Source organism: Sphingopyxis sp. CCNWLW2 (assembly GCF_037095755.1).
In the GTDB taxonomy this organism is placed as follows: domain Bacteria; phylum Pseudomonadota; class Alphaproteobacteria; order Sphingomonadales; family Sphingomonadaceae; genus Sphingopyxis.
In genome coordinates this window covers 1078222-1531331 of the sequence record NZ_JBAWKJ010000001.1, presented here as the reverse complement: position 1 = coordinate 1531331, position 453110 = coordinate 1078222, and the positions used below count along the sequence as shown (strand labels likewise).

General features: G+C 65.7%; 440 protein-coding genes, 3 tRNA genes and 1 riboswitch (2 of these 444 only partly in view). Of the genes, 219 read left to right on the top strand and 224 right to left on the bottom strand.

Features of this window, described 5'->3' with window-relative positions:
- The 4 genes from V8J55_RS07195 to V8J55_RS07180 all read left to right on the top strand — a co-directional run.
- Nucleotides 1-577, top strand: partial view of a glycerophosphodiester phosphodiesterase family protein gene (locus V8J55_RS07195; protein WP_336444972.1) — the 3' portion only. It extends 464 nt beyond the left edge of the window; the window shows 577 of its 1041 coding nt (coding positions 465-1041); its start codon lies beyond the left edge, outside the window; the stop codon is at nt 575-577.
- A 270-nt stretch (nt 578-847) separates the two neighbouring features.
- Nucleotides 848-3751 (top strand): isoleucine--tRNA ligase, encoded by a 2904-nt coding sequence (gene ileS / locus V8J55_RS07190; protein WP_336444971.1) that lies wholly within the window; start codon nt 848-850, stop codon nt 3749-3751.
- Nucleotides 3748-4269, top strand: coding sequence for a signal peptidase II (lspA, locus tag V8J55_RS07185; RefSeq protein ID WP_336444970.1), 522 nt, complete (start codon nt 3748-3750; stop codon nt 4267-4269). Before ileS ends, lspA begins: the two co-directional genes overlap by 4 nt.
- 24 nt (nt 4270-4293) lie before the next feature.
- On the top strand, nt 4294-4713 hold the full coding sequence (locus V8J55_RS07180; RefSeq protein WP_336444969.1) for a DUF3035 domain-containing protein: 420 nt from the start codon (nt 4294-4296) through the stop codon (nt 4711-4713).
- Between the two features lie 51 nt (nt 4714-4764).
- Here V8J55_RS07180 and V8J55_RS07175 read toward each other — a convergent pair whose 3' ends face one another.
- Nucleotides 4765-5076: a winged helix-turn-helix transcriptional regulator gene (locus tag V8J55_RS07175; RefSeq protein WP_336444968.1), complete on the bottom strand. Its 312-nt coding sequence runs from the start codon at nt 5074-5076 to the stop codon at nt 4765-4767.
- 89 nt (nt 5077-5165) lie between these two features.
- Between V8J55_RS07175 and V8J55_RS07170 the strand changes: the two genes are divergently transcribed.
- Nucleotides 5166-5600, top strand: coding sequence for a PaaI family thioesterase (locus V8J55_RS07170; RefSeq protein ID WP_037513438.1), 435 nt, complete (start codon nt 5166-5168; stop codon nt 5598-5600).
- 15 nt (nt 5601-5615) lie between these two features.
- On the opposite strand, the gene V8J55_RS07165 is transcribed toward V8J55_RS07170, so the two are convergent.
- From V8J55_RS07165 to V8J55_RS07155, 3 genes are all read right to left on the bottom strand, one after another.
- Nucleotides 5616-6284 (bottom strand): hypothetical protein, encoded by a 669-nt coding sequence (locus V8J55_RS07165; RefSeq protein WP_336444967.1) that lies wholly within the window; start codon nt 6282-6284, stop codon nt 5616-5618.
- 31 nt (nt 6285-6315) lie between these two features.
- Entirely contained in the window at nt 6316-8244 is a 1929-nt protein-coding gene (dxs, locus tag V8J55_RS07160) for a 1-deoxy-D-xylulose-5-phosphate synthase (protein ID WP_336444966.1), read from the bottom strand.
- 87 nt (nt 8245-8331) lie between these two features.
- Nucleotides 8332-8565: a hypothetical protein gene (locus tag V8J55_RS07155; protein ID WP_336444965.1), complete on the bottom strand. Its 234-nt coding sequence runs from the start codon at nt 8563-8565 to the stop codon at nt 8332-8334.
- A gap of 200 nt (nt 8566-8765) precedes the next feature.
- Here V8J55_RS07155 and V8J55_RS07150 point away from each other — a divergent pair, with 200 nt between their 5' ends.
- Together V8J55_RS07150 and V8J55_RS07145 are read left to right on the top strand one after the other, a co-directional pair.
- The gene (locus V8J55_RS07150; RefSeq protein WP_336444964.1) at nt 8766-9779 is read left to right on the top strand and encodes a MipA/OmpV family protein; all 1014 of its coding nucleotides are present in this window, start codon (nt 8766-8768) and stop codon (nt 9777-9779) included.
- Nucleotides 9780-10013: 234 nt separating this feature from the next.
- The gene (locus tag V8J55_RS07145; RefSeq protein ID WP_336444963.1) at nt 10014-11591 is read left to right on the top strand and encodes an aldehyde dehydrogenase (NADP(+)); all 1578 of its coding nucleotides are present in this window, start codon (nt 10014-10016) and stop codon (nt 11589-11591) included.
- A gap of 99 nt (nt 11592-11690) precedes the next feature.
- Here V8J55_RS07145 and V8J55_RS07140 read toward each other — a convergent pair whose 3' ends face one another.
- Genes V8J55_RS07140 through V8J55_RS07125 form a run of 4 tightly spaced genes read right to left on the bottom strand, consistent with a single transcriptional unit; the run spans nt 11691 to nt 19396 of the window.
- Nucleotides 11691-13493, bottom strand: coding sequence for a DUF885 domain-containing protein (locus V8J55_RS07140; RefSeq protein ID WP_443030792.1), 1803 nt, complete (start codon nt 13491-13493; stop codon nt 11691-11693).
- An 8-nt stretch (nt 13494-13501) separates the two neighbouring features.
- Nucleotides 13502-15253 (bottom strand): DUF885 domain-containing protein, encoded by a 1752-nt coding sequence (locus V8J55_RS07135; RefSeq protein WP_336444961.1) that lies wholly within the window; start codon nt 15251-15253, stop codon nt 13502-13504.
- An 18-nt stretch (nt 15254-15271) separates the two neighbouring features.
- Nucleotides 15272-16984, bottom strand: a complete 1713-nt coding sequence (locus V8J55_RS07130) for a gamma-glutamyltransferase family protein (protein ID WP_336444960.1) — start codon at nt 16982-16984, stop codon at nt 15272-15274.
- 36 nt (nt 16985-17020) lie between these two features.
- Nucleotides 17021-19396 (bottom strand): glycoside hydrolase family 127 protein, encoded by a 2376-nt coding sequence (locus V8J55_RS07125; protein ID WP_336444959.1) that lies wholly within the window; start codon nt 19394-19396, stop codon nt 17021-17023.
- Nucleotides 19397-19502: 106 nt separating this feature from the next.
- Between V8J55_RS07125 and V8J55_RS07120 the strand changes: the two genes are divergently transcribed.
- A complete protein-coding gene (locus V8J55_RS07120; protein WP_336444958.1) occupies nt 19503-20519 on the top strand; it encodes an Ldh family oxidoreductase in 1017 nt (338 codons plus the stop codon).
- A 1-nt stretch (nt 20520) separates the two neighbouring features.
- On the opposite strand, the gene V8J55_RS07115 is transcribed toward V8J55_RS07120, so the two are convergent.
- On the bottom strand, nt 20521-21723 hold the full coding sequence (locus tag V8J55_RS07115; protein WP_336444957.1) for a M24 family metallopeptidase: 1203 nt from the start codon (nt 21721-21723) through the stop codon (nt 20521-20523).
- Nucleotide 21724: 1 nt separating this feature from the next.
- A complete protein-coding gene (locus tag V8J55_RS07110; protein ID WP_336444956.1) occupies nt 21725-22999 on the bottom strand; it encodes an NAD(P)/FAD-dependent oxidoreductase in 1275 nt (424 codons plus the stop codon).
- A gap of 48 nt (nt 23000-23047) precedes the next feature.
- On the opposite strand from V8J55_RS07110, the gene V8J55_RS07105 reads away from it, so the two are divergent.
- The 5 genes from V8J55_RS07105 (at nt 23048) to V8J55_RS07085 (ending at nt 29131) form a co-directional block, all read left to right on the top strand.
- Nucleotides 23048-23962: a dihydrodipicolinate synthase family protein gene (locus tag V8J55_RS07105; protein WP_037513415.1), complete on the top strand. Its 915-nt coding sequence runs from the start codon at nt 23048-23050 to the stop codon at nt 23960-23962.
- Nucleotides 23963-23979: 17 nt separating this feature from the next.
- A complete protein-coding gene (locus V8J55_RS07100; protein WP_336444955.1) occupies nt 23980-24978 on the top strand; it encodes a 4-hydroxyproline epimerase in 999 nt (332 codons plus the stop codon).
- 7 nt (nt 24979-24985) lie between these two features.
- Nucleotides 24986-25633 (top strand): GntR family transcriptional regulator, encoded by a 648-nt coding sequence (locus tag V8J55_RS07095; RefSeq protein WP_137889756.1) that lies wholly within the window; start codon nt 24986-24988, stop codon nt 25631-25633.
- A 45-nt stretch (nt 25634-25678) separates the two neighbouring features.
- Nucleotides 25679-27112, top strand: coding sequence for an amino acid permease (locus tag V8J55_RS07090; RefSeq protein ID WP_336444954.1), 1434 nt, complete (start codon nt 25679-25681; stop codon nt 27110-27112).
- Between the two features lie 177 nt (nt 27113-27289).
- Nucleotides 27290-29131, top strand: a complete 1842-nt coding sequence (locus tag V8J55_RS07085; RefSeq protein WP_336444953.1) for a gamma-glutamyltransferase family protein — start codon at nt 27290-27292, stop codon at nt 29129-29131.
- Between the two features lie 78 nt (nt 29132-29209).
- Here V8J55_RS07085 and V8J55_RS07080 read toward each other — a convergent pair whose 3' ends face one another.
- The 3 genes from V8J55_RS07080 to V8J55_RS07070 all read right to left on the bottom strand — a co-directional run bounded on the left by V8J55_RS07080 (nt 29210) and on the right by V8J55_RS07070 (nt 35680).
- Nucleotides 29210-31000, bottom strand: coding sequence for a DUF885 domain-containing protein (locus tag V8J55_RS07080; RefSeq protein ID WP_336444952.1), 1791 nt, complete (start codon nt 30998-31000; stop codon nt 29210-29212).
- Between the two features lie 25 nt (nt 31001-31025).
- A complete protein-coding gene (locus V8J55_RS07075; RefSeq protein WP_336444951.1) occupies nt 31026-32672 on the bottom strand; it encodes an amidohydrolase family protein in 1647 nt (548 codons plus the stop codon).
- Nucleotides 32673-32746: 74 nt separating this feature from the next.
- Nucleotides 32747-35680: a TonB-dependent receptor domain-containing protein gene (locus V8J55_RS07070; protein WP_336444950.1), complete on the bottom strand. Its 2934-nt coding sequence runs from the start codon at nt 35678-35680 to the stop codon at nt 32747-32749.
- Nucleotides 35681-36193: 513 nt separating this feature from the next.
- On the opposite strand from V8J55_RS07070, the gene V8J55_RS07065 reads away from it, so the two are divergent.
- Both V8J55_RS07065 and V8J55_RS07060 read left to right on the top strand, forming a co-directional pair.
- A complete protein-coding gene (locus V8J55_RS07065) occupies nt 36194-37633 on the top strand; it encodes an amidohydrolase family protein (protein ID WP_336444949.1) in 1440 nt (479 codons plus the stop codon).
- Between the two features lie 13 nt (nt 37634-37646).
- Nucleotides 37647-38117: a YybH family protein gene (locus V8J55_RS07060; RefSeq protein ID WP_336444948.1), complete on the top strand. Its 471-nt coding sequence runs from the start codon at nt 37647-37649 to the stop codon at nt 38115-38117.
- Between the two features lie 33 nt (nt 38118-38150).
- On the opposite strand, the gene V8J55_RS07055 is transcribed toward V8J55_RS07060, so the two are convergent.
- A complete protein-coding gene (locus V8J55_RS07055) occupies nt 38151-39041 on the bottom strand; it encodes a LysR family transcriptional regulator (protein ID WP_336444947.1) in 891 nt (296 codons plus the stop codon).
- A 137-nt stretch (nt 39042-39178) separates the two neighbouring features.
- Between V8J55_RS07055 and V8J55_RS07050 the strand changes: the two genes are divergently transcribed.
- The 5 genes from V8J55_RS07050 to V8J55_RS07030 all read left to right on the top strand — a co-directional run bounded on the left by V8J55_RS07050 (nt 39179) and on the right by V8J55_RS07030 (nt 41511).
- Complete coding sequence (locus V8J55_RS07050) at nt 39179-39826, top strand: pyridoxamine 5'-phosphate oxidase family protein (protein WP_336444946.1); 648 nt, start codon at nt 39179-39181, stop codon at nt 39824-39826.
- Nucleotides 39827-39908: 82 nt separating this feature from the next.
- Nucleotides 39909-40331, top strand: coding sequence for a VOC family protein (locus tag V8J55_RS07045; RefSeq protein WP_336444945.1), 423 nt, complete (start codon nt 39909-39911; stop codon nt 40329-40331).
- An 11-nt stretch (nt 40332-40342) separates the two neighbouring features.
- A complete protein-coding gene (locus tag V8J55_RS07040; RefSeq protein ID WP_336444944.1) occupies nt 40343-40819 on the top strand; it encodes a nuclear transport factor 2 family protein in 477 nt (158 codons plus the stop codon).
- Nucleotides 40820-40834: 15 nt separating this feature from the next.
- Nucleotides 40835-41056, top strand: coding sequence for a 4-oxalocrotonate tautomerase family protein (locus V8J55_RS07035; RefSeq protein ID WP_336444943.1), 222 nt, complete (start codon nt 40835-40837; stop codon nt 41054-41056).
- Entirely contained in the window at nt 41053-41511 is a 459-nt protein-coding gene (locus V8J55_RS07030) for a DMT family transporter (protein ID WP_336444942.1), read from the top strand. Before V8J55_RS07035 ends, V8J55_RS07030 begins: the two co-directional genes overlap by 4 nt.
- Nucleotides 41512-41654: 143 nt before the next feature.
- Here the strand turns inward: V8J55_RS07030 and V8J55_RS07025 are convergent, their stop codons facing one another.
- From V8J55_RS07025 to V8J55_RS07010, 4 genes are all read right to left on the bottom strand, one after another.
- Nucleotides 41655-42059: a GFA family protein gene (locus V8J55_RS07025; RefSeq protein WP_336444941.1), complete on the bottom strand. Its 405-nt coding sequence runs from the start codon at nt 42057-42059 to the stop codon at nt 41655-41657.
- Between the two features lie 46 nt (nt 42060-42105).
- The gene (locus V8J55_RS07020; RefSeq protein ID WP_336444940.1) at nt 42106-42840 is read right to left on the bottom strand and encodes a helix-turn-helix transcriptional regulator; all 735 of its coding nucleotides are present in this window, start codon (nt 42838-42840) and stop codon (nt 42106-42108) included.
- Nucleotides 42840-43283: a DUF6265 family protein gene (locus V8J55_RS07015; RefSeq protein WP_336444939.1), complete on the bottom strand. Its 444-nt coding sequence runs from the start codon at nt 43281-43283 to the stop codon at nt 42840-42842. Before V8J55_RS07015 ends, V8J55_RS07020 begins: the two co-directional genes overlap by 1 nt.
- A gap of 135 nt (nt 43284-43418) precedes the next feature.
- Nucleotides 43419-45458 (bottom strand): YadA family autotransporter adhesin, encoded by a 2040-nt coding sequence (locus V8J55_RS07010; RefSeq protein ID WP_336444938.1) that lies wholly within the window; start codon nt 45456-45458, stop codon nt 43419-43421.
- Nucleotides 45459-45656: 198 nt separating this feature from the next.
- Nucleotides 45657-45768, top strand: a riboswitch (TPP riboswitch).
- 42 nt (nt 45769-45810) lie between these two features.
- On the opposite strand from V8J55_RS07010, the gene thiC reads away from it, so the two are divergent.
- The 11 genes from thiC to V8J55_RS06955 all read left to right on the top strand — a co-directional run bounded on the left by thiC (nt 45811) and on the right by V8J55_RS06955 (nt 54893).
- Nucleotides 45811-47703, top strand: coding sequence for a phosphomethylpyrimidine synthase ThiC (thiC, locus tag V8J55_RS07005; protein WP_336444937.1), 1893 nt, complete (start codon nt 45811-45813; stop codon nt 47701-47703).
- Between the two features lie 65 nt (nt 47704-47768).
- Nucleotides 47769-49529, top strand: a complete 1761-nt coding sequence (locus V8J55_RS07000; protein ID WP_336444936.1) for an SIR2 family protein — start codon at nt 47769-47771, stop codon at nt 49527-49529.
- 143 nt (nt 49530-49672) lie between these two features.
- Nucleotides 49673-50185: a 2'-5' RNA ligase family protein gene (locus tag V8J55_RS06995; RefSeq protein ID WP_336444935.1), complete on the top strand. Its 513-nt coding sequence runs from the start codon at nt 49673-49675 to the stop codon at nt 50183-50185.
- Nucleotides 50186-50218: 33 nt separating this feature from the next.
- Complete coding sequence (locus V8J55_RS06990) at nt 50219-50800, top strand: GNAT family N-acetyltransferase (RefSeq protein WP_336444934.1); 582 nt, start codon at nt 50219-50221, stop codon at nt 50798-50800.
- A gap of 66 nt (nt 50801-50866) precedes the next feature.
- Nucleotides 50867-51175 (top strand): hypothetical protein, encoded by a 309-nt coding sequence (locus V8J55_RS06985; protein ID WP_336444933.1) that lies wholly within the window; start codon nt 50867-50869, stop codon nt 51173-51175.
- Between the two features lie 77 nt (nt 51176-51252).
- Nucleotides 51253-51807 (top strand): hypothetical protein, encoded by a 555-nt coding sequence (locus V8J55_RS06980; protein WP_336444932.1) that lies wholly within the window; start codon nt 51253-51255, stop codon nt 51805-51807.
- Nucleotides 51808-51811: 4 nt separating this feature from the next.
- The gene (arr, locus tag V8J55_RS06975; protein WP_336444931.1) at nt 51812-52231 is read left to right on the top strand and encodes an NAD(+)--rifampin ADP-ribosyltransferase; all 420 of its coding nucleotides are present in this window, start codon (nt 51812-51814) and stop codon (nt 52229-52231) included.
- A 29-nt stretch (nt 52232-52260) separates the two neighbouring features.
- Nucleotides 52261-52686: an NIPSNAP family protein gene (locus V8J55_RS06970; RefSeq protein ID WP_336444930.1), complete on the top strand. Its 426-nt coding sequence runs from the start codon at nt 52261-52263 to the stop codon at nt 52684-52686.
- Nucleotides 52687-52807: 121 nt separating this feature from the next.
- Complete coding sequence (locus V8J55_RS06965) at nt 52808-53254, top strand: glycine zipper 2TM domain-containing protein (RefSeq protein ID WP_336445718.1); 447 nt, start codon at nt 52808-52810, stop codon at nt 53252-53254.
- A gap of 82 nt (nt 53255-53336) precedes the next feature.
- A complete protein-coding gene (locus V8J55_RS06960) occupies nt 53337-54116 on the top strand; it encodes a nuclear transport factor 2 family protein (protein WP_336444929.1) in 780 nt (259 codons plus the stop codon).
- 237 nt (nt 54117-54353) lie between these two features.
- Complete coding sequence (locus V8J55_RS06955; RefSeq protein WP_336444928.1) at nt 54354-54893, top strand: 2'-5' RNA ligase family protein; 540 nt, start codon at nt 54354-54356, stop codon at nt 54891-54893.
- A 53-nt stretch (nt 54894-54946) separates the two neighbouring features.
- On the opposite strand, the gene V8J55_RS06950 is transcribed toward V8J55_RS06955, so the two are convergent.
- The 3 genes from V8J55_RS06950 to V8J55_RS06940 all read right to left on the bottom strand — a co-directional run bounded on the left by V8J55_RS06950 (nt 54947) and on the right by V8J55_RS06940 (nt 56727).
- A complete protein-coding gene (locus V8J55_RS06950; RefSeq protein WP_336444927.1) occupies nt 54947-55342 on the bottom strand; it encodes a DUF1801 domain-containing protein in 396 nt (131 codons plus the stop codon).
- Between the two features lie 10 nt (nt 55343-55352).
- Nucleotides 55353-55781, bottom strand: coding sequence for a DUF1801 domain-containing protein (locus V8J55_RS06945; protein ID WP_336444926.1), 429 nt, complete (start codon nt 55779-55781; stop codon nt 55353-55355).
- Between the two features lie 67 nt (nt 55782-55848).
- Complete coding sequence (locus tag V8J55_RS06940) at nt 55849-56727, bottom strand: arylamine N-acetyltransferase family protein (protein ID WP_336444925.1); 879 nt, start codon at nt 56725-56727, stop codon at nt 55849-55851.
- Nucleotides 56728-56930: 203 nt separating this feature from the next.
- Here V8J55_RS06940 and V8J55_RS06935 point away from each other — a divergent pair, with 203 nt between their 5' ends.
- The 3 genes from V8J55_RS06935 to V8J55_RS06925 all read left to right on the top strand — a co-directional run bounded on the left by V8J55_RS06935 (nt 56931) and on the right by V8J55_RS06925 (nt 58923).
- The gene (locus V8J55_RS06935; RefSeq protein WP_336444924.1) at nt 56931-57785 is read left to right on the top strand and encodes a hypothetical protein; all 855 of its coding nucleotides are present in this window, start codon (nt 56931-56933) and stop codon (nt 57783-57785) included.
- 29 nt (nt 57786-57814) lie between these two features.
- On the top strand, nt 57815-58267 hold the full coding sequence (locus V8J55_RS06930) for a nuclear transport factor 2 family protein (protein ID WP_336444923.1): 453 nt from the start codon (nt 57815-57817) through the stop codon (nt 58265-58267).
- A 71-nt stretch (nt 58268-58338) separates the two neighbouring features.
- Nucleotides 58339-58923: a hypothetical protein gene (locus V8J55_RS06925; RefSeq protein ID WP_336444922.1), complete on the top strand. Its 585-nt coding sequence runs from the start codon at nt 58339-58341 to the stop codon at nt 58921-58923.
- Here V8J55_RS06925 and V8J55_RS06920 read toward each other — a convergent pair.
- From V8J55_RS06920 to V8J55_RS06900, 5 genes are all read right to left on the bottom strand, one after another.
- Nucleotides 58920-59348: an OsmC family protein gene (locus V8J55_RS06920; RefSeq protein WP_037514144.1), complete on the bottom strand. Its 429-nt coding sequence runs from the start codon at nt 59346-59348 to the stop codon at nt 58920-58922. The two genes, V8J55_RS06925 and V8J55_RS06920, sit on opposite strands and share 4 nt — an antisense overlap.
- A gap of 59 nt (nt 59349-59407) precedes the next feature.
- A complete protein-coding gene (locus V8J55_RS06915; RefSeq protein WP_336444921.1) occupies nt 59408-59611 on the bottom strand; it encodes a DUF2061 domain-containing protein in 204 nt (67 codons plus the stop codon).
- A gap of 95 nt (nt 59612-59706) precedes the next feature.
- Nucleotides 59707-60381: a hypothetical protein gene (locus V8J55_RS06910; protein WP_336444920.1), complete on the bottom strand. Its 675-nt coding sequence runs from the start codon at nt 60379-60381 to the stop codon at nt 59707-59709.
- Between the two features lie 37 nt (nt 60382-60418).
- A complete protein-coding gene (locus tag V8J55_RS06905) occupies nt 60419-60751 on the bottom strand; it encodes a DUF962 domain-containing protein (protein ID WP_336444919.1) in 333 nt (110 codons plus the stop codon).
- Nucleotides 60752-60786: 35 nt separating this feature from the next.
- Nucleotides 60787-61476 (bottom strand): alpha/beta hydrolase, encoded by a 690-nt coding sequence (locus V8J55_RS06900; protein WP_336444918.1) that lies wholly within the window; start codon nt 61474-61476, stop codon nt 60787-60789.
- 99 nt (nt 61477-61575) lie between these two features.
- On the opposite strand from V8J55_RS06900, the gene V8J55_RS06895 reads away from it, so the two are divergent.
- Nucleotides 61576-61797, top strand: coding sequence for a hypothetical protein (locus V8J55_RS06895; RefSeq protein ID WP_336444917.1), 222 nt, complete (start codon nt 61576-61578; stop codon nt 61795-61797).
- A 105-nt stretch (nt 61798-61902) separates the two neighbouring features.
- On the opposite strand, the gene V8J55_RS06890 is transcribed toward V8J55_RS06895, so the two are convergent.
- The 7 genes from V8J55_RS06890 to V8J55_RS06860 all read right to left on the bottom strand — a co-directional run bounded on the left by V8J55_RS06890 (nt 61903) and on the right by V8J55_RS06860 (nt 67815).
- Nucleotides 61903-62088, bottom strand: a complete 186-nt coding sequence (locus tag V8J55_RS06890) for a hypothetical protein (RefSeq protein WP_336444916.1) — start codon at nt 62086-62088, stop codon at nt 61903-61905.
- Between the two features lie 153 nt (nt 62089-62241).
- Entirely contained in the window at nt 62242-62706 is a 465-nt protein-coding gene (locus V8J55_RS06885) for a YaiI/YqxD family protein (protein ID WP_336444915.1), read from the bottom strand.
- 7 nt (nt 62707-62713) lie between these two features.
- Complete coding sequence (locus V8J55_RS06880; RefSeq protein ID WP_336444914.1) at nt 62714-62995, bottom strand: DUF427 domain-containing protein; 282 nt, start codon at nt 62993-62995, stop codon at nt 62714-62716.
- A gap of 30 nt (nt 62996-63025) precedes the next feature.
- A complete protein-coding gene (locus V8J55_RS06875) occupies nt 63026-63157 on the bottom strand; it encodes a hypothetical protein (RefSeq protein ID WP_268746373.1) in 132 nt (43 codons plus the stop codon).
- A gap of 76 nt (nt 63158-63233) precedes the next feature.
- Nucleotides 63234-63992 (bottom strand): sulfite exporter TauE/SafE family protein, encoded by a 759-nt coding sequence (locus tag V8J55_RS06870; RefSeq protein WP_336444912.1) that lies wholly within the window; start codon nt 63990-63992, stop codon nt 63234-63236.
- On the bottom strand, nt 63989-64702 hold the full coding sequence (ung, locus tag V8J55_RS06865; protein WP_336444911.1) for a uracil-DNA glycosylase: 714 nt from the start codon (nt 64700-64702) through the stop codon (nt 63989-63991). The genes V8J55_RS06870 and ung overlap by 4 nt, the downstream gene beginning before the upstream one ends.
- A gap of 41 nt (nt 64703-64743) precedes the next feature.
- Nucleotides 64744-67815 carry a TonB-dependent receptor plug domain-containing protein gene (locus V8J55_RS06860; protein WP_336444910.1) on the bottom strand — a complete coding sequence of 1024 codons (3072 nt, stop codon included), beginning with the start codon at nt 67813-67815 and terminating at the stop codon, nt 64744-64746.
- A gap of 170 nt (nt 67816-67985) precedes the next feature.
- On the opposite strand from V8J55_RS06860, the gene V8J55_RS06855 reads away from it, so the two are divergent.
- The 5 genes from V8J55_RS06855 to V8J55_RS06835 all read left to right on the top strand — a co-directional run bounded on the left by V8J55_RS06855 (nt 67986) and on the right by V8J55_RS06835 (nt 78675).
- Entirely contained in the window at nt 67986-68315 is a 330-nt protein-coding gene (locus V8J55_RS06855; RefSeq protein WP_336444909.1) for a phosphoribosyl-ATP diphosphatase, read from the top strand.
- Nucleotides 68316-68325: 10 nt separating this feature from the next.
- Complete coding sequence (locus tag V8J55_RS06850; RefSeq protein WP_336444907.1) at nt 68326-68703, top strand: histidine triad nucleotide-binding protein; 378 nt, start codon at nt 68326-68328, stop codon at nt 68701-68703.
- A gap of 133 nt (nt 68704-68836) precedes the next feature.
- A complete protein-coding gene (locus V8J55_RS06845; RefSeq protein WP_336444906.1) occupies nt 68837-74677 on the top strand; it encodes an alpha-2-macroglobulin family protein in 5841 nt (1946 codons plus the stop codon).
- Between the two features lie 190 nt (nt 74678-74867).
- The gene (gene pbpC / locus V8J55_RS06840) at nt 74868-77012 is read left to right on the top strand and encodes a penicillin-binding protein 1C (RefSeq protein ID WP_336444905.1); all 2145 of its coding nucleotides are present in this window, start codon (nt 74868-74870) and stop codon (nt 77010-77012) included.
- A 124-nt stretch (nt 77013-77136) separates the two neighbouring features.
- On the top strand, nt 77137-78675 hold the full coding sequence (locus V8J55_RS06835; protein ID WP_336444904.1) for an amino acid permease: 1539 nt from the start codon (nt 77137-77139) through the stop codon (nt 78673-78675).
- 130 nt (nt 78676-78805) lie between these two features.
- On the opposite strand, the gene V8J55_RS06830 is transcribed toward V8J55_RS06835, so the two are convergent.
- The 5 genes from V8J55_RS06830 to V8J55_RS06810 all read right to left on the bottom strand — a co-directional run bounded on the left by V8J55_RS06830 (nt 78806) and on the right by V8J55_RS06810 (nt 86352).
- Nucleotides 78806-79306: a hypothetical protein gene (locus tag V8J55_RS06830; protein ID WP_336444903.1), complete on the bottom strand. Its 501-nt coding sequence runs from the start codon at nt 79304-79306 to the stop codon at nt 78806-78808.
- Between the two features lie 164 nt (nt 79307-79470).
- The gene (locus V8J55_RS06825; RefSeq protein WP_336444902.1) at nt 79471-80664 is read right to left on the bottom strand and encodes a multidrug effflux MFS transporter; all 1194 of its coding nucleotides are present in this window, start codon (nt 80662-80664) and stop codon (nt 79471-79473) included.
- A gap of 194 nt (nt 80665-80858) precedes the next feature.
- Complete coding sequence (locus V8J55_RS06820) at nt 80859-81161, bottom strand: hypothetical protein (RefSeq protein WP_037516240.1); 303 nt, start codon at nt 81159-81161, stop codon at nt 80859-80861.
- A gap of 26 nt (nt 81162-81187) precedes the next feature.
- Nucleotides 81188-84067, bottom strand: a complete 2880-nt coding sequence (locus tag V8J55_RS06815) for a M16 family metallopeptidase (protein WP_336444901.1) — start codon at nt 84065-84067, stop codon at nt 81188-81190.
- Between the two features lie 95 nt (nt 84068-84162).
- Nucleotides 84163-86352 (bottom strand): acylase, encoded by a 2190-nt coding sequence (locus V8J55_RS06810; protein ID WP_336444900.1) that lies wholly within the window; start codon nt 86350-86352, stop codon nt 84163-84165.
- 157 nt (nt 86353-86509) lie between these two features.
- Between V8J55_RS06810 and V8J55_RS06805 the strand changes: the two genes are divergently transcribed.
- Together V8J55_RS06805 and clpB are read left to right on the top strand one after the other, a co-directional pair.
- Nucleotides 86510-88081, top strand: a complete 1572-nt coding sequence (locus V8J55_RS06805) for a leucyl aminopeptidase (RefSeq protein ID WP_336444899.1) — start codon at nt 86510-86512, stop codon at nt 88079-88081.
- A gap of 178 nt (nt 88082-88259) precedes the next feature.
- A complete protein-coding gene (clpB, locus tag V8J55_RS06800; protein WP_336444898.1) occupies nt 88260-90839 on the top strand; it encodes an ATP-dependent chaperone ClpB in 2580 nt (859 codons plus the stop codon).
- 110 nt (nt 90840-90949) lie between these two features.
- Here clpB and V8J55_RS06795 read toward each other — a convergent pair whose 3' ends face one another.
- From V8J55_RS06795 to xseA, 6 genes are all read right to left on the bottom strand, one after another.
- On the bottom strand, nt 90950-91189 hold the full coding sequence (locus V8J55_RS06795) for a hypothetical protein (RefSeq protein WP_336444897.1): 240 nt from the start codon (nt 91187-91189) through the stop codon (nt 90950-90952).
- Nucleotides 91190-91247: 58 nt separating this feature from the next.
- On the bottom strand, nt 91248-92537 hold the full coding sequence (locus V8J55_RS06790) for an aspartyl/asparaginyl beta-hydroxylase domain-containing protein (protein ID WP_336444896.1): 1290 nt from the start codon (nt 92535-92537) through the stop codon (nt 91248-91250).
- A gap of 87 nt (nt 92538-92624) precedes the next feature.
- Nucleotides 92625-95594 (bottom strand): TonB-dependent receptor plug domain-containing protein, encoded by a 2970-nt coding sequence (locus tag V8J55_RS06785; protein WP_336444895.1) that lies wholly within the window; start codon nt 95592-95594, stop codon nt 92625-92627.
- A 270-nt stretch (nt 95595-95864) separates the two neighbouring features.
- Nucleotides 95865-96797 carry a M23 family metallopeptidase gene (locus tag V8J55_RS06780; RefSeq protein ID WP_336444894.1) on the bottom strand — a complete coding sequence of 311 codons (933 nt, stop codon included), beginning with the start codon at nt 96795-96797 and terminating at the stop codon, nt 95865-95867.
- The gene (locus V8J55_RS06775; RefSeq protein WP_037516223.1) at nt 96794-97006 is read right to left on the bottom strand and encodes a DUF2093 domain-containing protein; all 213 of its coding nucleotides are present in this window, start codon (nt 97004-97006) and stop codon (nt 96794-96796) included. Before V8J55_RS06775 ends, V8J55_RS06780 begins: the two co-directional genes overlap by 4 nt.
- A 76-nt stretch (nt 97007-97082) precedes the next feature.
- Nucleotides 97083-98501: an exodeoxyribonuclease VII large subunit gene (gene xseA, locus V8J55_RS06770; RefSeq protein WP_336444893.1), complete on the bottom strand. Its 1419-nt coding sequence runs from the start codon at nt 98499-98501 to the stop codon at nt 97083-97085.
- Here xseA and purD point away from each other — a divergent pair.
- The 4 genes from purD (at nt 98500) to V8J55_RS06750 (ending at nt 101681) form a co-directional block, all read left to right on the top strand.
- On the top strand, nt 98500-99777 hold the full coding sequence (purD, locus tag V8J55_RS06765; protein WP_336444892.1) for a phosphoribosylamine--glycine ligase: 1278 nt from the start codon (nt 98500-98502) through the stop codon (nt 99775-99777). The genes xseA and purD overlap by 2 nt on opposite strands.
- A 102-nt stretch (nt 99778-99879) precedes the next feature.
- Nucleotides 99880-100701: a hypothetical protein gene (locus tag V8J55_RS06760; RefSeq protein ID WP_336444891.1), complete on the top strand. Its 822-nt coding sequence runs from the start codon at nt 99880-99882 to the stop codon at nt 100699-100701.
- A gap of 160 nt (nt 100702-100861) precedes the next feature.
- The gene (locus tag V8J55_RS06755; protein WP_336444890.1) at nt 100862-101131 is read left to right on the top strand and encodes a hypothetical protein; all 270 of its coding nucleotides are present in this window, start codon (nt 100862-100864) and stop codon (nt 101129-101131) included.
- Nucleotides 101132-101252: 121 nt separating this feature from the next.
- Complete coding sequence (locus V8J55_RS06750) at nt 101253-101681, top strand: hypothetical protein (protein WP_336444889.1); 429 nt, start codon at nt 101253-101255, stop codon at nt 101679-101681.
- Nucleotides 101682-101719: 38 nt separating this feature from the next.
- Here the strand turns inward: V8J55_RS06750 and V8J55_RS06745 are convergent, their stop codons facing one another.
- Nucleotides 101720-103042 (bottom strand): hemolysin family protein, encoded by a 1323-nt coding sequence (locus tag V8J55_RS06745; protein ID WP_336444888.1) that lies wholly within the window; start codon nt 103040-103042, stop codon nt 101720-101722.
- Between the two features lie 222 nt (nt 103043-103264).
- On the opposite strand from V8J55_RS06745, the gene V8J55_RS06740 reads away from it, so the two are divergent.
- Nucleotides 103265-103954, top strand: coding sequence for an OmpA family protein (locus V8J55_RS06740; RefSeq protein ID WP_336444887.1), 690 nt, complete (start codon nt 103265-103267; stop codon nt 103952-103954).
- 54 nt (nt 103955-104008) lie between these two features.
- Here V8J55_RS06740 and V8J55_RS06735 read toward each other — a convergent pair whose 3' ends face one another.
- The 6 genes from V8J55_RS06735 to V8J55_RS06710 are packed head-to-tail and all read right to left on the bottom strand — an operon-like array spanning nt 104009 to nt 108095.
- A complete protein-coding gene (locus V8J55_RS06735; RefSeq protein WP_037512727.1) occupies nt 104009-104638 on the bottom strand; it encodes a MarC family protein in 630 nt (209 codons plus the stop codon).
- Complete coding sequence (locus V8J55_RS06730; protein ID WP_336444886.1) at nt 104635-105303, bottom strand: hypothetical protein; 669 nt, start codon at nt 105301-105303, stop codon at nt 104635-104637. The genes V8J55_RS06735 and V8J55_RS06730 overlap by 4 nt, the downstream gene beginning before the upstream one ends.
- Nucleotides 105303-106199 (bottom strand): bifunctional methylenetetrahydrofolate dehydrogenase/methenyltetrahydrofolate cyclohydrolase FolD, encoded by an 897-nt coding sequence (gene folD, locus V8J55_RS06725; protein ID WP_336444885.1) that lies wholly within the window; start codon nt 106197-106199, stop codon nt 105303-105305. The genes V8J55_RS06730 and folD overlap by 1 nt, the downstream gene beginning before the upstream one ends.
- A complete protein-coding gene (locus V8J55_RS06720) occupies nt 106199-106498 on the bottom strand; it encodes a YggT family protein (RefSeq protein ID WP_336445717.1) in 300 nt (99 codons plus the stop codon). The genes folD and V8J55_RS06720 overlap by 1 nt, the downstream gene beginning before the upstream one ends.
- A 44-nt stretch (nt 106499-106542) precedes the next feature.
- Nucleotides 106543-107451, bottom strand: a complete 909-nt coding sequence (gene argB, locus V8J55_RS06715; protein ID WP_443030791.1) for an acetylglutamate kinase — start codon at nt 107449-107451, stop codon at nt 106543-106545.
- Nucleotides 107448-108095 (bottom strand): queuosine precursor transporter, encoded by a 648-nt coding sequence (locus V8J55_RS06710; RefSeq protein ID WP_336444884.1) that lies wholly within the window; start codon nt 108093-108095, stop codon nt 107448-107450. The genes argB and V8J55_RS06710 overlap by 4 nt, the downstream gene beginning before the upstream one ends.
- Before the next feature lie 127 nt (nt 108096-108222).
- On the opposite strand from V8J55_RS06710, the gene V8J55_RS06705 reads away from it, so the two are divergent.
- From V8J55_RS06705 to V8J55_RS06695, 3 genes are all read left to right on the top strand, one after another.
- Nucleotides 108223-109575, top strand: a complete 1353-nt coding sequence (locus V8J55_RS06705; protein WP_336444883.1) for a NupC/NupG family nucleoside CNT transporter — start codon at nt 108223-108225, stop codon at nt 109573-109575.
- Between the two features lie 119 nt (nt 109576-109694).
- Entirely contained in the window at nt 109695-110324 is a 630-nt protein-coding gene (locus V8J55_RS06700) for a beta/gamma crystallin-related protein (protein ID WP_137889687.1), read from the top strand.
- Between the two features lie 13 nt (nt 110325-110337).
- Complete coding sequence (locus V8J55_RS06695; RefSeq protein ID WP_336444882.1) at nt 110338-110655, top strand: MliC family protein; 318 nt, start codon at nt 110338-110340, stop codon at nt 110653-110655.
- A 43-nt stretch (nt 110656-110698) separates the two neighbouring features.
- Here V8J55_RS06695 and V8J55_RS06690 read toward each other — a convergent pair whose 3' ends face one another.
- The 8 genes from V8J55_RS06690 to gluQRS form a co-directional block, all read right to left on the bottom strand.
- Nucleotides 110699-111073, bottom strand: coding sequence for a hypothetical protein (locus V8J55_RS06690; RefSeq protein ID WP_336444881.1), 375 nt, complete (start codon nt 111071-111073; stop codon nt 110699-110701).
- Nucleotides 111074-111254: 181 nt separating this feature from the next.
- Nucleotides 111255-111857, bottom strand: a complete 603-nt coding sequence (locus tag V8J55_RS06685) for a class I SAM-dependent methyltransferase (protein WP_336444880.1) — start codon at nt 111855-111857, stop codon at nt 111255-111257.
- Complete coding sequence (locus tag V8J55_RS06680; RefSeq protein WP_336444879.1) at nt 111854-112720, bottom strand: 3-hydroxyacyl-CoA dehydrogenase NAD-binding domain-containing protein; 867 nt, start codon at nt 112718-112720, stop codon at nt 111854-111856. Before V8J55_RS06680 ends, V8J55_RS06685 begins: the two co-directional genes overlap by 4 nt.
- Nucleotides 112721-112777: 57 nt before the next feature.
- Nucleotides 112778-113764, bottom strand: coding sequence for an L-histidine N(alpha)-methyltransferase (gene egtD / locus V8J55_RS06675; protein WP_336444878.1), 987 nt, complete (start codon nt 113762-113764; stop codon nt 112778-112780).
- Between the two features lies 1 nt (nt 113765).
- Complete coding sequence (gene egtB, locus V8J55_RS06670) at nt 113766-115037, bottom strand: ergothioneine biosynthesis protein EgtB (protein ID WP_336444877.1); 1272 nt, start codon at nt 115035-115037, stop codon at nt 113766-113768.
- Between the two features lie 207 nt (nt 115038-115244).
- Nucleotides 115245-115826 carry a cob(I)yrinic acid a,c-diamide adenosyltransferase gene (locus V8J55_RS06665; RefSeq protein ID WP_336444876.1) on the bottom strand — a complete coding sequence of 194 codons (582 nt, stop codon included), beginning with the start codon at nt 115824-115826 and terminating at the stop codon, nt 115245-115247.
- Between the two features lie 10 nt (nt 115827-115836).
- A complete protein-coding gene (locus tag V8J55_RS06660) occupies nt 115837-116061 on the bottom strand; it encodes an HIG1 domain-containing protein (RefSeq protein WP_058539886.1) in 225 nt (74 codons plus the stop codon).
- Nucleotides 116062-116070: 9 nt separating this feature from the next.
- Nucleotides 116071-116922 (bottom strand): tRNA glutamyl-Q(34) synthetase GluQRS, encoded by an 852-nt coding sequence (gene gluQRS / locus V8J55_RS06655; RefSeq protein WP_336444875.1) that lies wholly within the window; start codon nt 116920-116922, stop codon nt 116071-116073.
- Between the two features lie 170 nt (nt 116923-117092).
- Between gluQRS and V8J55_RS06650 the strand changes: the two genes are divergently transcribed.
- The 3 genes from V8J55_RS06650 (at nt 117093) to ppc (ending at nt 120932) form a co-directional block, all read left to right on the top strand.
- Nucleotides 117093-117659: an HNH endonuclease gene (locus V8J55_RS06650; protein WP_037512689.1), complete on the top strand. Its 567-nt coding sequence runs from the start codon at nt 117093-117095 to the stop codon at nt 117657-117659.
- An 82-nt stretch (nt 117660-117741) separates the two neighbouring features.
- Nucleotides 117742-118167 (top strand): YbaY family lipoprotein, encoded by a 426-nt coding sequence (locus V8J55_RS06645; RefSeq protein ID WP_336444874.1) that lies wholly within the window; start codon nt 117742-117744, stop codon nt 118165-118167.
- Between the two features lie 86 nt (nt 118168-118253).
- Complete coding sequence (gene ppc, locus V8J55_RS06640) at nt 118254-120932, top strand: phosphoenolpyruvate carboxylase (protein WP_336444873.1); 2679 nt, start codon at nt 118254-118256, stop codon at nt 120930-120932.
- 83 nt (nt 120933-121015) lie between these two features.
- Here the strand turns inward: ppc and V8J55_RS06635 are convergent, their stop codons facing one another.
- The 4 genes from V8J55_RS06635 to V8J55_RS06620 form a co-directional block, all read right to left on the bottom strand.
- Complete coding sequence (locus tag V8J55_RS06635) at nt 121016-121534, bottom strand: hypothetical protein (RefSeq protein WP_336444872.1); 519 nt, start codon at nt 121532-121534, stop codon at nt 121016-121018.
- Nucleotides 121535-121684: 150 nt separating this feature from the next.
- A complete protein-coding gene (locus tag V8J55_RS06630; protein ID WP_336444871.1) occupies nt 121685-122488 on the bottom strand; it encodes an SDR family oxidoreductase in 804 nt (267 codons plus the stop codon).
- Between the two features lie 135 nt (nt 122489-122623).
- Entirely contained in the window at nt 122624-123742 is a 1119-nt protein-coding gene (locus V8J55_RS06625; RefSeq protein WP_336444870.1) for an acyl-CoA dehydrogenase family protein, read from the bottom strand.
- Between the two features lie 3 nt (nt 123743-123745).
- Nucleotides 123746-124927: an acyl-CoA dehydrogenase family protein gene (locus tag V8J55_RS06620; RefSeq protein ID WP_294049119.1), complete on the bottom strand. Its 1182-nt coding sequence runs from the start codon at nt 124925-124927 to the stop codon at nt 123746-123748.
- A gap of 173 nt (nt 124928-125100) precedes the next feature.
- Between V8J55_RS06620 and V8J55_RS06615 the strand changes: the two genes are divergently transcribed.
- The 10 genes from V8J55_RS06615 (at nt 125101) to V8J55_RS06570 (ending at nt 136258) form a co-directional block, all read left to right on the top strand.
- Entirely contained in the window at nt 125101-125958 is an 858-nt protein-coding gene (locus V8J55_RS06615) for an SDR family NAD(P)-dependent oxidoreductase (RefSeq protein ID WP_336444869.1), read from the top strand.
- Nucleotides 125955-127412 (top strand): MFS transporter, encoded by a 1458-nt coding sequence (locus V8J55_RS06610; protein WP_336444868.1) that lies wholly within the window; start codon nt 125955-125957, stop codon nt 127410-127412. Before V8J55_RS06615 ends, V8J55_RS06610 begins: the two co-directional genes overlap by 4 nt.
- A 110-nt stretch (nt 127413-127522) precedes the next feature.
- Complete coding sequence (locus V8J55_RS06605) at nt 127523-128812, top strand: acyl-CoA dehydrogenase family protein (protein ID WP_336444867.1); 1290 nt, start codon at nt 127523-127525, stop codon at nt 128810-128812.
- Between the two features lie 22 nt (nt 128813-128834).
- Nucleotides 128835-129926, top strand: a complete 1092-nt coding sequence (locus tag V8J55_RS06600; protein ID WP_336444866.1) for a Zn-dependent alcohol dehydrogenase — start codon at nt 128835-128837, stop codon at nt 129924-129926.
- Nucleotides 129923-130990 (top strand): phosphotransferase family protein, encoded by a 1068-nt coding sequence (locus V8J55_RS06595; RefSeq protein ID WP_336444865.1) that lies wholly within the window; start codon nt 129923-129925, stop codon nt 130988-130990. Before V8J55_RS06600 ends, V8J55_RS06595 begins: the two co-directional genes overlap by 4 nt.
- Complete coding sequence (locus tag V8J55_RS06590) at nt 130987-131763, top strand: SDR family NAD(P)-dependent oxidoreductase (RefSeq protein WP_336444864.1); 777 nt, start codon at nt 130987-130989, stop codon at nt 131761-131763. The genes V8J55_RS06595 and V8J55_RS06590 overlap by 4 nt, the downstream gene beginning before the upstream one ends.
- Nucleotides 131763-132566 (top strand): SDR family NAD(P)-dependent oxidoreductase, encoded by an 804-nt coding sequence (locus tag V8J55_RS06585; RefSeq protein ID WP_336444863.1) that lies wholly within the window; start codon nt 131763-131765, stop codon nt 132564-132566. Before V8J55_RS06590 ends, V8J55_RS06585 begins: the two co-directional genes overlap by 1 nt.
- 13 nt (nt 132567-132579) lie before the next feature.
- The gene (locus tag V8J55_RS06580; protein WP_336444862.1) at nt 132580-133782 is read left to right on the top strand and encodes a serine hydrolase domain-containing protein; all 1203 of its coding nucleotides are present in this window, start codon (nt 132580-132582) and stop codon (nt 133780-133782) included.
- Nucleotides 133783-133843: 61 nt separating this feature from the next.
- Complete coding sequence (locus tag V8J55_RS06575; protein ID WP_336444861.1) at nt 133844-135877, top strand: 3-hydroxyacyl-CoA dehydrogenase NAD-binding domain-containing protein; 2034 nt, start codon at nt 133844-133846, stop codon at nt 135875-135877.
- Between the two features lie 153 nt (nt 135878-136030).
- Entirely contained in the window at nt 136031-136258 is a 228-nt protein-coding gene (locus V8J55_RS06570; RefSeq protein WP_336444860.1) for a hypothetical protein, read from the top strand.
- Nucleotides 136259-136363: 105 nt separating this feature from the next.
- Here the strand turns inward: V8J55_RS06570 and mmsB are convergent, their stop codons facing one another.
- The 11 genes from mmsB to V8J55_RS06515 form a co-directional block, all read right to left on the bottom strand.
- On the bottom strand, nt 136364-137239 hold the full coding sequence (gene mmsB, locus V8J55_RS06565; protein WP_336444859.1) for a 3-hydroxyisobutyrate dehydrogenase: 876 nt from the start codon (nt 137237-137239) through the stop codon (nt 136364-136366).
- Nucleotides 137236-137925 carry an arginase family protein gene (locus tag V8J55_RS06560; protein ID WP_336444858.1) on the bottom strand — a complete coding sequence of 230 codons (690 nt, stop codon included), beginning with the start codon at nt 137923-137925 and terminating at the stop codon, nt 137236-137238. The genes mmsB and V8J55_RS06560 overlap by 4 nt, the downstream gene beginning before the upstream one ends.
- 122 nt (nt 137926-138047) lie before the next feature.
- Nucleotides 138048-138830: an enoyl-CoA hydratase-related protein gene (locus V8J55_RS06555; protein WP_336444857.1), complete on the bottom strand. Its 783-nt coding sequence runs from the start codon at nt 138828-138830 to the stop codon at nt 138048-138050.
- Nucleotides 138831-138844: 14 nt separating this feature from the next.
- A complete protein-coding gene (locus V8J55_RS06550) occupies nt 138845-139189 on the bottom strand; it encodes a YunG family protein (RefSeq protein WP_336444856.1) in 345 nt (114 codons plus the stop codon).
- Nucleotides 139186-140229 (bottom strand): enoyl-CoA hydratase/isomerase family protein, encoded by a 1044-nt coding sequence (locus tag V8J55_RS06545; RefSeq protein WP_336444855.1) that lies wholly within the window; start codon nt 140227-140229, stop codon nt 139186-139188. The genes V8J55_RS06550 and V8J55_RS06545 overlap by 4 nt, the downstream gene beginning before the upstream one ends.
- A complete protein-coding gene (locus V8J55_RS06540; RefSeq protein WP_336444854.1) occupies nt 140226-141371 on the bottom strand; it encodes an acyl-CoA dehydrogenase family protein in 1146 nt (381 codons plus the stop codon). Before V8J55_RS06540 ends, V8J55_RS06545 begins: the two co-directional genes overlap by 4 nt.
- 2 nt (nt 141372-141373) lie before the next feature.
- Nucleotides 141374-141784 carry a RidA family protein gene (locus V8J55_RS06535; RefSeq protein WP_336444853.1) on the bottom strand — a complete coding sequence of 137 codons (411 nt, stop codon included), beginning with the start codon at nt 141782-141784 and terminating at the stop codon, nt 141374-141376.
- Nucleotides 141777-142082: an I78 family peptidase inhibitor gene (locus V8J55_RS06530; RefSeq protein WP_336444852.1), complete on the bottom strand. Its 306-nt coding sequence runs from the start codon at nt 142080-142082 to the stop codon at nt 141777-141779. Before V8J55_RS06530 ends, V8J55_RS06535 begins: the two co-directional genes overlap by 8 nt.
- Nucleotides 142083-142107: 25 nt before the next feature.
- Complete coding sequence (locus V8J55_RS06525; RefSeq protein WP_336444851.1) at nt 142108-142644, bottom strand: hypothetical protein; 537 nt, start codon at nt 142642-142644, stop codon at nt 142108-142110.
- Between the two features lie 59 nt (nt 142645-142703).
- The gene (locus tag V8J55_RS06520; RefSeq protein WP_336444850.1) at nt 142704-143630 is read right to left on the bottom strand and encodes a polysaccharide deacetylase family protein; all 927 of its coding nucleotides are present in this window, start codon (nt 143628-143630) and stop codon (nt 142704-142706) included.
- A gap of 7 nt (nt 143631-143637) precedes the next feature.
- The gene (locus tag V8J55_RS06515) at nt 143638-145131 is read right to left on the bottom strand and encodes a CoA-acylating methylmalonate-semialdehyde dehydrogenase (RefSeq protein WP_336444849.1); all 1494 of its coding nucleotides are present in this window, start codon (nt 145129-145131) and stop codon (nt 143638-143640) included.
- A 98-nt stretch (nt 145132-145229) separates the two neighbouring features.
- Here V8J55_RS06515 and V8J55_RS06510 point away from each other — a divergent pair, with 98 nt between their 5' ends.
- Nucleotides 145230-146117: a LysR family transcriptional regulator gene (locus V8J55_RS06510; RefSeq protein WP_336444848.1), complete on the top strand. Its 888-nt coding sequence runs from the start codon at nt 145230-145232 to the stop codon at nt 146115-146117.
- Here the strand turns inward: V8J55_RS06510 and V8J55_RS06505 are convergent.
- Genes V8J55_RS06505 through V8J55_RS06490 form a run of 4 tightly spaced genes read right to left on the bottom strand, consistent with a single transcriptional unit; the run spans nt 146114 to nt 150967 of the window.
- Nucleotides 146114-147433: a mannitol dehydrogenase family protein gene (locus tag V8J55_RS06505; RefSeq protein ID WP_336444847.1), complete on the bottom strand. Its 1320-nt coding sequence runs from the start codon at nt 147431-147433 to the stop codon at nt 146114-146116. The genes V8J55_RS06510 and V8J55_RS06505 overlap by 4 nt on opposite strands.
- Nucleotides 147430-148842 (bottom strand): glucuronate isomerase, encoded by a 1413-nt coding sequence (gene uxaC, locus V8J55_RS06500; protein WP_336444846.1) that lies wholly within the window; start codon nt 148840-148842, stop codon nt 147430-147432. Before uxaC ends, V8J55_RS06505 begins: the two co-directional genes overlap by 4 nt.
- A gap of 4 nt (nt 148843-148846) precedes the next feature.
- Entirely contained in the window at nt 148847-150154 is a 1308-nt protein-coding gene (locus tag V8J55_RS06495) for an MFS transporter (RefSeq protein ID WP_336444845.1), read from the bottom strand.
- A 21-nt stretch (nt 150155-150175) separates the two neighbouring features.
- Entirely contained in the window at nt 150176-150967 is a 792-nt protein-coding gene (locus tag V8J55_RS06490) for a 2-keto-4-pentenoate hydratase (RefSeq protein ID WP_336444844.1), read from the bottom strand.
- Between the two features lie 103 nt (nt 150968-151070).
- On the opposite strand from V8J55_RS06490, the gene V8J55_RS06485 reads away from it, so the two are divergent.
- Complete coding sequence (locus V8J55_RS06485) at nt 151071-152567, top strand: UxaA family hydrolase (RefSeq protein WP_336444843.1); 1497 nt, start codon at nt 151071-151073, stop codon at nt 152565-152567.
- Here the strand turns inward: V8J55_RS06485 and V8J55_RS06480 are convergent.
- Nucleotides 152564-154159, bottom strand: a complete 1596-nt coding sequence (locus V8J55_RS06480; RefSeq protein ID WP_443030813.1) for a family 43 glycosylhydrolase — start codon at nt 154157-154159, stop codon at nt 152564-152566. The genes V8J55_RS06485 and V8J55_RS06480 overlap by 4 nt on opposite strands.
- Nucleotides 154160-154246: 87 nt before the next feature.
- The gene (locus V8J55_RS06475; RefSeq protein WP_336444842.1) at nt 154247-157051 is read right to left on the bottom strand and encodes a TonB-dependent receptor; all 2805 of its coding nucleotides are present in this window, start codon (nt 157049-157051) and stop codon (nt 154247-154249) included.
- 259 nt (nt 157052-157310) lie between these two features.
- Between V8J55_RS06475 and V8J55_RS06470 the strand changes: the two genes are divergently transcribed.
- From V8J55_RS06470 to V8J55_RS06460, 3 genes are read left to right on the top strand one after another with little or no spacing between them, the layout of a single operon-like run.
- Nucleotides 157311-158684: a pectate lyase family protein gene (locus V8J55_RS06470; protein ID WP_336444841.1), complete on the top strand. Its 1374-nt coding sequence runs from the start codon at nt 157311-157313 to the stop codon at nt 158682-158684.
- 2 nt (nt 158685-158686) lie between these two features.
- Nucleotides 158687-159088 carry a cupin domain-containing protein gene (locus V8J55_RS06465; protein ID WP_336444840.1) on the top strand — a complete coding sequence of 134 codons (402 nt, stop codon included), beginning with the start codon at nt 158687-158689 and terminating at the stop codon, nt 159086-159088.
- Nucleotides 159085-160056: an alpha/beta hydrolase gene (locus V8J55_RS06460; protein ID WP_336444839.1), complete on the top strand. Its 972-nt coding sequence runs from the start codon at nt 159085-159087 to the stop codon at nt 160054-160056. The genes V8J55_RS06465 and V8J55_RS06460 overlap by 4 nt, the downstream gene beginning before the upstream one ends.
- 54 nt (nt 160057-160110) lie before the next feature.
- Here the strand turns inward: V8J55_RS06460 and V8J55_RS06455 are convergent, their stop codons facing one another.
- The 4 genes from V8J55_RS06455 to kduI all read right to left on the bottom strand — a co-directional run bounded on the left by V8J55_RS06455 (nt 160111) and on the right by kduI (nt 164400).
- Nucleotides 160111-161664: a carboxylesterase/lipase family protein gene (locus V8J55_RS06455; RefSeq protein ID WP_336444838.1), complete on the bottom strand. Its 1554-nt coding sequence runs from the start codon at nt 161662-161664 to the stop codon at nt 160111-160113.
- Nucleotides 161651-162664 carry a sugar kinase gene (locus tag V8J55_RS06450; protein WP_336444837.1) on the bottom strand — a complete coding sequence of 338 codons (1014 nt, stop codon included), beginning with the start codon at nt 162662-162664 and terminating at the stop codon, nt 161651-161653. The genes V8J55_RS06455 and V8J55_RS06450 overlap by 14 nt, the downstream gene beginning before the upstream one ends.
- Nucleotides 162665-162711: 47 nt before the next feature.
- Entirely contained in the window at nt 162712-163464 is a 753-nt protein-coding gene (kduD, locus tag V8J55_RS06445; protein WP_336444836.1) for a 2-dehydro-3-deoxy-D-gluconate 5-dehydrogenase KduD, read from the bottom strand.
- Between the two features lie 93 nt (nt 163465-163557).
- Entirely contained in the window at nt 163558-164400 is an 843-nt protein-coding gene (gene kduI / locus V8J55_RS06440) for a 5-dehydro-4-deoxy-D-glucuronate isomerase (protein ID WP_336444835.1), read from the bottom strand.
- A gap of 170 nt (nt 164401-164570) precedes the next feature.
- On the opposite strand from kduI, the gene V8J55_RS06435 reads away from it, so the two are divergent.
- Nucleotides 164571-165626, top strand: a complete 1056-nt coding sequence (locus V8J55_RS06435) for a LacI family DNA-binding transcriptional regulator (protein ID WP_336444834.1) — start codon at nt 164571-164573, stop codon at nt 165624-165626.
- Nucleotides 165627-165630: 4 nt separating this feature from the next.
- Here the strand turns inward: V8J55_RS06435 and V8J55_RS06430 are convergent, their stop codons facing one another.
- Both V8J55_RS06430 and V8J55_RS06425 read right to left on the bottom strand, forming a co-directional pair.
- Nucleotides 165631-167310: a hypothetical protein gene (locus V8J55_RS06430; protein ID WP_336444833.1), complete on the bottom strand. Its 1680-nt coding sequence runs from the start codon at nt 167308-167310 to the stop codon at nt 165631-165633.
- A 104-nt stretch (nt 167311-167414) separates the two neighbouring features.
- On the bottom strand, nt 167415-170024 hold the full coding sequence (locus V8J55_RS06425) for a TonB-dependent receptor (RefSeq protein WP_336444832.1): 2610 nt from the start codon (nt 170022-170024) through the stop codon (nt 167415-167417).
- A gap of 356 nt (nt 170025-170380) precedes the next feature.
- On the opposite strand from V8J55_RS06425, the gene V8J55_RS06420 reads away from it, so the two are divergent.
- From V8J55_RS06420 to V8J55_RS06395, 6 genes are all read left to right on the top strand, one after another.
- Nucleotides 170381-171562, top strand: a complete 1182-nt coding sequence (locus V8J55_RS06420; RefSeq protein ID WP_336444831.1) for an efflux RND transporter periplasmic adaptor subunit — start codon at nt 170381-170383, stop codon at nt 171560-171562.
- A 6-nt stretch (nt 171563-171568) separates the two neighbouring features.
- Nucleotides 171569-174775, top strand: a complete 3207-nt coding sequence (locus tag V8J55_RS06415; protein WP_336444830.1) for an efflux RND transporter permease subunit — start codon at nt 171569-171571, stop codon at nt 174773-174775.
- On the top strand, nt 174772-176175 hold the full coding sequence (locus tag V8J55_RS06410; RefSeq protein ID WP_336444829.1) for an efflux transporter outer membrane subunit: 1404 nt from the start codon (nt 174772-174774) through the stop codon (nt 176173-176175). Before V8J55_RS06415 ends, V8J55_RS06410 begins: the two co-directional genes overlap by 4 nt.
- 77 nt (nt 176176-176252) lie before the next feature.
- Entirely contained in the window at nt 176253-177041 is a 789-nt protein-coding gene (locus V8J55_RS06405) for an ImuA family protein (RefSeq protein WP_336444828.1), read from the top strand.
- Complete coding sequence (locus tag V8J55_RS06400) at nt 176944-178482, top strand: Y-family DNA polymerase (protein ID WP_336444827.1); 1539 nt, start codon at nt 176944-176946, stop codon at nt 178480-178482. The genes V8J55_RS06405 and V8J55_RS06400 overlap by 98 nt, the downstream gene beginning before the upstream one ends.
- Nucleotides 178479-181757 carry an error-prone DNA polymerase gene (locus V8J55_RS06395; protein WP_336444826.1) on the top strand — a complete coding sequence of 1093 codons (3279 nt, stop codon included), beginning with the start codon at nt 178479-178481 and terminating at the stop codon, nt 181755-181757. The genes V8J55_RS06400 and V8J55_RS06395 overlap by 4 nt, the downstream gene beginning before the upstream one ends.
- Before the next feature lie 222 nt (nt 181758-181979).
- On the opposite strand, the gene V8J55_RS06390 is transcribed toward V8J55_RS06395, so the two are convergent.
- Nucleotides 181980-182810 carry a flagellin N-terminal helical domain-containing protein gene (locus V8J55_RS06390; protein ID WP_336444825.1) on the bottom strand — a complete coding sequence of 277 codons (831 nt, stop codon included), beginning with the start codon at nt 182808-182810 and terminating at the stop codon, nt 181980-181982.
- A gap of 248 nt (nt 182811-183058) precedes the next feature.
- Between V8J55_RS06390 and fliE the strand changes: the two genes are divergently transcribed.
- From fliE to V8J55_RS06305, 17 genes are read left to right on the top strand one after another with little or no spacing between them, the layout of a single operon-like run.
- Nucleotides 183059-183412 (top strand): flagellar hook-basal body complex protein FliE, encoded by a 354-nt coding sequence (fliE, locus tag V8J55_RS06385; protein ID WP_336444824.1) that lies wholly within the window; start codon nt 183059-183061, stop codon nt 183410-183412.
- A 3-nt stretch (nt 183413-183415) separates the two neighbouring features.
- Nucleotides 183416-185068, top strand: a complete 1653-nt coding sequence (fliF, locus tag V8J55_RS06380; RefSeq protein ID WP_336444823.1) for a flagellar basal-body MS-ring/collar protein FliF — start codon at nt 183416-183418, stop codon at nt 185066-185068.
- Nucleotides 185061-186092, top strand: coding sequence for a flagellar motor switch protein FliG (gene fliG, locus V8J55_RS06375; protein WP_336444822.1), 1032 nt, complete (start codon nt 185061-185063; stop codon nt 186090-186092). Before fliF ends, fliG begins: the two co-directional genes overlap by 8 nt.
- Complete coding sequence (locus tag V8J55_RS06370) at nt 186085-186684, top strand: FliH/SctL family protein (RefSeq protein ID WP_336444820.1); 600 nt, start codon at nt 186085-186087, stop codon at nt 186682-186684. The genes fliG and V8J55_RS06370 overlap by 8 nt, the downstream gene beginning before the upstream one ends.
- The gene (locus V8J55_RS06365; RefSeq protein ID WP_336444818.1) at nt 186681-188012 is read left to right on the top strand and encodes a FliI/YscN family ATPase; all 1332 of its coding nucleotides are present in this window, start codon (nt 186681-186683) and stop codon (nt 188010-188012) included. Before V8J55_RS06370 ends, V8J55_RS06365 begins: the two co-directional genes overlap by 4 nt.
- Nucleotides 188009-188455 (top strand): hypothetical protein, encoded by a 447-nt coding sequence (locus V8J55_RS06360; protein WP_336444817.1) that lies wholly within the window; start codon nt 188009-188011, stop codon nt 188453-188455. The genes V8J55_RS06365 and V8J55_RS06360 overlap by 4 nt, the downstream gene beginning before the upstream one ends.
- On the top strand, nt 188455-189630 hold the full coding sequence (locus V8J55_RS06355) for a flagellar hook-length control protein FliK (RefSeq protein ID WP_336444816.1): 1176 nt from the start codon (nt 188455-188457) through the stop codon (nt 189628-189630). The genes V8J55_RS06360 and V8J55_RS06355 overlap by 1 nt, the downstream gene beginning before the upstream one ends.
- 17 nt (nt 189631-189647) lie before the next feature.
- Nucleotides 189648-190253: a flagellar basal body-associated FliL family protein gene (locus V8J55_RS06350; protein WP_336444815.1), complete on the top strand. Its 606-nt coding sequence runs from the start codon at nt 189648-189650 to the stop codon at nt 190251-190253.
- The gene (locus V8J55_RS06345) at nt 190250-191200 is read left to right on the top strand and encodes a flagellar motor switch protein FliM (RefSeq protein WP_336444814.1); all 951 of its coding nucleotides are present in this window, start codon (nt 190250-190252) and stop codon (nt 191198-191200) included. The genes V8J55_RS06350 and V8J55_RS06345 overlap by 4 nt, the downstream gene beginning before the upstream one ends.
- Complete coding sequence (fliN, locus tag V8J55_RS06340) at nt 191193-191528, top strand: flagellar motor switch protein FliN (protein ID WP_336444813.1); 336 nt, start codon at nt 191193-191195, stop codon at nt 191526-191528. Before V8J55_RS06345 ends, fliN begins: the two co-directional genes overlap by 8 nt.
- On the top strand, nt 191528-191806 hold the full coding sequence (locus V8J55_RS06335) for a flagellar biosynthetic protein FliO (RefSeq protein ID WP_037512580.1): 279 nt from the start codon (nt 191528-191530) through the stop codon (nt 191804-191806). The genes fliN and V8J55_RS06335 overlap by 1 nt, the downstream gene beginning before the upstream one ends.
- Nucleotides 191796-192566 (top strand): flagellar type III secretion system pore protein FliP, encoded by a 771-nt coding sequence (fliP, locus tag V8J55_RS06330; RefSeq protein ID WP_336444812.1) that lies wholly within the window; start codon nt 191796-191798, stop codon nt 192564-192566. Before V8J55_RS06335 ends, fliP begins: the two co-directional genes overlap by 11 nt.
- Nucleotides 192567-192570: 4 nt before the next feature.
- Entirely contained in the window at nt 192571-192840 is a 270-nt protein-coding gene (locus tag V8J55_RS06325; RefSeq protein ID WP_037512577.1) for a flagellar biosynthetic protein FliQ, read from the top strand.
- Between the two features lie 7 nt (nt 192841-192847).
- Entirely contained in the window at nt 192848-193627 is a 780-nt protein-coding gene (fliR, locus tag V8J55_RS06320; RefSeq protein WP_336444811.1) for a flagellar biosynthetic protein FliR, read from the top strand.
- Nucleotides 193628-193630: 3 nt separating this feature from the next.
- Nucleotides 193631-194770, top strand: a complete 1140-nt coding sequence (gene flhB, locus V8J55_RS06315) for a flagellar type III secretion system protein FlhB (protein WP_336444810.1) — start codon at nt 193631-193633, stop codon at nt 194768-194770.
- Between the two features lie 45 nt (nt 194771-194815).
- Complete coding sequence (gene fliD, locus V8J55_RS06310) at nt 194816-196186, top strand: flagellar filament capping protein FliD (protein WP_336444809.1); 1371 nt, start codon at nt 194816-194818, stop codon at nt 196184-196186.
- Between the two features lie 25 nt (nt 196187-196211).
- A complete protein-coding gene (locus V8J55_RS06305; RefSeq protein WP_058539400.1) occupies nt 196212-196601 on the top strand; it encodes a flagellar export chaperone FliS in 390 nt (129 codons plus the stop codon).
- A gap of 222 nt (nt 196602-196823) precedes the next feature.
- Here the strand turns inward: V8J55_RS06305 and V8J55_RS06300 are convergent, their stop codons facing one another.
- The 14 genes from V8J55_RS06300 to flgB form a co-directional block, all read right to left on the bottom strand.
- Entirely contained in the window at nt 196824-197885 is a 1062-nt protein-coding gene (locus V8J55_RS06300; RefSeq protein WP_336444808.1) for a sigma-54 interaction domain-containing protein, read from the bottom strand.
- 196 nt (nt 197886-198081) lie between these two features.
- Nucleotides 198082-198930, bottom strand: a complete 849-nt coding sequence (locus V8J55_RS06295; RefSeq protein WP_336444807.1) for a flagellar motor protein MotB — start codon at nt 198928-198930, stop codon at nt 198082-198084.
- Nucleotides 198930-199793, bottom strand: a complete 864-nt coding sequence (gene motA, locus V8J55_RS06290; RefSeq protein ID WP_336444806.1) for a flagellar motor stator protein MotA — start codon at nt 199791-199793, stop codon at nt 198930-198932. Before motA ends, V8J55_RS06295 begins: the two co-directional genes overlap by 1 nt.
- Nucleotides 199794-199895: 102 nt before the next feature.
- The gene (locus V8J55_RS06285) at nt 199896-200726 is read right to left on the bottom strand and encodes a flagellin N-terminal helical domain-containing protein (RefSeq protein ID WP_336444805.1); all 831 of its coding nucleotides are present in this window, start codon (nt 200724-200726) and stop codon (nt 199896-199898) included.
- Between the two features lie 15 nt (nt 200727-200741).
- Complete coding sequence (gene flgK, locus V8J55_RS06280; RefSeq protein ID WP_336444804.1) at nt 200742-202067, bottom strand: flagellar hook-associated protein FlgK; 1326 nt, start codon at nt 202065-202067, stop codon at nt 200742-200744.
- Nucleotides 202064-202381, bottom strand: a complete 318-nt coding sequence (locus tag V8J55_RS06275; RefSeq protein WP_336444803.1) for a rod-binding protein — start codon at nt 202379-202381, stop codon at nt 202064-202066. Before V8J55_RS06275 ends, flgK begins: the two co-directional genes overlap by 4 nt.
- Entirely contained in the window at nt 202378-203487 is a 1110-nt protein-coding gene (locus V8J55_RS06270) for a flagellar basal body P-ring protein FlgI (protein ID WP_137890161.1), read from the bottom strand. The genes V8J55_RS06275 and V8J55_RS06270 overlap by 4 nt, the downstream gene beginning before the upstream one ends.
- Nucleotides 203488-203501: 14 nt before the next feature.
- Nucleotides 203502-204161: a flagellar basal body L-ring protein FlgH gene (locus tag V8J55_RS06265; RefSeq protein WP_336444802.1), complete on the bottom strand. Its 660-nt coding sequence runs from the start codon at nt 204159-204161 to the stop codon at nt 203502-203504.
- The gene (flgG, locus tag V8J55_RS06260) at nt 204142-204927 is read right to left on the bottom strand and encodes a flagellar basal-body rod protein FlgG (protein ID WP_336444801.1); all 786 of its coding nucleotides are present in this window, start codon (nt 204925-204927) and stop codon (nt 204142-204144) included. Before flgG ends, V8J55_RS06265 begins: the two co-directional genes overlap by 20 nt.
- 12 nt (nt 204928-204939) lie before the next feature.
- A complete protein-coding gene (flgF, locus tag V8J55_RS06255; protein ID WP_336444800.1) occupies nt 204940-205683 on the bottom strand; it encodes a flagellar basal-body rod protein FlgF in 744 nt (247 codons plus the stop codon).
- A gap of 35 nt (nt 205684-205718) precedes the next feature.
- Entirely contained in the window at nt 205719-206546 is an 828-nt protein-coding gene (locus tag V8J55_RS06250; RefSeq protein ID WP_336444799.1) for a flagellar hook basal-body protein, read from the bottom strand.
- A 28-nt stretch (nt 206547-206574) separates the two neighbouring features.
- Complete coding sequence (locus V8J55_RS06245; protein ID WP_336444798.1) at nt 206575-206877, bottom strand: flagellar hook assembly protein FlgD; 303 nt, start codon at nt 206875-206877, stop codon at nt 206575-206577.
- 1 nt (nt 206878) lies between these two features.
- Nucleotides 206879-207289, bottom strand: coding sequence for a flagellar basal body rod protein FlgC (gene flgC / locus V8J55_RS06240; protein ID WP_037512556.1), 411 nt, complete (start codon nt 207287-207289; stop codon nt 206879-206881).
- On the bottom strand, nt 207286-207639 hold the full coding sequence (gene flgB, locus V8J55_RS06235; RefSeq protein ID WP_336444797.1) for a flagellar basal body rod protein FlgB: 354 nt from the start codon (nt 207637-207639) through the stop codon (nt 207286-207288). The genes flgC and flgB overlap by 4 nt, the downstream gene beginning before the upstream one ends.
- 284 nt (nt 207640-207923) lie before the next feature.
- Here flgB and V8J55_RS06230 point away from each other — a divergent pair, with 284 nt between their 5' ends.
- From V8J55_RS06230 to V8J55_RS06205, 6 genes are all read left to right on the top strand, one after another.
- Nucleotides 207924-208445, top strand: coding sequence for a flagella basal body P-ring formation protein FlgA (locus tag V8J55_RS06230; RefSeq protein ID WP_336444796.1), 522 nt, complete (start codon nt 207924-207926; stop codon nt 208443-208445).
- Nucleotides 208446-208617: 172 nt separating this feature from the next.
- Nucleotides 208618-208914, top strand: coding sequence for a flagellar biosynthesis anti-sigma factor FlgM (gene flgM, locus V8J55_RS06225; protein ID WP_336444795.1), 297 nt, complete (start codon nt 208618-208620; stop codon nt 208912-208914).
- An 11-nt stretch (nt 208915-208925) separates the two neighbouring features.
- Entirely contained in the window at nt 208926-209219 is a 294-nt protein-coding gene (locus V8J55_RS06220; RefSeq protein WP_336444794.1) for a hypothetical protein, read from the top strand.
- Nucleotides 209220-209299: 80 nt separating this feature from the next.
- On the top strand, nt 209300-210127 hold the full coding sequence (locus tag V8J55_RS06215; RefSeq protein WP_336444793.1) for a transglycosylase SLT domain-containing protein: 828 nt from the start codon (nt 209300-209302) through the stop codon (nt 210125-210127).
- Nucleotides 210124-212247, top strand: a complete 2124-nt coding sequence (gene flhA / locus V8J55_RS06210) for a flagellar biosynthesis protein FlhA (RefSeq protein WP_336444792.1) — start codon at nt 210124-210126, stop codon at nt 212245-212247. The genes V8J55_RS06215 and flhA overlap by 4 nt, the downstream gene beginning before the upstream one ends.
- A complete protein-coding gene (locus V8J55_RS06205) occupies nt 212237-212983 on the top strand; it encodes a sigma-70 family RNA polymerase sigma factor (RefSeq protein WP_336444791.1) in 747 nt (248 codons plus the stop codon). Before flhA ends, V8J55_RS06205 begins: the two co-directional genes overlap by 11 nt.
- Nucleotides 212984-213036: 53 nt before the next feature.
- Here V8J55_RS06205 and V8J55_RS06200 read toward each other — a convergent pair whose 3' ends face one another.
- The 7 genes from V8J55_RS06200 to manD form a co-directional block, all read right to left on the bottom strand.
- Nucleotides 213037-213540 carry a MarR family winged helix-turn-helix transcriptional regulator gene (locus tag V8J55_RS06200; protein ID WP_336444790.1) on the bottom strand — a complete coding sequence of 168 codons (504 nt, stop codon included), beginning with the start codon at nt 213538-213540 and terminating at the stop codon, nt 213037-213039.
- A 27-nt stretch (nt 213541-213567) separates the two neighbouring features.
- Nucleotides 213568-213981: a hypothetical protein gene (locus V8J55_RS06195; RefSeq protein WP_336445715.1), complete on the bottom strand. Its 414-nt coding sequence runs from the start codon at nt 213979-213981 to the stop codon at nt 213568-213570.
- Nucleotides 213982-214009: 28 nt separating this feature from the next.
- On the bottom strand, nt 214010-214384 hold the full coding sequence (locus tag V8J55_RS06190; protein WP_336444789.1) for a hypothetical protein: 375 nt from the start codon (nt 214382-214384) through the stop codon (nt 214010-214012).
- Nucleotides 214385-214442: 58 nt separating this feature from the next.
- Entirely contained in the window at nt 214443-214940 is a 498-nt protein-coding gene (locus tag V8J55_RS06185) for a response regulator transcription factor (protein ID WP_336445714.1), read from the bottom strand.
- A gap of 111 nt (nt 214941-215051) precedes the next feature.
- Nucleotides 215052-215759: a FadR/GntR family transcriptional regulator gene (locus V8J55_RS06180; RefSeq protein ID WP_336444788.1), complete on the bottom strand. Its 708-nt coding sequence runs from the start codon at nt 215757-215759 to the stop codon at nt 215052-215054.
- A 33-nt stretch (nt 215760-215792) separates the two neighbouring features.
- Nucleotides 215793-216710 carry a DUF4861 family protein gene (locus tag V8J55_RS06175; protein WP_336444787.1) on the bottom strand — a complete coding sequence of 306 codons (918 nt, stop codon included), beginning with the start codon at nt 216708-216710 and terminating at the stop codon, nt 215793-215795.
- Entirely contained in the window at nt 216710-217921 is a 1212-nt protein-coding gene (manD, locus tag V8J55_RS06170) for a D-mannonate dehydratase ManD (protein WP_336444786.1), read from the bottom strand. Before manD ends, V8J55_RS06175 begins: the two co-directional genes overlap by 1 nt.
- Nucleotides 217922-218165: 244 nt before the next feature.
- On the opposite strand from manD, the gene V8J55_RS06165 reads away from it, so the two are divergent.
- The 4 genes from V8J55_RS06165 to V8J55_RS06150 all read left to right on the top strand — a co-directional run bounded on the left by V8J55_RS06165 (nt 218166) and on the right by V8J55_RS06150 (nt 224836).
- The gene (locus V8J55_RS06165; protein ID WP_336444785.1) at nt 218166-219317 is read left to right on the top strand and encodes a glycoside hydrolase family 88/105 protein; all 1152 of its coding nucleotides are present in this window, start codon (nt 218166-218168) and stop codon (nt 219315-219317) included.
- 171 nt (nt 219318-219488) lie between these two features.
- Entirely contained in the window at nt 219489-222431 is a 2943-nt protein-coding gene (locus V8J55_RS06160) for a TonB-dependent receptor (RefSeq protein WP_336444784.1), read from the top strand.
- Nucleotides 222428-223663, top strand: a complete 1236-nt coding sequence (locus V8J55_RS06155; protein WP_336444783.1) for an alginate lyase family protein — start codon at nt 222428-222430, stop codon at nt 223661-223663. The genes V8J55_RS06160 and V8J55_RS06155 overlap by 4 nt, the downstream gene beginning before the upstream one ends.
- 9 nt (nt 223664-223672) lie before the next feature.
- Complete coding sequence (locus V8J55_RS06150) at nt 223673-224836, top strand: alginate lyase family protein (RefSeq protein ID WP_336444782.1); 1164 nt, start codon at nt 223673-223675, stop codon at nt 224834-224836.
- On the opposite strand, the gene V8J55_RS06145 is transcribed toward V8J55_RS06150, so the two are convergent.
- The 7 genes from V8J55_RS06145 to V8J55_RS06110 form a co-directional block, all read right to left on the bottom strand.
- Nucleotides 224833-226425, bottom strand: a complete 1593-nt coding sequence (locus tag V8J55_RS06145; protein ID WP_336444781.1) for an acyl-CoA dehydrogenase family protein — start codon at nt 226423-226425, stop codon at nt 224833-224835. The two genes, V8J55_RS06150 and V8J55_RS06145, sit on opposite strands and share 4 nt — an antisense overlap.
- A gap of 2 nt (nt 226426-226427) precedes the next feature.
- The gene (locus tag V8J55_RS06140) at nt 226428-227642 is read right to left on the bottom strand and encodes an acetyl-CoA C-acetyltransferase (RefSeq protein ID WP_336444780.1); all 1215 of its coding nucleotides are present in this window, start codon (nt 227640-227642) and stop codon (nt 226428-226430) included.
- Nucleotides 227643-227660: 18 nt separating this feature from the next.
- Complete coding sequence (locus tag V8J55_RS06135; protein ID WP_336444779.1) at nt 227661-228857, bottom strand: CoA transferase; 1197 nt, start codon at nt 228855-228857, stop codon at nt 227661-227663.
- A 756-nt stretch (nt 228858-229613) separates the two neighbouring features.
- The gene (locus V8J55_RS06125; RefSeq protein ID WP_336444778.1) at nt 229614-231770 is read right to left on the bottom strand and encodes a tetratricopeptide repeat protein; all 2157 of its coding nucleotides are present in this window, start codon (nt 231768-231770) and stop codon (nt 229614-229616) included.
- Nucleotides 231767-232234, bottom strand: a complete 468-nt coding sequence (locus tag V8J55_RS06120; protein WP_336444777.1) for a hypothetical protein — start codon at nt 232232-232234, stop codon at nt 231767-231769. Before V8J55_RS06120 ends, V8J55_RS06125 begins: the two co-directional genes overlap by 4 nt.
- Nucleotides 232231-233838, bottom strand: a complete 1608-nt coding sequence (locus tag V8J55_RS06115) for a cytochrome C (RefSeq protein WP_336444776.1) — start codon at nt 233836-233838, stop codon at nt 232231-232233. Before V8J55_RS06115 ends, V8J55_RS06120 begins: the two co-directional genes overlap by 4 nt.
- Complete coding sequence (locus V8J55_RS06110; RefSeq protein ID WP_336444775.1) at nt 233838-234731, bottom strand: hypothetical protein; 894 nt, start codon at nt 234729-234731, stop codon at nt 233838-233840. Before V8J55_RS06110 ends, V8J55_RS06115 begins: the two co-directional genes overlap by 1 nt.
- Nucleotides 234732-235052: 321 nt before the next feature.
- On the opposite strand from V8J55_RS06110, the gene V8J55_RS06105 reads away from it, so the two are divergent.
- Nucleotides 235053-236471 (top strand): NAD(P)-binding domain-containing protein, encoded by a 1419-nt coding sequence (locus V8J55_RS06105; RefSeq protein WP_336444774.1) that lies wholly within the window; start codon nt 235053-235055, stop codon nt 236469-236471.
- Nucleotides 236472-236589: 118 nt separating this feature from the next.
- Here V8J55_RS06105 and V8J55_RS06100 read toward each other — a convergent pair whose 3' ends face one another.
- From V8J55_RS06100 to V8J55_RS06055, 10 genes are all read right to left on the bottom strand, one after another.
- Nucleotides 236590-238239 (bottom strand): AMP-binding protein, encoded by a 1650-nt coding sequence (locus V8J55_RS06100; protein WP_336444773.1) that lies wholly within the window; start codon nt 238237-238239, stop codon nt 236590-236592.
- The gene (locus V8J55_RS06095) at nt 238236-239828 is read right to left on the bottom strand and encodes an AMP-binding protein (protein WP_336444772.1); all 1593 of its coding nucleotides are present in this window, start codon (nt 239826-239828) and stop codon (nt 238236-238238) included. The genes V8J55_RS06100 and V8J55_RS06095 overlap by 4 nt, the downstream gene beginning before the upstream one ends.
- Complete coding sequence (locus V8J55_RS06090; protein WP_336444771.1) at nt 239825-241234, bottom strand: aldehyde dehydrogenase family protein; 1410 nt, start codon at nt 241232-241234, stop codon at nt 239825-239827. Before V8J55_RS06090 ends, V8J55_RS06095 begins: the two co-directional genes overlap by 4 nt.
- 14 nt (nt 241235-241248) lie before the next feature.
- The gene (locus V8J55_RS06085; RefSeq protein WP_336444770.1) at nt 241249-243480 is read right to left on the bottom strand and encodes a TonB-dependent receptor; all 2232 of its coding nucleotides are present in this window, start codon (nt 243478-243480) and stop codon (nt 241249-241251) included.
- 19 nt (nt 243481-243499) lie between these two features.
- Nucleotides 243500-243964 carry a cytochrome C gene (locus tag V8J55_RS06080; protein ID WP_336444769.1) on the bottom strand — a complete coding sequence of 155 codons (465 nt, stop codon included), beginning with the start codon at nt 243962-243964 and terminating at the stop codon, nt 243500-243502.
- Nucleotides 243961-244404 carry a cytochrome c gene (locus tag V8J55_RS06075; protein WP_336444768.1) on the bottom strand — a complete coding sequence of 148 codons (444 nt, stop codon included), beginning with the start codon at nt 244402-244404 and terminating at the stop codon, nt 243961-243963. The genes V8J55_RS06080 and V8J55_RS06075 overlap by 4 nt, the downstream gene beginning before the upstream one ends.
- The gene (locus V8J55_RS06070) at nt 244404-244964 is read right to left on the bottom strand and encodes a methylamine dehydrogenase light chain (protein ID WP_336444767.1); all 561 of its coding nucleotides are present in this window, start codon (nt 244962-244964) and stop codon (nt 244404-244406) included. Before V8J55_RS06070 ends, V8J55_RS06075 begins: the two co-directional genes overlap by 1 nt.
- A 66-nt stretch (nt 244965-245030) precedes the next feature.
- The gene (locus V8J55_RS06065; RefSeq protein ID WP_336444766.1) at nt 245031-245621 is read right to left on the bottom strand and encodes a redoxin family protein; all 591 of its coding nucleotides are present in this window, start codon (nt 245619-245621) and stop codon (nt 245031-245033) included.
- Nucleotides 245618-246136, bottom strand: coding sequence for a MauE/DoxX family redox-associated membrane protein (locus V8J55_RS06060; protein WP_336444765.1), 519 nt, complete (start codon nt 246134-246136; stop codon nt 245618-245620). Before V8J55_RS06060 ends, V8J55_RS06065 begins: the two co-directional genes overlap by 4 nt.
- Nucleotides 246136-247302 (bottom strand): amine dehydrogenase large subunit, encoded by a 1167-nt coding sequence (locus tag V8J55_RS06055; RefSeq protein WP_336444764.1) that lies wholly within the window; start codon nt 247300-247302, stop codon nt 246136-246138. Before V8J55_RS06055 ends, V8J55_RS06060 begins: the two co-directional genes overlap by 1 nt.
- Before the next feature lie 149 nt (nt 247303-247451).
- On the opposite strand from V8J55_RS06055, the gene V8J55_RS06050 reads away from it, so the two are divergent.
- The 6 genes from V8J55_RS06050 (at nt 247452) to V8J55_RS06025 (ending at nt 253727) form a co-directional block, all read left to right on the top strand.
- On the top strand, nt 247452-248129 hold the full coding sequence (locus V8J55_RS06050) for a TetR/AcrR family transcriptional regulator (protein ID WP_336444763.1): 678 nt from the start codon (nt 247452-247454) through the stop codon (nt 248127-248129).
- 399 nt (nt 248130-248528) lie between these two features.
- On the top strand, nt 248529-249032 hold the full coding sequence (locus V8J55_RS06045; protein WP_336444762.1) for a Csu type fimbrial protein: 504 nt from the start codon (nt 248529-248531) through the stop codon (nt 249030-249032).
- Nucleotides 249033-249059: 27 nt separating this feature from the next.
- A complete protein-coding gene (locus V8J55_RS06040) occupies nt 249060-249617 on the top strand; it encodes a Csu type fimbrial protein (RefSeq protein WP_336444761.1) in 558 nt (185 codons plus the stop codon).
- A 25-nt stretch (nt 249618-249642) separates the two neighbouring features.
- Nucleotides 249643-250386: a fimbrial biogenesis chaperone gene (locus tag V8J55_RS06035; protein ID WP_336444760.1), complete on the top strand. Its 744-nt coding sequence runs from the start codon at nt 249643-249645 to the stop codon at nt 250384-250386.
- 48 nt (nt 250387-250434) lie between these two features.
- Nucleotides 250435-252744, top strand: coding sequence for a fimbria/pilus outer membrane usher protein (locus tag V8J55_RS06030; protein WP_336444759.1), 2310 nt, complete (start codon nt 250435-250437; stop codon nt 252742-252744).
- Nucleotides 252732-253727: a Csu type fimbrial protein gene (locus V8J55_RS06025; RefSeq protein WP_336444758.1), complete on the top strand. Its 996-nt coding sequence runs from the start codon at nt 252732-252734 to the stop codon at nt 253725-253727. Before V8J55_RS06030 ends, V8J55_RS06025 begins: the two co-directional genes overlap by 13 nt.
- A gap of 482 nt (nt 253728-254209) precedes the next feature.
- Here V8J55_RS06025 and V8J55_RS06020 read toward each other — a convergent pair.
- A tRNA-Arg gene (locus tag V8J55_RS06020) sits at nt 254210-254286 on the bottom strand.
- A gap of 130 nt (nt 254287-254416) precedes the next feature.
- Between V8J55_RS06020 and V8J55_RS06015 the strand changes: the two genes are divergently transcribed.
- Nucleotides 254417-255451 (top strand): YeiH family protein, encoded by a 1035-nt coding sequence (locus V8J55_RS06015; RefSeq protein ID WP_336444757.1) that lies wholly within the window; start codon nt 254417-254419, stop codon nt 255449-255451.
- Nucleotides 255452-255482: 31 nt separating this feature from the next.
- Here V8J55_RS06015 and V8J55_RS06010 read toward each other — a convergent pair whose 3' ends face one another.
- Nucleotides 255483-256262, bottom strand: coding sequence for a zinc-ribbon domain-containing protein (locus tag V8J55_RS06010; protein ID WP_336444756.1), 780 nt, complete (start codon nt 256260-256262; stop codon nt 255483-255485).
- A gap of 159 nt (nt 256263-256421) precedes the next feature.
- Between V8J55_RS06010 and ftsE the strand changes: the two genes are divergently transcribed.
- Genes ftsE through V8J55_RS05990 form a run of 4 tightly spaced genes read left to right on the top strand, consistent with a single transcriptional unit; the run spans nt 256422 to nt 259310 of the window.
- Nucleotides 256422-257153 (top strand): cell division ATP-binding protein FtsE, encoded by a 732-nt coding sequence (gene ftsE, locus V8J55_RS06005; RefSeq protein WP_336444755.1) that lies wholly within the window; start codon nt 256422-256424, stop codon nt 257151-257153.
- Nucleotides 257150-258055 carry a cell division protein FtsX gene (locus V8J55_RS06000; RefSeq protein WP_037514367.1) on the top strand — a complete coding sequence of 302 codons (906 nt, stop codon included), beginning with the start codon at nt 257150-257152 and terminating at the stop codon, nt 258053-258055. The genes ftsE and V8J55_RS06000 overlap by 4 nt, the downstream gene beginning before the upstream one ends.
- The gene (locus tag V8J55_RS05995; protein WP_336444754.1) at nt 258052-258582 is read left to right on the top strand and encodes a YdcF family protein; all 531 of its coding nucleotides are present in this window, start codon (nt 258052-258054) and stop codon (nt 258580-258582) included. The genes V8J55_RS06000 and V8J55_RS05995 overlap by 4 nt, the downstream gene beginning before the upstream one ends.
- Nucleotides 258583-258587: 5 nt before the next feature.
- On the top strand, nt 258588-259310 hold the full coding sequence (locus tag V8J55_RS05990) for a lysophospholipid acyltransferase family protein (RefSeq protein ID WP_336444753.1): 723 nt from the start codon (nt 258588-258590) through the stop codon (nt 259308-259310).
- Here V8J55_RS05990 and V8J55_RS05985 read toward each other — a convergent pair.
- Together V8J55_RS05985 and hisC are read right to left on the bottom strand one after the other, a co-directional pair.
- Nucleotides 259307-260212 carry a prephenate/arogenate dehydrogenase family protein gene (locus V8J55_RS05985; RefSeq protein ID WP_336445713.1) on the bottom strand — a complete coding sequence of 302 codons (906 nt, stop codon included), beginning with the start codon at nt 260210-260212 and terminating at the stop codon, nt 259307-259309. The genes V8J55_RS05990 and V8J55_RS05985 overlap by 4 nt on opposite strands.
- Entirely contained in the window at nt 260209-261324 is a 1116-nt protein-coding gene (gene hisC, locus V8J55_RS05980; RefSeq protein WP_336444752.1) for a histidinol-phosphate transaminase, read from the bottom strand. The genes V8J55_RS05985 and hisC overlap by 4 nt, the downstream gene beginning before the upstream one ends.
- A 78-nt stretch (nt 261325-261402) precedes the next feature.
- On the opposite strand from hisC, the gene metX reads away from it, so the two are divergent.
- The 3 genes from metX to metW are packed head-to-tail and all read left to right on the top strand — an operon-like array spanning nt 261403 to nt 263542.
- Nucleotides 261403-262527, top strand: coding sequence for a homoserine O-acetyltransferase MetX (gene metX, locus V8J55_RS05975; RefSeq protein ID WP_336444751.1), 1125 nt, complete (start codon nt 261403-261405; stop codon nt 262525-262527).
- Nucleotides 262524-262961 (top strand): GNAT family N-acetyltransferase, encoded by a 438-nt coding sequence (locus V8J55_RS05970; RefSeq protein ID WP_336444750.1) that lies wholly within the window; start codon nt 262524-262526, stop codon nt 262959-262961. Before metX ends, V8J55_RS05970 begins: the two co-directional genes overlap by 4 nt.
- Nucleotides 262958-263542 (top strand): methionine biosynthesis protein MetW, encoded by a 585-nt coding sequence (metW, locus tag V8J55_RS05965; RefSeq protein WP_336444749.1) that lies wholly within the window; start codon nt 262958-262960, stop codon nt 263540-263542. Before V8J55_RS05970 ends, metW begins: the two co-directional genes overlap by 4 nt.
- Before the next feature lies 1 nt (nt 263543).
- Here metW and V8J55_RS05960 read toward each other — a convergent pair whose 3' ends face one another.
- On the bottom strand, nt 263544-264194 hold the full coding sequence (locus tag V8J55_RS05960; protein WP_037514356.1) for a TetR/AcrR family transcriptional regulator: 651 nt from the start codon (nt 264192-264194) through the stop codon (nt 263544-263546).
- Nucleotides 264195-264398: 204 nt separating this feature from the next.
- Here V8J55_RS05960 and V8J55_RS05955 point away from each other — a divergent pair, with 204 nt between their 5' ends.
- Complete coding sequence (locus V8J55_RS05955; RefSeq protein ID WP_336444748.1) at nt 264399-266849, top strand: TonB-dependent receptor; 2451 nt, start codon at nt 264399-264401, stop codon at nt 266847-266849.
- 53 nt (nt 266850-266902) lie between these two features.
- On the opposite strand, the gene V8J55_RS05950 is transcribed toward V8J55_RS05955, so the two are convergent.
- From V8J55_RS05950 to hemC, 5 genes are read right to left on the bottom strand one after another with little or no spacing between them, the layout of a single operon-like run.
- Nucleotides 266903-268030: a CaiB/BaiF CoA transferase family protein gene (locus tag V8J55_RS05950; protein WP_336444747.1), complete on the bottom strand. Its 1128-nt coding sequence runs from the start codon at nt 268028-268030 to the stop codon at nt 266903-266905.
- On the bottom strand, nt 268023-269225 hold the full coding sequence (locus V8J55_RS05945) for an acyl-CoA dehydrogenase (RefSeq protein WP_037514352.1): 1203 nt from the start codon (nt 269223-269225) through the stop codon (nt 268023-268025). The genes V8J55_RS05950 and V8J55_RS05945 overlap by 8 nt, the downstream gene beginning before the upstream one ends.
- Nucleotides 269226-269275: 50 nt before the next feature.
- Nucleotides 269276-270172, bottom strand: coding sequence for a mitofilin family membrane protein (locus tag V8J55_RS05940; RefSeq protein WP_336444746.1), 897 nt, complete (start codon nt 270170-270172; stop codon nt 269276-269278).
- A gap of 19 nt (nt 270173-270191) precedes the next feature.
- On the bottom strand, nt 270192-270881 hold the full coding sequence (locus V8J55_RS05935) for a uroporphyrinogen-III synthase (protein ID WP_336444745.1): 690 nt from the start codon (nt 270879-270881) through the stop codon (nt 270192-270194).
- Complete coding sequence (gene hemC, locus V8J55_RS05930) at nt 270878-271825, bottom strand: hydroxymethylbilane synthase (RefSeq protein ID WP_336444744.1); 948 nt, start codon at nt 271823-271825, stop codon at nt 270878-270880. The genes V8J55_RS05935 and hemC overlap by 4 nt, the downstream gene beginning before the upstream one ends.
- A 63-nt stretch (nt 271826-271888) precedes the next feature.
- Between hemC and tsaD the strand changes: the two genes are divergently transcribed.
- From tsaD to V8J55_RS05915, 3 genes are all read left to right on the top strand, one after another.
- The gene (gene tsaD, locus V8J55_RS05925) at nt 271889-272923 is read left to right on the top strand and encodes a tRNA (adenosine(37)-N6)-threonylcarbamoyltransferase complex transferase subunit TsaD (RefSeq protein ID WP_336444743.1); all 1035 of its coding nucleotides are present in this window, start codon (nt 271889-271891) and stop codon (nt 272921-272923) included.
- Nucleotides 272920-273912 carry an NAD(P)H-dependent glycerol-3-phosphate dehydrogenase gene (locus V8J55_RS05920; RefSeq protein WP_336444742.1) on the top strand — a complete coding sequence of 331 codons (993 nt, stop codon included), beginning with the start codon at nt 272920-272922 and terminating at the stop codon, nt 273910-273912. The genes tsaD and V8J55_RS05920 overlap by 4 nt, the downstream gene beginning before the upstream one ends.
- A gap of 76 nt (nt 273913-273988) precedes the next feature.
- Nucleotides 273989-275521 carry a lipopolysaccharide biosynthesis protein gene (locus V8J55_RS05915; RefSeq protein ID WP_336444741.1) on the top strand — a complete coding sequence of 511 codons (1533 nt, stop codon included), beginning with the start codon at nt 273989-273991 and terminating at the stop codon, nt 275519-275521.
- A gap of 3 nt (nt 275522-275524) precedes the next feature.
- Here V8J55_RS05915 and V8J55_RS05910 read toward each other — a convergent pair whose 3' ends face one another.
- A complete protein-coding gene (locus V8J55_RS05910; RefSeq protein WP_037514343.1) occupies nt 275525-275782 on the bottom strand; it encodes a hypothetical protein in 258 nt (85 codons plus the stop codon).
- A 56-nt stretch (nt 275783-275838) separates the two neighbouring features.
- Nucleotides 275839-276837 (bottom strand): adenosine kinase, encoded by a 999-nt coding sequence (locus V8J55_RS05905; RefSeq protein ID WP_336444740.1) that lies wholly within the window; start codon nt 276835-276837, stop codon nt 275839-275841.
- Nucleotides 276838-276947: 110 nt separating this feature from the next.
- On the opposite strand from V8J55_RS05905, the gene V8J55_RS05900 reads away from it, so the two are divergent.
- Together V8J55_RS05900 and V8J55_RS05895 are read left to right on the top strand one after the other, a co-directional pair.
- Nucleotides 276948-277631, top strand: a complete 684-nt coding sequence (locus V8J55_RS05900) for an EI24 domain-containing protein (protein ID WP_336444739.1) — start codon at nt 276948-276950, stop codon at nt 277629-277631.
- Nucleotides 277628-278005: a hypothetical protein gene (locus V8J55_RS05895; protein WP_336444738.1), complete on the top strand. Its 378-nt coding sequence runs from the start codon at nt 277628-277630 to the stop codon at nt 278003-278005. The genes V8J55_RS05900 and V8J55_RS05895 overlap by 4 nt, the downstream gene beginning before the upstream one ends.
- Before the next feature lie 7 nt (nt 278006-278012).
- Here V8J55_RS05895 and queG read toward each other — a convergent pair whose 3' ends face one another.
- Entirely contained in the window at nt 278013-279077 is a 1065-nt protein-coding gene (queG, locus tag V8J55_RS05890; RefSeq protein ID WP_336444737.1) for a tRNA epoxyqueuosine(34) reductase QueG, read from the bottom strand.
- 66 nt (nt 279078-279143) lie between these two features.
- On the opposite strand from queG, the gene V8J55_RS05885 reads away from it, so the two are divergent.
- The 4 genes from V8J55_RS05885 (at nt 279144) to msrB (V8J55_RS05870) (ending at nt 283236) form a co-directional block, all read left to right on the top strand.
- Nucleotides 279144-280100 (top strand): ABC transporter ATP-binding protein, encoded by a 957-nt coding sequence (locus tag V8J55_RS05885; protein ID WP_336444736.1) that lies wholly within the window; start codon nt 279144-279146, stop codon nt 280098-280100.
- On the top strand, nt 280097-281380 hold the full coding sequence (locus tag V8J55_RS05880; RefSeq protein ID WP_336444735.1) for an ABC transporter permease: 1284 nt from the start codon (nt 280097-280099) through the stop codon (nt 281378-281380). The genes V8J55_RS05885 and V8J55_RS05880 overlap by 4 nt, the downstream gene beginning before the upstream one ends.
- A gap of 91 nt (nt 281381-281471) precedes the next feature.
- Nucleotides 281472-282707: a cytochrome P450 gene (locus V8J55_RS05875; RefSeq protein WP_336444734.1), complete on the top strand. Its 1236-nt coding sequence runs from the start codon at nt 281472-281474 to the stop codon at nt 282705-282707.
- Nucleotides 282708-282750: 43 nt separating this feature from the next.
- Nucleotides 282751-283236 carry a peptide-methionine (R)-S-oxide reductase MsrB gene (msrB, locus tag V8J55_RS05870; protein ID WP_336444733.1) on the top strand — a complete coding sequence of 162 codons (486 nt, stop codon included), beginning with the start codon at nt 282751-282753 and terminating at the stop codon, nt 283234-283236.
- Between the two features lie 19 nt (nt 283237-283255).
- On the opposite strand, the gene V8J55_RS05865 is transcribed toward msrB (V8J55_RS05870), so the two are convergent.
- From V8J55_RS05865 to V8J55_RS05850, 4 genes are read right to left on the bottom strand one after another with little or no spacing between them, the layout of a single operon-like run.
- Nucleotides 283256-285124, bottom strand: coding sequence for a hypothetical protein (locus V8J55_RS05865; RefSeq protein ID WP_336444732.1), 1869 nt, complete (start codon nt 285122-285124; stop codon nt 283256-283258).
- Nucleotides 285121-285552 (bottom strand): GtrA family protein, encoded by a 432-nt coding sequence (locus tag V8J55_RS05860; RefSeq protein WP_052187442.1) that lies wholly within the window; start codon nt 285550-285552, stop codon nt 285121-285123. The genes V8J55_RS05865 and V8J55_RS05860 overlap by 4 nt, the downstream gene beginning before the upstream one ends.
- Before the next feature lie 25 nt (nt 285553-285577).
- On the bottom strand, nt 285578-287113 hold the full coding sequence (locus V8J55_RS05855; RefSeq protein WP_336444731.1) for an NAD(P)/FAD-dependent oxidoreductase: 1536 nt from the start codon (nt 287111-287113) through the stop codon (nt 285578-285580).
- Nucleotides 287114-287168: 55 nt separating this feature from the next.
- Nucleotides 287169-289025, bottom strand: a complete 1857-nt coding sequence (locus V8J55_RS05850; RefSeq protein ID WP_336444730.1) for a hypothetical protein — start codon at nt 289023-289025, stop codon at nt 287169-287171.
- A 172-nt stretch (nt 289026-289197) separates the two neighbouring features.
- Here V8J55_RS05850 and V8J55_RS05845 point away from each other — a divergent pair, with 172 nt between their 5' ends.
- On the top strand, nt 289198-290160 hold the full coding sequence (locus V8J55_RS05845) for a patatin-like phospholipase family protein (protein ID WP_082521563.1): 963 nt from the start codon (nt 289198-289200) through the stop codon (nt 290158-290160).
- A 171-nt stretch (nt 290161-290331) separates the two neighbouring features.
- On the opposite strand, the gene V8J55_RS05840 is transcribed toward V8J55_RS05845, so the two are convergent.
- From V8J55_RS05840 to V8J55_RS05800, 9 genes are all read right to left on the bottom strand, one after another.
- The gene (locus V8J55_RS05840; RefSeq protein WP_336444729.1) at nt 290332-293016 is read right to left on the bottom strand and encodes an MSCRAMM family protein; all 2685 of its coding nucleotides are present in this window, start codon (nt 293014-293016) and stop codon (nt 290332-290334) included.
- 119 nt (nt 293017-293135) lie between these two features.
- Nucleotides 293136-293960, bottom strand: coding sequence for a molecular chaperone (locus V8J55_RS05835; protein WP_336444728.1), 825 nt, complete (start codon nt 293958-293960; stop codon nt 293136-293138).
- Nucleotides 293961-294149: 189 nt separating this feature from the next.
- Nucleotides 294150-294647, bottom strand: coding sequence for a DUF4402 domain-containing protein (locus V8J55_RS05830; RefSeq protein WP_336444727.1), 498 nt, complete (start codon nt 294645-294647; stop codon nt 294150-294152).
- Nucleotides 294648-294932: 285 nt separating this feature from the next.
- The gene (locus tag V8J55_RS05825; protein ID WP_336444726.1) at nt 294933-295898 is read right to left on the bottom strand and encodes a ParB/RepB/Spo0J family partition protein; all 966 of its coding nucleotides are present in this window, start codon (nt 295896-295898) and stop codon (nt 294933-294935) included.
- Nucleotides 295899-296681 (bottom strand): ParA family protein, encoded by a 783-nt coding sequence (locus V8J55_RS05820; protein ID WP_037514325.1) that lies wholly within the window; start codon nt 296679-296681, stop codon nt 295899-295901.
- Complete coding sequence (gene rsmG, locus V8J55_RS05815) at nt 296678-297337, bottom strand: 16S rRNA (guanine(527)-N(7))-methyltransferase RsmG (RefSeq protein ID WP_336444725.1); 660 nt, start codon at nt 297335-297337, stop codon at nt 296678-296680. Before rsmG ends, V8J55_RS05820 begins: the two co-directional genes overlap by 4 nt.
- 33 nt (nt 297338-297370) lie before the next feature.
- A complete protein-coding gene (mnmG, locus tag V8J55_RS05810; protein ID WP_336444724.1) occupies nt 297371-299239 on the bottom strand; it encodes a tRNA uridine-5-carboxymethylaminomethyl(34) synthesis enzyme MnmG in 1869 nt (622 codons plus the stop codon).
- Nucleotides 299240-299315: 76 nt separating this feature from the next.
- Complete coding sequence (gene mnmE / locus V8J55_RS05805) at nt 299316-300620, bottom strand: tRNA uridine-5-carboxymethylaminomethyl(34) synthesis GTPase MnmE (protein ID WP_336445712.1); 1305 nt, start codon at nt 300618-300620, stop codon at nt 299316-299318.
- Nucleotides 300621-300643: 23 nt separating this feature from the next.
- The gene (locus tag V8J55_RS05800) at nt 300644-300940 is read right to left on the bottom strand and encodes a DUF6489 family protein (protein ID WP_336444723.1); all 297 of its coding nucleotides are present in this window, start codon (nt 300938-300940) and stop codon (nt 300644-300646) included.
- A 107-nt stretch (nt 300941-301047) separates the two neighbouring features.
- Between V8J55_RS05800 and V8J55_RS05795 the strand changes: the two genes are divergently transcribed.
- Nucleotides 301048-301746, top strand: a complete 699-nt coding sequence (locus tag V8J55_RS05795; RefSeq protein ID WP_336444722.1) for a dienelactone hydrolase family protein — start codon at nt 301048-301050, stop codon at nt 301744-301746.
- Nucleotides 301743-302147, top strand: coding sequence for a nuclear transport factor 2 family protein (locus V8J55_RS05790; protein ID WP_336444721.1), 405 nt, complete (start codon nt 301743-301745; stop codon nt 302145-302147). The genes V8J55_RS05795 and V8J55_RS05790 overlap by 4 nt, the downstream gene beginning before the upstream one ends.
- Here the strand turns inward: V8J55_RS05790 and V8J55_RS05785 are convergent.
- From V8J55_RS05785 to hemE, 6 genes are all read right to left on the bottom strand, one after another.
- Nucleotides 302144-302545, bottom strand: a complete 402-nt coding sequence (locus V8J55_RS05785) for a DUF1489 family protein (RefSeq protein ID WP_336444720.1) — start codon at nt 302543-302545, stop codon at nt 302144-302146. The genes V8J55_RS05790 and V8J55_RS05785 overlap by 4 nt on opposite strands.
- A 62-nt stretch (nt 302546-302607) precedes the next feature.
- On the bottom strand, nt 302608-303270 hold the full coding sequence (locus V8J55_RS05780) for a TerC family protein (protein ID WP_152568065.1): 663 nt from the start codon (nt 303268-303270) through the stop codon (nt 302608-302610).
- 59 nt (nt 303271-303329) lie between these two features.
- A complete protein-coding gene (locus V8J55_RS05775) occupies nt 303330-303623 on the bottom strand; it encodes an antibiotic biosynthesis monooxygenase family protein (RefSeq protein ID WP_336444719.1) in 294 nt (97 codons plus the stop codon).
- Nucleotides 303624-303635: 12 nt separating this feature from the next.
- The gene (rho, locus tag V8J55_RS05770) at nt 303636-304892 is read right to left on the bottom strand and encodes a transcription termination factor Rho (protein WP_037514314.1); all 1257 of its coding nucleotides are present in this window, start codon (nt 304890-304892) and stop codon (nt 303636-303638) included.
- 294 nt (nt 304893-305186) lie between these two features.
- Nucleotides 305187-305603 carry a CopD family protein gene (locus V8J55_RS05765; RefSeq protein WP_443030790.1) on the bottom strand — a complete coding sequence of 139 codons (417 nt, stop codon included), beginning with the start codon at nt 305601-305603 and terminating at the stop codon, nt 305187-305189.
- A 33-nt stretch (nt 305604-305636) separates the two neighbouring features.
- Entirely contained in the window at nt 305637-306665 is a 1029-nt protein-coding gene (gene hemE / locus V8J55_RS05760; protein ID WP_336444717.1) for a uroporphyrinogen decarboxylase, read from the bottom strand.
- Nucleotides 306666-307004: 339 nt separating this feature from the next.
- On the opposite strand from hemE, the gene V8J55_RS05755 reads away from it, so the two are divergent.
- The 12 genes from V8J55_RS05755 (at nt 307005) to V8J55_RS05700 (ending at nt 315493) form a co-directional block, all read left to right on the top strand.
- On the top strand, nt 307005-307817 hold the full coding sequence (locus V8J55_RS05755) for a pyruvate, water dikinase regulatory protein (RefSeq protein WP_336444716.1): 813 nt from the start codon (nt 307005-307007) through the stop codon (nt 307815-307817).
- Nucleotides 307814-308410 carry a Maf family protein gene (locus tag V8J55_RS05750; protein WP_336444715.1) on the top strand — a complete coding sequence of 199 codons (597 nt, stop codon included), beginning with the start codon at nt 307814-307816 and terminating at the stop codon, nt 308408-308410. The genes V8J55_RS05755 and V8J55_RS05750 overlap by 4 nt, the downstream gene beginning before the upstream one ends.
- A complete protein-coding gene (gene aroE, locus V8J55_RS05745) occupies nt 308407-309231 on the top strand; it encodes a shikimate dehydrogenase (protein WP_336444714.1) in 825 nt (274 codons plus the stop codon). Before V8J55_RS05750 ends, aroE begins: the two co-directional genes overlap by 4 nt.
- On the top strand, nt 309228-309851 hold the full coding sequence (gene coaE, locus V8J55_RS05740; RefSeq protein WP_336444713.1) for a dephospho-CoA kinase: 624 nt from the start codon (nt 309228-309230) through the stop codon (nt 309849-309851). Before aroE ends, coaE begins: the two co-directional genes overlap by 4 nt.
- Nucleotides 309852-309870: 19 nt before the next feature.
- The gene (gene dnaQ, locus V8J55_RS05735; protein ID WP_336445711.1) at nt 309871-310572 is read left to right on the top strand and encodes a DNA polymerase III subunit epsilon; all 702 of its coding nucleotides are present in this window, start codon (nt 309871-309873) and stop codon (nt 310570-310572) included.
- 46 nt (nt 310573-310618) lie between these two features.
- Nucleotides 310619-311191 (top strand): ribosome hibernation-promoting factor, HPF/YfiA family, encoded by a 573-nt coding sequence (gene hpf / locus V8J55_RS05730; protein WP_336444712.1) that lies wholly within the window; start codon nt 310619-310621, stop codon nt 311189-311191.
- Nucleotides 311192-311339: 148 nt separating this feature from the next.
- Complete coding sequence (locus tag V8J55_RS05725) at nt 311340-311804, top strand: PTS sugar transporter subunit IIA (protein WP_037514302.1); 465 nt, start codon at nt 311340-311342, stop codon at nt 311802-311804.
- A gap of 126 nt (nt 311805-311930) precedes the next feature.
- Nucleotides 311931-312269 (top strand): DUF1491 family protein, encoded by a 339-nt coding sequence (locus V8J55_RS05720; RefSeq protein ID WP_336444711.1) that lies wholly within the window; start codon nt 311931-311933, stop codon nt 312267-312269.
- A 194-nt stretch (nt 312270-312463) separates the two neighbouring features.
- Entirely contained in the window at nt 312464-313141 is a 678-nt protein-coding gene (locus tag V8J55_RS05715; RefSeq protein ID WP_336444710.1) for a cell wall hydrolase, read from the top strand.
- A 161-nt stretch (nt 313142-313302) separates the two neighbouring features.
- On the top strand, nt 313303-313923 hold the full coding sequence (locus V8J55_RS05710) for a DUF4136 domain-containing protein (protein WP_336444709.1): 621 nt from the start codon (nt 313303-313305) through the stop codon (nt 313921-313923).
- Nucleotides 313920-315029: a M14 family metallopeptidase gene (locus V8J55_RS05705; protein ID WP_336444708.1), complete on the top strand. Its 1110-nt coding sequence runs from the start codon at nt 313920-313922 to the stop codon at nt 315027-315029. Before V8J55_RS05710 ends, V8J55_RS05705 begins: the two co-directional genes overlap by 4 nt.
- Entirely contained in the window at nt 315026-315493 is a 468-nt protein-coding gene (locus tag V8J55_RS05700; protein WP_336444707.1) for a GNAT family N-acetyltransferase, read from the top strand. The genes V8J55_RS05705 and V8J55_RS05700 overlap by 4 nt, the downstream gene beginning before the upstream one ends.
- A 61-nt stretch (nt 315494-315554) precedes the next feature.
- Here the strand turns inward: V8J55_RS05700 and V8J55_RS05695 are convergent, their stop codons facing one another.
- A complete protein-coding gene (locus tag V8J55_RS05695) occupies nt 315555-316010 on the bottom strand; it encodes an Hsp20 family protein (RefSeq protein ID WP_336444706.1) in 456 nt (151 codons plus the stop codon).
- Between the two features lie 188 nt (nt 316011-316198).
- Here V8J55_RS05695 and gpmA point away from each other — a divergent pair, with 188 nt between their 5' ends.
- On the top strand, nt 316199-316885 hold the full coding sequence (gene gpmA, locus V8J55_RS05690; protein WP_336444705.1) for a 2,3-diphosphoglycerate-dependent phosphoglycerate mutase: 687 nt from the start codon (nt 316199-316201) through the stop codon (nt 316883-316885).
- 84 nt (nt 316886-316969) lie between these two features.
- Here the strand turns inward: gpmA and V8J55_RS05685 are convergent, their stop codons facing one another.
- From V8J55_RS05685 to V8J55_RS05675, 3 genes are all read right to left on the bottom strand, one after another.
- A complete protein-coding gene (locus V8J55_RS05685) occupies nt 316970-319060 on the bottom strand; it encodes a TonB-dependent receptor (RefSeq protein ID WP_336444704.1) in 2091 nt (696 codons plus the stop codon).
- Nucleotides 319061-319213: 153 nt separating this feature from the next.
- Entirely contained in the window at nt 319214-320056 is an 843-nt protein-coding gene (gene dapD / locus V8J55_RS05680; protein ID WP_336444703.1) for a 2,3,4,5-tetrahydropyridine-2,6-dicarboxylate N-succinyltransferase, read from the bottom strand.
- Entirely contained in the window at nt 320053-320730 is a 678-nt protein-coding gene (locus V8J55_RS05675) for a pyrimidine 5'-nucleotidase (RefSeq protein WP_336444702.1), read from the bottom strand. Before V8J55_RS05675 ends, dapD begins: the two co-directional genes overlap by 4 nt.
- 261 nt (nt 320731-320991) lie before the next feature.
- Here V8J55_RS05675 and V8J55_RS05670 point away from each other — a divergent pair, with 261 nt between their 5' ends.
- On the top strand, nt 320992-323379 hold the full coding sequence (locus V8J55_RS05670) for a S8 family peptidase (protein ID WP_336444701.1): 2388 nt from the start codon (nt 320992-320994) through the stop codon (nt 323377-323379).
- Between the two features lie 43 nt (nt 323380-323422).
- Nucleotides 323423-324724 carry a metal-dependent hydrolase family protein gene (locus tag V8J55_RS05665; RefSeq protein ID WP_336444700.1) on the top strand — a complete coding sequence of 434 codons (1302 nt, stop codon included), beginning with the start codon at nt 323423-323425 and terminating at the stop codon, nt 324722-324724.
- A 1-nt stretch (nt 324725) separates the two neighbouring features.
- Here the strand turns inward: V8J55_RS05665 and V8J55_RS05660 are convergent, their stop codons facing one another.
- Nucleotides 324726-325220 (bottom strand): DNA-deoxyinosine glycosylase, encoded by a 495-nt coding sequence (locus V8J55_RS05660; RefSeq protein ID WP_336444699.1) that lies wholly within the window; start codon nt 325218-325220, stop codon nt 324726-324728.
- A 306-nt stretch (nt 325221-325526) separates the two neighbouring features.
- Here V8J55_RS05660 and rpsL point away from each other — a divergent pair, with 306 nt between their 5' ends.
- The 28 genes from rpsL to V8J55_RS05520 all read left to right on the top strand — a co-directional run bounded on the left by rpsL (nt 325527) and on the right by V8J55_RS05520 (nt 343050).
- A complete protein-coding gene (rpsL, locus tag V8J55_RS05655) occupies nt 325527-325898 on the top strand; it encodes a 30S ribosomal protein S12 (RefSeq protein WP_037515637.1) in 372 nt (123 codons plus the stop codon).
- Between the two features lie 73 nt (nt 325899-325971).
- Nucleotides 325972-326442 (top strand): 30S ribosomal protein S7, encoded by a 471-nt coding sequence (gene rpsG, locus V8J55_RS05650; protein WP_037515638.1) that lies wholly within the window; start codon nt 325972-325974, stop codon nt 326440-326442.
- 96 nt (nt 326443-326538) lie between these two features.
- On the top strand, nt 326539-328632 hold the full coding sequence (gene fusA / locus V8J55_RS05645; RefSeq protein ID WP_336444698.1) for an elongation factor G: 2094 nt from the start codon (nt 326539-326541) through the stop codon (nt 328630-328632).
- Between the two features lie 118 nt (nt 328633-328750).
- On the top strand, nt 328751-329944 hold the full coding sequence (gene tuf / locus V8J55_RS05640; protein WP_037515641.1) for an elongation factor Tu: 1194 nt from the start codon (nt 328751-328753) through the stop codon (nt 329942-329944).
- Nucleotides 329945-330092: 148 nt separating this feature from the next.
- Nucleotides 330093-330404, top strand: coding sequence for a 30S ribosomal protein S10 (gene rpsJ / locus V8J55_RS05635; protein WP_003042199.1), 312 nt, complete (start codon nt 330093-330095; stop codon nt 330402-330404).
- A gap of 299 nt (nt 330405-330703) precedes the next feature.
- Nucleotides 330704-331480 carry a 50S ribosomal protein L3 gene (gene rplC, locus V8J55_RS05630; RefSeq protein ID WP_037515835.1) on the top strand — a complete coding sequence of 259 codons (777 nt, stop codon included), beginning with the start codon at nt 330704-330706 and terminating at the stop codon, nt 331478-331480.
- Between the two features lie 2 nt (nt 331481-331482).
- Nucleotides 331483-332109 carry a 50S ribosomal protein L4 gene (gene rplD / locus V8J55_RS05625; protein WP_037515642.1) on the top strand — a complete coding sequence of 209 codons (627 nt, stop codon included), beginning with the start codon at nt 331483-331485 and terminating at the stop codon, nt 332107-332109.
- Nucleotides 332102-332410 carry a 50S ribosomal protein L23 gene (locus tag V8J55_RS05620; RefSeq protein WP_037515644.1) on the top strand — a complete coding sequence of 103 codons (309 nt, stop codon included), beginning with the start codon at nt 332102-332104 and terminating at the stop codon, nt 332408-332410. Before rplD ends, V8J55_RS05620 begins: the two co-directional genes overlap by 8 nt.
- A gap of 21 nt (nt 332411-332431) precedes the next feature.
- A complete protein-coding gene (rplB, locus tag V8J55_RS05615) occupies nt 332432-333268 on the top strand; it encodes a 50S ribosomal protein L2 (protein WP_037515646.1) in 837 nt (278 codons plus the stop codon).
- 3 nt (nt 333269-333271) lie between these two features.
- Nucleotides 333272-333547: a 30S ribosomal protein S19 gene (gene rpsS, locus V8J55_RS05610; protein ID WP_037515648.1), complete on the top strand. Its 276-nt coding sequence runs from the start codon at nt 333272-333274 to the stop codon at nt 333545-333547.
- Nucleotides 333547-333927, top strand: a complete 381-nt coding sequence (gene rplV / locus V8J55_RS05605) for a 50S ribosomal protein L22 (RefSeq protein WP_037515650.1) — start codon at nt 333547-333549, stop codon at nt 333925-333927. Before rpsS ends, rplV begins: the two co-directional genes overlap by 1 nt.
- A gap of 1 nt (nt 333928) precedes the next feature.
- On the top strand, nt 333929-334636 hold the full coding sequence (gene rpsC / locus V8J55_RS05600; RefSeq protein ID WP_037515652.1) for a 30S ribosomal protein S3: 708 nt from the start codon (nt 333929-333931) through the stop codon (nt 334634-334636).
- 11 nt (nt 334637-334647) lie between these two features.
- Nucleotides 334648-335079: a 50S ribosomal protein L16 gene (gene rplP / locus V8J55_RS05595; RefSeq protein WP_037515653.1), complete on the top strand. Its 432-nt coding sequence runs from the start codon at nt 334648-334650 to the stop codon at nt 335077-335079.
- Between the two features lie 4 nt (nt 335080-335083).
- Nucleotides 335084-335287 (top strand): 50S ribosomal protein L29, encoded by a 204-nt coding sequence (gene rpmC, locus V8J55_RS05590; RefSeq protein WP_037515654.1) that lies wholly within the window; start codon nt 335084-335086, stop codon nt 335285-335287.
- 11 nt (nt 335288-335298) lie between these two features.
- Complete coding sequence (rpsQ, locus tag V8J55_RS05585) at nt 335299-335568, top strand: 30S ribosomal protein S17 (RefSeq protein WP_039578283.1); 270 nt, start codon at nt 335299-335301, stop codon at nt 335566-335568.
- A gap of 60 nt (nt 335569-335628) precedes the next feature.
- Nucleotides 335629-335997 (top strand): 50S ribosomal protein L14, encoded by a 369-nt coding sequence (gene rplN, locus V8J55_RS05580; RefSeq protein ID WP_011543078.1) that lies wholly within the window; start codon nt 335629-335631, stop codon nt 335995-335997.
- A 2-nt stretch (nt 335998-335999) separates the two neighbouring features.
- The gene (rplX, locus tag V8J55_RS05575; RefSeq protein WP_037515657.1) at nt 336000-336317 is read left to right on the top strand and encodes a 50S ribosomal protein L24; all 318 of its coding nucleotides are present in this window, start codon (nt 336000-336002) and stop codon (nt 336315-336317) included.
- Nucleotides 336310-336888, top strand: coding sequence for a 50S ribosomal protein L5 (gene rplE / locus V8J55_RS05570; protein ID WP_058539579.1), 579 nt, complete (start codon nt 336310-336312; stop codon nt 336886-336888). The genes rplX and rplE overlap by 8 nt, the downstream gene beginning before the upstream one ends.
- A 50-nt stretch (nt 336889-336938) precedes the next feature.
- Entirely contained in the window at nt 336939-337244 is a 306-nt protein-coding gene (rpsN, locus tag V8J55_RS05565; protein ID WP_037515659.1) for a 30S ribosomal protein S14, read from the top strand.
- Between the two features lie 12 nt (nt 337245-337256).
- Nucleotides 337257-337661, top strand: coding sequence for a 30S ribosomal protein S8 (gene rpsH, locus V8J55_RS05560; RefSeq protein WP_037515661.1), 405 nt, complete (start codon nt 337257-337259; stop codon nt 337659-337661).
- On the top strand, nt 337661-338194 hold the full coding sequence (rplF, locus tag V8J55_RS05555) for a 50S ribosomal protein L6 (protein WP_336444697.1): 534 nt from the start codon (nt 337661-337663) through the stop codon (nt 338192-338194). Before rpsH ends, rplF begins: the two co-directional genes overlap by 1 nt.
- 3 nt (nt 338195-338197) lie before the next feature.
- A complete protein-coding gene (gene rplR, locus V8J55_RS05550; RefSeq protein WP_058539577.1) occupies nt 338198-338551 on the top strand; it encodes a 50S ribosomal protein L18 in 354 nt (117 codons plus the stop codon).
- A 2-nt stretch (nt 338552-338553) separates the two neighbouring features.
- Complete coding sequence (rpsE, locus tag V8J55_RS05545) at nt 338554-339252, top strand: 30S ribosomal protein S5 (RefSeq protein WP_037515665.1); 699 nt, start codon at nt 338554-338556, stop codon at nt 339250-339252.
- A gap of 4 nt (nt 339253-339256) precedes the next feature.
- On the top strand, nt 339257-339442 hold the full coding sequence (gene rpmD, locus V8J55_RS05540; RefSeq protein ID WP_325542430.1) for a 50S ribosomal protein L30: 186 nt from the start codon (nt 339257-339259) through the stop codon (nt 339440-339442).
- 55 nt (nt 339443-339497) lie between these two features.
- The gene (rplO, locus tag V8J55_RS05535; RefSeq protein ID WP_037515667.1) at nt 339498-340019 is read left to right on the top strand and encodes a 50S ribosomal protein L15; all 522 of its coding nucleotides are present in this window, start codon (nt 339498-339500) and stop codon (nt 340017-340019) included.
- 205 nt (nt 340020-340224) lie between these two features.
- Nucleotides 340225-341598, top strand: coding sequence for a preprotein translocase subunit SecY (gene secY, locus V8J55_RS05530; RefSeq protein ID WP_336444696.1), 1374 nt, complete (start codon nt 340225-340227; stop codon nt 341596-341598).
- A gap of 49 nt (nt 341599-341647) precedes the next feature.
- Nucleotides 341648-342301, top strand: a complete 654-nt coding sequence (locus tag V8J55_RS05525; RefSeq protein WP_336444695.1) for an adenylate kinase — start codon at nt 341648-341650, stop codon at nt 342299-342301.
- Nucleotides 342302-342354: 53 nt separating this feature from the next.
- Entirely contained in the window at nt 342355-343050 is a 696-nt protein-coding gene (locus tag V8J55_RS05520) for a hypothetical protein (RefSeq protein ID WP_336444694.1), read from the top strand.
- On the opposite strand, the gene V8J55_RS05515 is transcribed toward V8J55_RS05520, so the two are convergent.
- A complete protein-coding gene (locus V8J55_RS05515; protein ID WP_336444693.1) occupies nt 343047-343577 on the bottom strand; it encodes a YceD family protein in 531 nt (176 codons plus the stop codon). The genes V8J55_RS05520 and V8J55_RS05515 overlap by 4 nt on opposite strands.
- Nucleotides 343574-344101, bottom strand: a complete 528-nt coding sequence (locus V8J55_RS05510) for a ubiquinol-cytochrome C chaperone family protein (RefSeq protein WP_336444692.1) — start codon at nt 344099-344101, stop codon at nt 343574-343576. The genes V8J55_RS05515 and V8J55_RS05510 overlap by 4 nt, the downstream gene beginning before the upstream one ends.
- Before the next feature lie 171 nt (nt 344102-344272).
- Here V8J55_RS05510 and V8J55_RS05505 point away from each other — a divergent pair, with 171 nt between their 5' ends.
- Complete coding sequence (locus V8J55_RS05505; RefSeq protein WP_336444691.1) at nt 344273-344758, top strand: outer membrane protein assembly factor BamE; 486 nt, start codon at nt 344273-344275, stop codon at nt 344756-344758.
- A gap of 57 nt (nt 344759-344815) precedes the next feature.
- Here the strand turns inward: V8J55_RS05505 and V8J55_RS05500 are convergent, their stop codons facing one another.
- A complete protein-coding gene (locus V8J55_RS05500; protein ID WP_336444690.1) occupies nt 344816-347080 on the bottom strand; it encodes an NADP-dependent malic enzyme in 2265 nt (754 codons plus the stop codon).
- A gap of 131 nt (nt 347081-347211) precedes the next feature.
- Here V8J55_RS05500 and mutS point away from each other — a divergent pair, with 131 nt between their 5' ends.
- Nucleotides 347212-349875 (top strand): DNA mismatch repair protein MutS, encoded by a 2664-nt coding sequence (gene mutS, locus V8J55_RS05495; RefSeq protein WP_336444689.1) that lies wholly within the window; start codon nt 347212-347214, stop codon nt 349873-349875.
- The gene (locus V8J55_RS05490; protein ID WP_336444688.1) at nt 349872-352631 is read left to right on the top strand and encodes a [protein-PII] uridylyltransferase; all 2760 of its coding nucleotides are present in this window, start codon (nt 349872-349874) and stop codon (nt 352629-352631) included. The genes mutS and V8J55_RS05490 overlap by 4 nt, the downstream gene beginning before the upstream one ends.
- Here V8J55_RS05490 and V8J55_RS05485 read toward each other — a convergent pair.
- The 5 genes from V8J55_RS05485 to V8J55_RS05465 form a co-directional block, all read right to left on the bottom strand.
- Entirely contained in the window at nt 352628-353185 is a 558-nt protein-coding gene (locus V8J55_RS05485; protein ID WP_336444687.1) for a methylated-DNA--[protein]-cysteine S-methyltransferase, read from the bottom strand. The genes V8J55_RS05490 and V8J55_RS05485 overlap by 4 nt on opposite strands.
- Before the next feature lie 70 nt (nt 353186-353255).
- Nucleotides 353256-354215 carry an alpha/beta hydrolase gene (locus tag V8J55_RS05480; protein ID WP_336444686.1) on the bottom strand — a complete coding sequence of 320 codons (960 nt, stop codon included), beginning with the start codon at nt 354213-354215 and terminating at the stop codon, nt 353256-353258.
- Between the two features lie 36 nt (nt 354216-354251).
- A complete protein-coding gene (gene pheT / locus V8J55_RS05475) occupies nt 354252-356651 on the bottom strand; it encodes a phenylalanine--tRNA ligase subunit beta (protein WP_336444685.1) in 2400 nt (799 codons plus the stop codon).
- Nucleotides 356648-357766, bottom strand: coding sequence for a phenylalanine--tRNA ligase subunit alpha (pheS, locus tag V8J55_RS05470; protein WP_336444684.1), 1119 nt, complete (start codon nt 357764-357766; stop codon nt 356648-356650). Before pheS ends, pheT begins: the two co-directional genes overlap by 4 nt.
- Nucleotides 357767-357909: 143 nt before the next feature.
- Nucleotides 357910-358812 (bottom strand): helix-turn-helix domain-containing protein, encoded by a 903-nt coding sequence (locus tag V8J55_RS05465; RefSeq protein WP_336444683.1) that lies wholly within the window; start codon nt 358810-358812, stop codon nt 357910-357912.
- A 445-nt stretch (nt 358813-359257) separates the two neighbouring features.
- On the opposite strand from V8J55_RS05465, the gene V8J55_RS05460 reads away from it, so the two are divergent.
- Nucleotides 359258-359497: a hypothetical protein gene (locus V8J55_RS05460; protein WP_336444682.1), complete on the top strand. Its 240-nt coding sequence runs from the start codon at nt 359258-359260 to the stop codon at nt 359495-359497.
- A 97-nt stretch (nt 359498-359594) separates the two neighbouring features.
- On the opposite strand, the gene rplT is transcribed toward V8J55_RS05460, so the two are convergent.
- The 4 genes from rplT to hisN form a co-directional block, all read right to left on the bottom strand.
- The gene (gene rplT, locus V8J55_RS05455) at nt 359595-359960 is read right to left on the bottom strand and encodes a 50S ribosomal protein L20 (protein ID WP_037515683.1); all 366 of its coding nucleotides are present in this window, start codon (nt 359958-359960) and stop codon (nt 359595-359597) included.
- 13 nt (nt 359961-359973) lie between these two features.
- Nucleotides 359974-360177 carry a 50S ribosomal protein L35 gene (gene rpmI / locus V8J55_RS05450; protein WP_167920064.1) on the bottom strand — a complete coding sequence of 68 codons (204 nt, stop codon included), beginning with the start codon at nt 360175-360177 and terminating at the stop codon, nt 359974-359976.
- Between the two features lie 234 nt (nt 360178-360411).
- Nucleotides 360412-360762 (bottom strand): GFA family protein, encoded by a 351-nt coding sequence (locus V8J55_RS05445; RefSeq protein ID WP_336444681.1) that lies wholly within the window; start codon nt 360760-360762, stop codon nt 360412-360414.
- A 17-nt stretch (nt 360763-360779) separates the two neighbouring features.
- Complete coding sequence (gene hisN / locus V8J55_RS05440; protein WP_336444680.1) at nt 360780-361562, bottom strand: histidinol-phosphatase; 783 nt, start codon at nt 361560-361562, stop codon at nt 360780-360782.
- Between the two features lie 116 nt (nt 361563-361678).
- Between hisN and V8J55_RS05435 the strand changes: the two genes are divergently transcribed.
- Nucleotides 361679-362221, top strand: coding sequence for a TetR/AcrR family transcriptional regulator (locus V8J55_RS05435; RefSeq protein WP_336444679.1), 543 nt, complete (start codon nt 361679-361681; stop codon nt 362219-362221).
- 5 nt (nt 362222-362226) lie between these two features.
- On the opposite strand, the gene V8J55_RS05430 is transcribed toward V8J55_RS05435, so the two are convergent.
- Nucleotides 362227-363162 carry a ribose-phosphate pyrophosphokinase gene (locus V8J55_RS05430; RefSeq protein ID WP_037515690.1) on the bottom strand — a complete coding sequence of 312 codons (936 nt, stop codon included), beginning with the start codon at nt 363160-363162 and terminating at the stop codon, nt 362227-362229.
- 136 nt (nt 363163-363298) lie between these two features.
- Between V8J55_RS05430 and V8J55_RS05425 the strand changes: the two genes are divergently transcribed.
- The 5 genes from V8J55_RS05425 to rpmG all read left to right on the top strand — a co-directional run bounded on the left by V8J55_RS05425 (nt 363299) and on the right by rpmG (nt 367785).
- A complete protein-coding gene (locus tag V8J55_RS05425; RefSeq protein WP_336444678.1) occupies nt 363299-364957 on the top strand; it encodes an NAD+ synthase in 1659 nt (552 codons plus the stop codon).
- Nucleotides 364958-364963: 6 nt separating this feature from the next.
- Entirely contained in the window at nt 364964-365167 is a 204-nt protein-coding gene (locus V8J55_RS05420; RefSeq protein WP_037515694.1) for a hypothetical protein, read from the top strand.
- A 33-nt stretch (nt 365168-365200) separates the two neighbouring features.
- On the top strand, nt 365201-366511 hold the full coding sequence (gene gltX / locus V8J55_RS05415; protein WP_336444677.1) for a glutamate--tRNA ligase: 1311 nt from the start codon (nt 365201-365203) through the stop codon (nt 366509-366511).
- A 150-nt stretch (nt 366512-366661) separates the two neighbouring features.
- Complete coding sequence (locus V8J55_RS05410; RefSeq protein ID WP_336444676.1) at nt 366662-367399, top strand: energy transducer TonB; 738 nt, start codon at nt 366662-366664, stop codon at nt 367397-367399.
- A gap of 218 nt (nt 367400-367617) precedes the next feature.
- Nucleotides 367618-367785 (top strand): 50S ribosomal protein L33, encoded by a 168-nt coding sequence (gene rpmG, locus V8J55_RS05405; RefSeq protein ID WP_037515700.1) that lies wholly within the window; start codon nt 367618-367620, stop codon nt 367783-367785.
- A gap of 521 nt (nt 367786-368306) precedes the next feature.
- On the opposite strand, the gene V8J55_RS05400 is transcribed toward rpmG, so the two are convergent.
- Nucleotides 368307-368792 (bottom strand): Lrp/AsnC family transcriptional regulator, encoded by a 486-nt coding sequence (locus V8J55_RS05400; RefSeq protein WP_336444675.1) that lies wholly within the window; start codon nt 368790-368792, stop codon nt 368307-368309.
- Nucleotides 368793-368928: 136 nt separating this feature from the next.
- On the opposite strand from V8J55_RS05400, the gene V8J55_RS05395 reads away from it, so the two are divergent.
- Complete coding sequence (locus tag V8J55_RS05395) at nt 368929-369090, top strand: hypothetical protein (protein ID WP_161785662.1); 162 nt, start codon at nt 368929-368931, stop codon at nt 369088-369090.
- A gap of 26 nt (nt 369091-369116) precedes the next feature.
- Here V8J55_RS05395 and V8J55_RS05390 read toward each other — a convergent pair whose 3' ends face one another.
- The gene (locus V8J55_RS05390; protein ID WP_037515849.1) at nt 369117-369452 is read right to left on the bottom strand and encodes a glycine zipper 2TM domain-containing protein; all 336 of its coding nucleotides are present in this window, start codon (nt 369450-369452) and stop codon (nt 369117-369119) included.
- Between the two features lie 161 nt (nt 369453-369613).
- Nucleotides 369614-369976, bottom strand: coding sequence for a response regulator (locus V8J55_RS05385; RefSeq protein ID WP_037515703.1), 363 nt, complete (start codon nt 369974-369976; stop codon nt 369614-369616).
- 77 nt (nt 369977-370053) lie between these two features.
- Between V8J55_RS05385 and V8J55_RS05380 the strand changes: the two genes are divergently transcribed.
- From V8J55_RS05380 to V8J55_RS05365, 4 genes are read left to right on the top strand one after another with little or no spacing between them, the layout of a single operon-like run.
- Nucleotides 370054-370317 (top strand): DUF3572 family protein, encoded by a 264-nt coding sequence (locus V8J55_RS05380; RefSeq protein ID WP_336444674.1) that lies wholly within the window; start codon nt 370054-370056, stop codon nt 370315-370317.
- On the top strand, nt 370314-370955 hold the full coding sequence (locus V8J55_RS05375) for an HAD family hydrolase (protein ID WP_336444673.1): 642 nt from the start codon (nt 370314-370316) through the stop codon (nt 370953-370955). The genes V8J55_RS05380 and V8J55_RS05375 overlap by 4 nt, the downstream gene beginning before the upstream one ends.
- 15 nt (nt 370956-370970) lie before the next feature.
- A complete protein-coding gene (locus tag V8J55_RS05370; RefSeq protein WP_336444672.1) occupies nt 370971-371435 on the top strand; it encodes a RidA family protein in 465 nt (154 codons plus the stop codon).
- 8 nt (nt 371436-371443) lie between these two features.
- Nucleotides 371444-372595: a GNAT family N-acetyltransferase gene (locus V8J55_RS05365; protein WP_336444671.1), complete on the top strand. Its 1152-nt coding sequence runs from the start codon at nt 371444-371446 to the stop codon at nt 372593-372595.
- Here V8J55_RS05365 and V8J55_RS05360 read toward each other — a convergent pair.
- Together V8J55_RS05360 and panC are read right to left on the bottom strand one after the other, a co-directional pair.
- Nucleotides 372592-372906, bottom strand: a complete 315-nt coding sequence (locus tag V8J55_RS05360) for a hypothetical protein (protein ID WP_336444670.1) — start codon at nt 372904-372906, stop codon at nt 372592-372594. The genes V8J55_RS05365 and V8J55_RS05360 overlap by 4 nt on opposite strands.
- 137 nt (nt 372907-373043) lie before the next feature.
- A complete protein-coding gene (panC, locus tag V8J55_RS05355) occupies nt 373044-373886 on the bottom strand; it encodes a pantoate--beta-alanine ligase (protein ID WP_336444669.1) in 843 nt (280 codons plus the stop codon).
- Nucleotides 373887-373973: 87 nt separating this feature from the next.
- Here panC and V8J55_RS05350 point away from each other — a divergent pair, with 87 nt between their 5' ends.
- The 6 genes from V8J55_RS05350 (at nt 373974) to V8J55_RS05325 (ending at nt 379641) form a co-directional block, all read left to right on the top strand.
- Nucleotides 373974-374795, top strand: coding sequence for a division plane positioning ATPase MipZ (locus V8J55_RS05350; RefSeq protein WP_336444668.1), 822 nt, complete (start codon nt 373974-373976; stop codon nt 374793-374795).
- A 28-nt stretch (nt 374796-374823) separates the two neighbouring features.
- Nucleotides 374824-376206, top strand: a complete 1383-nt coding sequence (gene pgmG, locus V8J55_RS05345) for a phosphoglucomutase/phosphomannomutase PgmG (RefSeq protein WP_336444667.1) — start codon at nt 374824-374826, stop codon at nt 376204-376206.
- A 111-nt stretch (nt 376207-376317) separates the two neighbouring features.
- A complete protein-coding gene (gene lptB / locus V8J55_RS05340; RefSeq protein WP_037515714.1) occupies nt 376318-377133 on the top strand; it encodes an LPS export ABC transporter ATP-binding protein in 816 nt (271 codons plus the stop codon).
- A 14-nt stretch (nt 377134-377147) separates the two neighbouring features.
- Nucleotides 377148-378614 carry an RNA polymerase factor sigma-54 gene (rpoN, locus tag V8J55_RS05335; protein ID WP_336444666.1) on the top strand — a complete coding sequence of 489 codons (1467 nt, stop codon included), beginning with the start codon at nt 377148-377150 and terminating at the stop codon, nt 378612-378614.
- A 195-nt stretch (nt 378615-378809) separates the two neighbouring features.
- Nucleotides 378810-378935 (top strand): type B 50S ribosomal protein L36, encoded by a 126-nt coding sequence (gene ykgO, locus V8J55_RS05330; protein WP_003046794.1) that lies wholly within the window; start codon nt 378810-378812, stop codon nt 378933-378935.
- A 97-nt stretch (nt 378936-379032) separates the two neighbouring features.
- Entirely contained in the window at nt 379033-379641 is a 609-nt protein-coding gene (locus V8J55_RS05325) for an HAD family hydrolase (protein WP_336444665.1), read from the top strand.
- Here V8J55_RS05325 and V8J55_RS05320 read toward each other — a convergent pair.
- The 3 genes from V8J55_RS05320 to V8J55_RS05310 form a co-directional block, all read right to left on the bottom strand.
- Nucleotides 379616-380611 (bottom strand): S41 family peptidase, encoded by a 996-nt coding sequence (locus V8J55_RS05320; RefSeq protein WP_336444664.1) that lies wholly within the window; start codon nt 380609-380611, stop codon nt 379616-379618. The genes V8J55_RS05325 and V8J55_RS05320 overlap by 26 nt on opposite strands.
- The gene (locus V8J55_RS05315) at nt 380608-381027 is read right to left on the bottom strand and encodes a hypothetical protein (RefSeq protein ID WP_336444663.1); all 420 of its coding nucleotides are present in this window, start codon (nt 381025-381027) and stop codon (nt 380608-380610) included. The genes V8J55_RS05320 and V8J55_RS05315 overlap by 4 nt, the downstream gene beginning before the upstream one ends.
- A gap of 117 nt (nt 381028-381144) precedes the next feature.
- Nucleotides 381145-383310 (bottom strand): S9 family peptidase, encoded by a 2166-nt coding sequence (locus V8J55_RS05310; protein WP_336444662.1) that lies wholly within the window; start codon nt 383308-383310, stop codon nt 381145-381147.
- Between the two features lie 68 nt (nt 383311-383378).
- Between V8J55_RS05310 and V8J55_RS05305 the strand changes: the two genes are divergently transcribed.
- From V8J55_RS05305 to V8J55_RS05280, 6 genes are all read left to right on the top strand, one after another.
- Nucleotides 383379-385205: an aminopeptidase P family protein gene (locus V8J55_RS05305; RefSeq protein WP_336444661.1), complete on the top strand. Its 1827-nt coding sequence runs from the start codon at nt 383379-383381 to the stop codon at nt 385203-385205.
- A 7-nt stretch (nt 385206-385212) separates the two neighbouring features.
- Complete coding sequence (locus tag V8J55_RS05300; RefSeq protein WP_336444660.1) at nt 385213-385674, top strand: acyl-CoA thioesterase; 462 nt, start codon at nt 385213-385215, stop codon at nt 385672-385674.
- 298 nt (nt 385675-385972) lie between these two features.
- Nucleotides 385973-386434, top strand: a complete 462-nt coding sequence (locus V8J55_RS05295; RefSeq protein ID WP_231732720.1) for a hypothetical protein — start codon at nt 385973-385975, stop codon at nt 386432-386434.
- Nucleotides 386435-386468: 34 nt separating this feature from the next.
- Entirely contained in the window at nt 386469-387413 is a 945-nt protein-coding gene (gene ribD / locus V8J55_RS05290) for a bifunctional diaminohydroxyphosphoribosylaminopyrimidine deaminase/5-amino-6-(5-phosphoribosylamino)uracil reductase RibD (RefSeq protein ID WP_336445710.1), read from the top strand.
- Nucleotides 387414-387421: 8 nt separating this feature from the next.
- On the top strand, nt 387422-388048 hold the full coding sequence (locus V8J55_RS05285; protein ID WP_336444659.1) for a riboflavin synthase: 627 nt from the start codon (nt 387422-387424) through the stop codon (nt 388046-388048).
- Between the two features lie 32 nt (nt 388049-388080).
- A complete protein-coding gene (locus tag V8J55_RS05280) occupies nt 388081-388515 on the top strand; it encodes a GFA family protein (protein ID WP_336444658.1) in 435 nt (144 codons plus the stop codon).
- On the opposite strand, the gene V8J55_RS05275 is transcribed toward V8J55_RS05280, so the two are convergent.
- Genes V8J55_RS05275 through V8J55_RS05250 form a run of 6 tightly spaced genes read right to left on the bottom strand, consistent with a single transcriptional unit; the run spans nt 388512 to nt 393349 of the window.
- Nucleotides 388512-388979, bottom strand: coding sequence for an MmcB family DNA repair protein (locus tag V8J55_RS05275; protein WP_336444657.1), 468 nt, complete (start codon nt 388977-388979; stop codon nt 388512-388514). The genes V8J55_RS05280 and V8J55_RS05275 overlap by 4 nt on opposite strands.
- 16 nt (nt 388980-388995) lie before the next feature.
- Nucleotides 388996-389550 carry a single-stranded DNA-binding protein gene (gene ssb, locus V8J55_RS05270; protein WP_336444656.1) on the bottom strand — a complete coding sequence of 185 codons (555 nt, stop codon included), beginning with the start codon at nt 389548-389550 and terminating at the stop codon, nt 388996-388998.
- A 33-nt stretch (nt 389551-389583) separates the two neighbouring features.
- On the bottom strand, nt 389584-391446 hold the full coding sequence (feoB, locus tag V8J55_RS05265; protein WP_336444655.1) for a ferrous iron transporter B: 1863 nt from the start codon (nt 391444-391446) through the stop codon (nt 389584-389586).
- Nucleotides 391443-391703: a FeoA family protein gene (locus tag V8J55_RS05260; protein ID WP_137892167.1), complete on the bottom strand. Its 261-nt coding sequence runs from the start codon at nt 391701-391703 to the stop codon at nt 391443-391445. Before V8J55_RS05260 ends, feoB begins: the two co-directional genes overlap by 4 nt.
- Nucleotides 391704-391757: 54 nt before the next feature.
- A complete protein-coding gene (locus V8J55_RS05255; RefSeq protein WP_336444654.1) occupies nt 391758-392423 on the bottom strand; it encodes a COQ9 family protein in 666 nt (221 codons plus the stop codon).
- A gap of 5 nt (nt 392424-392428) precedes the next feature.
- Nucleotides 392429-393349 carry a DMT family transporter gene (locus V8J55_RS05250; RefSeq protein WP_336444653.1) on the bottom strand — a complete coding sequence of 307 codons (921 nt, stop codon included), beginning with the start codon at nt 393347-393349 and terminating at the stop codon, nt 392429-392431.
- Between the two features lie 113 nt (nt 393350-393462).
- Between V8J55_RS05250 and V8J55_RS05245 the strand changes: the two genes are divergently transcribed.
- Nucleotides 393463-394548 (top strand): alkene reductase, encoded by a 1086-nt coding sequence (locus tag V8J55_RS05245; protein ID WP_336444652.1) that lies wholly within the window; start codon nt 393463-393465, stop codon nt 394546-394548.
- Between the two features lie 36 nt (nt 394549-394584).
- Here V8J55_RS05245 and V8J55_RS05240 read toward each other — a convergent pair whose 3' ends face one another.
- Genes V8J55_RS05240 through V8J55_RS05225 form a run of 4 tightly spaced genes read right to left on the bottom strand, consistent with a single transcriptional unit; the run spans nt 394585 to nt 397638 of the window.
- Nucleotides 394585-395265: a hypothetical protein gene (locus tag V8J55_RS05240; RefSeq protein WP_336444651.1), complete on the bottom strand. Its 681-nt coding sequence runs from the start codon at nt 395263-395265 to the stop codon at nt 394585-394587.
- The gene (gene ribH / locus V8J55_RS05235) at nt 395258-395683 is read right to left on the bottom strand and encodes a 6,7-dimethyl-8-ribityllumazine synthase (protein ID WP_037515749.1); all 426 of its coding nucleotides are present in this window, start codon (nt 395681-395683) and stop codon (nt 395258-395260) included. The genes V8J55_RS05240 and ribH overlap by 8 nt, the downstream gene beginning before the upstream one ends.
- Entirely contained in the window at nt 395683-396960 is a 1278-nt protein-coding gene (ribB, locus tag V8J55_RS05230) for a 3,4-dihydroxy-2-butanone-4-phosphate synthase (RefSeq protein WP_336444650.1), read from the bottom strand. The genes ribH and ribB overlap by 1 nt, the downstream gene beginning before the upstream one ends.
- A gap of 57 nt (nt 396961-397017) precedes the next feature.
- Nucleotides 397018-397638, bottom strand: coding sequence for an ankyrin repeat domain-containing protein (locus V8J55_RS05225; RefSeq protein WP_336444649.1), 621 nt, complete (start codon nt 397636-397638; stop codon nt 397018-397020).
- An 87-nt stretch (nt 397639-397725) separates the two neighbouring features.
- Between V8J55_RS05225 and V8J55_RS05220 the strand changes: the two genes are divergently transcribed.
- Genes V8J55_RS05220 through V8J55_RS05210 form a run of 3 tightly spaced genes read left to right on the top strand, consistent with a single transcriptional unit; the run spans nt 397726 to nt 399519 of the window.
- A complete protein-coding gene (locus V8J55_RS05220) occupies nt 397726-398370 on the top strand; it encodes an SCO family protein (RefSeq protein ID WP_336444648.1) in 645 nt (214 codons plus the stop codon).
- Nucleotides 398367-398807: a YcgN family cysteine cluster protein gene (locus tag V8J55_RS05215; RefSeq protein WP_324071225.1), complete on the top strand. Its 441-nt coding sequence runs from the start codon at nt 398367-398369 to the stop codon at nt 398805-398807. Before V8J55_RS05220 ends, V8J55_RS05215 begins: the two co-directional genes overlap by 4 nt.
- Nucleotides 398788-399519 (top strand): M48 family metallopeptidase, encoded by a 732-nt coding sequence (locus V8J55_RS05210; RefSeq protein ID WP_336444647.1) that lies wholly within the window; start codon nt 398788-398790, stop codon nt 399517-399519. Before V8J55_RS05215 ends, V8J55_RS05210 begins: the two co-directional genes overlap by 20 nt.
- Before the next feature lie 3 nt (nt 399520-399522).
- Here V8J55_RS05210 and V8J55_RS05205 read toward each other — a convergent pair whose 3' ends face one another.
- The 5 genes from V8J55_RS05205 to V8J55_RS05185 all read right to left on the bottom strand — a co-directional run bounded on the left by V8J55_RS05205 (nt 399523) and on the right by V8J55_RS05185 (nt 405167).
- Nucleotides 399523-401727 carry a transglycosylase domain-containing protein gene (locus V8J55_RS05205; protein ID WP_443030789.1) on the bottom strand — a complete coding sequence of 735 codons (2205 nt, stop codon included), beginning with the start codon at nt 401725-401727 and terminating at the stop codon, nt 399523-399525.
- 55 nt (nt 401728-401782) lie between these two features.
- On the bottom strand, nt 401783-402190 hold the full coding sequence (gene msrB / locus V8J55_RS05200) for a peptide-methionine (R)-S-oxide reductase MsrB (RefSeq protein WP_336444646.1): 408 nt from the start codon (nt 402188-402190) through the stop codon (nt 401783-401785).
- Between the two features lie 88 nt (nt 402191-402278).
- The gene (locus V8J55_RS05195) at nt 402279-403382 is read right to left on the bottom strand and encodes an NAD(P)/FAD-dependent oxidoreductase (RefSeq protein WP_336444645.1); all 1104 of its coding nucleotides are present in this window, start codon (nt 403380-403382) and stop codon (nt 402279-402281) included.
- 4 nt (nt 403383-403386) lie between these two features.
- Nucleotides 403387-404052, bottom strand: coding sequence for a methyltransferase domain-containing protein (locus tag V8J55_RS05190; protein ID WP_336444644.1), 666 nt, complete (start codon nt 404050-404052; stop codon nt 403387-403389).
- 44 nt (nt 404053-404096) lie between these two features.
- The gene (locus tag V8J55_RS05185) at nt 404097-405167 is read right to left on the bottom strand and encodes a type III polyketide synthase (RefSeq protein WP_336444643.1); all 1071 of its coding nucleotides are present in this window, start codon (nt 405165-405167) and stop codon (nt 404097-404099) included.
- A 94-nt stretch (nt 405168-405261) separates the two neighbouring features.
- Between V8J55_RS05185 and V8J55_RS05180 the strand changes: the two genes are divergently transcribed.
- Entirely contained in the window at nt 405262-405774 is a 513-nt protein-coding gene (locus V8J55_RS05180; RefSeq protein ID WP_336444642.1) for a DUF4402 domain-containing protein, read from the top strand.
- A gap of 6 nt (nt 405775-405780) precedes the next feature.
- On the opposite strand, the gene V8J55_RS05175 is transcribed toward V8J55_RS05180, so the two are convergent.
- Together V8J55_RS05175 and V8J55_RS05170 are read right to left on the bottom strand one after the other, a co-directional pair.
- Nucleotides 405781-406407, bottom strand: coding sequence for a GyrI-like domain-containing protein (locus tag V8J55_RS05175; protein ID WP_336444641.1), 627 nt, complete (start codon nt 406405-406407; stop codon nt 405781-405783).
- A gap of 14 nt (nt 406408-406421) precedes the next feature.
- Nucleotides 406422-407084: a YggS family pyridoxal phosphate-dependent enzyme gene (locus V8J55_RS05170; RefSeq protein WP_336444640.1), complete on the bottom strand. Its 663-nt coding sequence runs from the start codon at nt 407082-407084 to the stop codon at nt 406422-406424.
- 57 nt (nt 407085-407141) lie between these two features.
- Between V8J55_RS05170 and V8J55_RS05165 the strand changes: the two genes are divergently transcribed.
- Nucleotides 407142-407738: a thiamine phosphate synthase gene (locus V8J55_RS05165; protein ID WP_336444639.1), complete on the top strand. Its 597-nt coding sequence runs from the start codon at nt 407142-407144 to the stop codon at nt 407736-407738.
- Nucleotides 407739-407869: 131 nt separating this feature from the next.
- On the opposite strand, the gene V8J55_RS05160 is transcribed toward V8J55_RS05165, so the two are convergent.
- Nucleotides 407870-408532 (bottom strand): hypothetical protein, encoded by a 663-nt coding sequence (locus tag V8J55_RS05160; RefSeq protein ID WP_336445708.1) that lies wholly within the window; start codon nt 408530-408532, stop codon nt 407870-407872.
- Between the two features lie 330 nt (nt 408533-408862).
- Between V8J55_RS05160 and V8J55_RS05155 the strand changes: the two genes are divergently transcribed.
- The 4 genes from V8J55_RS05155 to holA are packed head-to-tail and all read left to right on the top strand — an operon-like array spanning nt 408863 to nt 413516.
- Nucleotides 408863-409336 carry a DUF3576 domain-containing protein gene (locus tag V8J55_RS05155; protein WP_037515774.1) on the top strand — a complete coding sequence of 158 codons (474 nt, stop codon included), beginning with the start codon at nt 408863-408865 and terminating at the stop codon, nt 409334-409336.
- Between the two features lie 54 nt (nt 409337-409390).
- Nucleotides 409391-411940 carry a leucine--tRNA ligase gene (gene leuS / locus V8J55_RS05150; RefSeq protein WP_336444638.1) on the top strand — a complete coding sequence of 850 codons (2550 nt, stop codon included), beginning with the start codon at nt 409391-409393 and terminating at the stop codon, nt 411938-411940.
- Nucleotides 411940-412488 carry an LPS assembly lipoprotein LptE gene (lptE, locus tag V8J55_RS05145; protein WP_336444637.1) on the top strand — a complete coding sequence of 183 codons (549 nt, stop codon included), beginning with the start codon at nt 411940-411942 and terminating at the stop codon, nt 412486-412488. Before leuS ends, lptE begins: the two co-directional genes overlap by 1 nt.
- Entirely contained in the window at nt 412485-413516 is a 1032-nt protein-coding gene (holA, locus tag V8J55_RS05140; RefSeq protein WP_336444636.1) for a DNA polymerase III subunit delta, read from the top strand. The genes lptE and holA overlap by 4 nt, the downstream gene beginning before the upstream one ends.
- 245 nt (nt 413517-413761) lie before the next feature.
- Here holA and V8J55_RS05135 read toward each other — a convergent pair whose 3' ends face one another.
- The 8 genes from V8J55_RS05135 to V8J55_RS05100 form a co-directional block, all read right to left on the bottom strand.
- Nucleotides 413762-416566, bottom strand: a complete 2805-nt coding sequence (locus V8J55_RS05135) for a TonB-dependent receptor (protein WP_336444635.1) — start codon at nt 416564-416566, stop codon at nt 413762-413764.
- A 240-nt stretch (nt 416567-416806) separates the two neighbouring features.
- A complete protein-coding gene (locus tag V8J55_RS05130; protein ID WP_336444634.1) occupies nt 416807-419614 on the bottom strand; it encodes a TonB-dependent receptor in 2808 nt (935 codons plus the stop codon).
- A 159-nt stretch (nt 419615-419773) separates the two neighbouring features.
- Entirely contained in the window at nt 419774-420490 is a 717-nt protein-coding gene (pdeM, locus tag V8J55_RS05125) for a ligase-associated DNA damage response endonuclease PdeM (protein WP_336444633.1), read from the bottom strand.
- 40 nt (nt 420491-420530) lie between these two features.
- Complete coding sequence (locus V8J55_RS05120) at nt 420531-421556, bottom strand: aspartyl protease family protein (RefSeq protein WP_336444632.1); 1026 nt, start codon at nt 421554-421556, stop codon at nt 420531-420533.
- Nucleotides 421557-421625: 69 nt separating this feature from the next.
- Nucleotides 421626-424037, bottom strand: a complete 2412-nt coding sequence (locus V8J55_RS05115) for a ligase-associated DNA damage response DEXH box helicase (protein WP_336444631.1) — start codon at nt 424035-424037, stop codon at nt 421626-421628.
- A gap of 142 nt (nt 424038-424179) precedes the next feature.
- Nucleotides 424180-424647, bottom strand: a complete 468-nt coding sequence (locus V8J55_RS05110; protein ID WP_336444630.1) for an SRPBCC domain-containing protein — start codon at nt 424645-424647, stop codon at nt 424180-424182.
- Nucleotides 424644-424970, bottom strand: a complete 327-nt coding sequence (locus V8J55_RS05105) for an ArsR/SmtB family transcription factor (RefSeq protein WP_336444629.1) — start codon at nt 424968-424970, stop codon at nt 424644-424646. Before V8J55_RS05105 ends, V8J55_RS05110 begins: the two co-directional genes overlap by 4 nt.
- Nucleotides 424967-425440, bottom strand: a complete 474-nt coding sequence (locus tag V8J55_RS05100; protein WP_336444628.1) for a VOC family protein — start codon at nt 425438-425440, stop codon at nt 424967-424969. The genes V8J55_RS05105 and V8J55_RS05100 overlap by 4 nt, the downstream gene beginning before the upstream one ends.
- A gap of 100 nt (nt 425441-425540) precedes the next feature.
- On the opposite strand from V8J55_RS05100, the gene V8J55_RS05095 reads away from it, so the two are divergent.
- Nucleotides 425541-426470 carry a glutaminase gene (locus tag V8J55_RS05095; RefSeq protein ID WP_336444627.1) on the top strand — a complete coding sequence of 310 codons (930 nt, stop codon included), beginning with the start codon at nt 425541-425543 and terminating at the stop codon, nt 426468-426470.
- Nucleotides 426471-426652: 182 nt separating this feature from the next.
- On the opposite strand, the gene V8J55_RS05090 is transcribed toward V8J55_RS05095, so the two are convergent.
- Together V8J55_RS05090 and gyrB are read right to left on the bottom strand one after the other, a co-directional pair.
- Nucleotides 426653-427072, bottom strand: coding sequence for a septal ring lytic transglycosylase RlpA family protein (locus tag V8J55_RS05090; protein ID WP_336444626.1), 420 nt, complete (start codon nt 427070-427072; stop codon nt 426653-426655).
- A 133-nt stretch (nt 427073-427205) separates the two neighbouring features.
- Nucleotides 427206-429782, bottom strand: a complete 2577-nt coding sequence (gyrB, locus tag V8J55_RS05085) for a DNA topoisomerase (ATP-hydrolyzing) subunit B (protein WP_336444625.1) — start codon at nt 429780-429782, stop codon at nt 427206-427208.
- 107 nt (nt 429783-429889) lie between these two features.
- Between gyrB and V8J55_RS05080 the strand changes: the two genes are divergently transcribed.
- Complete coding sequence (locus V8J55_RS05080; RefSeq protein WP_336444624.1) at nt 429890-430324, top strand: hypothetical protein; 435 nt, start codon at nt 429890-429892, stop codon at nt 430322-430324.
- 10 nt (nt 430325-430334) lie between these two features.
- On the opposite strand, the gene V8J55_RS05075 is transcribed toward V8J55_RS05080, so the two are convergent.
- From V8J55_RS05075 to V8J55_RS05040, 8 genes are read right to left on the bottom strand one after another with little or no spacing between them, the layout of a single operon-like run.
- Nucleotides 430335-430838 carry a hypothetical protein gene (locus V8J55_RS05075; protein WP_336444623.1) on the bottom strand — a complete coding sequence of 168 codons (504 nt, stop codon included), beginning with the start codon at nt 430836-430838 and terminating at the stop codon, nt 430335-430337.
- A gap of 3 nt (nt 430839-430841) precedes the next feature.
- On the bottom strand, nt 430842-431528 hold the full coding sequence (locus V8J55_RS05070; protein WP_336444622.1) for a nitroreductase: 687 nt from the start codon (nt 431526-431528) through the stop codon (nt 430842-430844).
- The gene (locus tag V8J55_RS05065) at nt 431515-432381 is read right to left on the bottom strand and encodes an RDD family protein (protein WP_336444621.1); all 867 of its coding nucleotides are present in this window, start codon (nt 432379-432381) and stop codon (nt 431515-431517) included. The genes V8J55_RS05070 and V8J55_RS05065 overlap by 14 nt, the downstream gene beginning before the upstream one ends.
- Nucleotides 432378-433418, bottom strand: a complete 1041-nt coding sequence (locus V8J55_RS05060) for a stage II sporulation protein M (protein WP_336444620.1) — start codon at nt 433416-433418, stop codon at nt 432378-432380. The genes V8J55_RS05065 and V8J55_RS05060 overlap by 4 nt, the downstream gene beginning before the upstream one ends.
- Nucleotides 433415-434731: a DUF58 domain-containing protein gene (locus tag V8J55_RS05055; RefSeq protein ID WP_336444619.1), complete on the bottom strand. Its 1317-nt coding sequence runs from the start codon at nt 434729-434731 to the stop codon at nt 433415-433417. The genes V8J55_RS05060 and V8J55_RS05055 overlap by 4 nt, the downstream gene beginning before the upstream one ends.
- Nucleotides 434728-435690, bottom strand: a complete 963-nt coding sequence (locus V8J55_RS05050; protein WP_336444618.1) for an AAA family ATPase — start codon at nt 435688-435690, stop codon at nt 434728-434730. Before V8J55_RS05050 ends, V8J55_RS05055 begins: the two co-directional genes overlap by 4 nt.
- On the bottom strand, nt 435680-436912 hold the full coding sequence (locus V8J55_RS05045; protein ID WP_336444617.1) for a DUF4350 domain-containing protein: 1233 nt from the start codon (nt 436910-436912) through the stop codon (nt 435680-435682). The genes V8J55_RS05050 and V8J55_RS05045 overlap by 11 nt, the downstream gene beginning before the upstream one ends.
- Entirely contained in the window at nt 436909-437610 is a 702-nt protein-coding gene (locus V8J55_RS05040; protein ID WP_336444616.1) for a DUF4129 domain-containing protein, read from the bottom strand. The genes V8J55_RS05045 and V8J55_RS05040 overlap by 4 nt, the downstream gene beginning before the upstream one ends.
- A gap of 176 nt (nt 437611-437786) precedes the next feature.
- On the opposite strand from V8J55_RS05040, the gene V8J55_RS05035 reads away from it, so the two are divergent.
- Together V8J55_RS05035 and V8J55_RS05030 are read left to right on the top strand one after the other, a co-directional pair.
- Complete coding sequence (locus tag V8J55_RS05035) at nt 437787-439988, top strand: thiamine pyrophosphate-dependent enzyme (RefSeq protein WP_336444615.1); 2202 nt, start codon at nt 437787-437789, stop codon at nt 439986-439988.
- Nucleotides 439985-441037, top strand: a complete 1053-nt coding sequence (locus V8J55_RS05030) for an ACP S-malonyltransferase (protein ID WP_336444614.1) — start codon at nt 439985-439987, stop codon at nt 441035-441037. The genes V8J55_RS05035 and V8J55_RS05030 overlap by 4 nt, the downstream gene beginning before the upstream one ends.
- 167 nt (nt 441038-441204) lie before the next feature.
- On the opposite strand, the gene V8J55_RS05025 is transcribed toward V8J55_RS05030, so the two are convergent.
- Together V8J55_RS05025 and V8J55_RS05020 are read right to left on the bottom strand one after the other, a co-directional pair.
- A complete protein-coding gene (locus V8J55_RS05025; protein WP_336444613.1) occupies nt 441205-441921 on the bottom strand; it encodes a response regulator transcription factor in 717 nt (238 codons plus the stop codon).
- 52 nt (nt 441922-441973) lie between these two features.
- Complete coding sequence (locus V8J55_RS05020; RefSeq protein WP_336444612.1) at nt 441974-443941, bottom strand: alpha/beta hydrolase family protein; 1968 nt, start codon at nt 443939-443941, stop codon at nt 441974-441976.
- A 282-nt stretch (nt 443942-444223) separates the two neighbouring features.
- On the opposite strand from V8J55_RS05020, the gene V8J55_RS05015 reads away from it, so the two are divergent.
- The 5 genes from V8J55_RS05015 (at nt 444224) to V8J55_RS04995 (ending at nt 452503) form a co-directional block, all read left to right on the top strand.
- Nucleotides 444224-444733: an RNA polymerase sigma factor gene (locus V8J55_RS05015; RefSeq protein ID WP_058539180.1), complete on the top strand. Its 510-nt coding sequence runs from the start codon at nt 444224-444226 to the stop codon at nt 444731-444733.
- Entirely contained in the window at nt 444730-445791 is a 1062-nt protein-coding gene (locus V8J55_RS05010; protein ID WP_336444611.1) for a FecR family protein, read from the top strand. Before V8J55_RS05015 ends, V8J55_RS05010 begins: the two co-directional genes overlap by 4 nt.
- An 83-nt stretch (nt 445792-445874) precedes the next feature.
- Nucleotides 445875-449249, top strand: a complete 3375-nt coding sequence (locus V8J55_RS05005; protein WP_336444610.1) for a TonB-dependent receptor domain-containing protein — start codon at nt 445875-445877, stop codon at nt 449247-449249.
- 120 nt (nt 449250-449369) lie between these two features.
- On the top strand, nt 449370-449825 hold the full coding sequence (locus V8J55_RS05000) for a hypothetical protein (RefSeq protein WP_336444609.1): 456 nt from the start codon (nt 449370-449372) through the stop codon (nt 449823-449825).
- An 89-nt stretch (nt 449826-449914) separates the two neighbouring features.
- Nucleotides 449915-452503, top strand: a complete 2589-nt coding sequence (locus tag V8J55_RS04995) for a hypothetical protein (RefSeq protein ID WP_336444608.1) — start codon at nt 449915-449917, stop codon at nt 452501-452503.
- A gap of 112 nt (nt 452504-452615) precedes the next feature.
- Here V8J55_RS04995 and V8J55_RS04990 read toward each other — a convergent pair.
- The 3 genes from V8J55_RS04990 to V8J55_RS04980 form a co-directional block, all read right to left on the bottom strand.
- Nucleotides 452616-452690: transfer RNA gene (locus V8J55_RS04990), tRNA-Glu, on the bottom strand.
- A 50-nt stretch (nt 452691-452740) separates the two neighbouring features.
- Nucleotides 452741-452816 (bottom strand) — tRNA-Glu (locus tag V8J55_RS04985).
- Nucleotides 452817-452883: 67 nt separating this feature from the next.
- On the bottom strand, nt 452884-453110 hold the 3' portion of the coding sequence (locus V8J55_RS04980; RefSeq protein WP_037517288.1) for a VOC family protein. The gene runs 157 nt beyond the window's last position; only the last 227 of its 384 coding nucleotides appear in the window; the start codon falls outside the window, past its right edge; it ends in the stop codon at nt 452884-452886.

Below are 453110 nucleotides of genomic sequence, written 5' to 3'. Positions count from 1 at the left end.
CGACGGCGGCCAGACCTTCCCGCTACGCGGCAAGGGCGTCGGCCTGATGCCCAGCCTCGACGAAGTGCTCGGCGCGCTCGGCCACGCCTCGCTGCTCATCAACTTCAAGTCGCGCGATCCGAAGGAGGCCGAACTCGTCCTCGCCGCCTTCGCGCGTGCGGGTATCGACGCCAACGATCCGCGTTTCGGTTTCTTCGGCAACGCGCGCCTGATGGACGTGATCCGCGCCAAGGCGCCCAAGGCATGGACGATGGACCCCGATGCCGCCAAGCGCTGCACGACCGATTATATCAAATTTGGCTGGTCGGGCTGGTATCCACCAAGCTGCATCGGGAGCACGATCATGGTGCCGCTCGATTATCAATGGGCCTATTGGGGCTGGCCCGACCGGCTACAGGACCGCGCCGCAAAGCATGGCACGCGCGTCCTCCTCACCGGTCCGCGCGGCGACGAAACGGGCGGCATGGGGCTGTCGAAGGTCGGTCAGCTCACCAAGGTGCCCGCCAGCTTCACCGGCTATGTGTGGATCGACGACATCTACAATCTCGGCCCGGCGCTGCGCCCGCGGCAAAGGTAAATCCCTCTCCCCTTGCGGGGGTGCGAGGATGGATTGCCCCCGGCAATCCAAGTTCGTGCCGGGGGCACGAACGATCTCGCGCCGGTTGCAGAGCCTTGGCAGCTTGCTGCCTAGGCGAAGCTGGGAGAGGGGGTTGCAGTCTATCGATAGCACACAGCCCCTCTCCCGCTGCGACTAGTGAACAAGTTCACAAGTCTCGCTGCCCTCTCCCGCAAGGGGAGAGGGAAACCGCTGTTTGCTCCTGCCCGAATCTGCGCTAAGCGGCCGCGCATGACCGAGAGCACGCCCGCCGCCGAACAGCGCGATTATCGCGACACCGTCTTCCTGCCCAAGACCGACTTTCCGATGAAGGCCGGCCTGCCGCAGAAGGAACCGCTGATTCTCGCCAAATGGATCGAGGGCAATCTGGAAGGGCAGATTCGCGAAAGCCGCAAGGGCCGCGACCAGTTCATCCTCCACGACGGCCCGCCCTACGCCAATGGCGACATGCACATCGGCCATGCGCTCAACCATATCCTGAAGGACATGGTCGTCCGCACCCAGACGCTGAAGGGCAAGGATGCGCCTTACGTGCCCGGCTGGGACTGTCACGGCCTGCCGATCGAGTGGAAGGTCGAGGAGCAGTATCGCAAGAAAAAGCTCAACAAGGACGAGGTTCCGGTCGAGGAATTCCGCGCCGAATGCCGCGCCTATGCGCAGCATTGGGTCGACACCCAGCGCGAACAGCTGAAGCGCCTCGGCATCGGCGGCGACTGGGATCATCCGTACCTCACGATGGATTATGAGGCCGAAGCCACCATCGTCCGCGAACTGCTCAAATTCGCCGCCAACGACATGCTCTATCGCGGCGCCAAGCCGGTGATGTGGTCGCCGGTCGAAAAGACCGCGCTCGCCGAAGCCGAGATCGAATATGAGGATATCGTCTCGACGCAGATCGATGTCGCGTTCGAGATTGTCGAAAGCCCGATCGAAGAGTTGGTCGAGGCTTATGCGGTCATCTGGACGACCACCCCCTGGACGATCCCGGTCAACCAGGCTTTGGCCTATGGGCCGGAGGTCGATTATGTTTCGGTGAAGCTGTTCGACGACGCGATGCATGGCCTTGGCGAATATCTGGTGGCCGAACCGCTCCTCGAGCAATTCTATGCGCGCACCGGCCGCGACGGCACGATAATCTGGCGCGGCAAAGGCTCCGACCTCGCCGGCACCATCGCCCGCCACCCGATGCACGCGCTCGGCGGCTTCTTCGCACGCCCGCGTCCCTTCCTCGCGGGCGATTTCGTCACGACCGACAGCGGCACCGGCCTCGTCCATATGTCGCCCGACCATGGCGAGGATGATTTCGACCTCTGCAAGGCGAACGGGCTCGATCCCGTGTTCGCGGTCGAGGGCGACGGCAAATATCGCGAGGATTGGGGCTGGCTCCCCGGTCAGGGAAGCGTGATCAACCCCAAGTTCAACGCCCCCGACGGACCGATCTGCTCGGACCTCAAGGAAGCCGGCGCGCTGCTCGCGGCCTCGGCCGATTACAAGCACAGCTATCCACACAGCTGGCGCTCGAAAGCCAAGGTCATCTATCGCTGCACCCCGCAATGGTTCGTGCCGATGGACAAGGTGATGACGCACATCTCGCCCAAGACGCCGAGCGACCGGCGCTGGGAGAATGAGGGCGGCGCGCTCGATCCGCACAAGGAAGAGCTGTGCGACGCCCCCACGCTGCGCCAGGCGGCGATGCAGGCGATCGACGACACGCGCTTCGTCCCCGCCAAGGGCCGCAACCGCATCGGATCGATGGTCGAGGGCCGCCCCGACTGGGTGCTCAGCCGCCAGCGCGCGTGGGGCGTGCCGATCACGCTCTTCGTCGACCGCAAGACCGGCCACTATCTGAACGACCCCATCGTCAATGATCGCATCGTCGCGGCGGTGAAGGCGGGCGGCGTCGACGCATGGAACGACGCGCGCGCGCAGGAATATCTCGGCGATCAATATGACGCGGCCGACTATGAGCGCATCGTCGACATTCTCGACGTCTGGTTCGATTCGGGCTGCACCCACGCCTTCGTGCTCGAAAGCGGCAAATGGCCCGCGCTCGTCCGCCACGATGGTTCGACGCACAGCGCCGACCTCTATCTCGAAGGCAGCGACCAGCATCGCGGCTGGTTCCAGTCGTCGCTGCTCGAAAGCTGCGGCACGCGCGGCAAGGCGCCGTATAAGGCAGTGCTGACCCACGGCTTCACGATGGACGCCAAGGGCTTCAAACAGTCGAAGTCGCTCGGCAACACGACCGATCCCGTCAAGGTGATGGAAACCAACGGTGCCGACATCATCCGCCTGTGGGCGCTGAGCGTCGACTTCACCGAGGATCACCGCATCGGCGACGAAATCCTGAAGGGCGTCGCCGACCAGTATCGCAAGCTGCGCAACACCTTCCGCTACCTGCTCGGCGCGCTCGACGGTTTTACCGAAGAGGAACGCATCAGCGACGTTTCGGCGATGCCCGAGCTTGAGCGCTATATGCTCAGCCTGCTCGCCGATCTCGACGCGAAGATGCATCAGGCGGTCGATGACTTCGACTTCAACGGCTACACGCGCCTGCTCGCCGATTTCTGCAACGAGGATCTGTCGGCCTTCTATTTCGACATCCGCAAGGACGTCCTCTACTGCGACCTCGGCCCCGCCGCGCCGCTCGGCACCGACACGCGCCGCGCGTACCGCAGCGTGCTCGACACCCTGTTCCACGCGCTCGTCCGCTACGCCGCGCCGGTGCTGGTGTTTACCGCCGAGGAAGTCTGGGGTACGCGCAATCCCGATGCGGGCAGCGTGCATCTGCTCGAATGGCCGGGCGTCGACGCCGCATGGAACGACCCGGCGCTCGCCAGCAAATGGGCGGGCGTCCGCACCCAGCGCGAAGCGGTGACCGAGGCGATCGAACCCTGTCGCCGCGAAAAGACGATCCGTTCGAGCCTCGAGGCCGAGGTCACGATCCCCGATCCGACGCTCGATCCCGCGGCACTCGAGGAAATCTTCATCGTGTCGGTCGCGCGCGCCGGCGACGAACTGGCCGTCACCCGCACCGAAAATCACAAATGCGGCCGCTGCTGGCGCCACCTGCCCGAGGTCGAGGCCGACGGCAGCTTGTGCAATCGGTGCGACACGGTATTGACCGCGGCATGAGCAGCACACGTTCGCCCTATTTGCGCTTCGGCCTGATTTTCGCCGCGGTTGCCTTCATCCTCGACCAGATCACCAAATGGGTCGTCACCGTCCCGCTGTCGCTGGAGCCCAAGGGGCAGATCGAACTCGTCAGCTTCTTCAACCTGACCTGGGCGGAGAATTGCGGGATTTCGCTGTCGATGTTCGCGAGTTGCACCGACACGACGCGATGGACGCTCGTCGCGGTGACCGGGATCGTCGCCGCGGCAGTCGCCTTCTGGATGACGCGCGAACAGGCGAAGGGCGACGTGATCGCGCTCGCGATGATCCTCGGCGGCGCGCTCGGCAATATCGTCGACCGCGTGCGCTTTGGCTATGTCGTCGACTTCGCCGACCTGCATTTCGGCGATTTCCGCCCCTTTATGATCTTCAACGTCGCCGATGCGTGCATCACGATCGGTGTGCTTTTGCTGGTTGCGCGCGCGCTGCTCTTGGGCGAAAAGGCCCCTGACACGGGCGCCAAACCGTCCGCCGAATAAACGGGGCGCATAGGAGTTATTATAGTGAACCGGACCACTGCCATCCTGGCCGCCTCGATTCTTGCCACGACGCTTTCGGCCTGCGGGTCGAACAGCCTGTTCAGCCGCGACCGTCCCGACGAAATGATGGTGTCGCGTCAGGCGCCGCTCGTCGTGCCGCCCGATTTCGCGCTGACCCCGCCGGCACCCGGCACCGCGCGCCCCGGCGGCGAATCGACCGCCGAACAGACGCTGCGCGCGCTCTTCGGCGGCCCCTCGGCACGCAGCCCCGGCGAAACGCAGATCATCGGCAGCGCCGACGGCGCGCGCGCCGACCCCGGCATCCGCAGCCAGGTCGGCAGCCCCGACACGCAGGTCGTCGACAAGGGCCTCGTCGTCCGCGACATCCTCGCCGCGCCCGAAGGCGACGGCCGCGACGCATCGGCGGCGATCCCGACCGCCTGAGTCCGCTTCGAAACCTCAGTAGATCGACGGCCCGGCATCGCCCGGGCCGTTTTACTTTGCACCACGCGGCAGCCATTCGTCGCCCCACGCCTTGATCGCGTCATAGGTCGGGCGCAGCGCCTGCCCCGAGGGGGTCAGCCGGTATGTCGCGCGCTTGCCTTCGGGGGGCACGCGCTCGAGCACCCCCGCCTCCACCATCCAGCCAAGCCGCGAGGTCAGCGCGGCGCGCGAAATGTCGAGCCGGCCGAGGAAATCGTCGAACCGGTCGATCCCCAGAAAAGCCTCGCGCAGGATCAGCAGCACCCAGCGGTCGCCGAGCAGTCGCGATGCGCGGCCGACGGCACAGGGCGAACGCGATGGCACATAATCCTTCATAAGTCTGGATTTAAGACTTGACGCCATCGCGATGCAAGCGGCAATAAGTCTGCATAACAGACTTAAAGGGATGAATCATGCGCGGACATCGCTTTGCCAGCAACGACGAAGCCGTCGCCTATATGAAAAGCGTCGCGGTCGATGCGTCGGGCTTCACCGCCTTCCTTGGCGTCGAACCTTTGCGCTGTTTCGATGGCGAGGCCGAACTGCTGCTCGCGCTGCGCCCCGACATGACCCAGCATCACGGCTACGCCCACGGCGCAATCGTCGGACTGATGGCCGACAACGCCTGTGCATGGGCGGCGTCGAGCGTGATCGGCGACGTCGTCACCGGCAGCTACACGATCAACTTCCTTGCCCCCGCGAAGGGCAGTCGGCTGCGCGCAAGGGGCAGCGTCGTCAAGGCGGGAAAGCGTCAGGCGATCGTACGCGCCGATGTCTGGGCCGAAAGCGACGGCGAAGAACCGCGCCGCTGCGCCATCGCGCAGGCGACGATCGTCCCCGTGGGCTAGCGTCCTGACGCTGGCTCAGCTGAACAGGTTCGACAGCAGCAGCACCGCGACGATGCTTTCGACCATCGCGCGCGACGCCTGGCCGAACGCACGCAGCCGGCTGCATTTCAGATGCTGGACGAACCACGCGGTCTGCAAGGTGCCGAACCACAGCAACGCGGCGAACGCGAGCACCGTGCCGGTGATCAACGACCATGGATGCGCCAGCCGGATCAATATCGTGGCGGCGCCGAACAGGATCGCGAGCAGCGCGACGACATAGCATTGGCTGTAAAAGGGAGCGCGCAGCGTTTCGCGCGTGAGTTCGACCTTGCGCGCACGCAGCAGCCGCGTCGCCATCAACACCGCGAACAGGCTGTACGACACGATGCGCAGAATGATCAGGTCGGTGTTGGTGCTGACCAGCGCCGACAGGCCGATCTTGCTCGTCACCACCGCTTCGGTGCCGACCAGCGCCAGTTCGGCGGCGTGGACGATGATCAGCGACAGCAGCAGGAACAACGGCGGTGACAGCGTGTCGGTATATTGCTGGTCCTCGGTGTCGCCCTGCTCGAGGTCCGAATAATCCATCATCCTCAGCGGATGGACGAGCGTGCGCCACAGCGTGATCGGATAAAAGACCAGCCACGACATGACCTCGTAGAGCAGCTCATCGAGCGATTGCAGGAGGTTGAAGAAATTCATGCCGCCCCGTGCCCCCGGCTTGCTTATCGGGTTACGCCCGCGCGCCCGCTTCCTCGACGCCCGCGCTGTTGTGGCGCAGCGCCTTCAGCACGGTATCGACGATCTGCGGCGCGTTGAGCCCCGCTTCGTCATATTGCAGCTCGGGCTTGTCCTGGTCCTGGAAGACATCGGGCAGCCGCATCGTGCGCAGCTTCAGCCCCGCGTCGATCAGCCCCTCGTCGCTCGCCAGCGTCAGCACATGCGCGCCGAGCCCGCCGACGCTGCCTTCCTCGACGGTCACGCACACCTCGTGGCTGCTCAGCGTCTTGCGGATCAGTTCCTCGTCGAGCGGCTTGGCGAAGCGCAGGTCGATCACACTCGTCGACAGCCCGCGTGCTTCCAGCGTGTCGGCCGCCTTCAAAGCCTCGGCGAGGCGCGTACCGAGCGACAGGATCGCGACGGTCTTACCTGACCGCACGACGCGGCCTTTGCCGATTTCGAGCTTCTCGGGAACCGCGGGCAGCGCCACGCCGGTGCCGTTGCCGCGCGGATAACGGAAGGCGATGGGCCCCGCGTCATATTCGGCGGCGGTATAGGTCATATGGACCAGCTCGGCCTCGTCGGCCGCCGCCATCACCACCATGTTCGGCAAGGTCGCGAGGTAGGTGACGTCGAACGAGCCCGCATGCGTCGACCCGTCGGCGCCGACCAAACCAGCGCGGTCGATCGCGAAGCGCACCGGCAGATTCTGGATCGCCACGTCATGGACGACCTGATCATAGGCGCGCTGGAGGAAGGTCGAATAGATCGCCGCGAACGGCCGCATCCCCTGCGCCGCCAGCCCCGCCGCAAAGGTCACCGCATGCTGCTCGGCAATGCCGACGTCGAACGTCCGGTCGGGATGCGCCTTGGCGAATTTGTCGACCCCCGTCCCCGACGGCATCGCGGCGGTGATCGCAACGATGCGCTTGTCGGTGTCAGCGAGCTTCGCGAGCGTCTCGCCGAAGACATTCTGGTACGCGGGCGGCCCGGGAGGCGCCTTCGCCTGCTCGCCGGTGATCACGTCGAATTTCTGGACGCCATGATATTTGTCGGCGGCGGCCTCGGCCGGGGCATAGCCATGCCCCTTTTTGGTCACGGCGTGGATCAGCACCGGGCCATGGTCGCTGTCGCGGACATTTTCGAGCACCGGGATCAGATGCTCGAGATTATGCCCGTCGATCGGCCCGACATAATAGAAGCCGAGTTCCTCGAACAGCGTCCCGCCCATCGCCATGCCGCGCGCGAACTCATCGGTCTTTTTCGCCGCCTTGTGCAGCGGCTCGGGCAGCTTGCGCGCAAAGCGCCGCGCGATCTCGCGCAGTTCGATGAACGGCCGCGACGACACCAGCTTCGCGAGATAGGCCGACAGCCCGCCGACCGGCGGCGCGATCGACATGTCATTGTCGTTGAGGATCACGATCAGCCGGTTGCCCGCCGCCGCGGCATTGTTCATCGCCTCATAAGCCATGCCCGCCGACATCGACCCGTCGCCGATCACCGCGATCGCGCGGCCGGGTTCGTCTTTCAGCTTGTTCGCGATCGCGAAGCCCAATGCGGCGCTGATCGAGGTCGAGCTGTGCGCCGCCCCGAACGGGTCATATTCGCTCTCGCTGCGCTTGGTGAACCCCGACAGCCCGCCGCCGGTGCGCAAGGTGCGGATGCGGTCGCGGCGCCCCGTGATGATCTTGTGCGGATAGCATTGATGCCCGACGTCCCACACGATCTTGTCGCGCGGCGTGTCGAACACATAATGGAGCGCGGTCGTCAGCTCGACGACGCCCAGCCCGCTACCGAGATGCCCGCCGGTCGTCCCGACGGCCGAGATCATCTCGGCGCGCAGTTCGTCGGCGAACTGGCGGAGGTCTTCGGGCTTCAGCTTGCGGAGGTCGGCGGGGACATCCACCGTGTCAAGCAGCGGCGTATGCGGACGGTCAGTCATCGCGCGGTCATACTGCCAAGCGCGAGGGGTGTCGAACGAAAAGGGACCGGGGCGGCAGCCGATCCTTCGCCCTGCGAGGGCGCCGAATCAATCTTCGCCCTCCCCTTCCTCGCGCGCCTTCGCGGCATCGACCTGTGCATAAAGCCCGCGCACCATCAGGTCGGTGAACACCAGCATCACCCCGACCATGCCGAGGAAGAGCGCGACGACAACCGCGGGCAGCGGCCCCACGCTTTCGACGCCTTCCTTCTTCATCACCGCCGCGAGCACCGCCGCCGCCGCCATGAAGGCATAGCCGATGAAGCGCGGCACGCGGCTCATGCCGCGCGCTCCTGCCGGGCGCCCGCCGCGGAACCAATGGCACTGCGGGGGAATATGAAAGCGGAGAAAGCGCGCTGATGCATGAAAGGCACATGCGGCCAAATGCATCCTTCGGCAAGACGAAGCCGTTGCAATGGCGGAATGTTTACTTACACCCCCGTAAAGAGGGGCAACACCATAGGATGTTTGAGCGGATGACCATGCCCGATTTGATCCCGTTATTCCGCATCACCCGCCCTGCGTACCTCCTCCCGCTTCTCGTCGCTTTCGCCGCGCCCGCCGCGGCCGAAGACGCGCCGCTGCCTTACGATATCACCGCCCCCGACACCGGCCTTGCGACGGGGATCGACGACGAAGCCGCGCGTTACCTCCAGAACACCGATATCGACGAGAATATCCTGCTCCCCGGGGCGCGGCCCGACGATGACGACGATGATGATTCGGAGCGCAAATGGTCGCGCAACTATATCGCGGTCGCGGCGGGCGTGCTCAACACCCCCGACTATAATGGCTCGAACGACCGCCGCTTTCTGCCGGCCTTCTATCTCCGTGGGCGGTACGAGGGCTTTTCCTTTTCGACGCGCGGCACCAATTTCCAGGTCGACCTGATCCGTCATCGCCGCGGCCAGAAGATCGACTGGAAATTCGGCCCGATCATCAGCCTGCGCGGCGACCGCACCGGCAGCGTCAAGGATCCGCGCGTCGATGCGCTGCCCGACCGCAAGATGGCGGTCGAAATGGGCCTCTTCACCGGGGTCACCAAGACCGGCGTGATCACCAGCGCCTATGATCAGCTCGGCTTTCGCCTCGTCGCGACTAAGGACATATCGGGCAAGCACGGCAGCTGGGCCGCGTCGCCGACGATCGATTACGGCACGCCGCTGTCGAAGCGCGCCTATATCGGCGTGTCGGCGTCGGTAAACTTCTACGGCAAGGGCTTCGGCCGCTATTATTATGACATCGACCCGATCGGCAGCGCCGCGAGCGGGCTTCCCGTCTATACCGGCGCCGGGCGCAAGGCGACCGCGGGCAAATATACGCTCGGCATGGCGGGCGCCTATGCGCTTTCGGGCGATCTTCGCAAGGGTTTCGTGCTGCTCGGCGGCGCGCAATATGGCCGCCTCGGCGACCGATTCGCCGATTCGCCGATCGTCAAGGACGCCGGCAGCGCCGACCAGTGGCTCTTCGGCGGGGGCCTGGCTTACCAGTTCTGAGGCCGACGGCAGGGTGACTGCCCAATCGCGATGACTTGACCAAAATCGTATACGATGTACTAAGACGCTCCTCGACAATATCGTCGCGGAGACGCCTTTCTTGACCCCGGATTCTCAAGACATCTTCCGGATCGCCGATGCGATACCGAACGCCGCGTCGGCGGCGCGCAGCGACGAAATGACCCGGGCCTTCCGGCCGAAGACTCTCCCCCAAGAACAATGAAGGACGCCAAAATGATAGCTGGTTCGATTCTGGTCGGCGCGGCCGAAGACAGTGCAACCGAGACCTTCCTCGCGGTCGATCCGTCGACCGGACAGACGATCGAACCGCCGTTCGGCGCCGCGGACGCGGGCCATGTCGACCGTGCCTGCGCGCTCGCCGATGCCGCCTTCGCCAGCTTTTCCGAAACCACGCTCGAAGCGCGGGCGGCCTTCCTCGAAGCCATCGCCGACGGCATTGCCGCGATCGGCGACGATCTGATCGAACGCGCAATGGCCGAGAGCGGCCTGCCGCGCGCAAGGCTCGAGGGTGAGCGCGGCCGCACGATGGGGCAGCTGCGCATGTTCGCCGCCTTTGTCCGCGCGGGCGACTGGCTGCACGCGACGATCGATCCCGCCTTGCCCGACCGTGCGCCGTTGCCGCGGCCCGACCTCCGCCGTCGTCATCTCGCGCTCGGCCCCGTCGCGGTGTTCGGTGCCAGCAACTTCCCGCTCGCCTTCTCGGTCGCCGGGGGCGACACCGCGTCGGCGTTCGCGGCGGGCTGTCCGGTCGTGGTCAAGGGCCACCCCGCGCACCCCGGCACGGGCGAGCTTGTCGCACGCGCGATCCGCGCGGCGGTCGCAAGCTCGGGCCTCCACGAAGGCGTCTTCTCCTATCTGCCCGGCCCGTCGAACGCGCTCGGCGGCGCGCTCGTCGCCGATCCGCGGATCAAGGCCGTGGGTTTCACCGGTTCGCGCGGCGGCGGGCTCGCGCTGATGCAGATCGCCGCGACGCGCGCCGAGCCGATCCCGGTGTATGCCGAGATGAGCAGCATCAATCCGGTCATCCTTTTCCCTGCCGCGCTCGGGAACCGGGCCGAAGCGCTCGGCGAGGCGTTCGCCCAGTCGCTGACGATGGGCGCCGGCCAATTCTGCACCAACCCCGGCCTGCTGATCGCGCTGGACGGCCCCGATCTCGACCGCTTCGCCGCGGCGGCGGGCGCCGCGCTGTCGGCCATCGCGCCTGCGACGATGCTAACGCCGGGCATCCACAAAAGCTTCGAGAGCGGCGTCGATGCCCTCGAGCGTCATTCGGCGACACGGCTTGTCGCGCGCGGGGCCGAAGGGCCGGGGACTTGCGCCGCGCGCGGTGCGCTGTTCATCACCGACGCCGAGGGTTTCCGCGCCGACGCCGCGCTCGGCCACGAGGTGTTCGGCTCATCGTCGGTGATCGTCCGTTGCCGCGATATCGACGAGGTTGCCGCGTTGATTGCCGGGCTCGAGGGGCAGCTCACCGCGACGCTCCAGATCGACGCCGACGACGAGCCGCTCGCCTCGCGGCTGCTGCCGCTGATCGAGCGCAAGGTCGGGCGCATCCTCGCCAATGGCTGGCCGACGGGCGTCGAGGTGGGCCATGCGATGGTCCATGGCGGACCCTATCCGTCGACCTCGGACGGGCGGAGCACGTCGGTCGGCACGCTCGCGATCGAGCGCTTCCTGCGTCCGGTCAGCTATCAGAATCTGCCCGAAAGCCTGCTTCCGGCAGCGTTGAAGCCGGCCAATCCGTGGGGTATTGCGCGCCGTATCGACGGCGCGCTTGTTTTGGGCGATTGATAAGGCAGCGCTCGCGTCCGGCGGTGGGCGCGAGCGCTGCCTCCCCCTGTTCAGTTGCCTACGGCCGCGCTGTCATAAAAGGCGTCGGGGGGAAGGAAATCAGGGTGCGGCGGCGGTCGGACCTTCGCCGCCATCGGCGATGAATTTTTCGAGTTGCTGTTCGAGCACCGGAAGCGGCACCGACCCCAAAGCGAGGAAGGTGTCGTGGAACTTGCGCTGGTCGAACTTCGGTCCCAGCTCGGCCTCGGCCTTGGTGCGCAGCCGGCGGATCGTGATCTCGCCGAGTTTGTAGGCGAGCGCCTGTCCGGGCCAGCTGATATAACGGTCGATCTCGGTCTCGACATCATGCTGCGCCAGCGCGGTGTGGCTCGCGAGATAGTCGATCGCCTTCTCGCGGCTCCAGCCATAATGATGGACGCCGGTGTCGACGACGAGCCGCGACGCGCGCCACATCTCGAACGAAAGGCGGCCGAAATCCTCGTAGGGCGTGCGATAGATGCCCATCTTGGTGCCGAGCCATTCGGTGTAGAGCCCCCATCCCTCGCCATAGCCCGAGAAATAGGTCTGGCGGCGGAAGGCCGGCCATTTCACCGTCTCGAGCGCGACCGCGGCCTGGAAGCTGTGCCCGGGGACGCATTCGTGGAGCGTCAGCGCGGGGATCTGATACAGCGGCCGCGACGGCAGGTCGTAGGTGTTCATCAGACACGCATCGAGCCCGCCGCGCCCTGCGGTATAGGTCGGCGCGATCGCGTCGGGCACCGGCAGGATCGTGAAACGATAGCGCGGCAGGAAACCGATCGTATATTTCAGCTGGCCGTCGGCGCGCTTGGCGACAAGCGCCGAGAAGGCGAGCAGCTCCTCGGGGGTCTTCGCATAAAATTGCGGATCGGTGCGGAGGAACTGGATGAACGCCGCAAGGTCACCTTTGAACCCCGCCTTCTCCTTCACCTGCTCCATCTCGGCGGTGATCCGCGCGACTTCCTTGAGGCCGATTTCGTGGATCTGTTCGGCGGTCAGCGCGGTGGTCGTATATTCGCGGATCTGCGCCTGATAGAAAGCCTTGCCATCGGGCATCGCCTCGGCCGCCAGTGTCGTGCGCGCCTTCGGCAGATACTCTTGCTTGAAGAAGGTCAGCAGCTTGGCATAGGCGGGCGCGACCGTCCCCGAAATCACCTGCTGCGCTTCGGCGCGCAGCCGCTCCTGATCGGCGGCGGGGATCGTCGAGGGCATCTTGGTGAAGGCGCTGTAAAAGGGGTTTTTCGCCGGGTCGGTGTCGACATAGGCGGCGATCGTCGCGTCGCGTCCGTCGAGCGAGGCGCGCGGCACGCTGAAGCCGCGCTTCAGGCCGGCGCGCATATTGACGATCTGCTCGTCGAAATAGCGCGGGATATCGCGCATGCGCCCGATATAACGTTGATATTCCTCAAGCGACGGCCAGGCGTCGCGCGCACTCAGCCCCGACCAGAACTGGCTGTCGGCGTTGAACGGCATCTCCCACATCCGGTACTTGCCCTCGGCGACGAAAGCCTCGAGGCTCGTGCGCAGCACCGCGGCGTTGATCTTCTCATTTTCGGACAATTGATCGGTGGGGATGGCGTCGAGCGCGGCGAGCGTCTTTTGCCAATAGGCCTGCCGCGCCGCCTGCGTCGCCGCGTCGACGCGCGGCAGATGGTCGGCCGATGCGGTGAAGGGCGGATCGCCGATGCGGCGGGCGAATTCCTTCTGCCGCCAGGCCCATTCGGTCTCGTACAGCTCGCGAAGCCGGGCGTCGGCGCTTCCCGGCGTGGCGGCCGCGGCCGAAGGGGCAGCCGCGGCGGGAGCCTCTGCCGCCGCGGGCGCGAGCGGCAGGAGGGCGAGGGTCGAAAGCAGGATCGTGCGCGTGAGCAATTCTTGTCTCCTCATCGGAAAAATCAGGCGGCGGGTTCGGGATTGGGGTTCTTGCCCCCGCCCGCGATCCATTCGTCGAGCACGCGTTCGAGCGTCGGCAGCGGCACCGACCCGAGTCCGAGCAGCGTGTCGTGGAACCAACGCTGGTCGAAATTGGCGCCGAGCTTCGCTTCGGCCTCGGCGCGCTTGCGGCGGATCAGCATCTCGCCAAGCTTGTAGGCAAGCGCCTGCCCCGGATCGTTGATGTAACGGTCGACCTCGATCGTGACCTCATGATCCGACAATGCCGTGTGCGCCTTCATGAAATCGAGCGCCTGCTGGCGCGTCCAGCCCTTGTGATGCAGTCCGGTATCGACGACAAGCCGCGCCGCGCGCCACATTTCATAGGTTTCGCGTCCGAACTCGTCATAGGGCGTCTCGTAAATGCCCATCTGGATGCCGAGCCATTCGGTGTAGAGCCCCCAGCCCTCGCCATAGCCCGAGAAATAGGTCGTGCGGCGGATCTGCGGGCGGTCGGGCGCCTCGAGCGCGAGCGCCGCCTGAAAGCTGTGCCCCGGCGCGCATTCGTGCGCGGTCAAAGGCGGGATCGTATAGAGCGGCCGCGCCGGGAGGTTATAGGTGTTCATCAGGCAGCTCTCGAGCCCGCCGTTGCCGCCCGTCGCGAAGGGCGCGATATTGTCGGGGGTCTGGCGGATCGTGAAGCGATAGCGCGGCAGATGGCCGACGAGGAATTTGAGCTGGCCGTTGATCTTGTTCGCGACATAGGCCGATTTCGCCATCAGCTCGTACGGCGATTTCGCGGTGAACTGCGGATCGGTCTTGAGGAAGTGGAGGAAGCCGGCGAAATCGCCCTTCCACCCGGCCTTCTTCATCGTCGCCTGCATATCGGCGTCGATCCGCGCGACCTCCTTGACCCCGATTTCGTGGATCTGCTCCGGCGTCAGGTCGAGCGTCGTATATTGGCGGATCTTCGCGGCATAATAGGCCTTGCCGTCGGGCAGCGCTTCGCCGGCAATCGGAACGCGCGCGTTGGGGATATATTCGTCGCGGACGAACGCGCGCAGTTTCGCGAACGCCGGTGCGGCGGCGGCGACCGCCGCGCGGCCCTCGGCGACCAAAGCCGCGCGTTCGCTTTCGGGAATATTGCCGGGGATCGCGGCGAAGCTGGTGAACAGCGGATTCTTGTCGACGTCGGACGACGCCAGCGGTGCGATCGGCGCGTCGCGGCCGGCGAGCGAGACGCGCGGCTTGGTGAAGCCGCGCTTGAGGCCCGCGCGCATGTTGACGATCTGCTCGTCGATATAGCGCGGCATGTCGCCGAGCCGCTTGATATAATTGCGGTAAGCCTGTGCCCCCGGCAGTCCGCCGCGCGGCGCGATCCACGTCCAGAAACCGAACGGGTCCTCGAACTCGCGATATTTCTGCTCGACGCCGAATTCCTCGAGCGCGGTCTTGAACACTTCGGCGTTGATCCGCTCTTCGGGCGACAGCTGGTCGAACGGAATCTTGTTGAGCTCGGTCAGCGCCTTGTTCCAATAGGCGGCGCGGCGCGCCTGGCTTGCGGCGTCGACGCTCGGCAGCCGGTCGCTACCCTCGCGTTCGCCGTCGGGATCGAGCGCGAGTTCCTTGGTGCGCCACTGCCATTCGGCGTCATAGAGCGCTTTCAATCGGGCGTCGGCCGATTGCGAAGCGGCCTGCGGTGCCGACTGGGCAAAGGCGGGTGCGGACAGCACGATGGCCGGGACGGCCAGCAGTGCGGGAGCGAGATATCGCATCGAAATTTCTCCTGTTGATCAGTAACCGGCCGCGAGGCCGGCGCGGCGGGGGTCAGCGACGCCGGTCAGGCTGCCGTCGGCATTGCGCTGGATCGCCTGGATCGATCCGAAGTGCCAATTATAGGGGGCGGTCGGGCGGACATTGACGCCATAGCGCGCCTTGAGTTCGTCGCGCACGGCCTGCGTCACGCGGCTCTCGACCACCATCGGCACCCCCGCCTGCGACCCCTGGAAACGCGGGGCATCGACCGCCTGCTCGAGCGGCATGCCATAACCGAGCAGGTTGATCAGCGTGATCGTCACCGCGCGCGACGACAGGCCGGGCGAGCCGATCGTCATCCACGGCTTGCCGTCCTTGGCGACCATCGTCGGCGGAAAGGGCGAGATCACGCGGCGGCCGGGGCCGGCGGTGTTGCCGGGGAAATTATTGCCGCTGTTCATCGCGATCCCGTCGACGACCATGCCCGTCGCGAAGGTGCTGCCGTAAACCGAGTGGGTGACCGAGGCCATGTTACCCTGCGCGTCGACCGCGACGAGATGATTGGTGTCGGTCGAGTGGCGATCGTGCGTGCTGAAATTGGCCGCGAGTTCGAGCGCGCTTCCCGGCGTCGCCGCGGCCTGCGGCGCTGCGGCGGCGGGCTTGGGCAGGCTCGCGGTGACCTGTGCCGCAAACCGCTTCGCATTGTCTTTCGACAACAGCATCTCGGTCGGCACATCATAGCTCAGCGGATCGCGCACGAATTCGTCGGTCGCGGTCTCGGCATAGCCGAAGGCACGGCGGATCAGTTCGAGCGCCTCGGCCGACTGCGCATAATGCGGGCGCGCTTTGAGGTCGTAATTCTCGACGACGTTGAGCACCATCGAGATGAGCGTGCCCGCAGTCGACGGCGGCGGGGCGCCGATGATCTCATAACCATTATAGGTCGAGCGCAGCGGCGTTTCCCAGCGCGCCTTATACCCCGCGAGCTCCTCGGCGGTCAGCCCGCCGCCGGTCGCGCGCACCGCCGCGACAAAGCGCTGCGCCCATTCGCCGGTGTAGATATAGGAAGGGCCCTCGGCGGCAATACGGCGCATCGCCTCTGCCAGTCGGGGATGCTTCACGATCGTCCCGACCGGCGGGACATAGCCTTGCGGCAAATATTCCTCACGCCCCGAAGGGTAAGCCGAAAGCCGCGTCAGCGCCGCCTCGGCCAGTTCGCCATAGAGGAAGCTATACATCGGGTAACCGTCGTCGGCGAGCTTGATCGCGGGCTGGAAATAGTCGGCCCATTTGAGCGTGCCGAAGCGGTCGGCGGCGGCTTTCAGCCCCGCGACGGTGCCGGGAATGCCGATGCGCTTGCCCGACGTGTCGGGCAGCCGCTCGCCCCCGCCGCCGGTATATTGCGCCCAGCCGCCGCCGACCTGCGCGTCCTTCGTGTGGTCGAGTTCGGCGTCGAGATAATGATATTCCTTCGTCTTCGCGTCATAGTAGAGGATGGAGACGCCGCCCGCGAGCGTCGTCATCTGCGGTTCGATCACCGCCTGCATCGGCACCGCGGTCAGCACCGCATCGAGCGCGGTGCCGCCTTTCTTCATCACCTCGACCATCGCCTTGGTCACTATGGGGTTCGACGAGGACGCCATCGCCGATTTGGCATGGACCGCGGGCTTCGCGCCCTGTTCCTGCGCGAGCGCCGGCGCAGCAATTATCACGAGCCCGAGCGTGACCAGCAATCGATAGCGTCTATCCATTTTGCGACCCCCTATCTGTTATCCTATCCCCGTGCGTCAGACCGTCCCCTGCGCGGTTACGGGCGTGAAGATGCGGATTCCGAAAACGGGCCCGCAGCGTGTCGTGTCGTTTGCGGGCTGGAAGCGGACGGTGACTTCGTCCTTGCCGCGCGTCAGATCGGTGGGGATCGGATAGTCGATCTCGAAGAATTCACCGGGGTGTCCGCCGTCGAGCGCCTGCGTCGCGATCTTCGTCCCGTCGATCAGGATATCGAACAGCTTGTTCCGCTCTTCGCCCCAATAGGTCGCCTGCAGGACGAGCGGGCCGGGACGCACCTTCGCCTTATATTCGAAGAAGCCGAAGGTTCGCGCGTCGCGCCCGTGGCGGCCGCGATAGGTGACGGCGTAGCTGTTCTTGGCGGTGAGCCCATGGTCGCGCTCGGGTTGCATCTCGCCGAGGTTCATCACGTCGACCGAACGGCGGGCGAGGTCCTGCTGGCGCGCATGTTCGGCGGCAAAGGCGACCTGCTCGCGCGCCCATCCCGCATCGTCGAAGCTTTTGAAATAGACAGCCGTACGGCGATCGCGCTGCTGGAAAAAGGGCGCGAAGGCGAGGTCGGCAGGCCTTGCGATTCCGGTGGTGCGAAACCGTCCCGCGGCGGCATCGACAGGAGCGAAGCCCGCGAGCACCTCGGCGGCGACCAGCGCGGGGGCGGGCCCCTCGAACGGCTGGTCGGCGGGGCCGAGGTCAGCGGCGAGCACGACCGGGCCATGCAGCAAGGCGACCATCGATGGATCGTCGTTCGCGCTTTCGCTGCGCAGCCGCATCGGAAGGGTGAGCGCGATCCGGTCGCCCTTCGCCCAGCGACAGCGGATCACCGCATAATCGCCGGGGGTCCCTGCGGGCACCGGCTTGCCGTTCACTGTCAGCGCCGCGCCCTCGCACCAGCCGGGGATACGCAGCGCGACGGCGAAGTCGCGCGGGCGGTCGAGCGTTTCGAGCGTGATCGCGACGCTTTCGCCGAACGGATAAGCGGTTTCCATCCGGAAACCGGCGCCCTGGCTTTCCCATGTCGCGGTCGAGGCGATGTAGAGGTTCACCAGCAGCGTGTCGCCGCTCTGCCACCACACCGAATCGCCGTGCTTGGCGTGGCTTTCCATCCCCGACCCGACACAGCACCAGAAATCGTCGAAGGGTTTCGAAAATTTGCGCGCCGATCCCGACATCAGCGGCACCATATAGGCGAACATGCCCGTCGCCGGGTCCTGATGCGCGAGGATATGGTTGGTGTGCGCGCGCTCATAATAATCGAACAGCCGCGCTTCGGGCCGCCAGCCATAAAGATGGCGGGTGAGCTTGAGCATATTATAGCTGTTGCAGCTTTCGCACGTCTGCTCGGTGATATGTTTCGAGATCGTCCGCGGCGCCGGGAAATATTCGCGGTCGGCATTGCCACCGATGACATAGGAGTAATCGCGGATCACCGTTTCCCAGAAGAAGCGCGCTGCCGCCGCATCGCCCGCCTTGCCGGTCAGCTCGTGCAGACGGGCAAGGCCGATGATCTTCGGGATCTGGGTGTTGGCATGGATCCACGGCAGCGAATCCGTGCCCTCGCTCAGCGGGTCGAGTATCTTGCGGTGCCGCAGCCGCTCGGCGAGGCGCAGCCAGCGCGGGTCTTTCGTTCGCGCGTGCAGCTCGGCGAAACTCTCGTTGATCCCGCCATGCTCGCAATCGAGTATCTGCTGGACCTGCGCGTCGTTCAATGCTGCGAACACGCCATCGATATAGGTGCCGAGGCCGACCGCAACGGGCAGCGCCCTGGCATTGCCGCAAAGCTCTTGCGCGTCGAACAGACCGGCGAACAATTTGTGCCAGTTGTAGAAAGGCACCCAGCAGCCGTTGAGGTCGAATCCCATCGAACGGATGTCGCCGCGCGTCAGCTCGGCGAAGATCGTCTTGCCGTCCTCGACGACATCGCCGCGCTTGCGCGTGAAACCCGCGACATAGCCGTCGCCGTGCGCGGTCTGCGCCGCGGCGAGTTCGTCGACGATATAAGAGGTGCGGCGTTTGCATTCTTCGTCGCCTGTCTGGGCGTACATCAGCGACAAGGCGGTCAGATAATGGCCGAGGCTGTGCCCGGCAATGGTATCGCTTTCCCACCCGCCATAGACCGCACCCTTGGGTTCGAGCCCCGCGCTGGCGCGAAAATTATGAAGCAGGCGGTCGGGTTCGAGTGCGTGCAGGTAACGACGATTGCCTTCGATCGCCTCAAGCCAGGGCGATTCGAGCAGGCGGACTGCCGACAGGGGCAACGGTTTGGCTGGCCCGAAAGTCGTGGTCGAAACGGGCGCGGCGCGGGCGAAAACAGGGACAAGCGCGGCGGCTGCGGCGCCCGCGAGCAGGGTGCGGCGATCGACGTGCCATATTTGCATCATGCTCCCCTGAGACTTCGCTCGCCTTGGCAACAGCATATTATATAGTATACGAATTTAGCAAGCGGCTATAATGGCCCTTGGAACATTTGCTGTGAGATGAATGATGAGCGACGAAAAAGTCCGACTTTCGCTGGATGACGTGGCGGCGCTGTCGCGCGAAATCCTGACGCACCACGGCCTCGCGCCTCAGCATGTCGAGGCGGTGACCGAAACCATCGTCGCCGGCGAACGCGACGATTGCGCGAGTCACGGGATTTATCGCCTGCTCGTTTGTGTCAACACGCTGAAGACAGGCAAGGTGATCAAGGACGCCATCCCCCTCGTGCACGATATCGCGCCCGCGCTGGTTCGCGTCGATGCGGGCGGCGGGTTTGCCCAGACCGCGTTCGGCGCGGGGCTGCCGACGCTCGTCGAAAAGGCACGGCGGAATGGAATTGCGGCGCTCGGGATCAACAATTGCGTGCATTTCGCGGCGCTCTGGCCCGAGGTCGAAGCGGTCGCCGCCGCGGGTCTCGTCGCCTTCGCCTGCACCCCCAGCCACGCGTGGGTCGCCCCGGCCGGCGGCATCAAGCCCTTGTTCGGCACCAACCCGATCGCGTTCGGCTGGCCGCGCCCTGGCGCCTATCCCTATATCTTCGATTTCGCGACGAGCGCGGTCGCACGCGGCGAGATCGAACTGCATCGCCGTGCGGGCAAGCCGATTCCCGAAGGCTGGGGCATCGACGCCGAAGGGCGGCCGACGACCGATGCCAAAGCCGCGCTCGACGGCGCGATGCTGACATTCGGCGGACACAAGGGGTCGGCGCTCGCGACGATGGTCGAACTGATCGCGGGGCCGCTGATCGGCGATCTCACCAGCGCCGAATCGATCGCACTCGACGATGGCGCCGGCTCATCGCCGATCGGCGGCGAATTCATCCTCGCGATCGATCCCGCGGGCTTCCTCGGCGCCGAGGCGGCGAAGCATATCGAACGTGCCGAAGCGGTATTCGACGCGATCACCGGGCAGGGTGCGCGCCTGCCGTCGCAGCGCCGCTTCGAGGCGCGCGCGCGCAGCCTCGCCAATGGCGTGCAGGTGCCGCGTCCGCTCTACGACGACGTGCGCGCGCTGCTGGGCTAGCTCAGCCGAACGGCCGGTCGATCGCGGGCGAGGGTTCGGTGAACCATTTGGCGCCGCTTTCGGTCATATAGAAATGATCCTCGAGCCGGATGCCAAAGCGGTCGGGGATAACGATCATCGGCTCGTTCGAAAAACACATGCCGGGTGCGAGCGGGGTCGTGTCGCCGCGCACCAGATAGGCGGGCTCGTGGATCGACAGCCCGATGCCGTGGCCGGTGCGGTGCGGCAGCCCGGGCAAGCGATAGTCGGGGCCGAGCCCCGCCTTCTCCAGCACAACACGCGCCGCGGCATCGACCGCCTCGCACGGCGCGCCGGGCAGCGCGGCGTCGAAGGCCGCGGCCTGTGCTTCCTTTTCGAGCGCCCAGATATGCCGCTGCTCCGTATCGGCGTCGCCGAAAACATAGGTGCGCGTGATGTCCGAGTTATAGCCCTCGATAACGCAGCCGACATCGATCAGCACGACGTCGCCTTCGTGCAATTGCGCGTCGCCGGGAAGCCCGTGCGGAAAGGCGGTCGAACGGCCGAACTGGACGATGCAGAAGCTGTTGCCGCCCGGCGCTCCGATTTTGCGGTGCGCCTCCTCCAGAAAGCGCGTGACCTCGCTCGCGCGGATGCCGGGGGCGAGGATGCGTGCGGCGCGGCGATGCACTTCGAGCGTCATCGACTTCGCCTGCTGGAGCAGCGCGAGTTCGGTCGCCGATTTAACCATCCGGCAGCCGTCGACAATCGGCCCGCCGTCGACGATGTCGAGCGCCGGACCGGCGCGGCGGATGCGATCGACGAACAGGAACGCCATGCCCGGATCGATTGCGAGCCTGGTCGCACCAGCCTCGCGCAAGGCACCGACCACCAGTTCGGACGGGCTCTCATCCTCCTCCCACAATCGCAACTCGACCTCGATCTTGAGGTCGGCCTCGAGCGTGCCAAGTTCGAACGCGGGCGCGATGACGATGGGTTTTCCCGTGCGCGGCAGCAGCATCGCGACGAGCCGCTCGCTCGCGCCCCACGGGATGCCCGCGTAATAGCGCAGGCTCGCGCCCGCCCCGACCAGCAGCGCATCGGCGCCGTTCGCGTGCATCAGCCGCCGCGCCTTTTCGATGCGCTGCTCGCGCTCCGCCGCGGCGATTGGCGCGGCGCGATCGGCCCAGGGGGTGATGGCGGCGAGTTCCTGTGCGGCGGTCGATCCGCCGATTCCGTTGGTCATGTCAGGCTCCAAAACGCTTGAGGTCGAAGGGGGTTAGGTCGAAGGGCGGCGCGTCTCCGGCGACGAGTGCGGCAATGGCATCGCCCGTCGTCGCGGCGAGGGTCAGGCCCAGATGCTGGTGGCCGAATGCATAGAAGAGGTTGGAGGTGCGGTCGCTCCGCCCGATCGCGGGCAGATAGTCGGGCAAGGTCGGCCGCGCGCCCATCCATTCGGCACCGGGCAGTCCGAAGGACAGGCCGAGCGCCGCGACATGTTTTCGCAGCCGCGCCCATTTGCGCGGGTCGGCGGGGCTGGCGCCGCGGCCGAATTCGACGAAACTCGCCGCACGCAGCCCCGAGCGGAAGCGGGTGACGATCATCGACCGGTCTTCGAATACCACCGGCGGCATATCATGCGGCCAGCCGGTGTCGGCCGACTGGATATGATAGCCGCGCTCGGCGATGATCGGCACGCGCTGGCCGATCGACGCCATCAGCGCCCCCGACGCGGCGCCGCCCGCGATCACCATCGCATCCGCGGCGTGGCGTGTACCGTCGACCGCGATGGCGACGGCGCGGCCGTCCTCGATCACCAGCCGGTCGATCCTCGCCGCGATTCGCGAACCGCCGGCGGCATCGAAGCCCGCACGAAGCGCCGCGCCCAGCGCGTCGAGATCGGCGATCTGGCCCGATCCCGCAATATGGACCGCTCCCGCGACCGGCGCCGACGTGAGCGCGGCCAACCGCGTCATCTCGGCGGAGGTTGCATCGCGCATAGTCGCTTGGCCGATATCGGTTGCCGCCCAGTGCGCGCGGCCAGCTTCGACGCTCGCGGCGCTTTCCCACAGGATATAATGGCCATCCTCGACGAGCAGGTCGTCCGCCCCGATTCGGCCCAGCAGCCGGCGCCACGAACCCATCGCATCGCCCAGCGCCTGACCGAGCGCCGCACGGCCGGCCGCGAAGCGCGCGGGGCTCGTCGCGGCGACGAGCCGCAGCGAGAAGGGCAGCCACGCGCCGATATCGCGCCATGGCAAGGACAGCGCACCGCCGCGCCAGAACAGGCGGCGCGGCATCGAGCGGATCGTCGCGCGCGACGCGAGCGGTTCGACCTGTTCGATGGCGATATGGCCCGCATTCCCCCATGATGCGGCAGGGGATGCCGAGGGCGAATCGATCAATGTGACTGAAATATCGCGTTTTTGTAGCGCGAGAGCGGTGGCGAGTCCGACGACGCCACCGCCAATTACGACGGCATTCTGCGGATCGGACGAGCGGGATGGAAAATCATTTGGCATCTTGTATCATATACCGTATACGATCTGAAGCTTCAACGGAGGTAATGAATGAGCGTGATAAGGACACTGTGGGAGGGCGTATATCCCGCAGCTACCACTCAATTCGCCGAAGATCTGTCGGTCGATTATGATGCAACCCAGCGTGTGCAGAGCGCGCTTGTCGATGACGGGGTGACCGGGCTCATCATTCTCGGCACGTGCGGCGAGAATAATTCGCTCGAGCCCGACGAAAAGCGGAATATCCTGAAAGGCGCGGTCGAAGCGGTTGCCGGACGCGTGCCCGTCGTCGCGGGCGTGTCCGAACTCACCACCGCGCGCGCGATCCAATATGCGAAGGATGCCGAAAAGCTCGGCGCCGATGCGATCATGCTCTTGCCCGCGATGGTCTATGTGCCGACCCCCGAAGAGCTGCAGGCGCATTTCCGTGCCGTTGCCGAGGCGACCTCGCTGCCGGTCATGCTCTATAACAATCCGCCCGCGTACCGCGTCGACGTCGATTTCGCGACGCTCGAGGCGCTGCGCGACGTGTCCAACATCGTCGCGATCAAGGAAAGCGCGCCCGATCCGCGCCGCTTCACCGACGTCTTCAACCGTTTCGGCGATCGCTATACGGTGATGGCCGGGCTCGACGACGTCGCACTCGAGGGCCTGTTCCTCGGCGCCAGCGGCTGGGTTTCGGGGCTGACGAGCGCCTTCCCGACCGAATCGGTCCGCCTTGTCGCGGCCTTCAACGAGGGCAGACATGACGAGGCGCTGGCGATCTATCGCTGGTTCATGCCGCTTCTCCATCTCGACGCCGACCGCGATCTGGTCCAGTCGATCAAGCTCGCCGAAGAGATCATGGGGCGCGGCTCCGAACGCGTCCGCATGCCGCGCATGCCGCTCGCCGGCCAGCGCCGCAAGGATGTGATCGCGATGGTCGAAAAATGCGCGGCGACGCAGCCGAGCAAGATCGCAGCCTGACGGGCCAGGGAGAGTCCATGCGCCACACCTTCTTCTGCATCGACGGCCACACTGCCGGCAATCCGGTCCGGCTGGTCGCCGGTGGTGCGCCGCTCGTCCGCGGTGGGTCGATGGGCGAGCGGCGCCAGGACTTTCTCGACCGGTTCGACTGGATCCGAACGAGCCTTTGTTTCGAACCGCGCGGGCACGACATGATGTCGGGCGGATTTCTTTATCCGCCCACTCAGTCGGACAGCGACATCGGCATCCTGTTCATCGAAACGAGCGGCTGCCTTCCGATGTGCGGCCACGGGACGATCGGGCTGATCACCTTCGGGCTCGAGAATGGGCTGATTACTCCGCGGGTGCCCGGCAAGTTGCGCGTCGAGGTTCCCGCGGGGACGATCGACATCGAATATGGCACCGAGGGCGATCGGATTGCGTGGGTGCGGATCCGCAACGTGCCCTCCTATCTCGCGGCCGAGGGGATCGAAATCGACGTCCCCGGCTTCGGCCGGCTCAAGGTCGATGTCGCCTATGGCGGCAATTATTACGCGATCATCGAGCCGCAGGGTCCTTACATAGGCCTCGATGCGCTCGGTGCGTCGCGGATCATCGATCTCAGCCGCACCATTCGCTCGCTGATGCAGGCGGCGTACGAGCCGGTTCACCCGGTCGACGACCGCATCCGCGGCGTCAGCCATGTCATGTGGACCGACCGGCCCAAAGGTGAAGACGCCGACGGCCGCAACGCGGTCTTTTATGGTGAGCGCGCGATCGACCGCAGCCCGTGCGGCACCGGCACGTCGGCGCGGATGGCGCATCTCGTCGCCAAGGGACGGCTGCAGGTTGGCGACCGCTTCGTCCACGAAAGCTATATCTGCAGCCGCTTCATCGGACGGGTCGAGGACAGCGCGATGCTCGGCGATACGCCCGGCATTATTCCCTCGATCGAGGGATCGGCGATCGCGACCGGATTCAACACGATCTGGGTCGATCAAGCAGACAGCTTCTGGAATGGATTTTCGGTGCTATGAGGTCTTTATGAGCCTCATCATCCGAAACCTGTCCGACCAGCTGGTGGACCTCGTCCGCGACCGCATCCTTTCGGGCGGCGTTTCCAGCGAACATGCAATCCGCCAGGACGCGCTGGCCGCCGAACTCGGCGTCAGCAAGATTCCGCTGCGCGAAGCGCTCGCCCGCCTCGAAGAGGAAGGGCTGGTCCGATCACAGGCGAACCGCGGCTTCTTCGTGCGGTCGCTCAGCGCTTCGGAGGCGCAGGAAGTCTATGAGCTGCGTATCAAGCTGGAACCCGACGCCACCGCGCGCGCCGCGCTGCTCGCGACCGAGGCCGATCATGCCCATGCGATCGAAACGCTCGATACGCTCGACCATGTCACCGATGAGCATGGCGACGGGGTCGGCGCCTTCAACCGCGCTTTCCACCGCGCGCTGTTCCGCCCGTGCGGCCAGCCGGTCACGATCACCATTCTCGAGCGCCTGCAGGTGCTCTCCGAACGCTATGTGCGTGTCCACCTCGAACCGCTGGGGCGCGACGAGCGCGCGAACGAGGAACATCACCAGCTGCTCGAGGCGTGGCTGGCGCGCGACGCGGACAAGATTTCGGTGCTGGTCGATGCGCATATCCGCAAGACGCTGGACGATCTCAGGCAGCAGCTCGTCGACGATTAACAGGGGGCCGGCTGCCGTCGGCTCCAGACAAGGGAGGAGCAATAGGTGGCAGCAGGTTTTTTCGGGCCGATAAAGCCCATCGCGGTCGCGCGGCAGGAGGCGGGGCATAGCCTGCGCGCCACGCTCAGCTGGCCGCATCTTGTGGCGCTGGGGGTCGGCGCGATCGTCGGAACGGGCATCTACACGCTGACCGGCGTCGGCGCCGAGCGCGCGGGTCCGGCGGTGATCCTCGCCTTTGCCATTGCCGGAGCGGTCTGCGCCTGCGCCGCGCTCGCCTATGCCGAACTTGCGACGATGATCCCCACGTCGGGCAGCGCCTATACCTATACCTATTCGGTGCTCGGCGAGACGCTCGCGTGGATCGTCGGGTGGAGCCTGATCCTCGAATATTCGCTTGCCTGTTCGACCGTCGCGGTCGGCTGGTCGGGCTATCTGGTCGGCTGGATCCAGTCGGCGGGCATCCATCTACCCCCCGCCCTGCTATCCGGCCCGCACGCCGGCGGCATCGTCAACCTGCCCGCCGTGCTCGTCGCGCTTGGTGTCGCCGGCATGCTGATGGCCGGGACGCGCGAGAGCGCGACGCTCAACATCATCCTCGTGGTGATCAAGCTCGTCGCGCTGTCGATCTTCGTCGCCTTTGCGGCGCCCGCCTTTAACGCCGATAACCTCCAGCCCTTCATGCCCTATGGCTTTGCCAGCCATGTCGATGCGAGCGGCGCGACCAAAGGGGTGATGGCGGCCGCCGCGATCGTCTTCTTCGCCTTCTATGGCTTCGACGCGGTCGCGACGTCGGCCGAAGAGACCAAGAATCCCAAGCGCGACCTGACGATCGGCATCATCGGGTCGATGGCGATCTGCACGCTCATCTACATGCTCGTCGCGGTCAGCGCGGTCGGCGCGATGCACTATACGACGCTCGGCAACTCGCCCGAGCCGCTCGCGCTGGTGCTCCGCACGCTTGGCCACCCGGTCGCCTCGCACCTCGTCGCGCTCGCGGCGCTCATCGCCTTGCCGTCGGTCATCCTCGTGATGATGTACGGCCAGAGCCGCGTCTTCTTTGTGATGAGCCGCGACGGCCTGCTGCCGCGTTCGCTGAGCCGCGTGTCCGAACGCACGGGGACGCCGGTGTTCGTCACCGGCGTGACGGGCGTCTTCGTCGCTGGCGTCGCGGGTTTCTTCCGCCTCGACGAAATCGCCGAGCTGGCCAATGCGGGCACGCTGATCGCCTTCATCGCGGTCGGCGTCTGCCTGATGGTCCTGCGCAAAAAGGCGCCCGACCTGCCGCGCGTGTTTCGCTGCCCGGCGCCCTATCTGGTCGGCACGCTCGCGGTGCTCGGCTGCCTCTATCTGCTGTTCAGCCTGCCCAGCATGACGCTGGTCCGCTTCCTCGGATGGAACATCCTCGGCGTCCTCGTCTACTTTGCGTATGGCCGCGCGCGCAGCCTTGCACGGCGCGATCAGGCGGTCGTAGGGATCTGACGTCCCGGGGCGGTTATCGCCGTCCCGCCGAACGAACGAAGGGCTATGGCGCAGCGATGCGCCATAGCCCTTTCGCTTTCGCTTTCCGCGCTGCCCGCCCGCGATCGTATATCAAATCCGGTCTTGCTATTGTGCCCGCATCTCGCAGAATGATTTTTTTCACGAGGATTTGAACCCATGCATCGTCGTACGCTTCTCGCTGCCGTTCCGGCTGCCGCATTGCTGCCGACGGTCGGCTTCGCGCAGGGCGGCCAGCCCAAGCCCGCCCCCAAGGCGAGCGGTTCGGCGCCGCCGGTGTGGGAAGCGGGCGAGGACCGGTTTGTCCGGCCCGACGTCCAAGGCGGCGACCGGCCGGTCGGTGCAAGCTTCGCCTCGCGCACCGCGGCCTATGGCCTCCATGGCGCGGCGGGCACCGCACATCCGCTCGCGACGCAGGCAGGGATCGACATATTGAAGCGCGGCGGGTCGGCGGTCGATGCGGCGATCGCGATCAACGCGTGCCTCGGCCTCCTCGAACCGACCGCGAACGGCATCGGCGGCGACGTCTATGCGATGATCTGGGACCCCAGGACAAAGAAGCTCGCGGGGCTTGCCGGGTCGGGGAAGAGCCCGCGCGGGCTCGACCTCGCGACGGTGCGCAGCCGCGCGAAGGGCGGGACCTTGCCCGCCTATGGCGCGATCAGCGTGTCGGTGCCGGGCGCGGTCGACGGTTGGTGGACGATGCACCAGCGTTACGGGAAGCTGCCGTGGAAAGAGCTGTTCGAACCCGTCATCGCATATGCCGAGGCGGGCGCGCCGGTGCCCGACCTGATCGCTTATTATATCCGCCGCGCGCTCGCCAATTTCCGCCAGCCCGGCCGCGGGATCGAGGAAATCGACAATGCGATGCGCACTTATGGGGTCAATGACGGCAAGGGGCCGAACGCGGGGCAGATATTCCGCAACCCCGACCTGGCGCGCACCTTCCGCCTGATCGCCGAAGGGGGCCGCGACGCCTTTTACACCGGCGAGATCGCGCGAACGATCGACGGCTATTTCAAGCGGATCGGCGGCTGGCTGCGCTACGAGGATCTCGCCGCGCACAAGTCCGAATGGATCGAGCCGCACAAGACCGGCTATCGCGGCACCGACGTCTATGCGCTCGGCGCGAACACGCAGGGCATCGCGACCTTGCAGATGCTCAACATCCTCGAGAATTTTGACCTCAAGGGCGCGGGCTTTCAGTCGGCGCTGTCGATCCACCTGCAGGCCGAGGCCAAGCGCCTCGCCTATGAGGATCGCGCGCGTTACTACGCCGATCCGCATTTCGCCAAGGTGCCGGTCGAATGGCTGGTGTCGAAGGACTATGCCGCCGAGCGTGCCAAGCTGATCCGCCCCGACCGGCTGCTGTCGCCGGTCTATCCGGGGAAGGCGCCGAGCCGCGGCGACACGACCTATTTCAGCTGCGCCGACAAGGATGGCATGATGGTGTCGATGATCCAGTCGAACTTCCGCGGCATGGGGTCGGGGCTGGTCGCCGACGGGCTGGGCTTCATGTTTCAGGATCGCGGGCAGTTGTTCAGCCTTCAGGACGGTCATCCGAATATCTATGCGCCGGGCAAGCGGCCGTTCCAGACGATCATCCCGGGTTTCGCGGCGCGCGGCGATGTGCCGTGGATGAGCTTTGGCGTAATGGGCGGCGACATGCAGCCGCAGGGGCAGGCGCAGATCATCATCAACCGCGTCGATTACGGGCTGGAGATCCAGGCGGCAGGCGATTCGCCGCGCTGGCACCATGAGGGATCGTCCGAGACGATGGGCGAGGATTCGCCGGGCGATGGCATCAATGGCGTACTGCGGCTCGAAAGCGGTGTGCCCGCGGCGACGCAGCGGCAGCTGGCCGACATCGGCTGGACGCTCGGCGAGTCCGACGGTGGCTTCGGGCGCTATCAGTGCGTCGAGCATCGCATGGATGGCAAGACGCGCGTCTATGCCGCGGCGAGCGAGATGCGCGCCGATGGGTGTGCGCTCGCCTATTGAGGCCGGTCCCGTCATCGCCAAACAAAGAGGGCGGCCGCATCGCTGCGGCCGCCCCAGTGTCAGGATGACGGAAATTCTTCAGGGCGCGCTGACGGCCTCGGGCAGCGCGGGGTTGAAGCCCGGCGGGTTGACCCCGCCGTCGGCGATGAACTGGTCGAGCCGCGCTTCGAGCACCGGCAGGGGCACAGAGCCCAGCGCGAGGATCGCGTCGTGGAAGTTGCGCTGGTCGAACTTGTCACCGAGCGCGGCCTCGGCTTCGGCACGCTTGCGGCGGATCAGCATCTCGCCGAGCTTGTACGCCAGCGCCTGTCCCGGCCACGCGATATAGCGGTCGATCTCGGTCGTGATCTCATGCTCGGACAAAGCGGTGTTGCCGCGCAGATAGTCCTGCGCCTGCTGACGGCTCCAGCCATAATGGTGGAGGCCGGTGTCGATCACGAGCCGCGATGCGCGCCACATTTCATAGGAGAGGCGGCCGAAATCCTCGTACGGCGTCTCGTACATGCCGAGCTTGCTGCCCATCCATTCCCAATAGAGCGCCCAGCCCTCGCCATAGCCCGAAAAACCGGTGGCGCGCCGGAATGCCGGGCGGCGCGTCGCTTCCTGCGCGACCGCCGACTGGAAGCTGTGCCCCGGATTGCATTCGTGGATGGTGAGCGCCGTCAGCGTGTAGAGCGGCCGCGACGGCAGGTCATAGGTGTTCATCATGCAGCTTTCGAGCCCGCCGCGCCCGCCGGTATAGATCGGCGCCAGCGCCGGCGGCACCGGCAGGATCGCAAAGCGCCGCCGCGGCAGGAAGCCGATCGTCTCGGGCAGCTTCGCGTCCATCCGCTTCGCCACATAGGAGGATTTGGCGAGCAGCTCATAAGGCGTCTTCGGATAGAATTGCGGATCGGTGCGCAGGAATTTGAGGAACGCCGGCATGTCGCCCTTGAACCCGGTGCTCGCCTTCACCTGCTCCATCTCGGCCTTGATCCGCGCGACTTCCTTGAGCCCCATCTGGTGGATCTGCTCGGGCGTCAGGTCGAGCGTCGTGAAACCCTTGATCTGCGCCTGATAGAAGGCCGGGCCGTCAGGTTGCTTCTCCCCCGCCAGCGTGGTGCGCGCCTTCTTCATATAGTCGTCGCGGATGAAGGCGTAGAGCTTGGCATAGGCGGGCGCGACGGCCTCGCGGATCGCCTTCTCGCCTTCGGCCTTCAGCACCGCCTGTTCGGCCGCCGGAATCGTGGGCGGCATCTCGTTGAACGCGTCGTAGAAGCTGTTGGTCTGATCGGCGGGCAGGTACGGCTTGATCGTCACATCGCGGCCCTGCACCGCGATCTGCGGCACGCTGAAGCCGCGCGCGAGCCCGGCGCGCATATTCGCGGTCTGCTCGTCGAAGAAGCGCGGGATGTCGCGCATGCGGGCGATATAGTTGCGATACGCCTGCGCGGTCGCGAAGCCGCCGCTGCGCGGATTGAGCCCCGACCAGAAGAAGGTGTCGGCGTTGAACGGCGCCTCATAGGTCTTGTATTTGATGTCGTTCGCCATCGTCTCGATCGACTGGCGGAACACCGCGGCGTTGATCTTCTCTTCGGGCGAAAGCTGATCGGCGGGGATCGCATCGAGTTCGGCGAGCGCCTTGGTCCAGTAATCGAGCCGCGCCTTTTGCGTCGCGGCGTCGACCCTGGGCAGATGTGTCGGGCCGTCGCCTTCGCCGCCGCGCCCGCTGCGCAGCCCCTGCTGCTGGCGCCAGTCCCATTCGCGCTCGTACAGCGCCTTCAATCGTGCATCCGCGCTGCCCGACGTAGGCGCCTGTGCGGTCGCCGCCTGCGCGGTAAAGGCCGCCAGCGCCAGCGCGACCGTCCGCGCCACCGAAACTCGGTTCATTGTCTTCTCCCTTTTTCCGTTCGGATCAGTTCGCGGTCCCTGCATTTTCGATCACCATCGGGCCGGGCGGCAAGCCGCGCTCGGCCTTCGATTTCGCCACCATGTCGCGGACCTCGGCGCGCAGCTTCGCCGCGTCGTAGATGATGCCGTCCTTGATCGTGTAGGCGACGCCGCCGACGCGCTCGACCTTGCCCGTCGCATCGTTCAGCTTCACCGATCCGGTGCCGAACAGCAGCTTGAGGTTGGCGAGCGGATTGCCCTTCACGACGACGAGGTCGGCCTTGCGCCCGACGCGGATCGTGCCGACCTGATCGTCATGGCCGAGCAGCCGGGCGCCTTCCTGCGTCGCGGCGTGGATCACCTCGAGCGAGCTGAAGCCCGCCTCGCGCATCAGCTCCATTTCCTGGACATAGCCGAAGCCATAGAGGTTATAGATATAGCCGGCGTCGCTGCCGATCGTCACCCGGCCGCCGCGGTTCTTGTAATCGTTCACGAAGCGCATCCAGCGGCGGTAGTTGTCCTTCCACGCCATCTCATGCTCGGTGGTCCAGTCGAACCAGTAAGCGCCGTGGTTGACGCGGCTCGGGCGATAGAAATCCCACAATGCGGGCATCGTATATTCGTCGTGCCAGCTCGCGCGGCTCATGCGCATGAAGTCGCGGCTGGTCAGGTAGGCGGTGAAGGTCGGGTCGAGCACGAATTTGCGCTCGAGCAGCGTGTCCATCACCTTGTTCCACGCGTCCGACCCGGGCTCGGCGGTTTGCGCCCACAGCTTCCCGGCCTCGCCGAAGCGCATCTGCTCGTCATTGTTGATGAAGTCGGTCGGAAAGGACTGCACGCGCTTGTCGGTGAACATCGCCTCGGGCAGCCCGTACCAATGCTCCATGCTTTCGAGGCCCGCTTCGGACGTGTCGAGCACGTCGGCATAGGCGACCAGCTGCTGCGCATGGTGCATCGTGCTGTGCAGGCCTTGCTTCTTCGTTTCGTCGATCGCGGCGTAAAGCACATCCTCGGGCGCGCCGCCGATGAACTTGATCCCGTCGGCGCCGCGCTTCTTCGCTTCCTGAATGACGGCGCGCGCGGTCGCCGCGTCGTTCACCGGCCCGCGAATCTGGTGGAACATCGGATAGATGTCGATGCGCGGCGCGACGATCTCGTTGCGCTCGCTGCGCTTCTTGATGTCGACCAGCCATTCGATCGGGTGCCCGCTGCCAAGGTCGCGGACCGAGGTGATGCCGTGGGCCATCCACAGCTTCAGGATATAGTCCGACGGCACCTTCTGCGAATCGCTGAGCGAATGAAGGTGGACGTGTGCGTCGACGAAGCCCGGCATCACATAATAGCCGGTAAGGTCCATCTCCTGATCGCCGGGCGCGGCGCGCTCGGTGGGATCGATCGCGCCGGGGACGCCGATCGACTTGATCTGCGCGATGCGATCATTCTCGATCACGATATCGAACGGCCCCTGCGCGGGTGCGCCGGTGCCGTCGATCATGGTGACGTTGCGCAGCACGACGCGCTTGAACGGACCGATTCCTTCGGTGCGCGCGGGGATCGGGTCGGCCGCCGTCTGTCCGGCCGGCGCGGGCGCCGCTGCGGTGGTGACGGGGAGGATGGCGAATAAAGAAGCGGCCGCCATCAGGGCGGCGATACGACGCGGTTTGAAGGTCATATGATCGGGCCTTCCATCATCGAAAAAGGAAAGGCCGACGGAGCAGTGACGCGCCGCCGGCCGGGAGCAAGTTTTTAGAACTTCATCCGGACACCGGCGAAATAGCGCCGGCCGAGCGTGTCATAGAGCGACACGTCGACGTTGGCGTCGCCGACGAAAGTGGTGCCGAGGATCGGCGGCATCTTGTCGAGCAGATTGTCGACGCCAGCGAAGAAAGTGAAATTGTCGTTGATCTCGAACGTGCTGGTCAGGTCGAAATACCAGGTGGCCGGGGCCGTCTTGATATTGGTGGTGGTGACCGTCGGGAACACTTTGAGGCCGCCGATCATCCGGGCCTGACCGCGGATGCTCAGCGGACCGCTGGTGTAGGCGGCGCCGAGGTTGAGCTTGAAGTCCGGAACGATAAACCCGCCGGTGCCGGTCGAGCAGCCCGCGCCATAGAAGCCGGCGCAATCCTGCGGCGCGACGGTGCTGAGTACCTGCGTCGAGCGTTCGAACAGCCAGCTGGCAACGCCGGTCAGGCGCAGCTGGGCGTCGTCACCGAGCGCCGCGGGAAGCGGGATGGTGTAATCGCCCTGCACGTCGAGACCGCGGCCCCTGAGCGCACCGATATTATTCTGGTTGGTACGGACATAGTCGATCTGGCCGCTGGAGAGGCGGAAGACCGACCGGCAGGTCGGGCTGTTGGCGTTCAGGCCCGTGTAGCAGTCGTTCAGCGTCTGCTGCGCGTTGATCGTCGTGATCGCGCCCTTCACCTCGACATTGAAATAGTCGACGGTGATGTTGAGGCGCGGGATGAACGGCGGCGAGATCACCGCACCGATCGTGTAGGTCTTCGACTTTTCCTCGGTGAGGTTGGGATTGCCGCCCGTTTCCTGCGTCAGCCCCAACGTCGCCTGCGTGAAGGTCGCGATGTCGCCGGCGGGGACGCCCTGCGCGACGCAGAAATCGCGTAGCTGCTGGCTGCGTGGATCTGTGCCGGTCAGGTTCGGACGCGCGCACGGATCGGTGCCCCCGGTGAAGCCCTGACCCACCGCCGAAAACAGCTCGTTGATGTTCGGCGCGCGGATCGCGCTGTTATACGCACCGCGAATGCGGACCCAGCTGACCGGCGCCCATTCGCCGCCCGCTTTCCAGGTGAAGACGCCGCCGACGGTCGAATAGTCCGAATAGCGCGCCGCCCCTTCGATCGCGAGCGTGTCGAAAAAGGGCGTGTCCGACAGGATCGGGATGCGGATTTCGCCGAAGATTTCCTTCACGTCGAACGAACCCGCCAGCGCGTTGTTCGACGCGGCGCCATATTCCTTGTTGAGGTCCATCGCGCTCGGCGTCGACTGATAGCTGTCCTTGCGATATTCGGCGCCCACCGCAACCGCCACCGGGCCGGCGGGCAGATCGAACAAGGTGCCGCTCAGCGAGGCGCCGGCGACCTGGCGTTCGAAGATGTCGTGGCTGGTACGCGTCGGCGTCAGATAGACGCCGGCCTGGGGGGAAATCGAACCGAGGCCGAAGATCGAGACGGGGACGCAGCCCGGGACCCCCGACCGGCAAACGACCTGGCCCGCACCGTTGACGATCGAATCGAGCCCGAGGCTGAGGCGCGTCTGGTTGATCACGCCTTCGGCCCGGGTATCGGTGCGGTTGCGCAGATATTGATAGAAAGCATCCCAGCGCCAGGTCCGCTTGCCGACGTCGAAATCGCCGCGCAGGCCGGTGGTGATCGCATAGGACTGGCGTTCGAAGAAGCTGTCGCGCGTGCCGAGCTCGTCGGCGCGGCGGCCGCCGCCGACCACGGCCGCGGTGCCGTCGCCATCGGCATCGAACAGCGCGCGATTGTTGATGAAGAAATTGCGCACCGCCGGCGACAGGCTGGCACTGGTCGCATAGTTCGGCACGAGCAGTGTCGACGACGCCGCGCCCGGCGTTACCGGCGTGAAGCTGTCGGGTGCCAGCTTCGAATTGTTGCGCGCGTTGACGAAGAAGGCTTCGGCATAGGCGGTGATATGGTCGGTGATGTCATAATGTGCCAGCGCCGAGAAATTGATGCGTTCGAGCGGGCGCTGGAGCAGGTTGAACGGCGCGTAGTTATAGGTGTCTTCGGGCTGGCAATAGGGCAGCGGCGTGCCGCCGGCGCCGAAGCGGATGCCGGTGATCGAGGTGCAGGGGCCGCTCGGCGTCATGTTGACGCCGACCAGCGCATTGCGCTGCGCCTGGCTGAGCGGGACGCGGGTGCCCGGGATGTTGCCCGAACCCGAATAGACGAGCGCGCCGTTGATTTCGGCGAGCGGAACCCGGCCGAACGGACGGTCGGCCTGCGTGATCGGATCCTGTTTCGCCCAGGCCCCCGAAATCGCGACGTTGCCGCGGCCGCCGCCCAGGTCGGCGCCGAAGGTGATGTCGATCTTTTTCGACGCGGCGTCACCGCGGTCCGAAATGCCGGCTTGCGCCGACATCTGCAGGCCTTCGAAGCTGTCGTCGAGGATGAAGTTCACCGCGCCCGCGATTGCGTCCGAACCATAGACGGCCGACGCGCCGCCCGTGATCACCTCGACCCGCTTGATCAGCGCGTCGGGGATGCTGGTCAGGTCGACCGAGCCGTTCGCGTTCGCCGGAATGAAGCGGCGACCGTTGACCAGCGTCAGCGTGCGCGTTTCGCCCAGCCCGCGCAGGTTCGCGGTGAGCACGCCCGCGCCGCCGCCATTGTTGACGGTCGAGGTGTTGCCCGAGGCGAGCTGCGGGAATTCGTTCATCGTCTTTTCGAGCGTGAGGTTGCCCGACAGCTGGACATCTTCCTGTCCGACGACCGTGATCGGGCTCGGCGCGGTCAGGTCGGTGCGCTGCAGGCGCGACCCCGTCACGATGATGTCGGTCGGCGCTTCAGCGGCGGTTTCGTCGGCCGCAACATCCTGCGCGGATGCGACGCCGGGCAGCAGGATGGTGGACAACAGGCTGGTGGCAAGAAGTATGCGGCGAAAACGAACCTGCGGATTGGTTTGATCGTAAGACATATGGACGCTCCCTGTGTACGGCCTTTGGCCTGTCGTTGATTTCGCTTTTACCCGCCTGCCGGCGGGCGACGTCGTTCTCCTGCACACTTCCCCGGACGCCGCTCAGCCCCCATTTATTGTCCGGGACGGGCGCGATATCTCGCGCCCGTCCCGGCTGGCTGAACGGTGAACATGTCGGAGCTTTGGGCGCCCTCGCTGGCAGCGGGATCGAAGGGGAAACACATCCCTTCATCGCGCGCGGGGCGGTAATCGGTGGCCGTCGGAATGCCATTGCGGGCTCCGGGCATTTGAGCCTGACAGGATAGCCGGGGCGCGTGCGCGGCCGTCCGCGAAAAAGCGGCGGCGCCACGCGTCGCTAATTCCTCGCGGTACAGCATCAGGACCCCTTTTTGCTATTACTGTATACGAAATACGATATACTCAATCTTCGCAGAGTCAATGCCACATGTTTCCGGGGAGGGTCGCGTGACCGCAATAAACTGTCTTAGAACCGCTTTTGCCGGCATTTTTCTGATGTTTTCCGCGCTTTTCGCCCCGGCGGCGTCTCGCGCGGAGGCGCCTGCCGGGGGGCGGATCGCCATCACCGGCGTCACGCTGATCGACGGGACGGGCGCCCCGCCGAAGCCGGGCATGACCGTCGTCGTCGAAAAGGGCCGGATCGTTTCGATCGCCAAGGGCGGTGCCGATACGGCGGGGGCGCGGGTCATCGACGGCCGCGGTCGCTATCTGCTGCCCGGCTTCATCGACAGCAATGTCCATGTCTCGGTCTATGGCCAGCCGGCGCGACGCGACACCTCGCTGAAATATGCCGACCGCGGCGAGGAACTCGCGCTCGAATTCGCGCAGCGCGCGCTGACCTATGGCGTGACGACGATGCGCGACAGCTATGGCGTACTGCCGCCGATCCTGGCGGTGCGCGACCGCATCGACCGTGGCGAGGTCGTCGGCGCACGGCTGAAGGCGGCGGGCAACATCCTCGGCTGGGGCGGCCCCTTCTCGCTGACCTTCTCGCTCACCAAGGATTCGGACCTGTCGCTGTTCCAGGAGAAATGGAACGACCTGCTCGCACAGGACATGGGCGAAGAGATCATGGACATGACGCCCGACGAGCTGCGCATCGCGATGAACCGCTATCTCGACAAGGGGGTCGACTTCATCAAATATGGGGGCACCAGCCATTTCCTCCGCCCCGCGCTGATCGGCTTTTCGCCGCGCCAGCAGGCTGTGATCGTCGAGGAAGCCCACAAGCGCGGCAAGCCGGTCGAGACGCACGCGACCAGTTCGGAAGGGCTGACGCTCGCGGTCGAGGCGGGGATCGACCTGATCCAGCATCCCGAGCTGACGAGCCGCGACCTGCCCGACGATCTCATCGCGCTGATCGTGAAGAAGGATGTGCTGTGCGGGATCCGGTCGAATTACATCACCGGCGACTATCGAAAGAAGCATCTCGCCAAGCGCGCAGAACTGGAGGCGAAGATCGCGAAGATGCCGCCCCCGACGACCAGCGCCGAACGCTGGCGGCGGCTCGAAATGATGGACGACAATCAGGATGTGCAGCGCCGCAACGCCGAACGGCTGATCAAGGCGGGGTGCCGCGTCACCCCGGCGACCGACAGCTTCTATGGCGACGCCCCCGAATTCCGCCGCGTGCCCAAGGGCGACGAGGCCGAGCCGGGGATCGGCACGATCCGTGCGATCGAGGGACTCGTCGAACTCGGCATGACCCCGATGGAGGCGATCGTCGCGGGCACCAAGCATGGCGCGGCCGCCGCGCGCATGAGCGCCGACCTCGGCACGATCGAACCCGGCAAGATCGCCGACCTTGTCCTGCTGTCGGACGACCCGCTCGCCGACATTCGCAATATCGAAAAGGTCGAGGCGGTGATCGCGCAGGGAAAGCTTGTCGATCGCGCGCGCCTGCCCGAACATCCGCTGTTCCTGCGCAAACCCTGAGGAGAGAGAGCCCATGACGAAATGGATAAACATGCTGCTGGCGGCGCTGCTGCTGTTCGGCGCCGCAACCCCGGCACGCGCCGACGATGCGGCGGAGAAGGCCGCGATCCTGAAGGTCGTCGCCGATATGGAGGCGGCATGGAACCGCAGCGATTTTACCGGCTATATGGCGGGCTTCTGGAACCCCGGAGTGACCTTTGTCTCGGGCGGCAAGATCCAGGACGGGTGGCAGGGCACGCTCGACCATTATGTCCGCGACTATGGCGGCTCACCCGAGCGGCGCGGGACGCTCCATTTCTATGACATCGGCATCGACATCCTCGCGCCCGACGCCGCACTGCTCATCAGCCACTATCATCTCGCGCGGCCCGAGCGGTCGCAAGAAGGGATCAACACGCGCCTGTTTCGCAAGATCGACGGCCGCTGGGTGATCGCGATGAACCATGTTTCGTCATACGACCCGGCAGCGCCCGCCGCAAAATAACCTGCCTCAGCCGCCGCCCGCCATACCCCACCCTCAAACCAGCCCCACCATCCGCATCCGCACCTTCATCGCCGCGATGAACAGCCGCACAGCGGGCAGCCCCGCGCGCGACGGTTCGAACAACAGGTGCACCGGCAGCGCGGGCGGCTGCTCGTCGGCGAGCAATGAAATCAGCCGCCCCGCATCGAGCGCCGCGGCCAGCTGGTAACTCAGCAAATTGGCGATCCCCAGCCCCGCCTCGGCCGCCGCCAAAATGCCGTCGATCGTGTTGAGCACCAGCCGCGGGCGCGGTTCGACGCGCCAGCGCCCCGACACGAATTGCCACTCGCCCGCCGCGCGCGGCCCCATCGCCGCGATCAGATCATGCCCCGCCAGTTCGGCCACACTCGCGGGCGCGCCGCGCCGCGCCAGATAGGCGGGGCTCGCGACGAGCATCTGGCGTACCCAGCCGATCCGCACCGCCTTCAGCCCCGAGTCCGCCAGCGGACCGATACGCACCGCGACGTCGATCCCTTCCTCGACGATGCGGACATTGCGGTCGATCAGCATCATCCGCGCCGTCAGATCGCGGTGCTGCGCCATCAGTTCGCCGACGACAGGCAGCACATGCAGCCGCCCGAACATCACCGGCGCGGTCAAATGCAATTGCCCGCGCGGCTCGGCCTCCACGCCGCGCAATTCGCGCTCGGCGCCCGCGAGGTCGGCGAGGATGCGCCGCGCCTGATGGAGGAACGCAGCGCCCGCGTCGGTCAGCGCGACCGCGCGCGTCGACCGGTGGAACAGGCTCGTCCCGAGCCGCGCCTCGAGCGCCGCGATACCGCGCGTCACCGCGGGCGGCGAGCTGCCGAGCTTGCGCGCCGCGGCGGCAAAACCGCCCTCGCTCGCGACCGCGACGAACATTTCCAGCGTCAGCAATCGGTCCATGATTATTCCTGTTTATGGAATTTACTCATTCAACATTCTTCTATTATCGCTCTCATTGCAACGCCCTAGATCGGCTCCAGCGAACGACGCCGCTCCCTCCCGGCCTCGTTCGCCCCGCATTCCAAAGGTTCGACGCAATGGCGAAAAATTATCGGAAGACGCTGTTCAACGACGCGGTGCAGGCGCTCCAGGAACGTCACGGATCGCGCGCGTCCTATGCCAGGATGGACGAGGGCGCCGACGGCACCCCCGACCGGCTGACGGCGAAGGAGCTCGACTATATCGCGCTGCGCGACAGCTTCTATATGGCGAGCGTCAACGCCGACGGCTGGCCCTATATGCAGCATCGCGGCGGCCCCGCCGGTTTCCTCAAGCATATCGCGGGCAACCGGCTCGGCTTCGCGGACTATCGCGGCAACAAGCAATATATCAGCACCGCCAATCTCGCGGGCAACGACCGCGTCTCGCTGTTCCTGATGGACTATCCGAACCGCGAGCGGCTGAAGCTCGTCGGCCATGCGCATAGCATCGAACTCGCCGACGATCCCGCCGCGGTCACCGCGCTGATGCCCGAGGGGTATCGCGCGACCCCCGAGCGCGCCTTCTTCATCGATGTGATCGGCTGGGAGTGGAATTGCTCGCAGCACATCACCCCGCGCTTCACCGAAGCCGAAATTTCCGCCGCGATCCGCCCGATGGCGGACGAACTCAACCAGTTGCGCGCCGAAATCGCCGCGCTCAAATCAGGGCGGCACCAGCCCACTCCCCCACCCAACCTCCCATGAGCATAAACTGTTTGGGAGGTCGGGTGGGGGAGTGGGCCGGTGCCGGTCCGACGTCAGTCGGACAACAACGAAAGGAAGAAAAATGACGACAGCTTTGGCGGCCCCCCTGACTTTGGGCGCGCACCACATCGGCCTCGCCGTCCGCGACGTCGCCGAGGCGCGGGACTTTTTCGTCGAAGCGCTCGGCTATAAAGTCGCCGCCGAACGCCCCGACTATCCCGCGATCTTCGTATCCGACGGCACGACCTTGCTGACGCTCTGGCAGGTCGCCGATCCCGCAGGCGCGACCCCATTCGATCGCCGCGCCAATATCGGCCTGCATCACCTGGCGCTCCGCGTCGCCGATTTGGGCGCGCTGCGCACCGTCTTTGCGCGCGTCCAGGGCCACCCCGGCGTGCTCATCGAATTCGATCCCGAACCGATCCGCGAAGGTGCGACGACGCATCATTTCATCTGCGCGATGCCCGGCGGCATCCGCATCGAATTCGCCACCCCCTTCGCCTGAAAGGAAGCCCCATGTCCCGCCCACCGCTCCCGCCCTTTGACCGGGACGGCGCGCTTCTCAAGGTCCGTTTGGCCGAGGACGGCTGGAACAGCCGCGACCCTGCACGCGTCGCGCTCGCCTATACGCCGGACAGCCTGTGGCGGAACCGCTCGACCTTCGTCACCGGCCGCGCCGCGATCACCGATTTCCTCGCCGCCAAGTGGCAGCGTGAGCAGGATTATCGGCTGGTCAAGGGGCTGTGGGCCTTCGCCGACAACCGCATCGCGGTGCGCTTTGCCTATGAATGGCACGATGCCGACGGCCAGTGGTGGCGCTCCTACGGCAATGAGAATTGGGAATTCGCCGAGAGCGGCGAGATGCGGCGGCGGATCGCGAGCATCAACGATCTCGCGATCGCCGCCGCCGACCGCCGCCTGCTCTGGCCGCGCGACGGCCAGGGCGATCGCCGGCCCGACGACCATCCGGGGCTCGAGGAACTGGGCCTTTAGCAGCGAGGAAAAACCATGCCCTATGTCAACATCCGCATCACCCGCGAGGACGCGACCGCCGAACAGAAGGCCGAGTTGATCGGCGGCGTCACCGAATTGCTCCAGCACGTGCTCGGCAAGAATCCTGCGACCACCGTCGTGACGATCGACGAGGTCGAGACCGCCAATTGGGGATTAGGCGGATTGCCCATCCTCGCCTATCGCGCTGCGCAGGCCGCCAAGGAGACCCAGCGATGACCGCGAACAATGCCGCCCCCGCCTTTGCCACGATCATGTTCCTGACCGGGGTCGGCATTCCGATCCTTGCCGCGCTCAACGGCGGGCTCGGCGCGCGGCTCGAAAGTCCGATGGCGGCCTCGGTGATCCTCTTCACCCTCGGCCTGCTCATCGCGGTCACGGGCGCGATCGCCACCGGTTCGCTCGGGCAGGTGCGGCTGTCGCCCGATATTCCGGCGCATTTCTATTTCGGCGGCGCCTTCATGGCCTTTTACGCGATCTCGGTGACCTTCATCGCGCCGCGTTTCGGGGTCGGCAACGCAATCTTCTTCGTGCTCGTCGGCCAGCTGATCAGCGCGGCGGTCATCGACCATTTCGGCCTGTTCGGCGCGATCCGCTCGGCGATCGACCTGAAGCGCGTCGCGGGGATCGCGTTGATGGTCGCCGGCGTTTATCTGGCGCGCCGCACGAGCTGAAGGCCGCTTTCGCCACCGCATCATTCCTTATTTCGTCATTCCCGCGAAAGCGGGAACCCAGCGAGCTGACGCCGCACCTTGGTTCCCGCTTTCGCGGGAATGACGAGTCTGAGGGAAGGGAAAACGTCCGCCCCCCGGACAGCTCACATATGCGCCGTCACCTCGGGCGGGTTCCACCAATTGTTGCCCGCGCCGTCCATATACTGCACCGGCAGCGCCGCCATCTCGGCGGGCTCGAGGTCGTCGAGGCACGCGATCGCAACCGAATAATAGGCGCCGCCGATTTCCTCGACATAGCCATGGCCGAATGACGCGACGCCGCATGTCTTGCAAAAGACATGGTGCGCGCTGTTCGACCCGAACTGATAGTCGGACAGCGCCGCGGGATCACTGAGCAGGCGAAAGGCGTCGGGCTTGACCTGCGCGTTCCAGCCGCGCTTCTTGGTGCAGATCGAGCAATTGCACTTGCCCGTCCCCGCCGCGAGGTCGATGTCGGCTTCGAACTTGACCGCGCCGCAGTGGCACGAGCCGTGATAGGTCTGGGTCATCGCTGAAAATCCTTGGCCTTCGCGGGCGCCGATCGCCGGCCGCCCCTCACCCGGCAGGGTCTATCCGGCTCTCCTGACAGATCATGTCAGCAGGCTGTTCGGAAAAATCGCGGTGGCGCCAGAAATCGGCCATCAGCACCGCGCGGCGGCGGCCGAAGCCCTCGTCGCCGATCCGCGCCGACGTCACGCGGTCGATGCGAAAGCTGCGGAAGTCCTGGCGCAGCAGGCACCAGGCGGCGATGATATGCTTCTCTTCGAAATAGGCGAGCGCCGCGGGCCAGATCGCGCGTTCGGTCGCGGCGCCGCTCGCGTCGGCATAGCCGATGTGCAGCGTTTTTTCGGCGCGCATCGCCGCGCGCACCGTCGCGAGCAACGGCGCGTTGATCTCGCGCCACCCGCTGCTCACCGGCCACAGCCCCGCCTCGTCGATCCGGTGCCTCAGCTCGTCGGGGCTCGCCGCCGCGATCTTGGCGAGCGCCAGCCCCGCCGCGCGCGACAGCGCCCCATCCTGCCGCCCCTCGACCCAGCGCGCACCGAGCACGAGCGCTTCCAGCTCGTCGGCAGTGAACATCAAAGGCGGCAGGAAGAACCCCGCGCGCAGCACATAGCCCACCCCCGCCTCGCCCTCGATCGGCGCGCCGAGCGCGACCAGCGCCTGCACGTCGCGGTACAGCGTGCGCACCGACACGCCCTGCTCCTCGGCGAGCACCTCGGCGGTCACCGGCCGCCGCCGCCGGCGCAGGCTGTCGATGATCGCGAACAACCGTCCCGTCTTGTCCATCAGCGACGCCGATAGGTCCAGCGGCGCGGCTTCGACCCGTCGATCGCCGAAATCGTCGCGGTCAGCGTATCGCCGGCGCGCGCATAGGCGATGCGCTGCGGATAATCATGCGCCGCATTCTCGAAGGTCGCGCTCGTCTTGTCATGTCGCACGAGCCGGAACGCGACCGGCGCGCCGCCCTGCGGCATCGCGATATAGGCGAGCGCGCCATCGTCGCCGCGCGCAATGCGGATGAACTCGAACTCGCGCAAGGCATCGCCCTGCCCCGACCGGCTCGCCCCCAGCATCATGCCGCCGCGCGGGCCGGTCCAATATTCCTCGGTCCAGCGCCCATTCGCCTCGCTCGCCCACTGGCCCGCCATCCACGCAAGGTCGTCGACCTTCGCCGCCGGGCTCGCCGCGACGAGCAACAGCGCAAGGCCCGCTGTCCATATCGGTTTCATACGCGCCTCCTCCACGACGCCTTATGCCATCCGTGAACCCGGTCTTGAAGTGCTTTGGCGACCATCGTCCCGCGACGATGATTATCGCGCCAACCGCGAACGGACGAGGCCGCCAGCCCCGTCCGTGCCTTGGCATCAAAAGCCGATCGTGACCCCGGCGCGCGCGGCGGTCTTGCCGCGGCGGTTGAGGCCCGACGCGACCCCGGCGTTGAGCGCGAGGTTCGGCGACACCAGAACGCCCATCTGCAGCGCCCCGGCGTGCGCGCCATCATAGGTCGCGACGTTTGCGGTCAGGTTGAACTTCATGTCGGGCAGAAAGGCGTTGCCGCTGAGCGCCGATGCGACCGCGGTCGAGCTCGCGATGCGGTCGTCGAGCACCGACATCCGCGATTCGATCTGGTCGATCCGCGTCGACACCGCATCGATCCGCTGCGACAGCGCATTGTCGGCGGCAAGCCGGGCCGACATTTCATTGGCCAGCCCCAGCGTCAGGTTGGTCGTCGCGGTTTCCTGCACCGCCAGCCGCTGCGACATCTGCAGGTTGAACTGCTGGCGTGCCGCGGCCTCGGCGTCGAGCTGGCCCTTGTTCACCGCATCGGTGGTCGCGGTGCCCGCCGCGACGCTGGTGACGCGCCGCTCGGCGCCCGCTGCGCCGACCGAGACGGTGTTCGCGGCGCTGGCGACCGATCCCGCACCCAGCGCGACGCTGTTCGCGCCCGTCGCCGACGATCCGCCGCCCAGCGCGATATTGCCCGCACCATTGGCGGCCGCACCATTGCCGAGTGCGATCGCCGACGCGCCGCTCGCGGCGCTGACATTACCCAGCGCGACCGCGCCGTCGCCGGTTGCGGTGTTGTCGGCCCCGATCGCCACCGCGCCGGTGCCGGTCGCGACGTTCGGATCGCCGATCGCCACTGCGCCATTGCCGATCGCGCGGTTGTCGAGCCCCAGCGACACGGCGCCGTCGCCGTCGGCCATCGTGCCCGATCCGCCCGCGACCGCGCCATCGCCGGTCGCCTGCGGCCCCACGCCGCCCGCGTTGTTGCCGACGACATTGCCGTTCTGGACCACTACCTGCTGCACCGCGGCGAGCGCCTGATCGGCCTTGCTGTTCGCCTGGCCGGCGGTGGTATTTGCCTGGTTGGCGGTTGCCAGCGCCGCACCGGCATCAGCCTGCGCTGCCGCCGAATTGGCAAGCGCGGTATTGGCGACAGCCTGCGCCGCACTGGCATCACCTTGGGCGCCGGCGATCGCGGCCAGCGCAGCATCGGCCGTGCTCTGCGCGGTCGCCGCATTGGCGAGGGCGTTATTTGCGGTGCCCTGCGCGGTTGCGGCATTGGTGAAGGCCGTGTCAGCCGTCGTCTGCGCGGTTGCGGCGTTGGCGAGGGCGGTGTCGGCTGTTCCTTGCGCGGTGGCGGCATTGGCGAGGGCGCTATTGGCGGTCCCTTGTGCCGTCGCCGCATTGCCAAGCGCCGTCGTCGCGCGGGTGTTTGCCTGCGCCGCCAGCGTTCCAGCGTTGGTCGCGGCCGTCTGCACGGCGTTGAGCTGGTTGAGGTTCACCGCGTCGGTGCCCTCGGTCCCGGCAGCGACATTGACGATCTGGCGATTCAGTTCGCCAAAGCTCAGCGAGCGGCCAACCGATATCGTGTTTGCCCGGTTGGCGATCGAATTGGTGCCGAGCGCGATCGAGTCCGGGGCGATCACGCGCGCACTGCGTCCGATCGCAATCCCGTTGGTCGCGCCAAAGCCGCCGTCGACCCATGCATCGCTGCCGATCGCGATACCATAGATGGCGCCCGCCTGACTGTTCGTTCCGAGCGCGATTCCGTTCGAGCACGTCGCCTGCGCAAAGGTCCCGATGGCGGTCGTATTGTCGGTCGTCGAGCGACTCGAAATGCCGAGCGCGACGCTGCCGACGCCCATTGCCCGGCTGTTGCGGCCCACCGCCGTGCCGCTGCCGAGGTTGGACGTCTGCGCGTCTTCGCCGATCGCGGTGGAATTATCGCCTGCCGCGACCGAATTCGGCCCGAGGTTTACACTATTGATCCCCGGCGTCCCCGGAATGGAGTTTGCGAACGGCACGCAGGTCTGCGCCTGCGCGCTCCCCGACCAGCCCGCCGTCAAAGCGGCAGCACAAAGGGTTGCGCGAAGCGCGCTACGAATCGAGATTTTCATTTGGTTTTGCCCCCAAAACACTACGGCGACGATTCGCCGTTGCTTGGGAATTCCAATATCGTAAACAAAAGGTCAACTATGAAAGAGGCTTAACGCCGTCAGCTAGTTGACCGCCACTTCGACCGATTTGATGCGTAGCGTGTTGCGGCCCCATCCGGTCTCTTCGATGGACAGCGCACCGACCGGTCCCTATAACCCTCCCCATCCCCGGGGAGCCGCGTCTGTGATGGCCGGTTGAGAGCGGAATAAACCGCGACCCGTTGAACCTGATCCGGCTAATACCGGCGGAGGGAGGGTCGGCATTCCGCACCGGAAAACCGTCTTTCGCTCCGAACAAATGGAGCGACTGCACATGGCCGACATCGATTCCCGCCTCGACAAGCGCGACGCCACCCCCATCGGCGTCACCACCGGACCCATAAGGGGCAGCCGCAAGATCCACGTCGCAACGCAGACCGGCAGCGGCATCCGCGTCGCGATGCGCGAAATCGACCTCGACCCGCATTCGGGCGAGCCCCCGGTGCGCGTCTATGACACCAGCGGCCCCTACACCGACGCCAATGCGACGATCGACATCAACGCCGGCCTCCCTGAACTTCGCGCCGACTGGATCCGCGGCCGCGGCGACGTCGAGGAAGTCACCCAGCGCGAAGTAAGGCCCGAGGACAACGGCCAGCTCGGCCCCGACCGCAGCGGCGGCGTCCCCGCCTTCCCCAACGTCCGCCGCAAGGTGCTCCGCGCGAAGCCGGGGCAGAACGTCAGCCAGATGCACTATGCCCGCCGCGGCATCATCACCCCCGAGATGGAATATGTCGCCGAGCGCGAAAATCTCGGCCGCGCGCGCCTCGCCGAATATAAGCGCGACGGGCAGGACTGGGGCGCCAGCATCCCCGACTATGTCACCCCCGAATTCGTCCGCGACGAGGTCGCGCGCGGCCGCGCGATCATCCCCAGCAACATCAACCACCCCGAATCCGAACCAATGGCGATCGGCCGCAACTTCCTCGTCAAGATCAACGCCAATATCGGCAACAGCGCGGTCGCATCCGACGTCGCGTCCGAGGTCGACAAGATGGTCTGGTCGATCCGCTGGGGCGCCGACACCGTCATGGACCTGTCGACCGGCCGCAACATCCACGACACGCGCGAATGGATCATCCGCAATTCGCCCGTCCCGATCGGCACCGTCCCCATCTATCAGGCGCTCGAAAAGGTCGGCGGCGTCGCCGAGGACCTGACCTGGGAAATCTTCGCCGACACGCTGATCGAGCAGGCCGAGCAAGGCGTCGACTATTTCACCATCCACGCCGGGGTCCGCCTGCCCTACGTGCCGCTCGCGGCCAAGCGCATGACCGGCATCGTCTCGCGCGGCGGCAGCATCATGGCGAAATGGTGCCTCGCGCATCACAAGGAAAGCTTCCTCTACGAACGCTTCGACGAGATTACCGAGATCATGAAGGCCTATGACGTCGCCTACAGCCTCGGCGACGGCCTCCGCCCCGGCAGCATCTATGACGCGAATGACGAGGCGCAGTTCGCCGAGCTCTACACGCTCGGCGAGCTCACCAAGCGCGCGTGGGCGCAGGATGTGCAGGTGATGATCGAGGGCCCGGGCCACGTCCCGATGCACAAGATCAAGGAGAATATGGAAAAGCAGCTCGAAGCCTGCGGCGAGGCGCCCTTCTACACGCTCGGACCGCTCACCACCGACATCGCGCCGGGGTACGATCATATCACCAGCGGCATCGGCGCCGCGCAGATCGGCTGGTACGGCACCGCGATGCTTTGCTACGTCACGCCCAAGGAGCATCTCGGCCTGCCCGACCGCGACGATGTGAAGGTCGGCGTCGTCACCTACAAGCTCGCCGCCCACGCCGCCGACCTCGCCAAGGGCCACCCCGCCGCGCAGGTCCGCGACGACGCGCTATCGAAAGCGCGCTTCGAATTCCGCTGGCGCGACCAGTTCAACCTGTCGCTCGACCCCGACACCGCCGAGCAATACCACGACCAGACGCTCCCCGCCGAGGGCGCCAAGTCGGCGCATTTCTGCAGCATGTGCGGCCCGAAATTCTGCTCGATGAAGATCAGCCAGGAAGTCCGCGACTTCGCGAAGCTGCAAAATCAGGACAGCGCCGGCTTCATCGCCGCCGAAGAGGCGGAGAAGGGCATGGCGAAAATGAGCGAGGTATATGAGGAAACCGGGCGCGAGCTGTATATGGGCGCGGGTGGGCGCGAGCATGACTAAGGGCGCTCTATCTGACGGCCTATAGTCAATTCCATTTTGGGGATTAGGGTATAATAGTCGATCAGATGATCGACCCGCTCATATCCCTCGCCTTTAGCCTTCAATCGAATAGAGGCGCGTATGCATTATTAATCGGTTCTGGTGTTTCACGCCCAGCCGGAATCCCAACCGGCTGGGAAATCACGCTAGAAATGGTTCGCAAGGTAGCGATATCCTCTTCGGCAGAGGCGGGAGACGCGGCCGATCAATGGTATCGCGAAACCTATCAAAAAGAGCCAGATTACTCAGAACTTCTCGATCAACTTTGCAAATCGAATACTGAAAGACAGCAGTATCTTAGGCCATTTTTTGAGCCAACCGACGATGAGCGTGAAGAAGGGTTAAAGAAGCCCACTGCCGCGCACAATGCAATCGCCGATTTAATGGCAGAAGGCTACATTCGAGTAATTATGACCACGAATTTTGACCGCCTTCTAGAGCAAGCTCTAGAGGCCAGAGGAATAGTGCCAGTTGTCGTCGCAAATGCCGATCAAGCTCAAGGAATGCTGCCACTTGTTCATCAAAAGCACTGCATAATAAAAATTCACGGCGACTATCTCGATACCCGGATCATGAACACGGAAAACGAGCTATCGCATTATCCTCCGGAAATGGATCAACTCCTCGACAGAGTCTTCGATGAGTTTGGGATAATTTTCTGTGGATGGTCTGGCGCTTGGGACCCTGCTTTGCGAAGCGCCATATCACGTACGCCTTCCAGGCGTTTTTCAAGTTATTGGATGTCCCGTGGCGACCTAAATGGTGACGCCGCCAAGATTGTGTCAGATCGAGGAATCGTCCCGGTCCAAATAGCCGACGCGGATACAGTCTTCTCCGGCTTGTCCGAAAAACTGGCTTCGCTCAGAGAATTCGACCGACCTCATCCACTCTCCATTCAGTCAGCCTTGGCGTCTCTAAAACGTTACCTTCCGGAGGATCGCTATCGAATCAAGCTACACGATCTTCTGACGTCCGCAGTCGCTGACGCTCGATCCCGATGGGGGGCGGCAGGCATTACGCTGCAGGACCCAGAACCAAATGATCAGACCATTGTCGCTCGTGTAAAAACTTATGACAGCAGCATGGAAATCTTGCTGCCCATGGCAATAGAACTAGGAAAATGGTCCCGGCCCGACCAATTCCAGCTAATTTGCGAAGCGCTCGACACGTTAAGCCAACGTCCAGCGGCGCAAGGCCGTACATATAACCTCTGGTCCCAACTTTCTCGCTACCCAGCCACTCTATTTTTGTATGCTGTTGGCTTAAGCGCCTTGAAGGCGAACAACTTAGAACTGATTGGGCGCCTCTTCTCGATGCCGCTTCGCAGCGGAATGAGCGAGAATGAACCAGTAGTCGCAACCCTTATGCCGATGTGTCTCGTCGATAATAAGGAGAGCCTTTGGCCTCTTTTTGATGGGTCGAGGAGACATACGCCTCTGAGTGATTGGCTGGAAATGCAGATGCGTGACCGCTTCTCACCAAATTCAAGTTCAGATCAATACAATGACCCTTTCACTCAATTATTCGATGAATTCGAGATGATCGGCGGGGTTTCTTACCGCACGTTGATACGAGAAAAGCGCGAGTGGTTATGGGTTCCCGTTGGGTGCTGGGGTTGGAGAAGAAGCGTCAAAGAAGGCATCTTAGAAAATCTTAGCGCCGATCTCTCCAAAAATGGCAATCAGTCCAAGCTACTCCGGCTAGGGATATTTTCTAATGGGGAAACCGAAGCGAACGAGGTTATAAAAGAAATCTTAGAATTCTGTCGAAAGCTACCGTTTTGGTAGAATCGCCACATAGTATTTCACACGCCGCGACCCATAACCCCTCATAAAAATGCCCTACCGCACGGCCGCCGGCTGTTCGAAGAAGCGCCGCGTGAAGCGAGCGCGATTCGGCCTCGCCCCCACTCCATGCTACACGCCCACCCATGCGCGCCCGGAACCCCCTCTACGTCATGGCCAAGCCGCCGCCGGAGGTGCAGGCGCAGATCGCCGCGCTGCCGCGCAACGATCCTTCGCGCGGGAACCACCTCCTCCATGTCACGCTCATCTCGCTCTACGACCTGCACTATGCGCCGCCCGAGTGGCTGCCCGCGACGATCGCCGCGCTCGACGGCTTCGCCGCGCCGCCTTTCCCGCTCCGCTTCGACCGGATCGAGAATCGCAAGGCGGTGACGCTGCGCACGCGCGAGCCGCTCGCCGAGGCGCGGGCGTTCCAGAAGGCGCTGGTGAACCATCTGCTGCGCGAAAAGGCGCCGATCATGGACGGCACCACCCCCGAACCGCACATCACGATCAACTATCGCGGCGACCGCCTGAACGCCCAGAAAATGCCGCCGATCGAATGGACCATCCGGGAAATATTCTTGATCGAAAGCGTTGTCGGCAAGACCACTCATATCGAGCACGGACGCTGGGCCCTGACGCCACCCCGCGACTAAGTTGGCGGCGCGGGCAGGAAAGGAAGCGCAAGCATGGCAAAGATCAGTATCGGCAAACCCGCAGACAAAGTGCGCTTGCTCCACACGCTGGTGCTCGGCTTTTCGGGCGACCCGATGGCGCGCTGGGCCTCGCCCGACGCCGCGACCTATCTCGACCGCCGCCTTGAATTTTTCGACGCCTTCGGCGGCGCAGCGTTCGAGCATGATAGCGCGTTCGTCGCCGACGGCGGCGCGGCGGTCGCGACATGGCTGCCGCCCGGCGTCGAGCCCGACGGCGCGGTCATGGCCGCAATCATGGACGAGCAGACGCCGGCTAGCCGGAAGGGCGAAATGGACGCGCTCTTCGAACAGATGGAGCAATTCCACCTCAAGGAGCCGCACTGGTATCTGCCGTTGATCGCCGCCGATCCGGCGTGTCGCGGCCGCGGCCTCGGCACCGCGCTGATGGAGGCGGCGATCGCGCGCATCGACGCCGACGGCCGCCCCGCCTATCTCGAAAGCTCGAACCCGCGCAACATACCGCTGTACCAGCGCTTCGGCTTCGAAATCATCGGCGAGATCCAGGCAGGAACATCGCCGGTCCTGACGCCGATGCTCCGGCCGGGCAGGGCGTGATGCGCGTGCGACGGCCCTGAATCTCCCTGCATTGCCAACCTCCGCCCCCGGGCATATCCTCCCCCTATGTCGCACCCCTCGAACATCGTCACTTGTTCCGGCCCGCACGACCCGCACGCGCTCGACGGCATTTCGGTCCGCCACCGCACCGGCGATCTAGACGTGCTTTGCCCTGTCTGCGCTGGGCATGGCCAGTGGAACAGCCAGATCGACCTTGTTAGCCACCGTTCGATCCGCGTGCCCTGTCCCAAGTGCGACGGGCGCGGCTGGATCGAGACCGGCGCCGACATGGTCCCCAGCCACGACATCGCGCTGTCGCCCGACGGGCGCCCGGTGTGGGTGGTGCGGCTCGATCCCTCGGACGATATCGAATGAGCTTCGCGCCGCGCCGGGTCGACTCGCGCGGTCGCCGCCGATAGGCTGACATCGGTTACCAGAGACGGGAGAGCATGATGCGTGGACGGACGTGGCTGATGGCGGGCGCGATGCTCGCAATGGCGGGGTGCGGCAAGGCGGAGGCGCCCACCGAAGCATCTGGCGGGGCGCCCGAAAAATCGGTGCTCGCCGATGGGCCAGCGGCCGAGATCAGCGCGGTCGCCGAGGCCGACCTGCCGCAGGGCGTGCGCGATGCGGTTCTTGCCAAAGTGCCCGGCATGAAAATCGCCGAAACCGAGCGCAAGGAACGCGGCGGCAAGATTTTCTACGATGTCGAGGGGACGCGCCCCGACGGCAGTCCGATCGAGCTCGACCTGATCGAGGAAGCGGGAAAATTCCGCGTCGTCGAGATGCAGCGCGACATCGCGTGGGCCGACGCGCCCGCCCCGGTGCGCACCGCCGCCGGTGCCGCGGCCGACGCCTTCACCCCCGCGCGCATCATCGAAAGCACGCAGGAGGACGGGACGGTCGTCTATGAACTGTTCGCGCCCGGAAAGACTGACGAGCCCGCCGCCGAGGTCAACTGGAAGGACGGTAAGGCCACACTCCGCACCGAACGCAACGCATATTGAGGCCATGACCGGCGCCACCCCCACCGGCCCCGATATGGGCGCAACCTTCTACCACGGCACCCGCGCCGACCTCAAAACCGGCGACCTGCTTGGCGTCGGCTGGGGCAGCAATTATCAGGCCGCGCCGATGTCGTGGATCTATTTCTCCGCCGCATTGGAGTCGGCGATCTGGGGCTGCGAACTCGCGGCGGGAGACGGCCGCGAGCGCATCTATATCGTCGAGCCGACCGGCGACTGGTTCGATGACCCCAACCTCACCGACAAGAAATTCCCCGGCAATCCGACGCGCAGCTACCGCAGCCGCGCCCCGCTGCGCATCGTCGGCGAGGTGGCAAGCTGGACCCCGCACGCGCCCGAGGTGCTCGCGGCGATGAAGACCAATCTCGCGAAGTTGCAGGCCGAGGGCGCGCCGATCATCGACTGACCCGCTCCTCCCCCGTCAAGGAATCCGCCATGCCGTCCTCCATTCCTGCCATCGCCATCGCCGCAATCCTCGCGCTTGCGCCCGTCACCGTCGTGTTCGCCGCCGACCCCGCGCCGCTGCAACAGCTGCGCATCTACGAAATCCCGCGCGCCAATGAGGGCGTGTTCCACGACCGGTTCCGCGATCATGCGCTGCGCATCATGGCGCGCCACGGTTTCGCGGTACGCTCGATCTGGCGCAGCGAACATGAAGACAAGGTCGAGTTCGTCTATCTGCTCGACTGGCCCGACGCGCGGGCGATGGACGCCGCGTGGGCGGCCTTTCTCGCCGACCCCGAATGGATCGCGATCAAGAAGGAAACCTCGGCGCGCGACGGCAAATATGTCGAATCGGTCGCAGTACGCACGCTCGAACCCCTCGCCTGGTCGCCCGATCGCGCGAAGGCCGCAGATTAGCGGGCGCCCCGGAGCGGACGGACGGGCGGAACCCACCCCGCTTCCAGGGGTTTATCCGACAGAGGGGCAACGCATGCCCCGCCCGCTTGGCCCGGCACGCAATCCTGACGGAGTGATGTCGATGAACAAGCTGATGATCCTGCCCCTCGCCGCCGCGACCGCGCTGGCGGGCTGTGCCACCACCGGCGACGGTTACGCCTCGAATTACGACGACGGCGGCTATGGCTATTACGACCGCGCCTATTACGACGAATATGGCCGCTACGACTGGGACCGCCCCGACCCGCGCCACGGCGGCTATTATGCCGATCAATATTACCGCACCGACCGCCGCTATCGCGAGCGCCGCCTGTCGAACAACGACCGCGTCTATCGCGGCCGCGACGACAAATATTATTGCCGCCGCAACGACGGGTCGACCGGGCTGATCGTCGGCGGCATCGCCGGCGCGGTGATCGGCAATGTCATCGCACCGGGCCGCTCCGAAACGCTCGGTACGATCCTCGGCGCGGTCGGCGGCGCGGCGGTCGGCACCGCGATCGACCGCGATAATGTGCGCTGCCGCTAGCCGCGTCGGCAAACACGAAGGAGGGTGACAGGCGCAGCGGGCGCGCTAGGTTGGCGACGACAAACCGACCTTGGGAGCCGCCATGCTGACGACCCTGCTCACCCTCGCCGCCGCGACCGCAACGCCCGCACCCGCCGCAACCTCCGCCGACCTCGCGGCGATCGAGGCGACCTGCTTCGACTATGTCGACGGCCAGCTGGAGGGCGATGCCGAGCGCGTCAAACGCGCGCTCCACCCCGACCTCGCCAAGCGCCGCGTGCTGGGCGACACGCGCGACGAACGGCTGGGGCTGCAACGCATGAGCCGCGAGGAACTGGTCGATCTGACGAAGCGCGGCGCGCTCAAGACCCCGCGTGCCGAGTGGAACCGCGCGTGCAAGATCCTCGACGTCGCGGGCAACGCCGCCGCGGTGCGCGTCGAAACGCCGTGGTTCGTCGACTATTTCCACATGGGCAAGTTCGGCGAGCGCTGGATCATCGTCAACGCGATGTGGCACATGAAGCGCGACGGCGCGGTAACGGCGGCTCCGGCAACGGAGGCTGCCGCGGCGCCGCTCTTCGCACTCGCGCTAGCACCGGGCCGGGCGTGGAAACCCGGACGGCCCTTTTCCGAACAGGGACTGCGACCCCATTTCGACTATTGGATGGCGCTGTTCCGCGACGGTCGCATCGCGGCGGCGGGGCCGGTCGGGACCGACTCGGGTCTCGTCCTGCTGCGCGCGCCCGATCAGGCCGCGGCCGACGCGATCCTCGCCGCCGACCCAGCGATCGCCGCGGGCATCTTTACCGGCACCGTTCGCCCTTATGCCCCGCCGATGGTGAACGGCGCCGCGCTGCCGCGTCCGCGCACGACGGCGAAATGAAGCTCGCGCTTGCCGCTGCGCTGCAGCTCTCTGTGCAAGCCACGCCAGCTCCGGCACCCGTCGCGACCGAGCCACGCCGCCCCGCACCGATCTTCGACAGCGTGCCGCCTTTCAGTCGTGGTTAGGCAAGGGCGAGCTGCGACCGATCCTCGATCTGCGCACTAGAATTTGTTCTCTATTTGTTCTAAAGGAACGATCTTTCTCACCCCGCCGATTCGACATCAGGAGGAACCGATCATGCCGCGCAGGATTTTCGCACGACGCCCCCTCTATCTGATGGTCAAGCCGCCGGCCGATATCGCCGCGCGCATCGATGCCCTGCCTCGAAACGACCGGCGCCGCGGAGCCGATTTGCTGCATATGACGCTCGCGGCATTCGTCGATCTGGCCGAAGCCCCCGCCGGCTTCCTCGAACTTGTGATCCGCGGGCTGGACGATTTCGGGGCCGGCGCTTTCCCGGTGCGGTTCGACCGGATCGAATGCCGCAAGGCGACGACGCTGCGAAGTTCGGCGCCGCTTGCCGCCGCATGGGAATTCCAGCGGCAGCTTGCCGAATATTTTCACCGGCATGATTTCAAATGGTTCAACCTGCCGCCCGAGCTTCACGTCACGATCAACTATCGCGGCGACGGGCTTGGCGCCGAAGCGATCGATCCGGTCGAATGGACCGCCGCGGAAATGCTGCTTGTCGAAAGCGTGACCGGGGAGGCGCGCCATATCGTGCACGGCCGCTGGCCCTTGCCCGACGGCGAACCCGGATTCTGCTGGGCGGCCTAGCCGGCAATCATTGCCGCGATGCCGCGGCGGGCCCTTGCCGCCGCTGTTTCACGCTACTTCTTCGCTTTCGCCGGCTTTTCGAGATTCGCCTCGACCGCAGCGCACACGAGTGCCTTGAACGCCGCCTCGTCGACCGCGTCACCCTCGAACAAGTCGATCGCACGCCGCGTGTTGCCGTCGAGGCTCGAATTGAACAGCCCTTTGGGGTCGGCGAGCGCCGCACCCTTGGCAAAGGTCAGCTTGACCTTGTCCTTATACGTCTCGCCCGTGCAGACGATGCCCGCATGCTCCCACACCGGGACGCCCGCCGGGTTCGACGGCTTCTGCCACTTCACCGTCTCCTCGACGTCCGGATCGGCGGCATGGATCAGCGCGCGCAGCTTCGCCAGCGCGGCGCCGCGCCAGTCGCCGAGCCCCGCGATCTTCGCATCGATCAGATCCGCCGTCATACCCTTCTCCTCACATCTTCTCGCCCGGCAGCGCCGCCGCCTGTTTTACCCATGCGGAAAATGCCGCCTCGTCGACCGGCTCGTCTTCATGGATATGGAAATAGCGCGTGTCGCCGCTCTTCGACGCGACCGGCGGCACCGGATCGAGCGACTGGCCGCGAAAGAAGGCGACCTTGATATATTTGTCGAAGCAATGGATGCTCAGGAACCAGTGTGTCGGCGCGTCGCCCTGCCCCGGCGGGCCATAGAGCGGCGAGTTCCATTTAACCGCCTTCGCCGCTCCCGGAACGGTTCGCTCGATCAGCTTGTCCAGCCGGCGCCAAACGCTCGACTTCCATCCCGGCATCGCCGCGATATAGGCTTGCACCGGCGCGTCGCCATAGCCCTTCGCGATCTGCGGATTGCCGCCTGACAGCAGCACGGGGGCTTTTTCGGCCATGGAATCGCGCTCCCTTCTTTCGTCGTCAAAAGAACGCGATAGCCCCAGCGAGTCAAGTCGCGCAGACCTAGCCGGCGATCTCGGCGGTCGCCGCACGCTCGATCGCCGCGCGCCAGTGCGGCCGCACCGGCAGCAGGAAAATCTCCGCCAGCGCCCGCTCGATCTCATCGGCGGTCAGATAGCGCCGGTCGATCCGCCCGTCGACGAGCCGCGTCGTCAGCCGATTGTCGCGGAGGCCATAACGCGCGTCGGCGGTCGTCCGCGCCGCGATCAGTTGATGCCGGAAATGCGAGTCCGGATGCGCCGAGGTATACCAGTTGCCGAGCTCATAATCGATCGCGGGCGGCGCAATGTGATCGAGCCGGTACAGCGTCCGCCATTCGCCCTCGATCAACGCCGCGACCTGCCACACGTCGCCGTGCCGCACGACACGATAGCTTTCGTGCCGCGTCGGCTGGGGCTCCTCGCTGTCCATCGCCAGCGGCTGCGGCGGAACCGCCGCGCCGAAGCCGGCGTCGACCAGCCAAGGCCGCCCGCCCAGCTTCACCCGCACCACCATATGCGTGCGCGGGGTCGGCGGCGCATCGTCGGGCAGCATCCAGCGCACCCGGCCGAGCAGCCCCTCGGCGTCGAACCCGATCGCCAGCAGCGCGCGGAGGAACAGCGCATTCTGTTCGAAGCAATAGCCGCCACGCCGCTGGCCGATCAGCTTGGCGTCGATCGCGTCGGCACCGATGTCGATTCCTGCGCCGGTCAGCGCGTCGAGCGCTTCAAATGGAATGGCGGCGATATGCGCGGCCTGCAGCGCAGCGAGCACCTCGAGCGTCGGCGTCACCGGCCCGGTCCAGCCGATCCGCGCGAGATAACGCGGCAGAAAGGCCGCGGCGGGCGCGTCGGCATCGGCATCGACGGGGTCGGCAGGCGTGGCAGCGGGATAGTGCAGCATGAACAAGGCTCCGTTCGCGAATCAACTGTCCGGGGTTATGAAAGCTGAAGTCCGGTTGAGGTCAAGCGGGTCGGCGAAGAAACCCGCCGACCTTCTAAATCGCCATCATATTGGTAACTTGGCCATTGCAGGCGGCAACGGACTGCGGCAGACGCATCCCACAACATAAGTCGCATAACATAAACATCTCAGGGAGCCCCCCAATGCGCACCACGACTTATTCCCGCCTCGCCGCCGCGTTCGTGCCGGCCGCGATCTTCTTCTCCGCCGGCACCGCCAACGCCGCGACCTGCGAGGAAGCCTTCGTCAAAAAGGGCAATCCGATCACCGCGCTGCGCTTCACCGCCGCGGTGACCGTTGCCGACCTGCCCCCCGCGGTCGCGATCGGCCAGATGCGCGGGCTCGTCGCCGCCAAAGGCTATGACATCATGGCCGACGAGGCCGAATATGGATCGATGCTGATCGAACAACCGATGACGGGGACCGTGCGCGCCTTTCCGATCCAGATCACCGCGACGCAGACGGGCGGAATCGGAACGGTGGTGATGGAGGCGAAATTGCGCGCGGGCCAGTCGGTCGGCAGCGATGCGGCGAAGGCTGAAATGTGCGGCATCCTCAATCAGATCAAGGGCGGCAAGGCCGGCGCTGCCGCTGCGAAGAAGGGTGCCACCGCGACCACCGTCGCCGCGGCGCCGGTCAAGATCAGTTCGCTGGGCTTCTCGCAACAGGTGTCGAAAGACACTGAGCGCAACGCCGCGGGCATCCTCACCCGCTACAAGGGCAAACAGTTCACGATCGACGGCCTCGTCGACTATGTCACGAAGGACGGCAAGGATTTCCGCGTCGGCTACAAAATCCCCCAGCCTTATGAACAGGCGATCCGGCTGCCGAACCAGGCGCCGTTCAAGACCGACATCGTCTGCTATATGGCACCGGGACAAGCAGCTTTTTCGCTCCAACTCAAGCCGAACAAGAGCATCAAGCTGACCGGCACTGTCGAGGATTTCGACGAATATAAGCACGTCATCTGGCTGAAGGACTGCCGTCCGGCGCAATAACCGGGCGGCATGGCAATGGGAGGGCCTCTATGCGCGGAATGATGGCGGCGGGACTGGCTTTCGGCATGGCGGTCCCCGCCGTTGCCGCCGACGCGCCCGCCAGCGAGGTCGCCGACCTCCGCGCCTTCGCCGACGCCTTCGACGCGGCACAGGTCGCGCAGGATCGCGCCGCGCTGGGTCGCATGGTCGCCGACGACCTCGTCTTTATCGACGGAAGCGGGAAACGGTATGGAAAGGCGTTTTTCATCGACGGCTGGACCGGCGCCGACGACGATTACGACCCCGTCACGCTCAGCGATCGCGTCATCCTGCCGCTCGGCGAGGATGCGGGTCTCGCGAGCGCCGAGACGATCCTGTCGGGCCGCTCGGCGGGCAAACCCTTCCGCGTCCGGATCCGCTTCACCGATATTTTCAAGCGCCACGGGGACAGCTGGCAGGCGGTCTATATCCATGTGACGCGGATGGCGATCGAGAGCGAATAGCGAGAAGGATTCGACTCTCACTCTCGATGAGAACATAATAGGAACATTGATCCGATTCGGAGGAATGGACGATGGACCCGATGTTCCGCTATTTCCTGGGTTTTCAGGTAAGTGCCGACCGCGCCGGTTGGCTCGCGCGCCAATTGCCGCCCGTTTCGGGCGATCTGTTCGCGGGGCTGAAGCCCCAGCTTTACCATCTGACGCTCTGCACGATCGCCGAGACGATTGAGCCGCAACCCTTCCTGCGCGGCCAGGTCGCCAAGGCGTTCGACGCCGGCCTTCCGGCCGCAGCCTCGATTCCCTTCGGGCGCATCGTGTCGCGCGGCGTCGGCGCCGAACTGATCACGGCCGGCAGCATCGCCGCGATCCGCCAGACCTATGACACGATCGTCGCGCGCCTCGCGGCGCAAGACATCGAGCCGATGCATCGCAAATCCGGCCTCCGCCCGCACATCACGCTCGGTTATGGGACATGCGAATTCGACCCCGTCCCGATCGCATGGAAATGGGCGCCGCAGGGCCTCGTGCTCATCGAAAGCCATATCGGCCACCGCCGCCATCGCGTGCTGCACAGCTGGACATTGGAGCCCCCGGCGCAAGGCAGTTTCGGCTTCATGGCCGACGAACTGCCCGCACCGCTGCGCCGTGCCGCCTAGGCGTCGAGGCTGTGCTCCAATGTGATTTCACAGTTGAGCAGCTTCGACACCGGGCAATTCTTCTCGGCCTCCTCGGCGATCTTCGCGAATTCGTCGGCGCCGATCCCCGGCACCTTGCCGGTCAGCGTCAGCGCCGATTTGGTGATCGTAAAGCCGCCGTCCTGCTGCTCCAGCGTCACCGCCGCGCTCGTCTCCAGCGTGTCGCCCGAATAGCCCGCGCGCGCGAGACCGAACGACAGCGCCATCGTGAAGCACGCCGCGTGCGCCGCGGCGATCAACTCCTCGGGATTGGTCCCCGGCTGGCCCTCGAAGCGCGTCCCGAAACCATAGGGCTGTTTGTCGAGCACCCCCGATTTGGTCGTGATCGATCCCTTGCCTTCCTTGCCGAAGCCTTCGTAGCGGGCGGATGCGCGATTGACGGTCATGGTCTCATCTCCTTGGTGGGGTTGGGGCGTCAGCGGAAAGGCGGCCCGGGACTCGCGCCTCAGGCGGGCAGCAGCTTACGCCGCGCGCCCATGCGCTTCCACGCCTTTTCATGGAAGAAGAATGCGACAGCATTGATACAGGGCTCGATGATCGCAATCCCGCCCGCCAGCGCGACCGATCCGGTCATCACATAGGCGACGCTGAACCCGATCGTCAGGTGGATCGTGAGATAGGTGAAGGTCTTGATCAGGTCGGTCGGCATGGCACCATCTCCGCTGGGACGATGCCGGCCAAGTTAAGAATCGCTCGCAACAAATGCCAGCGCAGCGTCCCGCTTAGCCTGATCGATTTTCCCGTTCAGCCACCGACGACCAGCGCGTCGGGCACGACATAGCGTTCGGGCCCAAAGCTGATGTTCGTGTTGTCCCCGCTTCGCGTCGCCTTGAAATCATACGCCGCCGATCCGTCGGCCTGCGCGCTGTCGGCGCCGAACGCCTTGCCATCCTTGAAGAAGATGGTCCGCGGCATTCCGTCGGTTTTGGTGATCTCGACAAAGGTGGTCGCATCGTCACCGCGATTCCGCTTTACGCCCGCCTTGCAGCTCCCGGTCGGCGTACTACCGTCGGCCGAACAGGGGATCTCCGCGGTCGCATTATAGTCGGTGCCCGAAACCAGCGCGTCGTCCCCCTCATCCGCAGCCGGCGCAGGCCGGGCGGTCGGCATCGGGACCGACACGATGCGGACCCCCTCGAACGTGGCGACGATCGTCCCGCCCAGCGCTTTCGCCGACGCATCGTCGGGGCAACCGGCCAGCACCGCGCTGTCGTCGAGCCAGTTCGAGGTCGCCGGACTTTCGCCGAGCCGGCGGCACGCATCGCCAGCCGCCGGATAGCCCGTGCCGAAGGGCGCGAGCGATGCGGGAATCGCTTTTGCCGAGGCGTCGGCCGCCTTCGGCTCGTCCGCCGCCTTCTTGTCGCCGCAGCCGGCAACAAGCGCCGTCGCGGCCATCACCATCACCATCGCGTGTCGCATCGATCATCCCCTTATGTGCCGGGCGCGGCAGGCCAGTTCAGCGCGCAACCCCGGCCTTGTCGAGTTCGGTTCCAAGCCGCCCGGTCAGCCACATCGCCCACATTTTGAAATCGGCGGCGAGGCTCCACAGCGGATAGGTGAAAGTCGCGGGCCGGTTCTTCTCGACCCCGAAATGCGCGACCCACGCGAAGAAATAGCCTGCGACCGGCAGCGCAATCAGCCAGCCCCAACGCCCGCTCGCCACAGCGGCGACCGCGATCAGCACGACGAGGCTTGTTCCGACATAATGCAACGCCCGCGTCGACGCCTTGCTGTGCTCGCGCAGGTAAAAGGGCCAGAATTCGGCGAAGGTCGTATATTGTCGCGCCATCTCGTAATGCTGCCCTTCGCCGCGGCGCGGGTCAACTAGAGGCTGCGGGCCGCCTCGTCGATCAGCGCGGCGACCTCGGCCGGCCGCGACGCAAGCGACGCGTGCCCCGCGTCGAGCGTGATGACCTTGCGCGCGCCGAGCCGGTCCGACATCGCCTTCTGGTTCGCGGGGTCGATCATCCGGTCTTCGCTCGAAATCTGATACCAGCTCGGCTTCACCCGCCACGCCGGATCGCCGATGGCCTCGCCAAAGGTCGACGCGAGCGGCGCCTTTTGCGTCACCGCCATCACCAGCGCCTCGTCGGCGCCGAGATCCTGGCAAAAGCTTTCGTGGAACTTGTCGGGCTTGACCCACAAATAGCCGTCGCCGTCGGGTGCAAGGTTCGCCGCGCCCGCGGGCGGATGCTGCTGTGTCAAAGCGCCGGGGCTCTCGCCCGCATCGGGCGCGAAGGCGGCGATATAGACGAGCCCCGCGACATTCGGCGCGGTCCCCGCCTCGGTGATCACCGCGCCGCCATAGCTGTGCCCGACGAGCAGCACCGGCCCTTCGACCTGCGCCGCGATCTGACGCGTCCGCGCCGCGTCGCCCGCCAGCGAGGTCAGCGGCAGTTCGACCGCGCGCATGCCTTTATGTCCGAGCCGGTCGAGCTCGACGATCGCCTTCGCCCAATGCGCCGCCCCGCCCCAGAAACCATGAACGAGGATAATCGTAGGAAGCGCCGCCATGATCCCGACTCCTGTAGAATTTCGCAAGACCCGAAGCTACCACGCCCGGCAATGACCTGACAGCGAAGAACGCTGGCGGGATTTCGGGAGGGGAATTTCATGAAAAAATCGACGCGTGCCCTGCTCGGGCTCGTCCTGCTCGACCTCATCGTCATCGCCGGCGCCTGGTGGATGATCGACCGGACGCAAAGCGGAGCCTGGAACTCGAACGACCCGGCGGGTTCGATCACGATGGTCACGACGACCGCGGGCATGCTCGTCGGCGTGATCTCGGTCGTCCTGCTGCTTGCGTTCGTGACGCACCGTCGCGCTGGAAGCTGATCGCGGCAAACGAAACAGCCCTCCCGCCTGGGTCGCAGGGGCGGGAGGGCTGGGTTCCGGCCCGGCGTGGTGGGCCGGACCGGAGACGAAAATTGGGACGCGGGATTAGCGCGCCGCGGCTTCGCGGACCTTCTGCACCGCGGGGAGCAGCAGGCCGATCAGGATCTGCACCGGGTTCGACGTCACCGTCATGCCGCCCTGTGCGGGCTGCGCCGACTGCGCCATCGCGGGGGTCGCCGACAGGGCGATGGTGAGGGCCAGCACGGGGGCGAGGATCTTCTTCTTGGTCATGCTCATTTCCTTTTCAAACGGGTCGATATGTTTCGAATTGGGTTCGGGTCATTCCCGATGCCCTGCTTATGACGCACAGCCGATCACCCGGCCGTGATCGCCATCACTCGCCCGAAGAAATTTCACAAGGCACTGAAAAGAAACGAAAGAAATTTACGCCTGGCGTTTGAGCCGCACCAGCGCGCTATCGAGCGCCTGCAGGAATTGCGAACGATCGGCCTTCGAGAAGGGCGGCGGCCCGCCCATCCCGTCGCTCATTCCCGAACGCAGGTCGGCCATGATCGCGCGCGTCGCGATCGCCGGGCCGATCGACGCCATAGTGAAGGGCTTGCCGTTCGGCCCGAGCACGCTCGCCCCTGCTTTCAATGCGCGATCGGCGAGCAATATGTCGGCCGTGACGACGATGCTCCGCGCATTCGCCGCCTCGGCAATCCAGTCGTCGGCGGCGTCGAATCCGTCGGACACGGTGATCCGCTCGATCAACGGATGTTCGGGCACGCGCAGCCGGCTGTTGCTCACGACCTTCACCGGCACCTCGTGCCGCCAGGCGACACGGTAGATTTCATCCTTCACCGGACAGGCGTCGGCATCGACCAATATTTGCGGAACCACAGCCATCGAACGATCAGCCGACCTCGACACCCTTCCAGAAGGCGATGCGATCCCTGATCTCGGCCGCCGCCTCCTTGGGATCGGGATAATACCAGGCGGCGTCTTCGTTCACCCGCCCGTCCACGGTGACGTGATAATAGCTCGCCGTCCCCTTCCACGGGCAAAAGCTCGTCGTCGCGCTGCCCGACAACAGGCCCGCGTCGACTGCGTCGCGCGGAAAATAATGATTGCCCTCGACGACGACCGTGTCGTCGCTGTCAGCGATCACCGCGCCGTTCCACCGTGCCTGCACCATCAGAGCCTCATACTTTCCCGCGCGGCGGGGCTATTTCTTGATATTGTCGAGCCCCTCGACCACGCCCGGCTTCGTCGACGGGTTGCTCGCATTGGGTTTCTTGTTCTTTTCCGCCTTGGGCTTGCGGATTTCGCGGGTCGATTTCTTCTGGCCTTTTGCCATGGTTCTACCCTCCGAGACGGCGGACAACGGCGTCCGTCGAGGCCAGCCTACGCGTTTTTCAGGCCGGCGTCGCCCTCTATCCCGCGAGCCCGTCCCAGACCAGCTTCGCGCCGAGCAGCACCATCAGCACATAGATGATGACATAGAAACGCGCGCCGTCGATCCGTTTCAGCCAGCGCACGGTGAGCAGGGTCGAGACGATCGCGAGCGGCATCAGCAGCGCCGCGGCGACGAGCACCTCGTGCGGGAAAGCGCCGAGCGCGATATAGGCGGGCACCTTCATCCAGTTGATCGCCGCGAACAGGATCGAACTGGTGCCGACGAAGACGAGATGCGGCAAGCGGCGCGGCGTCACCCACATCTGGAACGGCGGTCCGCCCGCATGCGCGATCTGGCTGGTGAAGCCCGTCGCGACCCCGAACAGGCTGCCGACCCAGCCCGGCGAAGTCGACGCGGCGACGACGCGCCCGCCGCGCTCGACCCACAGGCGATAGAGCCCGAACGCCAGCGTGATTGCGCCCAATGCCGCCATCAGCTTCGCCTCGTCGACGCGCTCGGCATAGGCATAACCCGCGGCGATGCCGACCGCGGCGCCGGGCAGCATCCAGCCGATCACCCAGCCGTCCCATGTCTTGCGGAACGACCAGACGCTGACGACGTCCTGCACGATCAATATCGGGAGCAGCAGCGCCGCGGCGATCGTCGGCGGCAGCACCAGCGCGACGAGCGGCGTCGCGAGCGCCCCGACCCCCGACAAGCCACCCTTCGCGAGCCCGAGCAGGACCACCGCGATGGCGAGCACCAGCAACGTCAGCGGGTCGGCGAGCAAGCTCATTCGGCGGCAATGACCGGTGCGTCGGGCAAGCGCCAGTCGATCGCACCCCGCCCATGCGTTTCCAGAAACGCATTCGCCTGGCTGAACGGCCGCGATCCGAAAAAGCCGTTGTGCGCCGACAGCGGCGAGGGATGCGGCGCGCGCAGGATCAGGTGCGGGCTGCCCGCCCCTAGCCCCGGAACATTCGCGGCCTTCTTCTGCGCATGGCTGCCCCACAGGATGAAGACTTTCGGCGCCGGGTCGGCGGCCACCGCCGCGACGACCGCATCGGTGAACTTCTCCCACCCCTTGCCCTGATGCGACGCCGCCATCCCTGCCTCGACGGTCAGGCAATTGTTGAGCAGCAGCACGCCCTGTTCGGCCCAATGCTTCAAATATCCGTGTGCGGCACGCGCTATGCCGAGGTCGCTCTGCATTTCCTTGTAGATGTTGACGAGGCTCGGCGGGGTGCGCACCCCCGGCTGGACCGAGAAGCACAGCCCATGCGCCTGCCCCGGCCCGTGATAAGGATCCTGCCCGAGGATCACGACGCGCACATCCTGCGGCGGCGTCGCGTCGAGCGCCGCGAACCAGTCGCGCGGGCGCGGATAGATGGCCTTGCCCTTCTCGCGCTCGGCGCCAAGAAACGCCTTCAGCGCCGCCATATAGGGCTGCTCGAACTCGCCGCCGATGCGCGCGAGCCAGTCGGGATGCAGTTTAACCTCGGACATGCCCGCGCTTCACCAGAGGAGCGCGGGCTTGTCCAGAGGGCTTACAGGCTGCCGCGCACGCTCAGGAAGAAACGGCGGCCGAGATAGTCGTATTGCGTGCCGAATGCCGGCGCCTGACCGATCACCGGCGGCGTCGCGGTGACGACGGTCGACACACGCGGCGGCGGCGTGTCGAAGAGGTTCGCGACCCCCAGCGTGATGCGGAAACGCTCGGCGACGTCGCGGCTCAGCGACAGCGAATGATAGAAGGTCGCGGGCACGCTGACGTCGGGGCAGAAACGCCCGCCCGGACGGAAGCCCGAGGTGCGGCACGCATCGCCGCCTTGTGCGCGAAGCAGATCCTTCATGTTCGACGCCGCGCCGGTGACGTCGAGGCCGTAGAACAGCGTCCACCCCGCCTTCGTCCAGCCGAGGTTGAAATCGCCGACCCATTTCGGATTGCCGATCTTGCCATTGTCGTCGACCTCGGTGCTGGGGAAGAGCGAAACCTTGTCCTTCACCTGCCAGGTCATCTGCGCGCGGAACGCCAGCGAACCGAGGTTGCCGAGGTCCTGATCGACCGCAAGCGACAGGTCGACACCGCGGTTCCGCTGGCGGCTGATATTGACATAGCGGTCGGTGACGCTCGCGACGCTCTGCCGGTCGGGACCGGTCGCGGTGCGCGTGAACAGGCCGCACAGCGGCTCGTCGGCGACATCGGAATCATAACAGCCGCGCAGGATATTCCCGGCGCCGAGCAGGGTGATCTCGTCCTTCACCTTGATGTCGAAATAATCGACCGCAAGCCGGGTGCGGAGCCCGCCCCAAAGCGCGCCCGACAAATCGGGGGTCAGGATCACCGACACCGTCTTGGCGGTCGATGTTTCCGGGCGAAGCCGGCCGATGCCACCGCCCGATACGATCGTCGCGGGGCCGATGCCGCCGGCGAAAGCGGGGCCGATGCCGTCGGCGGCGCAATTGTCGAAGATGCGCTGGCTGATCGCACCCGAAGCGAGCCGCGCAGCGGTCTGGACGCACGGATCGATCGTCTGCTGGCCGAGGAAGCCGGTCTGGTCGTTGAGGAACAGCTCGAACAGCGCGGGCGCGCGGAACGAGGTGCCCCAGGTGCCGCGGAAGCGCAGCCAGTCGGTCACGGCCCAGTCGGCGCCAACCTTCCACGTCGTGTCGCTGAACTTGTCCTCGACGCCGTCGCGGCGCGTCGCCTCGACATGCGTGTAGCGCGCCGCGCCCGACAGCGTCAGCCGCTCGATCATCGGCACGCCTTGCAGCAGCGGCACCTCGACCTCGCCGAAGATTTCCTTCGACACGGTACGCCCCGCGGTGATGCCCGAGGTCGTGAAGTTGGCGACATTGCCCGCGAGCGTCGCTTCGCCCGGCGTGTCGTTGATCTCGTCGCGGCGAATATTCGCCCCCAACGCCGCGCCAACCGGTCCGGCAGGCAGATCGAGCAGCTTGCCCGTGAGCAACGCCTCGGCCGAGGTCTGCTTGAACAGGGTTCGACCCGTCTCGCGCCCCATCAGGAAAGCCCGTTCGGCCGGGGTGAAATCGCCGCGCAGCACGCGCGGGTCGGTAAAGTCGATATCGATGCAAGGCACCCCGCGGATCGCGGTCACCGTTCCGGCGCACGAGCGCGTGCGCAAGGTCTGCGACGCGATCGCGTCCTGATAGATGACGTCTTGCGTATAGCGCGCGTCCGACCGGCTGTGCTGGCCGTGGACGTCCCACTTCCACCCGCCGCCGAAGTCGCCGCGCAGACCGAACACGCCGCGATAATAGTCGACGTCGGCCTGGCTTTCGGTCTTCACCAGCACGCGTGGGCGCAGGATGATGTTGCCGCCGAACTCGGTGTTGAGCGGATCGCCCATGTCATTGGGGTCGCAATTATATGCAGTCGGATCGCAGAGGAAGAAGGGCAGCATCGACGCGCCGGTGAATTGCTGGAGCTCGATCCGCTGAAAACCATTATTGTGCGACTTGCGGTTGCTGAACAGGAATTCGCCATAGGCGGTGATGCCGTCGGTCACATCATAGGCGCCCTCGACAAAGGCGCTGATCCGGCGCACCCCCGAAAACACGTCCATATCCTGCTCGGCCGGCTCGAACTGGTTGAGCGCGCCGGTCGACGGCCCGTCGAAATTGACCCCGAAGAAATTGGCGGGACCGAATACCCCGATCGGGTTATACGCATTGATCGGAATGCCGACCCCCGCGAACTCGCTGCCATATTGGCCCGACAGGATCGCTTGCCCGTTCGGCGCGATCAGCCCGGGGCCGAAGGTCGGGAAACCGTTCTGATCGACCCCCGAAAAGTCGCTGAACGCGATCTGGTTGCCTTGCGTGCTGCTGCACGCCGGGCGCCCGGTGCGGAAATCGACGATATCGGCGCGGCTGCCGTCGGCCTCGCGCTTCAGATATTCTTCGGAGCAGAAGAGAAAGCCGCGGTCGCGGCGCGTCAGATTCTGCTGGCGGAAAACATCGACCGTCGCGAAGATGTGGCCGCGATCGAATTTTTTGCCGAAGCTCGCGTCGGCGCCATAGCTCTCGCCCCCGCCATGCTCGGTGATCGACGAAAAGCCGCCGCCCTCGAACCCGTCGAGATCGTTACGGGTCAGGATGTTGACCACGCCCGCGACCGCGTCCGAGCCATAGATCGACGAGGCGCCGGTCTTGAGCACCTCGACCTGGCGCACCACCGACAGCGGCAGGACGTTGAGGTCGAATGGCGCGACCGCGCCGCGAATCCCCGCCGGCCCCGCGCGGCGGCCGTTGATCAGCACGAGCGTCCGCTCGGGACCGAGCCCGCGCAGCGACACCGTCTGCACATCGTTGCCGCCATTGGCGACGAAGCGGTTCGAAATCGCCGAGGTGATCTGGATCGATCCCTGCGCCGCCGGCGTGGACTGCAAGACATCGGCAAGCTGGACCTGCCCCTGCAGCTTGGCCGTTTCGGGGTCGATGACCTGGATCGGGTCGGCGCTGGTGAATTCGCTCTTCGCGATGCGCGAGCCGGTGACGATAATTTCGTCGCCGCTCGTCTGCGCCGTCGCGGGCGAAGCCGCCAGCGCGATCACCGAGGCCGTTGCAGCCAGAAACACCGAGGGGTTGGTGCCCATTTTCATAATCTTCGTCCGATTTAAAAGTTGATCTCGCCCCCCGGCAGGGCGGAATTTACGCGTAAAGGCGTTTCGATATGGTTTACGCCGCGGTAAGTTTTTGAGGCCCTGCAGACCCGCTTGTCGGGACGGCGCCGCGCCGCTAGGCACGCACGCGAAAGGATCGGGCGATGAGCAAGGCAATGGGCGACATGCTGGGGCGGCTGGAAACGGTCATCCACGACCGCCTCGCGGCGGGCGATGCCGAGGCGTCTTACGTGGCAAGCCTCGCCGCGAAAGGCCGTGGCAAGATCGCGCAAAAGCTCGGCGAGGAAGCCGTCGAGGCGGTGATCGCGGCCGTCAGCGAGGATGATCCCGAACTGATCGGCGAAGCGAGCGACCTTATCTTCCACCTGTCGATCCTGCTCGCCGAGCGCGGGCTGACATGGGACATGATCGCCGCCGAACTCGACCGCCGCCACGGCACCTCGGGCCACACCGAAAAAGCCGGCCGACAATAAGGAACTCCGCATGCCGATCGACGCCACCCTCCCCTATGACGACAGCAACATCTTCGCGCGCATCCTGCGCGGCGAACTGCCGTCGAAAACCGTCTATGAAGACGAATTTGCGCTCGCCTTCCACGACATCAACCCGCAGGCGCCGCTGCACATCCTCGTGATCCCCAAAGGACCCTATGTCAGCTGGGACGACTTCTCCGAGCGCGGCAGCGACGCCGAAATCGCGGGTTTTATCCGCGCGGTGGGCAAGATCGCGCGCGATCAAGGGCTTGTAGCGCCCGGCTACCGCCTGCTCGCCAACGTCGGCCTCGACAGCCATCAGGAGATCCCGCACCTCCACGTCCATATCTTCGCGGGACAGCCGCTCGGGCCGATGCTCGCGCGCTGATCTTTCGGCCTCTATGACGGCGGTCACAGCAATTTCGCGGACCGCGACTAACCGTGTGCGATATGCGGCGATGGGTGGACTCTGTTCCCTGTTTCCAGCAGGATAGATGTTCGGACCGAACGGGGAGTTGACGATGGGCAAGGGATGGCGCGCGCTGGCTACGGCATTGGTCGGCAAGGCAAAACTGGCGCTGATCCTGCCCCTCACGCTCGCGATGGCCGCGACCGCCGCCGACACCGTCCCGCAGGTCACGCTTGCAACCCCGGGCAGCTCGGGCACCGGCGACGGCACGATCACGCGCTTCACGCTGCGCTTCTCCGAAGACATGGTCCCGCTCGGTGACCCCCGCGCCCCGGCGCCCGCGACCAACGACTGCAAATTACCCGCGACCGGCCGCTGGGTCGACACGCGTACCTGGGTGCTCGAATTCGACAAGCCGCTCCCCGGCGGGCTCGCCTGCCACGTCGAGCTGCGCGACGGGCTCAAGACCGCGCGCGGCGTGTCGGTCGCGGGCAACAGCCGCTTCGCGCTCGACACCGGCGGACCTTCGGCGCGCGCCGTGCTCGCGGGCGGCATGGACGGCGGCATCGAGGAGGATCAGATCTTCCTCGTCGCGACCAACGTCGCCGCCGACCGCGCCTCGGTCGGCCGTTTCGCCTATTGCGCGGTCGACGGCATCGGCGAGAAAATCCCGGTCGACGTCCTGCCGCGGGGCACCGCGACCGAGATATTGACCGGCCTCGGCGACAATAACTGGTCGCGCCAGTCCTTCACCTATGACGCCGGCCTGCCGCAGCGCTTCCCCGCCGCGGGCGCCGACCGCGAGGCCGCGCTCGACCGCATCGTCCCGGTCAAATGCCGCCGTCCGCTGCCCCCCGGCCGCGAGATGGCGCTCGTCTGGGACGCCCGCATCGCGCAAGCCGGCGTCCCCGGCCGCACCGCGGGGCGCGACCAGCGCTTCGACCATGACGTCCGCCCCGCCTTCACCGCGAAAATGTCGTGCAGCCGCATCAATCCGCAGGCAGGCTGCAACCCGATCAAGGACGTCGTCCTCAGCTTCGCCTCGCCCGTCGCCCGCGAAACCATCCTCGCCGCGACGCTGAGCACCGCCGACGGCAAGAAACTGACGCCGAAGGTCGACGACGACGACAGGAATGACGCGTGGCTGACCACGGTCCGCTTCACCGGCCCGCTGCCGCAGAATGTCGACGCGACGCTCGTGCTGCCCGCGAACGTCACCGACCAGAGCGGCCGCAAGCTGCAGAACCAGTCGAATTTCCCGCTGAAATTCCACATCGACCGCGCCCCGCCTTTGGTCAAATTCGCCGCCGAATTCGGCATCCTCGAAGCCGGCGAGGGCGGCGTGCTGCCCGTCACCGTGCGCGGAGTCGAAGGCACGATGGTCCAGGCGAACCTCAAAATGCCCGCGACCGCACTCAAGGTCGGCGACGACGATGCCGCGATCGCGCGCTGGCTGAAGCGCGTCGATGACGCCGACGACACCGACTATCGCGAGGAAAAGAACGCCGCGGGCAAGGACGTGACGGTCAATTACACCGGTACCAAATCGGTGTTTGCGGGTGCGCCCGCGGGCGGCGAACGCCGCGATATGCAATTGTCGCCCCCCGCGGGCGGCAAGGAATTCGAGGTCGTCGGCATCCCGCTCGCCGAAAAGGGCTTCCACGTCGTCGAGATCGCGAGCCCCGAACTCGGCGCCGCGCTGCTCGGCCGCAAGTCGACGCGCTATGTCGCGACCGCGGCGCTCGTCACCAATATGGCGGTGCATTTCAAATGGGGCCGCGAAGGCTCGCTCGCATGGGTGACATCGCTCAATAGCGGCCTCCCGGTTGCGGGCGCCGAAATCCGCGTCACCGACGCCTGCACCGGCCGCCTGCTCGCGCGCGGCACCGCCGACAAGGCGGGCCGTCTCGCCTTCGCGGGCGGGCTGCCGCAGCCCGAAACCTATTCGAGCTGCGAAGAAACGCCCGATCCGTCGAAGAGCGAAGGCCACGCATTGATGGTCTCTGCGCGCGCGGGCGACGATTTCAGCTTCACGCTCACCGACTGGGGCAACGGCATCCGCCCCTATGACTTCGACCTCCCCTATGGCTGGTCGGAGCGCAACGACATCCTCCACACAATCTTCGACCGCGCGCTCGTGCAGGCGGGTGAGACGGTGCATATGAAGCACATCCTGCGCCGCCCCGTCGGCCTCGGCTTCCGCACCCCCGAACCGCTCGCGGGCAAGCTCCGCCTCGTCCACCGCGGCTCGGATACCGAATTCGAAATGCCCTTCAGCATTGCCGCAACCGGCAGCGGCGAGACGGTGTGGAACGTCCCCGCCTCGGCCCCGATGGGCGATTACGAGCTCGTCTTCGTCACCAAGGACAAGGATGGCGAGGACAAGACGATCTGGTCGGGCCAGTCGGTCAAGGTCGACGAATATCGCCTGCCGACGATGAAGGCGACGATCACCGGCCCGAAGACCGCGCTCGTGCGCCCCGCCGCGGTGCCGCTGAGCCTTTTTGTCGGCTATCTCTCGGGCGGCCCCGCGCCGAACATTCCGGTCGAACTGCGCACCAATTTCCGTTCAAGCTGGTCGCCGCCCGAGGATTACAAGGATTGGGATTTCGACGGCCAGCCGGTGAAGGAAGGCGTCGTCCAGCTCGACGACAGCGGCGACGAACCCGGCGCCGAACTGCCGCTCGCGCGCTCGGTGCCGCTGAAGCTCGACGCCAATGGTGCCGCGACGACCAATGTCACGGTCGACCAGCCGATCACCGAACCGACGCTGATGGCGGCCGAAATGGATTATGAGGACGCGAATGGCGAGACGCTGACGTCGAGCCGCCGCATCACGCTTTACCCGTCGGCCGTGCGTCTCGGGCTCAAGACCGACGGCTGGCTGATGCGCGACAATGACCTCCGCCTCAATTTCATCGCGCTCGATCTCGACGGCAAGCCGATTGCGGGTCAGCGCGTGCAGGTCGCGCTCTATAACCGCGAGATCATCACCGCGCGGCGCCGCCTGATCGGCGGCTTCTACGCCTATGACAACCAGATGCGCACGACCAGGCTCGATGCGACATGCAGCGCGACCACCGACAAGCTCGGCCGCGCGAGCTGCGCGATGGCGCCGGGCATCTCGGGCGAGGTCACCGTCGTCGCGACGACGCTCGACGAGGGTGGCAACGAAGCGCGCGCGGTGCGCTCGGTGTGGCTCGCGGGCGACGACGACTGGTGGTTCGGCGGCGACAATGGCGACCGCATGGACGTGATCGCCGAAAAGCCGCGCTATGCCGCGGGCGACACCGCGAACTTCCAGGTCCGCATGCCGTTCCGCGAAGCGACCGCGCTCGTCACCGTCGAACGCGAAGGCGTGTTGTCGAGCTTCGTCGTGCCGCTCAAGGGCACCAACCCCGTCGTGAAGGTCAAGCTCCCCGCGACCTACGCCCCCGACGTTTATGTCTCGGTGATGGCGGTGCGCGGGCGCGTCACCGGCGAGGAAAGCTGGTTCCGCAAGATGAAACGCGCGGTCGGCTTCAAGATCGAGAATAGCGAGGGCGCCCCGCCGACCGCGCTCGTCGACCTTGCGAAACCGAGCTACCGCATGGGCATCGCGCGCATCAAGGTCGGCTGGGAAGGTCACCAACTCGGCGTCAAGGTGAAGGCCGACAAGGAGAAATATTCGGTCCGCGAAACCGCGAAGGTCGCGATCGAGGTCAAGACCCCGGGCGGCAAGGCGCCGAAAAACGCCGACGTCGCCTTCGCCGCGGTCGACGAGGCGCTGCTCCAGCTCGCCCCCAACGAAAGCTGGCAGGTCATCGACGCGATGATGGGCGAACGCACGCTCGATGTGCTCACCTCGACCGCGCAGATGCAGGTGGTCGGCAAGCGCCATTATGGCCGCAAGGCGCTCGAACCCGGCGGCGGTGGCGGCGGCGACCTGTCGGGCCTGACGCGCGAGGATTTCCGCCCCGTCTTGCTGTGGAAGGGCAATGTTCCGCTCGACGCCAAGGGCCGCGCGACGGTCGACGTGCCGCTGTCCGACAATCTCTCGGGCTTCCGCCTCGTCGCGATCGCGACCGACGGATCGCAATATTTCGGCACCGGTGAGACGACTGTCCGCACCGTGCAGGATCTCGGCGTCTTCGCCGGCATGCCCGAACTGGTGCGCACCGGCGATACCTATGACGCGCGCTTCACGCTGCGCAACGGCACCGACAAGGAAATGACCGTCACCGCGACCCCGACGCTGTCGCCCGCCGTCGCGACCGCGCCGCCGCTCACCGTCACTATTCCGGCGGGCGGCGCGGTGCCGATCAGCTGGTCGATGACCGCGCCCGAGACCACCGGTCCGATCGAATGGACCGTCGAGGCGGCGCAAAAGGGCGGCAAGGCCCGCGACCGCCTCGTCTTCGAACAGACGGTCGAACCCGCGGTGCCGGTCGAAACCTGGGCCGCGAGCCTCTTCCGCGTCGGCCCGAACACGACGCTGCCGATCGCCATCCCCGCGGGCGCGCTGCCCGGGGGCTACGTCGATATCGCGCTCGCCGGCACGCTCGCGCCGCCGCTCACCGGCGTGCGCGACTATATGAGCGCCTATCCCTACACCTGCTTCGAACAGCAGACGTCGCGCGCGGTGGCGCTCGGCGATGTCGGACGCTGGCAGGCGCTCGCGGGGGCGATGCCGACCTATCTCGATGACGACGGGCTGCTCCGCTACTGGCCGAACGAACGGATGGAAGGATCGATCGAGCTCACCGCCTATGTGATGAGCGTGACCGCCGCGAACGGCTTCGCGGTCCCCGAGGCGTCGAAAGCCAAGATGGTCAAAGCCTTGCAAGCGGTCGTCGAAGGGCGCCTGACGCGCAAGGGCTATGGCCCGTGGGATATCCGCCCCGTGCGCATCGCCGCGCTCGCCGCGCTCGCCCGCAACAACGCCTCGAGCGCAAGCCTCGTCGCCGCGATCGACGTCGCGCCGGTCGACATGGCCACCGGCACGCTCGCCGACTGGCTCGTCGCGATCGAAAAGACGCCGGGCGTGCGGAATGCCCCCGCGCTGCGCACCGCGGCCGAGGCCGAACTGCGCAAACGCCTCGTCTATGAAGGCACGCGCCTCGACCTCGTCGACGATGCCAAGGCGCCCTGGTGGATGATGACCAGCGGCGACGAAATGGCGATCAAGGCATTGGAAGCCGTACTCGGCCGCAAAGGCTGGGAGGATGACGCGGGCAAGCTGATGGTCGGCGTCGCACAGCGCCAGCGCAAAGGCCATTGGGACACCACCCCCGCCAACGCCTGGGGCGCGGTCACCGTCCGCCGCTTCGCCGACCTCTATCCGGCCAGCGCGATCACCGGCGTCACCAACATCGGCCTCGCGGGCGGCACCGCCTCGCAAAGCTGGCCGCTTCCGACCGAACCCGTGTCGCCGCTCCGCGTCGCGCTGAACGCCGCGACGATGAGCCTGAAGCATGAAGGCACCGGCGCGCCATGGGCCACCGTCAGCGTCAAGGCCGCGGTCCCGCTCAAGGAACCGCTCAACGCGGGTTACCGTATCAAGCGCTCGGTCAGCATCGTCAAGGCGGCGAACAAGGACCGCCTGACGCGCGGCGATGTGATCAAGGTGCGGATCGAGGTCGTCGCGGCCGCCGGCCGGACGTGGGTCGTGATCAACGATCCGATCGCGCCGGGCGCGACGATCGTCGGCAACCTCGGCGGCCAGTCCGAAATGCTGGCCGAACAGGCCAGCGGATCGGGCGCGCAGCCGAGCTATGTCGAGCGCGGCAAGGACAGCTGGCGCGGCTATTTCGGCTGGATGCCCGCAGGCACCCATGCGGTCGAATATGTCGTGCGGCTCAACGGCTCGGGCCGCTTCACCCTGCCGCCGACGCGCGTCGAGGCGATGTATTCGCCCGCGATCCGCGGCCAGTGGCCGAACGCGCCGATCACGGTGGCGAGCGTGGGGCAGTGATGGCTTCACACGTTCACGCCACCCTATCCATGCGTCCCCGCGAAGGAGCATCGGGTCGGATCGTCCCCCGGACGATCCTTGAACATGCGGGGCATGTTCAACCCGATACTGACCCATCTCCGGTGGGTTCGAACTCGCTCCGGCGGGAGATGGGCTCCCGCCTTCGCGGGAGCACGCGCTAATTTAGCCGATGGATTTATCCCGCAAACGCCGCTGGCGCGACATTCTCGCATGGACCGCGCTCGGCCTGCTCGTCCTCGTCACCATCGCCCACCTCCTCACCCGACCGCCCGCGATGCCCGCCTTCGACGCGGTCCGTGCCGACTGGAAGCCCAGCGAAGCCTGGCTCTACGACCGCGATGGCCAATTGCTCGACAGCGAACGCGTCAATTTCGAACGCCGCCGCCTCGCGTGGGTGCCGCTCAGGGACATTAGCCCCGCCGTCCGCACCGCCGTGGTGCAAAGCGAGGATCGCCGCTTCTGGTCGCACGGCGGGGTCGACTGGCTTGCGATCACAAGCGCCGTCCGCGCGCGCCTGACGATGTTGGGGGGGACCGGCGACCGCTCGCGCGGTGCCTCGACGCTTGCGATGCAGCTCGCCGCCTTTCTCGACCCCAGCCTCGCGCAGCCCGGCAAGCGCGACTGGCGCACCAAGCTCCGCCAGATGCGCGCCGGACAGGCGCTCGCGGCAAACTGGTCGCACGAGCAGATGCTCGAAGCCTATTTCAACCTCCTCCCCTTGCGCGGCGAGGCGCAGGGTATCGGTGCCGGCGCGCAAAGCCTGTTCGGCAAGAAGCCCGCCGAGCTAAACCGCACCGACGCCGCGCTCTTCGCCGGACTCCTCCCCAATCCCGCCGCAGGCGCCGAGGCGCTCGGCCGCCGCGCCTGCCGTGTCGCGCAAGCGAAGGACTGCACCGCAATCCGCGCCGCCGCCGCAACGCTCGTCTCGGGCGAGCACGCCGCGCGCTTCGATCCGGGGCTCGCCCCCCACCTCGCGGTCCGCCTGCTCGACCAGCCCGGCAAGCGCGTCACCACCACCATCGACCGCCGCATCCAGACCGCCGCGATCGTCGCGCTGCGCCGCCAGCTCGCGGGCCTGGGCTCGGACCGCGTGCGCGACGGTGCGGTCGTCGTGCTCGACAACGCCTCCGGCGAAGTGCTCGCCTATGTCGGCGGCGTCGGCCTCAAATCGACCGCATCGCAAGTCGACGGCGCCAACGCGCGGCGGCAGGCGGGCTCGACCTTGAAACCGCATCTCTATGCGCAGGTGATCGAACATGGCTGGCTCACTGCGGCGTCGATCCTCGACGACAGCCCGGTCCAGCTCGACACCGCCTCGGGCCTCTATGTCCCCAAAAACTACGACCACAGCTTCAAGGGCCCGGTCAGCGTCCGCCACGCACTCGCCAGCTCGCTCAACGTCCCCGCCGTCCGCGCGCTCGTCATCGACGACGTCCAGCAATTCCGCGACCGCCTCTGGGCCTTGGGCTACCACGGCCTCGTCGAGGACGGCGAATATTACGGCTTCAGCCTCGCGCTCGGCTCGGCCGAAGTGTCGCTCGTCGAACAAGCGAACGCCTTTAGAACTTTCTCCAATATTGGCCGCTGGTCGCCCGTACATTTCTTGGCCGGCGAAAAAACGGAAGATTCCCGTCAGATCGTCAGCCCTGCCGCCGCTTTCATCGTCGGCGACATCCTCGCCGACGCTTCCGCCCGCACCGATGCCTTCGGCGCCGACAGCGCGCTCCGCCTCCCCTTCTGGGCCGCCGCCAAGACCGGCACGTCGAAAGGCATGCGCGACAATTGGTGCATCGGCTGGTCCGACCGCTTCACCGTCGCCGTGTGGGTCGGCAATCTCGAGGGCGATTCGATGCGCGCGGTCTCGGGCACCTCGGGCGCCGCGCCGGTGTGGCGCGACGTGATGCTCGCGCTCCACGCCGGTAGCCCCGGCAGGGCACCCGCGATGCCCGCGGGCGTCGAGGCGCGCCAGATTACGCTTTCGGGCACCCGCGAACCCCCGCGCCGCGAATATTTCCTCCGCGGCACCGCGCAAACCGAAATGGCGGCCGCGCCGCAGGCCGCGCGCCGCCCGCGTATAACCAGCCCGGTCAGCGGCAGCGTCTATGCGCTCGACCCCGACATCCCGATCGACCGTCAGCGGCTCGCAGTCATCGTCAGCGGATCGGTGACCGGATACCGCCTGATCCTCGACAAAAAGACGCTCGGCGATGCCGATGCTGGACAGCAAATCCTGCCGCGCCCCGGCGTCCATATGCTGACGCTGGTTGATCCAGGCGGCCGAATGATTGACCGAGTGCGCTTTACCGTACGGTAAGCGGCCCTGGTCCGCGTCGAATGCCGCGCGGGACCCATGAAATTAAGTTGCGCTGACGCGTGGAGCGTCTAGTCTGCCCCGCCATGAGACGGGCGGCAGTTCAGCCGCCCCCAAGGGGATGACTATGTTATTTGACCGCGTAAAGCCGTTGGATGCCATTTTGGCGACAGCGGAAAAAAAGTCGCTTACGCGCACGCTCGGCGCCTTTCAGCTCACCATGCTGGGGATCGGCGCCGTGATTGGAACGGGGATTTTCGTTTTGACCGCCGAGGCCGCGCAAAAGGCCGGCCCGGGCATGATGATCAGCTTCATCATCGCCGGCTTCGTCTGCGCCTTCGCCGCGCTCTGCTACGCCGAAATGGCCTCGATGGTCCCCGTATCGGGCTCGGCCTATACCTATAGCTACGCCGTGATGGGCGAACTCATCGCATGGATGGTCGGCTGGGCGCTGATCCTCGAATATGCGGTCGCCGCCGGCGCCGTTTCGGTCGGCTGGTCGGGCTATGTCGTCGGGCTGATCGAACATGCGTTCAGTATCGACATACCCTCGGCATGGGTGCTCGGGCCGTTCGACGGCGGGATGATCAACCTGCCGGCGATGTTCATCGCGGGCGTCGTGACTATGCTGCTCGTCATCGGCACGCGCGAATCGGCGACGATCAACGCGATCCTCGTCGTCATCAAGGTCGCCGCGCTGACGCTCTTCATCATCCTCGCGGTTCCCGTGATGAACATGGAGAATTTCGAACCCTTCGCACCGCTCGGCATCGGCGGCATCGGCGCCGCCGCAGCGTCGATCTTCTTCGCCTATGTCGGCTTCGACGCGGTCTCGACCGCGGCCGAGGAAACCAAGAACCCGCAGCGCAACATGCCGATCGGCCTGATCGGCAGCCTTGCGATCTGCACCATCTTCTACCTGCTCGTCGCCGCCGGCGTCATCGGCTCGGTCGGCGCACAGCCGGTCGGCATCGATGCCGCCGCGGGTCATGCGCTCGAACCCGGCAGCCGCGAACTCGCCGCCGCGTGCGGTGCGATCGGCGATCAGGCGGTGGTCTGTTCGAAGGAAGCGCTGGCGTGGACGCTGCGTGAAATCGGCTGGCCGCAGATCGGCAACCTGATCGGCCTCGCTGCCGGTCTCGCGCTGCCGTCGGTCATCCTGATGATGATGTTCGGCCAGACCCGCATCTTCTTCGTGATGAGCCGCGACGGTCTGCTCCCGCAGGCCTTCTCGAAGATCCATCCGAAGTTCAACACGCCGCACGTGATCACGATCATCACGGGCATCGCGGTCGCGCTGTTCGCCGCCTTCTTCCCTGTCGGGCAGCTGGCGAACATCTCGAACTCGGGCACGCTCTTCGCATTCGCCGCGGTGTCGATCGCGGTGATGGTGATCCGCAAGACCGATCCCGGCCGCCATCGTCCGTTCAAGACGCCGCTGATCTATCTCACGGCGCCGATCGCGATCGCGGGCTGTCTGTATCTCTTCTTCAACCTCGACCAGAAGAGCATCAACCTCTTCCTGATCTGGGCGGGTATCGGCCTCGTCGTCTACTTCGCCTACAGCCGCTCGCGCAGCCATGTAGGTCAGGGACATATCGAGGTACACGAGGACGACCCCGACGCACCGCCGCCGCCCGTTCCGCCGGCCCCGTCGTTCAACTGACGGTTCAAATGATGCTAAGGGAAAGGGGGCTTCGGCCCCCTTTCTTTTTGGCCGGTGCATCGAACAAGTCCGCTAACGACCGGTTGCGGACGTTCGATATTCCCGTGTGGCGATGCAATGCCTGCTTAGACTATCTCGGCGCGAGCGCTTCGGAAATGCTCGCTCTATGTTCTGGACAGTATTCAGAAAGCTCGTGGAGGTCGTTCAAAGGGAACGACATCAAGAGCTGAAATCTTAAATGCTGTGGTGGAGGCAATGCGCCAGATATGATTTGCTCGCGGTCGATCAAGCTGCCGCAAACGCCCAATTTTAGACGCTCGCGGTCTGGGGAAGTTTCGAAAGCCACATTTAAATTGCTTACGCTTCTGCTTCCCGTTCCGTCACGTCCGGCGGCCCCACCGTACCAATACATTTGACCGAGATCATGGCCACTTTCACAGTGCTCGAAACTGCTATCCTTGAGCGCCGACAACAGCATGTCGGGGGTGACTCTTAGAAGAAAATGCGGTCCAGGATCACGAATAAACCAGTGATCGAGAACGCCTTGCTCCACTCGATCTATCTTCAGCACTGTCGGGAAAAGCGCGACCGATGCGAAGTCATAGTCCGTTTGACGATCATCAATGGTCAAATTTGCACCGTGAATTATCATCTCGCGACGCTAGCCCATCCCAAGCAAACTTCGCAAGCTGTGCGGCTGGATCTGTGCGCTGCTTAAACGCACATCGACTGGTGGGTTCCGTGTCCGCTCACCACCCCAAAGCGGACGGACGTCGGCTCAAGCCGACAGGGCCGCTAATAAGGCGATTTCGGTGCCGTTCCCGGCCGGGTGAACAGCTTGCCGCGCTCGGCCCAGAAGACGAGCGCGAGACCGACCACCGCGCTGATCAGGAAAGCATAGGCCAGCGGCAGCGTCGTGCCGTCATATTGCTGGCCGATCGTCGCGCCGACGGTCGCCGCGAGCAGCGTCTTGGCAAAGCTCTGATACGACGAGGCGACGCCCGCCATATGGCCGAAATCCTCCATCGCGATCGACCCGAAATTGCTGCCGATAAAGCCGACGAGCCCGACGTTGACCATCATCAAAGCGGTGAACATCCAGAGCGTCTCGACCCCGCTCAGCGCCGCGACGATCTGCAGGATTGAGGTCGCCATGAAAGCGAAGACCGCCGACTGCGACACGCGCCGCGCGCCGAAACGCTCGACGATCGCGGCGTTCGAGAAATTGGCGATCGCGATCCCCACCGCGACGCACGCAAAGATCAGCGGGAACATCTCCTGCGCGCCGAACACCTCGGAAATGATCTGCTCGCTGCTGTTGAGATAGCCGTACAGCGCGCCCTGCATCATCCCCGACGCGATCATATAGCCCGCGGCGCGGCGATGCCGCGTGACCGTCGCCCAGCCCGCGATCATCGTCTTGAGGTCGAGCGGCCGCACGTCGGCGGGATCGAGCGTCTCGGGAAGGCGGCGCAGCCAAAGCAGCATGACGATCGACATCAGCGCGAGCACGACGAAGATCGCACGCCAGCCCGCCACCGCGGCGATCCCGGCGCCGATCGTCGGCGCGATAATCGGCACGATCATAAAGACGAGGAAGATCAGCGACAGCCGTTTCGCCATCGCATCGCCCGCGAACAGGTCGCGGATCACCGCGACGACGATGACGCCGAGCGCCGCGCTGACCAGCCCGTGGATGAAACGCAGCACGAGCAGCATCGCGAAACTCGTCGCCAGCCCGCACCCGATCGCGAGCGCGAGATAGGCGAACAGCGCGGGGACGAGCACGCCCTTGCGCCCGAACCGGTCCGACAGCGGGCCGTACAGCAGCGAGCCGAAGCCGATGCCGAGCAGGTAGATCGAAATGATATGCTGGCGATCATTGGCGACGGTGACACCCAGCGCCTCGCCGATCGCGGGCAGTGCGGGCAGCATCGAATCGATGGCGAGCGCGTTGAGCGCCATGACCATCGCCATCATGACCACCATCTCACGGTCGCCCGGCAGGCTCCGTTGGGGGGATTGGGCCGGCTTGTGCATGGCGGCAGCCTATGCGCCCATGCCGCCGCTTTGGATAGCCCCCCAATGGTCCGCGGAGCCAAAGGGCATTGCTATGCAACGCAAAAGGGCCGCCCGCTCCCCTTACAGGAGCGGACGGCCCTTCGCTTTTCGTGCCTGGCGGCTCAGCCCTGGCGGGTGCCGGTCATCGCCATCGAACCGAACGCACCGGCCTTGATCGTGCCGGTCAGCGCGTCGCCGTCGATCGTCGCTTCGCATTCGAGCGTCATCGGCATCGGCACCTTCATGTTCATGGTCCAGGTCAGCTTGTTGCCGTCGACCTTGCCATTTTCGACATCGAGCGAACCCATCGCGCCGGCGTTCTGGCCGGTGAAGCCGCCGCCGTCGCTATTCACGGTGAAAACCGACTTCTGGTCGCCCATCGGCGACTTGGTTACGCAATCATAGCTGCCATCGACTTGGGACATATGGGCTCTCCTTACTGAAACTGATGTTAGTTATCGAGGGACACCGTTTCCACCGGCAGACCCAATCCGTCAAGCTGCGGTTTTACGACCGCGGCATCGCCGACGACGACATAGACCAGACCGTCGGTGCTGAGCGCCTTGCGCGCCGCCGCGTCGATTTCGGCCGCGGTCATCGCTTCATAGGTCGCGGGCAGCGTTTCGTAATAATTGTCGGGGCGGCCGAACTTGACGATCTGCCGGATTCCGCCGAGCACGTCGCCCGAGGTTTCGAAGCTGCCGGGCAGTTCGCGGACGCTGCCGTTGATCGTGCGTTCGAGCTCTTCCTTCGTCACGCCCTTGTCGCCGAGGAAGCTTTTGAGATCGCTCTGCAGCTCCTTGATCGAATCGCCCGTGCGGTCGGCCTGCACCGGCGCCGCAGCGATCCAGGTCAGCCGGTCCTGATCGCCCGAAATGCGGCTGCGCACGCCATAGGACCAGCCCTTGGTCTCACGGAGATTCGTGTTGAAGCGCGAGAGGAAGTTGCCGCCGAAAATATCGTTCGCCGAGCGCAACACTTCGAGCTCGTCGCCGCCCTTGGCGTCGAGAACCTTGCCTGCGAGGATCACGGACTGCGGCGACTTCGGCCGGTCGAACAGCAGGATGCGCGGCTTCGGCGCCGGGATCGCGATCTCGAAATGCTTGACCGGCTTCGCGGTCGCGGGCGACTGCCATTGACCGAGCGTCGTATCGAGCTGCTTCTTCACTTCGGCGAGCGTCGTGTCGCCCACGACGAAGATGCGCGCATTGTCGGGACGGATCCACGCCGAATGGAAGGCCGCAAGCTGGCCCTGCGTCACCGCCGCCACCGATTTCGCATTGCCCAGGCCCGACGGCGGGATACCATAGGGATGGTCGGCGCCGTACAGCACCGGCGTCAATATGCGCGAAGCGATCGCGTTCGGATTGTTGAGTTCGGACTTCAGCCGGTTGAGCTGCTGCGCGCGCACCCGTTCGAGCTCCTTGGCATCGAACGCCGGATTGCGGATATAGTCGGCGAGCAGGCTCAGCGAGGCGCCGAGGTTCGGTTTCAGCGCGAACAGGCTGAACACCGTTTCGTCGGCATTGGCGGTCGCGTCGATCTGCGCGCCGAGCCGTTCCTTCGCTTCGGCAAAGGCGATCGAATCGAGGCTCGTCGTGCCCTCGTCCATCAGGCTGAGCATCAGCGACTGGGTGCCCAATGCGTTGTGCGGATCGGCGGCATAGCCCGCGTCGAAGCTGACCGCGACATTGACTGTCGGCACCGTCGTGCGGCGCGCGAAAACGACCTCGACGCCGTTTTTCAGCTTGGTGCGTTCGATCGCGGGAAAATCGAGCGCCTTGAGGTCGGCGACCGCCGGCAGCTGCGAACGGTCGGCGAACGACGACACGCCGCCGGTATCGGGCCCGACATCGCCGAGCGCGTCATTCCAGTAACGGTCGGGCTGGATCGGCTCAGCCACCTTGCCGCCCGTCACCGCGCCGCCGCGATTTTCGCCGCCCTCGGTCCGCTCGCCGGGGGTATAGGTCAGCGAGAAGGCCGGGCGCGAAAGCCATTTGTTGGCGACCGCCTTCACCTGTTCGGGGGTCGCCTTCGCCATGCGGTCGAGCTCGACCTTATAATAAGCCGGATTGTTCGAATAGAGCGCGCCCTCGGCCAGCGTCACCGCCTTGCCGCCGAAACCGCCGACCGATTCGAGCCCGGAGATCGTGCCCGCCAGATAGCTTGCCGCGGTCCGCTGCAACTCGTCCGCGGTCGGCCCGCTGGCGAGGAAGCTCGCGATTTCGGCGTCGAGCCGCGATGCGACGAGCTTGGGGTCGACGCCCGGCTTCACATCGGCCTGCACCAGCAATATGCCGGCATCCTCGAACGGCTGCGCCGCCGCCGACACGCTCACCGCGACCGGGTCCTTGCGCACCAGCGCATTGTCGAGCCGCGACGACGACAGGCCTCCGAGCACGCCCATCGCCATCTGCAGCGGCACCGCCTCGGGATCGTTGAGGCCGGGGATCGCCCACATGCGATAGATGCGCGTCGTCGGAACGAGATCCTTGACCTCTTTCGCCAGCGGCGCGGGCAGCGTTGGGATCGACGTCTTCGGCGCCGCGATTTCGGGCCCGCGGGGGATGTCGCCGAACCATTCCTGCACCTTGGCTTTCGCGGTCGTGACATTCACGTCGCCTGCGAGCACCAGCACCGCATTGTTCGGGCCGTAATTGTCGGTGAACCATTTTTTCACGTCGCCGAGGCTCGCCGAGTTGAGGTCGCCCATCGAACCGATCGTGCTGTGGTGATAGGGGTGCCCGGTCGGGAAGAGATTTTCGAAAATCTCGTAGCGCAGCAGGCCATAGGGATTATTGTCGCCCTGCCGCTTCTCGTTCTGGACGACGCCGCGCTGGTTATCGAGCTTTTCTTGCGTCACCGCGCCGAGCAGATGCCCCATGCGGTCGCTTTCGAGGAACAATGCGCGGTCGAGCGCGCCCGTCGGCACCGTCTCGAAATAATTGGTGCGGTCGACGTTGGTCGTCCCGTTGCTGTCGGTCGCGCCGACCTGTTGCAGCGGCTCGAAGAAATCGCCGGGCGAATTTTCGGACCCGTTGAACATCAGATGTTCGAACAGATGCGCAAAGCCCGTCTTGCCCTTGGGCTCATGCTTCGACCCGACGCGATACCACACCGATACCGCGACGACGGGCGCCTTGCGATCCTCGTGCACGATCACGCGCAGGCCGTTGTCGAGCGTGAAGGCCTGATAAGGAATATCGACCGCCTTCACGAGGTCCGCGATCGGTGCAGGGTTCGCGGCCTTCGCCTTGGCGAACGCGGGGCCCGCGGCGACAAGCGACGTGGTCACCGCCAGGGCGAGGGCGAAACGATGGAAACGGGGCATGAAAATCCTCTTGTTCGGATGCTGGCCTCAGGCCTGCTTAGGTCCGAGTGCCGGACGGCACTGTATCAATGGTTTAGGACAGCGTTCCCCGGCTTTCAAGGCCGATAGAAGCGCGCGCCGCTCGCTTTCAGCGCCGCCGGATCGAACAGCACGGGCTTGAGCTTATGCGCCACGAACAGCGGCGCCTGATCGTTATAATGCGGGCTGTCCGGCCGCGTCGTCGCCGACCCGAAGGGCTGGATCGATTCCGACCGCACCCGACCCTCGGCATCCCATGTCACGAACATGATGAAGCTGTCGCCGTGGCGCACCTTCAGCCGCCCGTCGGGTTCGGCGTCCCACAAGGTCGACGCGCGCACCGTGTCGTTGCCGCCGTCGAGCGGCAGGTCGACGCGGTTCGCGCCCTCGCCGTGCCGCAATCGCAATACGGTCCCGAGCTTCGGATCGAGCCCGTCGAAATGCTCCTGCAGATGCGCGACCGTCTCTTTCAGCACGGTGCGCGGATCGGGCGCGGCGCGGCGCTGGTAATGGCTGCCGTTCGCGGGGCGAAGCACCATCAGCGCCAGCGCATCGCCCTTCCCCCTGCCGTCGAGGTTCCAGTCCCACTGGCGCAGAAGTTTTTGCGCCTGCGCGAGCGCCGGGTCGCCCTTTGTGTCGAGCGCGAGCAGGCGGTTCATCCACGCCTTCGCATAGCCCGTCTTCGCATAGGCGGTGTCATATTTGATCGCCTTGAGCCGCGCTTCATCGATCTGTCCCGACGCCTCGAACAGGGTGATCAGCCGGGTGGCGCGATTGGTCATATCGTCCTCGATCCCGAGCAAGGGCGAAAAGGCCGCGGCGTCGAGTTCGTCGCCCGGCCCCGCCGCGACCCACGGCGTGTTGTTCGCGTTCATCACATAGCCCGAGCGCGGGTTGACGAGCGCGGGCACGCGGTCGAACGGCAAGGTCTTCGTCCACAAATCCGCCGACGTGTCGCCGGGCAGCACGCCGCGCCAGTTGAACCCCGGCTGGCGATCGGGGAACATCGCATTATAGAAAAGCCCGATATTGCCCTTCGCATCGGCGTAGATGAAATTGGTCGCGGGCACGCCCTGCCCCGCCATCGCGGCACGCCATTCGGCGAAGCTCTTCGCCTTGTTCAGCCGGTAATATTGGGTGACCATATTCGCCTGGTTGATCCCCGCGTAGCGGATCGCGAAGGCGCCCTTTTCATTCTTCACCACCGGCCCGTGGACCGAGCGCCATATGGTGCGCGGGATCGGCAGCACGAACGGCCCGACCTTGACCTTCAGCCAGATTCGCTTTTCCTCGAGTGGCCGCCACTGGCCATCGAAGCGGTAGTTCTCGCCGCTCTCGTCGAGGGTCAGCTTGTAGACATCGATCAGATCGGGCCGGTTCACCGTGTTCGTCCAGCCGAGATATTTATTGTGGCCGAGGAACGGATAGGGCGAGCCGGGGAAGTTCGCACCCGCGAAATCCCAGCCTTCCTCCGAATGGACGACGAGTTCGTACCAGGCGACGCCGCCCGTCCATGGCTGATGCGAGTTCGACACGAGCCGCGTCGCGCCATCGGTCGAGCGCGCGGGCGCGACCGCCATGCCGTTCGATCCATTGTCGGCCGGATCACGGCCGACCGGCGTCAAACTATCGGCGGGATCGGTCCCGACCGGGGTCAGCTCGCGCGGAACCAGCTTGCCCGCCCGATCGAGCGCGGGGCCGCCCTCGCGCCCGATCTCCTTGTCCTCGACGAGCGACCCCAGCACCGAATCGAGCCCGAAGAAGAAGGGCGAGCGCAGCACGAAACCCGCGACGACATCCTCGCCGGTCGCGGGGAACAGCCCCGACAGGCGCACCTCATCGGGATGCTTCTCCGCATAATGGTTGAGCCCCGCGGCATAAGCGGTGAACAGCGCCCTGACATCGGCGGGCAGCCGCGGCCAGTCGCGCGCCGTCGCCGCGCGGACGCCCAGCAATGCCTCGGCATAATCGATCTTCGCGCCATCCTCGCCGAGCATCGCCCCCGCCCGGCCGCGCGTCATCGCCAGCACTTCCTGTAAGGTCGAGAAATCGTCCTCGGCGTGCGCATAGGCCACGCCGTACGCGACATCGGCGTCGGTCTTGCCGAAGATATGCGGCACGCCGAATTTGTCGCGCGCGATGCGAACGTCGGTGGGCTTGAAGGCGGGCGCGGCGGGCGTTTCGGTGGTCAGCGGCTCCCAGAGCGCGAGCGAGGCGGCGGTGAGCACCAGCAGGGCCAAAAATCCCAGCAAAATCCGTCGCAGCATCTCTGGTCCTCTTCGGCGCGTCGCCCGCAGGGCTATGTGACGGGCATGTCGTCCGATGGCAAGCGACTGTCGTTCGTCGAGCCGGATTTGCGGGCGGGCGGCACATGGCTATGCAGGGCACAGGTCATTGAACAACGGGGATTATCGAAAAATGCGCATGAAAAGCCTGCTCCTTTCCGCCTGCCTGTCGCTCGCTCTCGCGCCCGCCGCGATGGCGCAGTCCGTCGTTACCGGGTCGGGCGTCGCGCCCGCGACCGCCGCGAACAGCGCCGAACGCGCCATCGGCTTTGCGACGAGCGCGCCCGCAGGCGCCGCACTCGTCGTCGTGATGAACGGCGCCACGCTGCCGCCGCTCGACGGGATCGCGCTTGGCAGCGGCGAACGCCAAGCCGTCACCGCGGCGATTGCCGCGGCAGGTTTCGACGGCAAGGCGGGTTCGACGCTGTCCTTGCGCGGCATCGGGACGCATCCGCGCATCCTGCTCGTCGGCGCGGGCGGGACCCCGTCGTCGCTCGCGCTCGCCGAAGCCGGCGGCAAGGCGGCGCAGGAGCTGAAAAGCGAAGCGCAGCCGGTGGCGATTGCCGGCGCCTTCGGCGACACGTCGGCCGCCGATGTCGCCTATGGCTTCGCGCTCGGCCAATATCGCTTCGACCGGTACAAGACCGTCGACAAAAAGGCGCCGCCGACGGGCGCGGTGACGCTCGTGGGCGCAAACCCCGCCGCCGCCGAGGCCGCCTTTACCGGCCGCTGGAAGCCGCTTGCCGAGGGCGTGCGCCTGTCGCGCGATCTCGCCAACGAACCCGCGAACGTCATCTATCCCGAAAGCTTCGTCGCGCGCGTGCGCGAGGCGTTCGGCAATACCCCGGGGGTCAGCATCGAAGTGCTCGACGAGGCGGCGATGCGCAAGCTCGGCATGGGCACGCTCGTCGGCGTCGGTCAGGGCAGCCCGCGCGGGTCGCGGCTGCTGGCGGTGCGCTATCGCGGCGCGGGGGCTCCGGCGGCACCGACAGCCTTCATCGGCAAGGGCATCACCTTCGATTCGGGCGGCATCTCGCTGAAGCCCGGCGCGGGGATGTGGGACATGAAGGGCGACATGTCGGGCGCCGCCTCGGTGATCGGCGCCGCGCTGTCGCTCGCGAAATCGCGCGCGCCGGTGCATGTCGTCGCGGTCGCCGCGCTCGCCGAAAACATGCCCGACGGCAACGCCCAGCGCCCCGGCGACGTCACCCGCACCATGTCGGGCAAGACGATCGAGATGCTCAACGCCGACGCCGAAGGCCGTCTCGTCCTCGCCGACGCCAATGAATATATCGCGCAGACATACAAACCGCGCGCGATCGTCAATATCGCGACGCTCACCGGGTCGATCGTTGGCGCGCTCGACGATCAATATGCCGGGCTGTTCGCGCGCGACGAAAAGCTCGCCGCCGCGCTCCTCGCCGCGGGAACCGCGAGCGGCGAGGAATTGTGGCGCATGCCGCTCCACAAAAATTACGCCGAGAAGCTCAAATCCGACATCGCCGACATCCGCAACATCGCGCCGAGCCAAGGACCGGGCGCCAGCCTCGGCGCGCACGTCATCGGCTTTTTCGTCGACGAAGCGACCCCGTGGGCCCATCTCGACATCGCCGGGGTGAATCAAGCCGACAAGGCGACCTCGCTCGTCCCCAAGGGCATGACGGGTTTCGGCGTCCGCCTGCTCGACCAATTGGCGCGTAGCGGGGAATAAAAGACGCCCGTGCCCCTGCGAAGGCAGGGGCCCATCTCCGGTCGGCGCCAGATTGAACCGGCCGGAGATGGATCCCCGCCTTCGCGGGGACACGGGGTTTTGGCGGGAACAGTATGAGCGCTCTTGTGTTGCCAAAAAGCAACACTATCTTGCCTGACGAGAAAGGGGCTTATCCAGAATGAACCTCGAAAAATTTACCGACCGCGCCAAGGGTTTCCTGCAGGCGGCGCAGACGATCGCAATCCGCATGAACCATCAGCGGATTTCGCCCGAGCATATCGGGAAAGCGCTGCTCGAAGACAATGAAGGCATGGCCGCGGGCCTGATCGCAAAGAGCGGCGGCGACGCGAAGCGCGCGGTCGCCGGCATCGACGCGCTGCTCGCCAAGGTCGCCGCGGTGTCGGGATCGGGGGCGCAGCAAACGCCGGGGCTCGACAATGATGCCGTGCGCCTGCTCGACCAGGCCGAACAGGTCGCAAGCAAGGCGGGCGATGGCTATGTCACCGTCGAGCGCTTGCTGCTTGCGATGGTGCTCGCGCCGTCCACCCCGGTCGGCAAGGCGTTCGCCGATGCCGGCGTGAAGGCCGACGCGCTCAACACCGCGATCAACGACCTGCGCGGCGGCCGCTCGGCCGACACCGCCTCGGCCGAAGACCGCTACGAAGCGCTCAAGAAATTCGCCCGCGACCTCACCGAAGTCGCGCGCGAGGGCAAGCTCGACCCGGTCATCGGCCGCGACGAGGAAATCCGCCGCACGATCCAGATCCTCGCGCGCCGCACCAAGAACAACCCCGTGCTGATCGGCGAGCCCGGCGTCGGCAAGACCGCGATCGCCGAAGGCCTCGCGCTCCGCATCACCAACGGCGACGTCCCCGACAGCCTGAAGGACCGCCGCCTCTTGTCGCTCGACATGGGCGCGCTGATCGCGGGCGCCAAATATCGCGGCGAATTCGAGGAGCGCCTGAAGGGCGTGCTCGACGATGTGAAGGCCGCCGAGGGCGAGATCATCCTGTTCATCGACGAGATGCACACGCTCGTCGGCGCGGGCAAAGGCGAGGGCGCGATGGACGCGTCCAACCTGCTCAAACCCGCGCTCGCACGCGGCGAGCTCCATTGCATCGGCGCGACGACGCTCGACGAATATCGCAAGCATGTCGAAAAGGACCCCGCGCTCCAGCGGCGCTTCCAGCCGGTGTTTGTCGGCGAGCCGACGGTCGAGGATTCGATCTCGATCCTGCGCGGGCTCAAGGAGAAATATGAGCTGCACCACGGCGTGCGGATCACCGACGGCGCGATCGTCGCCGCCGCGACCTTGTCGAACCGCTATATTTCCGACCGCTTCCTGCCCGACAAGGCGATCGACCTGATGGACGAGGCCGCGAGCCGCATCCGCATGGAGGTCGAATCGAAGCCCGAGGAGATCGAGACGCTCGACCGCCGCATCATCCAGATGAAGATCGAGGAATCGGCGCTCGGCAAGGAAAGCGACACCGCGTCGAAGGACCGGCTGGCGAATCTGCAGGCCGAGCTTGCGAACCTCGAGCAGCAGTCGGCGGGCCTCACCCAGAAATGGCAGGCCGAGAAGGACAAGATCCACGCCGAGGCGAAGATCAAGGAAGAGCTCGACGCCGCGCGCTCGGCGCTCGACCAGGCGCAGCGCGCCGGCGACCTCGCGAAGGCGGGCGAGCTCAGCTACGGCACCATCCCCGGCCTCGAAAAACGGCTCGCCGACGCCGAAGCCGCCGCGGGCAATGCGATGCTGCGCGAGGAAGTCACCGCCGACGATATCGCTGCGGTGGTGAGCAAGTGGACCGGCATCCCCGTCGACCGGATGATGGAAGGCGAGCGCGAGAAATTGCTTTCGATGGAGAGCACGCTCGCTCAGCGCGTCATCGGCCAGGACGAAGCCGTCCGCGCCGTTTCGACCGCCGTTCGCCGCGCGCGAGCGGGCTTGCAGGACCCGAACCGCCCGCTCGGCAGCTTCCTCTTCCTCGGCCCGACGGGCGTCGGCAAGACCGAGCTCACCAAGGCGCTCGCCCGCTTTCTGTTCGACGACGACAATGCGATGGTCCGCATCGACATGTCCGAATTCATGGAAAAGCACAGCGTCGCGCGGCTCGTCGGCGCGCCGCCGGGCTATGTCGGCTATGAAGAGGGCGGCACGCTCACCGAAGCGGTGCGCCGCCGCCCCTATCAGGTCGTGCTGTTCGACGAGGTCGAAAAGGCGCATGCGGACGTGTTCAACATCCTCTTGCAGGTGCTCGACGACGGGCGCCTTACCGACGGACAGGGGCGCACGGTCGACTTCACCAACACGCTGATCATCCTGACCTCGAACCTCGGCAGCCAGGCGATCGCGGCGCTTCCCGACGACGCGCCGGTCGAACAGGCCGAGCCCGCGGTGATGGAGGTCGTGCGCGCGCATTTCCGGCCCGAGTTTTTAAACCGGCTCGACGAGATCGTGCTCTTCAACCGGCTCGCGCAGCAGCATATGGGCGGGATCGTCGACATCCAGGTCGCGCGCGTCCAGAAACTGCTCGCCGATCGCAAGGTCACGCTCGACCTCACCGATGCCGCGCGTGCGTGGCTCGGGCGCGTCGGTTATGATCCGGTGTATGGCGCGCGGCCGCTGAAGCGCGCGGTCCAGAAATATCTGCAGGACCCGCTCGCCGACCTGATCCTGAAGGGTGAGGTCAAGGACGGACAGGCGATCAAGGTCGACGAAGGCGACGGCGCGCTGAAACTCAAACCGGCATAGCGGTCGGCCGACGTCCGGAAGGATTGGGGCGCTCTTCGCCGGCGGGAGAGGCGGGCCGCGCTACGCCGTGCGATGGCGCAGCGGGTATCGTCGCACGGCCGAAGCCCACATCAATTGCCCGACGGCGGACGGCCCCGGCGATCCTCGACAAAACGGTTCATCGAGTCTTGCAGTTCGGACGTCGCCTTGCTCCATTCCGACTTTGTACGGCAAACCTTGCGCTTGCGGGCGAGCGAACCCGTTTCGTCAAACCGCTTACAGATCACCGGATCGGCAGCGGGCGGCGGCGAAGGCGGCGGTGCCTCGGCACCGGAACCAAGAAGAAGAAATGCCATGATGAAATGCGACATCGATCAGCTCGCTTTGTTGAGGACGCGAAAATGTACAATATAGCGTCCGCTTCGTCCATCAATCATCGATACTGGCGCTCTCGTCGAGCCCATAGTCGGCCATTTCTTGAAACAGGCCACGCAGCATTTCGCGTTCCGACTGGTCAAGATGGGGATTCCAGACATCGAAGATCAGAATCGCCCGCAGCGCATCGCTCTTGTTCCAGGCTTCGTGCTCGATCGTGTCGTCGAACACGAAAGCGCGCCCTTCTTCCCACTGGCGCGTTTCACCTCCGACGCGAAATCCGCACTCGGGCGGGACGACGAGCGGCAAATGGACGATGCCGCGCACATTGGTGACGCCGGTGTGCGGCGGAATATGCGCACCCGGGCGAAGAATCGAAAAGAAGACGCTCGGCGAACGCCCCGGAATATCCGACATCGGCAAGGTTTCGAGCAAGGCCGCGGTCTGCGGGCAGCGGGCGCAGGCTTCGTCCTGACGCACCCCATGCTTCCATAGGAACCAGGCGCTCCAGTCGGGCGAATTGTCCAGCGCGGTCCACTTGTTCGGCGACGTCCCCGGTTCCTGGCGAACATAGGGTTCCAACCGTTCGCCATCGCTGGCCAGCAGCGCCAACAGCTCGCCGCGAATGACATCGGTCTGCGCCTCGAGTCGTTCGATCCACGGGAAATGGCCGCGATCGAAATATTCGTCGGCCGGGAGAAAGGGGTAATGCAATCCATGGCATTCATTGGCATAAACCCGCCGCCGGCCGAGCACGCCGCCGACACAGGCCTCAAAACGCCGCAGAGCGAGGGGGTTGGTTTCACCGGCGCGAAACCTCGCCAACCGTGGCGCAAAGCTGGCTTCAAAGCCTTGGGCGACACCCGCGATATAGCGCCGCGCATGCGCCAGTACCTGGTCGAGCGCCGCATTCGCCGGCCCCATCGCTTCGGCCAGCGCGATGACGCCCGACCAACGGTGCATCGCGCCTGCAGCCTCGCCGCGCTTCTCGTGCAATTCGGCGCGGCGCACATTCGCCATGAAGTGACGCTGGTCGATCGCCAAGGCTTGATCAAGGCTCGTGGCTTCCGATCCGTCGTCGCCCGCGAGACGGTGCGTCTTGGCCAGATTCATCCATAGATCCGGCGCCGACGGGTCCGCCGCGATCGCTTGCTCGAAATAATCGCGCGCGTCGGGCAGCTTCCCTTCGTCCAGCATCATCATGCCAAGGCTGTTGAGCACGACCGGATCCTTGGGCGCGCGCGAAAGCGCTGCCCGCAGATGATCGACGGCTCGCCCGATATCACCGTCGCGCCGCGACTGCGCCGCGGCGGTGACAAGGCTCAATACATCCGAATTGCTCATCGCACCGCGATAACCCACGCCGGAATTTGACGCAAAAAAAAAGGCGGGCACAAGGCCCGCCTTTCCTTTTTTCGCGAAGTCCGTCGATTAGAACTTCAGACGGGCACCAATCGCATAACGGCGGCCAAGTGCGTCGTAAGTCGACGGATAGGTGTTGCCGCTGTTGAAGGTCGTCGAACCGATGTTCGAGCCGACCGTCGGCGGGTCCTTGTCGAGCAGGTTGATGACCGACAGCGTCAGTTCGAAGTTTTCCGAGACGCTGGCGCGGGTCGTCAGATCGAACCAGTTGTGGGCTTTGATCTTCCGGAACGCCGGGAAAGCGGGTCCGTTGGTGCCGAACTGCGTTTCGTCGGCATCGAAGGGTTCCTGCTTCGTCCCCGAGATGTGACGCCACAGGAGCGAGACGTCGACATCGCCGAACGACAGCGTGGTGCGCTGGTTGAACGAGAACTTCGGCAGGATCGAACCGCCCGAAAGATCCGAACCGGTCGGCGTGCAGTTGATGCTGTAATAGCCCACGCACTCACGGTTCAGACCGCCCGCTTTGGAGCGGAACTTCGAATGAAGCGTGTAGTTACCGGCAAAGTTCAGCGACAGCGAGATGTCGTCGCTAAGGTCGGTCTTCCAGTTCGCCGTCACGTCGATACCATCGGTCGCCAGACGACCGCTGTTGGTCAGCGCCAGCGGGACACCAGGCGTGCTGCTGGGGTCGCCGTCGAGGCCGCCGGTTGCCGGGTCGCGGCGGATCGACGTACAGGCCGCCGAGGTCGCGCTCGACGCGGTCAAGTTCGCAAAGCAATCGGTGAGGATGTCACCGACCGTCGGGAACGAAATCGCATCGTTGATGATGATGTTATAGTAATCGACCGACAGCGTCAGGTTCGGAACGAAGCTGGGCTGGAAGATCGCACCGATCGTGTACGTATCGGCCTTTTCCGGCTTGAGAGCGGCCGAATAGTCGAACGATGCGTTGATCTGACCAGCCGAAGGCGGGTCGAATGCGGAGATGAAGCCCGCACCGTTGACCGGTGCGCCCTGCGCCGCGCAAACCCGGCCGAGGTTCGAGGTAGCAGCGATCGCGGCACCATTGCTCTGGCAAGGATCGCGCTTCAGGTTGACGAGACCGACCGAATTCGGCGTGAAGATCTCGCCGATATTCGGCGCACGTACCGCGCGCTGATAGTTGCCGCGCAGCTTCAGGCTGTCGATCGGCTCCCAGGTCAGACCGGCCTTGTAGGTCCAGGTGCTGTACTTCTGGTTGTCGACCGAATCGACCTTGTAATCCGAATAGCGCACGCCCGCTTCGGCCGTCAGGCCGGCAAAGAGCGGGGCAACGACTTCGGCGAACACTTCGCGAACATCATAGCCGCCCTTGACCGGAACGGTGGCGCCGCCGGCGCCGCCGAGCGCACCCGGATCCTGCGCCAGCTGATCGGCGAAGACTTCCGCGGTATATTTGCGATATTCGGTGCCGACAGCGAAGGAGATGGGATCTGCATCTTCCGACACCGCCACCAGGTCACCCGAAATCAGGCCGCGAACCTGCACCAGCGACGCGCGGTTGCCCGAGGTTGCCGGGACGAGCAGGAAGCCCACCTGGTCAGGCGAAATGCTGCCCGAGGCGCCGAACACGTTCACAGGGACACAGCCGCCCGACGGATCCTGGCAAGTCGTCGTATTGGTGGCGCGGAGCGCCTGCTGCATCCGGGGCAGCGAGACATAGTTGAGAATGGTCTGCGTATTTTCGCTCTCGCCATAGTTCCCCGAAACTTCATAACGAAGCGTGTCGGTGATTGCCCCGCGCACGCCAGCCATGAAGTCGAAGATCTGGGTCTTGTAGCTGCTGATACGGCCACCGGCCTCGACAAGACGACGACCGAGGTTGGTCGAGACTTCGCGATAGTTGGGATCGTTGGGATCGGTTGCCGTGGCCGCCGCCGCGCACTGTGCGGGCGTCAACGTCTGAATGCCCGTCACATTCGGGTTGAAGTCGTTGTTGGCGCAGAAGGTGTTCCGTGCGCCCGCCGTCATATAGGGGTTGCTGAGCGGAATGAAGACCGGGCTGCTGAACGCGCCCGACGGTGCGATGATCGTCTTGACGGTGTTCTGCGAGAACAGGCCGCGCGCGAACACTTCAACCGAATCGCTGACTTCGTAGCGCGCCGAGGTGAACATGTTGTAACGTTCGAACGGCGTCTGGAAGATGTTGTACGGATTGAAGTTGAACAGGGCGAATTGCGGCACAAGATTGCCCGTTGCCGGATCGATCTGACGATTGCCGACATTGTTGATCGAGAAGCGCGACGGCGAGGCGGTGCCCGATGCGCCGGCGCCCGTGCCATCGAACGAATCGATGGTCAGATCCGAACGCGGACGTTCGCCGCCGAAATAGACCGGGTCGGCTTTCTGGTAGCCAATGCTGAGGACGGCGTTACCGCGTCCGTCGTCGAAATTCGCACCGATAACAAGGTCGGCCCGGAAAATCTTGCCGTCGCCGCGCTCGGTCATCTGGAAGCCGCTCGAAAGATCGACACCGGCGAAATCGCGCTTGGTGATGAAGTTGACGACGCCCGAAACGGCGTCGGCGCCATAGGTCGTGCTTGCACCACCGGTCAGCACGTCGACGCGCTCGACGAGAGCAAGCGGGATGTTGTTAAGATCGACGTTGCCGCCAAGGTCGGCCGGGACGATCCGCTGGCTGTCGAGCAGAACGATGTTGCGGTTCGGGCCGAGACCGCGAAGGTCGACGAACGACGCGCCGCCGTTGCCGTTGTTGACCGACGAACCGACGTTGGCGGCGACACCGGGAACGTCGCGAAGGATATCTTCGGCAACGTTCGACTGACGAAGCTGAATTTCGTCGGACGAGGTCACGTTAACCGGGCTGGACGACGCCAGATTGGGGTTACGGATCAGCGTACCGGTGACGACGATTTCCGACTGTGCGGTAGCTTCTTCGGCGGCGTCCTGCGCAAAGGCAGGAGCCGAAACCAGGGCGACACTCAATACGAGCGGCGCAGCGCCTAGCCTCAGCTTGGAATATTGGGTTTTCTTCACAGTGCAGTCCCTTGCTACTGGTGGATTGAAATTACCCGGACCCCCCGCACGACCAGCCAAAGCCGACGCGCACAGATGCCCCGATAGCGTGCGGGATGTAACTTCGTTCATGTCGAGTAAAGCAAATTCCCGGCGCAATCAGCCGTTTCGGAAGCCATTGTGACGTATTTGCAACAAACCCGGAAATCCACGACACACTATGTGCTGAAGCGCGCTATTCCACGACATATTGTTTCACTGGTTACGAATTCGCGCGCACCCCAGCCAAGCTCAGCCGCTGATCGGTCCCGCCAGCTTGCCGGGGTCGAGCCGCGCGTCACGCCATTTCAGCCCCCAGTGCATATGCGGGCCCGTTGCGCGGCCGGTTCGCCCTACGGTGCCCAGCACCTGCCCTTGCACCACCCGGTCGCCGACCTTCACATCGAGCCGCTGGCAATGGAGGAACGCGCTCGACAATCCCATGCCATGATCGACGATCAGCAGATTGCCCTCGAGCGTGAAGGGGGCGCTCGCGGCAAGCACGACGACGCCGTCGGCGGGCGCGACGAACGGCGTTCCGGCGGGCACCGCGACGTCGGTGCCGCTGTGATAGCTGCCCGGCTTGCCCTGATAGATACGCTGCGACCCGAAGAAGCCCGACAGGCGCCCCGTCACCGGCCAGCGAAATGTCTGCCGCCAGCCGTCCGAATCGACCTGCATATTGCGCGCCGCGGCGATCTCAGCGAGTTCGGCGGGGCGGCGGCGTTCGAAATCGGCGTCGCTCGCCGCGCCGCCGCGATAGGGCGCGTTAATATGTTCGAGCCGCCAGCGGCCCGGCGCGACCGCGATGAGGCGCTCGACCAAGCGTCCATCGGCGAGCGTCGCAACCAGCCGCGCGCTTGCTCCGGCATCGCGGTCGAACGCGATCAGGAAACGGCCGTCGGCGGCGAGCGGAATCGCCTTGCCGTCGAGGGTGAGCGCGCGCGTATCGCTGGGCGCCTGTCCGATCATCACCGCGCCCTGTTCGGCAAGCCCGGCGAGCGTGAAGCCTGCGCGGACCGGCGCGCGCGGCGGTGCGGGCGGAGAGGGCGGCGTGGCGACGGGCTGAACCGCCGGGCGCGGTGCGGGCCTGGTTTCGGTGTCGGCCGCCGGAACGCAGCCGGCGGCAACGATCAGGAGCGCCAACGCCGCCCCGTACCGCAGCCCGTCGGCCCCGAACCTCATGCCTTGCGCGCGGCGTCCAGTTCGGCCTGCACCGATATCTCGGCACTGGCATAGGGTTCCTGCCGCGCGACCGACCAATAGCGCAGCTCGTCGAGCCCGATCGGCGCGCCGCTTACCGCGCACAGCACATGGTCGCCGGGCGCGAGGACGCGAAACCCGTTCGGTCCATATTGCAGGCGGGCAAGGCGGTTGCGGCTGGCGATCAACATGATTCTCTATCCATTCGGCGGTAAGCTGTTGCCGCGACCATAGCAGCATCGCGCCGCGCGGCCACCCCCGCCAATCTCAGAAAAGCTCGCCCTGCCCCCGCTTGGGCTCCGGCGGCGGCGCCTTGCGCGGCGGCTTGGGCGTGGGTGGCGGACCATCGCCGACAACGACCGGCACCTCGCCGTCCGCGAACTGTAGCTGCAGGTCCCCCGCAGCGCGCGCCTTCGCCGCGGTCGTCACGATCGCACCGCCGCCATCGCGCACCATCGCATAGCCGCGCGACAGCAGCGCCCGCGGGTCGAGGCTGTCGAGCAATCGCCCCAACCCTTCGAGCAGCGCCCGGTCGCGGTCCCAGCGCCGCGCGAGCAGCGCGGGCCGCAGCGCGGCCCCACGCGTCGCAAGCCGCTCCGAAATCACCGTAAGCCGGTGGCGCTGGCTGCGGTCGAGCCGGTCGCCCGCATCGTCGAGCCGCTGGCGCTGCGGTGCATAGAGCGCGTCGCGTTTCGGCAGGTGGCGTGCGAGGGCGGTCAGCCGCTCGCCCGCCAGCGCCTGATGCCGGTTCGCCGCGCCGATGATCCGCCCGTTCCACGTCGCGAGCTGCGCTTGCAGTTCGGCACGCACCGGCACCGCCATCTCGGCGGCCGCGGTCGGGGTCGGCGCGCGCACGTCGGCGGCATAGTCGGCGAGCGTGACGTCGGTCTCGTGCCCCACCGCGCTGATCGTCGGGATGCGGCAATCGGCGATCGCGCGCACGACGATCTCCTCGTTGAACGCCCACAGATCCTCGATCGACCCGCCGCCGCGCGCGACGATGACAAGGTCGGGACGCGGCACCGGCCCGCCGGGCGCGATGGCATCGAAACCGCGGATCGCACCCGCGACCTGCGCCGCCGCGCCATCGCCCTGCACCAGCACCGGCCAGACGATGACATGCGTCGGGCAGCGATCGGCAAGCCGGTGGAGAATATCGCGGATCACCGCGCCGGTCGGCGAGGTCACGACGCCGATCGTGCGCGGCAGATACGGCAGCCGGTCATATTTGCGTGTCCGGTCGAACAGCCCTTCGGCGCCAAGCCGTGCCTTCAATTTCTCGAAGAGCAGCATCAGCGCGCCCTCGCCCGCGACCTCGAGCGTATCGACGACGAGCTGATATTTCGACCGCCCCGGATAGGTGGTGAGCTTGCCGGTCGCGATCACCTCGATCCCGTCCTCGGGCCGGAACGCGAGCCGCGCCGCCTGCCCCTTCCACATCACCATGTCGATCAGCGCATTATCGTCTTTCAGCGCCGCATAAAAATGCCCCGACGCCGCGCGTTTCGCCCCCGACAATTCTCCCCGCACGCGCACGCGCGCGAAGCCGTCCTCGACGGTGCGCTTGATCGCCGCCGATAACTGGCTGACCGACAGCGCCGGTGCATTGTCGCCGGGCGCCGCCTCGGCTAACAGCCGCGCTTCGGTGCCATCGTCGGACGCCGTATCGGGAAAAGGGACTGACATGAATATCCTGCTGGTCGGATCGGGGGGCCGCGAACATGCGCTCAGCTGGCAGTTGGCACAATCGCCAAGCTGCGCCAAGCTCTATGCCGCGCCGGGCAATCCGGGGATCGAGGCGCACGCCGAATGCGTCGCCATCACCGCCGATGATCTCGATGGCCTGATCGCCTTCGTAAAGGCGCATGCGATCGATTTCGTCGTCGTCGGCCCCGAAGCCCCGCTCGTCGCGGGCCTCGCCGACCGGCTGCGCGACCTGGGCGTCGCGGTCTTCGGCCCCGGCGCCGCCGCGGCGCGGCTCGAAGGATCTAAGGGCTTCACCAAGGATCTCTGCGCCCGTGCTTCGATCCCGACCGCCGCCTATGTCCGCTGCACCTCCGCCGACGAAGCGCGCGCCGTGCTCGAAGGCTTTTCGATTCCCGTCGTGATCAAGGCCGACGGCCTCGCCGCGGGCAAGGGCGTGATCATCGCCGAAACGCAGGCCGAAGCCGAAGCCGCGATCGACGATATGTTCGACGGCGCCTTCGGCGGCGCGGGCGCCGAGGTGGTGATCGAGGAATTTATGACCGGCGAGGAGGCGAGCTTCTTCGCGCTCTCAGACGGCACCGACGTGATCGCCTTCGGCAGCGCGCAGGATCACAAGCGCGTCGGCGACGGCGACGTCGGGCCGAACACCGGCGGCATGGGCGCGTACAGCCCCGCCCCCGTGCTCACCCCCGATCTCGAAGCCCAGGTGATGGACCGCATCATCCGGCCGACGGTGGCGACGCTCGCCGCCGAGGGCACGCCTTATGTTGGCGTGCTGTTCGCGGGCCTCATGCTCACCGATGCCGGGCCGAAGCTGATCGAATATAACGCCCGCTTCGGCGACCCCGAATGCCAGGTGCTGATGATGCGTTATGCCGGCGACCTCGCCGCGCTGCTCCACGCCGCCTCGACCGGCGCGCTCGCCGACGCGACGCCGCCCGCTTTCGCCAGCGATTATGCGCTGACCGTCGTGATGGCGGCGAACGGCTACCCCGCCACCCCCGAAAAGGGCGGCGCGATCCACGGCATCGCCGACGCCGAAGCGGGCGGCGGGCGCGTCTTCCACGCCGGCACCGCGCGCGAGGGCGGCCAGATCGTCGCTGCGGGCGGGCGCGTGCTCAACGTCACCGCGACGGGGCGCACCGTGACCGAGGCGCAGGCGCGCGCTTATGCCGCGGTCGACAAGCTCGATTTCAAGACCGGCTTCTGCCGCCGCGATATCGGCTGGCGCGAGGTCGCGCGCGAAGCCGACTAACACGCCACCTCGTCATTTCCGCGAAAGCGGGAATGACGAATAAATATAAGTCGACCAGGCCCGTACGGCCGCATAGGCTATCCGCAACATAGGGAGACAATCATGGCCTGGCTTCAGGAAAACTGGATTATCGCGGTCGTCGGCCTCGTCGTTGCCGTCGTGCTGTTGTGGTGGCTCTTCGGACGCGCGAAACCCGAAGAGATTGCACGCCCGACCGTCGAACCGACGAAGCCCGCGAAGCCGCTCGAACCGGTGAAGCCCGAAATCATCGCCGCCGAGCCCGCACGCTTCAAGCCGATCGAACCGAAGCCGCAGCCCGTCGCTCCGGCAGCCCCGCCCCCGGCGCCCGAACCCGCCGCCAAGGCACCGCCACCCGCGCCTGAGCCCGCACCCGCGCCGGCCCCCGTGGCCGAGCCCGCTGCCGAGGCCCCACCCCCGGCTCCCAAGCCGGCGGCGAAGCCCAAAACTGCCGCAAAGCCCGCCGCAAAGAATGTCGTAGCCAAGGAACCGGCAGCAAAGCCCGCTGCGAAGCCCGCGACCAAGGCAGCCGCCAAACCCGCGACGAAGAAGGCGACCGCCAAGCCGGCGCCGGCTGAAACGGCGACCATTCCCGAAGAACCGACCGTTCCGCCGCCACCCGCCGCGAAGCCCGCCCCGGCGGCGCCCAAAACCGGCCCCGACAATCTGCAACTGCTGAAAGGCGTCGGCCCTAAGCTCGTCGTGCTGTTGAACGGCCTTGGCGTCAGCAGCTTCCAGCAGATCGCCGACTGGACCGACGCCGACATCGCGCGGATCGACCCGCAGCTCGGCGCCTTCCAGGGCCGCATCGCACGCGACAATATCGTCGACCAGGCGGGTTTTCTCGCGCGCGGCGACAAAGCCGGGTTCGAGGCGAAATATGGTGCGCTGGGCGGGGAGCTATAAGGGCGGCTAACGACCGATTGCAGACATTCACCACGGTCGCTATCGATGATGTATGCGCGCGGGCTTTTCGAAATATCTATTCGTCCTGTGCGGCGTTTCGGCATCACTGCTGCTTAGCGCGTGCTCTCGCACTGAAACGCGGCAGCTAACGATCAACGAATTGAGCTCGAACTATGGATTGGATATTTGCGCCGGGTCGAGCGCTCTTCCTTGGGATAAGCAGATGATGGACGCTCACATTGCTTATTTTGAGGTGCCGAGCGCCGAATGTAAGGTAAGTTTTTTCAAGAGCCTTGAGCGCGCTGCCCAAAGTTGGGAGCATCCCTTTGGCGACCAGAATAGAATGCAAGGCGTACTCGCCAAAGGCCCGCTGTTTCTAGCGCAAGTGGAAGAACCCCGCCGGATTTTTGTGGTCATCACGAGCCCTTAGTTTCGTCGTTGTATACTCGTCGCCGCCACTTAAAATTGCCGGTCCGCTCCCCACCCCGAAGCGGAAGCAGACCCGCAAATTTCGCTTTCCTACATTCCTACGCCATGCTCCAAACTGGCCGATGGAACCTACGCACCCGCCCGCGCCGCTACTCGCCGGCACCTGCCTCGCCTTCCATCCCGTGCCGCAGCAACGCCGCCGCGCCGACGGCTGGACACCGACAACGCAGCAATGCTTCATCCGCGCGCTCGAAGCGATGGGCTCGGTCGGGCAAGCGGCGCGCGCCGTCGGCATGGGTCGCCGCTCCGCCTATCGGCTGCGCGACCGCCCTGGTGCGGAGAGCTTTGCGCAGGCATGGGATCGGGCGATCGCAATGGGCCGGATGCGGCAGTTCGACTATGCGATGGATCGCGCGCTCAACGGCATCACCACCGTCCGGGTGCTGCGCGGCGGTGCGATCGACGTCACCGGCGGCCCGGATATGGACATCGTCCATTCGGCGCTGCGCGAGGATGCGGCGCCGCTTAAAGCCACAAAGGGCTCATTTTGAAGGCGTTCATGCGGGGCTTTTGTGGCCTTAAGCCATGCCTATTCCGCTTCGTCGTCCTTCGGCTTGCGCACCTCGGTGACCAGCAGCTTGTCGATCTTGCGCCCGTCCATATCGACGATTTCGAAGCGCCAGCCCTTGTCGGTGAAGCGCTCGCCTTCCTTCGGCAGATGCTTGAGGATCGCGAGCGCGTGGCCCGCGGCGGTCGCGTAATCGCGGTCGTCGCCGAGTTCGATCCCCAGCCGTTCGGCCATCTGGTCGGCGGGCATCGATCCAGCGATCAGCAGGCTGCCGTCGTCGCGTTCGACGACGAAGGGTTCGCTGCCGATATCCTGATCCGACGCGAATTCGCCGGCGATCGCGGCGAGCAGGTCGGCGGGGGTCACCAGCCCTTCGAAATGGCCATATTCGTCGTGGACGAACAGCATCGGCACATCGGCGGCGCGCAGCGCCTCGAGCGCGTCCATCGCGTCGATCTGGTCGTGGATCACCTTGGCCGGCCGCATCAATTGCTCGAGGTCGAGCACGTCGCCGCGGAACAGCGCCGAAGCGATGTCGCGCGCCTGCACGACACCGACGATATCGTCGGCCGACCCGCGCGCGACCGGCAGGCGGCTGTGCGGGGTTTCGAGCAATTTGTCGCGCACGCCGCGCGCATCGAGCGAGATATCGACCCAGTCGACATCCTTGCGCGGCGTCATCACCTCGCGCACCGGCCGGTCGGCAAGACGCACGACGCCCGAGATGATCGCGCGTTCGCTTTCCTCGATCACCCCCGATTTCGACGCCTCGGCGACGATCAAATGCAATTCCTCGGCGGTCACGCGATCTTCCGATTCGCGTTTCAGCCCGAGCAGGCGAAAGACGAGCGCGGAGCTCGCGTCGAGCAACCAGACGAGCGGCGCGCCGATTTTCGACAGCCAGTACATCGGCACCGCCACCGCGATCGCGATCCGTTCGGGTGCGCGCAGCGCGAACTGCTTGGGCACCAGCTCGCCCGCGATCAACGAGAAATAGGTGGTGAGCGCGATGACCGCGGCAAAGCCCGCCGCCTCCGCATTCTCGGCATCGAGCCCCAGCCAGGCCGAAAGCCGGTCGGCGACGGGTTGCCCAAGGCTGGCGCCCGAGTAGGCGCCGGTCAGCACGCCGATCAGCGTGATGCCGACCTGCACCGTCGACAGAAAGCGGCCGGGGTCCGACGCAAGCTGGCGTGCGATCTTCGCGCCGCGGCTGCCGCGCTTCTCGGCCGCCTGCAGCCGCGGGTCGCGCGAGGAAACGATGGCGAGTTCGGACATGGCGAAAACGCCATTGAGCAGGATGAGGACCAGGATGATCACAACATCCGACCAGGGAAAAGGGGTCATTGGGCGGTCGTACGGCGCATCGGCGCCCGGCCCCTGTCAGTGTCGGTCATGCCCACCCTATAAGCGAAAGGCGGCGCATTGCACAATGGCGCACGCCTGAATGCCCTGCTCAGTCGGCGTTCAGGCGAATTTTGGAACCAGATCGCCAGCCATATGTTATCGGCAAGGAAGGGCGGCATGCCAGGGACGCGAGGCATCCGCCGGATAAAGGGAGCGAAAAAGATGAACAGCAAGACGATCAAGCTCACCATTTTGACCAGCATCGGCGCGATCGCGCTGACCGGCTGCGTCACCGATCCGGTGACGGGCGAGCGCAAGATATCGAAGGCCGCGATCGGCGGCGTCGGCGGCGCGCTCGGCGGTTATCTGCTCGGCGACCTGATCGGCGGGCGCAACAGCCGCACCGAGGAAATCGTCGGCGCGGGCATCGGCGCGGTCGCCGGCGCGGGTGTCGGCTATTATATGGACCAGCAGGAAAAGAAGCTGCGCGAACGCACCGCGGGCACCGGCATCGACGTCGAACGCCAGGGCGACCAGCTCGTACTCAACATGCCCGGCGACGTGACCTTCGACCTCAACAGCGCGATGGTGAAATCGCAGTTCCGCAGCGCGCTCGATAGCGTCGCATCGACGCTCGCCGAATATCCGAGCACCTATATCGACGTCTATGGCCACACCGATTCGACGGGCAGCGACACCTATAATCAGGGGCTGTCCGAACGCCGCGCGGCGTCGGTCGCCGACTATCTCGGCGGCCGCGGCATCCAGCGCGCGCGCATGGCGACGCTCGGCTACGGCGAATCGCAGCTCAAATGCTCGCCCGAACGCAGCGAGACCGATTATCAGTGCAACCGCCGCGTCGAAATCCGCATCGCGCCGGTCACCCAGAACGACGTCAACGCGGCGCAGTAAGAATTTCCATTCCCGTGGAAAAGAAAGGGCGTCGCCGCAAGGCGGCGCCCCTTTTTATCCGAGGCTCGGGAAGCTCGCCTTCAGCCCGTCGATCACGAACTGCGCCGCGAGCGCCGCGAGCAGCACGCCGAGCAGCCGCGTGATCACCGCCTCGCCCTTGTTGCCGATCAGCCGCATCAACGGCCCCGCCGACAGCAGCGCCGCCAGCGTCAGCAGCAGCACGAGCAGCAGCGCGCCAAAGATCACGAAAGCGCGGTCGAGCCCGCTGTTCTGCGACACGAGCAGCATCACCGACGCGATCGACCCCGGCCCGGCGAGCATCGGCATCGCCATCGGAAACACCGAAACATCCTCGATCTCGGGGGTCGCCATCACCTTCTCGGCGCGCTGTTCGCGCCGCTCGGTGCGCTTTTCGAACACCATGTCGATCGCGATGATGAACAGCATAATCCCGCCCGCGATGCGGAAACTGTCGAGGTCGATGTGGAGGAAGCTCAGCAAAGCTTCGCCGAACATCGCGAAGAAGACGAGGATCAGCCCCGCGATCACCGTCGCGCGGATCGCCATCGACCGGCGCTGCGCCGCGCTCGCGCCCGTCGTCAGGCTGGCATAGATCGGCGCACAGCCCGGCGGGTCGATGACAACGAACAGCGTCACGAACGCCGAGATGAAAAGATCGATCATGGCTGTTTCGGCGCCGCGACCTGGTCGTCGATGACGGTTGCCATCTCCTTGCCGTCCCACAGGCGGATCGTGACGCGGCGCGATTTGTCGGCGCGTACGGTCGACGTCCAGCTCAACGTCTGGTCGGGCGACAGGCCAACCGCCATATCTTCACCCTCGCCGCCCGCCGCGATCGGCACCGAGGGACGCGAACCGCAAACCGCCTGCTTCGACGCGATGAAATCGGGGGCTTCGCGCGGGGTCGCGAGCGCATCGCCATGGTCGAGGGTCCAGGTGAGCTTGCCCTTCCTGGGATCGCGCAGCCAGACCGTCGTGAAATAGCCGTTCGCTGGCCCCTTCTGCCACGCGCCCGTGGTGACGCCGACATTGCCGTCGCAGCTGGTATAGACCGCATGCGGCTGCCACTTCACCGCCTCGGCGGGGTCCTTCTGCGACTTGAGCCAGTCGCGTGCCTTGACGCGCTGCGGCACGAACATCACGGCCTCGGGCGCCGCGGTCTCGCGAAACGCCGTCCACTGGCCTTTTTCCTGCGCCAGCCGCGAAAAACCGATCTCGGCGGCGATAAATGCGCTGGGGTTCGCTGCGAGCGGGTCGCGTTCGCGTGCCGCCGCGGCACCGCCCGCAATCACCGAAAGCGAAAGGACCGCGACAGCCAGACGGCGCATCAAAAACCCTCCGGATCGGCAAGCCCGGCACGACGGTGCGCGGCGACGAGCGTGTTGCGCAGCAGGCACGCGATCGTCATCGGGCCGACGCCGCCGGGAACCGGCGTGATCGCATCGGCGACCGCGGCGACGCTGTCATAATCGACGTCGCCTACGAGCCGGCCTTTCGCGGCGCCTTCAGCGGGCGGCAGGCGATTGATGCCGACATCGATCACGATCGCGCCGGGCTTGACCCAGTCGCCCTTGACCATTTCGGCGCGGCCGACCGCGGCGACGACGATATCGGCGCGGCGGACGAGCGCGGGCAGATCCTTCGTCCGGCTGTGCGCCATGGTCACGGTGCAGTTCGCGCCGAGCAGCAACTGCCCCATCGGCTTACCGACGAGGATCGAGCGCCCGACGACGATCGCATCCTTGCCCGACAGATCGCCAAGCCGGTCCTGCAGCAACAACAGGCAGCCATAGGGGGTGCACGGCACCATGCCGGGGATGCCGAGCGCGAGGCGCCCGGCGCTGACCGGGGTCAGCCCGTCGACATCCTTGTCGGGATCGATCGTCGCGACCGCCGCCTGTTCGTCGAGATGGCCGGGCAGCGGCAATTGGAGGAGGATGCCGTCGACCGCCGCGTCGGCATTCAGCTCTCGCAGCAGCGCCTCGACCTCGTCCTGCGTCGCGGTCGCGGGCAGGCGATGCTCGAAGCTTTCCATGCCGGCGGCGACCGTCGCCTTGCCTTTCGACCCGACATAGACCGCGCTCGCCGGATCGTCGCCGACGAGCACGACCGCAAGGCCGGGCGCGCGGCCCGTCGCGGCCTTGAACGCCGGCACTGCATCGGCAATCCGCGCCCGCAGGCCGGCGGCGAAAGCCTTGCCGTCGATCACCTGCGCAGCGGTCATCACGCCATTCCGTTGGCGTAGGCGAGGCTCGCGAGATAGTTCAGCACCGGCCCGTCGAGGATGATGATCAGGATCAGCACCAGCATCGGGGTCAGGTCGAGCCCGCCGAAATCGGGCATGATGCGGCGGAACGGACGATAGAGCGGCTCGGTGATCCGGTCGAGCACGGTCCACAGCTGACCGACGAACTGGTTGTGCGTGTTGATGACGTTGAACGCGATCAGCCACGACATCACCGCCTGCGCGATGATGAACCACCACAGGACCGTCAGGATGATGTGGACGATCTGGAGGAGCATGAGAAGCAAGGCGATTTCTCCGAAAAAGGGTCTTGCCGCGTCTCTTAGCGGTGAATGAGCGTGCCTGCACCCCTCGCGGTGAAAATTTCGAGCAGCATCGCGTGCGGGATGCGCCCGTCGAGGATGACCGCCGCCTCGACCCCGGCATCGACCGCGGCGACGCACGTCTCAACCTTCGGGATCATGCCGCCGGTGATCGTCCCGTCCTGCTTCAGTTCGTCGATCGCCGGGCGGTCGAGGTCGGTGAGCAGCGCCCCCGACTTGTCGAGCACCCCGGCGACGTCGGTAAGCAGGAAGAAGCGTTTCGCGCCGAGCGCACCCGCGATCGCGCCCGCCATCGTGTCGGCGTTGATATTATAGGTCGCGCCGTCGGCGCCGAGCGCCACCGGCGCGACGATCGGGATGAAATTATCCTTGGTCAGATTGACGAGGATCGTCGGGTCGACCGCCACCGGCTCGCCGACGAAACCCAGGTCGACATGGCGCTCGATCCCCGAATTGGGGTCGGGCTCGGTCCGGGTGACCTTTTCGGCGAGCACGAGGTTCGCATCCTTGCCCGAAATCCCGACCGCACGGCCGCCGAGTGCCGCGATCCAGCTGACGATTTCCTTGTTGATCTTGCCCGCCAGCACCATCTCCGCGACCTCGGCGGTCGCAGCGTCGGTGACGCGAAGCCCGCCGACGAAGGTCGATTCGATCCCGAGCTGTTTCAGCATCGCGCCGATCTGCGGCCCGCCGCCATGGACGACGACGGGGTTGATCCCGACCGCTTTCAACAGCACGACATCCTCGGCGAAGTCGCGCTGCGCCTCGGGGTCGCCCATCGCATGGCCGCCATATTTGATCACGAAAGTTTCGCCCGCATAGCGCTGCAGATAGGGCAGCGCCTCGACGAGCGTTTCGGCCTTGGCAAGCAGGTCGGGCATTTTCGAGGGATCGGTCATCGACATCATCCGGCGTTCTTTGCATCGAGGTAGCGGCCGAGCGCCACCACCGCCATCACCAGCAACGGCACCATCACCGCCGACAACACGATCTTGGCGATCATCTGGCCGAGCATCAGGTCGCCGATCGGGCGGACCCCATAGAAGCTGACGGTGATGAAGATCAACGTATCGATGATCTGGCTGAGCGCCGCGGCGACAAAACCGCGCAGCGGCAGCAGCCGGCCGTTGTTCGCGGTCATCCGCGAAAAGAGCCAGACGTTGAGGCTGACCGACACGCCATAAGCGAGGATTCCCGCCGCCATCATGCGCCAGCCCTGTCCGACGATGATCGGGAAAGCCTCCTTCGCGGGCTCGTACATGCCCTCGTCGGTCGGCAATTGCAGCACGAACACCGTCAGGACGATCGCGAGGATCAGCGGAATGAAGCCCAGCCGCACCAGCCTGTCGGCCACGACACGCCCGTGCAGTTCGGCGATCCCGCTCGAAATCGCGATCAGCGTCAAAAAGGGGAAAATCCCGGCCTCGACCGCCAGCGGGCCCAGCGCGACCTGCTTTGCCCCCAGGAAACCGCCGAGCGGAACCATGCCGCCGTAGAGGATCGCGAACAGCAGCAACGAAGGCGCGATCACGCGCGAAGAGCTATTTTCCATCGAGGCCGCTTAATCGCTTTTGCGGGTGCTGGAAAGTCCGAGAAACACGGCTCGGCGCGCGGCTCTTGCCCCGGCGCCAAAGCCCGTTAGACAGGCCCATTAAATTTGCGGGGGACGCACTTACATTATGGAACGCCTGATCGGTCTGCTCGGCATCGTCGCATTGCTTGCGATTGCCGTGCTTTTTTCGTCGAACCGTCGCTGGATTCGACTTCGCGTCGTCGTCCCCGCCTTCCTGCTCCAGGCCGGCTTCGCCGTGCTCGTCATCGGCACCCCGTGGGGCCGCGCGGTGATCCAGGCGATGTCGAACGCCGTCTCGAACCTCCTCGGCTATGCCAAGGCCGGAACCGACTTCATCTTCGGCCCGCTCGCCTCGCCCGAAATGGGCGCGAACAGCTTCGCGATCGCCGCGCTGCCCGTCATCATCTTCTTCGCCTCGCTCATCTCGATCCTCTATTATCTCGGCATCATGCAGTTGGTGATCAAATGGGTCGGCGGGGCGATCCAGAAGATCACGGGTATCACCAAGGTCGAAAGCCTCGGCGCCGCGGCGAACATCTTTGTCGGGCAAAGCGAAAGCCCGCTCGTGATCCGGCCCTATCTCGCCGGCCTTAGCCCCTCGCAGCTGTTCACCGTGATGACCGTCGGCATGGCGGGCGTCGCGGGCACGATCCTCGGCGCCTATGCGAGCATGATCGGGGAGCAATTGCTCCCTTACCTTCTCGCCGCGAGCTTTATGTCGGCCCCCGGCGGCATATTGATGGCCAAGATCATGATGCCCGACGATCCCAAGGATCTCGGCATCGAGCCCGTCATCATGCCCGAGGCCAGCCATGACGAGGAAAAGCCCGCGAACATCATCATGGCGGCGGCGCAGGGTGCGCAGACCGGCGTCAAGCTCGCCGTCGCGGTCGGCGCGATGGTGCTCGCTTTCGTCGCGCTCGTCGCGCTCGCCAACGGCCTTCTCGCCGGGATCGGTGGCTGGTTCGGCTATCCCGACCTGTCGTTCCAGGCGGTGATCGGCGCGATCTTTCGCCCCGTCATGTGGCTGATGGGCGTGCCATGGGACGAAAGCGCGGCGGTCGGCGGCCTGTTCGGCAGCAAGATCGTGCTCAACGAATTTGTCGCGTTCATCGACCTCGGCAAAGCGCAGGGCGACATGTCGATGGTGGCGGTCGCGATTGCGACCTTTGCGCTCTGCGGTTTCGCCAATTTCAGCTCGATCGCGATCCAGATGGCGGTGACCGGCGGCCTCGCCCCGAACCAGCGCCCGATGATCGCCAAGCTGGGGCTGAAGGCGCTGCTCGCGGGCAGCCTGTCGAACCTGATGTCGGCGGCGCTCGCGGGACTGATGCTGGGCGTCGCACCGCCCCTCGCCGAACCTCCGCCGGTCGCGCCCGTGACTGCGGCGCCCACCGAGGCCACGCCGACCACCACGCCGAAAAGCACCCCGGCGACCGAACCCGCCGAGGAACCCTGATCTGTGTGCCGTAGCGTAACCGGCCCGGGCGATTGGGAGAATTTGCAAGCCGCCTGCGAATGGCGTAAACTTGGATAAATAACAAATCCCGGGTCGCGTTCGCAAAATGGGAGGCTGCCATGAAAACCGCTTATCGTTTGTCGATCCTTGCCGCGGCCGCGGCGTCGATAGGGGCGGGCTTCCTCGCCACCTCCTATGCCCAGACGGCCGAGACCGAACGCTACCGCCCCGATCGCCCGCCCGAAGCGACGATCTATCGCGACGCCGGCTATCGCGGTCCCGCGGTGTTCATCGGCGAGGAAAAGCCCAACCTTGGCCTCGCCTGGCCGGTCAATTCGATCCGCGTCCCGAACGGACGCTGGGAATTGTGCGAAAGGACGCGCTACCGCGGCAATTGCCGCACCGTCGATCGCGACACGCCGATGCTGAACAACGTGCTGCGCGGCCTCACCATCCAGTCGATCCGCCCGGTTGGCGGCGGTGGCGGGGGCGGCGGCTGGAACCCGAACCCGCCCGCCAACGACCAGGTCGCGCGCGGAAATTTTGCTGAATTCCACACCCAGCCCGCAGAGCGCAACTATCGCGTGCTCGCCTGCGCGCGCGGGTCGGCGACCGCCAATTGCGCTTCGCAGACCGCCGACACCTGGTGCCGCTCGATCGGCTGGAACGGGTCGGCGCGCGAGCATATGGAAACGGTCAGCGGGCGGGTCTACCTCGCCGACGTGCTGTGCGTGCGGTCGGGCTACTGAGGGGAAGGCATATATGAAGACGGCAACTCTTGTCGCGGCGGGCGCCGCGATCCTCGCGCTTGCGGCCTGTTCGTCGGTGCCCCGCCAAACCGGAACCGCATATGAATGCGACCGCGGCACTCGGCTGAACGTCAACTATGTCGGTGACGGCGCGATCGTCCGCGTCAATGGCGGCCGGACGATGGTGCTCAAATCGACCCCCGCGAACAGCGGCCAGATTTACGAGAACAAGAGCGGCGCACGCCTGCACCGGCAGGGCAATGGCGTGATGTGGAACACCGCGCTGCGTTCGGCGCCCGAAAGCTGCCGCGCGATCGCGACGCCGCTGTAAAGCTCGAAAAGCGGTTCGCCTGTGGCGGGCCGCTTTTCCGCCATCACGGCCGGGCGGGCGCCTTGCAACCGCGCTCAAGCCCGACACCTTTCAGGAAACCGCGGCGCACCGTTCCGGCATAGACCGCGAGCGCGTAGCGCCGCCGTTCGGCGTTGGCCCCGGTGACCTCCGCGATCAACCCGCGAAAGGGAATAATCCCGCCCGCCACCGTACCGGCGACGCGGCCGGCGGTTTCCTCGCGCTTCTTGGCGCGGTCCTTGTCGACCTGCTCGTTGACGTCGGGACCCAGAACCTCGTTGAGCTCGCCCACTTCCTTGACGATGGCGGCGCACTTTCCGAGGCCCGCCAGTGAATAGGGATTGCCCTGAATAGCCAAAAGCTTGGCGGGCGCTTCCTTGCCATCGAACGGTTCGGTCACCGAATTGGCGGTATCCTTTATGGTTGATTCCTCGGGCGCTCCCTGTTGCGCCTGAACGGGCATGGCTCCGGCAAGAAGAGCGGTGGCCAGAGCGAATAAGGTCTTGTTACGCATGATCATATATCCCCTGCATCCATAATACCCAACGCACCGGACGCCTTCCGGCTCCATCGGCCGGCCCTTATCGCGGACGACGCAAGGTGATTTGAACCCACGGCCCCTGCGCACCGTCATAGCCGCCGCCGACACCTTCGGAGATATCGAGTAAATCCCAGACAGCGGCTTCGCGATAGATGGATTCGAGTTCTGCGCACGCAAGATAGTTGAAATAGCGCCCGAAGCGGTCGCGTCCTTCGGCCGCGCCTCCCTTGTAACTGGCGAAATGCAACCCGCCGGGCTTGAGTGCGCGATGGATACGCGCAATCACGCCCGGAAGATCGCGGCGCGGCACGTGGAGCAAGCTGGCCGACGCCCATATGGCATCATAGCGCGCGGCGGCATCGAGTTCGCCGAAGCGCATCACGCGGACCGGTCGGCCCAGCTGCGCTTCCGCTTTCGCAGCTATCTCAGCGACGCCGTCGGTCGGGTCGACCGCAAAGCCCCGCGCCATCATGTGCGCGGCGTCGCGCCCGCCGCCGCATCCCAGTTCGAGTATGTCGGCTCCGGCCGGCAGCCGGTCGAGGAAGCGATCGAGGTGACGCGACACGCCCAGCTTGCCCGACGCCGCATAGACCGGCGCTTCCGCCGCGTAGAATGCGAGGGTGCGGGCGTCGTATCCGCTCACCGCGTCGGAACGGGCTCCGGTCCCGTCCAGTCGTAAAAGCCGCGCCCGGCCTTTTTCCCGACCCAGCCCGCGTCGACATATTGGACGAGCAGGGGCGCCGGGCGGAATTTGGGATCGCCGGTGCCGCTGTAGAGCACACGAATGATTTCGAGGCAGGTGTCGAGCCCGATGAAATCGGCGAGCGTGATCGGGCCCATCGGATGGTTGAGGCCCAAACGACAGCCGGCGTCGATATCCTGCATCGTCGCGACGCCCTCACCGAGCGCGAAAACCGCTTCGTTGATCATCGGCATCAGCACGCGGTTGACGATGAAGCCCGGCGCGTCATTTGCATGGACGATTTCCTTACCGAGACCGCGGCCAAAGGCTTCAACCTTTGCGAGCGTGTCGTCGCTGGTGGCGAGGCCGCGGATCAGTTCGATCAGGCCCATTACCGGGACCGGATTGAAGAAATGAACGCCGATGAAGCGCGCCGGGTCGGGCGCGGCCTGCGCCAGCCGCGTGATCGGGATCGAGCTGGTGTTGCTGGCGAGGATCGCAGTCGCCGACAGATGCTGGCCGACGCTGGCGAAGATCGCGCGCTTGATCTCCTCGCGCTCGGTCGCCGCCTCGATGACGAGGTCGGCGGGCGCGAAGGCGCCGTGATCGGCGACGGCAGTGATGCGGCCGAGCAGCGCGTCGGCGTCCGCCTGCGTCATCTTTTCCTTGGCGACGAGGCGGCCGAGCGCCTTGGCGATACCGGCCTTGCCCGCTTCGGCGCGCGCCAGGTCGATGTCGGAGAGCAGCACATCATGCCCGGCACCCGCCGACACCTGCGCAATGCCCGCACCCATTTGTCCCGCACCGATAACGCCGACGATCATATGCTGCCCTTTTCGCTGAAAACCGTGCCTGTGCCCCTACGGCCTCGGTTTCGCGCGTCAAGGGGCGGAGCGGAAAGCGGTCGCCTCGGCAAGGATCAGGGCAAAGGCCGGATCGGCGTCGTCCCACGTCGTGATCGGCGTCCAGCCGCTCGCGCGCAACAGCAGGTTGGCGTCGCGCGCGCCGTATTTATGGCTGTTCTCGCTGTGAATCGTTTCGCCCTTCGCCATCGCATAGCCGCGCCCGTCGACGGTGAACTCGATGTCGCACGCCGCGACGAGGTGCATTTCGATGCGTGCGTGGACGTCGTCCCACACCGCGCGATGGGCGAAATTCTCGACCGGAATGTCGCCGCCAAGCTCGCGGTTGATCCGTTCGAGCAGGTTGAGGTTGAACGCCGCGGTCACCCCCGCCGGATCGTCATAGGCCAGCTCAAGCGTCGCGACATCCTTGATCCGGTCGATACCGATGAGGAGGAGCGATCCTTCGCCGAGCGCGCAGCGCCAGTTGCGCAACAGGTCGATCGCGGTGCGTGCGACCATGTTGCCGATCGTGCTGCCTGGAAAAAAGCCGAGCTTGGGCAGGTCGGCGATTTCGTCGGGGAGCGTGACGCGCTGGGTGAAATCGGCCTCGACCGGATAGATGGGAAGCCTCGGAAAGCGCGCCGCGAGCGCCAGCGCGCTGTCGCGCAGGAAGTCGCCCGAGATGTCGACGGGAACATAGGCGGCGGGCGCGATCGCATCGAGCAGCAGCGGCGTCTTCGTCGAGCTGCCCGAACCGAGTTCGACGACCGCGCGGCCCGGGCCGATCGCGGCCGCGAAGTCGGCGGCGTGGCGAACGAGCATGTCGGTTTCGCTGCGCGTCGGATAATATTCGGGGAGCGCCGTGATATCCTCGAACAGCGCCGAGCCGGTCGCGTCGTAGAACCAGCGTGCGGGTATCGCCTTTGGCTGCTGGCTGAGGCCGGCGTGGACGTCGGCGCGAAAGGCGATATCGACGCCGGCGGCATCGGCATCGACCTGACGGAGATGGCGGACAACGCCCATATCAAAGATCCTTGGCTAGCCGCACGCCGGTGAATTGCCAGCGCTGGTGGGGATAGAAGAAATTGCGGTAGGAGGCGCGGAGATGGCCGCGCGGGGTCGCACAGCTGCCGCCGCGCAGGACGAACTGGCCGCTCATAAACTTGCCATTATATTCGCCGACCGCGCCGGGCGCAGCGCGGAAGCCGGGATAGGGGCGATAGGCGCTGCCGGTCCATTCCCACACGCTGCCGAACATCTGTTGCAAGCCGGTGTCATCGTCGGCGGGGCCGGGCTGCACCGGTCCGGCGGTATCGAGCTGCTGGCCGCCGTACGGATCGAACGACGACGCCGCGGCTTCCCATTCCTGTTCGGTCGGGAGGCGCGCGCCGGCCCAGCTTGCGAAGGCGTCGGCCTCGAAAAAGCTGATATGCGTCACCGGCGCGGCCGGGTCGATATCCTGCCAGCCCGAAAGCGTGAACTGGCGGTCACCGTCCCAATAGGCCGGCGCCTCGATATCCTCGGCGCGCACCCATGCCCAGCCGTCGCTGAGCCAGAGCGAGGGGGTGTGATAGCCGCCGTCGGCGATAAATTCCTGCCATTCGCCATTGCTCACCGGGCGGCTGGCGAGCGCGTGTGGGGTCAGCAGCGCATCGTGGCGCGGGCCTTCGCAGTCGAAGGCGAAGCCGGGGCCGTCATGCCCGACCTTCGCCACGCCGTCCGCACCCTTGATCCATTTCATCGCGGAAAACTGCGTAACTTCACTCGCGATTCGCGTTTCGCGGTTCCAGACCGCCGGGCCGAGCGGATTTTGTGCGAAGAGATGTTTGAGGTCGGTGAGCAGCAATTCCTGATGCTGTTGCTCGTGATGAATGCCGAGGTCGACAAGCGTCAGCGCACTCGCCGGGAGATCGGGCAGCGCGGTCTGGACCGCGGCATCGACGTGCGCGCGCCAGATGCAGACCTCATCGAGCGACGGGCGCGTCAGTAGGCCGCGATGCGGGCGCGCGTGACGCGGCCCTTCGGCTTCATAATAGCTATTGAACAGAAAGGGATAGCGCTCGTCGAAGAGCGTATAACCCGGAACATGATCGCGCAGAATGAAGGTTTCGAAGAACCAGCTCGTGTGCGCGAGGTGCCATTTGGCGGGCGAGGCGTCGGGCATCGACTGTGCGCTCGCATCGGCATCGGAGAGCGTCGCCACCAGATCGAGCGACAGCCGCCGTGTCGCGACGAAGCGCCGCGTCAGCTCTTCCAGCGGATCGGTACGATTTTGGGCGTCGGTGCGGCTGGCCATGGTGAGACAATCCCCCGGGGTGCGATTCGGTTTCGCTGTTCACCGGATTATGGTTACGGCGCGATGGAATGTCTAGGAACATTTAGGGAACATCTGCACTCCCCTTTGTTCGTTATTCCGGCAAAGGCCGGAATCTCGACGGTGCCAAAGAACGGGAGGTTGAGATCCCGGCCTTCGCCGGGATGACGAGTTGGGAAAGCGCAGGGGTCAGCGCGTCGCGCCGGGCTTCCAGAGGATATCGCCGCCCGCGGCGGCGTTGACGTGCCGCGTGAGCACGAACAGATGGTCCGACAGGCGGTTGAGATAATTGAGCGCGATCGGATTGAGGTCACGCGTCGCCCCCGCCGCGACGGCGGCGCGTTCGGCGCGCCGCGTCACCGCGCGCGCGAGGTGGAGCCGCGCCGCGGCTTCGGTGCCGCCGGGCAGGATGAAGCTTTTGAGCGCATCGAGCGCGTCGTTCATGCCGTCGATCTCGTCCTCGAGCCGCGCGATCTGGCTCGGCACGATGCGCAGCGCCATTTCGTGCGGACCGAAACCGAACTGGATGTCGGGCGGGGTCGCCAGATCGGCGCCGAGGTCGAACATCTCGTTCTGGATTCGCGCGAGCATCGCGGCTTCGTCGCTATCGGGCGCCAACACCGCAGCAGCGATCCCGATCGCGCTGTTCGCTTCGTCGACGTCGCCGATCGCCGCCATCAGCGCGTCCGATTTGGCGATGCGCGATCCGTCGACGAGCCCCGTGGTGCCGTCGTCGCCGGTGCGCGTGTAGATCTTGTTGAGCTTGACCATGCGCGCCGGCCTATTTGCCCGCGGCGAAGAGGCCGATCAGCACGAGCAGGATGATCGTGATCGCCTGCCACTTCACGCGCGCCATCATCATCCGGTTCTGCATCACCTGATTCTCGTGGACGGTGCCGTCCATCTGGGCCTTGTGCCCTTGCGAGAAATAGAAGAGCCCCCGCGCGAGCGAGAAGAGGACGAAGCCGGCGGCGATCACGACGCCAAGGATGAGCAGGATTTCCATGAAACCTATCTAGGGATTTTGCAGCGAATAGCCAGCGGGAAGCCGCCCCGCGACCAAATCGGCGGCGAGCGCGCGCCCGTCGATCCAAGCCGCGCGGAGCGACGCGAGCGACGCCGCGGCGTCGCGTTTCGCGAGCCTTTTGCCGTCTGCACCACAAACGAGCGCGTGGTGCCGATAAAGCGGGGTCGGCAGATCGAGCAGCGCCTGGAGCAACCGGTGGACGTCGGTCGAGGCGATGAGGTCGGCGCCGCGAATGACGTGCGTCACCCCCATATCGGCGTCGTCGAGCGTGCTCGCGAGATGATAGCTCGCAGGGGCATCCTTGCGCGCGAGGACGATATCGCCGTGCGCCGCCGGATCGGCGGACCGAAGCCCCTGCCCCGCCTCTTCCCATTGCAGATCGCCACTTTCGGCAAGCGCACGCACGGTGTCGAGGCGCCAGCAATGCGGCTCATCCGCGAGGCGGCGTGTCCGCTCGGTTTCAGACAAGCCGCGGCAGGTGCCGGGGTAGATCGCGCCGGATGGCCCATGCGGCGCCGACAGGCTGGCGGCGATATCGGCGCGGGTGCAAAAACAGGGATAGACGAGGCCCCGCGCGCGCAATTTGTCGAGCGAGGCGGCATAGTCGCCGAGCCGCGCCGACTGGCGCACCGGATCGCCGTCCCACTCGATCCCGAGCCAGGCGAGGTCGGCGAGCGAGGCGCCGACAAATGACTCGCGCGAGCGGCTGCCGTCGATATCGTCGATACGGATCAGGAACTTCCCGCCCGCGCCGCGCGCCGCGTCATGCGCGAGCACCGCGCTATAGGCGTGGCCGAGGTGGAGCTCGCCGGTCGGGCTGGGCGCGAAACGGGTCAGCATGCGGCGCCGTCCGGGTCTAGATACTGTGCCTCTGCCCCGCCCGACATTCCATATCTTGCGGCACATCGCCTCTTGACGTGCGAATCATATGCGTGATGTAATGATGCTGTCACCCGGGACTGGCAGTGGCGCGCCATCCCGCGCAGTATAGGGGGCAGCGTAGCGAAGCCATGTTTCATCCCGATCTCGCCCGGCATCCCGATTCCTGTCCGGCCCTTGTTCTCAATGCAGACTATACGCCGCTCAGCTATTACCCCTTGAGCCTGTGGCCCTGGCAGACCGCGGTCAAGGCGGTTTTCCTCGACCGCGTCACCATCGTCGAAAATTACGAACGCGAGATTCATTCGCCGACGAAGACGATGCCGATCCCCAGCGTCATCGCGCTCCGCCAATATGTGAAGCCGTCGCAGCACCCGGCGTTCACGCGCTTCAACCTGTTCCTGCGCGACCGGTTTTCGTGCCAATATTGCGGATCGGGCAAGGATCTGACCTTCGATCATGTCGTGCCGCGCCGGCTCGGCGGGCGGACGACGTGGGAAAATGTCGCGACCGCCTGCGCGCCGTGCAACCTGAAAAAAGGTGGCCGCACCCCGCAACAGGCGCATATGCCGATCTATCGCCAACCCTGGCGCCCGACGAGCTGGCAGCTGCAGGACAATGGGCGGGCATTCCCGCCCAACTATCTGCACACAAGCTGGATCGACTGGCTCTATTGGGATGTTGAACTGGAAGGCTGACAGGGGCACAACGAGCGCGACAGCATGGGTTCACCTCGATGGGACTAGGCGGCCGCCAACCATCGAAAAAAGGAGAAATATCATGGTTCGCATCACTCGTATGCTCGCCGTCGGCATGGTTGCCGCGCCGCTGCTCGCTGCCTGCGCAACGATCGCGCCTTCGGAACAACCCGTGTCGGTCACCGGCAGCATCACCTATCGCGAGCGCATGGCGCTGCCGCCGACGGCGCAGGTCGAAATCCAGCTCGCCGATGTCAGCCTGATGGACGCGCCGTCGAAGACGATCGCGCAGCAGTCGTTCACCGCCGACGGCCGGCAGGTGCCCTTCGCCTTTTCGCTGACCGTCGACGAGCGCAAAATCGACCCGCGCGGCCGCTATTCGGTTTCGGCGCGCATCACCGACGCGTCGGGAAAGCTGATGTTCATCACCGACACGCATAATGGCGTGACCTTCGATGGCCGCCCGCGGGTCGATATGGGCACGTTGGTCATGGTCCGGACCCGCTGACGAAGCGCTCGCGCGGGCGCGCATAGCTATGCGCGCCCGCGCGTCGGCTTGACCCTGCGCCTTCGCAGGTGCAGCAAGCTGGGTTCATGGGCCCGCCTATCCAGATCTCGCAAAATCCCGACATCCGCTATTTGGGGCGGATCCTCGGTGACGTCATTCGCGCATATGGCGGCGACAAATTGTTCCGTCAGACCGAATATATCCGCTCGTCGAGCGTCGACCGGCACCGCGGTATCGCGGGCGCCGAGGCGATCGATCCGGGGCTCGACGCGCTGAGCCTCGACGACACGATCGCCTTTGTGCGCGGTTTCATGCTGTTTTCGATGCTCGCCAATCTTGCCGAGGACCGGCAGGGGGTGGCGGCCGAGCCCGAGGCGACGGTCGCCGCCGCGATCGAAAAGCTGAAGGGCGATGGGATCGACGGCGATGCGATCGCGGCGCTGCTGAGCGCGTCGCTCGTCGCCCCCGTGCTCACCGCGCACCCGACCGAGGTGCGGCGCAAGTCGGTGCTCGACCACAAGAACCGCATCGCCGAGCTGATGCTGCTGCGCGACGCCGGCGCCAGTGAGACGCCCGAGGGCGATATCGTCGAGGACGCGATCCGGCGGCAGATCGTTCTCCTTTGGCAAACGCGCCCGCTGCGCACCGAAAAATTGTTCGTCGCCGACGAGATCGACAATGCGCTGACCTATTTGCGCGACGTCTTCCTGCCCGTGGTGCCGAAACTCTATGCGCGCTGGGAAGCCGAACTCGGGCAGCGCCCCGCGAGCTTCCTGCGCGTCGGCAGCTGGATCGGCGGCGACCGCGACGGCAACCCCTTCGTCACCGCGGAGACGATGCACATGGCGACGGCGCGCAACGCCGCCGCGGTGCTCGGCCATTATATCGACGCGGTCCACCACCTCGGCGCCGAACTGTCGGTATCGGCGAGCCTCGCCGTCGTTCCCGAGGCGGTCGAAGCGCTGGCCGAGGCGAGCGGCGACGCCGCACCGAGCCGCCGCGACGAACCCTATCGCCGGGCGCTGTCGGGCATTTATGCGCGGCTGTGCGCGACCTATGCCGAGATCGTCGGGCGCGCGCCGCCGCGCCCGTCGGCGCTCAGCGGCGCGCCCTATTCCACCCCGGCGTCGCTTCGCCGCGACCTCGTCACCATCGCCAACGGCCTGTCGGCGAACAGCCAGGGCCAGTTCGGCGGCATCGGCGCGCTCGGGCGGCTGATCCGCGCGGTCGAAGTGTTCGGATTCCACCTCGCAACGCTCGACATGCGGCAGAACAGCGCGGTGCACGAACGTGTACTCGCCGAACTGCTGGCGGTATCGGGCGTGTGTCCCGATTATCTGGCGCTGGACGAAGAGGAACGCGTCGCGCTGCTCACCGCCGAACTCGCGAGCGACCGCCCGCTCGCCGCGCCGTGGCACCAGTGGAGCGACGAGACCGCAGGCGAGCTTGCGATCGTCCACGCCGCCGCCGATGTACGCAAACGGCTGGGCAATGATGCGATCTGCCAGTGGATCATCAGCATGGCGCAGGAATTGTCAGACCTGCTCGAAGTCCATGTCCTCGCACGCGAGGCCGGGCTGTGGCGGAGCGGCGGCGACGCGGGCCAGTCTAACCTGATGGTCGTGCCCTTGTTCGAAACCATCGCCGACCTCGACCGGGCGCCCGCGATCATGGCGCGCTATTTCGCGATGCCCGAAATCGGCCCGCAGATCGGGCAGCGCGGGCATCAGGAAGTGATGATCGGCTATTCGGATTCGAACAAGGACGGCGGTTATCTGACCTCGACCTGGGGGCTGCATCAGGCGTCGCAGGCGCTGACCCCGGTGTTCGAGGAGGCCGATACCGCGATGCAATTGTTCCACGGCCGCGGCGGCGCGGTCGGGCGCGGCGGCGGCAGCGCCTTTGCCGCGATCCGCGCGCAGCCCGCGGGCACCGTGCAGGGCCGCATCCGCATCACCGAACAGGGCGAAGTGATCGCGGCGAAATATGGCACCGCCGACGGTGCCGCGACCAATCTGGAGGCGATGGTGTCGGCGAGCCTGCTCGCGAGCCTCGAGCCCGAGGCGCTGAGCGGCAAGGATGCGGCGCGCTATACCGCGGCGATGGACCAGCTGTCGGACGGCGCCTTCGCCGCCTATCGCGGGCTCGTCTATGACACGCCGGCGTTCAAGGATTTCTTCCGCGCGATGACGCCGATCGCCGAGATCGCGACGCTGAAGATCGGGTCGCGGCCGTCGAGCCGCACCAAGTCGAGCGCGATCGAGGATTTGCGCGCCATCCCGTGGGTGTTCAGCTGGGCGCAGTCGCGCGCGATGCTGCCTGGCTGGTACGGCACCGGCGAGGGTTTTGCGGCGTTCGAGGACAAGGCGCTGCTCGCCGACATGGCGGCGGGCTGGCCGTTCTTTGCCGCGCTGCTCGGCAATATGGAGATGGTGCTCGCGAAATCGGACATGGGGATCGCCGCGCGCTACGCCGAACTTGCGGCGGGAATCGACGGGCATGACGCGATCTTTGGCCGCATCCAGGGCGGGTGGAACCGCGCGCATGACGGATTGCTCGGCATCACCGGCCAGACGCGGCTGCTCGACAAGAATCCGGCGCTCGAGGCGTCGATCCGGCTGCGCCTGCCCTATATCGAGCCGCTGAACCTGCTGCAGATCGAGCTGATGAAGCGCCACCGCGCCGGCGAAACCGATCCGCGCATCGCCGAAGGCATCCAGCTGACGATCAACGCAATCGCGACCGCGCTCAGGAACAGCGGCTGATCGTCGTCCCGGCGAAAGCCGGGACCGCTTTCGTCACTTCCAATCGTCAGCGGCCCCGGCTTTCACTGGGCGACGGTGCAAGGTCAGCTCTTGACGATCACCACCTCGCCCCTGGCGTTCGCGCCGTCGGGGGCGAAGTTGATGCGGAAATCGGCGCCGTCCTTGTCCTTGCCCGCGAGCGTGTCGCCGCTGCGCGTGACCTTGACGCCCTTCCTGGCGAATTCGCCCGCCATCCAGTCGGCCGCCTTCGTCGGCGCGGCGGGCGAAGTGAAGCCGAGTTTGACCGTCGCCTTGTCGGCGCCGCTCTTGTCGTTCGCATCGACGTCGACCTTGGTGACCTTGCTGCCCGGATAGAGCTTCACCCCGTCGATATCGAAATCGTCTTCGAGGTCGAGATCGACGAAATCGGGGATGTCGATGTCGATCGCGGCACCGTCACCGCCGATCTTGATATTGCCGCCGTCCTTGCCGGTCTTGATCTGGACCCCGCCATGCTCGTCGCCGGCGTTGATCGAGACTTCGGTGCCCTCCCCGGTCTTCTTCTCCTCCGACCCGCAGGCGGCGAGGAGCATCATCGGGGGAATGAGGAACGCGAGACGCATGGCCAATCTCCTTGGTGCATTAGTTACATAATACACCTTGGAGATGGGTGAGTCAAACTGCTCTTTCGTCATGCTGGACTTGATCCGGCATCCATTCCGAGGGCGCTGTCGTGGACCCCGGATCAAGTCCGGGGTGACGAAGGAATGGAATTACGCGTCGATGCTCGTCCGGACGTCGCCGTGGACGAGCCCGCCGTCGACGGTGATCGTGTCGCCGACGACATAGTCGCCCGCCTTCGACGCGAGGAAGATCGCGGCGCCGGCCATATCCTCGGGGACGCCGATGCGCTTGACCGGGATGCTTTGCGCCACCGCGTCGCCATGGTCGCGCGCCGCCTTGTTCATGTCCGACTGGAAGGCGCCCGGCGCGATCGCGGTGACGAGGATATGATCCTGCACCAGCCGCGCCGCGAGCCGCTTGGTGAGGTAGAGGATCGCGGCCTTCGACGCGTGATAGCTGTAGGTTTCCCAGGGGTTCAAACGCTGGCCGTCGATCGAGCCGATGTTGATCACCTTCGCCGGACGGTCGGCGGTGCCGCCGCCCTTGAGCAGCCCGTGGAGCGCCTGCGTCAGGAAGAAGGGCGATTTGACGTTGATGTCCATCACCTTGTCCCAGCCCGCCTCGGGGAAGCCCTCGAACGGTTCGCCCCACGCCGCGCCGGCGTTGTTGACGAGGATGTCGAGGCGCTCTTCGCGCGCTTCGAGCTCCGACGCGAGCGCGCGGCACCCTTCGACGGTCGACAGGTCGACCGGCAGGCCGATGACCTTGCCCGGATAGCGCGTTTCGAAATCGGCGACGGCTTCCTCGATCTGCGCGCTCTTGCGCGCCGAGATATAGACGCGCGCCGCGCCCGCGGCGAGATAGCCCTCGACGATCATCTTGCCGATGCCGCGCGAGCCGCCGGTGACGAGTGCGATGCGGCCGTCGAGGCCGAACATGTCCTGAAGGTTCATAGTGCAATCCTTTTTCTCCCTCCCCTTCAGGGGAGGGTTGGGGTGGGGCATGTCGGGCGATCCGCCCTCCCCGCTGCGACTAGCCGGCAAGCCGGCAAGTCTCGCTGCCCCTCCCGCAAGCGGGAGGGGTGAAGTTTAGTAACCATTCATCCGCGCGACCTGGTCGATGTGGTAATGCACATCGCCCATATATTCGGCGAGCGCGCGGTCGCGTTTCATGTAGAGGCCGATGTCATATTCGTCGGTCATGCCGATGCCGCCGTGCATCTGGACGCCTTCGCGCACCGCGAGGTTGGCGGCGCGGCCGGCCTTCGCCTTGGCGACCGAGACCATCAGCTTCGCGCCTTCGCTGCCCTCGTCGAGCAGTTGCTGCGCCTTCATCACGGTGGCGCGCGCGACTTCCATCTCGCCATAGAGATGCGCGGCGCGGTGCTGGAGGCCCTGGAACTCGCCGATCAGCTTGCCGAACTGCTTGCGTTCCTTGAGGTAATTGACCGTCATGTCCATCGCGCCCTGCCCGACGCCGACCATTTCGGCGGCGGCGCCGGTGCGGGTCGCGGCGAGCAGCGCGTTCAGCACATCCTCGCCCGCATCGACCTCACCGATCACCGCGTCGGCATCGACCTCGACGCCGTCGAGCGTGACGTGGCTCGCAAGGCTCGAGTCGACGAGGCGGCGCGGATCGGCGGTGGCGCCTTTCGCATCCTTCGGCACCGCGAACAGCGTGATCCCGCCGTCGGTCTTTGCCGCGACGATGCTCATGTCGGCGACATGGCCGTGGAGCACGAAGCTTTTCTTGCCGTCGAGACGGAAGCCGTTGCCGGCGCGCGTCGCGGTCGTCGCGATGCGGTCGGGGCGGTGCTTGGCGCCCTCGTCGATCGCGAGCGCGATAATCGCCTCGCCCGATGCGATCGCGGGGAGCCAGCGGCCCGCCTGTGTGCCGCCCGCCTTCGCGAGCGCGGCGACCGCGCCGACGCTGGTCGAGAGGAAAGGCGACGGGGTCAGATTGCGTCCGATTTCCTCGAGCACGATGCCCGCTTCCATATGCCCCATGCCGAGCCCGCCGTGCGCTTCGGGAACGAGCATGCCGGGCAGGCCCATTTCGGTGAACTGCGCCCAGAGGTCGCGCGAGAAGCCGGTCGCGTCGGCGCTGTCGCGCAATTTGCGCAGGTGCGACACCGGCGCCTGTTCGGCCACGAAGGGGGCGACGCTGTCCTTGAGCATCGCCTGGTCGTCATTGTGATACAAAGGCATGGGTCAGGCTCCGGGCAGGTCGAGGATACGCTTGGCGATGACATTGAGCATGACTTCGCTCGTCCCGCCTTCGATCGAATTGGCCTTGGTACGCAGCCAGCCGCGCGCCCTTGCGCCGCCCTTGGTCTCTTCGCTGTCCCATTCGAGCGCTTCGCTGCCGCCGCCCGACATGACGAGTTCGTGGCGGCGCTTGTTGAGTTCGGTGCCGACATATTTCATCATGTTCGACGACGCGGGGTGCGCGCGGCCGGTCTTCCACATGTCCATGAAACGCTCGCCCATCGCGCGGTAGGCGAAGACGTCGACGTCGAACGCCGCCATTTCGGCGCGCAGGATCGGATCGTCGAGCTCGCCCGCGGCGTTCTTGCCGAACGCCTTGGCAAAGGCGCCGCCGATGCTGACCATGTCGCCGCCCGCACCGCCGCCCGAGATCATCTCGCGTTCGTGGCCGAGCAGATATTTGGCGACGTCCCAGCCGCGGTTGATCTCGCCGATGAACTGCGTCTTCGGCACCTCGACATCGTCGAAGAAGGTCTCGCAGAAGGGCGAATTTCCGCTGATCAGCAGGATCGGCTTGGTCGTGACGCCCTTGCTCGCCATGTCGAAGAGCATGAAGGTGATGCCCTGATATTTGTTCGCCTTGTCGGTGCGGACGAGGCAGAAGATCCAGTCGGCCTTGTCGGCATAGCTCGTCCAGATCTTCGACCCGTTGACGACCCAATGATCGCCCTTGTCCTCGCCGAAGGTCTGCAGACTGACGAGGTCGCTGCCCGAGCCGGGTTCCGAATAGCCCTGGCACCAGCGGATTTCGCCGCGCGCGATCGGGTTCAGATATTCGACCTTCTGCTCCTCGGTGCCGAATTGCAGCAGCGCGGGGCCGAGCATCCAGATGCCGAAGCTGTCGAGCGGCGAGCGCGCATGGATGCGCTTCATTTCCTGTTTGAGGACCTTGGTCTGCTCGGGGGTGAGCCCGGCGCCACCATAGGGCTTCGGCCAGTCGGGGACGGTGTAGCCCTTCGCGACGCACGCTTCGAGCCACGCCTTCTGCGCGTCGTTCTTGAACACCCAGTTGCGCCCGCCCCAGCAGACGTCGCCTTCGTCCCGCACGGGCTCGCGCATTTCGGCGGGGCAGTTGGCCTCCAGCCAGTCCCGCACCTCGGCGCGAAAAGCGTCCAGTTCGCTCATCCTTTTGGCTCCTCTTCTGCGGCCAAATCTACGTCCGCTTCGCTGCTTTACGCAAGCGTCAACTTGGATCGACGCGCCTGCCGTTACGGCGCCGTAGCGTCGGTTTGACCGCCGTTGACGCGTCACCTTTGGCCCCTAAGCTAAGTGGCAAAAGAAAACGGGAGAATGGGTCAATGCGATTCGCAGGCAAGATAGCCGTCGTCACCGGAGCGGCGTCGGGCATCGGCAAGGCAGCGGTTTTGAAACTCGCGAGCGAGGGCGCGCATGTCTTTGCCGCCGACATCGACGAGGCGGGCGGGCGCGCGCTCGCCGAGCAGTCGAACGGCAAGATCGACTTCGTCCGCTGCGACGTCACCAAGCCATCCGACATCGAGGCGTTGATGAATAAAGCCGCGGCGAAAGCCGGGGGCATCGATATCGTGTTCAACAACGCCGCCGCCGCGGGCGACCGCGCCCCGATCGACGAGATCAGCCCCGAGGGCTGGGACCTGACGATGGACCTCGTGCTGAAATCGGTTGCGATGGGCATCCGCTACGCCGCGCCGCATATGAAGGGCCGCAAGGGTGCCAGCATCGTCAACACCGCAAGCGTCGCGGCACTCGGCGCCGGCTATTCGCCGATCGCCTATGCCGTCGCCAAGGCGGGCGTGCTCCACCTCAGCAAAATCGCGGCAACCGACCTCGCGCGTTACGGCATTCGCGTCAACGCGATCTGCCCCGGCTTCATCAACACCAATATCTTCACCTCGTCGCTCGACGTGCCCGACGAACATAAGGATCAGGCAAAGGCGATCATCGCGGGGATGAGCGAGGCCGCGCAGCCCGTCGCGCGCGGCGGCCAGCCCGAGGATATCGCCAACGCCGTCGCCTATCTCGCGAGCGAGGAGTCGAGCTTTATGACCGGCACGCATATGCTGGTCGACGGCGGGCTGACGATCGGCCAGCGCCATGCCTGGGACCCCGAAGCCCCCGGACTATTCGATGCGCTCGTCGCAATGGAGGAAGCGGCAAAGGCCGGGGCGCCGGCGTGAACGCGGCAATTGCCGCGCCGAAAGCCACGCGCCTGCCGGTCCGGCTGAAGGTCGTGCACGGGCTGGGCAGCATCGCCTATGGCGTCAAGGACAACGGCTTTTCGACCTTTCTGCTGCTGTTCTACAATCAGGTGATCGGGCTCGATCCCGGCGTCGTCGGCGCCGCGATCATGGTCGCGCTGATCGCCGACGCCTTTGTCGATCCGATCATCGGCGAACTCACCGACCGCACGCGCAGCCGCTGGGGGCGCCGCCTCCCCTGGCTTTATGGCGCGCCGATTCCGCTCGCGATCATGTGGATGCTGCTGTGGCATCCGCCCGAAATGAGCAATGCGATGACCGTCGCCTGGCTGATCGGCTTTGCGATCATCGTTCGCTCGCTCGTCTCGATGTGCGAAGTGCCGTCGGTCGCGATCGTGCCCGAGCTGACGGGCGATTATGACGAGCGCACCGTCGTCATGCGCTATCGCTTCCTCTTCGGCTGGGGCGGCGGGCTGCTGATCCTGCTGCTCGCCTATGGCGTGTTCTTCGGCGGCGCGAAGGGGCTCGTCGATCCCGACGGCTATTTCCCCTATGCGCTGACCGGCGCGCTGCTGATGGCGGGCGCGGTCCTGACCTCGGCCGCGGGGCAGCACAGCCGCATCGCGGTGTCGAACATCGCCGATACGAAACCGGTAATGACGCTGCGCCAGGTCCTCGGCGAGATGCGCGACACGCTGTCGAACCGCGCCTTCCTGTGGCTGATATTCGCCGCGCTGTTCGGCTTCGTGAATCAGGGCATCACCTTTTCGATGAACAATTACCTGCTCGGTTTCTTCTGGCAGTTCACGCAGGGCGAGATGGTCGCCTATGTCTTTCTGCTGTTCGCCTCGATGATCGCAGCTTTCGTGCTCGTCGCCCCCGTGTCGGCGCGGCTCGGCAAGCGCGACGGCGCGATTTTCGCGGGCGCGATCTCTTTGCTCGTCAACAGCGGCATCTATTTCGCGTGGATCCAGGGGTTTTTTCCCGGCCTGCCGGGCAAGCCGAGCGTCGCAGCGATGTTCGCGCTCGTGTTCGTCTCCAACAGCTTCTCGATCATCCTGATGATCCTGTCGTCGTCGATGATGGCCGATGTCGTCGAGGCGTCGCAGAGCGAGACCGGGCGGCGGTCGGAGGGGCTGTTCTTCGCGGGCTATTTCTTCATGCAGAAATGCGCGACGGGCATCGGCATCTTCGCTGCGGGGCTGATCCTGTCGTTCGCGGCCTTTCCGGCGAATGCCAAGCCGGGCGAAGTCGGGAGCGACGTGCTCGGCAATCTCGCGCTCGGCTATGCGCTCGCGGTGCTGGTCATCGGCACGCTGGGGCTGATCGTGATGCGCAAATTCCCGATCTCGCGCGCCGATCACGAAGCGCGGCTGGCGCTGCTGGGCGACGTCGCACGCGGCGAACCCGATGCCACGGGGGCGCATCCGTAACGATCATGTCGCCAAGCGGCGGAATGATGTAATTTTAGGGCCGCGGGACTTGGCAAGGCCGACGAATCGGTCCAAAGGTTTACGTGAACGTAAAGGGAAAGGACGCGCAGATGGACTTCGATCTCACCGACCGGCAGGTCTATTGGCGCGACCGGGTACGCGATTTCATCGAACGCAAGGTTCGCCCCGCGGTCCCGACCTATAACGAACAGGACAAGGCGGGCGACCGCTGGAAAGTCATCCAGATCGTCGAGGATCTGAAGGCCGAAGCGAAAGAAGCCGGCATCTGGAACCTCTTCATGCCGCCCAAGTCCGCCGCGCACCACCATGTCGACGAGACGTTCGAATTCGAAGGACCCGGCCTCTCCAACCTCGAATATGCGCTGTGCGCCGAGGAAATGGGGCGCGTCGGCTTTGCGAGCGAGGTGTTCAACTGCTCGGCGCCCGACACCGGCAATATGGAAGTGTTCCACCGCTACGGGACGCGCGCGCAGAAGGAAAAATATCTCGGCCGGCTGATGAACGGCCAGATCCGTTCGGCCTTCCTGATGACCGAGCCGCGCGTCGCCTCGTCCGACGCGACCAACATCGAGACGCGGATCGAACGCGACGGCGACGATTATGTGATCAACGGCACCAAATGGTGGTCGTCGGGCGCGGGCGATCCGCGCTGCGAGGTCGCGATCGTGATGGGCAAGACCGACTTCGGCGCGAAGCGCCACGCGCAGCAGTCGATGGTGCTGATGCCGCTGAACGCGCCGGGGGTGAATATCCTCCGCCACCTGCCCGTCTTCGGTTATGACGACGCGCCGCACGGCCATATGGAAATCGAGCTGAAGGACGTCCGCGTCAAGGCCGAGGAAGCGATGCTGCTCGGCGAAGGGCGTGGGTTCGAGATCGCACAGGGGCGCCTCGGGCCGGGACGCATCCATCACTGCATGCGCACCATTGGTGTGGCGGAAGAAGCGATCGCGAAGATGGCGAAGCGGCTGCAGTCGCGCGTCGCGTTCGGCAAGAAGGTCGCCGAATATAGCATCTGGGAACATCGCCTTGCCCGCGCGCGCATCGACATCGAGATGACGCGCCTGCTGTGCCTCAAGGCCGCCGACATGATGGACAAGGTCGGCAACAAGTCGGCCGCGGCCGAGATCGCGATGATCAAGGTGCAGGCGCCGAACATGGCGCTGAAGATCATCGACGATGCGATCCAGGCGCATGGCGGCGGCGGCGTGTCGGAGGATTTCGGGCTGGCCAAAGCCTATGCGCATCAGCGCACGCTGCGCCTCGCCGACGGGCCCGACGAAGTCCACGAACGCGCGATCGCGCGCATCGAGTTCGCCAAGCACAGCGAAGCGAGCGAGCCGGGCTTTTCGTCGGGCGACATCGGCGTTTCGCGTTAAATCCAGCAGTCGGAGAGAAATTGTGACCAAAGCCGCGATTCTGATCGAACCGGGCAAGCCGCTGTCGATCGAGACAGTGCAGATTGCCGACTGCGGCCCGCACGAGGTGCGCATCCGCACCGCCGCGTGCGGGCTCTGCCATTCGGACCTGCATTTCATCGACGGCGCCTATCCGCATCCGCTGCCCGCGATCCCCGGCCACGAAGCCGCGGGCATCGTCGAGGCGGTCGGCAGCGAAGTGCGCACGGTGAAGGTCGGCGACGCGGTCGTCACCTGCCTCAGCGCCTTTTGCGGCCATTGCGAATTCTGCGTATCGGGCCGTATGTCGCTGTGCATGGGCGGCGACACGCGCCGCGCGCCCGGACAGCCGCCGCGCATCACGCGCCCCGACGGCAGCATCGTCAACCAGATGCTCAACCTCAGCGCCTTTGCCGAAACGATGCTCGTCCACGAACATGCGTGCGTCGCGATCGACCCCGACATGCCGCTCGACCGCGCCGCCGTCATCGGCTGCGCGGTGACGACGGGCGCGGGAACGATCTTCAACGCGTGCAAGGTGACCCCGGGCGAGACCGTCGCGGTCGTCGGTTGCGGCGGCGTCGGGCTCGCGACGATCAACGCCGCGAAGATCGCGGGCGCGGGGCGCATCATCGCCGCCGACCCGGTTCCCGAGAAACGCGCGCTGGCGGTGAAGCTCGGCGCGACCGACGTCGTCGATGCGCTCGCCGATGATGCCGCGAAGCAGATTGTCGAAATCTCGAAGGGCGGCGTCGACCATGCGATCGAGGCCGTGGGCCGTCCGGCCTCGGCGAGCCTCGCGGTCGCGTCGCTGCGTCGCGGCGGCACCGCGACGATCCTTGGCATGATGCCACTCGCCGAAAAGGTCGGATTGAGCGCGATGGACCTGCTGTCGGGCAAGAAATTGCAGGGCGCGATAATGGGCGGCAACCGCTTCCCCGTCGATATCCCGCGCCTCGTCGATTTTTATCTCCGCGGGCTGCTCGACCTCGACAGCATCGTCGCCGAGACGATCCCGCTCGAGCGGATCAACGAAGGCTTCGACAAGATGAAGAAGGGCGACGCCGCACGGTCGGTGATCGTATTCGACCAATGACGCTCGACGCGCAAAAAGCGTTCAGCGGCACCGTCGCGCCCGAGGGCGCCGATGTGCTCGACGAGGCGAAGCTGACGGCGTGGATGGAGGCGAATGTCGAGGGCTTCGAAGGCCCGCTGACCCAGCATAAATTCGCCGGCGGCCAGTCGAACCCGACGTACAAGATTTCAGCGCCGTCGGGCAATTATGTGCTCCGGCGCAAACCCTTCGGCCCGCTGCTGCCGTCGGCGCATGCGGTCGACCGCGAGTATAAGGTGCAGGCGGGGCTGCATAAGATGGGCTTCCCGGTGGCCCGCCAATATGGCCTCTGTACCGACGACGATGTCGTCGGCAGCTGGTTCTATGTGATGGGGATGGTCGACGGCCACACGATCTGGGACGGCGCGATGCCGGGGTCGACCCCCGCAAATCGCCGTGCGACCTATGAAGCGATGATCGACACGCTCGCCGCGCTGCACAAGGTCGATGTCGAGGCCGCGGGCCTGTCCGACTTCGGCAAGCCGGGCAATTATTTCGGGCGCCAGGTCGACCGCTGGACCAAGCAGTACCGCCTCGCCGAAACCGAGACGATGGACGAGATGGAGCAGCTGATCGCGTGGTTGCCCGCGACCCTGCCCGAACAGACGCGCACCAGCGTCGTCCATGGCGACTATCGCATCGACAATATGATCTATGCCAAGGACCGGCCCGAGGTTCTCGCGGTGCTCGACTGGGAGCTGTCGACATTGGGCGACCCGCTCGCCGATTTCACCTATGTCGCGATGGCGTGGGTTACCGAAAATGGCGGCCGTTCGGGGGTGATGGACCTCGACCGCGCGGCGCTCGGCATCCCCGAACTCGACGAGATGGTCGAACGCTATTGCGCCGCCACCGGCCGCGACGGCGTGCCCGACATGAACTGGTATTTCGCCTATAATTTCTTCCGCCTCGCCGGGATCATCCAGGGCATCAAGAAGCGCGTGATCGAGGGCACCGCCTCGTCGCAGCATGCCAAGGACATGTCCGAACGCGTCCGTCCGCTCGCCGAAAAGGCGTGGGACTTTGCCAAGAAAGCCGGCGCATGAGCCTGTTCGACATGACCGGGCAGGTGGCGCTGATCACCGGATCGTCGCGCGGCATCGGCAAGGCGACGGCCGAGGCGATGGCCGAGCAGGGCGCGAAGGTCGTGATTTCGAGCCGCAAGGCGGACGCGTGCGAGGAAACCGCGGCCGCGATCAACGCGCGCTTCGGCGAGGGCACCGCGCTTCCCGTGCGCGCGAACATCTCTTCGAAGGAAGAGCTGGAGATATTGGTCGCCGAGACGCGCCGCGCCTTTGGCAAGATCACGACGCTCGTCTGCAACGCCGCGTCGAACCCCTATTATGGCCCCGGGCTCGGGATCAGCGACGACCAGTTCCGCAAGATCATGGACAATAACATCCTGTCCAACCACTGGCTGATTTCGATGGTCGCACCCGAGATGCTCGAACGCGGCGAAGGGTCGATCACGATCATCAGCTCGATCGGCGGACTCAAGGGATCGCCGATCATCGGCGCTTACGGCATTTCGAAAGCCGCCGACATGCAGGTCGCGCGCAATTTCGCGGTCGAGTTCGGGCCGCGCGGGGTGCGCGTCAACTGCATCGCGCCGGGGCTGGTGCGCACCGATATGGCGCGCGCGCTCTGGGAAAATGAAGAAAATCTCAAACGATCGACCGCCGCCTCGACCTTGAAGCGCATCGGCGAACCGCACGAGATCGCGGGCGCCGCGGTCTTCCTCGCCAGCAAGGCGGGGGCTTTCACCACCGGCCAGACCATCGTGTGCGATGGCGGAGCCACGATTTCGGGAGGCGCATGATGGGCGCATTGGACGGCAAGGTTGCGATCATCACGGGCGCGGGCAGCGGCATCGGCCGCGCGAGCGCGCTGCGCTTCGCCGCCGAGGGCGCGAAGCTCGTCATCGGGGACAAGACGGCAGCGGTGCACGAGACCGCACAGCTGGTGAAGGATGCCGGCGGCGCAGTCGTCGCGCTCGAAATCGATGCGGGTATCGAGGCAGATGTCGCCTCGCTCGTTGCGACCGCCAAGGACACTTATGGCGCGCTCGACGTCGCCTTCGCGAACGCGGGGATCATCGGCGACATGGGCGGCATTTTCGATTTTGACCCCGATGCCTGGGCCGAGACTTTGCGCGTTAATTTGATCGGCCCCGCGCTGATGGTGAAGCACGCCGGCAAGGCGATGGTCGATCAAGGCCGCGGCGGCGCGATCGTGCTCACCGCGAGCGTCGCGGGTTTGAATTCGGGCGCGGGCCCGGGCGCTTACTCCGCGTCGAAGGCGGGGGTGATCAACCTCGCCAAGGTCGCGGCACAGCAGCTGTCGACGAGCGGCGTGCGCGTCAATGCGGTGTGCCCTGGCCTGACCGAAACCGGGATGACCAAGCCGACCTTCGATTATGCCAAGGCGAAGGAAGTCACGCACAAGCTCGGCCAGCTCAACCCGCTGCGCCGCGCCGCGCAGCCCGAGGAACTCGCGAATGTCGCGCTGTTCCTCGCGAGCGATCAGGCAAGCTATGTCAACGGACAGGCGATCGCGGTCGACGGCGGGCTGACCAGTTCGCATCCAGTGACGCGCCAGTTGCTCGGCCAGACCTCGCACTGATAGACCGATCAACATGACACATGGATTCGACACCGCGCGGCTGGACCGCATTCCCGCCTTCCTCGCCGCCAAATATGTCGACACCGGCCGGCTGCCGCACGCGGCGACACTTGTGTCGCGGCGCGGCGAGATCGCGCATCTGTCGTGCATCGGCGAGGCACGGCCCGGCGAAGCGCTGAAGGAGGATGCGATCTTCCGCATCGCCAGCATGACCAAGCCGATCACCAGCATCGCCTTTATGATGCTGCTCGAGGAGGGCAAGGTCGCGCTGTCGGACCCGCTGGTGAAGTTCTGCCCCGAGTTCAAGGACACCGGCGTGTTTGTCGCGGGCGGGGGCAACGTCCCCTTCCTGACGCGGCCGCCCGCGTCGCCGATCCGCATGGTCGACCTGCTGCGCCACACCGCGGGGCTGACCTATGGCTTTCAGGAGCGCACGCCCGTCGACGGTGCGTACCGCAAGGCAAAGATCGACGATTTCGACGCCGATTATACGATGGACAGCTTCATCGCCGACCTCGCGAAAATCCCGCTGCAGTTCGACCCCGGGGCGCACTGGAATTATTCGATGGCGACCGACGTGCTCGGCGCGGTGATCGAGCGCATCGAGGGCAAGCCGTTCGCGCAGGTCTTGCAGGAACGCATCTTTGGCCCGCTCGGCATGGTCGATACCGGCTTCAAGGTGCCCGCCGACCAGCAGCACCGGCTGGCCGACGCCTATGCCTTCCATCCCAAGGACAAGAAGCAGGATTTCGACAGCGGCGCGCGCAGCCGCTGGGCGAAGGACCGCAGCTTTCATTCGGGTGGCGGCGGGCTCGCCTCGACGCTGCACGATTATCACCGTTTCTGCCTGATGCTGCTCGGTGGCGGCAAGCTCGGCGACACGCGGATCATCAGCCGCAAGACATTGGCGCTGATGACGTCGAACCATCTGCCCGGCGGCGGCGACCTGACGCAGCACAGCGTCGGCATCTTTTCCGAGGACGAGAATGCCGGGATCGGCTTCGGCCTCGGCTTCGCGGTCACGCTCGCCCCCGCGCGCGCGGGCATTCCCGGCTCGGTCGGCGATTTTTACTGGGGCGGCATGTTCTCGACCGGCTTCTTCGTCGATCCGGTCGAAGAGATTTGCATGGTCTTTATGACCCAGCTCATGCCCTCCTCCACCTATCCCGTACGGCGCGAGGTCAAGACCTTTGTCCACGCCGCGATCGACGATTGAAGATGCAACACCCCTTTCCGTTCGCCGCGCGCGAACGGGTTCCAGATTGAAGGAGTCTCCCATGTCCGAAGAAACCCCCGTCAGCGTCACGCTGGAAAAGGATGGCGAAGTCGCCGTCATCATCGTCAATAACCCGCCCGTCAACGCGCTGAGCTGGCACGTCCGTCAGGGACTCGAGGATCATTTCGCCGCCGCGCTCGGTGACGATAGCGTCAAGGCGATCGTGCTGCGCTGCGCCGGCGCGACCTTTATCGCGGGCGCCGACATCAGCGAATTCGGCAAGCCGCCGCGCGGCCCCGATTTCAACGCGGTGCTCAACAGCATCGAAGCGGCGTCGAAGCCGGTGGTCGCCGCGATCCACGGGACGGCGCTCGGCGGCGGTCTCGAAACCGCGCTCGTCTGCCATTATCGCATCGCGGTGCCGTCGGCGAAGCTCGGCGTGCCCGAGGTCAAGCTCGGCCTGCTCCCCGGCGCGGGCGGCACGCAGCGCCTGCCGCGCGTCGTCGGCGTCGAAGCCGCGGCGACGATGACCTCGACCGGCGATCCGCTGCCCGCCACGAAGGCGAAGGAGCTCGGCCTCGTCGACGAACTCGCGGGCGAAGATAGCTTGGCCGCCGACGCGATCGCCTTTGCGCGCGCGAAGATCGCCGACGGCCCGCGTCCGACGCGCGAACGCCCGGTGTTCGGCGACGTCGCGGTGATCGAACAGCTCAAGACCGCCAACGCCAAGCGCTGGCGCGGGTTCGAGGCGCCTTACGCCAACCTCGCCTGCGTAGAGGCCGCGACGCGCCTCCCCTTCGACGAGGGCCTCGCTTTCGAGCGCGAGCAGTTCATGAAGCTGATGTTCGGCAGCCAGTCGGCCGCCCAGCGCCACATCTTCTTCGCCGAGCGTCAGGCCGCGAAGATCGACGGCCTGCCCAAGGACACCCAGCTGCGCGACATCAAAAAGGTCGGCGTGATCGGCGCCGGCACGATGGGCGGCGGCATTTCGATGAACTTCCTGCAGAAAGGCATCCCGGTCACCATCGTCGAGATGCAGCAGGAAGCGCTCGACCGCGGCACCGGCGTGATCCGCAAGAATTACGAAGCGTCGGCCGCCAAGGGCCGCTTCAAGCCCGAACAGGTCGAGGCGATGATGGGCATATTGACCCCGACGCTCAACCTCGACGACCTCGCCGACTGCGACCTGATCATCGAGGCGGTCTATGAGAATATGGACGTCAAGAAGGACATTTTCGGCAAGCTCGACAAGATTGCCAAGCCCGGCGCGATCCTCGCGTCGAACACCAGCTATCTCGACGTCGACGAGATCGCGACCGCGACGAGCCGCCCCGGCGACGTGCTCGGCATGCACTTCTTCTCGCCCGCCAATGTCATGAAGCTGCTCGAGGTCGTGCGCGGCGAAAAGACCGCGCCCGACGCGCTAGCGACGGCGATGGCGATCGGCAAGAAGATCGGCAAGGTCGCGGTGGTTGCGGGCGTGTGCGACGGCTTCATCGGCAACCGCATGCTCAAGCCGCGGCAGATCGAAGCGATGAACCTGCTGATGGAAGGCGCGACGCCGCACCAGATCGACAAGGTCCATGTCGAATTCGGCATGCCGATGGGGCCGTTCCAGATGAGCGACCTCGCCGGAGTCGACATCGGCTGGCACCGCGACCCGACGCGCATTGAGAGCATCCGCGATGCGCTCGCCGCGGTCGGCCGCTGGGGCCAGAAGACCGGCAAGGGCTTTTACGATTATGACGAAAAGCGCAATCCGTCGCCCAGCGCCGAAGTCGCCGAGATCATCGAGGATTTCCGTCAACGCTCGAACAAGGCGAAGCGCGAGATCAGCGATCAGGAAATCATCGAGCGCACGCTGTACCCGATGGTCAACGAAGGCGCGCTGATCCTGGCGGAAGGCAAGGCGCAGCGCGCGTCGGATATCGATGTCGTGTGGATCTATGGCTATGGCTGGCCGGTCTATCGCGGCGGGCCGATGTTCTGGGCGGGGCTGGAAGGCACCGACAAGATCGTCGCGGCGCTCGAGAAACATGGTTTCGCGGTCGCGCCTTTGCTCAAGGAAAAGGCGGAGGCGAAGGCGGGCTTCTAAGCCCTTCTCCGCTTACGAAGATCAGGCCGTCTGTCCCAACGCGGGGCAGGCGGCCTTTCTTTTGCCTTCGCGCCGTCGCAGGTGCGACCGGAAACTTGCGATTCAGGGTTAAAGCGCTGGCAAGGCCTGCCGTTACGGCAGAGCATGAACGCCATGTCCGCCCTCGCCGTCCTCCTGCTGACCGGCAGCGTGCCGGTGGCCGCTCCTGTGACGGCGCCGCAGGTTAGCGCGGTCGGCGTGGCGCGCGCGCGAATATTGGCGCCCGCCGAGGTGCGGCGGGTCGACGGGCGGATCGAGGTCAGGACCGGCGAGCGCAAGGCACCGACGCAGGTACACCGCACCGAACGCCGCGACGGCGGCGAGACCGCGGACTTTTACTGACCCCGATCCCCGTTCGCATCGAGCGAAGTCGAGATACCCCTCGGTATGGCGCTATCTCGATGGATGTCTCGACTTCGCTCGACACGAACGGAATTGGAGGGGACGTTAACCTTGCAACGTCTTGATGATCGCCGAAAAGTCGCGGCCGTCCTTGTCGGCTTCGACGAAGGCTTCATACAGCTCGCGCGCCTTCGACCCCATCGGGACGTCGGCATCGACGCTCGCCGCGGCCTCCATCGCGAGGCGGAGGTCCTTGAGCATCAGCGCTGCCGCGAACCCGCCCTTGTAATCATTGTCGGCAGGCGTCGCCGGCCCGACGCCGGGCAGCGGCGCGTAGCTGGTCAGTGACCAGCATTGACCCGACGACACGCTCGCGATGTCGAAGAATTTCTGCGGATCGAGCCCCAATTTCTGCGCGAGCGCGAGCGTCTCGCACGTCGCGACCATAGAGGCGCCGAGCAACATATTGTTGCAAATCTTCGCCGCCTGCCCCGCGCCCGCGTCGCCCGCGTGGATCACCGCTTTGCCCATCTTGGCAAGGATCGGTTCGGCGCGCGCGAAGCCTTCATCGGTGCCGCCGACCATGAAGGTCAGCGTGCCCGCGTTGGCGGCGGCGATGCCGCCTGAGACAGGGGCGTCGACCGCGACGAGCCCCTTGGCGGTCGCGGCTTCGATGTTGCTCCGCGCGGTCGCGACGTCGATCGTCGAGCAATCGAGGAGCAAGGTGCCCGGCGCGGCGTTCGGAAAGACGTCGGCTTCGTAGACCGACGCGACATGCTTGCCCGCAGGGAGCATCGTGACCACCGCCTCGGCGCCGGTGACGGCTTCGGCTGCCGATGCGGCGCGGGTGCATCCCGCCTCGACTGCGCGTGCGAGCGCCTCTTCGCTGAGGTCGAAAGCGCGGACGTCGTGCCCTGCCTTCGCCAGATTCGCGGCCATGCCGCCGCCCATATTGCCGAGCCCGATAAATGCGATTTTCATATTCTCTCTTCCAATTGAAGTGCCGCTCTACAAATCCGCGCGATCACCTCGCTGCCCGCGTCCGCGTCCGCATCGTTCGCGGGCGCAAATTCGGTGATCGAAAGCCCAACAACGTCGTTCGCTGCCGCGATGCGGCGTACCAAGCCTACGGCTTCCGCAATCGACGGGCCGCCGGCTTCGCAATAGGCAAGGTGCGGGAATTCGACAGGATCGAGTGCGTCGAGGTCGAAATGAATATGCACCCGTCGCCCCGCAAGAGCAGCTTCGTCCAGCACAGCCAGCCCCTGTTGCCGGCCGAAATCCAGATCGCCTTGATCCCCGACGCGCACATAGGAATAGAAGAACCGATCCGGGGAGACAGGCGCGCGAAGCAGGTGACGCATCGGTTCCGCCGCATGCCCCATGATCGCGCTCACCGGCATGCCGTGCAGATTGCCGCTGGGCGATGTGGCCGGGGTGTTCGCGTCATAATGCGCGTCGATCCAGACGACATGCAGTTCCGGATACCGGGCGGCGAGATAGTCGATCACCGCAATGTCCGCTGCACAGTCGCCGCCCGCGGTCAGAATCCGATCGGGCGCGTGGCGAGCGAGCAAGGCCTGCGCCGCAGTAAATTGTTCGAACAGCGCGTTCCAGCGGACAATCCCGTGATCGTCACCTACCGCATCGCTCAGCGGAACATCCACCCGCGGCGCGAAACGCGCGCATACCGCGGCCGTCGCTGCCGCGCCGCGCGGCAGATTCTGGTGCCGCCCCGATCCCTGCCACTGGGGATAAGCGAGCATCAGGTCGAAATGCGGGTTCGCCATTAGCGCCCCTTCCACACGCCTTCGCGTTTCTCGATAAAGGCGGCCATGCCTTCGGCCTTGTCCTCGGTCGCGGCGAGGATCTGGAACAGGCGGCGTTCGTAGATCAGCCCCTGGTCGAGCGTCGTCTCATACGCGGCGTTGACCATGTCCTTGTTCACCATCGCGGCCATCGGCGGCATGCTGGCGATCGTCGTCGCGGTCTTCACCGCTTCGTCGACGAGGGTCGCATGTTCGACGACACGCGCGACGAGGCCCGAGCGTTCGGCTTCGGCGGCGTCCATCATCCGGCCGGTGAGGCACATTTCCATCGCCTTCGCCTTGCCGATCGCGCGCGTCAGCCTCTGCGACCCGCCCATGCCCGGCGCGACGCCGAGCTTGATTTCGGGCTGGCCGAACTTTGCCTTGTCGCTGGCGATGATGAAATCGGCCATCATCGCAAGCTCGCAGCCGCCGCCAAGCGCGAAGCCGTTCACCGCGGCGATCCAGGGTTTGCGGACCTTCTTCACAAAGTCGCTCGTCCATTTCGAGAAGAAATCTTCGAGGTAGAAATCGGACGCCGGCTTGTCCGCCATTTCCTTGATGTCGGCGCCCGCGGCGAAAGCCTTGTCGCCTGAGCCGGTGAGGACGGCGCAGCGCTGGCCGGGATCGGCTTCGAACGCCGCGAAGGCTGCGATCAGGTCGTCGAGCACGCCCGAGTTGAGCGCGTTGAGCGCCTGCGGGCGGTTGAGCGTCACCAGCGTGACGGCCCCGCGCGTTTCGACGAGGAGGGTTTCATAGCTCATGGTCTTGTCCTGTATCAGCGATTGGCGTCGATATTGCGCAGCAGCACGTCCAGCTGCGCCGGGGTGGCATGGTCATGCGCCTCGTCGGTCGAGGTCGGCTGGTTGTCGTAGGGAATCGGTTCGTCGAACTGGTCGGTCGCGAGATCCCAATAGCGCCCGTCGATTCGGTTGTAGAAATGCGTGCCGCCCTTGGTCGCGGTCTTCACGATATCGCCGCCGAAATGATGATGGACGGCGAGTGCGGTGACCGCGCACTGGTTGAGGCAGGGGTTCGCGGGGTCGAACGGATCCGGAATCGTCTCGGCCGACCAACTCCGCTTCACCGCATGATAAAGGGCGATCGGATCAGAAAAGCTCACAGCGGCGTCCATTTCTCATTCTCGGGCAGCGGCGCGAAAATCGCTTCGATCCAGTCGTCGGTGACGGCTTCGGCGGTCGGCGGATCCCATTTCGGGCTATTGTCCTTGTCGACGATCAGCGCGCGGACGCCTTCGATGAAATCGTGCATCTGAACGACGCGGCTGCCTATCGCATATTCCTGTGTCATCTGCGCAGCGAAGTCGTGCATCTCGCCGCCTTCCTTGAGCTGGCGGAGCGCGACCTTGCACGTCTGGGGCGATTTGCCGTGGAGCGTCGCCAGTTCTTTGGTCGCCCATTCGCCGCCATCGGCTTCGAGCGCGGCAAGGATATCCTCATAGGTATCGCTCGCGAACAGGCGGTTGATCCGTTCGAGATGCTGGGTGATGCCGGCGGGCGGCGCGGTGACCGACAGCTCGCCCAATATGCCGCCGATCCGGTCGGGATCGACCGCGATGCGCGCCTTGGCCTCGGCGAGCTTTTCGGACGGCAGATAATGCGTCGCGAGGCCGAGCGCCAAACACTCCGCGCCGTCGAGCCGTGCTCCGGTGAGCGCGAGATAGGCGCCGACGCGGCCTTCGAGGCGCGGCAGATACCAGCCGCCGCCGACGTCGGGGAACAGGCCGATCCCCGTTTCGGGCATCGCAAAGCGCGTGTGCTCGGTCGCGACGCGATATTTCGCCGGCTGCGAAATGCCGACCCCGCCGCCCATCGTGATGCCGTCCATGAAGGCGACGACGGGCTTGGGATAGGTGAAGAGCAGATGGTTGAGGCGATATTCGGTGTGGAAGAATTGGCGCGCTTCGGTGCCGTCCTTCGCGCCGCTTTCCGCGAGCATGCGGATGTCGCCGCCGGCGCAGAAGCCGCGGCCTTCGCTATGATCGATGATCACCGCCTCGACCGCATCATCATCGCGCCATTTGACGAGCGCGGCGATCATCGCTTCGCACATGGCGAAGTTGAGCGCGTGGATCGCCTTCGGGCGATTGAGCGAAATGCGGCCGACGCGGACGTCAGTCGAGATCAGGACATCGTCGGTCATTGGCGCAGCAGGTCCCTTCCGACGATCATCCGCATCACCTGATTGGTACCCTCGAGGATCGAATGGACGCGGAGGTCACGCCAGAAACGCTCGATCGGATAGTCGCGTAAATAACCATAGCCGCCGAACAGCTGGAGCGCGTCGTTGACGATCTTGCTGCCATTGTCGGTCGCAAGCCGCTTCGCCATCGCCGAGAAGCGCGACTTGTCGGGGGCGTTCGCGGTGACCTTTGCCGCCGCCATATAGAGCAAAGCGCGCGCGGCTTCGAGGTCGGTCGCCATGTCGGCGAGCATGAATTGCGTGTTCTGGAAATCGGCGATCGGCTGCCCGAACTGCTGGCGATCCTTGGTGTAGGCGATCGCCTCGTCGAGACAGCGCTGCGCGCCGCCCAAGGAACAGGCCCCGATATTGAGGCGCCCGCCGTCGAGCCCGGCCATCGCGAAACGGAAGCCGTCGCCCTCGGCGCCGACCAGATTTTCGACCGGCACGCGGCAATCCTCGAAGATCACCTGCGCGGTCGGCGAGGCATTCCAGCCGAGCTTTTTCTCGGGCGCGCCGAAGCTGAGCCCCGGCGTGTCCTTTTCGACGACGAGACAGCTGATCCCCTTCGACTTCTCGTCGCCGGTGCGCACCATGCAGACATAGATGTCGTTATAGCCCGCGCCCGAGATGAACTGTTTGGTGCCGTTCAGCACATAATGGTCGCCGTCGCGTTTTGCCGTCGCCTTGAGCGCCGCGGCGTCCGAGCCCGAACCCGGCTCGGTCAGGCAATAGCTCGCAATCTTCTCCATGCTGACGAGGTCGGGCAGGAAGCGCGCCTTGACCTCCGCGCCGCCGAAACGGTCGATCATCCAGGTCGCCATATTGTGGATCGAGACATAGGCGCTGGTCGCCGGGCAGCCATAAGCCATCGCCTCCATGATCAGCGCCGCTTCCAGCCGGCCGAGCCCGATGCCGCCCGATTCCTCCGCGACGTAAATGGCGCCGAAGCCCAGCTCACCCGCCGCCTTCCACACGTCGACGGGATAATGATGTTTTTCGTCCCATTCGGCCGCGAAGGGCGTGATGCGATCGGCGGTGAATTTGCGCGCCATGTCCTGGATGGCGAGCTGGTCGTCGGTAAGCTGGAACTGGTCGGTCATGGTCATTTCTCGATAATGGCTTCGGCTTCGATTTCGACTTTCCACTCGGGGCGGATCAGCGCGGAGACAACGACCATTGTCGATGCCGGTTGGATGTTTTTGAATGCCGATCCGTGCGCGCGACCAACGAGGTCGGCGTCGGCGGCGTCGGTGATGAACATGCGCGTGCGCACGACGTCGGCCATGCTGCCGCCGAGCGCAGCGAGCGCTTCGCCGATGATCGTCAGGCAGCGCGTCGCCTGTACCCCGGCATCGCCGACGGTCGACGACCCGTCGGGCTCGATCGGCGCAGTGCCGCCGACGCTGATCCGGTCGCCCACCCGAACCGCCCGGCTATAGCCGTAGACGGGTTCGAACGGGGACGCCGAGCTGTGGTTACGGCGCCCCCCGGTCTTCGATGGCGTGTCAGCCACAGGTGACCTGCGTGATCTTGTACGCATCGTCGTACATCACGTTCACCCGGTCCTGGCGGTAATCCATCGTCATCGCCGAGCGCGGCGGCCCCCAGCGCAGCGTGCGCGCGCCCGATGCCTTGAGGATCGCGCCGCCAAGGTCGGGGGTCGCGGTCTGGCCGATATAGGACTGCACCGCCTCGGCCTTGCACGTCGCCTCGGCGGACGGCGGGGTCGGGGTCGATTCGACAGGCGTCTCGCTGCTCGAGCAGGCGGCGAGCGGCAGAATGGCGGCAATTGCGAGCATGCGAATGTCCATCATGTATCTCCCTTTCAAAAAATCTTCATTCGGCGCAGCGCGTATAGCGCATCGCGCCCGCAGCGGCACCCTCGCCGGAGTCGCGGCGGACGAGCGTCTTGCCGCCATCGGCGAGGTCGAGTTGCATCCGGCGATCCCACTCGACGCCCTCGCCGCTGAATTTATAGTCGGCGACGATGCGGTTCGCGTCACTCTCACGAACACGCGACAGTTCGCCATGCGATTCGTAGAAACGCAGGTTCGTCGCATCGATCGTCAGCGCGGTGAGGTCGGTGCCCTTCTTCGCCTTGCAATCGGCGACCTTGAGCGCCCAGCGGCCGCGGATGGTGGGCGGGATCGTCTTGCCGTCGCCAGCGGTTTTGGGTTCGGGCTTTGCGGGCGTTTCGTCGGCCGCTTCGGGCAGGTCCGCATCGACCGCCGGCTCTGCCGGTTCGGCGGGCGCCGGGCGCTCGGCCTTTTGCAGCGGCGAGATCGCCGCGCTGTCTTCGGGCTGGGACTTGTCCTCGCCGCCACTGCACGCGGCGAGCAGCAGCAAAGCGGCGGGAAGCATCAGGCGGGTCATCGGCAATCTCCTTCGACAGGAGAATGCCCGGCGCGGCGTGCGGGTTTCATCGCCGCGTATCATTCGCCGAGCACCTTTTCACGGAACATCGCGGTCGCGAGGTCGGTCTGGTTATAGCGATACCAGCGCGGCGCGGGGACGCCCGCAGCCCAGGCCAGCGCCTCGGTCAGCGTGCCGTTCGCCGCCGGTGTGTCGGGCATTTCCTTGCCGAGCGGATCGGCATAGGCGGTGTCGGCGCTGACGACGGTCCAGCCGGCCTTGCGGAGAGCGCGGACAAGGTCGCCGATATGGAGCGCCGCGAGGTCGGTTTCGTGGAGCAGGATCACCTGCACCGGCTGACGGCCGGTGACGCGCCGCAGCATCGCATCGGCGAAATCGGCCGCCTCGACATGCCAGGTGACATAGAGCTCGCCGAGCGCCTTGCGGTCGATTTTCTTGCCCGCCAGTACGGTGTCGCGCGTCAGCGTCTCAAGGTGCCAGTCGGAGCTTTCGGCGGTGACATAGCCGTTGCGGAGGCCGCGTTCGGCAAGCCCTTGTCGCAGCGCGTCGCGCTTCGCCTTGTCCTTCCCTCCCTCGTCGAGGAACGGGAAGCGGAACCAAGGGCGGTAGCCCGGGCGGTCCTTGAGCCAGACCTCGGCGGCGTCGAGGTCGGCGAGATAGGCCGCGGTGTCGGTGGCGCTCAGCCGCTTGTGGCGGTTGCTATGGTTCGCGATCACATGGCCCGCGGCGACATAGGCGGCGATGCGCCGCTCGCCACCGACACCATCGCCTTGCCCGATCGCACCGGGGTTAACGAAGAAGACCGTCTGCGGTGCCTTCGCCTTTTTCAGCTCGGCGATGATGCGCTGCGTGCGCTCGTCGGGCGTGAAGAAGGCGCCGCGCCCGCGCGGTGCATCGTCGAACGACAGCGCGATCATCTTCTGCGCTGCCGCCGGAACCGGCAGCAGCAACAGGAGCATCAGGGGCAGGAGCAGCCGCCGAAGCAAGGCGGCGTCAGCCCATCGTGGGGATGACGAACGCGTTGCCGCCGTCGGGAGAGCCGTCCGGCCAGCGCTGGGTGATCGTCTTAACCTTGGTCCAGAATTTCACGCCTTCCATGCCGTGCTGGTTGGTGTCGCCGAACGCCGAACGCTTCCAGCCGCCGAAGCTGTGATAGGCGACGGGCACCGGGATCGGGACGTTGATGCCGACCATGCCGACATTGACGCGCGCGGCGAATTCGCGGGCGGCGTGGCCGTTGCGCGTGAAGATCGCGACGCCGTTGCCGTACTGGTGCTTGCTGGGAAGCTCGAGCGCGGTTTCGAAATCGGGCGCGCGCACGATCTGGAGCACCGGGCCGAAGATTTCTTCTTTGTAGCTTTCCATGTCGGTGGTGACATGGTCGAACAGCGTCGGGCCGATGAAGAAGCCCTTTTCATGCCCCTGCAGCGAGAAGCCGCGGCCGTCGACGACCAGCTCGGCGCCTTCGTCGGCGCATTTCTGGATCCAGCCTTCGACCTTTTCCTTGTGCGCCTGCGTCACCACCGGGCCGTAATGCGCCTCGGCATCCGTCGACACGCCGACGCGCAGCGCCGCGATCGCGGGGATCAGCTTTTCTCGGAGGCGATTGGCGGTCTCCTCGCCGACGGGGACGACGACCGGGAGCGCCATGCAGCGTTCGCCTGCCGAGCCGAAGGCCGCGCCGGTCAAATCATTGACGACCTGGTCGAGATCGGCGTCGGGCATGACGATGCCATGGTTCTTCGCGCCGCCCATCGCCTGCACGCGCTTTCCGTTCGCGACGCCGCGGTTATAGACATAATGCGCGATGTCCGACGAGCCGACGAAGCTGACCGCGCCGATATCGGGATGGTCAAGGATCGCGTCGACCATTTCCTTGTCGCCGTGGACGACCTGACAGATGCCCTCGGGAAGCCCGGCTTCGAGGAAGAGCTCGGCGAGGCGCACGGGAACCGACGGGTCGCGCTCGCTGGGCTTGACGATGAAGGCGTTGCCGGTGGCGATCGCGACGCCCGACATCCACAGCGGGATCATCGCGGGGAAGTTGAACGGGGTGATGCCGGCGCCGATGCCGATCGGCTGGCGCATCGAATAGACGTCGATGCCCGGACCGGCGCCCTGCGTATATTCGCCCTTCAGCACATGCGGGATGCCGCAGCAGAATTCGATGACTTCGAGCCCGCGCTGGATATCGCCCTTCGAATCGGCGATCACCTTGCCATGCTCGCTCGACAGCATGTGCGCGAGCGCATCCATATTCGCTTCGACGAGGCGCTTGAATTCGAACATCACGCGCGCGCGGCGCTGCGGATTGGTCGCGGCCCATGCGGGCTGCGCCTGCTTCGCCGCGGCGACCGCGCGGTCGAGCAAAGCCGCGTCGCCAAGCGCGACCTGCGCCTGTACGCCGCCGCTGTTGGGGTCGAAGACGTCGCCCTGGCGGGCGCTGCCGCCGGCGCCGCCGACGATGTGATGGTCGATCTGTCGCATATCCCGAGTCTCCCGTAAAATCTTGCCGCTGCCACAGACCATGTACGCCCCATTTGCAAGGGATAGACTTGCAGGACGATACTGCATATTTGCAGGTCATGGATTGGGATAGGCTGCAATATTTCCTGTTCGTCGCGCGCCACGGCACGCTCGCGCGCGCCAGCGCGGCGCTGCACGTCGATGCGACGACGGTAAGCCGGCGGGTGAGCGCACTCGAAGCCGCGCTCGGCCAGACTTTGTTCGAACGCGCGCCGTCGGGTTTCGTTCTGACCGCGGCGGGCCGGGCGCTCGTTCCGCACGCCGAAGCGATGGCGGCGGCGGCGGCGCGCATCCATTCGGCACGCGAGGATGCGTCAGCGCTATCCGGGCAACTAAGGGTGAGTGTGTCAGAAGGGTTCGGCAACAGCTTCATCGCGCCGCGCCTCGCGAGCTTTGTCGCGGCACATCCCGAGCTTGAGATCGACCTTGTCGCCTCATCCGGGTTTTTGAACCCGTCGCGGCGCGAGGCCGATATGGCGGTGCTGCTCGCGCGGCCGCGCAAGGGCCCGCTGATCACGCGCAAACTGTCCGATTACAGCCTCGGCATTTATGCGCCCGCTGATCGGCCCGACTGGCAGGATGCTGTTGCCGCCGCGCCGTTGTCGCGCACGGGCATCCCGGTGATCGGTTATATGCCCGACATCCTCTATGCCCCCGAACTCGACTATCTGGGCGAGATCGAGCCGGGGCTGCGCGCGACGGTGCGCTCATCCTCGATCCTCGCGCAGCGACGGATGATCGCGGGCGGCGCGGGGATCGGCGTGCTGCCCTGCTTTCTTGCGGCGGGCGATCCGGGGCTGGTGCGCGTGCGGCCCGGACAGACGGTCGCGCGCGCCTTCTGGCTCGCGCTCCACCGCGATGTCGCGCCGCAGCCGCGGATCCGGGCGTTCATCGACTGGCTCGATGCCGAGGTCCGCGAGAGCCGGGGGTTGCTGGTTCCGGCCTAAGCCGGACGCCAGCCAGGGGCGATCAGGCCGCCGTCGCCGAACAGGCGTTCCATGGCATCCGGACCGGCCGCCGCTTCGCGCAATTTGTCCGCAAGCGGGTCGTCGATGGGATGATCGCTGCGCAGGAAGGCGATCCATGCGGCAATTGCGGCTTCGAGCGACGGACAGCCGGCACCCCGCGCTTGATGCCACGCGAGCGTTTCGAGCCAGCGCTGGGGGATCTTCTGGCTGCCATCCATCGCGATCTGGATCAGCCGGTGGTTCAGCGCGGGGTTGGCGAAACGGTCGAGCAGGGCATCGGCGTAGGCGGCGAGGTCCTGCCCCGGCGCGGCGTCGATCGTTGGCGCGGCTTCCTCGCGCATCAATCGATCGATGACCGGCCGGATTTCCGGATCGGCAATCGCCTGATGCACAAAATCGTGGCCTTTCCCGAGCCCGATATAGGCGAGCGCCGAATGCGCGCCATTGAGCATGCGCAGCTTGGCGGTCTCGTAGGGCGCGACGTCGGCGACGAGCTCGGCACCGACCGCCTCCCAGCGCGGACGCGGACCGGCGAAATCATCCTCGATCACCCATTGGCTGAATCCTTCGGTGACGACCGCGCCCTCGTCACGCGCGCCGAGGGTGGCTTCGACCTCGGCGCGGTCGGATTCGGTGGTCGCGGGGACGATGCGGTCGATCATCGTTGCGGGGCACGTGCATTCGCCGTCGAACCACGCCGAAAGGTCGGGATGATAAGCGGCGAGATATTCGCGCATCAAGCCGCGCAGCACCGCGCCATTGCCCGCCAGATTGTCGCAGCTGAGCAGCGTCAGTCCGGGCAAACCTGCGGTCTTGCGCGCCGCGAGCCCTGCGGCGACGAAGCGATAGAGGCTGGAACTGCCCGCCGCTTCGGGGAGGTCCAGCGATCCGTCGGGACGCCGCAGATAGCCCTTTTCGGTGACGGTGAAGCTGACGATATGCGTCGTCGGCGCGGCGATGGCGTCGATCACCGCCTGCGGATCGTCGGCCGCAACGAGCACTTTCTGCACCGCGCCGATCAATCGCGTTTCGCTTCCGGCGGCGCGGCGCGTGCTGACGGTGTAGAGCCCGTCCTGCGGATTGAGCTGCGCCGCGACGTCTCCCGAACGCAGCGACACGCCGATGATGCCCCAGTCGCAGTCCCCCGCATTCATTGCATCGTCGGTGTACACCGCCTGATGCGCGCGGTGGAACGCGCCGATTCCGATATGGACGATCCCCGCGGCCCGCGCGGCGCGGTCATAGGCCGGGCACCCGACCGACGCCGGCAGTAAGGTCTCGGGCGACAGTCTCACAGCTTATACGCCGCCTTGGCAAGATTGTAGCTGAGGTCGGTGGCAAGCTCGGCCGCTTCCCATTCCTCCATGCGATGCTCGGCGACGAGCTGCGCGAGGAAGCCACAGTCGATGCGCCGCGCGACGTCGTGGCGCGCGGGGATCGACAGGAAGGCGCGCGTGTCGTCGTTGAAGCCGACCGTGTTGTAGAAGCCTGCGGTCTCGGTCGTCTGGCTACGGAAGCGCCGCATGCCTTCCGGGCTGTCGTGGAACCACCAGGCGGGGCCAAGCTTGAGCGCCGGATAATGGCCCGCGAGCGGCGCGAGCTCGCGCGCATAGCTTGTCTCATCGAGCGTGAAGAGGATGATCGTCAGCGCGGCCTCATTGCCATAACGCCCAAGCAATGGGCGCAGCGCGTGAACATAGTCGGTCGCGGTCGGGATATCGGCGCCCTTGTCGCGGCCATAATGGTCAAACAGCCACGGGTTGTGATTGCGGAAACTGCCGGGATGGATCTGCATCACGAGCCCGTCGTCGAGGCTCATCCCCGCCATCACGGTCAGCATATGCGCGCGGAACAGTTCGGCATCGGCGGCACTGACGCTGCCCCCGGTGACGCGCGCGAAGAGGGCTTCGGCCTCGGCCCCCGACAGGTCGGCGGTCGCCGCGGTCGGATGGCCGTGGTCGGTCGAGGTCGCGCCCATCTCTGCGAAAAAGGCGCGGCGATTGCGGTGCGCAGCGAGATAGCCAGCGTAGCTATAGGCGTCCTCGCCGCTCAGCTCGGAGAAGCGCGCCAGATTGTCGCGAAAGCCCTCGAACTCGGGATCGACCACCGGGTCGGGGCGATAGGCGGTGATCACGCGCCCACCCCATTCGCCGCTGGCGTTCGCGGCGCGGACCACGGCGTGATGCTCAAGCGTGTCGAGCGGGCTTTCGGTCGTTGCGATCACCTCGATGCCGTACCGATCGTACAGCGCGCGCGGGCGGAATGCGTCAGTCGCAAGCGCTTCGGTGATGCGGTCGTAATAGAGGTCCGACGTCTCGCCCGAGAACTGTACGTCGAACCCGAAAGCCTCGGCGAACACCCAGTCCATCCACATCCGCGTCGGCGTGCCGCGGAAGAGATGGTAGTTTTGGGCGAAGATCCGCCAGCTTTCGCGCGGGTCGGCGCCCTTGTTACGGACCCCCAGCGCATCGAGCGAAATGCCCTGCGAATAGAGCATCCGGAACGCATAATGGTCGGGATGCAGCAGGAACTCGGCGGCATTGCCGAACGATGCGTTGCCCGCGAACCACGCCGGATCGGTATGCCCGTGCGGGCTGATGATCGGCAGGCCCGCCACTTGCCTGTAGAGCCGGCGCGCGATATCGCGCTGCGCCGGGTCCGACGGAAACAGGCGGTCGGGGGAGAGGGCCAGCGGACGCGGCATCGGATCAGGCTTTGCTTTCCACGGTAACCGGCGCGAGGCGCGGGCTGAGGAGGTGGATCGCCAGCACGGCGAGGAAATAGACCGTCGTGCACGCGGCGAAAATGAAGGTGTAATTGCCCCCCGTTGCGTCGAGCACGAGCCCGGTCGACTTCGCCATGATCATGCCGCCAACGCCGCCCATAAAGCCGCCAAGTCCGATCACCGATCCGACCGCGCGTTTGGGGAACATGTCGGGCGGGATCGACAGCAATGTCGACGAAAACGCCTGATGCCCGGCGAGCGCGAGACCGATCAGGACGATGGCCAGCCACATATTGTCGAGCCCGGTGACGAACAGCAACGGCAGGACGAAACAACCGGCGATCGCCATCGTCACCTTGCGTGCAAAATTGACGCTGTGGCCCTGCTGGATCAGTTTCGACGAGGTCCAGCCGCCAAAGATGCTGCCGACATCGGACAGCAGATACATGATGATCATCGGCAGCAGCACGACCTTGAGATCAACGTCATAGGTCGAGCTGAAATATTTGGGCAGCCAGAAGAGCATCAGGAACCAGACGGGATCGATGAGGAATTTGGCGACCGCGAACGCCCACGCCTCGCGCTTGGTGACGATCCGGCCCCAGCCGATGCGTTCGACCTGTTCGGGTGGATCATGTTCGATCCACGCGAGCTCGGCATCGCTCACCTTCCCGCTTTCGCGCGGATTGCTGTAGAGCCACAGCCAGAGGATCAGGAGAAGGACGCCGAAAGCGCCGGTGTAGATGAAGGTTTCGCGCCAGTCGAAGCCGAGCACGCGCATGAACAGCGCAACCGTCGGCGCGGTCAGGATCACGCCGATCGTCGTCGCGCTGTTGACCCAGCCGATCGCGTAGGAACGCTCCTTTTGCGGGAACCATTCGCTCGACGCGCGAACGACCGCGGGGAAATGCCCCGCCTCGCCGACCCCGAGGATGACGCGCGCGGCCATGAAGGAGGCGATCGACCCCGCGAAACCATGCGCGATATGGCCGATCGTCCAGATCGAAATGGCGATGCTGTATCCGATCTTGGGACCGAAGCGGTCGATCAGCCAGCCCATAACCAAGAAACCCAGCGCATAAGCGGCCTGGAAGGCGGTGACGATGTTGCCATAGTCATTCTCGCTCCACTTAAGCTCGGTGCCGAGCGTCGGCGCGAGCAGGCCGAGCATGGTGCGGTCGATATAATTGACCGTGGTCGCGGCGAACAGTAGCGCGACGATCAGCCAGCGGTAGCGGCCGGACCTTGGCACCGGCGCCGCCGTACCTCCGTCCGCGAATGCCTGTGCCATAAACCTCTCCGTTCTGTTGCTTTAGTAGCTTTTGATCGAGCAGCCGACGCGGATTTTTCCGTCGAACAGCGCTTCGGCGCGCTGGCCGGGCCTGATTTCATGGATACCGGTGATCGCCCCCGCCGACACCCAGGTCCCGGGTGGAATAGCTATGCCGCGCGCGCGCAATATGTCGATCAGGAAGAGCGCCGATCCGAACGGGCCATCGAGCATCGCCTCCATCGTCGCCGCGCCGACCGTTTCGCCGTCGATCGCCATTTCGACCGGCATGCGGATCAGGTCGGCACCCTGCCAATCGGCGATCGACGGGCCGATGACCAGCCCCTTGTTGTTGCCATAGTCCGACGCGGTGACCGCGGGGCCGTGGCGGTTGATTTCGGGAAAAGGCGAGCTTGCGATCTCAATGCCTGTGCGGACGTCGGCGATGCACTCGCGCACGCTGTCGATGTCATAATCGCGCGTGCCGAGGTCGCCGAAGCAGAGCAGAACCTCAGCCTCGGCCGCAGCGAAGCCGTCAGCATAAACCGGCATCACCGGATCGGCGGCGCCATCGAAGATTTCGTCCGCGAAGATCGGGCCGGTCAGGCGGTTACGGCCATAGCGATCGACGAGCTCGGCGGCGATTCGCCCGACCTTCCATCCGCCGATGCGCCGGCCGTCGAGCGCGATCGCGCTGTCCTGGATTGCATAGGCCTCAGCCATCGTCTGCGGCATCGCGCCGGGATAGACGGTAAGCGGTGTCTTTCCCGCGCGTGCGTCGATTAGTGCACGCGCCACATTCTGTTGATCGCTTGTCGCCAGCATCTTTCTCATTTCCCTCTTCCGCGAAGCGGTGTAAGAGACACCGGTGTCAAAGGCAAGCGAATATCAGATGTATGACAAATTCCTCCGCCATGCCGGGTGCCGCTGAGTGGCGATGACCGGCAGCAGCCGAATCCATGCGATCCGCGTCCATGGCGTGGATAATGTCGCGACGGTGATTGCCGATATCGCGGCAGGCGCCCCCCTGTTCGCGGACAGTGATCTTCGCGCATCGGTTGCCGTGGGGCGCGGGCACAAGATCGCTCTCGCGCCGATCGCGCACGGCGAAGCGGTGATCAAATATGGCTTCCCGATCGGAATCGCGACCGCCGACATCGCGCCGGGCGACCATGTCCACAGCCATAATCTGACGACCGCGCTGCGCAGCGATGGCGATTATCATTATGCGCCGGACGCGCGCGAAGCGACACCAGATGCCAAGCCGGCGCCGACCTTCGGAGGCTACGTCCGCCCCGACGGCCGCGTCGGCACGCGCAACGAAATCTGGATCCTGCCGACCGTCGGCTGCGTCGGCAATCTGGCCGCGCGTGTCGCGCGGATCGCGGGCGCGCGCCATGCAAGGGCCGTCGACGGGGTTCATGCGTTCAAGCATCCGTTTGGCTGTTCGCAGCTTGGCGACGATCTGGGACATACGCGCGCCTTGCTCGCGGCGCTCGCGCAGCATCCCAATGCCGGCGGGGTGCTGATCGTCGGGCTGGGGTGCGAGAGCAACCAGCTCGGCGCGCTGGTCGACCGGATCCCGGCCGAGCGACGCGCGCATATCCGCACGCTGTCGGCGCAGGCGGTCGAGGATGACGAGGCGGCGTGTCTGACGCTGGTTGACGAGCTGGTAGCGGGCTGCGCCGATACACCGCGCCACGAGGTGCCGCTGTCGCAGCTGGTGCTGGGGGTGAAGTGCGGCGGCTCCGACGGGCTGTCGGGGCTGACCGCCAACCCGCTCGTCGGGCGCATGGCGGATGCCGTCGCGGCGGCCGGCGGCAAGGTCGTGCTGACCGAAATCCCCGAGATTTTCGGCGCCGAACAGCTGCTGATGGACCGTGCGATATCGCGCGAGGTGTTCGACGACACCGCCCGGCTGGTGCGGGATTTCAAGGATTATTTCATTCGCAACGGCGAGCCGGTGAGCGAGAATCCGTCGCCCGGCAATATCGCGGGCGGGATCACCACGCTCGAGGAAAAGTCGCTCGGCGCGGTGCAGAAGGGCGGCAAGGTGCCGGTGGTCGACGTCCGGCGCTACGGCGGCGAAGCCACGCTGCCCGGGCTGACCTTGCTCGAGGCGCCGGGCAATGACGCGGTGTCGTCGACCGCGCTGACCGCGGCGGGCGCGACGATCATCCTGTTCACCACCGGCCGCGGCACCCCGCTCGGCTTTCCGGCGCCGACGCTGAAGATCGCGTCGAACAGCGCGCTGGCGCAGCGCAAGGCGGGCTGGATCGACTTCGATGCGGGGACGGTGCTCGATGCGGGCTTCGACAGCGCGGCGGACGCGCTGCTCGACCTGATCGCAACCACCGCATCGGGCGCGCCGACCAGGGCCGAAGCCAATGAGGAACGCGATATCGCGATCTGGAAGTCGGGCGTGACGCTTTAGTCGAGTGCGCGGAAAGTGAAGTTGCGGAAACGCGCTTCGCCCTGCCCCGCCGAGTAGAGGCCAGGACGCAGCATCAGGAAGCCGCCGCGCACATTGTGGTGATAGCCCGAGACCTCCATGCCGCGGTCGAACCGGACCCACGTCTTTCCGCCGTCGCCGCTGGTGTCATAGGTGACGATGTGGCGGTTGTTGGTGACGCGCATGCGCATCGCCCGGCCGTGCGGATTGGCGGGGCGCGCGCGTTCGATGCCATATTGGTGGGTGACGAAGCGTTCGCCGTCGAAGCCGAGCCCGCAATAGAGTTTCTCATCGTAGAAGAGGATCAGCCCCGCGGTGCCGCCGGGCGCGATCTCGATATCGCATTCGAAACGGTACGCCTGATCGCCCGCAATCAGCAGCAGCGGTGAAGAGTCTACGGGCGCCTTGCCGCGTGCCGCGAGCACCAGCGCGCCATTTTCGACACGTGCGCGGCTGCGCTCGTCGGCGGCGGGCTTGAAGAAATTCCATTTCGCGCCGAGCGCGAGCGCGGCGAAATCGTCGGAGAGCGCCATGCCGTGCGGGCCCGCGATCGTGCCGCCCCTGGGCTTTGCGATCGGCCGCGACAGGTCGCCGCCCTTCATGCGGAACCAGCCGTCGTCGGTCCATTCGATCGGATCGAGCAAAGCCTGCCGCCCCAATGTCCAATAGCCATTTTCGAAGCCGTGATAGACACTCCACCAGTCGCCCGCGGGTCCCTCGACGAGCGTCGCATGGCCGCGCGACCACCATTTTTCGGCCGCCGACGTCGTGCGGACGAGCGGGTTCGCGGGGCAGTTCTCCCACGGCCCGTGGATCGATTTCGAGCGCGCCGCGATCACCATATGGCCGGTCGGCGGCCCCGCGGTGCCGCCGACCGCGGTGATCATGTAATAATAATCGCCGCGCCGCGCGATCTTCGGCCCCTCGGGCGCGAAGCCTTCGACGACCCAGTCGGCGGGATAGCGCCACGGGTCATAGACATGCTCGGGCTCGCCGATGCGCGACAGGCCATCGTCAGACAGGCGGACGCGGTCGCCGCCCGACAGGAACAGCCAGCGCGACCCATCCTCGCCGACCGCATGGCCGGGGTCGATATGGTTCGGCAGGTTCAGATCGACCGGCGCGCTCCACGGTCCCTCGATCCGGTCGGCCCAGATCACCCAGCTGGTATTCGGGCCTTTCGTGGGGATGTAGAGATAATAGCGCCCCTTGTGCTTGCACAGTTCGGGCGCCCAGACCGATCCGATATTCTTCGTCAGCGCGGGGCCGATCGGGCGCCAGTTCACGAGGTCGCGCGAATGCCAGATGACCAGCCCCGGATAGCTATCGAAGGTCGAGAAGGTCATATAATAATCGGCGCCGTCCTTCAGGATCGACGGATCGGGATGGTCGCCGGCCATGATCGGATTGAGAAAGCGCCCGTCGCCGAGATCGGCCTTGCGCTGGCCGTCGAAGCCCTTGGCCCAGGCAGGAGTGGGATCCGAAGACATGGGCGCCGCCGCCGCCCACGCGGCGGGCGCGCCGAGGCCCGACAGGCCGGTCGCGAGCAGGCCGCCCCCGGCGAGTTTGAGCATGTCGCGGCGATCGGTCACGCGTCTCTCCTCGAAAAGAAAGGCCCGGTCCCCCGAAAATGGAAACCGGGCCTCACCGGGACGAACCCGTCAGATCTTGACGCGCGCGCCGAACAGGAAGGTACGGCCGAAGTGGTTATTCTCGTAATTGCGCTCGGCAAATATGTCGTTGAAACGATACCGGTAATCGTCGGTCAAATTGGTGCCTTCGATCGAAAGTTCGACCTGTTCGGTCAACTGGTAGCGGATCGACGCATCGACGTTGAACGAGCTGCCATAGCCTTCGAAGATATTGTTGTTGCCGCTGGTGCTGTCATTGTAACCGCTGCGCCACGCGGCCGAGGTGCGGACCGAAAATTTCCCGTCGTCATAATAGAGGGTGGCGTTCCACGCCCGCTTCGACAGGCCGAGCAGCGGCTGGGTGTAGGTGCCGTTCGGCTGCGCCTCCAGCCGGTTATCGACCGGGTCATAGGCGAGCGGCCCCGAGATGCTGTAGTCGACATCGCTCTTCACGAAGGTTGCGTTGCCGAGCACGCCAAAGTGGCGCAGCGCATCGGAGAAGGCCGAGAAGGGAAGCTGCAGCGACAATTCGACGCCCTTCAGATTCGCCCCGGGACCGTTGCCGGTGGTCCGGAATTCGAACTGCCGGCCCGGATCGGCGCCGCCGACGACCGCGGCATGCGCCGGGGTCCCCGGCGTGAGCAGCGAAAGCGGAAGGCCGCTCGACGCATAGGTGCCCTGCAACGACGTCGAGATCGGGAAGCTTTCGATATCCTTTGCGAACAGCGCGACCGACGCGATGGCGCCCGGCGCGAAATACCATTCGGCGGCGAGGTCGAAGGTCGTTGCGCGATAGGGATCGAGGAAGGGGTTGCCCGAGGTGATGCGGAAATTGAACTGATCGACCGCGCCGCCGGGGCTGAGGCTGCCCAGCGTCGGGCGGGTGATGACCTTGGCGATCGCACCGCGCAGGATGATGGTCTCGGTCGGGTGCAGGTTCAGGTTGAATGACGGCAGCCAGTCGTCATAGGTCCGGTCAACCGTGACGAAAGACCCGTTGGTGAAGCCCGACGACGACTGGTCGGTCTTGACGTAGCGCACGCCGGCATTGCCCGTCATCCGCATGCCGAGCACGTCGGTTTCGAACTCGGCCATGAACCAGCCGCCATAGGTTTTTTCGGTGACCGCACGCTGCTCGCCCTGCTGCAGCACCGCGGGGCGGTTGTAGAGATCGATCAGCGCCGTCCCCGCGTCGAGATCGGGAACGATCCACGCGTTGCTATTGCCCGAAGGCTGCCCCGCCTTTCCGAGCTTGAACAATTCCGCGATATCCGCGCTGACGGGAAGCCCTGTCGTCCCGGGCGCGCAGGTAAACGCGGCGCAATAGGTGCTATCGCGGCGATAGCCGACGGTATCGAAGTCGAACTGGCGATAGAAACTGCCGCCGAGCAGCTTGAAGCGGTCGGCAAGCTCCCATTCGAAATCGAGCGCCACGGTCTTGAATTTGTTGGTCAGGAACGACGGACGATCGCGGAATTCGGCGAGCACGAACGACGACGGATTTTCGATTCCGGGTCCAAAGCTGAGCATCGGAAACTTTGAGTCGGTGTAATCATACCGATATCCGGTGCCGTCTCGGTCGTCGAACGCCAGCGTCGTTTCGACCGGAATATCGGCTTGGGACTTGGAAAAGCCGCCGAGCAAATTGACCTTGAAACTGTCGCCAAGCCGCTGTTCGAGCCGACCCGACAGCTGGTAGAATTCGGTTGCGCTCTGCCGCGAATAGCGCTCGGTGCGGATATAGACATTGTTGAGATCGGCCGCGATCAGATTGTTGTTCGCATCGATCGTGTAATTCGACACGTCGATTCCGCGCTCTTCGCTGCGCAGCAACACCTCGCCCCAATATTCGTCGCGCACCTCCTTGAACTTCGAATAGAGTCCATCGATCGAAATGCTGGTATTTTCGCTCGGTTCGAACTGGATCGACGCCGTCGCGCCGAGGCGCGAGCGATCGTGACTGACGAGGCCGTAGCGCGGGATGCGCGGGTGAAAGGCTTCCGCCACCTCGACGCAGGCGGCCGACGGATTCGCGACGAAGTTCGATCCGGCCAGGCAGGTCACGCCGTTGACGCGGCGGAACGGAGCCTGCGCCCAGCGCACGCTGTTGTTGCCAAGTTCGTGCGTCTTATAGTCGGACCAGGCGACCGACGCCGAAACGCCGAACGTGCGGTCGGCATTGGTCCAGGCGATCAACCCGGCGAGGCGGGGGCTCGTGTCCTTGGTCAGGTCATTGTAACGCGCCTGCGCCGAGGCGACGAGGGTCAGCCCCTCCTTGCCGCCGAGCGGGTTACCGGTGTTGAGGTCGACGACCCCGCCGAGCGAGCCTTCGTCGAGCGATGCCGACGCCGTTTTGTGGACGACGAGCGAGGTGAAAAGCTCCGAAGCGAAAACATTGAAGTCGAACGCGCGATCGCGGTTCGCCGCCGCCCCGTCGGTCGAGGTCGCGATCGTTTCCATGCCGTTGAGGCGAACGCGCGTGAATTGCGCCCCAAGTCCGCGGACGGTGATCGCGCGGCCTTCGCCCGCGTCGCGCTGGATCGAGATGCCGGGAATGCGCTGCAGCGATTCGGCGAGGTTCTGGTCGGGGAATTTTGCGATATCCTCGGCGACGATCACATCGACCGCGGCGATCGAATCGCGCTTCTGGCCGAGCGCCTTGTCGAGCGAGGCGCGGAAGCCGGTGACGACGATCTCGTCCCCGCTTGCGACGGTTTCGTCGGCGGCCGCAGCAGCGTCCTGCGCCCAGGCCGGCGTCGCCGCCAGAACGGCAAGCGACGCACCGCACGCCAGCCGGGTCAAAGTGCGAATGCTCCGCATTGCATGAATTGCCATTATCATCCTCCCTTATCGCCCCGTTGCCCCCGCTTGCGCAAGGAATGACACCGGTTACTTTACTGGACAAAGCGATTTGGCAAACCGCTTCATCCGTCGATTTTTCAGAGGTTGATGGCGGCCGCCGTCCTATGCGGCGAACCGGATCAGACCCTCTCCCTTGGAAATATTTTCTCGTTGACCGATTGGGGTAACCGGTGTCAGAAAGATTGCGGATTGCGACGAACATGTCAATACCCCAATGATGAGGAGAGACGGGATGCCCAAAAAGCCCTGGATAACTGCGCTTTTTCTGGCTCTTAGCCTGTCATCGGGTTCGGCGATGGCGGCCGGTGCGGCGCCGCTCGCCTTCCCCGGCGCGGTCGGGCCGGCGGCAGAGACCCCGGGCGGACGCGGCGGGCAGATATTGCGCGTGACCACGCTCGCGCCCGACGGTCCGGGGTCGCTGAAGGCGGCGATCGAGACGCCGGGGCCGCGCATCATCGTGTTCGAGGTCGGCGGCGTGATCGACATGGGCCGCAGCACGATCGAGATCAAACATCCGTTCCTGACGATCGCCGGCCAGACCGCGCCCGGACCCGGGATCACGCTCATCCGCACCGGGATCGATGTGAAGACGCACGACGTCGTGATGCGCCACTTGCGTGTCTATACCGGCGTCGACGGCCAGCCGAAACGCAGCGGGTGGGAGGCCGACACTTTCTCGACCGTTGCCGCGCATAATGTCATCGTCGACCATTGCACGCTGATGTGGGGGATCGACGAGAATATGTCGGCGTCGGGGCCGCGCTTCACCGGCAAGAGCGTCGACGAGTGGCGGAAAGGCACCAGCCACAATATCACCTTCTCGAACAATCTCGCCGCCGAGGGGCTGGCCGATGCGAGCCATCCGAAGGGCGAGCATAGCAAGGGATCGCTGATCCACGACAATGCGACGGGGATCGTCTTTTACCGCAACGTCTGGGCGCATAATGTCGAGCGCAACCCGCTGATCAAGGGCGGCGCGCAGGCGCTGATGATCAACAACCTCATCTATAATCCGCAGCACCGCGCGGTGCATTATAATCTGATGAACCTCGAATGGGTCGGGCATGAGTATGTGACGGGGCAGATCACCGCGGTGGGCAATATCATGCGCGGCGGCAACGACACCGACGCGGGCCTGCCCTTTCTGATGCTCGGCGGCGACGGCGACCTCGAATATTATGGCAAGGACAATCTGGCGGTCGATCGCCACGGCCAGCCGCTTCCCGAGTTCGGCCGCTATGGCGAGACGCAGGCCAAGCTGATCCAGGCGAAGGCGCCGCTCGCGCCGGTCGGCGGCTACAATATCCTGCCGGTGCGCGATGTCGAAACCTCGGTACTCGCGACCGCCGGGGCGCGGCCCTGGGCGCGCGATGCCGAGGAGATCCGCGTGCTCTTCTTCGTCGCCGAGGGGCGCGGCGATGTGATCGACGACGAGAAGGAAGTGAGCGGTTACCCCAAGGTCAAGGAGGTGCGCGCACCCTTTGTCGCGGCCGAATGGGATCTTACGACGATGGAACCGAAGTCGGGCCGCTATCCGGGCCAGACCGCGCCGTTGCCGCAAGAAAATCTGTCGGCGCGCGACAGCGCGTCGCGGACGGCGAACTGACGATGAGCGCGCTCCTCGCCCTCCTGCTCGCGGGCGCCGCCGCCCCCGCAATGGTTGTGATCGACGAAGCGACTACGATCCGCGAAGAAGCGCCGCCGCACGGCGCGATCGGCCTGTCGACCGCATACCGGATCAGCGACGCAGTCCCCGCGCCGCGCAGCTTCGAATTCCGCAAGCGCGCGCTGCACGTCGGCGCGGCTATCGGCGTACATCCGATCGACCATGACGAGATTTATTATGTCCTCTCGGGCACCGGCATCGTTCATTCGGACGGCGAGGAAAAGGAACTCAAGGCCGGAACCGCGGCGTGGCTCTACAAGGGCGCAAAGGTCGGCATTCACCAGACGGGAAGCGAGCCGCTGGTGCTAATCATCGCCTATCCGAACAAGGCAGCAAGCCAATGACCTTCGACCGACGCGCCTTGCTGACTGCCAGCCTCGCGCTGCCCTTCGCGAGCGTGGCGGCGCAGGCGGCGTGGACACGGCCGGCTGGCTTGGCCCCCGACGCGAGCATCGCGCTCTGGCCCGAAGGTCATATCCGGCCGCCCGCGGGGCTCGTCGAAGCGGTCGTCCAGCGCAGCGACGATCCGAACGCGAGCGACCGGATGCTGCAGGGAATCACGCGCCCGCGGCTCGACATCTTCCGCCCGGCGAAGCCCAATGGCGCGGCGGTAATCCTCGCGCCCGGCGGCGGCTATCGTTACGTCGTGGTCGACAAGGAGGGCTATGAGCTCGCACGCTGGCTAAGGGAGCGCGGCGTTACCGTCTATGTTCTCTTCTACCGCCTGCCGGGGGACGGCTGGACGAACGGCGCCGATGTGCCGCTCGCCGATGCACAGCGCGCGGTGCGGCTGGTGCGCAGCCGGGCGAAGGTCGACCGGATCGATCCCGCGCGCGTCGCCTTCGGCGGCTTTTCGGCGGGCGGTCAGGTTGCGACAAGCCTGCTCACGCGCTTCGATGCCAAGGTGTATGCGCCGGTCGATGCCTCCGACACCCTATCGGCGCGGCCCGATGCGCTCGCGGCCATTTATCCTGTCGTCTCGATGGACCCGGCGATCGCGCATGCGGTGAGCCGCGAGAGATTAATCGGAGCGAACCCCGATACGGCACGCGAGAAACTCTATTCGCCCGAGCGCAATGTCCGCGCCGACCAACCGCCGCTGTGGTTGCTCCACGCCGAGGACGATAGCGTGGTGAAGATCGAGAATAGCGTCCGGCTGCGTGAAGCCACGCGCGGTATCGGCGCGCGGTGCGAAGCGCATTTCTTCGAGCGCGGCGAGCATGGCGTCGGGCTGATGAAGGCGGCAGGACTGCCCATCGCGATCTGGCCCGAGCTGCTGTGGAGCTGGCTCGTCTCGCACAGAATCGTTTAAATCCGTGCATCCCTCCCGCCTTCGCGGGAGCAGGGCGCTCAATATGGTCGCGGCTTAGCTGCCCGGCTGGATGTACGGCACCCGCGCGAACAGCTCGCGCTCCCACTTGCGCGGATCATTTTCGACGCGGCTGACCGTATCGAAGATCATCGTCTGCCGCTTGGCCATCGTATAGGGCGCCCAGCCCGGATCGCCTGTACGCGCGAAACGGACGAAGGCGTCCATCACGCGGTCGCTCATCGCCTGCTGCGCGGGGGTGGGATCGGGGGTCGTGCCGAAGCCGAGCGCAATATCGTCGGCATGTTTCGCATCCCCGAAATCGAGCTGGTAGACGAAGGCGGGCGCCCCGGCGCGAGCGCGCGCCTCGGCCTCCTCGACCTGCCCGCGCCAACTGCGCGCGGCGGTGACGATGCGGTGGAACAGCTCGAGCGGCGCGGCCTTTGGATAGCGGGCGCGGAACTGGCCGACCACCCACGACGGCTCGATATCGATCCGCATCTCGGGCGCGATGCGCGCGGCGAGATTGTCGAAACCCAGCCCGGTGAGTTGCTTGCCATCGGGCGCATAGAAGGCGCGCGTCTCCATCACCGTATTGCCGAGCATCATCGGAATATCGAGCGACTGCGGCGCGGCGTCGGGCCAGAAGGGGTGGCGCACCAGATGCTTCATATCGAGCACTGGGCCCATATAGACGCCGCCGCCGAGGATTGGATCGGTCGCCGACAGCGCGGCGACGAGCTGCTCGACTGGCGCGGTCACGGGATCGATGCCCTGCCCCAGCTCGCTCAGAAACCCTTGCGCGCGCTTTGTCGCATTGAGCGGGCCCGAGGCGGTGACCTGCTGCCCGCTCATCGTGATCGCCTTGTGGAACAGGCCCTTCGCTTCGGGCATTGCCATCAAGGTCGCGATCTTCGCACCGCCGCCCGACTGGCCGAAAACGGTGACATTGCCCGGATCGCCGCCGAACGCCGCGATATTGCGCTGGACCCATTTGAGCGCGACGATCAGGTCGAGCTGCCCGGCATTGCCGCTATCGGGGAAACGCGAATCGAGCCCGGCGAGATATAGATAGCCGAGCGCGTTGAGGCGGTGGTTCACGGTGACGACGACGACATCGCCGCGCGCCGCGAGGTTTGCGCCGTCGTTGACCGGGTCGGTAACGCTGCCGGTCGAATAAGCACCGCCGTGGAAATAGACCATGACCGGGCGACGCGCCTTGCCCTCTAGCGATGGCGTCCAGACGTTGAGAAAAAGGCAGTCTTCGGATTGCGGATGATAGCGGTCGCCCTGCTGCGGGCACGCGGGGCCGAAGACCATGCCCCGATCCTTCCGCCCGTCAGGCCGCAACGGGGTCTGCGGATCCGGACCGAATTGCTCGGCCTTGACCACGGCGACCGGCGCCGCGAAGCGTGCAGCACGCGCATAGCGGATGCCGGCGAAACGATAGGGAAGCCCGCCACCACCATTGACGTTTGCATAAAGCCCATCGGGTGCTTCGAGCATCGAAACCTGATCGTGGCGGGCCTTCGCCGGAAAGGCAGTCGCGACGCCCAAGGCAAGGCCGCCGCCAATCAACGTACGGCGGCTGACCTGTTCAGCGCCGGACATCGAGCCCGCCGCCATGGAAGGCGTCGATATCGGCCTGGCCAAAGCGGCTCGCGTCGCCCGGTAGCGAATGTTTGAGACAGGTCAGCGCGAGGCCGCTTTCAGCCATTGCACGCGCATCGCTGCCCGACAGATGCGCATGGAGCACGCCCGCGGCAAAGGCATCGCCCGCGCCGATGCGGTCGACGATACCGGTGACGTCGATCTCGGGGGTCTGGTAGCCGCTCTCGCGCAGATCGACGCGCGCGGCGATGCGGTGATGATCGGCGGTGGCCGTATGACGCGCGGTCGAGGCGATCAGCTTGAGACTCGGGAACGCCGCGAAACCCGCTTCGGCCGCTTCGCGCCGCCGGTCCTCGCCCTCGCCGCTGAATTGCTTGCCGAGCACGAGCGAGAGATCGCGGTGATTGCCGAACAATATGTCGGCGGTGCCGATCAGTTCGGAGAGGATCGTGCGCGGATCGCTGTCCCATGCCTTCCACAGCATCGCGCGGTAATTGCCATCGAAGCTGACGGGCACGCCTAGCCGTTTTGCCGCGCGTGCAGCCGCGAGCGCGGCTTCGGCCGAGCGGGGTCCGAGCGCAGGGGTGATGCCGGAGAGGTGGAGCAGGCCCGCGTCCGCCAGCAAATGGTCGAAATCATAATCCTCGGGACCCGTCGCCGCGAAGCTCGATCCCGCACGGTCGTAGACGATCTCCGACGCGCGCAGCCCCGCGCCGACGCTGAGGAAATAGAGCCCCATGCGCCCCGCACCGCTGGCGACGGCGGCACAATCGACGCCCGCACCGCGCACCGCCGAAACGGCTCCGTGGCCCAGCGCATTCGCAGGGACCCAGCTAACCATCGCGCAGTCGTGGCCAAGATGCGCGAGGCCGATCGCGACATTGGCCTCGGCTCCGCCGACGTGGAGCGCAAGCGACGGGGACTGCATCAGCAGCTCGTTGCCCGGCGCGGTCAGGCGGATCAGCAGTTCGCCGAAAAAGACAAGGCGGCCGTCGGTCATCTCACTCCCCGTTCGCCCCCTCCGTCGTGGAGGGCGATCCGTTCCTGTTATCTTGCGAGCCAGCCGCCGTCGACGGCGAGGATATGGCCCTGCACATAGTCCGACGCCGATGACGCGAGGAAGACCGCGGCGCCGCCGATGTCGCTCGGATCGCCCCAGCGCCCCGCGGGGATGCGCTCCATGATCTGGCGGTTGCGCGTCTCGTCGCCCTGCAGCGCCGCGGTGTTGTTCGTCGCGATATAGCCGGGGGCGATCGCGTTAACCTGCACGCCCTTTGCCGCCCATTCGTTCGCGAGCAGCTTGGTGAGCCCGCCGACCCCCGATTTCGACGCGGTATAGCTCGGCACGCGAATGCCGCCCTGAAAGGTCAGCATCGAGGCGATGTTGATGATCTTGCCCGACCCGCGCGCAATCATATGGCGGCCGACGCTCTGGCAGAGGAAGAAGAGCGTCTTCAAATTGGTGTCCATCACCGCGTCCCAGTCGGCCTCGGTGAAGTCGACCGCATCGGCGCGGCGGATGATGCCGGCATTGTTGACGAGGATGTCGATCCGCCCGAACTCGGCGAGCACCGCGTCGACCAGCGGCTGCACCGCGCCGACGCTCGACAGGTCGGCGGCAAAATTCTCGCCGCGGCGGCCGAGCCCGCGCACCTTGCCAACGGTCTCGTCGGCGGGCGAGCGCCCCGCGGCGGCGATGTCGGCGCCCGCTTCAGCGAGCGCGAGCGCGATCCCCTGCCCGATGCCCGTGTTGGCGCCGGTGACGAGCGCGACTTTTCCCGTGAGGTCGAACATTTGCATCCTCTTACCCTTCGTCATGCCGGACTTGATCCGGCATCCATTCCGGCGGCGTTGTCTGGACCCCGGACCAAGTCCGGGGTGACGATGAATGGATTACGATAGCTGACAGATGTCGAGGACGTTCATGTCGGTATAGTCCTGATTCTCGCCCGCCATCGCCCAGATGAACGCATAGGATTTGGTGCCCGCGCCCATGTGGATCGACCAGGGCGGCGAGATCACCGCTTCCTCATTCTGCATGACGATGTGGCGCGTCGCCTCACCCTCACCCATGAAGTGCATCACGCGGTCGCTGCCCAAATTGTCGAGTTCGAAATAGAAATAGATCTCGCTGCGGCGCTCGTGGATGTGCGGGGGCATGGTGTTCCAGACGCTGCCTTCCTTGAGCACGGTCAGACCCATGACGAGCTGCGCGCTGTCGCACACGCCCGGGATGACGAGCTGGAAGATCGTGCGTTCGTTCGATTCGGCGAGGCTACCGCGATCGAGCGCATTGGCGTCGGCGATGCCGAGCTTGCGCGTCGTGAACGCCTTGTGCGCCGGGCACGACGCCAGATAGTAACGCGCGCCCGATCCTGCGAATTCGACGTCCTTCGCGCCCATCGTCACATAGAGGCAATCCTTGTTGCCGAGCGTGAAGCTCTCGCCGTCGACGGTGACGGTGCCTTCCACCGACGACACGTTGACGATCGCAAGCTCGCGGCGCTCAAGGAACGGGTGCCCTGCGGCCGACGGCGGCTCGCTCTGCGCCGGCAGCTTGACCGGGGCGCTACCGACCGCGACGCCGCCGATCACGAAGCGGTCGGCGTGGGTGTAGTTGAGGACGCACTCGCCGTCACGAAACAGGTTCTGGATCAGGTAGCGATCGCGCAGTTCCGCGTTCGACACTTCCTCCATCATCACCGGATGGGTGGCATAATAGGTCTTGGAAAACATGGGATCGCATCCTCGCTCGATATTTCTGGCTTGCCGCCTTGCTAGATTTGATGGTAACCGGTGTCAAGAGGTGTTGGCACCCCCGCCGGGCGGTTGATTTTACGCTTTCGAGCGCCCATCAGCAAAGAAAGCGCGAGCCGGGCCAGAGGCTTGCAGGGGAAAGAGCGAATATGGCGGCACAAACCAAGGGGCCGGGGGGCAAGCAGCCGACGATCAACGACGTCGCGGCGCTTGCGGGGGTTTCGAAAAAGACCGTGAGCCGGGTGATCAACCGCTCCGAATTCCTGACCGACAAGACGCGCGCCACGGTCGAAAAGGCGATCGAGCAATTGGGCTTCGTTCCCAATCCGCAGGCGCGCGCGCTCGCCTTTCGCCGCAACTTCCTGATCGCGCTGCTCCACGACAATCCGAACGCGCAGACGGTGCTCAATTTCCAGCGCGGGGTGCTCGACGCGATCAAGGACAGCGACCTTGCTTTGCTCGTCCGCCCCGTCGATCGCGGGTCGGACAAGATGCTCGACGATGTGCGCACCTTCCTCGAAAAGCAACGCCCGATCGGCGCGATGCTGCTCCCGCCGATTTCGGAGAATGACGATCTCTCCGCGCTCTGCGAGGATCTGGGCGTGCGCTATGTCCGCATTGGGTCGGCGCGGATCGACGACGAAAAGCATTGCATCTCGTCGAACGACCGCGAGGTCGTCGCCGAGGCGGTGCGCGGGCTGATCGCGCTCGGCCATCGCCGCATCGGTTTCGTGCGCGGCCCGGTCGGTTTCCGTTCGGCCGCCGAGCGTGAGGAGGGGTTCCGCGAAGCGCTGGCCGAGGCCGGGCTCGACCTTCCGGGCGAACTCTATGCGCCCGGCAATTACCGCTACACCGCGGGGATCGAAGCCGGCGAAGCTTTGCTGTCGCTGCCCGTTCCCCCGACCGCGCTCTTCTGTTCGAACGACGAAATGGCGGCGGGCGTGATGAGCGTCGCGCACAGCAAGGGTATCAAGGTCCCCGGCGAATTGTCGATCATCGGCTTCGACGACAGCCCGACCGCGACGCATATCTGGCCCGCGCTCAGCACCGTGCGCTGGCCGATCCGCGAAATGGGCATCCGCGCCGCGCAAACGCTCGTCCCCGATTTCCTCGGCCCGGGCGCCAAGATCGCGGACGATGAAGGCACTGTGCTCGCCTCGACCTTTGTCGAGCGCCAGTCGGTCGCGCCGCCGCCGGAGCGCTGAAGGGTCAGCGGCGCCGACGCGCAAGCTGATATTCGTAAAGCGACGGCACGGCGGCGACCGCCTGCCCCGTGCCCTCGATATAGGGCGCGGGGGTGTAGCTGACCGCAATCTTGCGGTTTGCGTGCAGGCCGACGATCCGCTCGCCCGGCCCTTCGAGCCCGCTTATGATCGCGACCGTCGCATCGGCGGGCACGCTTTCGGGCATGACCAGCCGGGCGTTCCACAGCGTGTTGTAGAGTCCATGCCCCGGCTTCCAATAGGGCGCACCGCCGCCAACCCACAGCTGGTAGTGCCAGTCGTCTTTCCCCTGCTTCGGGTCGATGTGCATCTCGATCGCGTCGAACAGATTCTGGTGGTTCGACCCGCTGTGCTGGTCGATGATCGCCTCTTTCTCGACGACCGGACGCAGGAACACCGAGCGCGTCGAGCGCGTGTTGATGCTCACCGGGTGAACGACCGGATTTGCGACCTTCAGATCCCTGACGAGCACATTGTGCACCGCCCCGACATGCACCGAATAATGCGCGCGGCGGTCGCCGGTTGTGGTGATGTCGGCGATCGTCAGGCTCGCGGCATTATCGGTGAGGATGCCGCTGTCCGCACGGTCGATCGTCAGCTTCTTCACCCAGCCGTCGAACACGCCGGTCATATAGATGCCGTTATAGCCCTGTTCGAGATGATGCCCGAACGCGGGCGCCTCGGGGAATTGCAGCCGCAGATTCTGGATGCCGACGTTCGACAGATGCGTCCATTGCGCGACCACCGCGGGCTGGTCGGCGCGGACATCGTGGAGCAGCGGATCGCCGAGCGTCACCGTTTTGCCGCGCACCGCCGCGATGCGCGTCGCCTGCGCGACCACCGGCCGGTTCGGAAAGCTCCAGTGATGCGAGCCGATTGGCAGGTCGGTATCGCCATAGAGCGATTTCAATATCCGGCTGTTCGGCCCGTCGACCGAAAACCATTGCAGCTGAACGACATCGCCGACCTTGAGCCTTGCCGCATTGTCGACCGCCAGCGTGCGGCCGAACTGCTTGCCCGATACGCCGTTCTCGAGCACCGGGTCGCGGACATCCTTCGTCCCGTCATAGGAGACCGGCCGGCTGCCCGCAGGCGCGACAAAGATCATCCCGCCCGCCCACGTATATTCGGTGAACAGATAATCGATATTATGCTCGGGCTCGACCTGCTGCTTCTTCTCGCGCACCATATATTCGCGCAGCTCGTCATAATCGGGACTCTGGTCGATCAGCTTCAGAGGCCGCGGGAACCAGAGCTCGCTGCCGCCGGGGCCGTCGCCCGCGCCGTCGAGAACGATGTCGCTGCGCGTGATCCGCAGCACTTCGGTGATCTGCGTGCGCCCCTTGGGGAAACGCAGCGTCACCTTGCCCTTTACCGCGTTTGCTGCGGCGAGCGCGCGCAGCACCGCTTTGGTATCGTCGAGCCCGTCGTCGGCGATCGCGCCATGGTCCGTCGCGTCGATGACGGTGCCCGCATCGACGGGGATCGGAGCCAGCCCGAAGCCATAGCCCGCATAGCTGAAATCGGGCAGCGGGTTCGCCGCTACGGTCGCCGGGTCCGAAAGGATTTTGGGCAGTTTCGTTGGCTGTGCCTGCGCCGGGAAGATGAGCGCCGCGCCGAGCGCCAGAACCGAAATAAGGCGTGCACGCCGATCACCCGAAATCATAACCCGATACACTCCCTGCGGCCCGTTTGGCATTACCCCCTTTTTGGCATGGCGGCGCGCGACCAGTGAAAGGTCGGGGGCACCGCCATGCCGGGGACCTCTTTTTAGAACTTCGCGCGCACGCCAACCGAGAAGCGCCGCTCGGACAAAGCATAGCTGTTGAGCGCGGTCGTGTTGAAATTGCTATACTCGGTCGTCGCCGATTTCTTCGGCATCAGATTCTGCGCCTGGAGCGACAGCGCGATATTCTTGGTGATATCGACCCCGATCTGCGCATCGAGCTGCGAGCGCGAACCGACGAAGCTCGGCCGCCCTTCCGAAAATTCGAACACTGCCTCGTCGCGGTAGTTGTACGCAATGCGCGCCGAGAAAGGCCCCTTCTCGTACAGGCCGACAAGATTGTAGCTGTTCTTCGACACCGCGACGAGCGGGAAGCCCGCGCTGTCTTCGGAATCCGAATAGGTGTAGTTCGCGATCACGCCGAAGCCGTCGAGCGGCGACGGCAGGAAATCGAAGAACTGCTGGATGCCGATTTCGAACCCCTTGATCTTCGCGCTGGCGAGATTTTCGGGGCGCGAGAAGGTGAGTTCGCGGCCCTGCGGGTCGAGATTGGTGTCGACCCCGGTGGTCACGAAGCTCGCGATGAAATTCTTCACATCCTTGTAAAAGACCGCGCCCGAGATCAGCGAACTCTTGCCCGTATAATATTCGAAGCTGACATCGGCCTGCGTTGAGATCGGCGGTTCGAGATTCACATTGCCGCCGGTGACCGACAGGTTCGTCGCGTTGAAGAAGGTCGATGGCGCGAGATCGGCGATCGAGGCGCGCTGCATCGTCTGCGACCCCGACACGCGGATCAGGAAATCGTCGGTGACGTTGAAGGCGATATTCGCGCTGGGCAGCACATTGGTGTAGCGATTCTTGTCGTTGACCAGCCGGCTGACGGTGCCGACGTTGACATAGCTATCGACCGACAGCCGCGTCGACGCGATGCGCACTCCGGCATTGGCCTTGTACGGGATGCCCGCGATCTCGCCCTCGCCCGACACCATCAGGTAACCGGCGAGCGTCTTTTCGCTGAAGTCATAGTCGCGCTGCAGATTGGGCAGCAACGTCGAACGCCCGTTCGCGTTCGGATTGGGTTCGGCCGCCTGCGCGCGGGTGAAGACATAGTCGAAGGTTGGCGCTGTGCTCAGGAAGCTGCGCGGGAAGGTTCCCGGAATGTCGGACAGGAAATCGCCGGTGTTCACCAGCTTCAGAAAGGGTTCGATCTCGGCACGCGTGGGGGTGACCTGGCTGCGGAACGCGTTCGAGCGCGCATGCAGGTCGGTATAGCGGACCCCCGCCGCGATCGTGACGCCGCCGGTTTCGTAACTGACGTCGATCTTGCCCGTATATTCGTCGAGCAGGCCGATCAGGCGGTTGCTGCGTACCCCGTTGTTCGCCGGATTGTACGACGCATAATTGGTCGGATTGAACGGCCCGGTCAGCGTCAGCGACGGGATCGTCGTGTCGCGGAAATCGAACGCCCCCGGGACCAGCGCGGTGCCCTGCAAGGTGATGATCTGGATCGTCTGGTCGATCGTGCCCTTGCTGTAATAGCCGTCAGCCTCGATCGTCAGCCCGTTGTCGCCCTCATATTTGCCGTTGAGCCCATAGAGGAAGCTTTCGGTCGGCTCGTTGCGGATCTGTCCCGCGGTGGTGACGGTACCGTTGGCGTTGCCCGCGACCACCATGCCGTCCTCGACGACCCGGTTGGTGACAGGGTTGGTGCCCGTCGGCAGGCGGAAGGCGAAAAAGTCCTGCCGTCGCCCGGTCTTGAGCTTCGAATAGAGCGCGTCGGCGGTGATGGTGAATTCGGGGGTCACTTCGAACTGGATCGCGCCGTTGAGGCCGAGGCGCGAGCGGTCGACTGTGAACTGCTCATACTGCAGCAGCACCGGGGTCGGGACCACGCCGCCGCCGGTGCCGGTATAGTTCCGGTTGAGGAAATTGTTGCGCTCGAAGGTCTGCGTCATCGACGTGCGCTTCTGATATTCGCCCGCGAGCATGATGCCGATACGGCCATCGGCGAATTTGGTCGTCGCAAAGCCCGTGATCGCGGGTTCGAACTTGTCCGAATTTTCCGAATAGACGCCCTGCGCGCGGACCGAGATCGTCGGCTCCTTGAACGACAGCGGCTTCGGCGTGACGAGGTTCACCGTGCCGCCGAGGCCGCCTTCGGCATTGCTGGCGAGCGGCGACTTGCGCACTTCCAATCGGCCGAACAGGCTGGAGGGCACCGAATCGAGCCCCGATGAGCGACCGAGTTGGTCGTTCTCGGGCGGCGACAGGCGCGCCGACCAGCCGAGCAGGGTGCGCCCGTCGACCTCGACGCGGACCTGCTGCAACCCGCGCACCGACACCGACTGGCCTTCGCCGAAGACGCGGGTGATCTGGACGCCGGTGACGCGCTGCAGCGCTTCGGCGACGTTGGCGTCAGGCAGCTTTCCGACATCTTCGGCGGTGATGACATCCATGACCTGGTCGGCTTCGCGCTTGATGTCGGCCGCGCGTTCGAGCGACGCCCGGATACCGGTCACCACGATCGCGTCATCGGCGGCCGGAGCCGCCGCGTCCTGCGCATGGGCTGGCGATAGCGCCAGCGCCGCAAGCGACGCCCCGCCCGCCAGTTTCGCCAATGCTCGGACGCCCCGCCTTGCCTGAATAGCCATCTTCATCCTCCCACGCCGGCGGCGGCCTGTCGCCCGCGCGCCAATAATTCCCATGGAGATTGCGCCTGATGGCTAGCCCTTGTGGCCGCGCCAGCCGCCTTCCCGTTTCTATATCGTTGCCCGGCACTGGTAACCGGTGTCACGAATGATGCGGGAATTACCGGGCCCGTGTCAAGCAATAATTGTATGACAACTGTCGCCCTTGTATGACAACTCGGACGGACAATGCGCCGCGGCATAAAAATTGTCGTAATTTGTCGCATCGCCCGCATTGCGCTTGCATGCGGCAAACCAATGGGTTGAAAGGGCGCAAAGCCTCCCCGCCTTGCGGCGAACCGATACGAGAACAACCAACTATGCTGGACAAAAGGTCGCTGTTGCTGGCCGGAGCCCTGTGTGCCGCAAGCCTGCTGCTCGGCGCCTGCTCGGGTCAGGATGAAAGCAAGAATGGCCGCGGCGCGCCCGAGGTCGGCTATGTCGCCGTCAAGGTCGAGCCGGTGCCCGTCACCTCGTCGCTCGGCGGCCGCACCGTCGCGTTCGAGACGAGCGAAGTGCGCCCGCAGGTGAACGGCCTGATCCGCCGCCGCCTGTTCACCGAAGGCGGCTTTGTGCGCGCCGGCCAGCCGCTCTACCAGATCGACGCGAGCCTTTATCAGGCGGGGGTCGACCAGGCCGCCGCGAACCTCGCGAGCGCCCGCGCGAGCGCACAGGCGGCCGACGAACGCGCGCGGCGGCTCGAACCGCTTGCGAAGATGCAGGCGGTCGCCGAGCAGGATTACACCGACGCGCTGGCACAGGCGCGGATGGCGCGCGCCGCGGTCGCGCAGAATGGCGCCGCGCTGGAAACCGCGCGCATCAACCTGCGTTTTGCGACGATCACCGCGCCGATCAGCGGCCGCATCGGCCGCAGCCTCGCGACCCCCGGCGCACTCGTCAGCGCGAGCCAGGCGAGCCCGCTTGCGGTGATCCAGCAGACCGACCCGATGTATGTCGACATGCAGCAGTCGAGCGCCGAGCTCACTACGCTGCGGCAGGCGATCGAAAGCGGCGGGGTCACCGCGGGCAGCACCTCGGTGCGCCTGCGCATGGAGGACGGCAGCGCCTACCCCTTTGCCGGCGTCGTCCAGTTTTCCGACGTCACGGTCAACGAGGCGACGGGCACCATCACGCTGCGCGCGCGCTTCCCCAATCCCAGGGGCATCCTGCTGCCCGGCATGTTCGTGACCGCGCTGTTCGATCAGGCGGTGAACCCGACCGCGATCCTGCTGCCGCAAGCCGCGGTGCAGCGCGATTTCGACGGATCGGCCTTCGTCTATCTCGTCGGCAAGGACAATAAGGCGGCACGGCGCAAGATCGTCGCCGACCGCACCTCGGGCGCCAATTGGGTCGTCACCGACGGGCTGAAACCCGGCGATCGCGTGATCACGCAGGGCATCGGCAATCTTCGGCAGGGCGCACCGATCCGCCCGGTCCCGGCAAGCAGCGCGCAGCGCGTGGGCGCTCCGAAGGGCGGCGACGCCCAAGCTAAGGGCAAGTAACCTCTTATGTCGCGCCTTTTCATCGACCGGCCGATCTTCGCCTGGGTGCTGGCGATCATCGTCATGCTCGGCGGCGCAGGCGCGCTCTTTTCGCTGCCGATCGAGCAATATCCCGACATCGCGCCGGCGCAGGTCAATATCCGCGCCTCCTACCCGGGCGCGTCGGCCGAAACGATCGAGAACAGCGTCACGCAGGTGCTCGAACAGCAGCTGACCGGGATCGACGGCCTGCTCTATTTCAGCTCACAGTCGAGTTCGCGCGGGCAGGCGAATATCACCGCGATCTTCGAAAAGGGTACCGATCCCGACATCGCGCAAGTGCAGGTCCAGAACAAGATCGCATCGGCGGTCTCGCGCCTGCCGCAACAGGTCCAGCAACAGGGCGTGCGCGTCACCAAGTCGAACTCGGACACGCTGCTGCTCGTCGGCGTCTATGACGAGACGAACACGCGCGTGAACCAGGACGTCTCCGACTATATGGCGTCGAACATCCAGGATCCGCTGTCGCGCGTCGAAGGGGTCGGCGAGGTCAATATCTTCGGCGCGCCGCACGCGATGCGCATCTGGCTCAATCCGCAGCGGCTCGCCGCGGTATCGCTGATGCCGAGCGACGTGATTTCGGCGATCACCGCGCAGAACAGCGAGGTCGCGGCGGGCGACGTCGGCGGCCTGCCCGCGCCGCAGGGACAGATGCTCAACGCGACGGTCACCGCGCAGTCGCGAATGCAGACCGTCCCCGAGTTCGAGAATATCGTGCTGAAGACGCTGCCCGACGGATCGACGGTGCGCATCAAGGATGTCGCGCGCGTCGAGATCGGCGCCGAAAGCTATGCCGTCGTCAGCCGGATCAACGGCCATCCGGGCGCGGGCATGTCGATTTCGCTGTCGCCGGGATCCGACGCGCTCGAAACCGCCGACCGGGTCAAGGCGCGGATGGAGGAGCTCGCCGCCGATTTCCCCGACGGGCTGACCTACAGCTACGCCAATGATTCGACCGCCTTCATCAAACTATCGGTCAGCGAGGTCCAGAAATCGCTGTTCGAGGCGATCCTGCTCGTCATCCTCGTGATGTTCGTCTTCCTGCAGAGCTGGCGCGCGGTGCTGATCCCCGCCATCGCGGTGCCCGTCGTGCTGCTCGGCACCTTCGCGATCTTCTATATGCTGGGGTTCAGCATCAACACGCTGACGCTGTTCGGGCTGACGCTCGCAATCGGCCTGCTCGTCGACGACGCGATCGTCGTAGTCGAGAATGTCGAGCGGTTGATGGAAGAAAATCCGGGCATGTCGGCGCGCGACGCGACGATCCAGTCGATGAAGGAGCTGCAGGTCGCGCTGATCGCGATCGCGCTCGTACTGTCGGCGGTGTTCATGCCGATGGCCTTCTTCGGCGGATCGACCGGCGTGATCTATCGCCAATTCTCGGTCACCATCGTTTCGGCGATGGCGCTGTCGGTGCTCGTCGCCTTGATCCTCAGCCCCGCGCTGACCTCAACCTTGCTCAAGCCCAAGGCACACGGCGACGCGGCCACCAACGGGGGGCGCTTCCCGCGCGTCCATGCCTTCCTTGAACGCGCGAAGAACGGCTTCAACACGCGCTTCGACCGCTCGGTCGACCGCTATGTCGGCAGCGTCACCAAGGTCGTCGACCGCAAATGGCTGTTCCTCGGCATCTACGCCGTGCTGCTCGCCCTGCTCGTCGTCCTGTTCCTGCGCCTGCCCAGCGGCTTCCTGCCCAATGAGGATCAGGGGCGCGTTTCGGTGCAGTTCCGCCTGCCCGCCGGCGCGACGCAGGCGCGCACGCTCGAAGTGCGCGATGAAATCGAAAAATATATGATGACCGCGGAAAAGGCCAATGTGCAGGCCTTGTTCCTGATCGCGGGCGGCGGCGGCGGTGCAGCGGCGGGCCAGAACACCGGGCAGGGCTTCGTCAACCTCACCCATTGGGACGACCGGCCGGGCCAGGAAAATACCGCCGATGCGATCGCCGAGCGCGCGCGCAAAGCCTTGAGCGGCCTTCGCGATGCTCAGGTTTTCGCACTCGTCCCCGGCGCGGTGCGCGGACTCGGCGATTCGTCGGGCTTCACGATGCAGTTCCAGAACCGCAGCGGGATGAGCCGCGCCGAATTCGCCGAAGCGCGCGAAAAATTGCTCGCCGCGGCGAACGCGAACCCCAAGCTGACCTCGGTGCGCCTGTCCGACCTGCCCGATGTCGCGACACTGAAGATCGACGTCGATACGCAGCGGCTGACGGCATATGGCATCGACAATGCCGATGTGAATTCGACCCTCGCGACCGCGTGGGGCGGGCGCTATGTCAACGACTTCATCGACAAGGGCCGCGTCAAGCGCGTCTATGTCCAGGGCGACGCCCCCTATCGCGCGCGCCCAGAAGACCTTGGCCAATGGTATGTGCGTTCGGCCGACGGCGAAATGTCGCCCTTCTCCGCCTTTGCCAAGACCGGCTGGTCGACGACGCCGAGCAGCAGCTCGCGCTTCCAGGGCGTGCCCGCGTTCGAAATCTCGGGCCAGCCTGCGCCGGGCACCAGTTCGGGCGAGGCGATGGACGAGATGGAGCGGATGGCGGGCGAAATCCCCGGCACCAGCGTCGCCTGGTCGGGCTCCTCCTATCAGGAACGCCTCTCCTCGGGGCAGGCGCCCTTGCTCTATGGCCTGTCCTTGCTCGTCGTCTTCCTCTGCCTCGCGGCGCTTTACGAAAGCTGGTCGATCCCGCTCGCGGTGATCCTGGTCATTCCGCTCGGGCTGATCGGCGCGATCTTTGCCGTCAATCTGCGCGGGCTGGAAAATGACGTCTATCTCCAGATCGGGCTGCTCACGACGATGGGGCTCGCCGCAAAAAACGCGATCCTGATGATCGAGTTCGCCGAACAGGAAGAGCGCAAGGGCAAGCGCGTGATCGAGGCGGCAATCGCCGCGGCGCGCATCCGCCTGCGCCCGATTTTGATGACGAGCTTCGCCTTCATCTTCGGCGTGCTGCCGCTCGCGATCGCGACCGGTGCGGGCGCAAACAGCCGCGTCGCGATCGGCACCTCGGTGATCGGCGGGATGCTCACCGCGGCCTTCCTCGCGATCTTCTTCATCCCGCTCTTCTTCGTGCTCGTCCGCCGCGGCGTGCGCGACGGCCTTGCGGCGGCGCGGGCGCGGTTCGGCAAGAACAAGGGCGGAGATACGGACCCGGCGGAGGTGCCGGCATGATCGGCGCCCGCGCCTTCCTGCTCGCGAGCACGCTGGCGCTCGCAGGCTGCTCGCTCGCGCCGAAAACGGTGCTGCCGACGCCGCCAGTGCCGCAAAGCTGGCCCGCCGGCGACGCCTATCTGCTTGCAAGTGAGTCGGCGCTGCCGATCCTCTCGTACAAAAGCGTCTTCACCGACCCGCGGCTGCAATCGCTGACTGATCAGGCGCTCGCGAACAATCGCGACCTCCGCGTCGCTTACGCCAATGTCGCCGCGGCGCGCGCGCAGGTGCGCGTCACCCGGTCGGGGCAATTCCCCGAGCTCGGGGTGAGCGCCGGCGCGGGCTATTCGGACAACGGCGCCGGAAACGGCAGCGGCGATTTCTCGCTGCGCGGCGGCATCACCGCCTTCGAACTCGACCTGTTCGGCAAGCTCGCCAACGCGACCGAGGCCGACCGTAACCGCGCGCTCGGCACCGAGGCGGCGTCGCGCACCGTGCGCCTCGCGCTGATCGCGGGTCTCGCCGATGCGTGGGCGGCCTATGGCGCCGACCGCGACCTGCTGAAAATCGCCGAGGACACCGCCGCCAATGCGCGCGAAAGCGTGCGGCTGACCAGGGCGCGGCTCGATGGCGGCGTCGCGCCGCGCACCGATCTCCGCCAGGCCGAACAGATTCTCGCGACCGCCGAGGATTCGATCGCGCAGCAAAGGACCGCGCTCGCGCAGGACGAAAATCTGATCCGCCTGCTCGTCGGCAGCGATGTCGACCGCGCGCTGCTCCCCGCGAGCCTGACCGAAGTGACGCCCGCGATCGTGTCGCTGCCCGCCGGGGTCAGCTCCGAAATCCTGCTCCGCCGCCCCGATGTGATCGAGGCCGAATATGGCCTGCGCGCCGCCAATGCCGACATCGGCGTCGCGCGCGCGCGACTTTTCCCGTCGATCTCGCTCACCGGGCTGCTCGGCTTTGCCAGCAATGCGCTCTCCGGCCTGTTCGACAGCGGATCGTTCAACTGGTCGGCGGGCGGCGATGCCACCGCGACGATCTTCGACGCCGGCGGCCGCCGTGCAGGGGTCGCGGTCAGCGAAGCGCAGCGCGACGCCGCGCTCGCGGGCTATGAAGGCGCGATCCAGACCGCGTTCCGCGAAGTCGCCGACGCGCTCGCGGTGCAGGGCACGATTTCGGAGCGCGTCCGCGCCGCCACCGCGAACACCGAAGCCGCGACCGACACCGCGGCGCTCGCCGACGCGCGATACAAGGGCGGCGTCGACAGCTTCCTCTCCAGCCTCGATGCGCAGCGCAGCCTCTATACGGCGCGGCGGAGCGAGGTCGGGACGCAATTGCTGCTCACCCAGATGCGAATCGCGCTGTTCCGCACACTGGGCGGTGACAGCAGCGCGGGGAGCGAAACAGGCGCGCGCTAACCTAACCGCACCATTTCCTGACTCATCTTGACAAGCGCGGCCCCGAAAGCGCTAATAGAACATATCAGGAACAAATGATGCGCGAGTCGTCTCCCATACTCGCCGGGCTGCGGAAACGCATCGCCCGGCTGGCCGCCAATGGCGGTTTCGAAAGCCGCCGGGCCGAGGGCTGGCTGGCGAGCGGACACGCGTCCTTCGACGCTGCGCTCGGCGGCGGCCTCGCGATCGGGCGCACCCATGAATTTTTCGCCACCGACGCGCTCGACGCAACGAGCGCCGCCGCCTTCGCCGCGCTGATCGCGCTGCGCACACCCGGCAAGGCGCCGCTGATCTGGCTGCGCACGAGCGATGCCGGCAAACGCACGGGTCATATCTATGCGCCCGGCATCGCCGAACTCGGCGGCGACCCCGACCGGCTTTTGCTCGTCGAGACCGCCGATCCGAAGATGCTGCTCGCCTGCGCGAACGATGCGATCCGCTGTGCGGGATCGGCGGCGGTGATCGTCGAAAGCTGGGGCAAATTCCCGCTGCTCGATCTCACCGCCGGCCGCCGCCTCGCGCTCGGCGCGCGTGATGCGGGCACCACGTTGCTGATGCTCCGCCTCAATGCCGTACCGGCGCCGAGCGTCGCTGAGACGCGCTGGAGCGTCGCCGCTGCCGCCTCGCACGCGCTCGAAGCGAACGCCCCCGGCGCGCCCGCCTTCGACCTCGAATTGCTGCGCTGGCGCGGCGGCGCTGCGCCCGCCCGCTGGCGACTGGACTGGAACCATGACGAAAAATGCTTCGGGGACCCGGCGCTATCTGGCGCTCTTCTTCCCCTTCCTGCCCGCCGAGCGATGGCTTCGCACGGCGCCGATGCCGCCTGACGCTCCGCTCGTCTTCGCCGAGAAGCAGCGCGGCGCGATGCGCCTTTCCAGCGTCGATGCCGCGGCGCTGGCCGTCGGATTACGCCCCGGCATGCCGCTCGCCGATGCGCGCGCGCAGATCGGCGAGCTTACCGTCGTTCCGCACGACCCCGTGCTCGACCAGGACTGGCTCGACCGCCTCGCACAGGGCTGCGCGCGCTACTCGCCGCTCGTCGCGCTCGACGCGCCCGACGGGTTGATCCTCGACATCGCGGGCGCCGAACATCTGTACGGCGGCGAGGCGGAGCTCGTGCGCGATGTTGAAAGGCGCCTTGCGCGGCTCGGCATGACCTTGCGCCACGCGCTCGGCCCGACCGCCGATGCCGCACGCGCGCTCGCACGTTACCAGACGCGTCCTGCCCCCGACGAGGCGCAGGCGATCCGCCGCCTGCCCGTCGCCGCGCTCGAACTCGAAGCCGAGGCGACGACCGCGCTCGTCCGCGCGGGCCTCAAGACGATCGGCGACCTCGCGAGCCGCCCGATGGCGAATATCGCCGCGCGCTTCGGCGCCGACGCCGCGATGGCGCTGCGCCGCCTGCTCGGCGATGCGCCGAGCCCGCTCGCCCCGCGCATCGCGCTGCCCCCCGTGGTCGCCGAACGCCGCTTCGCCGAGCCGCTCGGCAGCACGGCACACGCCACCAAAGTGCTGGCCGAACTCACCGGCGAAGCGATCGAGGCGCTTGGCGAACGCGGCAAGGGCGGCCGCCATTTCCGCGCCACCTTCTTTCGCAGCGATGGCCTCGCGCGCAGCATCGCGATCGAAACCGCCCATCCGACGCGCGACACCGGCCTCGTCATGCGCCTGTTCGCCGAGCGCATGGACAGCCTCGCCGACCCGCTCGACCCCGGCTTCGGTTTCGACATGATCCGCCTCGCGGTGCCGCGGCTCGAGGCGCTCGGCGCGAGCCAGCTCAAACTCGAGGGCGGCGCGGTGAAGGACGCCGCAATCGACGAGCTCGCCGACCGTCTCGCGACGCGGCTCGGGCGCGGACGCGTCCGCCGGCTGCGCCCCGCCGATACGCATATCCCCGAACAGGCGCAGCTCGAACTGCCGGCGGCCGACGCGCCGGTGCCTTTGCCCTGGCAGGCGCCCGAACCGGGCGAGCCGCCGACGCGCCCCTTCCACCTCTTCGACCCGCCGCAGCCGATCGAGGTAATCGCCGAGGTGCCTGACGGCCCGCCGCACCAGTTCCGCTGGCGCCGGCAGGCGCACGCGGTGCGCCGCTACGAAGGCCCCGAGCGTATCGCCGCCGAATGGTGGCGCCGCCGCGACAATGGCGGGCTGACGCGCGATTATTACCGCGTCGAAGATGCGCAGGGCCGCCGCTTCTGGCTCTTCCGCCACGGCCTCTACGACGAAAAGCCCGACCCGCGCTGGTATATTCACGGGGTCTTCGCATGAACGAGGCGCCCGAAACCGGCCCCGAGACCAGCTTCGCCGAACTGGTCGCCGCGACCAACTACAGCTTCCTGCGCGGCGCATCGCATCCCGCCGAAATGGTTGCGGAGGCGATCAACCTCGGCATGAAAGGCATCGGTATCGCCGACCGCAACAGCGTCGCGGGGGTGGTGCGGGCGTGGGCGTTCCTGAAAGAACAACAGGTGAAGAAGCCCGAGATGGTGGAGGGCTTCCGGCTAGTGGTCGGAGCGCGGCTCGTCTTTGCCGACGGCACACCTGATATCGTCGCTTATCCCGTCAGCCGCCACGGCTGGGGACGGCTGACGCGCCTTCTTTCGTTGGGAAATCTGCAAGCACAGAAGGGCGACTGCATTCTCAGCCTCCAGGACTTGCTCGACCATTGCGAAGACTTGCTGCTGATCGCGATGGAGGGCGACGAGGAACTGCTCCACACCCTTAAAGGCGCAAGGCCGAAATCGGTGTGGCTGGCCGCAACGATGCCGCAATCTGGCGCGGATGCGCGCCAGCTGGCGAAACTGCAGCGCTTATCGGCAGCGACGGGGATCCCGCTGCTCGCGACCAACGACGCACTTTACGCGACCATAGGGCAGCGTCCACTCCACGACATCATCTCCTGCATCCGCGAAGGAACGACGGTGCTGAAAGCGGGCAAGCTGCTCCGCGCCAATGGCGAACGCCACCTGAAGTCGCCTGCTGAAATGAAGCGGTTGTTCGATGGCTATCCCAAGGCGATCGAGCAAAGCACGAAGCTGCTCGCTCGCATTCACTTCGATCTTGAAGACCTGCGCTACGAATATCCGCACGAACCGGTGCCGCCCGGCTGGAAGCCATTTCCCTATCTGCATCATCTGGTGAAGACAGCGGCGGAGAACCGCTACGGCACGCCCCTGCCCCCCAAGGTCAGGAAGCTTATCGGCAACGAACTCCGGCTGATTCGCAGGCGGGATTATGTTTATTATTTCCTGACGGTCTATGATCTCGTCCGCTTCGCGCGTGCGCAAAACCCCCCGATCCTGTGTCAGGGGCGCGGTTCGGCCGCCAATTCGATCGTCTGCTTCCTGCTCGGCGTCACCTCGGTCGATCCGATGAAGCACGATCTTCTTTTCTCGCGCTTCGTATCCGCCGAGCGCGACGAGCCTCCGGATATCGATGTCGATTTCGAGCACGAACGGCGCGAGGAGGTGATCCAGCATATCTATGACCGCTATGGCCGCGACCGCGCTGCCATAGCTGCAACGGTGATCCACTATCGACCGCGCAGCACGATCCGTGAGGTCGGCAAGGCGCTGGGATTCAGCGAAGATGTCACCGCACGCCTAGCAGACACGAGTTGGGGAAGCTGGGGCGACGAGGTGCCGGTCGAACGATTGGTCGAGGCGGGACTCAATCAGCACAATGGTGAGATCGAACGGCTGCACCGCTTTGTGGGCGAGTTGCTGAAAGCCCCGCGACACCTGTCGCAGCATGTCGGTGGCTTCGTATTGACCGAAGGGCGGCTCGACGAATTGGTGCCGATCCACAATGCCGCGATGGAGGATCGCACCTTCATCGAATGGGACAAGGACGATATCGACGCGCTGGGATTGATGAAGGTCGATGTGCTCGCGCTCGGCATGCTCACCTGCATCCGCAAATGTTTCGACCTGATGCGCGAACATGACCTCGGCAATCACACACTCGAAGTCGACATCGATTGCGACGATCCCGAGGTTTACGGCATGCTGCAAAAAGGCGACAGCATCGGCGTGTTCCAGGTCGAAAGCCGGGCGCAGATCAACATGCTGCCACGGCTGCGCCCGGAGATTTTCTACGATCTGGTCGTGCAGGTCGCGATCGTTCGCCCCGGCCCGATCGAGGGCGATATGGTCCACCCTTATTTACGCCGCCGGAACAAGGAAGAGCCGGTCGAGTTTCCCGAGCCGTCGCCACCACACCCGCCGGACGAATTGCATGACGTTCTGGGTAAAACCTTCGGCGTTCCCCTGTTTCAGGAACAGGCGATGAAGCTGGCCATGGTGGCAGCCGATTTCACCCCCGAAGAAGCCAACGGCCTGCGCCGCGCGATGGCGACCTTCCGCAACGTCGGCACGATCGAGAATTTCCGCGAGAAGATGATCGGCGGCATGGTCGCGCGGGGCTACAAGCAGGACTTCGCCGAGCGTTGTTTCAAGCAGATCGAGGGTTTCGGCAGCTACGGCTTTCCCGAAAGCCACGCCCAATCCTTTGCGCGGCTCGTCTATGTCTCGTCGTGGATCAAGCATTATCACCCCGTGGTCTTCGCGTGCGGCATCCTCAACTCACAGCCGATGGGTTTCTATGCCCCGGCACAGCTCGTGCGCGATGCGCGCGAGCATGGGGTCGAGGTGCGCGAGGTCGATGTGAATGACAGCCATTGGGACAACAGCCTCGAGCGGAAGGACGACGGCAGCCTCGCGCTCCGGCTCGGCTTGCGGCAGGTCGACGGGTTTCGCGAGGAATGGGCGACGCAGATTGCCGACGCGCGCACGACGCCCTTCGCCTCGGTCGAGGAGCTCGCGCGCCGCGCGAACCTGCCGTCGCGCGCGCTGCGCCTGCTCGCCGAGGCCGATGCGTGCCGCTCGATGGGCCTCGAACGGCGGCCGGCACTATGGGACGCACGGCGCGTCCGGCAAGGGGTGCTGCCGCTGTTCGGCGCGGCCGAAACCGACGAGCTCGGTGCCGAGGAGGATGCCAAGCTGCCGCCGACGCCGATGGTCGAGCATGTGCTCACCGATTATCAGACGATGCGGCTGTCGCTCAAAGGGCATCCGATGGCGTTCCTGCGCCGCGATTTCGAGCGCGAGGGCGTGTTGAGCGCGGCTGAGGTCGCGGCGGCGAAGAACGGGTCGATCGTGCGCACCGCTGGCGTCGTGCTGATCCGCCAGCGTCCCGGCAAGGGCAATGCGATCTTCATCACGCTCGAGGACGAGGGCGGGATCGTCAATATCCTGCTCTGGGCGCGGCATTTCGAACGCTATCGCCGCGCCGTCATGGCGTCGCGGCTGATGCTCGCCGAGGGCGAGGTGCAGCGGAGCAAGGAAGGGGTCATCCACCTGATGGCGACGCGCATCGTCGATCGCACCGCGATGCTCGATACACTGGGCAGCGATCGGCGCTTCGACCCCGACGTCTGCCGCGCCGACGAGGTCAAACACCCGCAGCTGCCGCGCGGCTATGCGGCGAAACATGGCCATCCGCGCGACGTCCGCATCCTGCCCAAGTCGCGGGATTTTCATTAGATGCGGCCGACTGACGTCGGCAACGGCACCAGCCCGCTCCCCCTCCCGGCCTCCCCAACGATAGTAACCTAGGGAGGCCGGGAGGGGGAGCGGGCTGGTGCCGTCCCTGTTCGGCCATGCCGAACAGACAAAAAAGATGATGCCCCGGCTGTGGGGGCCGGGGCATCGGATCAGGCTATCTAAGGGACCAACCGAATATAGCCTGAAATTTGTTCGCGAAGTTTAGCCGCGGAGCAGGTTCATCACGCCCTGCGAGCTCTGGTTCGCCTGGGCGAGCATCGCGGTCGATGCCTGTGCCAGAATGCCGGCAGCCGCGAGGTTCGTCGATTCGACCGAGAAATCAGCGTCTTCGATGCGCGACTTCGCTTCGTCCAGATTGGTGACACGCGACGTCAAATTATCGACAGCCGAGGTCAGGCGGTTCTGCTGCGCACCGAGATTGGCGCGTTCGCTGGCGACATTGTCGATCGCCGTGTCAAGCACTGCCAGCGCCGCGGTGGCCCCGGCAGCCGTACCGACGTTGATTGCGCCGACGCCGGTAAGCGCCGTGCCTGCCGTGCCGAGGTTCGCGATGGTGATGTTCACGACTTCGGTATCATTGATGCCGGTCTGGATATCGAAGCCGGTAGCGGCGCTGCCGTCCAGCAGGTTGTTGCCATTGAAAGTAGTCTGACCGACGACGTCGCCGATCTGCGCGATCAGCGCGGTGACTTCCTTCTGCACCAGCACGCGATCAGGGTCGCTGAGCGTACCGGTCGATGCCTGCATCGACAGGTCGCGCATACGGACGAGAATGTCCGAGATGCTGCCGGCAGCGCTGTCGGCGGTCTGGGCCAGCGAAATGCCGTCGTTGGCATTGCGGATGGCCTGCGTGAAACCGCGCGATGCGGCTTCCATGCGGGTTGCGATGGCGAGGCCAGCAGCGTCGTCCTTCGCAGCGTTGATGCGCTTGCCGCTCGACAGGCGTTCCATTGCCTGCGACTGCATTTGGTTCGCGACGCGCGAGTTGTTCTGGGCGCGAAGCGCGCTCACATTGGTGTTGATGACAGTCATCTTTGTTCCTTTCCGGCCTCGATGGCCATTCCCGTGATGTGAGGGCTCGAGGAGCGGTCACGGAAAGCAGTAACGGCGGACCGCAGAGGCAATTAAGCGCCCCCCGTCAAAAAAACGCCGAAACCGTTTTAGAGGCCAAGGCGTACCCGTCTAATCAATTGAAAATGTAGCATTAATATTTTTGGCACGCGCTTTGCATTGTTCTTTGCGTGCGGCACATCGCCGCGCATCAGGACGGATGGAAACCAATGAGCACGATTGACCCGAGCCGGCTGCTGCAAATGCGCAGTTCGATCCTCAATCAGAACCAGGCGCTGCAGCGCGCCGCGGGCCGCAGCGGCATCGGCGCGGCCGAAGGCGGCGTCGGCGGCGCAGCAGGAGCCCCCGATTTTGGCGCGGCGATCAACAACGCGCTGCAACAGGTCAACGCGCAGCAGTCGAAGGCGAGCCAGATCACCGAAGCCTATGAGCGCGGCGACACGCACGACATCGTCAGCGTGATGATCGAACGCCAGAAGGCCTCGCTCGGCTTCGAAACCACCCTGCAAGTCCGCAACAAGCTGCTGTCCGCGTATCGCGACATTATGAACATGCCGGTGTAATCCATGGCCGAAACCCAGATCCTTACCCCCGTCGACGACGGTGCCGCGAACCGCCTCCCCGCCCCCGTCCTGGGCGGCCGGCTCGCACCGTTGACCCAGTTCATGCGCCAGCCCGCTGTCCAGCGCGCGCTGCCCGCGATCGCGATGACCTCGGCGATCGGCATCGCCGCGCTCGCTTATTTCACGATGCAGGCGGCGCCGCAGGCGCAGCTGTTCGCCGGGCTCGACGATACCGACAAGGCGGCGGTCGCCGACGCGCTGCAGACGCAGGGCATCGGCCACAGCATCGACCCGACCACCGGCGCGCTGACCGTCGACGCCGACAAGCTCCACCAGGCGCGCATCGCGCTCGCCGGACAGGGCCTGCCCAAGGCGGCGCCGAGCGGCGACAGCCTGATCGCTTCGCTCCCCATGGGGTCGAGCCGCGCGATCGAAGGCGAAGCGCTGCGCTCGGCGCGCGAGGCCGACCTGTCGCGCACGATCGAGACGATCGACGCGGTCAAGAGCGCGCGCGTCCATGTCGCGGCCGCCGAACCCAGCCTGTTCGTCCGCGAAGACAAGCCCGCCACCGCATCGGTGATGCTGACCTTGCAGAACGGCCGCTCGCTGTCCGACGGTCAGGTCCAGGCGATCCGTTTCCTCGTCGCCTCGTCGATCCCCGGCATGAACGCCGACCAGGTGTCGGTGATCGACCAGCGCGGCGCTTTGCTCTCCGACACCGCATCGGGCAGCGACATGAAGGCGTTCCAGCTGCAGCTGCAGGTCGAGGACCGCTTCCGCCGCGCGCTCGACACCTTGCTCGGCCCGATGCTCGGCGCCGGCAATTATACCGTCGAAGTCCATGCCGACGTCGACATGTCCGAAAGCCAGGCGACGCGCGAAAGCTTCCCCGAGAATGACCGCGCGCTGACCAGCGAACAGATCACGCGCTCGACCAGCGGCACGAGCGCCCCCGCGGTCGGCATCCCCGGCGCGCTATCGAACCAGCCGCCGCAGGCGACAACGGTCACCGCGACCGGTCCGCAGCCGGTCCCGCCCGGCGCCCCGGCGCCCGGCACCGAGAGCAATGAAAATGCCGCGCGCGCCTATGAAGTCGGCCGCGAGATTTCGGTGACGCACTCGCCGCAGGGCAAGCTGCGCCGCGTCTCGGTCGCGGTCGCGCTCAATCAGGGCAAGAAGGCGCTGACGCAGGCCGATCTCACCAAGATCGACAATCTGGTGAAGGGCGCGGTCGGATATGACGCGACGCGCGGCGATCTGGTCGCGATCAACCAGCGCCCGTTCGTCGCGGTCGAAGACACCGCGCCCGCCTTTTACGATCAGGGCTGGTTCATGCCGCTGGTCCAGCAGGTCGGCGCGATCCTCGCCGCGCTGCTCGCCTTCCTGTTCATCGGCCGCCCGATGATCCGCGCCGCCAAGGAACGCGCCGCCAAGCGCATCGCGCAGAATCAGGAACTCGAAGCGTCGCTGCTCGCCGCCACCAACCGCCCGGCGCTCGCCAGCGGTCAGGGCGGCCGCGAAATCACCCTCGAGATGATCGAGCAGGCGCCAAGCTATGAAGCGCGCGCCAACCTCGTCCGCGCCTTCGTCCGTCAGGACTCCGCGCGCGCCGCGCTCGTCGTCCGCCACCTGATGCAGGAGGGCGCCCGTGCCTGAAGTCGCCGAACTCGATAACGCTCCCGTCATGCCCGCGATCGAAGGATCGGCCGCCGCCGCGATCCTGCTGATGCTGCTCGACGAAAGCGAAGCCGCGACGATCCTGAAGCAGCTCGGCCCCGAAGAAGTGCGCCAGCTGGCAAAAGCGATGTTCGACACCGCCAATGCCAGCGAACAGCAGATCGGGCAGGCGCTCGACCGCTTTGTGACGCGCAGCCGCGACGTCAGCGCACTCGCGATCGGCGCCGACACGCGCATCCGCACCGTGATCAACGAAGCGGTCGGCAACGTCCGCGCCGACAATATCCTCGCCGCCGTCGCGCCGCAGCGGAGCGCCGCGTCGCTCGAAATGCTGCGCTGGATGGATGTCGACGCGATCAGCGGGCTGCTCGCCAGCGAGCATCCGCAGGTCGGCGCGCTGATCCTCTCGGTGCTCGTCCCCGATGTCGCCGCGCGCGCGATCGAGACGCTCGACGAAGTGCTGCAGGCCGATCTGGTGCTGCGCGCCGCAATGCTCACCTCGGTGCCCGCCGCGGCGATCGAGGATCTCGAAGCCGTGCTCGCGAGCGCCAATGTCGATGGCCAGCGCGTCGCCAAGCAGGCGATCGGCGGCCCGAGCGACGTTGCCAAGATAATGAAAAAAATGCCGAAGCAGCTTTCGGAGCGCACGCTCCGCTCGCTGAAGAAGCATGACCGCATCCTCGCCCAGACGATCGAGGAAGAGATGTTCATCTTCGAAAATCTGCGCGACCTCGACAAGAAGAGCCTCAGCAGCGTGCTGCGCTCGGTCGATGCCGCCCAGCTCGCGATCGCGCTCAAGGGTGCCGACGAAGAGATGGTCGACATGTGCCTCGCGACCATGTCGCAGCGTGCCGCCGAAACGATCCGCGACGAAATGGCCGAAATGACGATGGTCAAGCGCGCCGACGTCGACGATGCGCAAAAGAGCGTGATGCAGATCGTTCGCCAGATGGCGGCGGCTGGCGAAATCATGATCGCGGGCGGCGGCGACGACTATGTCTGATCGCGCCGCCCACGCCGGCTTCGCTCCCGTCTCGCTCACCGACGCGATGGCACGCGGCAGCGGCTTTCGTCCGATGTCCTTCGCGCCCGCGGCCCACACCGCGCAGCCCGTCGAAGCAGGTTTCGACGAACCCGACGTCGACGATCCCTTCGCGCTTGGCCTCGCCGAAGGCCAGCGTCTCGCCGAAGTCGCCTTTGTGGCCGAGCGTCACCAGCTGCTCGCGCTGCTCGCCGGTGCCGAAGCGCTGCAGGACGAGCCGAGCGAAGAGCTCGCGCAGCTGATCGCCGAAACCGTCGAACGGCTGGTCCGCCAGATCGTCGATACGGCGCCGATCGACGCCGAATGGCTGCAGGCGCAGGCCGAAACCGCCGCGGCGATGGTCGCCGACGCCGACAAGGCGCGCACCCTGTGGGTCCATCCCGAAGACGCCGCGCTGCTCGCCGACGCGCCGCTGGCGATGGCGGTCGAGAGCGATCCCGCGATGGTGCGCGGCACCGTCCGCCTCGAAACCTCGACCGGCTGGATCGAACATGGCCGCGCCGTCTATCTCGACGAACTGCGCACCGCGCTCGGCACGGGACACGCCGAATGACGCGCCGCCTCGCCATGAGCGCGCAGCAGCTGCTCGACCCCGTCGACCTCGCAGGCGCCAGCCCGCGCCGCATCGGCACGCTCGTCGCGCACGAGGGTATCATGCTCGAAGTGTCGGGTTTCCCCCAGCCGCTGGGCAGCAACGTCCGCATCAAGTCGGCCGACAATGACTATGTCTATGGCGAAGTCGTCGGCTTCCGCGGCCACCGCAGCCTCGTCCTGCCCTTCGACATGAACAAGCCGCTGGTCACCGGCGCGCCGGTCGAGCCGCACGGCGCCAGCTCGATGGTCCCCGTCGGCAAGGCGCTGCTCGGCCGCATCATGGATGCGCAGGGCAATCCGCTCGACGGCCGCCCCGCGATCCAGTCGCAATTCCAGTGGCCACTCGCCGGGCGCAAGGTCAACCCGCTGCGCCGCGGCCGCGTCACCAAGCCGCTCAACATGGGCGTGCGCGCGATCAACGGCCTGCTCACCGTCGGCGAAGGCCAGCGCGTCGCGATCATCGCGGGCTCGGGCGTCGGCAAGTCGGTGCTGATGGGCCAGATGATCGCCGGCACCGAATGCGACGTCATCGTCGTCGGGCTGATCGGCGAGCGCAGCCGCGAGGTCAGCGACTTCGTCGAAACCAAGCTACCCCCCGAAGTGCGCAAAAAATCGGTCGTGGTCGCGGTTCCCGCCGACCATCCGCCGCTGCTTCGCCTCCGCGCCGCGATGCGCGCGACCGCGATCGCCGAGGCGTTCCGCGCCGAGGGCAAGAAGGTGCTGCTGCTGATCGACAGCCTGACCCGCGTCGCGCATGCGCAGCGCGAGATCGGGCTGACCTTGGGCGAGCCGCCGACGATGAAGGGTTATCCCCCGTCGGTCTTCGCGCTCATCCCTTCGCTCTGCGAACGCGCCGGCATCGACCGCGAAACCGGCGGATCGGTCACCGCGCTCTACACCGTGCTCGCCGACGGCGGCGACATCGACGACCCCGTCGTCGACAGCGCGCGCGCGATCGTCGACGGCCATATCATCCTGTCGCGCCAGCTCGCCGAACAGGGCGTCTATCCCGCGATCGACGTCGCGCGTTCGCTGTCGCGCACGATGGTCGATTCGGTCGATCCCGAACATGCCGCCGCCGCCGCGCGCTTCCGCCAGCTCTGGTCGCTCTATGAAGAGAATCGCGACCTGATGCTGATGGGCGCCTACGTCGCCGGCGCCGATCCGGTGCTCGACACCGCGATCGCGCGCCACGCCGACCAGCTCGCCTATGTTTCGCAGCCTGCCAAGGCGCAGGTCGATTTCGATATTTCCCGCCAAGCCCTGATTGAAGGATATTCCGCATGAACGCCCGTACCGCACGCCGCAAACGTATCATCCGCGTGCGCTCCGTCGAACATCAGCAGGCGGAGGCCAATCTGGCGCGCGCCAATGGCGAACTGGCGAACCTCGTCGAACTCGCGAAGCGGCTCGAAACGCTGCGCGTCGACCTCGCGATGGCGAAGGGTGCGGTCGCCGGCCGCGCGCTCAACACGATCGGCGAACTCGCGATGCGGCTCGACATCGCGCAGGAAAGCCTGACCGCGCCGCTGAGCAATGCCAGCGAGCGCCGCGACCAGATGGGCGCGCTGGCACAGAGCGCGATGGTCAAGGAAGAATCGGCGGTGCGCCTGTACGAACGCAGCCGGAAGGCGGCGCAGGTCGAACAGGAACGCCGCGACGACGCCAACCGCCCGCACCGCCCGCGCACGGGCATGCGCCTGCGCCTGATCGAAGGCGGCGCGGCATGATGAGCGCACCCTCTCTCCCCACCGTCCAGGGCGCCATGCCCGCAGGCTTCGCGACCTTCCTCGCCAACATCGGCCAGCTTCCCGAGGGTGGCGGCGAAGGCGGTTTCGACCAGCTGCTCGCCGCCGCGCCGGTCGCCGTCGCGCCGATCGCGAATCCCGCCACCACGGCGACGATCAAGATCGATCCCGCGCCGGCCGTCGACGTCGCGGCCCCGCAAATCGAGGCTCCCGTCGAAACGGGTGTCCCCGTCGAAACCCCCGCTGTGAAGGCCGAGCCGGCCAAAGCCGATCCGGCGGCGCTGGCCGCGAACCTGCTGATCGCGCTGAACGGCAGCATCCCCGCCGCCGCGCCCGCACAGACATCGGGCAAGCCGGTGGTGGCCAAGCCCGACGCGGAAGCCGCATCGCCCGACACGGCGGAAACCGGCGAGACCGTGGCGGCAGCGCCGACCACAAATTGGGCCGCGATCGTGGCGGCCGCAATCCCCGCCGCGCCAACCCCCACGGCCGCGAAACCCGCGAAACCGGCGGAAGCCGCAGCGGCTCCGGCCGACACCAGCACCTCCGCGCTTCCCGTTGCCGCGCGCCCGCGCGATGCCGCGATGCCGATCCTCGCCGGCGCCGAGCCGCCCGCCGCCAAGCCCGCCGAAGCGGCGCCGTCGATGACGATCCTCTTCGCGCAGCCCGCCGCACCGGGGGCCGCGACGCGCATCGAAGCGGCCGCGCCCGCGGTGATCGCCGAACGCGTCCTCGACATGGACAGCGACGGCGCGTGGATCGACCAGCTCGCGCGCGACATCGCCGCGACCAAGTCCGACAGCGGCGACATCAGCTTTCGCCTGATGCCGAAGCATCTCGGCCGCCTCGACGTCGCGATGCAGATGGGCGACGAAGGCGTGTCGCTGAAAATGGACACGCGTCACGAAGCGACCGCGACGATCGTCACTGCCGCGCAGGGCCGCCTCGTCGAAGAATTGCGCCAGCAGGGTGTTCGCGTCGCGGGCGCCGAAGTGACCTGCACACCGGGCGAGACCGGACGCCAGTCGCAAAGCCAGGGCCAGGGTCAGGGCCGCTCCGCCGCGGCTGACCCCGCGCATCTTATCGAAACCGCCACCGAACGCGCCGAGCCGCGTGACGAAGACCGCGCCGCCGACCGCCGCGGCCGCTTCGCCTGATCAGAAAGGGTCCCATCATGGCCAAGGATATTGTCGAAGGCGCCCCCAAGAAAAAGGGCAAGTTCAAGAAGCTGCTGCTGATCGGCGTCGCCGCGATCGCGCTGATCGGCGCGGGCGCGGGTGCGGGCATCTATTTCGGCGCGCTGCAGGCGCACGAGGCGAAGCCCGAGGATAATTATCCCAAGCTCGTCGTGCGCAGCAAGGAAGACCCCGAACCCGCCGCCGAGGGCGACGACAAGGAAGCCCCGCCAAAGGTCGGCACGGTGTCGGTCCCGAACGACAAGTATAAGGTCGATCCCAAGAAATATGAGATCACCTATTATCCGATCGCCGACAGCTTCACGACGAATCTGGCCGACGGGTCGGGCTTCCTGCAGGTCGGTATCAGCCTTTCGACCTTCTACGACGGCAAGGTTATCAATAATATCAAACGGCAGGCTGTTCCGATCCGTTCGGTCGTGCTTATGGTGCTCGCCGAACAGGATCCGGCATTGCTCTCCACATCGCAGGGGAAACAGCGGCTGCAACGTCAGTTGACGGCCGCGATCAACGATGTGCTGCGCGACAAGGAAGGTTTCGGGGGCGTCGACAATGTTTATTTCACGAGCCTGGTGATTCAGTGACCACCAGCACGAAAACCGTCAAAGCCGTGAAGGCACCGGCCGCACCTGCACCCGCAGCTGCGGCCGCGCCTGCGGAGACGAAGGAGTCCCTGCTGCTGCGCAGGGCAGCGGACGGCTATGCCTTCCCCGCGCTCGAAGGCGTGGCGAACCAGTTTGCGCGCAGCCTGCGCGACCTCGTCCGCGCGCTCGGCGCGCCGGCGATCCAGATCGAACGATCGGGCGCCGAACAGATGAGCTTTGCCGAGTGGAGCGCATCGGCGGCCCCTGCGATCTTCTGGCGTTATCATGCACCGCCGCTCAAGGGTCCGGTGCTGCTCGCGGGTTCGCGCTCGCTGCTTCTCCAGCTTGTCGACATCTTTTATGGCGGCCGCGGCCAGCTCGCCGCCGAACGCGAAGAGCTGACCGACGCCGAGGATCGCTTCGCGGCGCGCCTCGGCCGCGACATCGGGATGCAGCTCGCCGCCGCATGGCGCGGCAAGCTGGCCATCGAACCCGAACTCGATTGCGTCACCGCCGATCCCGCCAAGCTCGCCGCGGTGCGCGCCGACGATGAATTGTTCGTCCAGCGCTTCACGCTGCGCGGCGCCCCGTTCGAGGGGCGGACGATCATGTGCGCCTATCCGGTCGCCGCGCTGCGCGGGATCGCGGGCGACGAACTGCTCCCCGACATGCAGGCAAATGGCGGCGCCGATCCGGCCTGGTCGGGCGCGCTCGACAAGGCACTGCGCGACGTGCGCATGCCCGTCCGCTCGGTGCTCGCACGCCCCGAGATCAGCCTCGTCAAGCTGCTCGCGCTCGAGGTTGGCGACATCATCCCGCTCAATATGCCGCGCCACGTGCCGGTGACCGTCGCCGGGCGCAACTTCGCGTTCGGCAGCATCGGCGAAGCCAATGGCAACGCCGCGATTATGATCGAACATATCGAAAAAGGACCGGACCATGACTGATATCAGCGACGCCCCGAAGATCGCGCGCGCCGACCGGCGCGACAAGAGCATCGCCGCCGCGCCCAATTTCGACCTGCTCGCCGGCGTTTCGCTGCGCGTGTCGGTCGAGGTGGGGTCGACGTCGATGACGCTCTCCGAACTGCTCGCGCTCGACGAAGGCAGCGTGATCGAACTCGACCGCGCCGCGACCGACCTGCTCGACATTTATGCGAACGGCACGCTGATCGCGAAGGGAGAAATCGTCAGCATCGACGGCCGCTATGGCATCCAGGTCGCCGAAGTCGTCGCGCCGGCGCGCGGGCTCGAAGGTTTCGAGCGGAGAGCCTGATGTTCGAATATATCCTCCGCCTGCTCATCCTGCTGCCGCTCGTCGGCGGCATGGCGTGGGGCAGCCTGTGGCTGTGGAAACGCGTCCAGATGGGCGTGCCGCTCGTTGGCGGCGGCACCAAGGCGCGCGCCGTCGAAATGATCGACGTGCTGCCGCTCGGCCCCGGATCGAAGCTCGCGGTGGTCGAATTTGCCGGGCAGCGCGTGCTGATCGCGGTGTCGCGCAACGGCATCACGCGGATCGCCGACGACAGCCAGGGCGATTTCCATGCGGACTGATCGCCGCTTCTGGCTGCGCACCGCCGCGCTCGCCGGCGGCGCCGCGCTGCTCTGTGCCGCGCCCGCCGCCTATGCGCAGGCGGCCGACGGGCTGAGCCGCGCGGTGGGCGAAATCGGCGGCGACGGCCGTCCCTTGAGCCTCTCGCTCCAGATCCTCGTCCTGATGAGCCTGCTGACGGTGCTGCCGTCGCTGCTGCTGATGATGACGAGCTTCACGCGCATTATCATCGTGCTGTCGATCCTGCGCCATGCGCTGGGATTGCAACAGACGCCGCCGAACCAGGTGCTGGTAGGCTTGAGTTTGTTCCTCTCGCTGTTCGTGATGGCGCCGGTGATTACCGAGGTGAATCGCGTCGCGATCGAACCTTATGGCCAGGAACAGATCGATATCGGCGAGGCGGTGTCGCGCTCGGGCACCGCGCTCCACGGCTTTATGATGAAGCAGACGCGCAAGACCGACCTGATGATGTTCGCGAAGATCGCGAAAGCGCCGACCTATGCTCGTCCCGCGGACGTGCCCTTCTCGATCCTGCTGCCCGCCTTTGTCACCAGCGAGCTCAAGACCGCGTTCCAGATCGGCTTCCTGATCTTCCTGCCCTTCCTCGTCATCGACCTGATCGTCGCCTCGGCGCTGATGTCGCTCGGTATGATGATGTTGTCGCCAACGATCATATCGATGCCATTCAAGCTCCTGCTCTTCGTCCTCGTCGACGGCTGGGCATTGACGATGGGCTCGCTCGCTTCCTCTTTCGTGAGTTAGCGACGTGGAGGCGGACTATTTCATCGGCGTGGCGCAGCAATCGCTGTGGATTCTCGCGCTCGCCTCGGCGCCGCTGTTGCTGCCCGTGCTCGTCATCGGCGTACTGCTCGGCATGGTGCAGGCGGCGACGTCGATCAACGAACAGACGCTGACCTTTGTGCCGAAGCTGATCGTCGCGGCGATCTGCCTCGCGATCTTCGGGGGCAGTATCCTTGTTCTGCTCACCGATTTCACCCGCGAAATCTTCGCGCAAATCCCGGCGCTCGTCCGCTAGGACGTCGATGAACCCCGCCGACATCCCGAATATCGAGGCGATGCTCCAGCTGTGGATGCTGGGGATGATCCGTCCCGGCGCCGCCTTCATCGCCGCGCCGGTGTTCGGCGCGACGAGCGTGCCGGTGCAGCTGCGGCTGGTGATCGCACTCGCGGTCGGGGTGCCCGCGGTCGCGGCATCGGGCATGGCACTGCCGCCCGAGGGGATCGTATCGGTCCCGGGCTTTTTCCTCATCATCGGCGAGGTCGTGATCGGCCTCGCGATGGGATTCGTGCTCCAGATGGGCCTCGCCGCCGCCCTGCTCGCGGGCGAGGCGATCAGCAATGCGATGGGCCTTGGCTTCGCGTCGATGGTCGATCCGCTGAGCGGGGCATCGAGTTCGGCGATCGGCCAGTTCCTGTCGATGATGGCCACCGCGCTCTTCCTCGCCGCCGACGGCCACCTCGTGCTGATCGACATCATCGTGAGCAGCTACACCGCGCTCCCGCCCGGCAACGCCTTTCCGTCCTGGGACGCCATCGGCGGGCTGATCCGCTTCGGCAGCCTGATGTTCGCCGCGGGGCTCACCATCGCGATGCCGGTCGGCTTCGTGCTGATCCTCGTCCAGATCATCATGGGCGTCATCGGCCGCTCGGCGCCGGCGCTGAACCTCTTCGCGGTCGGCATTCCCGCGACCCTGCTCGCCGGGATCATATTGCTCGGCGTCGCGACGCCGGCGATGGCCGAGGCGATCGCGCGCATCCTGTCCGACGCGCTCGACGCCGCGCGCATGGTCGCTGGAATCTAGGCCATGGCGGGCACGACCGAGAAGGACCAGAAAACCGAACAGCCGACGGCGAAGAAGCTGTCGGACTCGGCGCGCGAAGGCGATGTGCTGATGTCGCGCGAGCTCGCGACGGCGCTGATGATGCTCGCCGCCGCGGGCTGGATGGTCGCCGCGGGCGGCTGGTTCGTCCAGTCGGCGGGCGACCTCCTGCGCCGCGGCCTGACATTGACCGCCGCCGACGTCGCCGATTTTGCGCCCGCCGAGGCGCTGATGCGCAACGGCGCCGAAATCCTGCTCCCGCTCGCGAGCCTGTTCGCGCTCGCGCTCGGCGCCGCGGTTGCCGGTCCGGCGATGCTCGGTTCGATGGGCTGGCGCGGCAAGGCGCTTCACTTCAAGGGCAACCGGATGAGCCCGATGGCCGGGCTCAAGCGCATGTTCGGGATGCAGGGCGTCACCGAGCTCGGCAAGGCACTCGCCAAGGTTCTGCTGCTCGGCACCGTCGGTTACTGGCTCGTCCTGAAGAGCCTGCCCGCGATTATGACGATGGCGTCGACCGACCTGATGGCGGCGATCGGATTGGCCGGAAAGGAAATCGGCCATGCGATGCTGACGCTCGCCGGCGGGCTGGTCGTCATCGCGCTGATCGACGTGCCGGTGCAATGGTTCCAGCGCAACAAGCGGCTGATGATGAGTAAGCAGGAAGTGAAAGAGGAAATGCGCCAGTCCGACGGCGCCCCCGAACTCAAGCAGGCACAGCGCCAGCGCGCGCACGACATATTGAGCGGGTCGGCGCGCAAGGCGGTGTCCGACGCGACCGTCGTCCTCACCAACCCGACGCATTTTTCGGTCGCGCTGCGCTATCGCCCCGGGGTCGATGCCGCGCCCGTCGTTGTCGCGCGCGGGCGCGGCGATGTCGCGCTGTCGATCCGCGAGCTGGCGCGCGGTGCCAATGTCCCGTTGCTCGAATATCCGGCGCTCACGCGCGCGATCTATTTCACCGCGCGCGCCGGGCGCGTGATCCCCGAGGAATTGTTCGTCGCGGTCGCAACCGTGCTCGCCTTTGTGTTCCAGCTCGAACGCGCGGCGGCCGAAGGCACGCCGCCCCCCGCGGTCGATGTGCCGTCTTCGCATCGTTTCGATCCCGAAGGCCGCCGTCAGGCTTAAACTTGTCCGCGCGCCGCCGTTAAGGGGTTCGAAGGATATTTTGCCATGGTCAGTTCAATCGCCAACAGCCTCGGCTTCGGGTCGGGCCTCGACGTCAAACAGCTCGTCACCGACCTGTCGAACGCGTCGCGCGACCCGAAAATTGCGCGCATGAACTCACTCAACCAGGCGAACCAGACGCGGATCAGCGCGCTGGCGCAGGCGCGATCGAATCTCGACGGCTTCGCCGATTCGCTGAGCCAGATGGTCAGCGACGGCACCTTGCGCAGCACGCCGACCGTTTCCGACGAAAGCGTGCTCAGCGCCACCAGCCGCGCCGGCCTGTCGGCCGACAGCTTCGCCGCGACCGTCGTCGTGACGCAGCTCGCGCGCGCGCAGACCAATTATTCCGCCGTCGTCGCCGACCGTACCGCCGCGATCGGTGCGGGCACGATGACGCTGACCGTCGGCGGCGTCGCCAAGACGATCACCATCGGCGCCACGAACAACAGCCTCGAGGGTCTGGCCAATGCGATCAACGCGAGCGGCGCCGGCGTGACCGCGTCGATCATCGCCGACGAGGGCGGCCACCGGCTGATCCTGAAAGGTCCGACGGGCGAAACGGGTGCCTTTACGCTGGCCGCCGACGCCGGCGCCGATCCCGGCCTCTCCGCCTTTGCGACCGCGGGCGGGATGACCGAGGGTCAGAGCGCCGCCAACGCCGAATTCACGATCGATGGCGTCGCCTTCAGCCGCGCGACCAACATCATCGACGACGTCGTCCCGGGCATGTCGCTGACGCTCAAGAAGGCGGCCCCCGGGCAGCCCGTCGACATCGGTGCCAGCCGGCCGCTCGACATGATCAAGCAGACCGTCGGCGATTTCGTCTCGGTCTATAACCAGCTGAAAAAGAGCCTGACATCGGCTTCCAGCATGTCGGGATCGACCGCATCGCTGCGCGAGCTCGAACGCGAGCTGCAGGGGTTGGTCAACAAGGTGCTTTCGAGCCACGGCAGCATCAACAGGCTGTCCGACATCGGCATTTCGACAACGAGGGACGGCCTGCTTTCGGTCGACAATGCCAAGCTCGACAAGGTGCTCGCCAGCGACGCCGGCGCAGTCGAGGCGTTGTTCAACCCGCGCCGCGATGCCACGCACACCGAGCTGAGCGATCCGGGTATCGCCTTTGCACTCGACGCGATCCGCGACAAGGCGGTCGGCGCCAATGGCGTGATCGATCGCGTCTCGAAATCGCTCGACGCGAAAAAGGAAAATCTCGCCGATCAGCTCGAGAAAATCGAGGAGCGCGAGAGTGCCTATAAAGCGCGGCTCGAAAAGCAATATGGCACGCTCGAAGCCAAGCTCGCGGCGTTCAAGGCGACGCAGACCTATCTTGAACAGCAAATCAAACTCTGGACGAACCAGGGTAACGACTAAATATTAGGACTTGGGGACCGCCGCCGTGAACGCTACCGCCTCGACCGTCCGGGCGACCGGGCTTTATCGCCGATTGCAGCATGAAAGCCGCGCCGCCGCAGCCGACCCCGTCGAGCTGGTCACCATGCTCTATGACGAGCTGGAGACCGCCGTGGGCGTGCTGGGCGCGATGATCCGGCAGGGGCAGCGCGTCTCGGCGACCGAGCCCGCGCACCGCGCGCGCGCGATCCTGATCGGCCTCGACGCGGGGCTCGACCGCGACAAGGGCGGCGATGTCGCCACCGCGCTGTCGCGCGTCTATCGCAGCATGCGCCGCAAACTCGACGATGCCGTCGCCGCGAATAGCGCCGAGGGCCTTGCCGAGCTGCTCGAAGGAATTTTGACGATCAGTGCCGCCTGGCGCCAGCTTCGATAGAGTTTTTCCACTGACGTGGAACGGCACCGGCCCGCTCCCCCACCCAGCCTCCCGACATAGTATTCTATGGGAGGCTGGGTGGGGGAGCGGGCCGGTGCCGCATTCATTCAAATGCCCGCTGGTTACCCGGCCGCCCATGGTGGGGACGGGCGGCCGGGTGGTGCGGGAGCGGACCAGAGCTCCCTTTTTCAGCGGGTGCTGAAACTTGTGTCGCGGGCCGGGTCAGGCGGCCTGCTGGTGAACGCCGTACTTGCGCATCTTCTCGATCAGCGTCGTGCGCTTCAGCGTCAGCAGGCGCGCCGCTTCCGAAATGATGCCGTCGGCAAGGTCGAGCGCGACGTGGATCTGTTCGAGTTCGATCGTTTCGATCTCGCGCTTGAGGTCGATCGGGCGGCCCGGCGCCGGCGTCTTGGCGTGCGCCGCGGCCGGAGCCGCGACTTCTTCCACGCTGGCCGGCACCGCGACGGGGCTGGTGGGGACAGCCCGTCGCGGTGCTAGCGCTGCGGTGGGGTTCAAAAGCATGGCGACGTCGTCGAGACCGAGCGTCTCGCCGCCATGGAGAACGCTGGCGCGCTCTACGAAATTCCTGAGTTCGCGGACATTGCCCGGCCATGCGTGCGCCATCAGCAGCGCCATCGCCGCATCGTCGAAGCGGCATTTGGCGTCGGCGGGCATCTGGCGCTGGAAATGGCGGATGAGCGCGGGAATATCCTCGACGCGGTTGGCAAGGCTGGGGACCTGGAGCACAACCACGCCGAGCCGGAAGAACAGGTCTTCGCGGAATTTTCCATCGGCGATCGCGGCGCCGAGATCCTGGTGGGTGGCCGAAATGACGCGGACGTCGACGGCCTTCACGTCGCTGCTGCCGACGCGGACGATCGTCCGGTCTTCGAGCACGCGGAGCAGTTTGACCTGCATGTCGAAACGCATGTCGCCGATTTCGTCGAGAAAGAGCGTGCCGCCCTCGGTCGCTTCGAAATGGCCGATGCGGCGGGCATGGGCGCCGGTGAAGCTGCCCTTTTCATGCCCGAAAAGTTCGGATTCGATCAGTTCGCCGGGGATCGCACCGCAGTTGATCGCCGAAAAGGCCTTGCCGGCACGGGCGCCTTCGTCGTGGATCGCACGGGCAACAAGTTCCTTGCCCGAGCCCGAGGGGCCGCAGAGCATGACCGAGGCATTCGAGCGCGCCACGCGGCGGATCATCTCGCGCAACCGGCAGGTCGCCGGGCTCGTGCCGATGATCAGCGCTTCGAGCGCCATATTGTTATTCTGCCCCACAGTCATTTCAGTCTCCACCGCACCGCCCGCTCGGTGCCCCCTTCGATGGATTGAGGAATTGACGAAATTGGTAAACGAAAGCTTACCCGGCGTTAGCTAACTCATTCAAAATAAAGAGATATTGCCAGATTGGAAGTAATTGACGCGCAATCGCGTTAACTATCTCCAATATGCTGCCAAACTGGCACTAATTGTCATGCGACTAACGCCAGCCCAGCGTGATCGAGATGCGGCGGTTGCGCGGATCGAATCGGTCGGAGGGGACATAGGGCTCGCGATCGGCAACCCCTTCGATTCGCGAAAAGCGATCCGAGGCGATGCCGCGAAACTCCAGATAGTGGCGCGTAACCTCGGCCCGGTCGACCGACAGGCGCCAGTTGTTCGTGCCCGACTTCGCTGACCAGGGCGCGGCGTCGGTGTGGCCGCGGATCATCACCCGGTTCGTCACCGCCGCAACGGGCTTCGCGATTTCGCTGAACAGCCGGGCGCCATCGGGGGTCAGCTGGCTGGTGCCCATCACGAACATCGAAAAATCCGCATCGTCGACGACGTCGATACGCAGCCCCTCGAGCGTTTCGGTAAAACGCAGGTTCGGCGCCAGGCGCTTGAGGTCGTTCTTTGCCTGCAATTGATCGATCAGCGTCTGGGCCAGCTTCTTGAACTGCTCCTTGTCGCTCGCGCGCTCGCGCCCCGACGCTTCGCGCGGTCCGCCCGCGGCATCGCGCGGAATCGTCATGGCGCGCGTGCCCGTCTGCGCCGCGCCATGTGGGTATTTGTCCGCCGCGACCAGCGAGTCGCCACCGAACAGGCCCGTCGAGCCGGCGGTCTCGGTCTTTGTCTGGACGATCGTCGGTGCAAAATAGTCGGCGAGCGCCTTGCGCTGCGCCTCGTTCGTCGCACCGAGCAGCCACATCAAAAGGAAGAAGGCCATCATCGCGGTGACGAAGTCGGCATAGGCGACCTTCCACGCGCCGCCATGATGGCCGCCGTGCGCCTGCTGGATCACCTTCTTGACGATGATCGGCCGCGGCATGTTGGGACGCGCGGCCATCAGCGACCCCGCATTCCATCGAATACTTCGGCAAAGCTCGGCTGGTTATGATGGTCGACGCCCGAACGCGCCGCCTCGATCACCAGCGGCTGCGGATGGCCGTGAAGCGACGCGATGATCAGCTGCTTCACCGTATGATAGATGGCGGCGTCGCTTTCGATCACCGCCTTGGCGCGCGTCGCGAACGGGCCGACGAGACCATAAGCGAGGAGCACGCCGAGGAAAGTGCCGACGAGCGCCGAGCCGATCATCGCGCCCAGGATCGCGGGAGGCTTGTCGATCGAGCCCATCGTCTTCACGACGCCGAGCACCGCGGCGACGATGCCGAGCGCGGGAAGCGCATCGGCAAGGCTCTGCAGACCTTCGGCGGGCTTCATCGAATGATGATGGTGGCTCTTCAGCGCATTATCCATCACCTCTTCGACCGCGTGCGGATCGAGCGTACCCGACGACACGACGACGAGGCGCAGCGTGTCGCAGATCAGGTGGACGAGGGTGTCGTCCTTCAAAAGCTTGGGATATTGCTGGAAGATCGTCGAGTTTTTCGGATCCTCGATATGCGGCTCGACGGCAACGGGTCCTTCGGTGCGCATCATCTTCATCAAGGTCGAGACGAGCAGGATGCAGTCGAGATAATCCTGCTTCTTATACTGCGGCCCCTTGAACACCTTGGCGAGCCCGCCGCCCAGCGCCTTCAGGTCGGCGCCCGAATTGCCGATGATCAGCGAGCCGAGTGCCGCACCGCCGATGATCAGCATTTCGTGCGGCAGCGCGTGCATGACGGGGCCCAGATTGCCGCCGGTCAGCGCGAAGCCCCCGAAGACCAGCAGGATCAGTACGACAATGCCGACAACGGGAAACATGTGCGAGCAAACTCCATTCGGACCCGGCTGTCGAAGCCGGCCCCCGCAAATTCAGGGACGTCTTGATGAGTAACGGCAGCGGCGCCGAAAAATTGAGGGGCGTCAGTTCAAAATATCGAACAAGCTCTGCCGGTTGATCTTCGCAAAGGCCGCCTGCGCCGCCTGCAGCGTCAGATCCTGGGCATTGAGCTGCGCGATCGCGACATCGAGGTCGGTGTCCTCGACCGACGATCGTTCGTCCTTGAGCGTGATCCCGCGCGCCGCGAGCCCGTCGGCGATGCGGTCGAGCCGCCCGCCCGCAAGGCCGATTTCGGCATGCTTATCGGCGGCATGGCTGATCGCGGTGTCGAGCGCCGTGATCGCCGTGCCCATCATCGCCTTGTCGCCCGCCGCAACCGCGGCGGCCGCATCGCGAATGCCGGTCGACAGGCTGTTTCCGCCGACGACGAAAACGTCGGCTGCCGACGGAACCGGGGCGAAGCTGACATCCGAATCAAAGCGCATCACGCGCGCGGTGCCGGTCGCGAACACGGGCTCGCCGTTCGAATCGCGTGTCGCGGCGAGCGCATCGAGCTCGTCGGCGATCGTGCCGAGTTCGGCGGCGATCGTCGCGCGGTCGGCGGGATTTGTCGTATCGCTTGCTGCCGAAAGCGTCAGCTCGCGCGCACGGATCATCAGGTTGCTGACCGATTTCATCACGCCATCGGCCTGCGACACCAGCGCGTCGGCCGCGTTCACATTGGCCGACCAGGCGGTCATGCTCGCCTGCGTCGTGCCGATCGTCGCGATCCGCCGCGCTGCGACGGGATCGTCGGACATGCGCAGCAGCTTCTTGCCGCCCGAAATCTGAATCTGCGTCCGCTCGAGCGCGTCGGCGAGTTTCTGTTGGCGCGCGATTTCGCGCGTCATGCGGTTGCCCACGGCGTTGATCATGGTCCTGACCCTTCCTTAGAGCGAGCTGAGCAATGTTTGCATGGTTTCGCGCGCGACCTGGATCGTGCGCGCGGCGGCCGAATAGGCTTGCTGGAAGCGCAGCAGTTCGGCGGCTTCGGTGTCGAGGTCGACCTGGCTGACGCCATCGCGCGCCGCGGCCGAGGCATCGGCGCGCGTCGCCGCGGCGGCGTCCTGCGCCCGCGCCGACGACACGGCCTGCGCCTGTGTCGCCAGATGGCCCGACCAGCGCGCTTCGGGATCGTTCGCTCCGCGCATCGCACCGAGCGCGAGCATATTGCCGTTGCTGCCCGACGCGTTCGCCGCCGCCACCTGATCGGGGGTCAGCGTCGCGGCGGTCAGCGTTGCCGCGCTGGTGCCGGTGAACAGCGGCTGCCCCGGATTGCCATTGGCGTCGGTGCCCGCCTGATGCGCGGCGTTGAGCTGGCTGGCGAACTGCGTCGCCATCGTGTCGAGCGACGCGCGCTGGTCGGCGACATGGTTCGCACCTTCGGCAAGGCCGGCAAGCGAGCCGGTCGAGATCGCGAGCGGCGAACCGCCGACGCTGTACGACAGGCGCCCGTCGGGTGCCGCAGTGACCGAAATCGGGTTCACCACGCCGCCGCCGACGAGCAGATCGCCCGATCCGGCCGCGCGCAGCGTCACCGCGCCATTATTGTCGAAGGTCGGGCTGACGCCCGCCTGCGACGACAATTTGTCGAGCAGCCGGTCGCGTTCGTCGAGCAGGCTCGCCTCGTTGGTCGAGCCCGGCCGCGCCTTGCGCAGTCCGATGTTGATCTGTTCGAGCGCATTCAGATTGCTGTTGAACTGGTCGACCGTGCTCGCGGCCGCGCCCTCGATCCCCTCGCCCATCTTGTCTAGCTGGTTCGCTGCGGTACGAAAGCCCGACGCGATATCGTCGACCGATTGCAGGAACTGCGCACGCAGCGTCCGGTTCGTCGGATCGGCGGTCAACTGGTCGGCGGTGGTATAAAGCTTGGTGAGCCCGGTCTTGATACCATTGGTTTCGTCGCTGAGCGCGCCTTCGACCTTGTCGAGCCAGGAGAGCTTCGTCGCCGAGCGTTCGGCGTCGCCCGAGGTGATGCGCGAATCCTCGATCAGCCACTGATCGACCGAGCGGTCGATGCCGCGAATGTCGACCCCGCCAGGATTGGTATTGCCGCGGTAAAAGATCGAATTGCCGCCACCGACGGCTTCCATCATTTCGAGCCGGCGCCGCGCATATCCGGGGGTCTGGGCGTTGGCGATATTGTCGCCGATCGTCGAGAGCGCACGCGAATAGGCCTTGAGCCCGCTATAGCCGATGCCGAGCAGGTCGCTCATTGCACGCCTCCCCCAGAGCGACCGGCGTGGCTCGCAAGCTGACCGCGAAACTGCCGCTCGACCATGTCGGCGATCCCGAACTGGCGCATCGCGGCGAGGCTGTCGGCGGTGCGCGCGTCGGCCATTTCGCGGAAATTGTCGGTCGCGCTCGACCCCAATATATCGTCGCCGAGCTTCGCCTGCCGCATCGACGCCATCAGCTGGCGCAGGATCACGGCTTCGAACGCCTCGGCCGCCTTGCGCAGCCCGCCATCGCCGCCGCCGGCAGCCGCGGGCGTCGGCGTGGCACCGATCGAAGAAATAGGGCTCGTCATATGATCACCAGTTCCGCAGTGAGCGCGCCGGCCTGGCTCAGCGCCTCGAGGATGGCGACAAGGTCGCCCGGGGGAACGCCCATGCGATTGATCGCATCGACGAGTTCGGAAAGCGAAGCGGTCGGCTTGACCAGCATCACCGGACGATAGTCCTGCTCGACACTGATCTCGCTCGACTCCTCGACCGCGGTCTGGCCGCGGCTGAACGGTGCGGGCTGCACGACCATCGGCGATTCCTTGATCGAGACGGTCAGCTTGCCCTGCGTCACCGCGGCGGTGCCGACGCGGACCGCGCCGTTGATCACGACGGTGCCGGTGCGGGCGTTGACGATGACCTTCGCGGGCGGCTCAGCACGCTGGACGCCCAGATTCTCGATCTGCGAGATCAGCCGGATGCGTTCGTCGCCGTTGCCGCCCGTGCGGATCGCAATGCTGGCGCCGTCGATCATCGATGCCGAGCCGGGCAGCGCGGCGTTGATCACATCGGTCACCCGCTTGGCATTGGTCGCATCGAACTGGTGGAGGTTGAAGGTCAGATAGCTCGACGTCGCAAAGCCGGTGTCGACCGCGCGTTCGACCGTCGCGCCGCCCGCGATGCGGCCGCTCGACGGCACATTGACCGTCAGCTTCGATCCGTCGGCGGCATCGACGCCGAGTCCGCCGATGACGAGATTGCCCTGCACCATCGCATAAATCTGTCCATCGGCGCCATAAAGCGGCGCGAGCACGAGCGTGCCGCCGCGCAGGCTTTTGGACTTGCCGATCGCCGACACGGTGACGTCGAGGCGCTGGCCGGGCTTGGCGAAGGGCGGCAATTCGGCGGTGATCATCACCGCCGCGGCATTCTTCAGCGCCGGATTGACCCCCGGCGGCAATGTCAGGCCAAAGCGCGACACCGCGCCCTTCATGCCCAGCGTCGAATAGTCGAGGCTGTCGTCGCCCGTGCCCGCAAGGCCGACGACAATGCCGTAGCCGGTGAGCTGGTTGGCGCGCAGGCCCTGGAACTGGCCCATGTCCTTGATGCGCTCGGCGTGCGCGGGCGCCGCAAAGGCGAAGCTCGCGAGCAGGAGCGCAAAAAGGGTGAACAGGGTCGGACGCTGGGTCACTTCAAATTCCTCTGTTAGAACGGGCTGATGATCGAGAAGAAGCGCTGCAGCCAGCCTTGCTGGCTCGCGCGGGCGATCTCGCCCTTGCCGACGTAGCGGATCTTGGCATCGGCGACGCGCGTCGACAGGATGCGGTTGTCGGGGCTGATGTCGATCGCGCGGATGATCCCCGAAATCTGGACGCGTTCGTCACCGCGGTTGAGCGTGAGCAGCTTTTCGCCGCGCACGAACATCGTCCCGTTCGGATACACGGCGGCGATCGTGACGCTGACTTCGCCCGACAGCGCGTTCGACTGCGACGCGTCGCCCTTGCCCTTGAACGCCTGGCTGCCGCCCATCGCGATATCGCTGGGGTTGAACAGCGACAGCGGGCCGGTGGTCGGCGGCGTCAGGCCGATATCGCCGTCGCGCTGCGTACCCGCGGCGTTGCTTTTGGTCGCGGCGGTGCGTTCGACGAGCTGGATCGTGACGATATCGCCGACGGCGCCTGCACGCCCGCCCGAGGTGAGCGCGACATAGCTGCCCTGAAAGATCGAGCCGTTCGCCGGCGGCGATGGCGGCGGCGGCGGCATCGAAACCGAAAAGGCGTCGGGCGGCAGCTTGTCCTTCGCGTGCGCCGCAAACGGCGCAACCACGAGGGCCAGCATCACCAGATTAGAGAGTCTGCGACGCATTTTTCATCATCTCGTCGGTGGCGGAGATCATCTTCGAATTGACCTCATAAGCGCGCTGCGTCTCGATCATGTCGACGAGTTCCTCGACGACATTGACGTTCGAGCCTTCGAGCATCCCGCCGCGCAGCGTGCCGCGGCCTTCCTCGCCCGCACCGCCGACGAGCGGCGCGCCCGAGGCCTGCGTCTCGACGAGCAAATTGCCGCCGATCGCCTGCAAGCCCGCCGGGTTGGCGAAGCGCGCGATCTCGATCCGCCCGAGTTCGAGCGCGGTGCCGTCGGCGCCGGTCGCCGACACGGTGCCGTCGAGCCCGATCGTCACATTGCTGGCATCTTCGGGAATCTGGATCGCTGGCGTCATCGGCTTGCCGTCCGAGGTCACGATCGTGCCGTCGGGTGAGCGACCGAAATTGCCCGCGCGGGTATAGCCGGTGCGCCCGTCGGGCATTTCGACCTGAAAATAGCCGGCGCCGTCGATCGCGACGTCGAGCCCGTTGCCCGTCGTCTGGAAGGTGCCTTGCGTATCCATGCGCGCGGTGCCGTTGAGCGCGACCCCGGTGCCGAGGTTGAGCCCGGTCGCATAGCGGTTTTCCGCCGTCGACGGCGCGCCCGCCTGCGTCATCATCTGATAGCTCAGCGTCTCGAAGCTCGCGCGGTCGCGCTTGAAGCCCGTGGTGTTGACGTTGGCGAGGTTGTTGGCGATCACCTGCATCCGGAAGCCCTGGGCATCCAGACCGGTCCGCGCGACGTGCAAGGCACCGATACTCATTTCATAATCTCCTTAACGGGGAAGCTGCATCAGATTGGCGGTCGCGCTGTCCATGTCGCGGACGTCGCCGATCATCTTCAATTGGGTGTCCCAGCTGCGGCTCGCCTCGATCATCTCGACGAGCGCGGCGGTGGCGGTGACGTTCGATCCTTCGATCGAGCGGGTCAGAAGCCGCGCTTCGGGATCGTCGGGCAGGATGCCCCCGCCCTTCACGCGAAACAGGCCGTCGAGCCCCTTGGCGATGTCCGACCCCGTCGGAGTCGCGAGCCGCAGCCGGTCGACCTCCTGCGGATTTTCGGGATCACCGCCCTGCGGCACGATCCACACACGGCCTTCCTGGTCGATCGTGATCGCGTCGGCGGGCGGGATCGTCACCGGACCCTGGCCGCCCTGAACGGGATTGCCGTCGCCGGTGGTGAGCAGCCCGCTTGGCGAAATCTGGAGATCGCCGCGCCGCGTATAGGCTTCTTCGCCATTTTTCGCCTGCACCACGAGCAGCGCATCGCCCTGCATCGCGATGTCGAGGTCGCGCCCCGTCTGGGTGACCGTGCCCGCCTTCATATCGGCGCCGAGCACTTCTTCGGACGCCATGGCGCGCGCGTCGAGCCCGCTGCCATCGAGCCACAGCGACTGCGCGCTCGCCATGTCAGCGCGGAAGCCCGGCGTCTGGGCGTTCGCCAGATTGTTGGCGATCGCCGTCTGCCGGGACATGCTGCCCCGCATCGCGGCAAGGCTGGTATAGATAAGGCGGTCCATCGATAGTCTCCCGGCAGGCGGCGGTCAGCAGCGCGTCAGCGCATGCCGATGATCGTCTGGGTCAGCTGCGACGCGCCCTCGATCGCCTTGGCATTCGCCTGGAAATTGCGCTGCGCCGCCATCAGCATCACCAGTTCCTCGGTGATATCGACGTTCGAACGTTCGAGCGCGCCCGAGCGGACCGCGCCCATCGGGCCATTGGTCGCGGCGTCGATCGTCGGCGGGCCGCTTTCGCCCGTCGACTGCCAGTGCGCGTCGCCCGTCGGGCGCAGACCCGACATCGTCGGGAAGGTCGCCATCGCGACCTTGCCGAGCTTCTGGTCTTCACCGTTCGCAAAGGTCGCGGTGACGAGGCCGTCGAGGCCGATCGTGACGTTGACGAGACCCGAGGCCGGGTCGCTCGGCGCACCCGTGGGCAGACGGAGGTCAAAGGCGCCGGCGAGCGTGTTGTTCGTGACATTGCCGTTCGCGTCGATCGGAAGAAGCTGCAGCTTCGCGCCCGTCGAATCGATGACATAGCGGTCGGGGGTGGGTTCGAACGAGCCGTTACGCGTATAGCTGATCGCCTCGCGCGGCGGCTCGCCCTTCACGATGAACATGCCTTCGCCGACGATCGCGAGGTCGAGCGTCTTTTCGCTCGCTTCGTACGACCCTTGCGTGAACTGCTGGGTGATGCCGTTGAGGCGCGTGCCCTGACCCGCGATCATCTTCGTCGATTGCGTCGGCGACGAGGCGAAGATATCGCCGAACTGCGCCTTGCTGCGCTTGAAGCCGATCGCGCCGGCGTTCGCGATATTGTTCGAGATGACCGACATGTCGGTCTGCGCGCCCTTGAGGCCCGAAAGCGAAGTATAGAATGACATGGACTAATCCTTCCTGAAAATGGGGAGCTTAGGTGGTGGGCGGCGTCGGCGTGGGTGCCGGTGTGGCCGCCTTGATGTCCTTGAGCAGCTGGGTCTGCGCGATGAGCTGCTCCGAAATCTTTGCGAGCACCGTGTTCGTCTCGCTGATCCCGGCGAGGCTCGAGAATTGCGCCATCTGCGCAACCATCTGCTGGTTATCGACCGGGTTAAACGGATCCTGCTGCGACAGCTGTGCGGTCATCAGGCGCATGAAGTCGCCCTGATCCATCTGCTTGCCGCCCTTGGGCTGGAACACCGGGTTGCTATTGTTGGTGATGCTGTTGACGCTCATTTTACTGTCCCATCCTGAGGGTTTCGTTGATCAGGCCCTTGGCGGTTTCGAGGACCTGGACATTGTTCTGATACTGGCGCGCGGTCTCGACCATCTCGACCAGTTCGGCGGCGCTATCGACCGCGGCTTCCCAGACGTTGCCGTCGGCATCGGCGAGCGGGTTCGACGGATCGTGGCGTTTCGACGGTGCCATTTTCGAGGTCGTGACCTGGTCGATCTGGACCGTCGCGCGGCCATGGTCGTCCATCACGGTGCGAAACACCGGCTTCAGCGAGCGGAAGGCGCCGGCCTCGCTGCCCGCGACCGTTCCCGCATTGGCGAGGTTCGACGCGGTGGTGTTGAGCCGGACGAGCTGCGCCGACATCGCGCGGCCGCTGATGTCGAAGACGGAGAAGTTGCCGTTCATCGTCATTCGCCCTTGAGCGCGCGCGACAGCGTGTTGATACGCCCGCTGAGGAACGACAGGCTCGAGCGATAGGCGAGCGCGTTTTCGGCGTAGGCGGTCTGCTCGGTCGCCATTTCGACGGTGTTGCCGTCGAGCGACGCCTGTACGGGGACGCGATAGCTGATCGCGCCCTCTATGGCATTGGCGGTCGAGCCGCCCTGCTGCGCCAGGTCGAGCGCCTTGGCGAAATCGAGGTCGCGCGCCTTGTAGCCCGGCGTCGCGGAGTTCGCGATGTTCGACGCGAGCATCATCATGCGCTGGCTGCGCAGCTGCAGCGCGGTGGCGTGCAGGCCAAAGAGTTTCTCGGATGCCATCATCACATTCCTTCGCTTGCCGCCATCCGGCGGCGGGGCCTTTCACCGGGATCCGGCCGGTTGGCACGGACGCGCGGAAAAACACCAAGGCATTATGCAATGGCCATGCCAAATGGCATTTATCAATATTTTTCAGTTATTTAATGCGATGCCATGATTGTGGCGCACTTGGCTCGTCAAAAATCCGACGATGCCGCGCGTAGCCGCGCGAAACCGCGCATCAAACCGCGACTGGCACGCTTCCTGCACTTTATCGGGCGACCATTTTGGACCGAAGGAGATGGACCGTGTCCCGTAACATTCTCACGCGCCTCGCCGCGTGCGCCGCCGCCCTTTCGCTCGCCGCCCCGATCGCGGCCGAGGCGCAGCAGGGCAATGAGGATTGGCAGACGATCGACGTGCTGACCGACATGGTCGCCAATGCCATGGGCCGCAACGCGACCCCGGTCGATCGCCGCATCAAGCTGGCGCGTTGCCCCGAACAAGCATCGGTCACCGCGCTCGACGCCCAGACGCTCGCGGTGCGCTGCGCCTCGCTCGGCTGGCGCCTGCGTGTGCCGATGACCGCCCCCGCCGGAGCATCGCCGGTCGCGGCCAGCTTCGCGCGCCCCGCGGCGAGCGCGCCCGTCATCCGCCGCGGCGACAATGTCCGCGTGACGATCGAAACCGACAGCTATTCGATCAGCTATGCCGCCGTCGCGACGCAGGACGGCCGCGTCGGCGAGACGATCGCCTTGCGCGGCAACGACGCCAAATCCACACTCAGCGCCACCGTCACCGGCCCGGGCCGCGCCCGCCTCGACGACTGATTTCGCCCTCGCTTACCCACCCACTGGGCCCGGGCTGTCGGCTTTCCGACGGCGCCGGGCCTTTCTTTTGTCTTTTTTTGCGGTGGGCGGCCTTAATCGCCGGGAACCGCGTCCGTTAAAGCCTTCGTGAACCGCGTCGTCACTTTTCTGACGGCACCGGATGGAGGCTTTTATGTCGGGTGACAGCAAGATCGGACCAGTCGGCGGCATCGGCCGTGCCGGCCCGCTGCGCAGGGTCGCCAACGAAGCGGCGACCGCGATGCGCGCGCCGGCGCAGCTCCAGCCGGCGCAGGACAATCTGCCGACCGCGCGGCTGACCCGCCTCGCGGGCAGCCTCGCCGATCAGGCGCCGCCGGTCGACATCGCGCGCGTCGCCTCGCTGCGCACCGCGATCGCCAATGGCAGCTATGGCGTGCATCCCGCGATCATCGCGAGCGCGATGCTCGATTTCCACAGCGGGGCCGAATGATGCTGGCAGAGATGGAAGAAATTGAATCGCGGCTTGAAACATTGGTCGGCGCGCTCGACGGGCATGACGCCGGCGCGATCATCGCGGCGACCGAAGAATTGGCAACCGCCGTGATCCTGTTTCGTGGTGCGAATATCCCCGCGGGCAGCGAACATCGCGCCCGCGTGCTGATCGGGAAGACGCTCGGCCAGCTCGAAGCCGCCGCGATGCGCGTCAACATCCTGAAGAACTGGACGCGTCAGAGGATTGACAAGAGCCACGAAATCCGTGGCACCCGTCCGCGCGGGGTGGCTTTAAGCTACTGATAACCACATAATTTCCAGCCGTTTCCACGAAATGGCACGATGATTGCTTTTGGTCTGCTGAACAAGCGGAACCAACAGCCATGAACGCAATCAACAATCCCCGGGGCTCGACCCGCATCGCCGCTCCCGTGATGGATGCGGTGCAGAATGCGTCGGCGCGTTCGGGGGTCGATTTCGATTATCTGTTCGACGTCGCGCGCGTCGAAAGCGGCTATAATCCGACCGCGAAAGCGCAGACCTCGTCGGCCCGCGGCCTGTACCAGTTCACCAAGCAGACCTGGCTCGCGACGCTCGATCGTCACGGCGCGAACCACGGCCTTGCCTGGGCCGCCGATGCGATCGGCCGCGACGCTTCGGGTCGGCTGACGGTCGCCGACCCCGCGCTCCGCCAGCAGATTCTCGACCTCCGCGACGACCCCACGGCCTCGTCGAACATGGCAGCCGCGCTGACCGGCGACAATCGCGACTATATCGAAAGCCGGATCGGCCGCAGCGCCGAGCCCGTCGACCTTTATCTCGCGCATTTCCTCGGGTCGGGTGGCGCCGCAAAATTCCTGACCGCGCTCGAAACCAACCCCGACCAGCCCGGCGCATCGATGATGCCCGAGGCGGCAGCGGCGAACCGGTCGGTCTTTTACGCCCCCGACGGCAGCATGCGCAGCCTCGCCGAGATCCGCGACCGCTTTCGCGTGAAGCTCGAGGACGGCGGCAAGATCGAAAATATGAAGCCCTTCGCCCCCTCGGGCTGGCACGCCGAGGCAAGCAGTTCGAGCGGCCTCGCGAACAATGGCGGCGGACGCCCGCCCCTACAGATGATGGATATCCAGCCTATGCCCAAAAAGCTCTCGATGGGCTTTGCCGCCGATGCCTATCGGCGGCTCGCGTCGCTTTCGGGAGGCGCGGCATGACCGGCGGCTTCAACCTCGCCAACATCGGCCGCATCGCCGGCGTATCGGCGCTGCCCGCGGGAATGCTGATCCTCGTCGGGCTGATGGTGATCCCCGTTTCGCCGCTGATCCTCGACATCAGTTTTGTCGCGAACATTATGATCAGCCTGCTCATCCTGATGGTCGCGCTGCAGGCGTCGAAACCGCTCGATTTCTCCGCCTTTCCGACCGTGTTGCTGCTCGCGACATTGTTCCGGCTCGCGCTCAACGTCGCCTCGACGCGCGTCGTGCTCGTCCACGGCCACGAAGGCACCGCGTCGGCGGGCCATGTGATCGAGGCGTTTGGCCAGGTGCTGATCGGCGGCGACTATGTCGTCGGCCTGTTCGTCTTTTTCGTGCTGATGATCATCAACCTGATCGTGATCACCAAGGGCGCGGGCCGCGTGTCCGAGGTGTCGGCGCGCTTCACCCTCGATGCCCTGCCCGGCAAGCAGATGGCGATCGACGCCGATCTCAACGCCGGGCTGCTCAGCCCCGAAGAAGCCAAGGCGCGCCGCGTCGAAGTCGCGACCGAAGCCGATTTCTACGGCTCGATGGACGGTGCGTCGAAATTCGTGAAGGGCGACGCCGTCGCCGGCCTGCTGATCCTGTTCGTGAACATCGTTGGCGGGCTCATCCTCGGCATCTTCAGCCATGGGCTGAGCTTCTCCGAAGCGGGCAGCACCTATGTCACGCTGGCGATCGGCGACGCGCTCGTTGCGCAGATCCCGGCGCTGCTGCTGTCGATCGCCGCCGCGGCGATCGTCACCCGCGTGTCCTCGCCCTTCGACCTCAGCGGCCAGATCGGCAGCCAGTTTTCCTCGCCCGCCATCTGGATGGCGGTCGGCGGTATTCTCTTCATCCTCGGGCTCGTTCCCGCGATGCCGCAGATGTTGATCCTGCCCGCCGCCGCGCTCTCCTTCGCTATCGGCTGGCAGCTGCGCCGCAGCGCCGCCGCGGTCGCCGACCTGCCCGAACCCGCCGCGCCCGCGCCCGACCCGTCGCATATCGAATGGGCCGACGTCAGCGACGCGAGCGCGTGCCAGCTCGAGATCGGCTATGCGCTCGTCACCCTCGTCGACGAACGCAAGGGCTCGCCGCTGATGACGCGCATCACGGGCATCCGCCGCCAATTGTCGAAGGAACTCGGCTTTGTCGTGCCGCCGGTGAAGGTCACCGACGACCTGTCGCTGCCCGGCAACGTCTATCGCATCTCGGTTGCCGGGGTGATCGTCGGCGAGGACGAGGTCTTCCCCAACGAAATGCTCGCGCTCGATTCGGGCGACCTTGTGACCAAGGTCGTCGGCCGCCCGTGCAAGGATCCGACCTTCGGCCTCGACGCGCTGTGGATTCCAAAGGCGATGCAGAATGACGCGATCGCCGCGGGCTATACCGTCGTCGATCCGGCGACCGTCGTCGCGACGCACCTCAACAACAGCATCGTCGGCGCCGCCGCCGAGCTGTTCGGCATCGACGACGCGCAGGCGCTGATCGACAATCTCAAGACGCATTATCCGCAGCTCGCGCAGAATCTGTCGCCCCAAGGCTATTCGCTGCCGCGCGTCGCGAGCCTGTGCAAATCCTTGCTCATCGAGCGCGTGCCGCTGCGCGATTTCCGCAAGATCGCCGAGGCGATGGTGGCGCTGTCGCCGCAGCAGCTGGGCGAGATCGACCTGATCGAAGCGGTGCGCCAGCGCATCGGCGCGCTGATCGTCCAGACGATCGTGCCGAGCCGGATGCCGCTGCCCGTCGTCACCTTCAGTCCCGAGGTCGAGGTGCTGCTCAACCAGGCGGTGCGCGCCAACCCCGCCGCCGAGTGGCCGTTCGAACATGGCATGGCGATGACGATCATCGAACAGGTCGGCCAGGCGGTCGAACCGCTGCTGCTTCAGACGCGCAGCTTCGCGCTCGTCGCCTCGCCGATCTGCCGCTCCGCCCTCTCGCGCCTTGTGCGCGCCACTTTCCCCGACGTCGCCGTCATCTCCTATCTCGAGATTCCGGCGACCAAGCAGACCGAAATCGTCGCGACGATCGGCGCCGAAGTGCCCCGCCTCGCGTCCGGGCCCGAAGCCCACATGGAGGACCAACCGCATGAGAATTGAGCCCGCCGAGCAATTTGCCGGGACCGTCGGCCGCGCGCCGCGCGCACGCGGCTACGGCGAAAGCGTCGAGGCGCTGGTCGAGGAATATTCGCCGCTGGTTCGCAAGATCGCGTGGCAGGTGTTTTCGCGCGTGTCGCGGACGAGCGAGCTCGACGATTTGATCCAGACCGGGCTGATCGCGCTGATCGAGGCGAGCCGAAATTATGAGGAGCGCGGGTTCGCCTTTGCCACCTATGCGACGACGCGCATCCGCGGCGCGATGATCGACCAGCTGCGCCGCGAGGCCGATGTCGGCCGCTCGGCGATGGTCGCGGCGAAGCGGATCCACGCGATGCGCAGCACGCTCGAACAGCAGTTGATGCGCGCGCCGACGACGGCCGAAATGGCGGTCGCGTTCGACATGTCGGCGGAGGATTATTTCGCGCTCGAACGCAATGCGACGCACGGCCGGTCGACCTCACTCGACGAGCTCACCGACATCGGCGCCTTCCTCGCGGCTGACGACGATACGGGCGCCGACGAGCGGTGCGAACAGGAGGATCTGATGGGCGCACTGCGCCAGTGCGTCGGCCGCCTGTCGCACCGCGAACAGATGGTGCTCCAGCTCTATTTCTTCGAAGAGCTCAACCTGCACGAAATCGGCCTGACCCTCGACGTCAGCGCCGCGCGCATCTGCCAGATCAAGCGCGAGGCGATGATCAAGGTCGATCGCATGATGAAGGAAATGACCGAATAGGGGGACCGGGTGCGGTGCGCGCGACCAGTCGGCCCCGCACCCGGTTTGGGGGGCTAGGCTGCCAGCGTCTGCCCGTTCTGCCAGGCGGCGTCGATTTTCTCGAAATAGCTGGCCATGCGTTCGGTGCCGATGTCGGTCAGCCGGACGATCGTGCGGCGCCGGTCGCGCTCGTCGATCGAGCGGTGCAACAGCCCGAGGCGTTCGAGCGCCGCGATCATGCGCAGCCCCGATGACAGCGGAACGCCCGCCCCGGTCGCAAGATCGCTGGCACTGAGCACGCGGCCGTGTGCGCCCGCGAGCATCAGGTCGAGCATCATGTCCCAGGTCGGGCCCGACATTTCGGCGGTGCCGAAATGGCTGCGGCGGATGCGCCGGACCTGGATGCTGAACGACAGCCGGTCGAGCAGCGCCGCGTTCGACGGCGTGTTGCCGCGCGCGCTGTCGATGGCGCGTACGGTCACGCCCGGCGATTCCTCGCCGCGGCTCGCCAGCAGTTCATGGATCTGGTCGACCCGCGATTTCAGCTCGGCAATTTCTTGGTTCGAAAATTGCTGCATGTGACGATGCCCCCGGGGAGCCACATATCAGGCCGTGACGTTTTCCCGCCGGCTGGACGACCCCGATGCATAGATGATCAGCAACAGGATCGGGTACGATATATAGACTGAGAGAAGCGAATAGGGTCGCGCCAATATCTCCGAAAACATGAACTTCTGGATATGGCCGAAAATGGCGATCAGCTGCCATCCGGTAATCCAATAGGGCCAGAAGCTCTGCGTGCGCATGGCAATGAACCAGAAGCTCAGCAGAACGAACATGTCTATGATGAAGATATTCAGTTCGATATCGGTCCAGGTCGGAAAAGGCGTCAGGGCACTGGTGAGGACCGAGGCGATCAATGCTGTATAGGCTGCCCAACGTTCCAGTGGCCCGCCGCGTCGGATCGCGACGGCCACCGTGATGAGCAAGACAACATAATAAATCGCCACGGACCACATTGTGGCTGTCAACCTTCTTTCTTGCGGTTCAACCGGCCTTCGCGAACGTAGCAGCACCGTCGCCCGAGCGATCGTTGCTGCCGTCGGCGACCAGCTTCGCTTCGGCCGGCTTGACGCCCGCACCGAACATGCGCGTGCCGAGCCCGACTTCCTTCTGCGTCACGGTCAGCGCCAGATGCGCGTCGGTCAGAAGCTGGCGGACTTCGCCGGCGGCGGCGAGCGCATGCGCGACTTTCGCCATCGCGTCCTGGCCGACGATCGCCGACATGTTGGTTTCGCGGCGCGCGGTGGGCAACGTCGCGGCGAGCTGGGCGATGCGGATCATCGCTTCGTCGATGGCGTCTTCGGCCAGATGCAGGTCGGAAGCGATCTTCTTCGCCGCAGAAACTCGTTGATTCAGCATCTTCTTTTTCCTTGAAAAAGAATGCTACCGGTTCCCCCCCGCAGCATTCGTTCGAACATCAGGTCAGAACACGACCGAGCCCGACAAGGATCGAATAGAGGGCGGAGAACGCCAATATTGTCGCAAAAGCGATCAAAATCGGCCAGATTATCCTTTCCATCAACCCATGCCGGTTGGCCGGCTGGGACGCGGTAGGAAATGGCGAACCTATATCGAAAAATCGCCGAAACGAACTGCGCCCCGCATCGGCATCGGGGGGCGGAGAAATATCGCCAAGGTCCATCAATTGATATGTCAAAGGCTGATAAGGGGTAACATGATCGAAGACACCGTTAACAGCAAGGATACGCGCCGCCTCTATCCTGTTGGAAACATTAAGCTTCTTTAGAACGCGACGCACGCGCTCGTCGACGGTGTGCGGCGAAACGTTCATCAGCCGCGCGATCTGCTTGGAATTTTTGTGCTCGTAAACGTGCCGCAGCGTTTCAATCTGCGCGGCAGACAGCAGGCTTATGTAATTGTCGGGGTCGCCTTGCACGGGGTTGGAATAGAGCATCACGAGTCGAAATCAAGGTCAGTAGATAGCTAATTTCCTGCGCGGCCCGTTCTGGGGCACGGGTGCGGCACCAATCGCACCGATCATTAGCGCGCATTATCGGGCAAGCGGCTATCGACCCTCCTTGAGCGTGCGATAGCGCAGAATCGATTTTTCGATATGCCGGCGCGCGGCGCGGCGCGCGGCGACCGGATCGCCCGCCTCGATCGCGACGACGATCGCCTCATGGTCGCGGTTGATCGTATGCGCATAGCGTTGATGCCGGACCGGATCGTCGCCTTGCAGATACAGCCGCCGCGACGGGACGAGCCGCACGCCGAGAAACTGGGTGAAGCGCAGGAAATAGGGGTTGCCCGTCGCGCTTGCGATCGCAGCGTGAAAGGCGGCATCGGCGGCGACCGATGCGTCGACGTCGCCGCCTTCCTCCATCGCGTCGAGCGCGCTGCGCAGCGCCGCCAGATCGGCGTCGGTACGCCGCCGCGCCGCGAGATCGGCCATTTCGGCCTCGAACCCCATGCGCATTTCGAGCAGCTTGAGCACATCGTCGATCTCGCCGATTTCCTCGGCGGTGACCTGGAAAGCGCGATATTGCGCGCCGTCGGGAACATAAGCCCCTGACCCGCGCCGCGACACGAGCAGACCACGCGCAGCGAGGCGCGAATAAGCTTCGCGCACGACGGTGCGGCTGACGCCGAACGTCTCGGTGATCTCTTTTTCAGTCGGGAAACGCGATCCGACGGGCATTTCGCCCGTTTCGATCTGTTCCTCGAAGCGCTGGACCAGATCATCCGCCAGCGACGCCGCCTTGGTTACCGCCATGGATGCTGCGTTATCATCGCGCCGCGAAACTGGCTAGGGCCGGAAATCGGGTCGCTGCGCGTCGACATAGCTATTCCAGCCATCCTCTGCCGCAAAGTCGCCCCCGCGATCCCACGCCGCGCCGCTGTAATAGACAAAGGGCTGCCCCGGCCGGACGCGAAGCAGAATCAGATAATTGTCGGCGTCCTCGGCAAAGCCCGCGAAGGCGGCCGGATCGACGATCACCGCCGCCGCCATCCGCCCCTTGCCGCTATCGCCTTCGCCATCGGCGGGGCCCCACCAGCTCAACCGCGCGGCGGCGGCATCCTTGCGGACCTCACCCAGCTTGTTCCCATTTATCGGCCGTTTCGAAATCCCGATCCCGACGATCAATTCGGCATCGCTGCTCGACGCGATGGTCGAGGTCATCCGGGTGAAATTCGTCCCCGCGGGCAGCGTGAAGCGGCGCGTCTCCCGCACGGTGCGCAGCGTATCGACCGGCCATGGCTCATAATCGACGGTGAAGTCCGCGACGTCAGCGCCCGATTGCAGGATGCGCGGCCGCACATAGTTACGCGACGTCCAGAGCTTGTTGTCGTACCAGATGCCAAGCCCGCCGGTACCGCGCCCCGTGCCGACATTATAGAAGTCGATCCCCTCGCCATGGTCGGCATGCTGGTCGCCGGTTCTGAGCTGACGGTCCATGAAGGGCCAGCGCACGCGCTTGCCCCACGCGTCGATCCCCGACGACGAGGGCGGCTCGGCCGCCTCGAGCGCGCGACCATAGATGCGGTGCGCGATGCGGTCGTTTTCCCAGAGCAGGTCGTCGAAGCGATAATCGGCGATCACCACCGCCGCGCGCGCCTTTTTCTCCTCCGCCGTGGCGGGCTGGAACGGTTTATGCTGTGGTTTGGTCTCTTCGGCGCCCACCGGCGCGGCGAGCAAAGCAAGGGCAAGGAAAGCCAAACGCATCACCAACTCCATATTGTGCCGTCCTCGAGCCGGTTCACCGGCAGATAGGCGCGGGCATAGGGGAATGTTTCGGCGAGCGCCTCGTCGATATCGACGCCGAGCCCCGGCGCGTCGCCCGGATGGAGCATGCCGTCCGCAAAGCGATAAGCGTGCGGGAAGACCGCGTCGGTCTCGACGGTGTGGCGCATATATTCCTGGATCCCGAAATTAGGGATCGAAAGCCCAAGGTGCAGCGCCGCCGCCATCGTCACCGGCGACAGGTCGGTCGCGCCGTGGCAGCCGGTGCGGATCTGGTGGAGATCGGCGAGCGAAGCGATCTGCCGCATATGCGTGATGCCGCCCGCGTGGAGCACGGTGGCGCGGATATAGTCGATCAGCCGATTCTCGATCAGCGCCTTGCAGTCCCAGATCGAACTAAAGATTTCGCCGACCGCGAGCGGCGTCGTCGTGTGCTGGCGGATCAGGCGGAACGCCTCCTGATCCTCGGCCGGGGTCGCATCCTCGATCCAGAAGGGACGCCAGGGCTCGAGATCCTTGCCAAGCCGCGCCGCCTCTATCGGGGTCAGGCGGTGGTGGACGTCGTGAAGCAGGTGGACATCCCAGCCGAGCGCCTCGCGCGCCGCCGCGAACAGTTCGGGGACGATTCGCATATATTTCGCGGTCGACCAGACATTCTCGGTCGGCAGGTCATTGTCGGCGGGTTCGTAGAAATAGCGGTCCTTGCTGACGCCATAGGTCGATGCCATTCCGGGCACGCCGCATTGCAGGCGGATCGCCTTATATCCCTGCCGCTGGTAATCGAGCGCCGCCTCGATCGTGTCGTCGATCGTCGTGCCATTGGCGTGGCCATAGACCATGCAGCCCTCGCGCGCGGCACCGCCGAGCAGCTGATACACCGGCAGTCCGGCGACCTTGCCCTTGATATCCCACAGCGCCATGTCGACCGCGGCGATCGCCGCCATCGTCACCGGGCCGCGGCGCCAGTACGCACCCTTGTAGAGATATTGCCAGATATCCTCGATGCGGTGCGCGTCGCGCCCGATCAGGCAGGGGACGACATGCTCCGACAGATAAGCCGCGACCGCGAGCTCGCGGCCATTGAGCGTCGCATCGCCGACGCCGGTCGTCCCGTCGTCGCACTCGATCTTCAGCGTCGTGAAATTGCGGCCGGGTGCGGTCAATATTACCCGGGCTGACACGATCTTCGGCATTCCATCCCCTTATCGCCACATGGCTAGTTGTGTGACAACCTTATTGACACTCGATCCAAAAGGAAAGACATATGTCACCGGTGTCAAGACCAAAGGCCGACACCTCCATGGGAGAGGAAGCACGATGCGCAGCGCCAGATGCACCCCGCCGGCCGCAAGCGAGCGGTGCGCGTGACGTCTGGCAGATCACGCCGAAAAGTGCCTCCTTTCGCTGGTCGCCCCTTGTTGCCGTGAAGGAAACGCCATGCCGCTGAGCCTCTTTGCCCTGATGATGACCGCCCCCGCCGCCGCGGTGGCGCCCGCCGAACCCGCGATGCCCCAGCCCGCGGCGATCCTCGCGCAGACGCGCCGCGTCGCCGACTGGCAGCTCGCGAACCGCACCAACTGGGCGACGATGCCCGCGGCGCGCAAGAGCGTGCAGGAAGTGCGCGACTGGCAGCAGGCGACCTTCTGGGTCGCGCTCACCGAGCTTGCGAGCCGCGACAAGAGATATGCGCAGCCGCTGCTCGATCTCGGTCGCGCCGAGAAATGGCAGCTCGGCGACCTCGCCTATCACGCCGACGACCAGCTGATCGGGCAGGCGTGGCTGTGGGCGGCGCAGAGTGGCGCAGGCAACGGCGCGATCGCGCCGACGAAAGCCTATTTCGACAATGTCCTCGCCAATCGGCCAACGATCAGCCTCGAATTCATCCCCGTCGCGCCGGGCAAGAACACGTCGACATGCACCGACCGCTGGTGCTGGTGCGACGCCTTGTTCATGGCGCCGCCGACCCTGCTGCGGCTGTCGAAGGCGACCGGCGACAAACGCTATGCCGATTTTGCGCATGAGGAATTCAAGGCGACGACCGACTATCTCTTCGATCCGTCGGAAAATCTCTATTTCCGCGACAGCCGATTCTTCGGCATGCGCGATGCCAAGGGTCGCAAGCTGTTCTGGAGCCGCGGCAACGGCTGGGTGATGGGCGGCCTCGTGCGGATGCTGCAGGTGATGGACAAGAAGGATCCGAAGCGGCCGATCTACGAGAAATTGTTCAGGGATATGTCGGCGAAACTCGTCACGCTGCAAAAGGCCGACGGCTATTGGCCCGCCTCGCTGCTCGACCAGGACCCGGGCACCCCGCCCGAATCGAGCGGCACCGCCTTCTTCACCTATGCGTTTGCGTGGGGCGTCGACAACGGCCTGCTCGACCGCGCGACATACGAGCCGGCGGCAGTGCGCGGATGGGATGCACTGCAGCGCGCGGTGCAGCCTGACGGCATGCTCGGCTGGGTCCAGCAGGTCGGCGACCGGCCTGACAGCGTGTCGGCGAAGGAGACGCAATTTTACGGAAGCGGCGCCTATCTGCTCGCCGGCACCGCGATGTACGACCTGTCGAGAAAGCGCGTAAGACGTTGATATAAATGGGCCGGCCTGCCGTAACCGGCCCATATCCGCCCCACAAAGCGGGCGATTGACTTACCCCCTCAAAGTTGTAATACATCTCACAAGTTGTATGACATCTAAAATTGACACCGGTATCAACCGGGTCATGCCGCCGCCAGGGGCGGCGTCAAAAAGGAGAGGGAAATGAAGTCACCATCGGCCTTGCCGACCCGCGCCGCCCTGCTGGCGTCCGCTGCGCTTTTTGCTGCGATGCCCGCCTGGGGACAGGAAGCCCCTGCCGAAATCGAGAGCGAACAGGCGGCGGCGGTCGATGGCGGCGACGAAATTCTCGTGACCGGCACCCGCGCGACGCAGCGCAGCTCGATCGAATTCAAGCGCGCCGCCGACGTTGTCGTTGATGGCCTTGTCAGCGACGAAATCGGCGCGACCCCCGACAATTCGGTCGGCGACACGCTCGAACGCATCGTCGGCGTCTCGGCCGACCGCTTCAAAGGCAACGCCAACGAGCTGTCGGTGCGCGGCCTCGGCCCGACCTTGAGCTTCTCGACCTTCAACGGGCGCGAGGTGTCGACCGCGGGCCCCGACCGTTCGGTCGCCTTCCAGCAATTCCCGTCCGAACTCGTCAACGGCGTGCTCGTCTATAAAACCCAGCGCGCCGACTTCCTCGAGGGCGGCGTCGGCGGGGTGATCGAACTCCGGTCGATGAAGCCACTCGACTATGGCAAGCGCCGCATCCAGTTCGAGGTGCGCGGCGATTTCCAGCCGCAGGATAATGACGTTTATCAGCATGACGGGCTCGGCTATCGCGCCAACTTCTCCTACACCGACCAGTATGAAACCGGGCTTGGCGATATCGGCGTGTCGATCGGTTACCAGCGGCAGGACACGACCGCGCCCGAGGACTATTATAACGCCAACGCGACCTTCCAGCTGTGCAACACCTCGGCAAACAATCCCTTCCAGCTGACCGGCAGCGCCGCCGCGCAGATTGCCGCGGGCGCCAGCCAGAATTGCACGTTCGCGACGGGTCCGCGCTCGGTTGCGCCGAGCGCCGGCGCGCCGCCCGTGGTGGTCGGCGAAACGCGTGGCCCCGCCTATTTCGCCAATACGTCGCGCAGCTTCCGCACCCAGCAGACCTCGGAGGTTCGCGACGGGCTGATCGGCGCGATCCAGTGGCGCCCGTCGCCCGAGTTCGAAATCGCGATCGACGGCCAATATTCGAAGCGCAACAGCCTCGAGGACCGTAACGTCCTCGGCATCACCGAAGGGCTGCGCGGCGTCCAGCCGCTGATCATCGGCAACGGCGACAACGGCTATTCGCCCGGCGCGCTGATGAGCTATCGCGGCAATTCGAACCTCGAAAACCAGCTCGAAACGCGCCGCCGCGTCGAGGAATATCTGGGCGGGGGTTTAAGCCTGATCTGGTCGCCCGACCGCTGGAACGTCGCGTTCGATGCCTCCTATTCGAACAGCCACCGCACCGAGACGCAGAAGCAGACGCGCATGCGCTCGACGCGCCGCGTCGGCTATACGCTGACCTATGAGGGCGACGATGTCGTGCCGGTCGTCGCGTTCGACAATTTCGACATCACCAATCCGAACCTGTTCCTAGCGAATGCCGCCAACGCGGTCTATGCGCGGCGCCGCTTCGTCACCGACCGCACCGACCGGATCTGGGCCGCGCGGCTCGACATCGACCGCGAGCTCGACGGCTTCATCACCGGCGTGAAGTTCGGGGGCCGCGTCTCCGACCACCATCGCACCAACGACAATGCGCGCAACAACGACCTCAACACGCTGGCCGCCATCAACGGCCAGACGCCGGCGCAGCTGATCGCGCAGGCGAACCAGCAGTGCCGCGTCCCCTTCACCACCACCTCGTACATGAAGGGCATGGGGACAAATGTTACGCGCTGGGCGACGTTCGACAATGACTGCCTGTTCCGCACCTTCACCGGCAGCGATGATGCGCTGCCCACGCCCGAGGATGGCCGCGACCCGAGCGACATCGACGTCACCGAGCGCATCTACGCCGCCTATGCGATGGCGAATTTCGAATCCGACATGGGCAATGTGCCGTTCAGCGGCAATGTCGGGCTGCGCTGGGTGAAGACCGACATCACGTCGATCGGTTTCCGCCAGCCCTATCGCATCACCATCGACACCGCGGGCGACACCTATTCGATCGGCGTCGACCCGACCCGCCCGCTCGAAACGAACCGCGTGAAAGGCAGCTATAATTATTTCCTGCCGTCGGCGAACATCGCCTTCGATCTGTCCGAGCAGGTCAAGCTGCGCCTTGCCGCCTATCGCGCCATCGCGCGATCGGGGATCGAAAGTTTTGGCGCGGGGGTGAACCTCAACCCGACCACCTCGGCGACGGGGGTCGACAACATCATCTTCAACGCGACGACGGGCAACCCGAACCTCAAGCCGCTGCGCGCGTGGAACCTCGACGCCAGCCTCGAGCTTTACGCGTCGCAGGACACGCTGATCTCGGTTGCGGGCTATTATAAATGGGCGAAGGGCACGGTGATCAGCGCCGAGGAGCCGATCCCCACCGACGTCACGATCACGACGATCCGCGACGGCGGCGCACCGGTGACCGAAACCGTCACCATCGCCCCCGTGGCCCCGACGAACGACGCCGAAACGCGGCATCTCTATGGGGTCGAGGCGACCGCGAGCCATGCCTTCACCTGGCTTCCCGATCCGCTCGACGGCTTCGGCATCCAGGGTTCGGTCAACCGCGCCTTCGCCAATTTCGAGTATCCCGACACCTCGCCGATCGCCGATTATGTCGACCCGGCCAATCTGATCGGGCTGTCGAAATGGACCGCGAGCGGATCGGTGTGGTTCGAAAAATGGGGCCTCTCGCTGCGCGCCAACCTCCGTTACCGCTCGGGCTATTACAAGCCCAACGGCGGCACCAACCGCGAGATCCGCGGCGGCACCTATCTCAACCTGTCGGCGCAGTACGACCTTACCAAGAATGTTCAGGTCAAGCTGCAGGCGCTCAACGTCACGAACACGCAGGATATCATGTATAAGGGCGGGTACGACAGCATCGCCGAGGTGTCGCGTAGCGGCCCGCAATATTTCTTCGGCTTCCGGGTCCGCCTGTGAAGCGAGCGACTTTAGCCCGACTCCCTTGGGCTATACTGGCCGCCGCCGCGTCATTTCCGTCCGCGGCGGCGGCTTTTTCCCCCGATTCCACCTGCAACGCGAGCGATGGCTATTCGGCATCGTTCGACGGGCGCCGCACCTTCACGCTGCGCCCCGCCGATCTCGCGGCGATCAAGGCGGCGCTGCCAAACGATCCGGCGATCGGCGCGGCCTACCGCGAGCTGATCGTACGCGCCGACAAGGCGCTCGCGGCAAAGCCCGCGTCGGTGATGGGCAAGCGCAGCATCCCCGTGTCGGGCGACCGCCACGATTATATCAGCCTCGCGCGCTATTGGTGGCCGAACCCCGCGAATCCCAAGGGCGCCTATGTGCGCCGCGACGGTGACACCAATCCCGATATCGAAAGCAACCGCTTCGACCGCGCGGCGCTGAGCCGCATGGCGCGCGAGGCCGACACGCTCGCGCTTGCCTTTTATTACAGCGGCGACCGCAAATATGCCGAGGGCGCGGCGCGCGTGATCCGCACCTGGTTCCTCGATCCGGCAACCGCCATGAACCCGAACATGAACTTTGCGCAGGCGGTGCCCGGCGTGTCGAACGGCCGGCCCGAAGGTGTGCTCGACGGCGCGAGCTTCATCGGCGTAATCGACGCCGCGGGGCTGATCGCACCGTCGGGAGCGCTGGCTCCGGCCGAGACGAGCGCACTCGAAGGCTGGTTTTCGCGCTATCTCGACTGGATGCTGAACAGCCCGAACGGCAAGGCCGAGGGCAAGGCGTCGAACAACCACGGCCTCTGGTACGATGCGCAGGTCGCACGCTTTGCGCTATTCGCGCGGCGGCCCGACATGACGCGCAAGATCGTCACGGCCTTTCCCAAGGTGCGGATCGCGCAGCAGGTCGACACGTCGGGTGCGCTGCCCGAAGAATTGGCCCGCACCCGCAGCTTCCATTATTCGCTCTACGCGCTCGGCGCCGCCTATACCGTCGCCGACAGCGCGGCGTGCCTCGGCATCGATCTCTATCGCGCCGAGGAAAAGGGCCGCTCGCTGCGTCAGGCGACCGACTATGTCGCCGCCTATCGCGGCCGCGCCGCCGACTGGCCGTACAAGGAGCAAGGCTGGCCCGCCGACACGCTCGACGCGCTGCTTGTGCGCGCCGACGATGCCTGGGGTCCCGGCGCCTATCCGCGCATCGTCGGCGGCGAGCTGTTACTGCGCCATAGCACCCGGTAAGCACGACCAATGATCGCACGCCGCTCCCTGCTCCTTACCGCACTGCTGGCAGCACCCGCAGCATGGGGGCGCCCGCGGGTCGGCGCACTCGACATCCGCGCGATCGAGCGCCGCCGCCTGCTTCCGCAAGCCGCGGCGCTGCTCGGTGCCGAACCGCGCACGATCGCCGTCATCCCCGCGCCGCGCAGCCCCGCGGGTCCGCGGGATTATTATTCGGAGGGCGATTATTGGTGGCCCGATCCGGCGAACCCCGGCGGCGCCTATGTGCGCCGCGACGGCCGCTCGAACCCCGACAAGTTCGACGGCCATCGCGACGCGCTGATCGCCTTCGGCCGCACCGTTCCGGCGCTCGCAGCCCTGTGGGACCTCACCGGCAAGGCGCGCTTTGCCGAAGCGGCGATGCACCATCTCCACGCCTGGTTCGTCAACCCGACGACGCGGATGAACCCGAACCTCGACCATGCGCAGGCGATCATCGGCGTGAACAGCGGCCGTGCGATCGGCGTGATCGACACGCTGCAGATCATCGAGGTCGCACGCGCCGCCGCGCTGTTCGCAAAGCGCGATGCACCCGGCTATGCGGCGATCCGCGCCGGCGTCGAGGGTTGGTTCGCCGACTATCTGAACTGGCTCACCACCTCACCCTTCGGCACCACCGAACGCGACGAGAAGAACAACCACGGTAGCTGCTGGCTGCTGCAGGCGGCGTCTTTCGCCGCATTGCTCGGTCGTGACGACGTGCTCAGGGATGCGCGGGGCCGGCTCCAAACCGTGATCATCCCGGCGCAGATCGAACCCGACGGCCGCCAGCCGCTCGAACTCGCGCGCACCAAGCCCTATGCCTATGCACTCTTCAATCTCGATGTCCTCGCCTCCTCGGCGTGGCTGCTTGGCGGCAGCAACCTGATCGGCTGGAAAACGCCCGACGGCCGCTCGATCGGCGGCGCGATCGCGTGGATGGCGCCGTTCATCGCGGACAAGACGAAATGGCCGCTGCCGCCCGACGTCGAATATTGGAACGGCTTCCCGGTGCGCCAGCCCAGCCTGCTCTTCGGCGGCCTCGCGCAGAAACGCAGCGACTGGCTGGATCTCTGGCAGCGCCTAAACCCCGATCCGGTGATCGGCGAGGTCGTGCGCAATTTCCCCGTCCGCCAGCCCCTGCTCTGGCTCTAGTTGCGCCCGCCGACCAGCCCGCGCGCGATCACCTGCGCCTGAATCTCGGCCGCGCCCTCGAAGATATTGAGGATGCGCGCGTCGCAGAGCACGCGGCTGATCTCATATTCGAGCGCATAGCCGTTGCCGCCGTGGATCTGCAGGCTTGCGTCGGCGTTCGACCAGGCGGCGCGCGCGGCGAGCAGCTTCGCCATGCCCGCCTCGATATCGCAGCGCTTGCCGCTGTCCTTCGCGCGCGCCGCGGCATAGCTCAATTCCCGCGCGGCGACGAAATCGACAAGGCTCATCGCGAGCTTGTCGGCGACGCGCGGGAAGTTGACGATCGCCTTGCCGAACTGCTTGCGGTTCAGCGCATAGCCCAGCCCGAGCTCGAGCGCGCGCCGCGCGACCCCGACCGCGCGCGCGGCGGTCTGGATACGCGCGCCTTCGAAGGTGCGCATGAGCTGCTTGAACCCCTGCCCCTCCTCGCCGCCGAGCAGCGCATCGGCGGGCGCCGTCATCGCGTCGAACTGCAGCGCATATTCGCGCATCCCGCGATAGCCGAGAACCTCGATCTCGCTCCCGCTCATCCCGGCGGCGGGGAAAGGTTCGGCCTCGCTCCCGCGCGGCTTGGGGACGAGCAGCATCGACAGCCCGGCATAGCCCTTCGCGTCGGGCACGGTGCGCGCGAGCAGCGTCATCAGGTCCGAGCGCGCGGCATGGGTGATCCAGGTCTTCGCACCGTCGATCACCCACCCATCGCCGTCGCGGCGCGCGCGCGTCTGGAGCGAGCCGAGGTCCGATCCGACATCGGGTTCGGTGAACACCGCGGTCGGCAATATCGCACCGCTCGCGATCCGCGGCAGCCATTCGGCCTTTTGCGCGTCGGTGCCGCCCGTCGCGATCAGCTCGCCCGCGATCTCCGACCGCGTGCCGAGCGACCCCGCGCCGATCCAGCCGCGCGACAATTCCTCGGTGACGATGCACATCACGAGCTTCGAAAGCCCGAGCCCGCCAAACTCCTCGGGTATGCATACGCCAAAGGTGCCGAGGTCGGCCATCGCCTGCACGGTGTCGTCGGGGATCAGCGCGTTCGCGAGATGCCAGCCGTGCGCGTGCGGAACGATCTCGGCATCGGTAAAGCGGCGGAACTGGTCGCGGATCGAATCGAGATCGGCGTCGTGCAACGTCTCGCTGGGCCAATGGCCGTCGGCGAGCGCCATCGCGACGTCGGCGCGCACCGCGGCATGGTCGGCGTCGAGCAGGTCAGCACAGGCATCGGCGAGCGCGCGCGCTTCGGCACCCAGCCCGAGGTCGGCCGGGCGGAAAATCTCATTCTGCCCCATCGGCAACCCGCCGACGAGCTGGCCGATCCCCTCGGCAAAGGCGAGCGTGGCGATTTTGGCATCGAGCAGGTTCGAGTCCCGGCCGGACTCGCACCAGCTCAGGACCGCTTCGAGCGCCGCCACCGTCGTCGCGACCCACGCAAAGCCATGCGCTGCACGCTGCTCGCGATCGATCGGCGCCTGCGCCAGCCGTTCGGCAAGCCCCGCCTCGGCCGCGGCGCGATAGGCCTGCGCCGCCGTCAGCACCTCGCGCAAATCGGCCATGCTCAGGCGGCGCGCTCGAAGATCGCGGCGATGCCCTGCCCGCCGCCGATGCACATCGTCTCGAGCCCGTAACGGCCGTCGCGGCGCACCAGTTCGCGCGTCAGGTTCGCGAGGATGCGCCCACCCGTCGCGCCGATCGGGTGGCCGAGCGAGATGCCCGAGCCGTTGACGTTGAGGATCTCGTTCCGGCTGTCGTCGTCCGACCAGCCCCAGCCCTTGAGCACCGCAAGCACCTGCGGAGCGAAGGCTTCGTTGAGTTCGACAAGGTCGATATCGTCCCAGCCAAGCCCGCTGCGTGCGAACAGCCGCTCGACCGCGGGCACCGGCCCGATGCCCATCCGGCTCGGATCGCAGCCCGCGGCGGCCGAGCTGTGATACCAGGCAATCGGCTCAAGCTCGAGTTCTTCGAGCTTGTCCTCAGCGACGACAAGGCATGCCGCCGCGGCGTCATTCTGCTGGCTCGCATTGCCCGCGGTGACGACGCCGCCTTCGAGCGGGCGCAACTTGCCGAGCGTTTCCAGCGTCGCGTCGGCGCGGTAGCCTTCGTCGTGCGCAAAGACGATTGGATCGCCCTTCTTTTGCGGCACCGACACCGGCACCAGCTCATCGTCGAACAGCCCGTTCGCCCAGGCCGCGGCGGCGCGCTGGTGGCTGCGGACGGCGTAGGCGTCGCACGCCTCGCGGCCGACATCATAATCCTTCGCCAGATTTTCGGCGGTCTCGATCATGCCCGAAATGACGCCGAAGCGCTCGACCGGCTGCGACATCAGCCGCCCGCGCGTCAGCCGGTCGTGCAAAGTCAAATTGCCCGCGCGCACGCCCTTGCGGATGTCGGTGCTGTAATGTTCGACGTTCGACATCGATTCGACCCCGCCCGCGACGACGACATCGGACATCCCCGTCTGGACCATCATCGCGGCATTGATCACCGCCTGCAGCCCCGACCCGCAGCGGCGATCGAGCTGGTACCCCGGCACTTCGAGCGGCAGCCCCGCGGCGAGCCACGACCAGTGGCCGATGCTCGGCGCCTCGCCATTGCCGTAACCTTGGCTGAAAACGACGTCGTCGACGCGCGCAGGATCGATCTTCGTCCGTTCGACCAACGCCTTCAGGATGACCGCCCCCAATTCGCCCGCGGTCATCGAGGACAAGCTGCCCCCGAACTTGCCGACGGCGGTGCGGATCGGGGCGACGATGGCGGCGCGGCGCAGGGTCATGTCTTCATTTCTCCATGGTCAGGCGATACCGACGATACCGGCATCGATCAGCCGGGCAAGCTCGCCCGAGGAAAGCGACAGGCGCTCGCTCAGGATTTCCTCGCTATGCTGCCCGTTGCGCGGCGCGGCACGCGGCGGCTGGCGTTCCTGCTGCGGCAATGTCGCAAAGGCGCCCGCCGCGGGATAGGCGAATCCGCTAGGATTGTCGGCGTGCCCGAAGATCGGATTGTCGCCGACCAGCGCCGGGTCCTGCACCGCGTCGTGCATCGTGCGGTAAGGCGAATGAACGATGCCGCCCGCGTCGAAGGCGGCGGCGAGATCGGCATGATCGCGGCTTGCGATAGCCGCCTCGAACAGCGGATAGAGCGCATCGCGATGCGTGAAACGCAACCCGTCGTCGGTCGCGAACGACACGCCGCGCGCGACTTCAATTGCCGCGATCGCCTCATTGAGCCCTAGGGCGGCGACCAGATTGGCCCATTGGCGCGGCGTGACCACGACAATCATCGTTCGCTGGCCGTCCGCCGTGACAAAATCGCGCCCGAACAGGCCGTAAACGGCGTTGCCGAGGCGCGGGCGGTTCGCACCCGAATAGAGCATTTCGGCGACCCCGCCGAGATTGGCGACGGTCCCGATCGCGACGTCGGACAGCGGCAGGCGCACCTCGCCGCCCTCGCCGGTCACGCTGCGCCGCTGGATCGCCGCGAGCAGCGCAAAGGCGGCATAGGCGCCCGTCAGCAGATCCCACGCCGGCAGCACATGATTGACCGGTTCGGGGCCCGCGCCGGTCAGCATCGGATAACCGACGCTGTTGTTCACCGTATAGTCGAGCGCGGGCGACCCGTCGGCCCAGCCCATCACGCGGATGGTGATGAGGTCGGGCCGCCCTTCGGCCAGCGCATCGTGCGACAGGAAGCCCCCGACCGGAAAATTGGTGACGAACTGCCCCGTCGCGCGCACCAGCGCCTGGAGCAATTCACGCCCCTCGGGCCGCGCCAGATCGAGCGCGACCGACTTTTTCGCGCGGTTCAGATTTTCCCAATAGAGCGAATCATTGGCGTCGGTCACCGGCCAGCGGCGAAAATCGGGGCCGCCGCCGATCTGATCGACGCGGATCACCTCGGCGCCCATTTGCGCGCAATAAAGCCCGGCGGTCGGAGAGGCGACAAAGGACGAAGCTTCGATCACCGACAGGCCGGCCAGCAGGTCGTACATCCGGCGCCAATCCCCCCGAGAGCCTCTCGCGAAATCCCCGGCCTCAACGGCCGCAGGAAGCTATCTGGCGCATCCAAAGGGATTCGAACCCCCGGCCTCCGCCTTCGGAGGGGGTACTAACAGGCTATGCCATTCAATGCCAGAGCCTGCCTTTCTTACCTAAACCACTAATATTACTCCGAAAAGATAAAAATCAACTCCGCCAATGCCAACCCGGATCCCGCCAAGAATAAGCCCTGTGGCTTACGCACCGCTTTCGCGAAAGCGACGAAGTGCCGGGTTTCGGCATCCGGATATTCACGTCGGACAAGCGCAGATATATCATCCGATCTTTTCATTCTCCCCCAGCCTGGCGATCATTTTGAACGCTTCGGCCAGCGTGACGCCGATGCAACGGAACGATCGTTGCGAACAGCTGTTGTCAAAATATGGAAACTCAAATGGAGGGTGGTTCGCCCTCGCGGTCGGAGAGAGAGAATGAAAAAGCTTCTGACAATTTTCGCAATTAGCGGATCGCTGTTGATCCTGTCTGCTTGCAACACAGTTGAAGGTGCTGGAAAAGACGTTGAATCCGCTGCAGACTGTGCCGATGGAGTTAAAGGCAACTGCTAGGCTGCGTCACAGATTGGCGTGAATCGGCGTTCGCGGATCACCTTCATTGACCGGTAGCGGACTGTCGGTTTCTGGGCAGTTCGTGAGAAGCGGACGCCGGCCGGCCTATGATCGCCTGCCATCGCGCATAATCGTCCGTCGACGCTAGAACGAAACACGATAGCCAAGGTTCAAGATCGTCGCGCGCTCTTCGCTTTTGCCGACGAACGCCGCGTCGGACCATCGCTGGTCGAGGAAGGTGAAGCCGATTTCGGCGTCCAGCGCCACCTTCGTCGACGCGGCGTAAGTGACGCGCAGGCTGGGGCGATAGGCATTTTGGTGGCCCGGGCCAAAGCGATCGGTGCGCCGCGCGAAGCGGAATCGCGGCTCGACGCTGACCCGCCCCACGGGGAAGCGCGCCGCCGAATCGAACGAAATGATGTTGAAACGGGCCGTCCGCGCATGGCGCAGCCCAAAGATGAGCGTGTCGCCTTTCCTGACGATGCCGTTGCCCGTCATCTGCGCGCCCAGATAAATTTCGGTGCCGCTGACCGCGACCGCATCGACCCCGCCCGATGCCGGGATGCTGCCGGTACGCGACAGGATGAGGTCGAGATTGGCCTGCCATTTGGGTGTCAGCGGCTGGGTATAAACCACCGACAGGCTGCGCGTTCGTGCCGATCGATCGCGCGCCCATTGTTCCAGCATCTGGCGCGTGAACAGCTGCTTGAGCTCGCCGAGGCGGTGCACCGACTGGCCGATCACGCTGTTGCTGAGCGAGAGTTGGGGATAATATTGCTGGTCGAACTGCACGCCCAGACTGCCGCCGCCCCGCAGCGGCACGGTGGCGTTCAGGAAGGCATGGCTGAGCTTGCCAAAGCCGACGTCGAAGTCGACCAGCCCCCACAAAGCGACCCCCGGCGTGCTATAGCGCGCCTCAACGCCGACCGCCTGTCGGTCGGTCAGCCCGCCGCTTTTTTGATCGAACCAATAAGCATTGAGCTCGAACGGCTTGTCGCGCGGCGCATAGCCCAGCGTGAAACCGTAGAAACGTCGGTCCCGCTCGATCCGGTCGGTGCGGGTCGAAAAGACCGGGCGCCCCGCCTGCGCGTGGAGCGTCCACGACGGATCGATCTCCCATCCCGCACGGATGCCGTCGAACCGGCCGAACACGCCCGAACCGAACAGCGACTGCCGCCCGATCCGCGCCGAAAGGCCAAGGCGATAATGCTGGACATCGACGTACAGCGCGGCGATGCGCTGGGTGTCGTCGCCCGAACTGCGCGAGGAGCCGACAAGCGTGACCGGCCGCCAATCGAGCGTATAGCTGCCGGCGGCGCGCGCGCTGAACCGGGTCTCGCCGTTGGTCGCCGCCATGTTGATGTCGATCGCGGTCAGCAACTGGTCGATGTTGACGCGCCGGTCGATCTCCTCGATCGGATCGGGCCGGCGCGCATCGACGAAAACATTGCGGCTGGTATCGCGCGAATAAAATTGCGAAAGACCGCCCGAGAAGGTGGTGCGCCATTCGCGCCCGTCCACGCTCGGCCGTGCGGGCTCGCCCCCGCCGTCCCGGCCCAGCGCCGCCAGCCGCTGCCCGACCCGATCGGCGCCCGGCGAGCCCGTAAAACGCCGCAGATATTCCTCATAGCGCAGCCGCGCCGGCCCGCGTTCGCCGCGACGTTCGTGGATCATGCCGCTGAGTTCCAGCGCGCGCGGTGCATAATCGGTGTCGCCTTGGCCAAGGATGCGGTCGAGCGCGGCGCCGGCCGCTTCATATTGACCCGCCGCCACCGCCTCTTCGGCCACCATCTGGAGACGGCGCAATTCGTCGTCGTCCAGCGGCGCAACAGCGCCGTCCGCAGCCGGTTCGACCGGGCAGCCGCCTTGAAGGGCGATGTTGCGCAGCGACAGCACAAGGCTTTGCGAGTCATGCCCCAGGGCGATTTCGAAGCGGGTGAGCGTGCGAAAACCGATCGTCAGCACCGGCCCGCCGACGGCGTCGGCTTCATAGACGATCGAACGGACCAGCGGCGTGCCATCGGGCACGGGCAGGAAATCGCGATCGGGACGCGCGCCGCGCTGCACCATCTCGACCCGCAACCGCACGTCCATTCCCTGGTCGGTCGGGGCCGCGCCGCTGTAACGGATCGGGCCCGTGAAATGGATCGTCACGGTCGGGCAGTCGATGGTGCCCGCCGCGCTTGCGTCGGCCAACACCTTGTCGCTGCCGCGCTCTGCCCCGGCATGGCTCGCCCAAAACAGCAGTAACAGCGCGAGCGCGATCTTGAGCAAGGCTTCAAAGGCGGCATGCGCGCTCATGGCGCCGCTCCCGGCAACAGCTGGTTCCAATGGATCGCCCGGTGGCAATCCTGGCATTGATTGCTGGTCGGCGGGTGGTTGGCGGTCTTGCCGGGCGCCTGGAAATTATTGTGGCAACTGACGCAATTGGTCACGACGCCGCTGTGGTCGAACCGCGCGGTCAGCCAGTCCTTGGTGGTATGGCAGCTTTCGCACGCATCGGTCGTGGGGATGTGGCGAAATGTCTTGCCCTCGGCGCGGACGTTGTTGTGACAGGCGGCGCAGATGCGCGGCGTGCCGCGGAACACCGCCTTGGCGTGGCAGGTGTCGCAGCCGATTTCGGCATGCCGCCCGTCGAGCACGAACCCCGTCGAGATATGGTCATAGCGGTCGATGACCTTGATCGGCGGCGGATCGGACGTCGCCGCGGCGGCCAGCGCGCCGACAAGGAAACAGCCCAGCAGGGCGATCCAGGCTTTGATCATCGCAGGTGCCTCCCGTCGAAATCCGGATGGCGGCGCGCGTTCGCGGGGACGCGCACCGTCTTGAAGCTGTCGCCCCCGACATGGCAGGTTTCGCATTTCGTGCCGAAACGGCCTTCGTGATGATCGTCGGCCTTGTGGCAGCCGTAACAGCCCACCGGCAGCCGCGCGGTCGCCGCCGGCCTGGTGTGGCAGCTGTTGCAGGCGAGCCGGGCATGGCGGCCGGTCAGCGAAAAACCCGTGCGATCATGGTTAAACCGCGCGCCGGTCCAGCGCGCGGTCGTGTGGCATGTCTCGCACCTCGCTGGCGTGCCGAACCGGCCCTTGTGCGCGATGTCGGCGTGGCAACTGGCGCATGTGACACCTGCGGCGCGATATTGCATATTCCGGTGACAATCGGCGCACGCGACGCGGCTGTGGGCGCCGGTCAGCGGAAAGCGCGTCGCAGCATGATGAAAGCCCGGCGCCGGCCGCCAGCGGTCCTGCGAGTGGCACGCCGCGCAATTTCGTCCCAGCTTGCCCTGATGGGGATCCTGGCGGACATGGCACCCGGCGCATTCGCGCGATGGTTTGAAGCTGTGCACGGGTTTGACGTGGCAGGTGGCGCAGCGCACCCGCTTGTGCGCCCCGAGCAGCGGAAAACGCGTCGCCTTGTTGTGATCGAAAAACGCGCCTTTCCAGCTCGCTGGCGAGTGGCAGGTCGCGCAGTTGCTGCCGTTGACGCCCTTATGGACATCGTCTTTGCGGTGACAGGCGGCGCACTGCATCGGCGGACGCAGCCGCTCGTTCCGGGCGCCGTGGCAGGCGGTGCAGGGGACCGTGCGATGCTGGCCGACGAGCGGAAAACGCGTCCGTCCATGGTCGAACAGGGCGCCTTTCCAGCTCAGCGGGGTGTGGCAGCTGGCACAGTCGGTGCCGTTGCGCCCCTCGTGGACATCGTCCGCCAGATGGCAGGCGACGCATTGTTTCGGCGTTCCGGCGAAGCGATTGGCGACATGGCAATCGGCGCAAGCGGTCGTCTGATGCGCGCCGACCAATTGAAAACCGGTCGCCGCGTGATCGAACTTATGGATGATCTTCCAGCCGCTTTCGCTGTGGCAGCTGGCGCAATTCTTGCCGAAACGGGTTTGATGAACGTCGTCTTTGACATGGCAGGCAACGCAGGCGGCGGGCGCGGCACGAAACTTCATTCCGGACTTGTGGCAGTTCGCGCAGGCGACACCGCGATGCTTGCCGTGGATGGGAAAATCGGTCTTGCCATGGTCGAAGCCGGTGCCCTTAAGGTTCGCGGCGAACTGGACGGCGCCCTGATGCTCGAGATGGCAGGCACGGCATTGCTGTTTCGCGGCCGATGGCGTGCGACCGTGAAAGCCGGTGCGCAGGCGAACATCGTTGGCGACGCCCGCATGGCAAGCCTTGCACTTGCCATTCTCGGCCGACGGGGTGAAGGAATAATGGCAGGCGCCGCAGCGCGCCTCGATCTTCGCATGCGCGGGGCGCAGCGGGCCGGGACTGACCAGCCGCTCCAGCGTCGGGCGCAACGCGAGCAGTCCCCCGATCATCGCCAGCAGCACGAGCGCGCCGACAAGGACCGAGGTCCGCGACATCAGTACATATGGACGGCGAGGACGTGCAGCGCCACGGTCATCGCGAGGAACAGGAACAGCGGTACGTGCAGATAATGCCAGGCCCGGAACAGGCGGTCGTAGAAGGCGAACCCGCCGACGTCACGGATCGATTGCAGATAGCGCGTCAGGTGATCGATCAACGCCTGGCTGTCGGTCGTCGCCCGCCGGCCCGGAAGCGAAGCTTCCCGGGCCAGTTCGGTGCGCACGACACCTCGAAGGCGCCAGGCGAACAGCCATGTGCGGACCGTGATGGAAAACACCGCGAACGCGCCATGAAGCAGGTTGGACCGCTTTTCCAGGGCGTGCCGCTCAAGCTCGCGAAGATAGCCGACGATAAGGTGACCGGCGTCGCCATCGGCGTTGAGCAGGAGCCGCGATTCGCCAAGTTCGTCGAGAAAATCGCGAACTTCCAGCTTTCGCTGCGAATATCCGCGATGGATATGGACATATAGAAAGCGCCCGAAAAGCCCGCTTGCGACGACCACCAGCAAGGCAAGCAGCGCGACACCGCTGTTCGTCGCCGCCCATGTAAAGCGCGCGTGGTAAAGAATGACCAGCGGCCCGAGCAGGCCAAGCAGCATGTGGATGCGAAACCAGGTGCCGACCGATCCCATCCATGTTGCTCCGGTCAGCCTTTTGCGGAGCGGATAGATCATAAGGATGGCCATCATCGTCACGCCGATGATCCCGAGCGCATAACCAAGGCCATCCTCGGGCGTCGGCAATTCCGCGCGATGCCACCAACCCCACAAGATGGCGGCGGGTATGAACAATAAAATAAGGAAGGAAAAAACTGTTTCAAAAGAAACAATTGCTTTCCCTTGGGGTGCCGACGCCTCTCTGGCTGCGAGAGTGAGCTGTTCCGACTCCATTTTGGTCCACCCTCTAGGGCATGTTTACTAGGCTAGACCTCCCTCTTCGGCATGACAAATTATTAGTCTATCTATATAATTTGGCCTACTCCTTCCAGATTTTGAACATTGATTTCGAGAGAACTGAGCGCGGTAAAATCCATATCGCTCGCCGCCCCGAGCGCCGAACAGAGACGCGGCTTGAACCTCCCATCGACGCGAATGCCGCACCGCCGAGCGCAGGGGGTCTTTCCTCTTGTGGCAATGACGGCTCTTAGGGCCGCGGAGGGCATCCAGAGGGGGAAATAGCGGAAAAATCCGCAGACATATGATGGAGTCGCAATGCCCTTTGACCCGGCGGTTTTCGCCGACGCCCTCGCGGCGTTACCAAGACTGCCGTTTGACACGGCGGCGCTCGCCTACGCGCTCCCGGCATTGCCCATCTGGCTGAGCTATTGGGCGCGGCACCGCGCCATCGAGCGCAAAAGTCACACCATATTGGAAGATGCGCGCGACGCCGGGCTGACCGAGCCCAATTCGCTCCACCCCGTCATCGACACCGCCAAATGCATCGGCTGCTCGGCATGTGTGCTGGCGTGCCCCGAAGGCGACGTGCTCGGCCTCTTGGAAGGGAAAGCCACGCTCATCGACCCGACCCGCTGCATCGGGCACGGCGCCTGTCAGCAGGCATGCCCGGCCGACGCACTGTCGCTGGTCTTCGGCACGGCCACGCGCGGCATCGACATCCCGTTCGTCAGCCCCGATTTCGAAACCAATGTCCCCGGTATCTATCTCGCCGGCGAGATCGGCGGCATGGGGCTGATCCGCAACGCCGTGAAGCAGGGGACCGAGGCTGTCGACGCGATCGCCGCCGCGAACGAAGCCGATGATGCGGACGACATGCTCGACCTGATGATCGTCGGCGCGGGCCCGGCGGGTATTGCCGCCAGCCTGCGGGCGATGGAACTCGGCCTGCGTTTCGAAACGGTCGAGCAAGATAGTCTGGGCGGAACCGTAGCGCATTTCCCGCGCAACAAGCTGATTATGACCGCACCGGTAAAACTGCCGCTCTTCGGGGAACTCCGCTTCCGCGAAATCCGCAAGGAAGCGTTGCTGGGGATATGGCAGGATGTCATCGAGCGGACCGGGCTGCATATCCGTTGCAACGAAAGAGTGGTGGATGTCACGCCCGGCAACCGGGGCTTTACGGTCAGAACAGCGCACGGCGTGTATCGCGCCCGGCGGGTGCTGCTGGCGATCGGCCGGCGCGGAACCCCGCGCAAGCTGGGCGTGCCGGGCGAGGAGCGGAGCAAGGTCGTCTATCGCCTGACCGACCCGGCGCAATATGCTGGCCGGCGCGTGCTGGTCGTCGGCGGGGGCGACAGCGCGATCGAGGCCGCTGTCGCGCTGGCCGAGCAGCCAGGCACCGAGGTCGCCCTTTCCTATCGGCGGGAGGCTTTTAGCCGGACGCGAAGGCAGAATCGCGACGCGATCGCCGCCGCCGTGGCAGCGGGCCGTGTCACGCTCTATCTGCAATCGTCCATGGAGGAGGTGCGACATGGCGCCATCGCGCTCCGGCATCACGCCGAACTGCTCGACCTGCCGAACGACGATGTCATCATTTGCGCTGGCGGCGAGTTGTCCACCGCCTTCCTGCAATCGATGGGCATTCGCGTGGAGCGCAGGTTCGGTACGGCCGGTCCCGGCGTCACGATCGATCCGGCAAATGCGGCCAAGGAGGCAAATCTGCAAGCCGCCTGATGCTCCCCATGTCTTGAGGGCATATGTTGTCCAGCCTTCGCTTTGAGGTCCCAGTCTTCAATGGCCCGAACGGCTGACAAGGCGCGAAGCAGGCACCCCTCAAACCGGATGCGATCCGTCAGCCATTCAGCAATTCCAGCGTGCGCTCGCGCATCGCGAACTTCTGTACCTTTCCGGTCACCGTCATCGGAAAGGCGTCGACAAACAGGATGTGGCGCGGAATCTTATAGTGGGCGATACGGCCCCGGCAGTGCGCGCGCACGTCGCCCTCGCTGAGCTCGACCCCGGCGCGCGGAATGATCCAGACGCATAATTCCTCGCCATATTTCTCGTCGGGAATACCGACGCCCTGCACGTCGGCGATGTCGGGGTGGCCCATCAGAAATTCCTCGATCTCGCGCGGGTAGATATTCTCACCGCCGCGGATCACCATATCCTTGATCCGCCCCACGATCCGGCAATAGCCCGCCGCGTCGATCACCGCGAGGTCACCGGTATGCATCCACCCGTCGTCGTCGATCGCATCGGCGGTGCGCTCGGCGTCGTCCCAATAACCCAGCATCACCGAATAGCCGCGCGTGCAAAGCTCGCCCGTCTGCCCACCCGGCACGACCTCGCCCGCAAGGTCGATCAGCTTGACCTCGAGGTGCGGCTGAACGCGCCCGACCGTCGACACGCGGAGGTCGAGCGGATCGTCGGTATCGCTCTGGAAGCTGACCGGGCTGGTCTCGGTCATGCCATAGGCGATCGTGACCTCCGCCATGTGCATCCGCTCGATCACTTCGCGCATCACCGCCATTGGGCACGGCGACCCCGCCATGATCCCGGTGCGCAACGACGACAGGTCGAAGCGGTCGAATTCGGGGTGCTGGAGCGCCGCGATGAACATCGTCGGCACGCCATAGAGCGCGGTGCAACGCTCGGCCTCGACCGCTTCCAGCACTGCCTGCGGGTCGAAGGCCTCGGCCGGATAGACCATCGTCGCACCGTGAACCATGCACGCCAGATTGCCCATCACCATGCCGAAGCAATGATAGAGCGGCACCGGGATGCACAGCCGGTCGGCGATCGAGAGACCGATACGCGCGCCGACGAAGGCGCCATTGTTGAGGATGCTGCGGTGCGACAGCGTCGCGCCCTTCGGAAAGCCAGTGGTGCCGCTGGTGAACTGGATGTTGACCGCCATGCCGGGATCGAGCCGGATGTCCGAAAGCACGGCGGTGTCCGCGCTCGCGAGCGCCGCGAACGGCAGGCAGCCCCCATGTTCTGCCTCGCCGAGCACGACGACGAGGCGCAGGTCCGGAAGCCGCGCCGTCTTGAGCATGCCGGGCGCCGATGCCGCAAGCTCGGGCGCGAGTTCACCGATCATCGCGACATAGTCGCTGCTCTTGTGCGAGGCCGCGAGGATCAGCGCCGCGCAGCCGACCTTGCGTAGCGCATATTCGACCTCGGCGATGCGATACGCCGGGTTGATGTTGACGAGGATCAGCCCCGCCTTTGCGGTCGCGAACTGGACGATCACCCATTCGGCGCAATTGGGCGCCCAGATGCCCACCCGGTCACCGGGTTTCAGCCCGCGCGCGATCAGCCCCGCCGCCACCGCATCGACCCGCGCCCTGAGCTCGCGCCAGGTCCAGCGCACATCCTGATGCCGGACGACCAGCGCCTCGCCATCGGGATGGCGCGCGGCGGTGCGGTCGAAACAGTCGCCGATCGTCATCTCGATCAGCGAACCGCTCGTGTCACCGCGAACGAAACTGTCGATCATGCATCCGCCTTCTTGAACTCATTGTCGCGTAATTCCTTACGCCGGATCTTACCGCTGACCGTCTTGGGCAGGCTGCTCACAAACTCGATGCGGCGCGGATATTTATAGGGCGCGGTCGCCGCCTTCACATGGTCCTGCAACGCCTTGGCGAGCGCGTCCGACGGACTGTGCCCCGCCGCCAGGACGATGAAGGCTTTCACGACTTCGCCGCGCGTCGGATCGGGGCTGGCGACCACGGCGCTCTCCGCGACCGCCTCATGCTCGAACAGCACACTTTCGACCTCGAACGGCCCGATACGATAACCCGACGAGAGGATGACATCGTCAGCGCGCCCGACGAACCAGAAAAAGCCGTCGGCATCGACCGTCGCGCGATCGCCGGTCAGATACCAGCCATCGCGGAACACGCTCGCGGTGCGGTCAGGGTCGCCGCGATAGCCGAGAAACAGGCCGGGCGGACGTTCTTCGCCGACCCGCAGCGCAATGTCGCCCTCCTCGTCCGGCGGCAATATCGCGCCGTCGTGCCCGATCACCGCGAGATCGATGCCGGGCGTCGGCCGCCCCATCGCGCCCTGCCGCGCCGCACCCGCGCGATTGCAGCAGAGCAGCACCGTTTCGGTCTGCCCGTAACCATCGTGGATATCGAGCCCGGTCGCTTTCTTCCACAGGTCGATCACCTCGGGATTGAGCGGCTCGCCCGCGCTGACGCAGTGGCGAAGCCGGGGGAAGCTCCGGCCGCCCAAATCGGCACGCACGAACATGCGATAGGCGGTCGGAGGGGCGCACAATGTCGTCACCGGGTGGCGTTCGAGCAGGTCCATCGCAGCGGCAGGGTCGAACCCCGGCGCATGGTTGACGAAGATCGCGGCGCCCATCAGCCACGGCGCGAACAGGCTGCTCCACGCCGCCTTCGCCCAGCCGGTGTCCGACATGTTCCAGTGCAGGTCGCCGGGACCAAGGTCGAGCCAGAAGCGCCCGGTAATCTCGTGCGCGAGCGGATAGCCCGCGCCGTGGATCGTCATCTTCGGCTGGCCCGTCGTGCCGCTGGTGAAATAGCAGAGCGCGGGGTCGTCGAACGCGGTATCGGCAATGTCCGGCAGCGGCTCGATGGCCGACTTGGCTTGCGTATAATCGATCCAGCCCGGACGGGCGCCGCCGACATGAATGAGCGGGATCGCGGCATCGACCGGTGTTTCGTCGACGCGCGGCGCGACGTCGACGCCGGCGACGATGCAGCGCGCGTCGGCCGCCTCGCAGCGATAGGCGATGTCCTTCGGCGTGAGCTGCACCGTCCCCGGCGAGGCGATCGCGCCAAGCCGCAAGCACGCGAGCATCAGTTCCCACCATTCGATCTCGCGCGACATCAGGATCAGCACCGTGTCGCCGCGCCCGACCCCCGCCGCCTTCAACACCGCGGCAGCGCGCGCGCTATGTTCCGACAGCTCGGCGAAGCTGCGGTCGACGACCGTCCCCGCCGCATCGGTCCACAGCATCGCGCGATCATGCGGCCTTTCACGCGCCAGCCGGTCAATCGCGTCGCGCGCGAAATTATAGTGCGCCGGCGGATTCCAGTCGAAAGCCTCGCTCATCCGCCGCGCGCCACGTTGATCACCGACAATTGCGTATATTCGGCAAGCCCCTCCTCCGACTGCTCGACGCCGAGCCCCGAGGACTTGACGCCCGCCATCGGAATATGCGGGCCGATCGCGACATGCTGGTTCACCCACACCGATCCACTCTCGATCCGGTTCGCGACCGCCAGCGCGCGATCGATATCGCGCGACCACACCGACGCGCCGAGGCCATAGGGCGACGCATTGGCGCGCGCGACGACATCGTCGACGTCCGAAAAGCGGATCACCGGCAGGATCGGGCCGAACTGTTCCTCGTCGACGATTTCATGGCCGTCAGTGACGTCGCGGACGATCGTCGGGCGCAGGAAATAGCCCGCGCGGTCGATGATCTCGCCGCCCGCGACGATCGTGCCGTCCTTGCGCGCGCTGTCGAGGAAGGCCTTCACCTTTTCATATTGTGCCTTGTTCTGAATCGGCCCGATCTGCGCGCCCTGCGCCAGCCCGTCGTCGACCACCGCCGCCTCGGCGAGCCGCGCCAGTTCGTCGCACATCGCATCATAGATGCTGTCGTGGACATAGGCGCGCTTGATCGCGAGGCACACCTGTCCGCAATTGAGGAAAGCGGCGTTGAAAATCCCCTGCGCGGTGGCGCGCACATCGACATCGTCGAGCACGATCCCAGGGTCGTTGCCGCCGAGTTCGAGCGTCAGCCGCTTGAGCCCGTCGGCGGCGCTCGCCATGATCTTCTTGCCCGTTGCGGTCGATCCGGTGAAGCCGACCTTGGCGATGCGCGGGTCGGCGGTGAGATAACCGCCAAGGTCATTGGCGTCGGTGATGATGTTTACCACCCCGGCTGGGAAGATGTCGTGGCAGAGTTCGCCGAGCATCAGCGCCGTCACCGGCGTCGTCGGCGCAGGCTTGAGCACGATACTGTTGCCCGCGATCACCGCGGGGCCGATCTTCCAGCAGGCGACGAGCAGCGGGAAGTTCCACGCGATGATGCCCGCGACAACGCCGAGCGGCTTCCGGCGCACCTGAATCAGCCCGCTCGCATCGTCCTGGATCGTCCGCTCGGCGATCTCGAGCGTCGCATAGTGGCGAAGATAACCTTCGGCCCACGCGATCTCACCCTGCGCCTCGGCGAGCGGCTTGCCCTGTTCCTGCGTCAGCGCGCGCGCGAACCGGTCGGCATTCGCGACGATCGCATCGGCCAGCTGGCTGACCTTCGCTTGCCGCTCGGCCATCGGGGTTTCGGCCCATCCGGGGAAAGCCGCCGCAGCGGCCTCGATCGCTTCGTCAGCCTGCCGCTCCGACGCCCGCGCTACGGTGGCGAATATCTCCTCGGTCGCGGGGTTGATGACGTCCATCGCGTGGTCGCCGTCGACCAGCCGTCCGCCGATCAGCATCTTATAGTCGGACATCGCTTCTCTCCCGGTCAGAATTTGACGCCCACGGTCACGCCATAGGTTCGCGGAGTCCCGACATGGTTATAGTCGAAACCGAAGCCCGCGAGCAGGTCGACGCGCGAGGTGAAGTAGAATTTATTGGTAAGGTTCTTGCCCCACACCGATGCCGTCCAGCGCCCGTCGGCCGATTCCCAGTCGATATGCCCGGCGAGGAGGACGTAGCTATCCTGCCGCAGTCGGGCGATGTTGAGCACCTCGAAATATTGGCTCGACGAATAGTTGATGTCGCCGTGCAGGCTCAGCTTGCCGCTGCTGTTGTCCATCGCGGTGACGTCAAAGCCGCCCGTGAAGGTCAGCTTGGGCGCGTTCGACAGCCGATTGCCGCTGACATCGGCGCCGCTGACGGTGCCGCGCTTGATCTTCGTATCGAGCAGGCCAAGGCCGCCGCGCAGCGTCACCATGTCGGTCGCGCGGACGGTCAGCTCGGCCTCGCCTCCCAGAATCCGCGAGCGCGGGATATTGAGCAAAGTCTGCGCCGCGGTCGCGGGATCGATATTGATGAACTGCTGGTTGCTGTAGGTATAGTGGAACGCCGCCATGTTGAGCGTGACGCGGCGGTCGGCGAACTGGCTCTTGAGGCCTAGCTCGAATGCGTCGATCTTTTCAGCTTTCGCGACCGACAGTTCGGACGGATCGAAAAAGGCCTGCGCGTTGAAGCTCGGCGCGCGGTAACCGCGGCTGTAATTGCCATAGACCATCACATCGGGGTTGATCTTGAAATCGGCGCCGATCTTGCCCGACAGATTTTCGGTGCTGTAGGCGAGCCGCGACGGCGGGATCAGGTTCATCACCAGCACCCCGTTGGGACCGAAGGCGTTGGCCTCGAAATTGCTCTGCGTGCCCTTGTCGTGCGTGAAGCGGATGCCGCCACGCAAGGTGAGCTGGTCCGTAAGCTCGAAACTCATGTCCGAATAGACGGCATAGCTCTTCTTGACCTGGTCGAAGCTGTTGCGGAACAGGCAGCCCAAGGGGAAGCCGATCGCGCAATCGGCGTCGGTGACCCCCGGCAGCCCGTCGGAATCTATATCCTTGCCGATCTCGAACGTCGTCTCGTTATAGACTTTCTCGCGGTTGAAATAGGCGCCGAGAATGAAGTTGAACGGTCCCCCGAAATCGCTGGTCAGGCGCAGATCCTGCGCGAATTGCGTCGCGCGGTCGGTATAGGGGATTTCGAGCAGCTCGGTCGCGTTGCCGTCGGTGTCCTCATAGAAAGCCAGCCGCCCCTTGTCCCACGAGGTGACGCTGGTGATCGCGAGCGTGTCGGAGAGGTCGACCGTGCCGCTCAGCGAGACCGACCAGGTGCGCGCGCGGCGGCGGTCGGTGACGTTCGCCTCGATCTCGCGCCGCCCGAGTCCCGGCCGGTTCACCGCTTCGGGCTGGGCATAAATGCCATAATTGCGCGGATTCTGGTAACTGGTCGACGCACGCAACACGAACCGCGCACCGTCGCTCGGCTCGAATAGCAGCGATCCACGCACGCCATATTCGCGCACGCTCGCAAGATCGGGCTCGCCGGGAAGCTGGTTCTTGAACCAGCCATCGGCGCGCGCAAAGGTGAAGGCGACGCGCGCCGCCACCGTCTCGCCGAGCGGCACGCTCAGGGCGCCATTGGCTTCGTAGCGATCGTAATTGCCATAGCCGAGGTTCAGATAGCCCTCGGTATCGCCGAGCACCGGCGTCCGGCTGATCAGGTTGACCGCGCCGCCCGTGGTGTTCTTGCCATAGAGCGTTCCCTGCGGCCCGCGCAGCACCTCGACGCGCTCAAGGTCGTACATCGCAACGCCGAGGAAGGCGAAATTGCCCTTGTAGACCTCGTCATAATAGATCGCGACCGGACTCGCCTGGTTGAGGCTGTAGTCGGACATCGACACGCCGCGCAGCGCGAAGATCGGCGTATTGTCGCCGACCGTCGAGGTGAGCTGGAGGTTGACGATCTTGCCCGCAAGTTCGTCGGCCTGCGTCACGCGCTGCCGCTCTAGCGAATCCCCGCCGATGGCGCTGACCGCGATCGGGACGTCCTGCAAGCGTTCGGATCGTTTCTGCGCGGTGACGACAATGTCGGTGCCATCGACCGTTTCGGCGGCCGCGGCATCGGTGGCGGTTGGAGCGGCTGCTTCCTGCGCGAGCGCGGGCGCCGATACACCCGCCAGCAGGAGCGCAAGCATCGGACGAGCAGCGCTTCGCGTGGTTCCCTTGGTCATCGAAATCCTCCCCTGTTCTCTATTTCTGTTGTTTTTCCTCGGACATGCGCGCGACCATGCCCGCGCGCACCGCCATTGCTTCCGCTCGCAGCGGTTTCCGCCGCAGCTGCCCCACTTCGGCAGGCGTATAAGGTTTGAAATCCGCCGGGACGTTCGCGGCATCGAACCGCACGAGCGACCAGTTCACCACTTCGGCGAGGTCGGCATCGGACAGCGCCGCGGTTGCGACGCCCGGCACGCGCACCAGATATTCGCGCCCGCCGGGCAGGTGCAGGAACTTCGCGACGAAGCCGGCCATCGTCGGCGTCGTTTGCGGCGTCCCCGTCGCATCGGCCCGGTGGCATCCCTGGCACGAGAGGATCCAGTTCTGCCGCGCGCGCGCCGGATTGGTCACGCCCGGGATCGTCTCGGGCCCGCTCCACGCCGGGGTTGCCACGGCCGCCCCGGTCGCCACGATCAGCGCGGGAACGGCCAGCCATTTCATTTGCCGCCGACCTTCGGCTGCAGCCGACCGACCGCGGCAGAGTTGAGGCCCGCGCTGCCGGCACGATATCCCGCGATCTCGCGCGGCGTGAAGGGTTTGGCCGATCCGCCGCGAACGACATGGTTGAGCACCGCCGCCACCTGCGCATCGTTGAGGCCGGCCTGCGCGGGCATCGTCCCGCGATAGGCCTTCCCTTCGACGGTGATCGGTCCCGACACGCCGCGGATCACGACCAGCGCGAGATAGCGGCGTCCCGCAGCGGTCGCACCAAGCGAACGCACATCGGTCTTCAGCGGCGGGAATGCGCCCGGAACCCCCGCGCCATTGCCAAGGTGGCACGCCGCGCAACGCTTGTAGATCGTCGCGCCATCGTCGGCCGCCAGCGCGGGGCCGGTTGCGGCCAGTCCCGCGAGCATCAGGGTGAAGGCAAACCGCCGCATCATTGCGGCTCCAGCGCGACGCCGAGGATGACGGCGGTCGAGCAGTTGTAGATCGCGCTCGACGTGCCGAGACACCAGTTGATGTCGTTGTTCGCCTGTGGGCGTACCATCGGCCGGTCGCGCTCGTTACGGTTGCACAGGCAGCGCCCGCACGAGGATTTGCCGCAACAGTCGTTGTAGCTGATGATATAGGCGCGATTGTCGGCGGGGTTCTGGCAGGTGCCGATCCAGGTGATGGGCGACATTTCGGTGCCCGGCGGACAGCTCGACGCCGTGCCGCCGCAGCAGCTGCACAGGAACCCGTCGATCGCGCAATAGCGCCAGTAATCGCATTGCGTCTGGTCGCCCGGATCCTGTGGATTGCCTGTGGTTTGCGGCGCGACCGGATCGCCGCCGCCGCCATGGCCATGCCCCTGGGCCTGCGCGCGCGACACCGGCAGCACCGGGATCACCGCCGCGCCGGTTAGCGCGCCGCCGATCAGCGTCAGCAGACTGCGCCGCGACGTCGCGCGCGCGACCCGCCGCGTCATCTTTTCCGAAAATTTGTCCAATCCCGACATTTCCGTCCCCTTCCTGTCGCGCCGTGCGGTCTCAGCCGCGCGCGAGATATTCCTGGCCCCGCGCGCTCATCCGCGCGCGAGATATTCCTGAATGGATGCGACGCGGCGTTCCTTGGCCTCGAACAGGCTTTCGAGATGCTCGCGATTGTTGACGAGGCCGAGCGAGGCGATGTTGCCCGCCTCGTCGATCAGCACTGCATAGGGGAGCTTCGACACGCCGAGTGACCGGCCGAGCTCTTCCGACAGGACATAGTCGAACCCGGCCAGCCCCTCGGCCATCACCAGCCGGCGATGCGCGGCGGGCTCGCCGTCGCTCGCGAGCACGACGTCGAGCCAGCCGCGCTCGGCGCCCCTCGCCGAGCGGACGACGGGCAACAGCGTCTTGCACACCGGGCAATCGGGCGAGAGAAAGAAGATGAGCTGGCCGCGCCGCTCGCGCTTGCCGCCGATCGCAACGTCCTTTCCTTCGAGCGTCCGCAGTGTCATTTCGGGCGCCTTGTCGCCGACATTCACCTTCTGGTGCAGCGTCAGCGCACCCGCGGGCGCGATGCGTTCGTGGAGTACCCCAACCTGCCGCGCGAGCGCCGCGACGAGAACGCCGAGTACCGCGACCGCGATCCACAGCAGGATTTGCGAGGCAAGGAAAAATCCGGTCATCGGGCGGCACTCCGGCTGTTGGCGGGAAGATGGGCGATTTCGCCGGCCGCGAAGAGCAGCGCGACAAAGGCGAGGGCGGCGAAAACCGACTGGATGTCGATGCCGCCGCCCCCTGCGGGAGAGACGAAAAGTGCGAGCGCGGCGGCGGCGAGCGCGAAAGCGCGGCCGATCGTGAAGCGGCCGATACCGCTCCGCCGCGCACCGAAGTCGCAGCCGCAATCGATACCGCCCTCGCCGCGCCGCCGCGCCGCGAGCAGCGCGGCGCCATATCCGGCCCACAGCAAGGCGGCGAGCAGCGCACCCGCCGGCCGCGACGCGGGAAGAAGCAGCGCCAGCGCCGCGGCGAACTCGACCGCCGCGGCCGCCATCGTCACAGGCATCGCAAGCGCCGGGGCAAGTCGCAGCAACCCGGCGGTCGCCCGCGTCAGCCGCGCCCGCTCGGCCAGCTTGTGCGCCGCCGCCACCGCGAGCACGGTCGCGAGGAACAGCGCGAGAACCGAAAAGACGGCCGACATCAGCGCGCCGCCGTCATCGTCATCGGATCGTGCGCGACGCTCGCGACGGTCCGCACGAAGGCGCCGCTCGCTGCGTCATAGATGTCGAGCGACCCGTCGGGGCGCGCCGCGACGAGCAGCGGCTTTTCCTGCTGCGTCGCCTCGATCGAAACGCTGTGATTCTTGAGCGCGATGCGGCGAACGAGCGTCTTGGCCTTCGGGTCGACCACCCACGCCTCGGTCCCGCCATCCTTGTGCGACCCTTCGCCCCCCTTCGGGTTCATCAGCACATAAAGCAGGCCGGCGCGGTCCGCCGAGATGACCTGCCAGCCGCCGGGGCGCCACTCGGGTTCGCCGCCCGCCTGTTTCGGGATCGAAAAGCCGCCAAGATCCTTTGCCGCCGCGCCCGAAAAGTCGATCGCCCGCAGATTGCCCCTGAAGCTGACGAACCAGCCGGTCCGCCCGATCATCGCCGGGGTCATAAATAGCGGGTCGTCATCGATATCGTTGAATGCCGCGCTGGTGACGGCGGGGCCGGCCTTCCCCGCCACGTCGAGCGCGATGCTCGTCATCGTGCCGTCGGCACAGAGCGAGGTGAAGCCGCGCGGCCCGGTGGGGTAGACGAGCGAGCATCCCGGCAGGTCGACGTCCGACAATATCTTGCGCCCATCGAGGTCGACCACAGTCACGGACGACCCCGGCGTGAAGTTGAAGACGAGCGCCCATTTTTCGTCATTGGTGAGTTGCAGGCTGTTGCGCAGCGTCACGAACAACCCGCGCTTGCCGCCGGGCAGGACAATCTCGTCCTTCGGTGCGAGCGTCTTGGTGTCCCAGATGGTGATGACGTCGGTGCGTTCGCCGCGTGTCAGCCGCGAATAGAAGGTTTCGCCGACATAGATTTCGCCGCGCGACGTCGACGGCAGGATATTGCCGAACTGCGCGACGGGAATCTGGCCGCGCATATTGCTGTTTTCGGCCCCGACGTCGACGATCGCGGCGCGCCCGTCGGGCAGGCTGTTGAAATGCAGGTCGTGCACAAAGACCCAGCTCGCGGGATAACGTTCGGGCAGCTCGGTGACGGTTGGAACCGGCTCTTCGGGCAACGGCTGCGGATAATTGGCAGCGCCCGAAACACTGGCAGAGATCATCAATACGGCAAAAGCCGCTCCCTTCGCGATGCGCAGCATCCCGGCACTCCCTCTTCCTGATGACAATGGCTCTGACGGCCGATTCGGACTGATATTGTTCATATGTCCAAATTTAGTCAAGCGTCAAAATTAGGTCACTTGTCCAAAGGACGGAAGGCGGTTACGAAAGCGCCGGAGGCTGCTGAATCTTGACGAATTTCATTGTTCCCGACCTGAAAATCACACCGCGGACCGGGGGCTATGCCCGCGGCCAGGATGGCTTCGAGCATATTCTCCGCGCCGCGCTGGCGCTGCTCGTGAATCAGGGATCGGCCGCGCTGACGCTCCGCCGCATCGCCGCCGAATCGGGAATGAATGTCGGCAACCTCAACTATTATTTCCGCTCGAAGGAGGAATTGATCCGCGAGCTGCTCAACGCGGTGATCTCGAGCTATGAGGAATCGTTCGACGAGATCATCCACGCGCCCGGCGCCACCGCCGAGGCGCGCCTCGAAAATCTCGTGACGCTGATCCTCGAGGACATCACGACCAAGAAGACGACGCGCTTCTTCCCCGAACTATGGGCGATGGCGAACCACGACCCCTTTGTCCATGACCGGATGAACGAGCTTTACGAGCGCGCACGCGTTTCGCTCAACGAACTGATCGCCGAGATCAACCCCGCCCTGCCCGACGACGAGCGCCAGATACTGGCGCTGTTCATCTCGGGGTCGATGGAAGGGCTGACGATGTTCGCAGGGTTCGAAAAGCCGTGGAACGCGCAGATGCCGATGCTCGAGACAATCGCGCGCCGCTCGTTCGTCCATCTCGCGCGAACGTTGCGCCCGGGAGAGATAAAGATCGTTTCCGGAGCTTCAGCCACCTGAGCGACACCGCGCAGAAAGGATCAAGCAGCCGAGTCCGCGGCGGGACGTGTGGCCGTTTGCGGACTGGCAAATTTTGAATTGATCGCTGTCGAAGCGGACATTGTATCGATTTCGTCGCGCCCATCATCGGACGATGCGCCTGATGATCCAAATTCAAGACACTGAATCACAAAGAAACTTTCTCAAGCCTTTGATATATAACAATTATATAGAAATTTCTTTTAGATCAATTATATACTTCCAAGATCTTTGTCTAAATTTGAGATGAAAGTTTATTAACCTCTTTTCTCTATACATGGACGAGTCTTGTGGGGAAGACGAATTGAAAGGATCTAGTCCTTTTGAGGAGTTTTCATTATGACCGCGAAAACTAAATTCTCACTAACAGCCCTAGCTGTCATGGCTTTTACTGTATCTCCGGCGCATGCAGATATAACCGGAACGGTCGATGCAACGATTACGCTCGAAGCAGGCTGTATAGTTAACGGGCAAAACTTCGATGACGGGACGTCAGGTGCCGATTTCGGTACGCTCGATTTCGGCACGGAGAACACGCTTTTCTCGCAGGCCGACGCGCTAATATTGAGCGGCGGCGCCGCCTTCACGGTCCAGTGCAGCAACGGCATCACGCCCGTGCTGTCATTCAATGCCGGACTGAATGATGGCGAGGGCGCCGGTGCGGGGCTCCACGCGATGGAGCACCAGACCGACGCCGGGCGGTTCGTCACCTACAATCTCTATTCGGACGCCGGCCGCAACACCGTCATTCCGGTCGGCGGCGACGTCAGCCTCGCCGGGGGCGGCGCCCAGCAAACCGTGAATGTCTACGCCCGCGCCTTTGGCGAAGCGGGGCTTACCCCTGGCGTCTATTCGGACATCATCACGGTGGTGCTCGAGCTTTAGGGGATCGGCCCAGAGGGACTCAGGCCCATGACCCGCACGCTCCGACCGAGACCGCGGATCACCCTGACCTCGCTGGCCGCCCTTCTCGCGTGCGTGAGTAACATTCCGGCATCGCGGGCCGAAACGACGGCGGAGTTCGAGGTTTCGGCCGAGATCGCGCCAGGCTGCCTCGTCGACGGGCTCGGCAGCAGCGGGCATGCCGGCACGATCGGAACACTCGATTTCGGGGTCGATTCGACCTTTTCGACCGCCACGCACACGGCGACGACGACGACGGCGCAAGGGATTCGCCTGCGCTGCACCCCCGGCGTCAATCTGATGATGGGTGTCGATGGCGGCAGCCACGCCGCCACCGGCGCGCGCCACTTGCAGCGCGGCAGCGATACGGCGGCGCGGATCGCCTATGCCCTGTGCCGTGACGCCGCCTGCAACCAGCCGATCGCGATCGGCGGCTCGGCCACGATCGCGGTAACTGGGACCAATAGCGAGGATGTGATCCTGCCGCTCTTCGCGTCGCTTACCCTGCTCGGCGGGCTGGTCCCGGGCACCTATACCGACACGCTCACGGTCACGCTGACATGGTGACCACCCGCCTTTTGGAGACACGCCGATGAATCAGGGCCTTCTCTTCATGGTCGCACCGGCGCTGCTCGCCGCCGCCGCTTCCGCCGGGGCACAGCAGCCCGGCTCGCTGCTGATCTGGCCGGTCAATCCGGTCATCGAGGGCGATGCGCGCGCCGCGGCGCTCTGGCTCGAAAATCCGGGCAAGGCGCCGATCACGCTGCAAGTCCGCGTCTACGCCTGGGATCAGCAGGACGGCCGCAACCTCTACGCCGAGCAGAGCGACGTCATCGGCACGCCGCCGATCGTCAGCATCGAACCGGGACAGCGGCAGCTGATCCGTTTGACGCGCACCGCATCGCCCGCCGCGGTCGCGGAAAAACCCTATCGGGTGGTCGTCGACGAAATCCCGGTCGCGCGGGAATCGGCCGCTCCGGGCGCTTCGGTGAGCTTTCGCATGCGCTATTCGCTGCCGCTTTTTTCTTATCCCCCACGCGGCGACGGCAAGGTCAAGCCGCCCGCACCGGCGCCGCAAATCTCCTGGCGCGCCGGTGCGGATGCCGGGGGCCGCTTCCTCGAAATCCAGAACGGCGGGACCGGCCATGCACAGCTGACCGACGTCGGTTTTGTCACCGGTCCACAAAAGTCGCCCGTCGCCGGGGGTTTGCTCGGATATGTCCTCCCGGGCGCGTCGATGCGCTGGCCGCTGCCGGGAAATGTCGGCGGCACCGGCGACCTGGTCGCGACGGTCAATGGAAAGGCCGGCGTTCGTATCGAGCGCCGGCACGAATAGTGCTTCATGGCCGGCTCGCTCCATCTGCCGGCGCATTCCCGATGGGCGATGATATTCGCAGGCGCGCTGCTGGTGCCGGGTTTCTCTCACGCGGCCGGTGCAGAAACAGGGCGTGACGGTTATGGCGACCTGCCGCCCCCGCCACAGCACATCGACGCCGCCGCGGAGCAGCGGCTCGAACTCGAGCTGTTCGTCAACGGCATGCGCAGCGGTATCGTGGCGCCAGCCGTGAAACAGGGTTCGCGGTTCCAGCTTCGCACCGCGGACATGCGCCGCGCCGGGATTTTGCTTCAAACAACGAGCGAGACGCTGTTCCTCGACAGCCTCGAAGGTCTTCGTGCCGATTATGACGCGCCGCGCCAGCAATTGCACCTGACCGTATCGCCCGAATATCTGTCCGCCCAGCGTGTCGGCCGCGAAAAGCGCCGTTTCGAGCGGGCGCAATATGATCTCGGTGCGCTGCTCAACTATGACGCCTATGTCAGCGGCGGCGACATGGCGCCAGTCCAGGCGTCGGTGTGGCACGAAGCCCGCATATTCGGCCCCGCAGGCATCATCTCGACGACGGGCGCGCTGCGGTCGGGCAGCGCAAAAAACTATGTTCGTTTCGACACCTATTGGCGCTGGTCCGACGAGCGGAGCATGACGACAATCGAGGCGGGCGACATCATCACGCGCAGCCTGCCGTGGGCGCCCGCGATCCGTTTGGGCGGGCTCCAGATCTCGCGCGACTTTTCGGTGCGCCCCGACGTCGTCACCTATCCGCTTCCCGAATTCGCCGGCAGCGCCGCGCTGCCCTCGACCGTCGACCTCGTTGTCCATGGCCAGCGGGTCGCCGGCGCCGATGTGAACCCCGGCCCCTTCGCGCTCGATACGCTGCCGCCGATCAACGGCTATGGCGAGGCCAATCTGATCGTCACCGACATGCACGGACGCAGTGTCTCGACTACGATGCCCTTCTATATCAGCAGCGCGCTGCTGCGCCCGGGGCTCACCGACTATGCCGCCGCCTTCGGCGCCTTTCGCCGCAACTATGGCATGAAGAATTTCGACTATGGCGGTCTCGCCGCCAGCGCTTCGGCGCGCCATGGCGTGACCGACGGCCTGACGCTCGAAGTGCGCGCGGAGGTCGCCGACGACATGCAGCTTGCGGGCGGCGGCGCGGTCGTCAAGCTCGGCAATTTCGGCACCGTCAGCGCATCCTACAGCCGCAGCTTTCGCGACGGGTCCAATGGCGGCGAGGCAACCATCGGTTATGACTATCAGACCCGCGGCTTTTCGATCGGGCTACGGCACCGCCGGCGCGACGGCGACTATACCGATCTCGGCCTGCTCGACCGCGAGGGTCGCGGCGGCTGGGAACGGCTGACGGCGGCGACGGCCAGCCTGTCGCTCGGACCCGCGGGCACGCTCGGAATCGGCTATTTCGATTTTCGGCGGGCCTTGGCCCGCGATGCGCGGCTCGCGAACATCGCCTGGGCTCTTCCCCTCTGGGGCGAAAGCCGTCTCCACGCCTCGCTATCGCGCGAATTTGTCGAACGGAGCTGGTCGGGCGCGCTGACCCTGAGCGTCCCGCTGGGCGGCGGCATACTCGGCGCCGGCATCGTACAGGATCAGAACGGACGCACCGGGCTGCGCGCCGATTATTCGCGCGCGGCGCCGGTCGAGGGCGGTTTCGGATGGAATGCGAGCGCGGTGAGCGAAGACGGCGCCAGCCCCTATTGGCGCGGCGACATGACCTGGCGATTGCAGCCGGTTCAGCTGCGCGCGGGCGCCTATGGGCGCGACAAGGTCACCGGATGGCTCGGCATCAGCGGCTCGCTCGTGTTCATGGACGACGCCGTCTTCGCCGCCAATCGCGTTTCCGACGCCTTTGCGGTCGTCAGCACCAATGGCGAACCGGGGATTCCGGTGCGCTATGAAAACCAGCTGATCGGCACCACCAACGCGAACGGTCAATTGCTCGTCCCCACCGCGAGCGCCTATTATCCCGGGCGCTACGATATTGATACGCTGTCGCTCCCTGCCAACGTCAGGGCACCGGTGGTCAGCCAGCGCGTCGCCGTCGCGGCGGGCAGCGGCCATATCATCAAATTCCCGGTCGAGCGTGTGACCGCGGCCCGCGCGACGATCAGGACCGTCTCCGGCGAGCCGCTGCCCGCCGGGGCGGCGGCAACCATCAACGGCACACTGTCCACTTATGTCGGCTGGGACGGAATACTCTTTGTCGAACGGGCGGCGGCCGACAATCGGGTGCAGATCGAGCTGCCCGATGGCGGCACCTGCCACGTGAGCTTCGCCGCCGACCCGAAGGCCGACGACATTATCGAACTGGGGGAACTGACATGTCGACGCTGATGCGCGCCGTCCGCGCACTGTCCGCACTGACGGTCGCGACGATGATACCCAGCGAGGCCTCGGCTTGCACGACCTCCACCACGAGCACCAGCCTGGGGAACGCGAGCTCATATGCCGTTGCCACGACGCCGCAGCAGGGGAGCGGTTCGGCCGGCCTCCAATGCAACATCGTCCTCGCCGCGCTCGCCACCCATTATGTCGGCCTGCGCGTCGATGCATCGACCTTCCAGCTCACCGGCCCCACCGGACAAACGATCGCCTACACCGCCGCGCTGACCGCCAATGGCCCACCGCTGACGGTCGGGAACTTCCAGGACCTGTCCTCGACCAGCCTCGTCAGCCTCTTCGCCGGCACGAACAACAGCGTCCCCATCTATTTCCGTACCGCCGCCACTCCCGGCTTGCGCGCGGGCGACTATTCCGGCTTTCTCGATTTGCGCTGGTATTATTCGGTCTGCTCGCTGGGCGTCGCCGTATGCCTCGCCCATTCGAGCAGCCCCGGCTTCGTCCGCCCGATTCTGGGTCCGCCGACCACATGGGGAAGCGGCGTCGCGGTCCGGGTCAATGTCCAGCTGACGGTGGAGAATGACTGCATCATCACCGCGCCCAATGCGAGCTTCGGCACGGCGCCGCTCGCCGGCAGCTTCAACCCGATCACGCGCACCATATTGATCCGCTGCAGCGCGGGAGCGGCCTACACCGTCGGCCTCGGCGACGGCAATAATCCCGACAATGGCGTGCGGCGCATGCGCAGCGGCAGCGACTATCTGCGCTATGAAATCTACAAGACCACCACCTCGCCCGACCGGTGGGGATCGGTCGGCAGCGCCCGGCGTGGGAGTGGAACGGCCGACACCAATCCGGGCATCTATGATTCGGTGACCACGCAGGAATTCGGCTATCGCGCTGCTATCCTGGCCGGCCAGGCCACCCCGCCACCCGGGCTTTATACCGATACCATCCTAGTCGACGTCGCCTTTTGACTCGTGAACCGCAATCCGAAACCTCGTCCGCTTTGCAAGGGAATGATCGCAGGCATCGTGGCTCTTCGGTATCGACTTCCGGTGACGAAAGGCATGGACGGAAACCGATATCGCCAAGAGTTTCCCGCCTACATGTCGAATGACGGCTTTTGGGTCAGCACGTTCAAGTTCGAATAGCCTGGAGCGGGCGCAAAGTTGCCATGCCCGGCCATGAGCAACTCTGGATAATCGGCGAGCATGTTGGGCGGCCGTCGGCGTATTTGGATGCATTTCCATCGAAGGCAGGGGTCGATCTTCGAAGATTTTCAGAGTGTTTCTAAAGCATTGAAATCATGGACCAGCGCTTCCTTCGATTCGGGCCGCCGCGCGCCAAATTCAGCGCGTAATAGCATTGCTTCACGAACGAGGTGCTTACCTGGCAAAATACTGGCTCCCAGACCCACATCCGGAATCCAGCCAAGCAACTGAAATATAATAAGAAATGGCGCACCCGAAGGGATTCGAACCCCTGGCCTCTGCCTTCGGAGGGCAGCGCTCTATCCAGCTGAGCTACGGGTGCTGATAGAGCGCGGCCTCTAGCAAGCCCGCGCCGTGCCAGCAATGGCCTATCGACCGACGCGCGGCGATGTGCGAAGCGGCGCCATGAGCATCGGGGACATAGCGTGACGCCATCCGAACAAAGTTGGCCGATGGCCGCCGATCTTTATGGCGAAATGCAGCTCGAGGCGCATCCGCCGGCGCGGCGGCGCTGGCGCGATTATCTGCCTGGTATCCTCGTCACCGCCATCGCCGCGCTCGCCGCGGCGTGGCTCGCCGACCATTATGCCGCGCCGATCGTGCTGATGGGGCTGCTCATCGGGCTCGCCCTCTCCTTCCTGTCGCAGGACAAGCGCACCCACGCCGGACTCGACCTGATGTCGCAGACCGCACTGCGTATCGGGATCGTGCTCGTCGGCGCGCGCATCACCGCCGAACAGCTCGCCGAGCTCGGGCCGCTGCCCTTCACCTTGCTCGTCCTGATCATGCTCGCCGTCATCGTCATCACCGTGGCGAGCGCGCGGCTGTTCGCGCAGGATCGCCACGCCGCGCTGCTCGCGGGCGGCGCGACCGCGATCTGCGGCGCATCGGCGGCGCTCGCGCTTTATTCGCTGATCGGCGACAAACGCGTCGATCAGGCGCGCTTCACGCTGACGCTCGTCGGGATCACCGTCGCGAGCGCGCTCGCGATGACGCTCTATCCCGTGCTCGCCGCCGAGCTCGGCCTGACCGATGCGCAGGCGGGATTCCTGATCGGCGCGTCGATCCATGACGTCGCGCAGGCGATCGGCGGCGGCTTTTCCTTCTCAGCTCAAGCGGGCGAGGTCGCGACGATCGTCAAGCTGGCGCGCGTCGCGCTGCTCGCGCCGATGCTGATGCTCGTCGCGCTCTGGCTCGGCCGCAGCGGCGAGGGTGACCACGCAGGGCGCATCCCGCTGCGCCTCCCCTGGTTCATTCTGGGTTTCCTTGGCGTAGCGGCGCTCAATTCGCTGATCGCCATTCCCAAGCAAGCGCAGGACGCCGCCGCGACGGGCGCGCAAGCGTTGTTGCTGCTCGCCATCGTCGCCACCGCGATGAAGGCACGGCTCCACCTGTTGCTCGATCAGGGGTGGCGCAGCTTCGCGCCGATCATCGTCGCGACGGTGACGAGTTTCCTGCTCTCGCTCGCCGCCGCGCTCAGCCTGTGACGCCGTGACGTCACGATAAACCGTTGGGATTTCAACTCTTTGGTAGCGCCCAACTGACGGTCAACTGCGTCGCGCGCCGCGGAATGTCGAGCTTCGCTTCGCTGAAATTGACCTTTTCATTGGGCGGCAGCATTCGCACCGGCGGCTTGATCGTCCAGCTATAGACGATCGTTCCCTGCGCGTCGCGCAGTTCGGCGAGGATCGGCGGTACGCGCTGTTCGCGGTCGGTCGGATTGATGATCACCCCCGATGCGGCGAAATAGATCGTCCCGTCGGCGAGCTCGCGATGATCCTGGTTCGGCGGCAGTTCGATCACCAGGTCGGGCTCGTCGACCCCGCCCGGCAAGCCGAGACCCTGCGCCCAGCCCGGCAGGCCGAAATACATGAGCCCCGCGGTCGCCGTGATCATCAGCGCCGCCGCGCTCGCGGCGATGATCGTCCAGCGCTTCGCGGGGTTCCGCCGCGGCCGGCGGAACGGCAAGGGCGCATCGTCGATCACAGGCGTGGCGCGTTGGGTCGGCTCGGCCGTAAAGCTCGGCGGAGCCCGCACGGGCGCGGGATCGGGTTCGGGAAAATCGGAATAGGTCGCGACCGGTCGCGGCGCCGCTTCGGGAGCGGGCGCCGGTGCAGGCGTCGCGGCGGGTTCCGGCGCGCTCGGAGCGGACGCCACGACCGCCTCTACCGGTGTCGCGGCGGGTTCCTGGAACCAGCTATGGCGGCAATTGGCGCAGCGCACGGTGCGGCCCGTGGGTCCGATCGCGGTATCGGGAACGACATAGCGCGTGTGACAGGACGGGCAGGCAAGGATCATGGGTTCCCTCTAAACACGCCGATTCGCGCGTTGCAAGCGCCGCGTGCCCACTCCCGTCTTGTCCTCTGTGGATAGCCGTGCGAGATGCTGGCTGATGAGCGGACCAGCGCCCCTGTTCTTTGACCTGACGCTGGCGCGCCGTCGCGCGCGGGCGACGCCATGACGGATGCCTCTCCGGCGCGGCCCGGCGGCGCGATGGTCGAATTCGACGGCGTCGGGCTCCGCTATGGCCCCGATGCCGAGGTTTTGAGCGACATCAGCTTCAACCTCCAGCCCGGCAGCTTCTATTTCCTCACCGGCGCATCGGGCGCGGGCAAGACCTCGCTGCTCAAGATGCTCTATCTCGCGCAGCGGCCGAGCCGCGGGATCGTCCGCCTGTTCGGCGAGGATCTGGTCGCGATGCCGCGCCACCGCCTTCCGGGCTTTCGCCGCCGGATCGGCGTCGTATTCCAGGATTTCCGGCTGATCCCGCATCTGTCGGCGCGCGACAATATCGCGCTGCCGCTGCGGATCGCGGGGGTCAGCGAAGAGGATCTGTCGGGCCCGGTGGGCGAGATGCTGAGCTGGATCGGGATCGGCGATCGCGCCGATGCCCGCCCCGCGACGCTGTCGGGCGGCGAGCAGCAGCGCGTCGCGATCGCGCGCGCCGTCATCGCGCGGCCGCAATTGCTCGTCGCCGACGAGCCGACGGGTAACGTCGATCCCGAAATGGCGATGCGTCTGCTGGGATTGTTTGAGGCATTGAACCGCCTCGGCACCACCGTCGTCGTCGCGACGCACGACATCCACCTGATCAGCCGCATCGAAAATGCGCAGATGATGCGGCTCGAAAAGGGGCGGCTTTCCGACCCCACCGGCGCGCTACGTTACCCACCGGCGAACCGGGCATGATCATCCCGCGCGTTCCCGTCCAGCATCGCCGCCTGCTTCCCGACCGCCGGCTGTCGGGTCCGACGCCGTGGGTGATCGCGATCCTGATGATGCTGACCTTGCTCGCCGCCGCCGCCGGGGTCGGGCTTGCGCGTTCGGCGAATGCGATTGGCGCGGCAATCGCCGGGCGCGTGACCGTCCAGATCGTCACCGCGAACCCGGTGACGCGCGCCGAGCAGGCCGCGGCGCTCCGCCGGGCGGCCGCCGCGCAGCCCTTCGTCCTCTCGGCGCGCTCGGTCGAACCCGAAGAGCTGCAGGCGACGCTGGGGCAATGGTTCGGCGCCGCCGAGGGCGACGACCCGGTGCTGAAATCGCTTCCCTTGCCCGCGCTCGTCGACATCGACTTTGTCGGCGAGGACCGCACTGGCCCTATGCGCCAGTTGCAGGCATTGGTCGCGCGCGAGGCGCCCGGCGCGCGGATCATCCCGCACGCCGAATGGCTGGGGCCGGTCGCGCGGCTGATCCGCTCGCTCGCGTGGATCGCCGGCGGCATGGTGGTGCTGATGACGCTCGCCAGCGCCGCGGTGGTGATTATGACCGCGCGCGCCGCGCTGGGCACCCATTATACGACGATCGAGATGCTTCACATGATCGGCGCCACCGACCGCCAGATCACGCGGCTGTTCCAGCGCCGCATCGCGATCGACACCGCTTACGGCATCGCGCTGGGCACCGTCGTCGCCGCCGCGATCCTGCTCCTGATCGGCTTGCAATGGTCGGGGGTCACAGCGGGACTTGCGGCGACCGCGTCGCTCGGCCCCGCAGGCTGGGCGCTCTTGCTGGCGCTGCCGCTATTGGCTATCGCGCTCGCAGCCCTCACCGCGCGCCAGACCTTGCTCGCGGCGCTCAAGAAGATTCTATGATCAAGCGCCTGATTTCCCTGTTGTTCCTGGCCTGGGTGCTCGGCTTCGCATGGTTCGCGCTGCTGCTGCCGCTGCCCGCCGACGCGCGAAAGACCGACGCGATCGTCGTTCTCACCGGCGGCCCCGGACGCATCGACCGCGCGCTCGAACGGCTCGAGGCGGGCGACGCCAAGCGCCTCCTCATCAGCGGCGTCGCGCGCGAAGTGAAGCCGCGCGAACTCGCCGCCGCGTATAAACGCCCCGTTTCGCTGTTCGACTGCTGCATCGCGCTGGGGTTCGAGGCCGAGGATACGCGCTCGAACGCGACCGAGGTCGCGACCTGGGTAGAACGCCGCAAATATAAGAGCATCCGGCTGATCACCACCGATTGGCATATGCGCCGCGCCGAATATGAAATCGGCCGTGCGGTCGGCGACAAGGTGACGATCCTGCCCGACGCGGTGCGCAGCCAGCCCAATTTCGCGACGCTCTTTCGCGAATATCACAAATATCTGGCCGGACTGGCGGGCGGGCTGCTCGGCCTGTGAGATATATGATCGCCCTGTGCCGCTCGATCCTGTTCTGGATCGCCTTTTTCGTGATGAGCAGCATCTCGTCGATCGGCGGGGTGATCGCGCTGCCGATCTCGCATCGCGGGACGATTTTCTTCGTCCGCATCTGGGCGCAGGCGCACCGGATCTTCTGCCGTTTCCTGCTCGGGCAGACGATCGTCGTCGAGGGCGAGATGCCCGACATCCCGGTCCTCTACGTCTTCAAGCATGAATCGGCGTTCGAAACGGTCGAACAGCCGATGCTGTTCAAGCATCCCGCGGTATTCGCGAAGGAAGAGCTGTTCTCGATCCCCGTCTGGGGCCAGGCGGCGCGTTTTTACGGCTTGATCCCGGTCGACCGCGACGGCGGCGGCAAGGCGATGCGAGCGATGCTCGGTGCGGCAAAGGCGGCCCTCGCCGCAGGCCGCCCGCTCGTGCTGTTCGCCGAGGGAACACGCGTCCCGCACGGCGAAGCGCCGCCGCTACGCCCCGGTTTTGCCGGCATGTACCGCCTGCTCAATATTCCGGTCATCCCGGTGGCGGTGAACAGCGGCCTCGCCTTTCCGCCGCGCCGCTGGGTCAAATGGCCGGGGACGATCACTTACAAGGTCGGCGAAACGATCCCCGCGGGGCTGCCGCGCGAAGACGCCGAGGCCCGCGTGCGTGTCGCGATCAACGCGTTGAACCCGCCCGAAGCGTTGCTTACGGGCGAAACCGCCGCTTAATGCTTGCGCCCGAAGTCGGGCGCCGCATCATCCTGCCCCTGTTCGATGATCGAGCGCCGGATCGCGCGCGTGCGCGTAAACCAGTCCTCGAGCTTGTCGGCGTCGCCGCGGCGGATCGCCTGCTGGAGCACGGTCAGATCCTCGTTGAAACGCTGCAAGGTCGCGAGCACGGCATCCTTATTCGCCAAGAAAACGTCGCGCCACATCACCGGATCGCTCGCCGCGATGCGCGTGAAGTCGCGGAAACCGCCCGCCGAATATTTGATCACCTCGCTCTCGGTGACCTCTTCGAGTTCGCTCGCGGTTCCGACGATCGTATAGGCGATGAGGTGCGGCAAATGGCTGGTTACCGCGAGCACCATGTCGTGATGCGCGGCGTCCATCGTCTCGACCTTTGCGCCGAGCGCCTGCCAGAAGGACGTCACCGCCGTCACGGCGTGTTCGGACGCACTCGCGTCCGGCGTGACGATGCACCAGCGACCTTCGAACAAGGACGAAAAACCCGCCGCCGGGCCACTATTCTCGGTCCCCGCGACCGGATGCGCCGGGATGACGGCATGATCGGGCAGCGCCTTCGCCAGCGCTTCGGCAACGCCCGCCTTCGACGAACCGACGTCCGAAATAATCGCGTCGGCCTTCAGCCCCTGTGCGATAGCAACGGCCGCGTCGGCCATCCGGCCGACGGGCACCGCCAAAATCACAAGGTCGGCGTCGGCCACCGCGACGACCGGGTCGTCGGCAATCGTGTCACAAAGCCCGAGCGAGCGCGCGACCCCGCGCACGTCGGCGCTGGCGTCATGGCCGGTGACCGTCACATGCGGCAACCGCTCCCCGATCGCGCGCGCGATCGAGGAACCGATCAGGCCAAGCCCGACAATCGCGACGCGATCAATCGCCATCAGCCGTTCAGCGCGGCGCGGATCGCCGCCGCGAGCCCGCGCGTCTCGTCCTCGGTGCCGATCGTCATGCGCAGCGCATTCGGCAGTCCCTGCCCCGGCAGCCAGCGGACGATATAACCCGCCTCCATCAGCCGGTTATAGACGGTCTCGGCGCTCACATCGCCCTCGAACAGCACGAGCAGGAAATTGCACGCCGACGGCACGACGCGCACGCCATGATTGCCGAGGCTTTCGAGTTCGCCCGCCAGCCAGGCGCGCCATTCGGCATTATGCTCGCGGCTGTGCGCGACGAATTCCTCGTCGCCGAGCGCCGCGACCGCCGCCGCCTGCCCCGCGCGCGTGACGTTGAACGGCAGGCGTATGCGGTGCAGCGCCGAAATCACTTCGGCCGCGGCATAGCCCCAGCCGATGCGTTCGGCGGCGAGCCCGTGGATCTTCGAAAAGGTGCGCGTCACGAACACATTCGGCTGCGTCTTTGCGAGTTCGAGCCCGCCATCATCCTCGGCGGCGGACAGATATTCCGAATAGGCCTGGTCGATCACGAACAGCACATTCTTCGGCAGCCCGGCATAGAGGCGCGCGACCTCTTCGCGCGTCGCGAGCGTGCCCGTCGGATTGTTCGGATTGGCGAGATAGACGACGCGCGTCTTGTCGGTCACCGCGGCGAGCAGCGCATCGACGTCGGTCGCATAATCCTTGTCGTCGGCCTCGACCGGCACCGCGCCCACGCGGCGCGCAGCGATTTCATAGACCGCGAAGCCGTAGCGCACGTACAGAATCTCGTCGCCGACGCCGGCATAGGTGCCCGCCGCGAGGTGGAGCAATTCGTCCGATCCGTTGCCGCAGATGATCCGTGCCGGATCGAGCCCGAACTTCGCCGCGATCGTTTCGCGCAGCTCCACCGAACCGGGATCGGGATAGCGCGACAGCGCATCGGGCGCCGCCTGCGCCGCGGCGAACGCCGCACGCGCCTTTTCGCCGGTGCCCAGCGGATTCTCGTTCGCCGAAAGCTTGATCAGCGGGCGCCCGTCGGCACCCGCGGATTTGCCAGGAACATAGGGGGCAATGCCGCTGATCCACGGCTTGGGCTGAAGGCTTTGGGTCGCGTCGGTCATGCCGCGCCGTTTAACGGCTATGCTGCGCGAGTCCAGTACGTTGACAGGGTGCGCGCGCCCGCTTAGCCCCGCCGCATCATGGCGAGCCTGCTCCACGATATCCGGCATCACAGCGTGACGATCGCCGCGCCGCTGCCGCTCGACAGCGGCCAGATGCTGAGCTCGGTGACGATCGCCTATCAAAGCTATGGCGCATTGAACGCCGACAAGTCGAACGCGGTGCTGATCTGCCATGCGCTCACCGGCGATCAATATGTCGCGAGCGACCATCCGGCGACGGGCAAGCCCGGCTGGTGGGCGCGCATGGTCGGGCCGGGCAAGCCGATCGACACCGACCGTTTCCACGTCATCTGCGCCAATGTGCTCGGCAGCTGCATGGGGACGAGCGGCCCCGCCTCGCCCGATGCGGCGACCGGCGCGCCGCTCGGTATGGCCTTCCCCGTCATCACGATCACCGACATGGTGCGTGCGCAGGCGATGCTGCTCGACCATCTCGGCATTTCGCGACTTCATGCCGTCGTCGGCGGGTCGATGGGGGGGATGCAGACGCTCGCCTGGGCCGCGACCTACCCCGACCGCCTCGCCTCGGCGCTCGTCATCGCGAGCGCGGCGCGCCATTCAGCGCAGAATATCGCGTTCCACGAGGTCGGGCGGCAGGCGATCATGGCCGACCCCGATTGGCAGGACGGCCAATATTACGGCAGCGCGCGCGCACCCACCAAGGGCCTCGCCGTCGCGCGCATGGCGGCGCATATCACCTATCTGTCCGAAGAGGGACTGACCGAGAAGTTCGGCCGCCGCCTGCAGGCGCGCGACATCAAGAGCTTCGGCTTCGACGCCGATTTCCAGGTCGAATCCTATCTCAGGCATCAGGGGCTGGCCTTCACCGACCGCTTCGACGCCAACGCCTATCTCTATATCACGCGCGCGATGGATTATTTCGACCTCGCCGACCCGCACGACGGGCGGCTTGCGGGCGCGTTCGCGAACGCAAAGGACGTGCGCTTCACGCTCGTCAGCTTCGACACCGACTGGCTCTATCCGACCTCCGAATCGCGGCGCGTCGTGCAGGCGCTGCAAAGCGTCGGCGCCGCGGCAAGCTTCGTCGAATTGTCGGCGCCCTTCGGCCACGACAGCTTCCTCCTCGACGTCCCGGCGCTCGATCGCCTCGTCGCAGGGTCCCTGCGGGCAGGTCTGGCATGAGTGAAACCTATCGCCTGTCCTTCGACCCGTCCGACATGCAGGTCGGCGCGATCCACGCCTTTTTGGCGCAGAGCTATTGGGCCGAAAATATCGCGCTCGCCGTGGTCGAACGCGCGATTTCCGGGTCGCTGTGCGTCGGCATCTTCGCACCGGGCGGCGAGCAGGTCGGCTTTGCCCGCGTCGTCACCGATCGCGCGACCTTCGCCTATCTGGCCGACGTCTATGTGCTCGAGGCGCATCGCGGACACGGTCTCGCCGCGCGCATGGTGACCGCGCTCCACGATCATCCCGACCTGCAGGGACTGCGGCGGTGGATGCTCGCGACCAGCGACGCGCATGGGCTGTATGCCGCGCTCGGCTGGACCCCGGTCGATGACGGCACGCCGTTCATGCAGCGGCATTTCCCCGACGTCTACAGGCAGACCGGACAATGAAGCTGCGCCCCGATCTGGCGATCATCGCCGATGCCGTTCCCCGGGCGTCGCGCGTGCTCGACGTCGGCTGCGGCGACGGCGAATTGATGGCCGCGCTCCAGGGCAAGGGGGTCGATGCGCGCGGGCTGGAGATCGATCCCGACAATGTCACCGCGGCAATCGCGCGCGGCCAGTCGGTCGTGCAGGGCGACGCCAACCGCGACCTGGCCGATTATCCCGACGACGCCTTCGACTATGCGATCCTGTCGCAAACGCTCCAGACGACCGAGCGCCCCGACCGCGTCGTCGACGAATTGCTGCGCATCGCGCCGCGCGCCTTCGTCAGCTTCCCCAATTTTGCGCATTGGCGCGTCCGGCTCGCCTTGCTGTGGAACGGACGGATGCCGGTGACGCGGCTCTTGCCCGTCGCCTGGTACGAGACGCCGAACATCCACCATGTCACGGTCCGCGATTTTCGCGACCTCGTCCGCGCGAAGGGCATCAAGGTCGAGCGCGTCTGGCACCTGTCGGGCGACAGGCCGGCAAGCGACGCCGCCGCAAGCTGGCGCGCCGAACATGCGATCTTCTTGATTTCGCGCTGAATCAGTCGCGCTTCTTCAACCCATTCGCGAGCAGGTCGTTGGCGATCCGCGCGATCTCCGAAATGTCGCTCTCGGTATCCCACAATCCGTAGCGCATCCCCAGAAACACGTTCATCCCGCCGATCGCCCACGCGTGGATCTCGCTGACGTCATCGCGGATTTCACCGCGCGCCGCGCCATTCTCCAGCCGCTGGCGCACGCGCGCGACGGTGGTTTCATAATGGCGGCGATAGCTCGCATAATCGACAAACTCGGCCTCATCGATGATGCGATAAATCTCCTTGTTCGCGCGCACGAAGCCCAGATAGGATTCGAGCCCGATGCGCTCGGCGCTGATCTCGTCGGGCGCCGCCTGGACGATCGGCGTGACATGGTCGCGTAACCGTTCGCTCATATAGCGGACGAGCGCCTGGAAGATTTCCTCTTTCGAATCGAAATAGGTGTAGAAGCTGCCGAGCGCGGTTCCGGCGCGGCGCGTGATCGCGCTGATCGACGCTTCGTGAAATCCGCGCTCGCCGAATTCGATCGCCGCCGCATCGAGCAGTTTGCGCAGCGTCCGCCGCCCGCGCTCGGTACGCGGCGTCTTGTCGCGCGCGTCACCCGCGCTCCGCTCGGTGTCGGCCTGCCCCGTCTCGGTGTGCGGCTGATCCATGACTGCCTTTCCGTCTCCCCCTCCGTCCGGCTTCCCCTGCATCGTGGCATTTCCGCACCACTGGCAAGCAAAAAGCGACGGAGCCATATTCCAAGTTGAAACTTGGTTCATGTTTCACTATTGGATGCGACGCGGCTTGGCAAGCACCAGCCCAAGAAAAGCAAACAGGGTGGCGAGGGGTCACCCGCCACATGGGAGAGTCATATGCGTCCTTTCGCCCGCCCGCTACGTCGTGCCATCCTTGCCACCAGCGCGCTTTCCATGGTCGCCTTCGCCCCCGCCGCATTCGCGCAGGAAGCGGGCGCGACCGACGCCGGCGATAACGAGATCATCGTGACGGCACGCCGCCGCGAAGAATCGCTGCTCGATGTGCCGATTGCGGTTACCGCCTATTCGGGGGCAGCGCTCGAACAGTCGGGCGCGTCCGACATCACCGCCATTTCCGACACGACCCCCAATGTCACTTTGGAAAATTCGCGCGCGACCAACTCGACGCTGACCGCCTTCATCCGCGGCGTTGGCCAACAGGATCCGGTCGGCGGGTTCGAGGCGGGTGTCGGCATCTATCTTGACGATGTGTATCTGAACCGCCCGCAGGCCGCCGTCCTCGATATCTATGATGTCGAACGGATCGAGATTCTACGCGGTCCGCAAGGCACGCTTTATGGCCGCAACACCATTGGCGGGGCGGTCAAATATGTCACCAAGACGCTGCCGCAGGACTTTTCGCTGAAGCTGCGCGCGACTTATGGCACCTATGACCAGGCCGAAGGCGTGATCACCGCCAGCGCGCCCATCGGGGACCTGCTCCGCGTTGGCGGATCGCTTGCGCGGCTGTCGCGCGGCGGATTTGGCAAGAATCTGACCACGGGCCTCGACAATTATAACAAGGATATCTGGGCGGGCCGCGGCACCGTCGAATTCGGCGGCTATGGCGAACCGATCCTGATCCGCATTTCGGGCGACTATACCAAGGACAAGTCGCAGCCGCGCGGTGGCCATCGCCTGATCCGCAGCCTCCGGACCGGCACCCCCGTACTCGACGATGTCTATGATACCCGCGGCGGCCTCGTCACGCCCAAGCAGGATATCGAGGCTTATGGCCTCGCGATGAATGTTTCGGCCGAATTGTCGGACACGATCACGGTGCGCAGCATCAGCGCCTGGCGCAAGGACACCAGTTTCGGCCCCATCGATTTCGACGCGCTGCCGGCCGTGGACGTCGACGTTCCCGGCATCTACAAGAATGAGCAGATCAGCCAGGAATTCCAGCTACTTTACGAAAGCGACCGGCTGAACGGCCTGGTCGGTTTCTACTATCTCGACGCGTCGGCCATCACCAATTTCGACGTGCTGCTCTACACCACGGGCAACCTGCTCGGCTTCCCGCAGTTTTCATCCTACACCGCAGGCACGGTGAAGACCGACACATGGTCTGTGTTCGGTGATTTTACCTACGACATAACCGACCAGCTTTCGATCTCGCTGGGCGGTCGCTACACGTCGGACGTTCGCGATGCGCGCATCTTGAAGCAACGCCGCATTCTCGGGCCCGACCCCCAACTCGGTGGCAATGCGCCCATCGCGCTGGTCACCGATTCCGATTTCAAGGGATCGCGCAAGTTCACCAAATTCACCCCGCGCGCCTCGATTTCGTTCAAGCCGACCGACGATCATCTGATCTACGCGTCCTATTCGAGTGGCTTCAAGGGCGGCGGTTTCGACCCGCGCGGCAACTCCACCGGCGCACTTGATACCGACCGCGACGGCGTGCGCAGCTATCAGGAGATTTTCAATTTCCTGACTTTCGATCCCGAGACGGTGGATAGCTATGAGGTAGGGTACAAGGGTTCGTTGTTCGATCGCCGCCTGCGCCTTGCCATCACCGCCTTCCGAGCCGATTACAAGGATGTGCAAATCCCGGGTTCGGTCGGCGTCGACAATAATGGCGATGGCGTGTTCGAAACCTTCGCCGGGATCACCACCAACGCCTCGAAAGCACGCCTGCAGGGGGTTGAAGTCGAAAGCTCCGCCACGCTGGCGCGCGATTTCGCCGGCGACGGCTCGGCGATCACACTCGCCGGCACACTCGGCTACATCGACGCGAAATATCGGTCGTTCAACACGATCCTTTCCTTCTTCGAAGCCGACGGCACCCCCAATTCGGCCATCGTCGGCGTGCCCACCGATATCGCTAAATACCGCCGCATCCAGAACACGCCGGAATGGACCGCATCGGGCACGCTCGGGGCAGCGTTTCCTGCCATGTCGGGGTTGCTCAACGCGTCGACCACGGTTTCGTATCGCAGCAAGACGACCCAGTTCGAAACGCCCAGCCCCTTCCTCGATCAAAAAGGTTATGCGCTTTGGGATGCCAACCTGGTTTGGACGGCCGAGGATGAGCGCTTCTCGATCGGCCTGCATGCCAAGAACATTCTCGACAAGCAGTACAAGACTTCGGGATATCAGTTCCTGAACGTGAACCCGGTCACCGGACAACCGATACTCTCGGCCGCCCCGCGCCTCGCCAATGGGTCTCCCAACCCCGCTTTCGGCGTCCCCGGCATTGCCCCGTCGCTGGGGCAAGAAGGCGTGGTTACCGCCTTCTACGGCAATCCGCGTCAGGTATTCGTCACCGGCACGGTCAAATTCTGAGCCGATATATGGAAAAAAGGGGGAAAGGGGCGTCGGGTGCGGCGCCCCTTTTTCTATGGGGCGAGCGGCGGCGCGCCGGTCGCGGCGACCATCCGTTCGCCGTCGATGACGATCGGGCACGCCAGCCCGTCGACCGACGCGCCATCGGGCCGGAAACGCATTTCGCGCGCGATCACCTGCGGATCGCCAAACACCCCCGCGATATCGTTGATAGGGCCCGCGGGCACACCCTCGGCCTCCAACGCCAGCGATAGCGGCTGCGCCTCCCAGCCGGCAATTTTGGCCGCGAGCAGCGGGATCAGTTCGCCGCGGTTCGCGAGCCGCGCCGCGTTGGTCGCGAACCGAGCCTCGCCGGCCCAGTCGGGTTCACCTAAAATCGTGCAGAGCCGCTGAAACTGGCCGTCATTGCCGACCGCGATCACCAACTGCCCGTCGGCGGTCGCGAACGCCTGATAGGGCACGACATTGGCGTGGCCATTGCCCATCCGCTTGGGCGGCGTCCCGCTCGCGAGATAATTGGCCGCCTGATTCGCGAGCACCCCGACCTGGCAGTCGAGCAGCGCCATGTCGATGTGCGCGCCGCGCGCCGTGGCGTCACGCCGCCGCAACGCCGCAAGGATCGCGACGGTCGAATACATGCCGGTAAAGATGTCGGCATAGGCGATGCCCGCCTTTTGCGGCGCGCCGTCGGGCTCGCCGGTCAGCGACATCGCGCCGCCCATCGCCTGGATGATGAAATCATATCCCGCGCGGTGCGCATAGGGCCCGGTCTGCCCGAAGCCAGTGATCGAACAGACGATCAGGCGCGGAAAGTCGGCACACAAGCTCGCCGGATCGAGGCCATATTTGGCGAGCCCGCCGACCTTGTAATTTTCGATGACGACATCGGCGTCGGCGATCAGCGCGCGCACCTCAGCCTGCCCCTCGGCGGTCGCTATATCGATCGCGACGCCCATCTTGCCCCGGTTACAGCTGTGATAATAGACGGCGCCGAGATTTTCGCCATCCGTACCGGTGACAAAGGGCGGCCCCCATTCGCGCGTGTCGTCGCCCGCGCCCGGCCGCTCGACCTTCACCACCTCGGCGCCGAGGTCGGCAAGCAACTGCCCGCACCACGGCCCCGCGAGCACCCGCGCCAGTTCGACGACGCGGATGCCCGCCAGCGGTTTTGGGTCAGGCAAAGGCCGAAATGCCGGTGATCGCGCGGCCGAGGATCAGCGCATGGACGTCGTGCGTGCCCTCATAGGTGTTCACCGTCTCGAGGTTCACCGCGTGGCGGATCACATGATAGTCGGCCGAGATGCCGTTGCCGCCGTGCATATCGCGCGCGACGCGCGCGATATCGAGCGCCTTGCCGCAATTGTTGCGCTTGAGCAGGCTGATCGCGTCGGGAATCAGGCGGCCTTCGTCGATCAACCGGCCGACGCGCAACGCGGTCTGGAGCCCCAGCGCGATCTCGGTGAGCATGTTCGCCAGTTTCAGCTGCACGATCTGGTTCGCCGCGAGCGGCCGCCCGAACTGCTTGCGTTCGCCGGTATAATTGCGCGCCGCCTCATAGCAGAATTCGGCCGCGCCCATCGCGCCCCAGCCGATGCCGTAACGCGCGCGGTTGAGGCAGCCGAACGGGCCCTTGAGCCCCGAGACATGCGGCAACAGCGCATCCTCGCCGACTTCGACCGAATCCATGACGATTTCGCCGGTGACCGAGGCGCGCAGGCTCACCTTGCCCTCGATCTTCGGCGCCGACAGGCCCTTCATCCCCTTTTCGAGCACGAAACCGCGAATCGCGCCGTCGTGCGCCTCCGACTTCGCCCACACGACGAAGACGTCGGCGATCGGCGAGTTGGTGATCCACATTTTCGCGCCCTTCAGGCGATAGCCGCCCTCGATCTTTTCGGCGCGGGTGCGCATCCCGCCAGGGTCGCTGCCGGCATCGGGCTCGGTAAGGCCGAAGCAGCCGACGAGTTCGCCCGAGGTCAGCCCGGGCAGATATTTGCGCTTCTGCTCCTCGCTGCCATAGGCGTTGATCGGGTGGATCACGAGCGAGCTTTGCACCGAACAGGCCGAGCGATAGCCCGAATCGATGCGTTCGACTTCGCGCGCGATCAACCCGTAGCTGACATAGTTCAGCCCCGCGCCGCCATATTCGGGATCGATCGTCGCGCCGAGCAGGCCGAGCGCGCCCATTTCGGACATGATCTCGCGGTCGAAGCGCTCGTCGAGAAACGCCGAGGTGACGCGCGGCAACAGCGCATCGGTCGCATAGGACCGCGCGGTATCGCGAACCATCCGCTCCTCTTCGCTGAGCTCGGCGTCGAGCTGGAGGGGATCGAGCGGGTCGAGCGCTTCGATGCGCTGCGGATCGGCGAGGGCCATGGAACGGGCTTTCTCTCTAAACGGCGGGCAGCCCTTTGGAGGATTGCGCGCTATGGGGTCGGATCGGCCGCGTTGCGGGCGATCGCGGCAGCGGGGCTGTCGCGCGGCTCCAATATCGCCGCCGTCTCGATCAGGTCAAGCGCGCGCCGTGCCTCGTGGTAGCGCCGCGCATCGATCACCCATTCGCTCGCGACCTCCGCCCCGGGCATCGCCTCGACCTCGGCGATCGCAAGGTCCGCCTGCCCGGCCGCGAGATAACGCCGGGCGCGATCGAGCCGTTCGGAGGCGCGCGGCGACTGGGTTCCGGCGGCGCGCACCACGAACAATTCACCCAGCTCGCGGCGAAGCCCGGTCCACAGGCTGCCGCTTCCGTCGCCGCCGCGCCCGACAAGCTGCGGCCCCATCGCATCGAGTTCGGCGCGCAGCTGTTCGAGCGTCACCGGATCGCGCGACGTATCGATGATCGTCTTGACGGCATTCGGCTGGTCGTCGCCGAAACGCAGCCGCAGCTGCGCGTCGAGATAGCCCAGTGACAGCCCGCGATCGAGCGCACGGCGCACCGCAAAGGCGACGAGCAACCCCTCGGCGCGCGATGCATTGCCCGACGCCGATTCGGCCTGCAGCGTGATCCGCGACAGACGCTGTTCGAGTTCGGCGACGCGCGCCGCGAGCGCGTTGGCGCCGTCGACCGGCGCGACCATCAGCGGCGGCGCATTCGCCGCGTTTTTTTCGGCAAGCGAATTGCCCGCCCCGGCGGGCGCCGCGACCATTTTCGCCGTCGGTGGTAAATTGCTGCCCGTCAGCCAGCGATTCACAGCCCACCCACCGCCGGCGATACCGATCAGAAGCAGCAGGAAGGCACCGATGGCGATAGCGCGAAACGATAGTCCCCTTTCGGGTACTGCCTCGTCCGCCGACGAGGACGTGTCGATGCTGTCGATTGCCATGTTTTTCTTTCGAACGACCCTATTTTGCACCCTTGTGCCACAAAGCACGCGCTTGTGCCAATATTGCGACATCGTCGGGCTGTTCCGCGATGGCCAGATCGCGCCAGCCGTCGCCCGCCGAAGCCGCCGCCGCCGGGCTGATCGCGACGAGCGACAGGTGCGCGCGCGCATCGCCGACGAGCTGCGAAATTCGCTCGGCGGCGCGCGCCGAATGCGCGAGCAGCACCGCCGGGGCGGCGATGAGCGCATCCCATTCGGCCGGCACCGGGACGGGATCGACGGCATAGCTGGGCAGCGCCGTAATCGCCGCCCCCCGTGCGTCGAATTCCGACCGGTCGCGGCCGCAAAGCCACAGAATATTGCGGATATTTTCTGACGTCATATCGTCAAGAAGCCGCTGTGCACCCGCTGATCCGGTCATCGCCACCGTCAGCCCCGCGGCCTCGGCCGCGCGCGCGGTCGCTGCACCGACGGCATAGACAGGCAGCGCCGCCAGCTCGGACAGCCGCCGCCCCGCCAGCCTTGCGGCAAAGGCGCTGGTCAGCAGCAGCGCGTCGAAATCGCCGCGAGCCGGCGGGCGCCAATCGATCGCGTGCGCGGCAAAAAGCGGCATCGCACGGGCATCGAACCCTATCGCCCTCGCCCGCTCCACCGTCGCTGCGTTGCCCGGCTCGGGCCGCGTCACGATCAGCGGCAGGCCGTCGGTCATGCCGCGAACAGCCGCCGGACGCTGTCGGGTGCTTCATCGAGCAACCGGTGTGCCAAGGCCGGCGCGGCCGCATCATCGGTGACGATGACATATCCCGCCGCATGATCGGCGCCATCTTCGGAGAAAATCTCGGCATCGAGGCGCAGCGCGCCGTCATCCTGCCAGTGCGCATGCGCCGCGACGGGCGAGCGGCAGTCACCGCCGAGCGCCGCCAGAAACGCGCGCTCGGCCGCCACGGCAAGATGCGTCGGCGCGTGATCGATCGCGGCGATCAGCGCGCGCGTCGCCGCGTCGTCGTCGCGGCATTCAATCCCGATCGCGCCCTGCGACGCCGCGGGAAGCAGCAGGCTCGTTTCCTGCACCGTGCCGATATCGTGCATTCCCAGCCGCTCGAGCCCCGCCGCCGCGAGCAAGGTCGCGTCGGCATCGCCCGCCGCAATCTTCGCGAGCCGCGTCGCGACATTGCCGCGCAGCAGCACCGTTTCGAGGTCGGGGCGGATCCGCTTAACCTGCGCGGCGCGCCGTGGACTGCTCGTCCCAAGCCGCGCGCCCCGTGGCAGGTCGGCGATCGTCGCCGCCTCCAGTCCCTGACGCACCACCAGCCGGTCGCGCGGGTCGGCACGCTCGAGCATCGCGCCGAGGAAAAAGCGCGCGTCGCGGATCGTTTCGACGTCCTTCAGCGAATGGACCGCGATATCGATCGTCCCGGCATCGAGCGCCGCATCGAGCTCGCGCGTCCACAGCGCCTTGCCGCCCACTTCGGCGAGCGCGCGGTCCTGGATCTTGTCGCCAGTCGCGGTCATCGGCACGATTTCGAGCGCCGCCATATCGATGCCATGGCTGGCAATCAGCGCCGCAGCCGCCATATGGGCTTGGGCCATCGCAAGCGGCGACGCGCGCGTGCCGATACGCAGCGGGTTTTCGGGGGTCGGAAGTCTATTCATCGTCCCGCTGCTAGCGCGGCTTGCCCTGCCGATAAAGGGGCGGGTAAAGGAACGCGCAACAATATGACCCTGATCCTCGGCCTTGAATCGAGCTGCGACGAAACCGCGGCAGCGCTCGTCGACAGCGAGCGGCGCATTTTGGCGCATCGCGTCGCGGGGCAAGAGGCCGAGCATAGCCCCTATGGCGGCGTCGTTCCCGAGATCGCGGCGCGCGCGCATGTCGACCGGCTCGCGCCGATTGTCGAAGGCGTGCTGGCCGACGCGGGTGTGTCGCTCGCCGATGTCGATGCGATCGCCGCGACCGCCGGGCCGGGGCTGATCGGCGGCGTGATGGTCGGGCTCGTCACCGGCAAGGCGCTCGCGCACGCCGCGGGCAAGCCGCTGATCGCGGTGAACCATCTCGAAGGCCACGCACTCAGCCCGCGCCTCGTCGAATCCGGCCTCGCCTTTCCTTATCTGCTGCTGCTCGTCTCGGGCGGCCATTGCCAGCTGCTGCTGGTGAAGGGCGTCGGCGATTACCGCCGCCTCGCGACGACGATCGACGACGCCTCGGGCGAAGCCTTCGACAAGACCGCGAAGCTGCTCGGGCTCGGCTATCCCGGCGGCCCCGCGGTCGAGCGCATCGCGAAGGACGGCAATCCGCATGCGGTGCCGCTGCCGCGCCCGCTTGTCGGCAGCGCCGAACCGCATTTCTCCTTTGCCGGGCTCAAGAGCGCCGTCGCGCGGGCGGCCGCATCGGGCACGCACAGCATCCCCGACCTCGCGGCCTCGTTCCAGCAGGCGGTCGTCGACTGCCTCGTCGACCGCAGCCGCATCGCGCTCGCCGCCTGCCCCGATGCGACCGCTTTCGTCGTCGCGGGCGGGGTCGCCGCCAATGGCGCGATTCGCGGCGCGCTGACCGATCTCGCGGCGCGCTTCGACAAGCCCTTCGTCGCGCCGCCGCTTTGGCTCTGCACCGACAATGGCGCGATGATCGCCTGGGCGGGCGCCGAGCGTTTCGCGGTCGGCCTCACCGATCCGCTCGACACCGCCGCGCGCCCCCGCTGGCCGCTCGATCCCGAGGCCGAAGCCGTGCGCGGCGCCGGAGTGAAAGCATGACGTCATATTCCAAGTTCGGCGTGATCGGCGGCGGCGCATGGGGCACCGCGCTGGCGCAGCTTCTCGCCGCCGATGGCGCGCCCGTCCGTCTGTGGGCACGCGAGGAGGAGGTCGTCGCGGCGATCAACGCCGAGCACCGCAATCCGGTTTTCCTTCCCGGCGCCGCGCTCTCGCCCTCGCTGACCGCGAGCGGTGCGCTTGCCGACATGGCCGATCTCGACGCGCTGCTCGTCGTCGTCCCCGTGCCTTTCCTGCGCGCGGTGCTCGCTGAACTTCCGCCGGGCGACGCGCCGCTGATCTTCTGCAGCAAGGGCATGGAGGCGGGCAGCTTCGCCTTTCCGATCGATATGGCGCGCGATCTCGCGCCGTCGCGGCCGCACGCCGTGCTCTCCGGCCCGACCTTCGCGCACGAAGTCGCCGCGGGTCTGCCGACCGCGATCACCCTCGCCGCGACCGATGCAGGCATCGCCGCCGATATCGCGCAGGCGCTCGCGCGACCGCATTTTCGCCCCTATGTGTCGACCGACGTCATCGGCGCCGAGATCGGCGGCGCGGTCAAGAATATCCTCGCGATCGCCTGCGGTATCGTCGACGGCGCCGGGCTCGGGCTCAACGCGCGCGCCGCACTCATCAGCCGCGGTTTTGCCGAAATGACACGCTTCGGGCTGGCCCGCGGCGCGCAGGCCGAAACGCTCGCCGGCCTCGCCGGCCTCGGCGACCTCGTCCTCACCTGCACCTCGTCGAACTCGCGCAACTTCGCGCTCGGCCAAGGGCTCGGACGCGGCGAGGCGGCCGAGATACTGATGGCCGACCGCCGCACCGTCGCCGAGGGCGCGTTCAGCGCGCCCGTGGTCGCCGCCGCGGCGCGCGCCGACGGCATCGACATGCCGATCACCGACACCGTGGCGCGCCTCGTTGCCGGCGAAACGCGCGTAACCGACGCCATTCAGGCCTTGCTCAGCCGCCCGCTGCGACCCGAAGGGCGATGAATATCTTCGTACAATTGCCTGCAATCCCCGGCCGCGCTAGACTGACGGTCAGGGCAAAGCAGAAGGGGCGGAAGGCTTGAGCCAGACGGACAGCGCAGCCGCGCCCTCTTCACCCCCCGGCACGCCCCCGGGCGATGCCGACACCGCCGCGCTCGCCAAGGGCGGACGCACCAATTTCTTCGGCTTCATCCTGCGCCTCGTTGCGCGCCTGCCCTTCCTCTATGTCGCGGGCCGCTGGTACGGGCCCGAGGCGGTCGGGCGTTTCGCCTTCGCCGTGCTCGTCATCGAGCTCGTCGCGCAGCTCGCGACATTGGGCCTCAAGCGCGGCCTCGCCGAACAGCTCAGCGCCCCCGGGGCGGACCAGCGCACCGTCGTATGGGACGGGATGTTCGTCGCCTTCATCGCGTCGGCCGCCGGCTCGCTGCTGCTCGCGCTGTTCCCGCAGCTGATGTTCCCGTCGGGCGGCATCGACAGCGCCGATCGCTGGATGGCTTTGCTCGTCTTCGCGATCGCAGGCACCGATATCGCGCTCGCCGCCTGCGCGTATAAATTCGACGTCGGCGCCACCGTTCGCGCGCGCGCGGTGGTCGAGCCGTGGGTGATCAGCATCGCCGCCGCGGGGTTCTTCTTCGTCTCGAAGCGCGACGGGCTGATGCTCTCTTATGCCGCCGCGATGCTCGGCGCCTTCCTCACCGCACTGATCCCGATGCTGCGCCATTATGGCGGGCCGCGCGGGTGGCAACCGCATCCCGCGCACCTGATCGCAGTTGCGCGGCGCAACGCGCCGCTCGCCGCCGCCGACGCGATCGAATGGGGCACGCGGCGCCTCGACCTGTTCATTCTCGGCCAGTTCACCTCGCCGACGATCTACGGCATCTATTATATGGCGCAGCAGGTCGCCTCGCTGCCGCAGAAGCTCAAGACCAGCTTCGAGCCGATCCTTGGCCCCGTCATCACGCGCAACCTCGCCGAAAAGCGGCTTGCTGCCGTGGCGGCACAGGTCAGCCAGGTCGGTTTCTGGATCATTGCCGCGCAGGCCGGCGTCGCGCTCGCGCTCGGCATTCCGGGCGAGGCGGTGATGGGGCTCGTCGGCCCCGAATTCGTCAGCGGCACCGCCGCGCTCGCCTTCCTGCTCGCCGCCGAGGTCGTCGCCGCGACCGCGGTCGTCAGCGAGGCGGCGCTCGTTTATGTCGCGCGCCACCGCAACCTGCTGATCAGCATCGCAACGCTCGCCTTGCAGGCGGGGCTCAGCGTCGCGCTGATCCTGATCGCCAAATCGATGGGGCTGCCGCCGATCTACTACGCCGGCGCCGTTGCGCTCGCGCTGATGCTCGCGCTCGGATTCGCGTCGCTGGTGAAGGCGCGGCTGCTAGCGCGCATCCTCGGCGCGCCAGTGAACAGCCTGCGCTGGGCGCTCGTCTGGGCGACCGCGGGCGCGACCATCCTCGGCTATGGCGCGACGCAGCTTCCCGAATGGGCCGAGCTCTTGATCGGCGTGCCCTTCATCCTCGGTGTTTACGGCTGGCTGATCTGGACGCGCGGCTTCGGACCGGCGGACCGCGAACTGTTCAGGAAACATCCCGACCCCGCCGCGGCGCCCGCCGGCTGATCCTTAATCGACCGCTTTCTGCGCCGCGTCGCCGACATTCTCGGCGGCATCGCCGACCTTTTGCGCCGCGTCGCTGACCGCGCCGCTCTGCGCCTTGTCGTTAGCGAGGAACTGGAAGGCGAAAAAGGCCGCGACCAGAATCGCGACGAGGAAAATCAATCCCATCCCGAACCCGCCGCGACGGCGCGGTTCGCGGTCGATAACCGTGGTGGTGTGCGTCGTCCCGTCGGGATCGCGCGTCTCGTGAATTTCGTCGGCCATAAGAGTCTCTCCCATGCTGTCTGGCGCATAGGACGCTTCGCGGCCGACGAAGGTTCCTAGCCCAGCCGTTCGGCGATCTTCGCCTTGAGGTCGGTCTGCGCGCGCGGACCGACCTGCGCGATGATTTCGCGCGCGCACACGGCGCCCATCGTCAGGCAATCGGCAATCGGACGGCCCTGCGCCTGACCCGAGAGGAAACCCGCGGCGAACAGGTCGCCCGCGCCGGTGGTATCGACGACCGTATCGATCGGCTCGGCGCCGACTTCGGTGCGCGTGCCGCCGGTCAGCGCGATCGCGCCGTGCGAGCCGCGCGTGACGACGAGCAGCGGCACCTGCGCCGCGACGCTCGCAACGGCGGCTTCGAAATCGTCGGTTTCGGCTAGCGCGCAAATCTCGACCTCGTTCGCGAAAAGGATGTCGAACAGCCCCTCGGCGATCAGCTTGCGGAAATCGGCGCCGTGGCGGTCGATGATGAACGCGTCGGACAGCGTGAAGGCGACCTTGCGTCCCGCCGCGCGCGACACATCGATCGCGCGCCGCATCGCCGCGCGCGACAGCTCGGGATCCCACAAATAACCTTCGAGATAGAGGATCTCCGATGCAGCGATCCATTCCTCGTCGATCATCGACTGTTCGAGCAGATGGCTCGCACCGAGGAAGGTGTTCATCGTGCGCTGGCCGTCGGGGGTGACGAGGATCAGGCAGCGCGCGGTCGGCGCGCCTTCGCTGAGCGGCGGGGTTTCATAAGCGACGCCGAGCGCGCGCAGGTCGTGCGTGAAAACATGGCCGAGCTGGTCGTCGGCGACCTGGCCGATAAAGCTGCAACGCTGGCCGAGCGCGGCCATCCCGGCCAATGTATTGGCCGCCGAACCGCCCGACATTTCGATCGCGGGCCCCATCGCGGCATAGAGGCGTTCTGCCTCTTCGGCGTCGATCAGCCGCATCGACCCCTTGGTCAGACCTTCGGCGATGATCAGCGCATCGTCGGCGCGGGCGATGACGTCGACGATGGCATTGCCGATGGCGACAACGTCGAAACGGGCGGTGGAGGCCATGAAATATCCTGTGATGCGTGGAAAAAGCTGCCGCGCGCCTTAGGCGGCGGGGCCCGCCAAGGCAAGCATAACGCTTGACCCGCGCGCGCCCGCCCACCATCCCTGCGCCCATGGCCCGCGCCGTTCACGCCTTCCTGCTCGCGCTCAGGGACTTGCCGCAGCCCCGCGTGATGCGCGTGCTGGCGCAAAGCCTCGCGCTCACGCTCCTGCTGCTCGCCGTCGCGGGCGCCGCGATCTTTTTCGCGGCGCGCTGGGCGCTGACGCACTGGAAATGGCTCGACGAAGCGCAGCTCGATATGGCCGGAATATTGATCGTTTTGGTCATCATTGCGGGAAGCTGGCTGCTCTTCCGCGCCGTCGCGATCGTCGTCGTCGGCCTCTTCGCCGACGGCATCGTCGCCGATGTCGAGGGCCGCCATTATCCCGCCGCCGCAAGCCAAGCCGTCGATGTCGGCTGGCGCCAGAATATCGGCCTCGCGCTCGCTTCGCTGGTGCGGCTGATCGGCGGCAATCTGCTCGCGCTGCCGGTCTACATCCTGCTGCTCGTCACCGGGATCGGAACCCCGATCTTCGCGCTGCTCGTCAACGCATTGCTGCTCGGCCGCGATCTCGAGGCGATGGTACTCGCGCGCCATCCGGACCGTCCACGGCTCGACCGGCCGGCGCGTTGGTCGCTCGGGCTGCTGTCCGCCGCAAGCTTCGTGGTGCCTGTCGCCAATCTGTTGGCGCCGATATTGAGCGCGGCTATGGCCGTGCACATGCTGCATCTGCGCAATGGGGACCAGAAAAGATGATCGAAAACCGCCGCCTGGCCGCCATCGCCGGCCTTGCCCTGACGCTCGGTGCGTGCGCGGGCCCCGCGATTCCTCGCCCGTCGACTCCCCCTCCAGCCGCGCAGCAACCGACGACGGTCGTTAAGCCCGTGCAGAATAATGCGCTGATCGGCAACAGCGCCGACGCGATCGGCCGGATGTTCGGCAAGCCGCAGCTCGATATCACCGAAGGCGCCGGCCGCAAGCTGCAGTTCGCCGGGTCGAACTGCATCCTCGATGTCTATTTCTACGCCCCGCGCGCGGGCGCGAATCCAGTTGCGACGCATGTCGACGCGCGCACGCCCGATGGTCGCAATGCCGAAGTCAACAGCTGCGCCCAGTCGCTCCAACGCTGATATGACGTCAGGACGCCAGTTCGGCGAGCGCCCATAAAGCCGCGTCGACAACCATCGGCGATTCATCCTTCGCCAGCCGTTCGAGCACGGGCACAAACCGCACATCGCCGCTGTTCCCCGCGGCGATCGCGGCATTGCGCACCATCCGCCCGCGCCCGATCCGCTTGATCGGCGACCCCGCGAAGACCTGACGGAAATCGGCATCGTCGAGCACGAGCAGGTCGGAAAGCGAAGGCGCCGCCAGTTCGGCGCGCGGCAGGAAGGCGCGATGGGCGTGCGCGGTTTCGGCAAATTTGTTCCACGGACACGCCGCCAGACAATCGTCGCAGCCATAGATGCGGTTGCCGATCCCGCGCCGCAGCGCGAGGGGAATCGGCCCATTATGCTCGATCGTCAGATACGAGATGCACCGCCGCGCATCGAGCCGGTACGGCGCCGGAAAGGCCTGCGTCGGGCACACGTCCTGGCACGCCGAACAACTGCCGCAGCTATCGCGCCCGGGCTTCGAGGGCGCCAGCTCCAACGTCGTGTAGATCGCGCCAAGGAACAGCCAGCTGCCATGATCGCGGCTGACGAGGTTGGTGTGCTTGCCCTGCCAGCCGAGCCCCGCCGCCGCCGACAGCGGCTTTTCCATCACCGGCGCGGTGTCGACGAACACTTTGACCTCGGCGTCCTCCACCTCGGCGACGAGCCAGCGCACGACCGCCTTCAGCGCTTTCTTGACGACGTCATGATAGTCGCCGCCCTGCGCATAGACCGAAATGCGCCCGCGACCCGGATGATCGGCGAGCGCCAGCGGGTCGAGCGCCGGGGCATAGCTCATGCCGAGCGCGATCACCGACCGGACCTCGGGCCACAGCCCCTTGGGCGATCCGCGCTGTTCGGCGCGGCTTTCCATCCAGATCATGTCGCCGTGGCGCCCCTCGGCCAGCCATTGGTCGAGCCGCGCCGCGGTCTCAGGCGCCGCGTCGGCATGCGCGATCCCGAACGCCGCGAAACCATGCGCGCGCGCGACGGCTTCGAGCCGTTCTTCGAGGGGGGGCGTTTCCAGAGGCAAGGCTTCGGCAACCATTGCCGCTCTATACGCGAGCGGCCTCGCCGTGCCATAGTTTGGTGAGCCAAGATTGGGGACCCGGGTTTGAGCGATTTCAGCGTCGAGGCGAATGGCCTCACCAAATATTTCGGCGATTACAAAGCGGTCGACCATGTCAGCCTCAAAGTGCCGACGGGCAGCATCTATGGCGTGCTCGGTCCCAATGGCGCGGGCAAGACGACCAGCCTGCGCATGACGCTGGGCATCATCGACCCCGACGAAGGGACAAGCCGCCTGTTTGGCGGGCAGCGGCCGCAGTCGGTGCGCCACCGCATCGGCTATCTTCCCGAAGAACGCGGACTGTATCCGGGCATGAAGGCGCGCGAGGCGATCGCCTTCATGGGCGCGCTGCGCGGGCTCGACTGGTCCGAGGGGCGCCGCCGCGCCGCGGGATTCATGACCGAACTCGGGCTCGAACGCGTGATCGACGAAAAGATCCGCAAGATGTCGAAGGGCATGGCGCAGATGATCCAGCTGATCGGATCGATCGTCCACGCGCCCGACCTGATCGTCCTCGACGAGCCCTTCTCGGGGCTCGATCCCGTCAATCAGGAGCGGCTCGAAATGCTCGTGCGGCGCGAGCGCGACCGCGGCGCGACGATTCTTTTCTCGACGCATGTCATGGCGCACGCCGAACGCCTCTGCGACCGCATCGCGATCATCGCGCGATCGGCACGCCGGTTCGAGGGCACGGTCGACGAGGCGCGCGCGCTGCTGCCGATGCAGGTGCGCTACACGCCGCGAACCGCGGGCGATCCCGCCGCCGTCGCAGCAAACCTTCCCGCCGGAGCCGAACTCCGCGGCGACGCCTGGCATTTCGCGATACAGGACGCCGATGTCGAGCCGTTGCTCGCGCGCATCACCGCGAGCGGTCATGGCGTCACCGGCCTGTCGATCAGCCGCCCCGCACTCCACGACGCCTTTGTCCATATCGTCCGCCAGGTCGACGCGGGGTTCGACGCCGACGCGACCGAGGATGCCATAGAGGAGGCCAGCGCATGACCCCCTTCATCCGCAGCCTGTTCGTCGTTGCGCGGCGCGACTTTCTCGCGATCGTCGCGACCCCGACCTTCCTCCTCTTCCTGCTTGCCCCCTTGTTCATGGTCGCGATGGGGCTCGCCGGCGGCGTCGGGGCATCGCAGCTTGCCGACAGCGCGCGCGGCGCCGGCCGCATCGTCGTCGTCGCCGATCCGGCAGATATCGAGGCACTTCGGGCCTCCGATCAGCGTCTCCGGACTGGAATGACCCGCGAACCCGCACCGCTCGATATCCGCATCGCCAGCCCCGCCAACGTAGATCCCGTTGCGATCGCCCGCGAAAAGGGCAGCGACACCTATGCGGTGATGAGCGGCCCCCTCACCGCGCCGCGCATCGTCGAGCGCGAAAAGGGGAGCAGCGCGGGCCGCTATCTCGCGCTGCTTGCGGGCGATGTGCAGCGCGCGCGCGCCGCCGGGCCGATGCCATCCATCACCCCCGATTTCGAAGCGCTGTCGAGCGGCGGCACCAGCATCGCGGTGCAACAGTCGCTCGGTTTCGGCGCGGTCTTCATCATCTTCCTCCTGACCTTGCTGCTGGCGGGCCAGACGGTAAGCTCGCTCGCCGAGGAAAAGGGCAACAAGGTCATCGAGATTCTCGCCGCCGCGGTGCCGCTCGAAAGCGTCTTTCTCGGCAAGCTGCTCGGCATGCTCGGCGTCGCCGTGCTCTTTATCGCCTTCTGGATGATCGTCGCGCTGGGCGGCGGGCTGGTCGCCGCGACGCAGGTCGATCCCGCCGCGATCGCCGCCGCGGGCAAGGCGGGCAAGGCGGCCGCCACGCTGGCATCGATGCCCGCGACGGGCTGGCCCTTCTTCCTCAGCATCGGCTTTGCCTATTTCATCCTGTCCTTCCTCCTGCTCGGCGCGGTCTTCCTCGGCGTCGGCGCGCAGGCGGGATCGGTGCGTGAAATCCAGATGCTCAGCCTGCCGATCACCATCTTTCAGGTCGGCATGTTCAGCCTGTCGGCCGGCGCCGCGAGCGCGCCGGGCAGCGGCCTCGCGCATTTCGCGCAGATCTTCCCCTTCTCCTCGCCGCTCGCGATGGCGGCGCGCGCCGCAACCGACGATGCCAGGGCGGTGCATTTGCTCGCGCTCGGCTGGCAGGCGATCTGGGTCGCACTCGTCATCTTCCTGTCGGTGCGCCTGTTCCGGTCGGGCGTGCTCAGCGGCGGCAGCGGCTGGAAATTCTGGCGCCGCGGTGCGGCGGCTGCCGCGATAGCTACGGCAGCAGCAGCCGAGCGTCATTGACAAAGCTGTTAGCAGTGGCATTCTGCAACTGATTTCGCCGACGGCGGCAAGCGTCGCGGCGAGTCCCTTGCAACGAGAGGAGGCCCCCCCGATGGCGACTGCAGCGAAGCCCCAGCCTGTCACGCATGCCTATGACATGAGCCCCGCCGCCATCTATTCGGAGGATCGCTGGCAGGAGCCCTTCGCCGAGCTCCGCAAACTGGGCGGCATCGTGAAGTGCGAGGACAGCGTCCACGGGCCCTATTGGAATATCGCGAGCCACCAGGCGATCCAGCATGTCGAGGCGCTGCCCGACATTTACAGCTCGTCGTGGGAATATGGCGGGATCACGATCCTCGAACGCGACGAGGACGAGGATTTCCGCCTGCCGATGTTCATCGCAATGGACCGGCCGCAGCACACCGACCAGCGCCGCACCGTCGCTCCCGCCTTCACCCCCGCCGAAATGACGCGCCTTTCCGAAGACATAAGGAATCGCACCGGCGAAGTTCTCGATGGCCTGCCGTGGGGCGAGACCTTCGACTGGGTCGACCGTGTGTCGATGGAACTGACGACGCAGATGCTCGCGATCCTGTTCGATTTCCCGTGGGAAGATCGCCGCAAATTGAGCGAATGGTCGGACTGGATGGGCGACGTCGAACTCGCGCAGAAACCCGAGCTCAAGGAACAGCGCCGCGCGGTGCTCGAGGAAGCCTTCGTCTATTTTCAGAAACTGTGGATGGAAAAGCTCGACCAGCCGCCGACCCCCGACCTGCTCTCGATGATGCTGCACAGCGAAGCGATGAGCCACATGGACAAATATGAGTTCATCGGGAACCTCGTTCTCCTGATCGTCGGCGGCAACGACACGACGCGGAACACGATGTCGGGGCTCGCCTATGGCCTCGACCAATATCCCGAGCAGCGCGCGAAGCTCGAGGCCGATCCGGCGCTGATCCCGAATGCGGTCAGCGAGATCATCCGCTGGCAGACCCCGCTCGCGCATATGCGCCGCACCGCGCTCGCCGATGCCGAGCTGTTCGGGCACAAGATCGCCAAGGGCGACAAGCTGATCCTTTGGTATCTGTCGGCGAACCGCGACGAGAGCGTGTTCAGCGACGCCGACGACATCGATCTGGCGCGCGAAAATGCCCGCCGGCACCTGTCGTTCGGTTATGGCGTCCATCGCTGCGTCGGCGCACGCCTCGCCGAACTGCAGCTGCGCATTCTGCTCGAGGAAATGGCGGCGCGGCGGATGCGCGTGACCGTCACGGGCACCCCCGAGCGCGTCCACGCCTGTTTCGTCCACGGTTTCCGCACGCTGCCCGTCAAGATCGAGAAATATTGACGCACTCTTGTAACCCTTCGGCCGTGGCGCACGTATCGAGGATATGATCGAACGTCGTCATCTTCTCGGCGGACTCGCGCTCGGCGGCGCCATCATCGGCGCACCGATGCTCTTCGCCAAATCGTCGCGTCCGAAAGCGCAGCCCGGCTGGCAGCTTTCGGATGCCGAATGGAAAAAGCGCCTGTCGCCGCTGCAATATCGCGTGCTCCGCGAAGCGGCGACCGAACGCCCCTTTACCAGCCCGCTCGACAAGGAAAAGCGCACCGGCATCTTCGACTGCGCCGGCTGCGCGCTCCCGCTCTATTCGAGCAGGAACAAGTTCGACAGCGGCACCGGCTGGCCGAGCTTCTGGGCGCCGCTGAAGGGCGGCATCGGCACCGCGACCGATCGCGAACTCGGCTATGCGCGCACCGAAGTGCATTGCAGACGCTGCGGCGGGCATCTCGGCCACGTCTTCAACGACGGGCCGAAACCGACGGGCAAGCGTTATTGCATGAACGGCGCGGCGCTGACCTTCCGCCCCGCCTGACGCCCTTAAGGGTCAGGACCTAGTCGGGCTTCACCCGCCACACCGACAGCCCGGCGCGCGACACGATCGGCACCGCTTCGAGCCACGCCGGCGGCGTTCCGGCGTAAAGCTGCGCCGCGAGCGCATCCTTCCGCGCGCGGCGATATTTGGAGAGGTCGTTGGCGGTCCGGCAAAATATGATCAGCGTCGCCGCCTGCTTGCGGACGAGCGCCTCGGCGTGCCCGGGGTCGCCGGCGAAGACGCGGATCGAGTCCGCCATCGCCTCCTTGTTGCGATGATGCGGCGTCGCGACCAGGCTGTGGCGCGTCCAGAAAATCACCGGCGCGCCCAGATCGATCGGGGTCAGGATCGTCGTCGCCGGCAGACGGTTCAGGTCGGCGATCGCCGCAGGATCGAGGCAGTCCTCCTGGTAAGGGTTGGCCGCGGCGACCGCTTCGACGGCCTTGTCCTCTTCGGCGTTCAGCGACGGGACCACCAGGCCGAGCACGGCGGCCACCGCTAGGCTGCCGAGCAGCGGCAGCGTCAGCGCGGCGGCAGCCGACGCAAGGATGCGCGGCAAGATCGAAGGAATCGTCCGCGCCCACGCCCAGGCGCGCAGGCCGAGCCAGGCGCAGCCGGGCAAGGCAAAGACATGCGCGGTCGAAACGCTGCGCAGGACGAACACCGACAAGGCGGCCGCCCCGATCAGTGCGACGATGATCGTCGCCCAGTTCCTGCGGTCGACGGCCAACGAGCAGCTCCGCCACGCAAGCAACGACCCGGCGAGACCGATCAGCGACGGTATAAGCACGTGGATCGCAGTGAACGGCTTCGATACCCACAAGGGCTGGCCTTCGAGGACATTCCGATACCAATATTTCACGACGATCGGATCGAGCGTAGCAAAGGGGCCCTTCGCGCATTGCGGTTCGGTCAACACCAACGCGCCCGCCGCCGACACGCCCGCCAGACCAAGCAGCAGGAAACGCGCCCGCTGGTCCGGGTTGGCCCGGGCAGCCGCGAAAATTATCGCGGCGGCAGCCGCGAACGCCGCCATATAGGGCGCCGAAAGCGAATCGCACCAGCTGCCGAGCAGCCCCGCGGGACCGCGCGTCGCGAACTGGAGCAGCAACGCGCCGCCCGCGAGTGCGCCCATATAACCGCAAAGCCGCGCGCGATCCGCGGCGCGTCCGTGCAGCGCCCAGCGCAGCGCGGCAAGCCCGGCGAACAGCGCGACGATCGGCAATCCTTCGATCGACACCGCGAGCAGCGCCGCGGCGAACAAGCCGCCGAGCAGGCCCGCCTGCCAGCTTGCCGGCCGCAGCGCCTGCGCCATGATCAACATCGCGAGGAATATCTGCCAGCCGTGATGATCGACCCGAAGCGGTCGGAACTGCACCAATATATAACCCGACATGATCAGGAAGAGCGGCACGACATAGGCGATCCGCCGGTCGGAGAGGTTCCGGTATCCGAGCGCGCAGGCGACGCTGAGCGCCGCGCCGAGCAGCGGCGGCCACAGGGTCATCACGATTCGTTCGGCCATCGCCTGCCCGAACAGCGGTTTCAGCAGCAAGATGCCCGCCGCGAGCGGCGCATCGACGATACGCGACCAGTGCATCAGCACCCCGCCGCCCGCCGGATTGACGCGATATTGCGAAAGGTCCCACCAGCCCTGCCCCGCGAGGAGGTCGCGAACCTGCGCCATGCGCATCGCGTCGTCGGTGTCCGACAGATCGAGCGCGCCGATCGCCTGCCATTTCGCGATGATCGCGACCAGGCTCATCAACCCCCAGATAATCAGCGCGATGCGGGCCGGGGTGAACCACGGGCTCAACACGATGCCGCCCGATTCGGGTGCGCGAACCGATGGCTCCGCGCCCGCGGGAAGCGCGGACGCGTCGCTCATGCCGCCGCCGTCCGGAACACGATATGGCGGCGCAGCAAATAGGTCGTCTGGAAGCTGACGACGATCGCCGCGAGCTTTGCGAGGCGCGGATCGAGGCCGAGCGCGCTGCCCCCGCCGACGATCGCGGTCGTGACCGCAAGACCGACGAGCGCCGACCCGACGAAAAGCAGTTTCTGGCGATGGCGCTCACCCGTGCCGCGCGCCGCGGCGCCGTCGGCAAAGACGAGCCGGCTCGACACCAGCCAGTGCACGAGAATCCCGGCGCAATAGCCGGTCGCCGACGCCGTTACGGGCGACAGCCCGGCGTCGAGCAGCAGCAGGAAGAGCCCCGCGTCGCTGCCCAGCGCGAGCACGCTTGCGAGCAGATAGTTCAGCCAGCGAATCTCGCCGCGCCGCACCGATGCGATCAATCTGGTCACGGGCAACATGACGCCGATCCCCCCGGCCAAGCCCTCAGGCGGCCTTTGCCACACGCGAGGGAACCTCGCGGACCGACGCGAGCGCGGCCTGCTCGCCTTCGGTGCCGCTCTCATGATATTCGGCGTCTTCGTTGACGCCCCAGATATCATAGAGTTTTTCGCCGGCGACGATGTTGCGCACCGTCAGCATCGCGGTCATCATCGCATGATCCTGGTTGTTATAACGGTGCATGCCGTTACGCCCGACCATGTGCAGCGTCGGATAACGCGCCTCAAGCTCGCTGCGCATCGTTTCGACATGCGCGGCATAATCATCGTCGTAAACTGGATAGGCCTTTTCCTGCCGCACGACGGCGCCGCCGACAACATCTTCGGGATCACAAAGGCCCAGGATTTCCATTTCCTTCGTCGCCAGCGCGACCAGCTTTTCATCGCTCGCCGCCCAGAGCCCGTCGCCTTCGAAACAGAAATATTCGAGCCCGACGCACGCGAGTTCGGGGTCGGGCACCATTTCGGGCGACCAGCTGCGGAAATTCTGCACCCGCCCGACCTGCACCTTGCTGTCGTGGATATAGATCCAGTTGTCGGGGAACAGATCCTCGGAGCGAATCTTGAGCGCGACGGTCAGAAAGTCGCGATATTTTAGGTTCGGCGCGGCGCTGAGCGCGCACGCTGGCAGCGGATGGATACGCGCCGCGAGCTCGCGCATCGGCGCCGAGCTGATGACATGCGCGGCATCGATCACGACATCGCCGTCGGGGCCCGTCGCGGTCATCCGCCAGCGGCCCGTCTTCTGATCCTGCGTCAGCTGCTTGAAGCTGTGGCCCATCAGCACATGGTTGCCGCCCGCGACGACCTTGTCGCGTGCCGCGTCCCACATCATGCCGGGGCCGAGCCGCGGATAACGAAAGGTTTCGAGCAAAGTCTTGGTCGCCATGCCATCATTGGGCTTCTTGTTGAGCCCGAGGCTGCGCTTCAGCCCGTCGATCACCGCGCCGCCGAGGCTAAGCCCCTTGATGCGCTGCGCCGCCCAGTCGGCCGACATTTCGTCGCACGGCATGCCCCACACCTTCTCGGTATAGGTTTTGAAAAAGATCGAATAAAGCTTCCGCCCGAACTGGTTGATCGTCCAGTCCTCGAAGCTGCGGACATTCTTGTTCGGCAGCAGCTTCGCCTGCGCATAGCTGATCATGCACAGCGTCGAACGCACCACGCCAAGGTTCCACAGCGCCTCGAACGCGCGCAGCGGATAGGAATAGAATTTGCCCTCATAATAGATGCGGCTCATCCGCGGGCGCTCGATGAAATCGTCGGGCAAGATCTCGTTCCACAGGTCGACGACTTCGCGGCTCTTTGAAAAGAAGCGGTGCCCGCCGATGTCGAAGCGAAAGCCCTCATGTTCGACCGTGCGGCTGATCCCGCCGACATAGACGGGGTCCTTTTCGATCACCGTGACGCTATACCCCTGCTGGGTCAGCTGATAGGCGGCGGTCAGCCCCGCGGGACCGGCGCCAATGATGGCGACGTCGGCGCTCGTCGGACGGCTTTTCGACACTTGGGCGTTGGTCACGTGATATTCCCCCACACGGATCAGATTGCTGCCTGCTGACTTGGGGTAATTATGGCTAAAAACTGGTTAACGCCGGGATGGGTTTTTCACTGATACCACGCTTTTTCGCGGCTGGATAAACGACGCGATACACTTGCAAGCCACCCGACGAGAACCGGTGTTGCGGTTCCAGCCAATCGACCGCCCTGCCCTGGATCAGGTGCGCGGCGAGCCCGTTCCGGTTCGCGGCAGCCAGCGGCCCAAGTTCGCCACTGCAAAATACGACATAGCGCGCGCCTTCCGCCCGGACCAACGAGCGCGCGCCATCGGGCGGTGCAAGAAACGCCGATATCACCCGATTGAGCGCCGCGTGATTGCGGTGATGACCGGTCGCCACAACGCTGTGCGGTGTGCTGACCAAGAGCGCCGGGGCGATATGCGTCGAGGTAAAGAGAAGCGCCGGCGGCTCCCCGGCGAGCGCCGGATTCGACTGAAGGCAGGCCGCATTCTGCGGCCCTGCTTCCGGAACGGCCGCGGGGCCTGCGACAAGCGATGACAGGCGATAGCCGAGCGCGATATCGACCGTCGGGATCGACAACAAAAGCAGCAAATGTCCGAAAAGACGCCGCGCCATATTCGACTGTGCATGAATCCAGCGCCATAGTCCGGTCGCGAGCGCCGCGAACGCAGGCACCATAAAGGCATGCGCAACGTTGAGCGCCCGGATGACCAGCATTGCCAGAATCGCGCTGCACAGGATCAGGAATGCAAGGCGAAACCAGTTTTCGGCATCGGGACGCCCGCGCGCCTTCCAGCAAGCCCCGATCGTCGCCAGCAGTCCGACAAGGCTTGGGACGATATAGGCGAGCAGCCTGGCGGGCTCCTGCACCCACAGCGGACGTCCTTCGAGGATCGGATCATACCAATAGGTCCGCACGAGCGGTTCCAGCGTGCCGAATGGACCGGAAAGACAGGACGGCCCGGTGAGGACAAAACCGGCCCCGAACAGAAGGCCCGCGATGATCACCGGCGTAATCCGCCGGGGCAATGTCGCGGTCCAGCGGCAGGGCGCGGCCAGAAAGGCCGTGAAGACCAGCCCAGCCAGCGCGGTCGCCACGATATAGGGCAAGGAAAAGCTGTCGCAGAGGATGCTCACGACATAGGTCGTGCCGCGGAAGGGCAGCGCCCATAACGCCGGCAACAGGATCATCCCGGCCGAAAAGCCGCGCAATCGGCTTGCCTTGGCCGGATCGCGCAGCCAGTCGACGACAAAAAGCGCCCAGAACAGACCCAGAAGCGGAAAGCCTTCGAGCGAAATCTCGACATAGATGCCCGCGACGAACGCCGACAGGAATCCGTTCGCAAAGCTTGCCGGCCGGAGCGCGAGCCACAGCAGCACGACCGACAGCAGAACCTGCCAGCCGTGGTGATCGATGTTGAGCGGCGCGAAATGATGCAAATAGCTGAGTGTCGTCGCCGCGATCGCAAGCCCGATGAAGGTGAATTGCCGGCCGCCCAATATTTGCAGGATCCGCGAAAAGACGAGCAGCAGCGGCAGCGCCAGAAACGGCGGATAGAGTGTGAGCACCCAGCGTTCGGCGGCTTGCGGTTCGAAAAACAGGCTCAGCAACGCGATCAACGCGGCGATCGGCGCATCGACGAAGCGCGACCAGTGCGTGGGCCCGCCACCGCCCATCGGATTTGTCCGATATTGCGTCGTGTCGAACCAGCTTTGCCCGCCCACCAGGTCGCGGACCTGCACCAGCCGCATCGCATTGTCAGGATCGGAAAAGGACAGCGCGGCGATGGCATCGCGATGCAGGAGCAGACTGACCGCAACGAAGCCCAGCCACAGAATCAACGCCAGCCGATCGGGCGAAAGCCGGATGGCCGAGGCCTCGCGCCTGCGCGCTTCGGTGATCGTTTCGGCCATCGGCGTCCCCCAGGCCTCGAGGGGCCGCGCCGATTTATACGCAATTGTCGGCTAAAGACTGGTTAATATTTCGCCAAGGGTTTGGAGATGCCCGAATCGGCCAAACGCGCCGGCGAGGGTTGGGAGATGGCCCGAACTACGGTAAACTGACGCCGATCAGGGAGGCGCGGGCATGGCAGGCGGTCTGGCAATCGTATTGAGCGGTGGCGGCGCGAAAGGCGCCTTTCAGGTCGGCGTCGTCCACGAACTCGTCGTCAATCGCGGCGTTCGCCTCGACATCGTCGCGGGCGTATCGACCGGCGCGATCCAGGCGCTCGGGGTGGCGCAGGACGATGTGCCGGGACTGCTCGATGCCTGGCTCGGTATCCGCGGCAACAGCTCGATCTATAAGTCGCGCCCGCTCGGCGTCGTCGGCGGCTTGCTCGGCGAGGATGCGCTCTACGACACCGCGCCGCTCAAACGGCTGCTCAAGGGTTTCGCGAACGACGCCAAACTGCGCGCGAGCGGGCGCAAGCTGCTCCTCGGCGTCGTCAATCTCGGCACCGGCACCTATCGCGCGATCGACGAGAGCGTGCCCGGCATCCACAATTGGGTCTACGCGAGCTGCGCGATGCCGCTCTTCTTCGATCCCTTGAAGACACGCGCGAGCGACGGGACCGAGGAACAATGGGTCGACGGCGGGGTGCGCGACGTAACCCCGCTCAGTTCGGCGCTCGAAATGAACCCGCGCGGGGTGATCGCGGTACGCGCCTCGCCCGCACCGCGCCCCGGCCCGGTGCGCACCTTCCCCAACCTCATCAAGATCGGGCTGCGCGCGGTCGATATATTGCAATCCGAAGTGTCGGCGAACGACCTCGCCGGCGCCGCGCTGATCAACGATCTGATCGCCGCGCGCGAAGGCCAGCTTCGCGCGCTTCAGAATGAAGGCATCGGCGGCGCGCAGGCCGCGCGCATCCTCCGCCCGCTCGATGTCCAGATCGCGCGCTACCGCTTCGCGCCGATCCGTATCATCGAACCCGAGGAAGAAGTCGCCGAAACGCTCGAGTTCAACCCGGCGAAAATCCGCGCCGCAATCGACGCCGGCCGCCGCGCAGTCGACCGCGAATGGGACGCGCTGGAGCCGTTGTTGAGCTGACAGCCGGTGAACGTTCGCAATCGACAGAAAGCTGCCCCCTTCATCATCGTCACCCCGGGCTTGACCCGGGGCCTGCCTTGCCTTTTCAAAGCTAGGCAGAAGGAAGGCGGGTCCCGGATCAAGTCCGGGATGACGAGCAATCACGCTCACCACCCCAAAGCCGCCTAGCGACTATAATCCACCATCCCCCTCGCCCGGTGGCCCTCGCGCACTGTTGCTGCCAGACGGCGCTTCATCCCGTATCGCAACGTCGCGGCGCAGCGGCTTTAGCGACAGTGTCCCCAGCCGCACCCGCGGCGTCGCCTTGCCTGGCGCCGCGCTCATCGCAAAGGCACCATCAAGCCGCAAAGCCGCAGCCGACGCCTTGCCCAGCCGCACCGTGTAGCGTCCATAAGCGACGCCCTCGAAGAGGAAATAGCCGTCGAATTCGGTGATCGTCGTCGCGCGCACGCGCCCTTCGGCGTCGATGAGTTCGACTCCCAGCCCCTCGATCGGGTTGCCGCCATCGCGGCGCAGGGTGCCATCGATCTCACCCGCCGCCGCCATCGGCAGCAGCACGCGCGTCGCGACTCCGGGCCGCGGGGTCACCACGACCCCCGGCAGCGCGGGCTGGACATAGGGATCGGGCAAGCTGCCCGCGTCGATGCCGATCATCACCGGGCGGAAGGGTTCGAGCCCGTCGATCGCGCCCCGCCCCGCCTTGTCGGTCGCGGCGTCGACAAAGGCGTTGCCCGCGGTCAGCGGCACGTCGGGAAGTGCGGCTTCGCCCGGCTGGCGGACCCCGTCGCCATTCTCGTCCATCCAGACCTCGGCGACCACCTGCCCGCGGCTCGCGAGCTTCTCGGCCGACACGCGCCAGCCGCCGTCCGATTTCGGCCCGAAGCTGAAGACGAGCGCCAGCGACGCCGCAACCGATCCATCGCTCGCAACCTCGCCGAATCCCGTCAGCTGCAACTTGTTGAAACGGCGCGTATATCCCAGCCCAGCGCGCGCGCGGTCGAGCCCGCGGTCATAACCGAGTTCGGTGCGCCATTCGGCGTCACCCTTTCCCGCCCACTCGCCGATCAGGGTCATGCGCGAATCGGCATTGGCGCCCGACAGCGCAAAACGCGCCTCGCCGCGGACGCGAACGCGCCCGATGCGGGCGTTGGCAAGCAGGCTGGCGGAGAGATTGTCGGGCGGATCGGGACCGATCGGCACCTTTGTCCGGCTCCAGTCGAGTTGCCCGGTAAAGGTCAGCGCGCGGAAACTCGCCGACGCGCGCGCGCTGGCTTCGAGGCTGTCGACCCCCGACCATCGTTCGACCTGCCGCACGTCGAAATGCAGCGGCAGCACCATTCGCCCGAACTTGACCGACTGGTCGACCGACACTGAATAGATACCGTTGATATTATTGATCAAACGATCCGAAACGAACCCGCCCCAGCCGCGCATCGCGTCGGCACGCACATAGGTTTCGCCGAACGCGGCAAGCCAGCTCGCACGCGCCGCGAAGCCGCCATTATCAGCGTACGAACCTCCGACTTCGAGCAAGGTCGGCCCGATCGAGCGCCGCAACGCGACCTCGCCATAATTATAGCGGACATTTTCGATCAGCAGGCTGTGGAAATAGGCCGAGGCGGACGTGCGCGTGTCGAGTCCGCGCTCGATTCCCATCGTCCCGCGCCAGCCGCGCCGGAACGCGCCGCGCCGCCGGCTCCCGAACTCGACCAGGTCGGCATTTTCCTGCGCGAAGCCCGCCCAATACCAGGTCTGCTGCGGCGGAATCGAATCCATCCCTACCTGCACCTGCCGGATTTCGCGCCGTATCTGCCCCTGCGGCCCATAGAGCACGATCTCGAAGCGGTTCGCGCCATATTGCAGCGGCACGTCGATAAACTCGTAGCGCCCATCGCCGTTCGGGCTCGTAAAAGCGAGCAATTGCCCATTGCGATAGAGTTCGGCATCCCAGCCCGCGGGCAAATCGCCGCGAAAGGTCGTCTTGTCGAACGCGTCGGGCCGCTCGATCGGGCGATTGGTCAGCACCGCGCCGCGCCCCGGCGCCGACGCGGCGACGATGCCGGTCGAGAGCAGGCTGACATCGCCTAGCCCGTAATGCGTCGCCTTCAGCGGCCCGAGCAGCCGTCCCTGCGGATCGGTGCGATAGAGCCGCATCCGCAAGCTGTCGGGCACACCCTCATTGTCCGACGACAGCCGCGCGTCGAAACTCTGGCCGACCACTTCGCCCGCCGCGAAAATCTCGTAGCGCCCCTGGACATAGGATCCGCCGCGCTTGTCCGACACGACGCCCGCCGACGCGACGACATCGACCGAGGGCGTCGCCCACGCCTGATACGGCCGCGCCGTCTGCGGCAGACTCGCAAGGTCGAACTGCGCCTGCGGGCGGATCGCCGCCGCACGTGCGCGGCGTTCGGCCGCGAGCTGGAACGGCAGCTTGTCCTTCGTATCGACCCGCAGCACCGCATTCGACAGATCGGCGGTCAGCGGCACCCCGAGCCAGTCGTTCAGGCTATCGAGGTCGACGCACCATCCCGCGGGCGTGTCGCGGATCGTCGTCGCAGTCAGGCGGAAGCTCTCGCTCCCCGCGCGCACGTCGCCCGCGTCGCGGTCGATCGTCAGGCTGCGCCTTTCGTCGAACACCCAGCCGGTTGCGCGGCGCAACTTCTTGTCGACGCGCACCGCGAGATCGAGCGCGAGCACGACATCGCCGAGGTCGACGCAAATCCCCTGCGGCGTCTGATAACCGCGCACCCCATCGCCGAGCCGGTACTGCCCCGAGCGCACATCGAACAGCCAGCTGTCGTCCTCGTTCGGCGCCCAGCGATCGCTCGCAATCGAAACGGTTTTTTTTTTCAACGGCTTCGGCGCCGGCGGGAACGAGCCCCACCAGCGCCAGCCCGGCCAATATCGCCGGTTTCCATCGCGAGAGCGCCGCGCGGATCATTGCCCCGCCCGCTTCGCCCGCGCTTATCCTATCATTTCACCACCCGCTCGGCCTCGTCGATCGTGCCGCCGCCGATTTCGCGATCCTCTGCGTAGCGAATGCGCACCGGCCCCTTCAGCTTCGCCGCCAGCTCGCCCGGAACGCGGAGCGACACCTTGCGCGCGCCGACCTCGGGATAGACCGCGATGCCGCGCGCGACGAGCAGCGGCTCGGGGGTCCCCGGGCGCGTGACCTCGATATCGCCATAGACCGAACGATTGCCCGTGCGCGACAGGTCGAAATTGAACGCCGGCCCATCCTGCGTCTCGCTGACCCACGCCTCGCCGATCGATGCTTCGGCACCGAGGTCGCCGACGCGCACGATCACCGGGATCGTGATCCCGTAAATCGGCGTGAGTGCGATCGATACCCCCTCGCTCGCCGGCTTGGGCTCGGCGGTCGCGGGCGCCGCGTCGGGAACCGCGCGGAACAGCATATGCGCGCGATATTCGCCCGGCGGCGTCCCCTCGGGCAGACGCACCCCGACGCGCACGACCTGCGGCTGGTTCGGCGGCAGCGTGACGCGGCGCGGGCTGAAGGCGATCATGTCGAGCGCGGCGCGTTCGGCCGCCGTGACATTCTCCTCGGCGATCTCGTCGAGCCCGCCCTCGGCGGTCATCCGCTTGATCTCGAGGCTGATGCGATAGGTCGCGGGCTCGCTACCGATATTGTTGAGCACCACCTCGGTCCCGCGCGATCCGTCGAGGATGACGCGCGTCGGCGCGACGAGCAGGTCGCCCGCCGCCAGCGCGGGCGAGGCCGCGGCGCCGAGCGCAGCCGCGGTGAACAGGCCAAAGGCCTTCAAAAAGCGAAGCATTGGATACGATCCCCACAATCGTCCGGGAAACGGCCCCACACCGTCCCGATGGTCGCATCCTGCCTGCGCCAACATGGTTGATATTTCGCTAACCATCGCGGCGGCTGGCACAAAAAAGGGGTCGCCGGATCCATGCCGGCGACCCCATTTTAACGGCTGGCGGATCTCGGCCCGCCAGGCCCCCCAATCTTATTGGTAGTTCGCGGTGACGTTGAACGTCCCCGAATAGTCGCCCGCGGCCTGGTTGGCTCCGACGCTCAGCGTGCCGCCGACCTGGAAGCTGCCGCCCGTGGCGCCCAGCGTGATGTTCGCCGACGAATAGGTCAGCGTCGACGACATCGTGCCGCCGAGCGAGCCGTTGAGCGTGACGCTCGAATCGCCGCCGACCAGCACCACGGCACCGTTAGTGCCCTGGACGTCATAGCTGCCCGCCGTCGTCGTGCCCGTGCAGGTCAGGCCCGCGCCGCAGCTCGCGGCACCAGCGGTCGACACCGCGACGGTCGAGGCGGTCGCGCCGCTGATGATCGTCGCATATTGCAGGTCGCTGGTCTTGGTGAGCGTGATCTGGCGCAGGATCTTCGCCGTTGCCGTGCCGGTGGCCGACGCCGCATGCGCCGCCGAGGCGTTCATGGCGAGGGCAGCAATCGCGGCGCCCACGAGGGCGCGCTTCATTCCAAAGTTGCGCATATGATTTGGTCCCTTGATTTCGAAAATTGGAAGTCGAAATTCGAATGGATATCCCACCCCATTCGCCGACCTCTCTACGGGGCGACCCGTTCAGGCTTTGCCAGCAATATTGGTTAACGGTGCAACAAGGATTGGCCCGTGTTACGTAAGGTAACCGGGCAAAATCAGGACTTTAGCAGCATATAAAGCGGAGCGGAGGAGCCCCGTTTCCTTCATTAACGGCCCGGACTGGCACAAATTGATCAGCGTCCGGCAAGAATCGCACATGCACCAGCCCGGCGCAGATCAGATCGATTCGCCCGACAATCGCTGGCAGATCATATCGAGCTGGTCGAGCGATGCGAATTTCAGCGTCAACGCGCCCTTGCCCTCGCCGGCATAATGAATCGCGACACCGATTCCGAGCAGTTCGGACAGATGCCGCTCGACCGCGACGATATCGGGATCACGCCCGCCGTCGGCGCTCTTAAATTCAAGCGGAGCCTTGCGCGGCGCATCGCCGCCCTTGCCCGCGCGCACCAGCGCCTCGACCGCACGGACCGAGAGGCCTTCCTTCGCGACGCGGCGCGCGATCGCCTCGGCGCCGTCGGCGCCGATCAGCGCGCGCGCATGACCCATCGCGAGCGATCCGTCGCCAACGAGCGTCTGCACGCTCGCGGGCAGGTCGAGCAGGCGCATCAGATTCGCGACATGGCTGCGCGACTTGCCGACCAGCTTCGCCAGCGCTTCCTGATTATGCCCGAAATCCTCGATCAGGCGGCGATAGGCGCTCGCCTCTTCGATCGCGTTGAGGTCCTGGCGCTGGATATTCTCGACCAGCGCGATCTCATAGGTCGCGGCATCGTCGAGCTCGCGCACAAGCGCGGGAATCTGGTGCAGCCCCGCGCGCTGCGCCGCGCGCCAGCGCCGTTCACCGGCAACAAGTTGATAGCCGTCGCCATCGGGCGAGCGGCGGACGATGATCGGCTGCAGCAATCCGCGCAGCCCGATCGAATCGGCGAGCTCGGCGATCGCATTTTCATCGAAATGGCGGCGCGGCTGGCCCGGCAGCGGGCGAATCGCCCCGACGGGGACATGCTGCACCGAATCGCCCGCCGCCGGCGTGGCCTTCGCGGCGCTGCCGGGGGTCGCAAGCACCGGTGCCTCAACCGCGACATCGCCGAACAGCGCATTGAGCCCGCGGCCGAGGCCCGAAGGGCGCTTGCGCGCCGGTGTCGATTCCGATCCATTTTCGTCTTTATTATCAGCCATTTAAGCAGCCTTACGGACGTTAGGAAGCCGGTCGATCAACTCGCGTGCGAGTGCGATATAGGCCGCCGATCCGGCGCAGCGATGATCGTAGATCAAGGCCGGAAGCCCATGGCTCGGCGCTTCGGACAGCCGAACATTGCGCGGGATCACCGTTTCGAACACGACGGGGCCGAGCACCTCGCGCACATCGTCGGACACCTGATCGGTCAGCCGGTTGCGGCGATCGAACATGGTGAGCGCGACGCCCAGGATCGACAATTTCTGGTTGAAGCGTTCGCGCACGCGCTCGACCGTGGTGAGCAGCTGGCTGAGCCCCTCAAGCGCGAAAAATTCGCATTGCAGCGGCACGATCAGCGATTCGGCCGCGATCAGCGCGTTGAGCGTCAGCATGCCCAAGGATGGCGGGCAGTCGATCAGGCAGATATCCCACTGCCCCGCCTCGGCGCTCGACAGCGCCTGCTGCAGGCGGTGCAGGCGGTCCTGAAATTCGATCAGCTCGATCTCGGCTCCCGACAGGTCGACCGTCGCGGTGACGATGTCGAGCCGCGGCACCGCGGTCGGGATCGCGCACTCGGCAAGCGTCGCATCGCCACGCAGCAATTCATAGCTCGAAGATTCGCGTTGCGATTGCTTGATTCCCAGCCCGGTCGACGCATTGCCCTGCGGATCGAGGTCGATGATCAGCGTGCGCCAGCCCGTCGCCGCGAGCGCGGTCGCCAGATTGATTGCCGTCGTCGTCTTGCCGACCCCACCCTTCTGGTTCGCCACGGCAATGCGGATCATCGCTTTCCTCGCTGTTTTGCCGCGATTTTTCCGGAGCCGACCAAAATCTGGCTCTCAGCGTCCGTACGGCTCTGTTCCACGTGGAACATTCTCTGCCATGGCTGAGGCAGCAAAGCCAGTTCCTTAACTGCGTTTCGGCCTTTTGGCAGCAGCCAGCGCGTCGATTCGGTGGAAAAACGCGCGGATAAGTCGAGCAGCCGGTCGAGCGGGGCAAAGGCGCGCGCGCTGATCGTCGATGCGGGCCGGGTTTCGATCCGCTCCAAAGGCGCTTCGACGACCTCGACATTTGCGAGATCAAGCTCCGCAGCGACGCTGCGCAAGAAATCGCAGCGCCGCTTTCGCGATTCCACAAGCAGCATCGGGCGCGCGCTCAATATGGCGATAACCAGCCCCGGCAATCCCGCGCCGCTTCCGAGATCGATCCAGAGGCCGTCGCCGTCGCGGGTGTCGAAAGACAAGAGCTGGGCGCTGTCGGCAATATGCCGGACCCACATTGTCGGGATCGTCGATGACGCGATCAGATTCTGCTGCACGCTTTCGGCGATCAAAAGATCGACGAAGCGCTCAAGCTGTTTCCACTGACCAGCGGTCGGTGAAAATGCCTCGCCGATCCAGGCCCGTGCGGCGTCTTCGCTATCAAGCAGTTCAACCGACACGTGCGCACCCTCTGTTTTCAAACATCGATCGGCTCATGCGGCGCGCCGCCGGCTATGTACCATAATCGCGGTCAGCGCCGCCGGGGTCACCCCGTCGATCCGCGCCGCCTGCCCCAGCGTCTCGGGCCGCGCCTTCGTCAGCCGTTCGACCATTTCGCGCGACAGACCGCCGATCGCGGCATAATCGAGCGCAGGGTCGAGCATGATCGCCTCGTTCGCCGCGAGCGCGCGCAGTTCGGCATCCTGCCGCGCAATATAGGGCGCGTAATGCGCGTCTTCGGCGATCTCGGACAGAATCGCAGGATCGATGGAATCGAGTTCGGGTGCGAGCATGGCGAGCCGCGCCATCGTCATATCGGGATAGCGCAGCAGGTCGATCCGCTTGCGCGCGATGCCGTCCCCCGGGAGCGCCAGTCCGACCGCGGCATAATCGGCAGTCGCGACCGCCGCATCGAGCAGCGCTTCGGCTCGCGCCCGTTCGGCCTGCCGCGCCGCGAACAGCGCGGCGGTCGCGGGGCGCACCAACCCCAGCGCGATTCCCTTCGGCGTCAGCCGCGTCGCGGCATTGTCGGCGCGCAGCCGCAAGCGATATTCGGCGCGCGCGGTGAGCATGCGATAGGGTTCGGTCACCCCCTGCAGCACCAGGTCATCGACCATCACACCGATATAGGATTCGGATCGATCGAGGATCAGCGGATCACGGTCCTGCGCGGCGAGCGCGGCATTCGCACCGGCGATTAGCCCTTGCGCCGCCGCCTCCTCATATCCGGTCGTGCCGTTGATCTGGCCCGCGCACCAAAGACCCGGCATCGCGCGCACCTGCAATGTCCGGTCGAGCGCGCGCGGATCGATATGATCATATTCGACCGCATAGCCCGGCACGACCATCTCAACCGTCTCGAGCCCCGCCATCGTGCGCAGCATCGCAAGCTGCACGTCGGCGGGCAGCGAGGTCGAAATCCCGTTCGGATAGACGAGAAAGCTATCGAGCCCCTCCGGTTCGAGAAACACCTGATGCCCGTCGCGGTCGGCGAAGCGGTGGATTTTGTCCTCGATCGACGGGCAATAGCGCGGCCCCGCCGCGCCGATCGCGCCGGTGAACAGCGGCGATCGATCGAGATTCGCCGCGATAATCGCGTGGCTTTCGGCATTGGTGCGCGTGATCGCGCAAAAAATCTGCGGCACCGTCCGTTCGCTGTTCCACGTGGAACAGGTCCAGCGCGCCCCTTCCGCACTATCCGACGGCTGCTCGTCGAGCCGCGCCCAATCGATCGTCCGCCCGTCGAGCCGCGGCGGCGTGCCCGTCTTGAGCCGCGCCATCGGCAGGTCAGCCGCGCGCAACTGTTCGGCGAGCCGGTGCGCGCCAGCCTCGCCGATGCGGCCACCCTCCATCCGCTCCTCGCCGCGGAACAGCCGGCCGCCGAGGAATGTTCCCGTCGCGAGCACGACCGCGCGGGCATTCAAAATGGAGCCGTCGGCGAGATCGAGCCCTTCGACGCATCCATCCTCCGACAGCCGCAGCGCGGCCGCCTCGCCCGCGACGACGGTGATGCCGTCCTCTGCCGCGAGCAAGTTTTGGATCGCGTCGCGATAGAGTTTACGATCGGCCTGGATGCGCGGCCCCTGCACCGCCGCGCCCTTCGACGCATTGAGCATCCGATAATGAATCGCCGCGCTGTCGGCGGCGCGCGCCATCCACCCGTCGAGCGCGTCGACCTCGCGCATCAAATGACCCTTGCCGAGCCCGCCGATCGCCGGGTTGCACGACATCGTGCCGATCAGCGCGGGGTCGAAACTAACGAGCGCGACGCGCGCACCGAGCCGCGCCGCGGCGGCCGCGGCTTCGGTTCCGGCGTGCCCACCGCCGACGACGATGACATCGAAAATTGCTTCATTCTGCATGATTGGTGCGGCCTTTACCGCAAAGCGCGCGCCGAATCCACCGCGCTGCTTGCCGTTCGATGTTTCACGTGGAACATCATTTCCCGATGCAGAAACGCCCGAACAAGGCGTCGAGCATTTCCTCGACGCCCGCGCGCCCCGTAATCCGGTCGAGCGCGGTTGCGGCGAGCCTAAGTCGCTCGGCGAGCAGAATTAAATCATATTCCTCGCGCGATCCTGCCGCAATCGTCAGCCAGTCGCGCGCTTCGGCGAGCGCAGCGCGCTGACGCTGGCGCAGCGCCGCTTCGCCTTCGCGCGGCAACAAGGTGCGCGCCATGTCGACGATGTAGCGGTGAAGCTTGTCCATCCCCTCGCCCGTCGCCGCCGACAGGATCAGATCGCAATGCGCCGCGGCAGCTTCCGCCGCCGCATCGCCCGACCAGCGATCGGCCTGCGCGGCGATTGTGATGCAACGCGGATGCGCGGGCGCCGCCTTCGGCGGGCCGAGCCACAACAGAATATCCGCACCCTCGACCGCCGCCTTCGCGCGATCGATCCCGATCGCCTCGATAACATCGGCGCCCTCGCCGCGAATCCCCGCGGTATCCGAAAAGCGCATCGCGATGCCGTCGAGCGCGAGCGGCGTTTCGATCACATCGCGTGTCGTCCCCGCCACCGGCGATACAATCGCCAGCTCGCGCTGCGCCAAGGCATTGATCAAGGTCGATTTTCCAGCATTCGGCGGCCCCGCGATCACCACCGACAGCCCCTCGGCGATCACCTCCGCCGCCGGCCGCGCGAGCCATTCGCCGAGCTCGTCCGAAAGTGCTCCCATTCCCGCAATCAGACGCTGCGCAACAGCGTCGCCAACTTCGACATCATCCTCATCGGCAAAATTAAGTTCGGCCTCGGCGCCCGCCATCAGCGTGAGCAGCTGGTCCTGCCAACCTGCGACCGCACGCGACACATGCCCGCTCGCCATGCCGAGCGCCTGCACCCGCTGGCTTTCGGTCTCGGCCGCGAGCAGGTCGGCGAGCCCCTCGGCCTCGGCAAGGTCGATCCGGCCGTTGTCGAACGCACGCCGCGTAAATTCCCCCGCGATCGCGGGGCGCACACCCGGCATCGCGCCAAGCGCCGCCTCCACCGCCGCGACCACTGCGCGCCCGCCGTGCAGATGCAGTTCAGCGAGATCTTCGCCGGTCGCCGTCGCGGGGCCCGGGAACCAGAGGGTCAACGCGTTATCGAGCGGCGCGCCATCGGTGCCCTTGAGCGCAGCGAGTGAGGCATGACGTGGCTCGGGCAGCCTCCCCGCGAGTGCCTGCAGCGCCGCCCCGGCCTGCGGCCCGCTGATGCGCACGACGCCGATCGCCGCCGGCGGCATCCCGCTCGACAGCGCAAAAATCGTATCGCTTACAAGGGCTTGGTTCAGCTCTTGCGCCCCTTGGCGGACTTATCATCATCGTCCTTGTCGGCCGATTTCGACGCCCCGCCCATCAATCCGCCGCCGAACTGGCCGAGCAGCGACTGGACGAGCTCGAGCCCGCTGCCGCCCATGGGCACCCAGGTTTTGACCATCGACTGGACCATGTCGGGAGTGATCCCCTTCGCCATCAATTCCTTGACGCGGTCGAGGTAGATGTCGTGCAGCGGCTCGAGATCGGGAAGGCCGAACAGGCGCCGCGCCTCTTCGGGGGTGCAATTGATCTCAATATTGAACTTCATCGCCTGTCTCCGCCCCGAAATGCCGGTTAGCCGCTTGAGCCACGCCCATAGCACCGCTAGCTTCGCGCTTTCACCGCAAAGAAGCAAGAGTCAGGAGAGCTCCCCACATGGCCGCAACGAACACCGACATCCCGACGCTCGACGGCGCCGGCACGATCCCCGCCTATGTCGCGCGCCCCGACGCCGACAGCACGCGCGCGATCATCGTCATCCCCGAAATTTTCGGAGTCAACGAAGGCATCCGGCAGAAATGCGACGACTGGGCGGCCGAAGGCTATCTCGCGATCGCCCCCGACATCTTCTGGCGCTTCGCCCCGGGGGTCGAGCTCAGCCCCGATGTCGAGGCCGAATTCCAGCAGGCGCTCGGCTATTTCGGCCAGTATGACGCGGACGACGGGGTCAAGGATATCGAGGCCGCGATCCACTGGCTGCGCAATCAAGGTGCCGACAGGATCGGTGCGGTCGGCTTCTGCCTCGGCGGCCGCCTTGCCTATATGGCGGCGACACGCACCGATATCGACGCGTCGGTCGGCTACTATGGCGTCATGATCGACCAGATGCTGAACGAAAGCCACGCGATCGCCAACCCGCTGATGCTCCACATCCCGGCGGAGGATCATTTCGTCGACCATGCGGCGCAGAAAAAGATCCACGACGCGCTCGATCCGCACCCGAAGGTCACGCTCCACGACTATCCCGGCCTCGACCACGGTTTCGCCGCGACGATGGGCAACCGCCGCAACGAGGAAGGCGCTGAGCTCGCCGACGGCCGCACCCGCGCCTTCTTCGCCGAGCAGCTCGCATGAGCGCGCCGCATCCCGGCCTCGCCGCCTGGCACGCCCATATGGCGGGCGGCGGCGACCCGCAGGCGCTCGGTGACCTGCTCGCCGCGGATGCGGTGTTCCACTCGCCCGTCGTCCACACGCCGCAGGCCGGCCGCGACAAGGTCTTCGCCTATCTCCACGCCGCGAGCCACGTCCTCGGCGGCGACGATTTCCGCTATCTGCGCGAGATCGTCGACGGCGACCAGGCGATGCTCGAATTCCAGAGCGTCCTCGACGGCATCCAGATCAACGGTGTCGACATCATCACCTGGAACGACGAAGGAAAGATAAAAGATTTCAAGGTGATGGTTCGCCCGCTCAAGGCGATCAACAAGGTCTGGGAAAAGATGGGCGAAATGCTCGCAGCGCAAGCGGCGAGCTAGATCAGCATCAGTTCGGCGAGCTCGCGATAGAGTTCTGGCGGTAGCGCGCCGACCCCGCTTTGATCGTCGACGCCCTTTGGCGCATCGGCGTCGGCCAGATAGCGCCAGCCCTGATGCGCGCGCTTCGGCTGCGGATGCACACGCTCGAGATCGGCGACGCAGACGATGTCGACACGCCCGTCGCTGCGATCGTCGAAGCGCAGGATTTCAACACGCGCAACGAGTGTATGTTTCACGATGAAATGGAGCTTGCCGCCGACCAGCTCGTCGGCGCGCTTGGGCCGGAACCGCGTCGCAAAGCGAATTTCGCCGTCCGTCGCATAGTTGGCGATCCGCGCCTCCAGCGCCGGATAGTCGGCGCAGCCGACGGCAACGCGGGTCATGTGGAGTGCGGACATGCCCCAAAGATGGGAACGGACAAGAAAAAAGCCAGCCCCGCGAAGGACTGGCTTTTCCTTTTTTAGCCGAAGAGCGTTCCGACCCCGACGCCAGGATCGACCCAGCCTTCGTAGATCATCTTGACCGCGACATAGACGATCACGGCAAGGCCGACGTAGGCGATCCAGCGGTAGCGCTCGATATATTTGGCGATGATGTTCGCCGCGAGGCCCATCAGCGCGACGGCAAAGATCAGGCCGACGATCAGGATGCCCGGATGCTCGCGCGCCGCACCCGCGACCGCGAGGACATTGTCGAGGCTCATGCTGACGTCGGCGACGGCCACGGCCCAGGCGGCGCCGGCAAAGCTCTTGGCGGGCTTCAGACCCGAATGCTCGTCGCCCGCAATCTCGGGCGAACCATGCGACTGGCCGGTATGCCGCAGCTCGCGCCACATCTTCCACGCCACCCACACGAGCAGCAGCCCGCCGACGAAAATCAGCCCGACGATCTGCATCAACTGGGTCACGACGAGCGCGAAGGCGATACGCAACACCAATGCCGCGATCACGCCGATCAGGATGACCTTCTTGCGCTGTTCGGCGGGAAGCCCCGCGGCGAGTGCGCCAACGACGATCGCATTGTCGCCCGCGAGGACGAGGTCGATCATCAGCACCTGCAGGAAGGCGGCGAAGGCCGCGGGTTCGGTGATGTTCGAAAAATCGTTGACGATCGCGCCCCACATGTCGGCGGGTCCGCCAAATCCGGCGGCATGCGCGCCGGCCTGGGTCAAAAATTCCAAAATCACAGCGGCTCTCCGAAATAACTGACCTCTGGCATAGGGTCATAAAAGGGATGCAGCAACGCCCGCCATTGTTGATAACGGTCCGATTGCCGGAAGCCGTCCCGATGATCCTCGACCGACCTCCACTTCACCAAAAGCAGATAGGCCTGTCCAGTTTCTGTCGGGCGGCGAATTTCGATTGAAATAAAACCGGGCGATGCTTCGATCAGCGGCCGCGCCGCGCGGGCGGCCGCCTCGAACGCGGCCTCGCTTCCCGCACAAACGGGAAGCAAGGCATGTTCGATCACGGCCATCGCTGGGTCGGCTTACTGATTCATGGAGTCGAAGAAATCCTCGTTGGTCTTCGAATCCTTGATCTTGTCGAGCAGGAATTCCATCGCGTCGATCGTGCCCATCTGCATGAGGATGCGGCGCAGCACCCACATTTTGCTGAGCTTGTCCTTCTCGACGAGCAATTCTTCCTTGCGCGTGCCCGACTTGCCGACGTCGAGCGAGGGGAAGATGCGCTTGTCGGCGACCTTGCGGTCGAGCACGATTTCGGAGTTACCCGTGCCCTTGAATTCTTCAAAGATGACTTCGTCCATGCGGCTGCCGGTATCGATCAGCGCGGTGGCGATGATCGACAGCGAACCGCCTTCCTCGATGTTACGCGCCGCGCCGAAGAAACGCTTGGGACGCTGGAGCGCGTTGGCGTCGACACCGCCGGTCAGCACCTTGCCCGATGAAGGGACGACGGTGTTGTAGGCGCGGCCGAGGCGCGTGATCGAGTCGAGCAGGATGACGACATCCTTCTTGTGCTCGACGAGGCGCTTCGCCTTTTCGATCACCATTTCGGCGACCTGGACGTGACGCGTCGCGGGCTCGTCGAAGGTCGAGGAGACGACTTCGCCGTTCACGCTGCGCTGCATGTCGGTGACTTCCTCGGGACGTTCGTCGACGAGGAGGACGATCAGGTAAACCTCGGGGTGGTTGTCGGTGATCGCCTTGGCGATATTTTGCAGCAGCACCGTTTTACCCGTGCGCGGCGGCGCGACGATCAGCGCGCGCTGGCCCTTGCCCTGCGGGCTGACGAGGTCGATCACGCGCGCCGACTTGTCCTTGACGGTCGGGTCGACGGTGTCGAGCGACAGCTTCTGGTTCGGATAGAGCGGCGTGAGATTGTCGAAATTGACGCGGTGACGCACGACGTCGGGATCGTCGAAATTGACGCTGATCAGCTTGGTAAGCGCGAAATAACGTTCGCCGTCGCGCGGGGCGCGGATCTCGCCCTCGACGGTGTCGCCGGTGCGCAGGCCATATTTGCGGACCTGGTTCGGCGAGACATAAATGTCGTCGGGACCCGCGAGATAATTGGCTTCGGACGAGCGCAGGAAACCGAACGAGTCCGGGAGAACCTCGATCGTGCCCGATCCGATGATTTCCTCGCCCTCTTCGGCGAGTACTTTCAGGATCGAGAACATCAGGTCCTGCTTGCGCAGCGTCGATGCGCCCTCGACCCCCAGCTCTTCAGCCATTTCGACGAGCTGGGCGGGGGCTTTGGTTTTGAGTTCTTTAAGATGCATGGATGGATTCCAAGTAGATTTTGGGAGAAAATAACAGTCGATTTCGATGCACCCTGGGGTGCCTATCCGGCCGTGGGACGACCGTTCAAGATAGCTTCGGCGCAGGGAAGCGCCGCCCGCGCGGGGCGGGGTTGATCGGCCCCTATAACCGGGCCGGGTTCAAGTCAATCGGGCAGCGGTGATCGGGCGCTTTCGACCGGTCCTTTAGACCCTCGTCACCCCGGACTTGATCCGGGGCCCATTGCGCCAGCTCCGGAGTGGATGCCGGATCAAGTCCGGCATGACGATAGCAGATTAAGGGCGCACCACGACGAGGATGACAATGATCGCCGCGGCGACGCCCGGCACCTCGTTGAGCATTCGCAGCTGCTTTTCGGTGAGCGGCCGAAGCCCGCGCGCGAGCTTCTTCGCATAGCCGATCATCCAGCCATGATAGCCCGACACCGCCAGCACGAGTATCAGCTTGGCGATGAACCAGCCCTCGCGCCAATAATTGCCGTTGAAGGCGAGCATCAGCCCGAAAATCCAGACGATGATCAGCGCGGGATTCAAGATGATCCGCCGCAGCCGGTCCTCGCGCTCGATCCACTTCTTGTCCTCGTCGGACCCGACCGGACATTGATGGTGATAGACGAAAAAGCGCGGCATCATGAACAGGCCGGCCATCAGGAAAATCACGAAAATGATATGCGCCGCTTTGACCCAAAGCATCGTCGCCCCCAAAAAGCCTGCCAGTTCCATAGATTATCCGCCGCGAACGCGTTTGATCAGATGCTCGACATGGGCGATCGGCGTGTCGGGCACGATCCCATGACCGAGATTGAAGATATGGGGACGCGACGGGAACGCCGCAAGGATGCGGTCGATCGCCACATCGAGCGCGTCGCCGCCCGCGACGAGCGCGAGCGGGTCGAGATTGCCCTGTACCGGCAGATGCGCCGGCAAGTTGGCGTCGGCCCACAGCGGGTCGACCGTTTCGTCGAGCCCGATCGCGTCGACCCCGGTCTCGTCGGCATAGGCGCGGAGCTTTCCGCCCGCACCCTTTGGAAAGCCGATGATCGGCGTGTCGGGATGGAGCGCCCTTAATCGGCGCACGATCTCGGCGTTGGGCGCGATCACCCATCGCTCATATTGCGCGGGGCTCAGGCTGCCCGCCCAGCTGTCGAACAATTGCACCGCGTCGACGCCATTTTCGATCTGGCCCGACAGATAAGTGACGGTCAGCTCGACGATCGCGTCGATAATCGCCTGGAACGCCGCTGGATCGCCGAACGCAAGCCGCCTGGCCGCGGCCTGGTCCTTCGACCCCTGCCCCGCCACCATATAGGTTGCGACCGTCCACGGGCTCCCTGCAAAGCCAAGGAAGGTCGTTTCGGGGGGGAGCGCGGCCGCGACGCGCGCGACGGTCGCATAGACGGGGTCGAGCCGCTGGTGGGCCGTCTCGAGCGACGCCAGCGTGCTATCGACGAGTGGGGGTGCGAGCCGCGGCCCCTCGCCCGCCTCGAACCACAAATGCTGGCCGAGCGCGTGCGGGATGACGAGGATGTCCGAAAAGAGGATCGAGCCGTCGAAACCAAAACGCCGGATCGGCTGCAACGTCACTTCGGCCGCGGCCTCGGGATCGTAGCAAAGCTCGAGGAAACCGCCCTTGGTTTCCCTGAGCGCGCGATATTCGGGCAGATAGCGTCCGGCCTGGCGCATCAGCCACAAGGGCGGGCGCTCGTGCCGCACCCCGCGCAGCGTTGCCAGCAGACTCTTCGGTGACGCCTTCACGCGGGCCCTCTTTCTCTCTTCATATACATATTAAATAATATTGTGGTGGTTTGTAGGTCGGCGGACAAGCGCGGCTTTAGGCCGGGGCGTCCTTTTTGCCAACAGCTTGACTCTGGGCCTGGCAAGTTGGCGCGCAGAGTCGTTTGTCGCTGTCCCCCTAATTCACAGCCTGTGGATAAGATTCATCCCTTGTGGATAAGCGGTGGAGCGGAATCGACACGGCCGGGGATGAATCGCGCATGCCGAATTCATCCCTGCGCTTATGCCAAAACTTATCCACAGGGCGGTAAAACGCTTCGCGACTTGCCTTTTTCGGGAGTTTCCCGCCATGGTGCCGCGATGGGCCGGCTCCACTTACATCTCATATCCGACTCCACGGGCGAGACACTTGAAAATATCGCCAAGGCGGCGATCGCGCAGTTCGACGATGTCGAGGTCGTGCGCCATTTCTGGCCGATGGTGCGATCGGAATCGCATCTCGACCGGATCATGGCCGAAGTGCAGGCGAGCCCCGGGATGATCCTCTTCACGCTGGTCAACGGCGAGCTGCGTGTCAGCCTCGAGCGCCGCGCGACCGCGCTCAACCTGCCGACGGTCGCGGCGCTCGACGCGGTGACCGACGCACTGTCGCGGATGCTCGGCCAGGAAGCGAAGGCGCGTCCCGGCCGCCAGCATGTGCTCGACGCCGCCTATTTCGCGCGCGTCGAGGCGATTCAATTTACCGTCGCGCACGACGACGGCATCGGCTGGGAAAATTGGGAACAGGCCGACATCGTGCTTGCGGGGGTGTCGCGCACCTCGAAAACCCCGACGAGCATCTATCTCGCGAACCGCGGCTTCAAGACCGCGAATATTCCGATCGTTCCCGAATCGCCGCCGCCGAATGCGCTGTTCAGCTTGAAGCGCCCGATGATCGTCGGGCTCACCACCGGGCTCGATCGACTCGTGCAGGTACGCCGCAATCGCCTGCTCTCGCTGAACCAGGCGCCCGAGACGAGCTATGTCGACGACGAGCGCGTCAAGGCCGAGCTCGCCTATGCGCGTCGCATGTTCGCCGACAATGGCTGGCCGGTGATCGACGTGACGCGCCGCTCGATCGAGGAAACCGCCGCCGCGGTGATCAAGCTCGTCGAAGATCGTAGCGCCGCATGACCCTCCTCCTCGCCTCGCAAAGCAGCGGCCGCGCCGCGATGCTCCGCGCCGCCGGGCTCGACTTCGAGACGAGCGCCGCGCATGTCGACGAAGAGGCGCTCACCGCCTCGCTGCTCGCCGCCGGGCAGACCCCGCGCAACATCGCCGACGCGCTCGCCGAGGCGAAGGCGGTCAAAATCTCGTCGCGGCTTCCGGGTGTGACAGTGCTCGGCGCCGATTCCACCCTCGCACTCGACGATGGCTCGATGCTCGCGAAGCCCGAAAGCCCCGAGGAGGCGGCCGAGCATCTCCGCCGCATGGCGGGCACGCGCCACCGTCTGTTCAGCGCCGCGGTCGCCGCGCGCGACGGCGCCCCCATCTGGCGCGCGATCGGCGAGGCGAAACTGTGGATGCGCCCCTTGTCCGACGCCTTCATCGCCGACTATGTCGCGCGCGAATGGGACAGCATCCGCTGGACCGTCGGCTGTTACGAAATCGAAGGAGCGGGCGTGCAATTGTTCGAAAAGGTCGAGGGCGACCCCTGGACCATCATCGGTATGCCGATGCTCCCCCTGCTGGCGTGGTTGCGCACCACCGGATTGGCGTCGCAATGAGCACGCCCTATGCCCCCCCTTATGCCGAGGTGATTGGCGATCCGATCGCCCAGTCGAAATCGCCGCTGATCCACGGCTTCTGGCTCGAAGCGCTTGGCCTCGAAGGCGACTACCGCCGCGCGCATGTGAAGCCCGAAGGCCTCGCTGCCTATATCGATGAGCGCCGTACCGATCCCGACTGGCGCGGCTGCAATGTCACCATGCCGCACAAGGCCTCCGTGATGGATCTCGTCGACGATCCCGGCGACATTCGCGGCACGATCGGTGCGATGAATACGATCGTCCGGCAAAAGGACGGATCGCTGATCGGCACGAACACCGACGCTGCCGGTTTCTATTCGCCGCTCGCCGCACTCGATCTCGAGGGCGCCCCGGTCGCGGTCGTCGGCGCCGGCGGCGCGGCGCGCGCGGTGCTCTTCGCCCTCGCCCGCGCGAACGTCGGCCCCGTCACCATCCTTAATCGCAGCCCAATGAAAGCGATGGGCCTGCTCGCGACCTTCGGCCTCAAGGGCGAAGTCGTCGCGCTCGATGCGCAGCTCCCGCCGGTATCCTTGCTCGTCAATTCGAGCAGCCTCGGCATGAAGGGCCAGCCGCCGCTCGAGCTCGACCTGTCGCCGCTCCCCGACGATGCGATCGTCTACGACCTCGTCTATTCGCCGCTCCAGACCGGCTTGCTCAAGGCGGCCGAGGCGCGCGGGCTCGATACCGTCGATGGGCTCGACATGCTGATCGGCCAGGCCGCGCTCGCCTTCGAGCTGTTCTTCGGCAGCGCCCCGCCCGAGGGCCGCGACGAGGAGCTGCGCGCGCTGCTTACGGCATGACGCATCACAAGCGCCCCGGCTCGCGGCTCCGCCGTCCCTTCATCCTCGGACTCACCGGGTCGATCGGCATGGGCAAGTCGACCGCGGCGATGATGTTCGAACGCGAAGGCGTGCCCGTGTTCGACGCCGATGCCGAGGTCCACCGGCTGCAAGGCCCCGGCGGCGCGCTCGTCGCCGCGATCGAGGCGCGATTTCCCGGCACCACTGGCGCGAACGGCGTCGACCGCCAGAAACTCGGTGCGCTGGTGCTTGGCAACACCCACGAACTCGCGGCGCTCGAGGCGATCGTCCATCCGGCGGTCGGTAAAGCGCAGAAACGGTTTCTCGCCGAGAATCGTGCGCGCGACGTCGTCGTGCTCGACATTCCCCTGCTCTTCGAAAAGGGTGGCTGGCGAAAGGTCGGCGCGATCGCCGTCGTCTCGGCGCCGGCTTGGATGCAGCGCAAGCGTGTGATGCGCCGCCCCGGCATGACCGCGGCGAAACTGAAAGCGATCCGCCGGCTGCAGGTTCCCGACCGCGTCAAGCGGGCGCGCGCCGATTTCATCATCGAAACGGGCCGCCCGAAAAGCGAGACGCATCGCCAGATAAGATTTATCGCCTCTTGTTTCCACGCCCGATAGGGTCCAGATTATGGCTTCGATGCGCGAGATTATTTTCGATACCGAAACCACGGGTTTCGACCCCAGAAGCGGGGACAGGCTGGTCGAAATCGGATGTGTCGAGCTGGTCGACCGCCGCGAAACCGGCGTCACCTTTCACGCCTACTTCAATCCCGAACGCGACATGCCCGCCGCGGCCGAGGCTGTGCATGGCCTGTCGATCCAGTTCCTGTCGGACAAGCCGCTGTTCGCGACGCGCGTCGACGAACTAATGGAGTTTCTGGGCGACGCGCCGCTCGTCGCGCACAACGCCGCCTTCGACTTCGGATTCGTCAACGCCGAGCTCGCGCGCGCTGGCCGCCCCGCGCTCGACATGACGCGCATGTGCTGCACGGTGCAGATGGCGCGCAAACTCCACCCCGGTGCGAAACACAGCCTCGACGCGCTATGCACGCGCTATGGCATCGACCGTAGCCACCGCATCAAGCACGGCGCTTTGCTCGACGCCGAACTGCTCGCGCACCTGTACATCGAAATGACCGGCGGCCGGCAGATCGGCCTCGGCCTCGCCGCCTCGGGCGCGAGTGTCACCGTCTCGAACGCCTCGGCGCCCGCCGCATCGCGCGGCACCGACCGTCCCTTTCGCGAACCCCGTCCCCATATGGCGTCGGCCGCCGAACTCGCGCGGCACGCCGAATTTGTCGCAGGGCTGAACCAGCCGCTGTGGCTCGATACGGTGTGATGACACTCCCTTAAAGTCATCGCACCGGCCCAGAAGGAGAAGAAAAATGGAAATCCGCGTCTCTGGCCACCAGATCGAAACCGGCGAAGCGCTTCAGGCGCATGTGTCGGACCGGATGAACGCGATTGCCGACAAATATTTCTCGCGCGCAATCGGGGCGCACGCGACCTTCGGAAAAGGACCGCACGACAGTTTCCAGTGCGACATCGTCGCGCATGTGATGCAGGGGCTGGTGCTGAAGGGGCACGGCCAGGCGCAGGATGCGCATGTCGCGTTCGAAGGCGCCGCCGAGCGCATCGAAAAGCAGCTCAGGCGCTATATGCGGCGATTGAAGGACCATAACAACGGCGTGGCGGCACCTTCGCCGACGGTCGACGAGATCGATGATAACGCCAGCTACATCGTCTTCGACGGCGGCGGCGAAGAGGATGCGGGCGATGCGCCCGCGATCATCGCCGAAACGCGCGTCGATATTCCGAGCAGCAGCGTGTCCGACGCGGTGATGATGCTCGACCTTCGCAACACCAACGCGCTGCTCTTCGTCAACAGCAAGACCGGCACGCACAATATGGTCTATCGCCGCGACGACGGGACGATCGGCTGGGTCGAACCACGATAGGACTGGATTTTCTCCGCCATCCGGCTTAAGGGCCGCGCCCAACGATGCCCGAAGCCGGGTTGGCGGGGGGCCTGCCACGACAGATCCGCGATCGCCTGCCAGCATGTTTTCTGGCGGCGGCCGGCGTTTAACAAGATTTGATCAGACAATGAATCTTTCTTCCCTTCTCTATCCGGCGACCGTGCGCGCGCATGTGCAGCTCGATTCGAAAAAGGCGCTCTTCCCCTTCGTGGGCGATCTCGCGGCGCGTTCGCTCGGCCTCGATGCGGGCGAAGTCAGCGAGGCGCTGCTCGAACGCGAACGCCTCGGCTCGACCGGATTCGGGCGCGGGATCGCGCTTCCGCATGCCAAGATGGCCGATCTCGGCGGCGTGCGCGGCCTGTTCCTGCAACTGGCGCGTCCGATCGACTTTACCGCGGTCGACGGCCTGCCGGTCGACCTGCTCTTCATCCTGCTCTCGCCGCTCGATGCCGGCGCCGATCATCTGAAGGCGCTCGCGGGCGTGTCGCGGATGCTCCGCAACGACGCGATCGCCGAACGGCTGCGCGGCGCGAAGAGTGACGAAGCGCTGTATGCGATGCTCGCCGACACCGAAGCGCGTGACGCGGCCTGACATAAGATTCGTGCCCCTGCGAAGGCAGGGGCCCATCTCCAAAGCTATCCTTGTCACCCGCCGGTTTCTTGACTCGCGACGGCAGGTGATGGGCCCCTGCCTGCGCGGGGGCACGGCGAATTTGGTATGACCCGCCTCAAAAGCCGTTTCCTCGTCGACCTGCTGCTTCGCCGCACCGAAGCGGCCGGCGGCTTTGCGACCGTGGTTATCAAGGGCGACGAAACCTCCGGAATCATTCTCGTCCAATGCAGCGATCGCGGTGAAGCGGGACCGCTGCTCGAACGCCGCTTTTCGGCGGACGGCCACTATATCTGGGAGGAGGTCGGTCCGGCCGACGCAAAAGATGGTGAATCGCGGGCGATCTATCAGGCTCGGCGGCGAAAGGCCGATCCCGATATGTGGCTGATCGAACTGGATATCGCAGATGCGCCACAACTCGTCGCGGAGTGGGCCGCGTTAACTTGACTCTGTTGCGGCGCACAATAAGTGCCGCCCATTCGATAACGCGTAGGTCGTTCCGCGGGTTGCACTGCTTTGCAAGCACCCGGCAAACGGTTTGGACACGCAGTCGGACGATGACCGCAGGCGGCGATACAGGACCTTAGTCCCCCGCCTGTTTTGAGAGGTTCGGTTCATCGGCCGCACTTTTGACGGACAATATGAGTCGCATTCTGAACGTAGCCGGCATGGCTGCCGTCGGCATGACTGCCGCCTCCATGCTGCTTTTGGCGGAACCGGGCTTTGCAAGCGATCTTGCGGCCGACGCCAATATCCCCACGATCATCCTGCCGGGCGCCGACGCGCCGGTCGTGGCTGAAAAGGCGGATCTGTCGACCACAGCCGAAGCGCCGGTCGAAGACAATAGCAAGACCGACGAAGAACCCGCCACCGAGCCGAAGCCGGCCCCGGTGACCGCTGACTCGACCGCCGATTCGCTCGCCGAACTCGTTGCCGAAACGCCCAAGCCCGCCGACATCGACGCCGAACTGCGCTGCCTCGCCGGCGCGGTCTATTTCGAATCGCGCGGCGAATCGCTCCCCGGCCAGCTCGCCGTCGCGCATGTCGTGATCAACCGCGCCCAGTCGGGCCGCTTTCCCAAGAGCCTGTGCGGCGTCGTCCACCAAAAGAGCCAGTTCAGCTTCGTGCGCGGCGGCCGGATGCCCGCGGTGCGCAACGCGGCGCAGTGGAGCAACGCCGTGGCGATCGCGCAGATCGCCCGCGACGGCAGCTGGAAGAACCACGCCCCGGGCGCGCTCTTCTTCCACGCGCGCTACGTCTCGCCGGGCTGGCGCAAGACGCGCATCGCGCAGATCGACAACCACATCTTCTATCGTTGATCGGATGGGCGCGATGTAGATCGCGCCCTCCCCTTTATCGTCACCCCGGACTTGATCCGGGGTCCATCTGCGCCACGTCGATGGATGCCGGGTCAAGCCCGGCATGACGGCGCGATAGGCCGTTCATTGCCAAGCCATATTTGCTGGCGCATGATGTCCGGATGACGCGTCAAATTTCCGTCGCCCTGCTCGCTGCAGCGGCGCTCGCTCTCGGTGGCTGCGCCACCGCGGTCCCCCCGGTTGAGGTCACGCGCTTCCACGCCAGCGCGCCTGCGGGCTGGGCACCGGGCACGCGCTATACGGTCGACACCGCGCCGCTCGGCAATGCCGGGGCGATGATCGACGCGCCCTCGCTCGAATGGAACAGCTACCGCACCGCGGTCGAGCAGCAATTGCAGCGGCAGGGACTCGTCGCGGCGCCCGACGGCGCCCGCGCGCCCTTGAAGGTGCGGATCGGTTTCGAACGCATGAACCGTGAAGGCGTCGGCAGGCGTTCGCCCGTCTCGGTCGGGGTCGGCGGTTCGACGGGCAGCTACGGGTCGGGCGTCGGACTCGGAATCGGCCTCAACCTCGGCGGTGGTCCGAAACGGATGGCCGATCTCCAGCTCGCGGTGCGCATCGACGATGCCGCGAGCGGTCAAGCGTTGTGGGAAGGCCGCGCGCTGACCGCCGTCCCGGTGAAGGCGCCCGCCAGCCAGCCCAGCCTCGCCGCGGCGAAATTGGCCGACGCGCTATTCAGGGACTTCCCCGGGGAATCGGGACGCACTATCAGCGTCAAATGACCATCAGCATCAACGCCGCTTTCGACAGCGGCAATATCGTCGTGGAAAATGTCGACGGCACGTCGGCGCGCCTTTCGATTCGCAAGGACCGCGAATCGGACTTTTTCCAATGGTTCCACTTCCGCGTCTCGTGCGCGGTCGGCGACGCGCTCGACCTCGCGATCACGGGGCTTGGCGATTCGGCTTATCCCGATGGCTGGCCGGGTTATGCCGCCTGCGCGAGCACCGATCGCGAAACCTGGTTCCGCCTCGATACGGCTTATGAGGCCGGCACGCTGACGATCCAGCACACGGCCGAAAGCCCGATCCTCTACATCGCCTATTTCGCGCCCTATTCGATGGAACGCCATCACGACCTCGTCGCCCAGATCGCCGAATGCGAAGGCGTGACCTACCGCTGCCTCGGCACCAGCCTCGAAGGCCAGCCGATCGACTGCCTCGAACTCGGCACGGGCGAGACGCAGGTGTGGCTTTATGCGCGCCAGCATCCGGGGGAGAGCATGGCCGAATGGTGGATGGAAGGCGCGCTCGAAAAGCTCGTCGATCCCGCCGACCCGCACGCGCGTTCGCTGCGCGCGAAATGCCGCTTCCACATCGTCCCGAATATGAATCCCGACGGTTCGTGCCGCGGGCATCTGCGCACCAATTTTGCCGGGGTGAACCTCAACCGCGAATGGGATAATCCGACCGCCGAACGCAGCCCCGAAGTCCTCGTGGTGCGTAACGCGATGGATGAAACCGGCGTCGACTGGGCGATGGACATCCACGGCGACGAAGCGATCCCCGCGGTCTTCCTCGCGGGCTTCGAAGGCATTCCGTCGCTGAAGCCCGAGCAGACCGCAAAATATAAGGCGTTCGAAACCGCGCTCGCGGCGAACACCCCCGATTTCCAGCTCGACCTCGGCTATACCGAAACCGCGCCGGGGCAGGCCAACCTCTCGATGTCGACGACGCAGGTCGCCGAACGTTTTGGCGCGGTGTCGATGACGCTCGAAATGCCGTTCAAGGACAATCGCGACCTCCCCGACCCTGTCGCCGGCTGGTCGCCCGAACGCTCGAAGCTGCTCGCGCGCGCGTGCCTCGCGACGCTGGACCAGCTGCTGTGACGGGAGCCTGGCGGATCGTCGAGGATGATCTGTCGGGCGCCGCCATCCGTGCGCTGCTCGAGCAACATTTCGCGGGCATGGTCGCGAACTCGCCGGCCGGAAGCTGTCACTTCCTCGATTTCGAGGGCCTCCGCGCCGACGGCGTCACCTTCTGGTCGATCCACCGCGGCGACGAGCTCGCGGGCTGCGGCGCGCTCAAGATGCTCGATGGCGCGCACGGCGAGATCAAATCGATGCGCACCGCCGAACCCTTCCTGCGGCAGGGCGTCGCCGCGCATATGCTGGGTCATATTATCGATATCGCGCGGACCCGCGGCCTCGCGCGTCTGAGCCTCGAAACCGGATCGAGCGGCGCCTTCGAACCCGCGATCGCGCTTTATCAGCGTTACGGTTTCACCGAGTGCGAGCCCTTCGCCGATTACCGGCCCGACCCGTTCAGCCGCTTTATGACGCGCGTACTTTAGGTACGAAAACGGGGCCCGGAAGGGACTCCGGACCCCGCAACTTCGTTCGATCGGGCGCCCTTTACGCGGCCTTCTTGTCCTCGATCACCGGCGCGCTGCCGCCGATCGCGATCTTGTGCGGCTTCATCGCCTCGGGAACTTCGCGCACCAGGTCGATCGCGAGCAGCCCGTCGGCGAGGTCCGCCTGTTCGACGCGCACGAAATCGGCGAGCTGGAAGCGGCGCTCGAACGCGCGCGTCGCGATGCCGCTATAAAGCAATTGGCGCGCCTCGCCCTCGGCTACCGGCGCCTTGCGGCCGCTGACGGTCAGCATATTCTGCTGCGCGGTGATGTCGATCTCGTCGGACTTGAAGCCGGCGACCGCGACGGTGATGCGAAAATGGTCGTCGGCGAGTTTTTCGATGTCGAAGGGCGGATAATTTTCGGCGCCCGAACCGCCCGTTTCGAGGAAATCGAACAATCGGTCGAACCCGACGGTCGAACGGCGATAGGGGGTCCAGTCGAAACTGTTACGCATGGATCTCTCTTCCTTTACAAAGCGAAGCAAGGGACCGCGGGGAACGTCCCGCGATCGCCGCCCGGCCCCGTGTCGGCGGCCGGACAGGGTCAATCTGGTAGCCGGCGAAACCATTTCAAGAGCGCGGTTGGCGTTCGGCGAAAACCCGCGCTAAAGGGCGGCGTCTCTCTCCAGCGCAAGGATCCGAAATGCCCCAGCTCATCCTCATCCGTCACGGCCAGTCGCAGTGGAATCTCGAAAACCGCTTCACCGGCTGGTGGGATGTCGATGTCACCGAAAAGGGCGCGGCCGAAGCGATCGCCGCGGGCGAGCTGATGAAGGCGAAGGGCATCGCCCCCGACACCTGCTTCACCTCGGTCCAGTCGCGCGCGATCAAGACGCTGAACCTGGCGCTCGAGGCGATGGGCCGCCTCTGGCTCCCCGTCACCAAGGACTGGCGCCTCAACGAGCGCCATTATGGCGGCCTCACGGGGCTCGACAAGGCCGAGACCGCGGCGAAGCATGGCGACGATCAGGTCAAGATCTGGCGCCGCAGCTTCGACATCCCGCCGCCGCCGCTCGAAGCCGGCTCGCCGTGGGACCTGTCGACCGACCCGCGCTACGCCGGGATCGATATCCCCGCCGCCGAAAGCCTCAAGGACACGATCGAGCGCGTGCTGCCCTATTATGAAGCCGCGATCGTCCCCGAACTCGCCGCGGGCAAGACGGTGCTGATCTCGGCGCACGGCAACAGCCTGCGCGCGCTCGTCAAGCATCTTTCGGGCATTTCGGACGCCGACATCACCGGCCTCGAAATCCCGACCGGCCAGCCGATCGTCTATGACCTCAACGACGATCTCAGCGCGCGCGAGCGTTATTATCTGAGCGAGCGGTAAGACCGTGTACCCCGGCGAAAGCCGGGGCCCAGTGCTTCCGTAACCATGGGCCCCGGCTTTCGCCGGGGTTCACGGCCGTGATACCTAAAGCGTCCCCGTCACCGTCAGCTGGAAAAAGCGCCCGAACTTGCGCAGCCGGCGTTCGCTGAACGCGACCGGCCCGTCGCGCCGGTCGGCGAACACCGTCCGGTCGAACCCGTCCTTCATCCCCGCGAGGTTGCGGTACGACAGCTTCACCGTGAAGCCCGCGACATCCTTATGCTCGACGAAGGCGGTGACGAACGGCCCGTCGGTATATTCCTTCTCGATCGCACCGAGCCGCAGGTTCGGGCTGAACTGCTCGTCGAAATAGCCTGCACCCCACGCCAGATTGGTGTGCGGAATGTCGTGACGCAGGCTCAAATCGACGAGATATTCCTGCCCCGCGCTCTGGTCGCGCCACAGGTCGGTGAGCGGGTCGCGCACGCGGTTGCGACGCAGGGTGATATCGCTGTTGATCCGCGCGCCCGTCCATCCCAGCGGGTCGAGCAGCAAGGTTGCCTTCGAACTGATGCGATAAAGATGCGCGGGCGGCAAATTGCCGCGTCCTTCGGTGGTCGGCGACAGCGGCACCTGGTCGACGAGGTCCTGCGCATAAGCATAAGCGAAGGCGACCGACGCATTGCCCCACGCGCCCATATCCTGCACGACTTCCAGCTCGGTGCGATTGAGGACGGGCGGCACGAGCTGGCCGTTGCCGCCATTGCCCTGCCCGTTCGCGACATCGACCGAACTCGCGAAATCGAAAAAGTCGAGCTGGTCGACGCGGCGCTGCACGAACCAGTTGATCGTCGTCTTGGGCGCCACCTTCCACGCCAGCGCCAATTTGCCCTTCGGCCGGACGAAGCGGCGCGTCAGCCCGCCCGGCCCCGACGAGCTCAGCTCGCTATATTCGGCGCCCAGATTGACCTGCGCGGTCAGGTTCGACGCGAGCGCGCGCCCCCAGGTCAGCGATGCCTCGCCGCGCTTTTCTTCGACCTTGGTGCGTTCGCCGCCGAAGATGACGGGCCGGAAACTGCCGTCGGCTTGCAGCACCGCAAATTCGGAATCGACGTCGAGCGTGTTGTACGCGCCCTCCAGTGCAACCTGCCAGTCGGTGCCGCCGCCGGTGCGCCAGCTATATTCGCCGCGCAGGATCGATTCGCCCTCGTCGGCGGTCTGCTTGAACCGCTCGCCGGTGCGTCCGCCGATTTCGCGATCGACGATAAAGCTGTCGACGAACGGACTATGCTCAAAACGATAGAGCGTGATCAGCTTCAGCCGCCCCTTGCCCAGCCCCAGCTCATAATCGCCGCCGATGTCGAAATTGGCTTCGTCTTCGGTAAACTTGAACGCCTCGCGCACAATGCCGTTCGCCGGCCGCTCCGACACGCTGTCGACGCGTTCGTCGAGCAGCTGCAGCTGGCCGCCAAGGTTCAAATTCCATTTGTTGCCGTTCGCCGTGGTGCGCGCGAGCGCCGCCGACAGCCGCGGCCGCTCGCCATCATAGGCGCCGAACTCGTCGCGCGTGAACAGCAGCGCGCCATTGCCGTCGTAAACGCGCTCGGGCCCCCAATGACCCTTGCGTGTGGCTTCGTTCTTGAGGCTCAATGTCAAATTGGTGCCGCCGAGCTTGCCCGTCGTCGAAATCTCGCCGTTCAGCCAGTTCTTCTCGAGCCGCGGACGCCATTCGGGCTGCCAGCGGATCGTCGTCTTATACCCGCCGCTTCCCGCACCTGCGACGAGCACGACATTCGCGACCTGTCCGGTCAGCCCGGGGACGTTCAGCCCGGCGCCGTCGACGATGTCGATATAGGCGACCTCGGCCGCGGTGATCCGTGCCAGCGCGGTGCGCGCGTCGGTCGATTTGTTCGCGATGCGCTCGCCGTTGATCAGCACATTCTCGGTCGCCGCGCCCAGCCCGCGCTCACCGCCGTTGGTCCCGGTGACGATCAGGAAGCCCGGCACCTTTTCGACCATGTCGAGCGCGGTGCGCGGCGCGAAACGCGTGAAGTCGGCGGGCGTATAGCGTTCGGCGCCATTCACCGGAACGGGGATCGCCGGCGGCGCGTCGCCGGTGGGTTCCTGCGCCGCGGCGGGCGCGACCGACAGCAAAGCCAACAGGATCTGCGATGATCCGTGAAATACGGCCGACATAATTCCCCCTCGCGGCCGCTATCGAAACCGATGGCCTCCCCAATCGCGAATAGTTCGCAATAATTATCTTGTTATAATATGTCTACCAACGGGCAGCAGGCCTCGACGAGCGTCGGTTACGACGCCCGATACTGGCGGCCATCGGCTTCGCGATCAGTCGCGCAGTAACTCGTTGATTCCGGTTTTCGCGCGCGTCTTGGCATCGACGCGCTTGACGATCACCGCGCAATAGAGCGACGGCCCCGGCGTCCCGTCGGGCAAAGGCTTGCCCGGCATCGCGCCCGGCACGACGACCGAATAGGCGGGGACTTCGCCGATGAAGACTTCGCCCGTCGCGCGGTCGACGATCTTGGTCGACGCGCCCAGATAGACGCCCATCGACAGCACCGCGCCCTCGCGTACGATCACGCCCTCGGCGACCTCGGCACGCGCGCCGATGAAGGCGCCGTCCTCGATCACCACCGGCCCGGCCTGCAACGGTTCGAGCACGCCGCCGATCCCCGCGCCGCCCGACAGATGGACGTTGGCGCCGATCTGCGCGCAGCTGCCGACGGTCGCCCAGGCGTCGACCATCGATCCCTCGCCGACATAGGCGCCAATATTGACGAAGCTCGGCATCAGCACCGCGCCCTTGCTGATATAGGCGCCGCGGCGGACGATCGAACCGGGTACGGCGCGGAAGCCCGCGTCGCGGAAACGATTCTCGCCCCAGCCGGCGAATTTCGACGGCACCTTGTCCCACCAGCGCGCGCCGCCGGGACCGCCCTCGATCAGTTCCATGTCGTTGAGACGGAACGACAGCAGCACCGCTTTCTTCAGCCATTGGTTGACCTGCCAGGTTCCGCCCGCGTCGCGTTCGGCGACGCGATAGCTACCGTCGTCGAGGCCGGCGAGCGCGGTCTCGACCGCTTCGCGCACCGCACCGGTCGTCGTCAGCCCCAGCGTGTCGCGGTCATCCCATGCGGCTTCGATCGTCGATTGCAGGTCGGTGGTCATGAAATTCCCCATGGTAAAGGCAGATTGTCGAGCCAGTCGGCGATGTCGGTCGCGTGAAAATCGACATGCTCCGGTAGGTGGTCCCGATGACCGCTTTCGCTGCCATTGTCCAGCCAGACGGTCGTCATGCCGAGCGCTTTGGCGGGCGTCAGGTTGCGCGCCATATCCTCGACGAAGACGCTCTTCGCCGGGTCGACTCCCAGATGCGAAATCATCATCGCATAGGCTTCGGGATCGGGCTTCGGCGTATAGCGCGTGACGCGGATATCGCAGATGCCGTCGAACAGGTCGGCGATCCCGCGCGCGTGAAGCACGCGCGCCGCATAATCGGCATCGGCGTTGGTGAAGATCAGCTTGCGCCCCGGCAGGCGTTCGAGTCCGGCGCGCAGCCGCGCATCGACGCTCAGCCGGTCGAGCGCAATGTCATGGACGTCGACCAGAAAATCCTCGGGGTGCACGCCGTGGTGCCGCATCAGCCCCGCCATCGTCGTGCCATGGTCGTGGAAATATTGCTTTTGCACGCGCCGCGCCTCGGCGGCGTCGACATTCAGCAGCCGCATGATGAAGGCGCCCATGCGTTCGTCGATCAGGTCGAACAGCCTCGCCGACGGCGCATAGAGCGTGTTGTCGAGATCGAAGATCCAGCTGTCGATATGGTCGAGCGGCGCGGGCATGCGGCGGCGCATAAAGGCTGGGGCGTATGGGGGCAAGCGGAGGTGAAAAAGTCCTCCCTGTGGCGAAGCCATGGGGAGGTGGCAGCGCGAAGCGCTGACGGAGGGGCCAATGCGCAACGTTTCCGGCCCCTCCACAATCCGCTTCGCGTACGGTCCCCCTCCCCATCGCTTCGCGACGGGGAGGATCGGTTAACCGCATGATGCTACCCCTCCCCCCTCCGCCGCGCTAAAAGGCGGATATCAGGGCAAAGGGAAACGGCGATGGTCGAGGCGAACCGACGCAGCAACATCCGGCGGATGGTCGCGCGGCCTTTGCCCCTGCTGCTCGGCATCGCCGCGCTCTCGCTCGCCGCATGTGGCGGCGGTGGCGGTGCGCGGCCCTCGCCGACCCCTGCCCCGCCGCCCGCCCCTGCCCCGGCGCCAACCCCGACCCCCACGCCTACACCTGCTCCGACCCCGCCGCCGGCGGGCAATTTCGATACCGCCGAGACGCGCCGTTCCGACGGGGTCAATTTTCACGGCGCGATCACCGCCTATCAGGCGGGGGCGACGGGGCAGAATATCCTCGCCGGCGTCATCGACGACGGGATCGATCAGGACAGCCCCGAATTCGCCGGCCGCATCTCGTCGCAATCGATCGACCTCGCCGGATCGCGCGGCATCAATGGCGAAGGGACGCACGGCACCAATGTTGCGCAGCTGTTGCTCGGCGGAAAGAATGACGTCGGCACCTTCGGCATCGCGTTCAACGCCAACCTGCTCGTGCTGCGTGCCGACCGGCCGGGCAGCTGCGCGACCGAAGACCCCTCGAACGACGAAAGCGGCTGCCGCTTTCCCGAAACCGCGATCGCGGCGGGGCTCGACCGCGCGGTCGGCGCGGGCGCGCGTGTCGTCAACATCTCGCTCGGCGGCGAAGACCCGCCCGGCGCCACCTTGCGCGCCGCGGTCTCGCGCGCGACCGCGGCGGGAATCATCGTCATCGTCTCGGCGGGCAATGACGGCGACACGACCGCGAACGGCAATGACCCGAACAATCCCGACCGCTTTGCGCAGGGGCTTCGCGATGCCGGCGGCGGGCTCGTCGTCATTGCCGGATCGGTCAATGAAAATGGCGCGATCTCGGGGTTCAGCAACCGCGCGGGCGGCTATGCCGGCTCTTATCTTGGTGCGCTCGGCGAGGGGGTATGCTGCGCCTATGAAAATGGTGCGCTCAAGACCGAGGGCAATTTCGTCTTCGTTTTGAACGGCACCAGCTTCGCGGCGCCGCAGGTTGCGGGCGCCGTCGCGCTGATCGCGCAGGCCTTTCCGAACCTGTCGAGCCAGCAGATCGTCTCGCTTCTCTATCAATCGGCGCGCGATGCCGGTGCCGCGGGCGACGATGCGGTGTATGGCCAGGGCATTCTCGACATTGCGCGCGCCTTCCAGCCGATGGGCGCCACGTCGCTCGCGGGCACCGCGACCGCGGTCGCGCTCGATGCGCCGCTGGGCGTCCTCGGCGGTCCGATGGGCGATGCCGGCGGGGCGGGAACGACGGGTCTTGTTACCGATGGCTTCGGCCGCGCTTTCGACGTCGATTTCGGCGGTTCGCTGGCGTCGCGGCGGCCCGACTTCAAACTGTCGGGCGCGATCGGCGGGCTGATACGCCAGCAAAGCGCCGCGAACGCGTCGTTGGCGCTTTCGCTCGTCACCGCGCCCGGCACCGGCGGCACCGACGCCCTCGCCGGCCTCTCCTTCCACGACGCGCAGCGCGCACGCACCCTCGCCGCCTCGGTGATGACGCGCCTCGACGCGAGCACGCGGATCGGCTTTGCCGCTGGCCGCGGCACCGGCGGCCTGCTCGCGGGCGAGCGCGGCGAGAACGGCCACGCGATGCTGATCGGCGATGCCGCGAACGAGGGTCTCGGCTTTGCCGCAAGTCCCGGAATTGGCACGATAATTCGCAATAATATCGTTCATAATCAATATGTTAATGTGATACTGGAGAATGGCTGGGTATCGGGCTCGCGTTGGCAGGACGACCCCCTCCTCCGCTACCGCTCGCGCCATGACAGCCGCTACCAGCGCGTCGGCGCCGCGTGGGACGCGCGCTTCGGCCCCGTCAGCACCGCGCTCGGCGCCAGCTGGCTCCGCGAATCGGACAGCCTCCTCGGCGCCCGCCTCGGCCCGATGTTCGCCGCCGGCGGCGCGACCAGCCTCGTCGGCGACGCGAGCTTCATCCTCGATATGCGCGATGATTGGAAAGTTGCGGCCGCCTGGCGCCAGATGTGGACGCGCCCCGACCAACGCGGATTGATCGCGGGCGGCACGCTCTGGTCGACCGCCTTCTCGTTCGACGTCGCCAAGGCGAATCTGGTGCGCCCCGGCGACCGCGCCGCGCTCCGTTTCGCCCAGCCACTGCGCGTCGCGCGCGGCGGCATCGACCTGATGCTCCCCATCGCGCACGATTATGCGAGCGGCCGCACCGACTTCGGCCGCCGCACCTACAACCTCGCCCCCACCGGCCGCGAGCTGGTCGTCGAGGCGAGCTATGCGCTGTCGCTGTTCGGCGGCGAACTCATTGCGAATACATGGTGGCGGCGGGATCCCGGCCATATCGCCACGATGCCCGACGACCGAGGCGCAGCGCTCCGCTTTACGATGGGCTTCTGATCGGCTTTAACGCTCCCCAAAGGTCAAAACAGGGGACGCCAAAATGAAGCCGATTCAAATTCTTCCGCTCGCGCTCATCGGCGCGGCGCTCGCTACGCCGCTCGCCGCACAGGCGCCCGCGCGCACCGTCATCCACGCCGGGCAATTGCTCGCCGAACCGGGCAAACCCGCGCGCGGCGCCTCGACGATCATTGTCGAGGGCGGCAAGATATTGAGCATCGCCGACGGCTATCAGCCCGCCGACCCCGGCGCGACGCTGATCGACCTCAAGGACAAATATGTCCTCCCCGGCCTGATCGACAGCCATGTCCATCTGACCAGCGATGCGGGCGGCATCGCCGGTCAGCTCGAGGAGATCACGCTCAGCCCCGCGGCGCAGGCGTTCAATGCCGAGGCGAACGGGATGAAGACGCTGCGCGCGGGCTTCACCACGGTGCGCAACCTCGGCGACGGCGACGGCGCAACCCTTGCCCTCAGGGATGCGATCCTCGCGGGCAAGGTGCAGGGGCCGCGCATCGTCGATGCGGGCAACAGCATCTCGGGCAGCGCGGGGCATATGGACGGATCGCTTGGCTATCGCGACGAGCTCCGCCCCTTCTTCGCGGGCGCGGGCAACACCTGTAACGGCGCCGACGATTGCCGCCGCGCGGTGCGGCTCCAGATCGGTCGCGGCGCCGACGTGATCAAATTCGCTTCGACCGGCGGGGTCAACAGCCGCATCGGCGCCGGTCTCGGCAAGCAGATGTTCGACGACGAGGCGCAGGCGATCGTCGACACCGCGCATCTGTTCGGCAAGAAGGTCGCGGTCCACGCGCACGGCGCCGACGGCATCCGGCTCGCGATCGATGCTGGTGCCGATTCGATCGAACATGGCACGATCCTCGACGAGGCGACGATCGCGGCCTGGGCGAAGTCGAAGACTTATTATGTGCCGACGCTGTCGACGGTGAACGGCTACAAGGAACGCCTTGCCGCCAATCCCGACGCCTATGAACCCGACGTGCTCGCCAAGATCAAATGGCGCATCGAGATCACCGGCAAGAGCCTCCAGCAACTCGTCCCGCGCGGCGTCCGCATCGCGTTCGGCACCGACGCCGGCGTGTCGAAGCACGGCCGCAACGGCGACGAGTTCGAATTGATGGTCCAGCACGGGATGAAGCCGGCCGAGGCGCTGAAGGCCGCGACGGTCAACGCCGCCGACCTGCTCGGCCTGTCGAACGAGATTGGCACGATTGCGCCGGGCAAGAGCGCCGACATCATCGCGGTGGCGAGCGACCCGGTCGCCGACGTGCGCGTGCTGAAGAAGGTCGATTTCGTGATGGCGCGCGGGACGGTGGTCGACTGAATCAGAGCGCCGCCCGAAGCTTCAGCCAGCGATCGCGCTTCGCCGCGAAGCCGATCGTATGCGCGGCGCTGCTCGACGGGAGGTCGATGACGGCGACTTCATCGAGCGGCGGCAGCTGCTTCCGCCCGATCGCCGCAGCCTTGCCGCCGTTGAAGGCGATCATGCACAGGTCGGGCAGATCGGCGACCAGCGCCGCGAGGTCGTGCGCCTCGGCTTCGCGGATCAGCGAGTCGCTGCTCATGTGCCGTTCGGCGCTGCGGATCACGTCCCACAGCCCGACCTTTGCCGCGCGCAGCGCGACCAGCCTGTCGGCATAGGGCAGGTCCGCGAGCGGCTGGCCGATGACCGCGCCGAGCAGGCGCCAGAACTGGTTCGTCGGATGCGCATAATATTGCTGCTGGGCGAGCGAGCGCACGCCCGGCAGGCTGCCGAGGATCAGCAATCGCGTGTCGGGCGCGACGTGGGGCGCAAAGCTGGTGTGGCGAACCGCGGGCATGGGCGACCGATAGCCCGCCCCGGCGGGCGCAACAATATTGCCCGCCCCTTGACCCCGACGGGAATCGGGTCTAGGGGCCCGCTCGACCGAAAAGGGCGGTTTGCTGCCTCTTTCAGTTGCAACAGCGCTTGAACATTGCTGGCGCGGATGGAGCCTCCGGAAGATCATCACGATCCGCCGGGGTCTTTTGCTGTTATCAGGTCGGCCGTTTTTCGCCAATTTTGGCGGGTTATCGGCCGGAGCTTCATCCACCGCGGTACAGTAACCGTTCGCTTTGATGGGCGGACATTTAAAGGTGAAGCATTCATGCCCACGATCAACCAGCTGGTCCGCAAGGGCCGGACTCCCCAGAAGGTGAAGTCCAAGGTCCCGGCGATGGACGCAAACCCGCAAAAGCGCGGCGTTTGCACCCGTGTCTACACGACGACCCCGAAAAAGCCGAACTCGGCGCTCCGCAAGGTTGCGAAGGTCCGCCTGACCAACCAGCGCGAAGTCATCACCTACATCCCCGGCGAAGGCCACAACCTCCAGGAACACAGCGTTGTGCTGATCCGCGGCGGTCGTGTCCGCGATCTTCCCGGTGTGCGTTACCACGTCCTGCGCGGCGTGCTCGATACGCAGGGCGTGAAGGACCGCAAGCAGAGCCGTTCGAAGTACGGCGCGAAGCGTCCGAAGTAAGGACCGCTTTTTCGGCTATTTGATCATCCCTGGCTGCGCATGCGCCGGGATGCTGTTGTAAAAGGAATTACCTATGGCTCGTCGTCGTCGTCCTGAACGCCGCGAAATCCTGCCCGATCCCCGTTTCGGGGATGTCGTGCTGTCGAAATTCATGAACAGCGTCATGCTGGACGGGAAAAAGTCGGTCGCCGAAAGCATCGTCTACGGTGCGCTCGAGTCGGTCGAAACCCGCGCCAAGAAGGAACCGCTCGGCGTGTTCCACGAAGCGCTGGCGAACATCCGCCCGAACATCGAAGTCCGCAGCCGCCGCGTCGGCGGTGCGACCTATCAGGTTCCGGTCGAAGTCCGTCCGGAACGTGCGCAGGCGCTCGCGATCCGCTGGCTGATCACCGCCGCGCGCAACCGCAGCGAAACCACCATGGCAGCTAGGCTGTCGGGCGAACTGCTCGACGCGTCGAACAACCGTGGCAACGCCGTGAAGAAGCGTGAAGACACGCATCGCATGGCCGAAGCGAACCGCGCCTTCAGCCACTACCGCTGGTAAGCGCCTGCGGGACGCTGCCGCGTCTCGCAATCGTAACAATCGTTCCTATATCGGAGGCGGCTCCCAAGGCCGCCCCCCAAATCCAAGGAAAAGACCATGGCACGCAGCCATCCGCTCGAACGCTATCGCAATTTCGGTATCATGGCGCACATCGACGCCGGCAAGACCACGACGACCGAGCGTATCCTTTACTACACCGGCAAGTCCTACAAGATCGGCGAAGTCCATGACGGCGCCGCGACGATGGACTGGATGGAGCAGGAACAGGAACGCGGCATCACGATCACGTCGGCCGCCACCACCTGCCTGTGGAAGGCCGAAGAAGGCCAAGGCCCCGAGCATCGCCTGAACATCATCGACACCCCCGGACACGTCGACTTCACGATTGAAGTCGAACGTTCGCTGCGCGTGCTCGACGGCGCGATCACCGCGTTCGACGGCGTTGCCGGCGTTGAGCCGCAGTCGGAAACCGTGTGGCGCCAGGCGGACAAGTATAAAGTTCCGCGGATGTGCTTCATCAACAAGCTCGACCGCACCGGCGCCGATTTCTATTATTGCGTCCAGACGATCATCGATCGCCTCGGCGCGACCCCGGCGGTGCTCTATCTGCCGATCGGTTCGGAAGGCGGCTTCAAGGGCCTCGTCGACCTCGTCAACGAGCGTGCGATCATCTGGAAGGACGAAAGCCTCGGCGCCGAATTCTTCTATGAAGAAATCCCCGCCGACCTCGCCGACAAGGCGGCCGAATATCGCGAAAAGCTCGTCGAGCTCGCCGTCGAACAGGACGACGACGCGATGGAAGCCTATCTCGAAGGCACCGTCCCTGACGTCGCGACGCTCAAGAAGCTGATCCGCAAGGGTACGCTGGCGCAGGCGTTCGTTCCGGTCCTCTGCGGCTCGGCGTTCAAGAACAAGGGTGTCCAGACGCTGCTCGACGCGGTTGTCGATTACCTGCCTTCGCCGCTCGACATTCCTGACGTCCAGGGCATCAACCCGTCGAACGATCAGCCCGACTCGCGTGAGACGTCGGACGCGGCGCCGCTGTCGCTGCTCGCCTTCAAGATCATGAACGACCCGTTCGTCGGTTCGCTCACCTTCGCCCGCATCTATTCGGGTACGCTCAACAAGGGCACCTACCTGAACTCGGTGAAGGACAAGAAGGAAAAGGTTGGCCGCATGCTGCTGATGCATGCGAACAGCCGCGAAGACATCGAAGAAGCCTATGCGGGCGACATCGTCGCGCTCGCCGGCCTTAAGGAAACCACCACCGGGGACACGCTCTGCGCCACCAACGCGCCGATCATCCTCGAGCGGATGGAATTCCCCGAGCCGGTCATCGAGCTGTCGGTGGAACCGAAGACCAAGGCCGACCAGGAACGTATGGGCATCGCGCTCAACCGCCTGGCCGCCGAGGATCCCTCGTTCCGCGTGTCGACCGACCATGAATCGGGTCAGACGATCATCAAGGGCATGGGCGAGCTTCACCTCGACATCCTTGTCGATCGCATGAAGCGCGAGTTCAAGGTCGAAGCGAACGTCGGCGCGCCGCAGGTGGCGTACCGCGAATCGCTCGCGAAGGCCGTCGACGTCGACTATACCCACAAGAAGCAGTCGGGTGGCTCGGGCCAGTTCGGCCGCGTTAAGGTCAGCGTCGCTCCCGGCGAACGCGGCGCAGGCATCACCTTCATCGACGAGATCAAGGGCGGTAACATTCCGCGCGAATATATCCCGTCGGTCGAAAAGGGCATGCGCGAGTCGGCCGAGAATGGTCACATGATCGGCTTCCCGATCATCGACTTCGAAATCAAGCTCACCGACGGCGCGTACCACGACGTCGACTCGTCGGCGCTGGCGTTCGAAATCGCGGGCCGTGCGGCGATGCGCGAAGTGGCGGCGAAGGCCGGCATCAAGCTGCTCGAGCCGGTGATGAAGGTCGAAGTCGTTACCCCTGAGGAATTCATGGGCGACGTGATCGGCGACCTTAACAGTCGTCGCGGACAGATCCAGGGCACCGACAGCCGGGGCATCGCCCAGGTCGTCGAGGCGATCGTTCCGCTGGCTAACATGTTCGGCTACGTCAATCAGCTGCGCAGCTTCAGCCAGGGTCGCGCAAGCTATTCGATGCAATTCTCGCATTACGAAGAAGTGCCGACCAACGTCGCCGAAGAAGTGAAGGCCAAGATGGCCTGATGGGTCAAAGCCGCGCGGGCTTGCACCGCGCGGCAAGACCCTCTAAGGGCGGCGCCTGATTCAGCAGGCTCGTCCAGGACTGATCAACGCAAACATTGAACAAGAAGGTTATACCATCATGGCCAAGGCTAAATTTGAGCGGACGAAGCCGCACTGCAACATCGGCACCATCGGTCACGTCGACCATGGCAAGACCTCGCTGACCGCAGCGATCACCAAGGTGCTCGCCGAAAACGTCGCCGGCAACGCCGCCGTCGACTTCGCGAACATCGACAAGGCTCCCGAAGAGCGCGAGCGCGGCATCACCATTTCGACCGCACACGTCGAATATGAAACCGACGGCCGCCACTATGCGCACGTCGACTGCCCGGGTCACGCCGACTATGTGAAGAACATGATCACCGGTGCCGCCCAGATGGACGGCGCGATCCTCGTTGTGTCGGCTGCTGACGGCCCGATGCCGCAGACGAAGGAGCACATCCTGCTCGCGAAGCAGGTTGGCGTTCCGACCATGGTCGTCTTCCTCAACAAGGTCGACCAGCTGGACGATCCCGAGCTGCTCGAACTCGTTGAGCTCGAAATCCGCGAAGAACTGTCGAAGCGCGACTTCGATGGCGACAATATTCCGATCATCCCGGGTTCGGCTCTCGCCGCCCTCGAAGGTCGCGACGACGCCATCGGCAAGGACGCGATCCTGAAGCTGATGGCTGCTGTCGACGCGTGGATCCCGCAGCCGGAACGTCCGCTCGACAAGCCCTTCCTGATGCCGATTGAAGACGTGTTCTCGATCTCGGGTCGCGGTACCGTCGTCACCGGCCGTATCGAAACCGGCGTCGTCAAGGTTGGTGAAGAAGTCGAAATCGTCGGCATCAAGGACACCAAGAAGACCGTCGTCACCGGCGTCGAAATGTTCCGCAAGCTGCTCGACCAGGGCCAGGCTGGCGACAACGTCGGTGCGCTGATCCGCGGCGTCGGCCGTGAAGAAGTCGAGCGTGGCCAGGTTCTGGCGAAGCCCGGCTCGATCACGCCGCACACCGAGTTCACCTCGGAAGTGTACGTCCTGTCGAAGGATGAAGGCGGCCGTCACACGCCGTTCTTTGCGAACTATCGTCCGCAGTTCTACTTCCGCACCACCGACGTCACCGGCGAAGTCATTCTGCCCGCCGGCACCGAAATGGTCATGCCGGGCGACAACGTCCAGCTGTCGGTCAAGCTGATCGCTCCGATCGCCATGGACCCGGGTCTCCGCTTCGCAATTCGCGAAGGTGGCCGCACGGTCGGCGCAGGGGTTGTGGCCACGGTCACAAAGTAATATAGGGCCGCGAGCCGCGCGATTCGGAAGCGATTCGCGCGGCTCGTAGCTTAAAGAATTTTGATGGCCGATCCGGTTTCCATGCGGAAATCGGAGCAGGCCATTTCGGCTCTTTCGCATCGTTAGACGGGATTCGACTGGAACAGTCATGGAAACGCAGAATATTCGCATTCGCCTGAAGGCCTTTGATCACCGCGTGCTCGATCAGGCCACCACCGACATTGCCGACACGGCACGTCGTACCGGAGCGCTTATTCGCGGCCCGATCCCGCTTCCGACGCGTATTGAAAAATTCACCGTGAACCGCGGCCCGCATGTCGACAAGAAGTCGCGCGAGCAGTTCGAGGTGCGTACCCACAAGCGGCTGCTCGACATCGTGCAGCCCACCCCGCAGACGGTCGACGCGCTGATGAAGCTCGACCTCGCCGCGGGCGTGAATGTTGAGATCAAGTTGGCCTAAGCCAACGCAGCCCCGGATCTGATCCGGGGTCTCTATCGGCAGGACACTTCGGTGACTGCATTGTCCGGCGCGATCCGGACCGACGATAGGGTGGATACCGCCGGTCGTTTCTTCGGAAACATCCAGACCGGGCTGCGTCCCCCGTCTCGCCGCTTCTCCTTCGGGATGGCGGCACCTCAGCCCGGACGGGGCGATGCATCGAAATTTTGGGCTGGGAGGGTTCTCGTCGGGGTTCGCCTTGATGGGGTCCCACACGCCGTGCGGAATGGTCCGCCCGGCCTCTGTTGAGGAGTATGATCATGCGGACTGGCGTGATCGCGAAGAAAATGGGGATGACCCGCCTGTTTCAGGACGACGGCCGCCACGTGCCCGTCACCGTCCTGAGTCTCGAAGGCTGTCAGGTCATTTCTGTGCGCGAACAAGAACGTGACGGCTATGTGGCCGTTCAGCTCGGTGCCGGCTCGGCGAAGGCGAAGAATGTTGCGAAGCCGCAGCGTGGCGCTTTCGGCAAGGCCGAAGTCGAACCCAAGGCGAAGGTCGTCGAATTCCGCGTCGCCGACGACGCGACGCTCGACGTCGGCGCCGAACTGTCGGCCGACCATTTCGTCGCTGGCCAGATCGTCGACATCCAGGGCGTGACCCAGGGTAAGGGCTTTGCCGGTGCGATGAAGCGCTGGGGTTTCGGCGGTATGCGCGCGACCCACGGTGTTTCGATCAGCCACCGTGCGCACGGTTCGACCGGTAACCGCCAGGATCCGGGACGCGTCTTCAAGAACAAGAAGATGGCCGGCCACATGGGCGCCCGCAACCGCACCCAGCAGAATCTCGAAATCGTCCGCACCGACGTCGAGCGCGGCCTTCTCTTCGTCAAGGGCTCGGTCCCTGGCTCGAAGGGCGGCTGGCTGATGGTCCGCGATGCGGTCAAGCTGCCGCGCCACCCCGAGGCCCCCTATCCGGCGGGCATCAAGAGCGCAGCGAACGCCAATCAAGAAGCCCCGGCTGATGCGCCCGTGGAAACCCCGGTTGAAGAAACCGTGGTCGACACTGCCACCACCGACGGCGCACAGGAGTCCTGATCATGAAGGTCAAGGTTCACACCATCGACGGCAAGGCCGGCGCGGACATCGATCTTAACGACGATGTGTTCGGCGTCGACCCGCGTGCCGACATCCTTCACCGTGTCGTCAGCTGGCAGCTCGAAAAGCGCCGTGGTCCGGCTCGCGCCGCCCGCGAACGCAGCGACGTGTCGCGCACCGGCAAGAAGTTCGGGCGCCAGAAGGGCGGCGGTACGGCTCGTCACGGCGATCGCGCAGCTCCGATCTTCATCGGCGGCGGCAAGGCACATGGCCCGCGTGCCCGCACTTTCGGCCACTCGCTGAACAAGAAGATCCGCACGCTCGGCCTGAAAATGGCACTGAGCGACAAGGCGAAGGGCGGCAAAATCCTCGTTCTCGACACGCTCGAGCTCAAGGACGCCAAGACCAAGGCGCTCGCCGGCCAGCTCGGCAAGCTCGAACTCGGCAATCGTGCACTCTTCATCGACGGTGATGCAGTGCACGAAAGCTTCGCCATGGCGTCGGCCAACCTCATCGGCATCGACTCGATGCCGGCGATGGGTGCCAACGTCTATGACATTTTGCGCGCCGATACGCTGGTTCTGACCCGCGCCGGCCTCGAAAAGCTGGAGGCACGCTTCAATGGCTAAGGCAAAAACAGTCGACGCGCGTCACTATGACGTGATCCTCGCTCCGGTGATCACTGAAAAGTCGACGCTGCTCAGCGAAAATGACGCCGTGGTGTTCAAGGTTGCGAACGACGCAACCAAGCCCGCGATCAAGGCCGCCGTCGAGGCGCTGTTCGATGTCAAGGTTCTCAGCGTCAACACGCTGATCACCAAGGGCAAGACCAAGCGCTGGAAGGGCAAGCCCTACACCCGCAGCGACGTGAAGAAGGCGATCGTTCGCCTGGCCGAAGGCCAGACGATCGACGTCACGACCGGCGTCTGATTGTAGGAAAAGGCAGAGAAAATGGCACTTAAATCCTATAATCCGACCAGCCCCGCGCAGCGCGGCCTGATCCTCGTCGACAAGTCGTCGCTGTGGAAGGGCAAGCCCGTCAAGGCGCTGACCGAAGGCAAGAACAAGACCGGTGGCCGCAACAACAAGGGTCATGTGACCTCGCGCGGTATCGCTGGTGGCCACAAGCAGAAGTACCGCTTCATCGACTTCAAGCGTCGCAAGTGGGACATGCCGGCTACCGTCGAGCGTCTGGAATATGACCCCAACCGCACGGCGTTCATCGCACTCGTCAAGTATGAAGACGGTGAGCAGACCTACATCCTGGCGCCGCAGCGTCTGGCCGTTGGCGACACCGTCGTTGCCGGTAAGAAGACCGACGTGAAGCCGGGCAATGCGATGGAATTGTCGCAGATGCCCGTCGGCACGATCGTCCACAATATCGAGATGAAGCCGGGCAAGGGTGGCCAGATCGCCCGTTCGGCTGGCACCTATGCACAGGTCGTCGGTCGTGACCGCGGTCTCGTCATCGTGCGTCTCGGTTCGGGCGAGCAGCGTTACATTCGCGGCGAGTGCATGGGCACGGTTGGTGCGGTGTCGAACCCCGACAACCAGAACACCAACCTCGGCAAGGCCGGCCGTGGCCGCTGGCTCGGCAAGCGCCCGCTGACCCGCGGTGTCGCGAAGAACCCGGTCGATCACCCGCATGGCGGCGGCGAAGGCCGTACCTCGGGCGGCCGTCACCCGGTTACCCCGTGGGGCAAGCCGACGAAGGGTGCGCGTACGCGCCACAACAAGTCGACCGACAAGATGATCATCCGGTCGCGTCACGCGAAGAAGAAGAGGTAAGCCATGGCTCGCTCGGTCTGGAAGGGTCCTTTCGTGGACCTCCATCTGCTCAAGAAAGCCGAAACGGCCCAGGACGGCGGCAGCAATGCCCCGATCAAGACCTGGTCGCGTCGGTCCACCATCCTGCCGCAGTTCGTGGGGCTGACCTTCAACGTCTACAACGGCCGCAAGTTCGTGCCGGTGTCGGTGAACGAAGACATGGTCGGCATGAAGCTGGGTGAATTTGCGCCGACGCGCTTCTTCCCCGGTCACGCTGCCGACAAGAAGGGCAAACGCTAATGGGCAAGGAAAAGTCCCCCCGCCGCGTTGCGGATAACGAGGCACTCTCGGTCGGCACGCAGATCCGCGGTTCGGCGCAGAAGCTGAACCTCGTTGCCGCACTGATCCGCGGCCGCAAGGTCGAAGACGCGATGAACATCCTCACCTTCTCGAAGAAGGCGATGGCTGTCGACGTGCGCAAGGTTCTCGCCAGCGCCGTCGCCAACGCGGAAAACAACCACAACCTCGACGTTGATGCGCTCGTCATCAAGGAAGCGAGCGTGGGCAAGTCGATCTCGATGAAGCGCTGGCACGCACGTGGCCGCGGCAAGTCGACCCGGATCGTCAAGCCGTTCAGCCGCATCCGCATTGTCGTGCGCGAACAGGAAGAAGAGGCGTAAGATGGGCCAGAAGAGCAATCCGATCGGCCTGCGCCTGCAGGTCAACCGCACCTGGGACAGCCGCTGGTTCGCCGAAGGCCAGGACTATGGCCGCATGCTGGTCGAGGATCTGAAGATCCGCCAGTATGTGTTCAAGAACCTGCCGCAGGCCGCGATCTCGAAGGTCGTGATCGAACGTCCGGCCAAGCTGTGCCGCGTCTCGATCTATGCCGCCCGTCCGGGCGTCATCATCGGCAAGAAGGGCGCGGACATCGAAAAGCTGCGCAAGAAGCTCGGTGAACTGACGGGCAGCGACGTGTCGCTGAACATCGTCGAAATCCGCAAGCCCGAAGTCGACGCCAAGCTCGTCGGCCAGGGCATTGCCGACCAGCTTGAACGCCGCGTCGCGTTCCGTCGCGCCATGAAGCGTGCGGTTCAGTCGGCGATGCGTCTGGGCGCCGAAGGCATCCGCATCAACTGCGCCGGCCGTCTCGGCGGCGCGGAAATCGCGCGTACCGAATGGTACCGCGAAGGCCGGGTGCCGCTTCACACGCTGCGCGCCAACGTCGACTATGCCGAATCGACCGCCCACACCGCCTATGGCGTGTGCGGGATCAAGGTGTGGATCTTCAAGGGCGAGATTCTCGGCCACGACCCGATGGCGACCGACCGTCTGATGCTCGACGCACAGACGACCGGCGTCCGTCCGGCTCGTGAAGATCGCCGCTAAGGACTGCTGACATGCTGCAACCGAAAAAAACCAAGTTCCGCAAGGCTTTCAAAGGCCGCATCCATGGCAATGCCAAGGGTGGGACCAGCCTGAACTTCGGCTCTTACGGGCTGAAGGCAATGGAACCCGAGCGGATCACCGCACGCCAGATCGAAGCGGCTCGCCGTGCGATCAGCCGCGCGATCAAGCGTCAGGGCCGTTTGTGGATCCGCATCTTCCCCGACGTCCCCGTGTCGTCGAAGCCTGCCGAAGTCCGTATGGGTAAGGGCAAGGGTTCGCCGGAATTCTGGGCCGCTCGCGTGAAGCCGGGTCGCATCCTGTTCGAACTCGACGGCGTTCCCGGCCCCGTGGCCGCGCTGGCGTTCGAACGCGCCGCGATGAAGCTGCCGATCAAGACGAAGGTGATCGCCCGTCTCGGCGACACCTCGCACCTGGAGGGCTAAGGACATGGCCAAGACCGAAGATTTCAAGGCCAAGACCGACGACCAGCTCGCCGAACAGCTTGGCGAACTGAAGCGCGAGGCGTTCAACCTCCGCTTCCAGGCGGCCACCGGCCAGCTTGAAAAAGCATCGCGCGTCAAGGAAGTGCGGCGCTCGATCGCCCGCATCAAGACGCAGCAGACCGAGCGCACGCGCTCGGCCGCGAAGTAAGGAGACTATCGATGCCGAAGCGCATTCTGACCGGTACGGTGGTGTCCGACAAGGGCGACAAGACCGTCGTGGTGAAGGTCGAACGGAAGGTGAAGCACCCTCTGTACGGCAAGATCATCCGCCGCTCGAAAAAGTATCACGCCCACGATGAGGACAACGCCATCAAGGCTGGCGAAACCGTCCGCATCGAGGAAACGAAGCCGATTTCGAAGCTGAAGACGTGGAAGGTGCTCGACAAGGTCGACACCCACAGCAAGCCCAAGACGGCTGCTGACGCCTAAGCTGAGTTTCACGGAACCGCCGGGGCATCCCGGTAGGCCAAAAGAGAAGGAAATGCATCGATGATCCAGATGCAGTCACAATTGGAAGTCGCTGACAACAGCGGTGCCAAGCGCGTCCAGTGCATCAAGGTGCTCGGCGGGTCGAAGCGTCGCACCGCCGGCGTGGGCGACGTGATCGTCGTGTCGATCAAGGAAGCCCAGCCCCGCGGCAAGGTGAAGAAGGGTGACGTGCATCGCGCCGTTATCGTTCGCACCGCGAAGGACGTGCGCCGCGCCGATGGCTCGGTCATCCGTTTCGACAGCAACGCCGCCGTGCTCGTCAACAAGAACGAGGAGCCGATCGGCACCCGTATCTTCGGCCCCGTCGTCCGCGAACTGCGCGGCCGTGGCTATATGAAGATCATCAGCCTGGCGCCGGAGGTGCTCTGACCATGGCGAACAAGATCAAGAAGGGCGACACGGTTGTCATCCTGTCCGGCAAGGACAAGGGCAAGACCGGTGAAGTGACGCAGAGCCTGCCGAAAGACGGCAAGGTCGTCGTCGCTGGCGTCAACGTCATCACGCGCCACCGCAAGCCGAGCCAGACCAACCCGCAGGGTGGCCTGGAGCGCAAGGAAGCGCCGCTGTACGCGAGCAAGGTCGCGATTGCCGATCCCAAGACCGGCAAGCCGACGCGCGTTCGTTTTGAAACCAAGGACGGCAAGAAGGTCCGCGTGGCCGTGAAGTCCGGGGAGACGCTCAATGGCTGACAATTACACCCCGCGCATGCGCACTCGCTATGACGATGTGATCGTCAAGGCGATGACCGAGAAGTTCGGTTACAAGAATGCGATGGAAGTGCCGAAGATCGAAAAGATCACGCTCAACATGGGCGTCGGCGAAGCCACGCAGGACAAGAAGAAGGTCGAATCGGCGGCTGCCGAGATGGAACTCATCGCCGGCCAGAAGCCTGTCGTGACCAAGGCGAAGAAGTCGATCGCACAGTTCAAGCTGCGCGAAGGCATGCCGATCGGCTGCAAGGTGACCCTGCGCCGCGAACGCATGTATGAATTCCTCGATCGCCTGATCACGATCGCAATGCCGCGCATCCGCGACTTCCGCGGCGTGTCGGCGACGAGCTTCGACGGCCGTGGCAACTATGCCATGGGCCTGAAAGAGCAGATCATCTTCCCCGAGATCAACTATGACCGCATCGACCAGGTGCGCGGCATGGACGTGATCGTCACCACCACCGCCCGTACGGACGATGAAGCCCGCGAACTGCTCAAGCTGTTCGGCTTCCCCTTCCCGATCGAAGCGCAGGAAAAGGAAGCCGCCTGATCCCTTTGGGACCAGGCAGGCTCTTTCAAGAAGGAAAGAGAACTTAAGTCATGGCGAAACTGAGTTCGGTAAACAAGAACGAGCGTCGCAAGCAGCTGGTGAAGAAATACGCCGGCCGTTACGCGAAGCTGAAGGCGATTGCAGCGGACAGCTCGCTCGACGATGGCGAGCGTCTGATCGCGCGCCTCAAGATGGCGGAAATCCCGCGCAATGGTAACCCGACCCGCATCCGTAACCGGTGCGAGCTGACGGGGCGCCCGCGCGCTTATTATCGCAAATTCCGGCTGTGCCGTATCCAGCTCCGCGATCTGGCCAACAAGGGCCTGATCCCCGGTGTTGTGAAGTCGAGCTGGTAAGGGACTGACAAGATGGCAATGACCGATCCCCTGGGTGATATGCTCACCCGCATCCGCAACGGCCAGACGGCGAAGAAGGACAGCGTCCTGACGCCGGCTTCGACCCTGCGTGTCCGCGTTCTCGATGTTCTCCAGCGCGAAGGCTATATCCGCGGCTACAGCGAAGAAGCGCTGGGTGCCAAGGGTCAGCACAAGGGCATCCGCATCGAACTGAAATATTTCGAAGGGCAGCCGGCGATCCGCCATGTGGCGCGCGTTTCGAAGCCGGGCCGCCGCGTCTATTCGGGTTCGAAAGAACTTCCGATCATTCGCAACGGCCTTGGTATCACCATCGTGTCGACCCCGCGCGGCGTTCTCTCGGACGCCGAAGCACGCGAACATAATGTCGGCGGCGAAGTGCTGGCGGAGGTGTTCTGATGTCGCGCATTGGTAAAAAGGCAGTACCGATTCCGGGCGGCGTCACCGCCGCGATCGATGGCGGCCAGCTGTCGGTCAAGGGACCGAAGGGCACGCTCGCGATGCCGCTTTCCGACCTCATCAACTATGAAGTCGCCGAAGGCAGCATCTCGGTCCAGCCCGCGAACGCAACCCGCGAAGCTCGCGCTTTCTGGGGCATGCAGCGTACGCTGGTGCAGAACCTGATCACGGGTGTGACCGAAGGCTTCACCAAGGTCCTCGAGATCACCGGTGTCGGCTATCGCGCCAACTCGCAGGGCAAGACGCTGAAGCTGCAGCTCGGCTACAGCCATGATGTCGATTTCGCGGTGCCCGAAGGCATCGAGATCAAGACGCCGGACAACACGACGATCGAGATCAGCGGCATCGACAAGCAGAAGGTCGGCCAGGTCGCGGCGGAAATCCGCCGTTGGCGTAAGCCCGAACCCTATAAGGGCAAGGGCATCAAATATCGCGGCGAGTACATCTTCCGCAAAGAAGGCAAGAAGAAGTAAGCCATGGCACATCTTACCCCTTTCCAAAAACGCCGTCAGCGCGTCCGTACCGCCCTCCGTCAGCGCGCGGGTGGCCGCGCTCGCCTGTCGGTGCACCGTTCGGGCCGCCACATCTATGCACAGCTCATCGATGACGCTGCCGGGCAGACGCTCGCTGCGGCCTCGACGCTGGACAAGGATGTCCGCGGTAAGACCGGCGCGACCACTGCGGCGGCTGCCGACGTTGGCAAGCGCCTCGCCGCTGCCGCGAAAAAGGCGGGCGTGACGCAGGTCGTGTTCGACCGCGGCGGTTTCCTGTTCCACGGGCGCATCAAGGCGCTGGCCGACGCGGCTCGCGAAGGCGGATTGGAGTTCTAATCATGGCAGACGAAGTACAGAACGTCGAAGGCGCTCCCGAAGCAGCCCCCACCGATGGCCAGGCTCCGCGCCGCGGCCGTGGCGGCGGCCGCGATGGTGGCCGTGGCGGTCGTGACGGTGGCCGTGGCCGCCGCGACGATCGTCGCCCGCGCGACGAAGAGGGTGGCGAAGAGCTGATCGAAAAGCTCGTCCACATCAACCGCGTCTCGAAGACCGTGAAGGGCGGCAAGCGCTTCGGTTTCGCCGCGCTCGTCGTCGTCGGCGACGGCAAGGGCCGCGCCGGTTTCGGTCATGGCAAGGCGCGCGAAGTGCCCGAAGCCATTTCGAAGGCAACCGCTGCCGCGAAGAAGGCGATGATTCGCGTTCCGCTGCGCGATGGCCGCACGCTGCACCATGATGGCCGCGGCCATTTCGGTGCCGGCAATGTGACGCTGCGTTCGGCACCCGCCGGTACGGGCATCATCGCCGGTGGCCCGATGCGCGCCGTGTTCGAATCGCTGGGCGTGGCCGACGTGGTGACCAAGTCGGTCGGCACCTCGAACCCCTACAACATGATCCGTGCGACCTTCGAAGCGCTCGGCGAGCAGACCAGCCCGAAGTCGGTCGCGCAGCGCCGCGGCAAGAAGGTTTCGGACCTGATCAAGCGTGGCGGTGCATCCGACCGCGCAGCCGAGGCGGAAGCCGCGGCGGTGACGGAGTAAGACGATGGCTGACAAGAAGATCAAGATCCGCCAGATCGGTTCGCCGATCCGTCGTCCCAAGAGCCAGCGTGCGATCCTGACCGGCCTCGGCCTGGGCAAGATGAACCGCGAGGTCGAACTGGTCGACACCCCGGAAGTGCGCGGTATGATCCGCAAGCTGCCGCACATGGTCGAAGTCGTCGAGGGCTGAGCCCCTCGCGACCCGACCCTTATTTATCAGCGCGATAAAAGCGAAAGCGAGTGCAATGACTATCAAGCTTAACGAACTTCGTGACAACAATGGCGCCCGCAAGGGCCGTATGCGCGTCGGACGCGGCATCGGTTCGGGCAAGGGCAAGACCGCCGGCCGCGGCCAGAAGGGCCAGAAGGCCCGCAGCGGCGTCGCGATCAACGGCTTCGAGGGCGGCCAGATGCCGCTCCACATGCGCATCCCGAAGCGCGGCTTCAACAACATCTTCGCGAAGGACTTCGCGATCGTGAACCTCGGTCAGGTGCAGAAGCTGATCGACGAGAAGAAGCTCGACGCCAAGGCTGTGGTCGATCACGCCGCGCTCAAGGCGGCCGGCGTTGCCCGTGGCGGCAAGGACGGCGTCCGCCTCCTCGCCAAGGGCGAACTCACCGCGAAGCTGAACTTCGCCGTTGCCGGCGCGTCGAAGGGCGCGATCGAAGCGGTCGAAAAGGCTGGCGGCAAGGTCGAACTGCCCGAGCCCAAGGCCGAAGGCGAAGGCAAGAAGGCCCAGCGCCGCGCCAAAGCCAAGGCGGAATAATCAGGCGAAGGGGCGGCTCGGAATACGGGTCGCCCTTCGTCGTTTGACGATCTGTTATTTCCCGTTCGATGCGAACGGATGATGCAGCCGGTATCGACGAGCTGCGTTGCAAAATAGGCCTTTCCCCTTGCGCTTCGTGCACGCCGAACGCACATAGGCGCCGGGTCGCGGGGGGCGCGGTCCGGAATATCCGAGGAAAACACCCATGGCCTCTCGCGCCGACCAGCTTGCATCCAACCTGAACTTTTCGAAGTTCGGTCAGGCGACCGAACTCAAGAACCGCATCTGGTTCACGATCGGCGCGCTGATCGTCTTCCGTTTCCTGTCGTTCGTGCCGCTGCCGGGGGTCGACCCCGTTGCGCTGGCGTCGCTTTACAGCCAGGCCGCATCGGGCGGCGTCCTCGACATCTTCAACACCTTCTCGGGCGGCAGCCTGGAACGCATGAGCATCATCGCGCTCGGCGTCATGCCCTATATCACGGCGTCGATCGTCGTGCAGCTGGCGGCCGCGCTGTCGCCCAGCCTCGCCGCGCTCAAGAAAGAGGGCGAAAGCGGGCGCAAGAAGCTCAACCAATATACGCGCTACGGCACCGTCGCGCTGACCGCGATCCAGGGCTATTTCATCGCCGTCGGGCTCGAATCGCTCGGCGCGACGCAGGGCATCGCCGCGGTCGTCGACCCCGGCATGATGTTCCGTATCGGTGCGGTAATCAGCATCGTCGGCGGTACCCTCTTCCTGATGTGGCTCGGCGAACAGATCACCAGCCGTGGTATCGGCAACGGTGTGTCGCTGATCATCATGGCGGGCATTCTCGCGCAGCTGCCGCGCAGCTTTGCCCAGATGTTCACGCAGGTGCGCGAAGGCTCTATGGGCGGCGGCACGATCCTCGCGGTGCTCGGCGGCGCGATCGTCATCATCGCGTTCATCAGCTTCATGGAGCGCGCGCAGCGCCGCGTCCTCGTCCAGTATCCGAAGCGCGCGACGCAGCGCGGCGTGATGCAGGCCGACCGCAGCCACCTGCCGCTCAAGGTCAACACCGCGGGCGTGATCCCGCCGATCTTCGCCTCGTCGCTGCTGCTGATGCCGCTGACCGTCACGCAGATGATGGGTCAGAACGTCCAGGGCGATACCGCGACCGGCGATTTCCTGATCACGCTCAACCAGTATCTCGCGCACGGCCAGCCGCTCTATATGGCGCTCTATGCCGCGGGCATCATCTTCTTCTGCTTCTTCTATGTCGCGGTTGTCTTCAACCCCGAGGAAACCGCCGACAATCTGAAGCGCCAGAATGGTTTCATCCCGGGCATCCGTCCGGGCAAGAACACCGCCGCCTATCTCGATTTCGTGCTGACGCGCATCACCGTGCTCGGTGCGGCCTATCTGGCGGCGATCTGTCTGATCCCCGAATATTTCATCGCCGGGTCCGGATTGCCGTTCCAGCTCGGCGGCACCAGCCTGCTGATCATCGTCAACGTCACGATCGACACGATCAGCCAGATTCAGAGCCACATGCTCGCGCATCAATATGGCGACCTGATCAAGAAGGCCAAATTGAAAGGCGGCGTTGCGCGGCGCTAAGGCGCTCGCTACGGCAACTGCGATACGGGCAGAGGCAACAGGGGCTTCCATGACGCTGAATATCATTTTGCTGGGTCCGCCGGGGGCGGGCAAGGGAACGCAGGCGGTGCGCCTGGAAGACGAGCATGGCATGGTCCAGCTCTCGACCGGCGACATGCTCCGCGCGGCGGTCAAGGCGGGGACGCCGATCGGCGTGCAGGCCAAAGCCGTGATGGATGCGGGCGAGCTCGTCTCGGACGAGATCGTCTCGGGCCTGATCGGCGAGCGGCTTGACCAGCTCGGCAGCGATGTTTCGGTGATCTTCGATGGCTATCCGCGCACTGCGGCGCAGGCCGAAGCGCTCGATGGCATCCTGTCGGCGCGCGGCCGCAAGCTCGACCATGTGATCGAGCTGCAGGTCGAGGAAGATGCGCTCGTTGATCGCATCACCGGCCGCTTCAGCTGCGCCAAATGCGGTGCCGGCTATCACGATCGCTACAAGCTGCCCAAGGTCGAAAACACTTGCGACGTTTGCGGCAGCGATGAATTCAAGCGCCGCCCCGACGATAATGAGGAAACGGTGCGTACGCGCATGGCCGAATATCGCGCCAAGACCGCGCCGATCCTGCCGATCTATGAGGCGCGCGGGATCGTGACGCACGTCGATGGCATGGCGCCGATCGATCAGGTCAACGACGCGATCGAAACCATCCTCGCGGGCTGAGGCTAGCCAGTCCCCCCGGCGCCGGTTATTGAGGCGCCAAGGGGGACAGGCTGATGGCAATTTCCAGATATTTCGCAGGCATGGCGATGATCGCGGCGCTCGCGTTCGCGCCGGCTGCAAACGCCAAGGTCGTCGACCAGGGCGAGGCGGGCTTTGCCGTCGCACATACGGCGCAGGTCGCCGCGACCCCCGCCGATGTCTGGAAAATGCTCCGCATGCCGCAAAGCTGGTGGTCGAAGGATCATAGCTGGTCGGGCGACGCCGCGAACTTCTGGCTCGATCAGCAGGCGGGCGGCTGTTTCTGCGAGAAATTGCCCGACACCGGGTCGGGCGTCGGCAGCGTTCAGCACGCACGCATCCTCTTTTCGAAACCGAACCAGATGCTGCGCCTGTCGGGTGCGTTCGGGCCGCTGCAGGGCGAGGCATTGACCGCCACACTGACGATCCAGATCAAGGAAACCCCGACGGGCAGCGCGCTGCGCTTCGACTATGTCGTCGGCGGCTATATGCGCTTCAAGGTCGCCGATATCGCGCCCGCGGTCGACAAGGTGATCGGCGAGCAGCTGCTCGGCCTCGCCAACGCGCTCGGCGGCGCGCTACCGCCGACGCGCGACGAGAAGGCTGCCGGCGAGGGGGCGGAGAGACCGAAGGCCGAAACGCCGCCCGCAAAGGAAGAACCGGGGCTGGGCGCCGCGGTCGCCGATCTGGTCGAGGAAGAGGCAAAACCCGCCCCCGACGAAAGCCGCTAGGCGCCGGGCTTTCCGCGCAGCTTGGCGAGCGCGGCGAACGGGCCGGCCGCTTCTTCGCTGAGCACGCCTTTTTCGGCGAGGATGCGATCGGCGTCGGGATGGCGCGGGAAGGGATCGAGCGCGAGCGAGAGGGTCTGCACGGCCGCTTCGCCGAGGTCGACCCGGTCGCCCTCGAGCGGCAGCAGGTCGAGCTCGTCGCTACCGATCTCGATCTCTTCATCCTCGCCAACCGGCGCATCGACATCGCGCAGGAAACGCAGGTCAAAGGGTTCGACGATCGCCGCGGGAACGGGCAGGTCGGTCGCCGCGCAAGCCTGCACCACTTTTGCCCGAACCTCGCCCTTCGCGCCGATGCCGCCGGCGATCGCGCGGACTTCGCCGGTGACGGCGAAGCGGTCGAGCGCGACCAGCGCCAGCCGCTTGGCGATCCGCGCGCGCGTCTCGGCATCGGCCTCGACCGAAAGGGTGCGGCCATGCGCGGCGTCGGCCAGCGTCACGATCAGCGAGAATTCGGGCGGCGTGTTCAAAGCACCGCTCCGATGCGGTCGGCGACGACCAGATCGGCCACGGGCGTTGCCGCCAGCGCAGCGCGCAGCGCCGCGACCTCGGTCATCACATGCGCTATCCCCGCTTCGGCAGGCTCGTTGCCGCGCCACAGGTTGCGGACCAGCGCGTCGCGCAGTTCGTCCGACCCATCGGCGGCGCGATAGGCGCCGAGCCGCCCGCCGAGTGCGCTCATCATCCGCCCGACCTGCTTGCCGACGACCATGTCGCCAAAGCCGATCTGGCGCATCTGCCCGTCCATGTCGTTCACGAACAATTCGGTGAGCTGAACGCCCGCGAGCCCGCGCGCCGGCTCGTCGTCGATCCGGTGCAGGACGAGCGCCAGCACGAGGCTGATCATGTCGAACCGCCCGTCGAGCGTGTCGGGAACGGTGCCCTCGGCATACCAGTGCGGCGCGCGCGCGGTGGCGACGACGGCGTTCCACAGCGGGCGGCGCGCCTCGCGCGGGTCGGGGTCGGATACGAAGAATTTGCGGAGTGAGAACATAGCAGCTGCTTAGGCGCATTCGGGCCGCCCGAAAAGAGCCGCCGGTCAGCTTGTGGCAAGCTTTGCTGCGGCACAAGCAGCTTGTGCGTGCTGTCCGCTTGCGGTTAAGAGGCGCGAGAGCCAGCGCCGACCGCCCGGACAAGCGGCGGACAGGCGCAACGGAGATATTTGATGCCGAATTCGATCCTTTCGCTTCCTGTCCCGCGCGCGCGCCTCGTCGTGCTCGGCCTTGCCGTCGCACTGACCGCCAGCGGCTGCGCGCAGCTCAAGGGGCGGCAGGGCTATGTCGTCGATCCTTTGCTGACCGAAGCGATCACGCCGGGCGTCGACAACCGCGAGTCGGTCGAAAAGACGCTCGGCCGCCCGACCTTCGTCGGCCAGTTTAGCGACAATGAATATTATTATGTCTCGCGCGAAACGCGCCAGCTCGCCTTTGCCAAGCCGCGCCCGGTCGATCAGCAGGTGCTGCGCGTCCGCTTCGATGCGGCGGGCAATGTCGCCGCGGTCGATCGTACGGGTCTCGAACTGGTGAGCAAGATCAGCCCCGAAGGCGACAAGACGCCGACGCTCGGCCGTCATCGCAGCTTCTTTGAAGATATCTTCGGCAATATCGGCGCCGTCGGCGCGCCGGGTGCGGGGGCCCCCGGCGGGCGATAAACCTTCACCGGCAACGGACAGGAAAGCGGCGGCGCCCCAGGGCACCGCCGCTTTTTCTTATTGCGCGATCCCGCCTGCTGCGAGCACCGCGAGGGTGACCAGGTCCGACGCGGTCGACGCCATCGTCGCGACCTGTACCGGCTTTTCCATGCCGACGAGCATCGGGCCGATGACGGCGCCGCCGCCGAGTTCGCGGAGCAGCTTCGCCGAGAGATTGGCCGATTGCAGCCCCGGCATGATCAGCACGTTCGCCGGGCCCGAGAGGCGGCAGAAGGGGTAATTCTTCATCACCTTCTCGTTGAGCGCGACGTCGGGTGCCATTTCGCCCTCATATTCGAAGGCGGGCTTGCGCTGGTCGAGGATCGCCACCGCTTCGCGGATGCTTTCGAGCCAGCTTCCTTCGGGATTGCCGAAGGTCGAATAGGAGAGGAAGGCGACGCGCGGTTCGTGACCCATGCGGCGTGCGACCTGCGCGGTGCGCTCGGCGATATCGGCGAGCATCTCGGCGGTCGGCCGCTCGTTCACCGTCGTATCGGACATGAAGATGGTGTGATGCTGATCGACCAGGATGTGGATGCCGAACGGCGTCTTGCCCTCGGCATGGTCGATCACGCGCCGGATTTCGCGCATCGTCTGCGAATAGGTCCGCGTCGTGCCCGTGATCATCGCATCGCCGAGTCCCATTTTGAGCAGCAGCGAGCCGAAGATGTTGCGGTCGCGATTGACCATGCGCTCGACATCGCGGCGGAGATATCCGCGGCGCTGCAGCCGTTCGTAGAGCATGTCGACCATCTGCGGCACGTGTGGCGAATTGACGCTGTTGTGGACCTCGAAGCTTTCGGCATCGGCGACGCCCATCGCGCGGAGCTTATCGTGCAGCCCCTCGCGCCCGACGAGCACCGGGATCCCGTAACCGCCATCGCGGAACTGGATCGCCGCGCGCAGGACGACTTCCTCTTCGCCCTCGGTAAAGACGACGCGCTTCGGATTGTTGCGTGCGGCTTCATAGGCGAGGGTGAGCACCGAGGTGGTCGGATTGAGCCGGGCGCGGAGCTGCGTGCGATATTCGTCGAGATTGTCGATCGGCCGCTGCGCGACGCCGGTCTTCATCGCCGCTTCGGCGACCGCCGCGGGGACGATTTCCATCAGGCGCGGATCGAAGGGCGAGGGGATGATATATTCGGGGCCGAAGCTCGATGCGCGGCCACCATAGGCCGCGGCGACTTCCTCGGGCACCTGCTGGCGCGCGAGGTCGGCAATGGCGTACGCAGCCGCGATCTTCATCTCTTCGTTGATCGCGGTCGCATGGACGTCGAGCGCGCCGCGGAAGATGAACGGGAAGCAGAGCACATTGTTGACCTGGTTCGGATAGTCCGAGCGCCCCGTCGCGATGATCGCGTCGGGCCGCGCCGCGCGCGCATCGGGCGGCGAGATTTCGGGGTCGGGGTTCGCCATCGCGAAGATGATCGGCGCGGGCGCCATGTCCTTCACCATCTCGGGCTTCAGCGCGCCGGCGGCCGACAGGCCGAGGAACACGTCGGCGCCGACCAGCGCTTCGGTCAGGTTGCGGGCTTCGGTCGGCACCGCATGCGCCGACTTCCACTGGTCCATGCTCTCGGTGCGGCCCTGATAGATGGTGCCCTTGCGGTCGCACATAATGACATTTTCGTGCCGCACGCCCATCGCCTTGATCAGCGCGGTGCACGCGATCGCCGCGGCGCCGGCGCCGTTGACGACGACCTTCACCGTCGCAAGGTCGCGACCCGTCAGGTAACAGGCGTTGATCAGGCCCGCGGCGGTGATGATCGCGGTGCCATGCTGATCGTCATGGAACACCGGGATGTTCATGCGTTCTTTCAGCGCCGCCTCGATGATGAAGCAGTTGGGCGCGGCAATGTCTTCCAGGTTGATGCCGCCGAAGCTCGGTCCGAGCAGCGCCACGGCGTCGATGAACGCCTGTGGGTCTTCGGTATCGACCTCGAGGTCGATCGAATCGACGTCGGCGAAGCGTTTGAACAGCACCGCCTTGCCTTCCATCACCGGCTTCGATGCGAGCGCGCCGAGGTTGCCGAGCCCGAGGATCGCGGTGCCGTTCGAGATCACCGCGACCAGATTGCCCTTGATCGTATAGTCATAGGCTTTCGCCGGATCCTCGGCGATCGCGTTCACTGGAACTGCCACGCCGGGCGAATAGGCAAGGCTGAGGTCGCGCTGCGTCGCCATCGGCTTCGACGCGACGATCTCGATTTTCCCGGGCCGGCCATAGGCGTGATACAGCAGCGCCTCGCGGTCCGAAAATTGCACCTTGCTGCCACTATCCATCGTTTATCCTCTCAAATGAATTCACAAGATGCGCGCCCGAGCCCATTCCCTAGCGTCGCCAAGCGGAAATGGAACCCGCGAATCGCGCGCGCGTCTTGCCACGGCCCCATATCCGTTCCTAAGCATGTCGCATGCCTGTCACCGCCCGCTCCGCTGCCAATATGAACAATCCCGCGCCCGCCGCGACGCCGATGATGGCGCAATATTGGGCACTGAAGGACAAGGCGGGTGATTGTCTGCTCTTCTATCGCATGGGCGATTTCTTCGAGCTGTTCTTCGACGATGCAAAGGCGGCGGCGTCGACGCTCGACATCGCGCTCACGTCGCGCGGCGAGCACGACGGGCAGCCGGTGGCGATGTGCGGCGTGCCCGTCCACGCCGCCGAATCCTATCTCGCGCGGCTGATCCGTGCCGGGCACCGCGTCGCGATCGCCGAGCAGATTGAAACGCCCGCTGAAGCGAAAGCACGCGGCGGATCGAAGGCGCTCGTCGCGCGCGATATCGTGCGCTTCGTCACCGCGGGCACGCTGACCGAAGAATCGCTGCTCGAAGGGCGCAGCGCGAACCGGCTCGCTGCGCTCGCGCAGATCGGCAGCGACGGTGAGGTCGCGATTGCTGCGGCCGATATTTCGACGGGGCGCTTCGAGGTCGTCGCGGTGCCCGCGCAAGCGGTCGATGCCGAACTCGCGCGGCTCGCGCCGTCGGAATTGCTGCTCAGCGAAAGCGCCGAGGAGCTGCCGATCTCGTCGGCGCGGCAGATCGTGCGCCGGCCATCCTCGGACTTTTCGAGCACAGCCGCGCAAAAACGACTCGAAGCCTTCTTCGGCGTCCAGACGCTCGACGGTTTCGGCCAGTTCGGCCGCGGCGAGATTGCCGCGATGGGCGCGCTCGTGGCCTATCTCGACCATGTCGGGACGGGCGGGCCGACCTTCCTCCAGCCGCCGGTGCGGCATCTGGCTTCGGGCCGCATGGCGATCGACGCCGCGACGCGCGAGAGCCTCGAACTTGTGCGCACGATGGCGGGCGCGCGCGACGGCAGCCTGCTCGGTACGATCGACCGCACCGTCACCGCGGCGGGCGCGCGCTTGCTCGCCGACGATCTCGCGAGCCCGCTGACCGACAAGGACGCGATCCTCGACCGCCTCGATCTCGTCGACGGGCTCGCGCGCGATGCCTTGTGGCGCGGCGAGCTCCGCGCGGCGCTTCGCGCGCTCCCCGATGCCGGGCGTGCACTCGGCCGCCTCGTCGCGGGGCGCGGCGGACCGCGCGACCTCGCGCAGCTGCGCGATGCGCTCGGCGGCGCGCGGCTGCTCCGCGAACGTCTCGCGCGCCGGCCCGACCTGCCGCCTTTGCTCACGCGGCTGCTTCCGGGGCTCGACGGCCATGGCACGCTCGTCGACGAACTCAGCCGCGCGCTGATCGAAACCCCGCCGGTCGACGCCGCGCAGGGCGGCTATGTCGCCGAAGGGTACGACCATGCGCTCGACGCGCTGCGCGAAACCGCACGCGACGGGCGCAAGGCGATCGCGTTGCTCGAAGCCGACTATCGCGACCGCACCGGCATCGCCTCGCTCAAGATCCGCCACAATGGCGTGCTCGGCTATCATGTCGAAGTGCCCGCGAAGCACGCCGACGCGCTGATGGCTCCCGAATCGGGCTTCACCCACCGCCAGACGCTCGCGGGCGTTGTTCGCTTCAACTCGTCCGACCTCCACGAAGCCGCGAGCCGGGTCACGCAGGCGGGCGTCCACGCGATCGCTGCCGAAATGGCGCACCTCGAATCGCTGACCGACGCCGCGATCGCGCGGCGCGAGGCGATCGCCGCGAGCTGCGACGTGCTCGCGCGCATCGACGTCGCCGCGGCACTCGCCGATCATGCGATGAGCCACAATTGGTGCCGCCCCGACCTCGCCGACGAGCCGTGCCTCGACGTCAGCGGCGGGCGGCATCCGGTGGTCGAAGCCGCGCTGGCGAAATCGGGCGAGCGTTTCGTCCCCAACGATGTCTCACTCTCGACAAGCGACCGACTGTGGCTCGTCACCGGCCCGAACATGGGCGGTAAATCGACCTTCCTGCGCCAGAATGCGCTGATCGTCGTGCTCGCGCAGGCGGGCGGGTTCGTGCCGGCGGCGTCAGCGAAGCTCGGGCTCGTCGACCGGCTGTTCAGCCGTGTCGGCGCGAGCGACAATCTGGCGCGCGGGCGCTCGACCTTCATGGTCGAGATGGTCGAGACCGCAGCGATCCTCGCGCAGGCGACCCCGCAAAGCTTCGTCATTCTCGACGAGGTCGGGCGCGGCACCTCGACTTACGACGGGCTCGCGCTCGCCTGGTCGGTGGTCGAGGCGGTGCACGAGGTCAACAAGTGCCGCTGCCTGTTCGCGACCCACTATCACGAGCTGACGCGCCTCGCCGAAACGCTGAACGCGCTGTCGCTCCACCATGTCCGCGCGCGCGAATGGCAGGGCGATCTGGTGCTGCTCCACGAACTCGCCGAGGGGCCCGCCGATCGCAGCTACGGCCTCGCGGTCGCGCGCCTCGCGGGCGTTCCTGCGGGGGTGGTGAAGCGCGCCGAAGCGGTGCTCGCCAAGCTCGAGGCGGGGCGTGAGAAGACCGGCGGGCTCGCGGCAGGGCTCGACGATCTGCCGCTGTTCGCCGCAACGCTCGCCGAGGCGCCCGCGGCGGTGAAGGATGCGTTGCGCGAGGCGCTGGCAGGTATCGATCCCGATGCGCTCGCCCCGCGCGAGGCACTCGACGCGCTTTACACGCTCAAGCGGCTGATGGCCGACGAGCGATGAGCGACCTGTTCGACAACCTCGACCAGCGCCGCGCGATCATCGATCGCCGCGCGCTGGCGGGGCGGCTCGAAGAGATCGCCGGTGAAACGAGCGACACGGGCAAACGCCGCCGCGCAATGGTCGATCTGCTCAAGGGCGCGCTGGAAGCTGGCCGCGCCGAGATCGAGCGCCGGCTGCTCGAACGCCCGTCTTCGGGGCGCGTCGCGGCGAATGCGACGGCGTTCCTGATCGATCAGATCATCCGCCTCAGCCATGATTTCACCACCGGCTATCTGTATCCGTCGGCGAACCGCTCGGCGGGCGAGCGGATCACTTTGATCGCGGTCGGCGGCTACGGCCGCGGCGAAATGGCGCCGCACAGCGATATCGACATCGGCTTCCTCACCCCGTTCAAGCAGACGAGCTGGACCGAACAGGTGATCGAAGCGCAGCTCTATACTTTGTGGGATCTCGGGCTGAAGGTCGGCCATTCGAGCCGCTCGCTCGACGAGATGGTGCGCGCCGCGAAAGAGGACCTCACGATCCGCACCGCGCTGCTCGAAGGGCGTTTCATCTGGGGCGACCGCGCGCTTTACGACCAAGCGTCGGCGCGCTTCGATGCCGAGGTCGTCGCGGGCAATGCGCGCGCGTTCGTCGCCGAAAAACTCGCCGAACGCGATGAGCGGCACAAGCGCATGGGCGACTCGCGCTATGTCGTCGAGCCCAATGTGAAGGAAGGGAAGGGGGGGCTGCGCGACCTCCACACGCTGTTCTGGATCGGCAAGTTCATCCACCGCGTGCGCACCGTGCCCGAGCTGGTCGACGCGGGGCTGATGTCGGGGCGCGAGCTTCGCCAGTTCGCGCGCGCCGAAAATTTCCTGCTCGCGGTGCGCTGTCACCTCCATATTCTCGCCGGCCGCGCCGAGGACCGGCTGACCTTCGACTTCCAGCCCGAAATCGCGCGGCGGATGCACTTCGCCGACCGGCCGGGCAAGAGCGCGGTCGAGCGCTTCATGCAGCTCTATTTCCTCCACGCCAAAAGCGTCGGCGACGTCACCGGCACCTTCCTCGCGCATCTCGACGACCAGATGGCGGCGCGCGGGCGGCGCTTCTTGCCGACGATCCGGCGGCGCCCGGGCAAGCTCCACGGCTTCGTCCTCGACCGCGGCCGGCTCGCGTTGCCGAGTGATGATTTTTTTCAGCAGGACCCGGTGCGGCTGGTCGAGATTTTTGCGCTCGCCGACAAGCATGGCCTCGAAATCCATCCGCAGGCGATGCGGCAGGCGCGCCACGATGCGAAGCTGATCGACGCGCGCGGGGTCCGCCGCATCGCGCGCGCGAACGAGCTGTTCCTCGACGTGCTGACGAGCCCGCGCGATCCCGAAACGGTGCTGCGCTGGATGAACGAGGCGGGGGTGTTCGGTCGCTTCGTGCCCGATTTCGGCCGCGTCGTCGCGCAGATGCAGTTCGACATGTATCATCATTATACCGTCGATGAGCATACGATCCGCGCGATCGGGCTGCTCGCGGACATCGAGCAGAACCGGCTCAAGGACGATCATCCGCTGTCGACCGCGATCATGGACCAGATCCATTCGCGGCGCGTCATCTATGTCGCGGTGCTGCTCCACGACATCGCCAAGGGGCGCGGCGGCGACCATAGCGTGCTCGGCGCCGAACTGGCGCTGCGCGTCTGCCCGCGGTTGGGATTGAACGAGGCGGAGACCGAGACCGTCTCGTGGCTCGTGCGCTATCATCTCCTCATGTCGGCGACCGCGTTCAAGCGCGACCTCGCCGATTTCAAGACGATCCTCGATTTCGCGCAGGTCGTGCAATCGCCCGAACGCCTGCGCCTGTTGCTCGTGCTCACCGTCGTCGACATCCGCGCGGTCGGCCCCGGTGTGTGGAACAGCTGGAAGCGCCAATTGCTCACCGAATTGTTCGACGCCGCCGAGGAAGTGCTGCGGCTCGGCCACAAGCAGAAGGGGCGCGAGACGCGGATTGCGGCGAAGAAAGAAGCGGCGCAAGTGCTGCTCGGCCTCGATGACAAGGGCTTCGCCAAACTGATCAGACCGCTGCCCGAAAGCTATTGGATCGCCGAACCGGTCGAAGTGATCGCGGCAAACCTGCGCCACATCCGCGAAGCGGGCGACGCCCCGCTCCACATCGCCGCGGTGCCCGACGAGGATCGCGGCGCGACGCTGGTGATGGTACTCGCCGCCGACCATCCGGGGCTGTTCTACCGCATGGCAGGCGGCATCCATCTTGCCGGCGGCAACATCATCGATGCGCGCATCCACACGACGCGCGACGGGCTCGCGCTCGACAATTTCCTCGTCCAGGACCCGCTCGGCCGGCCGTTTGCCGAGGCAGGGCAGATCGACCGGTTGACGCGCGCGATCGAGGATGCGCTCGCCAACCGCCACAAATTGCTGCCCAAACTCGAAGCGCGGGCGCTGCCGCGCACGCGCGCCGAGGCGTTCCGCGTCGCGCCCAACGTCTTTGTCGACAATAAGGCTTCCAATCGGTTTACGGTGATCGAGGTCAACGCGCAGGATCGTCCCGCGCTGCTCAACCAGCTCGCCTATGCGCTGTTCCAGTCGAAGGTGACGGTACACAGCGCGCATGTCGCGACCTATGGCGAACGCGCCGTCGACACCTTCTATGTCACCGACCTGATCGGCGACAAGATCGACAGCGCGGCGCGGGTAAAGAGCCTCGAGAAACGCCTGCTCGAAGCGGCGACGAGCCACGGCGAGGATGCCGTCGCGGCCTAGAAATCGAACCCGTGTTGAACCGGCGCGACGGCGACGGGTACGCCTTCGAGTTCGAGCATCCGGGCCTTGGACGTCGAGCCGCCGGGCGCAGAGAATCCGCCGATTCCGCCCCCGGCAGCCATGACCCGGTGACAGGGGATGATCAGCGGCATGGGATTCGTCGCCATCGCCTGCCCGACAGCGCGGGCATGTTCGGGGCCCACGTCCAGCGCGCGTGCGACGGCGCCATAGGTGGTCGTCTCGCCCCAGCCGAGCTTGCGCACCAGAGCATAGACTTGCGCGAAGAAGGGCGGCTGCTCGCCCAGATCGATCGCTACGTCGAAAAACTCGATCCGTTTCCCTTCGAAATAACGGATCGCCGCGTCGATGACCGCCGCTATTTCGGCCGGGGGCTTGGTCCGCACCGCGTCGGGCAGGTGGCGCAAAATGGCGCGCTCGGTTTCGGCCGCGGTCGGCGCAGGCAGGCGAAAGCTCGTTATGCCGCTGTGCTTCCAGCCGATCGCCGCGACGCCGGCTGCGGTTTCGAAAAGCTGATACTGGCTATGATCGGGCATGTCCGTCCCTCATCTTGGGTCCGATATAGGGCAATATTCCGCCAAAACCATATCGCAAGATGCGTGCCTCTCAGCTGCCTGCGGGTCCTGCCATGATCGCCGCTGCCGCCAGCAGTCCGCCGTTGAAACGCTGCGACAGCGCGGCGTCGGGAATCGCGTTGAAGGCATGAATTGCGCCGGCATAGCTGTGCAGGTCGACCGGCACCCCTGCCGCGACGAGCCGGCGCGCATAGTCGAGATTTTCGTCGAAGAAGAGGTCGAGGCTGCCGGTCGCGATATAGGCGGGGGGCAGGTTCGACAGATCTTCGGCAAGGCTCGGCGAAAACCAGCCGCGCCGGGCGTCGTCGATCTTGTAGTCGCCCTGCAGCGCGCGCCAGCCGAAGCGGTTGCTCGCGCGCGTCCAGATGAATTCGCCGGTTGTGGGATTCTGGTACGGACAGGCATCGCTGCCGGTCCGGTGATCGAGCATCGGATAGGTCAGGAGCTGGCCCGCGATCGCCGGGCCGCCGAGATCGCGCGCCATGATCGCGAGCGCCGCGGCCAGCCCGCCGCCCGCGCTCTCACCCGCGACGATGATCCGGCCCGCGTCGAAGCCGAGCGCATCGGCTTGCCCCGCGAGCCACGTCAGCGCCGAATGGCAATCTTCCTGCGGCGCGGGGAAAGGGTGTTCGGGAGCGAGGCGATATTCGACCGACGCGACGGGAACGCCTGCTGCGGCCGCCAGCGCGGCGGGCCCCGCCTGCATCTGTTCGACCGATCCCATCACCATGCCGCCGCCATGGATGTGCAGGATCGCGCCGCCACCCGGGCGCGTTTCCGCCGGGCGATACAGAAACACCGGGATGTCGGGTCCGCCATGGATCGACGGCACGAGCAGCCTTTCGGGCGCGATGACCGGTTGCGGCAGGATCGAATAGGTCTCCGCCGCCCTGGCGCGAATCTGGGCGATCGGCGCCGCGTCGAGATCGACCCGCGGGAAGAGGTCGATGATCGGCGCGATCTCGCGGTCGACGAGATGGCGGGTGTCCATATCAAACTCTCCCCTTCTTCCTCGCCGCCGCAAAGATCAGCCGCGCAGCGCAGCTCCGACCTTTGCCGCCGCGGCGACCACCTTGTCGGCGATCGCTTTCAGTTCGACCTCAGTGAAGCTCTTCTCCAGCGGCTGCAGCTCGACCTCGATCGCGAGGCTCACCTGACCCTCGGGCACGCCTTGTCCCGCGAAGCGGTCGAAGAGGCGCGCATCGACGATCGCCGCCTTGTCGGCGCCGCGGACCGCGCGCACCAGATCGGCGGCGGTCAGGCTGGTCGGCGCGAGGAAGGCGAAGTCGCGGCGCACCGATTGCAACGCGGGCGGCGTGAACGCCGCGCGCGCGGGTCCGCTCGCGCGCTTCGCCGGGATCGCGTCGAGGAAGATCTGCACCGCCATCACCGGGCCGTCGACGTCGAACGCGCGCGTCAGCAGCGGGTGGAGCGCGCCGAACTCGGCGAGCACCGCCTTGGGGCCGAGCCGCAGCGTCGCCGACTGGCCGGGGTGCCAGATGTTGCCCGGCGTGACCGCCTCCATCACCTGCAACCGGTCGGCGGGCGCGCCCGCGGCTTCGAGCAACGCGAGCGCCGCCACCTTGGCGTCGAACGCATCGAACGGCGCGGCTTTGCCCGCCTGCCAGCCGCGCGCGCTTTTGTCGCCCGCCATCAGGATGGCGAGCGTCGGATGCTCGGCGTCGGACAGATAGCGCCGCCCGATCTCGAACAGGCGGATGCTGTTCGCGCCGCGATTCTGGTTGCGCTGCGCCGCGGCGAGCAGGCCGGGGAGCAGCGACGGGCGCATGACTTTCAGGTCTTCGCTGATCGGATTGGCGAGGCTCCACGTGCCGCCGCCGAAGGATGCAGCGTCGCTTTCGCTGATGAACGACCAGGTCACCGCTTCGTCGAACCCGGCGGCGGCGGCAGCGCGGCGCACGCGGCGTTCAGTGAGCTGTTCGGGAGTCGCGGTCGGCTTCGCAACGCCGTCGGTGCGCGGCAGCGGCACCGATGCCACGGCGTCGAAGCCGGTGATGCGCGTGACTTCCTCGACGATGTCGGGGGCACCGTCGACATCGCGGCGCCAGCTCGGCACCGCTACCTGCCAGCGGCCGCCCCCCCCGCTTGCTGCGTCGATGACGCTGAAACCGAGCGCGCCGAGAATTTCCTTCTGCCGCTCGGGGGCGATCGCGATGCCGCCGAGCGTCGCCGACAGCGCCGGATCGTAATCGACCGTCTTCACCTCGGCGGGCGGCGCGCCCGCGCGCGTGACGGCCGAGGGCGTGCCGCCGCAGATCGCGAGGACATGCGCGGTGACGATCGCGGTCGCGTCGTCGAGGAACGCCGGATCGACCCCGCGCTCGAAGCGGCTGCGTGCGTCGCTCGTCAGCGCGAGCGCCTGGCCGGTCAGCGCGATGCGCTCGGGGGTGAAATAGGCGACCTCGATCAGCACGTCGGTCGTCGTCTCGCTGCACCCGCTATGCTCGCCGCCCATGATGCCGGCGATGTCGTGAACGCCATGATCGTCGGCGATCACCGTCATCGTGTCGGTGAGCACATAGTCCTTGCCGTTGAGTGCGGTGACCGTCTCGCCGTCTTTCGCGCGGCGCGCGGCGAGTGCGCCGGTCAGCTGGGCGCGGTCATAGATGTGGCTCGGGCGGCCGAGGTCGAACATCACATAATTGCTGATGTCGACGAGCGCCGAGATCGAGCGCTGCCCGACCGCTTCCAACCGGCGGCGCATCCATTCGGGGGCGGTGCCGTTAGTGACGCCGCTGATCGTGCGGCCGAAGAAGGCGGGGCAGCCCTCGGGGTCGTCGGTGCGGATTTCGGTCGCGGGCGCACCCTCGCCGACGATCGTCGGGATATCGAGCGGCTTCAGCGTGCCGAGCCCCGCGGCGGCGAGGTCGCGCGCGATCCCGCGCACGCCCATGCAGTCCTGCCGGTTCGGGGTGATCGAAATGTCGATCACCGGATCGCCCGCGCCGCTGTAATCGGCAAAGGGCGTGCCGATCGGGGCGTCTTCGGGGAGTTCGATAATCCCGTCATGATCGTCGCCAAGCTCGAGTTCGCGCGTCGAGCACATCATGCCGTTCGATTCGACCCCGCGCACCGCCGCGACCTTCAGCTCCATACCGTTCGCGGGCACGACCGCGCCGGGCAGGCCGAGCACGCCGATCAGGCCCGCGCGCGCATTGGGCGCGCCGCACACGACGGTCAGCGGCGCGCCGCCGTCGCCGGTGTCGACGGTGAGCACCTGCAGCTTGTCGGCCTGCGGATGGCGTTCGGCGGTGAGTACCTTCGCGACGCGGAAACCCGCAAGCTTCTCAGCGGGGTTCTCGACGCCTTCGACCTCATGGCCGATGCGGTTTAATGTCGCGACGACGTCGTCGACGCTCGCGCTCGTGTCGAGATGCTCCTTGAGCCAGTCGAGGGTGATCTTCATGCCGAAATCCCCCCGCTGAGCGTGGGCACACTCAGCGCGCCGAACCCGTAGTGCGACAGCCAGCGAAGGTCGCCGTCGAAGAAGGCGCGCAGGTCATCCATGCCATATTTGAGCATCGCGAGCCGGTCGACACCGACGCCGAAGGCGAAGCCCTGCCACTCATCGGGGTCGAGCCCGCAGTTCGCGATGACGCGGCGGTTGACCATGCCGCTGCCGAGCAGCTCCATCCACGCATGGCCGTCGTCGTCGCCGTTGCCGCCGACGATCCGCCGGCCTTTCTCTTGCTTATAGCCGACATCGACCTCGGCCGAGGGTTCGGTGAAGGGGAAATAGCTGGGGCGCAGGCGCAGCACGATGTCGTCGCGCTCGAAATAGGCTTTGAGAAAGGTTTCGAGCGTCCATTTGAGGTGGCCCATATGGATACCGCGGTCGATCACGAGGCCCTCGACCTGGTGGAACATCGGGGTGTGAGTCGCGTCGCTGTCGCTGCGATAGACGCGGCCGGGCGCGATGATGCGGATCGGCGGCTCCTGCGACATCATCGTGCGGATCTGCACCGGCGAGGTGTGCGTGCGCAGCAGCATGCGGCCGCCTTCGCCCGGACCGGCGTCGGCGCCCCCCCGCATCTGGTCGGGAAAATAGAAGGTGTCGTGCATCGCGCGCGCGGGGTGCGTTTCGGGAATGTTGAGCGCGGTGAAGTTGCGCCAGTCGTCCTCGATCTCGGGACCCGTCGCGACGGCAAAGCCCATGTCGGCGAAGATTTCGGCGAGCTCATCCATCACCTGGCTGACCGGGTGGACGCTGCCGCGCGGCGCCGCGTCGGCGGGCAGCGACATGTCGATCGCTTCGGCGGCGAGTTTGACGTCGAGCGCCGCGGCATCGAGCGCCGCCTTGCGCGCGCCGAGCGCGGCGGTGACCGTTTCGCGCAGCGCGTGGATTTCGGGGCCTTTCGCTTGCCGCTCGTCGGGGGTCATGCCGCCCAGCGTCTTGAGCAGGGCGGTGATCGTCCCCGCCTTGCCGAGCGCGGAGACGCGCAGCGCCTCGACTGCATCGAGATCGGCGGCTGCTGCTATATCGTCCACCAGCCGGGTCTGAATGGCCTGAATGTCGCTCATTGTGTTCGTCCTGTTCCGGCGGCGCTGGCGCTGCCGGCCTGCATTTCTCTGATTCTATGGATGGGGCGGCTGCCCGCGCGTCCGTCGCCTGCCGCTTGCACCGAAGGCGGCGCGCGGGTCAAGTCACTTGGCGGAAAACGGCCCTATCCGGCGGGCTTGTGCAGGCCCTGCACAGCGGCGCCGGCAGCAGCGGCGCGCGCGAATGCCGCGGCGCCCAATATCGGCTTGGGCCGCGCGGCATAGTCGCGCGGGCTCATCCCCATGAAGCGCTGGAAGTCGCGGGTGAATTGCGCCTGGTCGTAATAATGATGATCCATCGTATCGATCCACGCCATCGACGGGTCGAGCATGAACCGGCCGAGCGAGCGCAGGAAGCGCTGGCGCCGCAACAGCAATTTGGGCGAAAAGCCGAACGCGCGGTGGCACAGGCGCTCGATCGAACGTTCGGAGAGCGACAGTTTCGCCGACAGATCGGCGACGCTCGTCACCTCGTCGTCGACCAGCGCCCGATGCGCGGCGAGGATCACCGGATCGTCGGGCGGCGCGTCGGCGAGGAGGGCGCAGACATGGGCGTCGATCAGCGCCGCCGCGACGTCGACATCATTCACGTGCCGCAAGGCGCCGAGCAAGGGGGCGAACGGTGCGAAGGCCGGATGCGCGCTGCCGTCGGTCAGCCGGTCGGCCAGGTCTTCGGCGGATAAGGGAATGAATTTCGCCCAGCCCATCGGCAGAATGCCGATACCCCAGGCGCGCATATTGCCTGCGGCGAAATAGGTCGCGGTGCTTGTCGGACCCGTGGCGACGAAGTGGGGCGCCTCGACCACCGGGCTGTCGCCGATCGCCGCGAGCGGCCGGTCGCCTTCGACGAATCGCAGGTTCGCCCATTCGGGGTGCAGATAATCCTCGACCCGGCTGCCGTCGGTTCCGGCGACTTCGCTCAGATAGATAGTGCTGACATAGGGACGCAGGGCGGGCGACAGCGGAAAGAAGCGCGTGGCGACGCGCGCGCCGGCCGGGAAAAGAGGAGATGCGTCGCTGTGCGGCATGCTGTCCCATTCCTAGATGGCGAAGTGCATGAAAAACAATGCCCCGGCGTCAATATTTGTCGGGTTCTTACAATTTTATACGCGGCGGCTGCGGCATAGTTGCGTGGTCCGCTCCGAAGGGGGCGTGTGAGGAGAATCGCCGCGTGACGCCAAGGGGATGGGGCTTGGCGGGGACCTGAAACAGACGACTGATTTTCCGAGCTTCGTTCCGGCCGTCAGCTTTCTGCGACCCACGGCTATTCGGATCGGGCGGGGGGCGATGGTTTCCACTGGAACCATTGTCGGGGCGGTGCGGGGCGGGAGCCCGGCGCCGCCTCTTCCTTTGAAGGGCGCTTCTCAGGGCAGCGACCCGAATTTGCGCGATGAGCCGAGGGGCCTTGCAACCGGCCCGATTGCGGATCACCATCCCGAAATCCGGCAGGGGCCGGATTGAAGGGGAGTTGCCATGAAAATTTCCGCGCTGCCGGCTATTGGCTTTGTCACCATCTTCCTCACGACCGGATGCATGGAAAGCATGCCCCATCCGGAACGTCCGCGCCCCGAAAGGCCGATGGCCTGTACGCAGGAATATGCGCCGGTCTGCGCGGTGAAGCGAGGGAAGCGCAAGACGTTCAGCAATGCCTGCATGGCACGGGCCGAGCGCTATACGGTGATCAGCGGACAGACGTGCAACAGCACGCAGTAGCGTCGCGCGGCCCGCGTCCCGATCCTGCAAAATCCCAAAGAAAAAGGGCGGCCCCGATGGGGGCCGCCCTTGTTTCGTTTGCCTTGGCTGAAAAGCGTCAGGCTGCCTTGGGCAGCGCCGCTTTCGCCTGAGCGATGATCGCCCCGAAGACATTGCCTTCGTTCATCGCGAGGTCGGCCATGACCTTGCGGTCGAGCTCGATCCCGGCCAGCTTCACGCCGTGCATGAACTGCGAATAGGTCAGGCCTTCGGCGCGGACCGCGGCGTTGATGCGCTGGATCCACAGACCGCGGAAATTCCGCTTCTTAACCTTGCGGTCGCGATAAGCGTATTGGCCGGCCTTTTCGACCGCCTGCTTGGCGACACGAATGGTGTTCTTGCGACGGCCATAATAGCCCTTCGCCTGTTCTAATACGCGTTTGTGCTTGGCGCGCGTGGTGACGCCGCGTTTGATGCGTGACATGCCTTAGCGCTCCTTACTTCAGGCCGTAGGGCGCCCAGAGGCGCACATGGGCCACATCCGAATCGCTGAGCACGCTGGTGCCGCGGTTGGTGCGGATATATTTTGCATTGTGGCTGCTCAGGCGGTGGCGCTTGCCGGCGACGCCGTGCTTCACCTTGCCCGAAGCGGTGAATTTGAAGCGTTTCTTCACACCGCTCTTGGTCTTCATTTTGGGCATTTTGGTCTCCTTTGGAAGTCCGTTTGCGTATCGGCCTGGCAGCCCTTTCAGCCAGCCGACACAATCGGAAGCGGGGCGCTTAGGGGGATTCGCCCGGAAATGCAAGCGATTCGGGGGAGTTTTTGTCCGCTGCCGTGGATACGGTGCCGGCCCGCTCCCCCCACCCGGCCTCCCCAACGATAGTAGCCTAGGGAGGCTGGGTGGGGGAGCGGGCCGGCACCGCAACAGGAGCGCCTAAAAACTCGCGCCGTCGACCTTCTGGATATTGAGCGCATCGAGGTCGGCGTCGGGAACGCAGCGTAGGTTAACCGCCGCCATCTTCGATCCGTCAGGACCCGTGCCCACCGAGAAGCCCTGACACCCGCAGTCGATGCAGAATTGATGGTCGATATTATGCTTGTTGAACTTGTAGCTTCCGAGCTTTTCGGCGCCGCTCTCCAGCCGGAACTGGTCGATGGGCACGAAGGCGAGCAGGAAGCCCTTGCGCCGACAATGCGAGCAGTTGCAGCTCATCGCCGTGCCCGGAATGTCGCCCTCGACCGTGTAGGTCACCGCGCCGCAATGGCAGCTTCCTTCAAAAGCCATGTCCGTTCCTCTCCTTGTCAGTGGTGACAGGCGAGTCCCTCTATCACATCCTCGAGCCGCGCGGGGTCGCCGAGTGCGATGACATGCCCCATGCTGTCGGCGCTCAGCGGGTCGCCGTTCCAGTCGCACATCGTCCCGCCCGCGCCTTCGACGATCGGCGCGAGGGCGGCGAAATCATGGAGCTTCAGCCCCGCCTCGACCACCAGGTCGATATGACCGCTCGCGAGCAGGCCATAATTATAGCAGTCGCCGCCGAAGACCATGCGCTTGTGCGACGTCTTCGCCGCGAGCGCCATGAAATGTTCGGCGTCATGGTCGGCGAAATATTGCGGGCCGGTCGTCGCGAGCACCGCATCGGCAAGGGTGCGGCAGGGGCGCGTGCGCGCGGGCGTCCCGTTGAACAAGGTCGGCTGTCCGAGCGCGCCGACCCAGCGCTCGCCCGCGATCGGCTGGTCGATGATGCCGAGGATCGGCCAGCCGTCCTGGAGCAGCGCGATCAGCGTGCCGAAGATCGGGCGGCCCGCCATGAAGCTGACGGTGCCGTCGATCGGGTCGAGCACCCATTGGCGCGACGCGTCGGGGCGCTCGGCGCCATATTCCTCGCCGATGATCCCGTCGCGCGGCGCCTCGGCATCGAGCAGGCGGCGCATCGCGGCCTCGGCGGCGCGGTCGGCCTCGGTCACGGGGGAAGCGTCGGCCTTGGCCTCGTGCGTCCAGTTTGAGCGAAAGAGCGGACGGATCGCTTCGCCGGCGGCGTCGGCGAGGCGATTGGCGAGGGTAAGGTCTGATGTGATCGACATGGCCCTGCGCTAGCCCAGCGGGGCTCCGGCCGCCAGTCCATGCAAACCTATTGCACCAGCCGAAGCCCCGATTTTATCAATTTTACAATATACATATAAACTGTAAAATCGCGATCATGCCGGGCGATTTCCCTCTCGATCCGATCGTCGCGACCTTCGCGCGCTATGGCCTGCGCAAGACATCGATGGAGGATGTTGCGCGCGCGCTCGGTGTGTCGCGGCAAGCGCTCTATAACCGGCATGGGTCGAAGGGGGCATTGATCGGCTGGGCGACGAAACGCCTGATCGACAGCTCGTTGGTTGCGGCGCTCGCCAGCATCGACCAGCCCGCAAAGACGCTCGCCGAACGTTTGACCGATGCGCTCGACGCGTGGGTCGGCCGGCATATGGACGCGCTCCATGCCTCGCCACACGGCGCCGAGATCGTGGCGATGCTCCAGCGCGATCCGCCCGAGGCGGTGCGCGCGGCCGAGCGCCGGCTGGTCACCGCGATGGCCGAAGCGATCCGGTTCAGCGGCCCGGGCTCGGCGGTCGCGCGCGCGGGCAGTATGGCGCAGGCTCTATGCTGGACCGCGCGCGGGCTGGTGCATGCCGTGCCCGACCATGCGACCTTCCGGCGGCAGCTCGATCATATCGTCGGCGCGCTCGTCGCGCGCTGACGCGATCAGTCAAAAAGCGAGGAGACGCTCGATTCGTCGGCGATGCGCTTGATCGCTTCGCCGAGCAGCGGTGCGACGGTGAGCGCGCGAACCTTGCTGCTGTCGTTCACCGCGTCGGTCGGCTGGATCGAATCGGTGATCACCAGCTCGGTAAGCTCGCTCGCATCGACGCGCGCGACCGCGCCGCCCGACAGCACGCCGTGCGTACAATAGGCAACGACGCCCTCGGCGCCCGCGGCCTTCAGCGCCGCGGCGGCGTTGCAGAGCGTGCCCGCCGAATCGACGATATCGTCGATCAGGATGCAGAAGCGGCCCTTCACGTCGCCGATGATGTTCATCACTTCCGATTCGCCGGCGCGCTCGCGGCGCTTATCGACGATCGCGAGCGGGGCGTTGTCGAGCCGCTTGGCGAGCGCGCGCGCGCGGACCACGCCGCCGACGTCGGGCGAGACGACCATCAGATTCTTGCCCGCGAAACGCGCCTGAATGTCGGCGCTCATCACCGGCGCGGCGTAGAGGTTGTCGGTCGGGATATCGAAGAAGCCCTGGATCTGCCCGGCGTGCAGGTCGATCGCGAGGACGCGGTCGGCGCCCGACGTGGTGATGAGGTTCGCGACGAGCTTCGCCGAGATCGGCGTGCGCGGGCCGGGCTTGCGGTCCTGACGGGCGTAACCGAAATAGGGGACGACCGCGGTGATGCGCTTTGCCGAAGCGCGGCGCAGCGCGTCGTTGATGATGAGCAATTCCATCAGATTGTCGTTCGCGGGGAAATTCGTCGGCTGAACGACGAAGACATCCTGGCCGCGGACATTCTCGTGGATTTCGACGAAGACCTCTTCGTCGGCGAAGCGGCGTACGCTGGTGTCGGTCAGCGGCAGTTCCAGATAGTCCGCGATCGCACGGGCCAGCGGCAGGTTACTGTTGCCGGAGATGAGTTTCATGGCGTGCAAGGCCCTTTCGCGCGGGTGGGATTGCGCGCCCCCTTAGCCAGCGCGGGCGGATAGGGGAAGGGGTTAAAGCCCGATCCGCTGCGCGCGGCCTAGTTGAAATCGGCGTGCGTCGGCCTAAACCACCGACATGACACAAAAGCTCTCCATCCTTCTTTCGCAAATGACGCAGGTCGTGGGCGACCTCGCTGCCAACGCCGCGGCGATGCGCGACGTGCGCGGGCGGCACCCGGACGCCGACCTGATCCTCTATCCCGAGCTGCAGCTGATCGGCTATCCGCCTGAGGATCTGGTGCTGAAACCCGCACTGGCGGACCGGGCGGCGAAGCTGCTTGCCGAACTTGCCGCCGATACCGCCGATGGCGGTCCGGCGATGCTTGTCGGTTCGGTCGAGCGGGAAGGCGACAGCCTCTATAATATCGTCGCGCTGCTCGACGGCGGCCGGATCGTCGCGACGCGAAGGAAGCATGAGCTCCCCAATTACGGCACCTTCGACGAAAAGCGCGTCTTCGTCCCCGGTCCGCTCCCCGAAGTCGTCGAATGGCGCGGCGTGAAGCTCGGCCTGCCGATCTGCGAGGATGGGTGGTTGCCGAAGGTTTGCGAGCATCTGGAGGGGCAGGGCGCCGAGCTGCTGATCTCGGTCAACGGCAGCCCCTATGAAATCGACAAGGACGAGCGGCGTCTGACCCAGGTGTTCGCGAGCCGGGTTGCCGAAACCTCGCTGCCGGTGATTTTCCTCAACCGCGTCGGCGGGCAGGACGAGATCGTGTTCGACGGCTGCTCCTTCGTGCTGAACCGCGACGGGACGACGGCGCACCGGCTGACCGACTGGGAGCCCGGAGAGCGCGTGACGCACTGGTCCAAGGGCGCGAACGGCTGGACGTGCGAGTCAGGCGAGATCGCCGAATGGGAGGCGCATCCGGCCGATATCTATAGCGCGATGATCATATCCTTGCGCGACTATGTCGAGCGCAACCGTTTCCCCGGCGTCGTGCTCGGGCTGTCGGGCGGGATCGATTCGGCGATCTGCGCCGCGATCGCCGCCGATGCGCTTGGGCCGGACAAGGTCTGGTGCGTGATGATGCCGAGCCGCTTCACCAGCCAGACGAGCCTCGACGATGCGGCGGGCTGCGCGGCGATGATCGGCTGCAAGCTCGACACGATATCGATCGTCCCCGCGGTCGAGGCATTCGATGCGATGCTCGCGGGCAGCTTCGCCGACAAGGACGTCGATATCACCGAGGAAAATGTCCAGTCGCGCATCCGCGGCGTCACCCTGATGGCGCTCAGCAACAAATTCGGCCCGATGCTGCTCACGACGGGCAACAAGAGCGAGATGAGCGTCGGCTATGCGACCATCTATGGCGACATGGCGGGCGGCTATAATCCGCTGAAGGACGCGTATAAAATGACGGTGTTCGCGGTGGCGAAATGGCGCAACGAAAATGTCCCGCGCCTGTCGCGCAACCCGGTGACCCCCGTGATGCCCGACACCATCATCACCAAGCCGCCGAGCGCCGAGCTGCGTCCCGACCAGAAGGACGAGGACAGCCTGCCGCCGTACGTCGATCTCGACCGCATGCTCCATATGCTCGTCGAGGAAGAGGCGAGTGTCGACGATGTCGTCGAGCGCTATGGCTTTGACCGCGACGCGGTGGTGCGGATCGAACGGCTGCTGATGCTCGCCGAGTATAAGCGCCGCCAGGCGCCGCCGGGGGTGAAGCTGTCGACGCGCAATTTCGGGCGCGACCGGCGTTACCCGATCACCCATGGTTTCCGGACCGCGTAGCGCGCCGTGGCGAACTGGCTCACCGGGATCGGTTATGCGCTGTCGATCGTCAGCGTCGTCTTGCTCGCGTGGGTCGCGTGGCCCGCGCCCGGTGAGAATCGCGCGCTGATCGGGGCGATCATCGCGGGGTCGGTGCTTTCGGTGGTCGGCATGGCGCTGCGCTGGGCCGCGCACATCGTCCAGAACCGCAAGATCGCGGAAGACGACTGACGGCGGCCGAATATGCGGTTATAGGCGCGGCGCATGACCGTCGTTACCCGTTTCGCCCCTTCGCCGACCGGCACCCTGCATGTCGGCAACGTCCGCACCGCGCTCCACAATTGGCTGTGGGCGCGCAAGCATGGCGGCCGCTTCCTGCTGCGCATCGACGACACCGACCTCGAACGCTCGAAAGAGGAACATGTCGACGCGATTCGCGCCGACCTCGCGTGGCTTGGGTTCGATATCGACGGCGAGGAGCGCCAGTCGGCGCGCTTCGCGCTCTATGAGGCCGAGTTCGAAAAGCTGAAGGCGGCGGGGCGCGTCTATGCCTGTTACGAGACGCCCGAAGAACTCGACATTCGCCGCAAGATATTGCTCTCGCGCGGGCTGCCGCCGGTTTACGAGCGCAAGCCCGAGGGTGCGCCGATCCCCGAGGGCGTCGCACCGCACTGGCGCTTCCGGCTCGACCATGATGCGGCGATCGAGTGGACCGACATGGTCCGCGGACCGCAGCATTTCGAGCCGAAAACGATGTCCGATCCGGTGGTGCGCCGCGCCGACGGCAGCTGGCTCTATCTGCTGCCGAGCGTGATCGACGATATCGCGATGGGGATCACGCATGTCGTGCGCGGCGAAGATCATGTGTCAAACACCGCGTCGCAGATCCAGATGTTCGCCGCACTCGGCGCCGCGCCGCCCGCCTTTGCACATGAGGCTTTGCTCGTCGGGACCGAGGGCAAATTGTCGAAGCGGCTGGGCTCGCTCGGTATGGCCAGCCTGCGCGAGGCGGGGATCGAGCCGATCGCGCTCGTCGCGTTGCTCGCGCGGCTCGGGACAAGCGATCCGGTCGAACCGGTGACGCAGGTTGCGCCGCTGGTCGAAAGCATCGATTTCGCGCGCTTCGGCCGTGCGCCCGCGCGCTTCGACGAGGCCGAGCTGGCGCTGCTCAATCAGAAGATCTTGCACCACACCGATCATGCGGCGATCGCGGACCGCCTGCCCGCCGCGATCACCGAAGCGCGCTGGAACGCGATTCGGCCCAATCTGATGACGGTGGCCGAGGCGGCCGAGTGGGTGCCTGTGTTCGACGGACCCTTCACGCCGCCGCCCGCCGAAGCGGCCGACCGGCCGGTGCTGGGCGCGGCGGCACAGGCCGCGCCCGCGATCGACTGGGGCGCCGATCCCTGGCACGCGCTCACCGGCGCGGCGAAGGAGGCGACGGGGGCAAAGGGCCGCGCGCTCTTCCTGCCGCTGCGCCGCGCGCTCACCGCCCGCGATCATGGCCCCGACATGGCCGAACTGCTGCCGCTGATCGACAAGGATCAGGCGGTGGCGCGGCTTTCCGCCGTCTAGGTCTTCCCCACGGCATCGTGTGAAAGCTTGCTTACCGATCCACTTGACATGTGACGTGATGTTATAATATCACGTTGACCTGACCTGACCTGGCCGACAGCAACGGTCGGAACGCGGCAGGGCCGGGTCATAGAGGCAAGGAGAGATGCCATGACCCTGATACCCCTGATTTCAGCCATTATGGCGGCGCCCGAAGCGACCACCGCGCCCGCCGGAGCGGCGGTGCCGCTGGCGCGTAACAGCTATGGCAGCGATGCCCGACACCACCCGGTCGCCGCGCTGTTCGCGGTCGGGCTGCCCGCCGCGCTCGTCGTCGCGGTCGCGCTGTCGCCGATGATCATCGAAATGGCGCCGAAGAGCGAGCCGATGACCGGCACTTTGATCAAACTGCAGCAACCGCCGCCCCCCGAACCGCAACCCGACGCCAAGCCGCAGGACCAGCCGACCAAGACCGTTATCGCAGCGACCGATTCGCCGCTGCCGCCGCTCAGTCAGGATCCGCCCGTCGGCCGGACCGACGAACCCTATGTTCCACCGACTGGCACCGGCACGGGAACGGTGATGCCCCAAATTATCGATCCGCCCGTGCAGCCTCCGAAGCTGGTGCTCGCGCAGCTCGACCAGCGCTATGCGGGTCTTTTCCAACCCGACTATCCGGCACGCGCCCAGCGCGAGGGTGTCGAGGGCGTCGCGGTTGTCCGCGTGCTGATCGGCACCGACGGGCGGGTGAAAGCGGTCGAGCTGGTCAGCACCGACGATCCGGCGTTTTTCGAGGCGACAAAACGGCGCGCGCTGACGAAGTGGCGCTTCAAGGCTGCGACGCGCGGCGGGGTGGCCGAAGAAAGCTGGAAGGAAATGCGCGTCCGTTTCGAGATCAAGAACGCCTAGGGCCACAATCCCACCCCTCCCGGACGGGCGGCCGATGTGCCGCCCGTCCTTCCTTTCGCTTGACAGAAAGGCCGAATCCCGCCAAAGGCGCCCGGATATTGAGGGGCGGCGCGGCGTCGCGCGGCCCTTTCATGTTTTTCACACCAACGTCGGGGCCCTAGTCCCGCCGCATCCCTCGGACCTCCGGTGGATGTGCAGTTAATTCGAGGAACAGGGCCATGGCCAAGCCGACGACCGTCAAGATCAAGCTGGTGAGCACCGCCGACACGGGCTTTTTCTATGTCACGAAAAAGAACCCGCGTACGATGACCGAGAAGATGTCGGTGCGTAAGTACGACCCGCGTGTCCGCAAGCACGTCGAGTTCAAGGAAGCCAAGATCAAGTGATGCATTTCCCCATGCGCTGAAAGCGCGTGGGGCGGAAATGCGTCATCCCGGCGAAAGCGGGGATCCAGAAGGGCGGCCGCGTGCCGCCCTTTTTCGTGCCCGGAGAATGGCGGTTCTGGGCTGGGAAGTAGACATTCCTTGGGTTAATGGCTTTTTATGTCGAAGCCCAAAACGCGTATCATGTATATCGAAGACAAGTCTGAAGGATCGAATGGTCCTGCCCGGATCGGTAGGGTTGCATTTTCGAAGTCAGGTCGCTCGATTCACTATCAAGGCCGGACGTTCGGGAAGGTCGGAAGCGGGTACAAATATAATCATATAGCTGAAGACAACGGTGCCCTTTTTTGGATTTCCGGGCCTCGCAAGGATGGCAAGGATCGACTTTACCCGGGAAGCTCAATGCCCGTAGAGATCGATGAGGATGTCGCGGAAGAATATTGGCGCGACATAAGAGGACAGGCCTGATCGGACTTCCGCAATCGGTCGCTAACGGCCGCGCCCCCGCCATACCATAGTCATCTTCACCAATCGCGCAGCGGCCGGCGCGCGACATCATTTTCGATGATGTGCCGGATCGTGATCATCGTTTTGAATGAATGCACGCCCTTGTCCTCGCCCAGCGCGCGGCGCGTGAAGACGTCATATTCCTCCATCGAGCCGATCTGTACTTTCAGCAGGAAATCATCGTCGCCGGTCACGTCCCACGCCCCGGTGATTTCGGGATGGCGCGCGATCTCGCGCGCGAACGCATCCATAGTCTGCGGCCCCGCCTGTTGCATCCGGACGAGGATATGCATGGTGAGCGCCGATCCGGTCAGCGCCGGATCGACCACTGCGATATCGGCGATGATTATCTTTTCCTCGCGCATCCGGCGCAGACGGCGGAGCACCGCTGATAATGACAGCCCGACCTTGTCGGCGAGGATTCGCGCGGGTTGGAGATTATCGTGCCGCACCAGCGCGAGCAGCCGGCGGTCGAAATCGTCGAGATCGATCATTTTTCGCATGAATATATAAATAGCGCGAAAATTGGTCGAACGCACGATCAATTTCGGCGCCGATCGCCGCGCTTGCCACGGTAAATAGGATTCGTCCGGGCCGCCCCTCCCCATCTTCCGCGGTTCCGGGTGAAGGAGACATAAGATGACCCGTAACACCCCCGAAACGCGCTGGATCGCCCGCGCCTGGACCGCCGCCGTCACGGCCTCCGAAGCCGCCGTCGCGATCCACTATTCGGCGCCGTGGCTGCGCACCGCCGCACCGCGGCTTTCGGAACGGACCGCCCGCGACGCCTGCGCCGCCTGACGGTCCCTTCCTTCCCCCGCCAGCGGTCAGCAGCGACGCTTGCGGTCGATCTCGCGGCCGAGCAGTGCGCCACCCGCGGCACCGAGGATCGTGCCCGTGGCGCGGTCGCCGCGGCTATCGATTTCGCGGCCCAGCAGGGCGCCGGCGGCGCCGCCGACGATCAGTCCCGTCGTGCCGCTGGTGCGGCAGTTCCGATAATATCGGCCTTCGCGGTGGCGCCGATACTCGCGGCGATCCTGCCAGCGATCATGGTCGCGGTCGTAATGCCCGTGCCGATGGTGGCGGCTGCGCGCCTCGGCTTCGGTCGGCATGGCGGCCAGCGTCGTCGCGCCGATCAACGCCGTCAAGGCCAGCCTCTTCATCAAAAACATCTTATGTCCTTCCATCCTGAACCCCCGCGATCAGGATTAGGAAAGGAAAGCTGGCCGGTGGCTGAACCCGATCGCGTGGCCGGAGCGCGCGCCAGCGACTCGCCGACGATTTTGGGCGGCCCGTCGCAATCGGGGCCGCGCGATCATTAAAACTAGGCGAAGGCCCCGACGCTTTCGATGAATTTGATTACCGAAATCGGTTTGGACACATAGGCTTCGGCGCCCGCCGCCTTGATCTGTTCCTCGTCGCCCTTCCCCGCATAGGCGGTGACCGCCATGATCGGCACCGCGCGCAAGGTCAGGTCGGCCTTCATCTGGCCGATCAGGTCGAGCCCGCTGACATGCGGCAACTGGATATCCATGATGATCAGGTCGGGCGACACTTCGCGCGCCTTGGCCAGCGCGTCGCGTCCGTCGCGCACCGGATGCGCGCTATAGCCATGGGCATTGAGCAGGTCGCAGAAGAGGCGAAGGTTGAGCTCATTATCTTCGACGACCAGGATGGTCTTGCCCATGTTACTTATGTTCCCCACCTTGCGTACGCGGCCCGTTTAGGCGAATCGGCGGCATGACACAATTAGGGACACACGACTTGCACGATGGCGATGCCGCGCTGGCGCTTCAGGCGCTCGGCTGGATTTTGAGCGACGAACCGCGCGCCGAACGGCTGCTCGGCCTGACCGGGCTTGCGCCCGACGAACTGCGCGCCTCGCTGGGCGAGCAGGCGACGCTTGCGGCGATCCTGTCGTTCCTCACGGGCCACGAAAACGACCTTGTTGCCTGCGCCGATGCGTTGCAGGTGCCGCCCGCCAGCATCGCCGCCGCCGCGCAGAGACTCGAAGGAACCGCCGCATGAACCGCCCGCTCGTCATCACCGATTGCGACGAGGTGCTGATGCACATGGTCGTCCCCTTCGCCGAATGGGTCGACGCCGAACATGGCGTGATCTTCCGCATCGAGGACGCGAGCTTCGCGAACGCGCTGAAGCGCAAGGAATGCGGCACGCCGCTGGAAGCCGCCGAGGTGTGGCCCTTGCTCGACGGCTTCTTCCGCAAGGAAATGACGCGGCAATATCCGATCCCCGGTGCGCTTGCGGCGATGGCGGCGATCGGCGCCGAGGCCGATATCGTCGTCCTCACCAACGTCGGCCCCGAACATCAGCAGGCGCGCATCGAACAGCTCGCGCTCCACGATTTCCACGCGCCGGTGATCGGCAGCCGCGGCGGCAAGGGCGAACCGGTGCGCCGCCTGATCGAGGAGTATCAGCCTTCGGTCGCGGTGTTCATCGACGATCTCGCCGGCCATCATATGTCAGTCGCGCAGGAAGCGCCCGACGTGTGGCGGCTCCACCTCGTCGGCGAGCCGGCAATCGCCGGCAAGATCGCACCGGCGAAGCATGCGCACGTCCGCATCGACGACTGGACGACGGCGCAGGGCTGGATCCTGGCGCGCCTCGCCGAAAACATCCCCGCCCCGGCTGTCGAGCCGGTCTAACAAGGAAGCTCTCTCATGGATATCGCCGCCAAAATCGCCGAACTCGGCCTCGAACTCCCCAAGCCCGCCGCGCCGGTCGCCGCTTATGTCCCCGTCGTCGAACATGGCGGCCTGCTCTATGTCAGCGGCCAGCTGCCGTTTCGCGACGGTCAGGTCGTCACCGGTCGCCTTGGCGAAGACGTCGACGTTGCGGGCGGGCAGGATGCCGCGCAGCGCGTCGCGTTGATGCTCGTCGCGCAGATCGGGCAAGCGCTCGGCGGCGACTGGTCGCGCGTCGAGCGCGTCGTCAAGCTCGGCGTGTTCGTCAACAGCACCCCCGGCTTCACCGATCAGGCGAAGGTCGCCAATGGCGCGTCGGACCTGTTCGAGGCGCTGTTCGGCGAAGCGGGCCGCCACGCGCGCGCCGCGGTCGGCGTCGCGGTGCTCCCGCTCGGCGCCGCGGTCGAGGCCGACGCGATCGTCGCGGTGAAGCCCGCCTAAGAATTCCGGTGGCAGAGGCCGACCCACCCGCGCGCACGATATCGCTCGGAACCGGCGTCGCCGCCATCGACGCCGCGGCATGGGACGCATTGCACGATGGCGGTAATCCGTTCGTCGGCCACGCCTTCCTGACGCTGCTCGAACAATCGGGCAGCGTCGGACCGGGCACGGGCTGGCAAGCGGCGCCGTTGCTCGTCGAGGATGCCGGCGGCGCGCTCGTCGCCGCCGCGCCCGCGTACCTCAAATCGCACAGCCAGGGCGAATATGTGTTCGACCATGCCTGGGCCGACGCCTGGGCACGCGCGGGCGGCGATTATTATCCGAAGCTCCAGATCGCGGCGCCCTTTACCCCCGTGCCGGGGCCGCGCCTGCTATCGAAAGATCGGGGCGACGCCTTGCTGCTGCTCCGTGCCGCTGAAGCGGTGGTGCGGCAGAACGGGCTGTCGTCGGCGCACGCGACCTTTGTCGCGCCCGAGCAGATGCCGCTGTTCGAGGAGGCGGGTTGGCTCGTCCGCCGCGATATCCAGTTTCATTTCGCGAACGCGGGCTATGGCAACTTCGACGATTTCCTCGCCACGCTGAATTCGGCGAAGCGCAAGCAGCTCCGCAAGGAACGGCAACGCGCGGTCGAGGGGCTACGGATCGAGGAGTTGACCGGGGTCGCCATCCGTCCCGAGCATTGGGACGCGATGTGGCTTTTCTATCAGGACACCGGCGCGCGCAAATGGGGACATCCGTACCTGACGCGTGAAGCGTTCGACCTGATGGGCGCGACCATGGCGGCGCAGATCATCTTGCTGATCGCCTATGACGGCGACGAAAGGCCGGTTGCGGGCGCGCTGCACTTCCTCGGCGCCGACACGCTCTACGGCCGCTATTGGGGCTGTCTCGTCGAGATCCCCTATCTGCATTTCGAACTATGCTATTATCGCGCGATCGACATCGCGATCGAACGCGGCCTTGCCCGCGTCGAGGCGGGCGCGCAGGGCGGGCACAAGCTCGCACGCGGCTATGGCCCCGTCGCGACATGGTCGGCGCATTTCATCGCCGATCCGGGATTTCGCCGCGCGGTTGCCGATTATCTCGAACAGGAACGACGGGCGGAAGAAGTCGAAATGGAGTGGCTGGAAGGGCAGACGCCCTTCAAGCGGAAGGATTAGGCCGCAAAGCGCCGCGCGGCGGGACGGCGCGCCGTCTCGTCGAGCCAGGCGCGCGCCTGGCGCTGCGCTTCGGCGATTTCGTCGCGGCTCATCTCATCCGACAGGTCGGCGCGGCACTGCTGGCCTTCGATATTGCCGCCGAGCGCGGCCAGATTGAACCATTTATGCGCCTGGATCAGGTCGACATCGACCCCGCCGGTGCCGGTCGAAAAGGCAATGCCGAGATCGAAATAGGCATTGGCGTCGCCGCGGGCGGCGTCGAGCAGACGGCTCTCGATCAGAAATTGGGCAGACTTCAGACTATTCGCCATGATAACCCCCTTTGCCTCCACCCCACATGGAGACCTCGGGCCCCAAATTTGCGGTTTATGGTCAACAAAGCGTTAACGGCGATCGCACTTTTTTGTGGATATCGTCCGAAGTCCCCGGAAATCGGTGGTTTTTGGCGTTAATCGCCGACCGGAAGATTGTCGATCAGCCGCGTTTTTCCGATCCGCGCCGCCGCCAGAAGCCGCGCGGGCTTCCGAAAAGCGTCCAGTCTCTCGAGGCTGTCGGCATCGGCGAGCGCGACATAATCGACGCTGTCGAAGCCCCCCCCGACGATCACCGTCTCGGCCCTGGCGAGCGCTTCGCCAACATCGGCGCCGTCCGCGATCGCTTTCGCCGCGGTGTTCAGCGCCCGCGGAAAGATGGTCGCCGCCGCGCGCTGTTCGGGCGAGAGATAGGCGTTGCGTGACGACAGCGCGAGGCCGTCGTCATCGCGCGCGATCGGCGCGCCCAAAATGTCGATTCCGAAGTCGAGATCGCGCGCCATGCGGCGGATGATCGCGAGCTGCTGCCAGTCCTTTTCGCCGAAGATCGCTACGTCGGGCCGCACCTGGTTGAACAATTTGGCGACGACGGTCGCGACGCCGTCGAAATGGCCGGGGCGCGCGGCGCCGCAATAATCGGCGCCGAGCTCGGCGACCTCGATATGCGTGCTATGCCCGCCGGGGTACATGGTTGCGACGTCGGGCGCCCAGAGCAGACTGGTGCCTTCCTCGACGAGCATCGCGGCATCGCGCGCCTCGTCGCGCGGGTAGGCGGCGAAATCCTCGTTGGGGCCGAATTGCGTCGGGTTGACGAAAATCGACACGACCGCGTGGTCGGCGACGCGCTTTGCCATGCGCACCAGCGAGAGGTGGCCATCGTGCAGCGATCCCATCGTCGGGACCAGCGCGACGCTCTTTCCTCCCTGCTTTAGTGCCGTAACGGCACGGTGCAGCATCGCGATGTCACGGATGATTTGCACGGCTGGTCGCCCTCCGATATTGGCGCGACTATATCACTTCGCGCGCCGGCCGCCCATGCCGCGCAAACAGGAAAATCGCAACGCCCCATGACGACCTCAGCGACGAAGCCCGCACCGCACCGCATCATCTTTGCCAATGAAAAGGGCGGGACCGGCAAATCGACGTGCGCCGTGCATTTCGCGGTCGCGCTGGCGAGCCAGGGCTGGCGCGTCGCGGGGATCGATCTCGACCCGCGCCAGCGCACCTTTCACCGCTATCTCGAAAATCGCGAGAATACCGCGAAGCGCCGCGAGATCGCGCTGCCGACTCCGCGCTTCGAGGTGTTCACCGGCTCGACGATCGACGAACTCGACGACCAGGTCGCGGCGCTGAGCGAAGACGTCGATTATCTGATCGCCGACACCCCGGGGCGCGACGATGTCTTCGCGCGCCACCTCGCGACCAGCGCCGATACGCTCGTCACCCCGATCAACGACAGTTTTATCGACTTCGACCTGATCGGACAGGTCGACCCCGAAACCTTTCAGGTCACCCGGCCGAGCTTCTATTCCGAATTGATCTGGGACGCGCGCAAGACGCGCGCGAAGGCCGACGGGCGGACGATGGATTGGATCATCCTGCGCAACCGCCTCCAGCACGTCGATGCGCACAATATGCGCCGCGTCGGCGAGGCGCTGACCCAGTTGTCGCGGCGCGTCGGGTTCCGCGTCATCCCGGGGCTCGGCGAGCGCGTCATCTATCGCGAGCTTTTCCCGGCTGGCCTCACCCTGCTCGACAAGGCGCATCTCGGCGGCATGGGGATTGGCCACGTCGTCGCGCGGCAGGAACTCCGCGAGGCGATGGGCGGACTGAACCTGCCGGTGCGCGAAAGATTGCACCCGGACGGGGATTTGTTCGCCGCCGCCTGACCCTTCTCTCCCCCCAAGAGGATCAAAGATGACGCACAATTTCCACCCGACGATGCTCCGCGAATATGACATCCGCGGCGTCGTCGGCGACACGCTGTCCGACAAGGACGCCTATGCCATCGGCCGCAGCTTTGCGACGCTGGTCCGCCGCGCGGGCGGCAAGCGCGTCGCCGTCGGCTATGACGGCCGCCTGTCGTCGCCGATGCTCGCCGACGCGCTGATTGCCGGGATCAACGATGCGGGCATCGACGCGCTCAACGTCGGGCTCGGGCCGACGCCGATGCTCTATTATGCCGCGTCAACCGAGGATGTGGAGGGCGGCATACAGATAACCGGCAGCCACAATCCCCCCGACTATAATGGCTTCAAATTTGTGATGCAGGGGCGTCCCTTCTACGGCGCCGATATCCTCGGCATCGGCGAAATGGCCGCCGCGGGCGACTGGGATAGCGGCGAAGGCACGTCTGAGAGCATCGACATCGTCGACGCCTATGTCGACCGGCTGGTCGAGGGTTTCGCCGGCGGTGCCTTCCGCATCGGCTGGGACGCCGGCAACGGCGCCGCGGGCACCGTCATCGAGAAGCTCACCGCGCGTCTTCCGGGCGAGCATCATCTGCTGTTTACCGACATTGACGGCCATTTTCCGAACCACCATCCCGATCCCACCGAAGAGAAGAATCTCGCCGATCTGCGCAAACTCGTCGCGGAGAAGAGCCTCGACTTCGGCGTCGCTTTCGATGGAGACGGCGACCGCATCGGCGCGATCGACGGCGAAGGCCGTGTGATCTGGGGCGACCAGCTCCTGCAAATCTATGCCGCGGCGGTGCTGAAGGACCTGCCCGGCGCGACGGTCATCGCCGATGTGAAGGCGAGCCAGGCGCTGTTCGACCGCGTCGCCGAGCTCGGCGGCAAGCCGCTGATGTGGAAGACCGGGCACAGCCTGATCAAGGCGAAGATGAAGGAAACCGGCAGCCCGCTGGCAGGCGAGATGAGCGGGCATATCTTCTTCGCCGACCGCTATTATGGTTATGACGATGCGCCCTATGCGGCGCTGCGGCTGATCGAGGCGGCGACGAAGCTCGGGCAGAGCGTCACGCAGCTCCGCGGCAGCATGGCGCCGATGGTCAACACCCCCGAAATGCGCTTCCAGGTCGACGAGAGCCGCAAATTCGCCATTGTGGATGAAGTCCTTGACCGGCTCACGACATCGGGCGCTCAGGTCGACCGCACCGATGGTGCGCGCGTGCTCACCGACGATGGCTGGTGGCTGCTCCGCGCCTCGAACACGCAAGACGTGCTCGTCGCGCGCGCCGAAGCGAAGGACGAGGCGGCGCTGGCGCGGCTGCTCGCGGCGATCGACGAACAGCTCGCGCTGTCGGGGATCGTGCGCGGGCCGCAGGCGGCGCATTGAGCGCGGCCGGCTGTTCCGTCTTCGTTACCCTGCAAAAATCTTGCCAGATTGACGTTCGCCGCGTCGCTGGGGTAACGCCGCTCGGGGGCTAGAAACGGAACCGACCGACCTATGACCGACGACGAATCCATCGCTGGCACGCTGACCGAGGACGATCATGGCGTCACCGAGCACAAGGCGCATGTCCGCGAGGACGCTGCCGCGGGCAACGGTCTCGCGGTCATTTCGATCGCCAAAAGCTATGACAAGCGCGTCGTGCTGTCGGACGTGTCGCTGTCGGTCGGCAAGGGCGAGGTCGTCGGCCTGCTCGGCCCGAACGGTGCGGGCAAGACGACCTGCTTCTATTCGATCATGGGGCTGGTGAAGCCTGACGCCGGACGCATCATGCTCGACGGTGCCGACATCACCGCGCTGCCGATGTATCGCCGCGCGATCCTCGGCCTTGGCTATCTGCCACAGGAAACCTCGATCTTTCGCGGCATGACGGTCGAACAGAATATCGGCGCGGTGCTCGAACTCAGCGAGCCCGACAAGATCGCGCGCGAGCGGCGGATGGAAGAATTGCTCGACGAATTCGGCCTCACGCGGCTGCGCGATTCGGCGGCGATGGCGCTGTCGGGCGGCGAACGGCGCCGCGCCGAAATCGCGCGCGCGCTCGCGGCCAACCCCTCGATCATGCTGCTCGACGAACCCTTCGCGGGCATCGATCCCTTGTCGATCAGCGACATTCGCGATCTGGTCGTCGACCTCAAGAAGCGCGGCATCGGCGTGCTGATCACCGATCATAATGTGCGCGAAACGCTCGACCTCGTCGACCGCGCCTGCATCATCTACGACGGCAAGGTGCTGCTTGCCGGCTCCCCCGAAGAGCTCGTCGCCGACCCCGAGGTGCGTCGCCTCTATCTCGGCGAGGGCTTCTCTTTGTGATCGAATAATCGCTGATGGCGTTGGGTCCGCGCCTCGATCTCCGCCAGTCGCAATCGCTGGTGATGACGCCGCAGCTGCAGCAAGCGATCAAGCTGCTGGCACTGTCGAATCTCGAACTCGAAGCCTATCTGGCCGAGGCGCTCGAAGGCAATCCGCTGCTCGATACGGCGTCCGCCGACAGCGACGGCAGCGCGGGCGATCCCGATGGCGTGCCCGGCGGCGACGCACCGGCGGCCGAGGCCGCGACGCTCGACGCCGATCAGGCGCTGTCGGCCGACGGTGGCACCGCGAACGACCTCGACGTCGATCTGGCCGCCGACAGCTTCCACCACGACAGCGCCAGCGACAATGTCGGCCTGTCGGGATCGGGCGAGGATATCGATTTCGACAGCTTTGCCGAGCATGAGGGCACCCTGCACGACCATCTGCTCGCGCAGGTCGGCGAGCGTTTCAGCGGGATCGAGGCGATCGTTGCGGGCCAGCTCGTCGCGCTGATCGACGAGGCGGGGTATTTGCGCGCCGATCTTGCCGAGCTCGCCGCCCAGCTCGGCGTGCCGCTCGCCTTGCTCGAGGAGGTGCTGGCGGGCATCCAGTGCTTCGACCCGTCGGGCGTCGGCGGGCGCGACCTTGCCGAATGCATCGCGATCCAGGCGCGCGAGGCCGATCGCTACGATCCCGCGATGGCGACGATGATCGCGCATCTCGATCTCGTCGCCAAAGGCGCCTTTCCGCAGCTGAAGCGCATCTGCGGGGTCGACGACGAGGACCTCGCCGACATGATTCGCGAACTGCGCGGTTACGACCCCAAACCCGGGCTCAAATTCGGCGGCGACGGTGCGCCCGCGGTCGTCCCCGACCTCTATATCCGCCAGACCGCGAAGGGCTGGGCGGTCGAGATCAACAGCGGCACCCTGCCGCGGCTGCTCGTCAACCGCCGCTATTACACCGAACTCGCGCAGGGCGCGGCGGCGAAGAGCAAGGCGTGGCTCTCCGAACAGCTCGCGGGCGCCAACTGGCTCGTGCGTGCGCTCGACCAGCGCCAGCGCACGATCGTCAAGGTCGCGAGCGCGATCGTGAAGCAGCAGGAGGGCTTTTTCCTCCACGGCGTCGCGCACATGCGCCCGCTGACCTTGCGGCAGGTCGCCGAGGAAATCGGCATGCACGAATCGACCGTCAGCCGCGTCACGAGCAACAAATATTTGAGCTGCGCGCGCGGGCTGTTCGAACTCAAATATTTCTTCTCAAGCGGCATTTCGGCGGTCGAGGGCGACGGCGCGGTGTCGGCCGAGGCGGTGAAGAGCCGGATCAAGGCGATGATCGAGGCCGAGGACGCGAAGGCGATTCTCTCCGACGAAACGATCGCGCGGAAACTCTCGGCCGAGGGCCACGACATCGCGCGGCGCACCGTGGTCAAATATCGCGAGGCGATGGGCTATGGCTCGTCGGTGCAAAGGCGGCGGCAAAAGGCCCTGGCGGGCTGAAACGCCTTCCAATTCCGTTCGTGTCGAGCGAAGTCGAGACACCCGTCGGGATGGTGCAGGGTCGAGGGGCATCTCGACTTCGCTCGATGCGAACGGAAAAAGGGGAACTTGGCCCGCGAGCCGGTTGACTTTTCACCCGCTTCCCCATAGTTGCGCCGCTTCGCGTCAATACGCCAAGATTTACGGACAGAGACCATGAAGATTCGCAACAGCCTGAAGTCGCTGAAGGACCGCCACCGGGATAACCGCGTTATCCGCCGCCGTGGCCGCACCTATGTGATCAACAAGACCAACCGCCGCTTCAAGGCGCGCCAGGGCTAATGCCCCTGCGCGGGGTGATTTCGCCCCGTTTGCTTTTGGTGAACAGCGTTACGCCGTCGGATGCTTCCGGCGGCGCTTTCGCGTGTCTGGAGGCCGCATGATTCGCCAGAGCGTGATCTTCGATGTCGGCCGCGTCCTGTTCGACTGGGACCTGCGCTATCTCTTCGCCAAGCTGATCGCCGGGAAAGACGAGCTCGAATGGTTCGTCACCAACGTCGTCACGCCCGGGTGGCATTTCCAGCACGACGCCGGTCGCCCGCTCGCCGAGATGGTGCCCGAACGGAAAGCCGAATTTCCCGATCATGCGCCGCTGATCGATGCCTATGCGACGCGCTTTAACGAAACGATCCCGGGGCCGATGCCCGGCAGCCTCGAACTCGTCGAGCGATTGGACGCCGCGGCCGTACCGCTGTTCGCGATCACCAATTTTGGCCATGAATTCTGGGAAGGCTTCCGTCCCACTCAGCCAATCTTCGACCGCTTCCAGGGCATCATCGTGTCGGGCACCGAAAAGCTGCTAAAGCCTGACCCCGCAATCTACCGTCTCGCGATCGAGCGATTCGGCATCGACCCCGCGGGCGCGCTCTTTATTGATGATGTCGCAAAGAACGTCGCGGGCGCCGAATCGGTCGGCATCGCGGGACACCAGTTCGTCGATGCGGCAACGCTGGAGCGTGACCTCATCGCGCGCGCCTATTTGCCCTGACATCGTTCGGTGCATTGTCGAGCACTTCTTTGGCGAGCGACAGTGCGGTTTCGAGCGCCTGATCGGCGGGCACCGCGACGTCGGGCTTGACCCCGACATCCTGCCAGTTGGTTCCGGTGATCGGGTTGACCGACCTTTTCTCGGGCAGGCTCAGGGCGAAATGCGGGTGCACGCGGCGATATTCGAACGGATTGGCACCGCCGCCGGTCACTTCGCCGACGATCGTCGCGCGTTTCAGCGCCTGGAGGTCGTAGGCAAGCGCTTCGGCCGCCGAAAAGGTGCGTTTGCTGGTCAGGATATAGAGGGGTTTCGAATCGCCGAATCGGCGCCCGTCGCCCGGCGCGGGCGAAATATGCGTCGATGTTTGCCCGCTCGGGCGGTCGAAACTGCCGCTGAGCGGCGACCCTTCGGGAACAAGCTGACTGACGATCGTGTCGACCGTATCCATGCCGCCGCCATTCTTGCGCAGGTCGATGATCAGCGCGTCGCCTTGCGCGGCGACGGTCATCATCGCGCCGATAACGTCGCCGCCAAGCGCGCGGGGCGGAAAGACGCGGAGGTCGATCAGCATGATATTGCCATCGAGCCGTTCGATCTTTTGCACGCCATGATTGACCTGGGCGCCATAATAGCGCTCGATCTCGGCGTCGTGAAAGGCTGCTTCGCCGCCGTCGGCGGGGATCGGCCGGGCGCTGTAATCGACCGCGAAATGTCCGTCGCCCGACCGCTCGCGCAGCCAGCCTGTCAGCGCCTTGGCGAGCGCGGGGCCGTCGACGACATCCTTCCATTGCCCTTTGGACCGGCGCAGCTCGGTGGCAAGTCGCCGCCCTTTGTCGGCGTCGACATAGCGCGTATCGAGCAGCCTGGCGATTTCGTCGATCGCCTGCCCACGGTCGACGGCGCTGATCGGTTGAGCCGAGGCGGGCAGCGCAAGGCACGCAAGCCATAACCAAAGTGCGGCGCGGATCATAGGGAGCGTTCCTTCTTGATGAGATCGCCGAACGACTGGCGTTCGAGCTGTTCAAGCGCGGCATCGATCGTCGCGCCCAAGGGTTGCGGCAGCGCGGCGTCGAGCGCGCGCGCGGCGGCAGCGGTCGCCGCCCAGATGGCTTCGAGGTCGGGGATCATCGCGTGCGCTTCCGGGGTGAGCGTAAAGCGCCGCTCGCGCCGGTCCCGGCCGGGAACCGGCGCGATCAGGCCTTCGCGGACCATCGCTTGCAGCGTCTGTGTGGCGGCGGGCTGCGTGAAACCGAGCGCCGCGACACATTCGCCAACCGATGCCGATCCCGATGCCATGAACAGTCGGAAATAGGGATAGAAGCGCGGCCGGAAATTCAGCCCGGCATCGCGATAGGCTTGCTCGACGGCATCGTCGAGCGCCGTCACCAACAGGCGCAGGCGCGTTCCAAGGCCCGAACGATAGTTAATATATAAGCGCTTATATAATTTGAGCGGCCGATGCAAGCGCCACGAGCGGCCGGCCGTTGACCGGGTCGGCTGCGGCTACTTTTCCACCCCCAGCTGTGTCAGCACGAACGCAAACTCCTCGGCGTCCTCGCGCAGCGCGCCCCAACGGCCCGATTTGCCGGCGTGGCCTGCGCCCATGTTGGTGCGAAGCAGCAGCGCCGCGTCGTTGGTGCGCGTTGCGCGCAGCTTCGCTACCCATTTCGCGGGCTCCCAATAGGTCACGCGCGGGTCGTTGAGCCCCGCCGACACGAGCATCGGCGGATAGGCTTTCGCGGTCACATTGTCGTAGGGGCTGTACGACAGCATATAGTCGAATGCCGCCTTGTCGGTGATCGGATTGCCCCATTCGGGCCATTCGCCGGGGGTCAGCGGCAGCGTCTCGTCGACCATCGTGTTGATGACATCGACGAAGGGCACGCCCGCGAGCACCGCGCCCCACAGCTCGGGCGCCTGGTTGTAGACTGCGCCCATCACCTGCCCGCCCGCCGAGCGGCCCTCGATCGAAATCTTGCCCGCGCTCGTATATTTGGCGGCGATCAGGCCCTTGGCGACGTCGATAAAGTCGTTGAACGTGTTCTTGCGCTCGGTCGTCTTGCCCGCGAGATACCAGGCGCGGCCGAGATCGTCGCCGCCGCGCACATGCGCGATCGCATAGATCATCCCGCGATCGACAAGGCTCAACCGCGTCGTCGAGAAACCCGGCGGGACGCGGTAACCGTACGAGCCATAGACATAGAGATGCATCGGCGCGCTGCCGTCGCGCGGCGTGCCCTTTTTGTAGACGAGCGACACCGGAACCGGGGTGCCGTCGCGCGAGGGCATATTTGCCAATTCGGTTATATAGTCATCGTGATTGTAACCCGATGGAATTTCCTGCACCTTCAGCGTTTCGAGCTTGCCGTTCGCAAGGTCGTAATCGAACACCGTGTCGGGGGTGACCATCGATTCATAATCGAGGCGCAGCTTGTCCTGATGATATTCGGGATTGTCGCCGAGGCCTGCGACATAAGTGGCCTCGGGGAATTTGATCCGACCGGAGGTCAGCGGCGCGTCATATTTACGGATATCGACCTGGTCGACGCCCTTCTCGCGCGTTTCGAGCACGAAATAGTCGCGGAAGACCGACAGGCCGGTGATGTAGCTCGCGTCCGATCCGGGGATCAGCGTCTTCCATTCGTCGGGCATTTTGACGCTCGCGGTCGCGACACGGAAATTGGGATGCTCGTCGTTGGTATAGACGTAGAGCGTGCCGTTGCGCTCATCGACGCTATATTCGCGGCCCTTCTTGCGCGCCGACACGAGCTGCATCTTCGCCTCGGGATTGTCGGCGGGGAGCAGGTAAACCTCGCTCGTCTCGTTATCGCCTGTCGCGATGACGATATAATTGTCGGCCGCGGTCTTGCCGATCCCGACGCCGAAACCGATGTCGGCTTCCTTATAGAGCAATTTATCTTGCGTGACCGGCGTCCCGAGCTTGTGCAGCCGGACATTGTCGGTGCGCCAATTCTCGTTCGCGAGGCCATAGAGCAGCGCGTCGTTCTTTGCGGTCCACACCAGCGACGACAGCGTGCCGGGGATGACGTCGGGCAGCGCCTCGCCCGTCATCAGATTCTTGAAGCGCACCTCGAAGCGTTCGGAGCCATTGTCGTCGACCGCATAGGCCATCAGCTTCCCGTCGGGGCTGACCGACACGTCCGACAGGCGGAAATACTCCTTGCCCGCGGCCATCGCGACCTCGTCGAGGATCAGGATCGCATCGCCGGAGCCTGACGCCGGCTTGCGATACCATTTCTTATATTCGGCGCCCTCTTCAAATTCGACCCAATAGACCCAGTCGCCGTCCTTCTGCGGCACGCTCGAATCGGCTTCCTTGATCCGGCCTTTCATTTCCTGAAAGATCGTTTCGACGAGCGCCGCGTGCGGTTTCATCGCGGCGTCGAAATAGGCATTCTCGGCCTTCACATAGTCGAGCACATCCTTGTCATCGATCGTCGGATAGCTCTCGTCCTTCAGCCAGTGGTACGGGTCGGAGAGTTTCTTGCCGTGCAGCGTCACTTCGTGCGGGCGCTTTTCCGCGACGGGGGCGGCGGGCAGGGCAGGGGTCTGGCTGGTCAATGCGGCGTCTTTCTCTTTGGCGAACAGGGCAGGCGATGCGACAAGCGGGGTGGCAATTGCTGCCAGAAACATCCAAATAGCGCGCATCGAAAAATCCCCCGCGGTGTCGCCCGATTGGGCGGGATCGCCCGCGATGTAGGAATAAGGAACGCGTCATGTCCAGCCCCGTCCATTCAGAGCGCCTCGCCCGTGTCCGCGCCGAACTCGCCGCGCGCGGTCTCGACGGCTTTGTCGTGCCGATCAGCGACGAGCATATGAGCGAATATGTCGGCGATTATGCGCAGCGCATGGCGTGGCTGACGGGCTTCGGCGGTTCGGCCGGCACCGCGGCGGTGCTGCCGGCGAAGGCCGCGGTGTTCGTCGACGGACGCTATACGGTGCAGGTCCGCGATCAGGTCGACGGATCGCTGTTCGACTATGTCGGCGTGCCGCAGTCGAGCGTGGCCGAATGGCTCGGTGCGAACGTCGGCGCGGGGCAGAAGATCGGCTTCGATCCGTGGCTCCACGGCGTCGACTGGGCGCGCGGTCTGGGCAAGGCATTGGCGGACAAGGGCGCTGAGCTCGTCGCGGTCGACGCCAACCCCCTCGACGCCGCGTGGGATGACCAGCCAGCGCCGAGCGCTGCCGCGGTCACGGTCTATGACACCAAACTCGCGGGGCAGGCGGCGACCGACAAGCGCGCCGTGATCGCCGACTGGCTGAAGGCCAAGGGCCTCGACACGACGGTGATGACCGCGCTCGATTCGGTCGCCTGGACCTTCAACATCCGCGGGTCGGACGTCAGCCACACGCCCGTCGGGCTCGCCTTCGCGTTGCTCCACGCCGACGCCACCGCCGACCTGTTCATCGCGCCCGAAAAGGTCACCGACGCGGTGCGCGCGCATCTCGGCAACAGCGTGCGCATCCACGACCGCGACGCGTTCGAGGCCGCGCTTGCCGATCTCAAGGACAAGAAGGTCGCGGTCGATCCCGATCGCGCGGTCGCGGCGATCTTCACCGTCCTGGAAGCTGCCGGCGCGAAGATCGAACGCCACCGCGACCCCGCGGTGCTGCCCAAGGCGATCAAGAACGAGACCGAACTCGACGGCACGCGCGCGGCGCACGTCCGCGACGGCGTCGCGGTGTCGCGCTTCCTCAACTGGATGGAGGAAGTCGCGCCGCAGGGCGGGCTCGACGAACTCGGCGCCGCGGCGAAGCTGCGCGAATTTCGCGACCAGAATGGTGCGCTCGTCGATCTGAGCTTCGACACCATCTCGGCCGCCGGGCCGAACGGCGCGCTGCCGCATTATAAGGTCGACGAAACGACGAACCGCGCGATCGAGACCGGCACGCTCTATCTCGTCGATTCGGGCGGGCAATATACCGACGGCACGACCGACATCACGCGCACGATCGCGATCGGCGTGCCGACCGCCGAAATGCGCCGCCGTTTCACGCAGGTGCTCAAGGGGCATATCGCGCTCGCGACCGCGCGCTTCCCGAAGGGCACGCGCGGCAGCCAGCTCGACATCCTCGCGCGCCAATATCTGTGGGCCGACGGGGTCGATTATGCCCACGGCACCGGCCACGGCGTCGGCGCTTATCTGGCGGTCCACGAAGGGCCGCAGCGCATCGCCAAGCCCGCGGGCGGGCAGGCGGGGACCGAGGAGCCGCTGCACGCGGGCATGATCCTCTCGAACGAGCCCGGCTATTACAAGGCGGGCGCATTCGGCATCCGCATCGAGAATCTGGTGATCGTCGTGCCGCAAAGCATCGACGGCGCTGAGGAGGATATGTTGGGGTTCGAGACGATCACCTTCGCCCCGATCGCGCAGAACCTCGTCGATGTGGCGCTGCTCTCGGGTGCCGAGGCCGACTGGCTCGACGCCTATCACGTCGCGGTGTTCGAAAAGCTCGCGCCCGGAATGAGCGGCGACGACAAGGGCTGGCTCGAAGCCGCGTGCGCGCCGCTCGACCGCGCCCCCGCCGCGCTCGCGGCCTGATCCGCACATGACCGATGTCCGCAGCGACGTGCCGCTCGGCGATTTCCGCGTGCAGGAGCGTGTCCGTGTGCGCTTCAACGAGATCGACGGCCAGAATATCGTCTTCAACGCCAATTATCTCGTCTACGCCGACATCGGCGTGACCGAATATTTCCGCGCGCTGGGTGAGGGGCAGCCCGGACCCTATTTTCACCAATATGGTACAGACATCCACGAGACGCATTGTGAGATCGACTATCATGCGCCCGCTAGGCTCGACGAGCTGATCACGATCGCGGCGCGAATCAGCCGCTTCGGGCGGACGAGCTTCACGGTCCATTGCGGGATTTTCCGCGAAAATGAGCGGCTCACGGACATCGAGATCAACTACGCCCACCTCGACACCGACAGCGGCAAGCCGACGCCGCTGCCCGGCAGCTTCATTGCCGAAGTCAGGCGATTCGAAGCGCGGATCCCCGTGCAGGACTGATTCGCGACCGCGTGATTCGAACCGGATCGTATTTCTCGACTAAAAAAGTCAGGTTTTGAGCCAGAAAATGGGCAAAAAAAAGGGCCACCCGAAGGTGGCCCGTGAAAGTTTTGGGAGAGGATGCCTAAAAGGCATGCTCATATTGCACTGCACCAAAAATGTTGCAACTGCGAAATGGACATCTGCTATTGCATTTTTTGCAATCGAGAACGCTCACATCCTTCATCTGGTGCAATCCTCGCGCGCGTCGCTTCCCCTCGCAAATTACCGCGACATCGCCTAAATTGGGATGATGGGAATGTTCAACAAAGTGGATGTCGGCGGCGGCCTGTCCGATTTCTGGGCCTATATACGCGAACCGCGCCCGCATCGTTGGGCGATCTGGGGCGTCGCGCTGGCGCTGACCTGGCTGATTTTCACCGGGGTCGAGAAATATCTGATCCCCTATGAAAAGCCGAAAGAGCAGATCATCTATTTCGAGAATTGGACCGCAAACCGCAGCGCCGCCGAAATCCGCGCCGACTGGGTTGCGCGCGCCAAGGAAACGACGCTGCACAACGCCCAGAAGCGCGCCGAATATCAGCGCTTCGCCGACAGCCTCGGCATCGAATATGATTCGGCCGAGGCCGACAAGGTGACGCGGGAGACGCTGGGCGAAGAGGCGGCCGCGGCGGCGAAGAAAAAGCCCGAGCCGGTGGCGACACGCTCGACGCTCGCCGAGCGCGCGGCGCGCGGCGCGCAGCCCAAAGCCGCCGACTGACCATATGCAGCGCGGCCCCGCCGATGCCGACTGGATGGCGGCCGCCATCGCGCTCTCGCGGCGCGGCCGGCCGGCGTCGGCGCCCAATCCCAATGTCGGTTGCCTGATCGTCCGGCAGGGCAAGGTTATCGCGCGCGGCTGGACGCAGGCGGGCGGGCGGCCGCATGCCGAGGCGATGGCGCTCGCCGCCGCAGGCGACGCGGCGCGCGGCGCGACCGCTTACGTCACGCTCGAACCCTGCGCCCATGCGAGCCCGCGCGGCCCGGCATGCAGCGATTCGTTGATCGCCGCGGGCATCGCGCGCGTCGTGATCGCCGCGCAGGACCCCGATCCGCGCACCAACGGCAAGGGGATTGCGCGGTTGCAGGCTGCGGGGATCGAGGTCGTCTTCAACGTCCTTCCCGCCAAGGCCCGCGCTACGATGGCGCCCTGGTGGACGCGGCACACCGAAGGGCGGCCGTTCGTCACGCTCAAGCTCGCGACCTCGCTCGACGGCTGCATCGCGCGCGCCGACGGGTCGAGCCGCTGGATCACCGGCGACCGCGCCCGCGCGCACGGGCATTTGGAGCGTGCAAACCATCAGGCAATTCTCGTTGGGCGCGGGACGTTCGAAACCGACGCACCGAAACTCGACGTGCGCCTGCCGGGGCTCGAAGGCCGCAGCCCCCGCAAATTCTTGCTCACCCGCGGCAAAGCGCCCGAAGGCTGGACCGCCGTCGCCTCGCCCGAAGCGATCGACGATGTCGATTCGATCTTGGTCGAAGGCGGCGCCGGCGCGGCATCGGCCTTCCTCGCCGCCGACCGCGTTGACCGGCTTCTGCTCTATCGCGCGCCGATCTTGATTGGCGGCGGCAGGTCCGCGCTCGCCGACATCGGGCTGACCGATCTTGCCGAGGCGCACGGCCGCTGGCGCCTCGCCGACAGCCGCCTGCTTGGCAGCGACCGGCTCGACGTCTACGAGCGCGTCAGAGAAGGATAACGCACCCCATGTTCACCGGCATCATCACCGACATCGGCACCATCCGCAGCCGCGAGGACCGCGGCGATACGCGGCTCGTCATCGACACCGCCTATGATGTCGGCAGCGTCGACATCGGCGCCTCGATCGCCTGCTCGGGCGCGTGCCTCACCGTCGTCGACAAGGGTGTGTACGATGGCAGCAACGGACCCGCCGGCTGGTTCGCGATCGACGCGAGCGGCGAAACGCTTGCACGCACCGCGCCCGGCATGTGGGACCAGGGCCGCCGCCTCAATCTCGAACGTGCGCTCAAGATCGGCGACGAGCTTGGCGGGCATATCGTTACCGGCCATGTCGACGACATCGGCCGCATCGTGTCGGCCCTACCCGTCGGCGACAGCGTGACGGTCACCGTCGCCGCGCCCGCATCGCTCGCGCCGCATATCGCACCCAAGGGCTCGATCACCGTCGACGGTGTTTCGCTGACCGTGAACGAAGTGACCGACCAGCCGAACGGCGAAGCACATTTCACGCTCAACATCATCCCGCACACGCAGGAGATGACGACGCTGAACGAAGCCGCGGCGGGGCGTCCGGTCAATCTCGAGATCGATATCCTCGCGCGTTACCTCGCGCGGATGCAGGCGCGGGGATAAAGGGCGCCGCAAACGGGGAAGGAAGGTCCGCGATGGCAACGGCGATACGGGGTTCCTGTCTGTGCGGCGAAATCCGTTTCGAAATTGACGGCAAAATCGGCCCCGCCGGCCAATGTCATTGTTCCAAGTGCCGCAAGGTATCGGGCACGGACGGCAACGCCGTCTTCTATGCGTCCGCCGCCGGTTTCCGCTGGCTGGCGGGCGAGGATTTGATCGAACGTTTCGCCGTTCCCGATGGCGGCGGCTGGACGTCGCATTTCTGCCGGCGATGCGGCAGTCCGGCGCCGCTGAGTGACGCGAACGGCAAGTTTTTCTTCGTTCCGGCGGGCCTGCTCGACGACGATCCGGGCTTTCGCGGCTATGCGGCCCATATCTTCGTCGGATCCAAAGCGCCGTGGGTTTGCATCGGTGATTCCGCGCCGCAATATGAAGCGGGCTTTGATTCGGCACGGATCGACCGCAGCTAACCCTCCATCCAGCCCGCCGCCAGCTCGGGATCGGCCGCCACCATCGAACGCCGCATCGCGAGTCGTCCGATCCGCAGCAGCTCGGCCTTGCGCCGCGCGGGCGCGAGGTTGCAGCTCGCAGCTTCGCGCACCACCGCCGCGCCATAGCGGTCGGCGACGATCAGCCCTGACGTTTCGCGGCGATAGCCCTCGGTCTCGAGGATCGCGGGGTCGAGCCCCGATGCGAGCGCCCAGTAAAAACGGTCGCACCAGTCGCAATAGTCGGGCCATTTGCCGTCGCCGTGGAGGTCGGCGCGGCTGACCTTGATCTCGACGATGGTGATCTGGCCTTTGGCGTCGATCGCGGTGAGGTCGGTGCGCCGCCCGTTGGGCAGCGGCACCTCGGGGATCGCGACCAGCCCCGCCTGCGCGAACAGCCGGCATACGCCGCGCGCGACGTCCGCGGCGGTGATCAAATCCGTCATCGCTTAAAGTCCGTCCTCAGAACGGGACGTCGTCGTCCAGATCGTCGTCGAACGGCGGACGTCCGCCGCCGCTCGAACCGCCGCCAAAGCCGCCGCCGGACGATCCGCCCGACGAACCGCCGCCGCCCTGGTTCCAGCCGCCGCCCGAGCCACCGCCTGACGAACCGCCGCTCCATTCGTCACCGCCGCCACCGCCGCCGCGCGAGCCACCGCCGCCCGGCGCGCCGTCGAGCATGGTCAGCGTGCCGCCCATGCCGGCGATCACGATCTCGGTCGTATATTTGTCGTTGCCGTCGCGGTCCTGCCACTTGCGCGTGCGCAGCGAGCCCTCGATATAAACCTTCGAGCCCTTTTTCAGATAACGTTCGACGACGCCGATCAGCCCTTCGCCGTTGATCACGACCTGGTGCCACTCGGTGCGCTCCTTGCGCTCGCCGGTCATCCGGTCTTTCCACTGTTCGGACGTCGCGATGCGGAGATTCGCGACCTTGCCGCCGTTCTGGAACGACTTGATTTCGGGATCGGCGCCGAGATTGCCGATGAGAATTACCTTGTTGACGCTGCCAGCCATCCGCCGCTCCGCTCCGCTAAAAAGTTGGAAGGATCAGCCGAGTCCGAAGGCGACGGCCGTCCAGTAAGTGATACCAGCAGCGGCATAGGCGAGCAGGAACAAATAGCCAACCATGAACATGGGCCATTTCCACCCATTGGTCTCGCGCCGGGTGATAGCGATGGTCGATATGCACTGCGGCGCAAAGACGAACCAGGCGAGGAAGGCGAGCGCGGTGGCGAGGCTCCACTTGCCCTGCAATCGTTCGCCCAGCGACTGCGCCATCGCCTCTTCGTCGTCGCCGGCGTCGATCGCGTTGGCGGTCGCCATTGCCGACACCGCAACCTCGCGCGCCGCCATCGCGGGGATCAGCGCGAGCGCGATATCATGGTTGAAACCGATCGGCTTGACGACGACCTCGAGCCCGCTCGCGATCCGCCCGGCGACGCTGTACTCGACCTGGCTTTCGCCCTCGGGTGCCTGCGGGAAGGTGAGCAACAGCCACAGTATGACGGTGGTCATCGCGATGATCGTGCCGGCACGGCGCAGGAAGATCCACGCGCGCTGCCACAGGCCGATCGCGATGTCGCGCCAGCGCGGCATCTGGTAGCGCGGCATTTCCATCATAAAGCCGGCGCCCGTACCCTTTGCCACCGTGCGGCGCAGGACATAGGCGACGACGAGCGCGCCGACGATCCCCGACAGATAGAGGCCGAAGAGAACCAGACCCTGCAGCCCCACCGGCGATCCGCCGACATTGGTGTTCGGGATGAAGGCGGCGATGATCAGCGCATAGACGGGAAGCCGCGCCGAACAGGTCATCAGCGGCGCGATTAGGATCGTCGTCAGCCGGTCCTTTTCGTCGGGGATCGCGCGCGTCGCCATGATGCCGGGGACCGCGCAGGCGAAGCTCGACAGCAGCGGGATGAAACCGCGCCCCGACAGGCCGACCTTGCCCATCAGCCCGTCCATCAGGAAGGCGGCGCGCGTCATATAGCCCGATGCTTCGAGGAGCAGGATGAAGAGGAAGAGGATCAGGATCTGCGGCAGGAAGACGACGACCGCGCCGACCCCCGCGAGCAGGCCTTCGACGACCAGCCCGCGCAGGAAATTGTCGGGGAAGGTCGCGACCACCCATTGCTGGACCACGCCGATCCCGCCTTCGAGGAAGTCCGCAGGTGCCTCGGCGGCGGCATAGACCGCCTGGAACATCACGAACATCAGCGCGAGCAGGATGATCATCCCGGCGACCGGATGCAGTACGAGATTGTCGACGCGCTGCGTCCAGCGGCGCACGGGCGTTTCGCTGAGGATCGCGGCGCGTGCGATCGTCCGCGCGCGCTGGTGGAGCGATGCGTCATTGGCTTTGGCCGGCACGGCGACCTCGCCCGCGCCGTGCGACCGGATCGCGTCGTCGACGGCGGCGAGCAGCTCGGTCATCCCGCGCTTGCGCACCGCGACGGTGGGGACGACCGGGACGCCCAGCTCCTTCGACAGGCGGTCGGCGTCGAGCGTCAGCCCGTCGCGTGTCGCGAGATCGACCATGTTGAGCGCGACCACGGTGGGCAGGTTCAGCGCGAGCAATTCGAGCGCGAAGCTGAGATGATTGTCGAGGTTCGCCGCGTCGAGCACGACGATCAGCGCGTCGGGGCGCTTTTCGCCGTCCTGCCGGCCGAGGATGACGTCGCGCGTCACCGCTTCGTCGAGGCTCGCGGGGGTCAGGCTGTACGTGCCGGGCAGGTCGATCAGCGAGATCGGGCGGCCATCGGCAAAGCTCGCGTGCCCCGCCTTTCGCTCGACGGTGACGCCGGGGTAGTTGGCGATCTTTTGCCGCGCGCCGGTCAGCGCGTTGAACAGGCTCGACTTGCCGGCGTTGGGATTGCCGACGAGCGCGATCGAGGGAATCGCGCCGGTCATGCCGCGGACTCGACGGTGATCGCGGCGGCCTGCCGCGCGCGGATGATCACTTTCATGCGCCCGACTGTCAGCGCGAGCGGATCGCGCGAGAAGATGCTGCCGCGGTGGAGCGGGGTGACTTCGCATCCTTCCATCAGGCCGAATTCGCGCAGGCGGCGGCCTTCGTCTTCGGACATCGCGGTCCAATCGATGCGGGCGATCCGCACCATCACGCCGAGCGGCGCCCGATCCAGCACATTTTCGAGCAAAGCAGTCATTTGCGAGCGATTATCAATAACAGTCGCGTCGCGCCAGTCCTTTATCGAAACGTGTCACCGCCCCGGGTAACGCAGCCGTCCGACGAAGCGCGCGAGGCTCGGCCGTTCGATGCTGCGCGCGGCGCGGCGATGCTTCCAGCTTTCGAAACGCATCACCTGGTCGATACGGCGCGCGAGGAAGGCGCGCGTATCGGTCAGATCCTCGCTCTCGTCGTTTAGGAACACCGCCATCGTCGAACCATAGACCGCGCCGAGGATCGCGCGCTTGCTGTAGTGATTATAGTCGGTCGCGGTGTCGCCCGCGAGCCGCCACATATGATCGGCGGCGCGCCAGCCGAGCTTGGCGGCGTGCGGTGCATTGGTCGGCAGCGCGAGCAACGCGAGCGCGCGGCGCAGCGATTCGCGATGCGGCGCGAGCAGATCGATCCGCGTCTCGACGAGGGTGGTGATGCGCTCGCGAATCTTCAGTGCCGCGAGCTTCTCGGCGGGCCAGCGCGCTTCCATCGCCGCGTCGATATCGGCGAACCAGGCGTCGACCATGTCGCGACCGCCGCCGGGAAAGGCGAGGCGTGCGACATCGGGGTCGACCCCGACCCGCGCCGCCGCATCGGCGAGCGCGGCGTCGCCAAAGCCGTCGAACGCCGCCGACGCCGCGATCAGCGGCGCCAGCGCGGCGCGAATCTCGTCGAGGGTCGGGTCGGCGGGAAGGATCGAAGCCATGGACTTCAGATAGGCTTCGCCGCGCGGTTCGGCAACCGGATCAGCACGAGCGCCGCGCCGACCATCATCCCGCCGAAAACATCGATCGCCGAGAGCGTCTCGCCGAACCCGATCCAGCCGGTGAGCGCGGCGAAGGCGGGCTGGATCAGCAGCGTCAGCCCGATCACCAGCGGCGAGAAACGCGGCAGCGACCAGATCATCAGCCCCTGTCCGATCACCTGGCTGACCAAGGCGAGCAGGATCAGCGGCGTCCAGTTTTGCGGCATCACCGTTTCGCCGAGCGCGAGCGCGGTGCCGAGCAGGATCGGGACGCAGACCGCCGAGGCGATCGCGAGCGCGGTCCATGGCGCGAGCGTATCGCGCACCCGCTGCATCAGGATGACATAGACCGTATAGAGCACCCCCGCGAGCAGGCTGAGCAGGTCGCCGACGAGATAGTCGGGCGACAGCTCGTAACTCTGCCCCATCAAGAGCGCCGATCCGGCGAAGGCGAGCAGAATCGCCGCCGCCTGCCAGCCGCGCGGCATTTCGCGGGTCAGGAAGATCGTCCAGAGGACGAGCAACAGGCTCGCGCAATTGCCGAACAGCGTCGCATTGGCGACTTTCGTCTGCAGGATGCCGAGGTGCCAGGCGGCGAGGTCGAGCGCGAAGAAGATGCCCGCCGCCGCGGCGATCAGCAGCGCGGGGCGCGGCGGCATCCGCCCGCCCGTCTCGCGCCACGCAAAGATCAGCAGCAGCGGCAGCGCGAGCGTCATCCGCCAGAAGGCCGAGGCGGTGGGGCCCACGCCGTCGGCTTCGGCCATCCGCACGAGCATCGCGCCGAGCGACAGCGCGATATTGCCGCCGAGCAGCGCGGCAAAGGCCCAGCGGCCGACCCTGTTGCCGGCGTCGGGCGCCGCGTCGATACTGTCCATCTTCGCTGTCATTTAGATTTTCTTTTGCTACGTACCATTGTGCCGACGCCGCGGCGTCCATAGCTTCGCGGGCCATAGCGGCGACCAGTGGGGTCGCCCATGAAAAAGTGCGACGTGGAGGAAAGATGACTCTATCCCTGTTCGATCCGATCAAATTGGGCGCCATCGAAGCGCCGAACCGCATCATCATGGCGCCGCTGACGCGCGGCCGCGCCGGGCCGGGTTTCGTGCCGAACGAACTTGCGCGCGACTATTATCGCCAGCGCGCGTCGGCGGGGCTGATTATTTCCGAAGCCACCGGCATTTCGCAGGAGGGCCTCGGCTGGCCGAGCGCGCCGGGCCTCTGGACCGATGCGCAGGTCGAAGGCTGGAAGCCGGTGACCGACGCCGTTCACGACGCCGGTGGGCGCATCGTCGCCCAGCTCTGGCACATGGGCCGCGTCGTCCATTCGGTGTTCAACGACGGCAAGCCGCCCGTTTCGGCGTCGGCGACGCAGGCGCCCGGCAAGGCGCACACCCCCGTCGGCCGGATGGAATATGAAGTTGCGCGGCCGCTCGAACTCGGGGAGATCCCGCGCGTGATCGCCGATTATGTGAAGGCCGCGGAAAATGCGAAGCGCGCCGGTTTCGACGGCGTGCAGCTCCATGGCGCAAACGGTTATCTGATCGACCAGTTCCTCCGCGACGGCAGCAACCTGCGCGACGATGATTATGGCGGCTCGATCGAGAATCGCATTCGCCTGCTCCGCGAAGTCACCGACGCGCTGATCGGCGTGTGGGGTGCCGACCGCGTATCGGTGCGCCTGTCGCCCAACGGCGATACGCAGGGCGTCGACGACAGCGCCCCCGAACGGCTGTTCCCGATCGCCGCAGCGGCGCTCGACGCGCTCGGCATTGCGTTCCTCGAGCTGCGCGAGCCCGGTCCCGACGGCACCTTCGGGCGCACCGACGTTCCGAAACAGTCGCCGTCGATCCGCGCCGCGTTCAAGGGGCCGTTGATCCTCAACAGCGATTATGACGTCGCGCTGGCCGAGGCGGCGCTGGCGAGCGGAACCGCCGATGCGATCGCGTTCGGCCGCCCCTTCATCGGCAACCCCGACCTCGTCGAGCGCATCCGAAACGGCGCCGAATGGGCCGCCGACAATCCGCAGACCTGGTATTCGCCGGGCCCTGCGGGCTACACCGACTATCCTGCGCTGCAAACGGCGTAACATGTCCATGGTCCGGGCGGCTCCGTGCCGTCCGGATCATCCCTTTTCGGCAATTGCCTTGTCGACGATCCCGGCGCCGATCGGCCCGAGAACATTGCCGCCGAAGCGGAACAGCACGAACGCGCCGGCGAAGAGTAGCAATGGCTCGATGAAGCCCACGACGATTGCCGCGATAACGAGCGCGACGAACAGCGTGACGAAGCCGTTACTCAACGCCTGCTGACCCTTGGGCCCCAGTTCGATCGTGCGCGGTCCTTTGGCGTCCCACCATTTGCCCGTAACAATCGTCTTGCGGGTGCTTCCGGCTTGCGGCGCCGGACGGCTCGCGATCTGCGCGGGCTCGGGGTTGGATTTCAGCGCGGGCCGGTCATTCGGCTGCGGATTCTTCCATGGCCGTTTGTTACGCTCGGTAACAGCCGCCGCCACGCGATCTTTGCCGCTATTCGCCGCAGTGCCGGGCGTGGCAAGCTGTTGTGTGGGCGCGGGCCGCGCGCTCAGCCCCGATTCGGTGCGCGCCGCGGCAGACATATCGGGGGCGGCGCCTGTCTTCGCCGCTGTCTTCGCGGGCCGGATCGGCTCGACCCCCATCTTGCGGTCGTGAAGATCCATGCGCTCGGCCGCGGTCGGCGGGGTCCGTCCGGTTTCCTTGTCGATCACCACCAGCCGCCCGCCGCGCTCGACGACGGAAAAACGGCTGGGAGGCGGGCGATCAACCAATGCCGAATTGTTCCTTCAGCGCGAGCATGGCGAGCGCGGCCTTCGCCGCTTCGCCGCCCTTATCCTTGCGCGTCTTGTCGGCGCGCGCAAGCGCCTGTTCCTCATTCTCGACGGTGAGGATGCCGTTGCCGATCGCGAGCCCGTCGAGCGTCAGCGCCATGATGCCGCGCGCGCTTTCGTTCGACACGACCTCGAAATGATAGGTCTCGCCGCGGATCACGACGCCGAGGGCGACATAGGCGTCGTAGCGCCCGCTATCTGCGGCGAGCGAGATCGCCGCGGGCACTTCGAGCGCGCCGGGGACGGTCACCGTGTCATGGCTATGCCCCGCCGCGTCGAGCGCGCTGCGCACGCCGTCGAGCAGCATGTCGTTGAGGTGGCTGTAGAAACGGGCTTCGACGATCAGGACATGGGCCATTATGCGGCTTCTCCGGGGATGGGGCGTTCGCCGACGACCGACAGGCCATAGCCTTCGAGCCCGACGATATTGCTGTGGGTGGGGGTGAGCAGTTCCATCGCATGGACGCCGAGGTCGGCGAGGATTTGCGCGCCGATCCCGTAGGTGCGCAGGTCCATGCCGCCGGTCGGCGGCGGCAGGGCATCGGCTTCGGCCGATCCGGGCAGCGGGCGCATCAGCATCACAATCACGCCTGCGCCGGCTTCGCCGATCGCGTCCATCGAACGCTGCAGGCGGCGCTTCTTCGGCCCCGGACGGCCCATGATATCGTCGAAGATCGACACGGGATGCATACGCACCAGCGTCACGCCTTCGGGGTCGATTGCGCCCTTCTGGAGCACGAGATTGACCGTGCCGTCGATCTTGTTGCGATAGGATTTCAGGCGCCAGTCGCCGCCATAATCCGATTCGAACGGATCGTCGGACACGCATTCGACCAGCCGGTCGTTGCGGTGACGATAGGCGATCAGGTCGGCGATCGTGCCGATCTTGAGCCCGTGGCGGCGCGCAAAGGGAATGAGGTCGTCGAGCCGCGCCATCGTGCCGTCGTCGTTCATAATTTCGCAGATCACGCCCGAGGGGTTGAGCCCCGCCAGCCGGCTGATGTCGACCGCCGCCTCGGTGTGGCCGGCGCGCACGAGCACGCCGCCGTCGCGCGCGATCAGCGGGAAGATATGACCGGGGGTGACGATGTCATCGCGGGTCTTGCCGGCGTCGATCGCGACCGAGACGGTGCGCGCGCGGTCGCCCGCCGAAATGCCGGTCGTGACGCCCTCGCGCGCCTCGATTGAGGTGGTGAAGGCGGTTTCGTGCCGCGTGCCGTTGTTGCGGCTCATCAGTTCGAGCCCGAGCTGGTCGACACGCTCGCGGGTCAGCGTCAGGCAGACGAGACCGCGGCCGTGGGTGACCATGAAATTGATCGCGTCGGGGGTCGCCATCTGCGCCGGGATCACGAGGTCGCCCTCATTTTCGCGGTCCTCGTCGTCGACGAGGATGAACATGCGGCCGTTGCGCGCCTCGGCGATAATCTCTTCGGGCGTGGCCATCGGCGACAGGTCGCTGCCGTTCGCGAGCCAGTTTTCGAGCTTGCGCAGCGTTTCGGCGGTGGGGTTCCAGCCGGGCGAATCGAGGTCGCGCAGGCTGTTGGCGTGGAGGCCCGCGGCACGGGCGAGACCCGAGCGGGACATGGTCCCGTCGTCGACGATGGCGCGGATGCGATCGATGAGCTGTGTAGACATGATTACCATGTCTCACATCACAATGTGATTGTCAATCCGGATATCACATCGCGCTGATCAATTGGGCCCGAACTTCGGGCCGAGGTCGCGGACCGGGCCGTCGGGCTTGGCGTCGAGCAGCGCGACAATCTGTCCGGTGCGGTCGTCGCGCTTGGCATAGGCGCGCGCCGACATGCCCGCGATATGGTCGGCCTTGTCGGGGTTGGCGCCGCGCTTGATGAGGAGGCGGACCATGCCGACATTCTTCGACTGCACTGCCAGGATCAGTGCGGTTTCGCCGCGCCGGTTGGCCTGGTCGACGGGCGCCTTTTCCTTGAGCAACTCTTCGGCGCCGTCGGTGAAATTGATCAGCGCGGCGTGCATCAGCGGGGTTACGCCCTGGCGATCGCCGATCGACGGATCGGCGTCCTTGGCGAGCAGGAAGCGCAGCCAGCTGATGTCGCGGCGCTTGGTGACGATGATCAGCGCGGTTTGGCCCGTGTCGGGATTGCGCGTGTTGATGAACGAGGGATCGTCCTTCAGCGCATCGGTCGCTTTCGTCCCGTCGCGGTTTTCGACCGCCTGCAAAAAGGCATAGCCGCCGCGGAACTGCGCTTGCGCCGGGCTGAGCAACAGGCCCGTCGCCGCGACCAGTGCGGCGAAGAAAGCGGCGAGGCGGAATTCCGCGCGTCGGAACATGTCTGGGCGACCCCTGGGGCAATTTGTCCGCCGCTGGCGCGACGACAAAGGTTGATTTTCCGCGGCTAGCCGATCAAGGCTGGCCAGATGATGAATATCGCAAATATGGGACAAAGGTTCGTCCGCGCAAGCCTGATGATCGCTTTTGGCGCCGCGCTCGCGGGTTGCAGCGGCGGCGGCGATGCGCCGCCCGCGAAACCGCCGCTCGAAGGTGCGCGCATCGGCGGCGCCTTCACGCTCACCGACCAGAATGGCAAGACCGTCCGCGACAGCGATTTCGCGGGCAAATATCGCCTGATCTATTTCGGCTACAGCTTCTGCCCCGACATCTGCCCGGTCGACCTGCAAAAACTGATGCGCGGCCTGTCGCAGTTCGAAAAGACCGACGCCGCGCGCGGCGCGAAGGTCCAGCCGCTCTTCATCACCGTCGATCCGGCGCGCGATACGCCCGAGGCATTGAAGCCCTTCGTCGCGCGCTATCATCCGCGCCTGCTCGGCCTCACCGGCACTCCCGAACAGATTGCGGCGGTCGCGAAAGCCTATGTCGTGACCTATAACAAGGTCGAGGGTTCGGCGCCCGACCGCTATCTGATGGCGCACAGCCAGCTTGCCTTCCTGATGGATCCCGACGGCAAGCCCGTCGCGCTGCTGCCGCTCGACGATCCATCGTCCGACGTCGACGAGGGCGCGCCCGACAAGGTCGCGGCCGAGCTGGCGAAGTGGGTCAAGTGACGGCCGGCGGGCGCCCCTTCTGGGAAGCGCCGCTTGCCACTCTCGACGCGGGGCAATGGGAAGCGCTATGCGACGGGTGCGGCAAATGCTGCCTCCACAAGCTGGAGGATGAGGATACGGGCCGCATCTATCCGACCAATGTCGCGTGCCGCCTGCTCGACCTTAAAACCGCGCGTTGTGGCGATTACAAACATCGCCGCCGCCATGTTCCCGATTGCCTGACGCTGACCAAGGGCAAGGTCGCCGACATCGAATGGCTGCCGCAGACCTGCGCCTATCGGCTGCGCGCCGAGGGTGAGCCGCTGCCCGACTGGCATTATCTCGTCTGCGGCGACCGCGACGCGGTGCACCGCGCGGGCGAGTCGATCGTCGGATGGACGGTCGGTGAGGATGTCGCGGGCCCGTTAGAGAATCATCTTGTCGAACGCGTCGTTTGACCCTGCGGCCGAGGGGCCGCATATCTGGGTCGGCGATGAAGCCTGGCCGGTGCGCGTCGTGCGCCATGCCCAGTCGCGGCGCTACCGTCTCGTTTTCGACGGCGCACGCGGCGAGCTGCGGCTGACGGTTCCGCGCCGCACCAACGAGCGCGCGGCGCTGAAATGGGCCGGCGAACAGCAGGCGTGGCTCGTCGAACAGGTCGGCAAGGCGGCGCTGCCGGTCATCGTCGGTCCCGGCGCCGCGGTGCCCGTTTTTGGTGTCGAACGTCATATCGACTGGACCGCGACCGCGCCGCGCGCGATCCGTCTCGGCGGCGATAGCTTGCATGTCGGCGGCCCGCTCGAAACCGTCGGGCGGCGCCTCGAACGCTGGCTAAAGGGGCAAGCGCTGGGTCTGATGGAGCGCGAAAGCCGCGAAATCGCCGCAGCCGCGGGCCTGTCGGTCGGCCGCGTCGGGGTCGGCGATCCGCGCAGCCGCTGGGGCAGTTGCACGCACGACGGCGACCTGCGCTACAGCTGGCGGCTCGTCATGGCGCCCGACCATGTCCGCCGCGCCACGGTCGCGCACGAGGTCGCGCACCTGCGGCATATGGACCATGGCCCCGCTTTCCACGCGCTCGTCGACGAATTGCACGACGGCGATGTCGCCGCGGCGCGTGGCTGGCTGCGCCGCGAAGGGCGCGCGCTCCACCGCTACCGCTTCACGGCCTGAGCGCTAGTCGAAATCGCCCGGTTGCGGTTGGGGTTGCGATCGCGGCGGGGGCGCCTTGGCGGCTGGTGGCGCGGTCTTCGGCACCGTTACGATCTTGGGCTGGCCACCATTCTTCGGCGCCGCGCCATTGTCGGCCGGCGGCCGGCGGCCGGTCTGCTCCTCGATCCATTGCTGGTCGAGCACCGGGCCATCCTCGGTCGGCGGCGGTGCCGGGTCCGCGCCTTCGGGCGGGCGGCTGTCATAGGGCAGCTCGATCGGCATGCCATTTTCGTCGACGAAGCCCTCCTGGCCCGGCTCGCCCATATAGGCCTCGCCCTCGTCCTCGAGCTGCCATTCGGGCAGCACGACCTCGGTGTCGAACGCCTCGACCGGGCGCCGCGCAACCGCGACGCGCATATAGTCGGCAAAGGCCTTCGCGGGTGCGCGCCCGCCCTGCAGCCCGCCGACGGCCTTCGCATCGTCGCGGCCCATCCACACGCCGGTCGTGATCCCGCTCGAAAAGCCGAGGAACCAGCCGTCCTTGTTGCTCGACGTCGTCCCGGTCTTGCCCGCGACGGGGCGGCCGATCTGCGCCGCCTTGCCGGTGCCGGTGTTGACCGCGGTTTGCAGCAGGTCGGTGATGCCCGCAGCGACCCAATGGTCGACCAGCGTCGTTCCGCGCTCGGCGGGGCGCTGATAGAGCAGCTCGCCGCTCGCGGTCGTCACCTTGGTGATGCCATAGGGCTGCACCGACACGCCGCCGCGCGACACCGCGGCAAAGGCCGCCGTCATGTCGATCACGCGGACCTCGGCGCTGCCGAGCACCATCGATGGGTGTGTATTGACCGGCGTCGTGATGCCGAACCGGCGCGCCATGTTGGCGACCGCCGAAAAGCCGACCTCGTCGCCCAGCTTCGCCGCGACGGTGTTGACCGAATAGGCAAAGGCGCTGCGCAGGTCCATCGTGCCCGAAAAACGCCCCGACGAGTTGCGCGGCGACCAGCCGTTGATCGTCACCGGCTCGTCGACGACCGGGTCGCCAACCTTATACCCCGCCTCGAGCGCCGCCATATAGACGAACAGCTTCCACGCCGACCCCGGCTGGCGCAGCGCCTGCGTCGCGCGGTTGTAGTTGGACGCGACATAGTCCCGGCCGCCAACCATCGCGCGCACCGCGCCGTCGCGGTCGAGCGAAACGAGCGCCCCCTGTACGCCGCCGGGCGTGTTCGCCTGGATCGATGCGGTCGCCGCGCGCTGCATGTTCAGATCGATGGTGGTATAGACGTCGAGCGCCTCGCTGCCCTCGTCGATCAGCATGTCGAGCTGCGGCAGCGCCCAGTCGCTGAAATAGCGCGCGCTATTCTGCCCGGTTTCCTTCGCGAGCTGAACATTGGCGGGCTCGGCGCTGTCGGCCTGCGCGCGCGTGATCACGCCCGCGTCGACCATCACGTCGAGCACGACCCCGGCGCGGCCCAAGGCCGCCTGCGCGTCAGCGGTCGGCGAATAACGCGACGGCGCCTTGACGAGGCCGGCGACGACGGCCGCCTCGGACAGCGACATTTCGGTCGCGCTGTGGCCGAAAAAGCTGTTCGACGCGGCATCGATGCCATAGCTGCCGCCGCCGAAATACACCTTGTTCAGATAGAGTTCGAGGATCTGGTCTTTCGAGAATTTCCATTCGAGCGCCATCGCGAGGATCATTTCGCGCGCCTTGCGCTTGAAATCATAACTGTTCGACAGGAAGATATTGCGCGCGAGCTGCTGCGTGATCGTCGACGCGCCCTGCAGGCGCCGACCGCTGCCGCGATTCTGCACCGCCACCACCGCGGCGCGCGCCATGCCGACGGGGTCGAGCCCGGGATGATAACGAAAGCGCCGGTCCTCGACCGCGACCATCGCGTCCTGCATCACCTGCGGCGTTTCCCTGAGGGTCAGCCAGCGGCCATAATTGGGCCCCAATGACAGGAAGACGGTGCCGTCTGCGGCGCGGACGCGGATCGTCTGTCCGGCGGGCGATTTCTTGAGCTCCTCGAAGCTCGGCATGCGCTGCACCGCGATGCCGACCGCAACCGCCAGCGCGACGAGGCCGACGACCGCAAGCCCGAGACCCCAACGAAAGGCGCGGCGCAGCCACACGCGCCAGCGCGGCGGCTCGCCGCCGGGCGTGCCGCTGCGCTTGTTGGACGATGGACGATTATTCGACGAAGCCTGCTGTCTTTCACGGCGCAAAGCCGGTGTTCCTTCCCTCACTGCGCCCCTGATGCGTCAGTCCGGGAAGGAGGTTTCAGCCTTCGCCGGTCTGCGCCTCATCCGGCGAGCGGTCCGCGAAGTCAAGCGCCGCGCTGTTGATGCAATAGCGCAGCCCGGTCGGTCCGGGGCCATCGGGAAAGACATGGCCGAGATGGCCTTCGCATTTGGCGCAGCGCACTTCGGTGCGGATCATGCCGTGGCTGGTGTCGGTCAGTTCGGTCACCGCGCTGCCTGCGGCGGGCGCGGTATAGCTCGGCCAGCCCGATCCGCTGTCGAACTTGGTGCGGCTGTCGAACAGGGGTTCGCCGCAGCCGGCGCAGCGATAGACGCCGTCGCCCTTGTGATCGGTGTATTTGCCGGTGAAGGCGCGCTCGGTGCCGCCTTCGCGCAGCACATGATGCGCCATCGGGTCGAGCGCCTTTTCGGTTTTCGGATCGGTCATGGAGGATCTCCTTCGGACGGGCCGTTTCGTTCCCATCGGGGTTGGTCATAATATCGGCGCGGTGCCGCGCGACTGCAAGGGGGGGAGCTCAGCGCGGCTCGATCCGCGTCGCCTGCGACATCATTCGCACCAACGCCGGGAAAAGTGACGCCATGCGCGTCATGGCTCCCGCCATGTGCCGATTTTCGCCCATCCGCCAGACGAGATTGGCGAGCGCGAAGGGGCGCGCCATCGTCGCCGCGAGGTGTTTCTGGAAGGCGGGCGCGGCATCGCCGCCGCCGTGACGCCACGCCGCCACCGCCGCCGCGGCGCTCGCGAGCGCGAGCCCCATGCCCTCGCCCGCAAGACTGGGGATTACGCCCGCCTGGTCGCCGAGCCGGAACAACCCCGGCGCGGTGTCGCGTGCGCGCCAGCCATAAGGGACATGCCCGATCGCATCGATGGCGCGCGACCAGTCGGCATGCGCCAGCCGTTCGCCGAGGTGCGGGAGCGTGTCGCCCAGCATGCGCAGCAGCGCCGCCGGATCGCCCCCCGCGTCATCGAGCCGCGACTTGTGCACCGCAAGGCACAGATTGCCGCTGCCATCCTCCTGCCGCACCAGCCCGGCATAACCGCGATCGAACAGATGGAGCTCGACCGCATCGCCGACCAGCCGGTCGAGCGCGGGGTGCGCGGGAAGGCGGAGACGCAGTCCGATCGCGGGGTCGGCGCGCTGCCATGCCGCGGGCTCGCGCGGAAAGCCGCGAAACCCATGCTTGCCCGCGGCGAGGAAGATCGACGGTGCGGCCATCATCGCGCCGTCGCGCGTCTGCACCATGCCGCCTTCGAGCGCCGTCGCGTGAACGCCGCGCTCGAGACCCGCGCCCGCCGCCGCCGCCGCCGCTTGCAAAGCGCCGTCGAGCCGGCGGCGCGACAAGCCCATTGCTTCGCCGGGCAGCGCGGTCTCGCTGTATCGCTCGCCCCCGAACAGGCGCACGCGGCGAACCGCCTGCCCGCCGAGCGCCGTACGCTCGATCCCGAGCGCATCGAGCCGCTGCAATGTCTGCCAGCTCAGGAAACCGCCGCACAGCGCGTCGCCCGTTTCGCGCGCGCGTTCGAGCAGCAGCGTCCGCGCACCGCCGCGCGCCAGCCCGATCGCCGCGGCCGACCCGGCGGGTCCGGCGCCGACGACGATCGCGTCAGTCCCGGTCACCGGGTCACCGGATATGCTCGACGCAGAGCCGGTACGGAAAGCTGCGAAAGATCCGGCATTCGCTTGCCGCCTCGGGCAAGGCTTCGGCCAGCATCGCCCGCCATTCGGCGCGGCGGAAACTGCGTCCGACCGACAATTGTCCGTCGCGCCGCACGATCGGGTCGGCGAGGGCGAGAGTCGCGAGCAGCGGAAAGCCCGCAAAGGGCAGGCGCCGGCGATGGAGGTCGTTGACCAGCCAGCCGCGCGCCGCCTCGCCTTCCATGAAGCGCAGAAATTCGGTGCGCTGCGCGGGCGTCATATGATGGGTGACGAGGCTGGAGATTACGATGTCCCACCCCTGCCCCGCGAGCGCCCGATAATCGCCGGTGATCAGCCGCGCGCGCGCGCCGAGCCGCATCGCCGCCACCGCCTCGCTCTTGCGATTGAGGTCGACGCCGACGAGGTCGAGCGCGACCCCGCGTTTTTCGCCCCAGCGTGCGATCCGCGCGAGCATGTCGCCCGCGCCGAACCCGACGTCGAGGATGCGCCACGGCCGGTCGCCGATCCCCCGCGTGCGTACCCGGTCGAGAAAGCCCAGCGTCGGCCGCGGCGCCATCGTCAGACCGTTGATCCGCGACAGGTCGGCAAGCACGCGCGCATAGCGATCGGGCGGCAGGTCGGCGGCGTCCATCTCCTCCTCCTGCGCGATCGGGACAAGAAGGCTGGCGAAGGGGTTCATGGCGCGGTGAAGTGGATCGCTTCGGCGGCGAGCCCCGGGCCGAATGCGATCGCGACCCCCGCCCCCCTTGCGCCGCGCGCCATCATGTCGGCGAGCACGAACAAGATCGTCGCCGACGACATATTGCCGAACCGCGCGAGCACCGCGCGGCTGTCGGCGAGGGTGTCCGGATCGACGCCGAGCGCATGCTCGACCGCGTCGAGTACCGAGCGCCCCCCCGCGTGGACCGCGAGCAAGGGCGGCGGACCGGCCTCGCCGAACAGGTCGCGCTGCACATCGGGCTGGGCCAATGTTTCGCGCAGCCGCGCGGGGACTTCGCCCGACAGCTGCATCTCGAACCCCTTGTCGCCGATGTCCCAGCGGATCAGGTCCGCGCTGTCCTCGAGCGCGAGGCTGCGCCCTTCGCCGAGCTCCAGCCCGCCCGGCGCGGCCGACACGATCCCCGCCGCCGCGCCGTCGCTGAACTGCAGCATCATCAGCAGGGGTTCGGCCTCGTCGGCGGGCGAGAGGTGCAGGCTCGACAGTTCGACGCTGACCACCAGCACGACGGCGCCGGGCTCGGACCGTACGATATGCCGCGCGGTGCGCAGCGCGGTGACCCCGGCATAGCAGCCCATGAAGCCGATCAGCACGCGCTCGACCGTCGCGGGCAGCCCCAGTCGCTGCGCGATGATCTGATCGATCCCCGGCGCGACGAAGCCGGTGCAGCTCGCTACGACAATGTGGGTGACGCGCGCCGGGTCGAGCGCGTCGCCGAGCGCCGCAATCGCCTCCATCGCAAGACCGGGCGCATATTCCGCATAGGCCGCCATCCGCGCCGAGGTCGGCGGCAGGCCGGGGACGTCGTAAAATCCGCCCGCGCCGACGGGCGATCCACCGCTGGCGGTCGGCGGCAGCACCGACCAGCGGTGGTCGATCCCCGACCGTGCCGCCATCCGCGCAAAGAGCGCCCGCATGCGCGGGTCGGCGAGGCGCGGCGTCGCCCAGTCGATGAATGCCTGATGGATGTCGTGCCCCGGCACCGCGGTGGCGAGGGCGTTGAGCCGGACGGGCGGAGGGCTGCTCATGGCGCCGGTTTGACCCAAAAGCGCGGCGCTGGCCAGCGGATAAGGCGCCGCGCCATTTTACCCCGGATTAACCATGCTGTGGCAAGGGGAAGATGTGAAACTGCGTCTTTTCCTTGGCCTCTGCCTGTTGTTCGCCGGCGCACCCGCCGCAGCGGCGCAATGCCTGCTTTGCGCGCAGGACAAGGCGGCGGGCATCGCGGTGCGCAAGGCCGAGGTGCCGCTACGCGTCGATGTCGAAACCCGGCTCGACATGGGCCGCGTCGCGGTCGGCGCGATGGGTGGCGAGGTCGAGATCGATCCCGCCTCGGGCGCCCGCCGCGTGCGCGGCGATGTCGTCGATCTCGGCGGCTTCGCGCTGACCGGCACGGTCACCGTGCGCGGCGAGCCGGGGGCGGAGGTGCGCGTCATCCTTCCCGCGAGCATCGACCTCGAAAGCGGCCACGGCCGCACCGCGCGCGTCACCGGCCTTGTCACCGACCTGTCGGCCGCGCCGCGTCTCGGCGCCGACGGCCGCCTGATATTCCGCTTCGGCGGCCGGCTCCAGATCGCGGGGCTCGACGATGGCGACTATCGCGGGCGCGTCCCGGTGACGGTCGAATATCAATAGCGCCCGCTATGCGGAACCGATCGGCCGCACCGGCTGGCGAAGAAGCGTTTTGAGCTTTTCAGGTGCGGTCTTGCGCGGATCGCTCAGATAGACTTCGTGATGCCGTCCGGCGAAATCAAATCCGCTCGCGGGCATGACGTCGTGGTGCAGCGACGCGAGCAGCGGGCCTTCGTCGTCATAGCTGCCGATGTGCAGTGCCTGCAGGCAGAGACCTTCCTCAAGCGTGGCGAGCCGCAGGCTTTCAGGCAGCGTGCCGAGTTTTTCCCGCGCCTTGGTCTGCGCCGCGCGCACCATTTCCTCGTCCACCTCGCCGGGTAGCATGATCATCATGGTCCAGTCCCACTCGTCCTTGCGCCGCGCGGCGAAGCTTTCGGGATCGGCGGCCGACCAAAGCCCCTCCAGCGGCGCCACGACGAAATCGGCGCCCCTGGACTTGCATGCGAACTTCACCGCATAGGCGGTCGAATAGAGGCTCTCGACCGCGCGCCCATATTCGGGATTCTTGTTCGGGTCGCCATGCCCGTCGACCATCAGGTAGGAAACACGCGGCACCGTAACCGGAACGAAGCGGCCGGCGGGAGCGGTGAAGAGCGCCTTGCGGGCCTTTTTCAGATCCAGCTTTTCCAACGCCATCCGCTATCCTTCCGTTACGCGCGCGACCCGAACAGCGCCGTCCCGACGCGCACATGCGTCGCGCCCAGCATCACCGCGGTTTCGTAATCGCCGCTCATCCCCATCGAACGCAGTGGCAGGCCGTGGCGTTCGGCGAGCTCGTCGAGCAGTGCGAAAAAAGGCGCGGGCTCGATCTCGGCGGGGGGGATCGCCATCAGCCCGTCGATCGTCAGCCCGGCGTCCTTCGCCTCGGCGAGCAGCGCGGGCAGGTCGCGGGTCGCGCAGCCGCCCTTCTGCTCCTCGTCGCCGATATTGACCTGGACGAACAGTTGCGGGTGCTTGCCCGCCTTTTGGCACGCCTTCGCGATGGCCTGCACCAGCGAGCTGCGATCGAGCGAGTGGATCGCGTCGAACAGCGCCACCGCTTCCTCGGCCTTGTTCGATTGCAGCTGGCCGATCAGGTGGAGCGCGATATCGGGGGTCTCGGCGCGCAGTTCGGGCCATTTCGCCGCGGCTTCCTGCACGCGGTTCTCGCCGAAGTGGCGCTGGCCCGCGGCGATCAGCGGGCGGATGGCGTCGGCGTCGTGCGTTTTCGACACCGCGATCAGGCAGATATCATCGGTCCGCCGCTGCGCGCGCTTGGCCGCGCCCGCGATATTCGCATTTACCTCGGCCAGCCGGTCTGCTGCTTCGCTCATCGTCTCGCTTCCATCCCGCGCGTTGCGCGCGCTCGCGACGCGCCTATAGAAAGGGCGATGCGCCCGCGCCACCCCCTGCCGAAACTATGGCTGTTCAGCGACGAGCGGACGAAGGCCGGTGCGGACGAACTCGCGGCGCTGCTCCCGCCCGGCAGCGGTATCGTCCTCCGCCACGACAGCCTGCCGCCCGGCGCGCGCTGGCGCCTGCTGCGGCGGTTGATGCGCACCGCGCGTGCGCGGGGATTGACCGTACTGCTCGCGGGACCGACCGCCACCGCGCGGCGCTGGGGCGCCGACGGCGTCCACCTTCGCCAGCGCGACGCAAGACATGCGGCGCAGGCACATCGGCTCGACCTGTTGCTGACGATGCCCGTCCATGATGCGCACGAAGCGCGCCGCGCGCGCAAGGCCGGAGCCGGCGGCGTCTTCATCTCGCCGCTCCATCCGACGCGTTCGCATCCGGGCGCAGCGGTGCTCGGGCGCGCGGCGTGGCTGCGGCTCGCGCGGCTATCGGACGCACAGCCGATCGCGCTCGGCGGGATGACAGCGGCGCGCGCGCGCGCGCTAAGCCGCGCAAGCGGTATCAAGCCCGGCTGGGCAGCGATCGATGCGTGGGAAGAAAAGGCGACGAAGCGCCGGGCAAGGCTGCGTTGAGATTGGGTTTGGGGTGAGTCGAAAATGTTAGTTTTTCGAGACCCGGAGCGCAGCGCATTTATGTGCGTGAGCACCGGAAGCTCGGAAAAGTGACATTTGCAGGCCGCCCCGGGGCCCAATATCAATGCAGATCAGAAGCGGAACGCGGTTCCGACATAGACCGCCTGGCTGTCGCGGCGCGTATCGGTCAGCGGTTCGATGCGGTCGTCGCTCTTGTACCGAACGCCCGCGGTGACGTCGATGTTCTTGGTCAGGCGATAGCTGCTGACGACATCGACGGCCGACGCTTCGCCAGGAGCGGTGACGCGATCGGTTGCCCCGCTAGGGTCGCTTGGGCGGTTCACCATACGCGTTGCGAAGCGCGACTTCTTTTCGTCCTGTTCCGGGGCCTTCGCGACCGGCAGGTTGCGAAGATCGGTACCGCGCGGCAGCGCCGGCGTGACGAATTTCTCGAATCCGACCGAGGCGCCCAGATTATAGGCGACCGGGGTGATCGCGACCGGCGCGGTCCGGCCGGCAGCCAGCGCCGACGTGCGCGTGGCGCTCGAAGCGTCGTCGCGGGCGCGAATCACAACGGTGATCGCGCGGTTCTTGCGGCCGTCGTCGGGGAGCGCGGGGGTGAAGCTGAAGCTGCCGCGCTGTTCGGCCGACATCTTGTTATAGCGTGCGATCAGCCGCTCATCGCCCGATGCCGGGGTGAACTGGCCAAGCAGGGTTTCCGAAAGATTGGTGTCGCGGATGCGGTCGCTGCTCGACATCGCGGCGAGGGCTGGCGGAAGCGCAAGCGAAACCACCGCCAAAGCGGTGAGGCTTCCTTTCCAAAAATGTCGCGATGTCCGCGCCATTGCTCTGCGACTCCAACCCCAATCGGATTCTTCAAATAGGACTCCTGGCGCAACATTGCCAGATGAATCCCGTCAAATTGCTGCAACGATTCCGATTTTTGCCGAAATTGTTGCGGGATCGTCACAGTGCGTTTCGAATCTGACCAGAATCTGAACGGTCGCGCGGCCGAAATTGCCGCGCTTGCGGGGCGGCGACAAGGGCGATAGAGACGCTGGCAATATCGTTCCGCGCGGCCGATTTCCTACATCGGACGGGCTCAAGAGATAAGGTGTACCCGCATGTCCCAGCTTTCCGTCCCTGCCCGGTTTGGCGCTACGCTCGGTCGCCGTCCGGCCGCGCTCGCGCTGCTCGGGCTCGCGGCGCTTGGTCTTTCGGCCTGCGCGAACAAGGAACGGCCGAAAGCCGATCTCGCCGCCAGCCAGGTGACGACGATCGGCGTGAACAGCTATTTGTGGCGCGCCTCGCTCGATGCGCTGTCGTTCATGCCGCTGCTCCAGGCCGATTCGGCCGGCGGTGTCGTGATCACCGACTGGTATGCGAACCCGTCGAACCCCGGCGAGCGGATGAAGGTTACCGTCTCGATCCTCGATCAGGACCTGCGCGCCGACGCGCTGCGCATCGCGGCCTCGCGCCAGGTCGCGCAGGGCGGCAGCTGGGTCGACGCGCCGGTTCAGGCGGCGACCGTGCAGAAGCTCGAGGAAATCATCCTCACCCGCGCCCGCGACCTGCGTCGTTCGGCGATCAGGGACTAATCCGGCGGCGCGCCTCGCGCGCCTGCCCACACAGACTAACGGGGTAACCGACGAATGACCCGCGAACCGCGCTTTGGCGCCCTCGCCGCCGACGCCCGCTGGCAAAAGGCGTGGGAGGCGGCGAACAGCTTTGCCACGACCGATAGCGAAGATCGGCCCAAGGCCTATATCCTCGAGATGTTCCCCTATCCGTCGGGGCGCATCCATATGGGCCATGTCCGCAACTATGCGATGGGCGACGTCCTCGCGCGCTTCAAGCGGATGACCGGCCATGACGTGCTTCACCCGATGGGCTGGGACGCGTTCGGCATGCCCGCCGAAAATGCCGCGATGGAAAAGGGCGTCCACCCCGGCGGCTGGACGCGCGACAATATCGCGTCGATGCGCGCGCAGCTGAAGCGCCTCGGCCTCGCGATCGACTGGAGCCGCGAGCTCGCGACGTGCGAGCCCGATTATTACGGGCAGGAACAGGCGCTGTTCCTCGACCTGTTCGCCGCGGGGCTCGTCACGCGCAAGCACAGCTATGTGAACTGGGACCCGGTCGACATGACGGTGCTCGCGAACGAGCAGGTGATCGACGGCCGCGGCTGGCGCTCGGGCGCGCTCGTCGAGAAGAAAAAGCTGTCGCAGTGGTTTTTGAAGATCACCGACTTCGCCGACGAACTGCTCGAAGGGCTGGGCGCACTCGACAGCTGGCCCGACAAGGTGCGGCTGATGCAGGAAAACTGGATCGGCAAGTCGCAGGGGCTCGAATTCAGCTTTAAGCTGGCGGGCGGCGCGCCCGGTTTCGACGTCTTCACGACACGTCCCGACACGCTTTATGGCGCGAGCTTCGCGGCGATCTCGCCCGATCATCCGCTCGCCGAGCGGCTGGCGAAAGATTCGCCCGAGCTCGCGGCGTTCATCGAGGAATGCCGCCGTCAGGGCACCGCCGCCGAACAGATCGACACCGCCGAAAAGATGGGCTTCGACACCGGCATCGCGGTCGAACATCCGCTCGACCCGAACTGGCACCTGCCCGTCTGGGTCGTGAACTATGTGCTGATGGATTATGGCACCGGCGCGATCTTCGGCTGCCCCGCGCACGACCAGCGCGACCTCGACTTCGCGCATAAATATGGGCTCCAGGTCCACCGCGTGATCGCCGATGGCGACGAGACCGCGCAGCATTTCACCGGGACCGAGGCGTACACCGGCCCCGGCAAGCTCGTGAACAGCCACTTCCTCGACGGCATGACGATCGACGAAGCGAAGGCCGCCGTCATCGCGCGCGCCGAGCATGAAGGCTGGGGCAAGGGCACGACCGTATGGCGCCTGCGCGACTGGGGCGTTTCGCGCCAGCGTTACTGGGGCACCCCGATCCCCTTCATCCATTGCGATGCGTGCGGCACGGTGCCGGTCCCCAAGAACCAGCTCCCCGTCGTGCTGCCCGAGGATGTCGACTTCTCGGTCCCCGGCAACCCGCTCGACCGCCATCCGACGTGGAAGCATGTCGCGTGCCCGACGTGCGGCGGCGCGGCGCAACGCGAAACCGACACGCTCGACACTTTCGTCGATTCCAGCTGGTATTTCCTGCGTTTCGCCAGCTCGCCGTCGGACAAGCCGTTCGATCCCGAAGTGATCCGCCGCTGGCTGCCCGTCGACCAATATATCGGCGGTATCGAGCATGCGATCCTCCACCTGCTCTACGCGCGCTTCTGGACGCGCGCGCTCAAGAAGATGGGGATGATCGACATCGCCGAGCCCTTCGCGAGCCTGTTCACGCAGGGCATGGTGACGCACGAAACCTACAGCCGCGTGCAGGGCGAAGGTCTGCCGCCGCTCTACTTCACCCCCGAGGAGATTGAGCGCAAGCCCGATGGCGCGATCCTGACCGCCGACGGCTATACCGTCGACGTCGGCCGCGTGATCAAAATGTCGAAGTCGAAGAAGAATGTCGTCGATCCCGACGCCATCCTCGACCAATATGGCGCCGACGCCGCGCGCTGGTTCATGCTCTCCGACAGCCCGCCCGAGCGCGACCTGCCGTGGAGCGAGGCAGGCATCGAGGGCGCGTGGCGTTTTGTCCAGCGTCTGTGGCGGATCTTCGGCGACACCGAAAATGTCGGCGACGGCAGCGAAGACAAGGCGCTCGCGCGGAAGCTCCATCAGGCGATCGCCGGCGTTGCCGCCGACATCGAGGCGCTCGGCTTCAACAAGGCCGTCGCCAAGGTCCACGCGCTTGCGAACGAGATCGAGAAAGCGAAGCCCTCGGCCACCCGCGCCGAGGCATGCCGCACCCTCATCCTGCTCGTCGCGCCGATGCTGCCGCACCTCGCCGAAGAGGCATGGGCCACGCTTCCTGCCGGCCAGCGCACGACCGCGATGATCGCCGATGCCGCATGGCCCGCCGCCGATCCGGCACTGCTCGTCGATGACGAGGTGACAATCGCGATCCAGATGGCGGGTAAGCTGCGCGACACGATGACGATTGCAAAGGGCCTCGACAAGGATGCGACCGAAGCCGCGGCGCTCGCGCGCCCGCGCATCGTCGAACTGCTCGCCGGCGCCGCGCCGAAGAAGGTCATTGTGGTCCCCGACCGTTTGGTGAATATCGTTCCCTGATGCGCAACCTGCTGACCTCTTGCCTCGTCGCTGCTTCGCTGCTTGTCGGCGGCTGCGGGCTCCGCCCGCTCTACGCGAACGGCAGCAAGGGGGCGGTGGCGCAAGTGCTCGCCGACGTCGATGTCGCGGCGATCGAGGGACATAATGGCTGGCTCGTCCGCAACGCGCTCCGCGACCGGCTGCAGGCGACGCAGGGCGGCGCGGGTGCGGGCAAGCGCCTCCGCCTCGACGTCCGGCTCGAAGATTCGATCACCGGCTTCGGCGTCCGCGCCGACGATACGGTAACGCGCGAGCGGCGGACGCTGCGCGCACGCTACCAGCTCGTGAATGCCGCGACCGGCGAAGTGCTGCTCGACGCGACGGCCTTCTCCGACGCGGGGATCGACGTCGTCGGCAGCGAATATGCGACGATCGCGGCCGAATCCTCGGCGCTCGAACGGCTGTCCTCGGCGGTCGCCGACCAGATCGTCGCGCGCCTCGCGGTCTTTGCGAACCGCGGCGGCGGACAACCGGCTGCCGCGCCCGCCCCGACACCCGCAGGGCAATGAAGACGGTCAAACCGAACGAACTCGAACGCCTCTCGCGCCTCGACCCCGCGGTTCGTTTCACCCTCCTCACCGGCCCCGACGAAGCGACAATGGAAGCCGTCGCGAGCCATTTGGTCGGGCTCGCGGGAAAGGATGCCGAACGGCTCGACCTTTCGGGATCGCAGCTGTCGCAGGACCCGTCGCTGCTCGCTGCCGAAGCGGCATCGATGTCGCTTTTCTCGTCGGCGCGCGTGATCAAGGTCGAACTCAGCGGCAGCGGCGACGACGGCCTTGCGGCGGTCGAGGCGCTGCTCGCCGCCGAAACCGCGATCAACCCGGTGATCGCGACCGGCGCGTCGGTCACCGCCAAGTCGAAACTCGTCAAGCTGGTCGAAGGCTCGGATCATGCCGTCGCGGCGATCTGTTACCAGCCCGACCGGCGTGCGCTCGTCGGGATCGCGATGGGCGCGGGGCAGGAACAGGGACTGCGGCTCGCCAATGCCGAGGCGCAATTGCTCGTCGACCTTGTCTCGGGCGATCAGGCGCTGATGCGGCGCGAGATCGAAAAGATCGCGCTCTATCTCGACGCGGGTCCCGACCGCCAACGGCAGGTGACCGCCGCCGATATCGCCGCGCTCGGCGCCGCGACGCACGAGGAGGATGTCAGCGAGTGCATCAACGTCGCGCTCGGCGGCAAGGTGCGCGAAATGCCCGAGATGCTGGCCAAGGCGACGGCGGTCGGCGTCGCCGAAATCCGCATCATCCGCGCGCTCGCGATCCGCGCGATGGCGCTCGCGCGCCTGCGCGCCGAGGTCGACGGCGGCGCGCATCCCGCGACCGTGGTGTCGGCGCGCACCAGCGGCATCTTCTGGAAAGAGCGCGATGCGGTCACCGCGCAGCTCCACATCTGGGATTCGGTGCGCATCGCGCGGCTGATGAGCCGGCTGCTCGATTGCGAACGCGCGCTCAAGGCGTCGGGCACCGCAGGTGCGGTGCTGTTCCGCAAGTTGATGACCGACATCGCGCACCAGGCCGCGCGAGCGCGGTAGGACAAGGTCACGTCCGACCCGGTAGTAGCCGATAGAAATGTGCACCCCGGCGAAAGCCGGGGCCCAGAATTCCAAAGCTGACCTTACGCTTTTTCGCACTGGGCCCCGGCTTTCGCCGGGGTGCACAAAGGGCAGCTAACCACCCCAAAGCGGACGTCGCCAAAGGAAAGGGCCTGACGCGACAGTGCCCGGCCGCGGCAGGCCCTCCCTACGCCCTCCCCAAAGCGGGGAGGGGGAGAGACCGGTCAGAACTGGCCGCGCAGCGTCACGCCGTATGTGCGCGGTTCGCCCGGGAAGCCGACGAAGAGCTGGGTCGCGGTGCCCGCCAGCCCCGACGAAGCCGGCGCCGCGACGGCGCGGAAGGTGCCGCTACCCTGCAGCGGCATGTCGGCGCCGATCTGATAATATCTTTTGTTGAGCAGATTCTGGCCCCACAGCTCGACGCCCCAGCGCCGCTCGGGCCCATAAAGGCCGACGCGGCCGTTGAAGATCGCGAAACCGTCCTGGATCTTTTCGACGTCGAGGTCGGACCCGGTGTTGGTGTCGCTTTGCAGGCGCGTGTCGAGATAGACGAGCGCGCTCATCCCAGAACTGCCGATCGGCGGCGTCCAGCTGATCCCCGCGGTCGCGACATAGCGCGGTGCGTTCGACACACCGCGGCCGGGAAGCTGGAACAGCACCGGCGACAACGGCCGCCCGCCCGTCCCCACGAGGTTGCGGCGGTAGAGGGTGTCGACATATGTCAGCCCCATATTGACCGACACATAACGCGCGGGGCGCATGAACGCCTCGATCTCGATCCCCTTCGACCGCACGCCGGGCTTCAGCCGGTCGGACGGGCAGGCGCCGGTCGTCGCCGAGCCATCTGAATCGGCGCCGTTCAGATCGTCCTTGCACGCCTGGATGTTGGTAACCTCGAAATTGACGCCGTTGAAGGTGTTGAGCTGGTAATTGCTATATTCCTGATAGAAAGCCGCGACGTTGACGTCGATCCCGGGGCCGTCCCATTTGACCCCGAGTTCATAGGCATCGACCTTTTCGCTCGCGAATTGCAGGTCGCTCGCCTCGGGCCGGCCGTTGCCGCTTGTGTTGGCGGGCAGCGCCAGCCGCGCCGCGCACGCGGGGTCGAAGGTCGTGTTGCATGTCCGGTCGAGCGCCGAGAAATCGAGGTTGAAGCCGCCAGCCTTATAGCCCTTCGACGCCGACCCATAGACCAGCCATTCGGGCGCGGGTTTCCAGCTCAGCACCGCGGTTCCGGTCCATTCATTATCCTTGAACTTCGTCCCCGCGCTGCCGCGCGGCAGGTCGGGCGCGGTGCTGTTGATCACGCACGGCAAGGTCGCGAGCGACTGGAAGGGCGAATTGACGATCAGCGGACAGATCGCATTGTTGAAATTCGCGTCGGCATCCAATGTCTTGCGTTCGCTCGTGTAACGCGCACCGATCGTGAAGGTCAGCACGTCGGGAACGATATCGAAGCTGTTGTGCGTAAAGACAGCGAAGTTGCGGCTGCGCTGCGCAAAGGTCGATCCCTGATTGCCGGTGCCGTTGATCGCGAGCGCGGGCTGGCCGAGTGCCGCCGCGAGCGAGCCGAAGCCCGGGCGCGCCGGATTGGCGATCAGCGCCTGCAGCAGCGGGATCGACGCGCGCCGCGGGTCACCGACGGGCAGCCCGGACAGCGCGGTGATTGTCCCCTGGACCACTGGCACGTTTACGCATTGCGGATTCGACGGCAGCACTGCGGTCGGCAGCGCGCTCGCGAAGAGCAGGCAATTGGCGAACTGCTCGTAATTATTGCCGTAAACAATGTCGTCGTCGACATCGAGTTTCTCGTTCGCATAATAGCCGCCGACCAGCCAGTCGAGCCGCCCGTCGAACGCCTCGCCCTGCAACCGGACTTCCTGTGTGAACAGCCGGAACCGGCGGTCGAGGTCGGTGCGGCGCAGGATGTCGAGCGCGCTGAAATCGGCATCCTGCCCCTGCGCATTCTTGTAATCGCGATAGGCGGTGATCGAGGTCAATGTCGCCGCGCCAAGCTCCCAATTGAGCTCGCCCGACACGCCCCAATCCTTGGTGTCCGACCGATAGGTGACCCCGGGCGTCGTCGACTGGCGCCGGACGAAGGGCGTACCCGCCGGCGGGACCTGATGGTTCGCGCCCAAGGCCTGTAGGATCGGCAGCAATGTGTTCGCCGATGCGACGGGGAAGCCGTCGGGTCCGCGCGTCAGGTTGCGCACGGGGTTCAGCAGGACGCCGCCGCAGCAATTTTCGTCGCGCTCGCTGTAATCGGCGATCAGGCGGAATTTCAGCGTCTCGCTCGGTTCGAACAGCAATTGCCCGCGCGCCAGCCAGCGATCGCGGTCGTTGATATCGGGTTCGCCCGGCGTCGCATTGTCGATGAAACCGTCGCGTTTCTGCCAGACACCGTCGAGCCGCGCCGCCACCTTGTCGCCGAGCGGCGCGTTGAGCATGCCGTCGACGCGCCAATAGTCGTAATTGCCATAGGATATCGAACCCTTGGCGCCGAAGCGGCCGAGTTCGGGGCCTTTGGTGACGATGTTGATCAGCCCCGCGGTCGAGTTGCGCCCGAACAAGGTGCCCTGCGGCCCGCGCAGCACTTCGACGCGTTCGATGTCGCCGAGTTCGGACAGGCCGACGCCCGTCCGGCTGCGATAGACGCCGTCGATGAACAGGCCGACCGAGGATTCGAGGCCGGGATTCTCGCCGACGGTGCCGATGCCGCGGATGCGTGCCGAGAAATTGACCTCGCTCGTTGCGCCCGACACGAGCAGCGACGGCGCGACCTGCCCCAGCGCGCGCACGTCGGTCGCGCCGGTCTTTTCGAGAGTGTCGCCGGTGACCGCCGAAACCGCGATCGGGACGTCGGACAGCGCCTCGCTGCGCCGCGTCGCGGTGACGATGATCGTTTCGTCGTTCGTCGTGGTGCCGGCTTCCTGCGCCGTGGCAGGCGCGGCCCACAGGGCGAGGACAAGCGGCAGGCCCGCGGCGTTGCTACGCAGCAGGCGGGTACGGCGGGAACAGTTTTTCATGGGTTTGGCCCTCCTCCACAGGTGTTTTTCGCGGGAGAGCGTCACGATATTCTATTTGCGGTCAGCCTATCACGGCCGGGCCGCGCCAATCCAGCGTAACCCGTTCCGTAACGTCATTGGGCGGCCATGCGCGGCATTTATGTCACAGCTGTCAGATGTGACGGGTTGACTTGTCCGGGCAAAAAGAAAGGGGCGGAACAGCATGTGTCCCGCCCCCGATAGTCCATAATTCGCTGGGGCTTAGAACTTGCCGCGCAGCGTCACGCCATAGGTCCTGGGTTCCGCGAGGAACTGCGAGAAGATCTGGCGGCCGCCCGGATATTGCGGGTCGGAGAAGGCCGTCGTCGCCGAGGTCGCACCTTCCTGGAAGGGCGAGTTGAACGCGACCTGGGCATATTGCTTGTTGAAGATATTCTGGCCCCAGAATTCGATTCCCCATTTCTCGTCGGGGCCGCGAATGCCGATGCGCGCGTTGAACAGTGCATAGCCATTCTGTTCCTTCTGCGGGAACAGGTCCGACCCGGTGTTATAATCGCCGGTCATGCGGCCATCGATATAGACGAGGCCGGTCAGCCCGCTGCTGCCGATGTCGGGGGTCCAGGCGATGCTGCCGGTCGCGACCAGTTCGGGCGCGTTCGACAGATTGTTGCCCGGCAGCAGGCGCAGCGCCTGATCGAGCGGGGCGCCCGAATTATTGCCGACCAGCTGACCGCGATATTTGGTCTTCGCATAGGTCAGGCCGGCGGTCATGCGGAAGCTGCGCGCCGGAACGAGCGAGGCTTCGAGTTCGAAGCCTTCCGACCGGACCCCATGGCTGACGTCGTCCGAGGGGCACGCGCCCGTCGTTGCCGCCGCGGCGTTGAAGTTCGGCGCACCGGTGAACTTGCTCTGGTCGCGGTCGCCGCCGGCGAGGTCGCTGTCGCAGCCGTTGACGTTCTGGACAAGGAAGACGGTGCCGTTGAACGTGTTGAGCTGGAAGCTCGAGAAGTCCGACCGGAAGAAGGTCAGGCCGAGGCCGAACGGACCGGTCGCATATTTGGCGCCCAGTTCATAGCTGTCGACCTTTTCGGGATCGAACTGCAGGTTTTGCACCAGTCCCTGCGCCCCGCCCGGCGTCGCCGCGAACGGCAGGATCGGCGATTTCAACGCCGAGCGGTCGAGGTTGAAGCCGCCCGCCTTATAGCCGCGCGAATAGCTCGCATAGACCATCAGGTCGTCGACCGGCTTGTACGACAGGATCGCGGTGCCGGTCCATTCATCCTCGCTGCGCTTGTCGTTGATCGACACATTGTTGAGCTCGGCGGTCGAATTGCCCTGGCAGCCGAGGCCGATCAGGCCGCCCGCGACGGCGCGGATGGTGGCGTTCGGGCTCGACAGATCGTCGAGCAACCGGCCCTGGATCACCTGACAGGCGGTGTTGTCGTTGGTGAAGGTCGCCGAGAACTTCTTCTTGTCGTTGGTGTAACGGACGCCGAAGGTGAAATCGAGCTTGTCGGTGATGTGGAAGATATTGTGCGTGAACAGCGCCCAATTCTTGCCATTCTGGCGATAGACGTCGTTGATGCTGCCCTTGTCACTGATCCCGTCGAGCGCCGCGAGGCTCGCGACGATATCGGGGCCGGCGGCGGGACCGAAGGCGCCCAGCAGCGTTGCCTGGCCGACGCCCGGGATGATGCACGACGGGCTGGCCGGCGAATAGAGGCCCGAGAGCGCGGTGCCCGTGATCAGGCGGCACGCCGCGAACCGGCCATATTGTGTGCCGAAGCGCAGATTGTCGCGCACCCGCAGCTTTTCATCGGCATAGAAGCCGCCGACGAGCCAGTCGAGCTTGCCGTCAAAGGCTTCGCCCTGCAGGCGCAGTTCCTGCGTGAAGGTGTGGAACTGGCGATAGGCGTCCTTGTCGGGCGCGCGATAGAGGATGTCGACCGTGCCATAATCGACGTCGCCGGCCTGGCTCGACCGATATTCGCGGTACGCGGTGATCGAGGTCAGCGTCGCGCCGCCGAAATCATAATCGATCTGGCCCGAGAAGCCGTAATCCTTCGTCTTGCCAGCAAAGCTGCGCCCCGGGGTGACCGAAATGTCGCGGCTGTAACCCTGGTTGAACGCACCGACCGACTGGCCGAGGTCGCGCAGCACGTTGATGATATTGTTCGACGTCGGGGTTGCGCCCGCGCCGACGGCGGTCGGGGTGTTGAGATTGCCGATATACGGGTTCACCGACGGGCCGACATAGGTCGCCGCGCAGCATTCCTCGTCGCGCGAGGTATAATCGGCGATCAGGCGAACCGACAGCGCATCGGTCGGTTCGAACAGCAATTGGCCGCGCAGGAAATAGCGATCGCGGTTGTTGACGTCGCGATTGTTCGCGGTGTCTTTGTAGAAACCGTCGCGCTTGACCCACACGCCGTCGAGGCGCGCGGCGAGCGTTTCGCCGAGCGGGCCGGTGACGCTGCCGCCGAGACGCCAATAATCATAATTGCCATAGGTGACCTCACCCGTGGCGCCGAAGTTGAAATCGGGCTTTTTCGAATAGATGCTGATCAGGCCGGCCGACGAGTTGCGGCCGCCGAGCGTGCCCTGCGGGCCGCGCTGGACTTCGATTCGATCGAGTTCGCCGAGCTCGTTGAGCCCGATGCCCGAACGCGAACGGTAAACGCCGTCGATGAACACGGGGACCGAGCTTTCGAGGCCGGGGTTGTCGCCGACGGTGCCGATGCCGCGGATACGCGCCGAGCCATTGGCTTCCGAGCCCGTCGACGAGACGAGCAGCGACGGGGCGAGCTGGTTCAGCTGGCGAATGTCGTTCGCGCCGCTGTTCTGCAGCGTTTCGGCGTTGACCGCCGAGATCGCGACCGGAACCTCGGAGAGCAGCTGCGAGCGGCCCTGTGCGGTGACGATGATCGGGGTGTTGTCGCTGTCGTCGGTCGCGGTATCGGCCGGCGCGTCTTGCGCCAAGGCGGGAACCGAGAACGCCGCCATGGCAAGCGATACGCCGAGCGCGCTGGTGCGCATAAATCGGGCAGCACGAAGGGAAGATGATTTCATATCGGGCACTCCTCTCAACATTTATTTATTTTTGTTGCGGTCGGAGCATAACTCAATTGCGCGGCCGATCCAGCGGGGGGCACGTATTTGCGTCGTTTTTGGCGGGGTGATGCTTTTTGGTCACAGGCGGAAAAGCGCCTGTTCGGCGGGGCTTAGAGCCTAGCGAGCGGCAAGCGCACGGCTTGCCGTAGCGTCATCGGCCGCCCGGCCGGGGCAAGGAAAGCAGAGCCGGCGTCCGCGCGCGACCAGCATCGCTTCATACGCACCGGAAAAATTCGCGGCGATGACCGCGTCTTCGACCGCGAGCCCGCCCGTCAGCGCGCCGAAAGCGGGAAGGATCAGGCGCTGTCCATCGCCCGCGAAGCAGGGGCGCGACACATGCCGTCCGCGGATGTTGAGCCGCAATTTGGGGTGGAAATGCCCTGAAATTTCCGGGTGCGTTTCGCGGGCAAGGCTTTGGTGGCGAAAAACGATGCCGTCGATCACCAGCTCCTCGGCGACCTCGCCGCCCCACGCACCGCCGGTCAGCCCGTCGTGATTGCCCGCGATCCACAGCAGCTTCGCCGACGCCGCCTGCCCGAACAGGCGTTCGGCGACCGCGGGGACGATGCGCTCCGCCGCGCCCCGGTCGTGGAAACTGTCGCCGAGGCACCAGATCGCGCGCGCGCGCGTTTCGGCCGCGAGCGCGGCGAGCCGGTCGAGCGTGTCGTGGCTGTCATAGGGCGGCAATGGCTGGCCGAGCGCGGCGTACCAGCTCGCTTTCTCCAGATGCAGGTCGGCGACGATCAGCGCGCCGTGGCGCGGCCAGAACAGCGCCCGGTCGGCCAGCATCTGAAACTGCTGGCCTGCAAAATCGAAGGTCGCGGTGGCGGACATGCGCCCGCTATGGCGGCGGCGGCACCCCGCCGCAAGCGCCCTAGCCTCCTGCGGCGATCCCATTTGCGGCAAAGCGTTGGCCGGACTCGCGATGCGCCCCGTCAGGCAGGTCGAACACGACGCGCTTGTTCGGGAAATCGATCTCGACCCGATCGAACAGCGACAGGCTGTCCATCCCGAGCAACAGCGCGGGGCGCTCGTTGAGGCCCAGCGCACGGAATGCCTGGCTGTCGGCAAAGCTGACGGGCAGGTCGTTGACGTCCATGCCGTTGATCACGATGCGCTTGATCGCCGTGCGCGTCGCGGGCACCGCTTCGCCGGTCACCGCATCCAATATGGTGGGGGTGAAGGGCAGGCGGTTCTGGCGCTGCGCGGCGACGAGTTTCTGCAAGGCGAGATTGCCAACGCTCGTCTGGGCCCCCGTGTCGACGATCACGTCGATCCGTTTGCCGTTCAGGCGCGCATCGGACAGGATCAGCCTGCCCGCCGAATTGCGCGCGGTGACGACGATCGCGTCATCGTCGCGGATGATCGGCCGCGCGCGCATACGCGTTTCGAGGATCGACATGCTTTCCTTGCGGAAATCGATGAGAATACGGCGTTCCTCGAGCATATCGACGCCGATCAGTCCCGCCGCACCGATATGTCGGCCGAAAAAGGCGGGCGCCTCGACCGAGGTGAGATGCAGATTCGACATTTGCAGTGCCGCGATGCGATAGCTCGGCACCGTCGCCGACCCGCCGATCGTCGCGAGCTTCAGCTTCGCGCCCTCGGCCAGCCCCAGCCTTTCGGCGAGTTCGCGGGCGATCACCGTTCGCTCGGCGCCGGTGTCGACGAGGAAGGAGAAGGGGCCCTTGCCCCCGACCATGACCTTCACCGACATGCGCCGCGATGCATCCAGGTCGAACGGCTGGATAAAGGGCACCACCGTCACCGGCGGTGCGACTACGTCGCCGGCCGGGGCCGGAACGGGGGGCGGATCGGCGGGAGCCGGGGTCGCGCCAATCAGCGCCGGGGCGGCGATCAGCAGCGCGAACAGGACGGACCGCTGGATAGCTTGGGTCATCGCTGGCATCCTCTATATATTTTGTCGCAATCTACGCCTCATCGTGCCGTGCAGCAAGCGAAACGCCGGTCACTGGTCGAGGCGCATCGCCCGTTCGGCGAGTGTGTCGGCCAGCTCGCCCAGCAGCGCGTCGTCGATATCCGCCGCCGCGACATTTTCGCGCCCGATCAGCACGAGCACCGGGATCGCGAGCGGGCTGATCCGGTCGAGCTTTTGGTGCAGCATCGTCCCCGCCGCGCGGTCGAGCAGGTCGCCGAGCCGCGCGACGTCGGTCAGCCGCTCGCGCGCATCGGCCCAGGCGGCTTCGAGCAGCAGATGGTCGGGCTCATATTTTTGCAGCACATCGAAAATCAGGTCGGTCGAAAAGGTCACCTGCTTGCCCGTCTTGCGCTTGCCCGGATGCTGGCGCTCGATCAGCCCGCCGATCACCGCGACCTCGCGAAAGGCGCGCTTGAGCAGATGCGACCGCTCGACCCATTCGACGAACTCTTCGGACAAGATCTCGGCATCGAACAGATTCGGGGGATGCGTCACGGGCCGCAGCGACCAGATCGCGAGCGCATAGTCCGACGCGACGAAGCCCAGCGGCTGCAGTCCGGCGCGTTCCATCCTTTTGGTGATCAGCATGCCCAGCGACTGGTGCGCGTTCCATCCCTCGAACGGATAGCAGACGAGATAATGATTCCCCTCGTGCGGGAAGGTCTCGACGAGCAGCTCGCCGGGGCGCGGCAGCGCCGACCGCAGCGCCTGCATTTCGAGCCAGAAGCGCACATCCTCGGGAAAGCGCGCCCAGCTCGCCGGATCGGCGAGGAACAGCCGCACGCGGTCGGCGAGCCGCGTCGAGATCGCGAGGCGCGCGCCCATATAGCTCGGGATGCGCGCGGGACGCGTCGTCGCGCGCACGATGACGTCGGTGTCGCGGATCGCCTCGACCTCGAGGCTCAGGCCGGCGAAGGCGAAGGTGTCGCCGGACGACAGCGTGCTCGCGAAATATTCCTCGACCTTGCCGAGCCGCCGGCCGTTTTTGAACCGCACATCGGCCATCGGCGCCTCGACGATGATCCCGGCGTTCAGCCGATGCTGCGCGGCGAGCCGCGGATGCGCGATCCGCCAGCCGCCCTGCCCGTCGGGCGCGAGGCGGCGAAAGCGGTCATAGCTTTTGAGCGCATAGCCCCCATCGCGCACGAAACCGAGCAGCCGCGCGAAGGTCGGCGCGTCGATCCATTGGTACGGCGCGGCCGAGCGGATTTCGGCGAGCAAGTCATCTTCCTTGAACGGCGCCGCGCACGCGAGCGCCATCACGTGCTGCGCGAGCACGTCGAGCGCGCCGGGGCGAAAGCGGTCGGCGTCGCGCTCGCCCGCCTCGACCGCATCGAGCGCCGCGCGCGCCTCGAGATATTCGAAGCGGTTGCCCGGCACGATCAACGCCTTGCTCGGCTCGTCGAGCCGGTGGTTGGCGCGCCCGATGCGCTGGAGCAGCCGCGACGACCCCTTGGGCGCCCCCATCTGGATCACGCAATCGACGTCGCCCCAGTCGAGCCCGAGGTCGAGGCTCGACGTCGCGACGAGCGCGCGCAGCCGCCCTTCGGCCATCGCCGCCTCGGCGCGCAGCCGCGCTTCGCGGTCGAGGCTGCCGTGGTGGATCGCGATCGGCAGGCTGAGGTCGTTGACCTTCCACAGCTCCTGAAAAATCAGCTCGGCGAGCCCGCGCGTGTTGCAAAAGATGATCGTCGTGCGGTTCTTCGCGATCTCGCCCATCACCTGATGCACCGCATAGCGACCCGAATGGCCCGCCCATGGCACCGCGCCCTCGGGGAGCAATATCTCGATGTCGGGATCGGCGCCGGCCTCGCCCTCGACCAATGTCACCGCCTCGGCATCGCCGTTCGGCGCGAGCCAGCTGCGATAGGCACTGGTGTCGGCGATCGTCGCCGACAGGCCGACGCGGCGCAGCCCTGGCGCGATCGTCTGGAGCCGGGATAGTGCAAGGCTCAGCAAATCGCCGCGCTTGCCCGGCGCGAAGGCATGGATCTCGTCGATCACCACGGTCTTCAAATCGGCGAACATCGTGAAACTGTCGGGATAGGACAGCAGCAGCGACAGCGATTCGGGGGTCGTCAGCAGGATATTCGGCGGCCGGCTGCGCTGGCGCGCCTTCTTGTCCGACGATGTGTCGCCGCTACGGCTCTCGACGCTGATGTCGAGCTCCATCTCGGCGATGGGGCCGAGCAAATTTCGCTCGACGTCGGCCGCGAGGGCCTTCAGCGGCGAAACGTACAATGTGTGCAGCCGGTCGGTCGGATGCTGCGCGAGATCGACGAGCGTCGGCAGAAATCCCGATAGCGTCTTGCCCGCGCCCGTCGCGGCGACGAGCAACGCGCTCTCGCCGCGCGTCCCCGCAGCGAGCATATTGGCCTGATGCCGCCTGAGCCGCCACCCGCGCGCGGCGAACCAGTCGGTGAAAGGGGCGGGGAGCGGCATGCGTTGAACGTGGGGCGGCGAACCGTGCGGGGCAAGCTTCTTCTCCCCTCCCGCTTGCGGGAGGGGTCGGGGGAGGGCCTGTTTCGGCCCGACCGCTATTTGACATGCCCTCCCCTAACCCCTCCCGCAAGCGGGAGGGGGACTAAAGATTCTCGCTCATCCCCTTGAGCAACCCCCGCCAAAACTCGCCCAACCTTCGCTGGAACAGCATCAGCTCGAACCCGTGCCGCGCGACATGTTTCTGCGGGATCGCATCCCATCCGCGATGCTCGACCGTCACGCGCGTCTCATCGCCGATCGCCTCGAAGCGCACATCGACTTCGGTCGCCTGATCGGCCTTGAAACTCGGCAGCCGCCAGCCGAACGCCAGCCGCTCGCCGGGCAGCCAATGGCGCACCGCGCCGATCTCCCACTCCTTGCCGTCGTCGAAGCGCGTCACCAGCCGCCCGCCCGGCCCCGCAGGATCGAAGCGCAGCATACCATCGCCTTTGCGCGACAGCTGGAACAGCGGATGGTTCTTCCACCACATCCCGATATCGCGCGTGAAAGCGGTAAAGGCGACGTCGGGCGCCACCCCGATGCGCAAGGCGACGATCACTGCCGCGGTCATGCGCCGCCCTCGACATGGGCCTTGAACGCCGCAAGCTGGTGCGACCATAGCGCCTCGGTCTCGGCCAGCCATTGCTTCAGCTCGGCGGTCGCGCCGTCCTTCAGCGAATAGATGCGCACGCGCGCGTCGAAGTCGGGGTGCCCATCCTCGACCAGCCCGCCTTCCTTGAGCGCGCGCAAATGGCGGCTCATCGCGGGCGGCGCGAGGCCGAGTTCGCCCGCGAGTTCCCCCGCGCTGCGCGGCCGCTCGCCCAGCAGTTCGATCGCGCGCCGCCGTTTCGGATCGGCGAGCGCGCCCAGCATCCGGTCGAGCGCGGCGCTCAATCGTCGAGCCGCGTCTTGGTCGTGAAGCCGCCCTCGGCATCCCATTGCTCGGCGGTTTTCGCTTCGACCGTCACGCCAAAGGTCCAGATATGCCCCTCGGGATCCTTGGCGCGATAGCTGCGGTCGCCGTAAAATTGCGTCTCGGGCTCGGCGATGATCGCAGCCCCCGCGGCGCGCGCGCGGTTGCAATGCGCGTCGATATCGTCGCCGAGGGCGAGCTGGACATGCACCGACTGCGTGTTCTTGCCGCCGATCGACTTCGGGCTCTTGTGGTCGTCCGACCATTCATTGCCGACCATCACCACCGAATTGCCATACCCCATTTCCGAATGCGCGAGGTTGCCCGCTTCGTCGAGCAGCACGAACAGGGGCTCGAACCCGAACGCCTCTTCCAGCCAGCGGAACGCCGCCTTGCTGTCCTGGTAACTGACGGCGCTCGAAAGCCCCTTGCCGCGCGGATGATCGACCATCTTCCTTCTCCCGACTCGCCTAGTTGATTTCTACTTTATAGAATATTTTCACCAAAATGAAAATACATGCTTTGCGCGTCGATTATGCTAGGCGGGCGCGATGACCGGCGATCTGCGCAATCATATCGAAGAGGCGATGACGCTCGCTGCGGCACATCTCGGCCAAGGCCGCGTCGCCGACTATATCCCCGCGCTGGCCAAGGTCGATCCGAACAAGCTCGGCTTCGCGCTCGCGCTCCCCGACGGCACCGTCCACACCTCGGGCGACGCCGACGAGCCCTTCTCTATCCAGTCGGTGTCGAAGGTCTTCACGCTGGCGCTCGCGCTGCGCCGGGTCGGCAGTTCGCTGTGGGACAGCGTCGGGCGCGAACCCTCAGGCAGCGCGTTCAACTCGATCGTCCAATTGGAAAGCGAGCATGGCATCCCGCGCAATCCGCTGATCAACGCGGGCGCGATCGCGACGACCGACCGGTTGATCGACGGACGTAGCGGCGACGCGGTCGCGGGCGAGATCGTCGATTTCATGCGCGCGCGGGCAAATGACGAAGACGTCGGGATCGATTTCGACGTCGCTTTCTCCGAATCCGAAACCGGCGCGCGCAACCGCAGCCTGTCGCATTTCATGGACGCGTTCGGAAACCTGAAGCATCCGGTCGAAACCGTCGTCGGCGTCTATTTCCGCCAATGCGCGATCGCGATGTCGTGCCGCCAGCTTGCGCGTGCCGGGCTGTTCCTCGCGATGGAGGGCCGCGACCCGCGCACCGGCGAGCAACTGATCGAACCGCACCGCGCGCGGCGCATCAACGCGATCATGATGCTCTGCGGTCACTACGACAATTCGGGTGAATTCGCCTTTCGCGTCGGCTTGCCGGGCAAGAGCGGCGTCGGCGGCGGGATCCTCTGCATCGCGCCGGGGCAGGGATCGATCGCGGTGTGGTCGCCCGCACTCAACGAGGCGGGCACGTCATTGGCGGGTGCGGTCGCGCTCGAGCATTTCGCCTATGCGGCTGGCTGGTCGGTGTTCGATTAGCGACTTAGCGGCAGCGTTCGGGTGGGAAGCTGCCATCCCTCTTTCCGTTCGTGTCGAGCGAAGTCGAGACACCCATCGGCGCCACGCCTAGCCTGAGGGGCATCTCGACTTCGCTCGATGCGAACGGGGTTGGAAAAACGGACGGCACCTTCCGGTCGTTAGCGGCCGGTTGCCCGGATGGCTTAATCGTCGCTCAGCAACGCCAGCTTCACGCGCGCGGTGCCGCTGCGGTGCATGCCGATTTCGCGTGCCGCGGCGTGGCTGACGTCGATCACGCGGCCGTGCGCAAAGGGGCCGCGGTCGTTGATGCGGACGATCACGCTGTCGCCGTTCGATGTGTTGGTGACGCGGACCATGCTGCCGAAGGGAAGCGAGCGATGGGCTGCGGTGAGCTGGCCGGGATCGAAGCGTTCGCCGCTCGCGGTGCGGTTACCGGCAAGTTCATTGCCGTAATAGCTCGCCATTCCGCCGCCGATTTCGGTTTCGGAATCGGCGGGCTGGACGATCTCCGCGATCGGATTGTCGGTGACTTCGACTTCTTGCGCCGCGGCCGAAACCGTGAGCAGAAGCGGTATCATCATCATGGCAGAAAAGACCCGCATGACATCATCCCCTTGTCAGAGGAGGCGCCAAAAGCAGCGGCGGCCCGCCAAGGCAAGCCGCCACGCGCTGGATTGAAGTGATTTTGCGTCCAGATGTGCGATTTGTTCGGCTTTAACGGAACAATAACTGAATTTAGACGTCCAGATTCGCCACCGAAAGCGCGTTCGTCTGAATGAAATCGCGCCGCGGTTCGACCTCGTCGCCCATCAATCGTTCGAAGATTTCGTGCGCGACATCGGCCTGTTCGGCCTCGACGCGGAGCAGCGAACGGTTCGACGGGTCGAGCGTGGTTTCCCACAGCTGTTCGGCATTCATCTCGCCCAGCCCCTTATAGCGGCTGATCGCGAGCCCCTTGCGGCTGTGCGCGAAAATCGCCTCGAGCAGTTCGGACGGACGCGTGATCGGCGTGACCTTGCCGGCGGTGGCTGCGGGCAGGTCGCTGTCGCTCGCTTCGGCGGCGTCTTCAGCCGCGTCGGCGGCGGCCAGCGCGGCGGCGTCGGCGGCCATTGCCGCGGCGCTGCTGCCCTTCACCAAACGGCCGGGATGGGCATAGGTGTCGGCCTGTTCGCTCGCGAGCTTGTGCAGGCGGCGCGCTTCCTGGCTGGCGAGGAAGGCGGCGTCGATCGCGTGATGGTCGCTGACCCCGCGCCACCTTTTTTCGAGCGTATAGCCCCCGTCAACCGCGACGATCGTCCATTTCGCTTCGGCGCCCCCGGTCAGCGCGCGTTCGGCGGCGTTGAGCCATTCGGCCGCGCGCTCGCCCGCTGCGGTCCGCCCGGCGCTGTCGATTTCCGGGTCGAGCGCGCCGTTCAGCGCCAGGGCTTCGATGAGCTCGTAATTATGGCCGCGCGGGACATAACGCATCAGCGCGCGCAGACGGCGGCCATGCTCGATCAGGTCGCGGAGGTCGGCGCCCGAACGCGCGCCACCGGTGGTCTCGAGCATCAATGCATCGATGCCGCCGTCGACGAGGTAGTTCTCGAGCGCGGTATCGTCTTTCAGATAGACCTCGCTCCGTCCCTTCGCGACTTTGTAGAGCGGCGGCTGGGCGATGTAGAGATGACCGTTCTCGATGATCTCGGGCATCTGGCGATAGAAGAAGGTGAGCAGCAAGGTGCGGATATGCGCGCCGTCGACGTCGGCGTCGGTCATAATCACGATCTTGTGATAGCGCAGTTTCTCGAGGTTGAACTCGTCGCGGATGCCCGTCCCGAGCGCCTGGATCAAAGTCCCGACTTCCTTCGACGAGATGATGCGGTCGAAACGCGCACGCTCGACGTTCAAGATTTTGCCCTTCAGCGGCAGGATCGCCTGCACATGCCGGTCGCGGCCCTGCTTCGCCGATCCGCCTGCCGAGTCACCCTCGACGAGGAAGAGTTCGCATTTGGTGGGATCGCGTTCCTGGCAGTCGGCGAGCTTGCCGGGGAGCGAGGCGATATCCATCGCGCCCTTGCGCCGCGTCAATTCGCGTGCCTTTTTCGCGGCCTCGCGCGCCGCCGCGGCGTCGATGACCTTCTGGATCACCGCCTTGGCATAAGCGGGGTTTTCCTCGAGCCATTCGGTCATCCGGTCGGCCATCAGGCTTTCGAGCGGCTGGCGGACTTCGGACGAAACGAGCTTGTCCTTGGTCTGCGACGAGAATTTCGGATCGGGCAGCTTGACCGACACAATCGCGGTCAGCCCCTCGCGCATATCCTCGCCGGTCAGCGAGACCTTCTCTTTCTTGAGGATGCCCGACTTGTCGCCATAGCCGTTGAGCGTACGCGTCAGCGCGGCGCGGAACGCCGCGAGGTGCGTGCCGCCGTCGCGCTGCGGGATGTTGTTCGTGAAACAGAGGACATTTTCGTAATAGCTGTCGTTCCACTCGAGCGCGACGTCGATGCCGATGCCGTCGCGCTCGCTGCTGATCGCGATCGGGTCGGGCAGCAGCGCATTCTTGTTGCGGTCGAGATATTTGACGAACGCCGCGATCCCGCCCTCGTAAAACAGATCGTGCGACAAATGTTCGGCATGGCGCGCGTCGACCAGCTTGATACGCACGCCCGAGTTCAGGAACGCGAGCTCGCGATAGCGATGCTCGAGCTTCTCGAAATCGAATTCGGTGACATTCTTGAACGTGTCGGTCGACGCGAAGAAGGTCACGCGCGTGCCCTTCTTGCCCGCGGGCGCGGGGCCGTTGACCTTGAGCGGCGCGACCGAATCGCCATGTTCGAAGCGCATCCAATGCTCTTCGCCGTCGCGCCAGATCGTGAGTTCGAGCCATTCGCTGAGCGCGTTGACGACCGAGACGCCGACGCCGTGCAGGCCGCCCGACACCTTGTACGCATTGTCGTCGCTGGTGTTCTCGAACTTCCCGCCGGCGTGGAGCTGGGTCATAATGACCTCGGCCGCCGAAATGCCTTCCTCGGCGTGGATTCCGGTCGGAATGCCGCGGCCATTATCCTCGACGCTGACCGATCCGTCGCTGTTCAATGTGATCAGGACAAGGTCGCAATGCCCCGCGAGCGCTTCGTCGATCGCGTTATCCGAAACCTCGAACACCATGTGGTGCAGACCCGACCCGTCGTCGGTGTCGCCGATATACATGCCCGGGCGTTTGCGCACCGCGTCGAGGCCCTTCAGAACCTTGATCGAATCGGCGCCATAGGCGTTGGTGTTGGGCTGGTTGGCGGGCGCGACCGGCGCCGTATTTTCTGGGGTGTCCGTCATATCGATTATATAGGGTCGAAGGCGGCAAAACCCAAGCGAAAATGCGGCTCTTGCTGCTCTCGCGACGAGCGTTGCGCGGGGGCGTCGCGGCGGCTAGTTTCAGAGGCATGAAACATCGTCTCGTCTTCCCCGCCGCCGCCCTTCTGATCGCCTCGCTCGCCGCGTGCAGCCAGCCTGCGCCGCCCGCCGAAAACGCCCCCGAAGTCGCGGGCGAACCGCTGGCGACGCGCGCGGTGATGATCGGCACCGAAGGGCCGAGCCTGCCCGCCTGTTCGAGCATCAGCCGCGTCAAGGCGGGCGGAACCAACGTCTATTGGGCGCCCGGCGAAACGCGCGCGGTCAAGGCGAAGCTCGCCGGCGGCGCGAATGTGTCGCTCTGCGAGGCGGCCGAGAATGACGCCTGGTTCGGCGTCGTCTTCGCGGCGCCCGGCACCGATCCCGACATGTGCGGCGTCGGCAAGTCGGTGCCCAACGCGCGCGAATATCAGGGGCCGTGCCGCTGGGGCTGGATCAAGGGCGGAACCGTCCAGCTGGGCGGCTAAGCCTCACCGGCTACCGGCAATCCTCGATCACGCGGCCGATTTCGGACTGCACGGGCAGCGTCATCGCGCCGCCGCCGGGCGTTTCGAGCGCGAAGCGCCCGCGGCTGAACGCGATGCGGTCGAGGCGCGGGTCGCGGTTTGCGAGGTTGGCGCTGCCGCCGTCGAAGCGGATCCGGTCGGTCCCCGCGCTGGTGCGCAGGCTGACATCGCCTGCGAGCGCCGAGGTCATCCGGATGCCGCCGCCGCTGCACGTCAGGCTGAGCAGCGGGTTCGCGCTGCCCGTCGGGACGAAGGCGGCGGTGCGGCTGCCCGCATCATAGCGCCACGCGCCGGCGTTGACCGCGCGGTCTTCCCAGCCTGCCGCCGGGGTCGGCAGCGGCGCGGGTGTCGGTGCCGGAGCAACCGGCTGCGGGGGCGGCGGTGCGACGGGTTTCGGGATCGCCGTGCAACCCGCGACCAGGAGCATCAGCGCGCCCAGGGCGCCAAAGCGAAAACCGGGTTGTTTGCTGATCATCGATTAAAATCCCTGCCAATCAATCACTTCGTCGAGCGGCGCGCGCGGCACCGGCCACTGGTTCACTGCGGCTTCGGTATCGGCATAGCCGATCGCGAGGCCGGTGAACAAAATCTGCCCGTCGTCCAGCGCCAGCGTGCGGCGGATTGTCGCGCCGTACATCGCCCAGCATTCCTGCGGGCAACTGGCAAGGCCATGTTCGACGAGCAGCAGCATCACCGATTGCAGCCACATGCCCATGTCCGACCATTGCGGCGGGCCCATGATGCGCGAACAATGGAGGAAAAGCATCACCGGTGCGCCAAAACCCCGGTAATTCTCCACGAACTGAGCGATCCGGCCGCGTTTGTCCTCGCGCGGGATGCCGAGCGAGGCGTAGAGCGCCTCGCCGACGCCGAAGCGGCGCGCTTCCCATGGCTCGGTCAGCCCCTTGGGATAGATATCATATTCGGGCTCATAACCTTCGCGCCCCATCGCGATCCGTGCGGCGACCGCGTCCTTCACCGCCTGCCACGGTTCACCGGCGACGATCGTCACTTGCCACGGCTGGAGGTTGCCACCCGAAGGCGCGCGCTGCGCGGCCGCGAAAATCTCTTTCAGCAGCGCCGGGTCGACCGCCCGGTCGGTGAAGGCGCGTACCGAACGGCGCGCGTGGAGCGCTTCGGTCACGCTGGTGTCAGTCGCTGGCATATTTATCCTCTCGCCGCTTGCCGAACAACAATTTGCGTTCGAGCCGGGCTTTCAATTGGCGGTAGTAGGAAAGCAGGAAGACGTCATCCTCTTCGGCGATGGGTCGCCCGATCTTGGCGCGGATCGCGTCGGCGACCTCGCGCATCGCGCGCGGATCGCGGCCGCGGAGCACGCGTTCGAGTTCCTGCAGTTCGAAAATGCCATAGACGGCGAGTTCGGCCTCGGTGAAGACCATCGCGTCGCCCGCGGCATCGACCCCGATATCGGCGTCGAGCTTCACGCGCTGCGCCATCACGACCCAGGTCCCCGCGATCAAATCGCCCATCCGCATCCGGTCGCGGTTGAACAGCAGGAACAGGCTAAGCGTCAGCGACCACAGCACACCGGCGAGGATGAGCCAGCCCGACACCGCATCTTCGGCTATGCCCGTCCCCAGCATCATCAGCGGCAAGAAGATCTCAAGCTCGCGGATCAGATTGCGCGCGACGACCGCGTCGGCGGTCAGGCGGCCGCCGTCGCGCGCGACGACCCGGATCCCCATCAGCCTTTTGCCCGGCGTCGCCGCGCGCGAACCCAGTTCGAACCCGATGAACCAGAAGGTGCGCAGCAGGAAAGCACCGAGCATCCAGACGACGACGGTGGTGTCGGATTGGGACGCCAGACCGATCCAGAGCATCAACAGCGAAAAGAGCAGCAGCGTCAGCTGAATCAGGATCATGTCAACCAGCAGCGCGCTGAAACGCAGCCCCGCGCTCGCGATCTTGAGCTCGAGGTCGACCCCCTCGGGCGTGACGAATTGGCGGATCTTTTTCGCGCGCGCGGTGCGCGACTTCGCGTTGGCGGCGGCGGTCATGTCACATCCTCGCGCCGCGGGATGTAATAATAAGCGAGCCAGAACAAGAGCATCAGCGATCCGATCGCATAGCGCAGCATCGTGTCGGTGATCAGCTGGCGCCCGAACCCTTCGAGCAGCCCCGCGGCGAACAGCATCAGGATCACGCCGACCATGACCTTGCCCGCGGTGCGCCCTGCCTCCGATGCCGCCTGCAACCGCCCGCGCGCGCCGGGAAAGACGACCGCGGTGCCGATGCGGAGGCCCGCGGCGCCCGACAAAGCGGCGGCGAACAGCTCGGTCGTGCCGTGGATGAACAGCCAGCCGCCGAAATCATAGCCCAGCCCCTTGGCCGAAAAGACCGCCATCATCGCGCCGAGCCCGATGCCCTGATAATATTCGAGCATCATCGTGGGCACGCCAAAGGCGAAGCCCAGCGCAAAGGACAGGATCGACACCTGGCTGTTGTGCGTGAACAAATAGGTCGCGAAGACGTGCAGCCCGCTCTCGCCCTTTTCCGCCGCCGCCTTGCCATGGCCCAGCGTCGACTGGAGGAATTCGACCGTCGCGCGCGGGTCGCGTCCGCCCGACATCTCCTCGTCGACGAAGTTGAAATACCATTCGGGGTTGTTTGAGACGAGCGAATAGCTGGTCAACGCGCCGAGCAGGATGATCAGCGATATGATCACCGTCTCCTTCCACACCGATCGCACCGCGGCGGGCCAGTCGTACAGGAAGAAACGGCGGAGGCGGTTCCGGCGGCTTTCGCGCACGCCGTAAACGAGGAAATAGCCGCGGATCGACAACGCCTCGAGATGGTCAAGCAGTGCCTTGTCGAGGCTCGTCGCGCGCGCGATCGACAGCGACGACAGGGTGGCGCGATAGAGCAAAGGCAGTTGCAGCAACTCGTCGCTGGTCAGCGCGGCGGCGCCCTTTTTTTCCAGCCTTGTGAGCAGCAGGTCGAAGGCGATCCAGTCGGCCTCGCGCTCGGCGCGAAAACGGCTCGTCGAAAAGCTCGGGGCATCGAGTGCGCGTGCGGGGGCCGCCGGTGGAATCACAGGCTGCCCTTCCGCTTGATGCCGAGATAGGCTTCGACCGCGCTCGCCCCCATCGCGTCGGCGGGCACCTCGATGACGTCGGCGCCGAGCCGCTGGAGCCGCGCGATCACCAGCTGCCGGTCGCGCAGCATCGCCGCGGCGACGTTCGCGCGCGTGACGTCGGCGCCGCTTTCGGGGCGTCGGCGCTCCTCGGCCTCGACCTCTTCGTCCTTGATCACGACGAACAGCAGGCGGTGCGTCTTCACCAGCCGTCCCGCGGCGCGGATCATCAGGTCGGCGCTCGTCGCGTCGGTGAATTCGGTGAAGAGAATGATCAGCGAGCGGCGGTTGAGCTGCGCGCTCAGCGTGGTGAGCGCGAGGGTGAAATTGCTTTCGACATGCGCATAGTCGATCAGGCTCGCGGCGCGCTGCAGCGCTGGGAAATCCTGCGTGTGCATATAGGCGGGGGTCAGCGTGTGCGGTTTCGCGGCGAACGAGAAGAAGCTGATCCGGTCGTTGAGTTTCAGCCCGACATAGGCGAGCAGCAGCGCCGCCGAGACCGCGCGGTCGACGCGCGGCATGCCGCCGACGGGCTCGGCCATCGTCCGCCCGCTGTCGATCGCGAGCACGACGCGATTGTCGCGCTCGACGCGATATTCCTTCGCGAGCAGTTTGACGTGGCGCGCCGAGGCGTTCCAGTCGATCGCGCGCCGATCCATCCCTGCCTGATATTCGGCGAGCGCCTCAAACTCGGTGCCTTCGCCGCGAAAGCGTTGCTGGCGCAGGCCAAACCAGCTGTTGCGCTGAAACAGCCGGCTGCCCTCGTCGGTCACCGCGCGCAGGCTGGGAACGACGTGGATCGCGCCGTCGATCACAAATTTGCGCTGCTTCCAGACGAGCCCGAGCGGCCCCGCCCAGCGAATCCACAGCGCCTCGACCCGCGCTTGCCCGCGCCGCGATGCGGTGAGCGGCAATGTGCGGACGAGCGCTTCGCCCGTGGCCGTCCGGCGCATATCGCCCGCGAGCCGCCCACCCTCGGCAAGCCGTTCGTCGAGCGCCAGTGCGAGTTCGGCGCGCGGCGGCACCGCTCTCCCCTTCGCGGTGAGCGACAATTCGAACGGGTCGCCGACCCCGACCTGATGTGGGAAGCGCGCATCGAGGGCGAGGTGGCGGGGGTTCGCTCCGGCGATGGTGTCGAGAATGAGACACGCAAGGATCACCCCGATCCAGCCGGGCGCGACGAGCCACAGCTCGGGCCGGATCAGCCCAAGCGCGAGCGCCATCGGGGCGCCCGCGAGCAGCAGATAGATCGCACGCCGGGTCGGATAAATCACCGCGGGACGTCCTCGCGTTCGAGCAGCCCCGCGACGACCTGCTCGACGTTGCGCCCTTCGATCTCGGCGGCGGCCGACAGGATGACGCGGTGGCGCAGCACGCCCGCGGCGAGGCGCTGGACGTCGTCGGGGATCACATAATCGCGCCCGTCGAGCGCCGCTGCGGCGCAGGCGGCGCGCGCGAGCAAGGTCGCGGCGCGCGGGCTGGCGCCGCATTCGAGGTCGGCGCTCTCGCGCGTCGCGCGGACGATGCGGACGATATAATCGACGATCTCGTCGGCCAGCCGCACCGTCGCAATCGTGTCGATCGCCGCTTCGATCGTCTTGGCGTTCGCCACCTCGGTGACGCCGAAATCGGCGACCGCGGGGCTTTTGAAGCGCCCGCCATGATCGGCCACGATGCGCCGTTCCTCGTCGGCGGCGGGATAATCGACCACCAGCTTGAACAGGAAGCGGTCGAGCTGCGCTTCGGGCAGCGGATAGACGCCCTGCTGTTCGATCGGGTTCTGTGTTGCGAGCACGGTGAAGCGCGGGCTCATCACATGCGCCTCGCCATTGATCGTCACGCGCCGTTCCTGCATCGCCTCGAGCAGCGCGGCCTGCGTCTTCGGCGGGGTGCGGTTGATTTCGTCGGCGAGCAGCAGTTCGGTGAAGATCGGCCCTTTGGTGAGGGTGAAGCTCGACGTCTGGAAGTTGAACAGGTTCGACCCCAAAATGTCGCCGGGCATCAGGTCGGGGGTGAACTGGATGCGCCCGAAATCGAGTCCCGTCGCGCGTGCGAACGCCTGCGCGAGCAGGGTCTTCGCGGTGCCCGGCGGGCCTTCGAGCAGCACATGCCCGCCCGCGAGCAGCGCGATCGTCACCATGCGGGTGAGCGGCCCCTGGCCGAACACGGCCTTGGCGACCTCGCCCTCGATCGCTGCGCCGAGGGCCTGAACGCTCTCGATATTAGCTGTCACGGAGTAGATCCTTCCTGATGTCGTGCAGCGCTTGCGCGCCCTCTAGAAACTCGTGGGTGTTGCGCGCGAGCGGCAGACGCCGCGCGAGGCTGGAGAAAGCTTCGCTTCCCGTGTCCAGATGCCTGTCGATCCAGCGGTCGGTAGCGTCGTCGTCGAGCCCGCCGGGGGCATGCAGCCGCCGTGCGATCGCGATGCGCTGGCTCTTCACAAAGGCGTCGGCGCCGTCGAGTTCGCGCCGCGCCTGTTTGATCAGATCGGCGCTGTTTGCGATTAATGCCGCCTTCGAAACCGGGATGGCGCGGCCGGGCTTCAGCGCCGGGCCGAAACGCATCCATGCCTGCCACAGCGCGAGCAGCCCGGCGGCGATCAGGCAGAGCGTGATGCCGATGAACGGCGGGACGAAGGCGAAGCGCAGCAGCGAGCGCTGGCTGCCGAAGCCGTTCAGCGTCAGGTCGAAGGCGAGCGCATCGGCTTCGACGTCCGCGGCAATCGCATCGACCAGCATCGCCGCAGCGGCGGCGCGCTCGCGGCTCGCGAAGGCCAGATTGTTCACCAGGTCGGGATCGGAGAGGATATAGATATTGTCGCTGCGATGCTTGGCGAGGATCGCACCGCCGTGCGGAAAGCCGATCAGCGTGTCGAAGCCATCGGCGACGATCACCTGCGATCGAAGGCTGGGCAGGGGCAGGGCGATCCGGCGCCCGCCGATCGAGCCCGCCGCTGCCGCGCCGCGCGCATGCGGCTCGCTGACGATCTTGTCGATCCTGCCGACCGTCGCGGGTAGCAGCTTCGCGGGCGGCGCGATCGGAAAGCCCCCGCCGGCCCAGCCCGGCTTTTGCGGATGCCGGCCCGTCTGCCATTTCGGCAATATGATCAGGACAGGACCGCCGCGATGCCCCTTCATCACCCGCGCGATTTCGTCGGCCTTTGTCCGATGGGTGGGCGTCAGGATCAACAGCTCGCGCCATTCCTCTTCATAAACCGGCGCCTCTTCGCTCCGCCGCAGCTCGACATGGGCACCGGCGCGCTCGGTGAGGTCGACGATGCCGGCATAGCCCGGCGCCGCCTTCGACAGCGCATGGCCGCCGCCATCGTTTCCGCTCGACAGCCGCGGCCCGAGGGCGATCAGCGCCCACAGCGTGATAAAGGCGATCACGCCGATCGCCACCACCGCCGCGATCAGGCGCGGGTTGAAGCCATGATCGTCGGCGACGTGGCTCATGCGCGCGCCCAGCTCTGGGGGACGGTCAGCTCGGCGTAAGCAGCGCGGCATTGTTGCCACGCCCCCGCGTCGATTGAGCGGCCGCCGAACAGGCTGATCTCGACCGCGCGCGCGATACGGCTGAACGCGCCGCGCGCGGCGGCGGGCAGGTCATGCGCTTCGGCAAGATCGCGTGAGGTCATCGCGGGTTTGACCAGCCCGGGGCGACGGCCCTTGATATCCTCGACGCTGCGATAGAGCAGGAGATGCACCGCTTCGGCAAAGCGCCCCTCGGCGGCGAGCGCATCGGCCTCGGCGAGCAGCGCGCGCGCCGCGCCGGCTTCGGCCTGACCGGCGCCGTCCTCCGCGTCCGCATCGCCCGCCTTGCGGCGAAAGGGCAGATTGTCGACCCAGCGCGCGAAGGCGGGAACGAAATGATAGAGGAGGAAGAGCAGCACCAGCGCCACCGCGATCCACATCAGCGGCTTGGCGGCAGGGGCGCTCCAGTTAAAAAAGCTGCCGATCGCGTCGAACAGCGACTTCAGCCACTCGGGTGTCGGCGGCGGGGGCGGCGGGGGGGGCGGAAAGGCGGTCTGGATCTCGCCGCCGGCGATCGTCTGACCATAGCCCGGATCGACGAGTTCGGGATCGATCAGCCATCCTCCGCCTGTATCGGCGCTGGGTGGTTCGGACGCGGCCGACGCCTGGGCGATCCACATCGATATCATGTTGAAAAGATGGCCCGGCCCCGATCGTGCATCGTGAATGGTGGTAGCGCGAGCGGACGGAGCAAGGCAAGAGATGCTTGCGCGCTGGGCGGCCCCGTTCTAGCGCGCGGAAAAATTTGGTCGGTTTGTTACGCTTGTAACCACCGGCCGCGCGACAGGAGAGACACGTGGACGCGGCCCAAGCGGTGCATGAAAAATTCTTGGCAGCGCTGGCCGGGGGCAGATTGCCCGATCGCGCCGACGCACCCGATCCCGCGGTGGCTGGTCTGTCGCGCGCTGACGCGACCGATATCTTCCTGTCGCAACTCACCAGCCGCCAGATGGACCGGCTGTCGCGCCATCTGCAGGCGCGCGGCGAAGGCTTTTATACGATCGGGTCGTCGGGGCACGAGGGCAATGCCGCGGTCGCCGCGGCGCTGCGCGTCACCGACATGGCGTTCCTTCATTATCGCTCGAACGCGTTCCAGCTCCACCGGTCGCGCCAGCTTCCGGGTGGGACGCCGACGTGGGACATGCTGCTGAGCTTCGCGGCGTCATCCGAGGATCCGATCTCGGGCGGACGCCACAAGGTCATCGGGTCGAAGCCGCTCAATATCCCGCCGCAAACCTCGACGATCGCCTCGCATTTGCCGAAGGCGGTCGGCGCCGCCTTCTCGATCGGCATCGCGCGCCGCCTTGGCATGACCGGGCTGCCGCTCCCCGACGACGCGGTCGTGCTGACGAGCTTCGGCGACGCATCGGCGAACCATTCGACCGCGCAGGGCGCGTTCAACACCGCGGGCTGGGCGGCGTTCCAAGGGTCGCCGATGCCGCTCATTTTCCTTTGCGAAGACAATGGTATCGGCATTTCGACGCGCACCCCGACGGGCTGGATCGAGGCGCAGTTCCGCCACCGCGCGGGCCTGCACTATATCAAGTGCGACGGCACCGATCTCGTCTCGGCCTATGCCGGTGCGGCCGAGGCCGCCGACTATGCGCGGCGATACCGCAAGCCGGTGTTTCTCCACATGGCGACGGTGCGCCTCTACGGTCACGCCGGCTCCGACGTGCAGGGCGCGTACCTCCCCAAGGCGCTGATCGAGGCCGACGAAGCCCGCGATCCGCTGCTCGCGGGCGCCGCGCTGATGGCCGAACATGGCTGGATGTCGCCCGCAGAAATCGCCGATGCCTATGAGGATATCGGCACGACCCTCGCGCGGCAGGCCGAGGCGGCGATCCTGCGTCCGAAGATCACCACCCCGAAGCATGTGATGCAAAGCCTGATCCCGCCGAAGCGCGAGGTGGCGCGCGCCAATACGCCGTCGGACGAGGATCGCAAGGCGATGTTCGGCAGCGACGCCGGCGCGATGGACAAGCCGCAGCATATGGCGCGGCTTTTGAGCTGGGCGCTCGCCGACCTGATGCTCGCGCATAAGGAGATCGTCGTCGCGGGCGAGGATGTCGGGCCGAAGGGCGGCGTCTATAATGTCACCGCCAAGCTCCACCAGCGTTTCGGATCGGCGCGCGTCGTCAACACCTTGCTCGACGAACAGGCGATCCTCGGGCTCGCGATCGGTATGGCGCACAATGGCTTTATTCCGATGCCGGAGATTCAGTTCCTCGCCTATGTCCATAATGCCGAGGACCAGATCCGCGGCGAGGCGGCGACGCTCAGCTTCTTCTCGGACGGGCAGTATACCAACCCGATGGTGCTGCGCATCGCGGGGCTCGGTTATCAGAAGGGTTTCGGCGGCCATTTTCATAACGACAACAGCCTCGCGGTCTTCCGCGACATTCCGGGGGTGATCCTCGCGGTGCCGTCGAACGGGCGCGATGCGGTGGCGATGCTGCGCGAATGTGTGCGGCTGGCGCGCGAGGAACAGCGCGTCGTCGTCTTTGTCGAACCGATCGCGCTCTATATGACCCGCGACCTGCACGAGGAAGGCGATGGTCTGTGGACCAGCACCTATGAGGCGCCCGGTGACGGCGCGCCGATCCGCTTCGGCGACGTCGGGGTGCATGGGCAGGGCACCGACCTCGCGATCGTCACCTATGGCAACGGCACTTATTATTCGCGACAGGCCGAAAAATTGCTCGCTGCCGACGGCGTCAAGGCGCGCGTGATCGACCTGCGCTGGCTCGGCCCGGTCGACGAGGAGAAGCTCGTCGCCGCGGTCGGCGATGCGAAACGTATCCTGATCGTCGACGAATGCCGCATCACCGGATCGCAGAGCGAGGCGCTGATGGCGACCTTCGTCGAACGCACCCCCGGTAAGAAACTCGCGCGCATCGCCGCCGACGACAGCTTCATTCCGCTCGGCCGCGCGGCGACGCTGACCTTGCCGAGCCGCGATTCGATCTATGCCGCCGCGAAGGAGCTGCTCGCATGAGCGCGCGCAAGACCGCGCTCGTCGTCGCCCCCGGCCGCGGCACCTATGGCAAGGGCGAGCTTGGCAGCATCGCGCGGCTGCACGGCGCGCGCTTCGGCGAGCTGATCGCGAATTTCGACGCGCAGCGCCGCGATCGCGGCCAGCCGACGGTGACCGAACTCGACGGCGCCGAGCGTTTCAGCGTTGCGACGCATATGCGCGGCGATGTCGCGGCGCCGCTGATCTACACCGCGACCGCGCTCGATTATCTCAGCATCGATCGCGACAGCTTCGACATCGTCGCCGTCGCGGGCAATTCGATGGGCTGGTACAGCGCGCTTGCGCTCGGCGGCGCGGTGTCGGTCGAGGACGGCTTCCGCATTTCGAACGCGATGGGGCTCAACAGCCAGACGCACGGGCCGGGCGGGCAGATATTGCTGCAGGTCGTCGACGAGGATTGGCGGCCGGTGCCGGGGTTGCGTGAAGCATTGCTGGGCCTCGTCGCCGATATCGCCTCGCGTCCTAGCCACGCGCTCGCACTCTCGATCGACCTCGCCGGCATGCTCGTGCTCGCGGGCAATGAGGAAGGCCTCGCCGCGCTCCTCGCCGAAGCGCCGCCGACGCCAGGACGCGATCCGCTGCGCCTCGCGGGTCACGGCCCCTTCCACACCCCGCTGATGTTCGGCAGCTCGGACAAGGCGACGGCCGAGCTGCCGCATGCGCTCTTCCACCGTCCCGCGCTGCCGCTGGTCGACGGGCGCGGGCATATCTGGCGCCGCCACGCGAGCGACCCGGCGGCGATTTGGGACTACACCTTCGGCCACCAGATCCTCGCGCCCTATGATTTCGCGCTGTCGGTGCAGGTCGCGGTCAGGGAATATGCCCCCGACGTCATCATCCTGCCGGGCCCCGGCGACACGCTCGGCGGTGCGATCGCGCAATCGCTGATCGGCATCGGCTGGCAGGGGATCCGGAGCAAGGCCGATTTCATGGCACGGCAGGCGGCGGACCCGATCCTGCTGTCGATGGGCCGCGCCGAACAGCGCGCGCTGGTCACCGGACAAGGATAGGGCCGGCAGAGGAGGAACATCCCCTGCCGGCCCGTTCGCATGGAATCAGGTGGGGTTGACCCCATGCGGATGAACGGCAGCGCCAATGGGGACCAACTCAAGGGCGGTACACCGTTCATGTCTCTTATAGGCGCACCGCGCCGCATCCGGCCGGGGGTCCTGCACAATCAAGCGCCAAAACGGAGCGGATTGCTCGCCGCGCCGCGCGCGAACTCGGTGATGAACTGGAGCCGCAGCAGTTCGGCGACATTGCCGGCACCCGCGCGGCGCATGATGTTCGCGCGGTGCACCTCGACCGTGCGCGGGCTGAGCGCCAGCTGACGCGCGATCGCCTTGTTGCCGAGCCCCGCAGCGATCGCGTCCAATATGTCGCGCTCGCGCGGGGTCAGCGCCGCCAGCCGCGCCTCGGCCTCGCGGTGCCGGTCGAGCGCGCCCTGCCGCGCGCGCCAGTCGGCGAGCGCCGCATCGATCGTGCGGCGGACAAGGCGCGGGTCGAGCGGCGCGGGAAGAAGATCCTGTGCCCCGCCGCGCAGGATCGCACGCGATTCGGCGATACTGAGCTGCTCGGCGGCGACAAAAGCGACGATCGTGGCGCGCGCGGCGACGCGGTCGAGCAGCGCCGCGCCGCCGGTCCGCCCGGGCTGGCACCAGTGAAAGAGCAGGATGCCGCACGAATCCGGACCCTCGGCTTCGATCCACGCGTCGGCGCTCGCAAAGCTGCGCACGACCCGCCCGGACCCCGCCGCGAGCATGCGGAAACAGGCAGCCCGCTCGATGGGGTCGGGCAGGATCAGATGGATATGGCCCCCGTTTTCGGTCACGAAACCGGGGATGCCCGCGCTGGCGCCGCGCGAACAGCGACGAAGGGTCGGCGATGGCGCCATTTTGGAGCCGCCGATCGACCGCGGGCTGGCGCGCGGCGATTGGCCCCGCGGGTCAGTCGGCCGGATTATGCTTGGCGAGGAAGGTTTCGATCGAGGTCAGCAAGGTCATGCGATCGGCCTGGCGGGTGAAATAATGGTCGGCGAGCGGGACCGATACGAACTCGACCGTCTTGCCGGCTTTCGTCATCGCCGAATACATGCGCGCCGACTGGCCGTGATCGACGGTGACGTCCTTCTTGCCGTGGATGAGCAGCAGCGGCGCCTTGATCCGGGCGATGGCATTGATCGGCGAGACGGCGGCGAAATCGGGGGTCATCTTCTGCCACTGGCCGCGATAGAGGCGTTCGCGCATCAGCCCGCCGAAATCATTGACCTCGCGGCGCAGGTTGGCGACGCCGTTGATCGAGATCGCGCAGCGATAGAGGTCGGGATCCTTGGCGGTCCCCCACATCGCGGCATAGCCGCCATAGGAGCCGCCGACGATGCACACGCGTTTGGGGTCGGCGATCCCCTCCTTCACCGCCCAGTGGACGCCGTCGGTGACATCGTCCTGCATCGCGAAGCCGAGCTGTCCCTGACCCGCTTTTTCGAACGCGGCGCCATAGCCCGTCGATCCGCGGAAATTGGGCTGGAGCACGGCATAGCCGCGTTCGGCGAGGAACTGCGCCCAATAGTCATAGCTTAGTTCGTCATGCCCCCACGGCCCGCCATGCGGCATGACGATGAAGGGCAAATTCGTGTCGCGCCGGCCGCGCGGCATCGTCAGCACACCCTCGATATCGAGCCCGTCGCGCGCCTTGTACTGCACCATTCGCCCGCGCGACAGGCGCTTGCCGCCGAGCGTGTCGTTCATCGCCGCAAGCTTGACCAGATTGGCCATCGCCGCGTCGAAATAGAAAAGCAGACCGGGATTGTCGGACGTGCTGAACCGCACCAGCATCTTGCTCTGATCGGCGCTCAGGCTCTCGATCTGCACGACCGACTGCGGCGACGCCGCCTCGAGCGACTTTTGATGCGCCGCCATCGCCGGGTCGATCCAGTGCAGCGGGGTGCCGCGGTCGCTGGTCCGGACGCCGAGCAGCTTCGACCCGTTCGATGCCAGTAACGCGCTTTCGACATCGCTACCGTCGGCGGTATAGACCGTCCGCACCGCCTTACCGGTCGGAATGTCGACCTCGACGACCGCCGACCGGCCTCCCTCGATTTCCTTGATCACGAACCCGTTGTTGCTGCCGGGCACGAAGTGGAAGGGAATGGTCAGCTCTTCTTCGGCGCCGAGCTTCGCGCTGTCGATCACACGCAGGGGTCCTTCGCCATGCGATCGGTACAGCAAGGTCGACTGCGTGCTCGCGTCGCGATATCCGATGCCGAACCGTATCTGACCCAGATGGTCGGCACCCCAGTCGACGATATTGGCCCGCGGTTTTTCGACGATCCGCTTGCGCGCGGTCGTTACGTCGACGCGATAGACCGTCGGCCAGAAGTCGGGGTCGCCGCCGTAGATCGAATTTTGCGCCGCGATGAGGATTTCGGTGCTCCCGTCGGACGGAATCCACAGGACGTCGGAGGCATTCTGCCCGGCGCTGTCCCAGAGGAGCTTGGTGACCTTTCCCGTGTCGCGGTTGATGCCGATTACGCGCGAAATATACCAGCGATCGGTCTCGACCGGCATCAGCGAATAGAGGCCGACGATGATATTGTCGTTTCCGACCCAGCGAATCCATGCGACCTGGGTCTGGTCGGGAACGCCCATCAAGATCTGCTTCGACCGGTCGCCCAGCACGGGCATCATCATGATGCGCTGTTCGCCCGCGACCCCGAACAGCCCCGCGATATGCGTGCCGTCGGGCGACAGGTCGACATCTTCGACAAAGGGAAGCTCGGCGAAGGCGCTGGTCGGCAGCGGGGTAAAGGCCGGGGTTACGGGCGCCGCTTTGGAATCCGCCGCGGCGAGCATGCCCGGAGAGAAAAGAAGCGCCATTGCGACCAGAATATACGCGCCGCAAGACACCCGCACCACGTCCCGCTTATGCTTGTGCTCAAGCCCCAACACATCCTCCCCCCGAAAGACAAACAGCAATATTGTCGGCCGGTACTTTCCCCAAGCAGACAAAAAAATCAAATGTTACCGGTTACGTAGCCTTGTTCCCGTGCGCGCGTGTCGATCTTCTGGAGATCAGGGGGCGGGGCATTTGGATATTCATATCTCTACGCGACTTGAACGGAGCCTGCGCCGAAAAAAACAGGGCGCATTTCGCCCCGATAACCGTCTTGTTTTTGGAGAGGGAAAAAAGGGAGAGACGTGACGGCGGAACCTGCCTCCGAACTGGAGCGGTTGACCCGGAAGTTCCGGCCGCCGCTGATCGCCTTTTTTTCCCGGCGCGTTGCCAGCCTCGCGGAAGCCGAAGACATGACTCAGGAGGTTTTTTTGCGGTTATCAAACGCGCAAAGAGGCGACGAAGAGACGAGTGCCGCCTATATCTTCCGGATCGCCGCCAATTTGGTGACGGATCGGGCGCGCCACGACCGCGTGCGCCGGAACTTCGCGGACGCGGTGCGAAGCGACGCCAGCGCCGGCGTCGACGGTTTTGACCCCTTTCGGATTGCTTCGGCGCGCGAATCGATTTCGATCTTATGGGCCGCGATTCAAGCGCTTCCCGAACCGACGCAGCAGATTTTCATATTGTACCGCGTCGAGAATATTCCGAAGCAGACGATCGCCGATAATTTCGGATTTCACCTCCGCACCGTCGACAAACATATTTCGCGCGCGCTGGTCTTCCTCGCGCGCCGCATGGAGCGGCGGCCATGATTGTTCCGCAGAATGACAATGATCGCGTCGCCGAGCGGGAGGAACAGGCGGCGGCCTGGTGCCTGCTCATCGCCGACCGGGCGCTGACCGTCAGCGAACAAACCGCCTTCGACGAATGGCTGGCGGCGGATGAGCGCCACGCCCACCATTTCGAACAGATGGTGACGGTGTGGCAGGGAACCGACGCGATCGCCGAAATGCCCGGCTTCCTGTCGCTCCGCGCCGAGGCTTTGACCGCGATGGAAAAAGCGCGCCGCGCGGCAGAACCCGCTCCGACGCGCCGCCGGGCTGTCGCGACGATGGCCGCGCTCGCGATGGTCACGGGCATGGGCGCCTGGTATTGGAGCGAGAGACCCGACGTCTATTCCACCGAGGTCGGCGAGCGGCGGATCGTCCGGCTCGACGACGGGTCGAGTGTCTCGCTCGATGCCGCCAGCCAGATGTCGGTATCCTTCACCGACCATCGCCGCGCGATCATACTCGATCGCGGCCGGGCCAAGTTCGACGTCGCAAAGGACCCGCTCCGGCCGTTTACCGTGACCGCGGGGTCGCAATCGGTGGTGGCGATCGGGACGAGTTTCAGCGTCGAGCTGCTGCGCGACCAGCTCCGTGTCCTGTTGTTCGAAGGGCAGGTTGCCGTCGTTCCGCGCGGCGCGGCCGCAAGGCATATCAAGGCGCGGCTGCCGGCCACGCAGGCGACGACCCAGCTTTTGCCCGGGCAGGAACTGGTTGCCAGTCTTTCGTCGGGCGCGACGGAAATCCTCCCCGTCGATGCGGGACGCTCGCTGGGGTGGGAAGGCGGGCAGGTCGATTTCGTCGATATGCCGCTGAGCGACGCGGTCGAGCGGATCAATCGGTACGCGGCATCGCCGATCGTCCTTCGCGATGCGGCCGCCGGCCGTCATCTGGTCAATGGCGTGTTCGATGCGGGCGACGCCGACAGTTTCGTCAAGGGCGTGACCTCGCTCTATCCGCTGGCCGCGCACGAAGAGGGCGGCAAAATCATTATCGAAACTGTAAATTCGAATAACGACGAAGAAAAAATGGACCAAAGATAAAAATCTGGGGCGCAACCGGGTGGGTGGTTCGTCTTTATGACAGAGGGGCAATAATATCGATCCCTCGCATAGAGGGAGAGGGTATGTCCAAACGTCGTTATTTGTTGTCGAGTCTTGCGCTCGGCGCGCTGGTTGCCGTGTCGGCGCCTGCCTATGCTGAAGCGCGCCAGGTTCAGCAGTTTGATATTCCGGCCCAGGATCTGGGCGGCGCATTGCGTGCTTTCGCGCGCGCGTCGGGGGTGCAGGTAATTTTCGACGGCAAGGCGGTGCGCGGCAAGCGCAGCGAGACCTTGCGGCGCCGGTCGGGCGCCGAGGAGGCGCTCCGCGAACTGCTGCGCGGGACGGGCCTGACCTATCGCCGCGACGGAAAGATATTCGTCATCAGCCCGATGCGCCGGATCGCGCAGCTTCCGGCGGAAACGGCGAGCGCCGCGCCGATAGCCGCTGCGCCCGAGGCACTGGTCCGGGAGATCAGCGACGGCAACGAAATCATCGTGACGGCGCAGCGGAAGGAAGAGAAGATCACCGACGTGCCGATCGCGATGACGGCGCTGTCGGGCGATGCGCTCGATGATCGCAAGATCGAGGGCGGGTCGGAACTGCTGCGCGCGGTTCCCAACGTCAGTTTCTCCAAAACCAATTTCAGCATGTATAATTTCTCGATCCGCGGAATTGGCACGCAATCGATTTCGGCGTCGAGCGACCCGGCGGTCGCAGTGAGTTTCAACTCGACCCCTCTCGTTCGCAATCGCCTGTTCGAAGCCGAATTTTTCGATTTGCAGCGCGTCGAAGTGCTCCGCGGCCCGCAAGGCACGCTTTACGGTCGAAACGCGACAGCGGGCGTGGTGAACATGATCCCCGCGCTGCCCGAGGCTGACTTCGGCGGCGAGATAAAGGGCGAGGTCGGAAATTATTCAACCAGGCGCCTCAGCGGCATGCTCAACATTCCCTTGGGCGATACATTGGGCGTTCGTGTCGCAGGCATTATGACCAAGCGCGATGGTTATGATTATAACAGCTTTTTTCAAACCCGCGTAAATGGCCGCGACCTGTGGTCGACGCGCGCCACCGTGGCTTGGGAGCCCAGCGACAGTTTTCGCGCCAATGTGATCTGGCAGCATTTCGAGGAAGACGACAACCGTCTGCGCACTGGCAAGCAACTCTGCACCACGGATCCGGGCGCGGCAAAAGTTGGAAATGTGGCGGTTACCGACGTCAATCTTCGCGGGCGCATAGGTCAAGGCTGTCTGCCGGGGTCGCTTTATGATGATGCGGCATTCGGCACGCCCAACGGTTCGGCGCTCGTATATCTGTACCATCCCAGTGAAGGCATGAATGTCGGCACCCTGCGACGGCCAGGCCAGCCTAATCGGGTACTGCCGCAGGTAAAGATCCGCAATCCGCTCGCCGGCGTGACACAATCGCGAAATTTGCGCGAAATTTCATCAAATTATGATCCGATATTCCGGGCAAAAAATGATGTCGTCCAATTCAATATGGAATTCAAGCCGTCAGAGGCGCTGCAGTTTATTTCACAAACAGCTTATTCTCGGGACCGCTTTTTCTCGTCCCAAGATTATAACCGTTTTGTCACTGTTCCATTGTTCGAGGATTCGGCTCAACCAAATTTGTTCATTGGTAACAGGCCGATAGATTCTGCAAATTATCCGGGTCCCACCCCGGGAGGGATATTTTGCGACCCGCAACTGGGGTGCTCGGATCGCATGATCTCAGCCGACTTGAATCACTCAAGAAACAGGCAATGGTCACAAGAGTTTCGGCTTCAGTCCAGTTTCGACGGGCCGGTAAATTTTCTTGCCGGCGCGAACTATCTCGATTTCAAGTCCCAAGACAATTATTATGTATTCAACAATATGTTCACGCTGATCGCGGAACGGCAATATAGCAGCACCCCTCCCCTCGGCCCCGGTAGTGTTCCTGGAAGAGGCCTGCTTCCGTGCGAACTCGGTAATGAAGACAGGGAGTGCCCCTATGTCGATCCAAATCCGCTCGATAGCTTGAACAATCAGGGCCATAATTATTTCCTGAGTCAGAATGGCGTTCGTATAAAATCCTGGGCGGCTTTTGGCGAAGCCTATTGGAATATCAATGAAGACCTCAAGCTGACGCTTGGCGCCCGTTATACAAAGGACAAAAAGCGCGCAGATCAGGTTCCTAGCCAATTGCTGCTCGGTGGAGGAATCAATAATCCGTCGGGGCCGGCATTTGTGGGAGACATCACCGGCGGCCGCGTCAATAGCGGATATCCTGCGCTGGACGATATCGTGCAGTCCTGGGGCCGTTTCACCGGGCGGGCGGTGCTCGACTGGAAGCCGGATCTGAATTTTACCGATGACACGCTGATCTACGCCTCGGTCTCGCGCGGATACAAGGGCGGCGGGGTCAATCCACCCCGCATCGATTTCAATCCGAATGTGGTGCAGTTCCAGTTTCTGCCGCAAACTTTCAGGCCGGAATATGTCAATGCATTTGAAATCGGCACGAAGAACAGTTTCGATGGCGGGCGCTTCACACTGAATGCCACCGGCTTCTTTTACGACTATAAGGATTTTCAGGTTTCCCAGATCGTCGATCGCATCGCCTATAACGAGAATTTCAATGCGACGAGTTGGGGACTGGAATTCGAGGCGGCCTGGCGGCCCTCCCGTGCTTTCCGTGTCGACGCCAATCTGGGCTATCTCAAGACCCGGCTGGGCAAGGGGGCGCAGTCGATCGACGTGATGAACCGTACGCAGGGGGACCCCGACTGGGTCGTGCTGCGCCCCTGGCTGCAGGTTCCGTCGAACTGCATTGCGCCGAGCGCGTTGGTTGAACGAATTCTGGCCAGAGGCGGCGGCGCGGTTGCCCTTGCGGCTCTATGTCCCGGAGCCGATCGTCTCGGCAGCTATGCACCCGACAGAAGGGCCAATGGTCCTGATTTCTGGCGGTTGTATGGCGTTACCTATAATCCGCTGGCGCCCTACGATCCGACCAAGGTGGGGGTCATTGTTCCCTTCGATCCCGCCAATCCGAATGCCTGGAAGGGTGCAACAAGTGGCGCGCCCAATGGCGGCCGCGGCTTCTATGCCGATCTGACCGGCAATGAACTGCCCAATGCTCCGCGCCTTACGGCCAATATCGGCGCTCAATATACTTTCTTTATCGAAGGTGGTGATTGGGAACTGACGTTCCGCGGTGACTATTATCGACAGTCGAAAAGCTATGGCCGGGTTTATAACACGGAGTTCGACAGGCTTCGTGCTTGGGACAATGTCAACGTAGCCGTCACGCTGGCCCGTTCGGAATCCGATTTCGCGCTCCAGTTCTATGTCAAAAACCTGTTCAAAAAGACGCCAATTACCGGCTTCTTTGTAAATAGCGATGACAATGGGCTTACCACCAATGTGTTTACGCCCGATCCGCGCATCATTGGTCTTAGCGCGGCAGTCAAGTTCTGATTTACATCATTCGCAACAGTTAGAGGAAACGGGGAGAAGTTGTATAGAAAAGTACGGTGTAAAATTTGATCATTAATTCTTTCAATTATAGTATCAACTTAATGGGAAAGGGTGTTTAATATGAAAAAATTCACATCTGCTTTTGCCGCTCTGGCAATGATGGGTTCTGCACTCGCTGGCGCCGTGGCACCGGCTCAGGCCCAGACCCAGACGTACACCGGAACGGTCGATGTTTTCAAAGGCATTGACCTGAATTGCACGGCCAGCATAGCTTTGACTCCTGCTACCGCCACTACGGGTACGGCCACTGTCGCCATCGGAGCGCCGGAGCCGACGTGTGCCGCGCTGAATATCACCAGCAATCCGCATAGCTACTCCCTCGTTGGCGGCGCGCTGACGATCGCGGGCATGCGAGTGGAGACCGTCACCCTTGGCAACTGCTTTGGTGATCTGCACGGAACGGTCACGACCAATCCCGATGGGAGCGGGAGCATTGCGGTCGATGATGTGCTTCCGCCGGAAACGGGGACTTTGCCCTGCTATGTTTCGGGGACCGTGTACAAGCCTGCTCCCTAACCAGGTCATTTCTATAGAATCCTATAGGAATAGGATGGCGGGCGCGTCCAATGGATGCGCCCGCCATTGCGGGTTAATCATTCCCTGCAATGGAAGCGACGACTCTGGTTTTGGAGTATCTGGGACAGAAGATGGTCTGTGCCGCGAAAGTGGCGTCGCTGGCCATTGTGATGGCCGCGGTGCACGGCATGGAAGCCCATGCCGAAACGGATAAGGGGGACGTCGCGGCGGGGCCGATTCCGCAAGGGACGGCTCCGCCGGGCGTTATCGTTTCGCCGGATGACCCCGATGAAATCGTCGTCACGGCCGCGCGCCGCGGCGAGGCCGAGGTTCCGGCCGAAACCGAATTCGGCGAGGGAGAGATCGCCAGCCGCGGCGCCGACAGCATCCAGGATCTGCTGACGCGCCTTGCGCCCTTCATCGACGGCAGCGGCGAAGAACCCGTCATCCTGATCAACGGCAAGCCCGCGGGCTTCGATCGCTCGATCCTTTCTTATCCCGCCGAAGCGCTCGACCGGCTCGCCGTGCTGAAACCGGAAGCGGCGGCGCTCTATGGCGAACGGGCGGGCAAGCGCGTCGTCAATCTGGTGCTCAAGAAGAAGTTTGCGATGCTCAATGCCGATGCGGGCGCCGATTTCGCGACCGCCGGCGGTCGCTATGGCGGGACGCTGTCGATCAGGCGAACGGCGATCAGCGGGGACACGCGCTGGAACGCCCAGGCACGGGTCGGTGCGGATAGCGCCTTTCGCAAGACCGCGCGCAGTCTCCCGCGGCAGGACGGGGTGTTCGACAGCGTCGGCTTCATTTCCGTGCCCGGCGGCGGAGAGATCGATCCCTCGCTCAGCCTTGCCGCGGGAGAGCGGGTGACGGCCGCCGCCATCCCCGCGGGCGCGCAGACGGGGGCGCCCCGCCTCGACGATTTTGCCGCGACCGCCGGCGACCTCCATCCCGTCGATCCCAGCCGCTTCGAAACGCTGCAATCGTCGCGGCGTAACGCCGCGCTCGGGATCGGCGTTACGCGCCCGCTGGGCGATTTTTCCGTCGCGCTGAACCTCGATGCGAGCCGGAGCAGCAGCGACGGATTGCGCGGCCTGCCGATGGCGTCGGTCGTCATCCCCGCGGGCCATCCCTGGTCGCCCTTTGCGGGCGATGTCGTGCTGACGCGGCCTTTTGCGGGCGAACGCGCGCTTCGCGCCGACAATGGCGCCACGTCGCTCGGCGCCTCGCTGACCCTGACCGGCAATATTCGCGGCTGGCAGACCAGCGTCGCGGCGAGCTATGCGCGGAGCTGGGCGGACAATTTCCTTGAGAGCGGCGTCGATATCGCGCGCGCCCAACAATTGATCGATGACCGCGATCCCGCCTTCAATCCCTATGGCCTGTGGGACGAAGGCTTGATGATCGCTACCCGCACCCGGACGAAAGGCGAAAACCTCAGTGCCCGGCTCAATGTGCGCAAGGCGGTCATCGACCTTCCGGCGGGGCCGCTCACCTGGAATCTCACCGCCAACACCGGCCGCAACCGCACGCAAAACCGGGAAAGCGATGCTTCGGGAAATTTGATCGCGTCGAACAGCGTGACGCGCAACCAGTCGAGCGGGTTGATGTCGCTCAGCATACCGATTTCGCGCGGCGGCGGGACGGGGCCCGGCTGGCTGGGCGACCTGACCGTGGACCTCACCGCCAACGCGCACGCGATGACGAACAGCCGGCTGCAAAAGGGGTTCGGCGGCAATATCAGCTGGTCGCCATGGCCGGTCCTCCAGCTTCGCGGGGGAATCGATTATGCCGACGCCGCGCCGTCGTTCGACCAGCTCGATGGGCCGATCGTCACGACGATCAATCGCATGTTCGACTATGCGCGTCAGGAAATCGCCGAACCCGTCTGGATTACTGGCGGAAATCCCAACCTGAAGCGCGGCCGCCGGCAAAGCCTGGCTTTTTCGGCGACGGTGCGGCCGCTGGGCAATCAGATACTGACCCTCAACTTCGGTTATCGCCAGTCGGTCGCGAAGGGCGGCCTGGCGGCGTTTCCCGAACTGACCCCCGCGATCGAGGCTGCGTTTCCCGAGCGCGTCACGCGCGATGCGGCGGGGCGGCTCGTCGCGGTCGATGCGCGTGCGATCAACCTCGCGCGCGATACCAATGCCGATCTGTCCACCGGCGTCGCGCTGCGGCTGGCGCTCGGAGGCGGGGAAGGGCGAAGCGAAACGGCCGGGGATCCGCTGCAGCTCAACCTGTCGCTCAATCACGGCAAGCGGTTGAAAAGCGAGTTGCTCACCCGCCCCGGCGTCCCGGTGATCGACCAGCTTCGCGCCGGCGGGCAATCGCGTCACAGCCTGTCGTTTCAGGCATCGATCGGCAGGCGGGGGATCGGCGGCACGCTCAGCGGCAACTGGAGTAGCCCGGGACGATTGCGGGGGGGCGATGAAGTCTTTGTCTTCAAGCCGCCGCTGAAGCTCAATCTTTCGGCTTTCATCGAACCCGACCGCATATTCGCGGTTCCGGGCCGGAAGGGTTTGATGAGCGGGCTGAAACTGTCCGTCGATATCAACGATCTCCTCAATGGGTATCGCCGGGTGACGCGCGAAGATGGGACGGTGCCCGCGGGATATAGTCGCGACGAAATCGAGCCGCTCGGCCGCGTGGTCCGATTGACGGTGCGAAAGAAGTTTTGACGGTGCGCAGGGGCTTGACCGTTGGTGACGCTGACGGGAATCGAACCATCGCGGGTCGGCTGTTGCCAATCCGCCCGACAAGGAATCACGGGTTCGCCGACAGATCGTGGGATGGTGACCCCTACGGGAATCGAACCCGTGTTTCAGCCGTGAGAGGGCCGCGTCCTGACCGCTAGACGAAGGGGCCACAAGGTCGGAAATTTTGCGGAAAGGGGAGCCGACCGCTCCCGTGACCGATGGTGACCCCTACGGGACTCGAACCCGTGTTTTCGCCGTGAAAGGGCGACGTCCTAGACCGCTAGACGAAGGGGCCGTCTGATCGGTGAAGCGGCGCATTAGCCGTGAGTGTTCCCCCGGTCAAGGACTCAATCGGCGCTAATTTATCCGCGCCGCGAATGGCATACCGCCTGCAGCTTGTTGCCTTCCGGATCGCGGACATAGGCGGCGTAATAGTTGGCGTGATAATGCGGGCGGAGCCCCGGCGCGCCCTCGTCGCTGCCGCCGTTGGCAAGCGCCGCGGCATGAAAGGCATCGACCGTTGCCCGGTCGGCGGCGATGAAGGCGATGTGGGTGCCATTGCCGACCGACGCCGGTTCGCCATTAAAGG

Bases quoted from the DNA above. Each gene is read 5' to 3' on its own strand.
- V8J55_RS06645 (WP_336444874.1), top strand. From the start codon at position 117,742: ATGGTTCGCATCACTCGTATGCTCGCCGTCGGCATGGTTGCCGCGCCG.
- flhA (WP_336444792.1), top strand. From the start codon at position 210,124: ATGACCGGCGGCTTCAACCTCGCCAACATCGGCCGCATCGCCGGCGTA.
- lptE (WP_336444637.1), top strand. From the start codon at position 411,940: ATGCGCAACCTGCTGACCTCTTGCCTCGTCGCTGCTTCGCTGCTTGTC.
- rplX (WP_037515657.1), top strand. From the start codon at position 336,000: ATGGCGAACAAGATCAAGAAGGGCGACACGGTTGTCATCCTGTCCGGC.
- V8J55_RS06425 (WP_336444832.1), bottom strand. From the start codon at position 170,024: ATGGCTATTCAGGCAAGGCGGGGCGTCCGAGCATTGGCGAAACTGGCG.
- V8J55_RS06350 (WP_336444815.1), top strand. From the start codon at position 189,648: ATGGCCAAGGATATTGTCGAAGGCGCCCCCAAGAAAAAGGGCAAGTTC.
- rplT (WP_037515683.1), bottom strand. From the start codon at position 359,960: ATGTCACGCATCAAACGCGGCGTCACCACGCGCGCCAAGCACAAACGC.
- purD (WP_336444892.1), top strand. From the start codon at position 98,500: ATGAATATCCTGCTGGTCGGATCGGGGGGCCGCGAACATGCGCTCAGC.
- V8J55_RS05795 (WP_336444722.1), top strand. From the start codon at position 301,048: ATGGCCGCAACGAACACCGACATCCCGACGCTCGACGGCGCCGGCACG.
- feoB (WP_336444655.1), bottom strand. From the start codon at position 391,446: ATGACCGGCGCGATTCCCTCGATCGCGCTCGTCGGCAATCCCAACGCC.
- V8J55_RS05850 (WP_336444730.1), bottom strand. From the start codon at position 289,025: ATGGCCGAAACGATCACCGAAGCGCGCAGGCGCGAGGCCTCGGCCATC.
- V8J55_RS06125 (WP_336444778.1), bottom strand. From the start codon at position 231,770: ATGAGCGCGCATGCCGCCTTTGAAGCCTTGCTCAAGATCGCGCTCGCG.
- V8J55_RS05370 (WP_336444672.1), top strand. From the start codon at position 370,971: ATGGATATCGCCGCCAAAATCGCCGAACTCGGCCTCGAACTCCCCAAG.
- flgF (WP_336444800.1), bottom strand. From the start codon at position 205,683: ATGGACCGCCTTATCTATACCAGCCTTGCCGCGATGCGGGGCAGCATG.
- V8J55_RS06030 (WP_336444759.1), top strand. From the start codon at position 250,435: ATGATATTCGCAGGCGCGCTGCTGGTGCCGGGTTTCTCTCACGCGGCC.
- V8J55_RS06490 (WP_336444844.1), bottom strand. From the start codon at position 150,967: ATGAGAAAGATGCTGGCGACAAGCGATCAACAGAATGTGGCGCGTGCA.
- V8J55_RS06905 (WP_336444919.1), bottom strand. From the start codon at position 60,751: ATGGCGCGACAATATACGACCTTCGCCGAATTCTGGCCCTTTTACCTG.
- V8J55_RS06890 (WP_336444916.1), bottom strand. From the start codon at position 62,088: ATGACCAAGAAGAAGATCCTCGCCCCCGTGCTGGCCCTCACCATCGCC.
- V8J55_RS05820 (WP_037514325.1), bottom strand. From the start codon at position 296,681: ATGATCCGCATTGCCGTGGCGAACCAGAAGGGTGGGGTCGGCAAGACG.
- V8J55_RS05520 (WP_336444694.1), top strand. From the start codon at position 342,355: ATGGCAATTTCCAGATATTTCGCAGGCATGGCGATGATCGCGGCGCTC.
- V8J55_RS06475 (WP_336444842.1), bottom strand. From the start codon at position 157,051: ATGGCAATTCATGCAATGCGGAGCATTCGCACTTTGACCCGGCTGGCG.
- V8J55_RS06365 (WP_336444818.1), top strand. From the start codon at position 186,681: ATGACGCGCCGCCTCGCCATGAGCGCGCAGCAGCTGCTCGACCCCGTC.
- clpB (WP_336444898.1), top strand. From the start codon at position 88,260: ATGAACCTCGAAAAATTTACCGACCGCGCCAAGGGTTTCCTGCAGGCG.
- pheT (WP_336444685.1), bottom strand. From the start codon at position 356,651: ATGAAGATCACCCTCGACTGGCTCAAGGAGCATCTCGACACGAGCGCG.
- V8J55_RS06410 (WP_336444829.1), top strand. From the start codon at position 174,772: ATGATCGGCGCCCGCGCCTTCCTGCTCGCGAGCACGCTGGCGCTCGCA.
- V8J55_RS06095 (WP_336444772.1), bottom strand. From the start codon at position 239,828: ATGAGCGAGGCTTTCGACTGGAATCCGCCGGCGCACTATAATTTCGCG.
- V8J55_RS05710 (WP_336444709.1), top strand. From the start codon at position 313,303: ATGACGCGTCAAATTTCCGTCGCCCTGCTCGCTGCAGCGGCGCTCGCT.
- V8J55_RS05425 (WP_336444678.1), top strand. From the start codon at position 363,299: ATGACACAAAAGCTCTCCATCCTTCTTTCGCAAATGACGCAGGTCGTG.
- V8J55_RS05720 (WP_336444711.1), top strand. From the start codon at position 311,931: ATGACCCGCCTCAAAAGCCGTTTCCTCGTCGACCTGCTGCTTCGCCGC.
- V8J55_RS07000 (WP_336444936.1), top strand. From the start codon at position 47,769: ATGATCGACCCGCTCATATCCCTCGCCTTTAGCCTTCAATCGAATAGA.
- V8J55_RS07130 (WP_336444960.1), bottom strand. From the start codon at position 16,984: ATGGATAGACGCTATCGATTGCTGGTCACGCTCGGGCTCGTGATAATT.
- V8J55_RS06695 (WP_336444882.1), top strand. From the start codon at position 110,338: ATGAAGACGGCAACTCTTGTCGCGGCGGGCGCCGCGATCCTCGCGCTT.
- V8J55_RS06470 (WP_336444841.1), top strand. From the start codon at position 157,311: ATGCCCAAAAAGCCCTGGATAACTGCGCTTTTTCTGGCTCTTAGCCTG.
- dnaQ (WP_336445711.1), top strand. From the start codon at position 309,871: ATGCGCGAGATTATTTTCGATACCGAAACCACGGGTTTCGACCCCAGA.
- rplV (WP_037515650.1), top strand. From the start codon at position 333,547: ATGGGCAAGGAAAAGTCCCCCCGCCGCGTTGCGGATAACGAGGCACTC.
- ribB (WP_336444650.1), bottom strand. From the start codon at position 396,960: ATGTCTACACAGCTCATCGATCGCATCCGCGCCATCGTCGACGACGGG.
- V8J55_RS06495 (WP_336444845.1), bottom strand. From the start codon at position 150,154: ATGGCACAGGCATTCGCGGACGGAGGTACGGCGGCGCCGGTGCCAAGG.
- rplN (WP_011543078.1), top strand. From the start codon at position 335,629: ATGATCCAGATGCAGTCACAATTGGAAGTCGCTGACAACAGCGGTGCC.
- V8J55_RS06750 (WP_336444889.1), top strand. From the start codon at position 101,253: ATGGAACCTACGCACCCGCCCGCGCCGCTACTCGCCGGCACCTGCCTC.
- V8J55_RS07095 (WP_137889756.1), top strand. From the start codon at position 24,986: ATGAGCCTCATCATCCGAAACCTGTCCGACCAGCTGGTGGACCTCGTC.
- V8J55_RS05485 (WP_336444687.1), bottom strand. From the start codon at position 353,185: ATGCCCGATCATAGCCAGTATCAGCTTTTCGAAACCGCAGCCGGCGTC.
- rplO (WP_037515667.1), top strand. From the start codon at position 339,498: ATGACTATCAAGCTTAACGAACTTCGTGACAACAATGGCGCCCGCAAG.
- V8J55_RS05385 (WP_037515703.1), bottom strand. From the start codon at position 369,976: ATGGGCAAGACCATCCTGGTCGTCGAAGATAATGAGCTCAACCTTCGC.
- rpsQ (WP_039578283.1), top strand. From the start codon at position 335,299: ATGCCGAAGCGCATTCTGACCGGTACGGTGGTGTCCGACAAGGGCGAC.
- V8J55_RS05025 (WP_336444613.1), bottom strand. From the start codon at position 441,921: ATGGCGCCATCGCCGACCCTTCGTCGCTGTTCGCGCGGCGCCAGCGCG.
- V8J55_RS05350 (WP_336444668.1), top strand. From the start codon at position 373,974: ATGACGACCTCAGCGACGAAGCCCGCACCGCACCGCATCATCTTTGCC.
- rpmD (WP_325542430.1), top strand. From the start codon at position 339,257: ATGGCTGACAAGAAGATCAAGATCCGCCAGATCGGTTCGCCGATCCGT.
- V8J55_RS07070 (WP_336444950.1), bottom strand. From the start codon at position 35,680: ATGTCTTACGATCAAACCAATCCGCAGGTTCGTTTTCGCCGCATACTT.
- V8J55_RS06910 (WP_336444920.1), bottom strand. From the start codon at position 60,381: ATGCGACACGCGATGGTGATGGTGATGGCCGCGACGGCGCTTGTTGCC.
- rplE (WP_058539579.1), top strand. From the start codon at position 336,310: ATGGCTGACAATTACACCCCGCGCATGCGCACTCGCTATGACGATGTG.
- V8J55_RS05165 (WP_336444639.1), top strand. From the start codon at position 407,142: ATGCGCCCGCGCCACCCCCTGCCGAAACTATGGCTGTTCAGCGACGAG.
- V8J55_RS06360 (WP_336444817.1), top strand. From the start codon at position 188,009: ATGAACGCCCGTACCGCACGCCGCAAACGTATCATCCGCGTGCGCTCC.
- V8J55_RS05360 (WP_336444670.1), bottom strand. From the start codon at position 372,906: ATGGCGAATAGTCTGAAGTCTGCCCAATTTCTGATCGAGAGCCGTCTG.
- V8J55_RS06460 (WP_336444839.1), top strand. From the start codon at position 159,085: ATGACCTTCGACCGACGCGCCTTGCTGACTGCCAGCCTCGCGCTGCCC.
- V8J55_RS06295 (WP_336444807.1), bottom strand. From the start codon at position 198,930: ATGGCCGCGCGTCCCAACATGCCGCGGCCGATCATCGTCAAGAAGGTG.
- V8J55_RS06915 (WP_336444921.1), bottom strand. From the start codon at position 59,611: ATGCCGACCGACCTGATCAAGACCTTCACCTATCTCACGATCCACCTG.
- V8J55_RS06845 (WP_336444906.1), top strand. From the start codon at position 68,837: ATGGGCAAGGGATGGCGCGCGCTGGCTACGGCATTGGTCGGCAAGGCA.
- pdeM (WP_336444633.1), bottom strand. From the start codon at position 420,490: ATGTCCGCCACCGCGACCTTCGATTTTGCAGGCCAGCAGTTTCAGATG.
- V8J55_RS06680 (WP_336444879.1), bottom strand. From the start codon at position 112,720: ATGATCGTCGGCGTTATCGGTGCGGGACAAATGGGTGCGGGCATTGCG.
- pheS (WP_336444684.1), bottom strand. From the start codon at position 357,766: ATGAGCGACATTCAGGCCATTCAGACCCGGCTGGTGGACGATATAGCA.
- V8J55_RS06070 (WP_336444767.1), bottom strand. From the start codon at position 244,964: ATGTCGGGATTGGACAAATTTTCGGAAAAGATGACGCGGCGGGTCGCG.
- V8J55_RS05120 (WP_336444632.1), bottom strand. From the start codon at position 421,556: ATGACCCAAGCTATCCAGCGGTCCGTCCTGTTCGCGCTGCTGATCGCC.
- V8J55_RS06480 (WP_443030813.1), bottom strand. From the start codon at position 154,159: ATGCTCAAACTCGCCGGGGGCGGCCTGCTCGCGACCGGCCTGTCGGGC.
- V8J55_RS05835 (WP_336444728.1), bottom strand. From the start codon at position 293,960: ATGCTTCGCTTTTTGAAGGCCTTTGGCCTGTTCACCGCGGCTGCGCTC.
- V8J55_RS06485 (WP_336444843.1), top strand. From the start codon at position 151,071: ATGACCGGCAGCAGCCGAATCCATGCGATCCGCGTCCATGGCGTGGAT.
- V8J55_RS07015 (WP_336444939.1), bottom strand. From the start codon at position 43,283: ATGAAACCGATATGGACAGCGGGCCTTGCGCTGTTGCTCGTCGCGGCG.
- V8J55_RS06275 (WP_336444803.1), bottom strand. From the start codon at position 202,381: ATGACGAGCCCTATTTCTTCGATCGGTGCCACGCCGACGCCCGCGGCT.
- V8J55_RS06650 (WP_037512689.1), top strand. From the start codon at position 117,093: ATGTTTCATCCCGATCTCGCCCGGCATCCCGATTCCTGTCCGGCCCTT.
- V8J55_RS06120 (WP_336444777.1), bottom strand. From the start codon at position 232,234: ATGATCAAAGCCTGGATCGCCCTGCTGGGCTGTTTCCTTGTCGGCGCG.
- rplD (WP_037515642.1), top strand. From the start codon at position 331,483: ATGAAGGTCAAGGTTCACACCATCGACGGCAAGGCCGGCGCGGACATC.
- kduI (WP_336444835.1), bottom strand. From the start codon at position 164,400: ATGTTTTCCAAGACCTATTATGCCACCCATCCGGTGATGATGGAGGAA.
- V8J55_RS05970 (WP_336444750.1), top strand. From the start codon at position 262,524: ATGAGTGAAACCTATCGCCTGTCCTTCGACCCGTCCGACATGCAGGTC.
- V8J55_RS05765 (WP_443030790.1), bottom strand. From the start codon at position 305,603: ATGCTTTGGGTCAAAGCGGCGCATATCATTTTCGTGATTTTCCTGATG.
- V8J55_RS06075 (WP_336444768.1), bottom strand. From the start codon at position 244,404: ATGCGGCGGTTTGCCTTCACCCTGATGCTCGCGGGACTGGCCGCAACC.
- V8J55_RS06065 (WP_336444766.1), bottom strand. From the start codon at position 245,621: ATGACCGGATTTTTCCTTGCCTCGCAAATCCTGCTGTGGATCGCGGTC.
- ung (WP_336444911.1), bottom strand. From the start codon at position 64,702: ATGTCCGAGGTTAAACTGCATCCCGACTGGCTCGCGCGCATCGGCGGC.
- V8J55_RS06740 (WP_336444887.1), top strand. From the start codon at position 103,265: ATGAACAGCAAGACGATCAAGCTCACCATTTTGACCAGCATCGGCGCG.
- tuf (WP_037515641.1), top strand. From the start codon at position 328,751: ATGGCCAAGGCTAAATTTGAGCGGACGAAGCCGCACTGCAACATCGGC.
- V8J55_RS06140 (WP_336444780.1), bottom strand. From the start codon at position 227,642: ATGACCCTGCGCCGCGCCGCCATCGTCGCCCCGATCCGCACCGCCGTC.
- pbpC (WP_336444905.1), top strand. From the start codon at position 74,868: ATGGATTTATCCCGCAAACGCCGCTGGCGCGACATTCTCGCATGGACC.
- V8J55_RS05865 (WP_336444732.1), bottom strand. From the start codon at position 285,124: ATGAGCGACGCGTCCGCGCTTCCCGCGGGCGCGGAGCCATCGGTTCGC.
- V8J55_RS06895 (WP_336444917.1), top strand. From the start codon at position 61,576: ATGAAAAAATCGACGCGTGCCCTGCTCGGGCTCGTCCTGCTCGACCTC.
- V8J55_RS05775 (WP_336444719.1), bottom strand. From the start codon at position 303,623: ATGGCCGTGATCGAACATGCCTTGCTTCCCGTTTGTGCGGGAAGCGAG.
- V8J55_RS05510 (WP_336444692.1), bottom strand. From the start codon at position 344,101: ATGTTCTCACTCCGCAAATTCTTCGTATCCGACCCCGACCCGCGCGAG.
- metW (WP_336444749.1), top strand. From the start codon at position 262,958: ATGAAGCTGCGCCCCGATCTGGCGATCATCGCCGATGCCGTTCCCCGG.
- hpf (WP_336444712.1), top strand. From the start codon at position 310,619: ATGGAAATCCGCGTCTCTGGCCACCAGATCGAAACCGGCGAAGCGCTT.
- V8J55_RS05090 (WP_336444626.1), bottom strand. From the start codon at position 427,072: ATGCGGGTCTTTTCTGCCATGATGATGATACCGCTTCTGCTCACGGTT.
- V8J55_RS06390 (WP_336444825.1), bottom strand. From the start codon at position 182,810: ATGACTGTCATCAACACCAATGTGAGCGCGCTTCGCGCCCAGAACAAC.
- V8J55_RS06855 (WP_336444909.1), top strand. From the start codon at position 67,986: ATGAGCAAGGCAATGGGCGACATGCTGGGGCGGCTGGAAACGGTCATC.
- V8J55_RS05955 (WP_336444748.1), top strand. From the start codon at position 264,399: ATGCGTCCTTTCGCCCGCCCGCTACGTCGTGCCATCCTTGCCACCAGC.
- V8J55_RS06370 (WP_336444820.1), top strand. From the start codon at position 186,085: ATGTCTGATCGCGCCGCCCACGCCGGCTTCGCTCCCGTCTCGCTCACC.
- V8J55_RS06850 (WP_336444907.1), top strand. From the start codon at position 68,326: ATGCCGATCGACGCCACCCTCCCCTATGACGACAGCAACATCTTCGCG.
- lptB (WP_037515714.1), top strand. From the start codon at position 376,318: ATGACCGACGACGAATCCATCGCTGGCACGCTGACCGAGGACGATCAT.
- V8J55_RS06825 (WP_336444902.1), bottom strand. From the start codon at position 80,664: ATGGTGGTCATGATGGCGATGGTCATGGCGCTCAACGCGCTCGCCATC.
- V8J55_RS06575 (WP_336444861.1), top strand. From the start codon at position 133,844: ATGTCCGAAGAAACCCCCGTCAGCGTCACGCTGGAAAAGGATGGCGAA.
- V8J55_RS06615 (WP_336444869.1), top strand. From the start codon at position 125,101: ATGCGATTCGCAGGCAAGATAGCCGTCGTCACCGGAGCGGCGTCGGGC.
- V8J55_RS06720 (WP_336445717.1), bottom strand. From the start codon at position 106,498: ATGCTCCTCCAGATCGTCCACATCATCCTGACGGTCCTGTGGTGGTTC.
- V8J55_RS06335 (WP_037512580.1), top strand. From the start codon at position 191,528: ATGTTCGAATATATCCTCCGCCTGCTCATCCTGCTGCCGCTCGTCGGC.
- V8J55_RS05845 (WP_082521563.1), top strand. From the start codon at position 289,198: ATGGCAGGCGGTCTGGCAATCGTATTGAGCGGTGGCGGCGCGAAAGGC.
- V8J55_RS05080 (WP_336444624.1), top strand. From the start codon at position 429,890: ATGAAACATCGTCTCGTCTTCCCCGCCGCCGCCCTTCTGATCGCCTCG.
- V8J55_RS06585 (WP_336444863.1), top strand. From the start codon at position 131,763: ATGGGCGCATTGGACGGCAAGGTTGCGATCATCACGGGCGCGGGCAGC.
- V8J55_RS06180 (WP_336444788.1), bottom strand. From the start codon at position 215,759: ATGGCGGTAACCAAGGCGGCGTCGCTGGCGGATGATCTGGTCCAGCGC.
- V8J55_RS06775 (WP_037516223.1), bottom strand. From the start codon at position 97,006: ATGTTGATCGCCAGCCGCAACCGCCTTGCCCGCCTGCAATATGGACCG.
- V8J55_RS06395 (WP_336444826.1), top strand. From the start codon at position 178,479: ATGAACGAGGCGCCCGAAACCGGCCCCGAGACCAGCTTCGCCGAACTG.
- V8J55_RS06175 (WP_336444787.1), bottom strand. From the start codon at position 216,710: ATGCGTTTGGCTTTCCTTGCCCTTGCTTTGCTCGCCGCGCCGGTGGGC.
- V8J55_RS06635 (WP_336444872.1), bottom strand. From the start codon at position 121,534: ATGCGTCTCGCGTTCCTCATTCCCCCGATGATGCTCCTCGCCGCCTGC.
- V8J55_RS06250 (WP_336444799.1), bottom strand. From the start codon at position 206,546: ATGTCATTCTATACTTCGCTTTCGGGCCTCAAGGGCGCGCAGACCGAC.
- rpsN (WP_037515659.1), top strand. From the start codon at position 336,939: ATGGCGAAACTGAGTTCGGTAAACAAGAACGAGCGTCGCAAGCAGCTG.
- V8J55_RS05860 (WP_052187442.1), bottom strand. From the start codon at position 285,552: ATGTTGCCCGTGACCAGATTGATCGCATCGGTGCGGCGCGGCGAGATT.
- V8J55_RS06135 (WP_336444779.1), bottom strand. From the start codon at position 228,857: ATGTACGACCTGCTGGCCGGCCTGTCGGTGATCGAAGCTTCGTCCTTT.
- V8J55_RS05785 (WP_336444720.1), bottom strand. From the start codon at position 302,545: ATGTCCGCACTCCACATGACCCGCGTTGCCGTCGGCTGCGCCGACTAT.
- rpsC (WP_037515652.1), top strand. From the start codon at position 333,929: ATGGGCCAGAAGAGCAATCCGATCGGCCTGCGCCTGCAGGTCAACCGC.
- rplR (WP_058539577.1), top strand. From the start codon at position 338,198: ATGGCACATCTTACCCCTTTCCAAAAACGCCGTCAGCGCGTCCGTACC.
- V8J55_RS05995 (WP_336444754.1), top strand. From the start codon at position 258,052: ATGATCAAGCGCCTGATTTCCCTGTTGTTCCTGGCCTGGGTGCTCGGC.
- V8J55_RS06465 (WP_336444840.1), top strand. From the start codon at position 158,687: ATGAGCGCGCTCCTCGCCCTCCTGCTCGCGGGCGCCGCCGCCCCCGCA.
- fliN (WP_336444813.1), top strand. From the start codon at position 191,193: ATGACTGATATCAGCGACGCCCCGAAGATCGCGCGCGCCGACCGGCGC.
- V8J55_RS05375 (WP_336444673.1), top strand. From the start codon at position 370,314: ATGAACCGCCCGCTCGTCATCACCGATTGCGACGAGGTGCTGATGCAC.
- V8J55_RS05525 (WP_336444695.1), top strand. From the start codon at position 341,648: ATGACGCTGAATATCATTTTGCTGGGTCCGCCGGGGGCGGGCAAGGGA.
- V8J55_RS06760 (WP_336444891.1), top strand. From the start codon at position 99,880: ATGGCCTGGCTTCAGGAAAACTGGATTATCGCGGTCGTCGGCCTCGTC.
- gltX (WP_336444677.1), top strand. From the start codon at position 365,201: ATGACCGTCGTTACCCGTTTCGCCCCTTCGCCGACCGGCACCCTGCAT.
- dxs (WP_336444966.1), bottom strand. From the start codon at position 8,244: ATGACTGACCGTCCGCATACGCCGCTGCTTGACACGGTGGATGTCCCC.
- mmsB (WP_336444859.1), bottom strand. From the start codon at position 137,239: ATGAAAATCGCATTTATCGGGCTCGGCAATATGGGCGGCGGCATGGCC.
- V8J55_RS06195 (WP_336445715.1), bottom strand. From the start codon at position 213,981: ATGTGGTCCGTGGCGATTTATTATGTTGTCTTGCTCATCACGGTGGCC.
- V8J55_RS05460 (WP_336444682.1), top strand. From the start codon at position 359,258: ATGAAAATTTCCGCGCTGCCGGCTATTGGCTTTGTCACCATCTTCCTC.
- V8J55_RS05790 (WP_336444721.1), top strand. From the start codon at position 301,743: ATGAGCGCGCCGCATCCCGGCCTCGCCGCCTGGCACGCCCATATGGCG.
- V8J55_RS05750 (WP_336444715.1), top strand. From the start codon at position 307,814: ATGACCCTCCTCCTCGCCTCGCAAAGCAGCGGCCGCGCCGCGATGCTC.
- V8J55_RS05130 (WP_336444634.1), bottom strand. From the start codon at position 419,614: ATGAAATCATCTTCCCTTCGTGCTGCCCGATTTATGCGCACCAGCGCG.
- V8J55_RS06820 (WP_037516240.1), bottom strand. From the start codon at position 81,161: ATGTCCCAAGTCGATGGCAGCTATGATTGCGTAACCAAGTCGCCGATG.
- V8J55_RS05435 (WP_336444679.1), top strand. From the start codon at position 361,679: ATGCCGGGCGATTTCCCTCTCGATCCGATCGTCGCGACCTTCGCGCGC.
- V8J55_RS07110 (WP_336444956.1), bottom strand. From the start codon at position 22,999: ATGCCAAATGATTTTCCATCCCGCTCGTCCGATCCGCAGAATGCCGTC.
- flgB (WP_336444797.1), bottom strand. From the start codon at position 207,639: ATGATGGCATCCGAGAAACTCTTTGGCCTGCACGCCACCGCGCTGCAG.
- V8J55_RS05725 (WP_037514302.1), top strand. From the start codon at position 311,340: ATGAATCTTTCTTCCCTTCTCTATCCGGCGACCGTGCGCGCGCATGTG.
- arr (WP_336444931.1), top strand. From the start codon at position 51,812: ATGACCGGCGCCACCCCCACCGGCCCCGATATGGGCGCAACCTTCTAC.
- V8J55_RS05755 (WP_336444716.1), top strand. From the start codon at position 307,005: ATGGGCCGGCTCCACTTACATCTCATATCCGACTCCACGGGCGAGACA.
- V8J55_RS06105 (WP_336444774.1), top strand. From the start codon at position 235,053: ATGCCCTTTGACCCGGCGGTTTTCGCCGACGCCCTCGCGGCGTTACCA.
- V8J55_RS05260 (WP_137892167.1), bottom strand. From the start codon at position 391,703: ATGACTGCTTTGCTCGAAAATGTGCTGGATCGGGCGCCGCTCGGCGTG.
- rpmC (WP_037515654.1), top strand. From the start codon at position 335,084: ATGGCCAAGACCGAAGATTTCAAGGCCAAGACCGACGACCAGCTCGCC.
- V8J55_RS07150 (WP_336444964.1), top strand. From the start codon at position 8,766: ATGCCCGATTTGATCCCGTTATTCCGCATCACCCGCCCTGCGTACCTC.
- V8J55_RS06055 (WP_336444764.1), bottom strand. From the start codon at position 247,302: ATGCTGCGCATCGCGAAGGGAGCGGCTTTTGCCGTATTGATGATCTCT.
- V8J55_RS06705 (WP_336444883.1), top strand. From the start codon at position 108,223: ATGGAACGCCTGATCGGTCTGCTCGGCATCGTCGCATTGCTTGCGATT.
- leuS (WP_336444638.1), top strand. From the start codon at position 409,391: ATGACCCGCGAACCGCGCTTTGGCGCCCTCGCCGCCGACGCCCGCTGG.
- V8J55_RS06965 (WP_336445718.1), top strand. From the start codon at position 52,808: ATGAACAAGCTGATGATCCTGCCCCTCGCCGCCGCGACCGCGCTGGCG.
- V8J55_RS07065 (WP_336444949.1), top strand. From the start codon at position 36,194: ATGTTTTCCGCGCTTTTCGCCCCGGCGGCGTCTCGCGCGGAGGCGCCT.
- V8J55_RS06955 (WP_336444928.1), top strand. From the start codon at position 54,354: ATGCCGCGCAGGATTTTCGCACGACGCCCCCTCTATCTGATGGTCAAG.
- rpsJ (WP_003042199.1), top strand. From the start codon at position 330,093: ATGGAAACGCAGAATATTCGCATTCGCCTGAAGGCCTTTGATCACCGC.
- V8J55_RS05505 (WP_336444691.1), top strand. From the start codon at position 344,273: ATGCCGAATTCGATCCTTTCGCTTCCTGTCCCGCGCGCGCGCCTCGTC.
- fusA (WP_336444698.1), top strand. From the start codon at position 326,539: ATGGCACGCAGCCATCCGCTCGAACGCTATCGCAATTTCGGTATCATG.
- ykgO (WP_003046794.1), top strand. From the start codon at position 378,810: ATGAAGATTCGCAACAGCCTGAAGTCGCTGAAGGACCGCCACCGGGAT.
- V8J55_RS05320 (WP_336444664.1), bottom strand. From the start codon at position 380,611: ATGATCCGCGCCGCACTTTGGTTATGGCTTGCGTGCCTTGCGCTGCCC.
- V8J55_RS06790 (WP_336444896.1), bottom strand. From the start codon at position 92,537: ATGAGCAATTCGGATGTATTGAGCCTTGTCACCGCCGCGGCGCAGTCG.
- V8J55_RS06145 (WP_336444781.1), bottom strand. From the start codon at position 226,425: ATGGCCGATTTGCGCGAGGTGCTGACGGCGGCGCAGGCCTATCGCGCC.
- V8J55_RS06400 (WP_336444827.1), top strand. From the start codon at position 176,944: ATGACGAAAAATGCTTCGGGGACCCGGCGCTATCTGGCGCTCTTCTTC.
- V8J55_RS06540 (WP_336444854.1), bottom strand. From the start codon at position 141,371: ATGACCGACCAGTTCCAGCTTACCGACGACCAGCTCGCCATCCAGGAC.
- V8J55_RS06220 (WP_336444794.1), top strand. From the start codon at position 208,926: ATGGAAGAAATTGAATCGCGGCTTGAAACATTGGTCGGCGCGCTCGAC.
- V8J55_RS05430 (WP_037515690.1), bottom strand. From the start codon at position 363,162: ATGAAACTCATCTCCGGCAACAGTAACCTGCCGCTGGCCCGTGCGATC.
- V8J55_RS05920 (WP_336444742.1), top strand. From the start codon at position 272,920: ATGACGTCATATTCCAAGTTCGGCGTGATCGGCGGCGGCGCATGGGGC.
- V8J55_RS05705 (WP_336444708.1), top strand. From the start codon at position 313,920: ATGACCATCAGCATCAACGCCGCTTTCGACAGCGGCAATATCGTCGTG.
- V8J55_RS05665 (WP_336444700.1), top strand. From the start codon at position 323,423: ATGAAGCCGATTCAAATTCTTCCGCTCGCGCTCATCGGCGCGGCGCTC.
- V8J55_RS05030 (WP_336444614.1), top strand. From the start codon at position 439,985: ATGAGCGCGCGCAAGACCGCGCTCGTCGTCGCCCCCGGCCGCGGCACC.
- V8J55_RS07025 (WP_336444941.1), bottom strand. From the start codon at position 42,059: ATGACCCAGACCTATCACGGCTCGTGCCACTGCGGCGCGGTCAAGTTC.
- V8J55_RS07060 (WP_336444948.1), top strand. From the start codon at position 37,647: ATGACGAAATGGATAAACATGCTGCTGGCGGCGCTGCTGCTGTTCGGC.
- V8J55_RS05940 (WP_336444746.1), bottom strand. From the start codon at position 270,172: ATGGCAATCGACAGCATCGACACGTCCTCGTCGGCGGACGAGGCAGTA.
- V8J55_RS07120 (WP_336444958.1), top strand. From the start codon at position 19,503: ATGAGCGACGAAAAAGTCCGACTTTCGCTGGATGACGTGGCGGCGCTG.
- V8J55_RS05695 (WP_336444706.1), bottom strand. From the start codon at position 316,010: ATGCGTAACAGTTTCGACTGGACCCCCTATCGCCGTTCGACCGTCGGG.
- V8J55_RS07125 (WP_336444959.1), bottom strand. From the start codon at position 19,396: ATGCAAATATGGCACGTCGATCGCCGCACCCTGCTCGCGGGCGCCGCA.
- egtB (WP_336444877.1), bottom strand. From the start codon at position 115,037: ATGGCCAGCCGCACCGACGCCCAAAATCGTACCGATCCGCTGGAAGAG.
- argB (WP_443030791.1), bottom strand. From the start codon at position 107,451: ATGATGTCGATGACCGATCCCTCGAAAATGCCCGACCTGCTTGCCAAG.
- V8J55_RS06035 (WP_336444760.1), top strand. From the start codon at position 249,643: ATGAATCAGGGCCTTCTCTTCATGGTCGCACCGGCGCTGCTCGCCGCC.
- rpsL (WP_037515637.1), top strand. From the start codon at position 325,527: ATGCCCACGATCAACCAGCTGGTCCGCAAGGGCCGGACTCCCCAGAAG.
- V8J55_RS06660 (WP_058539886.1), bottom strand. From the start codon at position 116,061: ATGGAAATCCTGCTCATCCTTGGCGTCGTGATCGCCGCCGGCTTCGTC.
- V8J55_RS07040 (WP_336444944.1), top strand. From the start codon at position 40,343: ATGTCCCGCCCACCGCTCCCGCCCTTTGACCGGGACGGCGCGCTTCTC.
- rpsS (WP_037515648.1), top strand. From the start codon at position 333,272: ATGGCTCGCTCGGTCTGGAAGGGTCCTTTCGTGGACCTCCATCTGCTC.
- V8J55_RS06815 (WP_336444901.1), bottom strand. From the start codon at position 84,067: ATGCCCCGTTTCCATCGTTTCGCCCTCGCCCTGGCGGTGACCACGTCG.
- V8J55_RS05660 (WP_336444699.1), bottom strand. From the start codon at position 325,220: ATGCCCGCGGTTCGCCACACCAGCTTTGCGCCCCACGTCGCGCCCGAC.
- V8J55_RS07045 (WP_336444945.1), top strand. From the start codon at position 39,909: ATGACGACAGCTTTGGCGGCCCCCCTGACTTTGGGCGCGCACCACATC.
- V8J55_RS06110 (WP_336444775.1), bottom strand. From the start codon at position 234,731: ATGGAGTCGGAACAGCTCACTCTCGCAGCCAGAGAGGCGTCGGCACCC.
- V8J55_RS05110 (WP_336444630.1), bottom strand. From the start codon at position 424,647: ATGACCGCGGCAGTGATCGTCGCCTTGCGCATCGGGGTGGCGCCCGAC.
- V8J55_RS06605 (WP_336444867.1), top strand. From the start codon at position 127,523: ATGGACTTCGATCTCACCGACCGGCAGGTCTATTGGCGCGACCGGGTA.
- V8J55_RS06010 (WP_336444756.1), bottom strand. From the start codon at position 256,262: ATGATCCTTGCCTGCCCGTCCTGTCACACGCGCTATGTCGTTCCCGAT.
- V8J55_RS05070 (WP_336444622.1), bottom strand. From the start codon at position 431,528: ATGCCAGCGACTGACACCAGCGTGACCGAAGCGCTCCACGCGCGCCGT.
- V8J55_RS05225 (WP_336444649.1), bottom strand. From the start codon at position 397,638: ATGTTCCGACGCGCGGAATTCCGCCTCGCCGCTTTCTTCGCCGCACTG.
- V8J55_RS05245 (WP_336444652.1), top strand. From the start codon at position 393,463: ATGACTCTATCCCTGTTCGATCCGATCAAATTGGGCGCCATCGAAGCG.
- V8J55_RS05075 (WP_336444623.1), bottom strand. From the start codon at position 430,838: ATGATCAGCAAACAACCCGGTTTTCGCTTTGGCGCCCTGGGCGCGCTG.
- V8J55_RS05220 (WP_336444648.1), top strand. From the start codon at position 397,726: ATGATGAATATCGCAAATATGGGACAAAGGTTCGTCCGCGCAAGCCTG.
- V8J55_RS06085 (WP_336444770.1), bottom strand. From the start codon at position 243,480: ATGACCAAGGGAACCACGCGAAGCGCTGCTCGTCCGATGCTTGCGCTC.
- V8J55_RS06190 (WP_336444789.1), bottom strand. From the start codon at position 214,384: ATGCTGAATCAACGAGTTTCTGCGGCGAAGAAGATCGCTTCCGACCTG.
- V8J55_RS05135 (WP_336444635.1), bottom strand. From the start codon at position 416,566: ATGAAAAACTGTTCCCGCCGTACCCGCCTGCTGCGTAGCAACGCCGCG.
- ssb (WP_336444656.1), bottom strand. From the start codon at position 389,550: ATGGCTGGCAGCGTCAACAAGGTAATTCTCATCGGCAATCTCGGCGCC.
- V8J55_RS06960 (WP_336444929.1), top strand. From the start codon at position 53,337: ATGCTGACGACCCTGCTCACCCTCGCCGCCGCGACCGCAACGCCCGCA.
- V8J55_RS05935 (WP_336444745.1), bottom strand. From the start codon at position 270,881: ATGACCGACGGCCTGCCGCTGATCGTGACGCGGCCCGAGCCGGGCAAC.
- V8J55_RS05010 (WP_336444611.1), top strand. From the start codon at position 444,730: ATGATTGTTCCGCAGAATGACAATGATCGCGTCGCCGAGCGGGAGGAA.
- V8J55_RS06590 (WP_336444864.1), top strand. From the start codon at position 130,987: ATGAGCCTGTTCGACATGACCGGGCAGGTGGCGCTGATCACCGGATCG.
- V8J55_RS06860 (WP_336444910.1), bottom strand. From the start codon at position 67,815: ATGGGCACCAACCCCTCGGTGTTTCTGGCTGCAACGGCCTCGGTGATC.
- V8J55_RS06730 (WP_336444886.1), bottom strand. From the start codon at position 105,303: ATGCGCCGTCTGGCTGTCGCGGTCCTTTCGCTTTCGGTGATTGCGGGC.
- V8J55_RS06185 (WP_336445714.1), bottom strand. From the start codon at position 214,940: ATGCTCTATTCCAACCCCGTGCAAGGCGACCCCGACAATTACATAAGC.
- V8J55_RS05465 (WP_336444683.1), bottom strand. From the start codon at position 358,812: ATGCCGCACAGCGACGCATCTCCTCTTTTCCCGGCCGGCGCGCGCGTC.
- V8J55_RS06745 (WP_336444888.1), bottom strand. From the start codon at position 103,042: ATGACCCCTTTTCCCTGGTCGGATGTTGTGATCATCCTGGTCCTCATC.
- V8J55_RS07010 (WP_336444938.1), bottom strand. From the start codon at position 45,458: ATGAAAATCTCGATTCGTAGCGCGCTTCGCGCAACCCTTTGTGCTGCC.
- V8J55_RS05990 (WP_336444753.1), top strand. From the start codon at position 258,588: ATGATCGCCCTGTGCCGCTCGATCCTGTTCTGGATCGCCTTTTTCGTG.
- V8J55_RS06420 (WP_336444831.1), top strand. From the start codon at position 170,381: ATGCTGGACAAAAGGTCGCTGTTGCTGGCCGGAGCCCTGTGTGCCGCA.
- V8J55_RS06530 (WP_336444852.1), bottom strand. From the start codon at position 142,082: ATGGACATTCGCATGCTCGCAATTGCCGCCATTCTGCCGCTCGCCGCC.
- msrB (WP_336444733.1), top strand. From the start codon at position 282,751: ATGATCGAACGTCGTCATCTTCTCGGCGGACTCGCGCTCGGCGGCGCC.
- V8J55_RS06990 (WP_336444934.1), top strand. From the start codon at position 50,219: ATGGCAAAGATCAGTATCGGCAAACCCGCAGACAAAGTGCGCTTGCTC.
- V8J55_RS06000 (WP_037514367.1), top strand. From the start codon at position 257,150: ATGATCATCCCGCGCGTTCCCGTCCAGCATCGCCGCCTGCTTCCCGAC.
- fliP (WP_336444812.1), top strand. From the start codon at position 191,796: ATGCGGACTGATCGCCGCTTCTGGCTGCGCACCGCCGCGCTCGCCGGC.
- V8J55_RS06415 (WP_336444830.1), top strand. From the start codon at position 171,569: ATGTCGCGCCTTTTCATCGACCGGCCGATCTTCGCCTGGGTGCTGGCG.
- V8J55_RS06115 (WP_336444776.1), bottom strand. From the start codon at position 233,838: ATGTCGCGGACCTCGGTCCTTGTCGGCGCGCTCGTGCTGCTGGCGATG.
- V8J55_RS05500 (WP_336444690.1), bottom strand. From the start codon at position 347,080: ATGGATAGTGGCAGCAAGGTGCAATTTTCGGACCGCGAGGCGCTGCTG.
- V8J55_RS06045 (WP_336444762.1), top strand. From the start codon at position 248,529: ATGGCTTTTACTGTATCTCCGGCGCATGCAGATATAACCGGAACGGTC.
- V8J55_RS05100 (WP_336444628.1), bottom strand. From the start codon at position 425,440: ATGGTCGATCATCCGCGCGGCAAGGGGCTTTCGAGCGCCGTCAGTTAC.
- rpmG (WP_037515700.1), top strand. From the start codon at position 367,618: ATGGCCAAGCCGACGACCGTCAAGATCAAGCTGGTGAGCACCGCCGAC.
- hemC (WP_336444744.1), bottom strand. From the start codon at position 271,825: ATGAATAGACTTCCGACCCCCGAAAACCCGCTGCGTATCGGCACGCGC.
- V8J55_RS07020 (WP_336444940.1), bottom strand. From the start codon at position 42,840: ATGGACAAGACGGGACGGTTGTTCGCGATCATCGACAGCCTGCGCCGG.
- V8J55_RS05190 (WP_336444644.1), bottom strand. From the start codon at position 404,052: ATGGACGCCGCCGACCTGCCGCCCGATCGCTATGCGCGCGTGCTTGCC.
- V8J55_RS06880 (WP_336444914.1), bottom strand. From the start codon at position 62,995: ATGGTGCAGGCACGGTGGAACGGCGCGGTGATCGCTGACAGCGACGAC.
- aroE (WP_336444714.1), top strand. From the start codon at position 308,407: ATGAGCACGCCCTATGCCCCCCCTTATGCCGAGGTGATTGGCGATCCG.
- V8J55_RS05670 (WP_336444701.1), top strand. From the start codon at position 320,992: ATGGTCGAGGCGAACCGACGCAGCAACATCCGGCGGATGGTCGCGCGG.
- V8J55_RS06735 (WP_037512727.1), bottom strand. From the start codon at position 104,638: ATGATCGATCTTTTCATCTCGGCGTTCGTGACGCTGTTCGTTGTCATC.
- V8J55_RS05185 (WP_336444643.1), bottom strand. From the start codon at position 405,167: ATGAGCAGCCCTCCGCCCGTCCGGCTCAACGCCCTCGCCACCGCGGTG.
- hisN (WP_336444680.1), bottom strand. From the start codon at position 361,562: ATGTCGATCACATCAGACCTTACCCTCGCCAATCGCCTCGCCGACGCC.
- V8J55_RS05040 (WP_336444616.1), bottom strand. From the start codon at position 437,610: ATGTGGATCGCCCAGGCGTCGGCCGCGTCCGAACCACCCAGCGCCGAT.
- V8J55_RS06510 (WP_336444848.1), top strand. From the start codon at position 145,230: ATGGATTGGGATAGGCTGCAATATTTCCTGTTCGTCGCGCGCCACGGC.
- V8J55_RS05325 (WP_336444665.1), top strand. From the start codon at position 379,033: ATGATTCGCCAGAGCGTGATCTTCGATGTCGGCCGCGTCCTGTTCGAC.
- metX (WP_336444751.1), top strand. From the start codon at position 261,403: ATGGCGAGCCTGCTCCACGATATCCGGCATCACAGCGTGACGATCGCC.
- V8J55_RS06060 (WP_336444765.1), bottom strand. From the start codon at position 246,136: ATGTCGGCCGTCTTTTCGGTTCTCGCGCTGTTCCTCGCGACCGTGCTC.
- V8J55_RS06900 (WP_336444918.1), bottom strand. From the start codon at position 61,476: ATGGCGGCGCTTCCTACGATTATCCTCGTTCATGGTTTCTGGGGCGGG.
- V8J55_RS06200 (WP_336444790.1), bottom strand. From the start codon at position 213,540: ATGCAGCAATTTTCGAACCAAGAAATTGCCGAGCTGAAATCGCGGGTC.
- V8J55_RS06080 (WP_336444769.1), bottom strand. From the start codon at position 243,964: ATGAAATGGCTGGCCGTTCCCGCGCTGATCGTGGCGACCGGGGCGGCC.
- flgG (WP_336444801.1), bottom strand. From the start codon at position 204,927: ATGAGTATCGGTGCCTTGCACGTCGCGCGGACCGGTCTGGATGCCCAG.
- V8J55_RS06875 (WP_268746373.1), bottom strand. From the start codon at position 63,157: ATGGCAAAAGGCCAGAAGAAATCGACCCGCGAAATCCGCAAGCCCAAG.
- gluQRS (WP_336444875.1), bottom strand. From the start codon at position 116,922: ATGCTGACCCGTTTCGCGCCCAGCCCGACCGGCGAGCTCCACCTCGGC.
- gpmA (WP_336444705.1), top strand. From the start codon at position 316,199: ATGCCCCAGCTCATCCTCATCCGTCACGGCCAGTCGCAGTGGAATCTC.
- V8J55_RS06980 (WP_336444932.1), top strand. From the start codon at position 51,253: ATGCGTGGACGGACGTGGCTGATGGCGGGCGCGATGCTCGCAATGGCG.
- V8J55_RS05685 (WP_336444704.1), bottom strand. From the start codon at position 319,060: ATGTCGGCCGTATTTCACGGATCATCGCAGATCCTGTTGGCTTTGCTG.
- V8J55_RS05480 (WP_336444686.1), bottom strand. From the start codon at position 354,215: ATGGACACCCGCCATCTCGTCGACCGCGAGATCGCGCCGATCATCGAC.
- V8J55_RS06285 (WP_336444805.1), bottom strand. From the start codon at position 200,726: ATGATCAACGCCGTGGGCAACCGCATGACGCGCGAAATCGCGCGCCAA.
- coaE (WP_336444713.1), top strand. From the start codon at position 309,228: ATGACGCATCACAAGCGCCCCGGCTCGCGGCTCCGCCGTCCCTTCATC.
- folD (WP_336444885.1), bottom strand. From the start codon at position 106,199: ATGACCGCTGCGCAGGTGATCGACGGCAAGGCTTTCGCCGCCGGCCTG.
- V8J55_RS06940 (WP_336444925.1), bottom strand. From the start codon at position 56,727: ATGCTGCACTATCCCGCTGCCACGCCTGCCGACCCCGTCGATGCCGAT.
- tsaD (WP_336444743.1), top strand. From the start codon at position 271,889: ATGACCCTGATCCTCGGCCTTGAATCGAGCTGCGACGAAACCGCGGCA.
- motA (WP_336444806.1), bottom strand. From the start codon at position 199,793: ATGTTTCCCGTTGTCGGCATTGTCGTACTGATCCTGCTGGTCTTCGGG.
- V8J55_RS07165 (WP_336444967.1), bottom strand. From the start codon at position 6,284: ATGAATTTCTTCAACCTCCTGCAATCGCTCGATGAGCTGCTCTACGAG.
- V8J55_RS05275 (WP_336444657.1), bottom strand. From the start codon at position 388,979: ATGACGGATTTGATCACCGCCGCGGACGTCGCGCGCGGCGTATGCCGG.
- rpsG (WP_037515638.1), top strand. From the start codon at position 325,972: ATGGCTCGTCGTCGTCGTCCTGAACGCCGCGAAATCCTGCCCGATCCC.
- ribD (WP_336445710.1), top strand. From the start codon at position 386,469: ATGGCGGCCGCCATCGCGCTCTCGCGGCGCGGCCGGCCGGCGTCGGCG.
- pgmG (WP_336444667.1), top strand. From the start codon at position 374,824: ATGACGCACAATTTCCACCCGACGATGCTCCGCGAATATGACATCCGC.
- V8J55_RS06025 (WP_336444758.1), top strand. From the start codon at position 252,732: ATGTCGACGCTGATGCGCGCCGTCCGCGCACTGTCCGCACTGACGGTC.
- V8J55_RS06555 (WP_336444857.1), bottom strand. From the start codon at position 138,830: ATGAGCTATGAAACCCTCCTCGTCGAAACGCGCGGGGCCGTCACGCTG.
- V8J55_RS06805 (WP_336444899.1), top strand. From the start codon at position 86,510: ATGAAAAGCCTGCTCCTTTCCGCCTGCCTGTCGCTCGCTCTCGCGCCC.
- V8J55_RS06985 (WP_336444933.1), top strand. From the start codon at position 50,867: ATGTCGCACCCCTCGAACATCGTCACTTGTTCCGGCCCGCACGACCCG.
- V8J55_RS06245 (WP_336444798.1), bottom strand. From the start codon at position 206,877: ATGAGCGTCAACAGCATCACCAACAATAGCAACCCGGTGTTCCAGCCC.
- V8J55_RS05780 (WP_152568065.1), bottom strand. From the start codon at position 303,270: ATGTGGGGCGCGATCGTCAACGATTTTTCGAACATCACCGAACCCGCG.
- rplB (WP_037515646.1), top strand. From the start codon at position 332,432: ATGGCACTTAAATCCTATAATCCGACCAGCCCCGCGCAGCGCGGCCTG.
- egtD (WP_336444878.1), bottom strand. From the start codon at position 113,764: ATGGGCGTTGTCCGCCATCTCCGTCAGGTCGATGCCGATGCCGCCGGC.
- xseA (WP_336444893.1), bottom strand. From the start codon at position 98,501: ATGTCAGTCCCTTTTCCCGATACGGCGTCCGACGATGGCACCGAAGCG.
- V8J55_RS06885 (WP_336444915.1), bottom strand. From the start codon at position 62,706: ATGGCTGTGGTTCCGCAAATATTGGTCGATGCCGACGCCTGTCCGGTG.
- V8J55_RS06920 (WP_037514144.1), bottom strand. From the start codon at position 59,348: ATGACCGTCAATCGCGCATCCGCCCGCTACGAAGGCTTCGGCAAGGAA.
- mnmG (WP_336444724.1), bottom strand. From the start codon at position 299,239: ATGCAGAATGAAGCAATTTTCGATGTCATCGTCGTCGGCGGTGGGCAC.
- V8J55_RS05905 (WP_336444740.1), bottom strand. From the start codon at position 276,837: ATGGCCTCCACCGCCCGTTTCGACGTTGTCGCCATCGGCAATGCCATC.
- V8J55_RS05960 (WP_037514356.1), bottom strand. From the start codon at position 264,194: ATGGATCAGCCGCACACCGAGACGGGGCAGGCCGACACCGAGCGGAGC.
- rpoN (WP_336444666.1), top strand. From the start codon at position 377,148: ATGGCGTTGGGTCCGCGCCTCGATCTCCGCCAGTCGCAATCGCTGGTG.
- V8J55_RS06545 (WP_336444855.1), bottom strand. From the start codon at position 140,229: ATGACCGACGATGTCCTGATCTCGACTGACGTCCGCGTCGGCCGCATT.
- rpmI (WP_167920064.1), bottom strand. From the start codon at position 360,177: ATGCCCAAAATGAAGACCAAGAGCGGTGTGAAGAAACGCTTCAAATTC.
- V8J55_RS06925 (WP_336444922.1), top strand. From the start codon at position 58,339: ATGGACCCGATGTTCCGCTATTTCCTGGGTTTTCAGGTAAGTGCCGAC.
- V8J55_RS05305 (WP_336444661.1), top strand. From the start codon at position 383,379: ATGTCCAGCCCCGTCCATTCAGAGCGCCTCGCCCGTGTCCGCGCCGAA.
- V8J55_RS05880 (WP_336444735.1), top strand. From the start codon at position 280,097: ATGACCCCCTTCATCCGCAGCCTGTTCGTCGTTGCGCGGCGCGACTTT.
- V8J55_RS06950 (WP_336444927.1), bottom strand. From the start codon at position 55,342: ATGACGGCGGATCTGATCGATGCGAAGATCGCGGGGCTCGGCGACTGG.
- rplF (WP_336444697.1), top strand. From the start codon at position 337,661: ATGTCGCGCATTGGTAAAAAGGCAGTACCGATTCCGGGCGGCGTCACC.
- V8J55_RS07145 (WP_336444963.1), top strand. From the start codon at position 10,014: ATGATAGCTGGTTCGATTCTGGTCGGCGCGGCCGAAGACAGTGCAACC.
- V8J55_RS06515 (WP_336444849.1), bottom strand. From the start codon at position 145,131: ATGCGACAGATCGACCATCACATCGTCGGCGGCGCCGGCGGCAGCGCC.
- V8J55_RS05395 (WP_161785662.1), top strand. From the start codon at position 368,929: ATGACCCGTAACACCCCCGAAACGCGCTGGATCGCCCGCGCCTGGACC.
- gyrB (WP_336444625.1), bottom strand. From the start codon at position 429,782: ATGACGGACACCCCAGAAAATACGGCGCCGGTCGCGCCCGCCAACCAG.
- V8J55_RS06430 (WP_336444833.1), bottom strand. From the start codon at position 167,310: ATGATTTCGGGTGATCGGCGTGCACGCCTTATTTCGGTTCTGGCGCTC.
- V8J55_RS05900 (WP_336444739.1), top strand. From the start codon at position 276,948: ATGGCCCGCGCCGTTCACGCCTTCCTGCTCGCGCTCAGGGACTTGCCG.
- V8J55_RS06450 (WP_336444837.1), bottom strand. From the start codon at position 162,664: ATGACCGACGGCCGCCTTGTCTTTTTCGGCGAACTGCTGATCCGCCTG.
- rpsH (WP_037515661.1), top strand. From the start codon at position 337,257: ATGGCAATGACCGATCCCCTGGGTGATATGCTCACCCGCATCCGCAAC.
- V8J55_RS05295 (WP_231732720.1), top strand. From the start codon at position 385,973: ATGTTCAACAAAGTGGATGTCGGCGGCGGCCTGTCCGATTTCTGGGCC.
- V8J55_RS05390 (WP_037515849.1), bottom strand. From the start codon at position 369,452: ATGAAGAGGCTGGCCTTGACGGCGTTGATCGGCGCGACGACGCTGGCC.
- V8J55_RS05875 (WP_336444734.1), top strand. From the start codon at position 281,472: ATGGCGACTGCAGCGAAGCCCCAGCCTGTCACGCATGCCTATGACATG.
- holA (WP_336444636.1), top strand. From the start codon at position 412,485: ATGAAGACGGTCAAACCGAACGAACTCGAACGCCTCTCGCGCCTCGAC.
- fliR (WP_336444811.1), top strand. From the start codon at position 192,848: ATGAACCCCGCCGACATCCCGAATATCGAGGCGATGCTCCAGCTGTGG.
- V8J55_RS06595 (WP_336444865.1), top strand. From the start codon at position 129,923: ATGACGCTCGACGCGCAAAAAGCGTTCAGCGGCACCGTCGCGCCCGAG.
- V8J55_RS06945 (WP_336444926.1), bottom strand. From the start codon at position 55,781: ATGGCCGAAAAAGCCCCCGTGCTGCTGTCAGGCGGCAATCCGCAGATC.
- V8J55_RS06100 (WP_336444773.1), bottom strand. From the start codon at position 238,239: ATGATCGACAGTTTCGTTCGCGGTGACACGAGCGGTTCGCTGATCGAG.
- rplP (WP_037515653.1), top strand. From the start codon at position 334,648: ATGCTGCAACCGAAAAAAACCAAGTTCCGCAAGGCTTTCAAAGGCCGC.
- V8J55_RS06970 (WP_336444930.1), top strand. From the start codon at position 52,261: ATGCCGTCCTCCATTCCTGCCATCGCCATCGCCGCAATCCTCGCGCTT.
- flgK (WP_336444804.1), bottom strand. From the start codon at position 202,067: ATGAGCGACCTGCTCGGCATCGGCTATAGCGGGCTCAAGGCCTATTCG.
- V8J55_RS05175 (WP_336444641.1), bottom strand. From the start codon at position 406,407: ATGGCGTTGGAAAAGCTGGATCTGAAAAAGGCCCGCAAGGCGCTCTTC.
- fliF (WP_336444823.1), top strand. From the start codon at position 183,416: ATGGCCGAAACCCAGATCCTTACCCCCGTCGACGACGGTGCCGCGAAC.
- V8J55_RS07140 (WP_443030792.1), bottom strand. From the start codon at position 13,493: ATGAGGAGACAAGAATTGCTCACGCGCACGATCCTGCTTTCGACCCTC.
- V8J55_RS05910 (WP_037514343.1), bottom strand. From the start codon at position 275,782: ATGGCCGACGAAATTCACGAGACGCGCGATCCCGACGGGACGACGCAC.
- V8J55_RS05400 (WP_336444675.1), bottom strand. From the start codon at position 368,792: ATGCGAAAAATGATCGATCTCGACGATTTCGACCGCCGGCTGCTCGCG.
- V8J55_RS06630 (WP_336444871.1), bottom strand. From the start codon at position 122,488: ATGAACCTTCAGGACATGTTCGGCCTCGACGGCCGCATCGCACTCGTC.
- rplC (WP_037515835.1), top strand. From the start codon at position 330,704: ATGCGGACTGGCGTGATCGCGAAGAAAATGGGGATGACCCGCCTGTTT.
- V8J55_RS06455 (WP_336444838.1), bottom strand. From the start codon at position 161,664: ATGTCCGGCGCTGAACAGGTCAGCCGCCGTACGTTGATTGGCGGCGGC.
- V8J55_RS06795 (WP_336444897.1), bottom strand. From the start codon at position 91,189: ATGTCGCATTTCATCATGGCATTTCTTCTTCTTGGTTCCGGTGCCGAG.
- msrB (WP_336444646.1), bottom strand. From the start codon at position 402,190: ATGACCGATCCGAAAACCGAAAAGGCGCTCGACCCGATGGCGCATCAT.
- thiC (WP_336444937.1), top strand. From the start codon at position 45,811: ATGGCCGACATCGATTCCCGCCTCGACAAGCGCGACGCCACCCCCATC.
- V8J55_RS06665 (WP_336444876.1), bottom strand. From the start codon at position 115,826: ATGGTCAAGCTCAACAAGATCTACACGCGCACCGGCGACGACGGCACC.
- V8J55_RS04995 (WP_336444608.1), top strand. From the start codon at position 449,915: ATGGAAGCGACGACTCTGGTTTTGGAGTATCTGGGACAGAAGATGGTC.
- V8J55_RS06040 (WP_336444761.1), top strand. From the start codon at position 249,060: ATGACCCGCACGCTCCGACCGAGACCGCGGATCACCCTGACCTCGCTG.
- V8J55_RS05945 (WP_037514352.1), bottom strand. From the start codon at position 269,225: ATGGCCCTCGCCGATCCGCAGCGCATCGAAGCGCTCGACCCGCTCGAT.
- V8J55_RS06205 (WP_336444791.1), top strand. From the start codon at position 212,237: ATGAGAATTGAGCCCGCCGAGCAATTTGCCGGGACCGTCGGCCGCGCG.
- dapD (WP_336444703.1), bottom strand. From the start codon at position 320,056: ATGACCACCGACCTGCAATCGACGATCGAAGCCGCATGGGATGACCGC.
- V8J55_RS07050 (WP_336444946.1), top strand. From the start codon at position 39,179: ATGGCGAAAAATTATCGGAAGACGCTGTTCAACGACGCGGTGCAGGCG.
- V8J55_RS06150 (WP_336444782.1), top strand. From the start codon at position 223,673: ATGATCGCACGCCGCTCCCTGCTCCTTACCGCACTGCTGGCAGCACCC.
- flhB (WP_336444810.1), top strand. From the start codon at position 193,631: ATGGCGGGCACGACCGAGAAGGACCAGAAAACCGAACAGCCGACGGCG.
- V8J55_RS06620 (WP_294049119.1), bottom strand. From the start codon at position 124,927: ATGAGCGAACTGGACGCTTTTCGCGCCGAGGTGCGGGACTGGCTGGAG.
- ftsE (WP_336444755.1), top strand. From the start codon at position 256,422: ATGACGGATGCCTCTCCGGCGCGGCCCGGCGGCGCGATGGTCGAATTC.
- V8J55_RS06580 (WP_336444862.1), top strand. From the start codon at position 132,580: ATGACACATGGATTCGACACCGCGCGGCTGGACCGCATTCCCGCCTTC.
- V8J55_RS06870 (WP_336444912.1), bottom strand. From the start codon at position 63,992: ATGAGCTTGCTCGCCGACCCGCTGACGTTGCTGGTGCTCGCCATCGCG.
- lspA (WP_336444970.1), top strand. From the start codon at position 3,748: ATGAGCAGCACACGTTCGCCCTATTTGCGCTTCGGCCTGATTTTCGCC.
- flgC (WP_037512556.1), bottom strand. From the start codon at position 207,289: ATGACGATGAACGGCAACTTCTCCGTCTTCGACATCAGCGGCCGCGCG.
- mutS (WP_336444689.1), top strand. From the start codon at position 347,212: ATGCCTGTCACCGCCCGCTCCGCTGCCAATATGAACAATCCCGCGCCC.
- V8J55_RS05825 (WP_336444726.1), bottom strand. From the start codon at position 295,898: ATGGCTGATAATAAAGACGAAAATGGATCGGAATCGACACCGGCGCGC.
- V8J55_RS05115 (WP_336444631.1), bottom strand. From the start codon at position 424,037: ATGCCGCTCCCCGCCCCTTTCACCGACTGGTTCGCCGCGCGCGGGTGG.
- V8J55_RS06700 (WP_137889687.1), top strand. From the start codon at position 109,695: ATGAAAACCGCTTATCGTTTGTCGATCCTTGCCGCGGCCGCGGCGTCG.
- flgM (WP_336444795.1), top strand. From the start codon at position 208,618: ATGTCGGGTGACAGCAAGATCGGACCAGTCGGCGGCATCGGCCGTGCC.
- secY (WP_336444696.1), top strand. From the start codon at position 340,225: ATGGCCTCTCGCGCCGACCAGCTTGCATCCAACCTGAACTTTTCGAAG.
- V8J55_RS06935 (WP_336444924.1), top strand. From the start codon at position 56,931: ATGCGCACCACGACTTATTCCCGCCTCGCCGCCGCGTTCGTGCCGGCC.
- V8J55_RS05830 (WP_336444727.1), bottom strand. From the start codon at position 294,647: ATGCGCAACTTTGGAATGAAGCGCGCCCTCGTGGGCGCCGCGATTGCT.
- V8J55_RS07170 (WP_037513438.1), top strand. From the start codon at position 5,166: ATGCGCGGACATCGCTTTGCCAGCAACGACGAAGCCGTCGCCTATATG.
- V8J55_RS07030 (WP_336444942.1), top strand. From the start codon at position 41,053: ATGACCGCGAACAATGCCGCCCCCGCCTTTGCCACGATCATGTTCCTG.
- V8J55_RS05065 (WP_336444621.1), bottom strand. From the start codon at position 432,381: ATGACCGCCGCCGCCAACGCGAAGTCGCGCACCGCGCGCGCGAAAAAG.
- V8J55_RS07105 (WP_037513415.1), top strand. From the start codon at position 23,048: ATGAGCGTGATAAGGACACTGTGGGAGGGCGTATATCCCGCAGCTACC.
- manD (WP_336444786.1), bottom strand. From the start codon at position 217,921: ATGCCGAAGATCGTGTCAGCCCGGGTAATATTGACCGCACCCGGCCGC.
- V8J55_RS05045 (WP_336444617.1), bottom strand. From the start codon at position 436,912: ATGAGCCACGTCGCCGACGATCATGGCTTCAACCCGCGCCTGATCGCG.
- V8J55_RS07055 (WP_336444947.1), bottom strand. From the start codon at position 39,041: ATGGACCGATTGCTGACGCTGGAAATGTTCGTCGCGGTCGCGAGCGAG.
- V8J55_RS05300 (WP_336444660.1), top strand. From the start codon at position 385,213: ATGACCGATGTCCGCAGCGACGTGCCGCTCGGCGATTTCCGCGTGCAG.
- V8J55_RS05895 (WP_336444738.1), top strand. From the start codon at position 277,628: ATGATCGAAAACCGCCGCCTGGCCGCCATCGCCGGCCTTGCCCTGACG.
- V8J55_RS05410 (WP_336444676.1), top strand. From the start codon at position 366,662: ATGACCCTGATACCCCTGATTTCAGCCATTATGGCGGCGCCCGAAGCG.
- V8J55_RS05280 (WP_336444658.1), top strand. From the start codon at position 388,081: ATGGCAACGGCGATACGGGGTTCCTGTCTGTGCGGCGAAATCCGTTTC.
- V8J55_RS07035 (WP_336444943.1), top strand. From the start codon at position 40,835: ATGCCCTATGTCAACATCCGCATCACCCGCGAGGACGCGACCGCCGAA.
- V8J55_RS06625 (WP_336444870.1), bottom strand. From the start codon at position 123,742: ATGCCTTTGTATCACAATGACGACCAGGCGATGCTCAAGGACAGCGTC.
- V8J55_RS07115 (WP_336444957.1), bottom strand. From the start codon at position 21,723: ATGACCAACGGAATCGGCGGATCGACCGCCGCACAGGAACTCGCCGCC.
- V8J55_RS06165 (WP_336444785.1), top strand. From the start codon at position 218,166: ATGCCGCTGAGCCTCTTTGCCCTGATGATGACCGCCCCCGCCGCCGCG.
- V8J55_RS06405 (WP_336444828.1), top strand. From the start codon at position 176,253: ATGCGCGAGTCGTCTCCCATACTCGCCGGGCTGCGGAAACGCATCGCC.
- V8J55_RS07085 (WP_336444953.1), top strand. From the start codon at position 27,290: ATGCATCGTCGTACGCTTCTCGCTGCCGTTCCGGCTGCCGCATTGCTG.
- uxaC (WP_336444846.1), bottom strand. From the start codon at position 148,842: ATGCCGCGTCCGCTGGCCCTCTCCCCCGACCGCCTGTTTCCGTCGGAC.
- V8J55_RS05155 (WP_037515774.1), top strand. From the start codon at position 408,863: ATGTCCCAGCTTTCCGTCCCTGCCCGGTTTGGCGCTACGCTCGGTCGC.
- V8J55_RS06710 (WP_336444884.1), bottom strand. From the start codon at position 108,095: ATGGAAAATAGCTCTTCGCGCGTGATCGCGCCTTCGTTGCTGCTGTTC.
- ppc (WP_336444873.1), top strand. From the start codon at position 118,254: ATGGGCCCGCCTATCCAGATCTCGCAAAATCCCGACATCCGCTATTTG.
- V8J55_RS06780 (WP_336444894.1), bottom strand. From the start codon at position 96,797: ATGAGGTTCGGGGCCGACGGGCTGCGGTACGGGGCGGCGTTGGCGCTC.
- hisC (WP_336444752.1), bottom strand. From the start codon at position 261,324: ATGACCGACGCGACCCAAAGCCTTCAGCCCAAGCCGTGGATCAGCGGC.
- V8J55_RS05095 (WP_336444627.1), top strand. From the start codon at position 425,541: ATGACCGGCGATCTGCGCAATCATATCGAAGAGGCGATGACGCTCGCT.
- rpsE (WP_037515665.1), top strand. From the start codon at position 338,554: ATGGCAGACGAAGTACAGAACGTCGAAGGCGCTCCCGAAGCAGCCCCC.
- V8J55_RS05310 (WP_336444662.1), bottom strand. From the start codon at position 383,310: ATGCGCGCTATTTGGATGTTTCTGGCAGCAATTGCCACCCCGCTTGTC.
- V8J55_RS06300 (WP_336444808.1), bottom strand. From the start codon at position 197,885: ATGACTGTGGGGCAGAATAACAATATGGCGCTCGAAGCGCTGATCATC.
- V8J55_RS07155 (WP_336444965.1), bottom strand. From the start codon at position 8,565: ATGAGCCGCGTGCCGCGCTTCATCGGCTATGCCTTCATGGCGGCGGCG.
- V8J55_RS07100 (WP_336444955.1), top strand. From the start codon at position 23,980: ATGCGCCACACCTTCTTCTGCATCGACGGCCACACTGCCGGCAATCCG.
- V8J55_RS05490 (WP_336444688.1), top strand. From the start codon at position 349,872: ATGAGCGACCTGTTCGACAACCTCGACCAGCGCCGCGCGATCATCGAT.
- V8J55_RS06090 (WP_336444771.1), bottom strand. From the start codon at position 241,234: ATGTCCGACTATAAGATGCTGATCGGCGGACGGCTGGTCGACGGCGAC.
- V8J55_RS06525 (WP_336444851.1), bottom strand. From the start codon at position 142,644: ATGACCCGCCTGATGCTTCCCGCCGCTTTGCTGCTGCTCGCCGCGTGC.
- V8J55_RS06930 (WP_336444923.1), top strand. From the start codon at position 57,815: ATGCGCGGAATGATGGCGGCGGGACTGGCTTTCGGCATGGCGGTCCCC.
- V8J55_RS05800 (WP_336444723.1), bottom strand. From the start codon at position 300,940: ATGAAGTTCAATATTGAGATCAATTGCACCCCCGAAGAGGCGCGGCGC.
- V8J55_RS05000 (WP_336444609.1), top strand. From the start codon at position 449,370: ATGAAAAAATTCACATCTGCTTTTGCCGCTCTGGCAATGATGGGTTCT.
- kduD (WP_336444836.1), bottom strand. From the start codon at position 163,464: ATGCAAATGTTCGACCTCACGGGAAAAGTCGCGCTCGTCACCGGCGCC.
- ribH (WP_037515749.1), bottom strand. From the start codon at position 395,683: ATGGCCCATGTCCTGATCGTCGAAGCCCGTTTCTACAGCCACCTCAAC.
- V8J55_RS05250 (WP_336444653.1), bottom strand. From the start codon at position 393,349: ATGACAGCGAAGATGGACAGTATCGACGCGGCGCCCGACGCCGGCAAC.
- V8J55_RS05445 (WP_336444681.1), bottom strand. From the start codon at position 360,762: ATGGCTTTTGAAGGAAGCTGCCATTGCGGCGCGGTGACCTACACGGTC.
- V8J55_RS05255 (WP_336444654.1), bottom strand. From the start codon at position 392,423: ATGGCTTCGATCCTTCCCGCCGACCCGACCCTCGACGAGATTCGCGCC.
- V8J55_RS06265 (WP_336444802.1), bottom strand. From the start codon at position 204,161: ATGCGTCGCAGACTCTCTAATCTGGTGATGCTGGCCCTCGTGGTTGCG.
- V8J55_RS06160 (WP_336444784.1), top strand. From the start codon at position 219,489: ATGAAGTCACCATCGGCCTTGCCGACCCGCGCCGCCCTGCTGGCGTCC.
- V8J55_RS06435 (WP_336444834.1), top strand. From the start codon at position 164,571: ATGGCGGCACAAACCAAGGGGCCGGGGGGCAAGCAGCCGACGATCAAC.
- V8J55_RS06570 (WP_336444860.1), top strand. From the start codon at position 136,031: ATGTCCGCCCTCGCCGTCCTCCTGCTGACCGGCAGCGTGCCGGTGGCC.
- fliE (WP_336444824.1), top strand. From the start codon at position 183,059: ATGAGCACGATTGACCCGAGCCGGCTGCTGCAAATGCGCAGTTCGATC.
- queG (WP_336444737.1), bottom strand. From the start codon at position 279,077: ATGGTTGCCGAAGCCTTGCCTCTGGAAACGCCCCCCCTCGAAGAACGG.
- V8J55_RS05620 (WP_037515644.1), top strand. From the start codon at position 332,102: ATGGCTAAGGCAAAAACAGTCGACGCGCGTCACTATGACGTGATCCTC.
- V8J55_RS05285 (WP_336444659.1), top strand. From the start codon at position 387,422: ATGTTCACCGGCATCATCACCGACATCGGCACCATCCGCAGCCGCGAG.
- V8J55_RS07075 (WP_336444951.1), bottom strand. From the start codon at position 32,672: ATGACCTTCAAACCGCGTCGTATCGCCGCCCTGATGGCGGCCGCTTCT.
- ileS (WP_336444971.1), top strand. From the start codon at position 848: ATGACCGAGAGCACGCCCGCCGCCGAACAGCGCGATTATCGCGACACC.
- V8J55_RS06215 (WP_336444793.1), top strand. From the start codon at position 209,300: ATGAACGCAATCAACAATCCCCGGGGCTCGACCCGCATCGCCGCTCCC.
- V8J55_RS06835 (WP_336444904.1), top strand. From the start codon at position 77,137: ATGTTATTTGACCGCGTAAAGCCGTTGGATGCCATTTTGGCGACAGCG.
- V8J55_RS06810 (WP_336444900.1), bottom strand. From the start codon at position 86,352: ATGCTGCGACGGATTTTGCTGGGATTTTTGGCCCTGCTGGTGCTCACC.
- V8J55_RS05005 (WP_336444610.1), top strand. From the start codon at position 445,875: ATGTCCAAACGTCGTTATTTGTTGTCGAGTCTTGCGCTCGGCGCGCTG.
- V8J55_RS05715 (WP_336444710.1), top strand. From the start codon at position 312,464: ATGAGTCGCATTCTGAACGTAGCCGGCATGGCTGCCGTCGGCATGACT.
- V8J55_RS05675 (WP_336444702.1), bottom strand. From the start codon at position 320,730: ATGCCCGCGCCGCTCGACCATATCGACAGCTGGATCTTCGATCTCGAC.
- V8J55_RS06015 (WP_336444757.1), top strand. From the start codon at position 254,417: ATGGCCGCCGATCTTTATGGCGAAATGCAGCTCGAGGCGCATCCGCCG.
- V8J55_RS06995 (WP_336444935.1), top strand. From the start codon at position 49,673: ATGCGCGCCCGGAACCCCCTCTACGTCATGGCCAAGCCGCCGCCGGAG.
- fliD (WP_336444809.1), top strand. From the start codon at position 194,816: ATGGTCAGTTCAATCGCCAACAGCCTCGGCTTCGGGTCGGGCCTCGAC.
- rho (WP_037514314.1), bottom strand. From the start codon at position 304,892: ATGCATCTTAAAGAACTCAAAACCAAAGCCCCCGCCCAGCTCGTCGAA.
- V8J55_RS06355 (WP_336444816.1), top strand. From the start codon at position 188,455: ATGAGCGCACCCTCTCTCCCCACCGTCCAGGGCGCCATGCCCGCAGGC.
- V8J55_RS05170 (WP_336444640.1), bottom strand. From the start codon at position 407,084: ATGAGCGAAGCAGCAGACCGGCTGGCCGAGGTAAATGCGAATATCGCG.
- V8J55_RS07080 (WP_336444952.1), bottom strand. From the start codon at position 31,000: ATGAACCGAGTTTCGGTGGCGCGGACGGTCGCGCTGGCGCTGGCGGCC.
- V8J55_RS07135 (WP_336444961.1), bottom strand. From the start codon at position 15,253: ATGCGATATCTCGCTCCCGCACTGCTGGCCGTCCCGGCCATCGTGCTG.